Source organism: Paenibacillus sophorae (genome assembly GCF_018966525.1).
GTDB classification, from domain to species: Bacteria; Bacillota; Bacilli; order Paenibacillales; family Paenibacillaceae; genus Paenibacillus_AQ; species Paenibacillus_AQ sophorae.
This window is the reverse complement of the sequence record NZ_CP076607.1, coordinates 113612-574984: the sequence shown is the minus strand read 5'-3', so window position 1 is coordinate 574984 and position 461373 is coordinate 113612. Positions and strand designations below refer to the sequence as shown.

General features: G+C 51.3%; 433 protein-coding genes, 8 pseudogenes and 3 riboswitches (2 of these 444 only partly in view). Of the genes and pseudogenes, 323 read left to right on the top strand and 118 right to left on the bottom strand.

Going from position 1 to position 461373, the window contains the following annotated elements:
* Positions 1 to 129, bottom strand: the 5' end (the start) of a protein-coding gene (thyX, locus tag KP014_RS02735; protein ID WP_036601516.1) for an FAD-dependent thymidylate synthase. The gene continues 555 nt to the left of window position 1, outside the view; only the first 129 of its 684 coding nucleotides appear in the window; its start codon is at positions 127 to 129; its stop codon lies off the left edge, out of view.
* A 307-nt stretch (positions 130 to 436) separates the two neighbouring features.
* Between thyX and KP014_RS02730 the strand changes: the two genes are divergently transcribed.
* A complete protein-coding gene (locus tag KP014_RS02730; protein ID WP_175491926.1) occupies positions 437 to 586 on the top strand; it encodes a hypothetical protein in 150 nt (49 codons plus the stop codon).
* Positions 587 to 648: 62 nt separating this feature from the next.
* Entirely contained in the window at positions 649 to 1029 is a 381-nt protein-coding gene (locus KP014_RS02725) for a hypothetical protein (protein ID WP_090834524.1), read from the top strand.
* A gap of 84 nt (positions 1030 to 1113) precedes the next feature.
* On the opposite strand, the gene KP014_RS02720 is transcribed toward KP014_RS02725, so the two are convergent.
* The gene (locus KP014_RS02720; RefSeq protein ID WP_036601521.1) at positions 1114 to 2466 is read right to left on the bottom strand and encodes an MATE family efflux transporter; all 1353 of its coding nucleotides are present in this window, start codon (positions 2464 to 2466) and stop codon (positions 1114 to 1116) included.
* Positions 2467 to 2598: 132 nt separating this feature from the next.
* Between KP014_RS02720 and KP014_RS02715 the strand changes: the two genes are divergently transcribed.
* The gene (locus KP014_RS02715) at positions 2599 to 3279 is read left to right on the top strand and encodes a TetR/AcrR family transcriptional regulator (RefSeq protein WP_025333024.1); all 681 of its coding nucleotides are present in this window, start codon (positions 2599 to 2601) and stop codon (positions 3277 to 3279) included.
* A gap of 617 nt (positions 3280 to 3896) precedes the next feature.
* Here the strand turns inward: KP014_RS02715 and KP014_RS02710 are convergent.
* Both KP014_RS02710 and KP014_RS02705 read right to left on the bottom strand, forming a co-directional pair.
* A complete protein-coding gene (locus KP014_RS02710; protein WP_036601525.1) occupies positions 3897 to 5318 on the bottom strand; it encodes an MDR family MFS transporter in 1422 nt (473 codons plus the stop codon).
* 57 nt (positions 5319 to 5375) lie between these two features.
* Entirely contained in the window at positions 5376 to 5615 is a 240-nt protein-coding gene (locus tag KP014_RS02705) for a hypothetical protein (RefSeq protein ID WP_036601527.1), read from the bottom strand.
* Between the two features lie 437 nt (positions 5616 to 6052).
* On the opposite strand from KP014_RS02705, the gene KP014_RS02700 reads away from it, so the two are divergent.
* The 7 genes from KP014_RS02700 (at position 6053) to KP014_RS02670 (ending at position 12201) form a co-directional block, all read left to right on the top strand.
* Positions 6053 to 6517, top strand: a complete 465-nt coding sequence (locus tag KP014_RS02700; protein ID WP_036601529.1) for a hypothetical protein — start codon at positions 6053 to 6055, stop codon at positions 6515 to 6517.
* A gap of 432 nt (positions 6518 to 6949) precedes the next feature.
* Positions 6950 to 7522, top strand: coding sequence for a TetR/AcrR family transcriptional regulator (locus tag KP014_RS02695; protein ID WP_036601532.1), 573 nt, complete (start codon positions 6950 to 6952; stop codon positions 7520 to 7522).
* Positions 7523 to 7582: 60 nt separating this feature from the next.
* A complete protein-coding gene (locus KP014_RS02690; protein ID WP_036601534.1) occupies positions 7583 to 8458 on the top strand; it encodes an alpha/beta hydrolase in 876 nt (291 codons plus the stop codon).
* Positions 8459 to 8885: 427 nt separating this feature from the next.
* A riboswitch (glycine riboswitch) is annotated at positions 8886 to 8966 on the top strand.
* Positions 8967 to 9097: 131 nt separating this feature from the next.
* The gene (locus KP014_RS02685) at positions 9098 to 10471 is read left to right on the top strand and encodes an amino acid permease (protein WP_036601536.1); all 1374 of its coding nucleotides are present in this window, start codon (positions 9098 to 9100) and stop codon (positions 10469 to 10471) included.
* 533 nt (positions 10472 to 11004) lie between these two features.
* Positions 11005 to 11304, top strand: a complete 300-nt coding sequence (locus KP014_RS02680) for a hypothetical protein (protein WP_036601538.1) — start codon at positions 11005 to 11007, stop codon at positions 11302 to 11304.
* A gap of 16 nt (positions 11305 to 11320) precedes the next feature.
* Positions 11321 to 11875 carry a hypothetical protein gene (locus KP014_RS02675; RefSeq protein ID WP_139210641.1) on the top strand — a complete coding sequence of 185 codons (555 nt, stop codon included), beginning with the start codon at positions 11321 to 11323 and terminating at the stop codon, positions 11873 to 11875.
* Between the two features lie 41 nt (positions 11876 to 11916).
* Positions 11917 to 12201: a hypothetical protein gene (locus KP014_RS02670; RefSeq protein ID WP_036601541.1), complete on the top strand. Its 285-nt coding sequence runs from the start codon at positions 11917 to 11919 to the stop codon at positions 12199 to 12201.
* Between the two features lie 244 nt (positions 12202 to 12445).
* Here KP014_RS02670 and KP014_RS02665 read toward each other — a convergent pair.
* Positions 12446 to 12684: pseudogene (locus KP014_RS02665) on the bottom strand (hypothetical protein).
* A gap of 347 nt (positions 12685 to 13031) precedes the next feature.
* Here KP014_RS02665 and helD point away from each other — a divergent pair.
* Positions 13032 to 15449 carry an RNA polymerase recycling motor HelD gene (gene helD, locus KP014_RS02660; protein WP_036601544.1) on the top strand — a complete coding sequence of 806 codons (2418 nt, stop codon included), beginning with the start codon at positions 13032 to 13034 and terminating at the stop codon, positions 15447 to 15449.
* A gap of 97 nt (positions 15450 to 15546) precedes the next feature.
* Here the strand turns inward: helD and KP014_RS02655 are convergent, their stop codons facing one another.
* The 4 genes from KP014_RS02655 to KP014_RS02640 form a co-directional block, all read right to left on the bottom strand.
* Positions 15547 to 16155 (bottom strand): TetR/AcrR family transcriptional regulator, encoded by a 609-nt coding sequence (locus KP014_RS02655; protein ID WP_051500485.1) that lies wholly within the window; start codon positions 16153 to 16155, stop codon positions 15547 to 15549.
* Between the two features lie 115 nt (positions 16156 to 16270).
* Positions 16271 to 17095 (bottom strand): SDR family oxidoreductase, encoded by an 825-nt coding sequence (locus KP014_RS02650; protein ID WP_246590630.1) that lies wholly within the window; start codon positions 17093 to 17095, stop codon positions 16271 to 16273.
* A 323-nt stretch (positions 17096 to 17418) separates the two neighbouring features.
* The gene (locus KP014_RS02645; RefSeq protein ID WP_036601548.1) at positions 17419 to 17898 is read right to left on the bottom strand and encodes an Lrp/AsnC family transcriptional regulator; all 480 of its coding nucleotides are present in this window, start codon (positions 17896 to 17898) and stop codon (positions 17419 to 17421) included.
* A 176-nt stretch (positions 17899 to 18074) separates the two neighbouring features.
* Positions 18075 to 20354, bottom strand: coding sequence for an amidase family protein (locus KP014_RS02640; RefSeq protein ID WP_051500486.1), 2280 nt, complete (start codon positions 20352 to 20354; stop codon positions 18075 to 18077).
* A gap of 573 nt (positions 20355 to 20927) precedes the next feature.
* Between KP014_RS02640 and KP014_RS02635 the strand changes: the two genes are divergently transcribed.
* Positions 20928 to 22451 (top strand): malate:quinone oxidoreductase, encoded by a 1524-nt coding sequence (locus KP014_RS02635; protein ID WP_036601550.1) that lies wholly within the window; start codon positions 20928 to 20930, stop codon positions 22449 to 22451.
* A gap of 64 nt (positions 22452 to 22515) precedes the next feature.
* Here the strand turns inward: KP014_RS02635 and KP014_RS02630 are convergent, their stop codons facing one another.
* Together KP014_RS02630 and KP014_RS02625 are read right to left on the bottom strand one after the other, a co-directional pair.
* Positions 22516 to 23280 carry an SDR family oxidoreductase gene (locus tag KP014_RS02630; protein WP_036601554.1) on the bottom strand — a complete coding sequence of 255 codons (765 nt, stop codon included), beginning with the start codon at positions 23278 to 23280 and terminating at the stop codon, positions 22516 to 22518.
* Between the two features lie 152 nt (positions 23281 to 23432).
* On the bottom strand, positions 23433 to 24257 hold the full coding sequence (locus tag KP014_RS02625) for a MerR family transcriptional regulator (protein WP_036601557.1): 825 nt from the start codon (positions 24255 to 24257) through the stop codon (positions 23433 to 23435).
* A 263-nt stretch (positions 24258 to 24520) separates the two neighbouring features.
* Here KP014_RS02625 and KP014_RS02620 point away from each other — a divergent pair, with 263 nt between their 5' ends.
* Together KP014_RS02620 and KP014_RS02615 are read left to right on the top strand one after the other, a co-directional pair.
* On the top strand, positions 24521 to 25573 hold the full coding sequence (locus KP014_RS02620; protein WP_036601560.1) for an alpha/beta fold hydrolase: 1053 nt from the start codon (positions 24521 to 24523) through the stop codon (positions 25571 to 25573).
* Positions 25574 to 25634: 61 nt separating this feature from the next.
* The gene (locus tag KP014_RS02615) at positions 25635 to 26234 is read left to right on the top strand and encodes a TetR/AcrR family transcriptional regulator (RefSeq protein ID WP_036601563.1); all 600 of its coding nucleotides are present in this window, start codon (positions 25635 to 25637) and stop codon (positions 26232 to 26234) included.
* A 108-nt stretch (positions 26235 to 26342) separates the two neighbouring features.
* Here KP014_RS02615 and KP014_RS02610 read toward each other — a convergent pair whose 3' ends face one another.
* The gene (locus KP014_RS02610) at positions 26343 to 26660 is read right to left on the bottom strand and encodes a transporter (protein WP_246590629.1); all 318 of its coding nucleotides are present in this window, start codon (positions 26658 to 26660) and stop codon (positions 26343 to 26345) included.
* Positions 26661 to 26778: 118 nt separating this feature from the next.
* Between KP014_RS02610 and KP014_RS02605 the strand changes: the two genes are divergently transcribed.
* The 5 genes from KP014_RS02605 (at position 26779) to KP014_RS02590 (ending at position 29782) form a co-directional block, all read left to right on the top strand.
* Complete coding sequence (locus tag KP014_RS02605) at positions 26779 to 27552, top strand: sporulation protein (RefSeq protein ID WP_090834523.1); 774 nt, start codon at positions 26779 to 26781, stop codon at positions 27550 to 27552.
* Positions 27553 to 27687: 135 nt separating this feature from the next.
* Complete coding sequence (locus tag KP014_RS28575) at positions 27688 to 28170, top strand: hypothetical protein (protein ID WP_246590628.1); 483 nt, start codon at positions 27688 to 27690, stop codon at positions 28168 to 28170.
* Positions 28167 to 28865 (top strand): IS200/IS605 family accessory protein TnpB-related protein, encoded by a 699-nt coding sequence (locus KP014_RS28570; protein ID WP_246590627.1) that lies wholly within the window; start codon positions 28167 to 28169, stop codon positions 28863 to 28865. The genes KP014_RS28575 and KP014_RS28570 overlap by 4 nt, the downstream gene beginning before the upstream one ends.
* A gap of 155 nt (positions 28866 to 29020) precedes the next feature.
* On the top strand, positions 29021 to 29356 hold the full coding sequence (locus KP014_RS02595; RefSeq protein WP_036591857.1) for a GNAT family N-acetyltransferase: 336 nt from the start codon (positions 29021 to 29023) through the stop codon (positions 29354 to 29356).
* A 141-nt stretch (positions 29357 to 29497) separates the two neighbouring features.
* On the top strand, positions 29498 to 29782 hold the full coding sequence (locus tag KP014_RS02590; RefSeq protein ID WP_036591855.1) for an alpha/beta-type small acid-soluble spore protein: 285 nt from the start codon (positions 29498 to 29500) through the stop codon (positions 29780 to 29782).
* Between the two features lie 25 nt (positions 29783 to 29807).
* Here the strand turns inward: KP014_RS02590 and infC are convergent, their stop codons facing one another.
* Entirely contained in the window at positions 29808 to 30323 is a 516-nt protein-coding gene (infC, locus tag KP014_RS02585) for a translation initiation factor IF-3 (RefSeq protein WP_036591851.1), read from the bottom strand.
* Between the two features lie 95 nt (positions 30324 to 30418).
* On the opposite strand from infC, the gene KP014_RS02580 reads away from it, so the two are divergent.
* The gene (locus KP014_RS02580; RefSeq protein ID WP_036591849.1) at positions 30419 to 31657 is read left to right on the top strand and encodes an ATP-binding protein; all 1239 of its coding nucleotides are present in this window, start codon (positions 30419 to 30421) and stop codon (positions 31655 to 31657) included.
* Positions 31658 to 31703: 46 nt separating this feature from the next.
* Here the strand turns inward: KP014_RS02580 and KP014_RS02575 are convergent, their stop codons facing one another.
* Positions 31704 to 33368, bottom strand: a complete 1665-nt coding sequence (locus KP014_RS02575) for a histidine kinase N-terminal 7TM domain-containing diguanylate cyclase (RefSeq protein WP_051499655.1) — start codon at positions 33366 to 33368, stop codon at positions 31704 to 31706.
* A 259-nt stretch (positions 33369 to 33627) separates the two neighbouring features.
* Here KP014_RS02575 and KP014_RS02570 point away from each other — a divergent pair, with 259 nt between their 5' ends.
* The gene (locus KP014_RS02570) at positions 33628 to 33969 is read left to right on the top strand and encodes a zinc ribbon domain-containing protein YjdM (protein WP_036591848.1); all 342 of its coding nucleotides are present in this window, start codon (positions 33628 to 33630) and stop codon (positions 33967 to 33969) included.
* A 161-nt stretch (positions 33970 to 34130) separates the two neighbouring features.
* On the opposite strand, the gene KP014_RS02565 is transcribed toward KP014_RS02570, so the two are convergent.
* Positions 34131 to 34910: a helix-turn-helix transcriptional regulator gene (locus KP014_RS02565; RefSeq protein WP_051499653.1), complete on the bottom strand. Its 780-nt coding sequence runs from the start codon at positions 34908 to 34910 to the stop codon at positions 34131 to 34133.
* A 128-nt stretch (positions 34911 to 35038) separates the two neighbouring features.
* Between KP014_RS02565 and KP014_RS02560 the strand changes: the two genes are divergently transcribed.
* The 3 genes from KP014_RS02560 (at position 35039) to KP014_RS02550 (ending at position 36821) form a co-directional block, all read left to right on the top strand.
* Complete coding sequence (locus KP014_RS02560; protein ID WP_051499650.1) at positions 35039 to 35323, top strand: hypothetical protein; 285 nt, start codon at positions 35039 to 35041, stop codon at positions 35321 to 35323.
* A gap of 119 nt (positions 35324 to 35442) precedes the next feature.
* On the top strand, positions 35443 to 35883 hold the full coding sequence (locus KP014_RS02555; protein ID WP_036591847.1) for a DUF6526 family protein: 441 nt from the start codon (positions 35443 to 35445) through the stop codon (positions 35881 to 35883).
* A 173-nt stretch (positions 35884 to 36056) separates the two neighbouring features.
* Positions 36057 to 36821, top strand: a complete 765-nt coding sequence (locus tag KP014_RS02550) for an alpha/beta fold hydrolase (protein ID WP_090834539.1) — start codon at positions 36057 to 36059, stop codon at positions 36819 to 36821.
* Here the strand turns inward: KP014_RS02550 and KP014_RS02545 are convergent.
* Positions 36802 to 37524 carry a type 1 glutamine amidotransferase domain-containing protein gene (locus KP014_RS02545; protein WP_036591845.1) on the bottom strand — a complete coding sequence of 241 codons (723 nt, stop codon included), beginning with the start codon at positions 37522 to 37524 and terminating at the stop codon, positions 36802 to 36804. The two genes, KP014_RS02550 and KP014_RS02545, sit on opposite strands and share 20 nt — an antisense overlap.
* A 113-nt stretch (positions 37525 to 37637) precedes the next feature.
* On the opposite strand from KP014_RS02545, the gene KP014_RS02540 reads away from it, so the two are divergent.
* The 5 genes and pseudogenes from KP014_RS02540 to KP014_RS02520 all read left to right on the top strand — a co-directional run.
* Positions 37638 to 38378 (top strand): response regulator transcription factor, encoded by a 741-nt coding sequence (locus KP014_RS02540; protein WP_246590626.1) that lies wholly within the window; start codon positions 37638 to 37640, stop codon positions 38376 to 38378.
* 231 nt (positions 38379 to 38609) lie between these two features.
* Complete coding sequence (locus KP014_RS02535) at positions 38610 to 39392, top strand: ABC transporter ATP-binding protein (protein WP_343223043.1); 783 nt, start codon at positions 38610 to 38612, stop codon at positions 39390 to 39392.
* A complete protein-coding gene (locus tag KP014_RS02530) occupies positions 39385 to 40182 on the top strand; it encodes an ABC transporter permease (RefSeq protein ID WP_036591843.1) in 798 nt (265 codons plus the stop codon). The genes KP014_RS02535 and KP014_RS02530 overlap by 8 nt, the downstream gene beginning before the upstream one ends.
* Before the next feature lie 11 nt (positions 40183 to 40193).
* Positions 40194 to 41087, top strand: coding sequence for a sensor histidine kinase (locus KP014_RS02525; protein ID WP_246590725.1), 894 nt, complete (start codon positions 40194 to 40196; stop codon positions 41085 to 41087).
* A gap of 40 nt (positions 41088 to 41127) precedes the next feature.
* A pseudogene (locus KP014_RS02520) lies at positions 41128 to 41241 on the top strand (dipicolinate synthase subunit DpsA); the annotation flags it as partial.
* A 31-nt stretch (positions 41242 to 41272) separates the two neighbouring features.
* Here the strand turns inward: KP014_RS02520 and KP014_RS02515 are convergent.
* Together KP014_RS02515 and KP014_RS02510 are read right to left on the bottom strand one after the other, a co-directional pair.
* Positions 41273 to 42514, bottom strand: coding sequence for an ISL3 family transposase (locus tag KP014_RS02515; RefSeq protein WP_216700449.1), 1242 nt, complete (start codon positions 42512 to 42514; stop codon positions 41273 to 41275).
* A gap of 482 nt (positions 42515 to 42996) precedes the next feature.
* Complete coding sequence (locus KP014_RS02510) at positions 42997 to 43923, bottom strand: IS4 family transposase (protein WP_051500207.1); 927 nt, start codon at positions 43921 to 43923, stop codon at positions 42997 to 42999.
* A gap of 254 nt (positions 43924 to 44177) precedes the next feature.
* Here KP014_RS02510 and KP014_RS28990 point away from each other — a divergent pair, with 254 nt between their 5' ends.
* The 8 genes from KP014_RS28990 (at position 44178) to KP014_RS02475 (ending at position 51104) form a co-directional block, all read left to right on the top strand.
* Positions 44178 to 44309 carry a hypothetical protein gene (locus KP014_RS28990; protein WP_281426445.1) on the top strand — a complete coding sequence of 44 codons (132 nt, stop codon included), beginning with the start codon at positions 44178 to 44180 and terminating at the stop codon, positions 44307 to 44309.
* Positions 44310 to 44433: 124 nt separating this feature from the next.
* Positions 44434 to 45945 (top strand): B12-binding domain-containing radical SAM protein, encoded by a 1512-nt coding sequence (locus tag KP014_RS02505; RefSeq protein ID WP_036596963.1) that lies wholly within the window; start codon positions 44434 to 44436, stop codon positions 45943 to 45945.
* Positions 45932 to 46675 carry a hypothetical protein gene (locus tag KP014_RS02500; protein ID WP_036596964.1) on the top strand — a complete coding sequence of 248 codons (744 nt, stop codon included), beginning with the start codon at positions 45932 to 45934 and terminating at the stop codon, positions 46673 to 46675. The genes KP014_RS02505 and KP014_RS02500 overlap by 14 nt, the downstream gene beginning before the upstream one ends.
* A gap of 4 nt (positions 46676 to 46679) precedes the next feature.
* Positions 46680 to 47327, top strand: coding sequence for a hypothetical protein (locus KP014_RS02495; protein ID WP_036596966.1), 648 nt, complete (start codon positions 46680 to 46682; stop codon positions 47325 to 47327).
* 34 nt (positions 47328 to 47361) lie between these two features.
* The gene (locus KP014_RS02490) at positions 47362 to 48819 is read left to right on the top strand and encodes a hypothetical protein (protein WP_036596968.1); all 1458 of its coding nucleotides are present in this window, start codon (positions 47362 to 47364) and stop codon (positions 48817 to 48819) included.
* An 8-nt stretch (positions 48820 to 48827) separates the two neighbouring features.
* Positions 48828 to 50081 (top strand): MFS transporter, encoded by a 1254-nt coding sequence (locus KP014_RS02485; RefSeq protein WP_036596971.1) that lies wholly within the window; start codon positions 48828 to 48830, stop codon positions 50079 to 50081.
* Positions 50082 to 50383: 302 nt separating this feature from the next.
* Positions 50384 to 50686, top strand: coding sequence for a transposase (locus KP014_RS02480; RefSeq protein ID WP_139210562.1), 303 nt, complete (start codon positions 50384 to 50386; stop codon positions 50684 to 50686).
* A gap of 121 nt (positions 50687 to 50807) precedes the next feature.
* Entirely contained in the window at positions 50808 to 51104 is a 297-nt protein-coding gene (locus KP014_RS02475) for a hypothetical protein (RefSeq protein WP_139210561.1), read from the top strand.
* A gap of 238 nt (positions 51105 to 51342) precedes the next feature.
* Here the strand turns inward: KP014_RS02475 and ltrA are convergent, their stop codons facing one another.
* Entirely contained in the window at positions 51343 to 52314 is a 972-nt protein-coding gene (gene ltrA, locus KP014_RS02470) for a group II intron reverse transcriptase/maturase (protein WP_090833878.1), read from the bottom strand.
* A 372-nt stretch (positions 52315 to 52686) separates the two neighbouring features.
* On the opposite strand from ltrA, the gene KP014_RS02465 reads away from it, so the two are divergent.
* The 3 genes from KP014_RS02465 to KP014_RS02455 all read left to right on the top strand — a co-directional run bounded on the left by KP014_RS02465 (position 52687) and on the right by KP014_RS02455 (position 54820).
* Positions 52687 to 53106 carry a Rossmann-fold NAD(P)-binding domain-containing protein gene (locus tag KP014_RS02465; protein ID WP_216700448.1) on the top strand — a complete coding sequence of 140 codons (420 nt, stop codon included), beginning with the start codon at positions 52687 to 52689 and terminating at the stop codon, positions 53104 to 53106.
* 107 nt (positions 53107 to 53213) lie between these two features.
* Positions 53214 to 53957, top strand: coding sequence for an SDR family oxidoreductase (locus KP014_RS02460; protein WP_090833877.1), 744 nt, complete (start codon positions 53214 to 53216; stop codon positions 53955 to 53957).
* Between the two features lie 113 nt (positions 53958 to 54070).
* Positions 54071 to 54820, top strand: coding sequence for a transporter substrate-binding domain-containing protein (locus tag KP014_RS02455; RefSeq protein WP_090833876.1), 750 nt, complete (start codon positions 54071 to 54073; stop codon positions 54818 to 54820).
* Between the two features lie 28 nt (positions 54821 to 54848).
* On the opposite strand, the gene KP014_RS02450 is transcribed toward KP014_RS02455, so the two are convergent.
* Positions 54849 to 55373: an NAD(P)H-dependent oxidoreductase gene (locus tag KP014_RS02450; RefSeq protein ID WP_036596783.1), complete on the bottom strand. Its 525-nt coding sequence runs from the start codon at positions 55371 to 55373 to the stop codon at positions 54849 to 54851.
* Positions 55374 to 55428: 55 nt separating this feature from the next.
* Positions 55429 to 55863 (bottom strand): MarR family winged helix-turn-helix transcriptional regulator, encoded by a 435-nt coding sequence (locus tag KP014_RS02445; protein ID WP_036596785.1) that lies wholly within the window; start codon positions 55861 to 55863, stop codon positions 55429 to 55431.
* Positions 55864 to 56055: 192 nt separating this feature from the next.
* Between KP014_RS02445 and KP014_RS02440 the strand changes: the two genes are divergently transcribed.
* The 10 genes from KP014_RS02440 to KP014_RS02395 all read left to right on the top strand — a co-directional run bounded on the left by KP014_RS02440 (position 56056) and on the right by KP014_RS02395 (position 65626).
* Entirely contained in the window at positions 56056 to 56448 is a 393-nt protein-coding gene (locus KP014_RS02440) for a MerR family transcriptional regulator (RefSeq protein WP_051500192.1), read from the top strand.
* Positions 56445 to 57626 carry an MDR family MFS transporter gene (locus KP014_RS02435; RefSeq protein WP_036596787.1) on the top strand — a complete coding sequence of 394 codons (1182 nt, stop codon included), beginning with the start codon at positions 56445 to 56447 and terminating at the stop codon, positions 57624 to 57626. Before KP014_RS02440 ends, KP014_RS02435 begins: the two co-directional genes overlap by 4 nt.
* Before the next feature lie 97 nt (positions 57627 to 57723).
* Entirely contained in the window at positions 57724 to 58626 is a 903-nt protein-coding gene (locus tag KP014_RS02430) for an aldo/keto reductase (RefSeq protein ID WP_036596823.1), read from the top strand.
* A gap of 128 nt (positions 58627 to 58754) precedes the next feature.
* Positions 58755 to 59336, top strand: a complete 582-nt coding sequence (locus tag KP014_RS02425) for a glycerol-3-phosphate responsive antiterminator (protein ID WP_036596789.1) — start codon at positions 58755 to 58757, stop codon at positions 59334 to 59336.
* 145 nt (positions 59337 to 59481) lie between these two features.
* Positions 59482 to 60867 carry an alkaline phosphatase family protein gene (locus KP014_RS02420; RefSeq protein ID WP_036596791.1) on the top strand — a complete coding sequence of 462 codons (1386 nt, stop codon included), beginning with the start codon at positions 59482 to 59484 and terminating at the stop codon, positions 60865 to 60867.
* Positions 60824 to 61630, top strand: coding sequence for an HAD-IIA family hydrolase (locus KP014_RS02415; protein WP_036596793.1), 807 nt, complete (start codon positions 60824 to 60826; stop codon positions 61628 to 61630). Before KP014_RS02420 ends, KP014_RS02415 begins: the two co-directional genes overlap by 44 nt.
* 14 nt (positions 61631 to 61644) lie before the next feature.
* The gene (locus KP014_RS02410) at positions 61645 to 62808 is read left to right on the top strand and encodes an extracellular solute-binding protein (protein ID WP_036596795.1); all 1164 of its coding nucleotides are present in this window, start codon (positions 61645 to 61647) and stop codon (positions 62806 to 62808) included.
* Between the two features lie 59 nt (positions 62809 to 62867).
* The gene (locus KP014_RS02405) at positions 62868 to 63704 is read left to right on the top strand and encodes an ABC transporter permease (protein WP_036596797.1); all 837 of its coding nucleotides are present in this window, start codon (positions 62868 to 62870) and stop codon (positions 63702 to 63704) included.
* Positions 63705 to 64541: an ABC transporter permease gene (locus tag KP014_RS02400; RefSeq protein ID WP_036596799.1), complete on the top strand. Its 837-nt coding sequence runs from the start codon at positions 63705 to 63707 to the stop codon at positions 64539 to 64541.
* Positions 64538 to 65626, top strand: a complete 1089-nt coding sequence (locus tag KP014_RS02395; protein ID WP_036596801.1) for an ABC transporter ATP-binding protein — start codon at positions 64538 to 64540, stop codon at positions 65624 to 65626. The genes KP014_RS02400 and KP014_RS02395 overlap by 4 nt, the downstream gene beginning before the upstream one ends.
* Positions 65627 to 65690: 64 nt before the next feature.
* Here KP014_RS02395 and KP014_RS02390 read toward each other — a convergent pair whose 3' ends face one another.
* Genes KP014_RS02390 through KP014_RS02380 form a run of 3 tightly spaced genes read right to left on the bottom strand, consistent with a single transcriptional unit; the run spans position 65691 to position 67585 of the window.
* Entirely contained in the window at positions 65691 to 66068 is a 378-nt protein-coding gene (locus KP014_RS02390) for a hypothetical protein (RefSeq protein ID WP_051500194.1), read from the bottom strand.
* Complete coding sequence (locus KP014_RS02385) at positions 66049 to 66774, bottom strand: alpha-L-fucosidase (protein ID WP_051500195.1); 726 nt, start codon at positions 66772 to 66774, stop codon at positions 66049 to 66051. The genes KP014_RS02390 and KP014_RS02385 overlap by 20 nt, the downstream gene beginning before the upstream one ends.
* Positions 66767 to 67585, bottom strand: a complete 819-nt coding sequence (locus KP014_RS02380) for a MerR family transcriptional regulator (RefSeq protein ID WP_090833873.1) — start codon at positions 67583 to 67585, stop codon at positions 66767 to 66769. Before KP014_RS02380 ends, KP014_RS02385 begins: the two co-directional genes overlap by 8 nt.
* Before the next feature lie 126 nt (positions 67586 to 67711).
* Here KP014_RS02380 and KP014_RS02375 point away from each other — a divergent pair, with 126 nt between their 5' ends.
* Positions 67712 to 68419 (top strand): DUF421 domain-containing protein, encoded by a 708-nt coding sequence (locus tag KP014_RS02375; RefSeq protein WP_036596803.1) that lies wholly within the window; start codon positions 67712 to 67714, stop codon positions 68417 to 68419.
* Positions 68420 to 68905: 486 nt separating this feature from the next.
* Here KP014_RS02375 and KP014_RS02370 read toward each other — a convergent pair whose 3' ends face one another.
* Both KP014_RS02370 and KP014_RS02365 read right to left on the bottom strand, forming a co-directional pair.
* Positions 68906 to 69130, bottom strand: coding sequence for a hypothetical protein (locus KP014_RS02370; protein WP_036596805.1), 225 nt, complete (start codon positions 69128 to 69130; stop codon positions 68906 to 68908).
* A 74-nt stretch (positions 69131 to 69204) separates the two neighbouring features.
* Positions 69205 to 69996: a hypothetical protein gene (locus tag KP014_RS02365; protein ID WP_036596808.1), complete on the bottom strand. Its 792-nt coding sequence runs from the start codon at positions 69994 to 69996 to the stop codon at positions 69205 to 69207.
* A 695-nt stretch (positions 69997 to 70691) separates the two neighbouring features.
* Here KP014_RS02365 and KP014_RS29305 point away from each other — a divergent pair.
* The 6 genes and pseudogenes from KP014_RS29305 to KP014_RS02340 all read left to right on the top strand — a co-directional run.
* A pseudogene (locus KP014_RS29305) lies at positions 70692 to 70811 on the top strand (transposase); the annotation flags it as partial.
* 307 nt (positions 70812 to 71118) lie between these two features.
* Positions 71119 to 72333 carry a chromate transporter gene (locus KP014_RS02360; protein WP_036596812.1) on the top strand — a complete coding sequence of 405 codons (1215 nt, stop codon included), beginning with the start codon at positions 71119 to 71121 and terminating at the stop codon, positions 72331 to 72333.
* 151 nt (positions 72334 to 72484) lie between these two features.
* Positions 72485 to 73081: a histidine phosphatase family protein gene (locus KP014_RS02355; protein WP_246590625.1), complete on the top strand. Its 597-nt coding sequence runs from the start codon at positions 72485 to 72487 to the stop codon at positions 73079 to 73081.
* Between the two features lie 165 nt (positions 73082 to 73246).
* Positions 73247 to 73735 (top strand): FMN-binding protein, encoded by a 489-nt coding sequence (locus tag KP014_RS02350; RefSeq protein WP_036596814.1) that lies wholly within the window; start codon positions 73247 to 73249, stop codon positions 73733 to 73735.
* 9 nt (positions 73736 to 73744) lie between these two features.
* Positions 73745 to 74632 (top strand): FAD:protein FMN transferase, encoded by an 888-nt coding sequence (locus tag KP014_RS02345; protein ID WP_036596816.1) that lies wholly within the window; start codon positions 73745 to 73747, stop codon positions 74630 to 74632.
* On the top strand, positions 74633 to 75463 hold the full coding sequence (locus KP014_RS02340; protein WP_090833871.1) for an RnfABCDGE type electron transport complex subunit D: 831 nt from the start codon (positions 74633 to 74635) through the stop codon (positions 75461 to 75463).
* 47 nt (positions 75464 to 75510) lie between these two features.
* Here KP014_RS02340 and KP014_RS02335 read toward each other — a convergent pair whose 3' ends face one another.
* The gene (locus tag KP014_RS02335) at positions 75511 to 76851 is read right to left on the bottom strand and encodes a GerAB/ArcD/ProY family transporter (RefSeq protein WP_246590624.1); all 1341 of its coding nucleotides are present in this window, start codon (positions 76849 to 76851) and stop codon (positions 75511 to 75513) included.
* Between KP014_RS02335 and KP014_RS02330 the strand changes: the two genes are divergently transcribed.
* The 16 genes from KP014_RS02330 (at position 76742) to KP014_RS02255 (ending at position 93179) form a co-directional block, all read left to right on the top strand.
* A complete protein-coding gene (locus tag KP014_RS02330) occupies positions 76742 to 77848 on the top strand; it encodes a GerAB/ArcD/ProY family transporter (protein ID WP_036592925.1) in 1107 nt (368 codons plus the stop codon). The genes KP014_RS02335 and KP014_RS02330 overlap by 110 nt on opposite strands.
* Positions 77849 to 77924: 76 nt before the next feature.
* A complete protein-coding gene (locus tag KP014_RS02325; protein ID WP_051499757.1) occupies positions 77925 to 79460 on the top strand; it encodes a spore germination protein in 1536 nt (511 codons plus the stop codon).
* A gap of 20 nt (positions 79461 to 79480) precedes the next feature.
* Positions 79481 to 80692 carry a Ger(x)C family spore germination protein gene (locus KP014_RS02320; protein WP_090833870.1) on the top strand — a complete coding sequence of 404 codons (1212 nt, stop codon included), beginning with the start codon at positions 79481 to 79483 and terminating at the stop codon, positions 80690 to 80692.
* A gap of 2 nt (positions 80693 to 80694) precedes the next feature.
* Entirely contained in the window at positions 80695 to 80919 is a 225-nt protein-coding gene (locus tag KP014_RS02315) for a hypothetical protein (protein ID WP_036592927.1), read from the top strand.
* 238 nt (positions 80920 to 81157) lie between these two features.
* The gene (locus KP014_RS02310; protein ID WP_036592928.1) at positions 81158 to 81739 is read left to right on the top strand and encodes a dihydrofolate reductase family protein; all 582 of its coding nucleotides are present in this window, start codon (positions 81158 to 81160) and stop codon (positions 81737 to 81739) included.
* Positions 81740 to 81835: 96 nt separating this feature from the next.
* A complete protein-coding gene (locus tag KP014_RS02305) occupies positions 81836 to 83062 on the top strand; it encodes a phosphorylase family protein (protein WP_139210558.1) in 1227 nt (408 codons plus the stop codon).
* A 317-nt stretch (positions 83063 to 83379) separates the two neighbouring features.
* Positions 83380 to 84414 (top strand): ABC transporter substrate-binding protein, encoded by a 1035-nt coding sequence (locus KP014_RS02300; protein ID WP_175491796.1) that lies wholly within the window; start codon positions 83380 to 83382, stop codon positions 84412 to 84414.
* Positions 84415 to 84436: 22 nt separating this feature from the next.
* A complete protein-coding gene (locus KP014_RS02295) occupies positions 84437 to 85543 on the top strand; it encodes an ABC transporter ATP-binding protein (RefSeq protein ID WP_036592929.1) in 1107 nt (368 codons plus the stop codon).
* On the top strand, positions 85540 to 87195 hold the full coding sequence (locus tag KP014_RS02290) for an ABC transporter permease (RefSeq protein WP_036592930.1): 1656 nt from the start codon (positions 85540 to 85542) through the stop codon (positions 87193 to 87195). The genes KP014_RS02295 and KP014_RS02290 overlap by 4 nt, the downstream gene beginning before the upstream one ends.
* 114 nt (positions 87196 to 87309) lie before the next feature.
* Entirely contained in the window at positions 87310 to 89004 is a 1695-nt protein-coding gene (locus tag KP014_RS02285; RefSeq protein ID WP_036592932.1) for a sensor histidine kinase, read from the top strand.
* Complete coding sequence (locus tag KP014_RS02280) at positions 88997 to 89791, top strand: response regulator transcription factor (RefSeq protein ID WP_090833869.1); 795 nt, start codon at positions 88997 to 88999, stop codon at positions 89789 to 89791. Before KP014_RS02285 ends, KP014_RS02280 begins: the two co-directional genes overlap by 8 nt.
* 163 nt (positions 89792 to 89954) lie before the next feature.
* Complete coding sequence (locus tag KP014_RS02275; RefSeq protein ID WP_036603914.1) at positions 89955 to 90311, top strand: nucleotide excision repair endonuclease; 357 nt, start codon at positions 89955 to 89957, stop codon at positions 90309 to 90311.
* 89 nt (positions 90312 to 90400) lie between these two features.
* Positions 90401 to 90595: a hypothetical protein gene (locus KP014_RS02270; RefSeq protein ID WP_139210557.1), complete on the top strand. Its 195-nt coding sequence runs from the start codon at positions 90401 to 90403 to the stop codon at positions 90593 to 90595.
* 349 nt (positions 90596 to 90944) lie between these two features.
* Entirely contained in the window at positions 90945 to 92006 is a 1062-nt protein-coding gene (locus tag KP014_RS02265; protein ID WP_090833868.1) for an LLM class flavin-dependent oxidoreductase, read from the top strand.
* A 287-nt stretch (positions 92007 to 92293) separates the two neighbouring features.
* On the top strand, positions 92294 to 92650 hold the full coding sequence (locus KP014_RS02260) for an ArsR/SmtB family transcription factor (RefSeq protein ID WP_036595028.1): 357 nt from the start codon (positions 92294 to 92296) through the stop codon (positions 92648 to 92650).
* 19 nt (positions 92651 to 92669) lie between these two features.
* Positions 92670 to 93179, top strand: coding sequence for an SRPBCC domain-containing protein (locus KP014_RS02255; protein WP_036595026.1), 510 nt, complete (start codon positions 92670 to 92672; stop codon positions 93177 to 93179).
* 116 nt (positions 93180 to 93295) lie between these two features.
* Here the strand turns inward: KP014_RS02255 and KP014_RS02250 are convergent, their stop codons facing one another.
* From KP014_RS02250 to KP014_RS02240, 3 genes are all read right to left on the bottom strand, one after another.
* Positions 93296 to 93673, bottom strand: a complete 378-nt coding sequence (locus KP014_RS02250; protein ID WP_036595024.1) for a type II toxin-antitoxin system PemK/MazF family toxin — start codon at positions 93671 to 93673, stop codon at positions 93296 to 93298.
* On the bottom strand, positions 93673 to 93942 hold the full coding sequence (locus tag KP014_RS02245) for an AbrB/MazE/SpoVT family DNA-binding domain-containing protein (protein WP_175491795.1): 270 nt from the start codon (positions 93940 to 93942) through the stop codon (positions 93673 to 93675). The genes KP014_RS02250 and KP014_RS02245 overlap by 1 nt, the downstream gene beginning before the upstream one ends.
* Before the next feature lie 108 nt (positions 93943 to 94050).
* Positions 94051 to 95403 (bottom strand): RNA-guided endonuclease TnpB family protein, encoded by a 1353-nt coding sequence (locus KP014_RS02240; protein ID WP_090833867.1) that lies wholly within the window; start codon positions 95401 to 95403, stop codon positions 94051 to 94053.
* Positions 95404 to 95710: 307 nt separating this feature from the next.
* Here KP014_RS02240 and KP014_RS02235 point away from each other — a divergent pair, with 307 nt between their 5' ends.
* Positions 95711 to 96703, top strand: a complete 993-nt coding sequence (locus KP014_RS02235) for a DUF1835 domain-containing protein (RefSeq protein WP_036603615.1) — start codon at positions 95711 to 95713, stop codon at positions 96701 to 96703.
* A gap of 217 nt (positions 96704 to 96920) precedes the next feature.
* Positions 96921 to 97190 carry a histidine kinase N-terminal domain-containing protein gene (locus KP014_RS02230; RefSeq protein ID WP_051500613.1) on the top strand — a complete coding sequence of 90 codons (270 nt, stop codon included), beginning with the start codon at positions 96921 to 96923 and terminating at the stop codon, positions 97188 to 97190.
* Here KP014_RS02230 and KP014_RS28565 read toward each other — a convergent pair.
* The 9 genes and pseudogenes from KP014_RS28565 to dgoD form a co-directional block, all read right to left on the bottom strand.
* Positions 97176 to 97364 (bottom strand): annotated as a pseudogene (locus KP014_RS28565) (ATP-binding cassette domain-containing protein); the annotation flags it as partial. The gene KP014_RS02230 and the pseudogene KP014_RS28565 overlap by 15 nt on opposite strands.
* Before the next feature lie 43 nt (positions 97365 to 97407).
* Positions 97408 to 98085: a cupin domain-containing protein gene (locus KP014_RS02220; protein ID WP_063619552.1), complete on the bottom strand. Its 678-nt coding sequence runs from the start codon at positions 98083 to 98085 to the stop codon at positions 97408 to 97410.
* A 66-nt stretch (positions 98086 to 98151) separates the two neighbouring features.
* The gene (nudC, locus tag KP014_RS02215; protein ID WP_175491794.1) at positions 98152 to 98994 is read right to left on the bottom strand and encodes an NAD(+) diphosphatase; all 843 of its coding nucleotides are present in this window, start codon (positions 98992 to 98994) and stop codon (positions 98152 to 98154) included.
* Between the two features lie 161 nt (positions 98995 to 99155).
* Entirely contained in the window at positions 99156 to 99803 is a 648-nt protein-coding gene (locus KP014_RS02210) for a bifunctional 4-hydroxy-2-oxoglutarate aldolase/2-dehydro-3-deoxy-phosphogluconate aldolase (RefSeq protein ID WP_036603612.1), read from the bottom strand.
* Positions 99804 to 99831: 28 nt separating this feature from the next.
* Positions 99832 to 101133: an MFS transporter gene (locus KP014_RS02205; RefSeq protein WP_036603618.1), complete on the bottom strand. Its 1302-nt coding sequence runs from the start codon at positions 101131 to 101133 to the stop codon at positions 99832 to 99834.
* A gap of 33 nt (positions 101134 to 101166) precedes the next feature.
* Positions 101167 to 102177, bottom strand: a complete 1011-nt coding sequence (locus KP014_RS02200; RefSeq protein WP_036603610.1) for a 2-dehydro-3-deoxygalactonokinase — start codon at positions 102175 to 102177, stop codon at positions 101167 to 101169.
* A 145-nt stretch (positions 102178 to 102322) separates the two neighbouring features.
* Positions 102323 to 103327 carry a 2-hydroxyacid dehydrogenase gene (locus KP014_RS02195; RefSeq protein WP_036603608.1) on the bottom strand — a complete coding sequence of 335 codons (1005 nt, stop codon included), beginning with the start codon at positions 103325 to 103327 and terminating at the stop codon, positions 102323 to 102325.
* A gap of 45 nt (positions 103328 to 103372) precedes the next feature.
* Complete coding sequence (locus KP014_RS02190; protein WP_036603606.1) at positions 103373 to 103963, bottom strand: fumarylacetoacetate hydrolase family protein; 591 nt, start codon at positions 103961 to 103963, stop codon at positions 103373 to 103375.
* A 72-nt stretch (positions 103964 to 104035) separates the two neighbouring features.
* Positions 104036 to 105184 carry a galactonate dehydratase gene (dgoD, locus tag KP014_RS02185; protein ID WP_036603604.1) on the bottom strand — a complete coding sequence of 383 codons (1149 nt, stop codon included), beginning with the start codon at positions 105182 to 105184 and terminating at the stop codon, positions 104036 to 104038.
* Positions 105185 to 105507: 323 nt separating this feature from the next.
* Between dgoD and KP014_RS02180 the strand changes: the two genes are divergently transcribed.
* A complete protein-coding gene (locus KP014_RS02180) occupies positions 105508 to 106206 on the top strand; it encodes a FadR/GntR family transcriptional regulator (protein WP_036603601.1) in 699 nt (232 codons plus the stop codon).
* A gap of 25 nt (positions 106207 to 106231) precedes the next feature.
* A pseudogene (locus KP014_RS02175) lies at positions 106232 to 106613 on the top strand (winged helix-turn-helix transcriptional regulator).
* Between the two features lie 30 nt (positions 106614 to 106643).
* Here the strand turns inward: KP014_RS02175 and KP014_RS02170 are convergent.
* The gene (locus KP014_RS02170) at positions 106644 to 107714 is read right to left on the bottom strand and encodes an SDR family oxidoreductase (RefSeq protein ID WP_036603598.1); all 1071 of its coding nucleotides are present in this window, start codon (positions 107712 to 107714) and stop codon (positions 106644 to 106646) included.
* A gap of 176 nt (positions 107715 to 107890) precedes the next feature.
* Positions 107891 to 108322: a MarR family winged helix-turn-helix transcriptional regulator gene (locus KP014_RS02165; protein ID WP_036603595.1), complete on the bottom strand. Its 432-nt coding sequence runs from the start codon at positions 108320 to 108322 to the stop codon at positions 107891 to 107893.
* A gap of 145 nt (positions 108323 to 108467) precedes the next feature.
* Between KP014_RS02165 and KP014_RS02160 the strand changes: the two genes are divergently transcribed.
* The 4 genes from KP014_RS02160 (at position 108468) to KP014_RS02145 (ending at position 111736) form a co-directional block, all read left to right on the top strand.
* Positions 108468 to 109052 (top strand): NAD(P)H-dependent oxidoreductase, encoded by a 585-nt coding sequence (locus KP014_RS02160; protein ID WP_036603592.1) that lies wholly within the window; start codon positions 108468 to 108470, stop codon positions 109050 to 109052.
* A gap of 108 nt (positions 109053 to 109160) precedes the next feature.
* Entirely contained in the window at positions 109161 to 109403 is a 243-nt protein-coding gene (locus tag KP014_RS02155) for a hypothetical protein (RefSeq protein ID WP_246590622.1), read from the top strand.
* A gap of 19 nt (positions 109404 to 109422) precedes the next feature.
* Positions 109423 to 110226: a prolipoprotein diacylglyceryl transferase gene (locus tag KP014_RS02150; protein ID WP_090833863.1), complete on the top strand. Its 804-nt coding sequence runs from the start codon at positions 109423 to 109425 to the stop codon at positions 110224 to 110226.
* An 82-nt stretch (positions 110227 to 110308) separates the two neighbouring features.
* Positions 110309 to 111736, top strand: coding sequence for a radical SAM protein (locus tag KP014_RS02145; RefSeq protein ID WP_036595338.1), 1428 nt, complete (start codon positions 110309 to 110311; stop codon positions 111734 to 111736).
* Between the two features lie 83 nt (positions 111737 to 111819).
* On the opposite strand, the gene KP014_RS02140 is transcribed toward KP014_RS02145, so the two are convergent.
* Positions 111820 to 112746, bottom strand: coding sequence for a hypothetical protein (locus KP014_RS02140; protein WP_139210555.1), 927 nt, complete (start codon positions 112744 to 112746; stop codon positions 111820 to 111822).
* A gap of 105 nt (positions 112747 to 112851) precedes the next feature.
* Between KP014_RS02140 and KP014_RS02135 the strand changes: the two genes are divergently transcribed.
* From KP014_RS02135 to KP014_RS02120, 4 genes are all read left to right on the top strand, one after another.
* Positions 112852 to 113280, top strand: coding sequence for a winged helix-turn-helix transcriptional regulator (locus KP014_RS02135; RefSeq protein WP_051500058.1), 429 nt, complete (start codon positions 112852 to 112854; stop codon positions 113278 to 113280).
* Positions 113281 to 113433: 153 nt separating this feature from the next.
* Entirely contained in the window at positions 113434 to 113952 is a 519-nt protein-coding gene (locus tag KP014_RS02130; protein WP_036595342.1) for a DJ-1/PfpI family protein, read from the top strand.
* Positions 113953 to 114075: 123 nt separating this feature from the next.
* Positions 114076 to 114345 carry a hypothetical protein gene (locus KP014_RS02125; protein WP_036595344.1) on the top strand — a complete coding sequence of 90 codons (270 nt, stop codon included), beginning with the start codon at positions 114076 to 114078 and terminating at the stop codon, positions 114343 to 114345.
* A gap of 181 nt (positions 114346 to 114526) precedes the next feature.
* Positions 114527 to 115375 (top strand): EcsC family protein, encoded by an 849-nt coding sequence (locus tag KP014_RS02120; RefSeq protein WP_036595346.1) that lies wholly within the window; start codon positions 114527 to 114529, stop codon positions 115373 to 115375.
* A 70-nt stretch (positions 115376 to 115445) separates the two neighbouring features.
* Here KP014_RS02120 and KP014_RS02115 read toward each other — a convergent pair whose 3' ends face one another.
* On the bottom strand, positions 115446 to 115760 hold the full coding sequence (locus KP014_RS02115; RefSeq protein WP_036595347.1) for a hypothetical protein: 315 nt from the start codon (positions 115758 to 115760) through the stop codon (positions 115446 to 115448).
* 309 nt (positions 115761 to 116069) lie between these two features.
* Here KP014_RS02115 and KP014_RS02110 point away from each other — a divergent pair, with 309 nt between their 5' ends.
* From KP014_RS02110 to KP014_RS02090, 5 genes are all read left to right on the top strand, one after another.
* Positions 116070 to 117485: a hypothetical protein gene (locus KP014_RS02110; RefSeq protein WP_090833862.1), complete on the top strand. Its 1416-nt coding sequence runs from the start codon at positions 116070 to 116072 to the stop codon at positions 117483 to 117485.
* Between the two features lie 335 nt (positions 117486 to 117820).
* Positions 117821 to 118111, top strand: a complete 291-nt coding sequence (locus tag KP014_RS02105) for a DUF6509 family protein (protein ID WP_036587520.1) — start codon at positions 117821 to 117823, stop codon at positions 118109 to 118111.
* Between the two features lie 241 nt (positions 118112 to 118352).
* Positions 118353 to 119279, top strand: coding sequence for an AEC family transporter (locus KP014_RS02100; protein WP_036587522.1), 927 nt, complete (start codon positions 118353 to 118355; stop codon positions 119277 to 119279).
* A 102-nt stretch (positions 119280 to 119381) separates the two neighbouring features.
* A complete protein-coding gene (locus tag KP014_RS02095; RefSeq protein WP_036587525.1) occupies positions 119382 to 119816 on the top strand; it encodes an SRPBCC family protein in 435 nt (144 codons plus the stop codon).
* Positions 119817 to 120137 (top strand): ArsR/SmtB family transcription factor, encoded by a 321-nt coding sequence (locus tag KP014_RS02090; RefSeq protein WP_036587527.1) that lies wholly within the window; start codon positions 119817 to 119819, stop codon positions 120135 to 120137.
* A gap of 49 nt (positions 120138 to 120186) precedes the next feature.
* On the opposite strand, the gene KP014_RS02085 is transcribed toward KP014_RS02090, so the two are convergent.
* Positions 120187 to 121152 carry a Gfo/Idh/MocA family protein gene (locus KP014_RS02085; RefSeq protein WP_036587530.1) on the bottom strand — a complete coding sequence of 322 codons (966 nt, stop codon included), beginning with the start codon at positions 121150 to 121152 and terminating at the stop codon, positions 120187 to 120189.
* Positions 121153 to 121383: 231 nt separating this feature from the next.
* Between KP014_RS02085 and KP014_RS02080 the strand changes: the two genes are divergently transcribed.
* Positions 121384 to 122709 carry an MFS transporter gene (locus KP014_RS02080; protein WP_036587532.1) on the top strand — a complete coding sequence of 442 codons (1326 nt, stop codon included), beginning with the start codon at positions 121384 to 121386 and terminating at the stop codon, positions 122707 to 122709.
* 19 nt (positions 122710 to 122728) lie between these two features.
* Here KP014_RS02080 and KP014_RS02075 read toward each other — a convergent pair whose 3' ends face one another.
* From KP014_RS02075 to KP014_RS02065, 3 genes are read right to left on the bottom strand one after another with little or no spacing between them, the layout of a single operon-like run.
* The gene (locus KP014_RS02075) at positions 122729 to 123364 is read right to left on the bottom strand and encodes an NAD(P)-dependent oxidoreductase (protein WP_036587533.1); all 636 of its coding nucleotides are present in this window, start codon (positions 123362 to 123364) and stop codon (positions 122729 to 122731) included.
* 60 nt (positions 123365 to 123424) lie between these two features.
* Entirely contained in the window at positions 123425 to 123811 is a 387-nt protein-coding gene (locus KP014_RS02070) for a DMT family transporter (protein ID WP_036587535.1), read from the bottom strand.
* Between the two features lie 4 nt (positions 123812 to 123815).
* Positions 123816 to 124373: a TetR/AcrR family transcriptional regulator gene (locus KP014_RS02065; protein WP_175491791.1), complete on the bottom strand. Its 558-nt coding sequence runs from the start codon at positions 124371 to 124373 to the stop codon at positions 123816 to 123818.
* A 285-nt stretch (positions 124374 to 124658) separates the two neighbouring features.
* On the opposite strand from KP014_RS02065, the gene KP014_RS02060 reads away from it, so the two are divergent.
* From KP014_RS02060 to KP014_RS02025, 8 genes are all read left to right on the top strand, one after another.
* Positions 124659 to 124862 carry a hypothetical protein gene (locus KP014_RS02060; RefSeq protein ID WP_036587539.1) on the top strand — a complete coding sequence of 68 codons (204 nt, stop codon included), beginning with the start codon at positions 124659 to 124661 and terminating at the stop codon, positions 124860 to 124862.
* Between the two features lie 32 nt (positions 124863 to 124894).
* On the top strand, positions 124895 to 125617 hold the full coding sequence (locus KP014_RS02055) for a hypothetical protein (protein WP_246590621.1): 723 nt from the start codon (positions 124895 to 124897) through the stop codon (positions 125615 to 125617).
* Positions 125614 to 126810: a glutathionylspermidine synthase family protein gene (locus tag KP014_RS02050; RefSeq protein ID WP_036604607.1), complete on the top strand. Its 1197-nt coding sequence runs from the start codon at positions 125614 to 125616 to the stop codon at positions 126808 to 126810. Before KP014_RS02055 ends, KP014_RS02050 begins: the two co-directional genes overlap by 4 nt.
* Positions 126811 to 126904: 94 nt before the next feature.
* Positions 126905 to 127489, top strand: coding sequence for a hypothetical protein (locus KP014_RS02045; protein WP_175491799.1), 585 nt, complete (start codon positions 126905 to 126907; stop codon positions 127487 to 127489).
* Entirely contained in the window at positions 127486 to 127878 is a 393-nt protein-coding gene (locus KP014_RS02040; protein WP_036604611.1) for a DUF350 domain-containing protein, read from the top strand. The genes KP014_RS02045 and KP014_RS02040 overlap by 4 nt, the downstream gene beginning before the upstream one ends.
* A 52-nt stretch (positions 127879 to 127930) precedes the next feature.
* Complete coding sequence (locus KP014_RS02035) at positions 127931 to 128986, top strand: potassium channel family protein (protein ID WP_343223042.1); 1056 nt, start codon at positions 127931 to 127933, stop codon at positions 128984 to 128986.
* A complete protein-coding gene (locus tag KP014_RS02030; RefSeq protein ID WP_036604613.1) occupies positions 128986 to 129921 on the top strand; it encodes a GNAT family N-acetyltransferase in 936 nt (311 codons plus the stop codon). The genes KP014_RS02035 and KP014_RS02030 overlap by 1 nt, the downstream gene beginning before the upstream one ends.
* A gap of 117 nt (positions 129922 to 130038) precedes the next feature.
* A complete protein-coding gene (locus KP014_RS02025) occupies positions 130039 to 130287 on the top strand; it encodes a type B 50S ribosomal protein L31 (protein ID WP_025336995.1) in 249 nt (82 codons plus the stop codon).
* Positions 130288 to 130377: 90 nt separating this feature from the next.
* On the opposite strand, the gene KP014_RS02020 is transcribed toward KP014_RS02025, so the two are convergent.
* Entirely contained in the window at positions 130378 to 130629 is a 252-nt protein-coding gene (locus KP014_RS02020) for a hypothetical protein (protein ID WP_090833860.1), read from the bottom strand.
* On the opposite strand from KP014_RS02020, the gene KP014_RS02015 reads away from it, so the two are divergent.
* Both KP014_RS02015 and KP014_RS02010 read left to right on the top strand, forming a co-directional pair.
* Positions 130630 to 130863: a GGDEF domain-containing protein gene (locus KP014_RS02015; RefSeq protein WP_090833859.1), complete on the top strand. Its 234-nt coding sequence runs from the start codon at positions 130630 to 130632 to the stop codon at positions 130861 to 130863.
* A 410-nt stretch (positions 130864 to 131273) separates the two neighbouring features.
* A complete protein-coding gene (locus tag KP014_RS02010) occupies positions 131274 to 131552 on the top strand; it encodes a hypothetical protein (protein ID WP_036604618.1) in 279 nt (92 codons plus the stop codon).
* 162 nt (positions 131553 to 131714) lie between these two features.
* Here KP014_RS02010 and KP014_RS02005 read toward each other — a convergent pair whose 3' ends face one another.
* Positions 131715 to 133127, bottom strand: a complete 1413-nt coding sequence (locus KP014_RS02005; RefSeq protein ID WP_051500672.1) for an MATE family efflux transporter — start codon at positions 133125 to 133127, stop codon at positions 131715 to 131717.
* 346 nt (positions 133128 to 133473) lie between these two features.
* Here KP014_RS02005 and hxlA point away from each other — a divergent pair, with 346 nt between their 5' ends.
* From hxlA to KP014_RS01965, 8 genes are all read left to right on the top strand, one after another.
* Positions 133474 to 134106 carry a 3-hexulose-6-phosphate synthase gene (hxlA, locus tag KP014_RS02000; RefSeq protein ID WP_036604619.1) on the top strand — a complete coding sequence of 211 codons (633 nt, stop codon included), beginning with the start codon at positions 133474 to 133476 and terminating at the stop codon, positions 134104 to 134106.
* A 7-nt stretch (positions 134107 to 134113) separates the two neighbouring features.
* Positions 134114 to 134671, top strand: coding sequence for a 6-phospho-3-hexuloisomerase (gene hxlB, locus KP014_RS01995; RefSeq protein ID WP_036604621.1), 558 nt, complete (start codon positions 134114 to 134116; stop codon positions 134669 to 134671).
* Positions 134672 to 134856: 185 nt separating this feature from the next.
* Positions 134857 to 135489: an HAD hydrolase-like protein gene (locus KP014_RS01990; protein ID WP_036604623.1), complete on the top strand. Its 633-nt coding sequence runs from the start codon at positions 134857 to 134859 to the stop codon at positions 135487 to 135489.
* A 3-nt stretch (positions 135490 to 135492) separates the two neighbouring features.
* On the top strand, positions 135493 to 135780 hold the full coding sequence (locus tag KP014_RS01985) for a hypothetical protein (RefSeq protein ID WP_036604625.1): 288 nt from the start codon (positions 135493 to 135495) through the stop codon (positions 135778 to 135780).
* 11 nt (positions 135781 to 135791) lie between these two features.
* Positions 135792 to 136787 carry a sensor histidine kinase gene (locus KP014_RS01980; protein WP_036604627.1) on the top strand — a complete coding sequence of 332 codons (996 nt, stop codon included), beginning with the start codon at positions 135792 to 135794 and terminating at the stop codon, positions 136785 to 136787.
* A 24-nt stretch (positions 136788 to 136811) separates the two neighbouring features.
* On the top strand, positions 136812 to 137408 hold the full coding sequence (locus tag KP014_RS01975) for a response regulator transcription factor (RefSeq protein WP_036604629.1): 597 nt from the start codon (positions 136812 to 136814) through the stop codon (positions 137406 to 137408).
* A 186-nt stretch (positions 137409 to 137594) separates the two neighbouring features.
* Entirely contained in the window at positions 137595 to 137765 is a 171-nt protein-coding gene (locus tag KP014_RS01970) for an aspartyl-phosphate phosphatase Spo0E family protein (RefSeq protein WP_090833858.1), read from the top strand.
* 192 nt (positions 137766 to 137957) lie between these two features.
* Positions 137958 to 138338, top strand: a complete 381-nt coding sequence (locus tag KP014_RS01965) for a winged helix-turn-helix transcriptional regulator (RefSeq protein WP_036604631.1) — start codon at positions 137958 to 137960, stop codon at positions 138336 to 138338.
* 101 nt (positions 138339 to 138439) lie between these two features.
* Here the strand turns inward: KP014_RS01965 and pepT are convergent, their stop codons facing one another.
* Positions 138440 to 139672, bottom strand: coding sequence for a peptidase T (pepT, locus tag KP014_RS01960; RefSeq protein ID WP_036604642.1), 1233 nt, complete (start codon positions 139670 to 139672; stop codon positions 138440 to 138442).
* 62 nt (positions 139673 to 139734) lie between these two features.
* On the bottom strand, positions 139735 to 140757 hold the full coding sequence (locus KP014_RS01955) for an LLM class flavin-dependent oxidoreductase (RefSeq protein ID WP_090833857.1): 1023 nt from the start codon (positions 140755 to 140757) through the stop codon (positions 139735 to 139737).
* 226 nt (positions 140758 to 140983) lie between these two features.
* Here KP014_RS01955 and KP014_RS01950 point away from each other — a divergent pair, with 226 nt between their 5' ends.
* Positions 140984 to 141238 carry a YciI family protein gene (locus KP014_RS01950; RefSeq protein WP_036591400.1) on the top strand — a complete coding sequence of 85 codons (255 nt, stop codon included), beginning with the start codon at positions 140984 to 140986 and terminating at the stop codon, positions 141236 to 141238.
* A 42-nt stretch (positions 141239 to 141280) separates the two neighbouring features.
* On the opposite strand, the gene KP014_RS01945 is transcribed toward KP014_RS01950, so the two are convergent.
* Both KP014_RS01945 and gtfA read right to left on the bottom strand, forming a co-directional pair.
* Positions 141281 to 142258, bottom strand: coding sequence for a LacI family DNA-binding transcriptional regulator (locus KP014_RS01945; RefSeq protein ID WP_036591402.1), 978 nt, complete (start codon positions 142256 to 142258; stop codon positions 141281 to 141283).
* Positions 142259 to 142360: 102 nt separating this feature from the next.
* Positions 142361 to 143815 (bottom strand): sucrose phosphorylase, encoded by a 1455-nt coding sequence (gtfA, locus tag KP014_RS01940; protein ID WP_036591403.1) that lies wholly within the window; start codon positions 143813 to 143815, stop codon positions 142361 to 142363.
* A gap of 263 nt (positions 143816 to 144078) precedes the next feature.
* Between gtfA and KP014_RS01935 the strand changes: the two genes are divergently transcribed.
* The 3 genes from KP014_RS01935 (at position 144079) to KP014_RS01925 (ending at position 148756) form a co-directional block, all read left to right on the top strand.
* On the top strand, positions 144079 to 147084 hold the full coding sequence (locus KP014_RS01935; protein WP_175491789.1) for an ABC transporter substrate binding protein: 3006 nt from the start codon (positions 144079 to 144081) through the stop codon (positions 147082 to 147084).
* Between the two features lie 107 nt (positions 147085 to 147191).
* Positions 147192 to 147809 carry a hypothetical protein gene (locus tag KP014_RS01930; RefSeq protein ID WP_036591405.1) on the top strand — a complete coding sequence of 206 codons (618 nt, stop codon included), beginning with the start codon at positions 147192 to 147194 and terminating at the stop codon, positions 147807 to 147809.
* Between the two features lie 17 nt (positions 147810 to 147826).
* Entirely contained in the window at positions 147827 to 148756 is a 930-nt protein-coding gene (locus KP014_RS01925) for an HD domain-containing phosphohydrolase (RefSeq protein ID WP_036591406.1), read from the top strand.
* Between the two features lie 74 nt (positions 148757 to 148830).
* Here KP014_RS01925 and KP014_RS01920 read toward each other — a convergent pair whose 3' ends face one another.
* On the bottom strand, positions 148831 to 149508 hold the full coding sequence (locus tag KP014_RS01920; protein WP_036591407.1) for a Crp/Fnr family transcriptional regulator: 678 nt from the start codon (positions 149506 to 149508) through the stop codon (positions 148831 to 148833).
* Between the two features lie 145 nt (positions 149509 to 149653).
* On the opposite strand from KP014_RS01920, the gene hcp reads away from it, so the two are divergent.
* Positions 149654 to 151309 carry a hydroxylamine reductase gene (gene hcp / locus KP014_RS01915; RefSeq protein ID WP_036591408.1) on the top strand — a complete coding sequence of 552 codons (1656 nt, stop codon included), beginning with the start codon at positions 149654 to 149656 and terminating at the stop codon, positions 151307 to 151309.
* A gap of 170 nt (positions 151310 to 151479) precedes the next feature.
* Here hcp and KP014_RS01910 read toward each other — a convergent pair whose 3' ends face one another.
* A complete protein-coding gene (locus KP014_RS01910; RefSeq protein ID WP_036591409.1) occupies positions 151480 to 152937 on the bottom strand; it encodes a S8 family serine peptidase in 1458 nt (485 codons plus the stop codon).
* Between the two features lie 302 nt (positions 152938 to 153239).
* Positions 153240 to 154217 carry an aldo/keto reductase gene (locus KP014_RS01905; protein ID WP_036591410.1) on the bottom strand — a complete coding sequence of 326 codons (978 nt, stop codon included), beginning with the start codon at positions 154215 to 154217 and terminating at the stop codon, positions 153240 to 153242.
* Between the two features lie 171 nt (positions 154218 to 154388).
* On the opposite strand from KP014_RS01905, the gene KP014_RS01900 reads away from it, so the two are divergent.
* Positions 154389 to 155282, top strand: a complete 894-nt coding sequence (locus KP014_RS01900) for a DMT family transporter (RefSeq protein WP_090833856.1) — start codon at positions 154389 to 154391, stop codon at positions 155280 to 155282.
* Between the two features lie 23 nt (positions 155283 to 155305).
* Entirely contained in the window at positions 155306 to 155911 is a 606-nt protein-coding gene (locus KP014_RS01895; protein WP_036591414.1) for a flavin reductase family protein, read from the top strand.
* A 47-nt stretch (positions 155912 to 155958) separates the two neighbouring features.
* On the opposite strand, the gene KP014_RS01890 is transcribed toward KP014_RS01895, so the two are convergent.
* Positions 155959 to 157005, bottom strand: a complete 1047-nt coding sequence (locus tag KP014_RS01890; RefSeq protein ID WP_216700447.1) for an FUSC family protein — start codon at positions 157003 to 157005, stop codon at positions 155959 to 155961.
* 304 nt (positions 157006 to 157309) lie between these two features.
* On the opposite strand from KP014_RS01890, the gene KP014_RS01885 reads away from it, so the two are divergent.
* The 4 genes from KP014_RS01885 to KP014_RS01870 are packed head-to-tail and all read left to right on the top strand — an operon-like array spanning position 157310 to position 161099.
* Positions 157310 to 158419 (top strand): ABC transporter ATP-binding protein, encoded by a 1110-nt coding sequence (locus KP014_RS01885; protein ID WP_036594180.1) that lies wholly within the window; start codon positions 157310 to 157312, stop codon positions 158417 to 158419.
* Positions 158409 to 159218 carry an ABC transporter permease gene (locus tag KP014_RS01880; protein WP_036594181.1) on the top strand — a complete coding sequence of 270 codons (810 nt, stop codon included), beginning with the start codon at positions 158409 to 158411 and terminating at the stop codon, positions 159216 to 159218. The genes KP014_RS01885 and KP014_RS01880 overlap by 11 nt, the downstream gene beginning before the upstream one ends.
* Positions 159208 to 160029: an ABC transporter permease gene (locus tag KP014_RS01875; protein WP_036594182.1), complete on the top strand. Its 822-nt coding sequence runs from the start codon at positions 159208 to 159210 to the stop codon at positions 160027 to 160029. The genes KP014_RS01880 and KP014_RS01875 overlap by 11 nt, the downstream gene beginning before the upstream one ends.
* Positions 160026 to 161099, top strand: a complete 1074-nt coding sequence (locus tag KP014_RS01870; protein ID WP_036594183.1) for an ABC transporter substrate-binding protein — start codon at positions 160026 to 160028, stop codon at positions 161097 to 161099. The genes KP014_RS01875 and KP014_RS01870 overlap by 4 nt, the downstream gene beginning before the upstream one ends.
* A gap of 110 nt (positions 161100 to 161209) precedes the next feature.
* Here KP014_RS01870 and KP014_RS28560 read toward each other — a convergent pair whose 3' ends face one another.
* Both KP014_RS28560 and KP014_RS01860 read right to left on the bottom strand, forming a co-directional pair.
* Positions 161210 to 161566, bottom strand: a complete 357-nt coding sequence (locus tag KP014_RS28560) for a hypothetical protein (RefSeq protein ID WP_246590620.1) — start codon at positions 161564 to 161566, stop codon at positions 161210 to 161212.
* Positions 161567 to 161603: 37 nt separating this feature from the next.
* A complete protein-coding gene (locus KP014_RS01860; protein ID WP_090833854.1) occupies positions 161604 to 162425 on the bottom strand; it encodes a class I SAM-dependent methyltransferase in 822 nt (273 codons plus the stop codon).
* A 131-nt stretch (positions 162426 to 162556) separates the two neighbouring features.
* Here KP014_RS01860 and KP014_RS01855 point away from each other — a divergent pair, with 131 nt between their 5' ends.
* From KP014_RS01855 to KP014_RS01795, 13 genes are all read left to right on the top strand, one after another.
* A complete protein-coding gene (locus tag KP014_RS01855; protein ID WP_216700446.1) occupies positions 162557 to 162988 on the top strand; it encodes a GNAT family N-acetyltransferase in 432 nt (143 codons plus the stop codon).
* A 51-nt stretch (positions 162989 to 163039) separates the two neighbouring features.
* A complete protein-coding gene (locus tag KP014_RS01850) occupies positions 163040 to 163633 on the top strand; it encodes an HAD family hydrolase (RefSeq protein WP_036597904.1) in 594 nt (197 codons plus the stop codon).
* A 41-nt stretch (positions 163634 to 163674) separates the two neighbouring features.
* Positions 163675 to 163803 carry a dihydrofolate reductase gene (locus tag KP014_RS28555; RefSeq protein WP_246590619.1) on the top strand — a complete coding sequence of 43 codons (129 nt, stop codon included), beginning with the start codon at positions 163675 to 163677 and terminating at the stop codon, positions 163801 to 163803.
* A 337-nt stretch (positions 163804 to 164140) separates the two neighbouring features.
* Positions 164141 to 164677 carry an orotate phosphoribosyltransferase gene (pyrE, locus tag KP014_RS01840; protein WP_036597906.1) on the top strand — a complete coding sequence of 179 codons (537 nt, stop codon included), beginning with the start codon at positions 164141 to 164143 and terminating at the stop codon, positions 164675 to 164677.
* Positions 164678 to 164864: 187 nt separating this feature from the next.
* Complete coding sequence (locus tag KP014_RS01835; protein WP_036597908.1) at positions 164865 to 165173, top strand: hypothetical protein; 309 nt, start codon at positions 164865 to 164867, stop codon at positions 165171 to 165173.
* Entirely contained in the window at positions 165113 to 165364 is a 252-nt protein-coding gene (locus KP014_RS01830; protein ID WP_090833852.1) for a GNAT family N-acetyltransferase, read from the top strand. Before KP014_RS01835 ends, KP014_RS01830 begins: the two co-directional genes overlap by 61 nt.
* A gap of 65 nt (positions 165365 to 165429) precedes the next feature.
* Complete coding sequence (locus KP014_RS01825) at positions 165430 to 166275, top strand: class I SAM-dependent methyltransferase (protein ID WP_051500277.1); 846 nt, start codon at positions 165430 to 165432, stop codon at positions 166273 to 166275.
* Between the two features lie 56 nt (positions 166276 to 166331).
* Positions 166332 to 166853: a GNAT family N-acetyltransferase gene (locus KP014_RS01820; protein WP_090833851.1), complete on the top strand. Its 522-nt coding sequence runs from the start codon at positions 166332 to 166334 to the stop codon at positions 166851 to 166853.
* A gap of 30 nt (positions 166854 to 166883) precedes the next feature.
* The gene (locus tag KP014_RS01815) at positions 166884 to 167258 is read left to right on the top strand and encodes a hypothetical protein (RefSeq protein WP_036597912.1); all 375 of its coding nucleotides are present in this window, start codon (positions 166884 to 166886) and stop codon (positions 167256 to 167258) included.
* A 174-nt stretch (positions 167259 to 167432) separates the two neighbouring features.
* Entirely contained in the window at positions 167433 to 168008 is a 576-nt protein-coding gene (locus KP014_RS01810; RefSeq protein ID WP_036597914.1) for a hypothetical protein, read from the top strand.
* Positions 168009 to 168076: 68 nt separating this feature from the next.
* A complete protein-coding gene (locus KP014_RS01805; protein ID WP_036597916.1) occupies positions 168077 to 168622 on the top strand; it encodes a GrpB family protein in 546 nt (181 codons plus the stop codon).
* 32 nt (positions 168623 to 168654) lie between these two features.
* Positions 168655 to 169014 carry a putative immunity protein gene (locus KP014_RS01800; RefSeq protein WP_051500278.1) on the top strand — a complete coding sequence of 120 codons (360 nt, stop codon included), beginning with the start codon at positions 168655 to 168657 and terminating at the stop codon, positions 169012 to 169014.
* Between the two features lie 34 nt (positions 169015 to 169048).
* Positions 169049 to 169465, top strand: coding sequence for an NUDIX hydrolase (locus KP014_RS01795; protein ID WP_216700445.1), 417 nt, complete (start codon positions 169049 to 169051; stop codon positions 169463 to 169465).
* A gap of 209 nt (positions 169466 to 169674) precedes the next feature.
* Here KP014_RS01795 and KP014_RS01790 read toward each other — a convergent pair whose 3' ends face one another.
* Both KP014_RS01790 and KP014_RS01785 read right to left on the bottom strand, forming a co-directional pair.
* Positions 169675 to 170523 carry a 1,4-dihydroxy-6-naphtoate synthase gene (locus tag KP014_RS01790; RefSeq protein ID WP_090833849.1) on the bottom strand — a complete coding sequence of 283 codons (849 nt, stop codon included), beginning with the start codon at positions 170521 to 170523 and terminating at the stop codon, positions 169675 to 169677.
* Positions 170520 to 171257 (bottom strand): futalosine hydrolase, encoded by a 738-nt coding sequence (locus tag KP014_RS01785; RefSeq protein ID WP_090833848.1) that lies wholly within the window; start codon positions 171255 to 171257, stop codon positions 170520 to 170522. Before KP014_RS01785 ends, KP014_RS01790 begins: the two co-directional genes overlap by 4 nt.
* Positions 171258 to 171440: 183 nt before the next feature.
* Here KP014_RS01785 and KP014_RS01780 point away from each other — a divergent pair, with 183 nt between their 5' ends.
* The 7 genes from KP014_RS01780 to KP014_RS01750 all read left to right on the top strand — a co-directional run bounded on the left by KP014_RS01780 (position 171441) and on the right by KP014_RS01750 (position 176924).
* Entirely contained in the window at positions 171441 to 171917 is a 477-nt protein-coding gene (locus KP014_RS01780; protein ID WP_051500387.1) for a MarR family winged helix-turn-helix transcriptional regulator, read from the top strand.
* Positions 171918 to 172002: 85 nt separating this feature from the next.
* Positions 172003 to 172398, top strand: a complete 396-nt coding sequence (locus tag KP014_RS01775; RefSeq protein WP_036599689.1) for a DoxX family protein — start codon at positions 172003 to 172005, stop codon at positions 172396 to 172398.
* Between the two features lie 46 nt (positions 172399 to 172444).
* A complete protein-coding gene (locus KP014_RS01770; RefSeq protein WP_036599691.1) occupies positions 172445 to 173395 on the top strand; it encodes a ring-cleaving dioxygenase in 951 nt (316 codons plus the stop codon).
* Entirely contained in the window at positions 173392 to 174003 is a 612-nt protein-coding gene (locus KP014_RS01765; RefSeq protein ID WP_036599694.1) for an alpha/beta hydrolase, read from the top strand. Before KP014_RS01770 ends, KP014_RS01765 begins: the two co-directional genes overlap by 4 nt.
* A gap of 300 nt (positions 174004 to 174303) precedes the next feature.
* Positions 174304 to 174891 carry a TetR/AcrR family transcriptional regulator gene (locus KP014_RS01760; protein ID WP_036599697.1) on the top strand — a complete coding sequence of 196 codons (588 nt, stop codon included), beginning with the start codon at positions 174304 to 174306 and terminating at the stop codon, positions 174889 to 174891.
* Between the two features lie 329 nt (positions 174892 to 175220).
* Positions 175221 to 176126 carry an SDR family oxidoreductase gene (locus tag KP014_RS01755; RefSeq protein ID WP_036599700.1) on the top strand — a complete coding sequence of 302 codons (906 nt, stop codon included), beginning with the start codon at positions 175221 to 175223 and terminating at the stop codon, positions 176124 to 176126.
* Positions 176127 to 176180: 54 nt separating this feature from the next.
* The gene (locus KP014_RS01750) at positions 176181 to 176924 is read left to right on the top strand and encodes an SDR family oxidoreductase (RefSeq protein WP_090833847.1); all 744 of its coding nucleotides are present in this window, start codon (positions 176181 to 176183) and stop codon (positions 176922 to 176924) included.
* An 87-nt stretch (positions 176925 to 177011) separates the two neighbouring features.
* On the opposite strand, the gene KP014_RS01745 is transcribed toward KP014_RS01750, so the two are convergent.
* Positions 177012 to 178814, bottom strand: coding sequence for a glycosyltransferase 87 family protein (locus tag KP014_RS01745; RefSeq protein ID WP_090833846.1), 1803 nt, complete (start codon positions 178812 to 178814; stop codon positions 177012 to 177014).
* A 229-nt stretch (positions 178815 to 179043) separates the two neighbouring features.
* On the opposite strand from KP014_RS01745, the gene KP014_RS01740 reads away from it, so the two are divergent.
* A complete protein-coding gene (locus KP014_RS01740) occupies positions 179044 to 180276 on the top strand; it encodes a multidrug effflux MFS transporter (protein ID WP_036599188.1) in 1233 nt (410 codons plus the stop codon).
* Entirely contained in the window at positions 180273 to 181157 is an 885-nt protein-coding gene (locus KP014_RS01735) for a DMT family transporter (RefSeq protein ID WP_090833845.1), read from the top strand. Before KP014_RS01740 ends, KP014_RS01735 begins: the two co-directional genes overlap by 4 nt.
* Positions 181158 to 181292: 135 nt before the next feature.
* Here the strand turns inward: KP014_RS01735 and KP014_RS01730 are convergent, their stop codons facing one another.
* Entirely contained in the window at positions 181293 to 182402 is a 1110-nt protein-coding gene (locus tag KP014_RS01730) for a WG repeat-containing protein (protein WP_036595396.1), read from the bottom strand.
* A gap of 241 nt (positions 182403 to 182643) precedes the next feature.
* On the opposite strand from KP014_RS01730, the gene KP014_RS01725 reads away from it, so the two are divergent.
* From KP014_RS01725 to KP014_RS01715, 3 genes are all read left to right on the top strand, one after another.
* A complete protein-coding gene (locus tag KP014_RS01725; RefSeq protein WP_036595398.1) occupies positions 182644 to 183189 on the top strand; it encodes a DJ-1/PfpI family protein in 546 nt (181 codons plus the stop codon).
* 216 nt (positions 183190 to 183405) lie between these two features.
* Positions 183406 to 186051: a bifunctional lysylphosphatidylglycerol flippase/synthetase MprF gene (gene mprF / locus KP014_RS01720; protein WP_036595399.1), complete on the top strand. Its 2646-nt coding sequence runs from the start codon at positions 183406 to 183408 to the stop codon at positions 186049 to 186051.
* Between the two features lie 201 nt (positions 186052 to 186252).
* A complete protein-coding gene (locus tag KP014_RS01715) occupies positions 186253 to 187146 on the top strand; it encodes an FMN-binding protein (RefSeq protein ID WP_090833844.1) in 894 nt (297 codons plus the stop codon).
* A 171-nt stretch (positions 187147 to 187317) separates the two neighbouring features.
* Here KP014_RS01715 and KP014_RS01710 read toward each other — a convergent pair whose 3' ends face one another.
* The gene (locus tag KP014_RS01710) at positions 187318 to 189135 is read right to left on the bottom strand and encodes an ATP-binding cassette domain-containing protein (RefSeq protein ID WP_090833843.1); all 1818 of its coding nucleotides are present in this window, start codon (positions 189133 to 189135) and stop codon (positions 187318 to 187320) included.
* Complete coding sequence (locus KP014_RS01705) at positions 189120 to 189944, bottom strand: ATP-binding cassette domain-containing protein (RefSeq protein WP_090833842.1); 825 nt, start codon at positions 189942 to 189944, stop codon at positions 189120 to 189122. The genes KP014_RS01710 and KP014_RS01705 overlap by 16 nt, the downstream gene beginning before the upstream one ends.
* A 131-nt stretch (positions 189945 to 190075) precedes the next feature.
* Here KP014_RS01705 and KP014_RS01700 point away from each other — a divergent pair, with 131 nt between their 5' ends.
* Both KP014_RS01700 and KP014_RS01695 read left to right on the top strand, forming a co-directional pair.
* A complete protein-coding gene (locus tag KP014_RS01700; RefSeq protein WP_036600309.1) occupies positions 190076 to 190678 on the top strand; it encodes a biotin transporter BioY in 603 nt (200 codons plus the stop codon).
* Between the two features lie 354 nt (positions 190679 to 191032).
* A complete protein-coding gene (locus KP014_RS01695) occupies positions 191033 to 191890 on the top strand; it encodes a DUF6544 family protein (protein WP_036600316.1) in 858 nt (285 codons plus the stop codon).
* A 95-nt stretch (positions 191891 to 191985) separates the two neighbouring features.
* Here KP014_RS01695 and KP014_RS01690 read toward each other — a convergent pair whose 3' ends face one another.
* Together KP014_RS01690 and KP014_RS01685 are read right to left on the bottom strand one after the other, a co-directional pair.
* Positions 191986 to 193539 (bottom strand): alpha-amylase, encoded by a 1554-nt coding sequence (locus KP014_RS01690; RefSeq protein ID WP_051500425.1) that lies wholly within the window; start codon positions 193537 to 193539, stop codon positions 191986 to 191988.
* A gap of 54 nt (positions 193540 to 193593) precedes the next feature.
* Positions 193594 to 194451 (bottom strand): DUF72 domain-containing protein, encoded by an 858-nt coding sequence (locus tag KP014_RS01685; protein ID WP_036600311.1) that lies wholly within the window; start codon positions 194449 to 194451, stop codon positions 193594 to 193596.
* A gap of 353 nt (positions 194452 to 194804) precedes the next feature.
* On the opposite strand from KP014_RS01685, the gene KP014_RS01680 reads away from it, so the two are divergent.
* The 6 genes from KP014_RS01680 (at position 194805) to KP014_RS01655 (ending at position 201713) form a co-directional block, all read left to right on the top strand.
* Positions 194805 to 195587 (top strand): ABC transporter ATP-binding protein, encoded by a 783-nt coding sequence (locus tag KP014_RS01680; RefSeq protein WP_090833841.1) that lies wholly within the window; start codon positions 194805 to 194807, stop codon positions 195585 to 195587.
* A 3-nt stretch (positions 195588 to 195590) separates the two neighbouring features.
* Positions 195591 to 196403 carry an ABC transporter permease gene (locus KP014_RS01675; RefSeq protein ID WP_090833840.1) on the top strand — a complete coding sequence of 271 codons (813 nt, stop codon included), beginning with the start codon at positions 195591 to 195593 and terminating at the stop codon, positions 196401 to 196403.
* Positions 196403 to 197317, top strand: coding sequence for an ABC transporter permease (locus KP014_RS01670; protein ID WP_090833839.1), 915 nt, complete (start codon positions 196403 to 196405; stop codon positions 197315 to 197317). The genes KP014_RS01675 and KP014_RS01670 overlap by 1 nt, the downstream gene beginning before the upstream one ends.
* A 251-nt stretch (positions 197318 to 197568) precedes the next feature.
* Positions 197569 to 198663 carry an ABC transporter substrate-binding protein gene (locus tag KP014_RS01665; RefSeq protein WP_175491788.1) on the top strand — a complete coding sequence of 365 codons (1095 nt, stop codon included), beginning with the start codon at positions 197569 to 197571 and terminating at the stop codon, positions 198661 to 198663.
* Between the two features lie 185 nt (positions 198664 to 198848).
* Positions 198849 to 200312: a CoA-acylating methylmalonate-semialdehyde dehydrogenase gene (locus KP014_RS01660; RefSeq protein ID WP_090833838.1), complete on the top strand. Its 1464-nt coding sequence runs from the start codon at positions 198849 to 198851 to the stop codon at positions 200310 to 200312.
* A 33-nt stretch (positions 200313 to 200345) separates the two neighbouring features.
* Positions 200346 to 201713 (top strand): aspartate aminotransferase family protein, encoded by a 1368-nt coding sequence (locus tag KP014_RS01655; RefSeq protein ID WP_090833837.1) that lies wholly within the window; start codon positions 200346 to 200348, stop codon positions 201711 to 201713.
* Here KP014_RS01655 and KP014_RS01650 read toward each other — a convergent pair.
* Positions 201679 to 203370, bottom strand: coding sequence for a PucR family transcriptional regulator (locus KP014_RS01650; protein ID WP_036589749.1), 1692 nt, complete (start codon positions 203368 to 203370; stop codon positions 201679 to 201681). The genes KP014_RS01655 and KP014_RS01650 overlap by 35 nt on opposite strands.
* A 304-nt stretch (positions 203371 to 203674) precedes the next feature.
* Here KP014_RS01650 and KP014_RS01645 point away from each other — a divergent pair, with 304 nt between their 5' ends.
* The 7 genes from KP014_RS01645 to KP014_RS01615 all read left to right on the top strand — a co-directional run bounded on the left by KP014_RS01645 (position 203675) and on the right by KP014_RS01615 (position 210706).
* The gene (locus KP014_RS01645) at positions 203675 to 205066 is read left to right on the top strand and encodes an NAD(P)-dependent oxidoreductase (RefSeq protein WP_051499441.1); all 1392 of its coding nucleotides are present in this window, start codon (positions 203675 to 203677) and stop codon (positions 205064 to 205066) included.
* Positions 205067 to 205093: 27 nt separating this feature from the next.
* Entirely contained in the window at positions 205094 to 206389 is a 1296-nt protein-coding gene (gene preA / locus KP014_RS01640) for an NAD-dependent dihydropyrimidine dehydrogenase subunit PreA (protein ID WP_036589751.1), read from the top strand.
* Positions 206386 to 207813: a dihydropyrimidinase gene (gene hydA / locus KP014_RS01635; RefSeq protein WP_036589753.1), complete on the top strand. Its 1428-nt coding sequence runs from the start codon at positions 206386 to 206388 to the stop codon at positions 207811 to 207813. The genes preA and hydA overlap by 4 nt, the downstream gene beginning before the upstream one ends.
* On the top strand, positions 207813 to 208034 hold the full coding sequence (locus tag KP014_RS01630) for a hypothetical protein (RefSeq protein ID WP_036589754.1): 222 nt from the start codon (positions 207813 to 207815) through the stop codon (positions 208032 to 208034). Before hydA ends, KP014_RS01630 begins: the two co-directional genes overlap by 1 nt.
* A 222-nt stretch (positions 208035 to 208256) precedes the next feature.
* Entirely contained in the window at positions 208257 to 209066 is an 810-nt protein-coding gene (locus KP014_RS01625) for a methionine ABC transporter ATP-binding protein (RefSeq protein ID WP_090833836.1), read from the top strand.
* Positions 209063 to 209731: a methionine ABC transporter permease gene (locus KP014_RS01620; protein ID WP_036592993.1), complete on the top strand. Its 669-nt coding sequence runs from the start codon at positions 209063 to 209065 to the stop codon at positions 209729 to 209731. Before KP014_RS01625 ends, KP014_RS01620 begins: the two co-directional genes overlap by 4 nt.
* A gap of 120 nt (positions 209732 to 209851) precedes the next feature.
* The gene (locus KP014_RS01615) at positions 209852 to 210706 is read left to right on the top strand and encodes a MetQ/NlpA family ABC transporter substrate-binding protein (RefSeq protein ID WP_036592994.1); all 855 of its coding nucleotides are present in this window, start codon (positions 209852 to 209854) and stop codon (positions 210704 to 210706) included.
* Between the two features lie 478 nt (positions 210707 to 211184).
* Here KP014_RS01615 and KP014_RS29470 read toward each other — a convergent pair whose 3' ends face one another.
* The 3 genes and pseudogenes from KP014_RS29470 to KP014_RS29460 form a co-directional block, all read right to left on the bottom strand.
* Complete coding sequence (locus tag KP014_RS29470) at positions 211185 to 211568, bottom strand: transposase (RefSeq protein ID WP_063619461.1); 384 nt, start codon at positions 211566 to 211568, stop codon at positions 211185 to 211187.
* A gap of 125 nt (positions 211569 to 211693) precedes the next feature.
* Positions 211694 to 212074, bottom strand: coding sequence for a transposase (locus tag KP014_RS29465; RefSeq protein WP_042208662.1), 381 nt, complete (start codon positions 212072 to 212074; stop codon positions 211694 to 211696).
* A pseudogene (locus KP014_RS29460) lies at positions 212075 to 212238 on the bottom strand (IS1182 family transposase); the annotation flags it as partial.
* A gap of 334 nt (positions 212239 to 212572) precedes the next feature.
* On the opposite strand from KP014_RS29460, the gene KP014_RS01605 reads away from it, so the two are divergent.
* From KP014_RS01605 to KP014_RS01590, 4 genes are read left to right on the top strand one after another with little or no spacing between them, the layout of a single operon-like run.
* Positions 212573 to 212788: a helix-turn-helix transcriptional regulator gene (locus KP014_RS01605; RefSeq protein ID WP_036592995.1), complete on the top strand. Its 216-nt coding sequence runs from the start codon at positions 212573 to 212575 to the stop codon at positions 212786 to 212788.
* Between the two features lie 26 nt (positions 212789 to 212814).
* On the top strand, positions 212815 to 213090 hold the full coding sequence (locus tag KP014_RS01600) for a hypothetical protein (protein ID WP_246590618.1): 276 nt from the start codon (positions 212815 to 212817) through the stop codon (positions 213088 to 213090).
* A 27-nt stretch (positions 213091 to 213117) separates the two neighbouring features.
* Complete coding sequence (locus KP014_RS01595; protein ID WP_233277433.1) at positions 213118 to 214050, top strand: ABC transporter ATP-binding protein; 933 nt, start codon at positions 213118 to 213120, stop codon at positions 214048 to 214050.
* Positions 214050 to 214994 (top strand): ABC transporter permease, encoded by a 945-nt coding sequence (locus KP014_RS01590; protein ID WP_036592997.1) that lies wholly within the window; start codon positions 214050 to 214052, stop codon positions 214992 to 214994. Before KP014_RS01595 ends, KP014_RS01590 begins: the two co-directional genes overlap by 1 nt.
* An 88-nt stretch (positions 214995 to 215082) precedes the next feature.
* On the opposite strand, the gene KP014_RS01585 is transcribed toward KP014_RS01590, so the two are convergent.
* Positions 215083 to 218226, bottom strand: a complete 3144-nt coding sequence (locus KP014_RS01585) for a type 2 lanthipeptide synthetase LanM family protein (RefSeq protein WP_051499767.1) — start codon at positions 218224 to 218226, stop codon at positions 215083 to 215085.
* Positions 218227 to 218350: 124 nt separating this feature from the next.
* Positions 218351 to 218593 (bottom strand): plantaricin C family lantibiotic, encoded by a 243-nt coding sequence (locus KP014_RS01580; protein WP_036592998.1) that lies wholly within the window; start codon positions 218591 to 218593, stop codon positions 218351 to 218353.
* Positions 218594 to 218725: 132 nt separating this feature from the next.
* Here KP014_RS01580 and KP014_RS01575 point away from each other — a divergent pair, with 132 nt between their 5' ends.
* The 5 genes from KP014_RS01575 to KP014_RS01555 all read left to right on the top strand — a co-directional run bounded on the left by KP014_RS01575 (position 218726) and on the right by KP014_RS01555 (position 226025).
* Positions 218726 to 218947, top strand: a complete 222-nt coding sequence (locus KP014_RS01575) for a class II lanthipeptide, LchA2/BrtA2 family (protein WP_081949670.1) — start codon at positions 218726 to 218728, stop codon at positions 218945 to 218947.
* A gap of 265 nt (positions 218948 to 219212) precedes the next feature.
* Positions 219213 to 222323, top strand: a complete 3111-nt coding sequence (locus tag KP014_RS01570) for a type 2 lanthipeptide synthetase LanM family protein (RefSeq protein ID WP_081949668.1) — start codon at positions 219213 to 219215, stop codon at positions 222321 to 222323.
* Entirely contained in the window at positions 222314 to 224464 is a 2151-nt protein-coding gene (locus KP014_RS01565; RefSeq protein WP_036592999.1) for a peptidase domain-containing ABC transporter, read from the top strand. Before KP014_RS01570 ends, KP014_RS01565 begins: the two co-directional genes overlap by 10 nt.
* Positions 224465 to 224482: 18 nt before the next feature.
* Positions 224483 to 225820 carry a S8 family peptidase gene (locus KP014_RS01560; protein ID WP_051499770.1) on the top strand — a complete coding sequence of 446 codons (1338 nt, stop codon included), beginning with the start codon at positions 224483 to 224485 and terminating at the stop codon, positions 225818 to 225820.
* 16 nt (positions 225821 to 225836) lie between these two features.
* On the top strand, positions 225837 to 226025 hold the full coding sequence (locus KP014_RS01555; RefSeq protein WP_036593000.1) for a DUF4177 domain-containing protein: 189 nt from the start codon (positions 225837 to 225839) through the stop codon (positions 226023 to 226025).
* A gap of 65 nt (positions 226026 to 226090) precedes the next feature.
* Here the strand turns inward: KP014_RS01555 and KP014_RS29295 are convergent, their stop codons facing one another.
* From KP014_RS29295 to KP014_RS01540, 3 genes are all read right to left on the bottom strand, one after another.
* Positions 226091 to 226300 (bottom strand): IS3 family transposase, encoded by a 210-nt coding sequence (locus tag KP014_RS29295; protein ID WP_367888851.1) that lies wholly within the window; start codon positions 226298 to 226300, stop codon positions 226091 to 226093.
* Between the two features lie 253 nt (positions 226301 to 226553).
* Positions 226554 to 226763: an IS3 family transposase gene (locus KP014_RS29290; protein ID WP_367888850.1), complete on the bottom strand. Its 210-nt coding sequence runs from the start codon at positions 226761 to 226763 to the stop codon at positions 226554 to 226556.
* A 289-nt stretch (positions 226764 to 227052) separates the two neighbouring features.
* The gene (locus KP014_RS01540) at positions 227053 to 227646 is read right to left on the bottom strand and encodes a helix-turn-helix domain-containing protein (RefSeq protein ID WP_081949662.1); all 594 of its coding nucleotides are present in this window, start codon (positions 227644 to 227646) and stop codon (positions 227053 to 227055) included.
* A 426-nt stretch (positions 227647 to 228072) separates the two neighbouring features.
* On the opposite strand from KP014_RS01540, the gene KP014_RS01535 reads away from it, so the two are divergent.
* Both KP014_RS01535 and KP014_RS01530 read left to right on the top strand, forming a co-directional pair.
* Positions 228073 to 229614 (top strand): glycoside hydrolase family 32 protein, encoded by a 1542-nt coding sequence (locus tag KP014_RS01535; protein WP_036593002.1) that lies wholly within the window; start codon positions 228073 to 228075, stop codon positions 229612 to 229614.
* An 80-nt stretch (positions 229615 to 229694) separates the two neighbouring features.
* Positions 229695 to 230555, top strand: coding sequence for a transglutaminase family protein (locus KP014_RS01530; protein ID WP_036593003.1), 861 nt, complete (start codon positions 229695 to 229697; stop codon positions 230553 to 230555).
* Positions 230556 to 230721: 166 nt separating this feature from the next.
* Here the strand turns inward: KP014_RS01530 and KP014_RS01525 are convergent, their stop codons facing one another.
* Positions 230722 to 231222, bottom strand: a complete 501-nt coding sequence (locus KP014_RS01525; RefSeq protein ID WP_246590616.1) for a GNAT family N-acetyltransferase — start codon at positions 231220 to 231222, stop codon at positions 230722 to 230724.
* Between the two features lie 204 nt (positions 231223 to 231426).
* Between KP014_RS01525 and KP014_RS01520 the strand changes: the two genes are divergently transcribed.
* The 7 genes from KP014_RS01520 to KP014_RS01490 all read left to right on the top strand — a co-directional run bounded on the left by KP014_RS01520 (position 231427) and on the right by KP014_RS01490 (position 239382).
* A complete protein-coding gene (locus tag KP014_RS01520) occupies positions 231427 to 232485 on the top strand; it encodes a LacI family DNA-binding transcriptional regulator (protein ID WP_063619463.1) in 1059 nt (352 codons plus the stop codon).
* 234 nt (positions 232486 to 232719) lie between these two features.
* Positions 232720 to 233484 carry a hypothetical protein gene (locus tag KP014_RS01515; protein ID WP_036593004.1) on the top strand — a complete coding sequence of 255 codons (765 nt, stop codon included), beginning with the start codon at positions 232720 to 232722 and terminating at the stop codon, positions 233482 to 233484.
* A gap of 140 nt (positions 233485 to 233624) precedes the next feature.
* A complete protein-coding gene (locus KP014_RS01510) occupies positions 233625 to 234578 on the top strand; it encodes a sugar kinase (RefSeq protein ID WP_036593005.1) in 954 nt (317 codons plus the stop codon).
* 13 nt (positions 234579 to 234591) lie between these two features.
* Positions 234592 to 235869: an MFS transporter gene (locus KP014_RS01505; protein WP_036593006.1), complete on the top strand. Its 1278-nt coding sequence runs from the start codon at positions 234592 to 234594 to the stop codon at positions 235867 to 235869.
* Positions 235870 to 236017: 148 nt separating this feature from the next.
* Entirely contained in the window at positions 236018 to 237709 is a 1692-nt protein-coding gene (ilvD, locus tag KP014_RS01500; RefSeq protein WP_051499774.1) for a dihydroxy-acid dehydratase, read from the top strand.
* Positions 237697 to 238662 carry a phosphoglycerate dehydrogenase gene (locus KP014_RS01495; RefSeq protein ID WP_036593007.1) on the top strand — a complete coding sequence of 322 codons (966 nt, stop codon included), beginning with the start codon at positions 237697 to 237699 and terminating at the stop codon, positions 238660 to 238662. The genes ilvD and KP014_RS01495 overlap by 13 nt, the downstream gene beginning before the upstream one ends.
* Positions 238663 to 238716: 54 nt before the next feature.
* Entirely contained in the window at positions 238717 to 239382 is a 666-nt protein-coding gene (locus tag KP014_RS01490; protein ID WP_036593008.1) for a bifunctional 2-keto-4-hydroxyglutarate aldolase/2-keto-3-deoxy-6-phosphogluconate aldolase, read from the top strand.
* Between the two features lie 102 nt (positions 239383 to 239484).
* Here KP014_RS01490 and KP014_RS01485 read toward each other — a convergent pair whose 3' ends face one another.
* Positions 239485 to 240276, bottom strand: coding sequence for an ABC transporter permease (locus KP014_RS01485; protein WP_042208647.1), 792 nt, complete (start codon positions 240274 to 240276; stop codon positions 239485 to 239487).
* 46 nt (positions 240277 to 240322) lie between these two features.
* Complete coding sequence (locus KP014_RS01480) at positions 240323 to 241309, bottom strand: ABC transporter substrate-binding protein (protein WP_036593009.1); 987 nt, start codon at positions 241307 to 241309, stop codon at positions 240323 to 240325.
* A gap of 535 nt (positions 241310 to 241844) precedes the next feature.
* Between KP014_RS01480 and KP014_RS01475 the strand changes: the two genes are divergently transcribed.
* Together KP014_RS01475 and KP014_RS01470 are read left to right on the top strand one after the other, a co-directional pair.
* Positions 241845 to 242471 (top strand): TVP38/TMEM64 family protein, encoded by a 627-nt coding sequence (locus KP014_RS01475; RefSeq protein ID WP_036593011.1) that lies wholly within the window; start codon positions 241845 to 241847, stop codon positions 242469 to 242471.
* A 34-nt stretch (positions 242472 to 242505) separates the two neighbouring features.
* Positions 242506 to 243414 carry an aldo/keto reductase gene (locus tag KP014_RS01470; RefSeq protein WP_090833833.1) on the top strand — a complete coding sequence of 303 codons (909 nt, stop codon included), beginning with the start codon at positions 242506 to 242508 and terminating at the stop codon, positions 243412 to 243414.
* 132 nt (positions 243415 to 243546) lie between these two features.
* Here KP014_RS01470 and KP014_RS01465 read toward each other — a convergent pair whose 3' ends face one another.
* The 4 genes from KP014_RS01465 to KP014_RS01450 form a co-directional block, all read right to left on the bottom strand.
* Complete coding sequence (locus KP014_RS01465) at positions 243547 to 245049, bottom strand: aminotransferase class V-fold PLP-dependent enzyme (RefSeq protein WP_090833832.1); 1503 nt, start codon at positions 245047 to 245049, stop codon at positions 243547 to 243549.
* Positions 245050 to 245169: 120 nt separating this feature from the next.
* The gene (locus KP014_RS01460; RefSeq protein WP_036600814.1) at positions 245170 to 245646 is read right to left on the bottom strand and encodes a DsrE/DsrF/DrsH-like family protein; all 477 of its coding nucleotides are present in this window, start codon (positions 245644 to 245646) and stop codon (positions 245170 to 245172) included.
* 78 nt (positions 245647 to 245724) lie between these two features.
* On the bottom strand, positions 245725 to 247932 hold the full coding sequence (locus KP014_RS01455; RefSeq protein WP_051500450.1) for a bifunctional diguanylate cyclase/phosphodiesterase: 2208 nt from the start codon (positions 247930 to 247932) through the stop codon (positions 245725 to 245727).
* 291 nt (positions 247933 to 248223) lie between these two features.
* Complete coding sequence (locus KP014_RS01450) at positions 248224 to 248847, bottom strand: acetate uptake transporter (RefSeq protein WP_036600827.1); 624 nt, start codon at positions 248845 to 248847, stop codon at positions 248224 to 248226.
* A 204-nt stretch (positions 248848 to 249051) separates the two neighbouring features.
* On the opposite strand from KP014_RS01450, the gene KP014_RS01445 reads away from it, so the two are divergent.
* From KP014_RS01445 to KP014_RS01435, 3 genes are all read left to right on the top strand, one after another.
* Positions 249052 to 249999 carry a 1,4-dihydroxy-2-naphthoate polyprenyltransferase gene (locus KP014_RS01445; protein ID WP_036600806.1) on the top strand — a complete coding sequence of 316 codons (948 nt, stop codon included), beginning with the start codon at positions 249052 to 249054 and terminating at the stop codon, positions 249997 to 249999.
* A 347-nt stretch (positions 250000 to 250346) separates the two neighbouring features.
* Positions 250347 to 252209 (top strand): EAL domain-containing protein, encoded by a 1863-nt coding sequence (locus tag KP014_RS01440; protein WP_246590615.1) that lies wholly within the window; start codon positions 250347 to 250349, stop codon positions 252207 to 252209.
* A 684-nt stretch (positions 252210 to 252893) separates the two neighbouring features.
* Positions 252894 to 255563 (top strand): glycoside hydrolase family 31 protein, encoded by a 2670-nt coding sequence (locus tag KP014_RS01435; protein ID WP_051500449.1) that lies wholly within the window; start codon positions 252894 to 252896, stop codon positions 255561 to 255563.
* A 17-nt stretch (positions 255564 to 255580) separates the two neighbouring features.
* Here the strand turns inward: KP014_RS01435 and KP014_RS01430 are convergent, their stop codons facing one another.
* Positions 255581 to 255751, bottom strand: coding sequence for a hypothetical protein (locus KP014_RS01430; RefSeq protein WP_175491787.1), 171 nt, complete (start codon positions 255749 to 255751; stop codon positions 255581 to 255583).
* A 180-nt stretch (positions 255752 to 255931) separates the two neighbouring features.
* Here KP014_RS01430 and KP014_RS01425 point away from each other — a divergent pair, with 180 nt between their 5' ends.
* On the top strand, positions 255932 to 256585 hold the full coding sequence (locus tag KP014_RS01425; RefSeq protein WP_051500448.1) for a DMT family transporter: 654 nt from the start codon (positions 255932 to 255934) through the stop codon (positions 256583 to 256585).
* A gap of 13 nt (positions 256586 to 256598) precedes the next feature.
* On the opposite strand, the gene KP014_RS01420 is transcribed toward KP014_RS01425, so the two are convergent.
* Entirely contained in the window at positions 256599 to 258296 is a 1698-nt protein-coding gene (locus KP014_RS01420) for a methyl-accepting chemotaxis protein (protein WP_036600799.1), read from the bottom strand.
* Between the two features lie 253 nt (positions 258297 to 258549).
* Here KP014_RS01420 and KP014_RS01415 point away from each other — a divergent pair, with 253 nt between their 5' ends.
* On the top strand, positions 258550 to 259059 hold the full coding sequence (locus tag KP014_RS01415) for a MarR family winged helix-turn-helix transcriptional regulator (RefSeq protein ID WP_090833830.1): 510 nt from the start codon (positions 258550 to 258552) through the stop codon (positions 259057 to 259059).
* 182 nt (positions 259060 to 259241) lie between these two features.
* On the opposite strand, the gene KP014_RS01410 is transcribed toward KP014_RS01415, so the two are convergent.
* On the bottom strand, positions 259242 to 261044 hold the full coding sequence (locus KP014_RS01410; protein WP_051500451.1) for an LTA synthase family protein: 1803 nt from the start codon (positions 261042 to 261044) through the stop codon (positions 259242 to 259244).
* Positions 261045 to 261375: 331 nt separating this feature from the next.
* On the opposite strand from KP014_RS01410, the gene KP014_RS01405 reads away from it, so the two are divergent.
* Together KP014_RS01405 and KP014_RS01400 are read left to right on the top strand one after the other, a co-directional pair.
* Positions 261376 to 263676: an ATP-dependent DNA helicase gene (locus tag KP014_RS01405; RefSeq protein WP_036600793.1), complete on the top strand. Its 2301-nt coding sequence runs from the start codon at positions 261376 to 261378 to the stop codon at positions 263674 to 263676.
* Between the two features lie 153 nt (positions 263677 to 263829).
* Positions 263830 to 264798 carry a Gfo/Idh/MocA family protein gene (locus KP014_RS01400; protein WP_036600791.1) on the top strand — a complete coding sequence of 323 codons (969 nt, stop codon included), beginning with the start codon at positions 263830 to 263832 and terminating at the stop codon, positions 264796 to 264798.
* 87 nt (positions 264799 to 264885) lie between these two features.
* On the opposite strand, the gene KP014_RS01395 is transcribed toward KP014_RS01400, so the two are convergent.
* Positions 264886 to 265569 carry a CidB/LrgB family autolysis modulator gene (locus tag KP014_RS01395; RefSeq protein ID WP_081949645.1) on the bottom strand — a complete coding sequence of 228 codons (684 nt, stop codon included), beginning with the start codon at positions 265567 to 265569 and terminating at the stop codon, positions 264886 to 264888.
* A 10-nt stretch (positions 265570 to 265579) separates the two neighbouring features.
* Positions 265580 to 265936 (bottom strand): annotated as a pseudogene (locus KP014_RS01390) (CidA/LrgA family protein); the annotation flags it as partial.
* Between the two features lie 112 nt (positions 265937 to 266048).
* On the opposite strand from KP014_RS01390, the gene cidR reads away from it, so the two are divergent.
* From cidR to KP014_RS01360, 6 genes are all read left to right on the top strand, one after another.
* Entirely contained in the window at positions 266049 to 266936 is an 888-nt protein-coding gene (gene cidR / locus KP014_RS01385) for a cidABC operon transcriptional activator CidR (protein ID WP_036600789.1), read from the top strand.
* Positions 266937 to 267069: 133 nt separating this feature from the next.
* Positions 267070 to 267306, top strand: coding sequence for an aspartyl-phosphate phosphatase Spo0E family protein (locus tag KP014_RS01380; RefSeq protein WP_090833829.1), 237 nt, complete (start codon positions 267070 to 267072; stop codon positions 267304 to 267306).
* Between the two features lie 270 nt (positions 267307 to 267576).
* Entirely contained in the window at positions 267577 to 268050 is a 474-nt protein-coding gene (locus KP014_RS01375) for a MarR family winged helix-turn-helix transcriptional regulator (RefSeq protein ID WP_051500446.1), read from the top strand.
* Positions 268043 to 269788, top strand: a complete 1746-nt coding sequence (locus KP014_RS01370; RefSeq protein ID WP_090833828.1) for an ABC transporter ATP-binding protein — start codon at positions 268043 to 268045, stop codon at positions 269786 to 269788. The genes KP014_RS01375 and KP014_RS01370 overlap by 8 nt, the downstream gene beginning before the upstream one ends.
* Complete coding sequence (locus KP014_RS01365) at positions 269785 to 271683, top strand: ABC transporter ATP-binding protein (protein ID WP_036588853.1); 1899 nt, start codon at positions 269785 to 269787, stop codon at positions 271681 to 271683. The genes KP014_RS01370 and KP014_RS01365 overlap by 4 nt, the downstream gene beginning before the upstream one ends.
* A 183-nt stretch (positions 271684 to 271866) precedes the next feature.
* Complete coding sequence (locus tag KP014_RS01360) at positions 271867 to 274083, top strand: MMPL family transporter (RefSeq protein WP_036588850.1); 2217 nt, start codon at positions 271867 to 271869, stop codon at positions 274081 to 274083.
* Between the two features lie 151 nt (positions 274084 to 274234).
* Here the strand turns inward: KP014_RS01360 and KP014_RS01355 are convergent, their stop codons facing one another.
* From KP014_RS01355 to KP014_RS01340, 4 genes are all read right to left on the bottom strand, one after another.
* The gene (locus KP014_RS01355) at positions 274235 to 274546 is read right to left on the bottom strand and encodes an antibiotic biosynthesis monooxygenase (RefSeq protein WP_036588848.1); all 312 of its coding nucleotides are present in this window, start codon (positions 274544 to 274546) and stop codon (positions 274235 to 274237) included.
* A gap of 47 nt (positions 274547 to 274593) precedes the next feature.
* Positions 274594 to 275313: a 3-ketoacyl-ACP reductase gene (locus KP014_RS01350; RefSeq protein ID WP_036588845.1), complete on the bottom strand. Its 720-nt coding sequence runs from the start codon at positions 275311 to 275313 to the stop codon at positions 274594 to 274596.
* A gap of 69 nt (positions 275314 to 275382) precedes the next feature.
* Complete coding sequence (locus KP014_RS01345; protein WP_036588842.1) at positions 275383 to 276930, bottom strand: FAD-dependent oxidoreductase; 1548 nt, start codon at positions 276928 to 276930, stop codon at positions 275383 to 275385.
* A 174-nt stretch (positions 276931 to 277104) separates the two neighbouring features.
* Positions 277105 to 278223, bottom strand: coding sequence for a diguanylate cyclase (locus KP014_RS01340; RefSeq protein ID WP_175491785.1), 1119 nt, complete (start codon positions 278221 to 278223; stop codon positions 277105 to 277107).
* A 232-nt stretch (positions 278224 to 278455) separates the two neighbouring features.
* On the opposite strand from KP014_RS01340, the gene KP014_RS01335 reads away from it, so the two are divergent.
* From KP014_RS01335 to KP014_RS01240, 19 genes and pseudogenes are all read left to right on the top strand, one after another.
* Entirely contained in the window at positions 278456 to 278851 is a 396-nt protein-coding gene (locus KP014_RS01335; protein WP_036592656.1) for a Fur family transcriptional regulator, read from the top strand.
* A 214-nt stretch (positions 278852 to 279065) separates the two neighbouring features.
* Positions 279066 to 281141, top strand: coding sequence for a methyl-accepting chemotaxis protein (locus KP014_RS01330; RefSeq protein ID WP_051499727.1), 2076 nt, complete (start codon positions 279066 to 279068; stop codon positions 281139 to 281141).
* 74 nt (positions 281142 to 281215) lie between these two features.
* On the top strand, positions 281216 to 282028 hold the full coding sequence (locus tag KP014_RS01325; protein ID WP_036592654.1) for a uroporphyrinogen-III synthase: 813 nt from the start codon (positions 281216 to 281218) through the stop codon (positions 282026 to 282028).
* Positions 282029 to 282222: 194 nt separating this feature from the next.
* Complete coding sequence (locus tag KP014_RS01320; protein WP_036592653.1) at positions 282223 to 282861, top strand: ThuA domain-containing protein; 639 nt, start codon at positions 282223 to 282225, stop codon at positions 282859 to 282861.
* Positions 282862 to 282954: 93 nt separating this feature from the next.
* Positions 282955 to 283317, top strand: a complete 363-nt coding sequence (locus tag KP014_RS01315; protein ID WP_036592651.1) for a phasin family protein — start codon at positions 282955 to 282957, stop codon at positions 283315 to 283317.
* A 1-nt stretch (position 283318) separates the two neighbouring features.
* On the top strand, positions 283319 to 284989 hold the full coding sequence (locus tag KP014_RS01310) for an ABC1 kinase family protein (protein WP_036592650.1): 1671 nt from the start codon (positions 283319 to 283321) through the stop codon (positions 284987 to 284989).
* A 211-nt stretch (positions 284990 to 285200) separates the two neighbouring features.
* Positions 285201 to 286739: a DEAD/DEAH box helicase gene (locus KP014_RS01305; protein WP_090833826.1), complete on the top strand. Its 1539-nt coding sequence runs from the start codon at positions 285201 to 285203 to the stop codon at positions 286737 to 286739.
* Positions 286740 to 286891: 152 nt separating this feature from the next.
* Entirely contained in the window at positions 286892 to 287761 is an 870-nt protein-coding gene (locus KP014_RS01300) for a M15 family metallopeptidase (RefSeq protein ID WP_090833825.1), read from the top strand.
* 78 nt (positions 287762 to 287839) lie between these two features.
* The gene (locus KP014_RS01295) at positions 287840 to 288187 is read left to right on the top strand and encodes a DUF3243 domain-containing protein (protein ID WP_036595875.1); all 348 of its coding nucleotides are present in this window, start codon (positions 287840 to 287842) and stop codon (positions 288185 to 288187) included.
* A 167-nt stretch (positions 288188 to 288354) separates the two neighbouring features.
* Positions 288355 to 289377 (top strand): LLM class flavin-dependent oxidoreductase, encoded by a 1023-nt coding sequence (locus KP014_RS01290; protein ID WP_090833824.1) that lies wholly within the window; start codon positions 288355 to 288357, stop codon positions 289375 to 289377.
* A gap of 221 nt (positions 289378 to 289598) precedes the next feature.
* Positions 289599 to 290009, top strand: a complete 411-nt coding sequence (locus KP014_RS01285) for a YjdF family protein (RefSeq protein ID WP_036595039.1) — start codon at positions 289599 to 289601, stop codon at positions 290007 to 290009.
* Positions 290010 to 290113: 104 nt separating this feature from the next.
* Positions 290114 to 290287, top strand: coding sequence for a hypothetical protein (locus tag KP014_RS01280; RefSeq protein WP_216700444.1), 174 nt, complete (start codon positions 290114 to 290116; stop codon positions 290285 to 290287).
* A 129-nt stretch (positions 290288 to 290416) separates the two neighbouring features.
* Positions 290417 to 292051 (top strand): formate--tetrahydrofolate ligase, encoded by a 1635-nt coding sequence (locus KP014_RS01275; RefSeq protein ID WP_036595042.1) that lies wholly within the window; start codon positions 290417 to 290419, stop codon positions 292049 to 292051.
* A 361-nt stretch (positions 292052 to 292412) separates the two neighbouring features.
* Positions 292413 to 293777 carry an FAD-dependent oxidoreductase gene (locus KP014_RS01270; RefSeq protein ID WP_036595045.1) on the top strand — a complete coding sequence of 455 codons (1365 nt, stop codon included), beginning with the start codon at positions 292413 to 292415 and terminating at the stop codon, positions 293775 to 293777.
* Between the two features lie 281 nt (positions 293778 to 294058).
* Complete coding sequence (locus tag KP014_RS01265; RefSeq protein WP_036595043.1) at positions 294059 to 294886, top strand: formate/nitrite transporter family protein; 828 nt, start codon at positions 294059 to 294061, stop codon at positions 294884 to 294886.
* Positions 294887 to 295203: 317 nt separating this feature from the next.
* On the top strand, positions 295204 to 297270 hold the full coding sequence (locus tag KP014_RS01260) for a molybdopterin-containing oxidoreductase family protein (protein WP_090833823.1): 2067 nt from the start codon (positions 295204 to 295206) through the stop codon (positions 297268 to 297270).
* Between the two features lie 93 nt (positions 297271 to 297363).
* Positions 297364 to 298424: pseudogene (locus KP014_RS28525) on the top strand (MFS transporter).
* A 75-nt stretch (positions 298425 to 298499) separates the two neighbouring features.
* The gene (locus KP014_RS01245) at positions 298500 to 299000 is read left to right on the top strand and encodes a GNAT family N-acetyltransferase (RefSeq protein WP_036589904.1); all 501 of its coding nucleotides are present in this window, start codon (positions 298500 to 298502) and stop codon (positions 298998 to 299000) included.
* Positions 299001 to 299031: 31 nt separating this feature from the next.
* Complete coding sequence (locus KP014_RS01240; protein WP_090833822.1) at positions 299032 to 299673, top strand: MOSC domain-containing protein; 642 nt, start codon at positions 299032 to 299034, stop codon at positions 299671 to 299673.
* 96 nt (positions 299674 to 299769) lie between these two features.
* Here the strand turns inward: KP014_RS01240 and KP014_RS01235 are convergent, their stop codons facing one another.
* Entirely contained in the window at positions 299770 to 300318 is a 549-nt protein-coding gene (locus tag KP014_RS01235) for a GNAT family N-acetyltransferase (protein WP_090833821.1), read from the bottom strand.
* A 53-nt stretch (positions 300319 to 300371) separates the two neighbouring features.
* Complete coding sequence (locus KP014_RS01230; RefSeq protein ID WP_036596979.1) at positions 300372 to 300623, bottom strand: DUF2164 domain-containing protein; 252 nt, start codon at positions 300621 to 300623, stop codon at positions 300372 to 300374.
* A gap of 178 nt (positions 300624 to 300801) precedes the next feature.
* Between KP014_RS01230 and KP014_RS01225 the strand changes: the two genes are divergently transcribed.
* Together KP014_RS01225 and KP014_RS01220 are read left to right on the top strand one after the other, a co-directional pair.
* Positions 300802 to 302505 carry a glutamine--tRNA ligase/YqeY domain fusion protein gene (locus KP014_RS01225; RefSeq protein ID WP_036596981.1) on the top strand — a complete coding sequence of 568 codons (1704 nt, stop codon included), beginning with the start codon at positions 300802 to 300804 and terminating at the stop codon, positions 302503 to 302505.
* A 106-nt stretch (positions 302506 to 302611) separates the two neighbouring features.
* Positions 302612 to 303049, top strand: coding sequence for an SRPBCC family protein (locus tag KP014_RS01220; RefSeq protein WP_051499249.1), 438 nt, complete (start codon positions 302612 to 302614; stop codon positions 303047 to 303049).
* Positions 303050 to 303055: 6 nt separating this feature from the next.
* Here KP014_RS01220 and KP014_RS01215 read toward each other — a convergent pair whose 3' ends face one another.
* Complete coding sequence (locus tag KP014_RS01215) at positions 303056 to 304279, bottom strand: MFS transporter (RefSeq protein WP_036587649.1); 1224 nt, start codon at positions 304277 to 304279, stop codon at positions 303056 to 303058.
* A 187-nt stretch (positions 304280 to 304466) separates the two neighbouring features.
* Between KP014_RS01215 and mobA the strand changes: the two genes are divergently transcribed.
* Genes mobA through KP014_RS01195 form a run of 4 tightly spaced genes read left to right on the top strand, consistent with a single transcriptional unit; the run spans position 304467 to position 308908 of the window.
* Positions 304467 to 305216, top strand: coding sequence for a molybdenum cofactor guanylyltransferase (gene mobA, locus KP014_RS01210; protein ID WP_090833820.1), 750 nt, complete (start codon positions 304467 to 304469; stop codon positions 305214 to 305216).
* Between the two features lie 59 nt (positions 305217 to 305275).
* Positions 305276 to 307138, top strand: coding sequence for an ABC transporter ATP-binding protein (locus KP014_RS01205; protein ID WP_051500564.1), 1863 nt, complete (start codon positions 305276 to 305278; stop codon positions 307136 to 307138).
* Positions 307068 to 307742 (top strand): response regulator transcription factor, encoded by a 675-nt coding sequence (locus KP014_RS01200; RefSeq protein WP_090833819.1) that lies wholly within the window; start codon positions 307068 to 307070, stop codon positions 307740 to 307742. The genes KP014_RS01205 and KP014_RS01200 overlap by 71 nt, the downstream gene beginning before the upstream one ends.
* On the top strand, positions 307739 to 308908 hold the full coding sequence (locus tag KP014_RS01195; protein ID WP_343223041.1) for a sensor histidine kinase: 1170 nt from the start codon (positions 307739 to 307741) through the stop codon (positions 308906 to 308908). The genes KP014_RS01200 and KP014_RS01195 overlap by 4 nt, the downstream gene beginning before the upstream one ends.
* 80 nt (positions 308909 to 308988) lie before the next feature.
* On the opposite strand, the gene KP014_RS01190 is transcribed toward KP014_RS01195, so the two are convergent.
* Positions 308989 to 310494, bottom strand: coding sequence for an aminotransferase-like domain-containing protein (locus tag KP014_RS01190; RefSeq protein WP_090833818.1), 1506 nt, complete (start codon positions 310492 to 310494; stop codon positions 308989 to 308991).
* A 201-nt stretch (positions 310495 to 310695) separates the two neighbouring features.
* Between KP014_RS01190 and KP014_RS01185 the strand changes: the two genes are divergently transcribed.
* Positions 310696 to 311313 carry a LysE/ArgO family amino acid transporter gene (locus KP014_RS01185; protein WP_090833817.1) on the top strand — a complete coding sequence of 206 codons (618 nt, stop codon included), beginning with the start codon at positions 310696 to 310698 and terminating at the stop codon, positions 311311 to 311313.
* Here the strand turns inward: KP014_RS01185 and moaA are convergent.
* Positions 311310 to 312311, bottom strand: coding sequence for a GTP 3',8-cyclase MoaA (moaA, locus tag KP014_RS01180; protein ID WP_090833816.1), 1002 nt, complete (start codon positions 312309 to 312311; stop codon positions 311310 to 311312). The two genes, KP014_RS01185 and moaA, sit on opposite strands and share 4 nt — an antisense overlap.
* A 294-nt stretch (positions 312312 to 312605) precedes the next feature.
* Here moaA and KP014_RS01175 point away from each other — a divergent pair, with 294 nt between their 5' ends.
* The 10 genes from KP014_RS01175 (at position 312606) to KP014_RS01130 (ending at position 325681) form a co-directional block, all read left to right on the top strand.
* Positions 312606 to 313298, top strand: coding sequence for a TorD/DmsD family molecular chaperone (locus KP014_RS01175; protein ID WP_036592448.1), 693 nt, complete (start codon positions 312606 to 312608; stop codon positions 313296 to 313298).
* Between the two features lie 155 nt (positions 313299 to 313453).
* Positions 313454 to 315076, top strand: a complete 1623-nt coding sequence (locus tag KP014_RS01170; protein WP_090833815.1) for a gluconokinase — start codon at positions 313454 to 313456, stop codon at positions 315074 to 315076.
* Between the two features lie 283 nt (positions 315077 to 315359).
* Positions 315360 to 316868 (top strand): cardiolipin synthase, encoded by a 1509-nt coding sequence (gene cls / locus KP014_RS01165; RefSeq protein WP_036598518.1) that lies wholly within the window; start codon positions 315360 to 315362, stop codon positions 316866 to 316868.
* 98 nt (positions 316869 to 316966) lie between these two features.
* Complete coding sequence (gene fni, locus KP014_RS01160; RefSeq protein WP_051500330.1) at positions 316967 to 318037, top strand: type 2 isopentenyl-diphosphate Delta-isomerase; 1071 nt, start codon at positions 316967 to 316969, stop codon at positions 318035 to 318037.
* Positions 318038 to 318166: 129 nt separating this feature from the next.
* Positions 318167 to 318637 carry a GNAT family N-acetyltransferase gene (locus tag KP014_RS01155; protein ID WP_036598516.1) on the top strand — a complete coding sequence of 157 codons (471 nt, stop codon included), beginning with the start codon at positions 318167 to 318169 and terminating at the stop codon, positions 318635 to 318637.
* Between the two features lie 216 nt (positions 318638 to 318853).
* Complete coding sequence (locus tag KP014_RS01150) at positions 318854 to 320275, top strand: S41 family peptidase (protein WP_216700442.1); 1422 nt, start codon at positions 318854 to 318856, stop codon at positions 320273 to 320275.
* A gap of 724 nt (positions 320276 to 320999) precedes the next feature.
* Complete coding sequence (gene ychF, locus KP014_RS01145) at positions 321000 to 322100, top strand: redox-regulated ATPase YchF (protein WP_090833813.1); 1101 nt, start codon at positions 321000 to 321002, stop codon at positions 322098 to 322100.
* Positions 322101 to 322323: 223 nt separating this feature from the next.
* On the top strand, positions 322324 to 323391 hold the full coding sequence (prfA, locus tag KP014_RS01140) for a peptide chain release factor 1 (RefSeq protein WP_036604195.1): 1068 nt from the start codon (positions 322324 to 322326) through the stop codon (positions 323389 to 323391).
* Between the two features lie 4 nt (positions 323392 to 323395).
* Positions 323396 to 324388 carry a N5-glutamine methyltransferase family protein gene (locus tag KP014_RS01135; RefSeq protein ID WP_246590614.1) on the top strand — a complete coding sequence of 331 codons (993 nt, stop codon included), beginning with the start codon at positions 323396 to 323398 and terminating at the stop codon, positions 324386 to 324388.
* Positions 324389 to 324505: 117 nt separating this feature from the next.
* Positions 324506 to 325681, top strand: a complete 1176-nt coding sequence (locus KP014_RS01130; protein WP_036603920.1) for an FtsW/RodA/SpoVE family cell cycle protein — start codon at positions 324506 to 324508, stop codon at positions 325679 to 325681.
* A 106-nt stretch (positions 325682 to 325787) separates the two neighbouring features.
* Here the strand turns inward: KP014_RS01130 and KP014_RS01125 are convergent, their stop codons facing one another.
* A complete protein-coding gene (locus KP014_RS01125; protein ID WP_036603918.1) occupies positions 325788 to 326834 on the bottom strand; it encodes a S66 family peptidase in 1047 nt (348 codons plus the stop codon).
* Positions 326835 to 326971: 137 nt separating this feature from the next.
* On the opposite strand from KP014_RS01125, the gene spoIIR reads away from it, so the two are divergent.
* The 72 genes from spoIIR (at position 326972) to argH (ending at position 404956) form a co-directional block, all read left to right on the top strand.
* Complete coding sequence (spoIIR, locus tag KP014_RS01120; protein ID WP_051500625.1) at positions 326972 to 327739, top strand: stage II sporulation protein R; 768 nt, start codon at positions 326972 to 326974, stop codon at positions 327737 to 327739.
* 184 nt (positions 327740 to 327923) lie between these two features.
* A complete protein-coding gene (locus tag KP014_RS01115) occupies positions 327924 to 329090 on the top strand; it encodes an L-threonylcarbamoyladenylate synthase (protein WP_090833812.1) in 1167 nt (388 codons plus the stop codon).
* Between the two features lie 88 nt (positions 329091 to 329178).
* Entirely contained in the window at positions 329179 to 329754 is a 576-nt protein-coding gene (locus KP014_RS01110; RefSeq protein WP_090833811.1) for a manganese efflux pump MntP, read from the top strand.
* Positions 329755 to 329795: 41 nt separating this feature from the next.
* A complete protein-coding gene (locus KP014_RS01105) occupies positions 329796 to 330383 on the top strand; it encodes a low molecular weight protein arginine phosphatase (RefSeq protein ID WP_036589134.1) in 588 nt (195 codons plus the stop codon).
* A 47-nt stretch (positions 330384 to 330430) separates the two neighbouring features.
* Positions 330431 to 330512, top strand: a riboswitch (ZMP/ZTP riboswitch).
* A 153-nt stretch (positions 330513 to 330665) separates the two neighbouring features.
* Positions 330666 to 331283 (top strand): TIGR01440 family protein, encoded by a 618-nt coding sequence (locus tag KP014_RS01100; protein WP_090833886.1) that lies wholly within the window; start codon positions 330666 to 330668, stop codon positions 331281 to 331283.
* 50 nt (positions 331284 to 331333) lie between these two features.
* Positions 331334 to 332581 (top strand): serine hydroxymethyltransferase, encoded by a 1248-nt coding sequence (locus KP014_RS01095; protein WP_036600456.1) that lies wholly within the window; start codon positions 331334 to 331336, stop codon positions 332579 to 332581.
* Between the two features lie 433 nt (positions 332582 to 333014).
* Positions 333015 to 333644 carry a uracil phosphoribosyltransferase gene (gene upp / locus KP014_RS01090; protein WP_025688634.1) on the top strand — a complete coding sequence of 210 codons (630 nt, stop codon included), beginning with the start codon at positions 333015 to 333017 and terminating at the stop codon, positions 333642 to 333644.
* A gap of 33 nt (positions 333645 to 333677) precedes the next feature.
* Positions 333678 to 334853, top strand: coding sequence for a non-hydrolyzing UDP-N-acetylglucosamine 2-epimerase (gene wecB, locus KP014_RS01085; RefSeq protein WP_036600454.1), 1176 nt, complete (start codon positions 333678 to 333680; stop codon positions 334851 to 334853).
* Positions 334854 to 335028: 175 nt separating this feature from the next.
* Positions 335029 to 335283, top strand: a complete 255-nt coding sequence (locus KP014_RS01080; RefSeq protein WP_036600452.1) for an AtpZ/AtpI family protein — start codon at positions 335029 to 335031, stop codon at positions 335281 to 335283.
* The gene (locus tag KP014_RS01075; protein WP_036600450.1) at positions 335276 to 335677 is read left to right on the top strand and encodes an ATP synthase subunit I; all 402 of its coding nucleotides are present in this window, start codon (positions 335276 to 335278) and stop codon (positions 335675 to 335677) included. Before KP014_RS01080 ends, KP014_RS01075 begins: the two co-directional genes overlap by 8 nt.
* A gap of 5 nt (positions 335678 to 335682) precedes the next feature.
* Positions 335683 to 336501 carry a F0F1 ATP synthase subunit A gene (gene atpB, locus KP014_RS01070; protein WP_036600447.1) on the top strand — a complete coding sequence of 273 codons (819 nt, stop codon included), beginning with the start codon at positions 335683 to 335685 and terminating at the stop codon, positions 336499 to 336501.
* 85 nt (positions 336502 to 336586) lie between these two features.
* The gene (atpE, locus tag KP014_RS01065) at positions 336587 to 336811 is read left to right on the top strand and encodes a F0F1 ATP synthase subunit C (RefSeq protein WP_025698224.1); all 225 of its coding nucleotides are present in this window, start codon (positions 336587 to 336589) and stop codon (positions 336809 to 336811) included.
* 115 nt (positions 336812 to 336926) lie between these two features.
* A complete protein-coding gene (gene atpF / locus KP014_RS01060; protein WP_036600443.1) occupies positions 336927 to 337415 on the top strand; it encodes a F0F1 ATP synthase subunit B in 489 nt (162 codons plus the stop codon).
* Entirely contained in the window at positions 337412 to 337963 is a 552-nt protein-coding gene (locus tag KP014_RS01055; RefSeq protein ID WP_036600442.1) for a F0F1 ATP synthase subunit delta, read from the top strand. The genes atpF and KP014_RS01055 overlap by 4 nt, the downstream gene beginning before the upstream one ends.
* A 12-nt stretch (positions 337964 to 337975) precedes the next feature.
* Positions 337976 to 339487: a F0F1 ATP synthase subunit alpha gene (gene atpA, locus KP014_RS01050; protein ID WP_036600441.1), complete on the top strand. Its 1512-nt coding sequence runs from the start codon at positions 337976 to 337978 to the stop codon at positions 339485 to 339487.
* Between the two features lie 210 nt (positions 339488 to 339697).
* Complete coding sequence (gene atpG, locus KP014_RS01045) at positions 339698 to 340576, top strand: ATP synthase F1 subunit gamma (protein ID WP_036600439.1); 879 nt, start codon at positions 339698 to 339700, stop codon at positions 340574 to 340576.
* 123 nt (positions 340577 to 340699) lie between these two features.
* A complete protein-coding gene (gene atpD / locus KP014_RS01040; RefSeq protein WP_036600437.1) occupies positions 340700 to 342100 on the top strand; it encodes a F0F1 ATP synthase subunit beta in 1401 nt (466 codons plus the stop codon).
* 26 nt (positions 342101 to 342126) lie between these two features.
* Positions 342127 to 342540 (top strand): F0F1 ATP synthase subunit epsilon, encoded by a 414-nt coding sequence (locus KP014_RS01035; protein WP_036600434.1) that lies wholly within the window; start codon positions 342127 to 342129, stop codon positions 342538 to 342540.
* Positions 342541 to 342792: 252 nt separating this feature from the next.
* On the top strand, positions 342793 to 343041 hold the full coding sequence (locus KP014_RS01030) for a DUF1146 family protein (protein WP_036600459.1): 249 nt from the start codon (positions 342793 to 342795) through the stop codon (positions 343039 to 343041).
* Positions 343042 to 343237: 196 nt separating this feature from the next.
* The gene (gene murA / locus KP014_RS01025; RefSeq protein WP_036600431.1) at positions 343238 to 344614 is read left to right on the top strand and encodes a UDP-N-acetylglucosamine 1-carboxyvinyltransferase; all 1377 of its coding nucleotides are present in this window, start codon (positions 343238 to 343240) and stop codon (positions 344612 to 344614) included.
* A gap of 196 nt (positions 344615 to 344810) precedes the next feature.
* Positions 344811 to 346016, top strand: coding sequence for a stage II sporulation protein D (gene spoIID, locus KP014_RS01020; RefSeq protein WP_090833810.1), 1206 nt, complete (start codon positions 344811 to 344813; stop codon positions 346014 to 346016).
* Positions 346017 to 346076: 60 nt separating this feature from the next.
* The gene (locus KP014_RS01015) at positions 346077 to 346832 is read left to right on the top strand and encodes a M23 family metallopeptidase (RefSeq protein WP_036595255.1); all 756 of its coding nucleotides are present in this window, start codon (positions 346077 to 346079) and stop codon (positions 346830 to 346832) included.
* 215 nt (positions 346833 to 347047) lie between these two features.
* The gene (gene spoIIID, locus KP014_RS01010; protein WP_025692425.1) at positions 347048 to 347335 is read left to right on the top strand and encodes a sporulation transcriptional regulator SpoIIID; all 288 of its coding nucleotides are present in this window, start codon (positions 347048 to 347050) and stop codon (positions 347333 to 347335) included.
* Between the two features lie 97 nt (positions 347336 to 347432).
* Entirely contained in the window at positions 347433 to 348431 is a 999-nt protein-coding gene (gene mreB / locus KP014_RS01005) for a rod shape-determining protein MreB (RefSeq protein ID WP_175491782.1), read from the top strand.
* Positions 348432 to 348504: 73 nt separating this feature from the next.
* Positions 348505 to 349377, top strand: a complete 873-nt coding sequence (locus KP014_RS01000) for a flagellar hook-basal body protein (protein ID WP_036598736.1) — start codon at positions 348505 to 348507, stop codon at positions 349375 to 349377.
* Positions 349378 to 349389: 12 nt separating this feature from the next.
* Positions 349390 to 350211, top strand: a complete 822-nt coding sequence (locus KP014_RS00995) for a flagellar hook-basal body protein (RefSeq protein WP_036598734.1) — start codon at positions 349390 to 349392, stop codon at positions 350209 to 350211.
* 8 nt (positions 350212 to 350219) lie between these two features.
* Entirely contained in the window at positions 350220 to 350459 is a 240-nt protein-coding gene (locus KP014_RS00990) for a DNA-directed RNA polymerase subunit beta (protein WP_063619515.1), read from the top strand.
* Positions 350460 to 350742: 283 nt separating this feature from the next.
* Entirely contained in the window at positions 350743 to 351165 is a 423-nt protein-coding gene (gene fabZ / locus KP014_RS00985; RefSeq protein ID WP_036598731.1) for a 3-hydroxyacyl-ACP dehydratase FabZ, read from the top strand.
* A gap of 27 nt (positions 351166 to 351192) precedes the next feature.
* On the top strand, positions 351193 to 352917 hold the full coding sequence (locus tag KP014_RS00980; protein WP_036598730.1) for a phospho-sugar mutase: 1725 nt from the start codon (positions 351193 to 351195) through the stop codon (positions 352915 to 352917).
* Positions 352918 to 353095: 178 nt separating this feature from the next.
* The gene (locus tag KP014_RS00975) at positions 353096 to 355168 is read left to right on the top strand and encodes a DUF5693 family protein (RefSeq protein ID WP_090833808.1); all 2073 of its coding nucleotides are present in this window, start codon (positions 353096 to 353098) and stop codon (positions 355166 to 355168) included.
* A complete protein-coding gene (csaB, locus tag KP014_RS00970) occupies positions 355144 to 356334 on the top strand; it encodes a polysaccharide pyruvyl transferase CsaB (RefSeq protein ID WP_036600084.1) in 1191 nt (396 codons plus the stop codon). The genes KP014_RS00975 and csaB overlap by 25 nt, the downstream gene beginning before the upstream one ends.
* A gap of 63 nt (positions 356335 to 356397) precedes the next feature.
* Positions 356398 to 357099 carry a WecB/TagA/CpsF family glycosyltransferase gene (locus tag KP014_RS00965; RefSeq protein WP_090833885.1) on the top strand — a complete coding sequence of 234 codons (702 nt, stop codon included), beginning with the start codon at positions 356398 to 356400 and terminating at the stop codon, positions 357097 to 357099.
* 113 nt (positions 357100 to 357212) lie between these two features.
* On the top strand, positions 357213 to 358340 hold the full coding sequence (locus KP014_RS00960; protein WP_036600087.1) for a glycosyltransferase family 4 protein: 1128 nt from the start codon (positions 357213 to 357215) through the stop codon (positions 358338 to 358340).
* 195 nt (positions 358341 to 358535) lie between these two features.
* The gene (locus KP014_RS00955) at positions 358536 to 362138 is read left to right on the top strand and encodes an S-layer homology domain-containing protein (protein WP_063619520.1); all 3603 of its coding nucleotides are present in this window, start codon (positions 358536 to 358538) and stop codon (positions 362136 to 362138) included.
* A gap of 171 nt (positions 362139 to 362309) precedes the next feature.
* Positions 362310 to 362651, top strand: coding sequence for a hypothetical protein (locus KP014_RS00950; protein ID WP_036600092.1), 342 nt, complete (start codon positions 362310 to 362312; stop codon positions 362649 to 362651).
* 506 nt (positions 362652 to 363157) lie between these two features.
* Entirely contained in the window at positions 363158 to 365983 is a 2826-nt protein-coding gene (locus KP014_RS00945; RefSeq protein ID WP_051500411.1) for an Ig-like domain-containing domain, read from the top strand.
* A gap of 78 nt (positions 365984 to 366061) precedes the next feature.
* Positions 366062 to 366631: a hypothetical protein gene (locus KP014_RS00940; protein WP_090833807.1), complete on the top strand. Its 570-nt coding sequence runs from the start codon at positions 366062 to 366064 to the stop codon at positions 366629 to 366631.
* A gap of 228 nt (positions 366632 to 366859) precedes the next feature.
* Positions 366860 to 367132 carry an alpha/beta-type small acid-soluble spore protein gene (locus tag KP014_RS00935; RefSeq protein ID WP_036592917.1) on the top strand — a complete coding sequence of 91 codons (273 nt, stop codon included), beginning with the start codon at positions 366860 to 366862 and terminating at the stop codon, positions 367130 to 367132.
* Between the two features lie 214 nt (positions 367133 to 367346).
* Positions 367347 to 368549, top strand: coding sequence for a methionine adenosyltransferase (gene metK / locus KP014_RS00930; RefSeq protein WP_036592918.1), 1203 nt, complete (start codon positions 367347 to 367349; stop codon positions 368547 to 368549).
* A gap of 307 nt (positions 368550 to 368856) precedes the next feature.
* The gene (locus tag KP014_RS00925) at positions 368857 to 371553 is read left to right on the top strand and encodes a stalk domain-containing protein (protein ID WP_090833884.1); all 2697 of its coding nucleotides are present in this window, start codon (positions 368857 to 368859) and stop codon (positions 371551 to 371553) included.
* Between the two features lie 56 nt (positions 371554 to 371609).
* Positions 371610 to 372770, top strand: coding sequence for a sensor histidine kinase (locus tag KP014_RS00920; RefSeq protein ID WP_036587915.1), 1161 nt, complete (start codon positions 371610 to 371612; stop codon positions 372768 to 372770).
* A 4-nt stretch (positions 372771 to 372774) separates the two neighbouring features.
* Complete coding sequence (locus KP014_RS00915) at positions 372775 to 373497, top strand: response regulator (protein ID WP_036587910.1); 723 nt, start codon at positions 372775 to 372777, stop codon at positions 373495 to 373497.
* 97 nt (positions 373498 to 373594) lie between these two features.
* Positions 373595 to 374059 (top strand): glycosyltransferase family 2 protein, encoded by a 465-nt coding sequence (locus KP014_RS00910; RefSeq protein ID WP_051499276.1) that lies wholly within the window; start codon positions 373595 to 373597, stop codon positions 374057 to 374059.
* A 130-nt stretch (positions 374060 to 374189) separates the two neighbouring features.
* On the top strand, positions 374190 to 376232 hold the full coding sequence (locus KP014_RS00905; protein WP_090833806.1) for an ATP-dependent helicase ComFA: 2043 nt from the start codon (positions 374190 to 374192) through the stop codon (positions 376230 to 376232).
* Positions 376233 to 377072 carry a ComFC family protein gene (locus KP014_RS00900; protein WP_051500664.1) on the top strand — a complete coding sequence of 280 codons (840 nt, stop codon included), beginning with the start codon at positions 376233 to 376235 and terminating at the stop codon, positions 377070 to 377072.
* 113 nt (positions 377073 to 377185) lie between these two features.
* The gene (locus tag KP014_RS00895; RefSeq protein WP_036604462.1) at positions 377186 to 377596 is read left to right on the top strand and encodes a TIGR03826 family flagellar region protein; all 411 of its coding nucleotides are present in this window, start codon (positions 377186 to 377188) and stop codon (positions 377594 to 377596) included.
* A gap of 103 nt (positions 377597 to 377699) precedes the next feature.
* Entirely contained in the window at positions 377700 to 377987 is a 288-nt protein-coding gene (gene flgM / locus KP014_RS00890) for a flagellar biosynthesis anti-sigma factor FlgM (protein ID WP_036604464.1), read from the top strand.
* Between the two features lie 12 nt (positions 377988 to 377999).
* On the top strand, positions 378000 to 378500 hold the full coding sequence (locus KP014_RS00885) for a flagellar protein FlgN (RefSeq protein ID WP_036604466.1): 501 nt from the start codon (positions 378000 to 378002) through the stop codon (positions 378498 to 378500).
* A 56-nt stretch (positions 378501 to 378556) separates the two neighbouring features.
* Entirely contained in the window at positions 378557 to 380158 is a 1602-nt protein-coding gene (flgK, locus tag KP014_RS00880) for a flagellar hook-associated protein FlgK (RefSeq protein WP_036604468.1), read from the top strand.
* A 14-nt stretch (positions 380159 to 380172) separates the two neighbouring features.
* Positions 380173 to 381090 carry a flagellar hook-associated protein FlgL gene (flgL, locus tag KP014_RS00875; RefSeq protein ID WP_036604470.1) on the top strand — a complete coding sequence of 306 codons (918 nt, stop codon included), beginning with the start codon at positions 380173 to 380175 and terminating at the stop codon, positions 381088 to 381090.
* A 15-nt stretch (positions 381091 to 381105) separates the two neighbouring features.
* Positions 381106 to 381672, top strand: a complete 567-nt coding sequence (locus KP014_RS00870; RefSeq protein ID WP_036604472.1) for a DUF6470 family protein — start codon at positions 381106 to 381108, stop codon at positions 381670 to 381672.
* An 80-nt stretch (positions 381673 to 381752) separates the two neighbouring features.
* The gene (fliW, locus tag KP014_RS00865) at positions 381753 to 382199 is read left to right on the top strand and encodes a flagellar assembly protein FliW (RefSeq protein ID WP_036604474.1); all 447 of its coding nucleotides are present in this window, start codon (positions 381753 to 381755) and stop codon (positions 382197 to 382199) included.
* Between the two features lies 1 nt (position 382200).
* Positions 382201 to 382437 carry a carbon storage regulator CsrA gene (gene csrA / locus KP014_RS00860; protein WP_036604476.1) on the top strand — a complete coding sequence of 79 codons (237 nt, stop codon included), beginning with the start codon at positions 382201 to 382203 and terminating at the stop codon, positions 382435 to 382437.
* A 76-nt stretch (positions 382438 to 382513) separates the two neighbouring features.
* Complete coding sequence (locus tag KP014_RS00855) at positions 382514 to 383623, top strand: hypothetical protein (RefSeq protein WP_216700441.1); 1110 nt, start codon at positions 382514 to 382516, stop codon at positions 383621 to 383623.
* 235 nt (positions 383624 to 383858) lie between these two features.
* On the top strand, positions 383859 to 385535 hold the full coding sequence (locus KP014_RS00850) for a flagellin N-terminal helical domain-containing protein (RefSeq protein WP_036604479.1): 1677 nt from the start codon (positions 383859 to 383861) through the stop codon (positions 385533 to 385535).
* Positions 385536 to 385750: 215 nt separating this feature from the next.
* Positions 385751 to 386140, top strand: a complete 390-nt coding sequence (locus tag KP014_RS00845; protein ID WP_036604480.1) for a flagellar protein FlaG — start codon at positions 385751 to 385753, stop codon at positions 386138 to 386140.
* 17 nt (positions 386141 to 386157) lie between these two features.
* Complete coding sequence (gene fliD, locus KP014_RS00840; RefSeq protein WP_036604481.1) at positions 386158 to 387726, top strand: flagellar filament capping protein FliD; 1569 nt, start codon at positions 386158 to 386160, stop codon at positions 387724 to 387726.
* Positions 387727 to 387744: 18 nt separating this feature from the next.
* Entirely contained in the window at positions 387745 to 388143 is a 399-nt protein-coding gene (fliS, locus tag KP014_RS00835; RefSeq protein ID WP_036604482.1) for a flagellar export chaperone FliS, read from the top strand.
* On the top strand, positions 388136 to 388471 hold the full coding sequence (locus KP014_RS00830; RefSeq protein WP_036604483.1) for a flagellar protein FliT: 336 nt from the start codon (positions 388136 to 388138) through the stop codon (positions 388469 to 388471). Before fliS ends, KP014_RS00830 begins: the two co-directional genes overlap by 8 nt.
* A 222-nt stretch (positions 388472 to 388693) precedes the next feature.
* The gene (locus KP014_RS00825) at positions 388694 to 388891 is read left to right on the top strand and encodes a cold shock domain-containing protein (RefSeq protein ID WP_036604484.1); all 198 of its coding nucleotides are present in this window, start codon (positions 388694 to 388696) and stop codon (positions 388889 to 388891) included.
* Positions 388892 to 389136: 245 nt separating this feature from the next.
* Positions 389137 to 390552, top strand: a complete 1416-nt coding sequence (locus KP014_RS00820) for an S-layer homology domain-containing protein (RefSeq protein ID WP_051500665.1) — start codon at positions 389137 to 389139, stop codon at positions 390550 to 390552.
* Positions 390553 to 390724: 172 nt separating this feature from the next.
* On the top strand, positions 390725 to 391276 hold the full coding sequence (gene hpf, locus KP014_RS00815; protein ID WP_036604485.1) for a ribosome hibernation-promoting factor, HPF/YfiA family: 552 nt from the start codon (positions 390725 to 390727) through the stop codon (positions 391274 to 391276).
* A 281-nt stretch (positions 391277 to 391557) separates the two neighbouring features.
* Entirely contained in the window at positions 391558 to 394065 is a 2508-nt protein-coding gene (secA, locus tag KP014_RS00810; protein ID WP_036604486.1) for a preprotein translocase subunit SecA, read from the top strand.
* Between the two features lie 141 nt (positions 394066 to 394206).
* Positions 394207 to 395320 (top strand): peptide chain release factor 2 gene (gene prfB / locus KP014_RS00805; protein WP_139210550.1). Its coding sequence is split into 2 segments (ribosomal slippage): positions 394207 to 394278 and positions 394280 to 395320, totalling 1113 coding nucleotides; the frame shifts between segments, so codons are not numbered across the junction.
* 3 nt (positions 395321 to 395323) lie between these two features.
* Entirely contained in the window at positions 395324 to 396208 is an 885-nt protein-coding gene (locus KP014_RS00800; RefSeq protein ID WP_036604487.1) for a YitT family protein, read from the top strand.
* 186 nt (positions 396209 to 396394) lie between these two features.
* The gene (gene argC / locus KP014_RS00795; protein ID WP_036604488.1) at positions 396395 to 397450 is read left to right on the top strand and encodes an N-acetyl-gamma-glutamyl-phosphate reductase; all 1056 of its coding nucleotides are present in this window, start codon (positions 396395 to 396397) and stop codon (positions 397448 to 397450) included.
* Positions 397451 to 397471: 21 nt separating this feature from the next.
* Positions 397472 to 398698 (top strand): bifunctional glutamate N-acetyltransferase/amino-acid acetyltransferase ArgJ, encoded by a 1227-nt coding sequence (gene argJ, locus KP014_RS00790; protein WP_036604489.1) that lies wholly within the window; start codon positions 397472 to 397474, stop codon positions 398696 to 398698.
* Positions 398699 to 398780: 82 nt separating this feature from the next.
* Positions 398781 to 399611 (top strand): acetylglutamate kinase, encoded by an 831-nt coding sequence (gene argB, locus KP014_RS00785; protein WP_036604490.1) that lies wholly within the window; start codon positions 398781 to 398783, stop codon positions 399609 to 399611.
* A 131-nt stretch (positions 399612 to 399742) separates the two neighbouring features.
* Positions 399743 to 401029 carry an aspartate aminotransferase family protein gene (locus KP014_RS00780; protein ID WP_036604499.1) on the top strand — a complete coding sequence of 429 codons (1287 nt, stop codon included), beginning with the start codon at positions 399743 to 399745 and terminating at the stop codon, positions 401027 to 401029.
* A gap of 134 nt (positions 401030 to 401163) precedes the next feature.
* Complete coding sequence (argF, locus tag KP014_RS00775; RefSeq protein WP_036604491.1) at positions 401164 to 402126, top strand: ornithine carbamoyltransferase; 963 nt, start codon at positions 401164 to 401166, stop codon at positions 402124 to 402126.
* Positions 402127 to 402189: 63 nt separating this feature from the next.
* Entirely contained in the window at positions 402190 to 403425 is a 1236-nt protein-coding gene (locus KP014_RS00770; protein ID WP_036604492.1) for an argininosuccinate synthase, read from the top strand.
* 118 nt (positions 403426 to 403543) lie between these two features.
* Positions 403544 to 404956: an argininosuccinate lyase gene (gene argH, locus KP014_RS00765; protein WP_036604493.1), complete on the top strand. Its 1413-nt coding sequence runs from the start codon at positions 403544 to 403546 to the stop codon at positions 404954 to 404956.
* A gap of 450 nt (positions 404957 to 405406) precedes the next feature.
* Here argH and KP014_RS00760 read toward each other — a convergent pair whose 3' ends face one another.
* From KP014_RS00760 to KP014_RS00750, 3 genes are all read right to left on the bottom strand, one after another.
* Positions 405407 to 406189: an alpha/beta hydrolase gene (locus KP014_RS00760; RefSeq protein ID WP_090833804.1), complete on the bottom strand. Its 783-nt coding sequence runs from the start codon at positions 406187 to 406189 to the stop codon at positions 405407 to 405409.
* Between the two features lie 265 nt (positions 406190 to 406454).
* Positions 406455 to 406871: a CBS domain-containing protein gene (locus KP014_RS00755; RefSeq protein ID WP_036597269.1), complete on the bottom strand. Its 417-nt coding sequence runs from the start codon at positions 406869 to 406871 to the stop codon at positions 406455 to 406457.
* A gap of 172 nt (positions 406872 to 407043) precedes the next feature.
* Positions 407044 to 408471, bottom strand: coding sequence for a VanW family protein (locus tag KP014_RS00750; protein ID WP_090833803.1), 1428 nt, complete (start codon positions 408469 to 408471; stop codon positions 407044 to 407046).
* A gap of 286 nt (positions 408472 to 408757) precedes the next feature.
* On the opposite strand from KP014_RS00750, the gene ftsE reads away from it, so the two are divergent.
* The 6 genes from ftsE to KP014_RS00720 all read left to right on the top strand — a co-directional run bounded on the left by ftsE (position 408758) and on the right by KP014_RS00720 (position 415604).
* Positions 408758 to 409444 (top strand): cell division ATP-binding protein FtsE, encoded by a 687-nt coding sequence (gene ftsE, locus KP014_RS00745; protein ID WP_036590696.1) that lies wholly within the window; start codon positions 408758 to 408760, stop codon positions 409442 to 409444.
* Positions 409434 to 410348 carry a permease-like cell division protein FtsX gene (gene ftsX / locus KP014_RS00740; RefSeq protein WP_036590698.1) on the top strand — a complete coding sequence of 305 codons (915 nt, stop codon included), beginning with the start codon at positions 409434 to 409436 and terminating at the stop codon, positions 410346 to 410348. The genes ftsE and ftsX overlap by 11 nt, the downstream gene beginning before the upstream one ends.
* Positions 410349 to 410379: 31 nt before the next feature.
* Positions 410380 to 411693: a murein hydrolase activator EnvC family protein gene (locus KP014_RS00735; protein ID WP_036590701.1), complete on the top strand. Its 1314-nt coding sequence runs from the start codon at positions 410380 to 410382 to the stop codon at positions 411691 to 411693.
* Positions 411694 to 411812: 119 nt separating this feature from the next.
* Positions 411813 to 413276: a S41 family peptidase gene (locus KP014_RS00730; protein WP_090833802.1), complete on the top strand. Its 1464-nt coding sequence runs from the start codon at positions 411813 to 411815 to the stop codon at positions 413274 to 413276.
* Between the two features lie 165 nt (positions 413277 to 413441).
* Positions 413442 to 414866: a PDZ domain-containing protein gene (locus tag KP014_RS00725; protein ID WP_175491798.1), complete on the top strand. Its 1425-nt coding sequence runs from the start codon at positions 413442 to 413444 to the stop codon at positions 414864 to 414866.
* 510 nt (positions 414867 to 415376) lie between these two features.
* A complete protein-coding gene (locus KP014_RS00720) occupies positions 415377 to 415604 on the top strand; it encodes a hypothetical protein (protein ID WP_036590064.1) in 228 nt (75 codons plus the stop codon).
* A gap of 209 nt (positions 415605 to 415813) precedes the next feature.
* On the opposite strand, the gene KP014_RS00715 is transcribed toward KP014_RS00720, so the two are convergent.
* Positions 415814 to 416458: a response regulator transcription factor gene (locus KP014_RS00715; RefSeq protein ID WP_036590062.1), complete on the bottom strand. Its 645-nt coding sequence runs from the start codon at positions 416456 to 416458 to the stop codon at positions 415814 to 415816.
* Between the two features lie 41 nt (positions 416459 to 416499).
* A complete protein-coding gene (locus tag KP014_RS00710) occupies positions 416500 to 417747 on the bottom strand; it encodes a sensor histidine kinase (RefSeq protein ID WP_036590060.1) in 1248 nt (415 codons plus the stop codon).
* 271 nt (positions 417748 to 418018) lie between these two features.
* On the opposite strand from KP014_RS00710, the gene KP014_RS00705 reads away from it, so the two are divergent.
* The 6 genes from KP014_RS00705 to KP014_RS00680 all read left to right on the top strand — a co-directional run bounded on the left by KP014_RS00705 (position 418019) and on the right by KP014_RS00680 (position 426492).
* Positions 418019 to 418954 (top strand): ABC transporter ATP-binding protein, encoded by a 936-nt coding sequence (locus KP014_RS00705; protein WP_036590058.1) that lies wholly within the window; start codon positions 418019 to 418021, stop codon positions 418952 to 418954.
* A 12-nt stretch (positions 418955 to 418966) separates the two neighbouring features.
* On the top strand, positions 418967 to 420139 hold the full coding sequence (locus KP014_RS00700) for an ABC transporter permease (protein ID WP_036590056.1): 1173 nt from the start codon (positions 418967 to 418969) through the stop codon (positions 420137 to 420139).
* Entirely contained in the window at positions 420132 to 421382 is a 1251-nt protein-coding gene (locus tag KP014_RS00695) for an ABC transporter permease (RefSeq protein WP_090833801.1), read from the top strand. The genes KP014_RS00700 and KP014_RS00695 overlap by 8 nt, the downstream gene beginning before the upstream one ends.
* A gap of 29 nt (positions 421383 to 421411) precedes the next feature.
* Positions 421412 to 421609 (top strand): hypothetical protein, encoded by a 198-nt coding sequence (locus KP014_RS00690; protein WP_036596620.1) that lies wholly within the window; start codon positions 421412 to 421414, stop codon positions 421607 to 421609.
* 531 nt (positions 421610 to 422140) lie between these two features.
* On the top strand, positions 422141 to 423289 hold the full coding sequence (locus KP014_RS00685; protein ID WP_036596616.1) for a cation:proton antiporter: 1149 nt from the start codon (positions 422141 to 422143) through the stop codon (positions 423287 to 423289).
* Between the two features lie 203 nt (positions 423290 to 423492).
* Positions 423493 to 426492: an efflux RND transporter permease subunit gene (locus KP014_RS00680; RefSeq protein ID WP_090833800.1), complete on the top strand. Its 3000-nt coding sequence runs from the start codon at positions 423493 to 423495 to the stop codon at positions 426490 to 426492.
* Between the two features lie 311 nt (positions 426493 to 426803).
* On the opposite strand, the gene KP014_RS00675 is transcribed toward KP014_RS00680, so the two are convergent.
* From KP014_RS00675 to KP014_RS00665, 3 genes are all read right to left on the bottom strand, one after another.
* On the bottom strand, positions 426804 to 428594 hold the full coding sequence (locus KP014_RS00675; RefSeq protein WP_051500661.1) for a putative bifunctional diguanylate cyclase/phosphodiesterase: 1791 nt from the start codon (positions 428592 to 428594) through the stop codon (positions 426804 to 426806).
* 268 nt (positions 428595 to 428862) lie between these two features.
* On the bottom strand, positions 428863 to 429675 hold the full coding sequence (locus tag KP014_RS00670) for an alpha/beta fold hydrolase (RefSeq protein WP_216700440.1): 813 nt from the start codon (positions 429673 to 429675) through the stop codon (positions 428863 to 428865).
* Positions 429676 to 429703: 28 nt separating this feature from the next.
* Complete coding sequence (locus KP014_RS00665) at positions 429704 to 430189, bottom strand: DinB family protein (protein WP_036604429.1); 486 nt, start codon at positions 430187 to 430189, stop codon at positions 429704 to 429706.
* A gap of 218 nt (positions 430190 to 430407) precedes the next feature.
* On the opposite strand from KP014_RS00665, the gene KP014_RS00660 reads away from it, so the two are divergent.
* Entirely contained in the window at positions 430408 to 431364 is a 957-nt protein-coding gene (locus tag KP014_RS00660; protein WP_036604431.1) for a helix-turn-helix transcriptional regulator, read from the top strand.
* Positions 431365 to 431469: 105 nt separating this feature from the next.
* Here KP014_RS00660 and gcvPB read toward each other — a convergent pair whose 3' ends face one another.
* From gcvPB to gcvT, 3 genes are all read right to left on the bottom strand, one after another.
* A complete protein-coding gene (gene gcvPB, locus KP014_RS00655; protein ID WP_036604426.1) occupies positions 431470 to 432930 on the bottom strand; it encodes an aminomethyl-transferring glycine dehydrogenase subunit GcvPB in 1461 nt (486 codons plus the stop codon).
* Positions 432927 to 434279: an aminomethyl-transferring glycine dehydrogenase subunit GcvPA gene (gene gcvPA / locus KP014_RS00650; protein WP_090833796.1), complete on the bottom strand. Its 1353-nt coding sequence runs from the start codon at positions 434277 to 434279 to the stop codon at positions 432927 to 432929. Before gcvPA ends, gcvPB begins: the two co-directional genes overlap by 4 nt.
* Positions 434280 to 434489: 210 nt before the next feature.
* Positions 434490 to 435593, bottom strand: coding sequence for a glycine cleavage system aminomethyltransferase GcvT (gene gcvT, locus KP014_RS00645; protein WP_036594031.1), 1104 nt, complete (start codon positions 435591 to 435593; stop codon positions 434490 to 434492).
* A gap of 315 nt (positions 435594 to 435908) precedes the next feature.
* Positions 435909 to 436006, bottom strand: a riboswitch (glycine riboswitch).
* Positions 436007 to 436189: 183 nt separating this feature from the next.
* Here gcvT and gcvH point away from each other — a divergent pair.
* A complete protein-coding gene (gene gcvH / locus KP014_RS00640) occupies positions 436190 to 436582 on the top strand; it encodes a glycine cleavage system protein GcvH (RefSeq protein ID WP_036594028.1) in 393 nt (130 codons plus the stop codon).
* Between the two features lie 287 nt (positions 436583 to 436869).
* On the opposite strand, the gene KP014_RS00635 is transcribed toward gcvH, so the two are convergent.
* The 5 genes from KP014_RS00635 to KP014_RS00615 form a co-directional block, all read right to left on the bottom strand.
* Positions 436870 to 437514, bottom strand: a complete 645-nt coding sequence (locus KP014_RS00635; RefSeq protein WP_036594025.1) for a hypothetical protein — start codon at positions 437512 to 437514, stop codon at positions 436870 to 436872.
* 121 nt (positions 437515 to 437635) lie between these two features.
* Positions 437636 to 438010, bottom strand: coding sequence for a hypothetical protein (locus KP014_RS00630; RefSeq protein ID WP_036594023.1), 375 nt, complete (start codon positions 438008 to 438010; stop codon positions 437636 to 437638).
* Between the two features lie 197 nt (positions 438011 to 438207).
* Positions 438208 to 439431 carry an AGE family epimerase/isomerase gene (locus KP014_RS00625; RefSeq protein ID WP_036594018.1) on the bottom strand — a complete coding sequence of 408 codons (1224 nt, stop codon included), beginning with the start codon at positions 439429 to 439431 and terminating at the stop codon, positions 438208 to 438210.
* A 262-nt stretch (positions 439432 to 439693) separates the two neighbouring features.
* Positions 439694 to 440545 (bottom strand): flagellar motor protein MotB, encoded by an 852-nt coding sequence (locus KP014_RS00620; protein WP_036594015.1) that lies wholly within the window; start codon positions 440543 to 440545, stop codon positions 439694 to 439696.
* Positions 440542 to 441321 (bottom strand): flagellar motor protein, encoded by a 780-nt coding sequence (locus tag KP014_RS00615; RefSeq protein ID WP_051499890.1) that lies wholly within the window; start codon positions 441319 to 441321, stop codon positions 440542 to 440544. Before KP014_RS00615 ends, KP014_RS00620 begins: the two co-directional genes overlap by 4 nt.
* A gap of 181 nt (positions 441322 to 441502) precedes the next feature.
* Between KP014_RS00615 and uvrB the strand changes: the two genes are divergently transcribed.
* Together uvrB and uvrA are read left to right on the top strand one after the other, a co-directional pair.
* The gene (gene uvrB, locus KP014_RS00610) at positions 441503 to 443494 is read left to right on the top strand and encodes an excinuclease ABC subunit UvrB (protein WP_036594013.1); all 1992 of its coding nucleotides are present in this window, start codon (positions 441503 to 441505) and stop codon (positions 443492 to 443494) included.
* Positions 443495 to 444285: 791 nt separating this feature from the next.
* Entirely contained in the window at positions 444286 to 447159 is a 2874-nt protein-coding gene (uvrA, locus tag KP014_RS00605; protein ID WP_036601658.1) for an excinuclease ABC subunit UvrA, read from the top strand.
* Between the two features lie 117 nt (positions 447160 to 447276).
* Here the strand turns inward: uvrA and KP014_RS00600 are convergent, their stop codons facing one another.
* On the bottom strand, positions 447277 to 448911 hold the full coding sequence (locus tag KP014_RS00600) for a nitrite/sulfite reductase (RefSeq protein WP_036601656.1): 1635 nt from the start codon (positions 448909 to 448911) through the stop codon (positions 447277 to 447279).
* Between the two features lie 595 nt (positions 448912 to 449506).
* Between KP014_RS00600 and KP014_RS00595 the strand changes: the two genes are divergently transcribed.
* The 3 genes from KP014_RS00595 (at position 449507) to KP014_RS00585 (ending at position 452947) form a co-directional block, all read left to right on the top strand.
* On the top strand, positions 449507 to 449716 hold the full coding sequence (locus KP014_RS00595; protein ID WP_036601653.1) for a hypothetical protein: 210 nt from the start codon (positions 449507 to 449509) through the stop codon (positions 449714 to 449716).
* A 158-nt stretch (positions 449717 to 449874) separates the two neighbouring features.
* Positions 449875 to 451002, top strand: coding sequence for a S1C family serine protease (locus KP014_RS00590; protein ID WP_051500496.1), 1128 nt, complete (start codon positions 449875 to 449877; stop codon positions 451000 to 451002).
* Between the two features lie 28 nt (positions 451003 to 451030).
* Positions 451031 to 452947 (top strand): stalk domain-containing protein, encoded by a 1917-nt coding sequence (locus KP014_RS00585; protein WP_051500495.1) that lies wholly within the window; start codon positions 451031 to 451033, stop codon positions 452945 to 452947.
* A 227-nt stretch (positions 452948 to 453174) separates the two neighbouring features.
* Here the strand turns inward: KP014_RS00585 and rfbC are convergent, their stop codons facing one another.
* Positions 453175 to 453735 carry a dTDP-4-dehydrorhamnose 3,5-epimerase gene (gene rfbC / locus KP014_RS00580; protein WP_036601650.1) on the bottom strand — a complete coding sequence of 187 codons (561 nt, stop codon included), beginning with the start codon at positions 453733 to 453735 and terminating at the stop codon, positions 453175 to 453177.
* Between the two features lie 19 nt (positions 453736 to 453754).
* Entirely contained in the window at positions 453755 to 454633 is an 879-nt protein-coding gene (rfbA, locus tag KP014_RS00575) for a glucose-1-phosphate thymidylyltransferase RfbA (RefSeq protein ID WP_036601647.1), read from the bottom strand.
* 317 nt (positions 454634 to 454950) lie between these two features.
* Here rfbA and KP014_RS00570 point away from each other — a divergent pair, with 317 nt between their 5' ends.
* The 3 genes from KP014_RS00570 to KP014_RS00560 all read left to right on the top strand — a co-directional run bounded on the left by KP014_RS00570 (position 454951) and on the right by KP014_RS00560 (position 459862).
* Positions 454951 to 457497 (top strand): U32 family peptidase, encoded by a 2547-nt coding sequence (locus KP014_RS00570; RefSeq protein ID WP_090833795.1) that lies wholly within the window; start codon positions 454951 to 454953, stop codon positions 457495 to 457497.
* A gap of 235 nt (positions 457498 to 457732) precedes the next feature.
* Positions 457733 to 458626, top strand: a complete 894-nt coding sequence (gene galU / locus KP014_RS00565; protein WP_036598724.1) for a UTP--glucose-1-phosphate uridylyltransferase GalU — start codon at positions 457733 to 457735, stop codon at positions 458624 to 458626.
* 138 nt (positions 458627 to 458764) lie between these two features.
* Entirely contained in the window at positions 458765 to 459862 is a 1098-nt protein-coding gene (locus tag KP014_RS00560; protein ID WP_090833794.1) for a glycerol dehydrogenase, read from the top strand.
* Positions 459863 to 460013: 151 nt separating this feature from the next.
* Here KP014_RS00560 and KP014_RS00555 read toward each other — a convergent pair whose 3' ends face one another.
* A protein-coding gene (locus tag KP014_RS00555; RefSeq protein WP_036604520.1) for an O-antigen ligase family protein crosses the window boundary here: on the bottom strand, positions 460014 to 461373 show its 3' portion. Its footprint extends 1103 nt past the window's final position; the window shows 1360 of its 2463 coding nt (coding positions 1104–2463); the start codon falls outside the window, past its right edge; the stop codon is at positions 460014 to 460016.

Below are 461373 nucleotides of genomic sequence, written 5' to 3'. Positions count from 1 at the left end.
AACATCGTTAGGTGTAAGTTCCTTTGATTCTTTAGCGTAGGAAACCCTTGCACTATTTACAACGGATAAATCCCCACCCATATGGTCTACGAGTCTAACATACCCTTTATCAAGCACATTTATTTTCATGATAAGGCATCCCTCCTAAAATCATATCTTCTCAAAAAAATATCATAACAAATAATGGATAAGCGGACTAGACTCTTTATGTGATGATGTAAGATGGTTATACTCACCCTATATATTAATGTAAACTTTGTGGTCAAACCGTACTTTGTGCTTGGGTATACTACGGTGAACCGTATCACAAGTAACGGCAAGTTTTTTTGGAGTAAAGCTCGCAGAAGCCTATATTCACAGCATACCGGCCGTAGGAGCAGGGTAGGCCGCACTCCGGTTGGAGTAAAACGTAGATATTTTTCCTGAGAGATTGTTTATGCTACAGAATGATGATTTCCTTGAAGGGGCTTTTGCCGGTCTTCGGTGGGTCTTTTGGTATGGTCGAAAAAGCTTCTGGCTGAGACTATACGACGATTATTGCGGATATGCGGCCTGGAATGTTGTCATGGCGGGGATGGCCGGGTAATAGAGATGATTAGAACTTTCGAATTTGGCTGGAGTGAAGCCAATGAAACGGAGGGACAAATCATGGAGGCACAGACAGTATCAGGCATCAGCCCAGTACAAGCCATTGCAGCTTACGGTGGTACACAGAGCGATGTCAGTTCCCTGGAGAAACAGCGAAACCGGCTGATGATGGAGCTGGACAAGGCGAATGCGGCGCAGGGTAGCGAGATGCAGATTCCTTATCGCCGGGAGCAACTGCAGCGGCAAATCCGGCTGCTGGAGGCTCAATTGGTGCAGAAAAGCGGGAGCAGCACCCCGGTCAATTTTGTACCGGCTTCTCCGCTTCAAGACCATCTCCCGCTCTGGCGGACTGAAGGAAAGGGAGGCCTTAAAGTCATCGGTCTAACCGATCCCCGGACGGCGACGGTGAACCCGGAGGGCCATTTCGACGCGTTGATTTAGACCAGAAAGCGAAGGTACGGGAAACCCGGTAATGAACCGGCTTTTCCGTACCTTCTTGCTTTAAGAGGCGGCAGTGTATCGTTTCTACTGTACTAAACTATCCAATTCCGGCTTCAATTTGTTCCGCAGAACATACAGCATGACGGCACCGACAAGGAAGGCGACGGCATCCGCAATGACAAGCGACCAGACCACCCCGTGGAAGCCGTTCATGTGATTGGCGATATAAAGCACAGGAATCAGCGTAATTCCTTGAATAATTGACATAATAAACGCGGCCGTTCCTTGCGCTGTGGCTTGGAAGATCCCCGTAAACAATGTGGTCATCCCTGTAATGAACAAGGATAAGAACGTTACATGCAGAATGTAGCTACCCATTTCAATTAATTGCGGGTCATTTGTAAAAAGACCAATTAAATGGTCGGAAATCAAATAGACGACAATGCCGAATACGGCTGCTAACACCACGATTGCTTTACTCGTAAATCCAATGGTATGCTTCATGCGCAATTTATCCGCTGTAAAAGAGAAGGCAATAAGCGGCACAACTCCCTCGCATAAACCCATCAGAATAAACTCAGGAAACTGCAATAAACGTGATGAAATTCCGTAAGCCGCTACGGCCGAATCCCCATATTCGACAAGGAAATGGTTAAAGATGAGCGACATTGCCCCCAAAAAGATGCTCATAATAAAGACGGGAACTCCGATTTTGAATACATTGCCCAGAATGTCCTTGGTAGCCTTGAACCATTTGACGGAGACCGTTAAGAATTGGCTCTTATACCCCATATGGAAGGCGTAGTATACACTCGCAACCAAGTTAGAAATGACCGTAGCCGACGCAACGCCGATCACGTCCCATTGGAACACGAAGATGACGAGCGCATCGAGAATGATATTTACAACAACACTGAGAATCATACCGATCATAGACGTGATGGCTGCACCCTCTGAGCGCACGATATTCTCCAGCGTGAAGAATAATACAACGAACGGTGAACCGATAAGCATAACCGTGACATAGTCCTTCGTGAATCCGAAGGAGTCAGGCGTTGCCCCCAGGCCGTGTACGATTAGATCGATCAATGGGAGACCCACGGCTATCAGGATAAGTCCGAGAACTAAACTGCTGTAAAAAGCGAATGAAGACACATGCTTTACGTCATCATATCTCTTCTCTCCCAGCAAACGGGAGATGAATGTGCCGCTGCCCATGCCAATCAAGTTGCCCAGTGCCATAATGATTGCGAATAACGGCAAGGTTAGTGCGAGTGTGGTTAACATGGCCGTATTGTGGAGTGTGCCTAGGAAGTAGGCATTCAAAATGGAATATATGACATTCATTGATGTACCTAGCATCATCGGTACAGCGAAGTGAGCTACGGCTTTTGCTACCGGTGCTTTTTCAAAGTAATAGAGGTTTTCTGCATCCATGTTGGATCACTACTTTCTTTGTTTTTTCTAGACTAACAGTGTTAGATTGAACCTTACAGTGTTAGATGATATCATGAACCTAAGAACCTGTAAAGCATAAACTTACACTGTTAGATAAAAGGGCGGATAACGATGAAAAAGCAGCAGCCTCAAATTTCGGAGGATAGGATTCTGGAAGCCTCGTGGGAGCTTCTCGGAGAGGAGGACATTGAGAAATTCAGCATGAGACGATTGGCCGACAGGCTGGGGATTCAGGCTCCCTCCCTGTACTGGTACTTCAAGAGCAAACAAAATCTTTACCAGCGCCTGGCCAATCAGGTATCGAAGGTGATCCTGGAGGAGTTCCACTCCGAGGGGGATTGGAAGGAGCAACTGACAGGGCTTGCCGTAACAGTACGGAGCGTGCTCAGCCGATATCCCTGCTCCACTCAGCTCATGATGATGACGCTGCCCCACGAACCGGACATCATCCGGTTCACCAACCGTATGCTGCTCTGCGTGGAATCGACGCCGCTTGAGCAAGCGCAGAAAATGCAAGTGGTTACTACGCTTGTGAACTATGTTTTCTACTTCGTTCTGGACGATTATCAGCATGAGCGCAATGTCTCCGCGATCCTTAAGGACCAGGGAGCGCCTCCGGGTGAGGAGATGATTCGCCTTCTGGACTCCATGAGCGAGACGGATGCGGGACTGTTTCGGAGGATGTTCACGAACGGGCTGTTCGAGCTGATGGGGACCGACGGGGCATTTGAGTTCGGCTTGAAGCTGATTCTGCTCGGGATTGAGCAAGTGATCAAGGAGCAGGAGAAGTAGTATGTAAAAAACGCTCATCCGGTTATCGGATAGGCGTTTTCAATGAGGAATATATATGATATGAGGGGTTCAAGCCCAACAGCCTATACTTTTATTTCCAAGTCACCTATATTGAAAAGGATATCCAGACGCAGAATTAGTTAAATAAATTATGGACTTTAATACGCAGAGTGGCTTTCGGATTCTCAAAGAACATATATAGGAGAAACAGGGCCAATGGTAATGCCCAGCTTGTCGCTCATTTTGAAAAGGTGGTCTCTCAAAAACTTGCCGCTTCAGCCAGCGCGGTGAATCGTACCACAAATGATGGTAAACAGGGTTAGGCAAGAATTAATATTGGATAATCTCTTCATAAGCAGGTTAATGCAAAGGTGGATTTTTGTTAACGGTATAACTTCAAATACAGTGAGACTAAAGATGTTATTTGCCCAGGTATCACGATAAGAAACAGGAACGGTAACACGAAAATCCACAGCCATTTTATTCGATTCATGATCAGCTCTCCTTATAGTCAGCGGTTCTAAGGTACAACGAAATAAAAGGCCGACCCTTGTGAGACAGCCCCTTGCTTCTTGCACGGTTTTAAACTTATGATTCAATCTGTGCCTAGTAATGAATCAATTATGTTCAGGTGACTTTTTTATAAACCAACCCAGCACCAAAATAAGTATTGCAAGAATAAATTCAATCCAAAAAACCGTTTGTAGACCGAAAACCATGCTTTGTGTCTTCTCATGCATCGCAGTGGGATCGAGCGAATGGTGAAGATAACGATTGGCTCCAGACGACATGATGCCGACGAACAATGCGATGCCAATTCCCCCTGCAATCTGTTGGAGCGTATTGTATATGGCTGTGCCATGAGGGACCAGGTGACGTGGAAGTTGATTCAATCCTGCCGTCTGAGCCGGCATGACGACGAACGACATGCCTAAGAATAAGAGGACATGACCCAACAGAACGGAACCTTGTGTTGTATCACTGTCGATGCCGGCAAACAGCCACAACGATATGGCGATCAGGAACAGTCCGGGCACAATTACGAGCCTCGGCCCGAATTTATCGAATAATTTCCCCGATACCGGCATCAGTATCCCGTTCAAAATGTTACCTGGTATTAGAAGTAAGCCTGTCGCGAATGCTGTCAACTTCATCACATCCTGCATATAGAACGGCAGCAATGTTGTTGTGGCGAATAGAACCATCATCAGAATTACAATCAATACCGCAACCAGAGAAAAAGTGGGATGCCGGAATACGGAAAGATCAATCAACGGCTCTTTGATCATGAACTGGCGCCATACAAGCAAGAGCAAGAAAAGGCTGCCTATTGCAATCGATCCGTAACCTTCAGGCTCAAGAGAGACACTTGTCTGGCTGAAGCCGTAGGTGACGCAGCCGAAACCGACGGTTGACATTACAATGGATACAAGATCGACCCTTGGCTTGGTCAGTTCTGTCACATTTTTCAAGTATATGAATGCATAAATAATCGAAAACAGTGCGACGGGGATCACCATGTAGAACAGCCATCGCCAGTGAAAGGTATCAATGATCAACCCCGACAAAGCCGGTCCAATGACAGGGGCGACCATGATGACCAGCCCCATGAGACCCATGGCGGCACCCCGGCGTTCTGGAGGATAGAGGGCGAGAATCGTATTCATCATCAACGGGATCAATAATCCTGTCCCGCAAGCCTGAACAACCCTGCCCATCAGCAAGATTCCGAATCCCGGGGATACTGCACACAAGCAAGTACCGGCCAAAAATAACGCCATCGCAGACATAAACATCTGGCGAGTCGTGAACCATTGCTGTAGTAATGCGGTCACCGGCACCAGTACGCCGATAACGAGCATATAGCCTGTCGATAACCACTGTATGGTCGCGGCAGCAACGTTGAATTCCCGCATCAATCCAGGAAGCGCATTGGCAAGCAAATTTTCGTTAAGAAACGCAACAAATGCACCGATGAGTAGCGCGGTTAACATCGGCCCTCTCTTCATTCCACTTACCTCTTGAACCCGTTTGTTCATCTTTTACCTCCCGAATATTCATTGCCTTGACACCGAATCGCCAGCCTGTCGTGCAGATTATCCTACACCATCACTTTCTAACAAGGAATAAAAATTATCGCGGTCTTCGTTATCGAATTTGCCAAGCGTCCGTACCCTGACAAATTCATGTCCGCCATACATGTCTATTTCCTCGCCATACCTATTGTAGAGCGCGATCATATTGCCATCCCGATTCAACTCCATGTACCCGTAACATTTTGCCTCAGGCGCTTCACCGTAAAGGAGCATAAATCTGATTTTGTCCACTCTGTTCATGCAGCTCCTCCTTTTCTATTTTTCGTAATGAACCTGAATAAAATTTTACGTGAAACCGGATGAATTGGAAAAAGCGATATCGCTCTTCATACTCGGAAATTCATTCATATTTCGAAAGCATAAAGGGGGCTCCCCCACTATGTCGCTCATTCGCACATTATTTCTTGACAAGATGAGATTTGGGGATTATGATAACGTGCCGGTCAACTCTACAAGGTAAATCAATCTGGTACTCGGTCAGGGCGCGGAGAACCGTATCATAAATGTTTAAACTGAGGCCACTAAGTTGCAACAAAATGTCTTGATAATTATTTGGTATGGTTTCAATTCCTCGAAATGAAGGGATTTGACGCAATAACGTCGAATATTTGCCGAGTATTTAAAGAGGTGCTTGTTAATACCAGTTAGGGAATAATGAGAGAAAAGGAGGAATAGAAATGTCGTATATCGTTGATTTTAAAAATGTGTCTACGGCAGGTTTAGAGTCTTCACCTGTAGCAGAAGCGCTTGCTGGTTTACGTGCTAATGAAGCCCGTTACTTTATGAACAAATACAAACATGAATTTACGGTTGTACCAGCTGGCGAAAGCCAGGAGACCCTTGATTATGTGAACCGAATTTTGAAAGAAGAACGTGATATTGCGTTTGCGGCCAAACCTTTGGAAACGTCGCGTTTTCAAGTGGAAAATATCCAATTTTCCTACGTCTTTTATGAGGATGGTCTTGGGATCAATGTCATGTATACGGTTGATGACCCTAAGAAGCGGGCCGTTGGTTTTAAGCTTTCTGAGGGGATGGAGATACCAAGGGAGTTAGAAGGGAAGTTTAAGTTTGCTAGGCAGCAGTCTAAACTAGCTGGTACAATTCGGGGCTCGTTTTTTGTGATAAAAGGACAATATTAAAGTAAGCTATATGGGTGCGAGGATATTCGGGTACTGAATGGATTTGCAGGGCTTGTTGAGTCCTTTGTTACTCGCCCCTTTTGAGTGTGAAAAATATAAGCATCTGTTCCGAGTGGCGGAATAGAGGCTTTTCTACAAAAATTCGCGGTTACAGTGATACGGTGAACCGTATCACAAATAGTGGTAAAGCAGCGAGTTGAGTTAGAGGTCAATCTGAATGAATTCATTTAAGATGGCATAGGAAATTCGTGCATAAAGCGAAAGCATTTATTGCCTTATTGCTAGAAGAAATTCAGCGGCGGCAGCCTCCTAATCCAGACACAAACAAAAATGCGAGCCAGTAATAGTCGCATTTTTACCTAAGTTATCATGCTCTTGTAAGACCTGAACAAGTAATTTGACATTTAGTTAACGATCACTTACTATATTGTCATGAGCAAAAAACATATTGATAGTAAACGCGATGATATTATCAACGCCGCTGTAACTCTCTTCTCTCAAAAAGGCATCGACGGAACAAATGTTAAAGAAATAGGTAAACTAGTCGGTGTGACCGACGCGGCATTATATAAGCACTTCCCAAGTAAAACTGCTCTCGCTGAGCAAGTATACATTCATTACTTGGAACAGTATACGAAAGTTATTGATTATTTCGCTAACATGTCTATTCCCTTTAATGAAAAGTTAGCTTTTTTGATTCAGGAATTAATGAAAATGATAGCGGAGGATCGCTTCGGTTTTCTCCTGCTTGGACAAAATCATGACTGTCTCTCGGAGGTTCTTAGGAACCGCAGACAACCTGCCATGGCATTAGTTGATTTAATCCAAGCCGGTGTACATAATCATGAAATACCTAATCAAGATCCCTATTTAAGTGCTACTTTGTTCATCGGAGCTTTCTTGCGATTACCTATCCTTATGGATAACATGATTTTGCCTCAACAACTCGAACAAACCACGTTGCAAATTCAAGTTCGGATTGCTGGTTTACTTGGCTCAAAGTAGCCTTTTCTTTTTGATTATAAGGTTAGTGTTTATTAACCATATTTTATGGAGGTTATTTTCATGATTTGGAGCATTCTGGGGATCGTTGCTTTATTACTGATTGGTTCTGTATTGTTCTTCCTATTATATGCCTATTGGTATATATGCAATGTGAAGAAAAAAAAGTTAATCTATGAAATTGATGAATCAAAACAGAACGACGTTATTGAAAATATCATGTATAAGAAGGTGGATCGAAAGCAGTTACTTATGGATGTTTACCGACCTTCTAATCTTGAACCAAACGCGAAATTACCTGCTGTTCTTCTCGTACATGGCGAAGGTCTCGAAGTATTAATAAAAGACGCTAAAAATTGGGGATTGTACACTTCTTACGGAAAACTTTTAGCGAACATTGGGTTGATAGGTATTCCTTTTAATCATCGACGTGCAAATATGGATTTATCCAGAATCCATGAAGTTACAAGCGATATCTCCGATGCAATAAAATTTGTTAAGAGAAACGCAGTAAAATGGAGTATTGACGAGAACCGAATTTGTATCTGGACATTTTCTGTAGGCGGCGCATTCGTCGTCCCTCTTCTAAGTGAGAATAACCATAAGATCAAGTCATTTGTTACGTACTACAGTCTTCTGGATATCAGAAATTGGTCCGACAGCGTCAATGACGATAAGTATAAAGATTACTTTCCTGAACAATACCTATCCATATCACCTGAGAAGTTCCCGCCTTCTTTGGTCGTAAAATGTGAAAAAGATAGCGAACGTATTAATAAATCGATTGATCATTTTGTACATATAGCAAAGTTAAGGGATATAAAGTTCGACTATATCGTTCATTCTACGGGAAGGCATACTTTTGATGCTTTTGATGATAACAGCGAAACACGCCAAGTCATAAATCAAACGCTAGAATTCATAACAAGAAACACATGACCATAGCTATGAGTATAAGTCTAGGACTAGGCAAGCTTTAAAATAGCAATCGTTCCACACGTGATTGTTATCAATGTGCGAATACTATACTGTGAGAACGTAAATGTCGCAGCGAAGCAATCTTTTAACCCCCTTTACCTGGCGGTAAGAACATTAAAAACATCGTTTTCTGGTTTGCAAAAGAAGATGGATTGGCTCAAACTGCTTTACCAGTGAGTGAGGAGAGGAGAACCGTACCACAAATTAACGACATGTTTTTAGCAGGACATTAGCCTTAAACCCAGGAGGGTTAGGGCAACTGGTGTGACTTTCGTCACAGATAAAACACTCACATAGTATGTAATATGTTAAAATGTCAGAAGGGCATTACCGCTTCACTAACTTAATAGTTAGCAAGCTATGATTGCTATGGGGTCACACTATAGCAGGAGCAGCTTCTGGAGAGACTGCGGGAATTCTGCGGCGCCGAAGGGTTCACAATCTCAGGCAAAAGGACAGAAGAGTACTGAATGTATTTGTTATGCTGATCGTTGTCAGCAGGATAAGTATGATTCGATATTCTTATGAACCGGGAGATTGGAGGACATCCAGTCTCTTTTTTTGGCACCAAGGTATTGCATTCATAAGGGGGAACTAGGTATGGCACAACCAGAATTAAAGAGAGAGCTAGCAAATCGGCATGTTCAACTCATCGCAATCGGCGGCACCATTGGTACGGGATTATTCTTGGGATCGGGCAAAGCGATTCAACAGGCAGGCCCATCCATCATGCTTACGTATTTAATTGTGGGGATCGCCGTGTTTTTCGTAATGAGAGCGCTGGGAGAACTTCTGTTGTCTAAAGCGGGTTATCAATCGTTCACGGATATTGCTGAAGACTATCTTGGATCTCGGGCCGCGTTTATAACCGGTTGGACGTATTGGTTTTGCTGGATCATGACGGCTATGGCTGATGTAATCGCTGTTGGCGTATATGTGCAGTATTGGTTTGATATCCCGCAATGGGTGCCTGCCATCATCTGCCTGATCATTTTATTAGGACTTAATCTATTAACTGTAAAAAATTTCGGAGAACTCGAATTTTGGTTTGCTTTAATCAAAGTAATCACGATTCTCGCCTTAATTGGCATTGGGGTCATTTTGCTGGTCATGGGATTTAAGACGGATGCAGGATCGGTCACGATACGAAATCTTTGGGAACACGGGGGCGTTTTTCCGAACGGCATTTCAGGTTTTTTATTTTCCTTTCAAATGGTGGTATTCGCTTATGTCGGTGTGGAATTAGTGGGTGTATCGGCAGCGGAAACGGCGAATCCGGAAAAAAATATTCCATCGGCGATCAATAAAATTCCTCTACGGATTCTATTTTTCTACGTTGGCGCGCTTTTTGTCCTGCTGTGCATTAACCCATGGACGGAGCTCAGTCCGGCAGAAAGTCCTTTTGTTAAAACCTTTACTTTAGTAGGAATTCCGATTGCCGCAGGGATTATCAATTTCGTCGTACTAACTTCTGCCGCTTCCGCTTGCAACAGCGGGATGTTCTCCACAAGCCGGATTCTCTATAATTTGAGCAAGAAGGACCAGGCGTCCTCTCATTTTGCCAAACTGAATAAAAATCATGTACCCGGGAACTCGTTATTCATCTCCACGCTGGTCATATCCGTTGGCGCTCTTTTGAGTAAACTCATTCCGGAGCAGGCGTTTGGAATCGTGACAACGATAAGTGCCATTTGTTTCATTTGGGTGTGGGGCGTCGTCCTCGTCTGCCATATCAAGTATAAAAGGACCCGGCCGGAATTACAGGCAAAATCAAAATTCAAGGCACCCTTTACGCCATTTATTAACTATGTTGTCTTAGCATTGTTTGCCGGGATTCTCATCATTATGCTGTTCGCTAGAGAAACACGTCCGGCGTTATTGTTCACTCCGCTATGGTTTATTCTATTATTTTTATTGTATCCTGGTAGAAGCAAAAGGGAAAAAAGCAGCAGTATAGCAACGAGCACCAAATAGATTGGCTGTTATGAACGCATTGACTCCTCATGGAGTCGGTGCGTTTTTTTCTGCTCAGAGAAAGGCGGATTTTTTGCTATAATCGGGACTTTACAAAAGATAATTAGTTACAAAACAACGCAGCCCCGACAGACGAAATCCAAAATAGAAGTGATTCTTTCGTGTCTAGCCGTAGTCGATCCAAGACCCACCAAGAACAAAAGGAAAGCCTCTACAACCGTGTAGGGGTTTTTGTTTGATCATTGTCTATATTAAGTCTTAGTTTATATATACACAAAACAGGATTTTACGAACGTGTGTTAGTAAAACCGAACAGAATCTATGATGTCTTCTTATCTACTAGCAAATTAACTATCGTAAATCTTACTTTACTTAATGGAAAATTCTGTTATAATGAAATCAATCGAATTATTACATATTTTGTATTTTTGCATTTTTATTTAAAAAACTTGTAGCGATAAGGGAATCAAATTTCTATTTGTTGATACGCTGGGCCCAGCTGTCATATGAAATTTGAGGAGCGATGAAAATTCATGAAAAAAAGGTTGCTCAGTTTATTCTTTGTTGCCGCACTGACTCTTACTTTATCCGGGGTGGTAAATGCCGCTAATTCTGAATCTCAAGCTCAACCATCTAAATCAGTTGATATTGTAGAGTCTACCAACTACTACACTCCTTCTATCGCAAATGAACCTACAAAGGTAACCAAAATTGATGTAAAGGGAGTGGACAAAGAAACAGGTAGTATTATTAACGAAGATCAGTTTAAGAAATCCTTATTAAATTTCTTTAATTCGAATCCTGAGAAATATTCTACAAGCATTAAAGAATAACTATAAAGCTGCACAATTGGGCAAAAGCACGAACAATAATCAAAAAGAAGTAACTCCTTCTTTTGGTGAAGTCTCTCCTTCTTATATTGTTGGTCAGGGTTGGTCAACAGACCCGCATGTTACTTTTTCTCAAGATCGAGTTACTTATGCAACCTCATGGATTACAGAGGATAATTATCGGTCAAGCGTACCTATTACTGCTACCTATACTAAAACTCTGAAAACATCGGCCACATTGGGATTTACGGGATCAAATCTTATACAGAGTAAAATGGGTTTCTCAGCATCCTTTAATGTTGAACAAACTACAACTATTACACAAGGAGCTAACGTTCCGGCTTGGACAGTTTGGGGGATGAGGCCTTATATTAAATATAACCTTGAAGAATGGGAAGGGATCTATTATTATATTGACTCGACTGGTGGAATTGTACAAGTAATTGAAGGCTCCGTAACTGGAACAAACAAAAAACTTATTACAAAATCGAATGAGTATTGGTCCCGCACCAACACTACACACGACCTCAATGCAACAACCCCAACTCCTCCAACGGGTGTTCCTAATGTATAATATACAATAGAAGAACTAGTTTGGATGGAGGGAGGATTGCGATGGGTAACCAGAGGAATATCTTGCTTATCATATATGGTGTATTAGTTTTTATACTTGGTGTCTTATTTGTTCCGGTTAAAAAAGTATGGGGCCCGGAGAATAATCTTACTGTTCAAGAAGTAACATATGCTCCACTTTGGAGGCTGACTAATAAGAGCCAAGATATTAATGGCTTCAATCCCATTTATGAATTACAAACTGAACGGTTACTCTACACTATATTTATAGTTACATTAATATTTTTTGTCATTTACATTTTTCTTTTTCAAAAGAAAAATAAGTAATTTAATTGTTTAAGTGTGATTAACGTAAAACTTCCTGTGAGAATCCTTATTCTATAAGGATTCTTTTTTATTTACAAGGGTGTAAGAGGACAAGAGCCTTAATTGCGGCTAGGAACAATTGACATTGAGAACACAACCAACGGGAACTAAGGCAAGTCTGAAATTTCTTTTTTAACTATTTGAAATTGATAAATTTGACTTTTCGTAGTGCCTTGGCACCGGAATCGTCAGGCTATCGTGCAGATTATCCCACACCATTACTTTCTAACAAGGAAAAAAATTATCACGGTCTTCGTCATCGAATTTGCCAAGTGCCCGTACCCTGACATATTCATGTCCGCCATACATGTCTATTTCCTCACCGTACCTATTGTAGAGCGCGATCATATTGCCATCTTGATTCAACTCCATGTACCCGTAACATTTTGCTTCAGGCGCCTCACCGTAAAAGAGCGTAAATCTGATTTTGATCACTCTGTGCATGCAGATCCTCCTTTTCTGTCTTTCGTATTGGCTTTGAATTTATACAATATCCCCCATAAAATGTAAACAGTGATCCGGCCTTCGTCATCTAATTTGAAACGTGCTTTCGACGAGCGGCGTAAGAGTTAAATCAAAAAACCCCCGGCAATCCCGCCGGGGGTTCAACTATGCATAAATAAAGTTTGCACACAAAGAAGCACTATGCTATGATTGAAGAACTACTGGTGTCGTTTAAAAAAACTACGTGGAAAACCCATCTTATTTACACTTTTATCTTACCACACGACATTACGGTTTGTCAAACTTTCTTTTTCTTCAAATTTAAATGAAGGAGTGCATGCAGGAAGATGATAAGCGCGGAGGATTGGAAGCAAGAACAGGACCGGCTGGAGCTGGTTACGGAAAAGCTGCAAGCGAGAATCACCGAACTGGAGCCGGAGGTGGCCGGGCTGCATGATCAGGCGGTGGACATCCGCAAACAATTTTGGCAGGAAGTTACCGTAAACACAAGTACGGACGAAGATTTTGAAGAGACCTTCTACAGTATCAGGCAGCAAGAAGCATTATTGTCCGAACGGGAGCGAAGCCACAGGCAACGCGTGCAGCAATGGAAAAACATGAAACGGCTGCTGTCATCTCCCTACTTTGGGCGCATTGATTTCCACGAGGATGGCTTAAGCTCTACCGAGCAGGTCTATATCGGCGTGTCATCTTTCGTCGATTCAGACGGCATGAGTTTCCTGGTCTATGACTGGCGTACTCCAATCGCGAGTATGTATTACGATTATTCCCCGGGAGCGGCTGGATATGACACGCCGGACGGAACCATCCCGGGGACGATGAAGCTGAAACGGCAGTATCAGATCCGCGAGGGCAGACTTCAGAACGTGTTCGACACGAGCGTAACGATCGGAGACGAATTACTGCAGCAGGTGCTTGGCAAGGGCGCGGACAATCAGATGAAGAGCATTGTCGCGACGATCCAGAAGGAGCAAAACGCCATTATCCGCGAAGACAAAAGCCGGATGCTCGTCGTGCAGGGGTCGGCCGGCAGCGGGAAAACCTCGGCGGCGCTGCAGCGGGTGGCGTACCTGCTGTATAAGCACCGCGAGCGGCTCAAGGCGCACCAAATCGTTCTTTTCTCGCCTAATCCGATGTTTAACAGCTATGTATCTACCGTTCTTCCCGAGCTCGGTGAAGAAAACATGCAGCAGACGACCTTCCAGGAATATCTGGACCACTGGCTTGGCAAGACGTTCCATATAGAAGACCCCTTTGACCAGATCGAATACGTGCTGACAGAAGCATCAAGCCAAGGGTATGAGGCCCGGATAAAAGGGATTGAGTATAAGGCATCCGCAGACTTTCTGCAAGCTCTTCAGAATTATGCGCAGTGGCTGGAGCAGGAGGGCATGCGCTTCAAAAGCATCCGCTTTCGGGATCGTGATTTGATCACGGCCAAGCAAATGGAATCCACATTTTATAGCTATGATCCTTCCATTCGCATGACCAATCGCATTGCTATGCTGCAGGAGTGGCTGCTGCGTGAATTGACCTTGCTCGAAAGCAAGGAATGTGAGGCGCTCTGGGTGCAGGAGGAGCTGGATTATCTGGGCAAGGATCAGTACGCCGAAGCGTATCATGCACTGCACAAGGAGAGGGGCGTGTTTGACTTTGCCGAGCAGTATGAAAAGGTCCGCGAAAGGCTGGACAGCAAGCGCAGACCGGACGAGGGCGATTTCGACTATGCCGAGCGGGAGGAAGAGCTGCTGCGCCGGATGATCGTGAAGGAGCAGTTTAAACCGCTGAAGCGAAGCGTGAAGCGGATGTTGTTCATCGATATGGCCCAGCTGTACGTCCAGCTGTTTCAAGATGAAGATGCTTTTAAGAAGATGACCAATGGAGCGGCGATGCCCTCGCTTTGGCCGGAAATCTGTGATCAGACCAAGGAGAAGCTCGGCCGGCTCGAACTCTTCTATGAAGATGCGACACCGTACCTGTATTTAAAAGAGCTCATCGAGTGCGTTCGGACGAACACGGAGATACGGCATGTAATCGTCGATGAGGGTCAGGATTATTCGATGTTTCAATATGAGTTCCTCAACAAAGTGTTCCCCCGTGCCCGTATGACGGTGCTTGGCGATTTCGGTCAGGCCATTTTTGCTCAGGCAACGGAGCTGTATGGTGAAGATTCGCCGCTCATCCGGCTTTACGGAGGATCTGACACGAGCTTGTTCCGCCTGGTTCGCAGTTACCGGTCAACCCGCGAGATTGTGGAATTCACGAAGTCTCTGCTGCCGAATGCCAAGGAGATCGTATCCTTTGAACGAAGCGGCAGGAGACCGCTCCTTTCTAAGGCGGGCAGCGGCGAGAAGCGGGCAGCGCGAATAGCTGAGCATCTCGCGGCGCTTCAGGCGGAAGGCTTCGTCTCCATCGGCGTCATTACGAAGACAGCGGCCGAAAGCAAAGAGGCTTATGATCTCTTGACGTCTCAGGGATGCCAGGGGCTGAAGCTTGTGACGAAGAGCACGCCCACCTTTGAGAAGGGAACTTTGATAATCCCCGTGTATCTCGCTAAGGGCGTTGAATTCGATGCCGTTCTAATCTACGACGCATCTTCGCAGACGTATCATCGGGAGAGCGAGCGCAAGCTTTTTTATACCGCATGCACGCGTGCTATGCATCGGCTTCTGCTGTACGCAGCAGGAGAGTGGACCCCATTCATTCAGGCATTGGATAAGTCCTTGTATGAGGTAGAGCAATAAGAGGGTGCTTTTGGATATAGGTATCGAATAAGTCCGCGCTCATGGTGCTAAAATGAAGAGACCCATCGAATTTCTAATTTCGATGGGTCTTGATTGTCTATTCTAACATATGATCAAGCTTATCATCCGCGAGTTGCACAGCCTTCCAACAGGAACGGATTACTTCATGCACGCTGTCGCTGGTTAATTCGAAGATCCCTTGCAGATGGGCTTTCAAAATGTAAACTAATGTCCCGTAATGCATCTGCACCATCAGCTTCGGATTCAGGGGGATAAACAACTTCTGCTGAATGGCTTCTTCATACAACTTGTTCATAGGCCCGCACCAGCCATCTGTATAGACTGCCTGCTTCACCTCGTCATAAATGTAAGGCGAGAATGAATACTGCTCAATAAATTGAAAGCCCTGTGGATATTTTTTACCCAAGTCGACAACCCGATTCCAACCTAATTCGAACTTTTCACGAATCGTTTTGCCCTGCAATAAACCTTCGCGCACATACTCTCCGTTGAATGTGACAATTGCTTTGTACAATTCATTTACAATATCTTCTTTACTTTGAAAGTAATGATAAATGTTCCCGGTCGATACGCCAGATTCCTTGGCTATTAGCGCCATTGAGGTCGCCTGTAATTCCTTCCGAATGATAATGTTAAGTGTCGTGTCGAGGACGGCCCGCTGCACCTTGTTGTATTTCTCAAACATTTAGCTCTTCCTTTCCCACCATCAAATCGAACGTTCATTCTGATTTAGAATATACTTAATACGTTCTTCAGTCAATACAGCCTCATGGTAGTAGCGGGAGAAGGTTATAATATCGTTACATATAATTTTTAGCGATTGTCTCCAAATAATCCTCAATCGGCACAGAGTTTCTAAGAGCCATCAGGTCGTTGCCTGTTGCGCCGATAACGGTACGGAACTTCTTGCTTTCCCCCGTCGCCAGAGCGACAATGGCATCCACAATGATTTGAGGGTCATCCAGACGGCCGCTGGTATCAGCGGTATTCATTAAATGTTGCACTTTCGCCATCAAATCATCGTAGTCTTTAAGGTTCTCATCTCTGTTCCAAGTGATACTTTCCTTAAAATTATTTCCTGTAGACCCGCCCTGCTCGATCAATCTAAGCTCGATATTGAACGGCTTCAGTTCGTAATAAAGACCTTCCGTCAATCCTTCCAAAGCGAACTTGGACATGTTATAAAGCGATCCAAGCGGCACCGCTGTCGTGATCCCCATGAAGGAGCTGATATTGATAAACATGCCCCCTCGATTAGCTCTGTAATGCGGCAAAAATTTACGAATAACATTGATCGGTCCCCGCGTATTAACGGCGAACTGCCAATCGATCGCGTCCTCTTTGGCTAGCTCCAACGGGCCGTAAGTGCCCATACCGGCATTATTGACGACGACATCAATTTTCCCGAATGCGGCTATGGCTTGTTCCACGGCCATTTGAACCTGCTCCACTTTTGTGACATCCAGTTTAAAAATTTTAATATTGTCATAAGCCGTAAGTTCGGTTTCTTTCTCGGGCGTACGAATGGTGGCCGCTACGTTCCAGCCCAATTGAGCAAATCGAATCGCCGTTAGTTTACCCAATCCTGAACTGGTCCCCGTAATAAAGACTGTTTTACTCATCATAAAACCTCCAATATATAAATTGAACATTCATTCTATAGCTAACAATAGATTAGATCGAATGCTCATTCTAATCCTATTATACAGTAATCCGTTTGTCAACGAACGACTCATTTTTTGATCGACTAAGTAGGCACTATCACCGATGTTCAATACAAACAACAACGAAGGAACTGCCGAGGCACCTCCTTTCGCATTGTTAGCCGATGATTCCGTTAAGCTGAACCATGTCATAAAAGCAGCAAAGTTTTTTGGGAAAACCTGAAGAAGCCTGGCAGAAGTGTGTTGAGTAATGACGAATCCAATGCAGGGTGTCTGCCACAGGTTCAAAAACTCATGATTCCAGGGTCGGCCGAATACAGCGACTTCGACGTCTTCAAATAGACAAACGAGTCCGTGTTTTTTACGTCGGGAATGCTGCGAATCTTTTGAATGATTTCCAGTAAGGAGTTTGTGTTATGGTAGGCTACTTCAACGATAATCTCATAATTTCCCGCGCAGATCGTCAAAAATGTGATTTGTTCGTATTCGGCAAGAATGTCGGCAACCTTTTCGATATTACCCGACACCTGGATGCCTAGCATGGCTATTTGGGCTGCATTCAATTTGATTAAGTTGGGAATCGCTACGATGCGGATGTACCCTTCTCGGATCAGTCTTTGCATTCTAACGCGTATCCGAGTCTCGGACAACGATACATATTGCGCTAGCTCCCGGTATGATGCGCGTCCGTCGTTGGTCAAAATCCGAATGAGTTGATGATCTACCTCGTCAGGAACATACTCATGATTCGTAGCTTTTGTCATAGGGAGTCACCTTTTATGTATTTGTTTTTAAAGAAATACAACAACATTTTTCTAATTTTATCCCATTGTAATTGTAATAACAATTAGTATTTTAATTTTTAACTGAATTTCACGAAAAATGAAAAAGCGAAGCCCGAATAATCGGCAGCTCCGCTATATTTTCATAACTTTGAATGCTATTCAGACTTGAGTCCCTGCAACCTCCCCAGAATCACCGTCGCTTCAGCCCGTGTCAACGCGGCATTCGGTTCGAAACGGTTCACGCTTCGCCCGTTCATCAGCTGTGCCTGCGTCACGGCCAAGACGGAAGCCGAGGCCCATTCGGGAATTTCATCGCTGTCGGCAAAACGAACCCCTGATTGTCCGTCTTGTGCCAAACCGGCAGCTTTCCCGAGCAGTACGGCCATCTCCGCGCGAGTAATTGACCGATTCGGACGGAACGTCCCGTCCTCGTAGCCAGTAACGATACCGAGATGAACCGCTGCTGCGATATCCTCCCTCGCCCATTCCGGAATATCCGCCTGATCGGTAAAGTTCAGCCCGCTGTTACTCTTCTGCAGTTGCAGCGTTCGGACGAGTAGGCCGATAAATTCCGTTCGTGTAACGGGATCATCCGGGCGGAACTTCCGATCCGGATCGCCCTTTATAAGTCCCCTGCTGAAAGCTTCTCGGATCTGCACCTCCGCCCAATGTCCTTTGATATCCTGAAGCGCCGCAGCCGGCTTCGGATAGCCGCCGGATGAACCACCTGCAAGCAACGAAGGCGTCAGCTTAGGTGCCTTGCGGTCGCGTGTGGATTCTTGCAAGTCGTATGCAAAGCTGAGCAACTCGGCATCCGCGTACTTCGAACCGAGCAAGCTGATTCCGACGGGGAAGTCGTCGGCGAACCCGGCTGGTACGGTGACAACGGGGCGTCCGGTGTAGTTAGCCCAGCCGCAATGGGTGCCGAACTGTTCGGGGTCGATGAGTACGGCCGGGTCTTCGTGGACCGTCGCCGGCGGAGCCGCGACCGTCGGATATGCTAGTGCGTCGAGCTGGTATTCAGAGAAAATTCCGTCTACGCCTTCCGCGAACACCTTCCGTGCGTCGACTGCGGCAGCGAAGCCTTTTTCGTCACGCGGCTGTTTATCGTCCCACGACAACCATTCTTTAGCGGTTTTTTCCATGTCAGGGCTGCCGGCGATGATGTCGCCGAAGTTGATTTTGTCGAAAGGCTCGGTCAGTGCGGCCAAGCCCACCGGCCACTCCGCTTTGGTGCGTACGAAGTAATCTTCGTGTCCGGTCGTCGCCCAATAAGATGCGTCCGCAGGGGCGTAAGTGTTCCACCAACTCCGATTCAGCGGGATTTTCACAACCGTGGCGCCTTGAGCTTCCAGATCGGCGACCGCTTCGTCGACAACCGAGAGGGTGGCATCGGATTCTGAACCGGGGATATAGTCGTATCCGCCGAACGGAGCGACTACGTACCCGATCCGCGCGCCCTTGAGAGACGTATCGGACAGCGAATCGACATAGGATTTCGGTTTATTGGCATCCGCTTCAACGGTCCATGGGTCCTTGGGGTCGGTTCCGGCGATCACATCGAGCAGCATGGCCGCGTCCTGGACCGATAGCGCGAGCGGTCCGACCGCATCTCCGAGCGGGTTGTAATCGACCCCCGCCATGGAGCCGAGTCCGACCGTCGGACGGAAGCCAACCAGGTTTGTAAACGCGGAGACGTCGGTAATGGAGCCGCAAGACTCGGTTCCGAGGCCAATCGCCGCCAAGCTCGCGGCAACCGCGGCACCCGTGCCGCCGCTGGACCCGTTAATATTTTTCGAGAGGTCGTACGGGTTATATGTACGGCCGTGGACGGAGCTGACGGTGTCCCAGAACATAGCGAACTCGGCCATGTTCGTCTTCCCCAAGATAATTGCTCCGGCGTCTTTAAGCCGCTTGACGACGGTCGCGTCCTCAAGCGGTTGGTAGGTGGCGAGAGCTTGATTGCCATGGCTTGTAGGCATATCGGCCGTATTAATGTTGTCCTTTACGAGAACGGGGATGCCGTGCAGCGGGCCGCGAACCTTGCCGCTCTTACGTTCGGCATCAAGCTCGGCAGCTTGGGCGAGCGCATCTTCGTTGAGCGTCACGATAGTGCCCAAGCCTGGTTTGCCGTTAATCTCTTTGTCATATGCTTTGATCCGGTCCAGGTACTGCTGGACTGCCTCAACGCTGGTGATCTCCCCGGCTTCCAAAGCATCGGCCAGCCTGACGACACCGATATCGACGATATCGACATCGCTTGCTGCAAACGCCGTCATAGGCAGTGGGCCCGTAAAGAGGAGCGCGCTAATGATCGCAACAGGTACAAGGCGCCAGACGGCGGTTCGCGCAATCCGGGAAATGGACACGCCTTTGGATCGTTTTATGGCCCGATTCGATGATAGGTTCATGTAGACTTTTAATTTTTTGAGCAAATGCTGCACCTCCTGTACGTTTATTTCAAAACATGATATAACACTATGAAAATATTAAACAGTTTGCATTTTGGCGTTTTTCGCCCCGTAGGCAACAGAAGTTTTTCGATCCTTTATTCCTGGTGTGGCTGCATGAACACAAGATATTTTAAAAACAACATACAGTTAATTACATAAAAACACTAAATTTTAGGGAGAGGTATTATATTTTAGAGGAGGAATCCGTCGATTTTTACCCAATCAGCGGCGAATTCACAACTACAAGAAGTTAATTTAATTAACATAAAGGTCTCATTGCTTAAAACTTGCCGTTTCAGACAGTACGCCGAACCCTACCATAAATAACAGCAAAAACTCCCGAAATTAGTGACATGATCAAAGTATCCATTCGTATAATATTTCTATAAAAAATTAGATAATTATTAAAATCTAATAACAATAGTGATACACTAAGATTAGATCATCATTGATCCAGAAAGGTGTGCGACCCGGTCGCGCGCTGGCTTGCTGTGGCGCCTAAGCAGGAGCGCCTTACATCCTTCCTGCAAATCGTAGGGTATAAGGACGGTAAAAATGAGCAACGGACAAACGAAAACCGACGTTATTTTAATTGGTGCCGGAATCATGAGTGCGACTTTGGGGTCTTTGCTGAAAGAATTAGTGCCGGACTGGAACATCACCGTCTTTGAACGGCGCGGGAGCGCAGGAGAGGAAAGCTCCAACGAATGGAATAATGCGGGGACGGGGCATTCTTCGCTGTGCGAGCTGAACTACACCACCGAACAACCGGACGGATCGGTCAATATTAGCAAAGCGATAACAGTGAATGAAGAGTATCAGGTTTCCAAGCAGTTTTGGTCTTATCTGGTGGACAGCCATCGGATACGGAATCCGCGGGACTTTATCGTGCCTGTGCCTCATATGAGTTTTGTACAAGGGGAACAGGATGTAACGTTTTTAAAAAAACGATTTAAAGCGCTATCAGACCACCCTCTGTTTCAAGGGATGGAATTTTCCGATGACCCAAAGCAACTGATGAAATGGATTCCGCTTATGATGAAAGACCGGACACTCAATCAGCCTATAGCGGCAACAAGAATCGAATCGGGAACGGATGTCAACTTTGGCGCTTTAACACGCATATTGTTTGACCACTTAAAGAGTAACAACGTCGATATGAAGTTCAAACATCAGGTTGATGATATTAACCGTACCAGCGACGGCTCGTGGGAATTGAAAGTGCGGAATATGGATAGCGGAACTGCTAGACGCCATACGGCAAAATTCGTCTTTATCGGCGGCGGGGGAGGAAGCCTGCATTTGCTGCAGAAATCCGGTATCCCTGAAGGAAAAGGCATTGGAGGATTTCCGGTAAGCGGACTATTTATGGTGTGTCAGAAACCGGACATTGTAGCGCAGCACCATGCCAAAGTATACGGTAAAGCCGCGGTTGGCGCTCCTCCCATGTCTGTTCCGCATCTTGATACAAGAGTTATCGACAAGAAAGAATCGTTGTTCTTTGGCCCGTTTGCCGGCTTCTCGCCCAAGTTCTTAAAATTCGGTTCCATGTTTGATTTGTTAACCTCTGTAAAACCGGATAATCTCGTAACGATGCTGGCGGCTGGCGTCAAAAACGTTCAACTGACCAAATACCTGATCGAGCAAGTGATGTTATCGAAAGAACAGCGCATGGAAGCTTTACGGGAATTTGTCCCGAAGGCCAAAAGCGAGGATTGGGATTTAGTGGTAGCGGGCCAGCGTGTGCAAATTATCAAAAATACAGCTTCCGGCAAAGGAACGCTTCAATTTGGCACGGAAGTGATTAGTGCCGCTGATGGGTCGATCGCTGCATTGCTCGGCGCTTCTCCGGGTGCTTCTACCGCCGTTTCCGTCATGCTTGAGGTCATCATAAAATGCTTCCCGCAATATATAAAAGCGTGGGAACCGAAAATAAAAGAAATGATTCCTTCTTATGGTGTGTCCCTACCTGAACACCCTGAACTTATGCACGAAATTCACACTTCAACCGCGCGGTCGCTCGGTCTAACTAATGGAGGATGGGAGCATGAGAAAAAGACTCCTGTATTTACTTCATAAAGTTTGTCAGAAGTAGGCCAAGGCTAAGAGGAGCAGAACAATTGTTTTGCTCCTTATATTAAGCTTACAGATGTGAACCGCCTGTTGCATCAACCATTTGTCCCGTTACCCAACGGCTGTCCGAAGAAGAGAGGAAGGCTACGATGTCTGCAATATCTGAAGGCTGTCCGACCCGGTCGAGGGCCGACATTTCTGATGCATGCTGTTGACCTTCCGGTGTGTGCAACCAAGAGGCATTGACGTCCGTATCGACGATGCCGGGAAGAACAGCATTAACCGTAATCCCGCGCGGTCCCAGTAATTGGGCAAGATGCAGTGTGAATGTATTTATTGCCCCTTTTGTCAGATTGTAGGCCATAATGTGGGGATATGCGATTCGTGTAACACCTGAAGAGATATTGATGATACGCCCATCGTTACGCAGAAGCGGCAAAGCTTGCTGGACGAGGAAGAACGGTGCTTTTACGTTTACTGCAAATACCTCGTCGAATGCTTCTTCTGTTGTCTCCTCAAATGATTTTGAAGTTCCGATACCGGCATTGTTAACAAGAATATCAAACCGGGCTTCTCCGGTATGGTGAAGGAGTGCTTCCTCCAAGGATTGAATCAACTGCTTCGCCCCAGCCACGGTCTCGAGTCCTGCACCTATCGCAATCGCCTGCCCTCCCTGCTCCTCAATGATGCGAACGACATCGTCCGCTGCATCACGGCGGTTCCCATAATGAACTGCAACCAGAGCCCCATCCTCTGCCAAACGCAGGGCAATCCCTCTCCCAATCCCTCTGCTTCCTCCTGTGACCAAAGCAATTTTTCCTTCCAGTCGTTTCATTTGTTCCACTCCTCCTTTTTATTGTGCAGCACTACTTTACACCTTCCAGTTAAGGGGAGAGTCAAGGAAACTCCGGATTTTTTTGCATAAAAAAACCAAGTTTATCATGCTGCAAGTTGCAGAATGAAACATGGGATAGAAATGGATGTTAATCACGTATACTCAATGGGGACGAGCAATTCAGCAAGCCGTAATGTTCCGTACATATCTTTGTCTGAAGTTAAATAGATTTCGCGGACCGGTTCCTTTTCGGAATAGACAAAGTTTTGGGATGAGATCCATGACATGAGTTCAGTGACAGCCGGACAAGAATTGAGGTAAGGGTTACAGTGGTGTACAAGGGAAGCTGCAGCCTTCAATTCTGGGAGGATCCCGACTTTCACTCTTCCGTTGCTTGGAATATTCTTTGTTAGAGGCAGTGCGACCTCGATATCGACTGGATCTGAATTCATGCTGCCGAAATCATGCCATAAAATCGTCAGTAAACGCCCTTCATCCTCTCCGTAGGAACGGACATACTGCGAGATTTCGTCCAGCATCAGACACAGCTGTGTTCGCGGGATCGTGTCACGTATGGAAGCAGTGAGTTGAGGTTTTACATATCGAATTGTAGCCGGTGGGTTATGATAATGCTCTTCCGATTCTTCCATACGGGTTAGCCTTCTATCGATCTCGTTAAGCTGATTTTGCGCTGCATGGATGGCCTGCTCAAGTTCTTTCTTTTTATCCGTTAACTGGTTCTTCACTGCCTTCGGCACAACGTTTTTTTCCAGAAGAGGCTTGATTTGTTCTAATGTGAAGCCTTGTTCTTTCAAGGCAACGATACGCTTAACAGTTAGAAGTTGTTCTTCGGTATAATATCGATATCCATTATTTTCATCTACGACGGCAGGTTTTAACAGCCCCAGGTTATCGTAAAATCGTAAAGTTTTAACGGAGACTCGGGTCAACTTGGAGAAAGCGCTAATTTTTAACATATCGAAACGGACTCCTTTCGTGAAACGGCTGCTCCTTAGACTATAATATTTTGTACGAGGGAACACGTAAAGGAAAGCCTAAAATAAACATTTGCCGTTCCGCGCGGTGGACCGTACCCTAAGTAGGGGCAAGTTTTTTGGGAAAAAGCTCGCAGGAGCTAATTCACGCGATTGACAATAAGCGGGAAAAAATATACTTTTATGATGAGTGAGTTACTCACTCATTATAAATTCAATATTCGCTTCTAAAGGAGATACAAAAGATGAGTAAAAAGAACATCCTGCCGGATTTATTACTGCGAAAACGCAATCGGCGTAAAAACACAAGGCTGCTTCAGATTCATACGCCGAATCGTATCGTTGAAAGCCGTTACGTTAAAATCGGCGATATCGACCAATGGGTAACTATACGGGGAGAGAATTACCATAATCCCGTTCTATTGTTCATCCATGGCGGACCAGCTTCCCCGTACTCCATTTTCAGCCCGTTATTGCGTTCGTGGGAGAAACATTTCACAATCGTTCAATGGGATCAGCGAGGCGCTGGCAAAACGTTCACTAGGAACGGAAAAGACAGAAGCGGTACGATCACCTTCGACCGCATTGCTCAGGACGGCATCGAGTTGGCGGAATATCTGTGCAACAAACTCCGGCATCAGAAAGTGATTCTCATCGGCAGTTCAGTAGGCAGTCTGATTGGAATTATGATGGCTAAACAGCGTCCCGACCTGTTTTATGCGTATGTCGGTACAGATCAAAATGCTCCGGATCCTCAGCATCAAACGTACAAGGTGACGCTCGACGCTTTCCGCAAAGCAGGCAATGCGAAGGGAGTTCATTTGGTCGAGAAAATGGGGCCGGATCCCACGCGATGGAGCCGCAAAGATTTCGAACTGAGGAATCAGTATTTGGTTAAAGTGATCAACGATGTGCCAAATATGATTATGGACCTCATACTGCCGTCTATGCTCTCTTCCCCTGAACACAAGTTCAGTGATCTCATCAATATTTTCAAAGGGATGAATTACACCCTTGGCCATCTGTTTGACGAGTTAGTGGCTTTTGACTTCGACAAGGTTGGACTGTGCTTTGAATTGCCTTTCTTTATTATGCATGGCGATCAAGATATCATAACGCCAACTGCAACGGCAAAAGCATACTTCGACAAGATTGAAGCTCCTTTCAAAGAATATGTTCGGATTCGCAATGCCGGCCATCTTGCTTGCTTTTCCCGGCCGGAGCAATTCTTAGAGGAACTTATGAAGCGGGTACGTCCTCTAGCGGCCGGAACAGAGAACGAATTGCAGATGCGATAAATTTAGAGATTTCGTGGTACTATGAGGATAATTCCTTAATAAGATTGGAGATTGAGGCTCATTGTCCCCATTAAATAAACACCAGCTGAATCTGATCCGCGACGAGCGCAGAGAACAGATTAAGCAAGCGGCGCTTAAACTATTTGCCCGGCGCGGATACTCGGGAACGAAAACGAGTATGATCGCTGCGGAAGCGGGTATCAGCGAAGGTCTTATTTTCCGATATTTTAAATCCAAAGAAGAGCTATTCACCACGCTCGTTCAGGAGTTAATGGAAGAAGCGAAGAAGGAAACCGAGAATCTTCAATATTTGTCCGGCTCTCCCTTTGAACAAATCAAGACTTTAACCCAAGGCATGCTGGACGAGAGCAGTAAATATGCATTTATGCTCATTCTAAGGGCACGCAAGACGGGTGAAATTCCAGAGGAGGCGGCACGGATTCTAGAACAACATTCAGTGGATGTTGTACTCGACAGGCTGATTCCAATCTTTGTTCAAGGGCAGCATGCTGGAGAATTCTCCTCGGGAGATCCACGGAAGCTGTTGGCCTGGTACTTTTACATCATCAATTGTCTTATTTTGGAGGAAGTTGAGAAGGAAGAGTACGGGTTGCCGGATGTGGACTTCTTAATACGATTATTGACAAACGGGAAACGCTAGTTCAATCTTTCAAATGAAAGAGCCACCTTCAAAGGATGGCCCAAAAACTTGCCGTTACAGACAGCGCGGGGAACCGTATCACAAATAGCCCCATTTGCTTCTTAAATGTTAATACAGCGTAGGAATCGGAGGACAAGAAACCGCATTTATAAATCTTGGATCAATTCCGAAATAAAACCAATACGCTCCGCTCCAGCGATAACCTGAAACTTCTCCGTACTCCACCCGAGTGGGGTAATACCAGAAACTATCTCCATTCCAAAGCCAGACATAAGTATAATTATGCAAGCAGTCAATGATATAAGATCCAAATGCCGCAGGTTTCGGGGGAATGAAGGCAGGGGGAGGAGGCAGTGTTTGAGCGGGTGTTCCGGGCAGTGGCAAAAAAGCCATTTGGTTCACTCCTTCATAATAACTTCTTTTCATACTATGCATGTGCCTAGACTAAAGTTCGTTCTTGGCTGAAACGGATCAGCCGGATACAGCGTACTGCATAGCATGAACGTATTATAAGAATGCATTATTGCGGAGGTGGAACCGGTACATGTCTATGTTCAAAAAGGTATTGGCAAGCGTCGGCATAGGGTCGGCTAAAGTGGACACTCGGCTCGAGGAGGCTCAGGTAGTGGCTGGCGGTACGCTGCGCGGAGTGGTATCCATTCACGGGGGCCAGGTGGAGCAGCAAATTGACAAGATTTACATTTATGTAAAGACTCAGTATGAGAAAGAAGAAAATGATAGAAAGGTAACTCATGAAGTAGAAATCGCGCGCATCCTTATTACGGACGGATTTTTGCTTCAGGCAGGGGCGGATCGGGAAATTCCGTTTGAAATTACCGTTCCTGAGCGTACGCCTGTATCGTACCGCAATACGCCGGTATGGCTGATGACAGGGCTGGATATCAAGATGGCGCTGGACCCAAGCGACCATGATTATCTCGAGGTGCTGCCGAGCGATAACATGCAGGTGGTATTCGGCGCGCTGGAGGAGCTGGGCTTCAGGCTGCGTGAGGTGACCAATGAGTATGCTCCCCGTCTTGGCGCCGGCTTGCCTTTCGTACAGGAGTTCGAGTATGTGCCGACGCGTGAGTTTCGCGGCGCGCTGGAGGAGCTTGAAGTAATGTTCTTCCCGCGGGTCAACAATTTAGAGCTCTACATCCAGATTGACCGCAGAGCTCGCGGACTTGGCGGTTTCTTGTCAGAAGCCATGGGTACGGACGAGAGCTTTATCCGCGTGACCTTTACCGGTAATGAGCTTCGCCGCGGCGTACATGAGGTCTCCCGCCAATTGCATCAGCTAATCTCCAGGTACAGCTAATATAGAACAGATTTAGTGTCGCAGTCCCCCACCTCTAACCCAACAGTGAAGGTGGGGGTTAGACACGCCCGCTTCACCAAACATACGTTCTTGTGTTATACTAGATCCATCAAACTTGCGATGGAGGCGTATCTCATGAAGGTGGTCAAAACACTCAAGCATACGATTACGTCTCACCACCGCATGCTAGATGCGACTCTTCATGTGTATCAAGAGGCGCTGACGTTCTTGATTACGGTCATTCAAGAGCAGTTTATGGCCTTGGAATCGTTATCCACCCAAGCAGTGGTGACGGCGGTAGAACGGCTGACTCACCGTACCAAACATAATCCGAATCCGTTCTACGCTGAATTCGATCAACGCTTCTATAAGTTTCCTTCTTATTTCCGCAGAAGTGCTGTTGCGGAAGCGTTTGGCATTGTGAAAAGTCATCATTCCCGTTTTGAGCTTTGGCAAGCCGAGCGGCAACACGCTGGGCAAGAAGGGAAACGCTTTTCGAAGAAACCGCCGACACTCCAAGCTCAGCATCAGGCGTTCCCTTGCTTGTACAAAGGCAACATGTTCGTTCGAACCTCCGATACGACAGCAACCTATTCAAACGTAACGTGTGGAGCATGAAAGAATGCAGCCCCACATTAGTCCGAAAAGGAAAACGCTATGCCCTTCATATCGCCTATGAAGGGGATGTGAAGTTGACTCAGGCGGAACTTTCCAAGCAACGGGTGTGTGCCGTTGATTTAGGCTTAACGAATTCCGCAGTCTGTTCCGTGATGGACGCTAACGGCACTGTCTTGGCGAGGACATTTATCAACCAAGCCAAAGAAAAAGACCGGATGCGCCAAATGACAGGCAAACTGAAACAAGCCCAGCGTCAATCCGGTATAGGGGCAAAACCGAATTTCTGGCGGCGGATGAACGGCTTACAGACGCATATCGTTCACGATACCGCGCATCGAATCATCGCCTTTGCCCAAAAGCACAGCGCAGATGTTATTGTCATGGAGTTTTTAGGCAAGATGCGTTTGCCTAAAGGAACGTGGGGAGCCAAGCGACTTCGTGCCAAACTCCAGTTTTGGGCCAAACGGCGTATCCAAACAAAAGTGACCGAAATGGCTCATTTCATAGGAATGCGGGTTTCCATGGTCAACCCTGCGAATACAAGCGCGCTTGCTTTTGATGGCAGTGGATTTGTACAACGCAACACGAAGCCACATCTGAAAAGATGTGGTTGTCCTTGGAGGCCAAAGACCCTTCACTGGCAAAACGAACGTATTGGACGTTGGCTTCCCTCATTCGGGTGCAACAGGCGTTGAGCCTTCAATCATGAAGCTCGCAAGCGTGTGCAACCCTGTATCGATGCCAACAGAAGCCCCCACTTCATGCGTAAGCTAAGTGGGGGAGAGTTCACCGGGTAACGGAGAATAGTGCGGAAGAATTTATACGATGGATTGGGCAGTCAGCGGGTGATATGGAGATCAATGAGGAAATGATTGCGCGGTACAAGGAATATTTTTACAGATCCGACTTTATAAATTATATGCTAAGGATTGATGGAAACCCTGCGGCTATGGGTTCGCTTTTTCTGAGTGGGGAAGAGGGATACATTGCAAATGACTATACCTTCCAAACGTATCGGGGCAGAGGATGCCAATTGGCTCTGCTTAAGCTTCGGCTTGCTGATGCCGTTAAACTTGGCGTTAAGATGGTTTATACGGATGTGATGTTCGGTTCGGTCAGCCACGAAAATATGGAACGGGTAGGGTTTAAGACCGCCTATCTCAATACTTTTTGGATAAAAAAGTAAAACTTGCGGATTCAGCCAGCGCGGTGAACCGTATCTACCGTATCATACATAAGCAGCGCGAAATTTGGTTGCGGCGGAAACGGGATGAAGATTTGTGTCTCAGGGCATGTTAGGGAAAAGACATCAAGGGAGTGTATCAGGATGGCAAGAAGAAAGAGGAAATATGCGGTGCCAGGGGTGGAACAGGACATGCAGACTTTCAAAGCCAATGTAATGAAGCGCGAAGGGTATGCCGTAGATCCGAATCGGCCGGATGACGTCATATACGAAGTGGCTAAGGAGCTTGGTGTACCTCTGCAGCCAGGTGAAAATGGGGGCCTGACTACAGAAGCGGTGGGCCATGTCGGCGGCAAAATTGGCGGCTCCATGGTTCGGGAAATGATCCGTCTCGCCCAAGAGAAATTAGCGGGCAGGGAGCAACGATAAAAGAGTTCTAAACCATATCTTCCATTCAGCGCGGATTTAACTTCACCTGCGAGCCTTTGCCGCCCGTCTGTATGCCCGTGTCCTTGACTCCGGCCTCCTTCAGATCGGCCACCAGCCGCTCAATCACAGCCTTGGCGGCGAGCCCTTCTTTGGCGCCGGATGATTTCACGACCAACTGTACCGGTTTGCCGGAGCGTAGATGCTTATCCGCCTGACGGAGCTTCGTGTCGTAATCATGCTCCTCAATATGAGCGGTGAAGCGAAGCTCCTTGACCTTCTCCTTGCCGCTGCCCACTGTTCCCCGTCCTGTGCCTGCTTTATGCGCTGCCGCGTTCTTCTTGGCGGCCGTTTTTCCTGTTCCCTTCGCAACCAGACTGCAGGGTGGTGGACTGCTCATCAGTGATGTGCAGACCAAGTCCGCTTTTTCAGACCGGGCCATAGCCAGCGCCTCCTCTCTGGAGACGATGCCTAAATTCTCCCCTCTGAGTCCAGTCAGCACCACCTCGGATGCTTTAATTTGTTCATTGATGAATACTGCCACGTTAACGAAGCCTCCCAAGAAAACATGATAAGATTATCATATACGGAACCCGCTGGCGGTTCAATTATGCCCAGAGGCCGAAAGGAAGTTTTGTCTTGTTTGAGACCTTACTGTTGAATTTCTTGTTTTTACTTTTTCCGGTTGTAATCGTTTTAATTTTTTTTGAAAATAGAACGCATTCCTATAATAGGAAAATGCTGATTTTACTATCGGCAGTAACGATGATTCTTTGTATTGCCAAACCTATTAAGCTGGAAATGGGATTTATTTTTGATTTAAGATACATCCCGTTTATTATCGTGGCTCTTTTTGGAGGGTACAAGAATGTTCTCCCGTTATATTTAATATTAAATATCTGCCGGTTCTATGTGGGCGGCGGCGGAACTATTCCTTCGTTTCTCTATTCAACGGCTGTATTTATTTTGATACCCTTATTCAGTAAAAAGTTTTTGAAACTGGATTCTAAAAGCCGAATACTATGTGCAACCGTTATTTCTTTTCTTACCATGGGATTTTATCTAATCATTTTAAGTATGATTTTGGGGACATTAGATAGACAATTCTGGACTCTCACCTTTCATGCATTAACGACTCATGTAGTGGTGATGGGTATCATTATGCTCTTAATCGAGAAAATCATTACCAATATTAAAAACCGTGACCGGATTTTACAATCGGAAAGATTAAATGTAGTTAGTGAGCTGGCGGCCAGCGTTTCACACGAAATAAGAAATCCTCTTACGGTTACCAGTGGCTTTTTACAACTTTTAAATAAATCAAATACCATAACACCGGTTGAAAAAGGTTATATAGAATTATCTTTACAAGAACTAAATCGAGCTGAAAAAATAGTGAGTGATTATCTTTCATTTGCCAAGCCACAATCCGAAAATATGGTTTATTCCAACATGAAGGCCGAGTCAGAGTATACAAAAAATCTCATTTTACCTTATGCCACCATCCATCAAGTTGAGGTCCAATTTAGTTTTAATAACTCGTTAAATAAAAGTTATGATAGGAACCAAATCCAGCAATGTTTAATTAATCTATATAAAAATGGTATTGAAGCAATGAAAGACAAGGGCGGCGGTACTCTAATCATTGATATATCGGAGAGAAAGCAAAATATCATTATCAGTATCCAGGACACAGGAATTGGAATGACGAAGGAAGAAATATCACGTCTGGGCAAGCCCTATTATTCTACCAAAGAAGAAGGAACGGGTCTTGGTATGCTCATGGCCTACAGTACGATCAATAAAGTTAAAGGGATAATTGAAGTCGACAGTGAAAAAGGCAAAGGCACAACATTTGTTATAACCATCCCTACTTAAACACTGTTTGCATAAAGTTCAGATGAACGACCTCTGATGACCTTATCTATCTTACAACACTAATAATCCGGTTACGCCCTTCATTTTTTGCCTGATATAAGGCCTTATCCACAGACTCAAACAAATCATTTAGATAAGATTTGGGGTTCAGTATATTTTCAACCGAAAAATCATTAATGGATAGAAGTCCCATACTTATCGTAATCGATACAGAATGGGCTATATTTTCGATGATCACTTTGTTCGATTCCACTGTGGATTTGATCCGTTCGGCTAAGAGCTTGGCCTGCGATTCATCCGTATTGGGCAAATAGATTATGAATTCTTCTCCGCCATAACGCGCTAAAATGTCAGTCCGACGCAGCGTTTGCCTGATTACTTCCACCGTATTGCAGATCACTTCATCGCCGGCTAAATGGCCGTAATTGTCATTGACCAATTTGAAAAAGTCGATATCCAATAAAAGGATGGCAAAGGAAATTTGATATTTCCTGTTCTTCATCACTTCATTCTCTAACTGCTGTGTCAAATAATGACGATTATAGCAGCCTGTTAAGCTGTCGGTAATCGCCATCTGATTAAGTTTTCGGTTGGTTTGGAACAGCTCATCTTGTATTTTGATTAAGGCTTCGTTGCGTTCTTGCAGGATTTTATTCTGAAGGATGGTTTCATCAATGAGGCGCCGAAGCTCGGTTATGTCCTGAAACGTGATGATCCGCCCAACCATTAGACCGCTAACCATGATGGGTGCAGAATGAATACTGATATGCCGATTGATTCTAGGATGTAGTAATTCGATTTCTATTCTCTCCAGCGGACGTTCCCGGTAAGTATGAAGAAACCATTCGATATTGCCGGCAGTAGGTCCATGCGGAAAGATGTCTGCCATATTGAATTGATCACCTATACGCAGATTGATATGGGGAAGCAGCGACTGATTTATTTCTACCACTATTTCATTATCATCCAGCACCAGAATCCCATGCTCAATCGTATCAATAATATCTTGATGAGCGATATTCACAATATCAAACACTTTATCCCGGTGAATGGCAACAACAAAAATGATAGCAGATAGTAATACACCAAGAGATGCCATGCCCGGGATGACCGGTAGATATTGGGATAGAATAACATTTAGGAATATGTCCATCATGGTGAACACGGCTACCACCAAAATCCCTCTAAGCATGTGCATCACTTGTTTTTTGATACGAGGCGTATTATTTGATACAAGAGCTAAATAGATGATATATAACGAAACTATAAAATGGATCATCAGGATCGTAATATTAAACCAAAAAATTGGCCCATAGGCTCTTTGAATGTAACCGCCGTTCACAGGGAGGACAAACCAACCGTTTGGATTGACGATCACACCGAGTACCGCTAATAATGCAGGAACAAAAAGGAATAAAGATACTTTTCTTCGCAGAAATTTCGATTGGCCAGTGAGGAAAATCGTAAAAAGAAGCCATCCTGTGGTCAGTAAAGGCGAGCTCACAAACGCGAGCTTCACATAAAATAATTGAAAGGTGGGATTCTCCGTTGTTTTGATGGCAAACTGGCAGAACGGCCATAGCATCATGGCAAAGTGGAATAATAGATAGAGTTTGTGCAGATTCGTGATTGTAACAGTAGCAAATATGTATGCAAACAGAGCAAACAGAGCGAAGAACAATATTAAGTCAACCCACACCTCAAAACCCAATATATTACACCTTCTTGCTAATATTAGTCATAAGGAATCTTTTTTGGCAACTGGATTTTAAATCTTAACTTTAATATATAATTAGAGTTGAAAGAATACAACATTTATGCTTGGTGTTTTTCTAGATTTGGTTAATCCATCAATAGTTTGGGTATGAACAGTTTGTGTCTTTCCCGCATTGTTCTTTTGGTGCTTCTAAAAAGCCGCATCTTCCCAGTCGATATGTTAGTATGTATGTAACGAATGGAGGAATATAGTAATGTCTAATTTGCCCAATTGCCCAAAATGTAATTCCGAATATACGTATGAAGATCGAAGTCTTTATGTTTGCCCGGAATGTGCTCATGAGTGGACTTTAGAATCAGAACCCGAGACTGCTCAAGATCAGAGGATTATCAAAGATGCAAACGGGAATATCTTAAACGATGGTGACACGGTGACCGTAATCAAAGACCTTAAAGTAAAAGGCAGTTCATCCGTCTTAAAAGTAGGCACAAAAGTGAAAAATATACGCCTAGTTGACGGGGATCATGATATTGATTGCAAAATTGACGGGTTTGGAGCTATGAGTTTGAAATCTGAATTTGTAAAAAAGGTATAATGCAGTATTCATGGAACCGAATGAGTTTGAAAAGAAAGCCCTCCGACATAGAGGGCTTTTTTGGGTTTACGAACGCCTAGTGAAGATGGCACAACTGTTTCTGTGACATTAAAGCGTGGTGGGGTGATTCTATCGGCGAACTTTCTCGTTTAGGGATGACTTCAAACCGGTGTGCAAATAAAGAATTGAATATCGTCTGTACCATTATTATGCTGTAATGACGTGACTTCGAATGAGCTTCCATCCGCAAACTCGATGATGAGGCCTGCCTTTCCCCTGATTTCGTAATGATTCCACTGATCTTTAAAATAAGGGCTTACCCTCATTAAGTCATGAACAAATTGAGAAACCCACGGATCTCCGGCATTTCGATCGCAGAAAGCCCTGAACACGGCAACAGCATATATTGCACACGCTTCCCAGTTCGTAATTCTATTGCGTAGAGAGTTGCTGGTAAAAAATTGCCAAATCATGTTTCGTTCATTTAGGGGTGCTTTGGAGAAATCAGCAAAATACTCGCAAGAAGCTGCATTCCACGCCAGCACATCTGAACGACTGTTCACGATCATGGCAGGATTGGAGAGATCGTCTAAAATTTTTTGCAGTGGAGCGGGAAGCAGGTTGGTTGTAAACGAAGTGGGGCTTGGTACGGATAATTGGGCAAGATGCAGCATGTGTGCATATTCGTCATTGTTCAACTGCAAAGCACGTGCAATACTATCAAGCACTTGTTTGGAAACGTTGATATCACGTCCTTGTTCAAGCCATGTATACCATGTGGTGCTGACTCCAGCTAATAGGGCAACTTCTTCACGTTTTAAGCCTACTGTTCTGCGTTTATGCTGGCCGTCTGGCAATCCGGTGACGCTAGGGGTTAGATGGGAGCGGCGTGATTTTAAATAATTCCCCAAAGCCTTCAAACGATGCTCATGACTATCCACGGACGATGCACATCCTAACTGTTACTGATAGTGCTATTATAACTAAAATGTGGCACGCCTCACAATTACAATGGCACAATGAGGGTGTCATCCACAATATATTTTGCTTGCAAAAGAAAGGAGAACATATGATCCAATCCGTAATCTTATCTTTTTTTGCAGGAGTATTCGGTGCGAATGCCTTTCCGCATTTTGTTAAGGGTATAACGAAGGAGCCTTTCCCAACGCCCTTTGGACCTTCACCCGTCATTAATTTTTTAGCTGGGTGGGTTATGTTTATCATTGCGGGTATCCTTGGATACTGGGCGCATATAGGGGAGAATCCTACGGGGGCCATCATCTCAATCGCTATAGGGGTGTTGCTAATGGGGATTTTTCATTCCTGGATCGGTGCCTTTGGGAGGAAAGTTTGAAAAAAGAGCCGGCTCTGCAGGGAGCAGTTGGATTGATTTTCAATTTTAGCACAGCCAACTTTGAAAAAGAGGTGATAAACTAAGAGGGCTATCGATAATCCATAAAATGGGGGAGAGTAATGAGTCATCCATCTCAAAACTATAACAATCATCGAAGAATACATCCGCTTTTTCACGTCTTGCTTACCCTTTTGACAGCAGGTTTGTTTATCTCTGCAGTAGTAGAGCTGGTGAGATCATTGAAAGCGGGAAATCAAGTTTTCCCTGCAGTTCTTTTTCTAATTATTTCTATAATGTTTATCGTTATTTTTCTAGTAGTTCGCTCTTACCCTTTAAAAGCACAGGACCGGGCGATACGAGCCGAAGAGAATCTCCGGCACTATGTCTTGACTCAAAAGCTGCTGGACCCAAGGCTTAGCGTAAAGCAAGTTGTAGCATTGCGATTTGCCTCCGATGACGAATTTCCTTCACTTTGCAAGAAAGCAGCAGCAGATCAGTTGTCACCCGATGCTATTAAAAAATCTATCCAGAAGTGGAGAGGCGACGACTACAGAATCTAGGGAGCTAAGGAATGGGTACGCCACTACTCGGTTTTCCAAACTCCTTTCCCAAAAAGTAGGGCACCCGGCAAGGTGCCCTTTATATTTGCCTCAAAGATGATTTAGAATGCGAATCAAAACTCTATTAAGGAGAAAAGCTAGTGGAACACGTTTCAGAATCCAGCGGTGGCTATGTGGAAGCCCTCCATACCTGTCATGGACGCAAACTATTTAGCAAATACTCACTGAAAGGCACTCCAGCCGTAATATTTATAGCGGGTTTAGGTGATAGCTGCGAGTCGTGGAATGAGGTGCAGGATCAGATATCGCAAATAACATCAACCTATTCCTATGATAGGGCGGGAATCGGCAGAAGTGAAGCCGCACCCGTTCCGCGGACATGCCGTGATCTGGTGGAGGAGCTTTCCGAACTGTTATTGAGGACTCCTGTGGAACCGCCTTATATTCTGGTTGGACATTCTTTTGGAGGATTGGTTGCCAGGCTGTTTGCAAGTCGTTACCCGGAGTTGGCATTGGGTATCGTCTTGGTCGATGCTGTACCCGAATATAAAGAGCTCGCCTATGAAAAGATGCTGCCTAAGAAGCTGATCGCAGGGAATAGAGCCTACCTCGAGAATCCTATGTTGAATAGCGAGAAGATCGATAAGTTACAGAGCTATAAGGAAATCGTTGATCACTCATTGCAGAGCAATATCCCTCTATCGATCATTACAAGAGGGCTGCCGGATTGCGATGATGAGGAATGGCCTCATCAAGAAATACTGCAGATCGAGCAGCGGCTGCAAGCCGATTTCCAGCGACTGTCAACGGCAAGCAAGCTCAGGATTGCAGGGTGCAGCCGGCATTATGTCCACCACGATGAACCGGAAATTGTAATAGAAGAGATTATGCTGATGCTAAAGGGGAGGGACACGTCCTTCATAGCATCTTCCGTATAAATCTCTCCGCGAACAGCTCCGCATCCTTGGGCCATCTCGCGGTCAGCAGTTGACCATCTTCAACAACAAACGGCGTGTTGAATGAAGGTCCCTTTACATAATTGTCCTTGCTCCGCAAATGCCGCGTGACTTCATCCTGTACATATTCAGGATAGGTTCGATAGTAGCGGCCGCGTGCCCAAGCGGTTAACCAATACGCGGTGCGTTCGAGCGGCTTGGTCAGGCTTGTCATCCGATTCTCATATACAATTGACCGTCCGCTCTCCGGGTTCATAGTCCGGGCAAGTACGATGGTTCCATGACAGATCGCGCCGACCGGCCGCTCCAACTGCCAGAAACGCAGAACCTTCTCTTGCAAAACCTTACTCTCCAGATAGGGCACCATCCCCTTGGCATGACCTCCCGGCAGCAGCAGGCCGTCGAACTGTTCGGCTTCGATCTGCCCATAATCCAGGGGGTGCAAAAATGCGTCATCCTGCTCAAGCTCCTGATGATACCATTCGACTACTTCTTTGGCTGCGCCCAGTTGACCGAAGATTACGCCTGTCAGCAAATAAGGGTCGGTGTAGGCCCGTTTTCCATCCGGCGTGGCAAAGACGATTTGCATCCCCGCCTCCTTGCATCTATGCCAAGGCACCACCACTTCGGTGGTATCAAAATCATGTGACGGCAAAGGAATAAGAATTCTCTTCTGCTGGCTCATCGCTTTTCTCTCCTCTTATATGCTTTGTATAAGTTTTACAATTGCGAACTAACGATTTTCTCGCATAGCATCATATGATTAGTCACGTACTGTTTATACATTCTAGTTATACTATGAAAAAAGGTGATTTTGTAAAGGAAACCGAAAAACAGAAAGGAATCAGGTGGTTTTTAATGATTACTATTCTGATTATTGAAGATCAAGAAGATGTCAATCTAATGCTGGCAGAAGCATTGACCTATGCAGGTTATAAAGTGAAATCATCTTTTACCGGCGTTGATGGAATAAAGGAAATCCAAAACAACTCATATGATTTGATATTACTTGACATTATGCTTCCCTACAAAAGCGGGGATGAAATACTTAAAGAGATGCGAAATTTTTCCGAAACCCCTGTCATTGTCATTTCCGCAAAGGATATGGTTGGCACGAAGATTGACCTTTTGAAGCTGGGCGCGGATGACTATATCACAAAGCCCTTTGATCTGGGCGAAGTTGTGGCACGAGTAGAATCCAATCTGCGGCGTTCTCAAAAGCAAATACAAGGGAGCAAGATTTTTCAGTATAAGGATTTGGCGCTCGACGACAATACAAAGCGAGTTACTGTGGACGAGATCGAAATGGAGCTGACGGCAAAGGAATATATGATATTGGAGCTGCTGGTCAAGCATGCAGGTAAGGTTTTTACCAAATCGAATCTTTATGAATCGGTCTGGAAAGACGAATACCTCGGTGATGATAATGCAGTTAAGACTCATATCAGCAATCTGCGCAATAAGCTCAAGAAAGCAAATCGGAATGAGGATTATATCGAAACGGTATGGGGCCTCGGTTATCGTCTATACAGAGAATGAATTATCTGTTTCTTGACTATTCTTTTGCTGCACTTAACCTTTTCTAAACCAATGGGAATTAACCTAAAGTCAGAAAGGACAGGTGAGCAAAATGAAGCAATATGTTGTAAAAACAAACAGCCTTACGAAAAGCTACCGCGGTGCTCTTGCGCTTCGTGATGTGTCGGTTACAATGGAATCCGGTAAAATATACGGTTTAATCGGGCAGAACGGCGCAGGAAAAAAACACTGATGCGCCTTCTGGCCGGGCTTTCTTTTCCCACGGCGGGCAGCATTGAATTGTTTGGTCATAGTGGTGAGAGAGCTTTGCAGAATGAACGGAAGCGGCTGGGCTGCATGATCGAGAATCCTGGATTTGTCCCCAATTTGACTGCGAAAGAAAATCTCAAGCTTCACAGAATCATGCGTGGAGTCCCCAACAAGGAGATTGAGGATGAACTGTTAGAACTAGTCGGACTGGCTGACGCAGGAAATAAGAAAGCAAAAAACTTTTCGCTTGGCATGAAGCAGCGTTTAGGTATTGCGATCGCCATGCTTGGCAACCCTGAATTACTGATCTTGGACGAGCCGATCAATGGACTTGACCCATTAGGCGTCGTTGAAATTCGCAATCTGCTGAAGAAGTTGTGCGAAGAACGGCAAATAGCCATTTTAATTTCAAGTCATAATTTGCCGGAGCTATATCAGACCGTAACGAGTTATATCATTATCCATAAAGGCGAGATTAAGCAAACCCTCACCCTTGAACAGCTTGATGAAAACTGCAAGCATCACATCTATATTAACTGCGATCAGCCTGAAAGGTTGACGAGCGTACTAGAGATGCAACTGAACACCACCAATTTCAAGGTCTTACCGGATAAGACGGTTAAACTATACGATTATTTGGATGAAAAGGATTTAGTGGCAAAGGTTATCTATGAAAACGGGATTGTCGTTACGAAATTTTCTATCGAGGGAGATACGCTTGAAAACTACTTTATTTCTGTTATAGGTGGTGATCAAGATGCTTAATTTGATTCAGGCGGATTTATTTAAATTGCACAAATCAAAAGCAATTAAGATTCTATTGGGAATCACAACTTTAAGTGCGGTAGCCATGGCCGTGATGGCCTATCTGATACCACAGGGTAAGATTGAAGCCAGCATGACAGGAATCGGGTTCTTGTTCTCTGATATAAACATGATTAGTATTCTCGGCGGTGTTCTCGCAGGTCTGTATATCTGTAGTGATTTCGATAATAAAACCATCCATGATGCGATTGCAAATGGCTGCAGCAGGGGTGCTGTCATTCTTAGTAAGGCAACCGTATTGGGCTTGGCCCTGGCATTCATCCTGCTCCCCTACGCCATCATAACGGGTATTGCTCTTAGCACAGGCTCCGAGTTCAGTATGGGCTCCGTAGCCGTGGGCTTCCTGCATGTACTGACCTCAGGGGAGGGCACAGCTTTTTCCGCAGCAGGGATATGGAAACTATTAGCTGTTACGCTGACCTTGATAATCGTGTATGCGGCACAATTGAGTATCTGTGTCCCCCTTGCTTTCGTGCTAAAAAAGCCCATTTTCGTGGTTGCTATTAATTATGGGTTTTCCATTATTTCTGCGCAGTTAATAAAATTAAGCGAGAGTTCCCCGGTGTTTGATCGTATTTTTTCCTCTACGCCATATGGAGGGAACTACGCTTTTGTGACATTAGACACGGGAACGGGAGACATGGTCAGGGCAATCGCTGTTAGTTTGATATTTATAATTGTAATGCTTGCTGTCACATACAGCGCATTCAGAAAATCGGAAATTAAGTAGCTGAAAGGTTGGTGAACGCGTTGACAATTGTGGCGGGCATTTTGGTCATTGTTATAATTTTGCTCGCCCTATATATCGCCTTTCTTCAGCGGCAACTGCGCAGCATCAACCGGCAGTTGAGCAAAAGGCTGACTGAACATACACGTCAACCTATCCGTTTGGAACTCCTGAGCAGGGAACTTAATACTTTGGCTATCCATATTAACAAATGCCTAAAGGCGGAGGAAGCCCTCCGTCTTAAAAGCATTCGCGAGGAGAAGAACTTTAAGGAACTCATCGCAAATATTTCCCATGACTTACGGACACCGCTTACGGCCATAAAAGGTTACCAGCAGCTTCTGGAAAATAGCGATTTGTCTGCCGATCAGCAAAAGAAACTTCACATTGCCCAAAAACATGCCGATGAATTGGGGCGGTTGATCGAACATTTTTTTGAGTATTCCTATCTCCTAAACACAGAACCAGAACCTCATATCGAACGAATTAACCTTACAAATCTTGTGGCAGAGTGCCTAGCGGCATCAGTTCCCACATTGGAACAGAACAATCTGGCTGTGCAGTTCGAGGAAACAACACCTATATTCGTCCTTGCCGATAGAGAAATGGTCACGAGGATTATCCAAAATCTAATTCGTAATTGTGTTCAGCACTCAATTGGAGATATCGAAGTACGTGTGCTGGCTGCAGACAAAGCAGTTATATCGTTTAGAAATCTTGTGAACAATGCTTCCGTAATAGATGTGAAGCGGCTGTTTGATCGTTTCTATACTGGCGATAAAGCAAGAAGTAATAGTACAGGGTTGGGCTTGTCTATCGTTAGGCTATTGGCGGAACAGATGGGCGGCAGCACAGGTGTATCCCTACAAGACGGGTTCCTCGAAATAAGAGTTGAACTTCCTCTATGATTAAAACTGTCATGAAAGATTGGAAAGAAGGACAACTACTATGCTTACGGGTACTCAAATTCTCATTGTTGGCGGAGATAGCCGACAGCTTGAAGTGATTAAGAAATTATCTGAGTTAAATGCAACTGTAAAGATAATTGGTTTTGAAAATTTGGGCTCAATCTAAAAATTAGCGGTTGAACTTTTCAACCAGACGAACGGTGACGATTACATTCGATTAAAATGCCATCTTTGTAACACTTGTGATTGCGTGTAAAATAGTGCCGGCGTTGATAAGCCTTGATTCGATTGTGCCGTCCTTCGACGGTTGCATTGGTCCACTGGCATCGATGGTAGTTCACGATTTCGTCTTCCCAATTACGCACCGTTTTCAAGGTGCTTCGCACCGCATCATGGTCAATACATTCGCCTTGCTGACACCAACGGTTAAAGCCAAGGCTGGCGACATGGACATTTGGTGAATAATCATACCAGCGAGAGAACGCTTCTTTCCATTCCCAAACCTTGCGTAGTAGCGGAGAGAAGCTAAGTAGTAGGTCTAACTGGGCTTTGCTCTGTTCAGGTAGAAAATCGGCTGGCGGATTGAGCAGTCGATGATGACTTTTCAGGATGGCTTTAGCCCGAGGCACAAGGGTGGACTGAACCGACTTGCGTACCGCCTGGACACTTTGGGTGACATAACCGTGAACATGGAAACGATCTGCAATGCGGAGGGCACGCGGAAAGCATTCGCTAATCCATGTATGATACGCCTGAGCTAGATCCATAACCACCGCTTTGGGGTTCAACGCCAGAAAGTCAGGATGCTGGCGGGCATAGGTCCGCAGGGCTTCAAGTTTGCGACCAGGCAGTAAGTCCAGCATGGTTTCGCCCCTAAGATTGTGAATGCCGGTATTGTAAGAGTGTCCCTTTTTGATTGCAAAGTCGTCGATACCCAGCACCAGACCCTCGGTAGTTTTGGCTTTACGCCAAGCCTGCTGCGCGAGGCGTTCGCTCTGGGCAGGAAGAGCTTCCTGATGCATTCGCTGTACCGTACTGGCAGGCGCTTCTTGCATCCTTGCACTATGCGCCGCGGTAGAGCCAAGGGCCTGCTCTACCGTTTGCAAGCGGAACAAGCGACTGTAACGCTGCTTAGGACCCACAAATTCATAAGACCAAACGAAGCCGACACTGCACCGTGAGCAGGCTAACCGAAGGGAGGGCACATGCAAATAGCTTTTTCTGCCAAAGACCGCCAAATGCCGAATCTTCCGCAGTTTGTTGCGGCCATCCCGCTTGACGTATTGTTCCGAGTGGCAAACGGGACAGGGCTGTTTGTCGGTCACAGGCGATGCCTCCAGATGAACTTGATGAGCGTCCATATAGATGATTTTATGAAGTTGTAGCTCTGGTAATCCGAGCATCTCATTGATATACTGGAGTGGCATCTGTCATTTCCTTTTGTTGTTTGGTAGGACTTACAACAATACAGGATTTGCAGATGTTTTTCCATTTTCATCCTCGTTTCACGCTCGTATCGATTCGTCTACCGCTAATTTGGGTTTTGAACCAAAATTTGAAAGAATCATTCCCTGGCGTCCAAAATGTAAAGATGTCTATAGAATGGTTTAAACAATCACGGATTTTGATTCTGCCCGCAAGTGGAACGGATATGAATGGGGGTATAGAATCCACCTTTTCAACGGAAGATTGAAGTTGACGGCTGATGTTTTTGAATCTATCCCTAATAATGGAATGGTTATTTCGGGGGCGGCCAATGCATATTTAAAGAACTACTGCGAAATGTATAAGATCAAGTTGGTTGAATTGTTTGCTAGAGATGATGTAGCCATTTTCAATTCGATCCCTACAGCGGAAGGCGCCATAATGATGGCCATTCAAAATACGGATTTTACAATTCACGGCTCTACTAAAGCTCCAAACAACTGGCCATACACAGCATTTTCAGTAGTGCCAAACAAGGTGGGAATTTCAAATGTTGTTTTATCCAGCGAAAAAACACCTCAATTTTCCAGCGAGCTTTGTACATTTGTGCAATTTGTTCCGCAGTCACTTGCATCAAATCCGTAACCACGCGAATCTCCCGACCTTCAAAATCGTGAAACATCAGCCACGGTGTCGTTTTTCGGATTGATACTGGGCCGTCCCGAGCTGACACGTAATATCCCGAAGAACGGGAGAATTTTTGCTTGGTTTGGCGGCGCAACGCGCACGGTTTTCCAAAGTGGATGTTGTCTCGAAGCCGAATTACAAACGATTGTCCGTCTTGCTTGTGGCGGTCGAGACGTTCCAGCTTTCCATAGGCTCGATCCATGACCATAATGTAGTCGGTGTGGGTTAAATCTTCACTTACGGGCCCGTCATGCCTAGAGCCTACCGTTTCAATGACCTTCAGCGGGTGCCCATTTTCCGCCCCCAAGGCAACATGCAACTTAATTCCCGCTCGTTCCCCGTGGGGCCAAGGTAACCGTGTTTTTCCGACGGTCCTGGTGGTGGAATCAATGAGCAGCAACTCTTTAGGAAAAGTCAGGGTTCTCCGTGTTTCTCTGTTACATTTGCGGACGAGCAGATGAAAGAGATTAAAAGGTACATCTGCCGCTTTGCCCGAAAAAGAAGAAGAATAGAATTCGGTCAACCCGCTGCTCGTGGCGCGATCTGCTCCGGAATGATAGCCAGGCCATTCTTCGAAGGCGGCCATACACCAATAGTGCAACAGATGATTCACTGTAAACTTACGGGCTTTATCTTCATACCCAACACTTTTCATAACAGATTCTACTTCTTCCGGTGTCAGTATGGATTGAAGGATAAACTGGATCGTGGCAGACTTTTTCATGGAGTCGTCACTTTTCGGTTTGTTTGTAAGGGTACAAACATTTTACCAGGTTATCGGCTCTTTTTCTACCATTTAGTGGTTAATCAACAGACGTGAAAATATAACTTTAATTCAGTTGTGGAAAAAAACAAAATAGTAAAATGATTGAAATGTTTTATATATTATGGTTGACATATTGATTTATTCCATTACAATAAAAAAGGATTAGGTGGTTTTTGCTACCAAATAATAATCCAATAAAGGTGGTGAAAAAAATGGAGGAAAATAAAAATTTAAATGTTAATGAAAGTCACTTGGAAGAACTTATGAATCAATTAAGAGATGCTGAAGGAACATTTGAAGGACGAGCAGCACTTCAAGGGTTAAACTGGTCAACTTCTGAATAGTGGTTAACTGCCAGTGCGTACTGCCCCACCGCTCGCTGGAAGCTGCACGCGGTGCAGAAAGTATTTCAAAAATTGGAGCAACAGTTACTGTTGCTCCAATTTTTATACTAATGGGAGTGATGATTTGAGAATATGTTTGTTTACTATTAATGCAAAAGATTTTAATTTACCGCCATATGGTATTTGGACAATAAAGACCTATCTCGATTATTACAAAGAAAACTACTCCTTAAATATAGATGTTAAAATCTTTAGCTTTAATCATGAATCAGATCCGGAAACAATATTAAATACAATTGAAAACTACAATCCAGATTTAATAGGTGCTTCTCACTATATATGGAACGATGAGAGCATTTTAAATATTATAAGAGATTTAAAAATGAAAATGACTAATGCAAGAATTGTAATTGGGGGTCCACATAGTGATTATAAAAATCAACGATTAAATGATCTTTTATTAACTGGCATATTAGATGCGATTGTAGTGGGTGAAGGGGAAGAGCCATTCTTAAAAATAGTTCAGTCTATAATATCTTATGGTTCAATAAAACCTACGAATGGAGTTGTTTGTATTGAGGATGGAAAAGTTAGTTCATTCATTCCTCAAGTAGTCAAGAAAGGTGAAATTGATTATTTACCAAATCCATATATAGTATCTAAGGAAGTTTTAGAAGAATCATTAATAAACGGAAGTATTCAATATGAAACCTCACGGGGGTGCCCCTTTAACTGCTCTTTTTGTGATCAGGGCCATAAATCATATCGGAGTTTATCAATGTCAAGAATCAAGGATGATCTAGATTTTTTCGCAAAATATAGACCTAAACATATAGACTTTTTGGATGGTACATTCAATTTAAGTCCCTTAAGAACGATTGAAGTGCTAGAACATTTAATAAGTCTAGATTTAGACTGGACTATTCATGCAGAAATAAAACCTGAAAATTTATCATTTGAAGAAATTCTTCTAATGAAAAAGGCTAATTTCAAATCCGTGGAACTTGGTCTACAATCAATACATTTAGGCACATTAAAACTGATTAAGAGACGGAACGATTATAAAAAAATAGAGGAAACTGTCACTAACTTAAATTCATTTGGGATAAATGTAACTGTTAATACAATTATCGGACTACCTGATGAAACGTTAGAAAATTGGTTTGAAACGTTAGATTATTGTTTTAATATTGGAAAGGTACAAATTGTTTCGAATTTATTAAAACTATTACCAAACACTATCTTATTCGATCAAATAGAGAGATTTCAGTATGAGTATAGAATAGATAATTTCAATTCTATTATAAAAAGCAAACATTTTTCCGAACAGGATATTAAGTATGCTTTGATTATAAATAGAATAGTGGATTTGTTTTGGAATAAAAATAACATGCCAGATTATATAAAAAATATTGTTCAGAATCTTTATTCAAATAAGTTTCACTTATTATTAATCGATATATCAAATATTTTGCTGGACAAAAATCACAAAATAGAAATAAAAAAGAATTTTCAATTCCTTGTAATTATTAAATTGCTCCAAAATCATAAAGAAAATAATAAGTATGTTAGTGATCTTATTTTGGAAGTAGAACAAGAATATTTATCGGGTGGTAATAATATTGTTAATAGATGAAATGATAAAATTGGATGAAATGTATAGTTTACTAAACTCGATTAGTGATAGATATGGGTACTATTCTGTCGCAGCATTAATTATTAAATATAATGTTCTTTCGACTGCTCTTGAAATAAGAATTACTCTTAACAAAGATCAATCAGCAAAGTTTATTTTGGAATTGAATAAAGCTATTAATTTAGTCAAAGAGCACTATAGCAACACAACAAGGAAGAAACGAGTTAGTAGTGAGCTGCTTGTCAGATGTGAGTCAATCTATAATAATGGTCAAGAACATTATATTTTTGATAGAGAATACTATTATGAAAAATATAAAGAAGCTAGTGAGGTACAACATTTAGTTGCAAAAGCAACCCCTGCTGTAAGTAAATATATTAAGGCTCACAATTTTTATATGTATGCTGTAAATAGTAAAATGGAACCCTTTATTTTCAAAAACATAATACCTTTAAGAGAGTTTATTGAGGGTAGAAAATATTTAAAGTTTAATGATATACCCATTGTTCACCCAATGTTATTACACGATTATAACTTAACTGCTGTAGGTGCTGGGGAAGTGATTTTCATAAAAAACTCGGACAACGTAATAAAAGGAGCAATTATAAATAATAAATCAGGTCATTATCGTCCATCTACAAAGTCATTAATTCAAGTTAGTTCTTCTTTTAGTAAATCACTAGATTTAGAAGAGGATTGTGTCGTTGCTATTGAAGTAGAGGGAGTTTAGTTAAATGTATACACCAAAAAGTTTTGAAAGTGAATTATTGATTCAATTTAAAGACGAAGATATTTTTTTAAATGCACTTGAAGATGGAGGTCCAGAGGATCTAAAAATTGATTTATCTTATGAAGAACTGGTAGTGAATTTATATGTTGATAGTGAAGATTACATTTTAAAAAAAAACAATTTTTCATTAGCCCTTAGGCCTCTTCCGGACAAAAAAGTTGGGTCAATATTAAAATATAATATAAGTGAATTTAAAGAGCATGTTATTCGTGCAGAAATAGCAGAGTTAATGAATACGGGATGTAAATATTCAAAAGTGATTTCAGATACATTACAAAGTAAATTAAATTGTTGTACAGATAATCTAATCCCAACATTAATCTCTAAACAAAAGCGAACTCATAAAAAATCGAATAGATTATCTCCTACCCTATATTTTTCATTTGATAAGGTCACTTTTAATAATTTGCGAAATGGTAGTGAGATTACTCTTTTTCTTATGGAAGTAGAGACCACAGGAAATAATATTGGAAATATTTACAGCACAGAAATGTTTACTGCCCTTGAATATTACAAAAAAAAATATGATGCTATAAAAGTTTTTCCTTCGTCAAAGTATATTATCGGCCTAGAGCAAACTTTAAGGAAGTAACATAGAAGACGTAAACTGTAAGAGGAGGTGACCCATGAGTAATGATTCTATTACACTTAAGAAATTTCAACAAGAAATTGCAATTTACTTACATGGTAATAATGGCAGTAATATAAAAAAAAAACTATCTGATATTTACATGAATTATTCGGAATTGTTCAATTTAGAAAATATTATCAACTCTTTAGAAAATATTATTAACTCTAACCATTTGGATGGTATTACATATTTAAGTGAATTAATGAAGGAAAATTTAATTATAAATGGTATGTCATTCCAAAATCAATTATCTCTTAAAAAAGCACAGAATTCTATTATATGGAATGGTGAATTGTATAGTTTACAAACTACCATGAGTAGATTGTTGCTTGAACCTTCAAGAATAAATAGAAAAGAATTATTTTCTTCTGTGGAAGATATTTTTACCGATAAACTTAACCCTATTTATAAAAAATTATATAAAAGCTATAACAATTTCGCTGAAAAATTAAACCTTGGAGACTATACCAATCTGTGTATATCGTTATTAAAAATAAATAAAACGAATAGCCTCGCGGAACTCCACTCTTTTTTAGACCAAACTAATCATATATATTTTACTAGCCTTGAGTTTGTAACAAATCAGAAGTTGAATTTATCCCTATCTCAATTAGAGCGGCACGATGCTTTTCATTTGTGGAACCTAAATGATAATTTTCGGTATAGTGATTATAATCAAGCAATTGATAAAACACTTGATTATTTAAAAACTATGGGGTTTGGGGACATTTTAAGAAGAGTCAACTTTATCATCGATAAATCTTTTTCACGATCTTTTTGTATTCCGTTAATTATACCAGATAAAATTATTTTGGTTTATAGCATAAGAAACAGGGCGGATGATTTTAAAATTTTATTCCATGAATTAGGGCATGCTTTACACCTAGCTGGATCGACAAAGGATTTAACAAATGGTAGAGCATTATGGATAAATCCTATCATTAGTGAAGCCTTTGCATTTTTGTTTGAAGGATTAGTCACTAATAAGTCGTTTGTTACTTCCTTTTTTGGGAGTCAAAGTGAATCCTATTATTATTATTCTACTTTAAATACTTTATATCTTGTACGTTTTTATATTGCGAAGTTATTATTTGAATACTCTAATCAAAATGAAAGCGCTGAAGAAAATACTATTAGTTATTGGGGACAATTGTTTTCTGAAATAACAGGTTTCAAAGCGAGTGGGAAATCTGCATTTTATGATAGAGATTTTTTTATGGGAGCAAATAATTATATAAAGGGATGGTTTTTGTTTGCTCAAATCAACAATTATTTAGAAGATAAATATGGAGACGAATGGTTTTCTAATAATGAAGCATCTGCATTTTTAATGAATTTATGGCTAAAGTGTTCTTATATATCACCTGAGGATATCTCCACTAAATTAGGTTATAGAAGTTTAAATGGTGATGCATTAATAAAATATTTAAAAACTAAGTTATTAAGGGGGTGATTTTATATATGCGATATTTTAGTATACTCAAAAAAGGAAAGTTAAGAATTTTTTGGATAACTCAAACTATATCTATGATTGCTAATGCTTTTCATCTAATAGCGTTACCTCTGTGGATACTAGCTATAACAAAATCACCTATGCAAACCAGTTTAGTAGCGTTCACTGAATTACTAGCCATGATCATTTTCTCATTATTTTCTGGTGGAATTGTTGACATACTAAAGAAAAAGAAATTGTTAATTATCGGAGATGTTATAAGAGGAATATTGACAGTATTACTTTTATTTGTACATTCAGAAAATGAAATATGGATTGTTTACTTAACAGCCATCGGAACAGGAATGATGTCATCTTTATTTGGTCCAGCTCAAAATGCTATTATTAGACAAACATTTAATAACGAAGAGCTTACATACTCAAACTCTATTTTTCAACTAAGTTTCTCAGTGTCATTATTAGTTGGACCTATCATAGGTGGTACTGCACTTTCTTACTTTGGTTACGAATTAACGTTCATAATTAATGCTATATCATTCTTTATTGGTGCTTTTGGATCTTTATTTATTATTGATCAAAGCATTGGGAAACGAAGACAAAGGAACATCATTTATGAAGTATTAAGGGATTTAAAGGAAGGTGTTATTTTTGTAAAGACTAAACTTAATATACAAAAAGTAATGATAACTCAATCAGTTGTTTTTTTTCTTACAGGAGCTAATGGGTTTTTATTTATTACTTATTTTAATATTTCAAATGTTGATCTTAGTGTTATCGGTATTTTCATGACATCACAGGGGGCGGGGATGATACTAGGTTCAATTATTATTCCTAAAATTCTAAATTTAACAAAAAGGTTTTATTTATTGTTAGGTTTGTTAATAACACTTATGGGTATATCAATTTCTATTTATATATCACTTGTACCGCATAACAATGTTGTAGCTATTATATTTATACTGATATTTGGTATCACACTTTCTTCTTTTAATATTATAACCAGTACTTTATTACAAAGAGAATCATCTGGGGATCATATTGGTAAGGTAACTAGTTTTTCAAGGTTAGTTAATCGAAGTTCAATGGCTATTGCAACTGCACTTGCAGGAACTCTAGCATCCATATTTTCAATTCAAAATATTGTAATAATTGAAGGGATTATACTTAGTATAATGGGATTAGTGCTTGTAGTAATTCTAGGACAATTGTTTCAATTGAGGAAGTATTCCCAAAAGACAAGTCGACTTAATGAACGGCCATAAATAAAGTTGGGGTAACCATATCCATTTAGCCCCCTAGAAGACTTGGAAGTCCAACGATCAACCGGTTGAACACCTTTATCAAACCGTTCATTGACTAGATAGAATATGGGGATACAGCCCGAAAATGTACGGTGTACCGATTGTTATTGTTTTTTGCTCAGGCGGCATTTGGCCAGTGGATGAGTTATCGGGACGGTGCACCGCGAACCTCACGGTCCGGCCTTGAGGCCATAGACTATTCCTGTTTATCCAAAAAGGCTAAGGATGTCCCCTTCGACATTTACAAGCAGCTTTTCCATCTCATGATCCGTAAGTGCAATCGCCATACCAAGCGGAAGCTGAAGTTCCCGAAGGAACTGCTTGTTATTGATTCAACCAAGATTACCGTTGAAATCGGTCGGCTGCCGTGGGTACCTTTAAAGGGAAGCCGAGCCGGCGTCAAACTCAATGTGGCTTTGCGCCAGTCTACCGGTCAGCCGCACAAAGTCGTGGAGTCGACGGGAAATCACCATGATATATGCAGTAGCGACGAACTTTTCGACTCTGCCTTCATCAATGTCGCTGACCGGGCTTACGCGAAGTGCAAGCGGTTCGACGAGTATTGAAATAGAAACGAGATTTCGTGATCCGGCCGAAGGGCGAAGTGGTTCTCCATGAGCCGCGCCCTTCCCGGCGTCGCAGGTCGCCCGAATCCCCTATTTAGCAAGAGTATCGTGCCAGTTGGGGATGGGAGTAAACGGTTCACTCTTACGGCATCTCGTTATCATGTTTCGCGATCCCGCAGGCAGTCCGGTGATCCTGGCGACGAGTCTAAAACTGGCAGATCGAAGTCTTTTTTCGGTGGATCAACAGCACTTATATATCCCCGCTTTGTTTTGGACTACGCCCAATGCGGTGTTTAGCCAGCTTTATCTCGCCTTACTGGTGTACGTACTGCTCAAAAGCTCCTATGATGAAATTTACCCGGGCGTTCCGCCTTCAGCGACTTGTCATTTGCCACTTTTGCTCGCTTGCTTAGTTTGAAACTTCTTCCAACAGAATGGGTGATTCTATTGTGTGGTTGGTAGAAGACGGCCTCGGATTTTTTTTCCTTGTGCCGTCAGCCCCAATCAGAGTAAGACCAGTATAGACGATGTCTCTGGCTCCTCCTGCGCAGACACCTTATCCACTGTCGTTCAATCTGCCGCTTGAGACTGTGCAGTTTGTAATCGCAGTGGTACAGAGCGAAATATTGGTAGAAACCTTGCAGCATTCTTGTGAGCTACTTTTGTTGGTCTCGCCTTTTCCAATGCCGGTGTGCTTTCAGCCATGTCCCGACTCGCTCCGTAAATTTTCGGCAACTCTTCACGCTAGGTATTCGTATGAGCGCAAATTCACCTTTCTGTCCTACTCCACAGACATGTTTGAACCCCAGAAAATCGAAGGTGTCCGGCTTTTCTCCGAATTCCGCCTTTCGCTCCCTTGCAAATCGTCCAAAGATCATAAGGCGTGTCTTTTCCTCCACTAGCTCCAGGTTGAATTTCTTCATCCTTTCGTTTAACAGCGTTTGGAAATTCTCTGCATCTCGCTTGTATTTGAAACATGCGACGTAATCATCCGCAAAGCGGATGAGGTAGGCTTCTCCTTGAAAATATTTCTTGCACCGTTTCTTGAACCAGAGGTCCAGTACGTTGTGCAAATAGATGTTTGCAAGCAGCGGACTGATCGGACCACCCTGCGGCGTTCCCTCTTCGTTCCGTGTGACCACGCCATGTTGCATCACTCCTGCTCGCAGCCACTTTCCGATGAGATGCAGAACAACGGGGGCGGATATTCGCTGCTTTACCATCTTCATCAACCATTCATGGTTGATGTGGTTGAAGTACCCGCGAATATCCGCCTCGAACACATGCCTTACTTTCTTTGTTACGATACAGGTTCTGAGCGCTTTAAGCGTCATATGCGGATTTCTTCCCGGACGAAACCCGTAGGATAAGCCCAGAAAATCTTGTTCATAGATGGCTTCGACGGTTCTTGCTACTGCTCGTTGTACCAAGCGGTCTTCCACGGTAGGGATGCCGAGTGGGCGTGTCTTCCCATTTCCTTTTGGGATATCCACTCGCCTTAAGGGTGGAGCTTGGTAGCGATTTTGTCTAAGCCGTAACCATAGATCCTCTGTTCTCTCTTTCAGATTCGCTTCGAATTGTGTCGTTGTTTCTCCATCTACACCGCTCGTGCCTTTGCGATTCATCATCCCGTTTCTTCTAGGAATCCAGGTGTGATGAGATGCGCCAGTGACGTGAAGCGGATTTTCTTATCTTGCCGAGCTTTCTCTGCTATCTTAACCAGTTGTGTTGACATCCGATGTCCACCTCTGTGTGTGGGGTATGTTTCGCTGTTAAGAGCTTACTCTGTCCTGCCGCTTCCCCCTGTACGCGGCTTTCCCGCGCTCCGAGTACTACCAGCAAGTCCGATTTCCTCGCCCTTGTCGGAAATCTACTGTAGCCTTCCAAGTATTCGACCTTGTCGGCCCCCGGACATCTCACGAGGCTCTATCGCTTCACTTGCGTTACGGCCTGGTCGTCGCTCTGTCTACGCAGGCTTCCCGCCATTTCTTGGACCGTATGTGGCGGCCAAAGCAGCAATGGACTCGTTGGCGACGATGGCTTATGAGGTTGCAAAGTTTTGCATTGAAACGTCGTTCGTCGTACCGGGTGCATTTACAAGAGGAACGGCACATTTCCCAAGCGCAGGTCATCCAAATGACGAACAAACCACTTTGGCTTACGATCGGATCAACCATCTGCTCGATCAGGTTGGTGATTGCTTGAGTGCTCTCACCCCGCCGGAAGCTGACCCGCAAGCGGTCGCCGACGAGATCGCCCGAATTGTCACTTTGCCAGCAGGCAGCCGCCCGGCACGATCGGTCATTGATTTCGTCAATGATGGTGCTGCTGAAGTGACTGAGCTTTCCGAGAAATTGCGAATTGAATTTGCGCAGCGTCTGGGCTTAGGCGACCTGCTTGTACCAACGGTTTCTAAATAATTGCAAGGATGTAACGCTAACAAAACAAGGTATATGCTTTCGAAGCAAGTTTTGTACGAAGTAAATTAAGGATGTAACGCTAACAAAACTTTTAGGAGGAATAAATAATGGAAAACAATCTTGTAGGTAAAGTAGCTTTGGTGACAGGTGCATCGAGAGGGATGGGACGAGAAATTGCCGAGAATTTGGCTCGGCATGGGGCGAAAGTCGTTGTCAATTACGCAAGCAGTCCAGGAAAAGCAGAGGAAGTCGTAGCTGGAATTAAACAGCAAGGTGGAGAGGCCATAGCGATTCAAGCCGATATTAGCAAAGTGGCCGAAGTGGAGAGTCTGTTCAAGAAGACGCTGGAAGCCTACGGGCAAGTAGATATTCTGGTAAATAACGCGGGCATTATGATTACAAAACCAATCGCGAACATCACGGAAGAGGATTTCGACAAGCAGTTTGCGATTAATGTCAAAGGGACCTTCTTCGCCTGCCAGCAAGCTGCTTTACACATGAATGAGAACGGGCGGATCATCAATTTCTCCACTTCGGTAACGGGTCAGATGTTCCCGACATACAGCTCGTATGCGGGAACAAAAGGAGCCGTGGAACAGATCACCCGTCAGCTTGCGAAAGAGCTCGGACCGAAAGGAATCACCATTAATGCGGTGGCTCCGGGCCCAGTAAACACGGAGCTCTTCACCGTTGGGAAGTCCGAGGAGCAAATTAAGGCTGTCGGTAATATGAATTCGTTCGGACGGTTAGGGGAACCGGAAGACATTTCGAATGTAGTGCTATCCTTGGCTAGCCAGGAATCGCAGTGGGTTACGGGTCAGACCCTTCGCGTTAACGGTGGATTTATCTAAGTAGTAATGAAAATTGTAGTCGAAAGTGAACACTTGGTTTCGTCGTGAAGGCGGACCCAAGTGTCCTTTTTTGAGCGCTAAATCATGATACAGGGAGTTAAGATGATGAAGTCTTGGAAAATGTTAATAGCAAAGCTGAAAATAATACCGCACAGGCAGCAAACTTGCTGGAAACCATAAAAGCAAATGGTAAAATCCGCGTCGGAACGGAAGGAACCTATGCGCCGTTTACATTCCATGATGAAAGTGGCAAGCTCACCGGATTTGACGTGGAAATCGCGCAGGAAGTAGCCAATTGTCTCGGGGTACAAATTGAATTTATAGAGACTAATCGGGACAGTTTGATTGCAGGATTAGACACTGGACAGTTTGATATCGTGGTTAATGAAATAACGATTCGCAATGACCTTAAAGACAAATATGATTTTTCAGATCCTTATATCGTTTCGAAAGCAGAACTGATTGTTCATCAGGATAATCGGGATATTAAGAGGCTAGCCAATCTGAAAGGAAAAAAAGCCGGACAATCGCTGCAAAACGATCTTACCGATATTGCCAAAGAGAGCGGCGCTATCATAGTGCAAACAGAAGGGTTTAGCCAATCGATAGATTTACTGACATCCAAACAAATTGACGTCGTAATCAATAACGGACTTTTTTACTTGTATATGAAAAGGCAAAATCCTGATGCGCCAATCAAAGTCGTCGGTCGAACCGTCTCTTCTTGGAAGAGTGGGATTCTGGTGAGAAAAGGAAATGAAGAATTGGTGAATGCGATTAATCAAGCATTGACTGATATGAGATATGACGGAACTTACTTGAAGATTTCAAAAAAATATTTTGGGTTGAATGTATCCAGATAATCTTCACAGACCAACAAATGACCCGGTTCTAGAGTGATGCCTTGAGATGACGTACCAATGCCTCCGCGCTTTCACAAATTTGTTCATTTGTTAACAGTCGAACACCTTGCATTGTAAAGGTTGGCAAGAAGCGCATTCCCGTCAGGTTAGCGGTTGCTTGAAAGGGTTTGGTTAATTCACTCATGCTGTAGTGATTGAACCCTCCTGCTTGATATGCAGCTTCCGGCCCGCCTGTGGAAATGGCCAGAACAAACTCTTTTCCATGTAATTTGGTTCCTTCAGCGCCATAAGCCCATCCGTAGGTGAGGACCACATCCTGCCATTCTTTTAGCAATGAAGGACTGCTGTACCAGTAAAGTGGGAATTGAAAAACAATCCGGTCATGCTCCAATAATAACTGCTGTTCACGTTCCACGTTAATTCGTCTTTCTGGGTACTCGGCATATAAATCATGGACAGTAATCTCTTTTTCTTGGCTTAATCGCTCCACCCACGCTTTGTTTACAACGGAATTCGTTAAATTCGGATGTGCCACAATGACTAATGTCTTCATGCTCATTTCTCCTTTAGATTTTTATTTGTATATGCAAATGAAAGGGTAAAAAAATTTACAATTCTTCTTCTAGTTTATTGCTTGCTTCGTGCAACATTTTACTTAAATCCAAGCTAAATTCACTCCCCAAGATCTGAGAATACCCTGCAAATAGATCTTTTAAAGAATTTCTAAACTGATGATAAACCTTTTCTCCTTCTTCAGTTAAAGAGATATAGGTTTGTTTGCCGCTCATTTTTCTTGTCACCAGCTTTAAGCTTTCCAGTTTATCAATAAACCTCGTACTCGTAGAAGGAGCGATTGACAGCTTGTGACAAAGCTCTTTTTGAGTGATTTCCGGATGGAATTTAACGATCATGATCATGTAAAAATAAGAAGGAGCCAGGTTCCCGAAATCAAAAGTTCTTTCAGCTAATTTTGTGATGTTGCGAGCAAAACGGCTGGCTGTAAAATATAAACAATGAATTAATACTTGTTCTTCTTCATTCATTTTGTTCAGTCCCTTTTTTCATTTGCATATACAAATTAACACGGGTGAAAGTAACTGTCAACTAAAGCCAGATGTTTTGAAAAACTTGCCGTTACAGACAGCGCGGTCAACCGCATCTGGCCGTTGATGCGAATATTGTTCTTGACTTAAAGTTAACTCTAACTGCTACTCTGAAAAAGGGGGATAAATAAGATGTATAAAATAAGTGATGTCTCGCAGTTAACGGGGTTGTCTACGCACACGCTTCGCTACTATGAAGAAATAGGTCTGCTTCCTGCAGTGAATAAGAATTGTTCTGGTATCAGAGAGTATAGCGACGAAGATGTTGCCTTTATAGAATTTGTTAAGGATTTAAAAGAAATGGGACTATCGTTAGAAGAGATTATCCATTTTGGAAAAGAGGGGTGTGTGAATGAAAACAGCGCTTTAACTATGAATAACCAGCTATTTAGCGTATTAACGAAACGTTTAGCTGTACTGGAAAATCATTTACGGGAACTCGATGAAAAAAGAAAAATTATTGAGAATCATAGAGCAAAAATAATCGATCGAATGAGCTTGTATAAGGCTATGATAAACAAATGAAAAATTCAAAGTTAAAATGGTTAGTGATAGGATCAATTTTGAACAATGCGGGGATCAGTTTTATTTGGCCGCTAAATACGATTTACATGCACGATCACCTGGGGAAATCACTGGCTGTTGCTGGCTTAGTGTTACTTATAGATTCTATTACAACGTTAATCGGCAATTTTTTCGGTGGGCGGTTATTTGACAGGATAGGTGGCTATAAGACAGTTTTACTCGGACTGTTTATCTCGATTATTTCACTAACTGGTTTAGTTATTAATCATAATTGGCCATTTTACGCCGTATTTTTAGCGATCCTGGGTTTGGGTACAGGTATCCTTTTTACATCCGTTAATTCGCTTGCGACCAGTCTATCAGGCTATGATCATCGTTATGTATTTAATTCCATTTACTTAGGGCTTAATATCGGGGTAGCTGTCGGAACATCGATTGCCGGTTTCATTGCGGATTTCGATATTTCTCTTATATTTATAGCGAACTTGCTATTATACATCGCCTTTTTAATTATCGTTTTATTTTTTTACAAAGATATAGGAGCCATTCATCCACAAAATGAATCTAAAGAGTTAAGTGAAGCAAGAGATCGTAATAAGCGTAAACTGTTAATTCATGTATTTATCATTTGTTTTGTTTACTTCGTGGTGTGGATGGGTTATGTCCAATGGCAAAGTACTATTTCGGCTTATTTACCAAAAGTTAATATTTCAATTAAACAGTATAGCTTTTTGTGGACGATCAATGCATTGCTGATTATTTTAGGCCAGCCACTGATTTCGCTAATTATTAAGAAAGTGGCTCATACTTATAAAGTACAGATTTATGTGGGCGTTATGCTATTTGTTTTTTCCTTCATTGTCCTCATATTTAGTCAACAGTATATCGGGTTCATAGCAGCTATTGTCTTGCTTACCTTAGGAGAAATGTTTGTGTTTCCCGCTATACCCGCAATGATTAATGCGATTTCACCAGCTAATGCAAAAGGATCGTTTCAAAGTTTTGTGAATATATCATCTACCTCAGGTAGAGCACTCGGACCCATGCTTGGCGGAGTTATTGTTGAACAATTATCCTACGTTTATCTCTATTTAGCGGCGATTATTCTAATGGTTCTATCGGTGTTCATTTTTCACTATAAGCTAAACACAGTGACCCGTATGGATAAAAAGATTTAAAAATAAAACCTGAAAACATTGAAAGTAATCGCTTTCGCGGGGATGTATAATGAGAACGGAATTAGTTTGTATATTCCCTACAAGGTGGGTGACATTGTTGAACATTCAATTAAACGAACAGCTTTCCATTTCCAAACTGGTCATCGGATGCATGAGGATGAATGATTGGAAACTGAGCGCCCAGCAAGTGGTAGAGTTTATCGAATGGTGTATTGAGCGGGGCATTACAACCTTTGACCATGCCGATATTTATGGAGGCGATCATCGAAACGAAGCGCTTTTTGGAGAAGTTTTGCAATTGGAGCCAACCTTGCGGGAGAAAATTCAAATTGTCACGAAATGCGATATCTGTGTCCCGAATGCCAAAAACCCCAATATTAAGACCCGATTCTTCAACACGGATAAACAATACGTCCTGGCCCAGGTTAACGAATCCTTGGATAAGCTTCAATGCGGTTACATTGATATCCTGTTGATTCATATGTTCGACCTGCTGGTCGATCCGGCCGAGCTTAATGAAACTCTCCTTCAGCTTAAGGATGAGGGGAAAGTCAAATATTTTGGCTTATCCAACCATAGTCCGCTTGAGTTTGACACTTTGCAAAAATATACGGATATTCCGTTTGTCACTCACCAATTCATGCTGCATCCGCTAGGCATCCAAAATTATCATAACGGCACAATGACCCATTGCCTGAAAGAAGGCATCTCCCCGATGATTTGGTCCCCTTTGGCTGGAGGAAGGATCTTCAATCCCACTAATGCGGCTGAGGAAAATATGAACAACGTACTGGAAAACATCCGGCAGGAGCTTGGGCTGGAACATATCGATGAAGTCGTTTATAAATGGATCTTTAAGCACTCGTCCAATCCTGCTATCGTGCTGGGCACCGGAAACAAGGAGCGGATTGAGCGGGCCGTACAATCTGTAGACGGCGTGCAGATGACCCGAGAACAGTGGTATAAAATCCTGATTGAAGCAGGGTATACGCTGTGGTAGTAGCTATGTCTGAAAAAATGAAATTCCGATTAAAATAACTTTATGTCAATTTTACAAATCATTGATATTTTCATAATAGTCATTGGTTATTCTATTAACAGAATCAATGAAACAGAAAGGTAGTCATCATGAATCTGCTTCACACAGTTGGTCAGAAGCCGATCATTGCCGCTTTACGCAATGTGCGAGATGTTGAACAAGCAATCGTAAGCCAAGTTGACAATATCTTTTTCATGGGTGGAACAGTTAAGGAAATTATTAACGCCGTTCAGTTAGTTAAGACAGCCGGTAAAGGCGCTTTTGTCCATGTCGATTTGATTAAGGGTTTATCCAATACCGACAAGGAAACCGTAAGCTTTATAGCAGATTACATTGGAGCGGACGGAATTGTCACGCCGAAAAGTCATCTGATCGCTGAAGCGAAAAAAGCTAATTTATTCGGAATACTTCACTTGTTTATTATTGATTCTCTAGCGCTGCAAAATGGACTTAAGGCAGTAGAGAATGTTTGCCCTGATGGAGTGGAGCTTATGCCTGGGGTTGTTCGTAAGACGATCGCTGCTTTTACGGACGCATATAATCATATCCCCATTATCGCGAGCGGGCTCATTCATACGAAGGAAGAGGCAGCCGAATGTCTAGAGGCCGGCGCAACTTCGCTTTCCGTCAGCGAACAAAGCTTGTGGTCATTAACTTTTCAAGATATATAAATATTCCTGTATGTTTAGAGTCGTGCCGAGAGAAAGCTCTGAACAATAAACAGAACTTAGCATTGCTATGTCTGTTTATTGTAGAGCTTTCTCTTTTTCTGTTCACTTTATTTCTGAAGCAAAACTAACTCTAAGGGGGAAGAAAATGAGCTCTGAAGCAGCCAGTCAACGGCCTTCTTATATCATATTACTCAGCATTGACGGCATGGCGAACTTCTATCTTCAGGAACAGCAGGTTAGAATGCCGCATCTAAGATCTTTAATCAAGCAGGGTGTAATGGCGGGTGCGATGAAAAGCGTATTTCCAACGGCGACCTGGGCTATTCATTCCAGCATCGTTACCGGAACCTATCCCCGCAAGCACGGGATTCTTGGAAACTGGGTGATGAATCGCTCAACTAAAAGCGTCGGCGAATATTTTAGCGATAGTACTTGGGGCAAGGAAGATATTCTTCAAAGAGAGACCATTTATGACACGGCCAAACGACTGGGATGGACAACGGCTTCCGTATGCTGGCCCGTTACTAGGGAAGCCCAATCGATTGATTATAATATCCCTGAATTTTATGATCAGGATTTATTTGAAGCCTATGCTACACCGGGGTTGTGGAAAGAGCTTAAAGAAGCGGGGTTGCCGGTTGAACATTACGGTTCCTGGAGTAAAGATCATGCGCGGGGACACATGCAGGATTGGTTGACGACGGAAGTTGCCAAGCATTTGATACAGAGGCATAAGCCTAATCTCATGCTGCTTCATTATTTGCTTCCGGACAGCTATCAGCATGATTACGGAACCCGATCGCAAGAGGTGTATTGGTCCCTGGAATATATCGACGAGCGGATCGGGGAGCTCGTTTCGACGCTGAAAGAAGAAGGGATCTGGGAGGACACCGCTCTATGTATCGTATCCGATCATGGATTCGTCGATACGACGAAAACGGTTTTTCCCAATGTATGCTTCAAACAAAAAGGCTGGTTCGATCCGGATCAGCCGGAGCAAAGCAAGGTGGCAGCGGTATCCAATGGCGGTTCCGGATACGTGTATATTTTTGAGGAAGACCCTGACATGAAAGCTGCACTGATGCGGGAAGTGAAACAATGCCTGCAGGAAATGGAAGGGGTAGGCAGACTCTTTGAACCGCAGGATTATGAAAGTTTGGGTTTGCCTGTTGAAGGAGAAATGGAGGATCAACGTCCGGATTTTGTTTTTGAAGCGGAGATGGATTGTTTCATTCATTTTGAACACGAGGGAGATCTTGTGCACATGGAAGGAACGAAGTTTCAAGGCATGCACGGCTATTTGCCTGATCATGAGGAATTGAAATGCATCTTTGTTGCCGCAGGCAAATCGATTCCTTCAGGCATTCAAATACCGGAAATTCACATTGTCGATATAGCTCCGACCCTTTTAAGTATGATCGGAGGTGAGATTCCCGGAATAGACGGACAGGCCATTGATTTCAATACTAATCGCAAAGGAGCAAGAAATGGGCAATACAGCAATGAACAGCATGAAAGCATTTCTTTTTGATTTGGATGGATGTATCTATTATGGCGATACGCCGGCTGCCGGGGCCAAAGAGCTGTTGGAACTCCTCAAACATGAAGGGAAACGTTGTTTCTTCGTAACCAATAATTCAACTCAGACGGCCAAAGAGATTGCTTCCAAAATGAGCCGCATCGGCATACAAGCCGAACCTGAGGACATTGTTACGGTAACGGACAACGCAGGTCATTACTTGAAGGGGAAATTCGGTGGCTGTGTCAAGGTTAAGGTAGCGGGCAGCGAAGCATTGCAAAGCTCGGTTCTCGGCGCGGGACATGAACTTATTCCAATCGACAGTCCAATGCCGGCCGATGTCATTCTTGTTGGAAGAGATGTGACGTTTGATTATGACAAGCTGCAAATGATCGTCAATGATGTTCATCGCGGAGCGAAAGTCATCGGGGCGAATTGCGATTCGCATCATGTAGGAACCGGAGGGGTGATTGTACCGGAAACGGGTTCTTTAACCGCTGCGATTGAAACGGTGGCCGGCCTGAAGATCGAGCACATCGGGAAGCCCTCGCCTTACTTGTTCGAATGTGTGCTTAACCGGTATGGACTAGACCCCGATCATTGCATCATGGTTGGAGATAATTTTATGACGGATATGGCTGGAGGCGTGCAAGCGGGGCTGCGAACGGTCTGGATTAATGAACATAATCCCTATTTGCGGGAAAGCATGCCTGGAATTTTTCCTGACTATATCGTTAAAAATATGGAACAGCTGTTAAATATATATACCAAATAAAGGAGAAGATAAATATGAAATCCATGCTGAAGCTGTGCGCAATTATGACATTAAGTGTATCTTTGATTGCCGGTTGTTCAAGCAGTCCTGCCGAAAGCACTAAAGACAATGCAAGTAACCCGTCTCCTGAGCCCCAAAACCAATCCATTACATTTATCGATACCGCAGGCGGAGCAAACACGCAAAAGTTTTTTAGCGAGATGATTCCAAAAGCATCAAGCGAATTGGGCATCAAAATTAACTATGTCACTGGGTCCGGGGCTGAAATTCAGCAAAGATTATCCGCTCAGAAACAAGGTGAAGGCGATATCGACGTGCTGTTGTTAAAGCCGGATGGCATCGGCAATATGATTGAAGCGGGAATCCCTTTTGAAACGCTTGAAAACAACCCGGAAATCCCCAATATTTCGCTGGTTGAGCCTAGTGAATTAAAGGATGCCTTAGGAATTGCAACGAACGGTAAAGCGGTTCCTTTCTGGCACGATCAATTTGGAATCTTGTACAACTCCGATAAAATCAAGAATCCTCCTAAATCATGGGATGAATTTTATGAAAGACGGGGCGAATGGGCCGGCCACATCGGTATGATCCGTTCGGACGCAAAGTCCGGCGGAGGAAGAATCATGCAGCGCGATATTCTTCTCGGTTACGGAGTAGACTTCTCCAAGCCTTTTGAAACTTTACAAAAAACAACCGAATGGACGAACGGCATCAATAAATTCAGCGAATTCTCGAAGGCGTTCTTTAAGCCTTTAGCTTCTGAACCGCCGGTATTGTTCCAGCAATTTGCCTCTGAGGATGTTTGGATTACCGAATATGCAATTGACTATACACTCTGGTCGAGAGACCAAGGCTTGCTTCCTAAATCCGTAAAATCCACCTTTTTCCCAAGCGGCCATTATGGCGGTGCAGCTTATTTAGCGATACCGTCTAACGCGCCTGACAGTCAGAAAGAGCTGGCTGCTAAGTTTGTAAACTGGATGCTTTCGGAAGAAACGCAGGTGAAAATGATGGAAACGCTGTGGATCTATATGGGAATCAATAAATACGACAAAGTTCCTCAAACGGTATGGAATAACGTGCCGTCATGGGACGTGGTTAAGAAATCCAGAATTCCATTGAATAATAATGAAGCTTACACGTTCTTAAAAGAAAAAGGCATGGATTTGGTTAAGTAATTCCAGTTGGAGGTGAAAGAAATGAGGAATCCCTCATCAGGATTCCTCATTTTCATATCATGCAATTTAAAAAAGACAATTTGCTCACCTTATTGCTTCTATTTCCCGGGCTAGTCTTTTTCATCGGCCTCTTTATTTATCCGCTGTGCATAACCTTCATGAACAGCTTAACGATAAGCAATCATACCGGTTATTCCCTTCAGAACTATATCGATTTACTAAGTTCGGCAAAGTATTGGAACGTTATCGGCATTACCTTTATTTTGGCCATTTCCACAACGATCCTTTCCGTTCTTATCGCCTTACCGCTGGCTCTAATCTTAAGGAAACGGGTAAAAGGCCATACATTCATCCGTTTATTGATTTTACTGCCGTTAACGGTACTAGCGTTAATCAGTGCTCTCGGCCTGCTGATCGTCTGGGACAAGAACGGTTGGGTCAATTTGTTTCTTATGCAAGTGCTGCCGTTTATCGATGAACCGCTGAAAATCAATTACACGCTTTATGGTTTGATCCTATTTTATGCATGGCTTTATTCCCCTCATACGATTCTGATGACATTATCATCGATAGAAGGAATCGACCGGAACGTAGAGCAAGCGGCTACGATTACCGGGGCTAAACCTTTTGAAGTGTTCAGATATATTACTTTGCCTTTAAGCATAAGCGGTATCCGCTCCGGCTCGGTGATGACCTTTCTGCTTGCTTTCGGCGCCTTTAATGTTCCGCTGATTGCCGGTGGAAATTACAGACCCCTGACCGTTGCGATTTATACGGAAGCAGGTGTGTTTAATAACTGGTCCAAAGCCAGCGCTTTAGCCATTATTATGGGAATTCTCGAGATTATTTTTATCTTGATTTACTTTAAATTGACTAAGAAAAGGAGCGCGGCATAAATGAATCCGATTACTCATAGCATTCGGGCTGTCCGGACTGGAAAGAAAGTCGTGATTTACGCGTTCCTTTTGGGATTTGCCTTGTTTATTTTATCGCCGTTTGCCGTCATCATCGTGTCCGCTTTCGGAGAAGGCTGGTTCGGCGCCAGATGGCTGCCGGAGTCATGGGGCATACGATGGTTCGAGTGGGCTTTTCAGATGACGGATCTGATGCAGGTCACGATGAATAGTTTTATAATTGCCGCATTAACGATAGTCATCAGTTTGTTAATCGGAGTTCCTACTGCATGGGCTATAGGAAAAAGAAAGCTGCGGGCAAAGGAGCTGCTGATCGCCCTGAACCTGCTCCCTAGAATGATACCGGAATTAACTTACGCGCTCGGAACCGCCAAAATATTTTATACATTGGATCTGATTAACACTCATTTCGGTGTGGCTCTTGCGCATTCCACCATTACCATTCCTTATGTGGTATTGATTATGTCCGCTACATTTGAGGCTTTGGAGCAAAGGGTTATCGACGCGGGCGGCGTTTGCGGGGCCAATTGGTTTCAGAGATTTCTATATTTGGTTATCCCTATGTCCATGCCCGGAATCTTGGCGGCGGTAATTTTCGTATTTGTAACTTCCTTTAACGAATTTACTTTAAGCATGATGACTTACGGCCCACAGACGGTGACTTTGCCGATACAGACGTATCTTTCCATCGGAGACGGCTATAAAGAGGTAGCCAGCGCGATTTCCGTTATTCTGCTCATCCCTTCCATCCTCATCCTTGGTGTAATCGTGAAACAAATCAAGCCGGAAAATTTAAGCGGAGGAGTGAAAGGTTTATGATAGATAAGAAAGTCATGATTTCATTGAAAAATATTACAAAAAAATTCGGCCACGTAACGGTAGTGAATCAACTGAATTTGGACATTTATCAGGGAGAAATACTGACGCTTCTCGGCTCGAGCGGCTGCGGGAAATCAACCACGCTGAACATGATTACAGGCAGCTTGACACCGGAAAGCGGAGAAATCCATATCAGAGGCAATAATTTGACGCATGTTCCGTCACATAAACGAGAAATCGGTTTGGTGTTTCAAAATTTTGCTCTTTTTCCGCATATGACTGTTTTTGAGATCGTAGAATTCCCGCTGAAAATCCGCAAAGAAAATAAAAAGGAACGTAAAGTCAAAGTGATGGAAATGCTGCGTCTGGTCCAGTTGGATCATCTGGCCAAGCGATATCCGCGAGAATTATCCGGGGGACAGCAGCAGAGGGTTGGATTGGCAAGGGCATTGATCTATCAGCCTAAAGTCGTGTTATTTGACGAGCCGCTTTCGAATTTGGACGCTAAATTGAGAGAAGAATTAAGATTTGAAATTATGAATTTAAAAGATAAATTAAAATTTACTTCGATTTATGTCACTCACGACCAGGAAGAGGCCCTTACCTTGTCGGATCGAATTGCTGTGATGAAGAACGGAGTCATTCAGCAACTAGGGACGCCTCTTGAAATATATAATGAACCGCAAACACCTTTTGTAGCAGACTTTGTTGGTGTATCTAATAAAATTGTCGGACAATGTGTGGACAAAGATAACGGGTACGCGTCCATTCAAATGGATGGTTTTCAATTAAGAGGAGTAGTAAAACAGGATGAAATACAAAAAGGCGATAAAGTAATCATTTTTATTCGGCCTGAGGATATTCAAATCGGCAATGAAGGTTCCACCGAAGAAAATACACTTCAAGGGGAAGTACGGAATATCGTATTTTCAGGAGAAAAAAAAGAGTGCATGGTTGACGTTAAAGGGACAACCATCCGGTTTTATCTGAATAAACAGTCCGATATTGCCATTGGACAAAGGTTGTTTGTACATCTTCCGAGCGACAGCTGTAAAATTTTCAAGCATGAAGAAATGGGAGTTTAAACGGTAAATCACCCTAAATGCAGAATGCTCCAGCAGATGACTGCTGGAGCAGAACTGTGTTAACCTATCGCATACTCTGTATAAGGACAACAGGTACAAATAGATGATCAAGCTGCCGTGTAAAGGTAAGGACCATGTCGTCGCCGTCTCGTTCTATCATTACCGGACTGCCATCAGCAAGAAGGCGTGCCTCGCCATCTAAGAATACTTCTTTTACTTTTATTTTCGATCCGCTGAGCTTGCCAAGGACCATCAGGTAAAGATTATTGTCCTTTGTCGTAAATCGGATAGCCTCTCCTGTCTCGGTGACGGCTGCCTTGATCATGATGTCGAGCGCTGCCCGTACAGGTTTTAGGCTCATGAACTTGCTGCTCGAACTTGCATGTTTCCATCGGTCATTTACTACACCATCAGGAACAACGTCATAATAGTAGGCAAACAAACGGAATAGCATCCTGATTGGTCGGCCAGCAGATATCGTTCCATAAAATATCCGGATGATACCGCTCTATCAGCTCACGGACTTGGGCATCGGCGTATGCCGGATAATCACCGCCAGGTGTGGAGAACGAATAATCCATAAACGTCCTTGAAATTCTTCGCCGAAACGTCCAGTCAATTCCGCCCGAATAGTATATGCCAAAGCGCATGCCTTCCTTTCGGACAGCTTCAGCTAATTCACCTATAATGTCACGTTTGCTAAACCAGTCCTGCTCATGCGGATTTTTAACCTCAGTAGGCCATAGGCAATAACCGTCATGGTGTTTGGAAACGATCACTACGTATTTTGCGCCGGCGTCGCTGAAAATTTTTGCCCAAGCGGAAGGGTCCCATTTTTTCAGTCCATCTATGAACATCTGTTTAAATCCCTGGTAGGGCATGCTGCCATACTTCTCTTTATGGTATTGAGCGGATGGTGTATTAGGGTCCTTGATCGCATTCCAATAGCCTTCAGCATAGGGGTAGTTTAGCATTGCCCGATCATAATCGGTCTTCAAAGTCTCCGCTAAACTACCTAAGGGTGCAAAACCAGGAATAGAATATAGTCCCCAATGGATAAACACTCCGAACTTAGCATCTTCGAACCATTCTGGAACCGGATGAGTATTCAGGGACTCCTTGGTTGGTTGATAGGTTGTATTATTCATTTATTTTCGAACCCCCTCTGTGTTCATCGATGTCTGAGGATCTGGACGCTAAATAGTGCTTTACAGCCAGGTCGATAAAGGCTTGTGACGCATCCATGAGATCGCGGTCTCCTTCAGGCCATGATGCCCGATCTCCTTGAACCTGTGCAAAAACATGGATTTGATCGGCATCGCCTTCGGTTACCTCCATGACCATTTTCCACAAGTCAGCGGCCAATTCTTGCGCAGCCGGATCATCCGGTGACGCCCCGGACTTGGCAAGAGTCACGGCTTTCAAGGCCAGCACTCTCCATGTATGATACAAATCGAAGGCGTCTTGTTCGTTGGCAAATCGTTTGCCGAGGATTTCCTTCTGGGCGTCATTAAACGTGTATTGGCCCCAATCGATCAGACTGCTGTTCTGTAAGGTTCGGATAAACCCGGTCAACAGCTGCCATGACGGGTAGTTTCCCGCAGCGATGGCCGTCCGGCATGCCTCGATTGCAGCAATGCTTGCATGCGCGTCTTCCATTTTTTTATAGAGTACTAGCTCATGCTCATTCAGTATTTGCTTGATTTGAGATAACGAGGGGCGCTTAACCACCTTGTCACGTATTTCTTTTAAGGAAAGTCCTAAAGATTTGTAAAAGATGATCTGTTCTAAACAGAGCATGTCTTTCTCGGTATAATAACGCCGTCCGCCATCGGTACGGCCGGGTGTCGGCAAAAGCCCGATATTGTCGTAGTGCTGAAGGGTTCGTACAGTTACACCGGTTGCCGCGGCCAGTTCGCCGACCAAATAGGTTTTATTTGTGTTGTCTATGCGTCCCACCTCCTATTCCCCATTGTATTTCATTACGTAACGTAATGAGCAAGAGCTTTAACAATCCTTGTTCGGTGATCCATGTTTTCTTTCAACTCGGTATGGAAATAATGAGAGTTGGAGGGGGATCATGAGATGCACGCCTATTTAGATATTCTATTTCGCACCATTTTTGCTGTTTTGCTGCTATTATTAGCAGCCAAAATACTCGGTAAACAGACGATTTCGAACATGACGTTTCATGATTTTGTGACTGGTATTACAATTGGGTCCATTACGGCTAACTTGGCGTTCAATGATAAACTGCAATGGTCACATGTGGCATTGTCGCTCATTGTCATTACCATTACATCCATTCTTTTATCCGTCATTGCCTTGAAGAGCCGCAAAATGAGAAGCTGGATATCGGGCTCTCCAACCATACTTATTGAAGGCGGGAAAATTCTTGAAGATAACATGAGAAGTGTAAGATATACTATGGATTCATTGGATCAGGCATTGAGGGGAAAAGGAATTTTTAACATAGAGGAAGTAAGATATGCTGTTCTTGAGGATAACGGAACGGTGTCGGTATTAAAGAAAGACGAGCATCAATATGTAACCAAAAAGGATTTGAAGCTTCGCCCGAACGCCCAAAATTTTCCGGTTGAACTGGTAATGGATGGAGTGCTTATAGAAAAAAATCTGGAGAGTAACGGATTGACCAAGGAATGGTTGGAAAACGAACTCCGACGCAAGGGGAAACGGATATCCGACGTGTTCTATGCCGTAAGAGGAACACAACAACAACTAGTCTTTGATTTTTATGAAGATGGCATCGATAAACCCATTGATAAAGAATGAATGTTCTAATTCAGGCAGCACTAGGGTGTGTATACAAACTATGATCCTGTAAAAACGGGTACTCAAGGACTGTCTTTATCGACCGTTAATCTGGCCACGGGCCGTGTCCAGAACTGGGGTCAGATGCTACTCCAACTTTCCGTTTTCTTTCCGGAACGCGTCGTAACCACTTACGCTGAAACGCCAAATCCCCCCTCGGGGGGATGCTTATAGCATTTCCACTTTCATACTCAGCTTAAAATCTAATAACTTATTTATAATAATTTATGTATAAATGTTCTTGTCATCCGACATATGCCGTAGCCGGAAACAAATCAATCGAAGACTTGGATTATAGCCTTTATTATAATTGTGGTGTTGAGAGCAATGATCTTGACTTTCTGACTTTAAGTTACACTCGATGACAAATGAAAAAACGCTCCGACGATCTTTCGACACAGAGCGCTTTACAGTAGGAAGTTGATAATATCCTCAGACTTTTCTTTCTTATGATTTCCCATTAGTCAACACCGAGATAATAAGTAGTATTGAAAAAAAGGTGACAAAGCATAATCCAACAAAAGACAGAATATTAACCGTACTTTGAATAAATCTCCAGACTGAACCAGTAAAGACTTTATTAATAACTTCATCAGACCACGGATTCCGCACTAAAAATAGAACTGTTGCAGCAAGAATCCCGTATAGCTTTTCTTTTTTTGCTCCTATCACACAGCACCTCCATAAGATCAGGCATTTATTAAACAATTCCCCCTTATTATATAATAATAAGGGGGAATTTGTTATTAAGGATTAATTACAGCGTTGACATCTGATTTGGACCAGTTTGCGGGAATAGTTGAGCCTGTAAGTGTGTACGTAATACCTCCCGATGGACCTGTTGTGGAATATCCCACATTGGAACCAACTTGCCATGTAACACTCGTATCATTATAAGTATGCGTATATTTAGTTGCCATTTCCAGATCACCGGAAGTACCCGACTTTAACGTAACGTACGCTACGCCATAAGTAGAATCCCCCGCATACATTCTTTTATCTTCAACATTAAAAAGCAATGCTCCACTTCCTCTTTTGCTATAGTCTAGCAATGAAGTAAAGTTACCATCCGTGCTATAGCTGTAGAACGCTGCTCTATTCGGATCCCATTCAACACTAAGTAAATCAAGTGAACCGCAGTCCCATAGTGTATTAGTCATTATAAGTATTGATTGTACTCTCCAGAAGATATCTTGTGTTCTTTTGGATCCAATAACAGATAAATCTACATCCGAGGGATACCCCCCAGACGACATAATACTAATTCCAAGATCACTCTTTGGTGATTCGGTAAATTCTACTCCTAAATCTTTAAGCTCTTTCTTCTTGTCTTGTATGTCCTTATTTTTGTTTTTAACAACGTAGTCGGCCATCCATGAATCAAATTCGCTGTTGCTCATTTGTGTGATTTCTTTTTTCAATTCGCCTTTAGAGTCTGTTCCATTAGCAAATGCGGGGCTTGCCCAGAAAAGTGCCATACAAGCAAGCAAAGTAATTTTGATAACCGATGAGATTTTTCCATTAGAGAACAATTTCATGTACCTTTTCCTCCCATTATACGATATAATTTGCCGTACGTTTCAGATCGCTTGCTTACCTTCCTCCCATCCGATTTTGTAAAAAGAAAAGACCATGTTTTGTGAGTGAATTCACAAGTTGCAAGTTTATGATAAAGCTGGCCAGCCTATCAGCTAATTTACACTACTAAAATAATAATAAAATAATAAAAGACTGCTTACTTGGAAGTTATCAGCGCAGAACCATTACCAACCGACCGGACAAAGTTAACTGGTAATGGTTCTTTTAGTTTTCCGTGAACCACACTTATCGTTTTTTGTCAACAAGAATTGAAACTTTCAATCACTCTTGACAAAACCAGTATACCACTTGAATATTGGACCGTATATAGCAATATTTGTTATTTTTTGTCACCTAACATAAGGTTAAAGTCCCCAGTATTTCCATATTTTATTTTATTGCATGGTACAAATTCTGCTTTCGTACTCTATACCATCCCAATAATATGAAAAATATGATATATTTACTATATTCCTATTTTGTCATTTTGTTCCTTTATCATTTTATTTGTTCTTATTCTTTCTAAATTGAGTATATTGCATTAATCTAAGCCCTTGCTGGGCAAGGAGATTTTGAGCATAAAAAAGGACTTCACCCCAACTTGTAGAAGTTTTTCGGTGACCAAACCAAAAACCCAAGAATGGAGGAAGTCACTTTGTATATTCTCCAAGAAAGTCTATTTTCCTTTGAGGAACTGCAAAAAATGGAATCTAAAGAACGACTGCCTATCTTTTTTGGCACACTTGATTTACGGCCCTATGCAAAAGAATTAAAATTTAACATTTTGCGATCCAGCCAGCTAATTAAGCGGGCAATAAAATTTGTAGACAGCGTACAGATTACCAGCAAATAATGGTAGTAAAAATCCCTATAGAAGCAGGTTATACGCTGTGCTAATAACTGAGCACCAACCTTTGGGTTGGTGTTTTTTATGCCGCTAAGTGACTAAGTTAGAATATGAAACGGTTTGTAAATTTTCTGTAAAAGGGCTGGATTAGGATGCGCATATAGCATAGAATAGAGTCGATTTTCATACTATATCTCTTTCCCAACCAACTAAGGAAAAGGAGTAATCCGTGTACATGGATGCGAATCAGCAAGAGGCACCGGAATATGCTCAAAAAGGGAAGTTTTCGACTCTTCTGGAAGTGCTGAAGGTTTCCACCAAACTGGGACTCACCTCATTCGGGGGACCCATCGCACATCTTGGTTATTTTCATAACGAGTACATCCGCCGCCGAAAATGGATGGATGAACGAAGCTACGCCGACCTTGTGGCCCTATGCCAATTTCTCCCCGGTCCAGCCAGCAGCCAGGTTGGAATTGGCATCGGAGTGTTAAGAGCGGGACTAATTGGAGGTCTCGTAGCATGGCTGGGATTCACTCTGCCGTCTGTCATCGCTTTAGTTGCGTTTGCCTTCTTGCTTCAAGGTTATGATATTGCGAGTGCAGGGTGGATTCATGGACTGAAGATCGTAGCTGTAGCGATTGTTGCCCATGCTGTTCTAGGGATGGGGCAGAAGCTCACACCTGATCGGGGTAGAGCAACCATAGCGGTGGCTGCCGCAGCGGTTGCGTTGTCTTGGCATACCGCTTACAGTCAGGTACTTATCATCATTGCCGCCGGCGTTATCGGCTTATGGCTGTACCGAAAGAAAGCGGCGGAAGGGATACCCAACCTGCAAATTCCGGTTAGCCGGGCCTTTGCCGTCTTCTGCTTGATTTTATTTGTTGGTCTGCTCGCCGCACTCCCGCTTCTCAGACAATCGGGGGAAGCCGGATGGCTCGCGATGTTTGACAGCTTCTATCGTTCCGGTTCTCTGGTGTTCGGCGGGGGGCATGTCGTTCTCCCGCTTCTGGAGCGGGAAGTTGTTCCAACGGGGTGGGTGAGCCAAGAGGATTTCTTGGCGGGTTACGGAGCTGCGCAAGCGGTCCCGGGGCCGCTATTCACTTTTGCAGGCTACCTTGGGGCAATGGCCGGGGGGATCACAGGAGCGGTGGTTGCCACTATCGGCATTTTCCTGCCGGCATTTCTTCTTGTTGTCGGTGCGCTCCCGTTCTGGAATGGGATAAGGAGCAGTCCGAAAATCCAAGGGGCGTTGGTAGGGATTAATGCGGCTGTGGTTGGCATTTTGCTGGCCGCTCTGTACGATCCGCTGTGGACTACCGCCATCTTGGAGCCGATGGATTTCGCCCTAGCCGTCATTTTGTTTGTGATGCTGGTCTTTTGGAAGCTTCCGCCTTGGGTGGTTGTACTTACAGGCGCTGCGGGAGGAATGCTGCTGGGGCTAGTGTAATCGTAAGAACGGGTGAAAGAACGTCTATCGTTCATCACCCGTTTTTTATTTTTTTCCTTGCGCATACTACATCTTGGAAGATGTGTTCTCAGCGAGAGGAGAGATAGAGATGAAAAGGTTAGTTTGTCTATGTATGCTTTGTTTATTCTTTATGACTCCGGTACAAGTGGTTGGGGCGGCAGGAAATGCAGCAACAGCTGGGCCGGTGAACCCGCCGCTGCTGGATTCGCTCCGTCAGGGTGGATATATTCTATATATGAGACATGGAGAGGCAACTGTAGGAGAAGACCGGCCCAATCCCGTCTTCACGGATTGTTCGACTCAAAGAAATCTTTCCGGGGAAGGCAGAAGACAAGCTGCAGCTCTTGGGGAGGCATTCCGCAGATTACATATCCCTGTTCGATCTCCTGTGCTGGCCAGTCCTTTTTGCCGCACAAGGGAAACAGCCGAACTGGCTTTTGGCGAAGGAAATGTTCAGAACGATCCGTTCTGGATTAGAATTTATCGGTTGAGTAGTGACGTAACCCCTTCAGAGCGGGAGGATACATTGGCTGCCCTGACTTCTGTGTTAGAGAAAGCACCTTCTTCCGGTACCAACCAGGTAATCGTTGCACACAGCTTCCCTCAAGGGGTTGGTTTGGGCGAAATCCCTAACTTGGGTACCGTTGTGGTGAAACCGGGAGGGCAGGGCAACGGATACGAAGTTGTTGGCCGCATTTCCTTGGCCGAGCTATTGAGTTTACGATAGGAACAACTTGCCGTAAAAGACAGCGCCGAATGCAAATTGTATAATACGAAACACAACAGAGGATATCCCACTCGGATGTCCTCTGTTTTATTTAAGAAAACTTCAATACTGCACGCTTATACTGGGTTCATCCGTAGAGAGAACATTTGGAGTGGAGGGACTTAGATGGCGAAAATGAAGAGAAAGTGGGTAGTCTTATGCTCGTCAGCCGTTGCAGCGGTTTACGCTACCGGATATTTTATAACGGATACTCAGGCATCCGTGCAACCGCCGCCGCCGGTTAGTTATGAAGTGAATGGCCAACAGTCGGAATTAAATGGCGGGCAATCATCAGTAAATAGCGGACAGGCAAATGGAACATCGACCGATAGCGTTCAAACGGAACGTGTTTATACAGATGGCACGTATACGGGAATGGGAAGCAACCGGTTCGGATCGATTGAAGTGCAAATAACCATTAGCAACGACCAGATAACGGACGTGGAAATCAGCAATTTTACGATGTCTTATCCGGAAAGTGACGTAGCGGGGCTGCCGGACGAAGTATTAAGTATACAAAGTGCTGAAGTGGCGAATGTATCAGGCGCGACATACAGTACACGAGCTTTTAAAGATGCTGTACAAGAAGCGCTCTCCCAGGCGCAAAACGCATAATGGGAAAAAATGAGAAAAACCAAGCTATATATGGACACGGTTGTGGATATACAGGTAGTCACCGGGGACGGCCAATCGAAGGAAGCGGCGGAGGTGAAAATAAACCGGGCGTTTGAGGCATTTAAAAAAGTGGAGCAAGCCTGCAGCCGGTTTTCCCCTGACAGTGAATTGATGAAGGTCTGCCGATCACTCGAAACTCCGGTTCAGGTCAGCCCGTTGGTATTTGAACCGCTCAAATTTGCGCTAGAAATCGCCAAATGGACGGATGGTGTATTTGATCCTACCGTGGGAAGAGTTATGGAAGACAATGGGTTCGACACCAACTATTTAACGGGAGAGTCCATGAAAAGCCGCTCTGCCGATTCCGTTACGTACCGGGATATCGTATTAAATGAGCAAGATCGCACCTTATTTTTGCGAAAACCGTTGGTGATTGATTTAGGAGCCGTGGCTAAGGGCTTTGCCATTGATTTGGCTGCCAATGAGTTGAAGGAATTTGAAGGGTTTGTCGTCAATGCCGGCGGCGATCTGTTTGCCGGGGGCGTGGACGAAAGCGGGGGTCCCTGGAAAATAGGCATTCAGCATCCATGGCGAAGCGACTCCATCCTATATACTCTCGAAATGTCCAATGAGGCGATTTGCACTTCCGGAAGCTATGAGCGCAGGAGCGCGCAAATGATCGGCATGCATCATCTGATCCATCCTAAAACAAGACAATCCCCCAATGATTGGATCAGCTGCAGCGTAATGGCCCCTTATGCCATGCTGGCGGATGCTTTCTCAACCGCATCCTTTTTGCTGGGTGCAGAAAGCGGAAAAATGCTCATCGAACAAGCGGATCTAAAAGGAATCTTGATCACACCGGAGTTACATATTGTTAAAGCTGGAGGGATATAAATGACAGCGCGTCAGTGGATCAAATCACCAAAGGGATATGTCCTCATTGCCATGGTTGCTTATCTTCTTTTAGCCTCCATTGGAGCACGGGATATGAAAGGCATATTAAACGGCATCATTGCAGTCGTCGCTTCGTTGGCCGTGGACATCATTTATTGCCGTATTGAGAAAAGAAAGCGACTGATGCTGGACGGTGCGATTATTACAGGGTTAATCATTTCCTTGATCCTGAGCACAGCAACCTCCTGGCCTATCGTTGCGGCAACAGCAGTCATAGCCATTTTGTCCAAGCATCTTTTTGTCTATCGTAAGAAACCGGTCTTTAACCCGGCGGTCTTTGGACTGCTTCTGTCTGCCCTGATCTTTCATACCGGCCAAAGCTGGTGGGGAGCATTCGGGAATTTTCCTGCATGGACCCTTATCTTTGTTGCGCTGGGTGGATACCCGGTCACGAGCCGGGTGAATAAATATGCTCAGCTTTTTTCATTTTTAGGCGCATTTTTTGCATTATTGGTTATTATGGGTTACTACGATATAGGAAATATCTCCAGCGCATTCCGACCCCCATTTATCAACGCCGCACTTTTCTTTGGTTTCTTCATGCTTACCGATCCGCCTACTTCGCCCGCCAAAGTGAAGGATCAAATTATTTTTGGACTCCTCGTTGCAGCAGCGGCAGCCATTATTTATGGATTCTTCGGCGGGTTAACGTATTTGTTTATAGGGCTGCTTCTAGGGAACCTTTACCAATTAGTGAAAGCACGCGCATCATTAAACGTGTCTAAGAAGGTCCGCGCTAAACTGGATAAAGCCGATAAAATGCCCGTTTAATCGATCTTCAGCCGGAGGAACTTCCTCCGGCTGTTCATCGGCATTATTCATCCGCGCCCCATGTTACGAATAGCGGCAACGATCAATAATAGAATGGGGATCACAATATAGAGCGGGAAAAATATATAGGGTATGGATATTTTCCAGCCAATTTCTATATGCTGCGAGTAAGTAGACGCAATGATGAGGGACATTGCCAGAATAATCGTGCCCCATGGAATAATGAGGGAATGATAAGATTCCAATTTGAACAGCTGTGCAGTGCCGAGTACGGAACCGTACATGAATGCCCCTAGTTTAAAAAATCCCCCCAACACCATCATCAGGATCGCAAGCGCATCCAGGTTCATAATAAAATCCCCCAGACTAACCATTCCTATGGCGGTATATAGCGGAAATTCCGTCTCTTCAAGAACAGAAGGACCAAATACGGCAATAAGACCAAGCATATTTAATGACAGTATGATGCCTGACGCAAGAACCGCAATCATCCCCGCTTTTTTGATGCTGCTGTGGTCATTCGAATTAATAGTAAACATCATAAACAGCAGCGTTTGACCGAACGGAAACACGATAAGGAAGGGAAATACCGCATTCCATATCGGCTGAAACCCTTTCGCGAACACAGGTTCTATATACTCAGAATGATGAATTTGAGAACTGAAGATCAGAATCCACCCAAGGACAAGGGCAAGAAAGGCAACCGGAAACAATACTTCTCCCATGCGTCCGAATACTTCCAGCCCGCCGCGCAAACAATAAACGATGCTGAACATGAATCCTGCCATAACCACTATAATCGGCGTATCTATCAAGATCGTCTGCACGATAAGTTCCCCAAAGTCTCTTAATACCCGTGAAGACTCATAAGCAAAATCCAATATATAAATAAACGCTAACGGATATCCGATCCATTTGCCAGCGATCTCGGGGACCATTTGTACAAGCGTTCGGTTCGGATAATATTCACTTAACTTGCTGTAGACCCGCATTAACACAAGTCCGCCGAGCATCGCGGCCAAGATAGCCAGCCACTCATCTTGTTTGGCCTGCATACGTAATCCAAAGAGAACCGTAGTCCCGATTTCAAACAAGATGACGATGGAAATGAATTGACACCTGCTTATCTTTTCCTGTGCCATATTATGTCCCTTTCCGTGGAAAATGATAAACACCAGTATTTGCAGTTGAGGTAAAAATAAACATTGCCTCAAGCGGTTATTTAAACCGCTATTAGGAAAATATTCTAGGTATGCTTGGATACTTGGAGGGACAACAATGCTGGACCGTGGAAAGATTAGTGCGAGGCAGGCTGGTTTTTTGATGTTTACGTTCCTAATGGGAAATGCGGCTGTAATCGTTCCGGCTAGTGCAACTTCCTTTGCCAAACAGGACGGTTGGCTCACCATCATTTTCGCGGCCTTGATTGGAATAGTGGTTGTTCTTATATTTACTAACTTGGGGCTTTTATTTCCAAAGCGGAGCATCATTCAGTACAGCGAAATCATATTGGGAAAAAGGATCGGGAAAATAGTCGGCTTTCTGTACGTGTTGTACCCATTTTATCTGGGGGCGCTCGTCACCGGGGTTTTTCGCGATTATGTGACGACAACCGCGCTGCCGCGTACACCGGCTATTGTCGTAAGCGGACCACTGTTGGCCGTAATCGCTTATGCGGTTCAGGGAGGGATTGAAACGCTTGGGCGAGTCAATGAACTCATATTGCCTTTTCGTGAACTGATCGTCATGTTCATCATCATTTTGTTGATAACGGACTTCAACTGGGACAATTTGACCCCGTTTATGGGTGAGGGAATCGTTCCTGTTATGAAAGGTTCGATCTCGGTGGCTTCACTTCCATTTGGCGAAACCATTCTGTTTGCGATATTGCTGCCCAATATCAGCAATATTCAGAAGGTGAAGAAGTCCTATGTCTTAGCTGTTGTATTTGCCGGCATGCTCCTTACGATCAGCGTTCTGACATCTATTCTCGTGTTAGGTCCAGCGGTCGCTGCCAGATTGAATTTTCCGACTCACGAAATTATCAAGTACATCGAAAAGATGGGTTTCCTGACCGACATGGATGTTCTCGGCGTGCTGCTTTGGATAACGTCAGGCTTTACGAAGATAGCCGTCTGTTATTACTGCACTGCGGTTGGGTTAGCTCAGTGGTGCAGACTTTCCGACTACCGGTCCGTCGTCATTCCCGTGGGTATTCTGATCTTTATTTTCTCCATCGTTGCTTATGGAACTCTTGTCGAGGATGCTGTATTCGCAGCTACCATCTGGCCGTTCTTCTCCCTCCCTTTCGTAATTCTGTTCCCTCTGCTGATGTTGATTATTGCCAAAATCAGGCGGCTGGGTGGTAGTGAGCAGGAGGGATAAGGCGGGAAGGATGAGGCAAAATTAGGATTTTGGCGAGCATATAGAGAACGATTTTCGTAGAAGGGGTGAAACTAAAATGGAGCACGGGACACCGCCAATTAACGAACTCGTAAGTGGAAAACTAGCACAGGACATGGGGCTGCTGAAAACGATTCTTGACCGGTCAAGCGACATCGTGTTCCGGGAATTTCAGTTGGGCGATGCTCAAACTGCGGTGATTATTTTCCTGGACGGGATGGTTAACACTATCATTGTGGATTCCGATATCATGCAGCCCTTGCTCAAATACGGTGAAACCATGCTGCAGAAATCCCGTCTTTCGCTGACAGGACTTGAGACCCTGCTTCAGAATCAGGTCATTACCGCAGCGCAAGTAAACTCTGGCGAGCGAATTCAGGAGGTCGTAGACCATGTCCTGTGTGGAGATACGGTGCTGCTCATTGACGGTGTGAACAAGGCCCTGTTCATCAGCGCGAAGGGCTGGGGGAAGCGGGCGGTTGAGGAACCGGCTACAGAAGCCGTCATTCGCGGTCCAAGAGAAGGATTTACGGAAAATCTGCTTACCAACATAAGTCTCATTCGCCGCAGATTGAGAACTCCGCAGTTGAAGATAGAAGGATTGCAGTTGGGGCAATTATCAAAGACCGATGTCGCGATTGCGTACCTGGAAGGGATCGCGGACGATGCTATCATCGCGGAAGTCCGGGAAAGAGTGGGCAGGATCGATATCGATGCCATTCTGGAGAGCGGCTACGTGGAGGAACTGATTGAGGACAACTCGTATTCTATCTTTCCCCAGGTTAATTACACAGAGCGGCCCGACAAGATCGTTGCCAATCTGCTGGAAGGCAAGGTCGGGATACTGATTGACAATACTCCCTTTGCGCTAATCGTACCGGTCACTTTCTTTGAAATGATGCAGGCCAGCGAAGATTATTACCAAAGATATGTAATCTCGACGTTAATCCGGCTGCTCCGCTATCTATTTCTGATCATTGCTCTGCTGCTGCCATCGCTCTACATCGCTCTGCTGACGTTCCATCAGGAGATGCTGCCAACGTCCCTGCTGCTCAGCGCTGCCGCTTCCCGTGAAGCGGTTCCATTTCCGGCTATTGTCGAAGCGCTGCTGATGGAAATTTCGTTCGAGGCACTCCGGGAAGCAGGGGTGCGTCTGCCGCGTCCGGTTGGACAATCGGTAAGCATTGTCGGGGCGCTTGTCATTGGCGAGGCTTCCGTAAGCGCCGGGATCGTGTCCGCGCCAATGGTCATTATCGTATCAATCACGGGGATTGCTTCCTTCATCATTCCGAGCTACTCCCAGGCCATTACTATCCGGCTGCTTCGGTTTCCAATGATGATTCTGGCTGGGACACTCGGGCTGTATGGTGTGCTGCTCGGGGTTCTGTTCATTCTAATCCATATGGCGCGCTTGCGCTCGTTCGGCGTTCCTTATTTATCACCGCTGGCTCCTATGCATGCTAGTGATCTGAAAGATGCTCTTGTGCGCGTGCCTTGGTGGGGGATGGTCAGGCGTTCAACCGAGACCAGCAAGAACAATCCCCGGCGCATGAAAGGCTCATTGCGTCCACGTCCCCCGAAGCGCGGCGGGTAGCCTTGGTTCATGGAAGGAGGATGATGATGAGAAAGTTAGGGATTCTGGTGTTAATCATCGCGATGCTGCCGATGACCGGCTGCTGGAGCCGGGTTGAACTCAACGATCTGTCGATTGTAACCGCTACGGCCATTGACAAGATGGACGACGGGAACTACCTGTTGACGCTGCAGATTGCCGTTCCGTTGATGCTCGGACCGGCCGAAGGTTCCGGAAAAGGCGGCGGTAGCGGCGGCGGAAATAAACCAACCGTGATCGTATCCGAGAAGGGGGAAACGATAATGGACGCTTGCCGCAAACTGCAGGAAAAGCTTCCCCGCAGGTTGTTTTTCTCTCATAGCCGGATTATTGTGATCGGGGAAAATCTGGCCCGGGAGGGTGTTGCGCCCGTACTTGATTTTTTTACCCGTTACCGGGAATCCCGTCTACGCAGTTATATTTTATTTAGCAAAGGGAAAGCGGGGGATATTTTGAATCTCAACGCCAAATGGGAGAAGGTTTCCGCTGAGGAAATCAGGGAAGAGGAGAAGCGCCATATCGGGCTCCAGATCTACTTGAAAGACTTTATTCATATGCTGCTTACAGACGGGATCGAGCCGGTCGCGGCCCAAGTGACGCTAAAACCAGCGGAGGAAGGCAGTGAAGAAGGCTCTTCCGGACAGGATAAGAACGCCGCCATTTCAGGCACAGCCGTTTTACACAAGGATAAACTGGTCGGATGGCTGGATGACACGGAGACACGCGGCGTGCTGTGGCTACGTAATGAATTGAAGACTAGTTACGTGACCGTGGACATTCCGAAGGAGAAAGGCGGAGGGAGGTTCACTGTGCTGGTATTTGGAGCAACGACGAAAATCAAACCGGCTATCAGGAATGACAAGATCAAAATCAATGTGGAAATTCATACGGAAAATATTCTGTTTGAGAATAACTCCCAGTTGGATATTAGTAAACCGCAGGTCATTCAATATATCGAAAAAGAATTGGAACAAGAGATTAGGAAAAGAATAGAATTAACGCTCTTCAAGGCACAAAAAACGTTCAATTCGGACATATTCGGGTTAGGCACCGCTGTATATCGAGCCTACCCGAAAGCGTGGAATCGGCAGTATAAAGACAGATGGGATGATGAATTTTCCAGGGTGGAAGTGGACATTCATCCTCATACAAAAGTGGTCCGCACAGGTCTGACGAACAAGTCGATGATCATGGTGGAAGAGGAGAATAAATAAGGATGAAGATCATGGCGATTATACTCCTGTTTATCCTGCTGGCCGGCTGGGATGTTCCCCTCTTGATTAAAAAGAAACAGAGAAAAGATCTGATCGTTTATTCCCTGCTTCTCCTAACAGGCATAACGTTAAGCATTTTGGTTTCGTTTAATGTCCATCTGCCCAATCCAAGTAAAGGCTTGGAAACGATTCTGCAGCCGCTCGGTTCATTATTGAAAACGGATTGACTATATGGGCACCTAATTGAATCCCGGCTGATGCGGCAATGACAAGAAGAACCTTCAATCCCTTGTTTAAATGAGGGGCCTGAAGGTTCTTTAGGTTGCTGTGCGAGTGATAAGTACGATTGTTTTTCTTAATGCTTCTTGAACAAAGAGATGGATTCTGCTAAAGATTGATATATATCCTCTACGGGCTGGACGTTTCCGGCCAGCATTTTGATTTTTCTATGAAAGAGGTTTCCAGATGAGAAAAATAGTTGTGTTCAACAATGTCTCTATCGATGGTTATTATGCAGGTCCGGGCGGAGAAATCGACTGGTTTATCCATGATCCCGAGGTCGACAAAGCCGCACATGAAATGATGAGTCCAGATACGGTATTGTTTGGCAGGGCGACCTACCAGATGTTCGAAAGCTACTGGCCGCATGTAGCAGGCAATCCGAATGCTCCCGAAGGAGCACGGATGATGGCCAATGAATTAAACCAGATGACCAAAGTGGTATTTTCCATAACCTTACAGGAAGTGAACTGGGAGAATTCCAGGCTGCTCAGCGGCAATCTTGCAGAGGAAGCAAGAAGGTTAAAAGAAGGCGAAGGTGCTGATATTACTGTATTTGGCAGCGGAACGATTGTTCAGCAGCTTGCAAATGAAGGATTGATCGATGAGTACCTGCTAGTGCTCACCCCGGTTGTCATTGGAGCGGGCAGACCGCTGTTTAAAGATGTCAATACAATGAAGCTGGAGCTGCTGGAGACCAGGAGTTTCAAGTCAGGAGTCGTTCTGCTTCACTATGGAGTAAGCGGGAGCCGGCAAATGAAGAATTGATAGGCAGTGAAAATTCCTCCTTTACATCTTTAGCCGCTATTGATTATATTAATATTTAAAATATTAATATCAAAGTATTATTGGAGGAATGCAAAGGTGAGAAGAGCCACAGCAATGTTAATCGTATTTTGTATGGTAGCAATCAGCAGCTTCACCTATCAGCCGTCGGCGGTAAGCGCGAAAAATGTAGAAAAGGCCCCAATCGCGGTACAGGGAGCGCTTGACGTCGAAATCGAATCGCTGCTCAAAGCAATGGGCCAATACAAAACGCAAAAAGTCGGCATGTACAGCTACTACATAGGCAAAATTGACGGAATCCCGGTCATTGTAAGCCGGACGGAGATGGGGATGGTCAATGCGGCCACATCGACAACGCTGCTTATTAATACCTTCCATCCGCGCGCGATCATTAATCAGGGCACAGCCGGAGGCCATGATGAGAAAACGCATCTGTACGACATTGTCGTCGGTAAGGAACTGATCAATTATATCAACACAATCTCCCCGACAAGAAAAGCGGGAGAAGGCAGCAAACCGGAAACGTGGAATATGATGACGACCGATGTGCGGGATGACGACGACAACCTGATGAAATACAAAACGTTCAAAAGCACGCCGGAACTGGTCGAAGCCGCAATGTCGGTACAGAACAAGTACATGCATGGGCACGTTTATGCCGGGACGATCGGCAGCGCCGACCAATTCAATAACGAAGTGGATCGGATTCTGTGGACCAATGAAGTACTTGGCATGATGGCAGAGGATATGGAGACGGCTTCCGTAGCTCAAGTAGCGAATGGCTTCCACGTTCCTTTCGTAGGCATCAGAGGGATGTCCGACGCAGGCAGACATGATGAGCATTGGAATCCTACAAGCGGCAGAAACGCCGGCATCTGGACAGGCGAATTTGTGGTTGAGGTCATTAAAGCGATCGACAAGCAGGTTAATTTCTCCACGATTACCAAGGTGAATGGCTTCAATCTCTATGTGAACGGCGTTAAACAAGATATTTACATGCTGGATTACAAAGGAAAAGCCCTGATTCCGATCCGCAATCTAGCGGGCGTGCTCTCCGGAACCAAGCAGTCCAGTGTAACCTTCAATTCGAAGACAAAGTCCATTTCATTCAAATATGATATGAAAACAGCGACTTTCAAGTCGGGTGATAGCTTCTTCCTCGATATGCAAGGAATGAAGCAGCAGGTCGAGTCCCCATCTGTGGTTGTTAACGGAAAGACCTACGTGAGCCTGGATCTCGTCTCGAAAGCATTCGGATTAGAGACGAAAACCGAAGGTGTGGATCTGTCTATCACAGCACAATAAAATCATGAAGAGGGGCGCTTTATAGCGGAGACCTCTGCAAAAGTTGCCTTAGCTCGCTTAGCAGGTAGGCAACTCAGAACACAAAGCATGAGAAATGACAAAAAGCAGGCCATCCTTACACTGGGATGACCTGCTTTTTCTCGTTTAGAGGAAAATAGTTGCAATATAACGCTATCATGACGATGTTCATGTGAGTTAATACTACATAATGCGACAAGTTGGTTGCGTATTTTGGATGATATTATCGAATTTTAGGATTTTAAACAAATTTCGGGCTGGTAGAATGAACGTATATTCCAATTGAGGGGGCAAGAAAAATGATGAAGTGGTTGAGGTTGTCAGTAATTCTGACGTTATTGGCCGGAGTATTGGCGGCTTGCGGAAATTCTGGTTCGGAAGGAAATGAAGCAAGCGGTTCAAATAAGCTTGTAGTCTATACGCCGAACAGCGAAAGCATGATTAACGCGCTGGTTCCGCTGTTCGAGAAGCAGACGGGCATTACGGTGGAGCTTGTGTCCGCGGGCAGCGGTGAGCTGATTAAGCGAATCCAGTCGGAGAAAGATAATCCTTATGCCGATGTCATGTTCGGCGGAGCATTTGATCTGTTCAATGCGAATGCCGACCTGTTCGAGAAGTACGTGTCACCCAATGACCAGTACCTGCTCGAAGGTCACCGGAACACGACAGGCATTATGACCTCTTATGTCTCCGATGGCAGTGTAATGCTTGTAAATACCAACCTGGCCGGAGATATTCAAATCAACAGCTATGAAGACCTGCTCAACCCGGAACTGAAAGGCAAAATCGCGATGGCGGACGCGGCCAACTCCAGTTCGGCCTTCCACCAGCTGACCAATATGCTGAAGGCAAAAGGCAATGACTATACCTCGGACGCCGGATGGAATTATGTCGGTGAACTGATCAAGAACCTGGACGGCAAAATCGCCGGCAGCTCCAGTAAAGCGCATAAGAGCGTAGCTGACGGCGAGTATATCGTGGCGCTGACGTATGAAGATCCGGCCGCAAGCTATGTCAGAGACGGGGCTCCGGTTCGCGTCGTGTACCCTTCGGAAGGTACGGTGTTCCTGGACGGGGTAGCGGGAATTGTCAAAGGCGCGAAGCATGAAGAGAACGCCAAGAAATTCATCGACTTCCTGATTTCCAAGGAAGCGCAGGACGCCCTCGGCACAGAAACAACGAATCGGCCGCTTAGAGCGGATGCACAGCTTGGAAGCTATATGACGCCAATGGACCAGATTAAAGTGATTGAAGAAGACATTACTTATGTAAGTGATCATAAGAAAGAGATTATTGAGAAATACACGGAGCTGTTCACCAGCCTGTCCAAGTAATAACAGCAAAGCGGGTGTTGATATGAGCGTTACGATTTCATTTCGTGATATAGTCAAGAAATACGGGAATACAACGGTGATTCCGGAGCTGTCTCTTGAGATCCAAAAGGGTGAGTTCTTCACCCTTTTAGGCCCTTCGGGGTGCGGGAAGACGACTTTGCTGCGGATGATCGCGGGGTTCAACAGCATTGAAGGGGGCAAGCTTTCATTTAATGATCGGGTAATAAACCAGGTTGCTCCGGGTAAGCGGAACATCGGGATGGTATTTCAGAATTATGCGATTTTCCCCCACCTGAATGTCTCGCAAAATGTAGAGTTTGGACTAACGAACCGAAAGATCGACAAGGCGGAAAGAATCCGGAGAGTCCAGGAGATGCTGAAGGTCGTGCAAATTGAGCCCTATCAGGACCGGATGCCGAAGAACCTGTCCGGAGGACAGCAGCAGCGTGTCGCGCTGGCCAGAGCGATCGTCATCCGCCCGGATGTTCTGCTGATGGACGAGCCGCTGTCCAACCTGGATGCCCAGCTTCGGGTCGACATGCGGAATGCGATTAAGGAGATCCAGCGGGAGGTTGGCATTACAACCGTATATGTGACGCATGATCAGGAAGAGGCGATGGCGGTCTCGGACCGGATTGCGGTCATGAAATCCGGCGTTATTCAGCATGTGGGAACGCCCCGCGAAATCTATCAGTGTCCAGCCAATCTGTTCGTAGCGACCTTTATCGGGCGTACCAATATTATGGACGCGGTGATGTCCGCAGGTGATGACGGAGAGACTGTACTCCGTATCGGGGACAGCTACTCGGAGCGGATACCCGGGCTGAAAGCGGACAAGTCTCACGGTTCCGCTCAAGATGTTAAGCTGTCGGTGCGGCCGGAGGAGTTCACTCTGTCGGGTGACGGCTCTGGCCTCAGAGGAAAGATTGTGAGCAGCATTTTTCTCGGCCTGAACACTCACCTGAAGGTGGGGCTCGAGAATGGACAAGAAGTCGAAATTATCCAGCCGTCCGCCGGGAGCGGCGGGATGGAGCCGGGGGAGAATGTATGGCTTAAGGTCAATCCACGGACGATTAATGTCTATGACGCATCGGGAGAAGTCAACCTGACCAGGGGAACACGCGTATGAACAAGGCAATGAAGCGAAGAGATATCTGGTCGTTGATTACCGCTATTATTTTTCTCGGTTATATCATCTTTCTGGCTTTGCCTTTGTTCATGATTCTGATTAAAAGCTTCTTTGACGGGACTACGGGCGAATTCTCGCTCGCTTATTTCCACAAATTTTTCAGCAAAGCCTATTATATGAATGCCGTGTGGAACAGCCTCAAGGTGACGATATGCGTTACGGTATTGTCCGTAATTGTTGCCGGTCCGCTCGCGTATATCATGTCCACCATAAAGATTAAAGGCAGCGCCGCAATCCAAATCCTGATCCTGATTTCCTCCATGTCGGCGCCTTTTATCGGAGCGTACGCGTGGATTCTGCTGCTGGGCAGAAGCGGGGTCATTACGAAATTCGCCGATCGGGTACTTGGGCTGCAGATGCCCGATATTTACGGGTTTACCGGAATTCTGCTCGTCTTGACCCTGCAGCTGTCGCCGCTGATCTTCATGTATGTCTCGGGTGCGCTCAAGAATGTCGATCATTCGCTGATGGAAGCGGCAGAGAGCATGAACTGTACGGGTCTCCGGAAAATGTGGAAGGTGCTCGTGCCGCTCATCACGCCAACGCTGCTTGCGGGCGGCCTGCTCGTGTTCATGCGGGCTTTTGCCGACTTCGGTACGCCCATGCTGATCGGGGAGGGCTTCCGGACGGTCCCTGTCCTGATCTTTAATGAATTCATCAGTGAGGTTGGCGGCGACGACGGATTCGCGGCAGCCATCAGCGTTGTCGTCGTGCTGTTCACAACCGCGGTCTTTCTGCTGCAAAAGTATATCGCGAACCGCAAGTCCTACAGCATGAGCGCGCTGAATCCGATCGAACCGAAACCGAAGAAAGGGCTGGCGAATATTGCCGCCCACGCTTACGTCTATCTGTTCACCATCCTGGCCATGATGCCGCAAGTCTATGTGGCGTATACTTCGTTTCTCAAGACATCGGGCAAAATCTTTGTGGACGGCTATTCTCTTGACAGCTACCGAGCAGCCTTTACCAAAGTCGGCGATTCGATCACCAATACCTTCTTCTTGGCGATTATTACGATTATAATCATTACACTTACGGCTGTTCTGATCGCCTATGCCACGGTGAAAAGAAAGGGCGCTGTCGCCAATCTGCTGGATACCTTCACGATGATGCCGTACATTGTACCCGGTTCAATTCTGGGCATTGCGCTGCTGGTAACCTTCAACAAGCCGCCGATTCTCTTAAGCGGCACGGCTGCCATCCTGATCGCGGCATTCGTCATCCGGCGCTTGCCTTACACGATCCGTTCCAGCGCAGCCGTGCTGCATCAGGTGAACGACAGCATTGAAGAAGCCGCAATCAGTCTGGGTGCTTCCACCATGAAGACGTTCTTCCGAATTACGGTGCCGATGATGATTTCGGGTGTAATCGCCGGCGCTATATTAAGCTGGATCAGCATTATTACGGAGCTGAGCACCTCTATTATTTTGTATACAGGAAAGACCAGGACGATGACCGTAGCCGTATATACGGAGGTTGTCCGCGGCAATTACGGTGTGGCCGCGGCGCTGTCCACGCTGCTTACTGTCATCACCGTCCTGTCGCTATTGCTCTTCTTCAAGCTGACAGGCAAGAAAGATGTGACCATGTAGGTTTGCTTAAGTCCGGTTTCCGCATAGCGGGAGCCGGCTTTTTGCAGCTTGCCCGGAGGGACCCAATCGGCTACGATAGTGGAAATCAATCGGTATATGAAGGAGAGGAAGGCGATGGCCCAAAAGCGAAACTTCAAGGACTCGATCCGCCGCATGTTTTTGCTGCATGCTTTTGTGCCTATATTTCTGCTGTTTATCCTTTTCCTGATCTTCACCGTCGTCAACGCCCGTTTTATGCTGATCCACCAGACGAAGGAAGCCGGCAGGACCATCCGTTCTTCGCTTGGAGAGGTATACCGGTCTTACAATGAAGAAGTGAACCGGATGGCAGGGCTACCCCAGGTGATTGAGTATGCCGATACCCGGCGCGGCAGTCCCCGTGTATACGAAGAGTTCTACAATTTCAACAACCGTCAGCAGGTCAAGAGCATCATGCATATTCTGAACAAGAATGGCGAGATCCTTGCTTCTTCCGCTAATCTCAGTCCCGAGTCCTCCGAAAATGCGCTGAAAGCCATCGTGCTCCGGATGTCCAGAACCGGGCAGCCTCTGCTGGCCGAAAGCAATCATATCCGCTTTTCCCATGACCGTTACACGGTGTATACCTTTGCGAAGGAGATCCGGAAAGACGGCAAGATCATAGGGTATCTGACTTACCAGTTGTATGAAGAGGATTTTCAGAAGCTTATTTTTGTGCAAAATAATGAAATAGCCATCGTGACGGATCAGCACCAGACCATTATTGCCACCACCAACAACATTGTAAGAGGGCTCCTGAATAAGTTAACGCTTGAGAAGGAAAACGGATATATTGTGATCAATAATGGAAAATATTACGGCAGCGAAACGTCCATTCCGCAGGCGCAGTGGCGAATCTATACGCTGAATGCCATCCAGCTCATGAACTATACTTATCTGTCGCTCGTTGTGTTCTTTACCGTTGCCAGTGTACTGCTGCTGTTTCTGATCCAGATCCTTGCAAGGACGGTTTCTTCACGCCATACCCGGGCGATCGACAAGCTGATCTATGCCGTCAGAGAGCTTCAGGCCGGGAACATGCAATCTTATGTTCATATTGACTCCGGCGATGAATTCGAGACGCTTGCTAATCAGTATAATACGATGCTCGCCCGTCTGAATGAACTCCTTACCCGAAATGAAGAGCTGTCCGACTTAAGGAGAGTTGCCGAGGTGAAGCATCTTCAGTCGCAGTTCCATCCTCATTTTATTTTTAATGTGCTGGAAACGCTGCGTTATACGATTGTGGTCGATAATAAGCTTGCGCAGGATATTGTACTTATTCTTTCGAGGCTTCTGCGCTACAGCATCAGTACGGAAGGAAGCACAGTGATCCTTAAGGATGATTTGAACTATGTCGCGGATTACTTAAAGCTTCAGCAAATGCGGTTCAAGGAGAGGCTGGGCTATACGATGAACGTCAGTGAAGAAGCGATGGGTGCGCTCGTTCCGAGGCTGATGCTGCAGGTAGTTATTGAGAATTCGATCAAATACGGCTATCGGCAGAAAGAACGGCTGCATATTTCCGTTAACGGGTACGTGGCCGGTTCGGATCTAACCATCGAGGTAAAAGATGACGGCGGAGGGATGAGCGAAGAGCGGCTGCGGCAGGTTCGCGGGATTATGCTGGACCCTGATAATGAGTCGCCGCATATCGGACTCAACAACCTGCATCGCCGCCTCGTTCTGATGTATGGGGAACGCTATGGCATCCGCATTGACAGCGTACCCGGAGAGGGGACCGCTGCTTCGATCACCATTCCTTTCAGGAAGGAGGACGCTGATGTTTAAAGTGCTGCTGGTGGAAGATGAAGAGATAATCCGTAAAGGCCTGCGCTATACCTTTGACTGGCTGGCGGCCGGGTGCATCGTCATCGGCGAAGCCGAGAACGGCGAGGCTGGGCTGGAGCAAATCCGGGCGCTTAAGCCCGATATTGTCATCGTTGATGTGAACATGCCCCTCATAAACGGGATTGCGATGATCGAGCAAAGCGTGCAGGAAGCAGTGTGCAGCTATATTATTTTATCGGGTTATGACGAGTTCGGGCTTGCCAGGCAGGCGATCCGCCTTGGAGTTACGGAATATTTGGTGAAGCCGCTTGAGCAGGAGCAGCTGCTCGGCGCACTGGAGCGGGCCAAGCAGCAGGTCGAGATGAAGAAGAAATATGATGCGCTGATCCAGGCGGCTTCGGAGAGCGAGGAGGAGATTTACGCTTCATTAATGAAGCTCCCGGCCGGGTCCTCCCATTATGTATCGAAGATGGTCGAATACGTCCAGGAGCACTATGCGGATAAAATCAGCATCAATGATCTCGTGGACCGGCTTGGAATCAGCGCAGCTTACCTGAACCGGAAATTCAAGAGCGAGACCACCTACACGTTCAATGATTTTCTGAACCGGTACCGGATTCAGCGGGCGATGGACAAGCTGAAGAGCGGCGAGGGAAAAATCTACACAATCGCTTCGGATGTGGGCTTCCGGGATTACAAATATTTTATCGCCATTTTCAAGAAGTACGCCAACTGCACGCCCGGCCAGTATCAGGAGCAGTTCGGGGTTCGTGAGACGGAGATATAGAGGCCCGGCAGCGGCTCGTGGGGGCTATATCTCCCGGCTGAAATTCGGGTGCTCTCACTGGCTAAAGATCCACAATCTCGTCAGGCGGTGCCAAAAGCAAATGGTGCGGCCTCAAAATTTGTGTTAAGATGTAGGCCTAATTAGACAGAGGAAGTGAATGATCGTGATCAGCATAACTATCCCGGCTCCGGATGTAACGATTAAAAAGCAGATTGCTCCCGAGCTGAGCAACATTTACGGGTTTACGGATTTCCACTTGATTACGCGGGAAGAAGGCGGCATTTACATGTTTTACAACGACAAGGAAGAGCTGCTGTTTGTCGGTAAAGCAAGAAAGCTGAGACCGCGGATAAAAAAGCATTTCGAGGATAAAGTCTCCCCGATCAAAAATAACCGCGACGAAGTAACCAAAATTGAGGTGTGTGTGGTAGAAGACCCTGTCGATCGGGAAATTTACGAAACTTACATCATCAATAAATTCAAGGCGAAATATAATGTGGAAAAGGTGTACTACAAGTAAATAAGCGTTGAATCAAAAGAGGCAATAAGTGCGTGTCCGAAGGGACCGGCTTATTGCCTCTTGGAATTATAAAAAAATTACGGATTCAGATGGAGAAGCCGTGGCCCTCATTCAGCGAGCAGACGGGCGTCCGCATCACGAACGAAACCGACCGGACTATTGCGGGCTTTGCCTGGGTGACCGTTAACAAGTTGATTTTTGCCAAGGACGATGGCGGAAATGAGAACTACCATATTTACGTTGTTGGCGTGAAATCGCAAGGGACAGCATCTGACGCCTTATGACAATACGACAGCCATGTTGATCGACCCGCTGGAGATATTCCGGATAAACTGCTCGTCGGTCTGAATAAGCGCGATCCCCGTATTTTTGACGTCTACCGCATCTTCGGGTCGTTGAGCGGCGTTATTGTATCCGCTGCAACTTCTTTGGCGAGTACTGTGAAAATCCGTACGCAGATGCCGATGGCGTGCTTCTATTTCAGCTTGATGCTGCTGTCCATGGTGTTATTCTTTGTTTGACGCAGGCTGGAGAAGCGTAGTGCTCTCCTTGCTGAACATGCGCTTGCTATCCCTTTCGCAAACGTTCAAAATAAAGATACTCAGTTTTAATATATGAAGGGGGGTGCTGCCAATGGAGATAGGCATCAGCACATTTGTCGAGACATCGCCGGACGTGCATACCGGAGAAGTAATGAGTCACGCGCAGCGGCTGCGCGAGGTGGTAGAGGAGATTGTGCTGGCCGATCAGGTGGGGCTGGATGTGTATGGTGTGGGCGAGCATCACCGCAAGGACTATGCGGCGTCCTCCCCTGCGGTTGTGCTGGCCGCGGCGGCGGCGCAGACGAAGCGGATCCGGCTGACCAGCGCCGTTACGGTGCTGTCGTCCGATGATCCGGTGCGGGTGTTTCAGGATTTTGCCACGCTGGACGGCATCTCAGGCGGACGCGCAGAGATCATGGCGGGCCGGGGTTCTTTTATCGAATCCTTTCCGCTGTTTGGATATGATCTGGATGACTATGATGAGCTGTTCGATGAGAAGCTGGAACTGCTGCTCAAGATCCGGGAGACGGAACAAGTCACTTGGGAAGGCGGACACCGCCCGGCTATTCAGGATTTGGGCGTGTATCCGCGTCCGGTGCAGAACCCATTGCCGGTGTGGATTGGCAGCGGAGGAAATCAGGAATCCGTGATCCGCGCCGGGCTGCTCGGACTGCCGCTGGTGTTGGCGATCATTGGAGGCCGCCCGGTTCAGTTCGCGCCGCTTGTGGAGCTATATAAGAGAGCGGCGGCCAAGGCGGGTCATGACGTCTCGCGTCTGCCCGTTGCCTCGCACTCGCATGGATTTATTGCGGAGGATACCGAGGCTGCGGCGGACCTATTTTTCCCATCCACTCAGGCGGCGATGAATGTGATTGGGCGGGAGCGGGGCTGGGGGCATTATGACCGTTCCAGCTTCGATGCCGCGCGCAGCCCCGAAGGGGCGCTGTATGTCGGCGATCCGGAGACGGTGGCGAACAAGATCATCCATTTGCGAAAAAATGTAGGCATCACCCGCTTTTTCCTTCATACCCCGCTTGGTACGATGCCCCATGAGGATGTTATGCGGGCCATTGAGCTGCTGGGAACGGAGGTCGCGCCGCGGGTCCGGGAGGAAATCTCCCGGTGGGAAGCGGCGGGCGAGCCGAGGGAGTAGATAGAGCAGTGCCGGCGACTAGCGGTTGATGAGCGCATATTGGCGCCTTTTGTATAGGGGAATGAGTCTCATCGATGAGCAGTCTCCTTATGCAGAAGGCGCTCTTTTGCGAATGATTCCGAAAAAATTAAATATTCCTTGATTAGAATATTCCCTGTTGGGTATATTATATGTATAAGCAGCCGATATACAATAATTGAAATGAGGTGGCCTGATATGACCCGTACCGGAAGCATAGGCCGCGCCGTATCCCAGTTTAGAATCGTTTCGCCAGAGGAACAATAGAAATGAATATTATGACATTCAGCGCACTGGCCGAACCTAACCGATTAGGCATGGTCGAGCTGCTGCGCAGCGGTCCCTTGACTGTAGGCGAAATCGCCGAGCATCTGGGGCTGCGCCAGCCCCAAGCCTCAAAGCATCTGCGGGTTCTGCTTGAGGCCGGACTGGTTGAAGTCGAGGCAGTGGCCAATCGCCGGAACTACAGGCTCCGCAGCGAGCCGTTTCGGGCGCTGGCTTCCTGGCTGGAAGCTTATCGCAACATCTGGAATGAGCGATTCGACAATCTGGACATTTACCTGCAGAAGATGCAAGCCGAAGGGAACAAGCCGCAAGCCGGGGAAAGTGAACCAAAGGAAACCTAATCTTAAGGAGGAGTTTTCAATGCCGAATGGAATGATCACCAGGGTAGAAGGTCAGGAACTGGTTCTGGAGCGTGTATTTGATGCGCCGCGTGAGCTCGTCTTTAAGGCGTTTTCGGAAGCTGAGCATTTGAAGCATTGGTGGGGACCCCGCGGCTGGACCCTGCCGGTCTGTACCGTCGATTTTCGTCCGGGCGGCGTTTGGCATTACTGCATGAAGTGCGTGGATGAGAAGCAGGGCGATTTCTACGGCATGGAATCCTGGGGCAAAGCGGTATATCAAGACATCGTGGAGCCGGAAAAAATTGTCTATACCGATTATTTCTCCGATGCGGAAGGCAATATTACGGAAGGAATGCCGGCTTCGGACATTACGATGGAATTTATCGAGCAGGACGGGAAGACGAAGGTCATTAGCCGGGGACGGTTTGAATCCGAGGAAGCGCTAAAGACGGTTATGGATATGGGCATGGAGCAGGGCATCACCGAAACATGGGACCGCCTTGCCGAGTACCTGCAGTCTATGAAATAGCCTCTTCATCAGCGGGGTTACCCGGTGCAGGAGAACTAATTGGGTTCAGCGTCCGCGGTATTTTATTCCAAAGAGAAGGCCATTCTGTGCAGGGATGGTCTTGTTCAATTATGGACTTAAGCGAGGATGGAACGTACATTAGTGATTACAAATCGGTAAAAATGGGAGGCGGGATCCACTTTGCCAATAACCACGGCATTTCTTGCGTTCAGGTCAAGCGATTTGGCTTGATCTGTCAGCACCACACCGCTAAGTTCCGTAAACGGGACTCGGGGATTGGTCGTAGCGATCCCTGAAGGGACCGGTACCTCAAAGGGATAATTCTTAATTTGAGTCGTGATTGGAACAATCATGGCAAATGTTGAGTTTTCGGGGTCGATGAGTCCATCTGATAGTACGATTGCGGCGCGCCAGCCATTTTGTTCGTACCACCGCGTCGGGTGCATATTTAACCATATGACGCTTCCGCGTTCCACATCTCCTGTAATCGACATTAAATGATCTCATCTCCCATTGGTTCTGCAAAAGTCTCATCGTGGGCAGTCATCCCTGCTTTGCATTTCGCACGTATCGACAGAAAATGTCTACGAAGAGCGTCTTGATCATCGGCAGTCGGAAACGAAGGGCGAAGAACGACCTCATTGTTCTCGGTAACATACATTTCAACCTCTACTCCATCCGCAAATTTTACGAGCTCAGAAACTTCCTGAGGAATACGGACGGCTAGACTATTACCCCATTTGCGTATAGTTGTATTTGCCATATGGACCAAACCTTTCTTTTTCCTTTGAGTGAACTCTCCCCCACTTAGCTTACGCATGAAGTAGGGGATTCTGTTGGCATCGATACAGGGTTGCACACGCTGCGAGCTTCATGTTTGAAGTCTCAACGCCTGTTGCACCCGAATGAGGGAAGCCAACGTCCAATACGTTCGTTTTGCCAATGAAGGGTCTTTGGCCTTCAAGGACAACCACATCTTTTCAGATATGGCTTTGTGTATACTGCGCAGCACGTATCGTGCGCCGATGTTATACGAGGCATTAAGGTCAGCGTGATACGTTTTGCCTGTTGCGAATACAGCAATATCACGCTTCGTGTTGCGTTGTACCCATCCACTGCCATCAAAAGCAAGCGCGCTTGTATTCGCCGGGTTGACCATGGAAACCCGCATCCCCAGAAAATGCGCCATTTCGGTCACTTTCGTTTGGATGCGCCGTTTGGCCCAAAACTGGAGTTTGGTACGAAGCCGCTTGGCTCCCCATGTTCCTTTAGGTAGACGCATCTTGCCTAAATACTCCATGACAATAACATCTGCGCTATGCTTTTGGGCAAAGGCGAGGATTTGATGCGCGGTATCGTGGACGATATGCGTCTGTAAGCCGTTCATCCGCCGCCAGAAATTCGGTTTTGCACCTAGACCGGATTTTCGCTGGGCTTGTTTCAGTTTGCCTGTGATTTGGCGCATCCGGTCTTTTTCTTTGGCTTGGTTGATAAATCTCCTCGCCAAGACAGTGCCGTTAGCGTCCATCACGGAACAGACTGCGGAATTCGTTAACCCCAAATCAACGGCACATACCCGCTGCTTGGAAAATTCCGCCTGAGTCAACTTCACATCCCCTTCATAGGCGATATGAAGGGCATAGCGTTTTCCTTTTCGGACCAATGTGGGGCTGCATTCTTTCATGCTCCACACGTCACGTTTGAATAGGTCTTGCCCCTTAAAGGTAATGGGGAGCCAGACCCAATCGCCTTGATGAAATACCTTGATGTTGGCTGTCGTATCGGAGATTCGTTTGAACATATTGCCTTTATACAAGCAAGGGAAGGCCTGATGCTGAGCTTGGAGTGTCGGCGGTTTCTTCGAAAAGCGTTTCCCTTCTTGCTGGGCGTGTTGCCGCTCGGCTTGCCAAAGCTCAAAACGGGAATGATGACTTTTCACAATGCCAAACGCTTCGGCAATGGCACTTCTGCGGAAGTACGAAGGAAACTTATAAAAGTGGTGATCGAATTCGGCGTAGAGCGGATTCGGATTGTTCTTGGTACGGTGAATCAGCCGTTCTACCGCTGTCACCACCGCTTGGGTGGATAACGATTCTAAAGCTTTAAATTGCTCTTGAATGACCGTAATCAAGAACGTGAGCGCCTCTTGATACACATGGAGAGTCGCATCCAACATGCGGTGGTGAGACGTAATCGGATGTTTGAGTGTTTTGACCACCTTCATGAGATGCGCCTCCATCGCAAGTTTGATGGATCTAGCATAACACAAGAACATATGTTTGTTAAGCAGACGTGTCTAACCCCCACCTTCACTGTTGGCTTAGAGGCGGGGGACTGCGACACTAAATCTGTTCAATATTACCACAACCTTCCGGACTGGTATATACTTAGTATATACATAAATACGGGATTTGATGAGCCAGATAACATGAGGCTGGAATTTTGAATAAATCCAGATTGCGGCCGGTGGTGTCTGCGGAGGAAAAACGGCTGTCGCCCGGTACTCGTGACGCTCCCGAAGGAGGAAAAACATGCTGCATATTACAAACGGAGATTCTGTTGCGGACAAGCTCAGGCAGGGCGCGGTTCAAGGCGAGGTTGTGGCATGGAGAGAAATCTATTCCGTTGGGCCTGTATTCCGCGATATGGCGGAGAGACAGAACAGGGAGATGCGGGCAGGGTATCTGGAACGGAATCTCGGGATTCCACGCGAGGAGTATTTGAAGAATGAGGAGCAGGAGCGAATTCTGCGTGATTTGCAAAAATATAACGAAATTGTCTTATGGTTCGAATACGACCTGTTCGACCAGACGATGCTGTGTTATCTGCTTCATTCCCTTGCTGTGCAGGCGCTTGGGGACACGAAATTGAGCTTGCTGTGCATTGGGGATTACCCGGGCGTTGAACGTTTTCGCGGGTTGGGGCAGCTTACGGTTAAGCAGCTACAGGCATTATCCGGTACCTGGCGGTCTATCTCAGAGCGGGAATTGGCGCTGGGAAGCAAAATGTGGGAGGCCTATACTTCACCCCTGCCAGATCAGCATATCCGGTTCCTTGAGGAAGATACCTCTGCGCTGCCGTTTGTGAAAAAGGCGTTTGAAGCCCATTTATCCCGTATCCCATCTGTTCATAACAGACTTGGGGTGGTGGAGCAAGCCACTTTGGAGACCGTTTCTGGCTCGGAATATACACCGCATGCTTTATTCGGACAGGTGGGAGAACAATTGCATATTTTGGGCATGGGCGATCTCGAATATTGGCACTATCTGAGGAACATGTCAGAGGAACCTTACCCGCTCCTGCATATACAAGGCTTGGAAGCCTTCCCCGACTTTAGTCATGCGGTACCCTCTTTTGCCGATTGCAGGATCACTCTAACCGCGCTGGGCCGGAAGGTCCTGGCTGGAGAAGAGGACTACCTCTCACTAAAAGGCAAAGACGAGTGGTATGGCGGGCTGCATTTGGAAGGGCAATCCGACCCGTGGCGGTGGGATACGTCCTGCAATCGCCTGATTAAGAGATGATGGGCTCTCTCGGCATCATTATTTTTGAAAGTTTTCAGAAAAAATCCATCGCTGTATAACCGTTTACGAAAACAGGACGATAATGGAATAAGGCGGTTATTCTATTATACAGGCGGTTGATTGAAATGGAAAAAATGGAGCATTTGCAGAATTTACTTGGTTTGATTCAACCACGTACGCGGAGGATGCGGCTCTGGTACTGGCCGATAGAGATAAAGTGCTGGCCTATCTTCCCGGAAAAACCGTTGATCTAAAGATTCCGGTCGGAGCGCCTGTTGAAAATTTCAAAGGTACAGTATCCTATACTGCGATGGAGACTAAAAAAGTGCAGCGCGAAGAGCGGGGAGCGCAAAATTTCGGCGTGCCTTATATCTCAACGGCCGTGCCCATCCTGGAAGACGACCGGGTGATCGGAGTTATAGCATCCCTGACTTCCAACAACCGCCACATCAAGCTCCAGGAGGGGGCGCAGGAGACTGTCCAGTAAATTATAATCTTGTAAGACAAATCCCATTTGCCGGCGGCGAAAAAGTGCCAGTTCATTCATTGACATTTTGCTGATATCGGCTTCCGCAATTTCTATGTTTCCGATATATTCCGTATCCGTACCGCTAAGAATATTTAGCAGTGTAGTTTTTCCGCTGCCGGATGGACCCATTAGTACCGACAGCAAAGAGGCCGTTTCGGGAAACGGCCTCTTTTGCTTAGTACGAATAAGGATAACGGTTGCCAAGCTGCCCGGCATAACCGTGCAGATATACTTGACCGGGGGAGGGACACGGGGGAGAAGACGCAGCTTGGTGGCCGCCGTAATGCGGATGCTTCTGGATTGCTTGAACCGACGGCGGGACGTTCCCGCAGACGCAGCCCGGAGGCGGCCCTAAAATGACGGATTCTTGCAGCGGAGCGACCGCTTTCTTGTAATCCTCCTCGCCTACGCAGTAGGCCCGGTTCAGCACTTCCGGAGGGATGGCTTTCAGGAAATCGGAGCCATAGACGACATCAGGGGTAGGGACGTCAAAAATGGTTAAAAAGTGCGTCTGCTCCGATAAGACGACAATCCAGTGGAACCATCCTTTGGGAAGTACGGAAACCTGACCGGGAGTCAGCCTGTAGGTCATGAGCTGCTGCGTACAAGGATTAAATACGGAAGTCATGATTTCCCCGCTGATGACAAAGACAAGCTCCGTCGCGTTCGTATGCCAATGCGGCTGAACAATAAACCCTCTGGTCATATGCACATTGAAGAGCCCTGTCGGATTAGCCGGGAGCTGAGCTCCGAACACTTGGGTGAGGTAATTGTGCGCATCTGCCTGGTAGTTAATATACATGTTAGAATCCGCCGTAAGCGTCAGCGTCGGAGAACTGAGCGGAGAGTTCATTATGGGTTCCTCCATCCTGGGCATTTGTCTATCCAGCATATGCATGGCGGAGGGTGGGTGTTACCGTCAGGAATAGTTCTCCACATACCAGTCGATGATTTTACGGGCGATGCTGACATTTGACGGAATGACGGGCAGATTGCCGGGTTCGAACCAATCGGCATGGACAATTTCCTCCCCGTCCACCGTTATTTCGCCGCTCTCATACTCGGCCAGAAAACCAACCATCAAGGAATGGGGGAACGGCCACTGCTGGCTGCCGAAATAGCGGATATTGTTAACCTTAATCCCGACCTCCTCCATAATCTCCCGCTGCACGCAGTCCTCCAGCGTCTCGCCCGGCTCGACAAAGCCGGCAATCAGCCCGTACATATTATTCTGAAAATGCCGGGCATGGGCGAGCAGGATCTGCTTGTCCTTCAGAATGGCGGTAATCACCGCCGGCGCCAGGCGCGGATAGCTGACCAGTCCGCAGTTCGGGCACTTCCGGGATCTCTCGGCCTGCGATAAGACCGTCTGTGTCCCGCACCGGCCGCAGTACTGATGCGTATCATCCCAGGCGAGCATTTGGATAGCCTTGCCAGCCAGGTGGAACAGATCTTCATCCACTTCATCATACAGTGAGCGAAGCGGGCGAAAGGCCATACCTTCCGGATCGGCTGCATCCGCCTGGACCTCTACGGCGAAGCACGGGGTATCTTCAAATGTCCCGAGGTACAAAGTGCGCATCGGAGCGATACGCAGCTGCTCTGCTGATTGCGCAAACGGAATGCCGATTCTGCCGGAAGACTCTGTAACAAGCAGTCTGCCCGAGCTGAAAATGAACCAGTACGAAGACCCGTCAAAATGAGGTTCGGCGACAACGGCTGGAATATATCGTTTGTAGATGCTTTCTCTTGGTTTCATCATGGCAAGAACCTTTCCGGGCCGGAACCTGGGTGCTTTAATCCTGCGCTGAAGGCAGGTCGCCCGGCCAAATTTTTCTATTAAGAATAGCAAAAAAAGGAGAGAGTGACAAACGAAAAACCTGCCGACTCTAATCGAATCGGCAGGTTATAGATTGCTAGTGATTATGAATGCTTATGCCGGCGCACCGTTTCAATGAAACTCTCGGCCCGGTTGGTCAATTCGCTGTAATTGCCGGAATCGATCAAGGACTTATTCACCAATTCGCCGCCGATGCCGAATGCAACCGCACCTGCTTCCGCGAACTCCCCAATGTTCCCGAGATTGATGCCTCCTACCGGAATAAAGCGGATATCGGCCAGCGGTCCGCGCACCTCCTTGAGGAAGCGGGCGCCCAGCGCGCCTGCAGGGAACAGCTTCATCAGCTCGACACCAAGCCGCTGCGCCTGAACCATCTCCGTAGGAGTGGCTACGCCGGGAATAATCAGTCGGTTCTTCTCATGCAGCGCTTTAATGACTTCGGGATTGAGATCGGGCGCAAGAGCGAACGTCGCTCCCGCATCGATGACCGACTGCGCCGTCGCCGCATTCAGCACCGTTCCAGCCCCAATGATCATTTTCTCTCCCATTTCGCCGGCCAATTGCTCGATCATGCCGAGATAGCCCGGCGTATTGCATGTGACCTCAATGACCTTTACTCCGCCATTATAGAGAGCGGAGGCGATTCGCATCATTTCCTGCGGCTTGGTGCCTCTTACGATGGCGATAATCCCCGTCTCTTCGATTGTGCGTATAACCTTCCACTTTTCCATGTATGATTCCTCCCGAATCCTTATTTGTCTATTCTGCAATCGGCTTTCTAACAAGAAGCCAGTAACACAAGGCCGCACAGGCGGCGATAATGCCGCCACTCGTAAAGGCCATCGTATACGAACCGGTCTTGTCGGCGATCATGCCGACCACGACCGGAGACAACGCCCCGCCGAAGTAACCGCCGAAATTCTGAATGCTTCCAACAGAAGCGACCATTGAGGCCGGGGCCACATCTCCCGGCAGTGCCCATGCGGAACTGGACAAGGCGGACAACAGGACAAGCGCGACCGTCATGAAGGCCAGCGTCGCCGGCAGGCTGCCCGCATACGGGATTATAATGACGGTAATCCCTGCCAGAACCGCGCATACACTGATGACGGCCCGTTTGGCGACAAGCGGCTTGGCGCCCCTTTTATCGACCAGAAGCTTGCTGACATAACCGCCGAGAATCGCGCCGATAACGCCGCCGAACCAAGGAATGCTCGCATAAATACCCAGCGACTTCAGCGAAACATTCTGGGTCTTCATCAAGTAGAGCGGCAGGAAGGTCACAAAAATATTGAATATCCAGATATAGCAGAAGAAGCCGAGAATCATGCCCCACACGCTCTTATGCTTGAACAGCGCGCCCCAGGATACCTTGGAAGCGCCGATCTCCTGCGCAGTACCTCCGCCGCCGGCCTTGATATAATCAAGCTCCTCTTGGCTGATTCTCGGATGCTTCTCCGGCTGGCGGTAAAAAAGTGCAAAGATTACGACAAAGATCAGGCCAATGGCTCCCGTAATGAAGAACAGCGCTCTCCAGCCGAACGGCACGATTAACGCCACAAGAATGGGTGGAGCAATCGTCGGCCCCCATTTGGAAGCCGCGTCCCAGAAGCCCGTTGCCAAGGCCCGTTCCTGCTTCGGGAACCAGGAAGCCGTAATTTTGGCTCCGCCGGGCCAGCAAGGTGATTCAGTCACCCCCAGAAGTGCCCGTCCGAAGAGTAGACTGGTCAGGCCGGTGCAGACTCCGGTAAAAGCCGTTGCTCCGCTCCAAAGGGCTACGGCCCAGGCATATACTTTCTTGGCCCCCAGGCGGTCAAGAAGCCATCCCGCGGGCAGCTGCATGAACGCGTAACTCCACGCGAAGACTGAGCCCATGAGGCCAATATCCGTATTCGACAAATTCAGATCTTTCATCATATCCGGCGCCGCAATCGACAGATTGGTCCGGTCCAAAAAATTGATGATGCCGCCCACCAAAAGCCAAATGACAACCGTCCAGCGCACTCTTGTCGCCGTCTTGGTCTTCACGGCGGGAACAGCGCTGCTCACCTTCGTCTCCAAAACCATTACCTCCAACCATTCTGATTTTTAGATTTAAGCCATTTGAGCGTTGTGCAAAATTCCCCGTTCGCGGGCAATAGCCAGCGCTCCGAAGCCGGCCAGCGCCTTATGCTCGTTGCCGACCGAATGAACCGGACCGGTGAAGAAAGGGTCGTGCTTGATTAATGCGATGAGGGCCTCCCGAAGCAGCTCCTTGCCGAATACGACTACCGGCAGCAGGGGAGTTACATTCAGGGCTCCGCTGTTTTTCACGGCCAGAATATCCGCCTGAAGCACAGCGCCGAGCAGGAAGTTCGCTTTCTCATTTATGGATAAATCGCTGAACATATCCAGAATCCGCACGGTAAAGCAGGTTCTTCCAAGTCCGACTTTCTCGGCATAGGCTGCCCCCTTAAGCAGTACGGCTTCCTCCAATTCGCCGGCAAAAGAGCTTTGCAGCGCGTTTGCCAGAATGGTCTGCTTCGTAATCACATCCAGCAGCTCGCCTGCTATCGTGGTCATGCATCCGGTAATCCGGTTGTCGCCGTCGATCCGGACGACTTTGGAATGAGAGCCCGGAAGGATCAGCACGGCAGGGCCTTCAAGCTGCAGCTTTTGCGTAATTCCTACAACCTCGACCTCTTCTCCGCGCATGATATCCATCGTTTCGCAGGTGTCTAGATTAAGATCTGGCACGTTGTTCTTAACGCCCGGAACGAACCAGATGGGCTGGTCGATGATCTCCGGCAGCTCGGCCTTAACCATCGCCGCCGCGAGTTCCTGTATTCCGGCGGGCGCCGGCACATGTGGAATTTCATATAGGCCGACATTCGAAGTTATCATTCCGGAAGCCAGAATGACGACGGAGTCCCCGGTCTTCACATTCGCTGTCCGCATAGCCTCCTCAATCGCCGTCTTTACTCCCTGGGTGAGCTTTTGTCTGCTGCCGGTGATCGCCGTGTCTCTGACGCCGACAGGTTGGAAAGCTTCCGCAACGACCTCGTTGTCGCGCCATACGTTCACCCGCGTATTCGTTGTGCCCGTATCGATTGTAATCGCATACATATTGCCGCTCCTCCTTTATTCTTAGGCCGCTTGCAAAGCGGCCGCCGTGCCTTTCGCATGATAAGCCGACGGGCCGGTGGTATCCCGCCAACCCGTCTTCAGGTGCATGCCGCGCTCTATAATAGAGCGCTTGTTGCTTAACGTTCTATTGAACGGTGCCGTCTTTTACGGTCCAGACATCCGGGTTGACCAGGTTGACCGGGCGCCGGCCCTGCAGGATGGCCGCCATATTCTCGGCCGCTTTCATGGCCATCTTGGCTCTCGTCTGCCAGGTAGCGCTTCCGATATGAGGAAGCGTAACCACATTCGGCATCGACAGGAACGGATGGGTCTTGTCGATGGGCTCATGCTCGAATACATCAAGACCCGCTCCGGCAATCTGCTTCTCCTGCAGCGCCCGGATCAGCGCCGCCTCATCGACAACACCGCCGCGGGAGGCGTTGATGAAATAGGCATCCTTTTTCATCAGCCCGAACTGCTTCTCGCTGATCATCTTTTCCGTTTGCGGTGTGAGGGGCACCTGTACGAGAACGTAGTCGGAGTTCTGAAGCAGTTCCTCAACCGGAACAAACCGAATCCCAAGCTCCTGTTCATCCTTCTCCTCGCGGACCAGATTGTTGTACAGAATGTCCATATTGAAGCCTCTGGCGCGCCGGGCAATGGCGCTGCCGATCCGTCCGTAGCCAATAATGCCAAGCGTAGCGCCGTGTACGTCTTTGCCCAGCATCAGGCTGGGGAGCCAGCCGTCCCAGCCGCCGCTTTTAACGAAAGCATCGGCTTCGGCGATCCGTCTTCCGGAAGCCAGCACCAGACTAAAGGCCAGATCGGCCGTCGTCTCGGTCAGAACATCCGGCGTATTGGTGGCAAGAATTCCGCGCCGGGTCAGTTCGTTCAGGTCAAGGTTGTCATAACCGACCGCAATGTTAGAGACTGCCTTTAGAAGAGGAGCGCGATCCAGCACATGGCCGCGGATTTTATTGCGGGAATAGATCATCAGCCCAGACGCGCGGCTCAATCCATCATAGAAGACATCTTCATCCAGCATTTCTTCTTCATCTCTGTAATCCACCTCGGCGAACGCCTCCAAGAAGCGCAGCACCTTCTCTTCCTCCGGGATTTTGCTGGGTATAAACACAACGGGTTTTGCCATCCGTTCATTCTTCCTTTCTATAAATAGTAGAAATTTAATTGATGTTTACGCTTGCACCGAATTGCATACCTTGCCGAGCTGTTCACTGCGGATTTCCACGCGGTCTCCCGGACGAACCTCGAACGGACCTGCGGGAGTTCCCGTCAGCACGATGTCTCCCTCTTCCAGCGTAAGAATCGTAGAGAAATAAGCGAGGATGCGGGAAAAGGAGTAGCCCATATCCTCTGTCCCAGCCGATTGCTTTCGTTCACCGTTCAGATAGCTTTCGATCCGGATGGACTGAGGATTTTCCACCTTGCGGAATGGACCGAGCGGGGTAAAGGCATCGTATATTTTGCCTTCGCCCATGACACGCGGACCGAACGCCGTCAAATCGTTGGCGATTGCATAGCCGCCGATCGCGCTTAAATCGGCCAGTTCCTCTTCCCCTACGTTCCGCAGTGTTCGGTTGACGAGCACCGCGATTTCCACTTCGGCCATAACCTTCTCGGCATGTTCAGGAATGAGAATAGCCTGATCATCTCCGATCACGCCTGAAAGCGGTTTGAGGAACAGGTGCGGAACAAAATCGGCGGGGAGTCCCTTACTCTGCAAAAAAGCGGGATAATGCGGTCCGATTCCTATAATTTTTGGCATGCTGGATTCCCTCCTTACCATTGATTTTCTTGCGATGATCTTCGTTTCCCAAAGCTTCGTCGGTGCTGCCGACTACCACTCGGCCACCGTTCCGTCTTTATGCCGCCATACGGGATTTCTCCAACGATGCCCCGCCTGCGCCATGCTGCGGACATACTCCTCATTGATCGTAATGCCGAGTCCCGGCCCCTGTGGAATGCGGACATGGCCGTCCTCGTAGGCAAATACCGACGAATCGGTAATGTAATCAAGCAGGTCATTGCCCTGATTGTAATGAATGCCAAGGCTCTGTTCCTGTATCACCGCATTGTAAGCCGTTGCATCCAATTGCAGGCAAGCGGCCAGCGCGATTGGTCCAAGCGGACAGTGCGGCGCAACGGCAACATCATACGCCTCGGCCATGGCGGCGATCTTCTTGCATTCTGTAATGCCGCCCGCATGGGAAAGGTCAGGCTGGATGATATCCGCATAGCCCGATTCCAGCAGCGATTTGAAGTCCCACCGCGAGAACATCCGCTCTCCGGTTGCGATCGGAGTTGAGGTGCTGCCCGCGATATCGCGGAGCGCCTCATTGTTCTCGGCCAGCACAGGCTCCTCGATGAACATCAGCCGGTAAGGCTCAAGCTCCTTGACCAGAATTTTGGCCATCGGTTTATGTACCCGGCCGTGAAAATCCACACCAATGCCAAAGTACGGTCCCGCTGCTTCCCTGATGGCGGCTACGCGCGCGACCACTTCATCGACCTTGGCGTAGGTATCGATAAATTGCAGCTCTTCCGTAGCGTTCATCTTGATGGCGGTAAAACCGGCGTTCTTTTTCTCCAGTGCTGCTTGCCCCACATCGCTCGGCCGGTCGCCTCCAACCCAGGAATACACCCGAATGGAATCCCGGCAAGCGCCTCCAAGAAGCTGATAGACCGGAGCGTTGTAAAATTTACCCTTGATGTCCCACAATGCCTGATCGATGCCCGCAATCGCGCTCATCAGGACCGGGCCGCCACGGTAAAAGCCGGCGCGGTACATCACCTGCCAGTGGTCTTCAATCCGCAGCGGGTCCTGACCGATCAAATGATCCATTAATTCGTCTACGGCTGTCTGAACCGTAAGCGCCTTCCCTTCAATAACGGGCTCCCCCCAGCCGACGATGCCCTCATCGGTTTCAATCTTCAGAAACAGCCAGCGCGGCGGCACGACAAACGTCTCGAACTTGGTAATCTTCATGGCGTACATCCCTTCCTTTGTCTTGAACAGATCATATCTTTTAGCCAAGCCTTATCTGCAAAATAGGATCAATTTTTAAATTAATCGCTTTCAATTATAGAAAATGACCGAATTATCGTGAAAACCTCTCCTGATTTATGCAATATGGCTAAAAATTCAATAAATACATCTGTTCTTTTTGTTAGTATCATATGATCTATTTTTATTTTGGTCAACAGTTTTTTTCTCGGAGGATCTCCTTATGAGGGCATGATTGGTCTTTCTAATTGTGGTAGAATAAAGCTGGAAATCGACTATTTATGTGTTAAGAAAGGCCCGACCGAATGAAAAAGACTGCTTTCCAGAGTACGATAGACAAATTTAAACAAATGATCATTGATGGAACTTGGGCCGCGGGGGAGAGAATTCCGACGCTTCAGCAGCTCTCCAAAGAGCTGTCCGTAAGCATTACGACGGTTCGTGAAGCACTGCGGATACTGGAGAATGAGGGGATTATCAGCATTGAGCACGGCCGGGGAATGTATGTGCGGAACGATCCCTTGCTGCTAAAGGACCCGACTGCGGAATTGAAAGAGCTTGGGGATATTTCATTAATCTCGCTGCTCGAAGCCAGGCTGCTGCTGGAGCCGAGACTTGCGGCTTTGTGTGCGGAAAGGGCGGCTGACCACGAGATTAAAAAGCTGCGGCAGTTGGCCGATCGGATGATCGTGCAGATGGAAAAGGGAGGTTCTTTTCTGGAAACTGATCTGGAGTTTCATCAGATGATCGTGGCTGGCGCCCGGGAGCCTGTGCTGTCGCGTATGAACGAGGCTATTCTTCCGCTTCTTCAAGAAGGTCGGAGACAGACCAATACGCTGCCTAATATGCGAACCAAGTCGTCTAATTATCATATTCTGATTGCTATAGCCATAGAGGAGCGCAACAGCGAGCAGGCCTATCTGCTGATGAAGAGCCATATTGAGCAAATGCTCGAACCACTAAAGAAAGCTAAAGAGGCCCAAGGAGAGATAGACAGGAATTAAGGTTAAGGGCGGAGGTGTTCGAACTATGTTGGAGCCGATCAAAACTTACAATACCGCAGTGGAAGCGACGCTCGAAGTAATCGGAGGCAAGTGGAAACCGCTGATCTTGTTCCATCTAACGTTTGGCAAGAAACGCAACGGCGAGTTCAGAAGCCTCATGCCTGCTATCACACAAAAAGTGCTGACGCAGCAATTGAGGGAACTGGAGAGGGATGAAGTCGTTGAGCGGACAACTTACAATGTGGTTCCGCCTAAAGTCGAATATGAGCTGACCGAATACGGTTGGAGCCTCAAGGAAATTCTTCATCTCATGTGCCGTTGGGGGGGATACCCATGTTGAGCGAAAATACGGGGATCAAGCCATTATTTTATCCGAAACGCGAATAGAGAAAGAAACCGGTCTATGAAGTGCGTAAGACCGGTTTCTATGTGTAATCTTACGGAATTACCTTGCGCCTGCGGAAGTCTTCAAAAATGTTCAGGAACATGGACTCCGTATCCATAAACTCATGAAAGCCTGCCCGGCGCGCCTTGGTGCCGTCAGCGAAAAAGTCGTAATCCCAAGAAAACACAAAGTCGCCGAACCGCCAGGAGGAAACACTGTTATAGCTGTTGTTCTCTAAGCCGTATTTCTTTACCATAGCGTTCCACAACGCTTCTTTATCCTGCATAACCACATCCAGCGACATCGGTAGCGGAGGCGCCGCCTCAAGTTCAAAATACGCGGCGATCTTGGGCCAAAGCTCGTTCCATCGGAACAAGTCCCCGTTCGTAATGTTGAAAGCCTGATTGGCGCAGCGCTCGTCGGTTGCAGCCCACACCGTTGCTTTCGCGAGCAGCCCGGCATCGGTCATTTCCAATAAGCTGTGGTAGGCACCCGGTTTGCCGGGAAAGCGAAGGGGGATTCCCAGTTCTTTCGACATGGAGGCATAGACGGCGATAACCATAGCCAGATTCATTGGATTGCCGAGAGCGAAACCGCACACGACGGAAGGGCGGAGCGCTGACCAAGTCCAGCTTTTTCCCTGCTGCCGATTCTCTAGAAACTTCTGCTGGTCGATATTGAATTCCGGAGGCATATGATCGGCGTCGCTCTCACGAGCCGGCGTCTTGAACGGTCCGAGATGCGCTCCGTATACTTTATAGCCCTGCATGAGACTGATATGCCGGAGGCCTCCGGCAATCGGCTCGATGGCCTCAACTACGTTAACGAGCATAGCGAGGTTGGGGGGAACGAGTTCCGCCCATGTCGGGCGGTCCTGGTAGGCGGCGTAGAAAATATGGGTCACTTCCGTCAGGCTGCTTAATTTCTCACGGCTTTCCAAGGGATTCAGCAAATCCGCTGCGATATATCGGACACGGCTGGATGATTCTCTGCCGCGGCGCGATATGCCGATAATATCCCAATCAGAAAGCGTAATAAGATAATCAATCAAATTGCGTCCGATCACCCCATTGGCTCCGACGACAAGAGCCGTTTTGCGCGGCCCCGCTGCTTTAGCTTGTATTATTTAAATCCTCTCCTCCCCTATAATGGCTACACCATCATTGTGCGCCGGCTGGGACATGAGTGAAAAGTACGCACTTTGAAGTCATATAGTTACTTGAGAGTTACATAAGGCAGAGCAGAATAGGAAAGGCCGGGATCTCTCGAAAGAAATCCCACTTGTACCTGTTGTCCATCTTATTCCCCCAGCAGCTTCTCCGACAGCAGGTCTAGTGCCTGCATCACTTCGCTCACGTCCTCCGGATTCAAATGGGCATATTGCCCTGAGATCAGCCTCTCCAGCTTTGATGATGACGCCGTCATCAATTCTTTTCCCGATGGGGACAGCTCGACAAAATAAACTCTTTTATCCTTGATATCGGCCCGTTTGGTTACCAGCTTCTTCTGTATCAGCTTCTTCACTTCACGGCTCGTGTTGGGCAGAGACATGCCGGTGCAAGCGCCGATCTGGCCAAAGGTGGCCGAGCCTTCGGTGTACAGGAAATGCAAAATTTCGAACTGAAGCAGCGTTATCTCTTCCGGCTTGATCTCGGTAAGCAGATGACGCGTCACTTTAGAGAATTCGGTTCCGAACGTCCTGAGTTTAAAGGCGAATTCGGGTAATGGCATGTTATCACCTCGCTATGTGGAATTATTATGACAAATATTTTTTTTGCGCGCAATCTATTTATCAATTGACAACTAATTAAGGATCGCATAATATAGTTGTGAAATGAAAATTATCATTTGATAACTAATTACGAGGTGATGAATCGTGAACACATTGATCGTCTATGCCCATCCGAACCGTGAAAGTTTAAATGGCGCCTTTTTGGAAGCTGTGAAGCAGGGGATTAGGCAGAATGCCTCTTCCGGGGGATTGCAGGTGCTGGATTTGTATGAGGAAAGCTTCGATCCGTCGCTGGTGTACAATAAAGAACGCAGAAGAAGGGATATGCACAAGGATCCGGAACTGGAAAAATACAGAGAGCAAATCCGCTGGGCCGACCAGCTCGTGTATATATACCCGATCTATTGGGGCAGACCGCCGGCTATCCTGCTGGGTTATATCGACCGAATGTTCGCCTCAAACTTTGCTTATAGAGACCGGCCGAACCGGATTTATCCCGAAGGGCTGCTGAAAGGAAAGAGCGCGGTATGCATCTCCACGATGAAAGGACCGGCCCATTATCCTCTCCTAACCCTGAACAATGCTCATAAAGTGTTGATGAAGAGAGGCCTTTTCCATTTTGTCGGGATACGCAAGGTCAAATTCTTCGAGTTCGGGTCTATGGAAAGCAAGAAGGGGAATCAGGGGAAGAAGCTGGCCAAGGTGGAGCGGTATTTTTCAGGGAAGTGATTGGCTAGGCATATTTTGGGTCAAGGTTTCTCTGGCGAAAAGCCTAGGTTAGCGTTTACAATAGGGGTAAACTCTAAATGAGGTGAAGATATGGCAGGTTTCCGTTGCATGAATCACCCAGACCGCCAAGCGGTTCATCAATGCGCCAGGTGCGGCAAGCCGCTGTGCGAGGAATGCTATGATTCCGATCTCGGAAGATGCCGCGAGAACTGCGCGGAGCCGCTGGTTAAGCCGCAGCCAAAGGGGCGAAGCGCTGCCTTCCGGGCCATCGTAGCCATCCTGGCCATTATCGGGGCGCTGACGGTGCTGCTGGCTGCGATCTGCGGAGCCTATATCTTCAGCCTGTCATAATAATCAAAGGAGCGCGCCGATGGAATTCCCCGTATACCTGGTTCTTGGTTCCTGGCGGATTCATCCGCATGTGCTGTTCGAGTCGCTCTCTTACTTTATCGGCTTTCGGGTGTATTTGTGGACCCGGCGTCCGAGCGAAATGTCCCGGCTGATGAGCCTGCAGATTCTGGCCGGAACGATTCTTGGCGCCGCGCTCGGCGCCAAGCTGCTGTTCTGGCTGGAGGACCCGGCGGCGACGTGGGAGCAGCTTCGGCAGCTTCACCTTCTCTGGGGCGGGAAGACAATTGTCGGCGGTCTGCTCGGAGGATTGATCGGCGTCGAACTGACCAAGAAGTGGGTTGGCTGGACCCGGTCAACCGGGGATGATTTTGTATATCCGCTCATACTGGGCCTCTTCATCGGGCGGATCGGCTGTTTCCTGACCGGTCTTGACGACGATACGTACGGCACCGCAACGTCCTGGTTCACCGGCATCGACTTTGGCGACGGGGTCCGGCGGCATCCGACCCAGCTGTATGAAATGGCCTTTCTGCTGGCGCTCGCGCTGCTGCTCATCCCGCTGTACCGGCGAAGCCGCGCGCCTCTAGGCAGAGTGGCCGGTTCATTTTATTTTTCGGGGCGGATGTTCCAGTGGTTCATGTTCGGCTATTTGGCTTTCCGGTTCACCGTTGATTTTATTAAGCCGACGCCTCATCCTTACTTCGGACTTAACAATATACAGCTGGCCTGTCTGGCCGGTCTTGCCTATTACGCCTGGCTGCTGTGGTTCAGAGGGCGTGTCCGCCGCTCTTCCGCGACTGCGGAGGCTCGAAGCTATAAATAAAAGCGTGGCAGGCCCCCGGCGGTTCCGGCAATTCCGGCCGCTGCTCAAGATTTCACCATTCCACCCGTAAAGGAGTCTTGTCATGCCGAATCGACCGTATCTCTATCATGAGCTGACCACAAGCATCTGCTCCGTCTGCTACCGCAAAGTCGAGGCTAAGATCATCCAGGAGAACGGGTGCATGTACATGGTCAAAAGATGCCTGGTGCACGGCCCTGAAAAGGTGCTGATCTCCACTGACGTGTCTTATTACAAAAGAACCCGGGAGTTTATTAAGCCTTCGGAAATGCCGCTTCAGTGGAACACGCCGATTAAGTACGGCTGTCCTTACGACTGCGGCCTCTGCCCGGATCATGAGCAGCACAGCTGCCTGACGCTGCTGGAGATTACGGATCACTGCAATCTGAACTGCCCGATCTGCTTCGCCGAGTCGTCGCCGCACCGCACGTCCTACCGATCGCTGAAACAGATCGAGTTCATGCTGGACCGGATCGTGGAGAATGAGGGTGAGCCGGACATTGTGCAGATCAGCGGCGGTGAGCCGACGACGCATCCGCAGTTCTTCGAGATACTCGACATGGCTAAGAGCCGTCCGATTAAGCATATCATGGTGAATACGAACGGCGTCCGCATCGCCAGGGACCGGGAGTTCGCCGCACGCCTTGCTTCGTACATGCCGGGCTTCGAGATTTACCTTCAATTCGACAGCCTGGAGGCTTCCGTGCTGAAGGAGCTTCGGGGCGCGGATTTACGGCCCATCAGGGAAGAGGCGATTCGCCACCTGAATGAATTCAATATCTCGACAACACTCGTCGTCACGCTGAAGAAGGGCCTGAATGATGGAGAAATCGGCTCGATTATTCAGTATGGTCTGAAGCAGAAGGCGGTTCGCGGCGTGACGATTCAGCCGATCCAGGCGGCGGGAAGGCTGGAGGGCTATGACCCAGCGGCGGACCGGCTGACGGTAAGCGAGGTGCGCCGCAGCATTATCGAACAGTCGGGCGTGTTCGGGGAGGACGATATTTTGCCGGTGCCCTGTCATCCGGACTGCCTTGCTATGGGCTACGCGCTCAAGCTTGGCAGCGAGGTGCTGCCGCTGACCGGACTGATCGACCCGGATATTTTACTTGAAGGAGGCAGCAATACGATTGTCTTCGAGCAGGACCCGGAAATCCGGGGCAAAATGTTCGAGCTGCTCTCCACCGGCCATTCGCCGGTGTCTTCCGCTCTGTCGCTTAAGAGCCTGCTCTGCTGTCTGCCGCTTGCCGCCGTGCCGGAGCAGATCAGCTATGACAATGTGTTCCGGGTGATCGTGATGCAGTTTCTGGACGCGCATAATTTCGACGTGCGGTCGGTGAAGAAGTCCTGCGTGCATATCGCCCATCCCGACGGGCGGATCATCCCTTTTGATACTTACAATCTGTTCTACCGGGACGACAAGGAGCAATTGCTGGAAGGCATAAGGGGCGAGATTGCGACTGCGTGGGATGAAAAATTTCCGCAAGAGTAACCAGATAGCTTCCATCCCTCGGGCTTCATTGGGTGGTTATCACTTTTATATGGATTGGGAAATATTGACGGGAGAGTTTCTTTTTATTCGGCGATAAACTGTCTATTTGCCAGGTCTAATTTGTAGTGTATTTCTTTGGTATCTTCTTCTGGAGTGCCTGCACCCACTGCCGGATGTACAACTAACCGCTCGTTTTGGTTAAACGGTATCTGTTTTTCGGAGTAGACTAATTTTTCGAAAACATATCCTTTCCTTATAAATTTTAGAGAAAAAGCATCCCCACTCATCTTGTTGATCGCAACCGCATAACATTCCAGTCCGTGCCCCGTCTGATATTGGGGAGTAAGCAGATAAACATCCGCCTCTTTGAAGCTGATCTTATCAAAAGACAAGAGTTTATCCGAAGGCTGAATATACAATAAAGCCGGCAAGTTTAATAGGACTTTGTCCTGATTATCCTGTCTATAGACAATCGAATAATTACTATGAAAGGTTCGGTCTCCTTCTACCCCCATAACACTTGAGACTATCAAATGTCCCAGTTCTTCCCTGCCATTGGAAACCATAAGTAAAGTACCTTGTTCCGTATACGTCTTTGCGCGAACGAATGGAGTATAATTAACGGAGTCAATAGAAATTGATTCTGAAATATCCGACTCTGGGAACTGGCTGAGAATCCCGCCTGTACCCGTTGGATCTGAAGCAGGTAGTTCTGGAAAAACATTAGTTGTCGCTAACTCATTTTCCATAGAAATCTCTGAATTTTGTTGATTGTTGCAGGCAAGCAACAGACTCAATGACAATATAGATGATAAAAATAGTACGGTTCTTTTAATTGTAACCCTCTCACTTTCTCTGCTTAATTTCACTTTTACATAATACACATTCATTTCATCCAAAAAGTTTAAAAAATGTATTTTATTTTTAAAAATAAAGTAATGATTGTGAAATACTTTATTGAAACTCGGGCTGTCCTTTTTTGAATTGTTAGGTAACGATAACCTGTTCACCAAAAGCGCTGGCGTTTTTGATATATAATAACGGAAGACGCCTTAAAGGCATTAGACCGGCGCAAGAGGCATGGCGTACCAACGGAATAAGGAGGGAGCGGCCGAATGTCCGATCCGTTAAGAGAGGAAATCAGACAAAAAATCGTGAACGGCGATTTTCACTGCGAGAAGGAGCTTACCCTGTCCATCATCAGCGGAAAATGGAAGGTCGTGATTTTGTGGCATCTCGGCGTGGAGGGTCCGCACCGGTTCAGCGATTTGCAGAAGCTTTTTCCGAAAATTTCGCATAAAATATTGACCCAGCAGCTTCGCGAATTGATGGAGGACGGGATTGTTCACCGGGAGGTGTATCCCGACATTCCTCCGAAGGTTGAATATTCGATGACCGAGCTTGGGATGACGCTTCTGCCGATTGTCGAGATGATGTACGAGTGGGGAAAAATGCGGATTGAACGGATTAGAGGGGAACTGGGAGCCGGAAGCGAGGCTGAAATACCCCGGACTACGTACGAGACAGCATGCAAGGAAACTTGAACAGGCAGCGGGGCCGGCTTGAATAGAGACTTTTGACTTGGTGGGCAGGTAACCTTTTGGTAACCTCTGCACTAAAAAGTGCATTCTTCACAGGACGCAGCGGCGGCGATACAATGTGACTCGTGAAGATAAACTTGGGGAGGGAACTTTACCATGAGTAAAAAAGCACTGCTTATTATACCGCCGGACCGATTCAATGAAGACGAACTGTTTCATCCGAAGGCTGAACTGGAGAACGCAGGGATCGCCGTAACGGTGGCCAGCACGAAGACAGGGGAGATCACAGGCGACAACCAGGGAAAAGTAAATGCCGAAGTGGTATTTTCCGACGTTTCCGCCTCGGACTACGATGTGGTGGCTGTCATCGGCGGTTCGGGCACAATCGATTACCTGTGGGGCGACGATCACCTGATCCAATATTTGAAGCAGGCCTATGAGCAAAAGATTCTCGTTGCCGGCATCTGCGCAGGTTCTGTTGCGGTTGCGAAGACGGGTCTGCTTGCCGGACGCCAGGCGACCTGCTATCCGGTTGATGTCATGATCGATGAACTGAAAGCAAACAGCGCGGACTATGTAGTGCAGCATGTGGTGGCGCATGACGATATCATCACCAGCAACGGACCGGACGGCGCACGGGACTTCGGCAAAAGCCTAGTTGCGGCGCTGGCCTGATAACGAGCGAAGGAAACAATCCATATTCTTCCTCCTGACCGAATACATAAAAATAATCCTCTTCCGGCCATCCTATACCAGAAAGGATAGCAGCTATGCGAGAAGAAGGAGAGGTTATTATTTATGAGACATTACGAGTCCAGTATGCGGACGAACAGCACCGTGGATCAGGCCCAGGATTCAGCGCAAAAACTGCATAACGCCGTCACCCAAGCGATGAGCCATCCGACGGAGAAGGTAATTGAGCAGGCAGAGAATAGTCTGGAGCATGCCGAGCGGGCGATCAAGCACGCGCCGGAAGGATCGGTTCAGGGGCATGGCGTGGATTTGGCCGAGGAAATGCTGGAGGAAGAAAAGAAGAGGCTATCCTCTTTGAATAAGCAGGAGCACTAGTTCGTACAGCAGACGATCGGCACAACCGAAGAACCGTTTCTATTTAAAGGCTTCCGTCATTGGCGGAGGTCTTTTTTATGCTTGAGAGCATAAGCTTCGTGCTTAAACTTTAGCTTTGGGGTATATATTAGGAAACCGGAAAATCGTTAAGGCTGAGATGACGGCAAAAGGAGGCGTGACAATGACGGAAATAACGCTTGGTTCCGGAGGACTGGAAACGCAGGAGGAGCTGCGTGCGGCGCTTGAAGAGGTGAGGAGCTGGGAGAAGGAACAGAGACAGCTCATGATCTGGGAGCGGCTGACCCGGCTGCCCTTTAAGCTGCTGGACAAGATTACCCCCAGGATTGTCCATGAAAAAATAGGCCTGCTGCTGGATGAGCTCGGCGGCTATATCCAGAACGGCGGCAACTACCTCGTTGCGGGACGCAAGGTTGGCGAGCTTATGAACGAGGTGAGCCGCGAGGCGGGAGGGAAGGCGGAAGGTCCATATCCGCTGGCGGTGATGGACGAAGCGGCGCGGCGGCTGTCCAAAAGCCGGAGTAATTACGCCACGGCGCAGGGGGCGACCACGGGCTTTGGTGGCGTGTTTACCTTGGCGGCGGATATCCCCGCCATCCTTGGCCTGTCTCTGAAGGTGATACAGGAGATCGGCCTGTGCTATGGGTATAACCCGCTTGAGAAGGAGGAGCGCATCTTCGCCGTAAAGGTGATGCAGCTCGCTTCCTCCGAAACGATTGGCAAACGGGCGATTTTGGAGGAGCTGAACCTGGAGCTCGGCAGAGACGGCGGGAATTTCGGCGGCGAAGGCGCAGCCGTGTCGAAAATCCAGGGCTGGCGTGAAGTCATCGCCGCTTACCGGGATAACTGGAGCTCGAAGAAGCTGCTGCAGATGATTCCCGTCGCCGGAATGCTATTTGGTGCGTATACTAACCGCGAGATGCTGAAGGGGGTGTCGGAAGCGGCCCGGATGCTGTACCGCAAACGGCGAATTCTCGACAGACTGATGGAGACCGGTGAAACACCGCTCTAATACCAAAAGCCAGGTTCCTTACTGCTATCAAAGGAACCTGGCTTATATAGGATATGTTTATGTATGTTAGTTAAGCGGCCCGCGAAAGGATTTGCCGGCTTTCCAGAATAGCTCTGGAACGTCCGTCTGCTGGAGTATATCCTTTTTCAATCAGTTCCTTTATGTAAATCTTGTTGTAAACAAAGGAAAATACGATCCCGGTTACCACAGCGCCGACTCCAAGAGTAAACGAACCGATAACCGCTTCTATGATTAACATGATGATCGCCCATTTCAAATCACCCCGGAACAAAGCCGGAAGAAAACCAAAGAAGAAGGTTGTCCAGCTGAAACCGACCTTTACCTCTTTAGTCAGCCCGCCTGGATTCTTTAATACAACTTTCATTAGTTCACGCCCTCCAAAATATTTTTTAAAAGAAAGGAAAGTGGATTGTGTACTACTAGGATATAAGTATTAGAATTATTAGGGATATTCCTTTCAATTAAGAAAATAATACCATGCAATATATGGGACTGCATTATCATTTGTGTCGGTTAAAGTAAAAAAAGTCTGAATAAAATATGACTTTTGGTCTAATTTCGTCGAATGGATTAGTTGTTCGGCATTTTATGTAGGTGTTGAGGCGTATGAACCGCATAATGGGCTCCAGCATACCTTGTAGCATCAGTTGGCTATGAGGGGGCGCTTCCCGCTATGGGAATCCAGTTAACGGCAATCCATTACGTATATCTGGCGTTCATTGTGTTCATCATGGCGCTGCTTATCAAGCGGCGAGATACGACAATGATTTGTGTAACCGGCATTTTTGTCCTTGGACTCCTTGCGACAGAGACGCTCGGCGGTTCGGTATCGGGAGTGTTTAACTCTTTTGTCTACGCGACAAAGGAGCTAATGGGAACGATTATGATCATTTCGATCATCGTGGCGATGAGCCGGGTGCTGAGATTTACTGGCATCAACGAAACGATGGTCTCCCCGCTGACCCGGTTTCTCCGCACGCCGGCAATGGCGTATTGGGGAATCGGCATCATTATGCTCCTTTCCTCCCTCTTTTTCTGGCCTTCGCCCGCGGTGGCCCTGGTGGGCGCCGTCCTGCTGCCCGTGGCTCTCCGGGTCGGACTGCCCGCGCTCGGAGCCGCGATGGCCATGAATCTGTTCGGCCATGGCATTGCCCTCTCCGGCGACTACATTATCCAGGGAGCGCCCAAGCTGACGGCGGACGCCGCGGGCCTCCCGGTCGCCAGCGTCATGGAAGCGAGCATTCCGCTGGTGGTCGTCATGGGAATCGTGACGACTGCCGCCGCATTCTGGATGATGCGCAGGGATCAGAAGAACGGGACCTGGAGAGACGGTCTGGTAACTACAGAGCGAACGGCAGGTGTATTTGAGGAATTTCCAGATCATCCCCTTCAGCTGACCGCTCTTGCTCCGAAGGTGAAAAAGGGCCTTGCCATTGTCATCCCGCTGCTGTTTCTTGCCGATGTGGCGGCGATGTTCCTGCTGAACCTTCAAGGCGGCGACGCCACCGCCCTGATTGGCGGAACGGCGGTGCTCATCCTGATTGCCGTCACCTTGCTCGCCCACCGCAATCAGGGGCTTGAGCAAATCACCTCCTACCTCATCGACGGCTTCGTCTTCGGCTTTAAGGTGTTCGGTCCCGTCATCCCGATTGCGGCCTTTTTCTACCTCGGTGACTCAGCCTTCACCGAGCTGTTCGGTAAAGTCCTCCCCGAAGCCTCGCATGGCATCGTGAACGACCTGGGCGTTGCGCTGGCGAATGCCGTGCCGCTTAACGGCATCGTTGGCGCGATCACGCTGACCCTTACAGGCGCCATTACCGGACTTGACGGTTCCGGCTTCTCCGGCATTTCGCTGGCCGGCTCCATTGCGCATCTGTTTGCCGCAGCCATCGGCTCCGGGGCAGCCACGCTGACGGCGCTTGGTCAGGTAGCCGCCATTTGGGTCGGCGGCGGAACGCTCATTCCCTGGGCGCTTATTCCGGCTGCGGCCATCTGCGGCGTTAGTCCGTTCGAGCTGGCGCGCCGCAATTTGAAGCCCGTGCTGATTGGCCTTGCAGTCACCACTGTTGTCGCCATGTTTCTCGTGTGACTCTCCCATTTTTCGTCGCCAGACGACAGCGGCGTTCTCCCCGATGCGACGCATCGTGACGTTATTCTACAATTGATAGTTCTGTATAGAACTACTACTAACCCGGCGGCTTATTTCTCTTAAAGCTGTCGACAAAGCGGGTTGACCGGGCGAAACGCATTGGGCGCTTCGCCCGGTCATTTTTTCATTCCCGAGTTTAGCAAACGGGTGCACTTGCAAAAGCTAAGATTGACAGCGCCGATCCGCCTTCTCATCTGGCGCTGGCTGCCAAGCCTGTGCTATGATGATCTCCTGAAGTCGCAGCGGCGGAAAAAGATGAAAAGGAGTGGAAATCAATGCTTGCGATATCGAGCTATACCGTGGAGCAGATCCGGGACCCGTTCGGCATTATTGCAGGGAACCGCTATGAGTTTATGATTAATCTTGAGATTCCGGAGGAGGACGAGCTTTATTCGGAGAATGGAGTCAGCGTCCGGGCCGTCGTTAAAGAGGCCGACGGAGAGGTAAGCATCGTTACTTATGATGTAATGGAAACGACGACGCAGCGGATTCTTGAATTCGACCTTGAGGATGACGAGGAAGAAGAACTGGCCGCTTTTTGTAAGGAGCATTTGCCGGAAGGGTAAAACCGGATTCACTGGCTCCATTCAACATGAAGCTCTGGGTAGGTGCCCGGGGCTTTTTCGCATACAATAACCGCCAGGTCAGCGGACAGTTTCTTGCAGTGGCTGCATAGTGCCGGAGGTTATAAGAGCGGCCTGTGGTATAGGTGATGTCTATCAATGATATTGCTTACAAGTCTTGGACGGAGTAATGAACAGAGGGGTATAGTAGAAAATAATAATCCATATGATGAGGTGCCCGTCCGTGATTCAAACCGTGCTGTCCACCCTGCTTAGAGTCATTGTCCCGCTGTCCGTTCCGATTGTTGCCGGTGCGTTGATAGAACGCTTTCAGCGTTTGGATACGAAACCGCTGCTTACCCTGTACCTGTTTTTTTTAAGCCCTGCCATAATTCTGGATACGCTAGCCCATGCGGAAATTTCATTTGACGACATTTATTTGACGGCGGCGTTCTCCTTGCTGAACCTGCTGCTTCTGTGGGGGGCGGCAAGCGGAATCAGTAAATTGATGAAATTCTCTTCACCCGATCGCGCAGGATTGACGCTTATTTCCACTTTGACCAACAGTGCAAACTACGGGCTTCCGCTTGTTCTGCTCGCTTTTGGACAGGCGGGGCTGGATAAAGCATCCGTCTATGTCATTGGGCAGATGATTATCGTCAACACGATTGGCGTTTATTTTGCGGCGCGTTCCCATTTTTCCGTAAAAAACGCAATCAAATCGGTGCTCTCCCTTCCCGCGATTTATGCTGCCATTCTGGCAATACTGCTCAAGGTGTTCGATCTTCATCTGCCTGACGATGTGGATAAGGGGATAACCATGGCGGCGGGAGCTTACTCTCCGGTTGTGCTGGCGATTCTGGGCGCCCAGATGATGAAGGTGGGCAATATGCCAAGCAAGAAGGGCGAAATGCCGGTGTTCTGGACCGGGATGGTGATGCGGATGTTGATCGGTCCGCTGCTGGCGCTGATGGTACTTAAGCTGCTGGGGATTACCGGGACGCTCCATTCCGTGCTCTTTATTCTTGCTTCTATGCCGGTGGCGGTTAACGCGGTTGTTCTGGCGGAACGCTTTGGCGCTTCTCCGCCGTTTGTGTCCCGCTGCATACTATGGACGACGCTGGCTTCCTTCCTGGTACTTCCATTGCTCATCGCATCGGTGAGCGGATAAGGCAAATCCATCCGGGATTTGACATGAAACCAAAAGGTTTTGTATAATCTGAAACGAAACCAAAAGGTGTTATTTCAAAAAGCCGCGAAAGAGGGATAACTTATGGAAGATAAACATCAGGGCGCCTTGCCGGATATTGTGCAAACGGTCATTATTGATGCGCCGATTGAGCAGGTTTGGAATAAAGTAGCGACATCCGAAGGAATCGCCGCGTGGTTTATGCCAAATGACTTTCAGCCGGAAATCGGTCATGAATTTCATCTGCAATCTCCTTTCGGACCATCGCCGTGCAAAGTAACAGAGCTTGATCCGCCTCATAGACTGGCTTTCACCTGGGATACTGAAGGGTGGACGGTTTCTTTTCAATTACAAGAGCTGGATGGGAAGACGGAATTTACGCTTATTCATGGCGGATGGAAGCAGTCTGATGAGCTCATTGGTAAAGCGGGCGAGAAAAGTTCAGTCATTCATGGCCGGATGGCGGGCGGCTGGGTATCGATTGTGCAAGAGCGGCTGAAAAAGGCGGTTGAAGCCTAAATGGCTGCAGCGGAGAAGCATGACGTATTCCAGGCGATTGCCGATCCGACCCGCAGACAAGTGCTTCGGCTGCTATCCGAGAAAGAAAGGCCCATCTCTGAAATTACCGCTCATTTCACGGTAAGCCGCACAGCTATTGCCAAGCACCTGCATATTCTGTCAGAAGCAAAGCTGGTCAGCGGCCGGAAGGTCGGGAGAGAGAAGCTGTACCGGTTGCATCCCGAGCCGCTGGAGGAACTTCAGGAATGGCTGTCCTACTATGAGCGGTTCTGGAGCAACAAGCTGTCCATCCTGAAGCATATCGCCGAAAAGGAGAACTAAACAAAACCGGTCATCCACGATAATTTCGTGTATTGACCGGTTTTTTGATTCATTCAAAAGGATAGGTAATGCCCCACTGCCCTCTGACATTGCTCATGATTTCCATAACGTCCAGGGACAACTGAAGCGTGCCGCTGCTGCCTGCCGCAATAGCCTGCTCCATATGCTTGATTTCATACTGGATAGCTTCATCTGTATCCCCGGCTTCAATCGTTTCCGAAGTTCCGTCAAGATACTGAATAACGGCTTTGGAGGCACGGGGGAAGTTGTCCACGGTGATGAATCCATTCTCTCCTGCGACAACGCCTCTTTTCGGCATTTTGGCCCGCATCGTCAGGGAGATAACCGTCATCTCGTCGGCATCATTCTTCAGGAGAATGCCCGATTGCTCGTCTACGCCGGTCTCGAACGGTTTGAAGGTCGTAAGAATCTCTTTCGGCTGAGCTGACAGGAAGAACCGGGCAAACGACAAGGCGTAGGTGCCGATATCGAGCAGCGCTCCCCCGGCCAGATCCTTGTTGAAGAACCGGTTATTCACGTCGTATTCCTTATAGCTGCCGAAGGAGACCTGGATCATTTTGAGCGGGCCAATTTTGCCGGAGTCTACGATTTGCCGCAGCTTGTCATACAATGGCATATGATAGATGGTCATTGCTTCCGCCACGACCAGACCTTTTTCCTCGGCCAGAGCCGCGATTTCACGAAGCTGGGTGATGTTAACGGTAATCGCTTTTTCCGCGAGCACATGCTTGCCGTGCTTCAGACTTTCGATAATATATTCATAGTGATTGCTGTGGGGTGTGGATACGTAGACCGCATCGATTTCGGGGTCCTGCAGCATTTCATTATAATCGCCGTATGCTTTGTCCGCCCCGTATTGTTCGGCAAAGTGCTGTGCTTTATCCAGACTGCGCGATCCCACCGCGTACAGCGTGCCGCCGCATTTCTTAAGAGCCTCGGAGAATTCCTGGGCAATGCCGCCCGGTCCGATAATGGCCCACTTGACTTTACTCATGAAAATCCCTCCGTTTCGCGTGGTTGGGCAGGTTCGAGGCACATATGTGCATTTTACTAAAAAAAGTGCTAAACATCCGCCTAGAGTATATAACCCAGCGGTTTATCTGTCAAATCATGCGGGTCAATTATTCAGAGCGCCACCTTGTAAGGATACGGTATAGCGTGTAGTATATAGGGCGCGCCATTTTTTAATAAGATCGATATAAATCAAGGGAATGACTAATAGCTTATGAATGACAAAGTTGTAATGCCGCTGTGGACCTTTTGCCTCTTTATTGTAGTAATGAATACGACGATGTTCAACGTATCGCTCCCCAGCATTATCGGGGATCTTCATATTTCAGCCGACCTTGGGTCGTGGGTTATTTCCAGCTATTCCATCGGATACGCGTTATCGACGGTAATTTACAGCAGGCTCTCCGACCTCGTGCCGCTCCGCAGACTGCTCATCATAGGGCTCACGACGCTGGGCCTGTCTTCTGTGCTAGGCATTTTCGCGCATGATTTCCACCTGCTGCTGCTTACCCGGATTCTGCAATCGGCAGGAGCGGGCGTTATGGCCGGACTTGGCCTTGTGCTCGCAAGCAGGTACATTCCGATAGAGCGCCGCGGCGCGGCGATTGCGATGATCTCGGCGGGCAGCGCCATGGCCTTCGGCCTTGGGCCGATCGTCGGCGGTCTCATTAGTGAGTATTTTGGCTGGAACGGCCTGTTCGCCATTACATGTCTGGTGCTTCTGGTAATGCCGGTTCTCATCTTTCTGCTCCCCAAAGAGCAGCCGCGCCCGGCGGCCTTCGACCTGATCGGAGCGGTTCTACTCGTCGTTAACGCGGCCACGCTGCTTGCCGCCATCACCGGAAGGTCGGCGGTTTGGCTGGCGGTCAGCCTGGCTTCTTTTGGCGCGCACGCCTGGCATCTGAAGAGAACGAAGCAGCCCTTCATCAGCCCCAAGCTGTTTGCGAATCCGGGTTACGGCAAGCTGGTCATTATCGGCTTCTGTGCTCTCGTGCTGAATTTGGGGAATCTGTTCCTGATGCCGCTGGCGCTGGCAAATGTATTTGATCAATCGCCGCTGACCATTGGCCTCATGATTGCGCCCGGAGCCATACTGTCCGCGTTCCTGACCCGCTTCGTCGGGCATTGGATCGACAAATACGGCAACCTTCGCTTTTTGCTGCTGGGTCATGTCCTGCTCGTAGCCGTAATGACTCTGTTCAGCTCAGCGCTTTCTTCGTCGCCGCTTGTCATCCTGTTCGGTTATGTAATCTTCTCACCTTCATTTTCCGCGACGCTGGCGTCTCTGAACAATGAAGCAAGCCAGCTGCTCCCCCGTGAAATGATCGGGTCGGGCATGGGGCTTCTGCAGCTGATTCAATTCTTCGGCGGTTCCGTTTCGGTTGCGGTATGCGGGCTGCTGCTGCATGTCCAGCGGAATGCCGGACCGGCGAGCGCATACCGGCATGTGTATTGGCTGCTGCTTACAGTCAGCTTGGTTTCGCTCGGACTTGTACAGTGGTACCGGAGTGGGAGAGTGCGCGAAACCAGCCTTGGATGAGGAACGATGGAATGTTACGTCAGTTTGAAATACACGGAGTCTTTCTTACATACTTCTTATCATCGATCTGGCTAATGAGAAATTTTGCTATATCTTCATTCGTCATCGTTCTGCCGGGTACATCCGTTAAATTCTCCTTCATTATCCCCGTTCCCGAACCTTCAACTACAATGGGTAAACGCACAAGCGTCCATTCGATATCACTTTTCATCAGAAGGGCTAGTTCCTTCTTCTTATCTATGATCATCTTACGGAGCAGGATTTCAAACCATTTTGACGCCACCCGATTGATCAATGACTTGCGGTCGCCATCTACGTTAAGAGACCCGCCGGTAACGCCAATATACCTGCGAATGCCGTACTCACTCATTACAGCAAGGACATTACTGGTTATTTCACTGTACAGCGGCAGAGCCTTTACAGGTTGTCCGAACGTATTAATAACAACATTGCAGCCTTCCAGCAGAGAGCGAATAGAGCTTACGTCTCGGGCATCTCCGACGGTAATCTGTATTCTGTTATCGTGATAGGTCAATTTTTCCGGATTCCTGACGAGCATGCGAACGCGGTGGCCGCTTTCCAGCGCTTTTTGCGCGAGGTAACGGCCTGCTGTGCCCGTGCCCCCGATAATTGCAATTTGATGAGATGTCTTCAAAGCAGTCTCCCCCTAAACGTCTAGTTATAAAAATGGTCTCCTGGAGCGCATCGCCCATCTTCATTTCTTCTTTAGCGCCGTTATGTTTGTCGAAACCTCCTGGCGGCTTGAAATTTCCGTCTTCCCATGGCTTCCCTCTCTCAGATTCAAGCCGACTACCCCCGCAATAATCAGCACAATGCATACGACCTTGAACGCCGTGATCTGTTCGCCGAACAGCGCCCAGCCGATTCCCGCCACAAAAGCGGTCCCCACACCCGACCAAATGGCATAGGCAACACTCACGGAGATGCCCTTAAGCGCAAGATTCAGCATGGACAGGCTAACCAGATAACAGACAACGAGCAGGATGGAGGGAACTAACTTCGTAAATCCCGCAGAAAGCTTCATAAAAGTAGTGCCCGCGACTTCCGCGGCTATTGCCATGAAGAGCAAGTACCAGTGCATGATATTACCTCCTTTTGATTCCGTTTAACAAAATGTCCACCAGTTCGTCCAGCGCTTCCCGAAGGGTCAGCCCGCCCGGATTTGTGGAGGCTTGCTCCATCAACCGGTGCAGTCCGCCGATGTACATCTGTATAAACAAAGCCGTATTGAATTTCTCCAGCAGCCCTTCAGCCTGGCCTTCCCCGATCATTTGCACCACCCCGTCCCACTGCTCCTCCATAAAGGAGTTCAACGTATTCCACACCTCAGGGTAATACCGCTGCAGCTCGTACAAGCGAGTGATATCAAAAAATTGAAAATCCTGCGGTAGCAGCACAAGCAAGTCTTGCAATTTTTCCATCGTGCCCAGCTTCGGGTCATTCAGAATAGCCTGTTCACGCTCTTTGACTTCATCGATGGCCTGTTCCACCAGTTCACGGATTAATTCTTCCTTCGAGGCATAACATTCGTAAATCGTTTTTGTACTGATCCCGCACTGCTTGGCCATTTCTGCCATCGTAAACCGAAAGCCTCTTTTAGAAATTTGCTGTTTAGCTAGATCAAGCATTCTATGCTTCATCATAACCAGGCAATAAGCTCCCTTCTCACAGATAAAGAAAATGAGGAAAATATTTTTGTTTCTGTATTTTACTTCTGGGCAGATTCTCTTGTCAAAAGTACGGTTCATAAGGGTATCTCCTCAATCGGCCAAAGAAAAGGATTGCCTATGAAGGACAAGACGCTTATTCTGTTATGGGAAGGTTTTACATTGCCCCCAACTGTTCCAAAATGAAACATTAGGCCGACGTTTCGCGTATTAAAGGTACAAATGAATCATGAGGGGAATGATATTCTCTTGGAAAATGGAATGAGCGTTATTTTATATGAAAAAATGCCGGATGGCGCGCTTAATGCGATCGAGGAGCGTGTATGGAGCGCTAATATGGTCGCTGCGCTGGAGCATGTCAACTATTTGGTAGTCGGAGGCCGCGAATTTGAAACGGTGGAAGGCAGGCTGAATGTGGACGAAGGCAAGCTTGAGCTGCTGCTCGTTCCGATGCGTACCGAATGAGGCTAAGATTATAATCAAGGGAGGCACCCGCTTTGGGTAGAGAAGAAGAAACTGAAAATAAATCGCTGGAGGGAAAAGGGGTTGACCTGAGCGGCAAACCGGCCCGCGTGCTGTCGACTTCGCTAGGTATCGCCCTGCTGGCTAATGCGCTGTTTGTTCCTGGCTCCACGGCGGCAAGCGGCAGCTCATCGGCTGACGAGCCGACGCTCGTGTCCTGGTCTACGGAAGAGGTTAAAGCCTATTTTGACAAAAATGTCGACTGGAACATCCCATATCCCGAAGAGACGGGTGAAGCGGCTCAGCCAACCGCTGCGCCGGGCGTCGCCACATCGAACGGGACAACGGTCATTAACAACTACGGCGGCTATAACTCCGGCTTCGGCTGGGACGATCTGCTGCTGTATCACATGCTGTTCAATATGGGCTCCAGCTATTCGCCGAGCAGATGGTATGATCACCGTCCGACCTATTATGGGGGCACACGGACGGTCTATAAACCGCGCACTTATGACAGCACCAAGTTCCAGAACAAACCGGTGACTGGATCCGTTGTGAAGCCGAAGACCTCGACCTCCACGACGGGGACCATTACGAGACGGTCGACGTCTTCCAAGGCAGGCGGCATCGGCGGAACATCTAGCGGCCTGAGCTCATCCAGTTCATCGTCGAGCTCAAGATCAAGCTCGAAATCGAGCCTCGGCGGGGGCTCCCGGTCCAGCTCGGGCAAGAGCAGCGGCAGCGGGTTCGGCGGATGACGGGGGCCGTATTCCAGTGGCTGGAGCATTCCGGCGAAGACCGGGCCTCCAAGGTGGAGGAGCTGAGCCGCCTGGGCTTTACCTGGGCCGATCTGGAGGACGAGGAATATTGGCTGGATGGAGTCGCCGTTATGCAGGAGAGCACATACCGGGAACTTGAGGAGGCTTCCGCCCGGCTGTGGGCGATTCTCGATAAAGCGGCGCGCTATATCCACGGGAGACATGATCTATACGCCCTGCTGGGCATCCCGGAGGTGCTGTGGGAGATGCTGGATACCTCGCCGCTTCCGACGCCCGGGCTTATTAGCCGGTACGCGAGGTTCGACTTCGCCGTGGGCGGGGACGGCAGCATCAAGCTGCTGGAGCTGAACGCCGATACACCGACCGGTTATGTGGAGGCGTCGATCGCGACGCCGTGGGCATGCCAGAAGGCGGACGTTCCGACGGTGAATAGCAGGATGCCGGAGCTTATAGCCGCAGCCTGGGGCGAGGAGCGGCCGGATACCGCGGCCTGCGTGGCCTACGGAAGCCATCTGGAGGATTCCGGCACAATCGAAGCGCTGATAAGGCACAGCGGCCTAAATATACAATGCGTCGACTGTCTGGAGCTAACAATTGACGAAGGAACGGTCAAAGACGGGCAGGGGCGCGTTATTAATCGGATGTTCGCCCTTTACCCGAAAGAATGGATGGCGGTAGATGAGGGCGGCGAGGCCTTGGCTTATGCGGTGGAGACCGGCAGCCTGACGCTGTTCAACCCGCCCCATAGCATTTTGCTTCAATCCAAAGGATTGATCGCCGCGGTCTGGGGAATGTATGAGCTGGGCTTTTTGTTCAGCGGGGAAGAGCGGGATGCGATCGCCAAATACGTCCTGCCTACATACAACAAGCCTGTATTCTCGGGGGACTTCGTGTCCAAGTCGATGTTCGGGCGCGAGGGCGGTTCGGTGCGCATGTATGACGAGACCGGAAGCCTTGAGCTCGAGGATAAGGACGGATTCGACAGCAGCGTGCTGTTTCCTTCCGTATACCAGAAGAGAGCGGAGCTGTCCCGGATTCAGACTTCAGCGGGCGAGCTTCACCTGCTGACCGGTATGTTCATGATCAACGGACAGCCTTGCGGACTGCTGGGCCGGGGCGGAGGCCCCATTACCGGAAATACGAGCCATTTTATTGCAATGGGAGTGAGATAATTTGCGCGAGAATTTAGATAACAAGCCGGGAACGCGCCACAGAGGATTTCGCGGAGGGCTGCCGCTGCGCTTTGTTTCCCTGCTGCTGATCGCGATGGTGCTGGCTCTGGCTGGCTGCTCCAGCAATCCGGACAGCGTATTCTCTACGGATTCCGGAGCGGCATCGACCAGCGACGTAGCGCGGGTGCCGTGGGATTACCGGGTGGTAGAGGGTACGGTGGGTGACCTGATCGGCAGCGATATGACCATCCTGCCCAATAACGAAATGCTTCCCAATGACGGCAATTACGCGACAGGGGACAAAGTCTATACGCTCCAGTATATGGACGCCGAAATCACGACGGATGCCGATCAGAAGAACCAGGTCCGCCTGTCTTCCTGGTCCACGATCAAGTCCTACAAAGATTTGAAATCGGCCACAGCGGATCTGAAGAACCTGAAGGTGTCGGTTACGACGGACGTTGACCTGATCGGCGTCTATAAGACAAAATACAAAGACAAGACAAGAAACTTTGCCGTAGTGGAGCTGCCTTCGGGCAACCGGATCAAGCAGCCGATCGACGACAAGCGCTACACCGCGATGGCGAAGAAGAAGACGGTGTCGGTTGTGCTGGAAGAGGTTCATGATTTTGCGGATTATGATTTGGCGTATGCAAAATTTCGGGGGTGGGCGAATTGACGGTCGTTGTCAATATTCTGGTTAGTGTAATTTTCATTATCGTGCTTCAACTGCTGGGCATGCTGATCTTTAGCTGGATGACTCCGTTCAAGGATATGGAAGAGCTGAAGAACGGCAATGTGGCCGTAGGATTGGCGCTTGGCGGTAAATTTCTGGCGACGGCTATTATTCTGGGAGTGGCGGCCTATACGAACTCGTCGATCTGGTTTATGGCAATCTGGTTCGCGGTCGGCTATGTCTGTCTGGTGGCGTCTTACTGGATTTTCGAGATGGTCACGATCGGCTTTAAAATCTCCGACCATCTGAAGCAAGGCAATGTCGCGGTGGGAACGCTGCTATGCTTGGTCTTTGTCGGAACCGCGTTCGCGGTCAGCAGTCTGATTATTTAACCATTTGTAGGCCCGCAGGGCTGTCCTTAAAGCCGTCAAGCGGTGGGCAGCTATGCGGGCTTTTGCAAAGCGCGAGGGGGCGACTGCCATTCACTTTTTGTTAAAGCTGTCCACGATCATGACCCAAATTAAGAAAAGAACGATTGGCCTCAGTATTCTCTTGTTTGTCGTGTTCAGCGCGACGGTCGCCTATGTGCTTGAACCGGATACGTTCGGCAGTTGGTTCAATTCGTTCTATTGGGTCATGACGACGATGGCAACGGTCGGATACGGCGACTTTTTCGCGAAGACCGCCATCGGCAAAATATTTACGATTTTTCTATACATTTTCGGTATCGGGCTGCTCAGCTTGGTCATCGGAAAGGTTATCGATTCTATCGCGGAAATCGGAAGGCAGAGGAGGGCGGGCAAGTTGTCATTTTTGGGAGCGAATCATGTCATTCTCATCAACTGGAGTAAAAAAGCGCAGGCGGCGGTAGGCGAAATTCTCAGCTATACGCCGGACGGCCAGATTGTCATTATCGACGAATCGGCCCAGCATCCGCTGGAGCAGATGAATCAGGTTCATTTCATCAGCGGCGATCCTTCCTCCGACGAAATTCTGGTGAAGGCGGGCCTCCCCAAGGCGAGGGCGGCCATTATATTCGGAGATGTACGGATCGACGAGACCGCGCTGGTGGACGGCAAATCGCTGCTGATCGCCTCAAGCATCGAGCGCATTGCGCCGAATGTACATACAACGGTGGAAATCATGCAGGAGAAGAATGTGCAGAATTTCCGGCATGTTCAGGTCAACGAGTTCGTGCTGTCGCATGATGCCGTTTCCCGGCTGGCGGTAAGAGCCGCGCTGCAGGAGGGGAATCCCGAGGTAATCGCGCAGCTCATCAGCCGCTCGCATGGCGACGATATTTATGAGGTGCCGGTCGACCGGTCATGGAAGACCTACGGGGATGCGTTTCAGGGCCTGCTGCAACAAGGCGCAACTCTAATCGCCGACCGGCACGATCTGGGCATCAACCGCAAGCTGGATGATCCTATCCCGGCGGAGGCAAGGCTGTATATCGTCTCCGATGAGGCAACCTACCGGAAGATCGCAGGCAAAAGGTGATGGACAGCAAGGATATCGCTGCTGTGGAGGAGAGTACTATGGCGATGATCAAACCACTGAGCGAAGTATCGCTGAAGACGGTTCTGGAAGCATGGAATACGGGATTTGAGGGCTATTACGTAGATTTGTCCATGAAAGAATCGGCATTTATCTCCCGGATGCACAATGAGGATATTCTGCCTGAACAGTCGATTGTGCTCTTTGACGGGGAGCGGCCGCTCGGCTTGACCCTAAACGGCATACGGATGGTGAACGGGTGCAAAGTTGCCTGGAACGGCGGCACCGCCGTCGCCGCCTCTTACCGGGGCCAGGGAGGCGGACGGCTGCTGCTGGAGGAGAGCATCCGGCGCTACCGGGAGGAGGGCGTCGATCTGGCGACACTGGAGGTGTTCGTGCAGAACACGCCGGCCATTGCGCTTTATAAGCGCTGCGGCTACGTGGATAAGGGAATGACGCGGTTTTATGAGCGTCTCCCAGGAACAAAGCCGCCAGGGGACGGCCCTTTTGAGGCTTCCGCGATTGAGGTTCGGGAGATCGATGTGGCCGAGGCGGCAGCCCTTCCCTTCTATCGCCACCGCGGGCCGTGGCAGACCCACTGGCTGAGCCTGAAGGGCGGACGCTGCCTGATTGCCGAGCGGGAAGGGCAGACGGCCGGGTATATTTCATTCCGGCGGATCTATTCCGGGAACGGCCAATTGTCCGTGCTGCTGATTTATCCTTGCGGTGTTGTTGGCGGCTGCTTGGACGCGGAGACGATTGCGGAGACGCTGCTATCCCGGCTGCTCGCCGGCATCCCGGAGGACGCTGGGGTAAGAGCCGTTCATATTCCGGCAGCCGATACCTTCTTTACCGCTCCTCTGGAGCGGGCCGGTCTTGTTCCTGCCCATGAGCTGCTATATATGGAGCTGGCATTGACGGACGCCGCTCCATCGTAAGGCAATAAGCGGTTTACGCAAGTTTTAAAATAAAATGTTCATTCTGGTGAAATCTTTACCCGAAAGAAGGGTAAATTATAACAAGATGTTCAATAAATGCAGAAAGAGGGATTAATGATGAGAGAAGGCATTCATCCGAAATACCAGCCGGTCATCTTCTATGACGCGAGCGCGGACTTTAAGTTCCTGAGCGCTTCTACCAAGTCTTCGAACGAGACAATGGAATGGGAGGACGGCAATACGTATCCGGTGATCCGGGTCGACTCCAGCTCCGCTTCCCATCCCTTTTATACAGGGAGACAGAAGAACATCGACACCGGCGGCCGTATCGACCGGTTTAACCAACGTCTGAATTATAAGAAATAATATTCCGCCCAAAGGGACCATTCGTACCAAGGCTTCTGCCTTCTGCGAACGGTCCCCTTTTTGAAGTATAAGGAAGTATAAGCTGCGCGTTTATATTTTGCGGAACAGCGATCTCCAGCCGAACACCTGCACCTTGACTAGCAGCTTGCTCAGCCAGTACGCCAGTACGTACAGGAGCAGGAACAGCAGCACGAATGGGCGGAATACGAGCCAAAGCACGACCCATATCAGAAAAAACTGCCACCTGCCAAGCCGCTCCCTTACTACAAACGGGATAAGCAGAACGCGGTAGAACTTCCGAATTTTCCGGGAAAACGATACCAGCGCTTGATCGCCGGCCAAATGCCCGTATGCATCATTAAGGCGGAGGCCATCCGCAGAGCCGTGGTTGGGCACACCCTCATGCTGGAAGGCGGGCGCAGCATCCATCTTACAGTCCGCATCGGGATGATTTATACGGAAGACCCGGACACGCCTTTTGAACAGCTCTACCGTCAAGCGGACGAAGCCTTATACATATCGAAGACAAACGGCAAGAATAAAGTGACTGTGGGCGGCCATTCCTCGGTCTCCTGATACGCATGATGGACTTTATATAACGAATGAATAGATTGAAGCTTCTCGTTGCTGTGAGGCGGTCTTAGTCTTTTTTTACTTTATTTTGAAAAAAAGCTTTATCACTACCTGATTTTTGAGGTATAATTTGCCACAAGGAAGAAAATTATGTCATTTGTGAAGGTGAGAAAATGTGGGTCCTATTAAAGGATATGTCTGATGAATCGTTGATACTATTTTTACTTGCAGATCTCGCTTACCTTACATTAATGATCCTATGCCTGAGGCAGAAATAGCAGCTTGATATACCCAAATATCGCCAGTACATTCGGTGATGGAAGTTCGTGGAATACTCCGCTCTTTTGGATGCGTGCAACCGGCGGACTTATGCTACAATGGGTTTGCAGGTCCAAGCGGGAGGATGAACATTTATGAACGAGAATATAAACGAGCAGGAATTGATTCGATTTATCGCAGGTAAAACGAAGGCCGATCCGAAGGCAATCGCCCTTATCCTGAAGCATGAGCAGACCTTTATTAACAGCGCCAAGGCTAACGTCAAGGGTGAAGTTGATATCGACAGCGATGATCTGGTCGACTACGTGCTCAGCCGCCGCGATGTGAAGCTGGACGAGCTGACGGTGGAGGGTATTTTGGATGCGGAGATGGACTATTTGATGGATAAGGGACTGGCTGGTTATTTGGATTAATTTCCTGCAGCCGATCAGGGTTTCTTGCCAACGCCAAGGAAGCCGGTGCCATAGGCACCGGCTTTTGCGCATTCACTATTAGGCTAAGAGGGCTGCTTGCCCTCCCAATTAAGCGGCTTCCCAGCCGCTAAACCTGCTCGATACGAGAACCGCGCAAGATTATCATCCCATTGCCGGTTTCGTTTCTCCTTCGGCAGGCTCATGCTCAACAAGGGCATGCTTCTCCCAGGCCCGGCTGCGCCAGCGGAAATACATAATGACCGCCCGCAGCCACTCGTCGGCCGCATTTGCCAGCCAGACTCCGGCTAGGCCAAGATGAAGCTGGAAGACGAGCACATAGGCTAAGGGCAGACTCATGATTACCATGGAGATCAGCCCCATGTATACCGGAAAATGGGCGTCCCCCGATGCCCGCAGGGAATTGATGATGATCAGGTTGGTGGTCCGCCCCGTCTCCAGCAGGAAGCTGAGCAGCATCACCTGAGCCCCCATCAGAATGATGTTCTCGTTGTCCGTGAACAGCCCGAAGAGCGGGATGCGGAAGGCGATGGCAACCGCGTCAATGAGTACGGTGGCGAGCAGCGCCCATTTGACGCTTTGGAACACTCTCTTGTAAGCCTCCTGCGGCCTACGCGCCCCTACAAGGTGCCCGACGATAATGGAGGTGCCCATAGCTACCGCCATGCTGAACAGGTATACATAGCTCGAAATATTAAGCGCATATTGGCGGGTCGCCAAAGCTTCCGCGCCCAAATAGGTGATATACAGCGTGAACACGAGTTGGCATGCCTGGTAAATAATCGACTCGAAAGCGGAAGGGATGCCGATTTTCAGTATTTTCATGACGTAGCTTTTGCTTAGGAGAATATAAGAAGACCACTTGATGCGCACTTCCATGATCCGGTACATCAGCAGGAAGAACAGGAACAGGCAAATCAGGCGGCTGAGCACGGTTGAAATGGCTGCGCCCTGCACGCCGAGCGCCGGGAAGCCGAAGTGGCCGAAGATCAAAATGTAGTTGCCGACCACATGAAGAATGTTCATAAGCAGCGACAGCAGCATCGTCTGTTTGGTGAAGCCGTGGGTGCGGATCGTGGCCGCAAGGGCGTTAATCAGTGCCTGGAAAAAAATAAAACCGCCGACAATAACAATGTACGTCCGGCCGTAGACCCAAATATCGCCCTGAATGTTAAGGACGGACAGCAGAGTTCCCCCGAACACGAGGAAGATAATGCTGAGCAGCACCCCTAAGCCCAGACTGAGCGTAATGGAGCTTGCGGTAACGTCTGCCGCCTCAAGCGGCTTTCTGGAACCGAGATACTGGGAGATGACGATGGCCGCGCCGTTTCCGACTACGCTGAGCACGAGGATCGCGATTTGGATGATCTGGTTCGCCGCCCCTACGCCGGATACGGCATCGTCCGAAACGGAGCTGATCATAAACGTGTCTACCGTGCCCATCAGCATGAACAGGAACAGTTCGAGGAAGATCGGCCAGGTCAGCTTGACGAGACTGATTTTTTCATGGGCGGGGCTTTCATTTTCCGTCTTGTTCACAGCGGTGTCAGCAGCCATGAGGGTCACCTTCTTTTTGTAAAAGTCAGGATTCTCTGTTGATTCCAAAGGACAATATTAGCACAGCTTTTCGTTAAAATCATCCCTTTCTCCCACGTGACCAAAAGATTATGGTTTTCTGAAATTTTTTGCCGATTAGCCGCCGATTAGCGTAAAAATTGACTTGCTTTACGGATACTACATTGGAGGGCTGCGGTCAAACTCATAAGCGGAAAAAGCTCGGTTTTGTACAATAGTATCCTCCAGGTGACTACACCACGGCAAAGTGCCTACTTCCTAAAAGGAAATGTACTGTCTACAATAGGCGTAGCAATAAATTATAAAACCACGAAGGAGCTGTGACCCTATGAAATTGCAATTGGCGCTTGATTTGGTAGACATCCCCGGAGCGAAAGAAGTGGTGGCGGAAGTTGCCGACTATATAGATATTGTTGAAATTGGAACTCCGATCGTGATTAATGAAGGACTGCACGCTGTAAAAGCGATCAAGGACGCTTTTCCGCAGCTTACGGTATTAGCCGACCTGAAGATTATGGACGCGGGCGGTTACGAAGTGATGAAAGCCTCTGAAGCGGGCGCGGATATTATTACCGTACTCGGCGTTTCCGACGACTCCACGATCAGAGGCGCGGTTGAAGAGGCCAAGAAAAGCGGGAAGGAAGTTCTCGTCGACCTGATTAACGTCAAGGACATCAAAGGCAGAGCGGCGGAAGTGGACGCTCTCGGCGTTGACTATATCTGCGTTCATTCCGGCTATGATCATCAAGCCGAAGGCAAGAACTCCTTTGAGGACCTTCAGGCGATCAAGAGTGTGGTCAAGCAGGCCAAAACGGCCATCGCGGGAGGCATCAAGCTGGACACGCTGCCTGAAGTGATCGAGGCGAAACCGGACCTTGTCATCGTAGGCGGAGGCATTACCGGACAAGTTGACAGAAAGGCTGCTGCTGCTGAAATGAAGCGTCTTGTCAGTCAGTCTTAAGCGCCCGATGAACACCGTTCAATACGCAGAGGAAATTATCAATGAGCTGCAGCGGTCCGTTTCCCGGATTCCCGTGCAGGAAGCGGAGGAACTCGCCGAACAGGTTCTTTGCGCAAAACGGATATTCCTTGCGGGAGCAGGAAGATCCGGTCTAATGGGACGGGCATTTGCCATGCGGCTGATGCATGCGGGCAAGGATGCTTATGTGGTCGGAGAAACGGTGACTCCCGGTATCGCCGAGGGAGATTTGCTTATCCTCGGCTCCGGCTCGGGAGAGACGCAGAGCTTGATTGCGATGGCGCAAAAAGCCAAGGCATTGGGTGCGGGCGTAGCCGCGCTTACGATCAACCCGGAGTCGACGATTGGACGTCTGGCCGACGATACGGTGAAGCTTCCCGGAACGGCGAAAGATCAAACGGCAGGAAGCGGCTCAACGATTCAGCCGATGGCCTCGCTGTTTGAGCAGACGCTCCTCCTGTTCTTTGATGCCGTTATATTGCGGCTAATGGATAAAACGGGGCAAACGACAACCCAAATGTTCGGCAAGCATGCCAATCTGGAGTAGTTGTGCGGCATGCGTTCAGATAATCAGGAAACCCACGTCTTTCAGACGCAGGGTTTCTTTTCGTATAAATTAGGGACTTAGTACCGTTGACTCACTATTTTATATAGAATAGGTTTGAATTAATAGGTATTTCTGGATTAGATAAATATTTTATGTAAAATATTTGAGAATAAGGGGATTGTAATATGGAACAAGTATGCATTGTATTCAACTTTAATGGAGTTTTGGTGAATACAAGATCACTAGCCGTTCAACTATTTAACCAGATCGCTGTGACTAAAGGATTCCGAAGTATTCAACCTGACCAGGTGGAAGAACTTAGCCGCTTATCCATTCGAAATCGTTGTAAGTTATTAGGGGTACCTTGGCACCAGATGCCAATCGTTGGAATGTTAATTAAAGCAGGTTACCAGGATGCTTTCCCTACGATGAAAGCCGTGAAGGGAATTTCAAAGCTGCTTCATGATTTAAAGGCTCGGAATATTAAAATCGGTTTTATTACATCCAATTCCCAAAAGGCTACCCGCGAGTTTCTTCCAAACAATCAAATGGATTTCTTTGATTACGAGTATTTTTCATCGAATCCATTTACGAAATTTAGAGACCTGAATCAGTTTTGCAAAAAATTCAACTTAAAAAAAGAGAATCTCATTTATGTTGGCGATGAACTACGAGACATCAAAGCTGCTAATCGGTCAAGGATAAAAAGCATTGGTGTGACTTGGGGCTATGATTCATCTACACTTCTTCAACAAGGGAAGCCGGCTTTTATTGCTGCCAAGCCTGGTGATATCTTGAGTTTCCTCGAAGGAGAATAAAGGATGTCTTTCATTTTCTTTTTCAGTTTCATCATAGGTACAATACTTCTTGTCACTCGCTCTAAAGAAAACGAATCTATTCGATGGCTGGCGCTTTGTAATTACTGTGCTTCAATAGGGGCATTATCGGGTGTTCTTAAAGACGAAACTATACCTGCATTTAAAAACAATGGAATCCAAGAAACCGTGATTTTTTTCTTGCACGAACTCTCTATATATTTTCAGTTTTTGGGGCAATCTATAGCACCGTATGCAGTTTTAATGTATGCTATAACTTTTATCCTGAGCTAGATCTTGATTTTATGTTCTTGCTTATTTGGTGTACTCCTTACTATTTTGTAGCCACTTATCTAATTTTTAGATCATGGTTTTCAGAAAAACATCAAACAATTAAAAAAAGCAAGTTCAATGCACTTGTTATTGTTGTCCCGATCTATTTAGGTGTCTATATTTTCAATAATATACCTGCTGCTTTTAAAATAAAAAATGAAACATTCCTCATGACTCTTCCCGTGATTTTTGGAGTAGGTTATTTGCTGTTTGTGATCTATATTTTTTTATCCGGAGTCTTTGGATTAAAAGTGAAAGTGGAGCAGCAGGTTCTTGATCGATCTCTTCAAATCATGAGTTCCGGTACGGCTGTACTTAACCACACCATAAAAAACGAAATTCACAAAATCAAGTTTTTTTTCCTCATCGCTCAGGAGGCCGTTGAGAAGAAAGATCTTATAGAAGCAAAGGAAGCAATTAAATCGGCATTGCCAGCCATTGATCATATTGACCACATGGTTGAGCGAATAAAATCCAAAACCGAAGAAATTGTTCTTAGAGAAGACCGTCACAATTTGAATGACATCATATTATCCTCTGTTCAGGGATTTGAAGGTGTTCTTAAAGCACAAAAAATACAAATTGAAGTCAGTCTTTTAGAAGATGTCGAAATGGAGTGTGACGATGTACTTTTAGGCGAGGTTATTAAAAACATTCTTAGTAATGCCATTGAAGCTATTAATCAAGGTGATCAGGGGCTTATTAAGGTTAAATTATACCGTATTAAAGCAGAGATCGCACTTGAGATTGAGGATAGTGGGATAGGTATTCCAAACGGAGAACTAACCAGGATCATGGAGCCCTTTTTTTCCACCAAAAAAAATTCAAAAAATCATGGTTTAGGGCTGAGCTTCTGTTACAACGTTATGAAAACCCATCAAGGGACAATTACAATTACCAGTGATGAAGGTATAGGAACTTCCGTTGTCCTTCGCTTCCCCAAAAAGAGAATTGTGACTTCTGCATAAAACTCTCGAAAGGGATGTTGTATTATGGAGAATAAGATCAGAGTAATTTTAGTTGAGGATGAACCTTTCTGGCAAAATAATATTTCAAAATATATTAATAAAGAAAATGATATTGAGGTCGTACGGATTATTGATAATGGGCCCGATGCTGTTGAAGCAACAAGGTCTCTTGAATTCGATGTTATATTGATGGATTTGAATTTATCCAGGGCGAATCTAGACGGTCTAATGGCAATTAGAGCTCTAAGTCAAGCGGGCCATAAGGTCATTGCGTTAACTGCGATAAAAGAGCAAGAAGTCATAGCCCAGTCTTTTGAAAGTGGAGCCGTAAATTTTATAAATAAAAGTAGTCTCGTTGACATATTACGTGCCATTCGGGATGCACATATGAACCAAATATATATTCATCCTGACGGCTCTGAGGTTTTAAGGAAGGAATATTTGAAAGAAATTAGGCTGAGTAAAGTTCTTACTCCATCGGAACGGCTAGTGTATGATCTAAGATCAAGAGGTCTTAATAAGACCCAGATTGCTGAGCAGCTCCATAAGTCCATTAGCACAATAAAAAAACAAATTCGATTCGTAAAAGATAAGCTTAAGGAGCAAGGTATTAGTTTTTAGGGGGTCCATAAATTTGGACCTCCCTTTTTATGGGCAATTGGATAATAATAGAAAAATGAAAGATCTTCAGCAGTATCACAATCAGCCATTTGTAAAGCAGTACGGGGATTTTGCTTGGAAATATATCAAATGCCATTCTAAATTATTCGGGTTTTCAACCGTCTAATCGACTTGGAGGCGGTCAACTTGAAAGAGCTGGAACAAATGATCGAACAAAAGAGGGTGGTGCTCCATCTATTTGCAAAAATGTATGGGACTAAAGATCAACGGACGATTAATAAATCTGCAGAATTAGATAAGCTATTGAATACTTATTTGCGCCGGAAAGTAAAACAACAAAATGGGCCGACTGCATGAACGTGGAAAACGACAATAAGCGGTTTCTCATGCAGGACAAACGGTTAAACCTGAAGAATTGTTCGCAGCAGCTTGCCCGCTTGAAAGTCCAAACCGCCATGTCTTACGCCAGGTCCTCACGGAACTTGCCCTCTCCGGGGCGGCATGCGTTTCTTTTTTGTAGTATGATATCAACAAAAGGAGGCTGCGAGCATGGCAACGGAGATCAAGGACCGGATCAATCTTATGGAAATTAACTGTGAAAAAGAGTTGACTCTGGCCGTCATCGGCGGAAAGTGGAAGCTGATTATTCTATGGCATCTCGGCCTGGACGGCACGAAACGGTTCAGCGAGCTGAAAAAGCTCATTCCCCATATCACGCAAAAGATGCTGACGAACCAGCTCCGGGAGCTGGAGGAGGATCAGCTTGTGCTGCGCAAAGTGTATGCGGAGGTCCCTCCGAGAGTGGAATACTCTTTGACGGAATATGGCCAAAGTCTGATGCCCGTCCTGCGCATGATGTACGACTGGGGCAAGAACTACGGGGAAAATGTCATTTGGAAAGATGGACGACCGGATGAGGAAGAGGCTTAAAGAAATCGTCTGAGCAACCGTCTTTTACGTATAAAGAAGCCTCCTTGCTTGGCATTTCAGCCAAGGTTTGGAGGCTTCTTGCATGAGGAGCGAGAGGTGGATCAGGCCTGCTGTTCGAACAGCTTGGCAATCTCGATAATCACTTCGGCAGCTTTGACCATATTATCGGCTGAAATATATTCGAACTTCCCGTGGAAGTTCTCCCCGCCGGCAAAAATATTCGGCGTCGGCAGCCCCATATAAGACAGCTGGGAGCCGTCGGTGCCGCCGCGAATTGGACGGACAATCGGCGTAATGCCGAGGTTCGTCATAGCCGTATGGGCGATATCGACGATGTGGCGAACGGGCTCGATTTTGTCGCGCATATTGTAATATTGGTCTTTCAACTCCAGCACGATGCTGCCTTCTCCGTAAGTCTGTCTGAATTCATCGGCCAATGTCTGAATAAACGCTTTCCGTTCCTCGAACCGCTCGCGGTCAAAGTCGCGGATAATATAACTGAGCCGGCTGATTTCCACGGTGCCTTGGAACGAATTCAGATGGTAGAAGCCTTCCATGCCTTCCGTGAACTCCGGCGATTCCCCGGCGGGCAGCCGCTCGTGGAAAGCCATGGCGATTTTGGCGGAGTTGATCATCTTTCCCTTGGCCGTTCCGGGATGGACGTTGACGCCGTGGAAGGTTATCCGTGCCGCAGCCGCATTGAAGCTTTCATACTCCAGCTCTCCGAGCGGTCCTCCGTCCATCGTGTAAGCGAACTTTGCGCCGAAGGCGGCGACATCGAATTTATGCGCGCCACGCCCGATCTCCTCGTCAGGAGTGAAGGCGACCCGAATTTTGCCGTGCTTGATTTCCGGGTGCTGCTTCAAATAATGCATAGCTGTCATTATTTCGGCGATGCCGGCTTTGTCATCCGCGCCAAGCAGAGTGGTGCCGTCGGTCGTAATCAGTGTCTGCCCCGCATATTCAGCGAGCTCCGGAAAGCTCTTTGGCGAAAGGACGACATTCAGCGCTTGGTTCAGCACGATATCGCCTCCGTCATAGGATTCCACAATCTGCGGCTGAACGCCTGCGCCCGTTATCTCGGTCGCGGTGTCCAGATGAGCGAGAAAACCGATGACGGGAACGTCTTTGCCGCTGTTGGGCGGAAGCGAAGCGAACACATAGCTGTGCTCATCGACCGTAATTTCCTCCAAGCCGATTTCGGCCAGCTCTTCCGCAAGCTTCTGCGCCAGCACCGATTGTCCCGGTGTTGAAGGACAGGTCTCGCTGGTCTCATCCGACTGCGTATCCATGCGGGCATACGAAATAAAGCGTTCCATAACCTCTTGTTTCAAACTCTTCATCTCCCCTGTATCTTCGTAGCTACTTTTATATTATCATGTCCGGCAGGGAAACCCTATTCGGGCGATTTCGCGGAGAGGGCTTCGGTAAGAATTTCATAGGAGCGCAAACGGGCCGCATGATCGTAAATCTGCGAGGTTACGATCCACTCGTCAGCTTGCGTTTCCTCCAGGATCTGCTGCATCCGCTCCCGAACGGCGGCTTTATCGCCGACAACGGCATACTGCTGTCTGCCGAGGACAATGGCCTGCTCCTGCGGACTCCATAGCTCCTCCATGCTGCCCACCGGAGGCTTCAGCTTGCCGGGGCGGCCGCGGATAAGGCTGAGCGCCTGCTGCTGTGAGGAGGTCGCGAGCCGCTGGGCTTCACTGGCCGTGTCCGCCGCGACGGCGCTAAGACCGACCATGGCATACGGCTTGTCCAGCACCCCGGAGGGCCGGAAGCTGGTACGGTACAGATGAAGCGCGGGCAGCAGATAGTCGGGCGCGAAGTGGCTGGCGAAGGCGAAGGGGAGGCCGAGCTGGCCGGCCAGCCTTGCGCTGAAGCCGCTGGAGCCGAGCAGCCAGATCGGGATGTTCAGGCCCTCGCCGGGAATAGCCCTTACGCTCGGAGGGCGCGAGTCCGCCGCGCCGGGATCGAAATAAGCCCGGAGCTCGGCCAGCTGCTCCGGGAAATCGCTGCCGTCGCTGCCCAGGCCGCGGCGGATCGCACGGGAAGCCGGCTGGTCCGAGCCGGGCGCACGGCCAAGGCCAAGATCGATCCGGCCCGGGAACAGGGATTCCAGCGTGCCAAACTGCTCAGCAATCATCAGCGGGGCATGATTGGGCAGCATAATGCCCCCGGAGCCGACGCGGATGTGCTTCGTTCCGGCCGCCACATGCCCGATGACGATCGATGTGGCCGAGCTGGCGATGCCAGGCATGTTATGATGCTCAGCCAGCCAGTAGCGGCGGAAGCCCCACCTCTCGGCATGCTGCGCCAGATCGAGCGCGTTCCGAAGAGCGTCCGCCGCTGTGCCTTCTTCCGTAATTGGAGCCAGGTCCAGTACGGATACAGGTATATCTTGAAGCTGCTTCATGTACAAGCCTCCCATACAACGCGGTATATATATCATCAAGCGGTATTAACCTCTGCAAACCAGTGCAGTACAGCGATTATAGCATAACTAATCATCATTTACATACTTTAAGTAAGCTCTGGGGCTACACTGAATTGCCGTTGTCCGGCAGAGAGTAAGGTCGCACGCCCACTTAATTCTGTTACGATGGAGAGGAAGATTTTATAAATTTGGGGGAGGAACAACATTGAACAAATATTTGCTGATTACTGAAAGAACGGAATGTTTCAATCCAGAGGATATTGCGGGGCATTATGAGTATCTCGATCGGTTAAAGAAGGAGGGCCGTCTTGAAATGTACGGCCCTTTTGGAGACACTACGGGCGGCGCTTATCTAATATTGGCTTCATCGCTTGCCGAAGCGGAAGAAATCGGCAATGCGGACCCGCTCATTCGGAGAGGCTCTTCAACAGTAACGGTAAAAGAATGGCGCCTGCGTTAGGAGATACCACAATCGCCCAATAGAAATTGAGGGATTGTTCGTCTACGTTGTCCCGCCTTGTATAAGCTGCACCGGAAAGATATTTTCCACCGGCACGGTATCGCCCTGCACCTGGGCCATGATGAGATCGACCGCTTTTTGGCCCATTTCCGCAATCGGCTGGGATACGGTTGTGAGATCGGGAGAGAACACGCCGCGGAGTGAAATGCCGTCATAGCCGACAATCTTAATATCCTGGGGCACCCGGCGGCCTCTGACTTGGCATACTTTAAGCGCATAGGCGGCAATGATATCACTGCTGGCAAAAATGCCGTCCACATCGGGATGCTCCGCGAGCAGCCGTTCTGTCAGACGCTCATACTCTGTAAAATGGAAACCGTGCAAATCAGTATGCATCTCTATATGCTGCAGCCCGCGCTGCGCGGCGATCTCCTTGAAGGCGTCAAGCCGCTTAAGCGCGAGCAGGTCCGGATGGGGATGGCCGCTGATATGGGCGATTTTGCGGCAGCCCTTGTCGGCCAGCAGGTTCGTTGCCAGTTCCCCGCCCTTGTAGTTATCGGAGCAAATATAAGGAACCTCGGCGCTGATCCGCCGGTCGAACGTAACCACGGGCAGGTGAATCTGGCGATAGTCCTCCACCTCCAGCGTGTGGCTGCCCAGAATGATGCCGTCGACACGGCTGGAGCGAAGCATATCGATGTATTCCGCTTCCTTCTGTCTGTTCAGATGGGAGTTGCACAGCAGCAGCCTGTACCCGTGCAGATAGGCGTGCTCCTCGATATGGCTGATTAATTCTCCGAAGAAGGGATGAGCCGCATGCGGAACAATCAGTCCGATAATATTCGACTTGGAGCGGCTGAGCGAGCGGGCCAGCTCATTGGGCCGGTAGTTGAGCTGCTCCATGGCACTGTATACTTTTTTCTTTAACTCTTCGCTCAAGTATCCCCTGTTATTCAGCACACGGGATACGGTGGTAACCGAGACCCCGGCCTTTAAAGCGACGTCTTTAATGGTGGGCATGCAATCGCTCCTGTCCCGGGCTCCTGAAGAGGGAGCGCGATTTACCGCCGCAGGCAGTGAAGCGCGTCCCGCAGGGGCATGTTTATAAATATTGGGATTATATCACACTCCAGCCAGCAGCGTCTCTTCGCCGGAGTGTTCATCCGTGTAATGCACCGTGAACACCCGTGTTGCAAGATCGGCGGACAGTGTGGCACGGAGCGGTCCATTCGTCCATATTAATTCTAATTTGGAGGCGCCGCCGTTGTCTACCACAGTCAAATTACCGTCAAAAGCGCCGTAGCTGTTACGGAATTTCATCAGCTCGAACAGCCGCTTCAGTACGGGACGATCCAGATTCTCTACGACTTCTTCCTTTGTATAATAATGCCGGTTGATGTTGCGACCGACTTTTGTTTGCTCCAGCAGCTCGATATCGTTCTTACCGGCCAGCAGTCCGACATAATAGACCTGCGGTATGCCGGGAGCAAAGAACTGGATGGCGCGGGCCAGCACATAGGCGTCGTCATCGTCGCCCAGGGCCGAATAGTAGGTGCAGTTGAGCTGGTAGATATCCAGGTTGTTGTAAGCCATCGTATTGTAGACCCGCTTCACATTGGCGCCCTGGGAGAACAGGTTGTTCTTCGTTTCCTCGATTTCCTCGGGGGTCATCAAGTCGGCGGCGTCGACAACGCCAATGCCGTCATGCGTATCCAGCGTGGTGAACTGCTTGCGCGGGCAGATGTTCAGCCAGTGATTCAGCCGTTCCGACTTCCCGCTGTACAGCGCATGCAGCACAAGCATCGGCAGCGCGAAGTCGTATACCCAATACCCCTTGTCCGCAAGCTTCAGCTGGATGCTGTAATGCTCATGTATTTCCGGAAGCAGCTCCGTTCCGTACGGCTCCAGAATGGCCTTGACCTCATCAAGCATTTCCCAGGTGTCCGGTTCGATAAAGAAGCAGCTTGTGCCCGGCTTTTTGGTAGCGTATGCAAAGGCGTCCAGGCGGATGATCGAGGCGCCCCGTTCGGCCAGTCCCTGAAGCTGTTCCTTCACGAACTTTTTCGTTGTTTCCGTATACAGATTAAGGTCGATTTGCTCCTCGTCGAAGGTGCACCAAATTTTCTCACTTGTTCCATCGGCAAAGGTTACATCAATGTACGGCGCCCGCGGCTTACGTTTGTAAATGGCGTCAACGTCTTCTTGTGTCGGCTCGCCGCCCGGCCAGAAGTCCTTGTACCGGATGAACAGATCGCGATAAGGGGAAGTATCCTTGTTCTGCTGAAAATCCTTGAAATAAGCCGAGCTGCGGGAAATATGGTTAATCATGAAATCGTACATCAAATAGAAATCGTTTGCAATCTTGGCGACGTCATTCCAGGTTCCAAACTCAGGATCGACTTCCTCGTAGGTAAGCGGAGCGAATCCGCGGTCGGCGGAGGAAGGATAAAAGGGCAGAATGTGAACGCCTCCAACAATATCTTTGAAATGAGCGGAAAGCAATTCGGCGGTCTCCTTCAGATTTTTGCCAAGGCTGTCGGCGTACGTAATCAGCATAATCTCATTTTTAATGGTCAATTTTATCGGCTCCTGTTCTGCTTGAAATGGTTAATTAACAAGTAAGGGACTAGAAGATATATTCAGTATAAGAGCGGTTACATTTTGTGTCAACCGGTTAGCATATGAAACTTCACAAAAAATAAAGACGGCCATTTAAAATTTCCAACTTTCTTCCGACATATAGAAGGAGGTGTCAATTCGGCCGCGAATTAATATAATGTCGAAATTTCCCGTTTGCTGCTGCGAGCATGATGATGGGCATTGAGGAGTGAGTTATGCATATGGGAACAAGGATGGCTTATTCCAAAAAAAGGCGAATGTGGAGCGTACTATGGCTGCTTCTGCTCTTCGCGTCAATCTGCCGGCCTGCAGATGTCAAGGCCGATGAAGCTAATACTCCCCAGCAGAATGTACTGATCCTGCATTCCTATCATAAAGGATTCTCTTGGACGGACGACCAGAACAACGGCATTGAAGAGCGATTGAAGAACTCGAAGGTGCCTCCCGTCATTTATACGGAATATCTGGACTGGAAGAGGTATCCCAATCAGGAAAATCTGCTGCGCTTTTACGAATTGATCAAAGGCAAATACGCAAAATTACATATCGACGCTATTATAACGACGGACGACCGCGCGTTCGATTTTGCAGCCAAGAACCGAAAAGAACTGTTGAGCGACGCGCCCATTATTTTCAGCGGTATAAATGAGATCGGCTACGATCAAATCAAGGACCAGAAGAACATCACTGGCGTCATCGAGAATATCGACCCTTCCGAAACGATAAAAATGGCGCTTTACATTAATCCCTCCATCCGAAATGTCTATCTGGTGTACGATAACTCGGAGAGCGGCTTGTCTACGGCCCAATTAGTTATAAAGAAACTGAATTCGATGAACCTCGGCCTGAAGCTCCACAGCATGAACCAAATGTCAGAAGAAGAAATCGAGCGGACGGTATCGTCGCTTTCTTCCAACAGCATCCTGCTGGCGACAACCTTTTATAGCGATGTTACCGGCAAAGTTACCGAGCTTGACCGGTTTTCGAGCGAAATTGCGGCCGTCAGCACGGTCCCTCTTTACTATATGTATGAATACGGACTCAATCACGGCGCATTCGGCGGTAACCTGCTCAGCGGGAAGCTCCTGGGGGAAAAAGCCGCGAATGTGGCGCTGCGCGTCCTTCACGGAGAAAGTCCGGACAGCATTCCCGTCTCTTACGCCGGCACGAGCCGCAATGCGTTTGACTACAACCAATTGGAGCACTTCCATATTAAAGTAAAGGACCTCCCTCCGGGCAGCGAGGTGATCAACAAGCCGTTTTCTTTTTACGAGACGTATAGAAGCCTGGTGCTTATCCTTATCGCGGTGTTCTCCGTGCTGATTGTATTTATCGCCGTGCTGCTGTTCCACGTCTCGGTGGTTAGAAGAATCCGGAAACAGCTGGTGGAGAGCAACGAGAGATTCAGTCTGGCAGCGTATGGCGCCGATGCGGTAATTTGGGATCTCGACATGACGACGAGGATCTATTACTTCTCGGACAGATGGTACGAGCTTCTGGGCTATGAAATCGGGGAGCTTGACGAGTTCTATGTCGGCTGGAAAGGGATTATTCATCCCGATGATCTCGAACAGGAGGACCGGCAGCGGAGAGAGCACCTGTCCGGACAGTCTGCATACTATTACAGCGAATACCGCATACGCACCAAATCGGGGGAATATAAGTGGTTTCAGGCCAGAGGCAAGGTGCTGCGGAACGAGCAGGGCGGATACGTCCGGTTTGCCGGCTCGATGACGGATGTTACGGACCTCAAAGGATACGAGAGCAAGCTTCAGATGAGCTATCAGGAGCTGGAGTCGACCTATGAGGAATTGACCGCCCTGCAGGATGAACTGTTGGAGCAGTACAACAAAGTGGTCGAGAACCAGACGCTGCTTCAGGCCAGCGAGGAGAAGCACCGGCTTCTCGCTTATAACGACGAGCTCAGCGGGCTGCCGAACCGCTTGTCCCTAACAGAGGAACTGAAGGAGTATATCGAAGAGAATGAGGGCGGCCAGGCCGCGCTGTATTTTTTGGACATCGACAATTTCAAATATATTAACGATACGATGGGTCATACCCTTGGTGACCGATTGCTTATGCTTGCCGGAGAGAGGCTGCTGGGGATGGCCGAGGGCCAGAGCAGGCATTACCGGTTCGGCGGAGACGAATTCGTTATCCTGCTTAAAAGTACGGAGCGGCCGGAGCAGACTGTTTTCTACGCTGAGGCGCTGATTCAGAGCTTCAAAGAGCCGTTCCAGCTCGGCGACAGCACCGTGCATGTCTCCATCAGCGTCGGCATCGCCCAGTATCCGCGGGACGGCAGGAACGCCGAGGAACTGCTCAAGAACGCTGATATTGCCATGTACAGGGCCAAACAGGCGGGCAGAGGAACGTACGTCTTGTATGGACAGAATATGCAGCAGCATTTTGACGAACGGATGATCATTGAGAAGCATTTGAGGGGAGCAATCGATAACAACGAGCTTTCCCTGCATTACCAGCCCAAGGTGAATCTGCAGACGGGAGATCTCTGGGGGTTCGAGGGGTTAATACGGTGGAACAGCCCGGTTCTGGGATTTGTCTCACCCCTGTCCTTTATTCGGATTGCCGAGGACTGCCGCCTGATTGTGCCGATCGGGGAATGGGTTCTGCGGAGAGCCTGCCTTTTTCTTGCAGGACTCCACCGTCAGGGCCGGGGCCCTTATCATATATCAGTCAATATTTCAGTGATCCAATTGCTGCTCGAGGATTTCACAGATACCGTGCTGAAAATATTGCGTGAAACTGGGCTTGACCCCCGGTATTTGGAACTGGAGATCACAGAGTCCATTTTTATGGAATCTTTTGAGGAAATAAGCGCGAAGCTGGAGTTTTTGAAGAAATGGGGCATCGGGATTGCCCTTGACGATTTCGGGACAGGCTATTCTTCCCTCAGTTATTTGAAGCAGTTGCCAATTACAACGCTCAAAATCGACAAGTCATTTATCGACAGCATTTTTGAGGAGAACAGCAGTATGCCGCTGGCAGGCTCCATAGTCGCTATCGGCCATGATATGGGTCTAAGCGTTACTGCGGAGGGAGTCGAAACGGAGGAACAGCTGGATTTCTTAAAGCAAATGAGTTGTGACAAGGTCCAGGGCTACTATATCAGCCGGCCGATTCCCGAGAGTCAGGTGCAGTCCTGGATTCGGGAATATAACCAAGGGGAATTGGATGCCGAAGAGCCCAAGAGAAAATCCAAATAATTGAAGGAAATTTCGTACATTTTGCACATCGGATTAAACTGGTAAACGGCTATAATCGATACTATAATGAAAATGAAATCGAATCCAATTCAGAGAGGAAAGTAAACATGCTCAAAAAGCTACTGACCACCGGATCGCTCCTCATGCTGGCGCTGTTTCTGTTCAGCGGTGCGGTTTTTGCCTCGCCGGTGGCGGACAACCTCACCAAGGATCAGCAAAAAGCACTAAAAATTATCGACAAAGCCAATAAAGAAATCGACAACAAGATTGAACAAGCAGTCGCAGAGGCAGATCAGCTTCAAGAAGATTATTTACAGGATATTAAACGGATCGAGCAGGGCAAGGCCGCAGCGAAACTGAACGCCAAGCTGGATCAGGAGGACGCCGAAGCAGCCGCCGAGGTTGCGGAAATACAGGCCGCTTCCGATGAGCTTATCAATCAATTATTTACCCCGGGAAGTAGAGACTCAGCAGCAGTTGAGGCGAAGTTGAATGAGCTGAACGCCAAGGTTTCTTATAATGACGAGTTGATTGCCGCACGTACTAAAATCTATACCAATGAGCTCGACAAGCTGATTACGGATTTGTATAACGACACCTTGGAAATTGCAGACGCAGCCATCGCTGAGGCCGCCCAATTGGGAGTTGTTGCCGAGCGTTCCTGGAAGCTGGTGAAGATCGCCGACCGCGAGGTTTGGATTGATCCTATCGTCGTATCGTTATAAGGGAGGACTGAAAAATTATGAAGGGCCTGAACTTGGGAAGTGAAGGACACAGCATCGCACAAGAACATGAAGGATCCTCTAACTATTTCCTATTGGCTAAGGGTGATGGCTCGGAAGTAATTTTGCAGACTATTCAGCAAGACAAACTATTCTATGTTTATCCCGGTGAAGAAGCGGATACCATGGAGTTCTTTTACATACTGGAAGGCCAGTGCAGCTACAAGGGCGACAATGAGAATATCGTCCTCGGTCAAGGCGATTATTTTTACACCCATTATCTGCAGGAGGCCGTGTATTTCAGTACCCTTACCGAGTTGAAGCTGTTGTGGCACACAACCAAGCCGGCGTTTCATCTCATCAGCCATCGGATCAGGAAACTGGAGAATATAATTAAACGAGTAGAAGAAAAGGATAATTATACGTTCAAGCACAGCGGCAGAGTGCAGAAATACTGTTTGATGATTGCCAGGATGATTAAAATACCAAAGGACAACCTGGAAGATTTATATTTTGCGGCTGCATTTCACGATATCGGCAAGATCCATACTCCGGAAGAAATTCTGAATAAGACGGGGCGCTTGACGGAAGAGGAATTCGAGATTGTGAAACGGCATTGTTATGACGGCTACGTCATGGTTAAGGATTTATATTACAACAATATCTGCCTAATCATCCTGCAGCATCACGAGCGGTTGGACGGTTCCGGCTATCCCTACGGGATTAAGGAAGAAGAAATCCTGCTAGAGGCCAAGATTATCGGTATTGCCGATACCTTTGATGCCATGACCTCCGACCGGCCTTACCGCAAAGGGCTTCCCCCGGAGATTGCTATGGACGAGCTTAAGCGGTTGTCGGGAATCCACTATGATGGCGGATTGGTTCAGCTGTTTGAACAGGCGTTAATCGCAGACGGGATACTGAAGCCGGAAGAAAAGGGCTTATCTTAGAAATTTCGCAGAATAAGCCCAACGCATACAAAGGAACCTCATTTCCACAAGTAAAATGGAGAAGGAGGTTCTTTTTACGTCATGAACTCCTCCAGTTTCTTCCGGTCCAGCAGTGTGACCGTATTTCCTTTGAACGAAATCCAGCCGTTGTCACGCAGCAGCCCCATCTCCCGGGACAGGGAAGGACGCGCGGCATTCAGATGCTCGGCCCATTCCTTACGGCTGAAGGGCAGCCGGATGTGGTTCGTACCCTGCCGGTCCGCTTGCCGAAGCAAATCATGTACAACCCGGCGGCGCAGCGAACCGGCCGAGAGGATTTCAATTTTGCGGTTGACCATGACGAGGCGCTCAGACAGATTCTCCATATAGCGGGACAGCATGTCGGTGTCGGCCGCGAACAGACGCAGCAGCTCCTGCTTGCCGATGAACATCACGGTGCTGCGCCCCGCAGAAATAATGGTGGCCGGGTATACATTCTCCCGCCGGAACAGCACCGCTTCCCCGAAGGTCTGCCCCTTTCCCAGCCTGGCGATGGTTATGCCGCCTCCGCCGGGATGAATTTTGTGAACTTCCACCACTCCGGAGAGCACAATCCCCAGCCGGTCAGCGGTTTCGCCTTCGCTGATAATCATCTCCGACTTGCTGCAGTCCCGGACAGTATAGCGCATCGTCTCCAGCATGGCGTCAAGCTCCTCTATACTCTTCCCTCGGAAAAAAAGACAGGCCTGCAGCACGATAGGCTCCGGTTTCATGGAATTCCTCCAATTTTTAAAATAATTTTAGATAAACGGTAACATCCGTTACCGATTGTTCGACGTCAGTCTACTACAATCGGTAGTAACAAGTAAAGTCACAGATGGCAGACGGATGAAAATGAATAAAAGGAGCGATTATTCAATGAGCAGTATGTTTTGTTTTCAGTGCCAGGAGGCGGCCAAAGGAACGGGTTGTACGATTCAAGGGGTCTGCGGCAAGACTAGTGATGTCGCCAATCTGCAGGATCTTCTGCTGTATACGGTGAAGGGCATTTCCATTTATGCGGTAAAGGGCCGTGAGCTCGGACTGACCGACAGTGCATCGGAGCAGTTCATTATTAAGAGCCTGTTCGCCACCATCACCAACGCCAATTTTGACCGTGATGGATTTATTGCCAGAGTCAGAGAAGGGATTGTAATTCGTGATGGCTGGAAAAAACGGCTGGATGGCTCGCTTGCGGCCGTTCCGCTCGGGGGCCATGATGCTGCGCTCTGGACGCCGGGTACGGACGAAGAGCTGGAAGCCAAGGCAGCTGCTGTCGGCGTGCTTGCAACCGAGCACGAGGACGTTCGCTCCCTGCGCGAGCTGCTCACCTATGGCATTAAAGGCATGGCTGCTTATATGGAGCATGCCGCAGTTCTTGGCTATGATGAAGCAAGCGCGCAAGCTTTCCTTGAACGGGGACTTGCCGCCACGTTAAATGATGAGCTGACGGCGGACGAGCTGGTTGGTCTCGTTATGGAATGCGGCAAGCACGGTGTTGACGTCATGGCGCTGCTGGACCGTGCCAATACGGAGACATACGGCAACCCGGAAATTACGAAGGTAAACATCGGCGTCGGCGACCGCCCGGGCATTCTCATCAGCGGCCACGACCTGAAGGACATGGAAGAACTGCTGAAGCAGACAGAGGGAACGGGTGTCGACGTATACACGCATAGCGAAATGCTGCCCGCCCACTACTACCCTGCTTTCAAAAAATACAGCCATTTTGTCGGCAACTACGGCAATGCCTGGTGGAAGCAAAATGAAGAGTTCGCCAGCTTTAACGGCCCGATCCTGATGACGACTAACTGCGTCGTGCCGCCGAAGGACAGCTACAAGGAACGGCTGTACACGACAGGCAACACGGGCTATCCCGGCATCAAGCATATCGAGGACGGCAAAGACGGCGCTCCGAAGGACTTCTCCGCCATCATCGAGCAGGCCAAGACCTGCGCGCCTCCGACCGGAATCGAGAGCGGCGAAATTGTCGGCGGCTTTGCCCATGCGGCCGTGATGGGAGTAGCCGACAAAGTGGTCGATGCGGTGAAGACCGGTGCGATCAAGCGCTTCTTCGTAATGGCCGGCTGCGACGGACGGATGAAGAGCCGGAACTACTATACTGATTTTGCCGAGGCGCTGCCGAACGATACGGTGATCCTGACGGCCGGCTGTGCCAAATACAAGTACAACAAGCTCGACCTTGGTGACATCGGCGGCATTCCGCGCGTACTGGACGCGGGTCAGTGCAATGATTCCTACTCCCTGGCCGTGATCGCGCTGAAGCTGAAGGAAGTGTTCGGCCTGGAGGACATCAACGACCTGCCGATTTCCTACAATATTGCCTGGTATGAGCAAAAAGCGGTAATCGTGCTGCTGGCGCTGCTCTACCTGGGCGTCAAAAACATCCACCTCGGCCCGACACTGCCGGCCTTCTTGTCTCCGAATGTAGCGAAGGTTCTGGTCGATACGTTCGGCATCGGCGGCATTACGACGGTGGACGAAGATATGGAGCGTTTCCTGGCGGTAGTGTAAACGTCAAAGCTATAAGAGAGAGTACACCAGATCCAACAATAAACAGGCCAGCCGAAATTCCGGCTGGCCTGTTCTGTTCATTAAATTCCGTCTCCAGAAGAGACGAGATGGATTGCACTTGAAAATTTGGCCGTTTGGGGCTTGCCCATTCAGGCCGGCGGCGCCTGTGATTATCGGCTTAATGCATTGAATATATTGGCTTCGCCCGAGCCGAACAGAGGATCTTGCCCCGGCTTCCCTAGATCGTTGGCCGTCTGCTTGATGAGCGACTGCACCTGGGCCGGCGTATATTCCGGGTGAGCGGCCTTGATGACGCCCGCAATGCCCGCCACCTTTGGAGCTGCCATCGAAGTGCCGTGCAGCAGCGCATAGCCCGTCAGGTTCGAGGTGAAGTAAGGAGCCAGATAGGTCGGCCATGTGCTGAGCGTGCGGAAATGGAAATCCCGCTCATCGAGATTTCGGCTGGCGTCATAGACCGGACCGTTGTCCCCGCCGGGAGCCGCGACGTCGATCGTGCTGCCGTAGTTGGAATAGAACGCGATCTTGTCCGAAGACCATTGATTCGACGAAGAGACGTTAATGACGCCCGGCAGTGTGCCCGGCACTTCTTTCACGGCGCTTTTGAAGTTCAGGCCGAGGTAGCCGTACGTTTGGTTCATATAGTCGACTACAGCATGCGAGTCGTTCAGATTCAGCGAATCGTTCCCGGAGGCCGCCACGACCGTAACGTTTCGGCCAACGGCATACTGAAGTGCGCGCTTCCAGAGGAGGAAATCCGCCACATCGTTGTACTTGAGGCCGTTATAGGTGTATCTGGCAATGCCGTCGTACCCCCCGAGCGACAGATTGATGACGTCGACCTTGTCATTGGCCGCCTGTACGACTGCTGCGGCGATCCATGAAGTTGGCGCGCCGCCCTCTGCTGCGAATACGCGGTACGAACGGATGCCGAGGCCGGGACCTACGCCTTTGACCTTGCCGTCTGCGGCTATAGAGCCCGCCACATGCGTGCCGTGGCCTTCGCGGTCCCTGATATCGTTCGGATCTCCTGTTTCACTGGCGTCTACACCTGCCGGGACAAAGTTCACGCCCCCGAGGAAATTCGCCTTCAGGTCAGGGTGTTCAGCGTCGATTCCCGTATCGATGACGCCTACAACCGCTTTGTGCGTCACCGTTCCGTCGGGGTTCGTCGTCCCGCCTGTTTCCAGCTTGTAGGAGGCCCCGTTATTCGTAATCCGCTGGATGTCCCATTGATAAGGCCAATACGTCTCGGCGTCCTGCGGAATATCGGTCACCGGCTGGCCGTCGGCAGTCGCAATATCTTCATCCAGCTTGTACTCCAATTCGGGGTTGGCCGCTTGTATGCCGGAAATCCCGTTCAGATTCGAAAGAAAATCCTGTCTTTCGGATTCAGCTTCCAGTCCGCCCAATTCCGGGATAGCCCGAAGTACTGTACCGCCCGCCTTCGTTACAATCGTTTCATAGTCTGAGGGAAGTGAAGATTTAAATGCGATGACATACTTTTGTTTCTGAGGCGCCTGGTTGGCCGGCTTGGCATACCCGGACCCCGCTAACAGGCTGGTGGCGACCAGCATTGAACCTACGACAGCAGCGACCTTTGTTTTCAAATTTCGTTCCTCCCTGTAATGGTATAAATCGGATCATAGCCGATTTTTCCTGTAGTATACCAGCTTTGGGATAAATAGCTTGTCCGAATTTGTCGATGGCAAAGGAATTATTTACCTCAATTTACCAATGGGGAAGGCCCTTTGAACAAGGGCGCTTGAACTGTACAGTAGGTGTGGAAAATACCGGTCATCCAAGCGCCGATACGCTAACTTTGGCCGAGCCTATACTCAATCAAGGAATTTCTTCGACCGAGGCCGGAACTGCCGGAGAATACATCCGTATGCGGCCCTGGCGGCGCTCTTTACTCCGGCAGGCGGTACACCGCAAACGGCTCGCTGTGGATGAAAGGACGGCTTACAGCTTCGAGCTTCTCCTGCATCTCGGTGTTCAGAGCGAGGGACATGCTCTTCAGGCTCTCTTGAAGCTGCTCCGCCCGGGTAGCACCGACAATAACGGTGGACACCGCCGGGCGGCTCATAAGCCAAGCCAGGGACAGAGCGGCAGGCGATGTTCCAAGCTCCGCCGCGAGCGCGGCTGTCTCCCGCCCCAGCGCGATCCGTTCGCCGGTAAGGAACCGGGCGAAGTTCGGATCGGTATCGGCTCTGGAGCCTGCGGGAGCCTCATCTCCCGCGCTGTATTTGCCGGTCAGAATGCCTCCGGCAAGCGGAAAATACGGGATGATGCCGACGCCCTGATCCAAACTGAACGGAACGAGTTCCCGCTCAGGCGTACGGTCGGCCAAAGAGTAGCTGCACTGGAGCGAGACGTAGCGCTCATAGCCCATCCGTTCGCTGATGCCGAGCGCCTTCATCAGCTCCCACGCAGCATAATTGGAGGCGCCGATATAGCGCACTTTGCCGGAGGACACCATGTCATCCAGCGTCCGCAGCGTCTCTTCGAGCGGAGTATGCGGATCAAAGGTATGAATCTGGTACAGATCTACATAGTCCGTCTTGAGGCGACGAAGACTGTCCTCCAGTTCCCGCATCAGATGGAATCTGGACGAACCGCTGCCGCCCGGGCCTGGACTTCTCACCAGTCCGGCCTTTGTCGCCAGTACGGCTTCATGCCTCCTGCCCGCCAGCGCCTCTCCGATAATCCGCTCCGATTCCGTTCCGGCATAAATATTAGCGGTATCGATGAAGTTGATCCCGTTGTCCAGCGCGGTGTGCAGCACCGCCGTGGAAGCGGCCTGATCTGCTCGCTTGCCAAAGGCGTTCGTGCCGAGCCCCAGCTGCGATACCTGGAGTCCGCTTCCCCCGAGACGTTCATATTTCATGCTTCCACTCTCCTCAAAAATTATTATTACCGCGCTATGCAGCGCTGCGTAAGTGATGATTCGCCCTTTGTTCATAACAAATTTGGTATCCTACTTATAATAAATATTCATTTTATTTATGCTTGAAAATATTGTATCATCAGAAAAGACTGAATAACAAGGAGGGGCCCTATGCCTCGGCAAAAATCCGCAGTTCTTTTATTAACTTTTCTCGTGCTGGTCTGGGGCATTAACTGGCCGTTATCCAAAATAGCGCTGGAATACGCGCCGCCGCTGCTGTTCTCGGGCATTCGTACCGTAATCGGAGGTGTCTTGCTGATCCTGATCGCGCTGCCCAAAGCGCGGCTGCTTCGGTTTAAGATACTGTGGCCGGTATATTTGAGCTCCGCCCTGTTAAGCATAGCGCTGTATTACGGCGTCCAAACGATTGGACTGCAGTACGTACCGGCGGGGCTGTTCTCGGCGATCGTATTTCTTCAGCCGGTGCTGCTCGGGATTTTCTCCTGGATGTGGCTAGGGGAAGAGATGCATGGGCAAAAAATGGCGGGGCTCGCGCTAGGTTTTCTGGGCGTAGCCTGCTTGAGCGTAGGCGGCCTGACCGGCAGCATCTCGCTGCTCGGTATCTTTCTTGCGCTTGCCACCGCCCTGTGCTGGGCACTTGGGACGGTGTATATGAAGCGAAACGCAGTGCGGGTCGATATGCTGTGGATGACTGCCATGCAGATCACACTCGGGGGGCTCATTCTGCTGGCCGCCGGCAGCGCAGCCGAGCCGTGGAAAGCCATCAGATGGAATACCGCTTTTGTTGCCAACACGCTGTTCATTTCCGTATTTGTCATCGCTCTCGGCTGGTTGGTGTATTTCAAGCTGATTAACGAGGGAGAAGCCGGAAAAGTTGCCTCCTATACTTTTTTGGTCCCGCTTGTCTCCATCGGCGCAAGCGTCCTCTTCCTAAATGAGAAGATAACGGTTAATCTGGTGGTAGGCCTGATTCTGGTCGTAATCAGCATTATACTGGTCAATGTCCGGATATGGCGCCGGCCGGCGCCTATAGCGGCTGAATGACAAGCTCTTGAAGGAGGAAAATTATGATCAGTAAAATGAAAGACCAGACGGTCCACGACAATTACAAGCTGCTGATCGGCAGCGTGGTGCCAAGACCTATCGCTTTCGTTACCTCCATCAATGCGGAAGGGATCGTCAATGCGGCTCCATTCAGCTTTTTTAACATCGTGAACGAAGATCCGCCGATGGTCATGTTCTCCTGCGGACGGCGTGCGGACGGCACGCTGAAGGATACGGCGCGTAATATTCTGGCGAATCAGGAATTCGTCGTGCATGTCACGGACGAGGATAACATTGAGGCGATCAATCACACGTCCATCAGTGCACCCGCTCATATCAGCGAGCTGGAGCTGGCGGGACTGACGGCCGTTCCCGGCAGCACGGTGGCGGTGCCGCGGGTGCAGGAAAGTCCGGTTGCGATGGAATGCCGCCTTGCGCAGTATGTGGAGCTGGGGCATTTCGATGTGTTCATCGGCGAGGTGCTGAGCTTCTATGTACGGGATGATCTCATCCATAACGGCCGGATCGACATCGGCAAGCTGAAGCCGGTCAGCCGCCTGGCCGGATCGTCGTACAGCGCGATTGGACGGATATTCGATTTGGATCGGCCGGTTTACGAGGATCAATAACGGCGCAGCTTATACTCCTCATATAAAAGAAAGGGACGCTCCCAAGCTTAAAGCTTGTGGGAGAGTCCCTTTTTTGCAAAGCGCACGGCGCGTTCCAGACGGGCGCGGGCGCGCTGCGGAGCGGCGGAGATGACGGCGTGATCAGCGCGTTCCACCTCATCCAGCAGCCGGTTCAGATGCGAGAAGACGGCGCCGAGATCGCGGATGGCGGTCAGCGGGCAGTTCCCTTGAAGCTCGGAGAAGCTGGCGAGCTGAAGCTCGCGGGCACGGCGCAGAGCTTCCGGAAGCGAGCTGCGGCATTCCGTATCCGACAAAGTCTTAGCCCCGAAGATAGCAATGCAGTCGGCTGAAGCGCTCAGCGTCTTCTGCATCCAGTCGGCGGAGGCGTAATGCGGCGGCAGCAGCCGTATTTCAGCTGCGATTTCTTTCACATACCCATGCATGGTTTGTAAATGGGAGATCGACTTCTTCATGACGGACAAATCATTTATGCAGGGAACATGGGATAGAGTAAAGAGCATCTCGCTTTGTTTCTGCGCGCTGTCCTTAAGCAGCTGTCCGGACCGCTTCAAAGCTTCGGCCTGGCTGTTCTCATCCCGTCCCGGCGCGAGTCCGTTCAGTCCGTCGGCGAGCAGCAAGGTTCCTGCGAAGGCCTTACTCTTAACGTTGACGAAGCCCTTGGGCGGTACGATAATTACATTGAAGAGCAGAGCGAAGGCCACGCCAATCAGCGTTTCCGTGGCTCTAAACATTACATAATGATCCTGTAAGAAGGTCAGTGCCAGCACCGAAGTGACACCAACCTGCGTAATGGCCTGGAAGTTGATCCGGCAGGCGGTCGCCACGCCAAGGCCAATTAGCAGAATCAGCAGGATCGACAGCGGCCCGACATTGAAGAAATGGCCGATCATCAGGCTGACGGTTCCGCCGAGAACAATACCGAGCAGCCGGTAGATGCCCTTTTCCAGCGAAGCCTTGACGCTGCCCTGGGTGATCAGAATCGCAGCCAGCGGTGCGAAATAGGAGAACTCGCCGCCGTACATAGCGTGAACAGCCATCCAGGAAATCGAGGCTGCCAGCGTAACCCGTATCATATATAGCGAAAAACCAAATTTTTCAAGGCGCTCCTGCAGCCCCTCGTTCATGTGTTCGTCATCTCTTTTCGAAAAATTTTAAAAAAAATATAATGTTTTCAGTTACTTTCATTATATCACCCTTGAGGTAAAGGTTCAGCGGGCAGTTATTACAACATTACGAACAACGTGAACGCTGCTTAGAAAAAGAAAGAATGCCGGGGAGCGAAAAACCGGGTATGATAGGCTTATTGGACAATGGTCGAATTCTGCGGAAAAGCAGGGAATACTCCATTTATATGCGGGGAGGTCGTCAGTCATAGCTATTCAGGAACCAACCATTATTTCTTTTGAGAACGTCACCAAACGATACGACGATGAAGAGCCGGTGCTCAAAGGGGTCAGCTTTGATATCGAACGGGGCAAGTTCTACACACTGCTCGGGCCCTCCGGCTGCGGCAAGACAACCATTCTGCGCCTGATCGCAGGCTTTGCCGAACCGACAGAAGGTTCCATTTATATGGACGGCAAGGTCATCAACCGCATTCCCGCCAATGAGCGCCAGGTCAATACGGTGTTTCAGGATTACGCCCTGTTTCCGCACCTGAACGTGTTCGAGAATGTGGCGTTTGGACTGCGGATCAAGAAGCTGAAGAAGCAGGCAATCGAGCAAAAGGTGCAGGAAGCGCTGCGCTTCGTCAACCTGGCCGGATATGAGCGGCGCGCCGTGAGCGAGATGTCGGGCGGACAGCGTCAGCGCGTAGCGATTGCCCGCGCCATCGTCAACGAGCCGCAAGTGCTGCTGCTCGATGAGCCTCTGTCCGCGCTTGATTTGAAGCTGCGTACGGAGATGCAGTACATTTTGCGCGAAATGCAGCAGCGGCTGGGTATCACCTTCATCTTCGTCACCCATGACCAGGAGGAGGCGCTGGCGATGTCGGACTGGATTTTTGTCATGAACAAGGGAAAAATTGAGCAGAGCGGTACGCCTAACGATATTTACGACGAGCCGATCAACCGGTTTGTGGCCGATTTTATTGGAGAGTCGAATATCGTGCCGGGGGTGATGATCGAAGACTATCTCGTAGAGTTTAACGGTCGCAGATTTGAATGTGTGGATGCGGGCCTGCGCCGGAATGAGCCGATCGAGATCGTCATCCGTCCCGAAGACCTGGAGATCGTTCCTCTGGAGCAAGGGAAGCTGCGCGTGCGCGTGGACAGCCAATTGTTCAGGGGCGTACATTATGAAATCAGCTGCTACGACGAATCCGGGCAGGAATGGCTCGTTCACTCGACGCGCAAGGCGGAAGTCGGGAGCGAGATCGGCCTGCATTTTGACCCCGAGGCCATCCATGTCATGAGATTTGGCGAAACGGAGGAAGAATTCGACAGACGTCTGGAAGCTTACGGCGAGGTGGAGCAGCATGACAAGTAAAGCCAAACAAGTCTACCTTATCCCGTATTATTTATGGATTGCCCTGTTCGTCATTGCGCCGGTGCTGCTCATCCTTTATTACTCGCTCTTTGATCTGAACGGGAAGCTGACGCTGTCCAATTACGCCAATTTTTTCGCCCCGGTTTATTTAAAAATGACGCTCAGCTCGTTCTGGTACGCGTTCTTGATTACAGTGTTCTCGTTATTGGTAGCCTACCCGGCCGCCTGGCTGTTGACACGAACGAAGCACAAACAGCTTTGGCTGCTGCTCATTATTTTGCCGACCTGGATTAATCTGCTGCTGAAGACATACGCATTTATCGGCATTTTCGGCACCTTCGGTCCGGTTAACAGTATTTTGGATGTGCTCGGCATCGGGGAGAAGCAGATTTTGTTTACGGGCTTCAGCTTTGTGTTTGTGTCGGTCTATATTTTTATCCCGTTCATGATTCTGCCCATCTTCAGCGCGCTCGAAGATCTGAATCCGACGCTGCTGTCAGCGGCTCGCGATCTGGGCGCTTCCGGCTGGACGACATTCCGGCGGGTGGTGTTCCCGCTGACGGTCTCGGGCGTGCGTTCGGGCTGCATGGCGGTCTTCATTCCGGCGCTGTCCCTGTTTATGATCACCCGTCTGATCGCGGGCAACCGGGTTATTACGCTGGGCACGGCCATTGAGCAGCATTTTCTGGTCACGCAGGACTGGGGAATGGGCTCGACTGTCGCCGTGTTCCTGATCGTCGTCATGGCCCTTGTGATGGTCCTTGCGGGCGGACGGAAAGGAGCGCGGAATGGAAAATAGAAATCGGTGGTCCAATCTGTACCTGGCGCTTGTCTTTATCGTGCTGTACGCGCCGATTTTCTACCTGATGTACTACTCGTTCAACAGCGGCGGCACGATGCATGAATTTGAAGGCTTTACGCTCGATTACTACCGCGAAGTGGTGCAGGATACGCGGCTGATCATCATCGTGATCAATACGCTGGTGATCGCGCTGCTGTCCTCTGCCATCGCCACGATCATCGCGGTGATCGGCGCACTGGCGATTCAGCATGTCCGCAGCCGCCGAGCCAAGAATACCCTCTTGTCGCTTAACAATGTGCTGATCGTCAGTCCCGATGTCATTATTGGCGCTTCGTTTCTCATTTTGTTCACGATTGCGGGTGTGAAGCTCGGATTCTCTTCTGTGCTGCTCTCGCATATCGCCTTCAGTGTGCCCATTGCGGTGCTGATGATTCTGCCGCATCTGGAGGAGATGAGCCCGACGCTTACCGACGCCGCCCGCGATCTCGGCGCAACCCGCAGAGATGTGCTGACGAAGGTCATTCTGCCGGTCATCCGGCCGGGCATTTTCAGCGGATTTTTCATGGCGCTCACCTATTCGCTGGACGATTTCGCGGTAACGTTCTTCGTAACGGGCAACGGCTATTCGACCCTCTCCGTGGAAATCTATTCGCGGGCGCGGCAGGGCGTGTCGCTGTCGATTAACGCGCTGTCCACGCTGATCTTCCTGTTCACGGTGCTGTTGGTGGTAGGCTACTACTTCCTGACGGCCAAAAAAGCCAAGAAGCCCTCAGCGGAACGGACGGCCGAAGCGGGGGTGCCTAGATGAAGCAGCTCGTGAATGCTTTTTTAGCGGTAATGATTGCGGCGTTTGCCCTGATGTACCTTGGAGCCTGGATGAACAAAAGCGAAGGCTACTCCGGCGGCAACACGCTGACCATCTATAACTGGGGCGACTACATTGATCCAGAGCTGCTGACGCAGTTCCAGAAGGAGACGGGGATTACGGTCATTTACCAGACCTTCGATTCCAATGAGGCGATGCTGACGAAGATCGAGCAGGGGGGCACGAACTTTGACCTTGTGGTTCCTTCCGATTACGCCATCGCCAAAATGAAAGAGGAAAACCTGCTCCTGCAGCTCGACCACAGCAAGCTGCCGAATCTGTCCCATATTGACCCCAGGTTCATGAGCCTGTCGTTTGACGAAGGCAACCGCTACTCGGTTCCGTACTTTTGGGGAACGGTCGGCATTATCTATAATCCTGAGCTGACTCACGGACTAACCTTTAAGAGCTGGAATGACCTGTGGGACAGTCGGCTGAAAAATAATATCCTGCTGCTGGACGGAGCGCGGGAGGTGATGGGCATGGCGCTGAACAGCCTGCATTATTCCCTGAACGACACCAGCGAGGAGCATTTGCAGGGAGCGCTGAAGAAGCTGAACGCCCTGTCGCCTAATGTCAAAGCGATTGTCGGCGACGAAATCAAAATGCTGCTGGCGAATGAGGAGGCCGCTGTCGGCCTCGTCTGGTCAGGAGACGCCGCAGAGATTATGGACGAGAACGACAAGCTGGATTATGTCGTGCCGGAGGAAGGCTCGAACGTGTGGGCCGACAATCTCGTCATTCCGCGCTCGGCGGCGAATGTGGAGGGAGCGTACAAGTTCATTAACTTCATGCTTCGGCCGGAGGTGGCAGCGCAGAATGCCGAATATGTCGGCTACTCTACGCCGAACAAGGATGCGCTGGCGCTGCTGCCGGAGGATATTTCCGGGGATGAGCGCTTCTATCCGCCTAAAGCAATCACTGACAAGCTTGAGGTGTACGACAATCTCGGCAAGCGCATGCTTGCGCACTACAACGAGCTGTTCCTGAAGTTTAAGATGAATAACGATTAAGTCCGTTGTTAAAAAAGAACCAGCCTATAGGATATAGATGCTCCTAAAGGAGAAGGCTTGCCGCCCTGCCTGGACGGTCAAGCCTTCTTCCATTTCAGCGTACCTGCCGGTTATTCTCTGCTCACCCAAACCATATAAGTTATGCTATTTTTGGAAAACTCCACATCGGCATAAACCTCTCTTGAATCCGTTTCAAGCGTCTTTGCGCGGACGAGTTGAAAGAGCAGCTCATATGCCAATTTGGGATCGGTTGTTTTGTAGCCCTCATAGTCGTAACCGATTTTGTTGAAGGCATCGCTGGAAATCCACTCATACGCTTCATGGAAAGTATCGAATGTCATCGTTTCTTCATACCAGCGGATATTTTCGAGATTTCTGCTTGCAGTTAACTTTTGTTCCTTATGTTCGTTTATGATGACTTCGGCATACTGGTGTGGGATAGACGAATCTCCTTTGTTCGCTTCCATGGTGTACCCTCCATATCTTAAACTCGGCTCATTCCGATTACTTAATCCCAAGCCTCACATGGTAGCTGAACAGCGTCTCCAAAGTACGGCCGTTAAAATACCGCTCCACCGCCTCCCGGTAAACGGCAATCTCCTCATCCAGCTCGCCTCCGCCGAGCCGCAGCACGGTCTGAAGACTGCCCTGGCTGAGCGTAAGGCCGACATACCGCTCCGCGCTGCAGTGCTCTATGTTGTGGAAGGCGATCTCGCGGGCGAAGGAGAATTCCCCACTCTCTTTAATGCGGCTAAGATGGCCTTCCTTGCCCCATTTGACGGCCCTGTCCTCAGCCGGTACCCGGCGGCTGATGATGACATCGGCCTGTTCGATCAGTTCATTGTAGCGGGTTTCGATATTCGGTTCGAGCACCGGCGGCCAGTCGCAATCGTAAGCGGCGAAGATTCCGCCTGGTCTCAGCACCCGCGCGGCCTCCTTCAGCGTGCTCACAGGCTCCATCCAGTGGAAGGACTGGGAGCAGGTGACAATATCGGCAGAGGCGGAAGGCAGTTCCAGAGCATTGGAATAGCCCGAGACAAACGATATGCTTGCCGGGCTGCCCAGCGCGTTCCACTTCTCCAGAGCCTTGCCGCGCATATCATCGCCCGGCTCAACGCCGATGACGGTATCGGCGGCTGTCCGCCACAAGAAGGTGGACAGCCCGGTTCCGCAGCCGAGATCCACGACGAGGGCGGGTCTTCTTCCCAAATAGCCCGTAAGCAGTTCGGTCACAACCCTGGGCGCCTCCGGCCGGTAACGGTCGTACTCATTTTGAAAGCCGGTAAAGCGGATGATATTGGAATGGTGATTTCCTTCGGGTATCATGCATGTACACTCCGTTTCCACAGTATTTTGATGGATATTATACCAGTTTATGCGGAGGCGGCGGTAAATGATGCGGTGGTTGTAAGATGGAGGTGAAAAATTTAGCGGGGAGTTGAAAGGAGCGATTGGAAGTGAAAATTAATTATAGAGAAGCAGTACTTCAAGATGAAGAGGAATTGTTTGCTTTAGCAAAAAGCCTTGCGACAAGCTTTAAACTGAATAAGCAAGATTTCTCGGGAATCTTTCTAGAGCTTTTGAATGACACAAATACAGACTTAATCATTGCTGAGAAAGAATCAAGAATATTGGGATATGTACTAGCATTTCACCACTCAACTTTTTATGCTAATGGTGTAATAAGTTGGGTTGAGGAAATATTTGTTTCAGAGGAATTTAGGGGAAAGAAGATCGGAAAGAAATTGATGGAAATAATTGAAGTGAAAGCTCATGAGCGTGGTTCAAAACTGGTAGCCCTTTCCACTAGAAGAGCCAGCAAGTTTTACAAAGCCATAGGGTATGATGAATCAGCTGCATATTTTAAGAAGACATTTTCAAAAAACTAGCATTTGAAGCTGCAAAAATAATAGCGCAAATATAGTATTGGGGGTGATCCGGTGGAGGCTATTGGTTTCGATCTAGGTGAAACCTTGATCTATTATAATAACGTTCCTCAAAGCTGGAAAGGACTGTATAGAAGAGCATTATCTAAAATTGTTCATGAATTAGGCATCGTTAGTAATGGTGAACTTCTTAATAAGGCAGAGGATGTATTATCACGATACAATACTCGAATACACCCAAGGGAGCATGAAGTAACAGACATCGAAATTTTTAATGACATACTAAATGTATGGGAGTTGGACAATCAATATGTAACCCGAGCAATAAGCGTTTTCTTTGACTTTTTCCAGCAAGAATCTAAAGTGTATGAGGAAACTAAAGAAATTTTGAAAGCACTGAAAGTGAGAAATATACGAATCGGAATATTGACTGATGTTCCGTATGGGATGAATAAGACACTAGTCTTACGTGATATTGAACCAATCAAAGACTACGTTGATGTAGTAATAACTTCAGTTGATGTAGGATATCGTAAGCCTCGGCCAGAAGGATTTATCAAATTAGCGAAAGAGCTAAAAACTGAAACGACTAAAATGATATATGTAGGCAATGAGTTGAAAGACATTGAATTAATGAGACTTTTGTAAGCATAATCAATTATGAATCCCTTTTTTATGGAGGAGAGGTAATGATCGTATCTTTAATAGCAGCAATATCAAAGAATAACGTAATAGGAATGGATGAGGTTATTCCTTGGAGAATTAAGGGGGAAAAGATACGATTTAAGGAATTAACATATGGCAAATCCATTATTTAACTATTATTGATCAAGATTTTGTTGGTAACGTATTTTTTCCAGACTTTAATAAGGATGAATTTCATATTACGTACGAAGAAAGAAGGGAAGCATAATCTGAAGGAAAGAATATGTTCTTCACCTAACAACGAATTACATTGCGAGCCGGCAATAAATTCCATGGTCTGCCCGGGGATCGTTCGAGGAAACAGATACAGGCTGACAACGTTACGAAAACTGAGTGGAGAAGCCACCCGGTTCTGGCGAGACCTTAAGTCCCTCGGATTCGTGAATACTAGGACGTTAAATGCAATCACTGCAATATTGTTAATGAAAGTTAATCAAGGAGGAGAATGTAATGAAAATCAATTTAGCAAGGGAAATCTACGAACTTGCGCATTTAACGGGGACCTTCACTTTGAGATCTGGACAAATTTCTAATGAATATTTTGATAAGTATTTATTTGAATCCAATCCTGAAGTATTGGCTAAAGTAGCTGATCAATTAGTTAATTTGATACCTGATGGGATAAAAGTTTTAGCAGGATTAGAAATGGGGGGGATTCCAATTGCTACTGCCCTTTCGCTTAAATCGAATATTCCAGCCGCGTTTGTGAGGAAAAAAGCTAAGGAATACGGCACATGTAAATTAGCTGAAGGAACAAGTATTGAAGGGAAAAGAATTTGTATTATTGAGGATGTAGTTACAACAGGTGGACAAGTAATATTGAGTACGAACGACTTAAGAACAGCAGGAGCTATTGTAGAAGACGTAATATGTGTGATAGAGAGAAACCCAGAAGGAAGAAGAAAATTAGAAGAGATTGGACTTAGAGTTCATTCCCTTTTTAACATGGAGGAACTAATTTTAGCAGGTAGTACAGGAAAGCAGTGACTACGCCTACACTGCATATCGGCAAGCCGTCCCTCTGCCTGAGGATAGTTTGAGGATACGGATACAGGCATACAACCCTGCGAGGCTAAGTGGCAGAGCCACTCGGTTTTGGCGAGACCTTAAGCCTCTCGGGTTCGTGAATGAAAGACGTTAGCTGAAAATCAACTATAAAGGTGAGGTGAAAAGCATGGAAAAAATAGAGATCATAAATGCAAAAATCGAAGATGGTAAAACTATATCAAAAATCATTAGGGAATCCTTCAAACGTCAATCCGAAATACTTAATATTTCTGAATCAGAATATCCTCATTATGTAGCTTTTGAGACGGAAGATAGGGCTAAGTTAAGAATTATTAATACTGAAGTAAAGATTTTAATAGTTGATTCCGTCCCCATAGGAACTATTGGCTCCTCAGAGAAGGTGAAGTTGGTAATATTGAAAGACTGGCCATCTTACCAAACTACCGAGGTAATGAATACGGGAAATTATTATTGAAATATATAGAAGCTGAGCTTTTTAGTATCGGATGCAAGGTTATCAACATCTCAATTGTTGCAAGTTTTCAAAGACTAAAGGAATATTATGAAGAACTTGGATACAGATATAAGGATAAAGTAAAATATCCAACATTGTCTTTTGAAGTTCTTTACATGAGTAAGTTCGAAGAGGAGTTTAACTTCAGCTAACATCGTATTAACGCTGCGATATTCTATCACAACGATCATATTCTTTTGAAAGAAGGAAATCTTTGATGAAGATAAATAAAATAATCGAACAAACCAAAAAACCTTTATTATTTGAGAAGAGCAGTTCTCAGATGTGGGTTGACGAATATATATCACAACAAATGCTGGAAGCTCATTTAGATCCCAATACAGATGCAGCAAGCAGGAGGCCTCATACAATTGATGCTTCTGTGAAATGGATCAAAGAATATATTTGTGGTAACGACGCCGGGCAGAAAGTACTCGATTTAGGGTGCGGGCCAGGGCTTTATACCAATCGTTTGGCTAAGCTGGAATTTAATCATGTAACGGGAGTGGATTTTTCAAGCCGTTCTATTGAGTATGCGAGGAACCAGGCAGCGGAGTTGAATTTGCATGTTAACTATGTTTGTGAGGATTATCTGACGCTCAATTTTACTGATTGCTTTGATGTTGTCCTGCTTATATATTGTGATTTTGGGGTTTTTAATGAATATGAACGGAATACATTGCTGCATAAAATCTACAGTAATTTAAAGCCCGGGGGAAAGCTTGTCTTTGATGTTTTTACACCTAATAGATATAGAAGTCATGTTGATTCAAGAACATGGAATTCATATCAAAGCGGCTTTTGGAGACCGACTCCTCATTTATGTCTGAGCTCTAATTATTGGTATTCGGAAGAAAGAGTTCATTTACATCAAACGATAGTGCTAGATGATAATGAGGATATGCAAATATATAATATTTGGGATAAGACATATACATTGGATGAGCTTTCTTCCATTCTTAGCTTTATAGGCTTTGAAGAGCTTGAATTTTATTCGGATGTAACTGGACGAGAATACGAAGAAGAAACAGAAATAATAACAGTAATCGCTAAAAGAAAGTGATGAAAATTCTCTTAATGCAAAGACTACAAATTGAAAACATATGATAGGAGCATCTAATGTCTATTATCATTCGAACAGAAACCCCAAATGATTACGTTCAAGTCCATAACGTCAATTATGTGGCATTTGGAAATCGTGAGGACGAAGCGAGATTAGTTGAACGGATAAGAGAATCTCGATATTTTGTTCCGCAGCTCTCTATTGTTGCAGAAAAAAGCGAAGAGATAGTAGGGCATTTATTAATGAGCAAGGCAGTGATAGTTGAAGGAAATAATCAGCATGAGGTGATCGTATTAGCGCCTATTGCAGTTAAACCTGATCATCAAAAACAAGGGATCGGAAAGCAATTAATATTTGAAGGACTTAAGAGATGTAAAGAGTATAAATATTATGTCGTATTGTTAATAGGCCATCCTTCATACTATCCTAAGTTTGGCTTTAAACCAGCGAGACAATATGGATTAGATTTAAAAAAGTTTCAAGTTCCAGATGAAGTGTTTATGGTATGTGAATTGAAAGAAGATGAGTTAAGTAATATTAAAGGTGAGTTGAAATACCCGGAAGCATTTTTTGCGTAATTCAGGGTATAGAGAGACAGGAGAGGGAGCATGAAAGAAATACTCGGACTTTTATTTATTGTAATTATACATGTGCTTTTTGGCGTAATATATCAAAGTTCTTTTTTTGAAGAAATTAATTATTTCATAATAATCGAATATAGTTTTTTACTAATAATCTCATTGATAAATTGTTGGATGATACATCGTCAAGGACTCAAAATATTTAAAATTTGGATAGCGACCTCTACCATTCCAGGATTGCTTTTTATGACATACGCTAGGTTTTCTGACAGTTCAGGAGGTTGGATAAGCTTCCCGTGGGATTGGGGGCTTTGGGAGCTTTTCATCCCAATTATTTATGGACTCATACAATTAATATTTGTTGCTATATTAACGGCAATGATGCCTAGAATAAAAACATAAATCAATACTCTAAACAAATTTATATTAGGCAGACACATCAGCTAACACCGTATTCACACTACGGAACTGCTCCTAAGCCTTCCATGAAATTCGAAGGGGAACATTAAAAAAGGCCCGTCGGTCACGCCGCAGTAACCGCCCACATTACAAGAGACTTCAGAAAGGATTAAAGTTGTGAAAAACAAAGTAATTTTAACAGTTATTCTTTTTATAATATTGTTGTTCTGTGCATTTCGGGGGTGGGATTTTTTTCAAAAACACAATAAAAATAAGGAAGTTTTGAATAATATTTTATATCATCAGGATTATAAGGTTTCAGCAATAAATAATCCTGTTGTTATAGAACTATTTGTCAGCCCCAATTGGATACCTTTTAATGAAAAAAAGCCATTGAATATAAATAAGAAACTTATGAATATGCATGATACAAATATCATTCTTAAAGAGGTATGGAATAGAGGGAATGACATTTATTTTAGTTTCCATACAACCTATAATTTAGATGATCAAAGTGGATATTTTCTTTATAACATGAAGATTAATGGGGATGGGACATTTGAAAGTACTGGCTCGTATTCAGACTTTCATATATTTGACGTAAATAAGCATGAAATTCAATTAGGGGAAACGGGATGGGGTCCAGAATCTGATTTTTCCTTTAGTATCGAACCCGAAGAGTACGAGAAAATTAAAAGTGGCTTTTATATAAATTATTCTGGAATGATGTTATATAAATATTCGAGGAAGTAAAATCCTTCGTATAACACCGTATTCACTCTTATATTTATATATTGAGGATGACTCAAAGGAGGCTGATTATGGAAGATCAGTGGCGGATAGCCCCATTTGATGCTGAATGGAGAGATCTTTTTCTTGAAATTGGATTAAAGCTAAGACACTCATTAGGGGAACGGGCCATTCGAATTGATCATGTCGGTTCAACTTCCATTATAGGTATGGATGCCAAACCTATTATTGACATTCAGATTTCAGTCGAAAATATTGAGGATGAGGCCAGTTACAAATGGTTGATTGAGAAAAATGGATTTGAACTAAGACCAGAGAATCCGGATAGAACTAAAAAGTATTTTCGCGAGGTACCAGGTAATAGAAGGATTCATATTCATGTTAGACAGGCAGGGAGTTATTCAGAGCAATTGACATTGCTTTTTCGAGATTACCTTCGCCATTCTTCTGAAGATCGTCAACGATATATTCAAGAAAAACATCGACTGATGAACCTTTTTAAGAACGACCGGCCGAAGTATGTTGAAGGAAAAGGTCCGATCGTATGGGATATTTTGCAGAAAGCCCACATTTGGTCGCAAGAAACAGGCTGGAAACCTGGAAAAACAGATGTGTAGTGGATATGACTTTAGCTGTAAGGAGAATTGGAATGGAAGCAGCCAAATTTGTCGATACAAAAATAAGTAAGTCGATAGCAGAGCTTCCGAGTAGGTGGGATCAGAGGACTTTGGTGCCCTGGGTTGCTGACTGCGCCGAGCATGTACTCCCATATTTTGAGGAGAAGTACCCTAAGGATTGCCGACCTCGAAAAGCTATCGAAGCAGGGCGTGCCTGTGCGCGTGGTGAAATCGCGATGAGCGAAGCTCGTACTGCCGCATTTTCCGCCCACGCCGCTGCTCGTGATACCAATCAAGCTGCAGCTCGCGCCGCCGCCCCCTCTGATGCTGGAGCTAACACCGCCAAGGAACGTAATTGGCAATTCCAGTACTTGCTCGACTTGGGAAACTAGAAAGGGGATCTTTATGCAAGTAACCTTTTATGACTTGAATACGATTGATGATGCGAGATTGAAATATGCTGTGATTTTTGCGGAATATGAGAGCGAATGGATCTATGTGAAACATAGGGAACGAGATACTTGGGAGATCCCAAGGGGAAAAAGGGAACCGTGTGAAGCCATTGATGAAACAGCCAGGCGTGAGCTTGTTGAAGAAACTGGAGTTCAATCTTATAGTCTGATCCCCCTATGTGTCTATTCAGTTAAAGATGCAAATGGCGAGGAAACTTATGGCGGTTTGTATTATTCGGAAGTCAAAGAAATTGGCCACCTGCCACGAGAAAGTGAGATAGGACAAGTGTGTTTTATGAAGGGATTACCGCGAGATTTGACCTATCCAGCAATCCAACCAGAATTATATAACCAAGCCTTAGTAAAATTATCTTTGAGTGACAGTATCTGAAAGGAACTAAGGTGATGCGGATCGTTATATAAGGCGGATTCGTAAAAAATCCCTGAGCCATAATGCCGGGGGCTGAAAGCGCATGGAGGAAGAATGGGGAGCAATGGTAATGGTATAAACGGCAGGAAGCTTGTTTACGCAAAAATCCCCGGAGCGCTTCAGACAGAAAGCATCCCGGGGGGACTTGCGGTTTGGCGGCTGCTGTGCAGTTAACGCAGCAGCGCAGGATCGATTGGGGGGACGAGCCCTTCACCCGCCGCGCGGTCCAGCAGGGCCGATATGGCGGCGTAGCCGCTCTCGCCCAGATCCATCGTAAAGTCATTCACATACAGATCGATATGCGACTTGGCCACCTGCGGAGACAGCTCTTGGGCATGGCTGAGCACATATTCCCGCGAAGATTCCGGGTTGCCCCAGGCGTGCCGGAGAGAGGTGCGAATCCAGCCGCTGATGGCGTCCGTATCGAGGTCGCGGCGGGCAATAATTGCGCCGAGTGGGATAGGAAGTCCCGTGTCGCTCTCCCACCAGCTTCCAAGGTCAACCAGCATGTGAAGCCCGTAAGAGGTATAGGTGAAGCGGGCTTCGTGGATGACGAGTCCGGCGTCGATTTTGCCGTCCCGTACGGCAGGCATAATCTCATGAAAAGGCATGACGACGATTTCGCCAACGCCTCCCGGCACCTGCTGCGCAGCCCACAGCCGAAACAGCAGGTAGGCGGTTGAGCGCTCGCTGGGCACGGCGACGCAGCGGCCGGACAGCGCCGACGTGCTGGCGTCCTGCGGTCCGCCCTTGGTCAGCAGCAGCGGACCGCAGCCCCGGCCAAGCGCGCCGCCGCAGGGCAGCAGCTTATACCGGTCCAGCGTCCAAGGAAGGGCGGCATAAGAGATTTTCAACAGTTCAGGGCCTGTGCCGTCTGCGGCGAGACTGTTCGTAATGTCGATGTCGGCGTAGGTAACATTCAGCTTCGGCGCACTCGGCACCAGCCCATGCGCCCAGGCGTGAAAGACAAACGTATCGTTGGGGCAGGGCGAGTAAGCAATATTTAGTTCTGCGGTCATTTCAGCACCTCCGATAGGATGGGCCCGGCGGCGGCGAGCGCTTCCAGCGCCTCGCCGATCTGCCAGGCGTCCCGGTCGCGGGGACCGACCGGGTTCGAGATCGCGCGAATCTCCAGCACCGGGAGATTCAGCGCCAGGGCGGCTGCGGCGACCCCGCAGCCTTCCATAGCCTCGGCGGCTGCGCCAGGCACGCGCGCCGCGAGGGCGGCGGCCGTCTCCGCGGAGCCGGTCGCCGCCGAGACGGTGAGCACCGGTCCCGTGCTCACGTCAAGCCCCGCCGCCGCAAGTCCGGCGGCGAGCCTCGCTGCCCGGCCCGGGTCGGCCGGGTACAGCGTGCGGCCGAAGCCGAGCTCGGCCGCGCTGCGGAAGCCCTCGGGCGTCTCGGCCCCGAGGTCGGCATGGACGAGCTCGCTGGCAACGACCAGCGAGCCGAGCGCCGCCCTGCCGGGGAAGCCGCCGCCGATCCCGGCGCTGACGACGCAGCCGTAGGAGCCGGCTGCAAGGGCAGCGGCGGTTCCGGCCGCCGCGGCGGCAGGGCCCGCGCCCGCGGCGATGACGGTGAACCCGTCCGCGCCGCCGAGACCGCGCCGGACGGCCTCCGCCTCGGCTTCCACGGCGGTCACAATCAGGACGCCCGGGAGGGCTTGTCCTGGCTTGGATAAATCTTGTTCTCCGGCATGGCCGGGGTCAAAGCGGGAAGTCACCGCGCAGGCCTCCTTATATATAGAAAACATCTTTTTTTCGCAAAGAAAAGGATACGCCCTTTTGGGGGTCAGGTCAATTTCCCAGCCTATGTATAAAGCGCCTCAGGTTTATTTTGCAGAGAGTGTTGACAAAATAAAAATAAGGATGTATATTTATCTTAACTTAAAGATAATTATCTTAAAGACAACTTGGTGAACATGGAGGTGATTGAAATGAGCGGACCGAAAGAGGAACTGATCATAGCCGGAGATGTACACGGCAAGGATGAAGCGGCATCGTTGAAGTTATTCGTGGTGCTGTCCAAGGCTTACCGGAGTCTGATGGACCGGGCGGTCAAGGATATGAAGACCTACGGGCTGTCCTCCGCCGAGTTTATGGTGCTTGAGGTGCTCTATCACAGAACCCGCATTCCGCTGCAGCAGATCGGAGAGAAGATTCTGGTCACCAGCGGGAGCATCACCTACAACATCGACAAGCTGGAGAAGAAGGGGCTGCTGAAGCGCGTCCCCTGCAGTGAGGACCGCCGCGTGACTTACGCGGAGATTACTGAGGAGGGCCGGAAGCTGTTCGACGAAATTTTTCCGAAGCATGTAGCGATGCTTCACAGAATGATGGGCGGACTGAACACGGAGGAGAAGGAGCAGGCGACCGAATGGTTGAAACTGCTTGGTAAAGGGGCCGGTTCCTAGCTTAATTGCCGGGAAGCCCCATAAATTTTTGCCAAATATCTTAAGATTAAGATTATTAAACACAAGAGAATGGAGAGAATAAAAAATGGTTAGTGTAGGATTATTGTTGATTCGTTTGTTTATCGGTGTTGCTTTTATCGGTCATGGAGCGCAGAAGCTGTTCGGTTGGTTCGGAGGCTACGGCCCGAAGGGAACAGGCGGATGGATGGAATCGGTCGGCATCAAGCCGGGTGTGGCGATGGCGGTGCTGGCTGGAATTCTTGAGCTTGGAGGCGGATTGTTATTCGCGGCAGGGCTGTTCACACCGGTTGGGGCCCTGATGCTGATATTGGCCATGGCCGGAGCGATGAAGGTACATTTATCCAATGGTTTCTGGGCCACTGCAAACGGTTATGAATATCCATTGACGTTGCTTGTTGTGGCGGCGGGTGTCGCGCTGGCGGGCCCCGGCTCTATTTCACTGGATCATCTGTTGTTCTAATCCGATTGACCTTCTAATTTCTAATACCGAGAGGAGAATGATTATTATGACACTTCAAACAGCAGGTATTCATCATATTACAGCGTTTGTTCAAGACGCTCAGCGGAACGCGGACTTTTATGCAGGCATTCTTGGTTTACGTTTGGTGAAAAAAACAGTCAATTTCGACGCGCCGGAGGTTTATCACCTGTACTTTGGCAACGAAAGCGGTACGCCGGGTACGATCATCACGTTCTTTCCTTCGCCTATAGGGCGGAAAGGTAGAATCGGCAGCGGCATGGTCGGCGTGACGACGTATGCCGTGCCTGCCGGTTCGCTTGGATTCTGGGAAGAACGGTTGAACACCTACGGCATCTCCTATACCACCGTTCAGCGCATTGGGGAGACCTATCTTTCCCTGGCTGATTACGACGGCCTGCGGGTCGAACTGGTGGAGCGTGAAGAAGGGCCATTAAGCGCTTGGTCGTTTGGCGGAATTCCGGTAGAACATGCCATTAAGGGATTTGGCGGAGCGGTGCTGTACAGCATAAATCCGGCGAGCACGGAAGATACGCTGGTCCATACGCTCGGCTTTGAAAGAGTAGCCGAAGGAGACGGTTATGTGCGCTTCAGAGCGGAGGGGCCGTACGGCAACATTATCGATATCAAGACCGACCCGCTGCCTTTTGGCGCGGGGGGAAGCGGTACAGTGCACCATATCGCCTGGCGCGCCAAGGACGATGCGGAGCAGCTGGAGTGGAGAGACTTCGTACAGAGCCGGGGCTTTCATGTGACTCCGGTTCAGGACCGGAATTACTTCAACGCCATCTACTTCCGTGAAGAGGGCGGCATCCTGTTCGAGATTGCGACTGATCCTCCCGGCTTTGCGAACGACGAGGATCCGGATCACCTGGGCGAAAAGCTGATGCTCCCGGCATGGTATGAGCCGCACCGGGCGGAGATTGAGCGCAATCTGGCTCCATTTCAAGTGCGGGAAATTGAGGTGAAGGCGGAATGATTCATATCTTCCGGCAAGGATCCGATTCCTCCAAGCCGACGCTAGTGCTGTTTCACGGGACGGGCGGCAATGAGCATGATATGCTGCCGCTTGCCGAGATGCTGTCGCCGGGCTCGTCCCTGCTGGGTATCCGGGGCAATGTGCTGGAGAACGGGATGCCCCGTTTCTTCCGGCGCTTGTCGGAAGGCGTATTCGACGAAGCCGATCTGATCGCTCGTACACATGAGGTGAAAGCCTTTCTGGATGAGGCGGCGGCAAAATACGGTTTCGATCCGGCCCGGCTTACGGCCGTCGGCTATTCCAATGGAGCCAATATCGCGGGCAGTCTGCTGCTGCATTACGGAAACCTTTTTTCTTCCGCGGTGCTGCTGCATCCGATGGTTCCGCTGCGCGGGCTCACTCCTCAGCCTTTAGGCGGCGTTTCCGTCTTCATCGGAGCTGGAGTTAACGACCCTCTCGTTAAGGCCGCGGAGACTAAGGAGCTTCATGAGCTGCTGGCAAGTGCGGGAGCGGACGTGACCCTGCACTGGAGCAACCAGGGACACCGGCTGAGCGCCGCCGAAGCGGAAGCGGCGAAGGATTGGCTGGACGGCCAAAGCTTTAAATAATGCGCCGGGCGCTTGCCCGGGCAATTCCGGGAGGGTCCTGCGCCTTATAGGTGCAGGGCGACCCGTTAACATAAAGGAAGACGCAGGATCAGGGGCGAGGGCGCCGGTCCTGCGTTCTTTTTTTCGTAATAGTGATCTAGTGACCCTGATGAGCCATCATCTGTCATAATAAATGACAAAATAAAGATATTGATATTTGTTTTAACCGTTTCTTGTGCTATGATAATAAACAGAGGGGGCGCGCGAGCAATCAAATAATGAGCCAGCCGCTAATACAAAGAACGATTGCTCTTCAGTAATATGACCAATGAATTGCCATTGACGAAAGAAGCGATTTTGGATGCCGCGGAACAGGTGCTGCGGCGTTATGGACCAGATAAAACCTCCGTTATAGATATAGCCAAATTTCTTCAAGTCAGTCACGGAACGCTATATCGGCATTTCGCGAGCAAAGCTGCTTTGCGGGAGGCCGTTACGGAGAGATGGCTGGACAAAAGCATTGCCGAGCCTTTGGAGGGAATTGCAGATACGGCTAAGGGGAGCGCTGCGGAGCAACTGCGCTTATGGCTGGAGACGCTCATAAAGAAGAAGCGGATGTATGCGGTGGATGATGCTGAGATGTTTGTCATGTATGCAGACGTTACGCTGGAAACAGGCGATATGATTACGATGCATATCAATCGCCTGATGAAGCAGATTGCGTCGATTATCGAACGCGGCATGCAGGCGGGCGAATTCAAACCGGATTCGGCTGATGCCATTTCAAGGGCTGTGTTCCTGGCAACATCAAGCTTTCATCATCCTGCCCATGCTCATGAGTGGTCGTCGGAGACGATCGAGGAAGACTTCGATACGGTATGGCGATTGCTTCTTTCCGGACTTAAGTAAATTACGCCTTTTAGAAACAGGTCAGGTTATCCTGATGTTTGTTTCTAAGAGGCGTATTTTTTTGTCCTGGGGAGGCGGCAAGGCATTTGGCAGCGGATGCCGAGACTTGGGGAGCTTCAAGACATCTACTCAAGGGTTACACCAACACTGGAATCAATGTGCGAAAGGCTGAGGACAGCGTACAAATAAATAAATGACAAAAAAACGATTTTGTTAGTTGACATTTGTTTTGTGTCATTCTATAATCAAATCATCAAGAACAACAAGAACACACAAACGAGATGCTGAACGATAGGGCACAGCCCAATCCCCAAAAGGAGATGTTAAACATGACTCAGAGCAAACAGAACGTTGTACTCGTAACAGGCGCAGGCACCGGAATCGGAAATTTATCCGCCCGCGCGCTCGCGGCCGCTGGTCATACGGTATATGCCAGCATGCGTGACGTAGAGGGGCGCAATGCTTCGAAAGCGAAAGCCCTTCATGATTACGCCGCAGTGAACGGCTATAAGCTAAAGGCTGTGGAGCTGGATGTGCTTTCGCAGGAATCCGCAGATCGTGCGGTGCAGACGATCGTAGAGGAGCAAGGAAGATTGGACGTTGTTATGCACAATGCCGGCCACTTGGTTGTCGGGGTTGTCGAAGCGTTCTCGCCGGAGGAAATGGTCAAGGTGTTCGATACGAATGTTCTTGGTACGCAGAGGGTAAACCGGGCAGCGCTGCCGTACATGCGGGCGCAGCAATCCGGCCTGCTGCTCTGGATCAGCAGCACGACCGTACGCGGCGGCTTCCCGCCGTTCCTTGGACCTTATGTAGCCGCCAAAGCAGCAATGGATTCCCTGGCCCAGACGATGGCTTACGAAGTTGCGAAGTTCGGCATCGAAACATCGTTCGTCGTACCCGGCGCGTTTACGCAAGGGACATCCCATTTTCCAAGCGCGGGCCATCCGCAGGATGAGCAGACCTCCGCGGCCTATGACCGCATTAACTACCTGCTTGACGAGGTAGGGAATCGCTTGAGTGCCCTGACTCCGCCTGACGCAGATCCGCAAGCGGTCGCAGACGAAGTCGCCCGAATCGTCAACCTGCCGGCTGGAAGCCGTCCGGCACGGTCGGTCATCGATTTCGTGAACGACGGCGCTGCCGAAGTGACCGAGCTGTCGGAGAAGCTGCGCATTGAATTCGTTCATCGCCTTGGTTTGGAGGAGCTGTTGAAACCGGCTGTTTTGCAGTAATCGATTGATTTATTAAGAAATGAATAAACAATACAAAAAAGGATGGGATATATAATGGAAAAGAATCTTGCAGGCAAAGTAGCTTTGGTAACGGGCGCATCGCGCGGAATAGGACAAAAAATCGCGGAGGAACTGGCAGCTCACGGGGCAAAGGTTGTCGTCAATTACGCGAGCAGCCCTGCAAAAGCGGAGGATGTAGTAGCTGGAATCAAGCGTGATGGCGGAGAAGCGGTGGCGATTCAAGCGGATATCAGCAAGGTGGCGGAGGTCGAGAGCTTGTTCCGGAAGACGCTGGACGCCTATGGCCAGGTGGACATCCTCGTTAACAACGCAGGAATCATGATCACGAAACCGCTCGCGAGCATTACGGAAGATGATTTCGACAAGCAGTTTGCGATTAATGTCAAAGGGACTTTCTTTGCCATCCAACAGGCGGCGCTGCACATGAAGGAGAACGGACGCATCATTAACTTTTCCACATCGGTGACGGGCCAGATGTTCCCGACCTACAGCTCCTATGCCGGAACGAAGGGAGCCGTGGAGCAGTTCACCCGTCAGCTGGCGAAAGAGCTTGGACCGAAAGGGATTACCATTAATGCGGTTGCGCCGGGTCCGGTAAACACGGAGCTCTTTACCGTAGGGAAAACGGAGGAGCAGATCAAGGCGGTGGGCAACTCCAATTCGTTCGGACGTTTGGGCGAGCCGGAAGACATCTCGAATGTAGTGCTGTTTCTGGCCAGCCCGGAATCGCAGTGGGTGACTGGGCAGACCGTTCGTGTTAATGGCGGATTTATTTAAAGAAAAATAGCAGCAGCACTCCGGGACATGAGAATAAAGTCTCGGAGTGCCGCTGCGTTCTGTTCGTGTAATCGAGCGCAAATATGGTCATAACCGCTCCGGAAGGAGAGCAGCTTCGAGACTTATAGCATTCGGCTGCCGCGACCAATCGAGCATCACTTTAACTAGCAGGATGCACAGGGCGATGTTGATCAGCGCCGAGAAGAACAGCAGGAAGCCGACATGGCCGTCGCGGCTCGTGTAACCGTAGTAGACGGCATAGGTGTTGAGTAAGATCGTGGCGCTGAAGCCAAAGGCCATCCACAGAAGGCGCTTGTCTTTGAAAAAAGCGTAGGCGAGCAGCGCCAGAGCCGCCGCCGGAAATAAATAGCGCTCATGCATGCTTGACGAGAAGGTGAACACACCGGATATCAGCAGCAGGGCGGACAGCGAGGCGAACGCCGCGCTGCGGCTGCGCAAGTAGCACCAGCCCGACAGCAGCGTGGCGGCAACGATAAAGATTAAGCCCCAAACATGGTAGCTGAAGAGCAGAAACGTGGATGAAGAGTCCTCGTAATTGGCTCCCATCAGCCCGAACAGGTTAAAGGCGTTTACTGAAGCGTAAGGGTACTCGTTCACCGTGCCGCTGTACAGCTGATAGAGCCACAGCGGACTCTTGCCTGAAGAGAAGGGCAGCGCGGCAATAACGGTCGTCACGGCGGCAATCGCCGCCGCCTTCAGCCAAGGCCCCGGCTTGCCCGTCCTGATAAGCGCGAACAGCAGGACCGGCGAATAGATGATGCCTTGGGGCTTCATCAGAATGGCAAGGGTCAGGAACAAAGCCGCCCACCCGAGCTTCCGGCGGGTCATCGCAAGAACGGACAAGACTACGATCATGGTGAAAAAGGAGTCGACCTGTCCCCAGAACGTGGCGTTGATCAACACCGCCGGGTTGAACATGTAGAAACCGGCGATCAAGAAGGTCGTCTCGAACCTTAGATAGCGGCTTGCGGCCTTATACAGCAGCCCGGCGGTAACCGCATCCGCGATGATGGAGGGCAGCTTGATCAGCGTCAGGAAAAAGGGCTCGATTTGTGGCAGCGTGACGATTTTGCCGGTAGCGTACAGGATGTATATGTAAAGCGGCGGGTAATCGCTGGAGCTGTTCTCGTAAAAGGAGCCGAGGCCGTTTGCCGCCGTCTGCGCCCAGGTTGTAAAAAAGCGGATGTCGCCCCGGTATCCGGAAATCCAGGGGGCGGCGGCAAGCTTTAGGCACAGCCCTGCGGCAAGCAGCAGGCCAATGAGAAGCCCTCTGCGGCTCTCGTTAACGCGCAGCCTGCCCGCCTTCGCATAATAGAAGGCCGCTCCCAGCAGCCCGGCGAACAGCGCCGCGTAAACGGCCAGCGCCGTTCCGTACTGGCCGTCGCTTCCGAATCCGCCGCGCGTTGCACCGCCGCCGAATCCGCCGCCGTTAATCCCGGAAGGGCGTGTGAATCCAGAGCCGGAACTGCCGCCGTCCTGTCCTTGCCCGGAGCTGTCCTTGCCGCCGCTTGCCGCGTTCTGTGAACCGCCTGCCGCTCCGCTCTGCTGGCCGCTACCTGCGCCGCCGTCTTGTTCTTGCTCGGAGCCGTCTGTCGCACCGGAATCGCCGGCGCTCGCCGCGCTCTGCAGGCCGCCCGCCCATCCGTTCTGCTGCCCAGCGGCCTGCGATCCGTTCCGGTTCCCCGGGAACACGCTTCTCTCTCCGCTGCGGAAGGAGGCTCCTTCGCCGCCGCGCTGCCCCATGCCGGCACCGGTATCGGGGGCACCGCCGCCGCTTACTTTTGCCAAGGAATATATGCAAATGCCCAGCGACATCAGCAGCGCCAAGGTCAGGGCGGCGATCCATTTATGATTTTTAATCAGGTTCACACGCTTGTCTCCTCTCATTCTTGTCTTGAAATACAGCCATTATAAAAGCCGGACCTGAAGATATCCTGAATAGCCTTCAACTCTTGGAAAACCGCGAAGCAAACCGACGGCAGGCTCCGGAGGTATACATTCACAAAGTTTGGATTGAACTTTTCGTCTAATCTCGGGTAGTATGAAGAAATACATAAACGGCCTCATTTGGTTGTAACAGAAAGGTAGAAAAACGGATATGAACTCTAAAGCAAGTGGACTTGATCCAGCCGCCGTCCGGTCTTCCCGAAAGCTGAGGCTTCAGCTGGCTGTCATTCTGGGCGCGGTCGCGACCATCGGGCCGCTGTCAATCGATATGTATTTGCCCGCGCTTCCCGAACTGGGAAGATCATTTGAAACTTCGCCCGCGCTTGTTCAGCTTAGTCTAAGCTGTTTTTTGATCGGATTGGCGCTCGGGCAGCTGTTCTCCGGACCGCTGAGTGATGTGTACGGACGCCGCCGCCCGCTGATGATCGGAATGGCCGTATATGCCCTTTCCTCGCTGCTCTGTGCATTCAGTCCTTCCATCGGCTTTTTGGTGGTTATGCGTCTGATCCAGGGACTGTCCGGCTCGGTCGGAGTCGTCATATCCCGGGCCGCCGTCCGCGATCTCTACTCAGGTTCCGAACTGACCCGGTTCTTCGCGCTGCTGATGGTCGTTAACGGCCTGGGGCCGATCGCGGCGCCAGTGATCGGCGGGCAGCTGCTGCGGTTTACGACATGGCAGGGCGTATTTTTCGTGCTGTTCGCAGCGGGCGTGATTTTTTGCCTGACCATCTGGCTTCGCCTGCCGGAGACCCTGCCACAGGACCGCCGTTCCAAAGGAGGGCTTAAGGAAACGCTGACGACCTTTGGGAAGCTGCTGCGCAATCCTAAGTTTATGGGTTATGTCCTGTCGCAAAGCTTTGTCTTCGGGGCGATGTTCGCCTATATTTCGGGATCATCCTTCGTTCTGCAAAATATTTTCGGCGTATCTCCGCAAATATACAGTGTAATCTTTGCCGTGAACGGCCTCGGCATCATTATCACAGGAGAAATCGCCGGCAGGCTGTCGGGACGGCTCGGAGAGAGCAGGCTGCTAGTATGGGGTCTTCTTCAGTGCTTATTGGGCGGGCTGCTCCTTATGTACTCGATTGTGACCGCCAGCGGGCTTCCGCTGCTGCTGATCGCGCTGTTCGCTATCGTCTCCAGCGTGGGGCTCGTGGGGACGACCACCTTTTCGCTGGCGATGCAGGATCAGGGAGAGAATGCGGGCAGCGCCTCCGCAATGCTTGGACTGCTTCCGCTGCTGACAGGCGGGCTTTTGTCACCGCTTGTGGGCATGGGAGGCGGGGAAACTGCACTGCCTATGGGAATGGTCATTGCTGCTGCAGGCATTTGCTCCGTGTTGTCATACGGCCTGCTGGCGAGAAGAAAGGGGCGTACCAAATGAACAGAAAGGATTTGTCCGCCCTGCTGCTTCTGGCCCTTATCTGGGGAGCCTCTTTTCTGTTCATGCGCATAGCCTCGCCGATCTTCGGGCCGGTCGTTACGACCGAGCTCAGAGTCGCCGTCGCGGCCGGCGCCCTGCTGCTGTACGCAGGGCTTACACGCCGCCGAATAGAGATCCGCAGGCACTGGAAGCCGTTCCTCCTGCTGGGGGGACTGAACGCCGCGCTGCCGTTCTCGCTCATCTGCGCGGCAGAGCTGCATTTGAGCGCATCCCTGGCCGCCATTCTGAATGCCACCACGCCGATCTTTGCCGCCCTGGCGGCTTGGGGCACCGGCGGGGAGAGACCCGGGCTGACCCGGGCGGCGGGACTTATTCTGGGGCTGGGAGGCGTCGGGGTTCTGGTCGGTTGGAGCCCGGAACCGCTGGACAAGACCATGCTGTATTCCGTAGTGTTCTCATTGGGGGCCGCGCTGGCCTACGGATTCGGGGGACTGTATGCCGCGCGGGTCGGCAAGGGAGTGCAGCCGCTGACGCTCGCCATCGGCCAGCAGCTCGGCGCGGCAGTCTGGCTGCTGCCGCTCGCCGCGGTATTTCCGCCGCCGGAGCAGCCCACGTTGGCGGCGGCGTGGTCGGTGCTCGGCCTTTCGCTCGTATGCACCGCTTTTGCCTACCTGCTTTATTTTCGGCTGATCGCAAGTGTCGGCGCGGTCAAAACGGTGAGCGTCACCTTTCTCGTCCCGGTGTTCGGGATGCTGTGGGGAGTGATTTTTCTGCATGAATCGGTCTATCTGAATACGGTAGCCGGGCTCGGGATCATCCTGCTAAGCATTATGCTGATCGGGGGCCGGACAAGGAAGGCTGTTGGACAAAAGGGGGCTTAAGCCGGCATTGTCGAAATGCTCAAGTAAACCTGCGGATTTGCCTGAGAGCTGAAGCTCCATGAAATACGTTTAGCCGCGGCATGCTGCCGCGGCTATTTTTACAGATCAGCTATTCTGTTTAACCCGGTAAAGATTCTACTTTGAACTTGAACTCTTGGTTAGGATAAAACCTTTGCCCAAAGTCTTAAAGGCGGCTGCGGCTCCGTTATGGAAAGAAGAAGATTCCACCCGATACTCAAGAGCGGTAAGCAATTTACCTTGACGATCCATATAACCGAATTTGCCTTCCGAACCGGAGCTCGATTCAATTCCGACTAAAGCGACTCCTTCTTTGAAATTAAATGCTCTATTGTATTGTTGATAAGCAATAATCAATTTGCCGTTTTTATCGATAAAACCGACCTTTCCACTTGAATTATGTGTAATAGCTAATCCTTCACTGAAATTACCGGCACTTTTAAATTTAAAAGGAATAACAATCTTCCCGCTCGTATTGATATACCCCCATTTCCCCTCGGAGTTTTTCACAGCCGCCAGCCCTTCGGAGAAGTCGCCCCCGTCCCGGTATTGAAAAGGAATGACCGTTTTACCCGCTGCATCAATATATCCATACTTGCCTTTACTGTTTTGAACAACGGCTAATCCTTCGGAAAACCCGCGCTCATGAGTGTATAGATAAGGAATGGCCAATTCACCGGATGTATTGACAAAACCCAGTTTGCCGCCTTCCGGCGCGTAGGCTACGGCCAAGCCGTCGGTGAAATAAAAGTCGGAGGCGTATTTCTTTAGGAACACATGCACTACTTTCCCTGACCGGTCGATTATAAGCTGTTTATCCGAGCCGGGAATAGACACATGAGCCAAGCCCTCCGAAAAATATCCTCCTTCCGCATACTTGCAAGGAATCGCCAGTGCGCCTTTGGTGTTAATGTATCCAATCCGCTTGGTTGTCTTATTTATCACCAGTGCCCGCTGCTCGAAGAAATCGCTCAATGGTTTAATGCCGTCAGGTAAAGTAAAAGCTTCCTGCCCTTTTGTGTTGTAGTAGGCGAGAGTGCCATCCGATTGTTCGGCGAACAGCAAACCATCATGGAATTGCCCGTCACTTGCGGGCCGCACGGGCCTATAATCAATTGGCGTTTTGGATAACTCGACCCTCTTTACAGATGAAGCCGCAAGCCCTGGACTCGAAATGAGAATTGCAGCACATAGAACCATTAAAGTCAAAGCCCGCTTTTTTACCATAATCAACGCTCCTTTCTTATCGGCACTTCCTCTCACCTATCTCCATCTTTATTACAGTAACAGGAAAAAATATGAAAATAAAGGAACGGAACGGATTCCTATGCTTAAAAATCTGCTGACCTATCAGATCGCCGAGTAGGTGAGGGTGCTGTTTCTCAACGGAGGCGGCTATGATACACTTGGAAAGCCTGAATTAACCATATAATGCCTGCGATTATATTGCGGCGAGCGGGGGAAATCTGTGAAAAAAACGGCGGTATTATTGTATCCGCAATTTAGCGAGTATGAACTGACTGTTGCATTGTCCATTCTTATGCAAGGGAAGAAACCTGTTGTAACGGTAGGGTTGAATGATCGGGCAGTCAGAGGAGAGGCGGGACTGCAATGTATTCCCGATACAACGATTGCCGAGGTCGACCAAGCGGAAATAGACAGCCTTTTGCTGACGGGATGTATGGATATACTGGCATTGCAGAATGAGGCGGATTTAATTAAGTTTATACGGAGAACAGGGAGCAAAGCTTCCGTCATTGCGAGTATTTCCAGTTCACCGTTTCTGCTGGCGAAGGCGGGACTTCTGCAAGGAAAGAAATATACGGTCGGAATGACGGAGGAAAATCGGAAGAAGACGGGCGTTTTTGAACCGGAGAATTATTCCGAGGAACCTGTGGTCCGGGACGGGAATCTGATCACCGCAAGGGGGAGAGGATTCATACAATTCGGCACTTTATTGGGACAGGCGCTGAACCTTTCATTTGACGGGGACTGGTACAAGGGGCGCGCTTAAGGTTGAATGATATAAAAAGACCGGGACAATATTTCGACATGATTTCTTTGCCATTAGTTGCATAAGGGGCTGGTTCGGGGTAGGATTTTTAAAGTGATTTCAGGGATGTGGGAGCGGCTGTCGTCTAACGGTATAGCACTCACTCATTACAAACCGCGTATTCCGGCCCGGACAGGGCGAAAGACGCGACTTATGCAACTAAAGGCAGGTAGAGATATGCATGCACATAAACCAAGACTTGAACAATTAAAATTGGTAAGGCTGCTGGTGTCCATTTACCGCATCAAGGCGGTACGGGCGCTGTTTCCGGTGATGATTATCGCGCTTGTGTATTGGGAAGGGCAGCATGAATTGAAAGGTGTCCGGCTTGCCAAGACGCTTCATGAACTAAGGCTAATTCCAGCGCAGGGTATTATGCAGATGATGGCGACGGCGCTGGCGGCGGTTGCGGCGATGAGCGCCTACGATTTTCTGATCCGTGCCCACTTTCGGATGAAAATCGGGGTTTGGAGCACCTTCCGCTATTCGTGGATCGCCAATACTTTCAATAATTTGATTGGATTTGCCGGTCTGGCGGGAGTCGGCCTGCGTACGATGCTCTATAAAAAAAGCGGAGTACCCGCAGCGGTCCTGACACCGGCGATCGTTTTTTTGTCACCGATTATGATTACGGGCCTGTCGCTGCTGTCCTGGGCCAGCCTGTTCGGCATTCTGCCGGCGGAGGGGCTGCTGCGCGAGCACCGCTGGCTTGTGTTCGCCGTCTGGGGCATGGCGCTGTATCTGCCTTGCTTTATCATGCTGCAGCGCTCCTCGTTGTTCGCCAAATGGATCAACCGGGGAGAAGGGAGAACGCCGTGGATGACGGTATACGCCTCGGTGGGCTCCTCGCTGCTGGAATGGCTCAGCGCTGGAATTACCTTTTCGGTGATCGCGGGGCATATTTTGGGCGGCGTTCATTTTCAGCCGATGATGAGCCTGTATGTGATTGCGGCGATTGCGGGCATCCTCAGCATGGCTCCCGGAGGCATCGGCGCATTCGATTTGATCGCGCTGCTGGGAATGCAGCAGATGGGATATTCCAGCGAACGGGCGATGGCCGTACTCGTCATTTTCCGGCTGTTTTATTTTGTCATTCCATGGCTGGTTGGGCTTGTGCTGGCGGCGCTCGAAATCGGACAGCAGGGCATACGGCTGCTGCGCAGCTCGGCATTGGAGACGCCCCTTAATACTTGGCAGAGAATTTGGACTTGGCCTGGACAGTATACCTTCCTCAGCGATCTTGGCGTGTGGGCGCTTGGCAAGCTTGTGCTTGTCGCCGGCCTCCTACTGCTGTTGTCGGCGGCCACACCCGAACTGCTGTACCGGCTGCGCTTCATGGAGGATCTTCTGTCGCTTCCGATCATGCGGGTATCCCATCATCTGGCCGTGGTCATCGGTTTTATGCTGGTGCTGCTGTCCCGGGGCATCTCGCTGCGCATCCGCAGAGCCTATATCTGGTCAAGCATTACGCTGGGTCTTGGCGCCGTGTTCGCCTTCGCCAAGGGGTTTGATTACGAAGAGGCGCTCTTTTTGCTGTTCGTTGCCTTTCTTCTATGGATTTCAAGGGCGCGTTTCTACCGGGTCAGCGCGCCGATTTCGCGGCAAAGCCTGCTGTGGTGGCTGCTGCTGACTTCCGGTATCGCCCTGAGCTATTATCTGCTGGCAAGCTACTCGCATCGCGGCTTCTTTAAAGCTCTGCGGCCCGGCGCGCGGACTGAGTGGCTGCAGCAGCACAGCAACTTCGCCTATTCGGCTGTGGGCGGACTGGTGATCGCGTGGCTGCTGCTCTCGATGATTGTGGCGCTTCGGCCCAACCGCCGTGCGGAGACGTTGACCGCGCCGCCGGATATGGACCGGCTGCGGCGTTATCTTAAGTCAGAATCCGGGAACGCGCTGACCCATATGCTCTTCACGGGCGACAAGAGCTTCTACTGGGCGCAGGACGGCAAGGTCATGCTTCCGTTCGCCAGAGTGCGGGACAAGGTTGTCGTGCTTGGCGACCCGCTTGGACCCAAGAAACTTGTGAACGACGCAATCAGCGAATTCCGGACGGAGGCCGACAGGTACGGACTTTCCGTCGTCTTCTACCAGGCGACACCTGACTACTTGCCGATTTACCATGAGCAGGGCTACCATTTCTTTAAGCTCGGCGAGGAGGCGCTAGTGCCGCTGGACAGGTTCACCCTTAGCGGCAAGGGAAACAGCGATTTGCGAAGCGTGAGCAACCGGTTTGTCCGCGAAGGCTGCAAGTTCGAATTGGCGGAGCCTCCGTATGAGGCAGAGCTGCTGAAAGAGTTTCGGTCGATTTCGGAGGAATGGCTGAGAGGCCGTGCGGAAAAAGGGTATTCGCTCGGATGGTTCGATGAATCCTATCTGCAGCTTGCGCCGATTGCCCTCCTTCGGGATGCCGGGGGCGCCGTCATCGCCTTCGCCTCGCTTGCGCCGGGCTATGACGACGGAGTTACCATTTCAATCGATCTGATGCGCCATCGCCTGAAAAGTCCGAACGGAACGATGGATTTCCTGTTTATTTCCATGCTGGAATGGGCCAAGGCTCAGGGATACGAGAGGTTTAACCTCGGCAATGCGCCTTTGTCCAGTGTGGGCCGGAACGCGGGCGCGCTTCGCGAAGAGAAAATGGCTCATGTCGTGTTCAAGCACGGAGGGCATTGGTACGGATTCCTGGGCCTCCGCCGCTATAAAGAAAAATTTTCGCCGGAATGGGAACCCCGCTACTTGGCTTATCCCGTCTCCTTGTCTCTGCCCGTTCTGACGCTGGATCTGGTTAGGCTTGTATCCCGTCAGCCGAAAGGGCGGAAGTAGCATATGGCTGTCCCGGAAGCCGCTGAGAGCGGCGCGGAGACAGCCTTTTGTTTCATGAAATAATCATGATTATGCAATTATGGCTTCATTTCGAACGGAACCCCCTGCATTTTTGGCTGAAATATGCAAAAAAATACACGATAAGGGCCCTCGATGTTAAAATAAGGATGTGAAAAAAATAACATAACTGGGGGTTATGAAATGAAAAACACAAAGAACTTATCCTTGCTTCTTCTGATGCTGACGCTTGTCCTGACAGCCTGCGGAAATTCGAGTAACAACTCGGCGGCGACAGCAAGCAGCGAGCCGACAGCAGCGGCGACCGGTACGGCAGAAACTTCAGCAGCGCCGGCTGCGGGTGCTTTTAAAGACGGAACCTACAAGGCGGAGTATGACCGCAACGATGTGAGAAACTGGAAGGCTTATGTAGAAGTGACCGTGAACGGAGGGAAAATCGAGAAGGCCTATTATGATTACATCAATGAAAAAGGTGAACTCAGAAGCCAGAACGAAGCCTATATCAAAGGATTCTCTGAAGCTAATAAATTCACGCCACGCGAAGCCTTCGACAAGCTGGGCCAAGAACTGGTAACCTCACAGGACGCTGCCAAGGTCGATGCGGTTTCAGGTGCGTCGCATTCGTCCAGAAACTTCAATGAGCTTGCCGCTGCCGTTCTGGGAAAAGCGGAAGCCGGAGACACGGCGACGGCCATCGTTCCACTGTATGAGGACGGTACATACAAAGTAGCCGCCGACGCCTTTGACGACCACGGCTGGAAGCCGCAGATCGATCTGGAGATTAAGGACCACAAGATCGCAAGCGTACAGTTCGATTATGTGAACGAAGCCGGCAAGCTGAAGACGGAAGACGCCGACTACAAGACTGCGATGGAAGCCAAGAACAAGACCTATCCGGCAAAATATACGGAAGAGCTGGAGAAGCAGCTTGTAGAGAAGCAGTCGATCGGTTCCGTGGACGCGGTCAGCGGCGCGACGACCTCTTCGAATAACTTCACGGCGCTTGTGGAATACGCGCTGGATGATCTGGCGGAAGTCGGCGATACGAAGCCGGCTGCAATCAAGATTGAAGAATAAGACGTTATTATAGCAAAATGCCAATAAGCCTGCCGCGGCCCTCATGGGCTCTGGCAGGCTTATTTATGCGGAATACCGGCGCTGGGCGCTAAGGTAAAGCGGAGAGCTGCCGAAGGTGCCAGCCGCCTCCTTATGAATTGCCGGCAGCGGCAGAGCTTGAGGAGCCTCGGACTAGCTCGAAGCCCACCACAGCAGCGCCGCCGCGAGCACGGCGAGCAGCAGCGCCGCCGTATCCCGCCGCTGCCAACACAGAACAAGCCAGGGCGTTCGCGGCTTCGATGGGTCATAACCCCGGGCTTCGATGGCGGTTGCCAGCTCATCGCCCATGCCGATCACTTGGAGGAGCAGAGGGACGGCCATCAATGATAACTGCTTTGGCGTCCAGCGCTCCCATCCCCGCTTTCGGTTTCCCCGGGAGGCGAGCGCCAACTGAAGCAATGAGATTCTCCCTAGAACCCAGGGTATGAACTGCAGAGTGACGGAGACGGCGAGTGACCAATTCCGCGTTCTGACGCCCAGTCTGCCAAGCGGCGCGATGGCCCACTCCAGCCCTTCGCGCAGCGGCGCTCCCGATGTCGTCTCTGTGAAGAGGAAGCCGAGCGAAATGAGCAGCCCCAGACGGAGAACCGCAAGACCGCCGGTTAAGGCGCCTTCGGCGGAGAATTGGAAGGGACCCCCCGCATCCGTGCCGTCCCAAGAAAAGGCGGACAGAAGCCATAGGAACAGAAACATCGGCAGGAACGGCCGATAGAACCAGACTATCCGTTTCCGGGGAATTCCCGCAGCTGCCAAAAGTCCGCCGATCATCAGCGCGGCAAGCGCCAGCGGAAAGGCTCCCTCTGTTTTCAGAAACACCAGCGACCACAATATCATCGCCAGCCACTTTACACGGGGGTCGAGCATCTGCAAGACCGATCCGGCCCGGAAATTCAAGGCTGCTGCATCTGCAGCAGGGCGGGCGCCTGCATCGGCGGCGGCTTCGTCCGCCGGAGACTGCGCCGCGCTGCCTTCGCCTGGAACGAGGCGCCCTTCGCTCCTTGCCGAGCGGCCGTCTTCCGCCGGCGGCGGCATGCCCTCCGCCAGCGGTCCACCGCCCGCCGGCAAGGGCCCGCCTTCTGCGGACAAGGCAAGGCTGTCCTTGTCCGCAGAAAGCCTTTCCTTAGCGCAGGAAGCGGCGCCGCTTCCTCGGTGCGCCAGGCTGCGCTTGTCCAGCCTGGCCAGCAGTTCCCCAGCGCTGGCGGGCAGGGCGTCCAGCCTGCCTTGGCGCATAAGCATCCGGCTGATCCGGATGTAGGCCGGAGGTTCCAAGCCAGCGTCTTCGAGTACGCGGGCCTCGGTCCATAAGCCGCGGGCCGGACCGCTGTACCGCAAGGCCCCCTGTGACAAGACCACGACCTGATCCGCCAAGGGGAAGAAGCTGTCCAGGTCATGGGTAGCGATTACTATGGTATAACCTCCGCGTTTCAATTCCGTGACGGTATCCAGCAGCGCGCGGGCGGCGGGCGGATCAAGCCCGGCCGTCGGCTCGTCCAGCAGCAGCAGGCGCGGCAGGGGGGCGATGGCGCCCGCGATGCAGACCCGCCGCTTCTCGCCACCGCTCAGCAGGAACGGCGACCGCTGGCCGTATTGCTCAGGGTCAAGTCCGGCCTGTTCCATCGCCCGGGTTGCCGCTTCGCTCCGCCGGGGCTCGGGAACGTCCCGCTGCTCCAGACCATACTCGACATCCTTTCTGACGCTTGCTGCGAAGAGCTGGCTCTCCGGCTGCTGGAAGACGATGGAGGCGGAGACGGCAGAGCTTTCCGGCGGGTAGTCAATACTACCCGAGGAAGGCTTCGCAAGTCCGGACAGCAGCCGCAGCAGCGTGGATTTGCCGCTGCCCGTTACTCCGCACAGGACCGTAAGGCAGCCCTCCGGAATCAGCAGATCGATATTGCTCAGGGCGGGCGATTGACCGTAAAGATAGGACACCCCGGTTAACTGTACCGGCATAGCGCTTCCTCCAATTCCTGCTCCGTAAGCGGCAGAAGCTCGCCCGGCCAGCCGTTCTCCTCCATCATCCGGCCGATGCCGATGACGGGGGGATCTTCCCAGCGAAGCGCGGCAGGCAGCCCGGAGCGGTAAAAGAGCGTGCGTGGATCGCCGTCGTACACCAGCCGCCCCTGGTCCATAACCACCACGCGTTCCCCGGCCGCCAGTTCCTCCATCCGCTGCGTGACCCACAGCACGGTTACTCCCCGCCGCCACAGCTCCCGGCTGAAGGCGAAAATCTCTTTGCGCGAGACCGGGTCCAGCATGGAGGTCGCCTCGTCAAAAATAATCATATCCGCCTCCAGCGCCAGGCAGCAGGCGATGGCCAGCCGCTGCCGCTCTCCGCCCGACAGGTCCGATACGGGAACAGCGGCTTTATGCCCGAGGCCCGTCCGCCGCAGCGCGCGAAGCGTCCGCGCCTTCATCTCATCCCGGGAAATCCCCCGGTTCTCCAGGCCGAAGGCCACGTCTTCCTCCGGCGTCGAACCGATGGTCTGGGCTTCCGGGCTCTGGAAGACGAGCTGGATGCTTTGCTTGACGGCGCTGCGGTTTGCGGCAGACCGCAAATCCAGCCCGGCCGCCGTCAGACTGCCGCCGGATGGGACGAGCAGCCCGTTGAAGGTCCGGACAAGGCTGGATTTGCCGCTGCCGTTGGCGCCCGTTAGCGCGACCCATTCCCCTTTTTCGATATGAATATTAATATCCTGAAGCACCGTCAGGCTCTGCTGGCCGTCCCGCAGCGACAGGGTCAAATGGTTGGCATGAATCATATTTGCGCTCGCTTTCGAAGAGAGTGTCTCACACTTGCGTTATCGATTATAACAAATTAACGGATTAACGGATTGATGTATTTGACGTGAGATGTTATATTAATTTAAAAAATGGAGAGGAACACCAACTCATGAACAGATGGTCCTTGCGCGGACTTATTTTCAGCGCGCTCTTTGCGGGTGTGATGATCGCGTTAAGCTCGATGAAAGTATCGCTTCCGTTCTCAACGGTGCCGATTACCCTGCAGACGCTGGCCGTCATGCTGGCCGCTTCCGTACTGGGCGCCAGATATGGAACGCTTGCTGTCCTGATCGTTATTGGCCTTTGCGCCGCCGGGTTTCCGGTAATGGGAGGAAGAGGAGGAATGTCCGTCCTGGTTGGCCCGACCGCCGGCTACATCTTCGCCTGGCCGTTTGCGGCTTTCCTGATCGGATGGTCTGCTGAGCGGATGTCGCAGGGCAAGTTCACCTTCGGCAAGCTGCTCGGGGCGAACTTCCTGTTTGGCTCCCTGCTTGTCTATCCGACCGGTGTAGCCTGGCTGGCTCACTCGATTCCGAGCTTGGACACGTTGTCCAAAGCGCTGACTGCGGGCATGCTGCCGTTCTTGCCGGGAGACTTCCTCAAGGCCGCTTTATGCGCTTCGGTTGTCACCGCCGTATGGAGAGTCTATCCGATCGAACGGATTGTAGGCAAAAGAAGCTCGGATTGGGTTGGCGAGAGCGCCCACGAATAGAAGGTTTGGCCTAAGCGTCAAACGAAGTATATAACGCACTTATAACAATAGCCCCGCTGTCCGCATGCATCTTGTGCGGTAGCGGGGCTTGCCGTTTTTCACACTCATTTTTTATTGATAAACGGGTACCAATCCGAGCAGAATTCGATATTTCTACATTGACAATCGAACTCGTAACGTAGTATTTTAACATTGAACGTTGTTCAATTATTGAACGTTGTTCAACGTAATGACGAGAAAAAACGGGGATGAAAGAACGAGAAGAAGAGAGCGGGAGAAGCCGCGCGGTCTGATTGTTCAGGCCGCCGGTAAGATTTTTGCATAACTGAAAGCAATTGAGGAAGGAACATGGATATGCCTGGATGGTTACTGATGACGTTAGTGGTTCTCGCAATTCTTGTTATCGTGATTGCCATCGTTACAACGACTGCCACTTTGATGTTCAACCAAAAAGCAATGAAGCAAGTGAATCAACTGTTCAGCGACTGCCCGAAATCAAACAGTGAGATTATTCGAAAAAAAGATCTAGCGGGTCTGCCGCTTCCCGTTCAGAAATGGCTGGAACGCTCCCATATTATCGGGAAAGAAAAAATCACATCCGTCCGCCTGAAACAAAAAGGGCTAATGCGAACGAAAGAAGGCGGACCATGGATGCGGGCTCAGGCGGTGCAATATTTTAGAGCGGATGAACCGGGGTTTGTGTGGCAAGCCGATGTCAAAATGGCCCCACTGCTCCATTTATCCGGATTGGATAACTACCAGGAAGGCCAAGGCAATATGAGCATTAAGGTGCTGTCCTTACTTCCGGTCGTAAATGCGAAGGGTCCTGAAATGGATTTCAGTACGCTGCTGCGATATCTCGCTGAGATGCCCTGGTTTCCGACGGCGGCATTAAACTCTTACATCAAATGGGAGCCAATCAACGACACTTCCGCACGAGCGACTATGAGCTACAGAGGGGTAAGCGCCTCCGGGGTGTTCGCTTTCAGTGAACAGGGCGATCCTATTAGCTTTACCGCCAAAAGGTACAAGGAAATAAACGGGAAATATGTACTAAGCGACTGGGGAGGCGTGAATAAAGAGTTCAAAGAGTTTAACGGTATTCGGATTCCTTCAAAGTCAGATATCATTTGGATAGAGAAGACCGGAAATTTTAACTGGTATCAGTGCGAGATTTCAGATATCGAGTACAATAAACCGGAATTATATTAAAAGAGGAATAAGCTGCTTATGATCTGGATTATCCTTGTCATTATGGTGCTTCATGGGGTAAAAAAGAGCTCCCTCGCCGCCGGAGCTCTTTACGTTTATTTTGCTTTTTTCGCTAATTTCTCCCCGCTGTCCGCTTTATCTCTGGTATCCGTCTCAAGGGTATTTTCTAGGGCGCTTTCGTCCCCGTCCGGCTGCTCCACCGGCAGCGCCCATACGGACACACCGCCTCCGTTTACCGGAAAGACGGCCCATCCGTCCTTGCCGATCTCTACCGTATCTTCCCGGTTCAGCGTCAGATCGGTCCATGACTCTCCGGCGCGCTCCGCTCCGACGAACATGCGCTTCTCGCCGTCGTCTCCGCCCGATACGACGACCGCGCAGCCCGAGCCCGGAATTTCATCCACGCCCCGGCGCACCCAGCCGATCGTATTCGGATGGTCGAAGTAATCGTTCTGCTCCCCGTAGGCTTTGTGGTAGCGGGCGTACAGCAGCTGGTCGATCGCATCGCGTTTGCCGTCAATCGGCGACGGTCCGCCGATGCCGTAATAATCGCCGTAGAATACTACCGGATAGCCGTCCAGCCTGAGCAGGATCAGCGCATATGCGCTGGGCTTGAACCAGTCGCCGACCCAGGACTCCAGCGATTCATGGGGCTGGGAATCATGGTTGTCGACAAAAGTGACGGCATTGGTGGGATGCGTCTGCACCAGCGTGTCATGGAAAATAGTCGTCAGGTCGAAGTTCCTGCCGCCCAGCGAAGCGGCCTGGAATTTGTAGTGGAGCGCCACATCGAACAGGTCGATCTGGTAATCGACCGTATCCAAGAACTGGCGGGAGGCCTCCACATCCGGGTTCCAGAATTCGCCGACAATATAGAAGTCCTCCCCGCGCTTGCGGGTCATTTCCGCCGCGAATTCCCGGATGAAATCATAGTTGATATGCTTGATCGCATCCAGGCGGTAGCCGCCGCACTGAAGCGTATCCACCAGCCATTTTCCCCATTCCAGCATTTCGGAGCGGACAACAGGGTGGCAATAATCAATATTGGCGAACATCAGGTAATCGTAGTTTCCGAACTCGTCGTCTACATTACGGTTCCAGTCCTTGTTCTCGCCGATAATCTTAAAGATGCCGGTCCGTCCTTTCCTGGCATCATAGTCCGTACCATTGAAATGCTCGAAATTCCATTTGAACGAAGAATATTCGTTGCCGCGTCCCGGGAAATTAAATTTCGTCCAGCCTTCGATTTCGAACGGTTCGGATATGACCTTCAGGCGGTTGCCCGGATCAACCTCGACGACCCGGAACACCTCCGTTTCATCCGCGCCTGCCTTATGGTTCATGACCAGATCAACATAGACCGTAATGCCGTGCCGCAGACATTCCGCAATTGCATCGATCAGCTCCTGCTTCGTTCCGTACTTCGTCCGGATGGTGCCTTTTTGATCGAATTCCCCAAGATCGTACAGATCGTATGCCCCGTATCCGGTGTCCTCGGCGGATTGGCCCTTCGTCACCGGGGGAATCCAGACGGAGTCGATCCCGGCCGCTTTCAGCTCCGGCGCCAGCTTTGCCAGACGCTTCCAGTGCTCGCCGTCGGCAGCTACATGCCATTCAAAAAACTGCATCATCGTATGATTGCGTTTCATCATGATCGGCCTCCTGAATGTTTTATCGGCAAAGACGTAATTAATATATGCAAATCATGATGGATGGTCGAACAGATCTAGCTGCAGCGGCGGGGGTCCGCTGTCGTCTCCGCCAAGCAGAGCCTGAAGCTCTTTGGCATTAGGGGTGGCATCGCCGGCAGAATTATTGTTGAAGACCACATACACGTTCTTCGAATCCTTCTCCAATTCTTTCAGCCGTTCCTGCCATTCAGTCAGTTCTTCCGTGCTGTAGCGGTACAGATAGCGCAGCTTGCGCCACTCGGGATTGCTGCTTTGATGCCAGCCCTTGGCGTTTCGCCCATGCATTCGCACATAGGTTGCTTCCGGCGAAGTTGCCACAGACACGATCGGAATGGAGCCGATACCGGCCTGCGGTTCGTCGACCACCGTATGGATCCAGCCTTCTTTTTTCATAAAAGCCAGCGTCCGTTCCCGGTATTCCGGGCTGTACCAGGTAGAGTTGCGGAATTCGAGCGCGCAGGGCACATCCAGCATCCTTTCTTTCGTCTCCCGCAGCACATCCACGTTTTCTTTCGTACAACCAAACCAAGGCGGGAACTGGAAGAGCGTCATCGTAAGCTTGCCCGCCTCTATGACGGGTTCAATGGAAGTATGAAACGCCTGAAACATTTCTTCGGCGGTATCAAAATAATTCTTTTTGCCCCGCAGATGCCCGGTCATGCCCTGATAGGCTTTAACAATAAAACCGAAATCATCGGGGGTCTGGCTTACCCATTTGACGTAGTTTCTAACCGGCTGTACGGCGTAAAAGGAGCTGTCGATCTCCACGATCGAAAAATGCGCGCTGTATGCGGACAAACGGTCTGCGGGCTTCATTTTTCCATACAGTTCATCATGGTCGCCAAATCCCGTCAAACCGACCTTGATCACAGGCGGTCTCCTCCTATTCTTGACATAAATGAATGCGGGTAGTACCGGTTACCTTCTATATAAACTGAAAACGGCTGGTGAAAAACAAAAAAAGGATTAAAGCTCGGATGCTGGGGACAGAGAGGGCTTGGTCCGCCTCGATAAAGCCGATTCGTGTCATTCAAACTGACGTGCTGGACAAAATGACGGAAATTCCCCAAAGCTATTTTACTTTTTGTCTAGTGTGAGGGGCAAGAGCACAGTGTAACATGTTAGTTAAAGCTACATGGACGATGTGATTTTACGTAAATGTCAAATATGGCGTTAACTTACATGCCATTTATAAAAATAATTCAGGGATAGGGGGAATATCGATGTCACTTATTGCAACAAAGGTTCCTGAAATTCAATTGGAAAATGTGGAGATGCGCTATCAGACGGATACGGCGGATGTTCTGGCGCTGCATCAGGTGAGTCTGGATATTGCCAAGGGAGAATTCGTCTCGCTTCTTGGCCCTTCCGGCTGCGGCAAGACGACGCTGCTTCGGCTTATGGCCGATTTGATCGAGCCGACGGGAGGCAAGGTGACGGTAGCCGGTAAGAGCGCCAAGGAGGCGCGGCTCGCCCAGAAATACGGCATCGTCTTTCAAAGCCCCGTGCTGTACGACTGGCGCAAGGTAAAGGATAACATTACGCTGCCGCTCGAGCTGATGGGCGTCAAGAAAGCCCGCCGCGACGAGAAGGCGCTGGAGCTGCTGGAGCTTGTCGGCCTGAAGGGCTTTGCAGACAAATACCCTTGGCAGCTCAGCGGAGGGATGCAGCAGCGGGTGGCCATTGCCCGGGCGCTGTCGATGGAACCGGAAATCCTGCTTATGGATGAGCCGTTCTCTGCCCTCGATGAATTCACGCGCGAGCGTCTGAATGAAGAGCTGTTATCTGTATGGAGCAAGGTGGGCAATACGGTCGTATTCGTTACTCACAGCATTCCCGAATCGATCTTCCTGTCTGACCGGGTCTTCGTGCTGTCTCCGCATCCGGGCCGCCTGTCGGCGGTGGTTGATATTCCTCTGCCGCGTCCGCGGACGGCCGAGATGAGAAACAGTCCGGAATTCTTTGATCTGATCGCAGGTATTCGCGACAGCTTCGAGGGAGTGTAATTTATGAAAGGAAACAGCATGCTGGCCAAAGGGCGGTTCCTGCCTCTGCTTGTCTGGGTCGCAGGGCTGCTGATTGTCTGGGAGGCCCTTTCGTGGGTGCTGCTGAATGTAGTGCATACGCCGCTGGCCCAATCGAAGCTGCCTTATGTCCATGAACTGGTTGCGACGCTCTTTCAGTACGCAGGCACACTGCTGAAAGAAGGGGCTGCGACCTTCGGGAACGCCGGCATCGGCTTCCTGCTCGGCGCCGCCGCAGGGGTGCTGCTCGCGGTGCTGATGAGCGTATCGAAGACGATCGAGCAGCTTACCTTCCCCTACGCAATCGCGTCGCAGATGATTCCGATTCTGGGCCTCGCCCCGATCATCTACGGCATCGTCCGCGACGAGCAGATCTCGCGGATCATTATCTCGGGTTATATTACGTTCTTCCCTGTGTCGCTCAATATGCTGCGGGGACTGCGAAGTGTCAATCTCTCTGCTCTGGAGCTGATGCATTCTTACGCGGCCAAACCTTGGGCCGTCTACTGGAAGCTCCGGCTTCCCGCCGCTCTTCCCGGCTTGTTCAGCGGGCTGAAGATCGCCGCTCCGCTTGCGGTTACCGGCGCGATTCTGGTCGAGCTGATGGGCGCGCAGCATGGGATCGGCGTGATTATGCTGCGCAATCTGTACTACGGTCCTTCTCATACTTACATGTTCTGGTCGACCATTCTGGTTGGTGCGTTTCTCGGCATGGCCAGCTATGGGCTCATGAGCCTGATCGAGCGGCTCGTCGCTCCTTGGCAGCCTGAATTCCGTCCGAAAGGGGGCAGCCGCTGATGAAAGGCAACACAGTTGGTGAAGCAACGCTCATTTCTTCACACAGTCAGGAGGATGGAAGCCGCCCGCAGGCTGCTATGGCGTCTCAACCGGCGCCGCCTTCGGCGGCCCCCGCTCAAAACGGCAGGCCGCGCCGTCGTGTGCGGAAAGCCGCAATCTTTCGCGTCATCCTTCCTGTGCTTGCAGGCGTTCTGTTTCTGGCGCTGTGGGAGCTGCAAGTAATACATGCTATTTTCGATTTGAAGAAATACCAGCTACCGCTGCCGTCGGCGATTGTGGAGGCAATGGGCGAAAATATGAGCCTGCTGCTGTCCTATACCGGATATACGCTCACTGAAGCGGTGCTGGGCATGCTTATCGGTTCAGCGCTTGGCTTCATCATTGCCCTGGTCGCCACGGCCTGGCCGCGCTGGGGCGGCGGCAGCCTGACGCTGGTCGCCGCGCTGAACGCCGTTCCAATCGTGGCGCTCGCGCCGATCATGAACCTGTGGTTCGGCGATGGGTTGGGCTCCCGCATCGCGATTGTGGCGGCGACGACGATGGCCGCGATGGCGATCAACGCCTATAAAGGAATGGCGGCGATCGATCCGCTGGCGCTGGATTTGATGCATTCCTACGCCGCGCCCAAATCGGCGGTGTTCCGCCACCTGCGGATTAAGAACAGCCTGCCTTATGTGTTCACCGCACTGAAAATCAACGCGACGGCAAGCATGATCGGGGCGATTGTCGGCGAATTCTTTTTCTCTTCGAGAGGACTCGGCTATCTGCTGTCCAACTCCATTAAGGTTGCCAAAATGCCGCTTGGCTGGTCATGCATCGTGCTTGCGGCGATTGCCGGCGTCATTTTCTACCTGGTGGTGGAAAGGCTGGAGAAAGTATTCATCCGCTGGCATCCTTCGCGGCGGGCTTCATAGGAATTAAGGTTTCGGTACAACCGGCCGTTAGGCTACCCCTGAGGAATCAGGCCCGGCCGTTTGCATACAGCGCATCATGATGGCAGCCATACTGTTCCAGGAGTCGCTTTCTTAAAAATATAAGATTTTATAAGTTTCACGCTTATAAATGGCCTTATATTTCTACGAGAAACGTACTTGCGTCCTGCAAGGACGCAGTAAGGAGTTTCTTCTTGTGTAATTAAAAATTTTCAGCGGGGGGAATTAGATTGATGAGCGTAAAAAACAGAAAATTTCGCGGTGTACTGTTAATGGCGGTAATGGCGTTGGTGCTGTCGATTCTTGCGGGTTGCGGAGGTAACAACAGTTCTTCGGGAAGTGAGCCGTCTGCTTCCGCAGGAAGCTCGGCCGCTCCGGAAGCAAGCACGGCGCCTGCGGCGGACCCGGTCCCAGTCAAGCTGCAGCTGAAATGGGTGCCGCAGGCTCAATTTGCAGGGTACTACGTCGCGCTCAGCAAAGGCTACTACAAGGACGAAGGTCTGGACGTTCAAATCCTGCCCGGCGGACCGGATATCGTGCCTGAGCAGCAGGTTGCGGGCGGATCGGCCGACATCGGCGTCGATTGGGTAGCGAGCTTGCTGACAAGCCAGGAGCAGGAAATGCCGCTGGTGCAAATCGCCCAGATTTACCAAAAGAGCGGTCTCGTGCTGGTCTCCAAGAAATCGGCGAATATCAACAGCCCGGCTGATCTGAAAGGTAAACGGGTCGGCAACTGGATGGGCGGCAACGAGTTCGAGCTGCTGGCGTTGTTCGACAAATACAAGCTCGATTCGAACAAAGATATCAAATTTACGAAACAAGGCTTCACCATGGACCAATTCCTCGGCGGCGAGCTGGATGCGGCTTCCGCGATGACGTACAACGAATATCAAGTTGTGCTTGAGTCGGGCGTCAAAGCCGAAGATCTGAATGTCATCGACATGAACGACGAGGGCGTTGCCATGCTGGAAGACAATCTGTTCGCCAACAAGGAGTGGCTGGAAGCCAATAAAGAGACGGCGGCGAAATTCGTCCGCGCTTCGCTTAAAGGCTGGAAGGATGCTATCGCCGATCCGGCGGCGGCAGTGGATATTGTGATGGAACAGGCGGAAGCCGGCAGCACGACGAAAGAGCATCAGCTGAAAATGATGGAAGAAGTCGCCAAATTGATTCAGCCGGAAGGCTTCGACATCTCCAAGCTAGGCTACACGGACGAAGCCGCATTCAAGCAAACCGCAGATATTGCCTTTAAGTTTGGTGTAATCAAGAAAGAGGCCAATCTGTCCGAGGCGTACACGAACGAAATTATGGACATGGCTTCCAAATAATGCAATCTGCAGGATGAGCCCTATTAGGCTTGATCCTGGAGCCTCCGCGAAATTCCTGACAACCCGCTTAACCAATGCGGATCTGATTTTGCGGAGGCGGTTTTTTTCAGGGCCCACTTATTGATAGCGCTGAAGCCAAAGCTCCGATTGTCGGGCGTAATTTTACGGGAAAAGAGGTGCCTTGCATGTCTCTGCTGGTCAGACAGACCGAGAAAGTGAGAAATTTTATCAACGGGCAATGGGTGGAGTCGTCCTCTGGGCGGGAGGAAGAAGTATTCAATCCCGCAACGGAAGAAGTGATCGCTTATGTGCCGCTGTCCAGTCGTGAGGAGCTGGATGCCGCGGTTGCGGCGGCAAAGGCAGCGTTTTACAGTTGGAAAAAGGTTGCTGTGCCCCGCCGGGCCCGCTATTTCTTCGAATATCAGCGGCTGCTGCTGAAGCATGCGGAAGAGCTGGCTGAACTGATCACGCTGGAGAATGGAAAGAGCCTCGAGGAAGCGCGCGGAGAAGTTCAGCGCGGCGTGGAATGCGTGGAATTTGCCGCGGGCGCTCCCACCCTGATGATGGGCAGCCAGCTTCCGGACATTGCCACGGGCATCGAGTCGGGAATGTACCGCTATCCTCTCGGTGTTGTCGGCGGGATCGCGCCGTTCAACTTCCCGATGATGGTGCCGTGCTGGATGTTCCCGCTGGCGATTGCCTGCGGCAATACGTTCGTGCTGAAGCCGTCAGAGCGGACGCCGCTTCTTGTGGGCCGTCTAGCTGAGCTGTTCGCGGAGGCGGGCTTTCCACCGGGCGTGCTGAATGTGGTGCACGGCGCGCATGAGGTCGTTAACGGAATGCTGGAGCATGAGGATATCAAGGCGATATCCTTTGTCGGCTCCCAGCCAGTCGCGGAATACGTCTACAAGAACGGAAGCGCGCATGGCAAACGGGTCCAGGCGCTGGCGGGCGCCAAGAACCATTCCATCGTTCTGCCCGATGCCGACATGGATAACGCGGTCAAGAACATTACAGCTGCCGCCTTCGGCTCGGCCGGGGAACGCTGCATGGCCTGCTCGGTCGTGGTTGCTCATGAGCAGATCGCCGACGAGCTGGTTGCGCGGCTGACGGCAGCCGCCGATAATCTCAAAATCGGCAGCGGCCTGGACGCCGGGGTGTTCCTGGGACCGGTTATCCGTCAGTCCAACAAGGAAAGAACCGTGTCGTATATTGAAACCGGGGAGCGGGAGCAGGCCACGCTTGTCCGTGACGGCAGGAAAGACGCTGCTGCCGAAGGAGCGGGTTACTTCGTCGGCCCAACGATATTCGATCATGTGAAGCCGGGGATGACGATTTGGCGGGACGAGATTTTTGCTCCGGTGCTGGCCGTCATTCGCGTAAAGGATCTGGCAGAGGCGATTTCCGTCACCAATCAGTCGCCGTTCGCCAACGGCGCCTGCATTTACACCGACAGCGCCAAGGCAATCCGCGAGTTCCGTGAAGAAATCGACGCGGGCATGCTGGGAGTCAATCTGGGCGTACCCGCGCCAATGGCTTTCTTCCCGTTCTCGGGATACAAGAAATCGTTCTACGGGGACCTGCATGCGAACGGACGCGACGGCGTAGAGTTCTATACACGCAAGAAAATGATCACAGCCCGCTACTAAAGCTGCGCGGGCCATGGAGAGGGGATAAGCGCAATGCTTAAAACGGGGATGGAGAGCGAACTTGCAATCAGCAAAGACCGGAAGTATCTGTGGCATCACATTTCGCCTTACAGTGAAGCCAATCCGCCGATGATCGCCGCGTCCGCCAGCGGGGCCTGGGTTACCGATATCGATGGAAAGAAATATCTGGACGGCATGTCGGGCCTGTGGTGCGTCAATGTGGGCTACGGCCGCAAGGAACTGGCTGAAGCCGCATATAATCAACTGCTGAGCCTGCCTTATTTTCCGCTGACGCAGAGCCATATGCCGGCTATTCTGCTGGCGGAGAAGCTGAACGAATGGCTGGGAGATGAATATGTGATCTTCTTCTCCAACAGCGGATCGGAAGCGAATGAGGCTGCCTTTAAAATGGTGCGCCAGTATCAGCAGCAGATCGGCCAGCATTACCGGCACAAGTTCATTGCCCGTTACCGGGGCTATCACGGCAACTCCTTCGGCGCCCTGTCCGCGACAGGTCAGGCTCAGCGCAAATACAAATACGAACCGCTCAGCGGGGGCTTCCTGCATGTGGCCCCGCCCGACAGCTACCGCCGTCCCGCCGGGCAGTCGGTAGAGGAATTCAACCTCTTGATGGCTCAGCAGATCGAGGACACCATTGTCTGGGAGGGTGCGGAGACGGTAGCGGCGGTCATCATGGAGCCGGTGATTACCGGCGGCGGCGTCATTGTGCCCCATCAGCTCTATATGGACCGCGTGCAGGAAATCTGCAAGAAGCACGGCGTGCTGCTCATTATCGACGAAGTCATCTGCGGCTTCGGCCGGTCGGGGCGTAAATTCGGCCACCATAACTTTGGCGTGAAGCCGGATATCGTGACGATGGCCAAAGGGCTGACCAGCGCCTATCTTCCGTTGTCAGCGACCGCCGTCCGCAAAGAAATTTACGAAGTCTTTAAGGATAACAGCGACGACTACGGCTACTTCCGCCATATCAATACGTTCGGCGGCAATCCGGCTGCCTGCGCCCTGGGACTGCGAAATCTGGAAATCATGGAGCAGGAGAACCTCGTTGAACGCGGCGATCTTCTCGGCAAGCGGCTGAGCGCCGGACTGTCCGGGCTGCTGGAGCACAAGCTGGTCGGCGACGTCCGCAGCTTCGGCCTGATCACCGGCGTCGAGCTTGTGGCGGATAAGACGACCAAGGAGCCGGCTCCGCTGGATACCGTAAAAGGCATCATCGCCGATTGCAAGGCCAAGGGTCTAATTATCGGCAAGAACGGCGACACCGTAGCGGGTTTCAACAATGTACTCACCTTTGCCCCTCCGCTTGCCTCTACCGACGAGGACATCCAGTTCATCCTGGACACGTTCACAGAGGTACTGAACGGGAACTGGGCAAAGTAAGCTTTTCTGGATACAGGAACTGATAGGCCCGCAGAGCGACTTGGATCGATATGCGGTTCTCCGGCGACATGAAGTCCTCGCCGAGCAGCTCCGTAATTTTATCCAGACGGTAATACAGCGATTGTCTGACGATGAACAGCTTCCGCGCCGCGATTTGTTTGGAGCCGTCATGATCCAGATAGACCCGCAGCGTCAGCAGCAGCTCGCTGCCCTTCTGCTGGTCATGGTCGATCAGCGGACCAAGATAGGTGCGGATAAAGTTCTGCAGCGTCTTGCCGTCGTTCAGGCTCAGCAGCAGCTGGAAGACGCCAAGCTCTTCGTAGAACAGGGTCGGCTTCTGGTGGCAGGGGTAGAGCGACAGCGCCTGCACCGCTTCCCGGTAGCCGGATGGAGCATTTTTAAGCTGGGTATGCGATTTGCCCACGCCGATGACGAGCTGAAGATCCTTCAGCTTCTCGTCGGAGCGGATATTCTGCAGGGCTTCCAGCGCCTGCTGCAGCCGGGTCCGCCCGGGCACCTTGGACTGAATGTCCAGCGCAATGACGGTTAGCCGGTTATTCTTTAGCGTGATTAACGGCCGGAGCGAATATTTCTCAAAAATGGAACGCAGGACGAGTGAAAGGTGAAACGTAATCGACTCCCATTCATTTTCCGAGCTGTTCCATTTTACGTTTCGGGGATTTTCGATCTCGATCAGGCACACGCGGTAAGCAAGCTCGTTGACAACGCCGAAATCCGGTCCGATCAGGCTCTTGAGCCGGTTCTCATCGTCAATGCGCCCGTTGATTAATTCGTCGACCCACAAGTTTTCGGAAAAAAGCTTGCGCTCCTCCATATAGCGTGTGCGCAGCAGCTCCTGAGCGATGGACAGCGAGGCAGAATCAAGCAGCAGACAGTCGAACTCCTGCGGTTTATGGGGGCATACCATCAGAATATAGGCCCAGGTCTGGTCAAGAGCGCCAACCGGCTTGAGCGCGACTGTTTTACCGCCGAATTCACGGAAGCTGGGGGCGGCGTCCGGTTGATGAATCCCGTCCATTTCCTCATAAAAGGCCGAGAAGAAGCGCAGCAGAGGCTCCTGCTCCTCCGGCGGCAGCGCGGGAAAGAACTGCGGCTTGCCTTGAAGCTGCATGTATAGAACTTGCGTGCGCGTGCTTCTGGACAGCAGCTGCAGCACCTTTACCGTTCCCTGAGAGGTCAGCGTCAGCCTGTGGAATTCGCGGGAGATGCTCTCCAGCTCCCCGAGCATGCGGTGATGGCGGTTGATAATAAGCGAATGCAGATCGAGTGTGATATCGACGAACCGAACCGTGCGGTTAAACACAATAAGCGAAAAATCATGTTGATCCGCCAGGGAGACCAGTTCTTCAGGCACGGCGCTGAAATAAGTCCCCAGCTCGATGCACAGGCAAGCGGCGTTTTTTTGGATCAGGTATTCCAGAAATTCAAGAGAGGTGGGGAGATCGGCGCTCATCCCGATGCCTGTTGTGAGTATCATTTCCTGTCCGTGAATGAGGCTCTCGAAGCTTGCGCTTTCCAGCACATGAACCCAGCGGATCGCCCGGTCCAGGCCCGAACTTCCTCCGACGACTTTGGCGTCGGCAAACAGCGGTCTTTTCAGCGCTTCACGAATCGTAAACACAAGTTCCCAGTCCATACTCATCCTCCTCGTCCTGGCAGATGCCGTATATTTTTTTGTACCGCAGTCTATTCTCAATCTATTCTCTCACGTAAAAAATACACTTTTGAAATTAGACATTATGTCTAATGTAACGAAAAAATGAATTGACTATAGTGTGAATATAAATGTTAGAATAACTAACCTAAATAGGCAGAGATAAGCTTGTTTTAAAAGGGATACAGCTTATTGTACTATATAAATCTGTCAAAGTAAGTAGAATTATAAGGCAAAAATCGTAATTGTGTTATATTATGTAACATACACCTGGGAGGGATAACTGATGGAACACGCTTCTCCGTTGACCGCATTTTCACCTGACATGTTCATGAGAAATTTTGCCGAGGCCGAACCGGGGCTCACCCGCAAGGGCGCGGCCGAAGAATCCAACCGCTGTCTTTACTGCTATGACGCTCCTTGTATTAAGGCTTGCCCGACGGGCATTAACATTCCCTCCTTTATTAAGCGTATTGCAACGGACAACCTGCGGGGCGCCGCGCATACAATAATGGAGTCCAACCCGGTAGGCGCAAGCTGCTCTCGCGTCTGCCCGACCGAAGAGCTGTGCGAAGGAGCCTGCGTGCTGAACGACGCTTCCGAGCCGATCCAGATCGGTCTGCTCCAGCGCTATGCGACGGATTGGGCGATGAATAACGGCGCGGAGCTGTTCAAGGCGGGGACTCCCAAGGGGAAAAAGGCTGCCGTGATCGGCGGCGGGCCGGCCGGATTGTCGGCTGCCAGAGAGCTGGCCCGCGAAGGCTTCTCCGTCGTGATCTACGAAGCAAGGGAGCAAGCGGGCGGACTTGATACACACGGCATCGTGTCCTTCCGTCTGCCGCAGTCCATCTCCCTGTGGGAAGTGGAGCAGGTCGAAAAGCTTGGCGTGGACATCCGCACAGGGGTAAAGGTTGGGACGGATGTAACGGTGGATGAGCTGAAGGAGGAATATGACGCCATCGTGCTTGCCGCCGGTATGGGCTATGTGCCCGACCTCGGCATCCCGGGCGAGGAACTGGACGGCGTGTATGACGCGATCAAGCTGGTGGAATCGACGAAGACGGGTGTCTCGAATGTACAGCTGATGGGACAGCGCGTTGCCATTATCGGCGCGGGCAACACGGCGATCGACGCCGCAACCTGCTCTGTGCGGCTCGGAGCGTCCAATGTGAAGATGGTCTACCGCCGCACCCGCGAGGAGATGACGGCCTACGACTTCGAGTATGAATTTGCCAAGCAGGAAGGCGTCGAGTTTAGCTGGCTGACGCTGCCTAAGCGAATTGTCGGCGACGAGCTCGGCAAGGTGACCGGCCTGGAATGTGTAACCATGAAGCTGAGCGGCGAGGCCGGCAGCGACGGCAGACTTAAGCCGGTGCCGGTGGAAGGCTCCGAATTTATTATGCCGGTTGAAGCTGTCGTGCTGGCCATCGGGCAGAAGCGCCATACCGGCCTGATCGAGCATCTCGGCCTTGAGCATGAATGGGGCGTCGTGAAGATCGACGAGGAGACCCACCAGACTTCCGATCCGCAAATTTATGCGGTGGGTGACATCGTCTTTGGCTTCGGCAAAGGAGAAGCGATGGTCGTATCGGCGGCCCAGCAGGGCAAAATCGCCGCTCACGCGATTGTTAAGCAATTTACGCCGCAGCAGGACAGCGTTGTCGGCTCTGCGGTATAAAAATATTTTTCAGGGAGGGAATTATCAATGGCAGATTTGAGCATTAATCTCGCAGGGATCAAGTCGCCCAATCCGTTCTGGCTGGCCTCCGCGCCGCCTACCAATACAGGCTATCAAGTGCAGCGCGCTTTTGAAGCGGGATGGGGCGGCGCCGTATGGAAGACGCTTGGCGATCCGATTATCAACACCTCGGCGCGCTTTGCCGCCGTCAATTTCAACGGTCAGCGCGTAGCCGGCTTCAACAATATCGAGCTGATTACAGACCGTCCGCTGGAGGTCAACCTGAAGGAAATCTACGAGACAAAGAAGCGCTTCCCGAATCATGCCGTGGTCGCCTCCCTGATGGTTGAACCCAAACAGGAGAAGTGGCATGAAATCGTCAAAAGAGTCGAGGATGTCGGCGTAGACGGTCTGGAGCTGAACTTCGGCTGTCCGCATGGGATGGCGGAGCGCGGCATGGGCGCCGCATCCGGGCAGCAGCCCGATCTGGTAGAAGCTCAGACGTACTGGGTCAAGGAAGTGGCGACAACACCCGTCATCGTCAAGCTGACTCCCAATATTACCGACATTACGGTAACGGCCCGCCACGCCGTCAAGGGAGGCGCCGACGCGATCAGTCTGATCAACACGATCAACAGTCTCGCGGGAGTGGACATTCATACCTGGAACACGATTCCCCATATTGGCGGCAAGGGCGCCCACGGCGGCTACTGCGGCCCGGCTGTCAAGCCGATTGCGCTCAACATGGTTGCCGAATGCGCCCGCCACCCGGAGGTCACCGTTCCGATCTCCGGCATCGGCGGCATCTCCACCTGGCAGGATGTCGTTGAATTTATGCTGATGGGCTCAACCGCCATTCAGGTGTGTACGGCGGCTATGCATCACGGCTTCCGGATCGTGGAGGAGATGATCGACGGCCTGAACAATTACTTGGATGAGAAGGGCCTCGCATCCGTGACTGAACTGACCGGTAAATCGGTGTCCAAATACTCGAACTGGGGCGACCTCAACCTCAACTACAAAGTGGTGGCCCGGATCAACGAGGAGAACTGCATCAACTGCAACAAATGCCATATTGCCTGCGAGGACACTTCGCATCAATGCATCGATATGCTGACGAATGCGGAGGGCAAAGCGATTCTGAAGGTGCGCGAAGAAGACTGCGTTGGCTGCAATCTGTGCTCGATCGTCTGCCCTGCGGAGGGCGCTATCGACATGGTGGAAATCGACAGCGGCCTTCCGCCGATGACCTGGAACGAGCGCCAGCGCGTCGTCGGCAGCCTAAGCGGTTCTTATTCCAAAGCGGAGGTGGTTTTAGAATGAAGAAGATCATCAAGAACGGCACGATTGTAACGGCGGCGGATACGTTTACCGGAGATGTCGCCATCGAGAACGGAATTATCACGGAAATCGGCCTTAACCTGAATGCGGACGGGGCCGAGATCGTCGACGCTTCCGGCCGCTACGTCTTCCCGGGAGGCGTTGACCCGCATACGCATCTGGATATGCCGTTTGGCGGAACCGTGACAGCCGACGACTTCGAGACGGGCACCATCGCCGCCGCCTATGGCGGAACGACGACAGTGATCGACTTCTGCCTGACGAGCAAGGGGCTGCCTCTTCAGCAGGCGGTGAACACCTGGCATGAGAAATCGCAGGACAAAGCCGTCATCGACTACAGTTTCCACCTTATGGTGTCCGAGCTGAACGACAAGGTGCTTGCGGAGCTGCCGCAAATTATCGAGAACGAAGGCATCACCTCCCTTAAAGTGTTCATGGCTTACAAAAATGTGCTCCAGGCCGACGACGGCACACTCTTTAAGACGCTTCAGGCCGCCAAAAAAGAAGGCGCGCTCGTGATGGTCCACGCCGAGAACGGCGATGTGATCGACTATCTCGTGACCAAAGCGCTGGCCGAGGGCAACACCGATCCGATCTATCATGCGCTGACCCGGCCTCCGGAGCTTGAAGGTGAAGCCACGGGCCGCGCCGCCTATCTAACCGAGCTGACCGATTCGCAGCTGTATGTGGTGCATGTGACCTGCGCCGAGGCGGCGTGGAAGATCGAGGAGGCCCGTAAGAAGGGGCTGCGCGTCTACGGCGAAACCTGCCCGCAGTATCTGGTGCTTGACCAGACGGCGCTTGAGAAGCCGAACTTTGAAGGCGCCAAATACGTATGGTCCCCGCCGCTGCGCGAGCAGTGGAACCAGGACGTGCTGTGGAAATCCTTGTGGAACGGCAGTCTGCAGACGATCGGCTCCGACCAGTGCTCCTTTAACTTCAAGGGCCAGAAGGAACTGGGCCTTGGCGATTTCTCGAAAATTCCGAACGGCGGGCCGACGATTGAAGACCGGTTCACCATTTTGTACTCCGAAGGGGTGGAAAAAGGCCGCATCTCGCTGAATAAATTCGTCGATATAATCTCCACCTCCAGCGCCAAGCTGTTCGGCCTGTTTCCGCAAAAAGGGACGATCGCTGTCGGAAGCGACGCCGACATCGTCATCTTCGACCCTGCCGTGCAGCGGACCCTTTCCGCCGAAACCCATCATATGAACGTCGATTACAACGCGTTTGAGGGCTTCGAGGTCAAGGGAGAACCGGTCTCCGTGCTCAGCCGCGGCGAGTTCGTCATCCGCGACAAGAAGTTTGTCGGCAAGGCGGGTGCCGGCAAGTATTTGCACCGCAAACGGTTCGGGACCGCTCCGGCGCTTCCGGCCAAAGCCGAGGTTAGCGGAGGTGTAGTTTAATGTCCGCATATGATGATTTTGCCAAGGAGAAGCAGGAGATTGACGATTTGCTGCTTCAGGGCTATGCCGTTACCGGCATGCTGGAAACCTTGGACGGAGCCAAAGTGAAATTTGATCAAGGGGAGCCGGGCAAAGGGAGTGTAGAGCTGCTTCTTCTGACGGCGGACGCCCGCAAATATGTGACGACGCTTGTTTTTGCAGGCATGCAAAAGGTACAGTAGACGTTTTGCTAAATTAAGAAAGCGTACGCCGGGAACTTGGGCGTACGCTTTTTTAGATTGACATCATGTAACGATTATTCTATATTATTAATTAACAATTAATCGCATTGAATTAATAGGAATTATTGATTGACCAGATAGCTGGAAATCAAGCCAAAGTGACGCCGCCCAGGCGAAGTGGCTTGATTTTTTTTATTTCCTGGAAAGAAGGTTGGTTCAAGCATGATAACCGTCACGAATCTGAACAAGAGCTACCGGACGCGCAGCGGGACGGTTTCGGCGCTTTCGGATATTAATCTGCATATTGAAAAAGGCGAAATATTCGGCATTATCGGCTTCAGCGGCGCTGGTAAATCCACGCTAATCCGCTGTCTGAACCGGCTCGAGGAGCCGGATTCGGGCAGCATTCAAATTGGCGAGACGATCATTACCGATCTGAAGGAGCGCGAGCTGCGGCTGGCCCGCCGTAAAATCGGGATGATTTTTCAACAGTTCAATCTGTTTGATTCCAAAACGGTCTTTGGAAACGTCGCTTTTCCACTGAAGGCCGCAGGTTACAAGAAGCCCGAGATTGAGCGGCGGGTGGGCGAAATTCTCGACCTGGTCGAGCTTGGCGGCAAGGCCGGAAGCTACCCTTCCGAGCTGAGCGGCGGACAGAAGCAGAGGGTAGGCATAGCAAGGGCGCTCGCCGGCGAACCGGATGTGCTGCTGTCGGATGAGGCGACATCGGCGCTTGATCCGCAGACGACCCATTCCATCCTGGAGCTGCTGGCGGATATTAACCGCAGGCTGGGCCTTACCGTTGTGTTGATCACGCATGAGATGGATGTTCTGCGCCATATTTGCGGCAATGCCGCCGTAATTGAGGCGGGCCGTATCGTTGAGAACGCTCCGGTCCGGCAATTATTCCATAACCCGCAAAGCGATACGGCCAAGCGGTTCGCCGGAATCTACGACTTCTACAACAATACCGGGAATAGCGGACAGCTCGAAGTTCCGAAGCCGGAGCAAAGAGAGGCTGTGCTGCGATGAGAGAAGATGTAGTCGATTTGCTGTGGGAAGGGCTGCGGCAGACGCTGTACATGGTAGCATGGTCGTCGGTCTTTGCGCTGCTCCTGGGCACGCTGCTCGGGATTACACTGGTAGTTACGGATAAGGGCGGGATTCTTGCCGCTCCCGGAGTGAACAAGGTGATCAGCACCGCAATTAACGGCGTACGTTCCATTCCGTTCATTATCCTGATTGTGCTGCTGCTGCCATTATCCCGGCTGATTGTGGGTACTACGCTCGGTCCGACGGCGGCGATCGTCTCTTTATCTATCGGTGCGGCTCCGTTTCTCGGGCGAATCATCGAGAATGCCCTTCGCGAAGTGGGAGACGGCAAGATCGAAGCAGCCAAATCAGTAGGCGCTGGACCGTTCACGATAATCCTGCAGGTGCTTATACCTGAGGCCTTGCCCGCTCTGGTCCGGGGAATGACGATTGCCGTTATCTCCATCACCGAATTCACGGCGGTAGCAGGCGCCATCGGCGCGGGAGGACTGGGGAGCTTGGCCATCCGCTTTGGCTATCAGCGGTTCCGCACCGATATTTTGCTTGGGACGGTCCTTCTCATCATTCTGATCGTCCAGATTCTGCAGTGGTCCGGCGACTATATCGCCCGTTCCATTGACCGGCGGCGCTTTAAGAACGGGTAGAGCGGCTATACGCCGCCGGGACTACGGTTCCGCGTGTTTAGACGAGGCGCTTAGAGCCTTTGATGATTCACAGGTTGTACATTCTTTTACATACATTTTTCAGAGAAAGCAGGGATTGGGATGGCGAGAAAAAGAAGCTTATGGTTTGCGGCGGTTATTGTGGCGACAGGAATCTTGGCCGGCTGCGGATCGCAGAACGGAAACGGGGAGGAGGCTGCTCCGCAGACCAGCGCGGCTGCTAGCGAAGCGCCTAAGGAAGTTACAATTAAGGTCGGGGCGTCGGCTGTGCCGCATGCCGAGATTTTGGAATTCATCAAGCCGAAGCTGAAGGAAGAAGGAGTTAATCTGGAGGTTGTTACGCTGGATGATGACGGACAGCTTAATCCTGCGCTGCAGGAGAAGCAGATCGACGCTAACTACTTCCAGCACGTCCCTTATCTGGATTCCGTCAAAGGAGAGAAGGGCTATGATTTCGTAGTTACCGCCAAGGTGCATGTCGAACCGATTGGCTTCTACTCTGAGAAGCTGAAGAGCAAGGACGAAATCTCGCATGGTGCGAAAATCGGCATCCCGAACAATCCCTCTAACGAATACCGGGCGCTTGTGCTGCTTCAGCAGCAGGGGCTGATCAAGCTGAAGGACGGTCTGACGACTTACGAAGCGACCCCTAAAGATATCGTGGATAACCCGCATAACCTGGAGTTCGTCGAAGCGGATGCTGCCACGCTGCCGCGTTCGCTGCCCGATCTGGATGGAGCAATTATTAATACTAACCTCGTCCTCGATGCGAAGATCGATCCCAAGACGGCGCTGTTCCGCGAAGACGCGAATTCGCCTTACGCCAACGTAGTGGTGGTCCGCAAAGGCGATGAGAACCGCGAGGAAATCAAGAAGCTGGATGAAGCCCTGACAAGTCCGGAGGTCAAAAAATTCATCGAGGATAAATACGGCGTAGCCGTCGTGCCTGCATTTTAGAGTTCGTCAATGAAACTTAAGTACAATCCATTTTTGAGGCTGTCCCAAAAGTAGGTTTCTACAATCTTATGGGGCTCCTCACATATGCAAAAACAAACAAACCGGCCGGTCAAGGGGGTTCATCCTTGGCCGGCCGGTTTCATTTTGGTCTACCGCATGTTTCCTCAGCAAATTATGGGCTTGCGAAAGCCGCCTGACCTCCAGGCTTACTTTCGCAAGCCCTCGAAGAAGGAACCGCCGGAATCCCCGGTTGTTCTTCATTTACCCAAATACTCTTTCCACTTCCGCCATTCGCCGGGCGGAAAGAGCCCGGCCTTCCTCACTCCGCAGCTTCTCCCGCGCCTGCTCCTTGTACCGCAGGTACGCCATGCTCACTCGAATTTCCTGGTTGCCTTTCGCCTAGGTACAGCCACTCTTTAGGGACAACCTTCACAGTTTTCACTCCGGTATACTCGCAGCTTCACTTCATAACCGCTGTCTAACTTGCTCCGGCTTTCCCGCACAAAATCCAGCTTTCGCCCATTTCGGCAAATCCACTGGTCGTTCTATTCTTCATATGTCCAGTTCTCCAACTTCCCGGGATCGGTTTTCCAGGACTTGTTCGTTTCCCGGTGGAACGTATTGTATTTACCAGCGCTTCGCAATTTTCCTCTTCGAGATAGGCGTAATTCTCCTCTCCGCCGTAGCCCGCATCAGCAACGACGGTTTTCGGCAGTTGGCCCAGCCTCTTCTGCAGTTGCTTCAAGTGTGGAATCAGGCAGCGGGTATCGGTCGGTCGCTGGTGCACGCTGTAGCCCACAATGAACTGGTTTTCCGTTCCCGCCTGTACATTGTATCCTGGCTTCAACTGACCGTTCTTCATGTGGTCTTCCTTCATCCGCATAAACGTGGCGTCCGGGTCGGTTTTGCTGTAGCTGTTTCGCTCTTGCCGCTCGTAGCGCTACATGCGCGGCAGGTAATCCCGCTTCAGCAAGCGGACTGCTTTCTTTAGCGGCTTATCCTAGGGCCTGTTCCGACGCTTCGTTGCTTAGTGAAGCGGATTCCCCCAAGCTCCGCCAAATCTGCACCTTCATGGGCTAGATTTTCTTGCTGTTCCTGCTCTTCAATCGTCTGGAACAGTACCCGCACCTTTTCCTGCAGCTTCATTTTGTACCGAACCACCACTTTGCGCCAGACAAACGTATACCGATTCGCATTCGCCTCGATCTTGGTGCCGTCCACAAAATAGTAATCCACTTTGACGTAGCCGCCTTGGATTATGAGTTCCAGCAGGGCGGTAAACAGGGACTCCAGCACGTCTTTCATCCGCTTGCTGCGGAACCGGTTAATGGTGCGGAAGTCCGGGTGCTGGCATCCGGCCAGCCACATGAACGGGATGGTTTCCCGCACAGCCTTGGTGATTTGACGGGAAGAGTAGATCCGCTGATGTAGGCGTAGAGGATGATTTTGGTGAGCATTTTGGGGTGGTAGCTGTGCCTTCCGGCGCCCGGATGAGCAGCCGCAAAGATCTTATCGCAGGTGCGGTTCACCATGTCGTTTACGACACGAACGAAGTGGTTTGGAGGAAAGTCCTCCTCCAGGTCCATTGGCAGATGAAGTTGATCCATGCTATCGTGAATGTACAAAAGAAGCCCTCCTTTGGAATGGTTACTCGACACTTCCATTTTACTAAGGAACGGCTTCTTTTTGTTTTACAAAATGGAAACAAGGGCGATCCCAAAAGTCATTTAGGATGACTTTTGGGACAGCCTCTTCTTTTTTGTTTTCAGCAATTACACTAATGGAAGAAATGTAAAGTCATCTTTACATTTGATAAAATTGGTAGTATGATACAAAAAACATTATTTTTTTTAAGGAATGGTAAATATGGGAGACGGTGATTCGTGTCTTAAACACCACATTCTTGAACTGCGAACGGAGAGGGGCTGGACTCAACAGCAACTGGCGGATGCCTTGCAAGTCAGCCGTCAGACGGTGATCTCCATCGAAAGGAACAAGTATATGCCGTCTTTGAAACTGGCTTTTCGCATCGCGGAGGTTTTCCAAAAGAGTATATATGAGGTGTTCGATTATGAAAGGTAGGAAAGTATATGAACTCTCTCACATTGATGAATTCGATCTTTGCGGTATTGGGATTCCTGGCATTCGTTAGTATTATGATTCTCAGCATTGCCGGAGTCAGGGATGAGCGCGGTCTTTATATTTTCAACAAGTTTTTTAAGTATATGTTTTTTCTCCTGAGTGCAAGCTTCTCGCTTGTCATTCTGATTAGTTCTTGGGTGGACATGGGTTACGAATTGTACAGAAATATGGTCACACTGTTATTTTCGTTGTCTTTTGTGATTGGCTTCTTCATTTGGATCGGTCTGTGGAAACGCAATTAATTGACAGGAGCGGACGGTTGTTCGCGGTTGGGAGGAATCAAATTGGACTTTTTATCAATAAACCAAGTCTCTAAAAGAATCGGTGGCAAGAATATTATCAAGAATGTTAGTTTATCGGTTCCCAAAGGGAAAATATTCGGACTACTTGGGCCGAACGGGGCTGGGAAAACAACCTTGATCAAGATGATGGTGGGCATAATGAAGATGTCTTCAGGCGATATTCGTATCGGTGGCAGCTCCATTCAATCCGAATTCAAGGATGCAATCCGGAAGGTAGGCGCAGTGATTGAGAACCCCTCTTTTTATGGGGAGATGACAGGGTTTCAGAATTTGCGTTATATCTCGGCCTTTCATATGAAACCAAACAAGGTGAATATTGAACGCCAGCTTGAAGCTTTTGGACTAAGCGATAGCGCGAACAAGAGAGTCAAGAAATATTCGCTTGGAATGAAGCAGCGTCTCGGTCTCGCCGTTTCGCTGCTGCATAATCCCGACCTGGTTATTTTGGATGAACCAACCAATGGCATGGACCCTCAGGGAATCATTGATTTAAGACGAATCCTACGGGGACTTGCCGAAAAGCACGAGAAGACGGTTTTCCTCTCAAGTCATTTGCTTTCCGAGGTAGAGTTATTATGCGATTATTACGGCGTGATGAACGATGGAGAACTGTTGGAAATTAAAGAGAATGGAAGAGCGGCAAATGAATTTCGGTATACTCTTTCGTTTGATTCCACGTGCATAAAGCGAGCAATGCAGCTGCTCACAGAGGCTGGATATCAGGTGAAGCGTAATGAAGCGGCGTATGAATTAAGTTTTGTACTGCCTGAAGAGAAAATAATGATCGTGATCAACATGCTGAATCATCATCAGATCGAAGTATTGAATATGAAGCAGGCCAGATGGACACTGGAAGAAGATTTCATAGCATTACTGAACGCAAATAAGGGGGCAAGCTAATGCGACTATTGGGTAATGAACTGTACCGGTTCTATAAAAATCGCAACACATGGCTTATTACATTGCTACTGTTTTTCATCACCGTGGCTTATACTCTCTTGGTTAGCTTTAGCAGGCCGAACACTCTCGCGGACAGCGGGAACTGGAGATCCGGCGTTGAGAATCAGATTCAAGAGGATAAGAAACAGATGGCAGCCTTGTCGCCGTCCATGCCCATGCACCGATTTCTGTCCGAACAGCTTGTCGTGAACCAGTACCGGCTTGACCATGATCTTCCGCCTACTTCTAAATATGACGCATTGACACTGATTAATGAATTAAGACCGGTGACTACGTTGATTACGCTGGTAGCGATTGTTCTTGCCGCCAATGCGATAGCGGCCGAGCACGCTAAGGGAACCATCAAATTTGTCATTACTTCGCCGATACGTAGAGGGACTTATCTGCTACTGAAATATGCCTCAGTTGTAATAAATATTCTGCTACTGTTCATGGCATTTATGATGCTGGCTTCATTGTTGGGCTATGTGTGGTTGGGTACAGGCGGAAGCAATTATTATTTGGCCTATCAAAATGGGGCGATCGTGAAGATGTCGATGATGACCTACCTATGCCTGAAATATTTAGCGACCCTTGCCAATATTGTCATGGTGGCTACTCTGGCCTTTGCCGTATCGGTATTATTTAGAAACGCGATACTTGCGGTAGGTGTCTCCTTGCTGTTGTATTTCACCGGAACAACGATGACGCAATTTTTTGCCATGAAATTTGGCTGGATCAAGTACCTGATTTTTGCGAATTACGACCTATCCGCTTATTTGGACGGCAGGCCGGTAGTTGAGAGTATGACCCTTTCCTTTTCGCTAACGATGATGGCTGTCTACTTTGTAGCCTTTCTGAGCATTTCCTATGTGACCTTTACCAGAAGGGATATTACGACTTAAGACCGGTAGATTTACGGTGAAAAACGCGAAGCGGGCATCATAAGGCTGATGGGCGCTTCGCGTTAAGCTTCACTTATACACAAGGACATTAAGATCTGACTGGCGGGGACAGATGAAGAATTTGCGGCAGGTTACCGGGCAGGGCTTGCTGAAGCAACCCAAAGCCCACGCCGCTCCATCCGAGCATCAAGCCGACCGCCTCCACTCCGCGGGATACGCCTCCGGTCATGCCATGCTTGTTGTAGTATTCGAATAGCCGTCCGGACAGGTCGGATGTAACGGCCTGTATATCGGAGGATTGGCTGGAAAAATTGCTTAGAATTTCGAGCTGCCCGAAGTCTCCGTGGCAGAAGGAACGGTTATTGTCCAGACCCAGCTTGATTGTGGTCTCAAGTCCGGCATCAATCTCAGATTCTAGATCATTGTCGTGATAGCCGCTTTCCTGCAAGATATGACGGGAGAGCAGTATACCGGGAGCGCCGTGGCACCAGGCAACGGAAAGCTGATCCCTTCCAATGGATTTCCAGTTCTTCTCCTTGGAAACGTACATACTTCTCTCAAATAACAGGCCCTCATGAATCGTGCGTTTGATAGAACCGGCATCCATCACTTTATTGAACTTAGCGAGTGCCGCTAGAATACCTGATGAGCCATGTGCAAAGCCGGTATAGAACTTCTGGTGATACGGATCGCGCCAGGCGATACCGGTGGACATGGCCGTGGCGTTGCGCTGCAAATGCTGCACACATCTCTCGGCCAGCACAAGTAGTTCCTTCTCTTGCTGCTGCTCATATAGGGATAAGAACACCATTAATGCTCCCGCCGATCCGCTGGTGACATCGAATTGTTCGTCCTTTTCGATCAGCTCTTCAAGCAGCGGTAGAAATTGCAGCACGGCTTGGAACCATTCGGGACGATGCAGATTGACCGAGGCATGCTGAAGGAAATAGAGGTAGCTTGAAATTCCCGTAAATCCGCCTACTTCCATATAAGGAGTCCAGTCCATATCCTGCTTTTGCAGCTCGTTTAACGAATCTATAACTGTATTGACACACCGTATGGTTACTTCCTGGAAAACGTTATGTTCAGGGAAAATTTTCCCTAAATAACTAAGATAAAAACCGATTCCGGCCACTCCGTTGTAAAAGTCTAGGTTAACAGGCGATATAGTCCAGGATACTTCATCGATGCCTTTAATCATCGTGCTAATCCAGCTTATATCTTCACTACCTTCGGCGGTAATGCGCTGATCCAATACGTATTCGCCCACCCGTTTGGAGCAGTTCAGAATATCGGTGACGGTTACCGCTTCAAGCGAAATATTCCCAGTCTCTTTACTTAAGATCAGCGTGTCCTTGTGATGCTTAGCGTTAAAGGAGGCCAATATAGACATCCGAATGACATGTAGCTGTTCGCCCAGATCAGTGTCCGATAAGGAATCAATTTTTTCCCTAACCCGGGTCAGGGCTGCCTTCTCAAAATATTCGGCGACAAACGTTTGGTTCGCTGCTTCCAAATGTGTGGTGGCGGGCGATGAGAGGAAATAGGGAATATCTCCATTCAAAAGATCGAGCAACTCGCTTCTCGCGACATCATAGTTCGTGTCTTCATTAATGAATTTCTCCAGCCTGCACAAGAATACTTCCCGGTCAACGGCATCCCGAAGGAAATCTGGATGGTAGCTTCGTTGCAGTAGCTGGGCATAGACGGCTGTTGGCCGAATAATCGTCCGTACAGGACATGTCTCAAAAATCGTCAAGAGAGCAAGGTAAGATGTTTTGTTCGTTTGAATGAGTTGGTATACCTGCCTGAATCCATCCACAATGAAATTCAAATATTCCAAAATTTCGACAGGCTCGCCGTTAAGCTTCGGTACATTCTGCGCCTCTTGAATCTGGAAGGAGTCTTTGGCCAGGTGCATGTCATCACGAAAAGATTGTTTGATCTGATAAGCCTTAAACGGCGCTTCCTGAGCCTCCTTGCCGCTAAGACCGCTTAGGTCCAATACTCGGTTGCTGTCTTTTTTTTCATAATAGGAATTGAACGGAAGAATGCCAGTCGAGTTAACCGAACGCGTTAGTATGTAGCGGGCTTTAGAAATTGCGGTGTCCATGGAAACTTCATTTTGTTTAGACTGATGGAATATAGACTCCAGGTCAATCAGAATCGGATGATCCTTGCAGGCAATGATGTTCTCATGATGGAAATCTACGGCATCAATACTGTACAAAATGGCCAGTATTTGACCCAGCCGTATGTAATAATCGTTCAATTGCTCCAGTTGATCACATTCCCGGTATACGACAAAATTGGACCAGCCGTAGGTTCCGCAATTCAGAATCGTATATGTGGCCAATTTTCTCGGCGGCTGTCTGAGGTTGACCCAGCTCAAGATCTGTTGGAACTTGATATCCACCTCATGGCTTCGAGGTTTATAGACAACTCTTCCGTTCGCAAAGGTGATAATAGCGACCATTTTTCCTTTATCATGGGAGTCGCCAAGGCCGAGATCCAGATCGATTATATCCCCGCTGACGCCGAACTGCTGGCTAATTTGTTCAGCATCATTTGATAGGCGGTGCAGTAATTCGGCAACATTTTGTACCCAATAGGCGGTTTTCGTACACATGAGCCGGAGCAGAACCGGGTATTCATCAAAAAAGGAATGGATATAGGAGATATCATTCAGGAAAAGACGGTTGAAGCTGTGGTATCTTTCTTCTGGACTACCACCGGTCAACTGCTCTTGAACCCGTAACACGTTCAATTCAAGAATAAGGGTCTGATAGCCGATTTCCAGAAGTGTTTTTTTCAGGTGATACAAGGTTTTGTCCTTAATTGAAGCAGGTAAAGCTAGCTTGTGGGAAGCAAGCTCCAAATCGGCCACATACGCAAAGCGCATCAGAAGGGTATCAAAGAAAAGGGGATTTTGTATTGTGTTATCCGTCGTAAAGCCGGATTCGCTGTAAGTGGCAAAGAAAAGGTACTTTATATTCAGCCAATGATCATGATCGTATGAACTACTGGTATTTAATTCGATAGAAGCAGATAAAGAGGATTTAGCAATTGATTCCACATCGTCATTTGTAAAGATGGAAATCGATTTGTTAAGCCAATCTTGGTCATCGTTAAACAAAGTACGCCAATAAGAGGTTTTTTCCTGTACCTCCGCATTGCTGGCCGCATCCGTAACGAGTTCTCTTTCACTGTAGACATAATATTTATTGTTCATGGTCGGCACACACCTACTAAGGTATTTGTAGTGAATTAGTTATAGCAATATACATTCCTAAGGCGAATAGGTAAAGCGGGCGAGGGAAATAAGGTCCCCGCCCGCGGTTTGTAGCCTTGCTTTTTTAGTTGCAGCTAGGCATACATTCTTTGGTGGCTGTACAAACCCAACCATTGTTGCCCAGTGTCATGCTGATCAAGATGCTTGTGCTTGTAGTCAAAGTGTTGGTGTCAAAACCACCAGTAAAATCCTGCAAGTCTTCTTCTTTCAGTTCCGCTAATACATCACCGGAAGGATGATGGATAGCACCAAGGCCTTTTCTCGCCATCGGGTTTTTCCATGCTGTTACCAATGCTTTGTCGTACATAGTAATCGCTCCTTTTCCTTTAATTGAAAAAATTAGTAGACTTGGAATTCCAGACATAGTATATTTTATTCCATAAAGGGTAGTCAACCCCTAATTCTTACATATATTTTAAATTACAATTTTGAAAGGATGATGATTTCTATGAAAAATTCGAAGATCCGTAATGAGTTTCTGAAAACTAGTAAAACTGTAGGTGTAGTTACAGAGGAAGAATTGAAAATGCTCACTGGGGGAGCAGGCGATGTAAATCCGGAAACTACTATACTGACTACATCTTCATGGACTTGTATTACAGCGGGAGTAACGGTGTCGGCAAGCCTTTGCCCAACTACCAAATGCACTAGCCAATGCTAATTTAACTTCTGTTATAGTGTAAACCTGACCTAAGTGGCTATCCTTTTTTTGTAAGAATAAGGGAGAAGGAAAAATGAAGAGACCTGCGGGCAGAGGGTTAACACTAACCCCATCTGCTCGCGTATTATGTTGCATCAAACTTGTGCCGCAGCCGATTTCTCTGGAGTCCAAAGGACGAGCCGCAGCTGAACCGTTGCTAAGCGGCTGTCATGAAGTTTGTTTTCATGGTAGCCCTTTTTTATTAATTTATGATAAGGGATGATAAATGATGAATAAGCTTCAATCCGCGTTTAAGCAGAGCGCTTACCTGCGTGAACTGGCTCCCTTTTCAACCGAGATGGAGAATGTCGACGAGGGTACGGTTAATTACAATATTTCCGAGAAAGCGCTATACAATAAGCTGAGTTCGCTTCGTCTGACTAAGCAAAACTATGAACATATAATCCGGAATTACCCGCAACTGATAGAGAATCATTTGCCGGAATGGGTTCAAGTCTTACGAAAAATTACAGCTTATGATCCAAAAGCTGTCTCGCATATAAAATACGAGCTCCCCCATAAATCCTTTGTTACTTATTTCACCCCATTTATTCTTTATGTCCAGAATGAAATGGAAGATTTCTTCAAATCACTGTCCCGAGAAAATAGTCTGGTGAAAACTAAGATTGATATCCATCAATACATGGAATGCGTTATTTCCATTATCCATAGCGACATTGATAAGCTATCGACCAAGATGCTGATTGCCGAGCTGAATATAGCAAGAATGGAAGGAAGTCTGAAGGGCAGCGACGGTGAAGAACGCTATATTTATTTTGTTGAGCAGTACTTGGGGGATTCCGAGAATTTCGCGGGAATTTTTGAGGTGTACCCTGTACTGGGAAGAGTTCTCTGTGAACGGCTTGTTCAATTGATTGAAATACATAAAACGCTGGTAAAGCATTTCCTGATGGATTACGAAACAATTGAAGAAACATTCGGCTTCCGCTCACCCCGCTTGACCGGGGTCAAAGGAGATTTGGGCGATTCCCATAAGAAGGGGCGCAGTGTGGAAATTATTGAGACGACTGCGGGCAAGCTAGTTTACAAACCGCGCTCGCTCGCGGTTGACTCCCATTTTACTGAGATCGTGGCTTGGGTGAATGCGAGCGGCGTGAAGCATTCTTTGCGTGCTGCCAAAGTACTAGACCGTGAGCAATACGGCTGGCAGGAATTTATTCAATATGACGATTGTATCGACGAAGCGCAGATCCAGCGTTTCTTTTACAGACAGGGAATGAATGTGGCTCTTCTTTATGCTTTCCGTTCCGTCGATTTTCATAATGAGAATTTGATTGCAGCGGGTGAGTATCCGATCCTGATCGATTTAGAGACTTTGTTCGATAATCAAATTGATTTGTTCCAAAACCAGAACCAGCTTCATATCACTGCGCTGGAGCTGAAGAATTCCGTGCTGTCTTCGATGATGCTGCCGGTCAAATTCAATCACGATCAGGCCTTGGACTACGATTTGAGTGGTATTGCGGGCAGAGGAGGACAAAAGTCCAAAAGGAACAAAGGTTATACCATCAGCAACTTTGGCACGGATGCGATGGCCTTTGTCGAGACGGAGCTGGTGACAAAAAATAAGCTGAATGTTCCTGCTATCAACGGACAGGATATTCAGATTTTTGACTATAAAGAGTATTTGCTGGAAGGCTTCCGCGACACGTACCGCTCAATCGAATCCCATAAATTTGAATTCGAGTCCCTGTTGAACATGTTCAGCAAGGATGAAGTCCGGCATGTCTTCCGACCTACACATGTGTATGGAAAATTCCTAGAGGCGAGCACCCATCCAAAGTATTTGCAAAGGGGGATTGACCGGGAAGGCTTGTTTGATTATATGTGGTCCATTACGGAATGGTCCGAACTCGCCAATGTGTTTGTCCGTTCCGAAATCAATGATTTGGTCGTCCATGACATTCCTTATTTCACTTTCCTTGTGGGTGGCAAACATCTGTATAACTCAGCGGGCAAAGAATACAGGGACTTCTATAAAGAAAGTAGCCTGGCATTGACCAAATCGCGTATCCGCTCCTTCTCGGAAGCAGATCGTCTGAAGCAAGAGCGGTATATCTCGCTGTCGCTGGCTACGCTGATCGACAACGTCTGGAACGGCATTTCAGAACAACCGGCAGAACTGCCCACGCCGGTTCATCTAAGGGATGAAATTGTAACAATTGCTGACGGGATGTTAGCCAAGGCCTTATATGATAAGAAGGGTAGAAGCCCCTTTTGGATCAGTACCAGTGTCGGAAATGAAGACGACATATTCCTGTCACCGCTCCCACCGGGCGTGTATGACGGCATCGGAGGAATAGCGATCTTTTATGCTCAACTGGGTGTTTTCTTAAAGTCGGCGGAATATGAGAGAACCGCAAAATCGATCTTGAACGTGCTTATGGGTGAAGAAAAGTTTTGGTTGGCTAATATGGACTCGACCTCGGCATTTTTTGGGATTGGGGCGTTTGTTTACGTGTATTCTTACTTGGGCTGCTTGTGGAATGATTCGTCCTTGCTTCATAGGGCCGTTGGTCTGCTCCCCGCAATTGAAAAGCTTCTCCCGCTCGAAGAAGAGATAGATATTATCAGGGGCCATGCCGGTTTATTAAAGGTATTGGCTAACCTTTACCGTGCATATCCGGCCGATGAAGTCATTCGGGTGCTTCAGATCCTATCGGAACGATATTTGCAGCAAATTAGAAATACTGTAATTCATTCGGACAGCGGGCGGTCCGCCGGATTTGCCCATGGCATCAGTGGGATTGCCTTTTCCTTGGCCCATGTCTATTGTGTGCTTCCGTCAAGCGATATTCAGCGTACGATCATGAAACTGGTGGAGATAGAAAATCGCTTTTATGTGGGATCGGAGCGGAAATGGTTAGACTTGCGGGAGAACAAACATGCGCTAGCCGCTAATTATTGGTGTCACGGTTCATACGGTATTCTGTTGGCTCGAGCCCATATCCATGCTCTGCTGCCCAGCTTCCCAGCCGAGCTTCTGATGATTGACCGTTTGCTGAACGACCTTTCCGAAACGGAGGGAGCCACTGGGCATTCGATGTGTCATGGAGAACTGGGGAACCGCAATGTTCTCCTGGATGTACACCGTTTGTTGCAAGGAGCGAAGCTGGCCGGTGAAGCTGAGTGGATGCAGCTTAACAAAACACCGGACAGACCATGGAGAACCGGGATGCATCCTGATATCGAGTCGCTTGGTCTGTTTACTGGAATTAGCGGAATTGCTTTTGGTATGCTGCGGCTCCTTGACCCTGAGATTCCATCTATTCTGGCGCTGGATATCCCGCTGAATGAGGTAGATGTATGTTCATAAATAGAACGCCGTTTGTGGAACAAATGCAGCAGACGGAGTGTGGCATATGCTGTATTTCGATGGTTGCCGGGAAATACAATGCCCACAAGACCCTAAGGGAACTGCGGAACATGGCGGGCATAGGCCGTGACGGTGTCACACTGTACACGATGCGAAATACGGCCGTCCGGTTAGGCTTCAAGGCCAAGGTATTCCGGGCGGAATTGCATCAGTTGTCGCAGCTTCGGCTGCCGGTGATTGCCCATTGGAACGAGAATCATTATGTAGTCATCGATAAAATAAACAAAAACAGCATAAAAATTATCGATCCGGCTGTGGGCAGACAAACGATTTCCTATGAGGAATTTCAGAAAAGCTATAATTTCATTGTTTTGGAAATGACCCCGACGGAACAAGTCGTTCCGCAAAAAAGAGTATCGGTTTGGGGCAAGTTTCTGAAGTATCTTATGGAAATCCCTAAAAAAGTGACTATTGTCATTATAATAGCAATTATCTACCAGTTAGGAACACTTGGGATGCCCATCTTGGTCCAATATCTCATTGATAACATTATTACGGCCAATAAATTTCAATTACTGTCCATCTTTATGGTGAGCGTTATCTTTTTGACGATCGTTCAAGGTTTTGTTCAATTTTTCCGAGGCAAATTCATCATTGTACTGAACAATACGTTGGATAAAAGGATGATGCAGCATTTCTTTTCTCATATCTTGAAACTCCCTTACCAGTTCTTTCAATTAAGGTCGTTTGGGGATCTGTTATTCAGGGCGAGTAGCCTCCGGATTATCAGAGAGATGCTCTCTTCTAAGCTTGTACTTGGATTGCTTGATTTCAGTGCGATTACATTTATTACAATTTACATGCTTAATAAATCCTTAGTCTTAACTAGTCTGGTGGTCGGGCTGTCGCTGTTGAATGTTCTGATGCTGATCCTTACCAAACGCAGGTTAAAAGAGGTAAATCAAGACGAAATTCTGAAAACCTCCCAACTTCAGAGCTATCAAACCGAGTTTTTGTACGGTATCTTCGGAATTAAAACGGCAGGCATAGAGAAGGAAACTTACCACCGCTGGGCCTCCTTTCTCGATCAACTGATTCAGGCTTACAAAAACAAGGAAGGGTTCATGAATATGATCGCTTCCCTTTCCGGAACACTCCAAATGATGTCGCCGCTTCTGGTACTGTGGATCGGGGCCATGCTGGTATTTAACAACCAGCTTTCGCTGGGGGAACTGATCGCGTTCTACTCGCTTTCGAATAACTTCTTCAGTATGAGCGGTTCCATCGTCCAAACGATCAACTCGTTTATGTTGACAGGCGCTTATCTTGAGCGGGTCCAGGATGTACTGGACGAGCCGTTGGAGCATACGGACGATGACAAGGAGAGCATTACTGAGTTCAAAGGCAACATCCGCCTAGACAATGTGTCATTCCGATACAGCGAGCACAGCGATTGGGTGGTCAAGGACATTAGCCTTGATATTGTATCCGGCCAGAAAATAGCAATTGTCGGGCAGTCCGGTGCAGGCAAAAGCACCTTGGCCAAGCTAATTCTAGGCCTGTATATGCCGTCGAATGGTAAGGTTTATTTTGACGGCAAGGATATCCGCGAATTGAATCTGAGCGCCTTGCGTAAGCAAATTGGCGTTGTTCCACAGGATGTCTCTCTGTTCAACCGAAGCATTAAAGATAATATCTCTTTGTATAAGGAAGATGTCAGTCTGGAGGAAATTCAAAGCGTCACAAAGATGGCTGAAATCTATGAGGATATTGTCAGAATGCCGATGGGATTTAACACCATGGTATCGGAACTAGGAATGAACATCTCCGGTGGACAAAGACAGCGAATCGCTCTCGCCAGGGCGCTGCTAAACAAGCCGTCTGTCATTCTGCTGGATGAAGCAACCAGTTCCCTGGATCATCAGAATGAAAAGCGCATTGATCATTTTTTAAGACGGCTAAAATGTACCCGGGTGGTGATTGCCCATAAGCTCACGACCATTATGGACTCGGATCTCATCATCGTAATGGAGAATGGAGAAATTACGGCCCTGGGAACGCATCATGACCTACTGAAGAAAAGTGAGTTCTATGCGGAATTTTACGCTAAATTTCAAGAGCATGCGTATTCACCCGTTTGAAGAAAGGGGAAGTGTAATTTGAAAAAGAAAAAACCGCTGGCGTCCCTGTTGCTGCTCATGGTGTGCGCGCTCCTTGCAGCCACGCCTTTCAGAACGGTCAGCGCTGTGGATGTGGGAAACAGTCAGTCGGAGACGATATTTGTTCTGCTGGACAGACCGCACCAAATGAAAACGATCGATTCTCTTCTAAGTAAAAGTCAGCTTACGGCAGATAAAATTCAGGAAATTGGCTTCCTAAAGTTGCAAGGAACTTCTGAGGAATTGGATAGGTGGCTGAAGAAATCCGCAAGCGAGGTGGATTTTTCCTGGTATAAGGACCCCGGAGAATCCGCAGAAGCCAAAATGCTTCAAAACAGAAACTACTGGGATTTGCATGGAATGGAAGAACTGAATGCGTATTTATGGTATGCGGAAGCACAAACTAATCATTATACGACATATGATATTCAGGAAGGCAATCCTAAGGTCAAGATAGCTTTGCTGGACAGTGGTGTGGATTTAGCGAATGAGCATTTTGGACAGACAATTCTTACAGTGGACAGCTGGAATTATGTTGACGGCAACAATAGTGTTCAGGATGAGAATGGCCATGGTACTCAGGTAGCAGGCGTTTTGAGTCTGCTGGCTCCGAAGATCAGCATTGTCCCTTACAAAATCATGAATAATGGTGGCGGGAACAGCTTCGCACTTCTAAGCGCCATCGTTCGGGCAGCCAATGACGGGAACCAGGTGATCAATATCAGTGCTGGCAGTTATATCCGATTGGATGATGCAGGGCGTATTCTGCGGGAAGCTTACCAACGGGCGGTCGATTATGCAGATAAAATGAATGCCATTATTGTGGCGTCTGCTGGAAACCGTGGGACCGGTGATAAATCCAATGCTGCGTCAAATGAAATTCATGCCCCCAGTATGCTGGAGCATGTCATCAGTGTCGGTGCGGTAATGAAGAGCAATCGGCTGGCTCCTTATTCCAACTATGGCCCATATATTGATTTTGTCGCTTACGGCGGGTATTTTGGCGACGACTTCGATACGACCGGAAATGTGAACGTGACGGATCTGATGTTGACGGCATTTCCCAAGTCGTTACCGAACACTGCATTGGATATTATGCTGAATATTCCGCAAGGCTACTCCCTTTCCTTCGGAACGAGTCTGGCTGCGCCGCAAGTATCAGCAACGGCAGCTCTGCTGATTTCGAACTATTACGACAGGCATCATCATTATCCGCAAGCCGATAATATTTTCCGCCTTCTGAAGCAAAGTGCTGTCGATCTTGGCGATCCAGGTAGGGATGACAAATTTGGCTACGGTGAGGTTATTGTGGACCAGGCTCTTAAACTGAAGAACTGACAAGGAGGAATGAATCATGTATAAATATGAATTTGTATCCATTTCCGTAGGAACGCTGAGTGGCAAGTTGAAGGAAGATTACCGGCAGGTGATCGAGCAGCATTCAGCAAGGGGATGGAAGTTGCACAGCATTGTCCCGATGCCAGTGCTGGCGGGGGGCCAGGTGTCAACGTTGGAGCTAATCTTCGAACGTTTTGAACAATAATAGTGAAGGAAAAGACTGGCCTGAACTGCTCCCCGTCAAGTAGACAGCATAAAAAATAAAAGCGTTTAGGCGGCCTTGGTCCTGAATTCCATGGGAATAAGGCCGTTTAATTTGGCTTGCAACCGTTCGTTATTGTAAAAATGGATATAGTCCTCCATATCGTGCTGAAGTTCCTCAAAGGTCGAGTAAGAATGCAAGTAATACCGCTCACACTTGAGGGTTCCCCAAAAGGACTTCATGGGACCGTTATCGATACATCGACCCACTCGGGACATGCTCTGCGTCAGTTTTGCACCAAATCGCTTCTTAAACTTCAAAGAGGTGTACTGAAAACCCCGGTCGCTATGAAGCATAGGCTTACTTCCCTGTGCCGTCCGCAAGGCGGTTCGTACCGTTTCAAAGACAAGCGCGTTGTTGTTGGAACGCCCCCAGTACATAAGAGATAATCGTGTTGTCATAAAGATCCAGGATGGCACTTAAATAGGCCTTCTCGCCATTTCCATATTTGAGTTCCGTGACATCGGTTACCTATTTTTTATTGGGAGCCGACGCATGGAACTTACGGTTCAGCAGATTCTCTGCCACCTGCTGCGGGGTGGATCGGGCATAGGCTTTTCGCGCTCTGCGGATCACCGACTGAATGCCTCGAATCTTCATCAGCCGGCGGATTCGCTTGGGATTCAACGCTTGTTCCGTCTGCCGGCGCAGATGCAGGGTTAGTCGGCGGTATCCGTAGATTCCCCCAACCTGCTCGTACAGCGAAATCAGGGCATCGGTAAGCTTCCGGTTTTCCCGTTCACGGGCACTGGGGCGATGCGCCCGCCATTTGTAGTAGCTGGATCGTGAAATCCCTGCAAGATCACATAACAGCTGGACCGGGAAGGCTTCTTGCTCATGAACCGCCTGAATGGCCAGATAAATCCGTTCCTGACGATGTGCGCTTAGCGTCGCCTGCTTTCGAGTTCCTGCAACTTTTTGAAGAACGCATTCTCGGCCCGAAGCCGCTCATTCTCATATTCCAGCTTCTTCATTGCGAGCTTGTGGTGTTCCGTTTCGGTGGTCTCTTCGGGTTCCTTTTTTCGCCCCCCCGGCCATCCCGGAGCGCATCCTCGCCACCCCTCTCGTACTTCTTGACCCATTGGTACACCTGCTGGTACGAAACCTGAAAATGGTCCGCTGTCTTCTGATAGTCGTGTTGCTGTGCAAGGCAATAGAGCACGATGTCTATCCGCTCCTGCCACGTTGTCGTCCGCCCCTTGGTCATAGCCTTTGTTCCACCTGAATAGATTTTTATGCTGCTATGATCATTATACGTCTTCACCCAATTGCGAAGTTGGGTTCGGCTGACGATTTGGTATTTATCGATAATTTGGGATTGGGACAAACTCCCCGAAAGATAATCCAGTACCGCTTGAAGCTTGAACTCTGCGGAATACCTTCGATTACGGGTCCGAGTCTCCAGCCCGGCATAGCCATACACCTCATATCGCGGCTGCCACTCTGCCAAGGTTGTTCTCCCGATGCCATAGATCTTCGCGGCTGCCCTGATACTTATCTGCCCACTTTCCATTGCTTGTAGGATCATGAGTTTCTGCGCAACTTGATATGGTGGTTTTTGCATGAAAAATGCTCCCCTCACAGTAACAAGTTTTTATTATTTCACCTGTCTACTGTATGGGGAGCATATCAAATTCATCCTTGGCCGGCCGGTTTCATTTTGGCCTACCGCATGTTTCCTCAGCAAATTATGGGCGAGCGAAAGCCGCTCTGGCCCCCTGGCTCACCCCGATCCCTCGGTTTCCTTTCGCTCCGGTATATCCATAGCTTCACTTCATATCCACTATCCGTTTTACTCCGTTTTTCCCGCACAAAAACCCAGTTTTCGACCAATCCCGCGCACCCATGGATATCCCAATTAGAAGAATTATACAAGAATTTGGTGAAATTTGTCGATCCAGATATTGTATTTGAGCTGGTGTATTCCGATAAATCAAATATATGAGGGAAGAGCTGGAGTTAAAAAACACAGTAAGAGGATGGGGATTTAATGAGAGTGAGAGTAAAATGTATAAGTAATCAAGCAAGAGGTGTACTATTCGCAGTCCTTGTTGGATTATTATTTTCTTTTGGATTCGTCGGATCGAAAGCAGCCTTTGCAAATTCTGAATTAAATCGTCCGGAGTATCACATTACTCCTCAAGCAGAGTGGATGAACGACGTCCAAAGACCTTTATACATCAACGGTCAACACCATTTATACTATCTTTATAACGACGACTATTCATGGGGTGGAAATGGTACAGAGTGGGCTCATGCGGTGTCTACGGATTTAGTTCACTGGGAGAGGAAACCGGTAGCTATAGAAAAATATAAAACTCCGTATGGAGACCCTTGGACGGGCAGTACGGTTATCGATGAAAATAACACAGCAGGGTTTGGCAAAAATGCTGTAATTGCGTTAGTAACGATGCCATATGAAGGACAATCTACTCACCTTTGGTATAGTACAGATGGCGGAAATTCCTTTAAACATTATAATATCGTCCAGCATAACCCAACAGGAAGTGCCGATTTTAGAGATCCCAAAATCATTTGGCATGAACAAACACAGAAGTGGGTCATGCTATTAGCAGAAAGAGATAAAGTGGGGTTTTATACATCTTCTAACTTAAAAGACTGGGAGTATACTTCTTCTTTTGTAAGACAGGATATTGGAATTATTGAATGTCCTGATATTTTTCAATTGAACGTAGATGGAAATAGCGACAATAAAAAATGGGTCTTAATGATCGGGGGTAATGGGTTTAATTATGGTGTAACAACTGGTTCCAGTTATTTTGTAGGTGATTTTGATGGAAGGGAGTTTCATGCTGAAACTCCTGTCAAATGGCTGGAACAGGGCGCAGACTCCTATACAGGGGTTACTTGGGATGCTCCGTATACAAATGGGAACTTCAGGTACTTTATTTCGTGGATGAATAATTGGAATTACGCAGGTAAGCTTCCGTGGGATACGTTCAATGGAAATACGAGTATTGTAAGAGAAATACGGTTAAAAACAACACCTGACGGATTAAAGCTGGTGCAAGAACCAGTATGGAATCTTCTAGACAATTTTCCTATAATTATGGATATAAGAGGGGAAGATATATACACGGGTCAAGAGAATATTTTTAAAGATTTTCATGGACTTTCTTATTCTATTGAGGCCCAAATAGATGTCGCGGACTTAACGGAAGGGAAGTTTGGGTTTTCTGTTAGAGATGGGGACGGGCAGCATGCAGATCTGACATATGATAAATCAATAAATGAATTTGTGTTTAATAGGGAAAGTTCAAGGATAAAGATTGATGTTGAGGAGTTCAAGAGACCGCAAAGAGTGATCGTAGCCCCGAAAGAGGGGAAAATTAAGCTGGAAATATTAGTGGACAGGAATGCCGTCGAAGTATTTATCAATGACGGGGAATACGTGCTGAGTAACTTAATATTAAATGATTTGTCTTCAGATGGATTGAGATTATGGACAGATGGACATTTACATTTAGATTACCTAAAACTAAGGGATTCTAATGAATTTACGATCAGCTAAAAAGGTGTCCAAGGCTATTTCCTCCAAGCTTCGGGGAAAATATTGGCGTACAGAATGCCCCAAAGGAGACGTCAGGTCCGATGAACTACGAAATTGTGCATACGAATACGTTCACATATGAAACGCAAGTCGATCAAAGCCTGAATACGATCCGGCTTAAACCGTTGACGGATGAAGTACAGCGGCTGCTGATGTACCGGGCGGAGATTACGCCGGCTTCCCTAACCCAAGAATATACCGATTTATGGGGCAATCTGGTGGAGACCTTTTTTATACCCGAGAAGCATAATCTGCTGGAAGTGAAGACCACGTCGGTCGTGAGCATTCAGCGGGGTTCCTTTATCCATGAAATTCAGTATTCGAAGCGGATGCAGGATATTTTTCATTCCCGGCAATTCCGGCAGCATTATCTGTCCTATCTGAACGAGACCGACTATACCTTCCTGTACCCGGAGCAGTTGTCGGAAGTGAAGCGCGGGCTGGGCGAGATGGATAATCCCGTTCAGTACGCTTTACGGGTCATGAGGTATGTATACGAAACGTTCACCTATTGCGGGGAGGTGACAAGTGTGGACACACGGGCCCGGCAGGCTTTTGAGCTGAAAAAAGGGGTGTGCCAGGATCTGGCCCATGTCATGATCGGCATTCTGCGCGCGTGCCGCATCCCGTCCCGGTATGTAAGCGGGTATTTATACGTCGGCGAAGATTCCGCCCTTAAAGGCGATGCCGCCACTCACGCCTGGGTCGAGGTGATAGTGCCGGGGATCGGCTGGGTCGGCCTTGACCCGACCAACAATGTGGAGGCGCTGGACAATCACATTCGTGTCGGAACAGGGCGCGATTATGCCGACGTCAGCCCGCTGCAGGGCGTGTACCGCGGGGGCAGCAGCACGCTTGAAGTCGGCGTGTCCGTGACACTTCTGGAGCAGCCAGGGGACTAAAGGAGGGAGCAGTTGGAATGGCGGAGTGCAGATTTCGGCGCGACATACTCTAGCGGATAAAGTCGTGCCGGGTGGGAGTGTTAGCCCCTGCACCAGCTCGCCCGCCCGCTATACTTGTACGGTAGGCGCATGGCGGATCTACCGAAAGCGCGCCGGGCTGATTGCGTTAACGTCCCGCCTCGTATTCCGTCCGCAGAATCGATAGGATGTGAAGCGAATCGAACCTGTCCCCGACCTTTACGCATTCGCGCAAGGTGCCTTCCGGTGTGAAGCCGGCCCCCTCGTAAATATGGCGCGCTCTGGCGTTATGCGTCTTGACGTCCAGCCACAGGCGGTGTACGGATGTGCTGCGGAACAGCCATTCCTTGAGCAGCCGGAGCGTCTCTTTGCCGTATCCGCTTCCTTTTTTCACCACAACTATACGTTTGATGCATACCGACAGATTGGGGTCGGTGAGACCCGTTACGATTACGTATCCCGCAGGTTCCTCGGCCGCATTTTCGATAATGATGTGCAAAATATCGGGGTCCTGCAGTGCGTCTCGGTGTTCTTGCTGATTCCATTGGCCTACATAGAGGCTGTTTTGCTGATCGCGCTCGGCCTCAATCACGAATGCCAAGTCATCCTCTTCCGTCCTCCGCAGACGTATTATTCCTGAGTCAATCAAATTTTGTCTTCTCCTTCCAATAATTTTCATAATTATATAATAAAGAAGAAGGTTTGTCCGCCTAACATCTGTTAGAATACGGGAGTACACTGTTTTCTGTAAATATTCATATGTTTGCAAAAAGGATACTCGCGGCTTTGGCCCGGAGTAGCTTGACGTGATATAATTAAGAATCTCAAAACTTATTAAGAATGAGGAAAATACATGGATTCTATAAATCAACCTTCCAAGCCTCCGCAAAAAGCGACGATCGCCGATGTGGCCAAGGCAGCGGGGGTTTCCAAAACGACGATATCCCGCTATTTGAGCGGAGATTATAAATCCATCTCCGAAGCCACCCTGCAAAGAATTAAGCAGAGTGTGAAAGAGCTTCGCTACCGGCCAAGCCGTCTGGCAAGAGGCCTGCGGCAGGACCGCAGCTACTCCATCGGAATGATTTTTGCCGACATTTCCAATCCCTTCTCCACCTCCGTTCTTAAGGGTGCCGAGGACATGTGCACGAAACAGGGGTACAGCATGATTGTGTGCAATACGGATAACGATCCCGAGAAGGAAAAAAATTATATCGCGATGTTGCATGCCCAGCGCGTTGACGGGCTGATCATCCACCCGACCGGACAGAACCTGGAGAATCTGCGGGAACTCTCGGAGGACCAAATTCCGATTGTATTGATCGACCGCAGCATCCCGGGACTTAAAGTCGATACGGTCGGAACCGATAATGACAAGGCCATGACCGAAGCGACGGGGTATTTTCTTGACCAGGGATTCGAGCGGATCGGATTCTTCTCGCAACCTATTCAGCATGTCAGCTCCCGGATTGAGCGGGCTCGAACCTTTGTCCAGATTCTGGCTGCGGCCGGACATCCCAGCGTCGACGATATTTACGAATATGAGCCCCGGATCCAGGGGCAGTTCGACGAACAACTGGACCGGTTTATTGCCGAGACGCAGGGTCAATACCGCATGATTTTTGCGGTCAACGTAGTGACCCAGCTGAAATTGATCAACGCTCTGCAGAAGCGGGGGCTTCGTATCCCCGAAGATGTCGGCTTTGCCGGTGTTGACGATTCCGAGTGGGCTCCCGTTGTGGGCTCCGGACTTACAACCATTGCGCAGCCAACTTATGAGATCGGCAATAAGGCGATGGAGCTCATTCTGGAGCGTATTGCCGGCGATAATGGGCAGCCGGGGCATTATGCCCTGTCTGCGAATTTGATCACAAGAGGCTCAACTCCTTCACGAAATGCTAAGATCCTGTGAACTGTATTGACTGGGGAGCCTCCCCTCATGTATCTTAATGCCAGTGGAACCGATACCGATAACCGATTCCATTCCTAATCGATTAGCGTAGGTTGTGAAAAGTGTCACTTAGGGTCGCTTTTAAATAAAGCGGCTCATCTTTAGAAGTTTAATGGAACCGATACCGTTTATCGATACCATTAATTAAATTCTAGGGATTTGAATGGCTATTTTTTGACTAAAGGAGAATTTGGGATGACTCAGGTATTTACAACAACGGCTTCCCTGGGGCCTCTGGCCGCAGACGGTGGACAGGAATTATGTGTCCCGGTAGCCATAGCCGCAGGCTGTGCCGGTATTGAAATCCGCAGAGAGCTGTTTCGGGAGGAAACCCCTCGCCTGGACGATCTGAAAGACTTGATCAGGAAGGGTCAGCTTGTAAGCGTTTATTCGGCACCCATTGAGCTGTGGCAGGCGGATGGTTCGCTGAATGTGGAGAAGTTGGATGTTGTTATACCGGAGGCGCTGTCAATCGGAGCAGTATGGCTCAAGACTTCGCTTGGGCATTACAAATCCGGAGTATCGGATCTTGAAGGGCTTAAGAAATACTGGAAGAGCCTTGTATCCGATTCGGACGCTTTGGAATTGACGGTTGAGAATGACCAAACACTTCATGGCGGTAATGTAATGAAGCTCCGGAAATTTTTTGAAGATTGCAAAGAAGCGGGGCTTTTTATCCAGATGACCTTTGATATCGGCAACTGGGAATTTACCGAAGAAGAAGCCATGAAAGCGGCGGCGGAACTAAACAAATATGTCGGCTATATTCATTTAAAACATGTAGAGAAAATCGATGGGAAGCTGGTAACTCTGGGACTTCCGGAAGAAAAAGATAGCCTCTGGCGTAACATTCTGGATCTGCTCCCGCGCGATGTGCCGCGTACGATTGAGTTTCCGGTTGAAGGTGAAGATGTTGAAGGGGTTCTGCGGCAGTATGTATCCATGATATCGGAAGCATGAGTTTATGCTTTCGAAGCCAGTTTTGCGAAGTGCACACTGGAAGCCTATGCAGTCAAAACTTATAGTTTGCGCTTTCGAAGTGAGTTTTGCGAAGTGGGCACTGTAAGCTGATGCTGTCAAAACTTATAGGAGGAATGGTTATGAAAGCATGCGATGTTGTAACATTCGGAGAAGCCATGGCTATGTTCATCGCCGATCGTCCGGGCGAGCTGCATCAAATCGAACGATTCACGAAGGCTCTTGCCGGAGCGGAAACAAACGTCTCCACAGGTCTGGCACGGCTCGGCTTTGGCATGCGGTGGATCAGTAAGGTCGGAAACGACGCGTTTGGAAAATTCATTATTGATGCTCTTCGCAAAGAGAATGTCGATGTGGATGCCGTATTTACCGATGAACGTTATCCGACGGGATTTCAAATGAAATCCAAGGTCGTGGATGGCGATCCGCAAGTTCAGTATTTCCGTAAAGGCTCTGCCGCCAGCACAATCTGCCCGGCAGATGTCGATATGAATTACTTTACCACTGCAAAGCATCTCCATCTGACAGGGATTCCTGCAGCAATCTCGGAATCGGCCCGCGAGCTGTCTTTTGAAGCGATTAAAGCGATGAGAGTGGCGGGACGGAGTATTTCATTCGATGTTAATCTGCGGCCGAAGCTGTGGAGCAGCCAGGCTGAAATGATCGAGAACGTCAATGCACTGGCGGTACAGGCGGATTGGGTGCTTCCGGGCGTGGGAGAAGGCAAGCTGCTCACCGGCTATTCCGATCACAGAGATATTGCGGCCTACTATCTTGACCGCGGTGTGAAGCTTGTAGCGGTTAAGCTTGGACCAGAAGGTGCATACTACCGCACTGCGTCCGAAGAAGGCGTTGTCGAAGGCTTCAAAGTGCAGGCGGTCGATACGGTTGGAGCCGGTGACGGCTTTGCGGTTGGCGTAATCAGCGGCTTGCTGGACGGCCTATCGGTAAAAGAAGCGGTACGTCGCGGAAACGCGATCGGAGCCCTTGCCGTAACGGCAGAGGGTGATGCGGAAGGACTGCCTACCCGTGAGCAGCTGGAAGCCTTTATGAATGCATCCGTTATAACTCAATAAGGAGAGAAAGATTATGGATAACAAAAAGCTGGCGCCCAGCCGGTGGCTGAAACTGATTCCTGTTATATTTTTTACTTATAGCTTGGCCTACCTGGACCGCGCAAACTACAGTTTCGGTTCGGCATCCGGTATGGCGGATGATCTTCATATTACACCGTCGGCTTCTTCGCTGCTGGGTGCGCTGTTCTTCCTGGGATACTTCTTCTTTCAGATTCCCGGCGCGACTTACGCCGCCAAGAGAAGTGCCAAGAAACTCGTATTCGTTTGTCTAATCTTGTGGGGATCCTGTGCTGCAGCGACCGGTCTCGTAAATGATATCCGAGTTCTCTATGCCATCCGGTTCACACTTGGGGTGGTAGAAAGCGCTGTAATGCCGGCAATGCTGATCTTCCTGAGCAACTGGTTCACCAAAAGCGAACGTTCCCGTGCGAATACGTTCCTGATCCTCGGAAATCCTGTTACGGTTCTTTGGATGTCCATTGTCTCCGGATATCTGGTACATGGCCTTGGATGGCGGCATATGTTTGTCGTTGAGGGTTTGCCTTCCGTAATTTGGGCATTCTTCTGGTGGAGACTGGTTAAGGACAAACCTAGCGAAGCCAAGTGGTTGTCCGACAACGAAAAGAAAGATCTTGAACAAGCGCTTCTTGAAGAACAAAAGGGTATGAAAGAAGTCAAGAACTACCGTGAAGCGTTCAAGAACCCTAAGGTTATTATGCTGTCCATCCAATATTTCTTCTGGAGTATCGGTGTTTACGGTTTTGTTATGTGGCTTCCGTCCATTCTTAAAGAGTCTTCAGGCATGGGAATTGTCAATGCAGGCTGGTTGTCCGCAGGCCCGTACCTGGCAGCCATCATCGGTATGCTTGGCGTCTCTTACTACGCTGACCGCACCATGAACCGCAAAGGTGCCGTTTGGGTTTGTCTGCTGATTGGCGCGATCGCTTTCTATGGTTCCTATTTGATCGGGGCCTCGAACTTCTGGCTTTCCTACTCGCTGCTGGTTATCGCCGGCGGAGCGATGTACGCACCTTATGGACCTTTCTTCGCTATCATTCCTGAGCTTCTGCCAAAGAACGTTTCGGGCGGTGCGATGGCGCTGATCAACAGCTTTGGAGCACTTGGTTCTTTCGTTGGCTCTTACATTGTAGGTTACCTGAATGGCTCGACCGGTTCGCCTGACGCTTCCTTTATGTTCATGGCGCTGGCGCTTGTCGTATCCGTTGTAATGACCATTGTTGTTAAAACACCTAAGGGAAACGCCCCTGACGGTGAAAAATTGGCCGCTTAAATTCCGTTTGGAAGACACGGCGCAGGGTGTCAAATTTGGCACAGCGTCGTCTCTTCCCTTTATGTATTATAATAATGTGAGATTGACATATTCGTTCAGAAAAAATCAAGTGGACTAAATCAAGCAGTAAAATTTGGAGGGAATTATTATGAGTAACCGAATTTCTACGATTTCGCCGTTTACCAGAGCGATCTTGAAGGCCCATCTGTGTTCCTGCGGAGTAGACTACTCCAAAATGGATAAGCCCGTTATCGCCGTAGCCAACTCCTGGAACGAAATCGTGCCGGGACATGTGCATTTGCGCCAACTGGCTGACCGTGTGAAGGCAGGCATCGAGGCTGCTGGCGGTCTGGCGCTCGAATTCAACACCATCGCCGTTTGCGACGGAATCGCCCAAGGGCATGAAGGCATGAAATATTCGCTGCCGAGCCGCGAAATCGTAGCTGACAGCGTGGAAACGATGGTTAAGGCGCATGGTATTTTTGACGGCATGGTCGTTCTGAGTTCTTGCGATAAAATCGTTCCGGGTATGCTGATGGCGTCCGCGCGCCTGAACCTGCCAGGTCTGGTTGTACTGGGCGGAGTTATGCCGAACCACATCAAGCCGAAGGAATCCAAAGCGGCAAGACGCGCATTCCTCGACGGAAAGCTGGATGAAAAAGGCCTGGTTGAAGTGACTAACCAATACTACCCGGGTCCTGGAGCGTGCCCGTTCCTCGGAACGGCCAACACGATGCAGGGATTGTCCGAGGCGCTCGGCATGGCAATGCCGAATACGTCCTGGATGCAGGCATTGTCGGACGAGCAATTGGACGCCGCAGAAGCTGCTGGACGTCAAGCTGTTGAACTGGTTAAGAAAGGCATTACGCCGAGCCAAATCATGACCCCGGAAGCGTTCGAGAATGCCATTTCCGTGCTGCTGGCCATGGGCGGATCGCTGAATGCGTGCCTGCATCTGCCGGCGATTGCGCATGAACTCGGCATCGACCTGCCGATGACCCTGTTCGACGATATCAGCCGCCGCGTGCCGTTCCTGGCGGGAGTAACGCCGAATAACCAAGAATATACCACGAACGATCTGCAGCGTGCCGGCGGTATGAAGGCTTTAATGAAGGAACTCGGCGGATTGCTGCACACCGGAGCTCTGACCGTAACAGGCGATACCGTGGAGAACAACATTGCGGACGCTGCTGTACTTGACCGCGATGTCATCCGCACGCTGGAAGAGCCGCTCGACAAAGAAGGCGGCGTGGCTGTTCTGGTAGGCAACCTGGCTGTTGATGGCGCGCTGATCAAGCAGTCGGCGGTAGCTCCTGAGCTGAGAAGCTTCACGGGACCGGCGAAGGTGTTCAACTCCGAAGAAGCTTTCTCGGAAGCTTATGAAGAGGGCCTGATTCAGGAAGGTGACGCAGTCGTGATCCGCTATGAAGGACCGAAAGGCGGACCGGGCATGCGCGAGCTGCACCGCTGTACGGAGATCCTTGGCAAGTTCAAGCGCGCCGCGCTGGTAACGGACGGCCGTTTCTCGGGCGCAACATCGGGCTTGTCGATCGGATATGCGAGTCCTGAAGCCGCCGAAGGCGGAACGATTGCGCTGGTGCAGGACGGTGATATGATTGAGATCGACATCGCAACCCGCAAGCTGCAGCTGCATGTCTCGGAAGAAGAGCTGGCGAAGCGCGCGGAGCGTCTGGAAGAGTTCAAGATTGAAGCGAGCAAGCTGCTTCGTCTGTACGCGCAGCATGCTTCCTCGGCATCCAAGGGCGGCGTGCGCGTAGTATCCGAAGGCAATACTGCAGCGCCAGCCGTGAAAGAGGAGGTAACCGTATGCCAAAAGTAGTTGCACTGCCGCGTTCTTTCTCCCGTTCGGAGGAAGCGAAGGAATTGCTGCTTAAGGCCGGATTCGAGGTTATCTGGAATACGGAAGGCCGTCCGCTGAAAGAAGCGGAACTCATCGAAGTAATCAAGGGTGCGGACGCGCTGATTACCGGGATCGACGAGGTGACGGCGAAGGTGCTGGAAGCGGGCGCTCCGACCTTGAAGGTTGTTGCGAAATACGGCGTCGGCTACGATAATATTGATGTGGAAGCCGCGAACCGTCTGGGCATTCCGGTGACGATTACGCCAGGCGCTCCTACCCGTTCGGTAGCGGAGCTTGCGCTCACCCTGATGCTGAGCGTCGCCCGCCATATCCCGCAAATGAATGCTGGAGTAAGGGAAGGAGGCTGGGGCCGCACTACCGGCTCGGAGCTGGGAGACAAAGTGCTGGGCGTTGTCGGTCTTGGCGCCATCGGAGCCGAGGTTGTGAAGCGTGCGGTTGCATTTGATATGAAGGTCATTGCGTATGACGCCTTTGTCCGTCAAGATATGATCGACAAGTATGGCGTGGAGTACGTTACCCTTCCGGAGCTGTACGCACAGTCCGATTTCATCACTCTTCATGCTCCCGCGATTCCTGAAACGGTTGGCATGATCAACAAGGAATCTCTGGCTCAAATGAAGAAGACAGCGATTCTGATCAATACGGCTCGGGGCGATCTGGTCGTTGAGCAGGATTTGTACGAGGCTTTGTCCTCGGGACAAATCGCGGGCGCGGGTCTGGATACCTTCGTTCAGGAGCCGCCGGCAACGCTGGACATCGTTGGACTGCCTAATGTGGTGACTTCCCCGCATGTTGGCTCCAACACAGTAGAGGCGGGTTACCGCATGGCCAAGATGGCTGCGGAAGAAGCGATCCGTGCGGTGAACGGAGAAGCGCCTAAATTCCCGGTTAAGGTCCCGGTTAACAAGTAATCATAGCTAGTAATTCGGATAAATCACGTTATATTAAGCAAAGGGGAACTGGAAATGAAGAAGCTGCGTATTGTTAATCAGATACATGAGGGAGGCGTTGTCGCGGTTCTCCGCGGGAACTCCCCTGAAGAAGTAGTGGAAATGGCGAAGCAATCGATCGCCGGTGGCATCAAGATTATCGAAGTTACGCTAACCGTGCCGTTTGCTCTGAGAGCCATCGAGAAGCTGGCAGCCGAATACTCTTCGAGCGCGCCTGCCGACTCCGATAAATATGCCGTTATCGGCGCAGGAACCGTGCTCGACCCTGAGACTGCACGCGCCGCCATCCTAAGCGGCTCGGAATTTGTAGTTGGGCCTTCTCTGAATCCGGAGACGGTCAAGCTGTGCAATCGGTACCGCGTGCCGATCATGCCAGGTGTTATGACGGCGATGGAAATTCAGGAAGCTCTCGACCTGGGCGTTGATGTTGTGAAGCTGTTCCCTGGAAATCTGTATTCCCCGGCCATGATCAAGGCCTTTAAAGGTCCTCTGCCGCAGGCGAATGTGATGCCGACCGGCGGCGTCAATCTGGAAAACCTTAAAGATTGGATCAAAGCCGGAGCATTTGCTGTCGGCATCGGCTCCGACTTGACCACAGATGCCCTGCGCGAGAAGGATTACAGTCTCGTTGCCAAGAAATCGGCTCAGTACATTGAGGCGTTCAAAGCAGCGATTAGATAAGGCTACAGTTAATTAATAAGGTTGGCCCATCGTCATGGTGTGCACTGTGCACTGACGGTGGGCCAACCTTTTTTTGAAATATAAGAAGAATAAGCTTAGCTCTCAGAACGTTTTGCCGGTATTAGGCAGCTCCTCCCGGTATTTGAACGTTCTTTTTTCCAGCGCCGCCAATGAATAATTAATAGCAAGTCCGAGCAGAGCCAACACAATAACGATGGCGAACGTTTCCGGAGGTTTGACATTGGCCTGGAAGAAATAGAGCGCATAGCCAAGTCCTGTATTAGCTCCCAGCATTTCGGCGGCTATTAGCACTAAAACCGAGGTGGTGGCACTTAACCTGATCCCTGTAAAAATGGAGGGTAGCGCTCCCGGCAAAATTACCTTGGTGAACAATGACAATTTGGAGATCCCCATCGATCGTGCCGCTTTAATCAGACTAAGGTCAGCCGATTTCACTCCCGCTATAGTGTTAAGCAGGACGGCCCATAAAACCGCCCAGAAGATGACGGCTACTCTGGAAGTCTCGCCAATGCCGAAAAAGAGAATAAATATCGGCAGCAGCGCTAACACGGAAAGGTTGCGGAAAGTTTGGAACAGAGGGTCGATGAATCGTTCGAATCCTCTGTACCAGCCGATGAGAAGTCCAAGCGGAATCGAGAATGCAAGCCCCAGAATAAACCCGGTCAGCGATCTGCGCAGACTGATAAGCAAGTTCTCCACAAGCTCTCCGGATACGGTAAGCTGCCATAGCGCAACGACGACTTTGGAGAATGGAGGGAAAAATACGGTGTTGACCAAGTGCAGCCGTGCGATAATTTCCCAAAGCGCCAAAAACAGAATGATCGACAGCAGCTTATATATCGAATTCCAGATTGATCTTAATACTTTGACCACTGCAAAATCACCACCATTGTAATATTAGATCTTGTACGGTTACGAGCTACTGGGGCGCATACTCATTAGTAAAAATGTCGGCAGGCTGAATATCGCCCTTCTTCCACAAGCCGATTTGTTCGGAAATATCGAACCACTGTTTGATATAGTCCTGGTTAATATCCTTGTCTTCATCGTACCAGAACACGCTCAGGTCTTCCGGCTTCAGCTTCAACTGCTTGGCGACGATCTGCTTCGCTTCTTCCTGATGCGAGTTTACCCATGGCCGCACTTTGGCGAGCGCTCTTGTAAAGCCTTTTACCACATCGGGATTCTTCTTAATAAAATCTTCGCTGAACCCGCGAACGGAAAGTCCGGCCCCGGGAGAATGCAAAATGTCCCAGCTTGTCGCGATCTGGCGGATTCCTTTCTGCTTGAGTGCTAGACCGGCAAAGGGAGGATGCGAGGTCGTTACATCAACCAGCCCTTGTTCCAGGGATTGCTCCTGCTGCCCGGGCGACGGCAGAGTTGTCCAGTTTACATCCTCAGACAAATGCTGCTGGCTCAAATAGTACTTCAAGTAACCGTCCGTGCAGGGCGCTACGTTCGAAATGGCAACTTTCTTGCCAACGATGTCGTTCAGCGAGTGGATCGGGCTGCTGTCTTGAACCAGGTATCTGACGTGGGGGAAATCCTTGTTGTCCACCATTCCCGGAGCCACAGCCAACATCTTTAGTCCGGCCAGACGGGCCTGGGCTACATTGGGCGGATGTCCGCCGATAAATGCGTCATTTATACCCTGGGCGATAAGCTGATATTCCGTTATTCCTTTACCAAGGACTCCTGTATATTCGATCTTGATGCCTTCTTCCTTGAAATAACCGAGTTCATCGGCGATGGTGATTTCATTGAAAACAGTCGGGGTCGCTACCCGAATCGGAAAAAGGCCGTCGCTATCTGGTTTGCCGCTTGCGCCAGAGTTGTCGTTCCCGCAGCCTGCGGAGATAATAAGCAGTACAGAAATGAGCAATACAAAAGCAAAACGTTTTTTCACTTGATATAACCTCCAACTCATATTGAAATAACGGTTCAAGACTAATCGCTGCTGACATCTATCTGATCTGATTTGCTTCAATTCTTCTTTGTCATTCATCAACCCCTATTAATTCTTTTTATTCAATTATTTAACAGTTATAAACTGCAAAATATTGAGTGCTGTAACCATGTGGAAAAACAAAGGCTCTTATGGTGCCCCAATAACACAAAAGGCCAAACTCAAGTCACCTTTATAAAAAAGGGACCAAGCTCAGCCTCCAGAGAACCAGTCGGTTGCAATCTATGAAATTATTAAACCTAGTTATCTGATGTAGATTAACGGGATACCTTTTTATAATATAATTTAAGTTTGCTTGTCAACCATATTTTGTACAATCTCGAAAAAAAAGAGAGCCGTAAGGGATTTCTTTCGATTGCTGGAGATCGAATTTGCATATTTGAGCAGGGAGATTTCCGTAAGGACATTCTCAGCGCTAATCATGTATAATAGGGCTGTTGAAATCATGGAAAGATGAGGAGCACTTAAGGCCGTTATGTATACATTAGATGTCATTTCCTGGCTCACCGAGGAGAATCTGCGGAACATGCTGGAGCGTTACCGGTCGCTCGGTCCTTTCCCGGGGATTGCGCTGACCTTTATGAAATCATTTGTTCCGCCGCTGCCAACCATGCTGATCGTCGGCCTGAATGCGGCGGTGTACGGGCTGTGGCTCGGTTTTTTGTACTCCTGGGCCGGTCTTGTGGCCGGCTGCTTAGCGACTTTCCTCATTATCCGCAAAATCGCCTCCCAGCGCTTCTTGCGCAAATGGGCGCAGCGGCCGAAGGTGGCTAGAGCAATGGAGTGGGTGCGGCGCAGCGGTTTCAGCTATGTGTTCCTGCTGAGCTTGTTCCCGGTCGGGCCGTTCGTTATTATCAATCTGGCCGCCGGGCTTGCCGGCATGCGGCTGCGCTCCTATCTGCTGGCTCTGGCCGTAGGTAAGGCGGTCATGGTATTTGCGGTATCGTATATCGGCAATGATGCCGGACGGTTTATCCGAAATCCCGTTGAAATGATCTATGTGGTGCTGTTCGTTCTGCTGTCGCTGTGGGGAGTCAGGTCAATTGAGGCTTATTTCTCAAAGCTCGCACGCAGCGGCGGAAGTGGCGGTGGAAGCTCTTAGTTCAAACACACTTAAGAAAAGAGGAATGCGACGCATGAAATACCGCAAGCTTGGAAGCACGGGTCTTACCGTATCGGTTATCGGAGTGGGAACTTGGCAGTTCGGAGGCGAATGGGGGAAGGATTTCGCTCAGGATGAAGTCGATGAAATGCTGGACAAGGCCTGCGAGCTCGGCATCAATCTGATTGATACGGCTGAATGCTACGGAGACCATCTCTCTGAAAAGTTTATCGGCAGCTACCTGAGCCGCCGCAAACGCGAGGACTGGATCGTCGCAACCAAGTTCGGCCATCATTTCAGCGGCCATCTCAAACGGGAACAGCTGTGGAGCGCGGACGATGTTCTGAATCAACTGGACGACTCGCTGCGCGCGCTCCAGACGGAGTATATCGACCTGTACCAGTTCCATTCCGGCACCGACGCCGAATATGATAACGACAAGCTGTGGAATATGCTGGACGCTCAGAAGCGTGCGGGGAAAATCCGCCATTTGGGGGTTTCCATCAGCACCGCGAATGACGGGGTTCATCAGACGTCCTCCGCTCCGCAGATCGGCGCCGAGGCGATTCAGGTCGTGTACAACCGGCTGGAACGGCAGCCGGAAGAGAAGCTGTTCCCGCTGTGCAAGGAGCATAACCTTGGGGTGCTGGCCCGGGTCCCACTGGCGAGCGGATACCTTAGCGGCAAATACAAAGCGGATGCGGTGTTCCAGCCCGGCGATGTGCGGGCGAACCATGATGCGAAGAAGCGGGAAGAGCAGCTGCGCATCGTTGGCGAAATCGCGGCTAACGAAGTGCCGGCCGGCTTGAACATGGCGCAGTGGGCGCTGGGCTGGTGCCTGCAGCATCCGGCCGTGACGAGCGTGATCCCAGGCTGCAAAAATGTGCAGCAGGTCATTTCAAACGCTCAGGCCGCCGATCTGGATATGGTGGCGGAGGGGTAGCATAGAGCGGTAACGCCTTCAGGGCCGCAGCCGGATAGCATAGTCTATCCGCTGCGGCCCCCTGTGCATTCCGGGGCGTCTTTTGAGAAGAAGCCCCGCCGCCCGAAGACGGCTGACCGGCTCACCGCACGCTTACAGCGCGAACAACCGCTCCATATCCGGTCCGTCTCCGCCCTCTGAGCGGTGCCGCCAGCAGTTGGTCGCGGGGTTATAGCGGTAATCGGCCTGCCAGGCTTCCCTGTGTCTTACAATCGTCTCCAGGGCCGACACGATAAAGGCGACGTCGCCGGAAGTCATGACGGGATGCAGCGACAGGCGGACCCATCCCGGCCGCAGGGATTGATCGCCGCTGTGGATGGTCTTGCCTATCAGGGCGGAGGCCTCCCTGCCGATGGAGAGCAGGTAATGCCCGTAAGGTCCCGCGCAGGAGCAGCCGCCGCGGGCCTGAATGCCGAAGCGGTCGTTCAGCAGCCTGACGACGAGGTTGTAATGCAGATCCCGGACCGTAAAGGAGACGATTCCAAGACGGTGGCGGGCGCCGCCTTCCAGCACCGTTACATCCGGTATCGCCTTAAGTCCGTCCAGCAGCTGAAGGCACAGCGTACGCTCATGCTGCAATATGTTCTGCGTCGTCATCCGCTCCTTCAGCCGAAGGCATAGGGCGGTGCGGATCGCCTGCAGAAATCCGGGTGTTCCGCCGTCCTCCCTGGCCTCAATTCCCTGAGAGTAGCTGGGGCCGTCCCATGGGCTTACCCAGGAAACCGTGCCGCCGCCCGGCTCGTCGGGCCGCCGGCTGCCGTAGAGCGCCGCGTTGAACACCAGGACACCGCTTGATCCCGGCCCGCCGAGAAATTTATGCGGCGAGAAGAAGATGGCGTCCAGCTTCTCCAGTGGTGACGGCGGATGCATGTCGATGTCGGTATAGGGAGCGCTTGCGGCGAAATCGACAAAGCACAGACCGCCATAGCGGTGCATGACCGCTGCCATCTCTCTGTACGGCGTCTCAATTCCGGTTACATTCGAGCACGCGGTGAACGAGCCGATCTTCAGCCGGCGGCCCCGGTACGGCCGCAGCGCGGCTTCAAGCTGCCGCGGATCGGCATTTCCGTCCGGTCCCGGGGGAAGGACGACGACCTCGCCGATGCTTTCCTGCCAGGAGAGAAGGTTGGAGTGATGCTCCATATGGGTGATGAAAATAACCGGCCGATCCTCCGGCGGCACCGTCACCCGTTCCTCCATCCATTCCGGCAGCCGGAGCCCCAGCAGCCGCTGCAGCTTGTTCACCGCTGCGGTCGTACCAAAGCCGCAGGATAGCAGGATGTCGCGCGGGCCTGCGTTCACATGGCGCTTGATGATGCGCCCAGCTTCCTCATAAGCCCGGGTCATCGTTATCCCTGTGGCGTTTGCCTCGGTATGCGGATTGCCGATAAACGGGCCGAACTGCTCCTGTATTTTGCGTTCGATCGGTTCGTACAGACGGCCGCTGGCCGTCCAATCGGCGTACAGCAAAGGCTTTTTCCCGTAAGGGGTCGAAATGGGATGTCCCAGGCCGATAGTATGTTCGCGAAAAGGGCTAAAATACGCCTCCAGAGAATCAGCCTCTTCCACAGAAGAGGCGAGGATGGATTTAAGCACGGGCAATCCCCCCAGCCAAAAGTCTTTGGCTCAGTATATGCCCGGGGCAAAAATAGGTGAACGCCCAGCAAGGACCGGCTGAGCGGCCAGCCCAGCCGGAATAGAGGGCGGCTGCTCTGCCTAAATAAACAGCTGAAGGTCGCTCTCCAGCGCGTCTTTCAAATAGGTAGCCGCATCGATAATCTCCACTTCCGGCAGCAGCTCCTCAGGCTTAAAGCCCATAATTTCCACAGACAGCTTGCAGGCGTAGAATTTGATGTTCTTTTTGCGGGCGCCCTTCAAGAAATGAATAAGTTTCGGCGCGCCCTGATCCTCAATCATTTCTTCGAGCATCCATTTTCCGAGCCCGCTGAAATTCATCCGCGACAGCGGAAGCTGCTCCGGTCCTTTGGGTGTAATGACGTCCATCAGCTTTTCATAGATACTCTTGTCCTCCAGCGTCATTTTTTCGGGGTCCCGCACCAGGAACAGTCCCCAGAACGCGAAGAAGATCGTAACCTCAACCTCGATCTCTCTAGCGCTATTTGCCAGAATCAGACCGGCCATCGCCTTGTCGTATTCACCGCTGAACATCAGCAGATTCATTTTTTTGTTCACTGCCTTGGCCACCTCCGTGGGGGAATGACCTTAGTATGGGCGGATAAGGCGAGAGTATCCATTTTTCACAATTCAGATTTATGATTCTATTGCGTTACTGCATCCTTTGCTTTCAGCCATCTCTGTCTTACTCGCAGCCGTTGATGTTTGCAGCAGTGATCGGATTTCCCCTGCGGGAAGGGGGCGGTAAAATAAAAAGCCCTGCATATACTTACAGCCGTGCGCCATCAGGAAGTCAACCTGCTCCTCGCACTCCACGCCTTCGGCAATCAGGTCGTAGCCGAGCTGTGAAGCGACAAATGTGATCGATTTGATAATGGTCTCATCGATGGAGCTTTGGCCGATGCCGACAATGAAAGTGCGGTCGATTTTGATTTTACCCACGGGAAAATGCTTCAGATAATTGAGAGAAGAATACTTGGTCCCGAAATCGTCGACAGACACGAGAATCCCTTCATCCCGGATTTGCTGCAGCAGCGGGTAATGCTCCTCCAGCAAGGCGGTACTCTCCGTAATCTCGAATTCGAGACAGTCCGGTGTAAGCCCGTACTCATCCAGGATGGAGCGGAGCATCGGGATCAGATTGCGATTATAAAACCAGCTGTTGGAAATATTGACGGAGGTGCGCAGAATCTGCAGCCCCTCCCGCTTCCATTCAGCCAGCTGCCGGCATACTTCGTGGATAACCCAATCGGTCAACTGGGTCATGAGCCCAGCTTCCTCAACGGCCGAGATGAAGTAGCCCGGCAGGAGCAGTCCCTTCTCGGGATGGTTCCAGCGGACCAACGCTTCCAGACCGGCGACAGCGCCGGTGGCGGCATTGACCTGGGGCTGATAATGCAGCACAAATTCATGGTTCTCCAGAGCGGAATGCAGATATTTGGCGATCATTGTCTTTTGCTGCAGCTTCTCTCTGAGCTGATCGTCAAACAGGAAATAACCTTGCCCATCCGTCGATTTGGCCTGATACATGGACATATCCGCGTATTTAAGCAAGTCTTCTTTATTCATGGAATGCTCCGGGTACAGTGAAATACCGATGCTGGCGGACAGGCTGAGATGCGTTCCGGCTATCACAAGCGGCTGTGAAGCGACCTCACTGAGCTGTTCGGCCATTTCCGAAATTCTCTCCCGCGGCAAGTCCTGGAACAGCATGACAAATTCGTCTCCTCCTGTTCGCGCGAATAGCCTGCAGGGGAGCTTGGCTTTATGTATTCGTCCAGCGAGTGTCCGTATCACCTGATCGCCTGCCGAGTGTCCCAGCGTATCGTTGATTTCCTTGAACCGGTTAAGATCGAAAAAGAATAGAGAAAAGGTCTGCTTGGGCTCCGCCGTCTTGAGCAAACGGTCGAACTCGTCCATAAAAAACCGGCGGTTCGGGATTTCGGTCAGACTGTCATAATAAGCGAGCTTCTCATACAGCCTTTCCGATATGCGAAGGTCGCGTGTACGGATATTGACGACCTGTTCCAGCTCGCGGTTGAACCGTCTTTGCCGGCTCAGGAAATATAACACAGAGGCAATGATCGACAAAAAGGCGAGATCCACCAAAAGCACGCTAATGAGCGCATCCCATTTTGCTTTGGGATCAAGATAAGTGTTAATCCGCCAGCTTTGGTTGTAGAAATGAACCGGAATACTGATCAGGGTGCCTTTATTCTCCGGATGGGATCCGAACAGGAACGTATGATCTTCCCGCGTCACGTATACCCGGGAGTTGTTCCCCAGAAAATGGCTGATAATGTCGTTGATGCTCAGCGTGACGGAGACGATGCCTTCAAAGTTATTATTTTTAAAAATCGCCTGTCTGATCACCATCCCGTACTCGCCCTGGGCGAGTAATCGGGGACCATCCACCGTTATCATCCGTGACCGGATCGTCTCCTCAACCAAGCCTGGCGTGGAAAGCCGGGATTCGAAAAACAGGCTTTTATTAAGAATGGCCGTATTTCCGGTAATCGGATAAAGATAGCGGATAATGCCTTCTGGCGCGATCGCCAAATTCATCATATGGTTGGTGCTGTGGTAGGCGGTGGACAGGTAGCGGTTAATTTCGCCAGGGTCGGCATCAAAGCCGACGGTTTGGACGAAAGAGCTGACGCCCTTGACAATCGAGGCTCTCTCTTCGATATTCGATGTTAGCATGTAGGCTTGAGATGACAAATCGGCTTTTGCGGCCCGGTACTCCCGGTCAACCGATAGGGAATAATAGTAGAATAGTGCGATTTGAAGAACAACGATGAAGATGAGGATGATCGTAAAAGGCTTTTTCTTAAAGAAAGCCATAACCTGCCTCCGATACGAGTAAGTTCAGGCATGAATGCATACTCGGGTAAAAGTTATTATCTAGCATGTCATTAGTACTGCGACAGGTCAATAGGATTTTGGCAGACAAGAAGAAACGGCATCGCCGTCCTTGTAGGGACGGTACCGTTTCTCGTAGAAATATAAGACAAATTGAAAAGCGCTCAGCTTATCAATTTGTCTTATATTTTAAAAAAGAAACGGATTTCCGCGTATGCCTTTTAAAGGGGCAGCGCGAACATCCGTTGAACAGATTGGCCACGGGCCTAGTAGTTATTTCTTGAATATGCGCAGCGGAGCGCCGAGCGGCAGAAACGTACGTCCGAAATGGACATTCAAGACGGAAGCGCCGCATCCGTACAGGGAGACGATGCCGATGCCAAGCTCCGCGAAGGCCGCGAGCCGGTGAAAGGCTTCCGCAGCGATTCCGAAAGAATCGAAGGTCAAACCGAGAAACAGCAGATCGATCAGCGCAAAGATAATAAGCAGCACTTTATGGGTTTCGGTAGCGCCAATGGTCATAAACAGTGTAAAAATCAGATAGCCAAGGAAGACGAAGCCGAGCTGCTTCGGATCGACGTCTTTAGCAAGTGCTGTGCCGAATACGCCAAGCTTGATCAGCCAGCTTCCGGCCATACCGAACCAGAAAAAGGCATAAGCTCCGAAAGCAGTCATGCCGAAGGTATTGTTGTGCTTGGCATCCTGGATGCAGGCGAACAGCTGGGCGAATGCACCGAGAAAAATTGCCCATGGAATCACATAGCTCAGGCCGCTGGTGATCTCCAGTTTTTGTGAGGATGCCACAAGGGTGACGATGGCCAGTCCGAACAGACCGATCGCGCTTGGATCGGCGGTGACCCATTTGACAGACTGGGTTGACGAGGTTTGCGCTGACATAAACAATAAAGCCCCCAATACGGTTATAAGTGTTGACTTATACGGAATGGTATCGATTCCGGCACAAGCCAGCCTATCATACCACATCGCTTAGGGCTTGCCTATAATGAAGAAGGATGGATTTTATCGAAAAATAGTGGAACTTGTGACATTCGTTTGTATAATTACAATGACAACTATGACGAATAAGGCTGGGGTGAGGCAGTGAACGGGAGAAGCTTTTTGGAATTGGTTGAAATCCGGACTAAAGCGGCGAGTGTGATTCCTTTCATCATGGGAACGCTGTATGCTCTTTACCGGTTCGACAGTTTTTACGCGGGGCGCTTTGCGCTAATGCTGGTATCTCTGCTCTGCTTTGATATGGCAACAACGGCAATCAATAACTATTACGATTTTAAAAAAGCGTCAAGAACGTACGGCTATGGCTATGAGACGCATAATCCCATCGTTCGGCGCAAATTGAAGGAAAGTGTCGTGGTCGGCACGATCGTCCTGCTGCTGCTGCTGGCGGCAGGCTGCGGGCTGCTGCTTGTGGCCCAGACGAACCTGCTCCTCTTTTTGCTGGGAGGGCTGTCTTTTCTGATTGGCATTTTATATTCGTTCGGGCCGATCCCTATCTCCCGGATGCCGCTCGGGGAACTGTTCTCAGGGCTGTTTATGGGCTTTGTCATCATCTTTATCTCCGCATATATCCATACGGACGGGACACTAGCGCTGCTGACCCTAGAGCGGGGATGGGTTCATGTTCATTTGAACCTTGTGGAAACGATCTACCTGTTCTGGTTCTCGGTGCCGGCCATTCTCGGGATTGCGAATATCATGCTGGCGAACAATATCTGCGACATTGAGGAGGATGTCGAGAACCGCCGCTATACGCTGCCGGTCTACATCGGCAAAGAGCATGCGCTCACTCTGTTCAGACTGCTCTATTATGTGTCTTATGCGGACTTGGCCGTTCTGCTGCTTATGGGCATACACCCTCTTCTGGTTCTGCTTCCTCTGCTGACATGGATTCCCCTGCGCCGCAACCTCGCGAAGTTTACGGCAAGACAGGAGAAGGCTGCGACATTTATTCTATCCGTGCGGAATTTCGTTCTGCTGAATGCCGCACGCATCGCCGTTCTAGGTGCCGCGCTGCTTCTTCCGAGATAACGGGGCAAGTTCCAGTATTTACTTAGACAGTCCACTGAATACAGAGTAGAATACAACTAGAGTAGCTTCTTCGCGAACTTTTCATTGTATTAATTGGCGGTCTTTTCCATATACCTACTATCCGAAATTAATCGCTGCTCGTTTCGCGGCATAGCAAAATCAGAATATTATTAAACCGGTGAAGAGGTTAACTTATGGATCATATGGGAATCCACTATAATATATGGATTATGTTGCTTTCATTCGCACTTTCGGTATTGGCGTCCTATTCCGCTTTAAATCTCATCTGTCAAGTTCCATCTTCATCGCCCAGGACACGCCGTTTATGGCTTCTGTCGGGAGCCTGCGTGCTTGGAATCGGTATTTGGGCTATGCATTATGTCGGGATTTTGGCCAGCGGATTACCGATTGGCGGACATTACAATGCAGGTATGGCGATCCTGTCGATGTTTATCGGCACCGCCTTCTGCTACTTCGGGCTGTCCATTTCGATGGGGAAGCGGACGACGTTCCTGCGCTGCGCGGCAGGCGGACTGCTGCTGGGAGCGGGAATTTCCGCCTTACACTACGCGGGAAGGTCTTGGATGAAGCCGGACGCGCAAATTGGTTATAATCTGCCGGGCCAGAGCATCTCTGTTATGATTGCGATCATCGCCTCGTGCATGGGCATTATGCTGATCGGCAGATTCAAGGATTCGCCGGGATTTAACTGGTGGAAGCTGTATTCTGCGCTGCTGCTTGGTGCTGCAATAAGCAGCGTTCATTATACCAGTATGGGAGCGAGCGGTGGTACTCACGGCAGTTGGCTTGTTCCGGGTCCCTCCCTTATGCAGAGTGATGTTATTCTGCTGATGAGTGTGTCTCTCCTCACCCTGTTCATGTTCGGAATAACCGGAGGAGCCGTCTTCCTGGACCGGCATGTACTTGAGCGAATGGCCTACCACGATCCATTAACGGGATTACCGAACCGCCACGGACTGGAACGCTACTTCAAAGACCGGTTTCTTCACGGGCGCTCCGGCGCTGTGTTCTTCATCGACCTGGATCGGTTCAAATCGATTAACGACACACTCGGCCACGATATTGGCGACATGCTGCTGCAGGAAGTGGCTTCGAGGCTTCTTCAAAGCGTGAGCTCAAGAGGGAAGGTATTCCGTTTGGGCGGGGATGAATTTTTGATCGCTGAGCCCGGCTTTTCCCCGAATGAGGCTGCGGAGGAAGCGCAGCGTATTCTGCAAGAGATCAAGAAGTCTTTCCGAATCCAGGACAATGATCTGTATGTCACCGCCAGTGTCGGCATCAGCATGGCGCCGGTCCATGGGACCGACCGGTCTTCCTTGATGAAGGCAGCGGATACAGCGCTGTACTCTTCCAAAGATTCCGGCAAGAATAAATTCAGCATTTTCGATTCCGAGATGAACCGGCACCAACTGCGCCGGATGTCGCTGGAGAAGGACCTGCGCAAGGCGCTTGCGCAATCCGAATTCATGGTTGTGTACCAGCCGAAATGGGATTCGCTGATGAATGTCACGGTTGGGCTGGAGGCGCTGCTCCGCTGGCGGCATCCCGAACATGGCATTATTTCTCCGGCCGAGTTCATACCGATCGCCGAGGAGACGGGACTGATTGTACCCATTACCTACTGGATGCTGCATGAGGTATGCAGCCAGAATTTGCTCTGGCATAAGGAAGGAGTCGCTTCGGTCGCCGTATCCATCAATATGTCCGCGCGGATGTTCGAGACGGAGGATCTGTATGAGGTTGTGGTAGATGCCCTGTCGCGTTCCGGGCTGGACCCGCAATATCTGGAGCTTGAAATTACGGAGTCGATTGCGATGAACAATATGGAAGAGACGGTGGCTCAATTATCCAAGCTGCGAAGGCTTGGTGTCAGAGTATCGCTCGATGACTTCGGTACAGGGTTCTCTTCGCTGGGCAATCTGGATGAGATCCCGGTCAATACACTCAAGATTGACCAGGTGTTCATAAGGAAGAGCAAAATGCATTCCAAGAAAGCGATCATCAGCAACATTATCGCCATCGCCAGCAACCTTAATATGGAGGTCGTTGCGGAGGGCGTGGAAACGCCGGAGCAGATCGAACTGCTGCAGTCGCTCGGCTGCCGGGTCATGCAGGGCTACTATTACGGACGCCCGATGCCCGTTCACGAGCTGGGGCAGTGGTTTACGGATAACGCGGCAGTGGTATAGGAACATATGTTATAGGTACAAAGCATAGATCATACATAATGAGGGCGGCCGAAGGACAGACTCGGTTGCCCTTTGTGCGTTCAGCAGCACATTGCGATAACGGATGGGCGTTTCTGGATGAAGCACTTTACAGTCATACGAATCATACCGCAGGCAAGCATCGGTCCATGCCTAAAGGGAGGGTGTTTTATATTGAGTAAAGAGCGTAATATTTCACCCCACACTGAAATGCTTATTACAGACGTACCTAATTTACATTTTATATATGTATTTGTTAATAAAGGTAATTATCGGCGATACAGTGTAATTTATTAATATATTTAAAATAAATAAAAGGTTGACGAATTGGTATGAAACCGAATAAAAGTTTAGTCCTTTAGTGCTCCTCGACTACCAATTACCATTTTAAACCAAATATATAGGAAATATAAGTATGCTTATCCAATTCGTAAAAGAAGAGTTTAAACAGGCCTAAAGTTAAGCCCCGCCCGGTTTTCCCCCTTTGAAAAATTCGCTTGACGGTGACTCTCTGGTCTTCTTTGCAATCGGTTTCATGTGGTTTACAGGCGTAAGTCCCATTGTTGGTATCGAATTCTGTTGCTAACTTGGTAGTAGGCGCCAAAAACCCGGGAGTTTGACTTGATGAAAGCTTTTTAAACTATTCAGAATAAGGAGTGAGATCTAATGTCGCGTAAACAGCGTATGAAGAAATGGTCACGATTAATACTGGCAACTACATTTTTAATATCAGGCAATGCCCTAACGCCTCTAGTTTCCGAGGCTGCAGAGCTTGTGGCTCCGCCCGGGGCACAAGTATGGGAAGGCAAGATGGTCGATGAGAACGGCAACGTGCAGCAAGTGCATGATGAAAGACCTTTGGATAAAAACAATCTGCAAAAGCTGACCGTTCAAGGCGTCGAAAAGCTGGACAACGGCGTGAAGTTGAATTTGGGAGAAATGGAAGCTTATATCCGTTTGCTGTCTTCCGATATTTCCAAAGTATCGATCGTTAAGAAAGGCGAGAAAGAATTCAATTCCGTCGGTATCGCGAAAACAGATTGGAAAGCTCCTAAATTCACAGTAACCGAAGATAACAAGAAAATTGTATTGAAGTCCGACAGCTTAACGGTAGACATCAACAAAAGCCCGTTCGGCATTAAATATTTAGATAAAGACGGCAATGTGATCAACGAAGACGCGGACCAAGGCGTAGGTTACGATAACGGCAAGCCTTACGTGTTCAAGAAAACCGACAAAGAGGAAGATTTTTACGGATTCGGACAGAAAACAACCGGATTGAACCATCGCGGTAAAGAAATCGGAGTATGGAACCGCGAGAATCTGCCGGAACCGGTTTCGAAATACACGTTCTCTTCGATTCCATTCTTTATCGGGTTGAAAGGCGACAAAGCATACGGTATTTTATTCGATAATACTTACCGTTCTTACTACGACATGGCTGCTGAAAGCGACGACTACTACTACTTCTGGGCCGATGGCGGAAAATTGACTTACTACTTCATCAATGGACCGGAAATGAAAGACATCGTAAACCGCTACACGGATTTGACCGGAAAAATGCAAATGCCGCCGGAATGGGCGATGGGCTTCCATCAATCCGCTTGGGGCTACCATCAAAAGGATATTGAGCAAGTGGCTCAAACCTACCGTGAAAAGAACATTCCGATTGACGGTGTGATGCTTGACATCGAATGGATGGATGACTATAAGAACTTCTATTTTGGCGATAAATTCCCGGACCCGGACGGAATGAACAAAAAATTGAAAGATGCGGGTTTCCATTATACTTCCATCATCGATCCAGCCATTCGCGTGCCTGACCCTGGGCAACCGGAATATATTCCTTATACCGAGGGAACTCAAAAGGATCTTTGGGTTAAAAATCCGGATGGTACCAACTATTTGGGTAAAGTTTGGCCTTGGGGCGTCCCGTCCAAATCCGTGTTCCCTAACTTCATGAAACAAGAAACCCGCGACTGGTGGGCGAAATGGCATAAACCGGTCTTTGATAAAGGCGCAGACGGCATTTGGAACGACATGAACGAACCGGCAAACTTTAGTACGGTAGACTATTGGACGTTACCGCTGGATAGAATTTTTGAAACGGACAATGGTGAAAAATTAACGCATGAAGAAGCGCATAACGTTTACGCCCACACTGAGGCCCAAGCCACAGATCAGGCTTTCAAAACGAATAAACCGAACGTTCGTCCGTTTATCTTGACGCGTGCTTCGTTTACAGGTACGCAGCGTTACGCTACCGCAACCTGGACAGGCGATAACTGGAGCAGATGGGAAATGCTTAGAATTTCGATTTTCCAAGACGCTAATGTCGGTTTGACAGGTATGGCGATGGTCGGAAACGATATCGGCGGCTTTGCGAAAAAACCTTACGAGGGCGTTGTAGCTACACCTGAATTGTTTGCTCGTTGGGTTCAAGTCGGCGCATTCTATCCGTTCTCCCGCGACCACTACAACAATGACGGTAAGAGCCCAATGGAAACAGACGCGGCTCAAAGCTTGAAATGGGGCAGACAAGAACCATGGCAGTTCGGTAAAGAAGTTGAGGATATCAGCCGCAAGTACATTTCCATGCGCTATGAATTGATGCCTTACCTTTACAATGCGTTCAAAGATGCGCATGAAAAAGGTAATCTCATTTTCCAACCGCTCGTGTACCAGTTCCAGGAGGACCAGAACACTCATGATATCCAAGACCAATTCATGTTTGGCCAATCTCTGATGATGGCTCCAATCGTATACCAAGGCGCAACGTCCCGTGACGTATACCTGCCGGAAGGCGTGAAATGGGTAGACTACTGGACTGGCGAAGTATTTGAAGGCGGACAAACGATCCACAAAGACGCCGATCTTGGAACGCTTCCGATCTACGTGAAGCAGGATTCGATTATCCCGCGCCGCGAAGTTCAGCAGCATTCCGGTGAGAAGGAATTGACGAACCTGATTCTCGACACTTATCTGGATAACAAAGCATCTTACAGCTTCTATGAAGACGATGCTAAAACCGAGGACTACACCAGAGGCGAATTTAACATTACCGAATTCAACGTGGATCAAAAGGGCAACCACATTGAGTTCAGCCAGAACAAACAAACTCAAAACTACGCTTCCGACATTCAGTCCTACACATTGAAGCTGCATAATGCTACGGCGCCGAAGAAAGTGGAGGCAGCCAATGACAAATATGCTGAAGCAGCCAGCATGGAAGAACTGGGCAAAGAGGCAAGCGGCTACTTCTTTGACAGCGCAGAGAAAGTGCTGTATGTAAAAATCCCGGTAAACGAGAGCCACAAAGTTAAGATTTTTAACTAAACCGCTTGTTGTACAAGCTAAGCAAATGGACCAGGCATAATCGCCTGGTCCATTTGTGTTGTTCGCCCAGCATGGGCGTCATCCTCGTTCCATTGCACTCTTGATCCGCCGCACACCTTCCCGGATTTTACGTTCATCCAAGTGGCCGTAGCCCAGTAAGAGCCGTCCGCCTTCAAGGACTTCCGCATATAAGGACTCCTGTTCAAAAAGCTCCGGCAAATTCTCCGGCAGCGGAAAGGAGAATTCCGCTGCGCTAGGTTCCTTTCCTGAAATGGTACTATAAAAGCTTGGCGAAAATGGCACTACGAAAAACCGCTTTTGACGATTACAGTATATAACAACCAAGACGAAAGCGGTGAAATTTGAAAATGACCAGAAAAATACTCCTTCTAATTCCGCTTACGCTGCGGAGCCATGAAGGTAGCTGGAAAGTAGGCATCCGGGACATGCTGCTGCTATTGGCGCAAGCTTTCTTTGGAATGTTCCTGTTTCGGGTGTTTATGCTGTATGGACTCCGGTTCGCTTCCGCCACCGAGGGCGGGATTATGACAAGCCTTACTCCGTTTGCGGTGGCGCTCCTCTCTTACATTTTATTGGGAGAAAAAATGACCGGGCGGAGAGGGGGCGGAATCCTATGCTCACTGGCGGGCATAGCGGTCATCCAGGTCCCTCCCCTGCTAATGTCCGGCGCCGTGGACAGGCCGGCTTCGGTTACCGGTATGCTGCTGCTGTCAGCAGCCGTTGTCGGAGAAGCGGCGCTTACCGTACTGCGGAAAATGCTCTCTCCCCGGATTTCCTCCTTGCTTGCGGCGGCCTATGTAACGGCCTTTGCCTTCTTGATGTTTCTGGCTTGCTCCGTTATAGAGCTGCTTCAATACGGATTTCCGGAAATGGAAGCGGCGGACGCGGGAATTATTTTGTACTACGGCATCTTCGTCACAGCTCTCGCCTATGTATTGTGGTTCCGGGGAGTGTCCAAGGTGCCGGCAGGTACGGCTGCTGTATTTATGTATCCAGTATAAATAGGTTCTTTCTTTATGCCACCTTGAACTGCTCCACAAGCCGCTGCAGCTTATCTGCCAAGGAGGAGAGGAAAGCGGAGGATGCTTCAACTTCTTGCATTGCGGCGAGCTGCTGCTGCGAAGCGGCCGACAAGCTTTCCGAGTTGGCTGCGGTCTGGTTGGATACGCTGACGGTGCTCTGGATCGCTTCAACCAGTCCGTCCGCGATTTCTGCCAGCTGCCGCATCGTTTCGGAGACCTCCTGACTTTGCACTGCCATGCCGGAAACGGAAGCTTCAATCTCCGAGAAGGACTGTCCGGCATTAGTCACCATCAATGTACCCTGCTGCATTTCCTCAGTCGAACGGTCCATCGTCTCTCCGGCCAGATCCATCTGAGCGACAATCAGGCCCAGCAGCTCGCCGATTTGTCTGGTGGAATCGCCCGACCGCTCGGCCAGCTTGCGGACAGATTGGGCGACGACGGCGAAGCCGCGTCCTTCTTCGCCGGCTCGGGCGGCTTCGATAGCCGCGTTCAGCGCCAGCAGATTCGTCTCCGCCGCGATGCTCGCGATAGTACCGACGATGCTCTCGATTTCCTTGGAGTGGCCGGACAGTGTATGAATGATGCCGGACAGATCTTCGATGCTTCCGCTCATGATCTTCATCTGCCGGGTCGTGGAATCCATGGAATCCCTTCCGGTCCGGGCCTTATCGGCTCCCTTGACGGCGTCGTTCATGGCCTGGTCGGCGTTTTGCGCGATTTCGGCAATGAACCTGGACATTTCCTGTACCGCCTGGTAGCTGCTTTCCAAGTGCCGCAGCTGCACTTGCGCTCCTTCGGCAAGCTCTATGGTTACGCCCACGGTATGCTCACCCGTCCGGTTCGTTTCCTGTGCGCTTGCCGAGAGTTCCTGGGAAGAAGAAGCAACCTGCAAGGAGGTTTCGTTCACTTCAGTAATGAGTCTGCTCAGGTTGCCGGTCATTTCATTAAAATCTCGGGTCAATGTACCGATTTCATCTTTGCTGTTAAGTACTAGTAGTTCTTGGGTAAGATTACCATGGGCAACTTGATTGACGGCGCGGGACAGCTTGGACAGCGGGCTGACCATACGGCGGATAAGAACATAGGCAATCAGAATAGCGGCAACAAGAATGGATGCGCCGATGATAAAAGGCTTAATAATAATATCAAGCGTTCTCTCCTTGACGAGAGGACCGTCAAAGTTGATGGCCATCAGGGCGACAATCGGTTTGGTTGGATCATGATCTTGGTAGATGGGACCGTAGCCGGTTTTTAGAGAGGTTCCCTGATAGGTGTACACCTTGGAGTAAGTGGAGTGCTTCATGCTAGTAATCATGGTCTTATCTTCGTCGCTGAAATAGAATGAATCCCCCGCTTTGTATCCTCGGGCTTTCATATTCATGTCGGTGGCAAGAATTTTTCCGTCCAGAGATAGAATAAAGGCTTCCTTAAAAATCGGCTTATGGGCTACAATCCAGCTAATCTTGTCCTCGATTGCACTAAGATTGCTTGTGTCGCCTGCGGCCAGAGCGCTAATCTGTTCTGGATCGACTAGTCCGGTAGTAATATTGGCGCAGCCTACAAGTTCGATGCCTGCAGCCTCATCCAACTGGTCATAGGCGGCGCGATAGCCGAAGAATCCAATGGAGGACCCCACAAGCAGAAGCACAACCAGCATCATCCAGGTTAATTTTGTTGCCAATTTCATAATATTCCCCCATTTATATAGACAAAATTAAGTAGACAGTATTTATGGATTATACCAGATAGAGGTTTGATTGGCTGTACCTTATTCATTATGTTTTCCTCTTATCATAGTTTAACGGCTGCTCCTTCATGAAAATTTAGTGGAAATAACATACTTTTTCATAATGTTTATCAAGAACACTCGTTACTTTAGTCACGTAAGTAATTTGTACTAGAATCAGGCGTGCCATTGGCGCGTTAATTAAGTGGAAATAATGAGATGGAATCTTGTGTGGGAACTGGGCAAAATGATACGCTGGAACTATAACAATGAAACGGGAGCTGAAATGCAAATGTCGCGACAGATTGATCCGCTTGTTGAACAAATCGGACTATCCATGTGGAGGGTGCAGCGAAAAATAATCTCGGGGATCGGTCTGCAAGCGGAGCTTGGACTGACGTTTCCCCAGTTTATTTTGTTGAATATGATCGCTAACGAGGGAAGGGCCCGGGTGGTACGGCTTGCCGAACGGATGGAAGTGAAATCCAGTGCGGTTACGGTCATGCTTGACCGCATGGAAGGGGTAGGCCTGATCAGCCGGGAGCCGGACGAGAATGACCGTAGAGCCGTAGTGGTAACGCTCACTGACAAGGGGGAGGAGATTCGGACTGAAGGGCAGCGCCGCTCCCTGATCTCGCTGGATCAATATCTGTCGATTCTGACGCCTGAGGAGCTTCGGCATTTCGCCGAGTATTACGATATGCTGGAAAGGCAGGAGCGTTAAGCGCGTTGGCCTTTCTAGAAGCCGGAAAGGAACCGTAGTTTCCGTAGACGGCCAAAAACCATGCCCTGTAAGAGGAGCATGGTTTTTGGCGTCGATGCGGGACTAACGCTTATCTCTGAACGGCGGCTTCTTACGCAGTACGGCTGTGCAAAAAGCGCAGCCGGCTGATTAAGGAGTGCAGCCTATTCGGTTTTCTTCACGGGCAGCTGCGATACGTAGCTGTCAGAGAGCTGCAGCAGCCGAAGCGCCCGGTTGTATTCATCCTCCGTGGCGGCGGGTGGCTTACTGCTAAGCGCGATAGGATACTGGGTGTTGTCCTCGAAGCTGTTGCCGGGAATAAGCAGTCCGGAGCTGGCGATAAACGAGCCGGTAGGCAAATAATAACGCTCGGGCAGAAGGTTGTAGTTCTGATTAATGATATCCTGGCCGAAATGCAGATGATCCTTCAGTGATACGCCAAGCAGATTGGCGGCGGTCGGCATAATATCGATCTCTCCCCCGACCTGCTCCAGAGTCTGCGGCTGCGCGCTGCCAGCGCCGTGAATAATCAGCGGAATATTGGTCATATTCGCATACCCGTACTCATGGCCGTAAATCTCGGTCATCAGCTCTTTGTCGTCATGGTCCAGCGAGTAAATCGGCAGGCCCATATGATCACCATAGATCATAATCAAGCTGCTGTCCCAAAGGCCGGTCTCTTTTAGCTCCTGAACCAACTGGCCAAAAGCGTAATCAGCGTAGTTCTGCGCCCGAATATAGTCGCCGACAAAGGTGCCTTCATAACGCTCCGGCAGCTTCATCTTGTATTTCTCCGAGGGAATTGTAAACGGATGATGGGACGACATGGAAATGATCTGGGCGTAGAACGGCTGGCCGCTTGCGCTCATTTCCTTCAGCTTGGCAGTTGTTTTGCGGTACAGCATCTCATCGGAAGGCCCGAAGAAGAAGGTGTCCTCGTCGCCAAAGAATTGATGATCGTAATATTTGCCCCATCCGAGCGAGCTGTACAGCTCCCCGCGGTTCCAGAACTCTACATCATTCGTGTGGAAGGTGGCCGTCTGGTAGCCATTTTTCTCCATCAGCCGGGGCAGGCTCGGCAGAACTTTGTCGACGTACATTTGGGTGGCCGCGCCCCGGGGAGGGATGTAAAAGGACGTATTGACGACAAACTCCGCATCCGAGGTGTTGCCCTGGCCCACCATTTGATAGAAGTTGGGGAAATACAAGCTTTCCTTCATCACGGCATTTAGGTTCGGCGTGATCTCCTTGCCGTCGATTTTAAGTCCGATCAGGAAGTTCTGCAGCGATTCCATCTGCAGGATAATCAGGTTCTTGCCCTTGGCCGCGCCCTGAAGCTTCGGGTTTGCGGGAGCGCTGATTCCCTTGGCCGAATCGATGGATTCCTGTGTAATATCGCTGGCCCTCACAAGATCGATTTTTTCTTGAGCGAAGATGGTATAGGCCTCATAATTGAGGATGCCCATCTCCTGCGCTTTCTTGATTTCGTTCATGCTGGCTTTATTCGGCAGCACATTGAACAGACACAGCGCCAGCGATGCGGCGAACAGAGCCGAGAATTTCCGGCTGCCGCGTCCCCGGTTAATCTGCTCCTTTTTGTAAATCCGGCCGTTCCGATTAAAAAGAAAATAATATCCCAGTACGATGACATCGGCGAAAATAAGCAGATAATAAGGGTCCATCAGAGAAAATACGCTGTTGCGGACGGCGGTCACCTGATTGACCTGCTCGGCTGCATGATAGGTTACGATGACGCCGTAATATTTGAAATACATAATAGCCGCGAAAAAAATCGCCGTTACCAGCAGGTTAACCGTCATATAATAGCCAAGCTTACGCTTTGACGCGAAACGCTCGATAATGCAGAATAACGCCCAGGCAAAGGGAATCTCGGTAAGCAGCGACTTCCATGGCAGCAGATTATTGAAAATAACCGCCCAGGCCAAATAGCTCTTAAGAATAAACATGATGGTGAAAAAAATAAAAGGTTTATTCAACCACCGTTTAACGTTAATAAATGACACGGCACCGCCTTCTTTCTAGATGTTAAACGCCGTTTCCGCCTAAAGCGATACGGCATAAAAGACAATAAATCGCCATCGTAACAAAATCCATTATGCCGTTATGTAAACGGAATGTCAAAACTAGAAATAGTGCGCCAAAAGGTGCAAAGCGGCATGCTTTCAGGCGCTGTTCACTTTTTCAGCGAGGAATAGAGCTATAGAAGAAGAGAAGCGCGATAATCAAAGAAAATCGTAGCGGAAACAGCCGGAAAGTTGTGGAAAGGAGGGACTTGCCTTGACTTCCGTCGTAACGATTTCAGTAAGAACGCTTGTAGAGTATGTGTACCGCAGCGGTAGCCTTGAATCGGGCTTTCGCAGCGCCGCTTCCTTGGCGGAGGGGACGCGCATACACCAGCAGATTCAGCAGCAGTATAAAGAAGTCGACCGCAAGGAAGTGTACCTCAGCGCGGAAATTCCCTGCGATGACCTGATTATCGCCGTCTTCGGACGCTGCGACGGACTGCTGCTGTCTGAGGACGGGAGCCTTACCGTCGAGGAAATCAAGTCGACCGGAGCGCCGGAGTTGCCGGAGGAGGGCCGTGAGGTGCACTGGGCTCAGGCTTTAATGTATGCACATATGATTATATTGGAACAGGATATTCCTTGTATCACGGTTAGGCTTACATACGTGCACAGCAGGGCGGGGGAGCAGCGGAGCTTCGAGCGGCTCGTGTCCGCCGGCGAGGCAGCGGCTTTTGCGGGCGCTACGGCGGCGGCGTATGCACCCTATGCGGCTCTGCTGCTCCACCATGGGGAGCGCAGGACCGAAAGCATCCGCAGGCTAGAGTTTCCGTTCCCGGCCTACCGGGAAGGACAGCGGCGTTTGGCCGGCGCTGTCTATAAGTCCATCGCGGACGGTGTGAATCTGTTCGCTCAGGCTCCGACGGGCATCGGAAAGACGATGTCCACCCTTTTTCCGGCGGTCAAGGCGATGGGAGAGGGACTGCTGCGCGGTCTGTTTTATTTGACAGCCAAGACCGTTACGCGGGTGGCCGCGCAAGATGCCTTTGCCCTGATGTCCTCCTGCGGCCTTCATCTGCATGTGGTCACGATCACGGCCAAAGAAAAGGCCTGTTTCCGGGAGGAGGGGCTCTGCGGGGCTGACTATTGCCCTTTTGCCGATGGGTACTATGACCGGATCAACGGCGCGCTGATGGATATGCTGCGGAGCGAAACGCTGATGGACCGCCATGTTCTGGAAAAATACGCCCGCAAGCATACGGTATGCCCGTTCGAGCTGTCGCTGGACGCGGCGTATGCAAGCGACGCTGTAATCTGCGATTACAATTATATTTTCGATCCCCGCATCGGCCTGAAGCGGCTAGCGGAGGAGCGGAAGAAGGATACGGCGCTGCTTGTCGACGAAGCGCATAATCTGGTCGACCGCGGCCGGGAGATGTTCTCGGCGGGTTTGCGTAAAGCGCCGTTCCTGGCGCTGAAGCGTCGTTATAAGGGACAGAACCGCGCGCTCAGCGCTGCAGCGGGGGGCGTAAACGCCTTGTTCATCGCTCTGCGCAAAGAGTGCGAACAGAGTGGTTCGGGCAAATGGAGCGTTTATCCCGGGGAACTGCCGGGCCTGCTGGAAGCGTTCGTGCAGGAGGCGGAGCGTGAACTGCTCGGCCCTGCCCCGGCGCTGCTCCCGGAAGGGGATCAGGAGGACGGGCTGCTTGACGCCTACTATGACGCCCAGGCGATGCTGCGCGCCTGCAAGATGTATGACGAGCGCTACATCACTTATGCGGAAACGGAAAAAGGAGATGTCTTCCTGAAGCTGTTCAATCTGGACCCGTCGCATTTGCTGACGCAGTCCTCCAAGGTCTTCCGCAGCCGGATTTTCTTCTCGGCGACGCTGTCGCCCCTCCATTATTACCGGGAAATGCTCGGCGCGGGCGAGGACGATTACAGCCTCACGATTCCTTCTCCCTTCCGTAAAGAGCAGTGGGAGGTCGGCGTACTGCCGGTGTCGACGCGGTTTCGCGACCGGGACGATTCGCTTAGGCCGCTCTCGGAGGCGCTGGCGGCGATGGTTGCCCGGAAAGGGAACTATCTGGTCTTTTTTCCGTCTTACCAGTATTTGCAGAAAGTATACGATGCCTTTGCCGCCATATTGCCCGGGATCAGGACGCTGGTGCAGGGAAGCGGAATGAGCGAAGAGGAACGGGAGAGGTTTCTTGGAGCTTTTCGCCTTGGCAACGAGGAGACGCTGCTGGGATTTGCCGTGCTGGGCGGGATTTTCTCGGAAGGGGTCGATTTGCCGGGAGACCGGCTCGGCGGTGTGATGGTTGTCGGCGTCGGACTGCCCCAGCTTGGACTGGAGCGCAACCTGCTAAGGGAATATTTCGGCGCTCAGGGCAAGAACGGATTTGATTACGCCTACGTGTATCCGGGTATGTGTAAGGTGCTGCAGGCAGGAGGGCGCCTCATTCGCAGTGAAGGCGATACCGGTGTGATCCTGCTGGCCGACGACCGCTTTTTGCAGCCACCGTATGTATGGCTATTGCCGGAGGAATGGAGAGACTACCGGGTACTTGGATAACGCAGTATAATCTTCACAAGAAGAAACGCCTGACGGCGCCCCAGAGGACACAAGTGCGTTTCTCGTAGAAATATAAGGCCAGTGATAAGCGTGAAACCTATAAATTCTTATATTTTGAAAAATGATGATTACGGGAAACGGAGGGATGTGGAAATGACGCTTAACATCGGTATGGTGGGGACGGGGTGGTTCGCCAAGGTGCATGCCGACTTGCTGGTTGGTATGAAGGAAGTCAAGCTTCTGGCGGTCTGCGGTACCGGCAAAGACAAGGCTGAGGAGATGGCGCGGCACTACGCCGCCAAGGGATACGGGGATGTTGCGGAAATGCTGGACGCCCATAAGCTGGACGCCGTCTACATCTGTGTGCCGCCCGGGGTGCATGGCGCGATTGAGCGGACGCTGATTCGAAGAGGCATTCCTTTTTTCGTCGAGAAGCCCCTTGGGGTCAGCACGGAAATTCCGGCCAGTCTTCTGCAGGATATCGAGGAGAGCGGACTCCTGACCTCCGTAGGCTATCATTTCCGTTATCAGGAGAACGTCAAGCGGCTACAAGAACTGCTGAAGGGCGATAAAATCGGGATGGTCGTAGGGCAGTGGATGGGCAGTATGCCGGAAGCGGCGTGGTGGCGCGACCAGGAGCGGTCCGGCGGACAATTCATCGAGCAGACGACGCATATTGTGGATCTGCTGCGCTACCTGGCGGGTGATGTAACCGAGGTGTATGCGATGTTCGGCAGCCGGGTTATGCACGAGAAACGGAGCGGCGTCAGCGTAGCAGATGTGGGCACGGTATCGCTGAAGCTCGCGAGCGGCATTGTGGCGAGTATCTCCAATACATGCGTCCTTCCCGGTGAGGTGGGCAAGGTCGGTCTCAGCTTCTACAATGACCGCGGGCTGCTTGACTGGAATCCGCAGCGTCTGCTGGAGGTACGGGACGGGAACAGCACCGAATACGCCAGCAGCGGCAATCCCTACGTGTCGGAGAGCGAGGCGTTCCTCCATGCCGTCCGCACCGGCGACCGCAGCGGGATACTCAGCGACTACGCGGATGCCTACAAGACGCTTAAGGTCACCTGCGCGGCTTTGGAGTCGGCCCGCAAGGAAGTGCCGGTGAAGCTGTAAGTCTCCTCAAAGAGCGGTGGCAAAAAAAAGACACTCCGCTTTAAGCTATTGCTTGAAGCGTGTGTCTGCGGCCCAAGCCGGGGCGGCCTAGCGGAGGAAGACCGCGAGTAGAGCCGGCGTTACGCTGAGCGTAAACAGCGCGGTCAGGATCATCGCGATACTGGAAATGGTTCCGGTCAGCGAACTCAGCTCGAAGGCTTTGGAAGTGCCCATACCGTGCGCGGCGGTTCCCAGCGATACTCCGCGCGCAACTTCATTGTCAATGCGGAAGAGGCGAAGGACCGTCGGTCCCATCAGCGTGCCAAGTACGCCGGTCATAATGACGAATACGGCCGTAATGCTTGGTATGCCCCCAATGCTCTGCGAGATGTTCATGGCGATCGGCGTAGTTACCGACCGGGGCACCAGGCTTGTTGCCAGATTGCTGCTGAGGTGCAGCCAATTGGCCAGGAGAACGGAGGATATAACCGCCATTACCGTACCTGACAGCACGCCTGCTGCAATCTCGGCGGCGTGCTTTTTGAGCACCTTGAAGTTCTTATGCAAAGGGATGGCAAAGGCGACGGTTGCCGGCTGAAGCAGGTCGGTGAGCCATTTGCCTCCCGCATTGTAGGAATCAAAGGATACGCCCGTCATCAGCAGGAAGCTGATAATTAGCAGCGGCGTAATGATCAGCGGTGACAAGTACATTTTCGTCTTGGCCGCGTAAATCCGTTTGGATATCAGATAAACTCCTAGAGTCAGAACCAGAAACAGAAGTCCGGTCAGCATGATGTCTTCCCTCCTTGGCTTTGAAGATAAGGGCTGTGAGTAGTCCCGAACTGGTCATAACGATAAAAGTGCCGGCCAGTATAATCGCCAGTAAGCTGAGACCGTCTGTCTCAAGCAATGATGTGTATTTCATAACACCGATAGCGGAGGGAACGAAGAACAGCAGCAGCTCGGCCAGCAGCCAGGATGCCCCGGCTTCCACCCAGCTTAGCCGGATGACACCGGTTTCCAGCAGGATGAACAACATCACCATGCCGATAATGCTTCCGGGAATCGGAAGATGTAACCAAGAGCTAAGTTCGCTCATTAATAGGGAGAATACGGTCAGCGCACCTACTTGCAGCATTCCAATCATTAGTTTTCTCATAAGGCCCGCCCCTTTCAAGCTATATTGAAATTTTACAACAATTATTTACATAGGTAAAATGAATATATCGAATGGATGATATTCATTTTGTCTATATAGGAGGATTGACTCTTTGGACATTAGGCAGTTGCAGTATTTTGTGGAGGCGGCTCGTCTGAACAGCTTCTCCAAGGCGGCCAAATCATTATATATAACCCAGCCCACTGTCAGCAAGATGATCCGGCAGATTGAGGAGGAACTCGGAGCGGATTTGTTCTACCGGGAGGGCAAGAGCATTAAGCTGACCGACGCGGGCGAGATTCTGCTCGCCAAAGCGCAGAATATCGTTGAATCCTTCCACAGTCTCTCCTCCGAGCTGGACAGCCTGCGCAGCCTGAAGCAGGGCCATATCCGCATCGGCCTGCCGCCCATGGTGGGGGCCAACTTCTTTCCGGCGGTGATCGGCCGATTTCACCATAAATATCCGGACGTCACGATCCGGCTGTACGAGGACGGGGCGAAAAAAGTGGAAAATGATGTGGAGACCGGCGTGCTCGATATCGGAGTCGTTGTTCTTCCTGTCAGCGAAGACAAATTTCATATTTTCTCTTTTGCCGAAGAAAGATTGGAGCTGCTGGTCCCTTTCGGACACCGGCTGGCAGGGCGAAGCTCGGTTCCCCTGGTAGAGCTGAAGGATGAGGAGTTCGTGCTGTTCCGCGAGGACTTCGCCCTGCATGACCGCGTGATCGCCGAATGCGTCAAATCGGGGTTCCAGCCCATGGTTGTATACGAGAGTGCCCAGTGGGATCTGATCGCCCAGATGGTGGCCGCCGGGCTGGGCATCGCGCTGCTGCCGCAGACGATCTGCCGCGACATGGACCGTTCGCGTATCTCCGTAATCACAATGACCGAGCCGGCCATCCCGTGGCAGCTTGGTATGATCTGGCGAAGAGACCGTTACCTGTCTTTTGCCGCCCGCGAGTGGATCGCCTTTGCTCGTGGCCTGCTTAAGGAGAGGTAACGGCGCTGGACGGATAAGCGGTTATCATGAAAAAGTTGGATCATCGACATATTTTTCTTTTTTTGCAAAATATATTTTTTTGGCATCATGAATTATAATAGAGTTTAGTAGGTAATAGAGAGAAGGTGACGCAGTGCTGAGAGAATACAGGGAAGAAGAATTGTCTATAACTATAGAGAGTCTCAGATGCGAGCTGCTGGAGGTTGCCCAGGAGCGAAGTCTCAGCGATCGTACCGTTGTTGAGCTAAGCGAACGCCTCGACAGTTATATCTTGCTTGCGCAGAACAAAATGATGGAGAATCTTCGCACCCGCAAGAGCAGCAGCCGCCATAGGAGTGATGGCTCCAATTCGAGGAGAACGATGAATTAGCCCCTTCAATACCAATAATCCAAAGACCTTTTCGCCAGAATGGCGGGAGGGTCTTTTTTACGAGCGCTTCCTTAAATAAACACTTAGCTCTTGATATGTCAAGTCGTAATGATGATAGCGATTTCAAAGTTTGACAACGGAAAGAGGCGAAAATATAATTAGTATGCCTAAATAATAAACTATATAATTATTAGATGTACTAATTAAATTGAGCGGCAAGACACCGGATATGGAGGGACAACAATTGGGATAGAAGACGATAACAACGAAGTGCCTCACAAGCTGCTGTTCGCTTTACAGCAGTTGCATAAGGCGCATTGGAGGCATGCAGCGGAAGGCAATAAACCCAGTGAGACTACATTAATGATGTGTATCGCGAGAAATACCCATTTTGGAAAGCAGGGGCTGAAGGTATCGGAAATTAGCCGTTTGCTTGGGCTGACACCACCTACAGTCACCCAACTCATCAACAGCCTCGAAGTCAAGGAAATGGTACTCAGGCAGGCAGACCCGGAGGACCGGAGAGTGGTGCGCGTCAATTTGACCGAACGGGGCTGCGAGGTTGCGAAAAAGGCGAAAAAGCATAGGGACGCGACCTTAAGCAAGCTCGTGGATTATCTGGGCGAAGAAGACAGCAACCGGCTGGCGGATCTTCTTATAAAAGTTCACACCTTCCTCCAGGAGCAGGATCATACGCTTGACCTTGAACGGTTATCAACGAACGGAGATGAGAACAATGATTAAGCTATTCAAACAATTAAAGCCTTTTTCGCTGCCGATTGCCGTAATTCTTCTGCTTGTATTTTTGCAGTCGATGGGCGATCTGTACCTCCCTACCTTGATGTCCGACATCGTAGATAAAGGGATTGTGCAGCAGGACCGGGCTCTAATCTGGAAAATCGGCGGATTTATGCTGCTGGTGGCAGGCAGCGGTGCGCTCTGTTCCGTCATTGCCAGCTTTCTGTCGGCCAAAGTAGCCATGGGCTTTGGGCGCAACACGCGTTCGCGGGTGTTCAGTCATGTGGAGAACTTTACGCTGACCGAATTTGACAAGCTGGGCACTGCCTCCCTCATTACGCGGACAACGAACGACATTACCCAGGTACAGACGGTGCTGATGATGATGCTGCGGATGATGGTCGGCGCTCCGATGATGATGATCGGCGGCATTATTATGGCGGTGTCTGAAAATGCCAAGCTTTCGCTCGTTTTTGCCGTCGTCATACCGGTGCTCGTTCTGGCGATTTCTTACGTGGGCATTAAGGGGTTGCCGCTCTTCAAGGCGAACCAGCTCAAGCTGGATAAGCTGAATCTGGTGCTGCGCGAGCATCTGGTCGGCATTCGCGTCATCCGCTCCTTCAACCGGATTCAGCATGAGCAGAAGCGTTTCAGCGCGGCCAATAGAGACTTAACGGATACGGCTATCAAGGTCAACAAGATCATGGCTCTGCTTATGCCGATGATGATGTTCGTCATGAACTTTTCTATGATCGGCATTCTCTACTTCGGCGGCATCCGGATTAATAACGGCGAACTTCAGGTCGGCTCGCTTATGGCGTTCATTCAATATGCTATGCAGATCATGTTCTCCCTTATTATGGTTTCCATGATGTTCGTGCTCATTCCGCGCGCTTCGGCTTCCGCCATTCGCATCAATGAAGTGCTTGATATGGTGCCGGAAATCACCGATCCCGAAGTCAAGACCTCCCTTGCGGATCAGCCGCCCCAACCGGCTCTTCGCGGCTTCGTGGAATTCAAGAACGTTTCGTTCTCCTACCCGGGAGCGGAGCAGTCGGCCTTATCGGATATCAGCTTCAGCGCACGACCGGGAGAGGTGACGGCGATCATTGGCGGGACGGGCTCCGGCAAATCGACTTTGCTCAGCCTTATTCCCCGCTTCTATGATGTGGTTGAAGGCGAAGTGCTTGTGGACGGGGACGATGTCCGGCAGCTGACCCAGGAAGAGCTTCGCGCCAAGATCGGCTATGTGCCGCAGAAGGCAGTGCTGTTCACCGGCACCGTGAACGACAATATCAGGTACGGCATGAAAGACGCTACGGATGAAGAGATCCGGCATGCGGCAGAAGTCGCACAGGCTATGGATTTTGTATCCGAAATGAAAGACGGCTTTGACTCGGAAATCGCCCAGGGGGGCGGCAACGTCTCCGGCGGACAGAAGCAGCGGCTCTCCATCGCTCGGGCGCTCGTGCGAAAGCCGGAAATCTATTTGTTCGACGACAGCTTCTCCGCGCTCGACTTCAAGACCGACGCCAAGCTGCGGGCCGCCCTCAAAGGGGAGACGCTTGAATCGACCGTGCTGATCGTCGCCCAGCGGGTCAGTACCGTTATGGATGCGGACCGGATTATCGTGCTGGAAGAAGGCAGAATTGCCGGTATCGGCAGCCACAGCGAACTGCTTGCAAGCAGCGATGTCTATCGTGAAATCGTGTCTTCGCAGCTGTCAGAGGAGGAAATCGCATGAGTGACAACAATCAGGAGTACAAGCGTCCCGCGCAGCCGCCGGCACGGAGAGGACCAGGCGGGTTCGGAGGAGGCGGCATGATGCTGCCCCCGGAAAAAGCCAAGGATTTCAAAAAAACGCTGCGGCGTCTGGTCGGGTATTTGCGTCCGATGCAAATCCAATTGCTGACCGTATTGATTACGGCTATCCTGAGTACGGTATTCAGCATCTTAAGCCCGAAGCTTATGGGCAAGGCGACAACGAAGCTGTTCGAAGGTGTCTTTAGCAGAATGAAGGGCGTGCCGGGAGCGGCTATCGATTTTGGCTATATTAATGAAATTTTGCTTATCCTGGCCGGTTTGTATCTGCTGAGCGCTCTCTTCAGCTACGTGCAGCAGTATGTTATGGCCGGCGTGGCGCAGAGTGTCGTATTCAACATGCGCGAAGAGATCAACAGCAAGCTGGAACGGCTGCCGCTGAAATATTTCGATTCCCGGACGCATGGGGAAATCTTAAGCCGCGCAACCAACGACGTCGACAATATCAGCACGACGCTGCAGCAGAGCTTGACCCAGCTTATAACATCGATCATTACGATTATCGGGGTCATTATTATGATGCTGACGATCAGCCCATGGCTGACGCTCATCACGATCATTACGCTGCCGCTCAGCTTTGTCGTGATTATGGGCATCACCAAGCGTTCCCAAACGTATTTCGTCGGCCAGCAGAAATCGCTCGGCCAGCTGAATGGCCATGTCGAGGAGATGTATACGGGCCACCGGATCGTCAAGGCGTTCGGACGGGAGCGGGAGTCGCTCAAGGATTTCGACCGGATCAACGAGCAGCTCTACGATTCCGGTTGGCGGGCACAGTTTATGTCCGGCATCATTATGCCGCTGATGATGTTCATCGGCAACCTGGGCTATGTGCTGGTCTGCGTGGTCGGCGGGATTTTTGTCACCAAGAAAATGATCGAGGTCGGCGACATCCAGGCGTTCATCCAGTATTCGCGCCAGTTCATGATGCCGATTACCCAAACGGCCAATATCGCTAATATTATTCAGTCCACCATCGCTTCCGCCGAACGCGTATTCGAGCTGCTGGACGAGGAAGAGGAGGTGGCGGAAGCCTCAGCAGCCTTGGCCGGAAAGACCGGCCCTGAGGAGGGAGCGGTTGAGTTCCGCCATGTGAAGTTCGGATACAAGGAAGATGCCATACTGATCGAAGATATGAACATTAAGGTCAGACCGGGACAGACCATCGCGATTGTAGGGCCGACCGGAGCGGGCAAGACCACGCTGATAAACCTGCTGATGCGGTTCTACGAGCTGGGCGGCGGCCAGATTCTGATCGACGGTGTGGATATTACCGATATGAAGCGCAGCGAGCTCCGCGCCCGGTTCGGCATGGTGCTGCAGGATACCTGGCTCTTTAACGGCACGATCCGCGACAATATCGCATACGGGCGCGAAGGTGCAACCGAAGCGGATGTTGTGCGGGCGGCCAAAGCCGCGCATGCCGACCACTTCATCCGTACGCTGCCGATGGGCTATGACACCGTTCTAAATGAAGAGGCTTCCAATATTTCACAGGGTCAAAAACAGCTGCTGACCATCGCCCGCGCCATTCTGGCGGACCCGTCGATACTGATTCTGGACGAAGCCACAAGCAGCGTCGACACCCGGACGGAAGTACAGATTCAAACGGCGATGAACACGCTGATGCGGGGCAGAACCAGCTTTGTTATTGCCCACCGTCTATCAACCATCCGCGATGCGGATTTGATTCTCGTGATGAATCACGGCACCGTCATCGAGCAGGGCTCTCACGAACAGCTGCTGGCACAGGGCGGATTCTACGCCGATCTGTATAACAGCCAGTTCTCGGACGGGGAGCTTTCGGATGCCGGCTAAACGGGCTTCTTACAGCCTTGCTCAAACCTAATAAAAGAACGCCTCTCTGGCGCATGGCCAACCGGCTGCTGTGAACAGAGGGGCGTTATTCATGAGTCAATGCTCTGGCTAGCCGGATACGCGTAAATGATATAACCTGCGGTTCAAGCTGGGGCTAATTGGAAATTAAGAGGGAGGAAATATATGGAAGGTTATGGGAAATGGGTATCTGGCCGAATTGGAAGATGGGTGACGCTGGCCGTATGGATTCTTGCTGTCGGCGTACTCAGCGCGGCATGGCCCGGCGTCAATTCGCAGGTTGTGAACAACGCCGCCAATTTGCCGCTGGATGCCGGATCGGTGCAGGCTGAAAAGCTGGCGCAGCAAGAGTTTCCGTCCGGCGGCGGCATTCCGGCGCTGCTGGTGTGGCATCGCCAAGGCGGAATAAGCGCCGAAGATCTTGTACATATCGGCGCGGTGTACACCGCGCTGGAAAAGAAGCCGCTGCCGCATCTTCTCTCTGTTCCTCCGCTGGGCCAGCTGCCTCCCGCAGCGCTTCAGGCCCAGCTCTCCAAAGACGGCAGCACGCTCGTGACGCCGCTAATCTTCGACAAGGCGGCGGACAGCGACCAGCTTGGGGATAGTGTGGCGCAGCTGAAGGAAGCGGTGAAGGCAGAGACCGGCCGCGATCTTTCCGCCGCTGACCTTGCCAGCGGCGACCTAACGCTCCGTGTGTCCGGGCCGGTAGGCATCTCCATCGACGCCGTCGGTTTATTCAAGGACGCCGACGTCTCTCTGCTGATTGCCACGGTTATTCTTGTGCTCGTCTTCTTGCTGCTCATTTACCGTTCGCCGCTGCTGGCGCTGATTCCGCTTGTCGCGGTTGGATTCGCATACGGCGCGGCCAGTCCGCTGCTTGGCAAGCTGGCGCAGGAGGGCATCATCATCGTTGATTCGCAGGCGGTATCGATTATGACCGTGCTGCTGTTCGGAGCAGGCACGGATTACTGCCTGTTCCTGATTGCCCGGTTCCGGCAGCTGCTTAAAGAGGAGCGGAGTCCGGGCCGGGCGCTGCTTCAAGCCATCACAGGCACCTCCGGAGCGATTGCGATGAGCGGCTTTACCGTCGTTCTGGCGCTGCTGGCGCTGCTGCTAGCCAAGTTCGGAGCTTATCACCGCTTCGCGGTTCCCTTCAGCCTATCGATTCTCATCATGGCTCTGGCCAGCCTGACGCTGGTTCCGGCGCTGCTGGCGATCTTCGGCAGAGGCTCTTTCTATCCGTTCATTCCGCGCACAGCGGAGATGGAGAAAGAGCGGGCTGCCGCCAAAGGCAAGCCGGATCCCCGGCAAAAGATTTCGCGGAAAGGAAAGATCGGCAGACTTGTCGTTACACGGCCTTGGGCGGTGGTGGGCGCCGCCCTTATCGGCCTTGGGGTGTTGGCTTCCTCCTCGGGCGGAATCCGGTTCACGTATGACCTGCTGTCTTCGTTTCCGAAGGACATGGAATCGCGTCAGGGCTTCGATCTGATCGGCAGCCAGTTCACACCCGGCGGGCTTGCGCCGGTCACTCTCATGGCCGATACGGAGGGCAAGGCCGCTGCCGCCGATATGAAATCCGTGCTGTCTTCTCTTTCCTATGTGGATTCGGTGTCCGACCCGCAGTCGGGGGCGGTAAACGGGAATATCAAGTCCTATGAGATTCAATTCAAGGTCAATCCGTATTCACGGGCGGCGATGGACTATATTCCCGCGCTGCGGGCAACAGTGGAGCAGGCGCTTGATGACGCTGGGGTGACTGGCCCCGGGAACAAGGTCTGGATCGGCGGACAGACGGCGGAGCAGTACGATAACCGGAAAGTCGGGAACAGGGACATGGATTTGATTATCCCGGTCGTTATCGGTATGATCGCGCTGCTGCTGCTTCTGTATTTAAGATCCGTAACGGCTATGCTCTATCTGGTGGCGACGGTCATCCTGTCCTTCTTTTCCGCGCTTGGCCTTGGCTGGCTGATTCTGCATGATCTGCTTGGCGTGGATGCCATTCAGGGAGCGATTCCGCTGTATTCCTTTGTATTTCTGGTGGCGCTGGGCGAGGATTACAACATCTTCATGATTTCGAACATCTGGAAAAAAAGCAGAACCATGCCGCTAAAGCAGGCTGTTTCGGAGGGTGTAAGCGAGACGGGCGCGGTCATCACCTCGGCCGGTCTGATTCTGGCGGGCACCTTCGCCGTTCTGGCGACGCTGCCGATCCAGGTACTGGTGCAGTTCGGCGTCATTACGGCGCTCGGCGTGCTGCTCGATACGTTCGTGGTGCGTCCGTTCCTGGTTCCGGCAATTACTGTCCTCCTGGGCCAGCTGTCGTTCTGGCCGGGAAGCTGTCCTAAGATCCCGGAAACGCAATCCGGCGGTGACGATTAATCGCGGCGTTCATCCGGGAATGCATGCCTCTTGGTGTGCAAGCCTCTCGGTAAAGCGGCCATATAGTAAAAAGAGCGCAGAAACGCCCATCCCTGTTTAGGGAAAGCGTTTCTGCGCTTGTTTGTTTCTGCCGGGCCTTAGCCGCCCCGGTTTACTGGCCGGGAGTACGGCTGAAAAGCAGGTCGTATTTATCGAGCGAAGCACCGAGAATAGACTCGTTGCCGCCTGCTCCCCGGTGGGACTGTCGGAAGGCTTCGCTGGACGTCCAGCCTTTGAATGCCTCCTCGTTCTCCCACACCGTACAGATTTTCAGTTCTTCCACGCCCTCTTTGGCGCTGCCATGCCATACCTCCATACGTACAAAGCCCGGCATATCCTGCACGCCGCCTGCGCCGGCGAACCTCTGGGCCAACGCCGTTCCGGCGCCTTCCTTGACCTTAATCGTATTTGTGACTACGAGCATAGCTTCAAACCTCCCGCTAAGAATGGATGAAGGGCTAGGGCAAGAGCTTATTGCGGATTTGTCGTCCAGATGCCCGCCGTCTTGATGAATACGCGGTCCGGCAGCTTCAGCGCCGTCAGCGCGAGCTCGGCGACATCTTCAGGCTGCATCATCCGGTCTTCGTCGCCGATCGGCAGGCCCGCATTTACAGCTAGCGGGGTATTAACCGTGCTCGGCGTCAGAGCAGTAACTCGGATATTGAACTTGCGCACCTCCTGGAAGAGCGCCTCGGTCATGCCCATCAGCGCGAATTTGGACGCGCAGTAGGCGGAGCCGGTGGCAAAGCCGCGCTCTCCGGCCGTTGACGAGACATTAATGATGCTGCCAGCTTTATTCTCGATCATGGAAGGCAGCGCGGCGCGGGTAACGTAGTAGACGCCGAACAGGTTGATGTCGATGTGGCGTTTCCACTCTTCGGGGTCCATATCTACCAGAGTGCCGAAATTGGCAACGCCGGCGTTGTTGATCAGGACGTCAAACGTGCCAAGATCGTTCTGAATTGCGGCAACCGCGCGCTCTGCTTCTTCACGGACCGATACATCGGCTACGGCAATACTTACCTTCACATCATATACTTCGGTGATGGCGGCTTTTAGAGCCTCCAAATCGGCGGCGGTCCGGGAGATCAGTCCCAGATTGGCGCCTTCCTTGGCGAGCGCCAGGGCCAGGGCTTTGCCGATGCCTTTGCCGGCGCCGGTAATGACTGCGGTTTTTCCTCTAAGTTCCATTTGTCTGCTTCCGCTCCTTTAACTAATAAGTTTCCTGCCCTTGTTAACCCGGCAAGCGTCTGACTTGCTCTACAGGTCCGGTTTGGCCAGCGGCAGGGTCGCCGGTCCTTCAATTACTTCACCGTCATAGGAGTAACGGGAGCCGTGGCACGGGCAGTCCCAGGAGCGTTCGCTCTCGTTCCATTCACATTCGCAGCCCATATGCGTGCATGTTCTGTCCACGAGATGAACACCGCCTTCGGAGTCCCTGTATGCTCCGACCCGCTTTCCATCATGGCGGACGATTCCGCCTTCGTCCAGTCCCAGGTCGTCAATTTTCTTGAGCGTGAACTCCATCTTGCCCGTGATAAGCTCTTTGGCGACATTGGCGTTCTGCACCAGAAGATTCTTGATGCCCGGATTTGCCTTGAACCGGGACGGATCGTAAAGCTCCGTATAGGGACTCGGTTTGCGCTGAATCTGATCGGCAATCATCCGCGCCGCCAGCGTGCCGGCCGTCATACCCCATTTAGCGAAGCCGGTGGCGACATAGATTTCCTTGTCTTCGGATATTTTGCCGATGTAAGGGACCCGATCGACCGTAACCAGATCCTGTGTGGACCAACGGTAAGGAATCCGGCGGATTCCCAGAAGCTCTCCGGCGAAAACCTCCAGATTCTCATAATGTTTGATCGTACAGCCGCTCTGTCCCGCCTTATGGTTCTCGCCGGCGGCAATGACCAATCGTCTGCCTTCCCACTCTACTGCGCGAAGGGACCGCCGGGGCTCGCCGACGCTTAAGTACATGCCGCCTTCGTAGTCGGTTTCGGGCTCGAAAGCCAAACAGTACGCGCGGTCCGCATGCAGGCGGGCAAAATACATCTCTCCCCCGTCATAGAAGGGATAGTGGGAGGCCGATACGGCGTGGCGGCACTTAATGCGATGCTGTCCCCGTTCGGTAAAGAGCGTCAGACCCCTCTCATTCTCCACGTCTCTACTGATCGTGGTGTGCTCATAGACGATTCCGCCTTTGTCCAGAAAGGCCTGAAGCAGTCCCTTCAGGTAGGCTAAAGGATGGAAGCGGGCCTGTCCAGGAAGCTTGATCCCGCCTCCAATACGGATAGGCAGCGATACATAATCCACCCATTCCCCGGGCAGTCCCAGCTTGCGGTAAGCCTCGAATTCATCCTCCAGCTGTTTCAGCATCTTCGTGTCGCCCGGATTGCTGTACAAATAAGCATCCTCGCGCGCCAAGCCGCAGGATATGCCGAGCTTCTCAGCCGTTTGTACGATCCATTCCAGGCTCTCGCTGTTAGAGCGGAAGTAGGACTGGGCGCCGTGTTCGCCGAAATGCTTCAGCAGGTCGGCATATATCAGGCTGTGCTGCGCCGTAATCTTGGCAGTTGTAAAGCCCGTAGTGCCGGCGAACAGCTCGCTTCCTTCCAGCAGCGTTACCTTGCAGCCGGCTTCCGCCAGCAGATATGCCGTGGTAATTCCTGTTATGCCGCCGCCTACAACGGCTATGTCGGTGGCGTGGTCCTCCGCGAGCCGGGGAAAAGAAGGCAGTTCCGTCGTTCCTCTCCACAGCGATTCCGGCAGCTTGGGCAGACTTTCCGGCCATTTGTTTTCTGGGTCCATCCCGTATTCCTCCTTATATTATACAATCGTCATTTCAGTAATTACCACTAATTAGGTAAAAGAAACTTCGCTGCGAGGCTTATCATGCAAAACGGCCCGGCAGTTGCGATTGATAGGAGGTCTTTTCCCGTTCAGACGGCGGGTCAGATTAGGATGACATTCGTTAAATGGCACTCAGCCTACCCCGTATGGGTCGGCGGCACAAACTTTATTTCTCCCCGAGTTCTTGGCTGCATACAGCGCCTTGTCCGCATATTGGCTGAGCAGGTCTCCGTCCGCATCCTGTATATTTTCCGGATAGGATGCAGCCCCGATGGATACGGTGAGATGGATCTTATTGCCCGAAGGCAGCAAGAAGCGGTCATTCTCGACAGCGACCCGGATGCGTTCTCCGGCCTTTTGCGCCTGATGGAGCGGGCAGTCGGGAAGCAGGATCGTAAATTCTTCCCCGCCGTTGCGGGATACGATATCATAAGACCGGGAATGATTGCAGAGACGGCGAGCCAACTGCTTCAGAACGGCGTCTCCCGCCGGATGGCCGTAGGTGTCGTTAATAATCTTGAAATGGTCGATATCGATGACGAGCAGCGACAGACTTTCCCCATGCCGCTCGGCCCGGGCCATCTCCGTGTCCAAATGGCGGTGGAACTGGTGCAAATTGTTGAGATTGGTCAGATAGTCCGTAGCCGCCCGCACTTCAAGCTGGGCATACAAATCGTTGGAACGTTGAATATATTCGGCTACATAATAAACGGCCAGTCCGGCGGCAAGAGTGACGCCAAGCTGCAGCGGAAAGAATTCCATAATGATTTTGAGGTCTCCCAGATTGGCGACAAGTGTTGCGAAGCAAATCCCCATACTGATCAGGTTTCCGATCATAACCTTGCGCATTCGTGACCAGCGGAGCGCGGAAATCCCGCTGCAGCAGAGACCGATCAGCAGCAGGGAGACGCTCGCCGTTACTGAAGAGTACATCAAGCCATAGATAAGAACCCGGCTTAAGGCTAAGACCGCCGCACAAATTATGGCAGGCAGCCAGCCGATATAGGCGGACACGATAACAATTGTCAAATGTCGGATGTTAGCAAAGGTACCCGGGCCAACCGGAAAGGAATACTCCATCAAGATCATGCCGAACAGTCCGAAGAGCAGTCCGATGCCGACGCTGGAAGCCCTGGTGGTGGAACGGCCGATAACGGCATACTTTTTGGACAACATGCCCGACAGGAAAAGAAAAGTAACAAGTATACAAAAGTTAGCAAAAAGGCTGTTGATCATTTTTATTATCATCATGGCAGTATCAGGAGCTCCTTGCATAAAGTGGCCGTTCCAATTGCGGCTCTTGCTTATTTTAGCTGAAAAATACTGAAGAATGTTGCAGAAAAATGTCGAAAACAATCGAATTTTTAGTAACAATTACGGTTCTCAGACAACCTGAAGTCTTGTTCGGGCTTGAGATCAGAATGTTGACCGGAATACGCCAACGATTTATACTTGATCTAAAAATAAAGTAAGGATGATCGAAGTGAGACATCTTAATCTGACTTCCCAACGCCAAGCCGTCTACGATATAGTCCGCGAATCGCATGACCATCCGACCGCGGCGGAGGTTATGAACCGCCTGGTGGAGAGGGGGCATAACCTTGCCTATGGCACAGTCTACAATTCGCTTCGCTACCTCGCGGATAAACAATTGATCAGAGAACTGAAGCTGGGAGAGGCTGCCAGCCGTTACGATGCGAGAATGGACGACCACCAGCATATTATTTGCGAGCGATGCGGAGCGGTGGATGAGGTGATGAGTCATGTGCCGGAGCATTGGATGGAGGCCGTCGCTAAGGAAACTGGTTATACCATCGGACATGCGCATGTGGTCTTTGGAGGCATCTGTTCTGCTTGCCAAAATAAAGTTGTTAACTGACTTCTGCCGTTCATGCTAAGGCAAAGAGTATATAGGGCTTTCCGGTCAGTCGGGCCGAAAAGCCCTATTTGTGTCCGTTTATGGATCCACTGGATATTTTTATGAGGGAATCCCAGAGAAACAGTAGAATTATAGATAATCATTGCCGATATAACATTATATTACTCAATTTTTTACTTCCTAATTTATCCATCTGAATGGGGGAACAGACAAAATGCCAAAGAAAGCCAAGGCCGGCTTGACTCTGCGCACAAGATTAATTGCTACCTATCTGATTGTACTGATGGTACCGGGCATCATCATCGGAATGCTCACCTATCGGACAGCCAGCAGCGCAGTAACGGATCAGCTTATCAATAATGCGCAGGAAAGTATTACGGCTGTCAATGAGATCATCAATTCGAATATCCAGTCTAAAATAAATGACGTAAATTATTTTGTCGATGCCGTCTCCTCAGCCACGGCTAACAGCAAGACGGACGGGGAAGGCTATGCCGAACTGAAAGACAGATTGCAGGAATATGCGGCGATGCATCCTGATGTGCTGGAGGCATACGTGGCGACAAACGAGGGGAAAGTTATAAAAGCTTCCGATACCCCTCTGCCCAGCGGGTACGACCCTCGCAGTGAAGATGCTTATGTGAGCGCCGTCAAAAAGGGAAAGGGCGTAGTGATCTCTCCGGTTTTTAATAACGCAAATAAAGAGACGGTTGTCTCCTTGTCCTCTGTGCTCAAAGACGGAAATGGCGTATTTGTTATCCAATTGAATTTGAAGCAGCTCGCGGGACTGGTCGATCTTAAGGTCGGCAAGAAAGGTTATATCCTGATTATGGACAGCGGCAAAAGGTTCGTGGTGCATCCTACGGAACCCCTTGGTCAGGTATCTTCCCGGGATTTTGTAAATAGAATGTTCGAGAAGGGCTCCGGCACGTTCGAATATACCTTTAATGGCGAGGAGAAAAGCCTCACATACATGGTTAATAAGCTGACCGGATGGAGAATCGCCGGCACAATCAACACCAGTGAAATTACCGGCGCGTCAGATGGTATCCGCACTACCGCCCTAATCGTCATTTTCGTCTCTGTACTGATTGGGATGGTTCCGATTTTCTTTATCATACGTTCCCTGCTCTTGCCTCTGAGCAGACTCAGCAAAGCGACGGAAGTTATCAGCAAGGGGGATTTGTCCCAGGATATCGGATCCTTCGGACGGGACGAAATCGGCCAACTGGCCTCCAACTTCAAAACTATGGTCGCAAGTCTTAGGGAGATGATATTTGGCGTGCAGGAAATGACCGACAATGTATCTTCCTCAGCGGCGGAGCTGACGGCCGGCGCCGAGCAGACGACCAAGGCGATCGAGCATGTGACCATTGCCATTCAGGAAGTGGCTTACGGCAACGAGCAGCAGGTTAAGAGTATAAATAAAGGGATGGAAGGCTCGGTCGCGACTACCGCAGAAGTAAAGAGCATTTCCGCCAATATGGATGAAGTATCAGTGATGATGGATAAGGCTACCCGCTCAGCGGCGGAGGGCAACGATTCAGTCATTCAGGTTGTCGACAAAATCAACTCGATTCACGAGACGGTCGAGGAACTGGGAGCCGTCATCGACAAGCTGAATGAACGCAGCGGTCGCATCGTAGGAATCGTTGGCATCATTAGTGGTATTGCCCGGCAGACGAATCTGCTGGCGCTTAACGCTTCCATCGAGGCCGCAAGAGCCGGGGAACATGGCCGGGGTTTTGCGGTAGTCGCTACGGAGGTCCGCAAGCTGGCCGAGGAATCGGAGAAATCGGCCAGTCAAATTTCGGGAGTCATTTCTTCCATTCACAGTGAAGTGAAGGCAGCTATAGAAACGATGAACAATGCTAAAGAGAAGGTCTCCGAAGGGATTATGGCAGTCGACACGACCGGTCGTTCCTTCTCGCGGATCCGCAGGGCGGTCAAGGGAGCGGCGGAAAAAATCGAAGCGATGTGCGAAGGGGGTCGCACCCTGTCGCAGGAAGCGGACGGCATGGAACAGGCGATGGAAGTTATCCGCATCATTTCTCAGGAAACCTCAGCAAATACGGAGACGATTTCGGCCGCAGCGCAGCAGCAGCTCGCCTCGGTTGAGGAAATCGCCTCATCATCGTCGGATCTCAGCCGCCTGGCCGACGAACTGCAAGATCTGGTCAGCCGCTTCAAGCTGTATGATACCGCCACAGCAGATAAGCTTTCCGATGAACTGGCTGAAGCCGGAAATACTGCGGAGGAAGAGGAAAGCCCAAATGGGATAGCGAGCTAGAGCTTCCTTTTTGAGTCTTCTTGCAAGTATACTGTTAGGCAGGAAGCAAGGAGAGAAAAAAGGGAGGCAGCATCATGGCAGATCAACTAACAGGCATCACCGTCGCCCTTGCCGGTCCGCGCAAATCGGAGGAACTGACGAAGCTGGTAAGCAACATGGGCGGTACCGCGCTGCTGCGGCCCGCTCAGGGTACCGTGTTTCTGGACGACGAAGAGCTTCGTCAAGGGCTGGAGTCTTGGACTCGCAACCCTCCGGATTGGACGATTCTGACAACGGGCATGGGGCTGGATGCGCTGTTCCAAATGGCGGGCGGTATGGGAATCGAGGGGCGCCTGCAGGAAGTTCTGGCAGGCTCGATGATCGCGGCCCGGGGCTACAAGACGGTAAACGCGCTGAAGAAAAGAGGGCTTGTTCCGGACGTCCGCGACGATGATGGAAGCACTACCGGTCTGATCCGTGGTCTTGCTCCGTTCGATCTCCGGGGCAAGGAGGTTATTCTTCAACTGCATGGCGATCCCGCGCCACGGCTGAACGCCTGGCTTGAAGAAGCCGGTGCGGCGGTTCGGCAGGTACTGCCTTATCGGCATATGCCTCCGAATCAGGAGGATCTTGAACGGTTATTGACTGAGATAACGGAGGCAAAGGTCGATGCCGTTGCGTTCACCAGCGCGCCGCAGATACGCTTTCTGGCCGAATATGCTCTCGGGTGCGGCAAGCTGCAGGCGATGATTCACGCTTTTGAGACCGGAGTACTTGCGGTTGCGGTGGGACGGATTACGGCCGATGCGCTGAAGGAGGCGGGGGTTAAGCGGATCATCATGCCGGAGCAGGAACGGATGGGCAGCATGATCGTGGAGCTTGGCCGCTATTTGGCCGCCCGCAGCTAGCGGACCGGCCCTCTATGCCAAAGAGAACAGAGCATTTCCGCGTCGTAACCCGGCGGGAATGCTCTTTTTATATCGTGCTGCCTGGCCCGGTGGAAGCGGTTCCCCTTTTCCTTGAATGGACATCCGGCATCATTTTCCTTAAAATATAGGCAGTATGAATTGATCGACTACGGATACCAAACGAGGAGGCCCTTATGGATAAAAGAAAATGTCTGCTACTCGGCGAATACACACATCCAAGGTTTCATCCGCTTCAGGGTGTGGATAAGCAAATTAGCCATATATTAAATGATCTGATGACCGTCCAGTGTACGGAAAATAAAAAAATGCTGCTGAGCGAAAATTTGAGCGGCTACGATCTATGCATCGGATATAATGAGCTGTGGAATGAATCGGTTTCTCCGCAGCAGACGGCCGGACTGCTCAGCTATGTCGCCGGCGGCGGCGGACTCATTGTTCTGCATACAGGTGTGTCCCTTGCGAACCGGAATGAACTGGCCCAATTGATCGGCGCCAGATTTGCCGGACATCCGCCATACGGACCGCTCGAATTCCGCACGCGCGAGCACGACATAACGGAAGGGGTCGAGAGCTTTGCGTTGGAAGAAGAGCCGTATCGCTACGAATTCGACCCGTTTACGGAGAAGACGGTGCTGCTCGAATTCGAGGCGGGCGGACAGTGGTGGCCGGCAGGCTGGTGCCATAGCTATGGCCTTGGACGGGTCGTCTACCTGATGCCGGGACATCATGAGCCAACGTTCCGCCATCCGGCGGTGCAGACCCTGCTGCTGCAAGCCGCCACATGGGCGGCCCGGATCCCGCTCCGGAAGTAGAAGATCTTCCTTTTGTGCGCCCCCGTCCTGTAGGGTATAATTTAATTGTTGCCCCAAGCCTTCAGCAAAACGGAATCCAAGGAGGAAGAGACTATGAGCGATTTGATAAAAAAAGCGATCTCTTTAGGAGTGGGACTCACCGTTGTCAGCAAGGAAAAGGTGGAAAAAGTCGTTGATGAGCTGGTCAAGCGGGGGGAAGTGGCTCCCTCGGAATCAAAGGCGCTCGTCGATCGGCTGATCGAGCGGGGCGAAGAAGAACGGAGCGTGTTTAAATCGGCGATTCAGGAGCAGGTGCAGCGTGTGCTTAAAGACTTGAACGTTCCGGCAAAAAGCGACATCTCCGCTTTGGAGGGACGGATAGCCGTTCTGGAGCAGCGTTTGGCTGAACTTGAGGGCATATCCCGAGAAGGAACGCAGCCGGTGGAAGGAATAGCACCGGATACGCATACAGATTAAAATGGTCCGGATCAGACATGCCGGACGTTACCGTTCCATCGCCATGGCGCTGATGCGCCATGGCTTCGGCTTTATGGTGGAAGAGCTGGGGCTGTACCGCGTACTGTCGCTTCCGCGCCGGCTGGTAACGCAGGAAGTTCAGCATCCCAGCCGGACGCTGGGAGAGCGGATCAGGCTGGTGCTGGAGGATTTGGGTCCGACCTTTGTCAAGCTCGGCCAGGTTGCCAGTACACGCTCGGACCTGCTTCCGGAATCGATTATTAATGAACTGGTAAAGCTTCAGGATCATGTGCCGCCTTTCCCGGTGGAAACGGCCCGCAATATTCTGGAACAGGAGCTGGACCAGCCGCTCAGCGAGATATTCGATTCTTTTGAAGAGACGCCGCTCGCCGCCGCTTCCATCGGGCAGGTTCACCGCGGCGTTCTGCTTAGCGGGGAGCCGGTGGCAATCAAAATTCAACGGCCCGGCGTTATGCGCATGATGAGCCGTGATCTGGAAATTCTCCGCGATCTGACGGCGCTTGCCGAAAGGCGGCTGGGTTGGGCGAGGCAGTACAGCCTCTCCCGGATGGCGGAGGAGTTCTCCAGATCGCTGATGAACGAGCTGGACTACAGCCAGGAGGGCAGGAGCGCGGAGAGAATCGCGCAGCAGCTTGAGGATAACAAATCGGTCTATATTCCGGCGATTTACTGGGACTATTCATCCTCTCGCGTACTGACGATGGAGTTTGTCGAGGGGATTACGCTGAATCGGCGGGAAGCGCTGCTGAGCAGGGGCGTGAACCTCAAGGATACCGCGGAGCGTCTGGTGGATATTATGCTGAGGCAGATTTTTATCGACGGCTTCTTTCATGCCGATCCCCATCCCGGCAACGTGATGATGACGGACAGCGGAAAGCTTGCGCTGATTGATTTCGGCATGGTGGGCAGGCTGAGCGAGGAAACAAGAGACCATCTGTCCAGCCTCATCATCGCCCTGATGCGCAAAAATACGGAAGCCATGGTACGGGCAATTTTACGCCTTGGCGTCATTCCGGAGGATGCGGATCAGTCCGCGCTCTATGAGGACATGGACCGGCTGAGAGAGGAATACTATGACGTTCCGTTCAGCCAGGTCAGCATTGGGAAGGCGTTGAATGATTTGTTCGCGGTTGCCCGGCGCCACCGTCTGGCGATTCCGCCCGATCTGGCGATGCTGGGGAAGACGATGCTGACTCTGGAAGGGGTCGTAGGCAACCTGGACCCTTCCTTCAGCATTATTCAAATGGCGGAGCCTTTTGGCAGGCAGCTCGTGAAGCAGCGCTTCAGCAGCAGCCGGCTGCAGCGCAAGCTGTGGGGCGGGGTTGCGGAGCTTGCCGAAAGCCTCGTAGAGCTGCCTGGACAAGCCCGGCAGCTGTCGGCGCTGATCAGCAGGGGCAAGCTGAAGGTCGAGGTCGGCGTGCCCGAGCTGCAAAGCCTGCTGCGCAAGCTGGACCGCATCGGCAACCGGCTCTCCTTCAGCATTGTGCTGCTGGCCTTCAGCATTATTATGGTCGGTCTGATTATCGGTTCGTCGCTGCGCCGAGAGCCTTCCGTGCTGTGGAATTTTCCCACCGTCGAAATCGGCTCGGTTGTTGCGCTGTTTATGTTTATCTGGCTGCTGTACTCGATTTTCAAATCGGGGCGGTTTTAGAGAAGGAGGATTAAGGCGGCGGGGATTGCGGTTACAATAGAAAGAACCAAGGACGGAAGAACTCCTGCCGGAGTTCTTCCGCTTTTAATGTACAGGGTTCCTCGGGGCGCCGGAAGGTGCTTCAGGAGTGAATTCATGCGCTTGTAGTAAAAGGCGCTTTAGTCTAAACACGGCGCGAATCATGCGCTGAATACTTGGAAATGACGAGGTGATGAAATTGCCGGGTTTTAAAGAATTGGGAGTTTCAGAGGCGCTGACTGCGCTTCTTAAGGGGAATGGCATTGCACAGCCTACCCCTGTACAGGCAGAAGCGATTCCGCCGCTCGTGCAGGGTCTGGATGTCATAGCAAGAGCAAAGACGGGCACGGGCAAGACGCTGGCTTTTCTGCTGCCGATATTGGATAAAATCAGGCCGGACCGTCCCTTTCCGCAGGCTCTGATTATGGCGCCGACACGGGAGCTGGCGCTCCAGATTACGGAGGAAGCGCGGAAGCTTACGCATCAGAGCGATATCAAGATCCTTGCGGTGTATGGCGGACAGGACGTGGAGAAGCAGCTGCGCAAGCTGGAAGGCGGCAGGCATCTCATTATCGGCACGCCGGGCAGGCTGCTGGACCATATGCGCCGCGAGACACTGGCTTTGGGCGGAGTAAATATGCTGGTGCTCGACGAAGCGGATCAGATGCTGCATATGGGCTTTCTGGACGAGGTGGAGAGCATTATTACGGCGATCCCTTCGCGGAGGCAGACGATGCTGTTCTCGGCGACCATGCCGGACCCGATCAAGCAGCTTGCGGCCAGCTATATGAAACAGCCGATCGACATTGTGATCAAGAGCGGTTCGCCGATTCCGCTGGACAATATCCGCCAGCAGGTCGTCGAATGTACCGACCGTGCCAAGGAAGAGGCGCTTAAGGCGCTGATCGAATGGGACCGGCCGTATTTGGCCATTATCTTCTGCCGGACGAAGCGCCGGGTGTCGAAGCTGAGCGACGCTCTGCGGGAAGCGGGATATGACTGCGACGAGCTGCACGGCGACCTGTCGCAGAACAAGCGGGAGGCGGTCATGAAGACGTTCCGGGAGGCGAAGCTTCAGCTTCTCGTCGCTACGGACGTCGCTGCCCGCGGTCTGGACGTTGAAGGCGTAACCCATGTCTTCAACTACGATATGCCGCTGGACGTGGACAGCTACATCCACCGTATCGGCCGGACCGGAAGGGCGGGAGGCAAGGGGCTCGCGATCACCTTCGCCTCTCCGCGCGACCGCGCCGGGCTTGAGATGATCGAGCGCGGCATTTCGCAGCGGCTGGAACGCCGCCGCTATGAGAAGGGCGAATTCGGCGAGGCCAAATTCGTCACGGGCACGGGCGGCGGCGCCCGCGCGGGCGGAGCTCGCGAGGCCTCGCGGACCGGGCGCGGGCCGTTCGCTGGCGGCGCGCGGACGAGCGGCCGCGGCAAGGACGCGGGCGGCCGGAGCCGGGACGCCGAGCGGGGACGGCGGAGCCGCCAGGATGGCGCGGCGCCGGACAAACGCGCCGCGCATGGCGGACGCGGGCCGTCGCAGGGCAAGCCGTCCTCTGGCGGCGGGCCGTCGCAGGGCAGACCATCGCATGGCGGCGGACAGGCCCGCAGCGGCGGCAGGAACGGCGGAGCCGGCACAGCCGCCTCCGGTCATGGCGGCCGGGGGGGCAGCGGACGGAATGCGCGAAGCGGTGAGGCAGGCCGCAAAGGCGGCAGCCGCGGCAGATAAGGGCGGCCGCTTGGCTGTGCCGGCCCGTTAACGAGCGGCCCAAATAACGACGATTGGCAGGAATTGCACTGGGGGCGGCTGCAACATTTGCCGCCCCAGGCCTGTCTATAAGGATATACTTCAGCAATACCGGTCATAAGGAGGAAAGCACCATGCGCAAACAATTGTGGATTCCACTCCTGTTCCTGGCCGTCATCGCCGTCGGCTGGGGAATAGGCAAATATACGTCGCCGGCCCGATCCACGGGCAGCGGGGCAGCAGCTGTGGATCAGCCGGCACTTAATGGTGCGGCGGCTCAGCCCCCGGGTGAATCGCCCGCTCCGTCCGCTCCCCCGGAGGGGCAAAGCGGCGGAGGGACGCAGCCGGCTGGCGAGTCGCCGGCCCCGTCGGCCCCCCCGGCGGAGGGGCAGAGCTGGGGAGAGGCCCAGCTTGCGGCGACGGAGCCGGACAGCATCGGCGTCATGGTGAACAAGCAGTACGGGCTGCCCGATAACTACAAGCCGGCCGATCTGGTGTATCCCGACGTTCCTTTTATATTTAAGGAAAAGATCGAAAAGCGGATGATGCGCAAGGAAGCAGCTCATGCGCTTGAGGAGATGTTCGCGGGTGCGAAGCAGGACGGCGTGTATTTGGCGGGGGTTTCCGCCTATCGCTCCGAGAAGACGCAGCAGGGCCTGTTCAACGCCTATGCGGAGCGGGACGGAGAGGAGAAAGCGCAAACTTACAGCGCCGTTCCCGGACACAGCGAGCATCAGACGGGCCTGGCGATCGACCTTTCCGGCACTGACGGCAAATGCGCGGCGGAGAGCTGTTTTGCCGGAACGAAGGAAGCGGACTGGCTGGCGCAGCATGCACCGGAATATGGCTTTATCATCCGTTATCCGGAAGGCAAGGAAGCCTTTACGGGTTATATGTACGAGCCTTGGCATGTACGGTATGTAGGTAAGGAAGCCGCCCGTTCTATCGCGGAACAAGGCATTACGCTGGAGGAATATTATAGCGCTGTGCCGGTATCGAAATAAGGTTTGACCTTGATTCACCTTTACCCGGTCCGGTTAATTAGTGTAAAACCGCTATTAACGCTAAAGGAGGCGAACGACATGTCCGAGCATAACCATGTTGTGAGCAAAGACGGTGGCGTGGCAATCGGACTGGTGAAGGAAACACTCAATCGGATCGAACCCGGACAAAGGGAAGAAATCTTGAGCAATTTCGACGCATTCCGTACTTACTTAAGCAAGCGGATTCAATTGGCCAGAAAAATCGGCTTCGGCGAGGCGCAGTTATCTCAGGCGGCGGAGAAGGTGGCGGACTACCTGGCGGCCTATGAGGAACCGCGCAACAGTGAGGAGAAGCTGCTTCTGGAGCTGTGGAGGGTCGGAAGCAAAGAGGAGCGCAGCAAGCTTGCCTCCATGCTTGTTAAGCTGGCGTTGTCCGAACGGGTCTAAGAAAAAGGAGAATCAAGCGTTTAACCCTCTCCGGCTAGCCGAGGAGGGTTTTTTTGAGGTCATGGACCGGAAGCTATAGATACATAAACGAGCGAATTTGAAGAAAAGACGGCTGCAGCCTTTTGCATGGGAGTCAGTCGTCTGTTTCACGGAAAGGGTGTCTGCCTATGATTAAGCTCAGTGTGCTTGACCAGTCGCCGGTATCGGAGGGAAGCACGCCAGCCGAGGCGCTTGCGCAGACCGCCATTCTGGCTCAGGAGGCTGAAAAGCTCGGCTATTCCCGCTTCTGGGTGGCCGAGCATCATTTTGCACCCGGTCTTGCCGGATCAAGTCCGGAGGTGCTCATCGCGCATTTGGCAGCCGTTACCTCCTCTATCCGGATCGGCTCGGGCGGTATCCTGCTGCCTCACTACAGCGCATATAAGGTTGCGGAGAATTTTCGCGTGCTGGCGGCTCTATATCCCGGGAGAATTGATCTGGGGATTGGCCGGGCAGCCGGCGGAGGCGCTCTTGCCGTCCGGGCCTTGCAGGAATATGGAACGGCCGGCCCGGACAAATTTTCCGAGCAGATCAAGGATTTGATGGCCTATCTGAATGACGGGGCGGATCTGCATCACCGCTTTGCGGGGCTTCAGGCTATGCCAACCGGCAGTTCACCGCTGGAAATCTGGATGCTCGGTTCAAGCAGGGACAGCGCGTTATTGGCCGCCGGGCTTGGCGCTGGATTTGCCTTCGCCCGCTTTATTAACTTCAGCGGCGGGGAAGAGGCGATGGCGGCCTATCACAGCCGTTTCTGCCCATCCCCCCTGTCGCTGAAGCCCAAAGGAATGGCCGCTGTGTTCGCAGTCTGCGCGGAGACGACGGAAGAGGCGGACCGGCTCGCCTCAAGTATGGACCTCTCGGCGGTTCTGCTGGACAAGACGCATGTCTCTGCGCCTACCCCCTCTGTGGAGTACGCACTGTCTTATCCGTATACGCCTTACGAAAAGCATATTGTCCAGGAGAACCGCAGGTCCATGCTGGTCGGCTCTCCGGAAAAGATTGGAAATCAGCTGCATGACCTCTGCGCGCGGTTCGGCTGCGAGGAAGTGATTATCGGTAGTGTTATGCACCGCTTTTCGGATAAGCTGAAGTCGTATCGGCTGATCGCGGAAGCCTGCGGGTTGACCCCGCGTATGTCTCCGTGCTGACAGCCGTCCTGCCGCCTTTCCACTGTTGAAATTCGCCAAATATAAGGTAAGATGGGAAGGAAACGTAAAAACACGGCTCCGGTCGGTAGTCCGGACGCATGGAAGCGATGCGGCGAGAAATATGCATATCCGCTGTCGCCCGCCGCCAATACCTCCATGTCAGTAACCTTCCCCCTCGGGATGTCCCTCGTTTCGTATTTTTGAAAAGAGGGGGAACACCGATGAAATTGACGGTATTTTTCGAAGACCCTTTTTGGGTCGGAATTGTTGAAATCGATGAGAATGGAGTCGTCAAGGCCGGACGGTACGTCTTTGGCGCGGAGCCATCGGCGCAGGAAATTTGGGAATTCGTCCTTTTTCGGCTTCAAGAGGTAACGGACGGTCTATCCTGCGGAGTGGCCGTCCCCAAGCCGGCCCTGCGCGTCAGCAATCCGAAGCGGCGCGCGAGGGAAGCGGCCGGGGAATCGCGAGGCCGGGGCAGCGGCACGTTAAGCCAGGAAGCCCTCAGGCTGGAACTTACGAAGCGCAAGCTGGAATCATCGCGAATGAACAAAGCCCGCAAAGAGGAGCTTGCCGAACGCAAACGCGAGATCGCCCGCAAGAAAGCGAAGGACAAGCATCGCGGCCGGTAATTGTGCATCCGCATCGAAGCCTTATGCGGCTCACGATAAGGGCGGCGCTTTCGCTCATGAGAGCCGATAAGACGCTTCCTCTCCCAGTATTTCGCAGGGGTACCTTGCGACCGCCTCCCGGCCGTATTGCCGCAGTCGCGGCCTTGCATAGTGCAGCCGATGAAGCCTCGGAGCCGACCGGCGCGTTAAGCGGCGAAGCCTTCCGGAACATGGTTCTTCCCTTTCCGGAAGGCTTTTTTCATCGTATGGAGTTCATTAGAGAACGGGATAAAGCCTGAAAATAAGGCTTGACGCTTCTCAAAGACCTTGTATCCTGTAATAAGAAGCTTAATGTACGGCATGCTGATGAAATACGATGGCTGGCGGACAGGATTAGGATATTATGTTTCAGGGGGTTAGTAACTGGCATGAAGTTAATTACAGAAGTTGCGGCAGAGACGGGAATTCATGAAGATCATTTGGAGTTGTACGGCAAATATAAGGCCAAGCTGGCTCCATCCCTGTGGGATGAGATCAAGGGCCGTCCGGACGGCAAGCTGGTGCTGGTCACCGCAATCAACCCTACGCCCGCGGGGGAAGGCAAGACGCTGACGACGATCGGCCTGGCGCAAGCCATGAACAGAGCAGGCGTCAAGACAGTGGCTGCGCTGCGGGAACCGTCGCTTGGCCCTTGTCTTGGCATGAAGGGCGGAGCTACGGGCAGCGGAAAAGCGCAGATTGTTCCGGCGGACGAGATCAATCTGCATTTTACGGGCGATATTCATGCGGTGACGTCGGCCCATAATTTGCTGTCGGCCATGATTGACAATCATATATTCCAGGGCAATGAGCTCGGGCTGGACCCGCAGAAGATCGTATGGAAACGGGTTATGGACATGAACGACCGCAGTCTGCGCAGCATCGTGACAGGGCTTGGCGACGGCAACGGGACGGTTCGGGAGAGCGGGTTTCTGATCACCACCGCCTCCGAAATCATGGCTGTGCTGTGTCTGTGCGATAATCTGGCTGATTTGCGGGAGCGCCTTGGCCGGATGCTGATCGGCTATGACCGCGAAGGACAGCCGGTGACGGCGGGCAGTCTGAAAGCGGTGGACGCAATGACCGCCCTGCTGAAAGAGGCGATTAAACCGAATCTGGTGCAGACACTGGAGGGAACGCCGGTAATCGTGCATGGCGGACCGTTTGCCAATATCGCGCATGGCTGCAGCAGTGTGATCGGTACCCGTTACGCGCTGAAGCTGGGCGAAGTCGTCGTGACGGAAGCAGGCTTCGGCGCCGATCTTGGAGCGGAGAAATTCATGGACATCAAATGCCGCCAGTCGGGCCTTAAGCCTTCCGCGGCGGTATTGGTCGTTACGGTGAAATCGCTGAAGTATAACGGCGGTGTCCCTAAGAGTGAGCTGTATGCCGGGAACCGGGCCGCGCTGATCGCCGGACTTTCCAATATGCAGCGGCATATCAAGAATTTACGGAAATTCGGCGTTCCGGTGCTGGTGGCCCTCAATCATTTTGAAGGCGACAGCCAAGCGGAAATTCAGGAAGTGCTGGCGGCCTGCCAGCGCCTGAATGTGCCTGCCGCCATTTCCAAGGCATGGGCCGAGGGCGGCGCCGGGGGTCTGGAATTGGCGACCGCGCTCAAGAAGCTGCTGTCCGGATCGGATACTTCCGCTTATGCGCCGCTGTACAAAGACGAACTGGACATCCCGTCCAAGATCGGCAAAATCGTCAAGGAAATATACCACGGCGCCGATGTCGCCTTCAGTCCGGCGGCCAAACGCAGTCTGGCGCTGATCGAAAGGCTCGGCTTAAGCCATCTGCAGGTGTGCATGGCCAAGACGCCTTATTCCTTCTCCGACCAGCCGCGCCTGCTTGGAGCGCCCGAGGGCTTCACTGTTCAGGTTCGCGACATAACGCTCTCGCTGGGAGCCGGATTCGCCGTTGTTGTTACCGGCAGCATTGTCACGATGCCGGGACTGCCGGCTAAGCCTGCCGCCGAGGGCGTGCAGATTGACAGGGAAGGAACGCTGATCGGCCTTTTATAATTTAACATTTTTAACTTTTAAATAAATTTACAGCCTCCGGGTTCGCCAGCGAATCCGGGGGTTTTTTTACGGAAAGATTGAATTCCTTCCTTACCGCCGGCAAATCGCTTGAAGATACGGTGTACCGAAAGACCGGCTGCTTTAGCCTGTCACTGACATAATGTGCGGGCAAGCGGGCAAAACTAATACGGACTTTTTCCGAAATTGAATATTTTAAATTGTGAACACTTTGTTAAAAAACGGAAAAAAGATTGAAATGTGATTATTATCACAATATAATGATGGCATTAAGTGAAATAAGTCACACTCACTTAATATTCCATAAAAAAGAGAATTTTTCAAAATGGAGGAGGAAGAAATCATGAAAGTAGCTGTTATCGGGTGTACCCACGCAGGAACCGCCGCTATTGTCAATACCGCCCAGCTGTACCCGGAGGCCGAGGTTACCGTGTATGAGCGAAACGACAACATTTCGTTCCTGTCCTGCGGCATTGCGCTGTATGTCGGAGGCGTTGTGAAGGACCCGCAGGGGCTGTTCTATTCTTCCCCGGAGAAGCTGGCTGAGCTTGGAGTCAAGACCAATATGCGCCATGAGGTTGTCTCCGTTGATACGAAGAACAAAACGCTGCGCGCCCGCGACCTAAGCACAGGCAAGGAATTCGACGACACCTATGACAAGCTGATTGTAACGACAGGGTCTTGGCCGATTATGCCGAAGCTTGAGGGAATTGAGCTTGATAACATTGTGCTCTCAAAGAACTTCCAACATTCCAATACGATTATCGAAAAAGCTCAGCACGCCAAGCATATCGCAGTTGTTGGAGCCGGCTATATCGGCGTCGAACTGGTCGAGGCATTCCAGCTTAACGGTAAAGAGGTCACGCTGATCGACGCGGAGACGCGCATTCTAAGCAAATATCTCGACGCCGAATTTACAAATCCGATTGAACAGTCTCTAAAGGATCACGGCATCGAACTGGCGCTGGGCGAAAAGGTAAGCTCCTTCAAAGGCGAGAACGGCAAAGTCACGACAATTGTTACCGATAAAGGCGAATACAACGCCGATCTGGTCATCCTTTGCATCGGTTTCCGCCCGAACACGGAACTGCTGAAGGGGCAGGTCGATATGCTCGGCAACGGAGCGATTATCGTGAATGATTATATGCGCACCAGCGCTCCGGATGTCTTTGCTGCCGGGGATAGCTGCGCGATTCACTATAACCCGACCGGCAAACACGCCTATATCCCGCTGGCTACCAATGCTGTACGCATGGGCACACTAGTTGCCCGCAATCTGGTCAATAATACGATTCCTTATATGGGAACTCAGGGTACTTCGGGTATCAAAATTTACGAGGACAACATTGCGGCAACCGGCATGACCGAAGCAGCCGCGAAGCATGAAGGAATCGAAGCCGAAGCGGTGATGATTAAGGACAATTACCGTCCGGAATTCATGCCTTCCTTCGAAGAGGTTCAGCTCAAGGTAGTCTTTGAACGCTGCACGCGCCGTATTCTGGGAGCACAGATCATGTCGAAAATGGATTTGACCCAGTCGATCAATACGATTTCGGTCTGCATTCAGAACCGCATGACGGTCGACCAGCTTGCCTTCATCGATTTCTTCTTCCAGCCGCATTACAATAAGCCTTGGAATTTCCTCAACACCGTCGGCCTTCAGGCGCTGCCGAAGTCTGCGGACAGCAAACAGCCGGTCAGAGTTTAACGGGTAAATTCCCCGCATTTAAACTACATGTTATCGAAAATATCGCTTGAAAACCGGTGCCCAAGCGGCTCCGGTTTTTGTATTTTTCGCAGCAAATAAACGCGTATCCGTATACATAATTCTTCCAATTTACGGAAGCGGTTTAAATTTTGACACACCAGTGAAAATTTTCACTTGTTGTTTTCTTCAAGTGATAATTATCACGTAAATGTGAGGGGCGAAGCGCTACAATGAGACCTAAAGGAAAAATTTAAAGTAAATATTAGAAGGAGACAGGTAACATGGCTTATAACAAACCGCAGCAAATAGCCGAAGTGACGGTGGAGAACGGCATAAAGAAGGCTCATAACCCTCTGGCCACCGTGCTTATCCTCGGATTTCTGGGAGGAGCGTTCATCGCTCTAGGGTATTTGCTTGATATTCGCGTCATTGCCAGCGCGCCGAAGGAATGGGGGTCCATCGCCAGCTTTATCGGGGCCGCGGTGTTCCCGGTCGGGCTGATTCTCGTGCTTCTGGCAGGGGGCGAACTGCTGACCGGTAATATGATGGCTGTACCGCTCGCAATGTTTTCCAAGAAGATTTCGTTTGGAGAGACGATTAAGAATCTGATTCTGATTACGCTGAGCAATTTGGCGGGAGCACTGTTTGTGGCATATTTCTTCGGCCATGTCGTCGGTCTGACCGCCGACGGCGTTTACCTCGATAAACTGGTCGATCTGGCGGAGCATAAACTAGACGTCACTTTCCTGCAAGCTTTCATCTCGGGTATCGGTTGTAACTGGCTTGTCGCGCTGGCTGTCTGGCTGTCCTACGGCGCAGACAATTTCAGCGGCAAAATTATCGGCATCTGGTTCCCGACCATGGCTTTCGTCGCCATCGGATTCCAGCACGTTGTCGCTAATATGTTCCTTATTCCGGCGGCCATTTTCGAAGGCCATTTCTCTTGGGGACAGTACATTGGCAATTTCGTGCCGGTCTGGCTCGGCAACCTGACAGGCGGAGCCCTCTTTGTAGCGGGCGCCTACTGGAACGCCTACCTGCGCAAATCCCCTGCGGCGGTTCAATCGCTTGACAGTGTAGCGTCCGCAGGTGTGAAGAAACACGCATAATTCCCGCAGTTAACGGGAATAATCTTCTTTAAATAATAAGAATGTCCAACCAAACAAAGGTACCGTCTTCCAGTGGAGCGGTGCCTTTTTATTTCCGTATTCGACAGACAATTACGACAAAACAAAGTTCGCCGTAACAGCTATCGGTCCGGGGGAACGAAACCGAAGCTTACGGCGAAATCAATAGGGAGTATTTCATGTTTTCTATTACCCGGCAATTGCCGGAACGAATCAGCTATTCCGGGCACGATTCACCTTTACGCAAGGGGACGTTCGATTATACAATAACAGCAGTGAAAATAAGGAGGGCTGCGGGTATGGAAAAATTAGAGAACGGCGTATTTCCGGCGGTATGCCCGCTGGATTGTCCCGACACTTGCGGGCTTCTTGTGCATAAGAAAGACGGCAAAATTGTAAAAGTCGAGGGAAATCCCGAGCATCCGGTTACGAGGGGAGCCATCTGCAACAAGGTCAGGCATATAGCAGAGAGTATCCATCATCCGAAAAGGCTGACGACTCCGCTTCGCCGGGTAGGACGCAAGGGAGAGGCCGTATTCGAACCGATCGGCTGGGATGAGGCGATTGCTGAAATAACTGGAAAATTCCGCCAGTTATCGGAGGAATACGGCCCGGAGAGCATATTGCCGTACAGCTTCTACGGCAATATGGGCGTGCTCAGTGTGGAGGGCATGGACCGCCGGTTCTTTAACGCGCTTGGAGCGAGCCGTCTGGAGCAGACAATCTGCAATGCCGCCGGAAACGCGGGCTGGAAATATACAATGGGCTTCAGCGGCGGGACAAGCCCTGAGGATATCGCGAACGCCGATCTGATCATCGTCTGGGGCGGAAATATCGTCAGCACGAACATGCATCAGGTCGTCCTGGCGGAGCAGGCCCGGAAGAAGGGCGCCAAGATCGTTGTCATCGACGTGCACTGCAACCGCACGGCGCAGTGGGCCGACTGGTTCCTGCCGCTCTATCCGGGGACGGATGCGGCGTTGGCGCTCGGCATCATGCATATATTATTCCGCGACGAGATGACGGACGCGAGTTTCCTCAAGACTTACACGGTGGGGCATGAAGAACTGCGGAAGCAGGCGGAAGAGTATACGCCGGAGGCCGTAGCGGCCATTACGGGCATCCCAGCCGAAGACATTGAACAGTTGGGTAAACTGTACGGAGAGGCGACGGTGTCTTTTATCCGCATCGGCAACGGGCTTCAGCATCACGACAACGGAGGCATGGCGGTGCGCAGCATCGCCTGTCTGCCTGCACTGACCGGACAGTGGTTGAAGACGGGGGGAGGCGCGACCAAGGGCAACAGCGGATATGCCGCGATGAATTCCCGGGCGCTGGAGCGTCCTGATCTTCGCCCGAACCCGCGGGCGCGCAGCATAAATATGAACCGGATCGGCGAAGCGCTGGAAATGACGGAGCAGCCGATAAAGGCGCTGTTCGTCTATTGCAGCAATCCGCTCGTCGTCGCGCCGGACGCGGAGCGGGTGCGGCGCGGATTCGCGCGAGAGGACCTGTTCACGGTCGTGCATGATCTTTTTCTAACCGATACAGCCAGGTATGCCGATATTGTGCTGCCCTCGACGTCGGCTTTTGAGAATACCGATTTGTACAGTTCTTACTGGCATCATTATATCCAGCTTCAGGAGCCGGTGCTAGCAGCCCCGGGGGAATGTAAGAGCAACGTCGAGCTGTTCTCCCTGCTTGGAAAGGCCATGGGTTTTGACAAGGAGGCTTTTGGGCAAAGCGAGGAGGAAATGATCCGTGAGGCGCTGGACTACCCGCGCAATCCGTATCTGAACGGAGTGACGCTGGAGCGGCTGAAAGCCGAGCGCCATGTCAAACTGGATATGACGCCTAAAGAACGGTATCTGGATAACCTGCCCACGCCTTCCGGCAAAATTGAACTGTATTCACGGACGATGGAAAATGCGGGACTGCCGCCGCTGCCAACCTATACTCCGCTTGTCGAAGGCTTTGACGGCATCCGGCGTCCGGATGAAGGGGATAAATATCCGCTTATGTTCATATCGCCGCCGAACCATAATTTCCTCAACTCCACCTTTTCCAATGTCGGGAAGCATCAAACCTTAGAGAAAAGGCCGACTCTGCAAATTCATCCCGCGGATGCGGCGGAGCGGGGAATTGCCGACGGGGATGAGGTCAAAGTGTACAACGACCGCGGCATGATACAGATTTGGGCGGCGGTAACCGACCGGATGCTGCCCGGTACCGTCATCAGCCAGGGGCTGTGGTGGGAAGGAAAAGACCGCCCGCAGCGGAGCAATGTGCTTACCCCGGACCGGCTGAGCGATATGGGGAAGGGAGCGACCTTTTTCTCCGCAACAGTTGAGGTTGAACTGCGTTAAAGCGTCAATGCATAAGCTTGCCCCAAACGTCAGTTAGGCGTAATACTAGGGTGGTAATAACTGACACATAGATTACAGGGGATGTATAGGCAGATGAGGTTTTTGGACAACTATCCTAGAGAAGTCAAAGTATTTTTGATTGCAAGCTTGATTAACGCGACCGGCAGCGCGCTGATGTGGCCGCTCGTTACGATGTATGTGTTTGACGAACTCGGACGGAGCATGACGGACGCCGGACTCGTCATTCTGGTTCAATCGCTTGGCGGCATTGCCGGGCAGCTGCTCGGAGGCTCCCTGTATCATAAGGTCGGGGTGAACAAGCTGATTGTCGGCGCGCTGGCCTTAAATGCGCTGGCTCTGTTCGCTCTCCCTGCGGCAAGCGCCAATTGGACGGCGTTCATGATTGCAATGGGCCTCGTTGGTCTGTTCAATTCGCTGTCCATGCCTGCCATTCAGGCGTTTATCGGCTTCCGGTTCGCCGGGCGGCGCGCAAGGAACCGTTCCGCCTGAGTCCAAGAAAGGGCAGTCCCGGCCTGTATCCAATTGGCAGCTGCTGGGCAACACCAGGATTTATCTGTTCATGGCTCTCGGGTCGCTATTTCCTGCTGATCGGCAACTCCATCTGGAATACGGGAGTGTCGCCGTTCATTATTTCGGAAGATTTGCCGAAGAAATATTACGGCTTCCTGTGGACGCTTAACGGCATTCTGATCTTCGCGGCGCAGCCGCTGGTGAGCCTGATCAGGCGCTGGTTCGCGGCCGAAGCGGCGGCCCAAATGACAGCGAGCGCTTTTTTCTATCTGAGCGGCTATGCTGTGATTCTGGCACTGCCGAGCTATAGCGGCATGCTGCTGGCGATGCTGCTGACGACGCTTGGGGAAATGCTGATTTCTCCGGCCATGCCGGCGTATATCTCGGAGCACGCCGACCGGGGAGCTCCGTTCTATCTTGGGCTGACCGGCGGAATCGGCTCGGTTGGCAGAGTGCTGGGACCTTACTTCATGGGAAGCCTGTACGATGAAGGGGGATTGGCCAAGGCCGCCTGGCTGGCCTGCGGAGTGGCGGCGCTGTCGGTGGGATTCTTCCTGATTCATGCGTATGGCAGCCGCCGCGCGCCGCTTGCGGAATCGGCGGGATCGGCGAAGTCGGCCTAACCGGGGCGCGAGAAGGCAGCTTCAATAAATCGGCGCTTATTCTGTGCGCCGTTTATATGCAAGGGGGATACGAAAATGCTTCACATAGACAGAGAGACGATGTCGATCCGCTTCTCGGAATTTCGCGACGTTCGTGAGCTGATTATGCTGGATCATCTGATATGGACCGAGGATACGGCTCCCGCGGCCTTGTCGTGGCGGTCGAGCGAGGACTATTTGCTGCATGCGCCTCCCGGCTCCCAGCTAGTGGCGGTGAAAGGGGACACGCTGTGCGGTTATGTCGGCTTCGGCTGTCCTACCGGAATGAAGAGCAACCGGCATGTCTATGAGATTCATATAGCCGTCCATCCGGATTGGCAGCGTTTGGGAATCGGTCGAAGCCTGATCGAAGCGGTTAAGGAGCTGGCCTCGGAACGCGGCATCCGCAAGCTTCGGCTGCGCGCGCTGTCCTGCAACGCAACGGCCCTGGCATTTTATGGGCAATGCGGGTTCGATGAAGAAGGGCGATTGCGGGAGGAATTTTACCTTGCAGGCCGCTATGTGGACGAGGTATTTATGAGCTGCCGTCTCGTGTAATCACTTAAACGAAATGAAAGCGGGGATCGTCATGAAGATCATATCATTGAATGTGGGGATGCCGATTTCGACCCTTTATCGCGGAAAATCGCTGGAGACAGGCATCTACAAATCTCCTGTAGAGGGGCCTGTGCATGTGTCTGCAGGCGGGCTGACCGGGGATGGACAAGCCGATCTAGTCAATCACGGAGGACCCGATAAAGCCGTCTGCGTGTATCCGTCAGAGCATTACCCTTATTGGGAAGAGTGGCTGGGCAAGAAGCTGGGCTACGCCGCCTTTGGGGAAAATGCGACCACCGCCGGGCTGCTCGAAACGGAAGTGTGCATCGGGGACATCTACGAGGTCGGCAGCGCGCTTCTTCAGGTGAGTCAGCCCCGGTATCCCTGCTTCAAGCTCTCGCAAAAGCACGGTCCCGCGGATATGCCCGCGCAGGTGCTGAAGACAGGCTTCAGCGGCTTCTATTTCCGTGTGCTGCGCGAAGGGGAACTGGCCTCCGGCTCGGCGGTAGTGAAGATCTCCACCGGTGACGGCGGAGTGCCGGTATCGCGCGTGCTGCATATGATGGAAGCCGGGCGCGGGGACAAGCGCGGCCTTGAAGAACTGGTCCGGCTAAGCAGCCTTGCGTCCGGCATCCGGGCGAAATTCCAGGCGTGGCTGGACGCAGGAGAATAAGTGGCGGGACCCTTTTCGGACCGCCGTTCATCTTTTCGCAGCCAGGAAAAGTACGCAAAGATACTGCATAGTGACGCTGCATTCACCTCAGATCATTTACCTCAGCATCTTCCACTCGCTGCGCAGCATACCGTATACGGCATGATTGACATAGCCTGACGGCAGCAGCTCGGCTTCCCGGATTACTCCTTCCAGCACGAAGCCAAGGCGCTGGGGAATAGCGCGGCTTGGGGTATTGCCCGTTGCGCAGCGGATTTCTACCCGGTTCAGCTCCATCTCCATCAGGGCATGGTCGATAAACACCCGGCAGGCGCTCGTCATGTATCCCTTGCCGCAATAGCCCTGGCCGAGCCAATAGCCGATGCCGACAGACCGGTTATGCCAATCGATTTCATGAAATCCGATAACGCCGGCGAATTCGCCGTCCACCCACAGGCCTGCGGTGAAGCCGCCGTTCTCGCTTCCCTGCTTAACGGCGTTCTTAATGTAGCTTGTGATATGAGCGTGCTCCGTTACGCTGTCCACCCAAGGCAGCCACTGGCTCAGACGGGCCCTCGACAGGTCGACCAGCTCAAACATGGGCAGGGCATGCTCAGGCGCCAGCGGCTTAAGGACAAGCTCATCATCAATGACAAAATGGAACAAGCTGCCGCCTCCCTTTTTCTATCGTGCTCTTTGCAGGCTATGAATACCGGTTGTTAACGGCCTTCTTTTTTCCATTCCAGGGCGTAAATATCCTCTTCCAGCCCCTGCATCCGCTGCGCCGTCAGAATCCGGCAGTCGCTCAGCGCCTGGTTGTATACGGCAGGTCCAAGCTCCTTCAGGAAAAATTTCAGCAGGCTGTCCGCCGCGAGGCGTCCGATGCTTTCGCCGCGTTCAAGCTCGAAAAATTCCTGGATATGATCAAGCATCGCTTCCCGATGCTCTTTTGGCATTTTAATCGGTTTCATCCGCTCGCCTCCTCCTGAACCTCATGCTACTCCATGAACCGGCGGGAAGTCAAAGGGAACCGGAGTCCTGGGCGGATATGCCATTTTATTGAACAATCCTTGCGTAACGGGTATATTAAGAGGAAACATGTTTATACAAGAACAAGGACAAGAACTATAGAATGAAAGGTTGATTGCTGTGGAGAACCGAAGCACCCCCTCCAATTTCATTAAAAATGTCATTACCGAAGATCTCCGCTCCGGCAAAGTGAATGAAGTCGTCACCCGGTTCCCCCCGGAACCGAACGGCTATCTCCACATCGGACATGCCAAGGCGATTTGGATCAATTTCACGCTGGCCGACGAGTTCGGCGGCAAGACGAACCTGCGGTTTGACGACACGAATCCGCTGAAGGAAGATACGGAGTATGTCAAATCGATCGAGGAAGATGTGAAATGGCTCGGTTATGATTGGGAGAATCTGCGCTTCGCCTCCGACTATTTCGAAGAGATGTACGAGCGGGCGGAGCTATTAATTAACAAGGGCAAGGCTTACGTCGACGATCTCAGCGCGGACCAAATCCGCGAGCTTCGCGGCACGCTGACCGAACCGGGGAAGAACAGCCCGTATCGCGACCGCAGCGTGGAGGAGAGTCTGGATCTGTTCCGCCGCATGCGGGCGGGCGAATTCAAGGATGGAGAGAAGGTGCTGCGCGCCAAGATCGATATGGCTTCGCCCAACATCAATCTCCGAGACCCGGTCATTTACCGCATTTCCCATGCCCATCACCACAATACAGGCGACAAATGGTGCATTTACCCGATGTACGCGTACGCGCATCCGATTGAGGATGCCATTGAGAACGTGACGCATTCCCTCTGTTCCCTGGAGTTCGAGGATCAGCGCCCATTTTATGACTGGGTTATCGCTGAATGCGAAATGCCTGCCGCGCCGCATCAATATGAATTCGGCCGCCTGAATCTGGCGCAGACCGTAACGAGCAAGCGGAAGCTGAAGCTGCTGGTGGACGAAGGGCATGTCGACGGCTGGGACGACCCGCGGATGCCGACGATTTCCGGTCTCCGCCGCCGCGGGTACACGCCGGAAGCTATCCGCGCCTTTGTATACGAGACCGGCATCTCCAAAAGCCAAGGCCTGGTCGATCTGCAAATGCTGGAGCATTTTATCCGCGAGGATCTGAAGCTGAAGGCTCCACGCACGATGGCGGTGCTTCGTCCTCTTAAGGTCGTTATTACCAACTATCCCGAGGGTCAGGTCGAATGGCTGGAAGCGGAGAATAACAGTGAGAACGAGGAAATGGGCAGCCGGCAAATTCCGTTCTCCCGCGAGATTTACATTGAGCGTGATGATTTTATGGAAAATCCGCCGAATAAATATTTCCGGTTGTTCCCGGGCAATGAGGTGCGCCTGAAGCACGCCTATTTCATCAAGTGCAACGAAGTGATCAAGGATGAGAACGGCGAAGTGACCGAGCTGCGCTGCACCTACGATCCGGAAACGAAGAGCGGCAGCGGCTTTACCGGCCGCAAAGTGAAAGGAACGCTGCACTGGGTGGAGGCGGGCCACGCCGCTGCGGCGGAATTCCGCCTGTATGAACCGCTGATTTTGGCGGAGGAAACCGAAAATAAAGGGGAAGCCGAAGAACAGGAAGCCGCAGATAAGGGGACGGGGTCCTTCCTCGACCAATTGAACCCGAAATCGCTTGAAATCCTGCACGGCTTCGTAGAGCACGAACTGAAGGACAGCAAGGCGCAGGACAAGTACCAATTTTTCCGGCATGGTTACTTTAATGTGGACAGCCGGTACTCCGAGCCTGGCAAGCCTGTCTTCAACCTGATCGTTTCGCTCAAGAGCTCGTTTCAGCCACCGAAGCAGGGTTAATCTGAGAACATATGAAGAAACGGCTGCCGCCCGAAAGCGTGTCAGCCGTTTTTTTTGCAATCCAAGGAGTTAAACCGTTTTATAACTAGAAAGGAATGAGGATTCGATGGCTTTTTCTTTGAAAGTGGAGCGGCAGATGGATGCATTGCCTGAAGTTATTTATCAAGCGTGGACCAGGCGGTTTGACCGTTGGTTTGCGGCGCCTGGTTCCGTGATCATGCAGGGCCAAGTCAACACCGTCTTCTTTTTTGAGACCATTTCCCCCAGCGGTACGGACGGCGCGGTTCGGCGGCATCCTCATTACGGCCGGTTTATTAGGCTCGAACAAGACCGTCTTGTTGAAATGACATGGGTTACGGGAGAGGGGGGAACCCAAGGAGCCGAGACTGTTGTCACGGTCGAGCTGGTTCCCCGGCACAGCGGTACGCTGCTAAGTCTCACACATACGGGATTTTATAATGAGGATTCCAGGAACGCGCATGAGCAGGCATGGCATTTCGTATTGGAGCAGCTCGATAAACAAATGGCCGGAGAGACTTCATAAAGCGAGCTAAATCCCGTCTTCTTCAAGTTCATCATGGGTCGCCGCAGTGGGGCGGTAATCGTCCCTTTTGATAATAAACCACATTCCTCCGTATCCCAGCGCGCCGATGAGCGAAAGGAAGACACAGAATTCGTACATGCTCTGGGCTCCGAGATACTGAAACAGCCATCCGCCAAGAATACCGCCGATCATGCCCGAAATTCCGCCCCAGGACAGGGTGTAGAGAGCCTGTCCGCAGGAGCGGTACGGTCCAGGGATCAGCAGCATCGTCAACTCCGTCCCAACGTAGAAGAAGCCGCCGAACGTTACGGAATGTAAAATTTGAATCAAGGCCACCTCAAGCGGCAGCGTCGCCTGGGACATCAGCCACCACCGCAGCACGAACAGAACGCTGACCAGCGCCAGCCAGCCGACGAGAACGGATATTTTGCGGCGCAAATAGCGTTTGCACAGCATGAACACACCCGCTTCCAGGATGGAGGAGAGGAATACGGCGAGACCGATCATCGTTTTGGAGCCGCCCATATCATTGATATACAGCGACATGAACGTATTATTTATTGTGTTAGGAATGGATACCAGCATGCCGAAAAAGATAAAGAACAGGAAATAAGGATTCCTGAACAGCAGGCGAAACCCTCTAAGCGGCAAAGGCGCTGTTCCGATAGAGCTACGCAGCTTAGGCATGGCGGCGAGCGATACGATAGACAAACCAAGAAGGACCGCAAACAGGTAGGGCAGCACCGAGACGCCGCCGAACTGAATAACCGGGCCTGCAGCAATAGCCGTCAGCGCCCAGCCTAGCGATCCGAAGAGACGGAAGGAGCCGAAGCGGAGAGGCGTTCCGTCGATATAGCTTAAGACGAGCGTATTGCTCTGCGCGAACAGCGGGGTTTGGCAGAAATAGAACAGAATCATCGCAGTATAGATCGTTTCATATGTACTTGCCTGAAAAATAATCTGGGAGAACAAAAGCGTGCCTGCCAGCATCAGCAGTACGACGACCCTGTTATTTTGATATCGGCCGGTCCATATTCCCCAGAACGGGTTGGCGAAGACCGACACGAGCGGTCCGATCGACATTAACACACCGATTTCCAGCTTGTTCATCCCGACGTCCTGCAGATAAAGCTGAAAGAAACTGGTGAACAGAACCATTGTTCCGTATACGAAAAAGTTGAACCATTTTAAGAATGTGAAGGTTGATGGATTTCCAGTATTCTCCCGCAACTTGGGTGCTCTCCTCCCGCAAATGCCGTGTATGATAAATAAGAGCCGGTCTTAGCCGCTAATATCATCGTATCATTTGTTGAAAGGGTGTACAAACCAGCATTTTCTCATTTTGCTAAATCTATAGGATTTTAAGGATTATGCTTCCATTTAATAAGATATTTTTGTCAAAAAAGGCGGTGACGTTATGCATATTGCCGGCATTCTGATCGCCGGAGGCCGCTCCAGACGGATGGGCGCCGATAAGTCTCTTCTGAAATTCGGAGGCATTCCCGCTATTGCCCGGGTTGCCGCCGCGCTCGGTGAAGTCGCGGAGCCGGTCACGATCGCCTGCGGGACGGAGGAGCGGGAGGATTACCGATTCCTGCGGCTCCCGCAGGCTGCCGACCGCTTCCCGGGCTGCGGTCCGTTGGCGGGGCTTCATGCGGGAATGACCGCTTCGGACGCGGAATGGCATTTTGCCGCAGCCTGCGATTTGCCGTTCGCTTCCGCAGCGTTTATGCGGTACATTGTGGACGCTTTGAAGCGGGATGGTAGGCATTTGGCCGCAGATTCAGCGGGGCAAGGCGCCGGGCGGCTTGCGGAAGATGGCGGAGCGAAGAAAGGCGCCCTGGCGGATAAGGTACGCTGCGGGCAATCTGCAGCCGGAGCAGCACCCGGCCCCACGGCAGCAAGCTGCCGCCCGCTTGCGGTCGTGCCGGTATCACTTTCAGGCAAAGTACAGCCGCTGCTGGGGCTGTACCATAAGGATACCCTTCCCGGATTGGAAAATGCTCTGCGGAACGGAAGGTTAAAAGTCATAGAGTGGCTGGAAAGCATGGAGGTGCTGTATGTTCCGGAAGCGGGCTTTGCGGGCGCCTTGGATGGAGGACCATCCCCGCTGCTCAATATCAATACTCCGGAGGATTACCGTGCCGCCGCAGAGTGGCGAGTTTAACTTCTGTTTACAATGAGGGAGTATTTTTTGATTATTCGCCAAGAAGGGAAGGATTATCAATGACAACCTCAACGAAGTCAACGGGCGGAAATAATCTCCGTCCATTTCTCAAATTGCTTAAGGAAACGAAACCGCCGTATGGGCTGCTTGCCCTGGCTGTTACGCTCAGCGTGATTTCCACGCTGGTATCGCTGGTCATCCCGATGTTTACCAAAGGGCTGGTCGACGGATTCTCGCTGGCTTCGGTGAGCCGGCTGCAGATCGCCGGAATCGCCGGCGCTTTCATCGCCCAGACCGCCGCCGCGGGCATTTCCGTCTACCTGCTGAACTATGCGGGTCAGAAAATGGTAGCCGGCCTGAGGGAGCGTCTGTGGCGCAAGCTCCTCCTGCTGCCCATCTCCTATTATAACGACATCCGGACAGGCGAAAGCGTCAGCCGCATGACAAGCGATACGGGCATTATCAAGACGCTGGTATCGGAACATGCCGCCAGCCTGTTCACCGGCATCATTTCCATTGTCGGTTCGATCTCGGTGCTCTTCTATCTGAATTGGAAAATGACGCTGGTTCTGTTCACCGTGCTGCCCCTTTCGGCGCTTGTCCTTGTTCCGCTTGGCCGGATGATGTACAAGATTTCCAAAGGCATGCAGGATGAGACGGCCTCCTTTACGGCGGTGCTCAGCGGCGTGCTGTCGGAAATCCGGCTGGTCAAGGCGTCCGGAGCGGAGCGACGGGAATACGAATCCGGCAAAAATGTCATTACGAACCTGCTCTCCTACGGCATACGCGAAGGCAAGGTCAGCGCATGGATTACCCCGCTTGTCTCGCTCGTATTTATGATGCTGCTGGTGGTCATTATCGGCTACGGCGGGGTGCAGGTGTCCAGCGGCGCGCTGACGGCGGGGGAACTGGTCGCTTTTATCCTGTATCTGATCCAGATCATTATGCCGCTGACCCAGCTGACTACCTTCTTCACCCAAATCCAGAAGTCCATGGGCGCTTCGGAGCGGATTATGGAGACACTGAAGCATGAAGAAGAAAAGTACGAGGGAGAAGAGATGGCGGATGGGGCGCGGCTGCCGATTACACTGGAAAATGTGTCCTTCGGGTACAAGACGGGCGCGTCCGTGCTGAACAAGGTAAGCTGCTCCATAACGCCCGGAGAGGTGACGGCGATTGTCGGCCCAAGCGGCGGCGGCAAGACGACGCTGTTCTCCCTGCTTGAGCGCTTCTATGAGCCGCAGGAAGGCGTGATCCGACTGGGCGGCAAGCTGATTTCCGATTTCTCGCTGCGCTCCTGGCGAGGAGGAATCGGCTATGTCTCCCAGGAAAGCCCGCTGCTGGCCGGAACCATTGCGGACAATCCCCGCTACGGTCTGGAACGGGAGGTTGATCTGGCGGAAATACGGCAGGCGGCTGCGATGGCGTATGCCGATACCTTCATCGACGAGCTGCCGGATGGATACGACACCGAAGTCGGCGAGCGCGGCGTGAAGCTGTCCGGCGGACAGCGGCAGCGGATCGCGATTGCCCGGGCGCTGCTGAGAGATCCGAAAATCCTGATGCTGGACGAAGCGACTTCAAGCCTTGATAGCAAATCCGAAGCGGTCGTGCAGAAGGCGCTGTCCAATCTGATGAAAGGCCGGACGACCATCGTCATTGCGCATCGGCTGTCCACGGTTGTGAATGCCGACCAGATTCTTTTTATGGAAAAGGGCGAGATTACCGGCAGGGGAAGACACGAAGAATTGCTGCGGGAGCATAGCCTCTACCGCGAATTTGCGCAGCAGCAGCTTCAAACGGCTGATACGGAATCACGGGAACACGTCGAAGGGGAGGAGATTACCGGACATGGCCAAAATACTGGTGGTGGACGACGACCCGCACATCCGCGAGTTGGTGGCCGTATTTTTGAAAGCTGAAGGCATAGAAGTGTCCGAGGCTTCCGATGGGAAAGAAGCGCTGGATTTTCTCGGGGATCATACCGTCGACATGGTGATACTTGATGTCATGATGCCGAACATTGACGGCTGGCAGCTTTGCCGCGAACTGCGGAAGGATTACGATATTCCACTGCTCATGCTTACGGCCAAAGGCGAAACGTCGCAGATTGTGAAGGGCTTCGAGCTTGGGACCGACGATTATCTCGTCAAACCGTTTGAGCCGCCCGTGTTGATGGCCCGCGTAAAGGCGCTGCTGAAACGGTATCAGATTTCCGCCGCCCAGAGCGTAACCGTCGGCAGGCTGAAGATGAACCGCAGAACCTACGAGATTCAATCCGATGACGGCGTTCTGACGCTGCCCCTGAAAGAGTACGAACTGCTGTTCAGACTGGCGAGCTACCCCGGACAGACGCTGCCGCGCGATCGGCTGATCGAGGAGATCTGGGGCTATGACTACGAAGGCAATGAACGCACGCTGGATGTGCACATCAACCGGCTGCGCGAACGCTTCCCGAGCGAGCGGTACGGATTCGCCATCCGCACCGTGCGCGGTCTCGGCTACCGGCTGGAGAGTGCGGAATGAAGCGGCGGCAGCGAGCGTCAGAGCGGACGGTTCGAGAACGGGCGGTACGTAATCGCCGTCCGCGCCGTTCGCGGTCCCGGCAGCCGGCCGGAGGGCGCGGGATGAAGCGGGCGCGGAAAACAGTGCAGGCGATATTGGGGCTGCTGGCCGCCTTTATCTTTCTGGTCGGCTCCTGGACGGCCTCCTACTTCATCCTGAAGGCGCTGTTCCGGAGGTTTGGCGCTCCCTCCTCCGACTTTGTATCGCAGTTGCTTGGCGTCCTGCTTGGATTCTTTATTCTGTTCTGCCTCGGTGGTCTGGTCTCTCTGTTCAGCCGCGGACGGCAGAGAGCTTTCTATATTCCGATTATGAATGCCATTCGGCGGATTGCCAAAGGCGATTTCACCGCCAAGGTGGAGGATGTCGAGCGCTACGGCCAGTTCGGTGAGCTCGTGGAAGGAATCAATGAAATGGCTAGCGAGCTGAGCCGGATGGAGACGATGCGGCAGGACTTCATCTCGAATGTATCGCATGAGATCCAGTCGCCGCTCACTTCCATCCGCGGCTTCGCCCGCGCGCTGCGCAGCGAAGATCTCAGCCGGGAGACCCGTGAGCACTATTTGGATATTATCGAGACCGAGAGCGCCCGGCTGTCAGGCTTAAGCGACAGCCTGCTCAAGCTGTCGGTGCTGGAGTCGGGCAGCTTTCCGTTTGAAGCGAAGCCTTACCGTCTCGACAAGCAGCTTCGGAACATCCTGCTGGCCTGCGAGCCGCAGTGGATGGGCAAAGAGATTGAAGTGGAGGCGGAGCTTGCTGAAATGACGGTGACGGCGGTCGAAGACCTGCTCAGCCAGGTCTGGAACAACCTACTGCATAACAGCATCAAGTTTACACCGCCGGGAGGCAAGATCACGATAACGGCGCGCCTGATTGCAACCGGAGCGGAGATTATTGTCTCCGATACCGGCGCGGGCATCTCCAAGGAGGACCTGCCCCGCATCTTCGAGCGGTTCTACAAGGCGGATAAAGCGAGAGGCGCGGGTGCCGGAGGCAGCGGACTGGGGCTGTCGCTAGTGAAGAAGATTGTCGACCTTCACCGGGGTGAGGTCCGCGCGGAGAGCCGCCCTGGCGAGGGGACAGAGATTATCGTTACGCTGCCGCCGTCTGTGAAGGAAGAACGGGAGTAGCACCGTACAAATTGCCGCTGCGATGAATGAAGAAGCTGCAAAAGTTCGGATCGTAGAGGTTCCGGCTGTCCTTCTGGTATTCAGGACAGCCGGCCCATCCGCCGGACAAGCTCTGCCAGCTTGGCAATCCCTTGTTCCAGCCCGGACGGGGAGGCATAGGCGTAAGAAAGGCGAAGATGCCTAGCGTCCGAACGGTCGTACAGATCGCCGGTGTTCAGCAGCAGCCCTTCCGCAAGCGCCGTGCGAAACAGCTTCGGCAGCGGGAGGGGCTTGCTCAGACGCAGCCATACATAGAAGCCGCCTGAAGGCTTGCTCCACTCCGCCAGTCCGGCAAAATGGCGCTCCAGCAGCTCCAGCATCAGATCACGGCGCTGGCGCAGCGTGAGACGGAGGGCGTCTGTATGCCGTTCATGGCAGCCGTCCTCCAGCCACTTGGCCGCTGCGAGCTGCGAAAGGGAGCTTGCGCCATAGTCGGTTTGCATTTTGATATCGGCCAGACGCCGGATCACCTGCTCGGGACCGGCAACCCAGCCGATACGCAGTCCGGGACTGGCGGATTTCGACAAAGTGCCCAGGTGCAGCACCTGTCCATTCCGGTCCAGCGCTTTGAGCGGCAGCGGCGGAGGCGTGTCCAGCCACAGGTCCTGATAGGCTCCATCCTCCAGCACGGGCAATCCCAGCGCCGCCGTCTTCTCCATCAGTTCCCGCCGCCGCTCCGCGTCCATAAGAATACCGGTCGGGTTATGAAAGGACGGAATCGTATACAGCAGCGCCGCCTTGGTCCGGGCTGCCCGGGCCTCAAGCCCTTCCGTTACTAGACCCCGCTCATCCATGGGCAGGCCGTGCAGCTTGACTCCCGCCGACTGGAAAGAATGAATAGAATACAAATAAGAGGGCTTCTCCAATAGAACGGCCGCCCCTTTCGGCAGCAGCCCAAGGGAAATAAGCTGAATGCCCTGAAGCGCCCCGGAGAGAATCAGAATCGAGGATGGTCCTGCCTGAATGCCGGTTCTCCCGAGCTCTTTGCTGACCGCGCGCCGGAGCCGCAGACTGCCGAGCGGCTCCTCATACGCTAGCGGCAGCACTTCCCGGGTCAGATCCGCAAGAATGGAGCGCATCTGCTCGCCCGGCAGCAGCTCGGGGGCGGGCTCTCCGGTTCCGAGCCGAAGCAGCTCCGGCCTAAACTCCAGGCGGTTGATCGCCTGAACGGTCGGCAAATTGGGATAATGGATGCCTTCCTCCACATAATCGTTCCAGCTTCCCGCTGGTTCCTGCGTTCTCTCTTTCCCCGCTACCCTTGTGCCCCCTCCTTGTCTTCCTTCAATGAGCCCGAGCGCGGCCAACTGGCCGAGTGCGGCAACAACCGTGCTGCGGTTGACGCCAAGCTGATGGGCCAACTCGCGCTGCGGAGGCAGCTTCATGCCTTCGGGCCAGTCGCCGCTGGCAATTTTGGCGCGGAAATATCCTGCAATTTGCACGTAAATCGGCAGCGGCGAGTCCCTCTCCGGACGCCAATCCGCCAAAGAAGCGACGACGCTTCTTAGCCTGTCTCGGCTGCTGCCGGAGAGTGGTGGCCGGTTCTGCATGAAAAAAACCTCCCTGATTAAATAAATTATTGCTTATTCCGGTATGTCGACCACAGTATAGCATGATGGACTGGAGATGTTTCACTTGGCTGGGCTGTCTGCCCTGTATTTGGATGGTCACGAAAGGCCGGAAAGGCTGTAATATTCGTTAAGGACCCGAAGCGGACGCCGCGAATCGCCTTGCATAAAGGGAGGAAAATGTTGATGGAAGCCGTTATTCATGGAATGGTGTTGGCCATAGGCCTTATTCTGCCGCTTGGAGCGCAGAATATCTTTGTGTTTAACCAAGGGGCGCTGCAGCCGCGATACAAGGGGGCGCTTCCCGCTATAATAACGGCGGCGCTGTGCGATACGCTGCTGATCTTTGCAGCCGTAGGGGGAGTGTCCCTGGCTGTACTGTCGCTGAATTGGCTGACGCCCTTCATTTACGGGGCGGGGATCGTCTTTTTGGCTGTAATGGGCTGGAAAATCCTGCAGGGGGGCCAGGCGGGTAAACGCGACGTTATTCTTCCTTCAAAAGAGCAGATCGCCTTTGCGTTGTCGGTGTCGCTGCTGAATCCGCATGCTTTGATGGATACGGTGGGCGTGATCGGTACAAGCTCCCTGCAGTATGGCGGCACGGAGCGCTGGGCGTTCGCCGCAGCCGCCGCCGGGGTATCATGGCTGTGGTTCATCGCCTTGGCCGCCGCCGGAAGTGCGCTCGGCAAGGCCGATCCCTCCGGCAGGCTGGTTCGGGCGCTGAACATTGTCTCTTCGCTGCTGCTGTGGGCGATGGCCGGATATATGGCCCGGCAGCTGTGGAGCTTGCTTGAGGCTTAACCGCCGATTTGCGACATGCGGCGGCTCGTAGGCGTATGGCTCTGGGCTTTCTTCTCCAGCGCCAGCGCCATTTCGTGATTATGGGGCTTGCCTCCAAGCGCCTTGCGGAATAAACCGCGCACGGCCTCCGGATCACCGGTCAGCGGCCGCACGTTGAATTCGTCGGACCAGTACAGGCAAGCTTTGATATGACCGTCGGCTGTAAGCCGCAGCCGGTTGCAGTTGTCGCAAAAATGCTCGCTTACCGGATGAATCAGACCGAATGTGCCTTTGGCGCCGACGACACGGCTGTCCTGGGACGGGCCGTTTCCGGCTGGCGGATGCGCTTCCTCGGTCTCCCACCCGGCTTCGCGGCAGGCTTCGAGCACTCTTTCGAGCGGCAGGTACGACTGCCGCCAGGCGTCGCTCGCGCTGCCGATCGGCATATATTCGATAAACCGCACATTCAGCGGACTATTGATAGTAAGGGCGATAAAATCCTTGATCTCGTCGTCGTTGATGCCTTTCATGAGCACCACATTAAGCTTGATGGGCGACAGCCCTGCGGCGTGCGCCGCCTCGATCCCTTTCAGCACTTTGGCTACATTGCCGCCGCGCGTAATCATCGAGTAACGCTCCTGCCGCAGGGAGTCGAGACTGATATTTACCCTCGAAAGACCGGCTGCCTTGAGCGCCGCCGCTTTGGCGGGCAGCAGCAGGCCGTTGGTGGTAAGTGAAATATCCTCAATGCCCGGAATGGAGGACAGCATGGCGACCAGCCGCTCTAATTCTTTGCGTACCAGCGGCTCGCCGCCGGTAAGGCGCACTTTGCGCAGGCCGGCTGGAGCGAGCGCCTTCACGACAGCGGCGATTTCTTCATAGCTCATGATCTCGTCATGCGGCTGGAAATGCATTCCTTCCGCAGGCATACAATATATACAGCGCAGATTGCAGCGGTCAGTAACCGAAATGCGCATATAATCGTGTACGCGTCCAAAAGGGTCTGTCAGCAGTTCCATGGCGGGAGATTCCCCTTTCGTCGTTCGGTATAATATTTAAAATTTTAAAGATTATCGAGACTGGCGTCAATGAGGACTCTTTGGCAATTCTTTTCATATTATCATAAGGAATTGCGGGAAGAGGAGTAAATTTGACAGTAATGCGACAATTCAACCCAATGGACATAAAATGCTCACGAAAAGCGTTTTCAATCTGGGCTATAATAAAAACAAAAAGCCGTGATAACTTTTCATTATCAGAGCCGCAGAATGTGCGGCGACGGAGTACATAAGTTTAGAAGGAGGATTTTGTAAATGACCACTATGACCGTTCCTACCCTTGACGTTTCGGAGGCCTTCAACCGTTGGCTGGAAAGCAGGGGATTTATATACCAGCTGTTTTCGGATTTTTTCGGAAGAAGACCGACCCTGTCGCTAATCGCGCAGTGGAGCCGCAACCGGCAAATCGGCGCTGCCGCGGAGATGTCGGAGGGAGGGCGTGAGCTGAAGCGCTACTTGCACAGCCAGAACCCGCATGATCTTCTTAAGGTCTGCGAGAAAGAAGCTGCGGAATACGACCGGTTGATGCGTGACGAAACCGTGATCGGCCTTAAGCCGAGAGAAGCGGCCCTGCTGGGAGAAGCGGAGGAATTCTGCAATGTAATTTCCGATGTGTATGCGTCCGCAGGCATCGTATTCAAAAAATGCGGCGACGAAGCCGACGATCATATTGCCATCGAGATGGAGTTTATGGCCGTGCTTCATGATCGTATGCTGTATAACAGCTTTTCGGCCCGAAGCGCGCTGGAACAACTGAGCACCCAGGAGAACTTCCTCAAGGAGCATTTGCTGCTCTGGGCGCCTGAATTCTGCGAAAGATTGAATTCGGCGACCGACAGCCCGCTGTACCGGGGATTATCCCGTATGCTGGAGGAGTTCCTTCCTTATGATCTGCAGATGCTGCAATCCTGGAAAGCTTCTCTGGAGAGCACTGCGGCGGCGATGTAACGCTGCCCTCTGGCAGCGATGATTTATGAGATGAATGCCCGGAATTTCCGGGCATTTTTTATTATCCGCCGAGTTGCTGCAGAAGCCCCTGCAGATTTGTGGGGGACCGCTTCTTGCAAGTGTATAATAGATTCATACGGGAGAGGTGGAGTGACATGGGGCTGTTCATCGGACTGGATATCGGAACTACAAGTACGGAGGTATTTCTGTACGAAAGGCAAGGTAAAATCCGTGGACGCGGCAAGGCGGCCTGCCCCCTGCTTGTTCCGGAGCCGGGAAGGGCGGAGCAGCGGCCGGATGAAATGATAGCGGCCGTCCTGCAGGCGTTACGCCTCGCGATGATAAGCGGCGGAGCGAAGCCGGATGATATCGAGGCGGTAGGTGTCAGCGCATCGATGCACAATGTCATGGCGGTGGATAAGGATGGAAAGCCGATGACTCCCCTGCTCACCTGGGCGGATAACCGCAGCGCTCCGCAGATCGAGGAATTGAGGCGCAGTGGCGCGGCGAAAGAGCTATACGAACTGACCGGTACGCCCGTCCATCCCATGTCACCGCTGGGCAAGCTGCTGTGGTGGAAGGAGAACAAGCCCGGGCTGTTCGAACAAGCATACAAGTTCATTTCTATCAAGGAATACCTGCTGCATCAACTTTTCGGTATATACGCGCTTGATGTGTCATCGGCAGCGGCTACAGGCATGCTGGACGTCTCCGGACGGGGCTGGTGCGGCAAGGCGCTGGAACTGATCGGGATAGGGAAGGAGCGGCTCGGCGAAATCGTGCCGGTGGCTGAGGTGCTCCGGGGCATGAAGCCGGAGATAGCGGAAGCCTGCGGACTGCTGCCTCATACGCCATGGGTAGTCGGAGCTAGCGACGGCGCACTCGCCAATATCGGCTCCGGCGCGGCTGCTCTTGGAAGCACTGCCGTTACAATTGGCGCAACCGGCGCGGTCCGGCAGTTTGCGGACAAACCGCTGATCGACCCGGAGGGGCGCACCTTCTGTTATGCTTTCAGCGCAGACCGCTGGCTCATCGGAAGCTCGACCAGCAGCGGCGGCATCGCCCTGAACTGGTTCAAGGAGCAGTTCATGGGCGGCTCCCTGCCCGGTGCGGAGAGAAGAGATGCTATTCGGGCGCACCCGGAGAGAAGGCAGCGCCGGGGGCGGCAGCACGCCGTCATTGATTCCGCCAGGCCCGGGGGCCATATCGGGAGCGGACAAGGCTCGTTCGACGACATAATCGCCGCCGCCATGTCGGTTCCGGCAGGTGCGGACGGGCTGCTGTTCCTCCCTTATCTGAGCGGAGAGCGCGCTCCATGCTGGAACCCGGATGCCCGCGGCGTATTTGCGGGCGCGGGACTGCACCATGGACGACAGCATTTCGCGCGGGCTGTACTGGAAGGGGGGCTGTTCGCGGTGAAGAGCGTGACGGAAACGCTCGGCGAGCTGGCCGGACGGCCGGATCGGCTGCTCGCTTCTGGCGATTTCGCCTCTTCGGCGATCTGGACCGGTCTCTTGGCCGACATGACGGGTCTGCGGATTGATGTGCCGGACCGCTGCGAAGCCTCCGCTTACGGAGCCGCGATGCTGGCGATGCTCGCGACGGGCGAGCTGGGCTCGCTGGATCAGGCCGACGAGCGAATCAAGATCGTAAGAAGCCATGCCCCAAACGAGGGTAACCGCGCCGTGTACGAGAAGCTGTATCCGCTGTTCAAAGATATTTACCGGCGGCTGGAGCCCGTGTTTCCGGTGCTATCCTCAATGCAAGGCCGTGTGTAGATCAAATACAAGAAGCCATCCCTCAGCACGATCGGGGGGATGGCTTTTTTTGCCGTTTATGCGGCGGCTGCAGACCGGTCGGAAATACCTGAAGCGTAACTGCGTTAGGTACGGCAGTGTGTTCGCCCGCTCTTGATTTTCCTGATGAGACCGCGCATCAGGTTACAGTTTTGTCGTATTTACGGTTTTTAGGTCGATGATGATAGGAAGAAAGTCGTCTATCATGTAAAATGTATGATGGTATTCCATAGCTGTTGTGATTAATTGAAGAGGTAGGGTGCCAATGAGAAGAGGAATACAGTCAACGATCATCATAGGAGCTTTGCTTGCTTTTTATTATTTTGGCTTTGGCATTTTCGGCAGCACCGGCGGTACGATCATCAGTATTTTTTCCACGCTGACAGTCGTTTCGATCGGACTCGCCATTTTTATGGAGAACCGCAACCCGTCGGCGACGATGGCCTGGATTCTGCTGCTTGCGCTGATTCCGGTAGTGGGACTCGTGTTCTATTTCCTATTCGGGCAAAATGTGTTCAAGCGCCGTAAATACGACAAAAAGGCCCAACGCGACCTGATGGCCTATGAGCAGATTGAGAACGATGCCCTGCGCCTGCATCAGGATTGGTCGATGTTTAATTCCACGCAGCGCAAGCTGCTTGGCCTGTCGCAGCGTCTGGCGCGTTCGCCGATCTCCTTCTCTTCGGAGACGCGGGTGCTTACCAATGGCGAGGAGACGTTCGGAACGCTCCTGCTGGAGCTGCGCCAGGCGAAGCACCATATCCACATGGAGTATTATATTTTCCGCGCTGACGAGATCGGGACCAGAATTCAGCAGATTCTCATTGAAAAAGCCCGTTCCGGCGTCAAGGTCCGCTTCATGTATGATGCCGTTGGCAGCATACAGTTGTCCCAAAGCTTTCTGAAGGCTTTGAGCGATGCGGGGGTGAAAGTGGCGGCGTACGGCAGATCCAAGAGCTTTTTCTCCAGCAGGGTCAACTACCGGAATCACCGCAAAATAGTGGTTATCGACGGCGATGTCGGCTTTATGGGCGGGCTCAATGTGGGGGATGAGTATTTGAGCCGCAGCAAAACATACGGCTTCTGGCGTGACACGCATATGCTTGTTCGGGGCGAGGCGGTGCGGACGATGCAGATTATTTTTCTGCTGGACTGGATGCACACGACCGGCGAGCGGATTTTGGAGCAGGATTATTTATCGCCGCAGCTTCGGTATACCGGGGACGGCGGGGCGGTGCAGATTATCGCGAGCGGCCCGGACAATGAGAGGCAGACACTCAAAAATATCTTCTTCTCCATGATCACCTCGGCCAAGAAGTCGGTGTGGATTGCCACGCCGTATTTTATCCCTGACGAGGACATCTACACGGCGCTGCAAGTGGCCGCTCTTTCGGGGCTGGATGTGCGCCTGCTGTTCCCGGCCAAGCCGGACAAGTGGCTGCCGTTTCTTGCGTCCCATTCCTATTTCCCGGCCTTGCTGGAAGCGGGCGTCAAAATTTTCGAGTATGAAAAAGGGTTTATTCATTCCAAGCTGCTTATCATCGACGGCGAAATCGCCACCATCGGCACGGCCAACATGGATATGCGCAGCTTCCATTTGAACTTCGAAGTGAACGCGCTGCTGCTGCAGACGGACAGCGTCAAGCGCATCGTCTCCGATTTTGAGCGTGATCTGCTGTCCACATCGCAGATTGTCCACGAGAAGTTTATGGATAAGCGGCTGCCGGAGCGGCTGCTGGAATCGGCCGCAAGGCTGATGTCGCCGCTGCTGTAAGGGGCGTAAAGTTGGCCGATCCGTCGGTTGTGTTATAATATGACGGCGGCAACAAAAAATCGAGGAAAGGCCATGTGCCGATTAATATGAATGATGAAATGAAGACCACAGCCAAGGCCTCGGACTCCCGTCCGCATCTCCTAGAAGGAAAGACAGGGGAGCGGAAGATCGAGCATGTACGCCTGTGCTTGAATGAAGACGTAGGCGGCAGAGGAGTTGCTACAGGCTTTGAACGTTACCGGTTCCGGCACAATGCGCTGCCGGAACTGAACTTTGACGATATAACGCTGAACACAGTCTTTCTCGGCCGGAGTTTGCGCACCCCGCTGCTGATCAGCTCGATGACCGGCGGCAGCGCCGCCACCGGAGAGATTAACGCGCGGCTCGCCGAGGCGGCCCAGCGGCGGGGCTGGGCGCTGGGCGTAGGTTCGATCCGGGCCGCATTGGAGCGCCCGGAGCTTGAGTCTACGTTCCGGGTGCGGGAACGGGCCCCGGATATTCCTGTCATCGCGAACCTTGGTGCGGTTCAGCTGTCTTACGGTTTTGATGCAGGCGACTGCCGCCGGGCGGTGGAAATCGCCGAGGCCGACTGGCTGGTGCTTCATCTGAACGGCCTTCAGGAGGTGTTCCAGCCGGAAGGGAACACGGGCTTCGGCTCGCTGCTGCCGAAGATCGAGCAGGTGTGCCGCACTCTGGAGGTTCCGGTCGGCGTCAAGGAAGTCGGCTGGGGCATCGACGGCGAGACGGCGCTCAAGCTGTACGGCGCCGGAGTGTCATTCATTGACGTGAGCGGAGCGGGCGGAACGTCATGGAGCCAGGTTGAGAAGTTCCGCAGCGCCGATCCGGTAAGGCGCGCCGCCGCCGAGGCGTTCGCGGATTGGGGCATCCCGACCGCCGATTGCATTGCGGACGTGCGCGCCGCTGCTCCTGAAGGCGCATTGATCGGCAGCGGGGGCTTACAAAGCGGCGTTGACGCCGCCAAGGCGCTGGCGCTCGGCGCCGATCTTGCCGGCTTCGGCCGGAGCCTACTCGGCCCGGCGGTGGAATCGGAGGAGGCGCTGGAAGCGGCGCTTGAGCAGGCCGAACTGGAGCTGAGGACAGCGATGTTCGGCATCGGCGTCTCCTCCGTGGGTGCCCTTCGCGGCACGCCGAGGCTTATGCGCATTTAACGCGAAGCGGGAACGAGGTCGGCCCCTGCGAGCGAAAGTGCTGTTAATTCTGCCTCCCGAGCGGAGGGAATGTTATATTTCAGATGCCCGTAACCTGGGCATGAATACCGAAATAAGGAAGGTTAAATCATGATAAAACTGGTTCAAATGGACGAAGCGACGTTTCAATTCTTCCTCAGTCAATCAACCAGCGACTTTGCCGAGGAGAAGGTAAAATCGGGAGCGTGGGAACCGGATAACGCGCTGAAGCAGTCTAAAGAGGCGATGACGCGCTTTTTGCCCGCCGGGCTGAATACCGAAGGCGCTTATCTGTACTCGGTGGTTGAGGAAGAGAGTGATACCCATGTCGGTTACATCTGGTTCAACGTTACTGAAGGACGCCGCGGCCGCGAAGCATTTATTTACGACATTTATATTTTTGAACCGTTTCAGGGCAAGGGGTACGGCAAGCTGGCCATGCAGGCGCTCGACGAAGAGGCCCGCAGCATGAATGTCCGCAAAATCGGTCTGCATGTGTTCGGCCAGAACCAACGCGCATTCGAACTGTACAAAAAAATGGGCTACGGCGTGACCGACATTACGATGTCGAAAGAGCTTTAAATGTATGATTGCCGTGATCGGCACCTCCTATTAATCGGGGAGTCAGCCGAGGTGGCTGCCGCCAATATCGTAGGATGTATGCGAGGGATCTCCAAGAGGAGGTCCCTTTTTATTATGCCATTATGCAGTTTCCACCCAGTGAGGGCTTATCCCGATGAGACTGACGCGGGTTCAGGATATGATTTAGAGCGAAGGGATGACCTGATAATGAATAGGATGTATCGAAAAAAATCAATCCTCGCAGCGGCCCTGGCGTTTCTTTTGTCGGCCGGACTGTTAGCGGGCTGCAGCGGAGAAAGTTCTTCACCGGCGAATGCGAATGTCGCATCCGCTTCTCCCTCTCAGGTTCCGTTGGATGAGAAAGCGGTAACTGCAGCAGCGAATCCGGAGCCACCGGCAGGTAACGAGAAGTCCGCACCATTAACTGAGAAGCAGAAGCTGCAGGATTTCGATTATATGTATGACGTCCTTAAGGACAATTATCCTTTTTTCGGCGTAAACAAGCGGCTCCATGGGGTGGATTGGCTGGCGAACAGGGAGGAGTACCGCCACTGGATCAAGGACACGGCGACCGACGAGGAGTTCGCCGAAGAGTTGGAGTATATTCTGCTTAAGCTAAACAATGGACATACACAAATGGTGGGGCTGCAGGATTATTCCTATATGAAGGGCATTTATGAAACGGCTTCATACTTTCGTCCTTGGCTGGAACAGATGCAGAAGCCGGCTGTTCTTCAACGCTACGGGCAGGAGAATCCTAGGCAGCAGACCCATGAGGGGGGCACGGCTTCGGAAGCGGACAGCACAAATGTGCTCGGTAAGATCTCGCGAGTTAATATTCGGACACAAATTCTTGAAGAAGGCCGAACGGCCTACCTTGGGCTGCCCAGCTTTGGCATGGAATACCATGATGAACCCGCCATCGGCGAATTTTTACAGAAAGTAAAGGATTATAAAACGCTGATCATCGATATCAGAGGCAACGGGGGAGGCTCGGACGCTTATTGGATGGACTTTGTCCCGATGCTGATTTCCAAGCCTATTTCCAGTAATAACTATCTCCTGTATAGGGGAGGCGATTATGCCGAGCCATTCTTGAAGTCAAGAGGCATGACAGATTTTAACCCAATCTCCTTACTGAAGAGGCAGCATTTGCCTAATCTGCCCGCCGAAGCTTTGACCGATTTTAAAAATTATCAAGTAGAGACTCTTAAGCTATCTCCAACTAATTCTGGGGGATTCACAGGGAAGATCTATCTGCTGGTGGATCACGTCGTCTATTCATCTGCGGAAAAGTTTGCCGCGTTTGCAAAAAGCACAGGCTTTGCCACCTTGGTAGGGGAACGCACCGGCGGCGACGGACTGGGGATGGACCCTCTTGTCGTCGCGCTGCCCAATAGCGGCTATGTGTTCCGGTTCTCCCTTCAGATGGGCTTGAATGCGGATGGCTCCTGTAATGATGAGGTGAAGACCGTGCCGGATTACGCTGCCGATCCCGTGAAAACGAAATATTTAATGGACGATCCTACCGTAAAAAAAGTGCTGGAACTTGCCGGCTCATATTTGTTGAAGGCTGACCGCTGTATTGTCCGAGGTAAGCCGTCCAAATTTCATGTGCAGCATTTTTACCGCTCCTAACCCGCTTTCATAGCTCGGTGTGGTGCTTGCCCGTGGTAGCATCGGAAGCTTTTTTAGGAATGCTTAAACGCGGGTCCTCTCTGCGAGGACGTTTTTAGGGCAGTGTCTTTTAAAAGGTGGACATGGGCAATAGGGTGACACTTCTGCAGCGAGATTCAATATATTGATGATTAGAAGCTGACCCACTCAATATATAGGCAAAATTCTGAATCAAGGCCACTGCGCCGCGTATATGCCAATTTTGTGGGAGTGTCCACGCTTTGAAAGACATTTTACTGATAAGTCTGCGTGGTAAGGACATAAGCTGTGATGAATAAGAAACGTTCGGCGCTGCCAGAAGAAAAACATGCTTCAGTGTGAAGGATCTTCGGCGATTGGATGCGGCTAGTCCGTTATTTTGATGCCAGGGTTCGTTGCACCGGGTTTAAGGTTCGTGATCTCAGTGTGAAGGCTGTAGATAAGATATCGGCGGAGTATAGCGCATTCAGACAAAAGAGTTCGTTATCGCAGCATGAAGGCCTGTTGTGGGAGGTCTGTTGCTTTATTATGTGCTTACGAATAGTTCGTGGTTCGGGTGGAACGGCTCCTTGTACCGGGCGGCTGCTCCTTTTCCCGCCTCCCTCTCAAGTCTCTCCGGTATTGCTGGGGCGTTTGTTCTAATATATAATAGTTTAGATCACTGGGTTTATTGGTCAATTAACGAAAAATAGGAGTTGTCATATAAATGGCTTTGAAAGCGGGTATTGTTGGTCTTCCAAATGTCGGAAAATCGACGTTGTTTAACGCAATTACGCAGGCGGGCGCGGAGTCGGCAAACTATCCTTTTTGCACCATCGATCCGAATGTCGGGGTAGTGGAAGTGCCGGACGAGCGTCTGGATAAACTGACCGAGCTGGTTGTGCCGAACAAAACGGTGCCGACCGCATTTGAATTCGTTGATATTGCCGGACTGGTGCGCGGGGCGAGCAAAGGCGAGGGGCTGGGCAATAAGTTCCTGGCGCATATCCGCGAGGTGGACGCCATTGTCCATGTCGTGCGCTGCTTCGAGGACGAGAACGTGACTCATGTCGACGGAAAAGTAAATCCGATCAGCGACATCCAGACGATTAATCTGGAGCTGATTCTGGCCGACGTGGAGAGCGTTGAGAAGCGGATCGACCGCTCCCGCAAAAACATGAAGGGCGGCAACAAACAGTACGCCCAGGAAGTGGAAGTGCTCGAGCGCGTCAAAGAAGCACTGTATAACGATATGCCCGCCCGCAGCGTCGAGTTGTCGGACGAAGAGCTATTGATCGTGCGTGATCTTCATCTGCTGACGCTGAAGCCCGTGCTGTATGCGGCCAATGTGGGCGAGGACGAGGTTGCCACAGCGGAAGAGAATCCATACGTTAAGCAGGTGCGCGAGTTCGCCGCCGCCGAGAACGCGGAGGTCGTGCCGATCAGCGCGAAGGTAGAGGCGGAAATCGCCGAGCTGGAAGGCGAAGACAAGGCGATGTTCCTGGAAGAGCTCGGCCTCGAAGAGTCGGGCCTTAACCGTCTGATCAAAGCGGCTTACAAGCTGCTTGGGCTGTACACGTACTTTACGGCGGGAGTGCAGGAGGTTCGCGCCTGGACAATTCGCAAAGGGACCAAAGCGCCCGGCGCGGCCGGCGTGATTCACTCTGACTTCGAGCGGGGCTTTATCCGCGCGGAAGTAGTGGCATATGACGATCTGGTCGCAGCAGGATCCATGAATGGAGCCAAAGAACGCGGTCAGCTTCGCCTGGAAGGCAAGGAGTATGTCGTGCAGGACGGGGACGTCATGCATTTCCGGTTTAACGTGTAAGAGCTGCTGCAAAAGATTAAGGCGTGTTCCGGCGGAAAAATAGCTGCCATCCGGAGCACGCTTTTTTGATAGATTAGAAAGAAATTCAAACCAATAAGTAGCCAATTCGGTGAAAAGATGATATAATGTAAAGTCGTGTATACCTGTTATGATCGACAGGGGATAGACGGTTTTTTTATACGATTGGAATATTTAGACTTTAAATCAGGAGAGGTGAATTCCCTTGTTGGACCGATTGCAATCTCTGGCGGACCGCTATGAGAAACTCAGTGAACTGCTTTGCGATCCGGATGTTGCAAGCGATAGTAAGAAATTGAGGGACTATTCCAAAGAACAATCCGATTTGCAACCCGCCTATGAGGCTTATAGCGAATATAGAACTGTAATGGAAGAGCTCGACGCCGCCAAAGCGATGCTTGGCGAGAAGCTCGACGACGAAATGCGCGACATGGTGAAGATGGAAATCGAGGAATTGTCGCAGCGCCAGACCGAGCTGGAAGAGAAAACCCGTATCTTGCTGCTGCCGAAGGACCCGAACGACGACAAGAACGTGATTGTGGAAATTCGGGGAGCGGCCGGCGGTGACGAAGCGGCTCTGTTCGCATCCGACCTGTACCGTATGTACACCCGCTTTGCAGATACCCAAGGCTGGCGCGTGGAACTGATGGACGCCAATACGAACGACCTGGGCGGCTTTAAAGAGGTCATCTTTATGATCAACGGCCGGGGCGCTTACAGCAAAATGAAGTACGAGAGCGGCGCGCACCGCGTGCAGCGCATCCCGACAACCGAATCCGGCGGACGGATTCATACTTCCACATCCACTGTGGCGGTTATGCCTGAAGCTGAAGAACTCGATATCGAAATCCTCGACAAGGATATCCGCGTGGATACCTTCTGTTCCAGCGGTGCGGGCGGCCAGTCGGTCAATACGACCAAGTCCGCTGTACGCGTAACGCATATTCCTACGGGAATCGTGGCGACCTGTCAGGACGGCAAGTCGCAGAACTCCAACAAGGAGAAGGCTCTTCAAGTGCTGCGCGCCCGGATATCCGATATGATGCGCCAGGAAGAAGAGGCCAAGTATGCCGGCGAACGCAAGAGCAAGGTCGGCACCGGCGACCGCAGTGAACGCATCCGGACCTACAACTTCCCGCAGAGCCGGGTGACGGATCACCGGATCGGCCTGACACTGCATCGCCTGGATTCGGTCATGAACGGTGAAATCGAAGATATTATTTCGGCACTCTCCATTGCGGAACAGGCAGAGCTGCTGGAAAAAGGAGAATAATGCTTTGAAACAGAGCGCATATATCATGCCGCAGGTGCAAAGCATCCGGGAAGCCTTTGCGGAGGCTTCTTCTTTTTTAAGGGGTCTTGGCGTCAGCGAACCGCAGCGCAGCGCCCAGCTTCTGCTGGAGCATGTGCTGGAACTGTCCGGCGCGGCATACTATATGGCTATGGCCGACCCCTTTCCACCGGATAAGCGGGGGACGTGGGAGACCGCCGTAACCCGCAGGGGAAGCGGCGAGCCGGTGCAGTACATCACGGGAGAGCAGGAGTTCTACGGCCGTCCCTTTGAGGTGACGCCTGATGTGCTGATCCCCCGGCCGGAGACGGAGCTGCTCGTGGAAGCCGTGCTGCGGTATGCGGCTGAGCTGTGGCCGCAGGGAGCGGGCAATGCGGGTGAACCGATCGCAGGCGTGAATGGCGAGGGTGGATCGGGCGATACGGGCAAACCGGCTGTAGGCGGCGGATACACTGCCGAGGGCGGAGGACTCCGCCTGACCGCGATCGACATCGGCGCGGGCAGCGGCGCGATCTCCGTCACGCTGGCGGCCGAAGCGCCGGCGTGGCGGGTGCTCGCCGGCGACATCTCGCCGGCGGCCTTGGCCGTGGCCGGCCGCAACGCGGAGCGTCTCGGCGCGGCGGTGGAGCTGCGGCTCGGCGACCTGCTCGAGCCGTTCAAGGGCCTGGAGACGGACATCCTCGTCTCCAACCCGCCCTACATTCCCGGCGGAGACATCGCCGGGCTGCAGCGCGAAGTGCGCGACCATGAGCCGCGCACCGCGCTGGACGGCGGCGAGGACGGGCTTGACCCGTATCGCCGCATGATGGAGCAGCTGCCGCTGCTCCCGGCTCCGCCGCGCCTCGTCGGCTTCGAGCTCGGGCTCGGGCAGGCGGAGCAGGTGGCCGCCCTGCTGAAGGCGGCCGGGCATTGGAACGAGATCGTGACCGTCCCCGATCTCGCGGGTATTCCGCGCCATGTGATCGGCATTGTGCGGTAGCCGTAAGCTGGGGCGGCGAAAGTGGTATTTTTTACCCTGTTCCCTTACAATAAAGTAAGCGGCACGTTAGATGCACTATTGCAGACAAAGCCAGTAAAACCACGGGGAGGCAGAGCATTGCTTCAGAAGTTTAAAAAAATCGACGGCGTTATCGTCGTTGTTCTTGTGCTGTTGATGGTGATCAGTCTTCTGGCGATATACAGTGTGACTCATGGGAGGGACACTAACGGTTTTCATATTCAAATGCTGAAATACTATGTCCTTGGGTTTATCGCTTTCTTCGGCCTAACGATGTTGGATTATCGTTTGCTTATCAAATATGCGCTTTATATATACCTTTTCGGAGTTGGGGTGCTGATTCTAGTCAGCTTTATCGGTACGGTCCAAAACGGCGCACAAGGGTGGCTTGAAATAGGCAAGTTAAGCATTCAGCCTGCTGAATTGTTTAAGCTGATCCTCATTTTGTTTCTGGCTGCTTTTCTGTTTCGGAAGAACAAGAATCGGCTCCATTTTTGGAAGGATGTCGTACCGCTCGGTTTGCTGACGCTGCTTCCTTTCGGTATCGTTATTATGCAAAATGACCTGGGAAACGCGCTTTCCTATATTGTCATTCTTGGCGGACTGCTCTGGATCGGGAACATCAAATTCTCCCATGCGCTGATCGGACTGGTAATTGTAGGCGGGATGGTGGGAGGCGGCATTTTCTCATATATTCATTATCATGAACCCATTTCCAAATTTTTGGATGAATGGCGCCCCCATTTGGTGGAACGCTTTGATCCTTGGCTTGTGCCGGACGAGGCGTCCGCGAAGGCCAGTTATCATACGAAGAACGCCAAGCTTGCGATTGCTTCCGGAGGAATGAGCGGCGAAGGCTATATGAAAGGAAGTTCAGTACAGTCGGAACGGGTTCCTTACACCTATTCGGATTCGATTTTTGTGGAGATTGCGGAAGAGTTCGGCTTCGTCGGCTCCGCCGTCTTGCTGCTTCTGTACTTTATACTGATCCATCGGATGATTCTGATCGCGCTTGAATGCAAGGACAGAGGCGGACCGTTCCTCATCGTCGGCGTCGTGGCAATGATGCTATACCAGATTTTTGAGAATATCGGAGCTTTTACCGGACTTATGCCGCTGACCGGAATTACGCTGCCCTTTATCAGCTACGGCGGCACCTCACTGTTGATCAATATGGCGAGCATCGGGCTTGTGATGAGCGTGAAGCTGCATGGGCAAGAGGAAGAAGAAGATTTGCCGAAGGCTTCTTATACGGCTCCGGCCAGACAGGGGTGAGGCGTGACGAGCCAAACCTTCTAATATGACAAAAACAAACAACCGTCAGGATTCCCTTACAAGGGGCCTGGCGGTTGTTTTGCTGACGGCGGGTCGCAAGCGTTTGTTATCTAAAGCTCATGCTAACCGTACCGCTTCCGCCCCCGGCGGTTATTGCCACCAAGGCTCCGTTAACGAGCGTGAGCTGGGGCGGCACATGTCCAATGTCGGTGTTGTATACGACCGGGATGCCGAGTTCCACTGCGAACTGGGCCAGGGAATCGGCAAGCTCGAAATCCTGCGCCGGCGCGTATCCCGCCGGTCTGCCGTACAGCAGCCCCCGGCAGTTCTGAAACCAGCCGCACTCTCGCATCTGCCACAGCTGCCTATGAATGTCGCCCGCGTTCCGCTGCGAGCTTTCCAGGAACCAGACCGTGCCTTCCTCGCCGCAGTAATCGCGGATGAAGGGGGAGACCGGAGCGTAAGGCGTACCGATCAAAGTGGTCAGCGTCTCCAGGCAGCCTCCGATGAGCCTGCCGCCAAAAGAGATGGCGGGGTCATCACCACTGTCGCCGCTTGGGGCAATGGTTCGCCATCTTGTTGGCGTATCCAGGATGAAGCCAGGCTTGCTTAGATCCCAAGCTGACTGATGCATCGCCGACGAGGTCTGGGTAACCGTTCCCCCGGCTGCGGTTCCGACCACGTCCATCCAGCGTGCGGTAACATCATCCAGCGGGCGGGTCCGCAGATCGACGAAATTGGTGCCATGCGCTGTGGCGCAACCGGTAATCAGAGTGTAAGCGAACAGGAAGGTGCTTGTATCCGAATAGCCGATCATCCATTTAGGCGGCGCCTTACGAAGTCTTTCCCAATCCATAAGCGGCAGGATCTCCATGAGAAATTCGCCTCCCCACGGAGGCATTACGGCATCAACCGCATCGTCCAGCAAAAAAGCCTGAAGCTCAGCCGCCCGCTCGGCGGCTGGCGCGAGGGCCAATTTGACCTGAGAACGGAGAACGGCGCCTTCCTGGACGATAAATCCGAGCTCCTGCGCGTGTTCGGCGGCCTGCTCGAACAGGCAGATGTGTTCTGGACGGATTCCACTGGAAGGGGCGGTGACGGCAATAACGCCTCCGGGGAGCAGGGGCGCGGGGTAGCGGATGGTTGGGTTCAAAGCTTCTCCTCCTTTTAAGGTGCACTCTATGAACAGAGTACATGCACGCTGCAAAATAAATAGATTCATAGGTTTGCGGACTCCGCTTTCCGGGGATACTGACTGACATGAAGCCGAGTGGAGAGGGGTATCCCAAAATGAGCGCCAAACGAGGAATCGCTGGAGATTCGCTACGCAAGACCTTTACGTATACTGCCATTTTAATTTGTATCCTAATGTTTGTCATGATGGCCTGGGAAGGGCAAAAAACCGATGCCGCGGTTAGCGGCGGCCCCATTCCGAAGGAGTCGATCCGTTTGCGGATTCTCGCGAATTCGGACGGGGCGCAGGATCAACTGGTGAAGCGGCAGCTCCGCGATAAAATTGTGGAGCAGATGAACGGATGGGTCGCTGAACTTGAGGACCCGCAGAGTCTGGATCAGGCGCGTGCTGTTATACGCGAACATTTGCCGGAACTGAACAAACTGGTGGGCAATGAACTGGGCAAGCGAGGCATCGACTACGGCTATAAGGTGGAGCTGGGAGTTGTTCCGTTCCCGACCAAGCTATACGGAGGGACGGTATATCCCGCTGGAGAATACGAAGCGCTTCGCGTAACACTTGGAAAAGGAGAAGGGCAGAACTGGTGGTGCGTGCTGTTCCCGCCGCTTTGCTTCATCGATGCAGGATCGGGCGATGCGGCAGCCAAGCCTGCCGGTGAGGCCAAGGCCAAGGCCGTGAAGACATCCGCGGATGGAAAAGGTGCTGCGGCAAAAGTGAAAGCGGCACAGGAGGAGCTGTCGTCTGATCGGCAGGCGGATAGCGCGGCCCAAGCGGAAACTCCCGCAGAGCAGCCGAAAATACGGTTCTTTGTCTGGGATTTGCTGCTCAAAATCGGAAGTTGGATCAAAGGCTTGTGGGCATAGGTTCTATTGTTTTGCTGTCGGATATGTTACTATTTTCATATAGGATAAGCGGCCCCACGTGGTGGGGCCGTTATTTTTGGAGTATGAGTGAATCAACTATTTCACGGTCCCGCAGAGCATTTGAGCAAGCTTTAAATCGAAGGTTTCATTTTGCGGGGCTGTCTTGCAACGGGGGCTTGTGAACATGGAGACAAAATATTGGAAGCTGAACTGCGAGGAGAGGGAAGCCGGACAGGAGCGGAGCGATAGCCCGGCGGACCTTGAGGCGATTGCGGAGGCGGCGGAGATGCTGAGGGCGGGGGATACGGTCGCTTTTCCGACCGAGACGGTGTACGGCCTTGGAGCGGACGCGCGTAATACGGAGGCGGTCGAGGCGATTTTCCAGGCCAAGGGGCGTCCTTCGGACAATCCTCTGATCGTCCATATTGCCGACCGGGCGGCGCTTGAAGAGCTTGTGACCGATGTGCCCGCAGCAGCGGCGGCCTTAATGGATGCCTACTGGCCCGGTCCGCTGACCGTGGTGCTGCCGCTTCGGCCCGGCGTGCTGTCGCCGCGCGTAACCGCGGGCCTAGACACGGTAGGAGTTCGCATGCCGGACCATCCGGTGGCGCTGGCGCTGCTGGCTGCGGCAGGCTGTCCGGTAGCCGCTCCCAGCGCCAACCGCTCCGGGCGGCCGAGCCCGACGCTGGCCGTCCATGTGCTGGACGATCTTGCCGGCAAGATCGGCGGCGTGCTGGACGGCGGAGCCGCAGGCGTCGGCCTGGAGTCGACCGTCGTGCAGGTGCAGCCGGACGGCTCCGTCGCCGTGCTCCGTCCCGGCGGCATCACGGCGGCGCAGCTGGCCGCCGTCGCCGGAGACGCCGCCGTCACGGGCGCTTCGGCGGCGCCCGATTTCACGCCTCCGCAGGAAGCCGCGGAGGCTCTAAACCACCCCGCCCCGGACGCGGCGGGGAAGAGCAGCCCGGCGCCGCGCGCGCCGGGCATGAAGTACGCGCACTACGCGCCGCAGGGCTGGCTTAGCATAGTACGCGGCGCTTCGCCTGCTGGCGCGGCGAAGACGGCGGCGGACCTTCTGGCGTCGGCCCGCGGGCGCGGCGAGACGACGGGGATGCTCCTCTTCGAGGAGCATCTGCCCCTATATCCCGCCGGCGCCGCCGACTGCGTCGTCTCGCTTGGCCCGCTGGCCTCGCCGGAGACGGCTGCGCGCTCCCTGTATGCCGCGCTGCGGCGCTTCGATGAAGCGGGGGCGACTTATATCTTAGCCGAGGCCTGCCCGGAGACGGGGCTCGGCTCCGCGATCATGAATCGGCTGCTGAAAGCCGCGGCCGGCCGCGTGATCAACGCCGAATAGACCCGCTATTTCCTAAGTTCACAGCATGATTGCCCTCTTGTCCGCATATTGTAGTTCTACAAGATATTCGGGACTTGGGGGTATGGTGATGGGCCTGGGAGAAGTACCGGCCGGATGGGGCCAGATCGTAACCATTGCAATCATGGCGCTCGCTCTGGGAATGGATGCCTTTTCGCTTGGCGTAGGAATCGGGATGAAGGGCATCCGTCTTCTTCATGTGCTGCAAATGAGCCTGCTCATTGCTTTTTTTCATGTGCTGATGCCACTGCTCGGACTTGTTACCGGGAGCTATGTCGGGCACTTGCTGGGCCGGGTGGCGGGGATTGCCGCCGGGGTGCTGCTCGTTGCGCTGGGCGGGCACATGGTGCTGGGCTCGTTCCGAACCGGAGAGGGCGCCGGAATGAGAGGGGTGGACCACCGCACGCTTTGGGGAATGCTGCTCATTTCGCTCAGCGTCAGTATCGATTCGTTCTCGGTTGGCGTCTCGCTTGGCGTATTTGTGAGCAATGTGCTGCTGACCGTGCTGGCCTTCGGGGCCTGCGGCGGACTGATGTCAATCTCCGGGCTGCTGCTTGGACGGCATGTAAGCCGTGGACTCGGAGAATACGGGGAGGCGCTCGGCGGGGCGATTTTGCTCGGGTTTGGCTTGCTGTTCATCTTCTGATACAATAGCGGCAAAAGAATTATCCCATGGAGGTGATCTGCATGCTTCATATTTTGTTCATCTGCACCGGCAATACATGCCGCAGTCCGATGGCTGAAGGGCTTCTGCGCAAACTGGCGGCGGAGCGGGGATTTGATCTGGAGGTGCGGTCTGCCGGGGTTTCCGCGATCGCCGGAACGTCGATGTCAAGACATGCGACGGCCATATTGCGGGATGAGGGCATTAATGATCATATTACTTCCTCCCAGCTTTCGGGCGAACTGCTGACTTGGGCCGATCTGGTGCTGACCCTTACCCAAAGCCATAAAAGGCATGTGCTGCATTATTTTCCGAAAGCCGTATCCAAGACGCATACTCTCAAGGAATATGTGCAGGATGAGGAAGCGGTTCGCAGGGATCTGGAAGAGCTGGACAGTCTCTATGCCGGAACGGAGCTGGCTGCTTCGCTGGGGCAAGAACCGAAGGCTGCCGACCTGCAGCGGATTATTGAGATCCGCCAACGGATACCGAGCGCGGATATCATGGACCCATTCGGCGGAAGCCGCGAGGATTATGAATATGCTGCCGCTGAAATCCGTTCGTCGCTTCACAAGCTGCTGGATAAGCTCGAAGCCTTACGCCGTTTGTAAAGATGGTTGATTTTCCGAGCATCATGATTTAAGATATAGACAAATAACGGTTCCGGTGTAACTGGCGACAAGTGTGGACAAACCACGATGGAGCATCGGAGTAGACGGCCGGTCGCCTGGGCGAAAGAGCAATTCCGCAGCTGTCTGCGGACTGCTCTTTTTTGTTTAAAAGATTAGAATGTAAGAGAGTCGTTTATATCATCCTGATCCGTATAAGACAACATTGGTTCTCTTTTAGGAGGTAAAGCGGTGAAACATTACGAAAATCGGGCGGAGGAACTTATTCCTTCGGCCCGAGATTTATCCGGAAGCGGACACGCTGCCAAGGCAGAGCCGTCTATTGCCGAACAGACTTATCTCGTGCTGCGGGAACTGGCGGAAGCCGGCCGGATTGGGCCAGGCAAAGTGGTCATTATCGGGGCCAGTACGAGCGAGGTAGCCGGCGTACGCATCGGTACCGGCGGTGCGCTCGAGGTCGCGGAGCAGCTGCTGTCCGGCGTCCGCAGGGCTGCCGAGGAGTTTGAGTTCTATCCGGTATATCAGTGCTGCGAGCATTTGAACCGGGCGATTGTGATGGAGCGAAGTCTGCTGGAGCGGCTCGGTCTGACCGAGGTTTCGGCTGTGCCGATTCCTGGAGCGGGAGGGTCTCTCGGCGCGGCTGCATACCGCGCGATGAGCGATCCCGCGCTGGCCGAAACGGTGCAGGCTCATGCCGGCGTCGATATTGGCGAGACTCTTATTGGAATGCATCTCCGCCGCGTCGCGGTGCCTTTCCGGACATCGCTGCGCTATATCGGAGAAGCCCGCGTCAATTCGGCCTACACCAGACCGCCGCTGATCGGTGGCGAACGCGCGGTGTACCGGCGGCAGGAGGATAGCGGCTCGAAGCTGTGTGATTAGGGAAGAATAACCCCATCTCATAAACTATATTCAGGGAGGAAACAAGAAGAATGGAACAATTGCGCAAAAGTGACCCGGAAGTGCTGAAAGCGATGGGACTGGAACTTAAGCGTCAGAAGGCCAATATTGAGCTGATTGCTTCGGAGAATATCGTGAGCGAGGCCGTCATTGAGGCCATGGGCTCCGTGCTGACGAATAAATACGCTGAAGGTTACCCGGGAAAACGTTACTATGGCGGCTGTGAAGATGTGGACATCGTGGAGAATCTGGCCCGTGACCGCGCCAAGCAGCTCTTTGGCGCCGATCATGCCAATGTGCAGCCGCACTCCGGCGCGCAGGCGAACATGGCCGTATACCTCGCCGCGCTCAAGCCCGGAGATACTGTTCTCGGTATGAACCTGGCTCATGGCGGACACCTGACGCACGGCAGCCCTGTGAATGCTTCCGGCCTTCTTTATAATTTTGTCGCTTACGGCGTTCAGGAAGATTCCTTCCTTATCGACTACAACGAAGTACGCAAAGCAGCTTTCAAGCACCGTCCGAAGCTGATTGTCGCCGGCGCAAGCGCCTATCCGCGCACAATCGATTTCGAAGCTCTGGCTTCGATCGCAAACGACGTTGGATCGCTGTTCATGGTCGATATGGCGCATATTGCCGGCCTCGTAGCCGCGGGATTGCACCCTAGCCCTGTTCCGCATGCCCATTTCGTGACCACGACCACCCATAAGACGCTGCGCGGTCCGCGGGGCGGCATGATTCTCTGCAAACAGCCGTGGGCTGCAGCGATTGACAAGGCCGTATTCCCGGGCTCGCAAGGCGGTCCGCTGATGCATGTCATCGCCGCCAAAGCCGTATCCTTCGGCGAAGCCCTTCAGCCGTCCTTCAAGACCTATGCGGAGAACGTGGTGAAGAATGCCAAGGTGCTGGCGGAAACTCTGCTGGGCGAAGGCGTCAATATCGTCTCTGGCGGAACCGACAACCATCTCATGCTGGTCGATACGCGCAATTTGAACATTACCGGCAAGGATGCGGAAAAAGTACTCGATTCCATTGGCATCACCGTTAACAAAAATGCGATTCCGTTCGATCCGACCAGTCCGTTCGTTACAAGCGGCATCCGGATCGGTACGCCAGCAGTTACCTCGCGCGGCATGGATGAGCAGGCGATGACCGAGATCGGTCAACTTATCGCCGCTGTGCTTAAGAATCCGAAGGACGAAGCGACGCTGCAAGACGCTGCCCGCCGGGTCGCTGCGCTGACCGATCGCTTTCCGATTTACCCTTCTTTGCAATACTAATTACTGAAACGCGGTGCGGTCCACTGCCGCACAGCGTCTCGTTTACAGCCCCTGCATGTCCGATTTTCGGCTTGCCGGGGCTTTTTTTGACAGAAAGTTCACAGAAACACGTGGTAAATATATGAAAGTTGCAGAAAGCGAATGAGAATGTTCAACTAATTTTCATGAAATATCGTGAAAAAACTGTGAAAAGTATGCAAAACCTGAAAATAGGAAATGTAAATAATGGATGACCCCCTTTGATTGGTAACGGTCCCTTATTTTTATGCTGAAAGACTGAAAGCCGGAACTCCGAGTTTCCCGGACCGGCAATCCCTCCTTTGTAGATGAAATGCGCCATCAGTGATGATATAATATACAGGATTTAGCTGAGAAAGAGTTAGCCCGGGCTCGCGGCCTGGACAAAACTTACTGCTACCGGAGGGACAAACGAATGGGAAAACTGGTGATTTGCGATCATCCTTTGATTCAGCACAAACTGACTTTTATACGCGATGTGCGAACCAATACGAAGGAATTTAGGGAACATGTAGATGAAGTAGCAACTTTGATGGCCTATGAGATTACGCGGGATATTCCTTTGGAAACAATTACTGTGCAAACTCCGGTCGCTGAAACCGAAAGTAAGGTCATCTCCGGCAGAATGCTGGGGCTTATCCCGATCCTGCGCGCCGGCCTTGGGATGCTTGAGGGCGTTCTGAAGCTGCTTCCAGCGGCGAAGGTGGGCCATGTCGGCCTGTTCCGTGATCCGGAAACGCTTCAGCCCGTCGAATATTACATCAAGCTGCCTACGGATGTGCAGGAGCGTGAACTGATTGTCATCGATCCGATGCTGGCGACCGGCGGGTCCGCGATCGCAGCCATCACTTCGCTCAAGAACCGCGGATGCACTCAGATCAAGATGATGAATCTGATCGCTGCTCCCGAAGGTGTTGCCGCCGTTCAGGAAGCCCATCCCGATGTTGACATCTATGTCGCCGCGCTTGACGATCATCTGAACGATCATGGCTATATCGTGCCGGGTCTTGGCGATGCCGGAGACCGGCTGTACGGAACGAAATAACAAACAGAAGCAGCAGAAGAAAGGATATGGGTTATGTCCAAGATTAAAGTTATGACGATTTTCGGCGTCCGTCCCGAGGCGATCAAGATGGCGCCTCTGGTTCTTGAGCTTCAAAAGTATCCCGAACATATCGAATCGCTGGTTTGCGTGACGGCGCAGCACCGGCAGCTGCTCGATCAGGTGCTTGAAGTATTTAACATTGTGCCTGATTACGATTTGGACGTAATGAAGGACCGGCAGACGCTGAACGAAATTTCCATTCGCGTTCTTGCAGGGTTGGAACCCGTGCTAAGGGAAGCGAAGCCGGATCTGGTGCTTGTTCACGGAGACACGCTGACGACATTTCTTGCCAGCTACGCCTCCTTTTTGCAGCAGATACAGGTTGGACATGTGGAAGCGGGGCTGCGAACCTGGAACAAGCTCTCTCCGTATCCTGAAGAAATGAACCGTCAATTGACCGGTGTGATCGCCGACCTGCACTTCGCTCCGACCGACTGGTCGGCTGGCAATTTGAGACATGAAAACAAAAAAGAATCAAGTGTTTATATCACAGGCAATACGGTGACCGATGTGTTTCAATATACCGTACAGCCGGGCTACCGGCATCCGGTACTGGAATGGGCTGAAGGAAAAAGACTTATTTTAATGACGGCGCACCGCAGGGAATCTCAAGGCGAACCGCACCGTCATATTTTCCGTGCCGTCAAAAGGATTGCTGACGAATTCGAAGATGTCGCCATCTGTTATCCCGTGCATCCGAGCCCGGCCGTTAAGGAGCCGGCATACGAGATTTTGGGCGGACATCCCAGAATTAAACTGATCGATCCGCTGGATGTCGTGGACTTGCACAATTTTTATCCGCATACCCACTTGATTTTGACCGATTCAGGCGGCTTACAGGAAGAAGCCCCCTCCTTTGGGGTTCCTGTGCTCGTGCTGCGCGACACGACGGAGCGCCCGGAAGGCATCGAGGCCGGAACGTTGGAACTGGTAGGTACGGACGAGGAGAAGGTGTATCAACGGACACATGCTTTGCTGACGGATCAAGACCTCTATCAATCCATGAGCCGGGCCGCCAACCCGTACGGAGATGGCAAAGCATCGCAACGTATTGTCAATGCGATTTTGCATCACTTCGGAGTTATTGAAGAGCGCCCTGATCAATTTCACAGAATGTTCACAAATAACTTGCAATCTGAAGAGGCGTAATTGTGAAAAAAGGTTTTCATTAGTCTACAGTACAACTGTACGGTTTGTATGGTTTCGGAATGATTTACTGTGATTTTTTTCATACTTTCAGCTGATTTTCAAGCCTGTTTATGACACGTTGACAAACTCTTGTTACATTCAGTAAAATGAATTGGAATTCCAAGGGTGGGGTGCTATGAAACAGCCTGAGCAACCGAATAAAGAAGATCGGAATGCGGTTAAATCGTTTCGGACCATGGGCATTGTCAGTGCTATCGGTGTCGATCTTGCCGGCTGTACCATAGGCGGGTATTTTCTGGGTAAATGGCTTGGGGACATGTGGGGGAACTCTGGTTTGTGGGTTGGTCTAGGTGTTCTTTTCGGCATGCTGTCGGGAGCCGCAGCTATTGTGAGCCTTATTAAAAAAGCGACGAGGGATAGCGATGAATGACGCAGCCAGAATGAACAAACTGATGTTTATGACCATAGCGGGAATTATCGTGGTTTGTTTTATCATCGCTGAATTGATGCCCCATCGCCGCACCGTCCTTCATGGTATCGTGCTCGGCGCTACTGTAAGCTGCATCAATGTTTTTTATATGGCCCACAAAGTGAAAGGAATTGCAAAATCCGCCTCCGGTGAAAGCAAAGCCCGAGCCTCTCTAGGTTTCGGAGTGCGAATAGCCACGTCCATATTGGCGGTTGTACTCGCGCTTGAGTTTCCTCATTACTTCAATGAAATCGCAGTATGCGCCAGTCTTGCGACCGGTTATTTTGTACTTCCTATTATGGGATTTATTTTGCTGCAAATTGAGGAACGAAAACATACTGAAGGAAAGGGGTGAGAAACATGCATTTATCACCAATGATTAAACTGGCTGGACTTGAGATTGATTTGTCCATCGTGCTGATGCTGGTCGTTACCTGTACAATCGTCTTGATTATTGCCCGCTTGGGGACGCGAAATCTTTCCGTGGAGAACCCCGGCAAAATGCAAAACTTCATGGAATGGCTCGTTGAATTTGTACAAGGCATGATGACCAGCACTATGGATTTGAAGAAAGGCAAGCCTTTCCTCAGTCTTGGACTCACACTGATCCTGTTTATTTTTGTCGGAAATATGCTTGGATTGCCGTTCGGGATTGTTACCGATTACCATGATGCCAGCAAAGCGACGTTCTTTAATCAACCGCTTGTAAATGTTGTGGAAGAAATCCATAAGGTCCATGCTGCAAATCCGGGAGAGGAAGTAGAAGTCGGCGTAAGCTGGTGGAAGTCCCCTACAGCGGATCCTTCAGTATCCATGGGACTGGCCGGATTGATTTTCCTGATCGTTCATTTTCTTGGAATCACTCGCAACACAAAAGCGTATTTCAAGCATTATCTTCAACCGTTCCCTGTCTTTTTACCGATTAACCTGATTGAGCAGTTCTCCAAACTGCTGACCCACGGAATGCGTCTTTTCGGTAATATATTCGCCGGGGAAGTGCTGATTGCGCAGTTAGTCAAGCTGGGTTCTATCGGAGCTGCTGGATTTGTCGCCTCCATCCCGCTGCTTATGGTGTGGCAGGGCTTCAGTATCTTCGTCGGTTCAATCCAGGCATTTGTCTTTACCATGCTGACATTCCTGTACATATCACAGGCGATAACCACGCATGAGGATCATTAGTTCAATCAAGGCGCACGCAAGTACGTCTGATCTTTAAATATATTGAAATCACAAATTACACACAATTTTGAGGAGGATTCATCAAATGGGAGTTATGGCATACATCGCAGCAGCAATCGCGATAGGTTTGGGCGCGCTTGGCGCGGGTATTGGTAACGGTCTGATTGTCAGCAAAACGGTTGAAGGCATCGCCCGTCAGCCTGAAGCTAGAGGGACTCTTCAAACGACAATGTACATTGGTGTGGCTCTGGTAGAGGCATTGCCGATTATCGGTGTCGTTCTGGCCTTCATTTTCTACGCAGGGGCCTAAAACAAGCTTTATACTATTGGCGGGGAAGGCCACGGCCCTCCGCGCTTTCTTTTTGGCTCAGGGGCCATGTCCATGGAGTTGTTTAACGAACGTTACTGGAAAGGAGTGACCTTAAGTGAATTTTTCAATTACATCGCTCGTCCTGGCGCTGATTGCATTTCTGATTTTGTATTTTCTGCTTAATAAGTATGCCTTCGGTCCACTGTTCTCCGTTATGGAGAAACGGCGCGAGCTTGTGTTGCAGCAAATTGATGAAGCTTCGCAGACGCGGGAGCAGGCGGTCGCTTACGTTGAGGAACAGAAGCAGGCTCTCCAAGAAGCCCGCAAAGAAGCTTATGACATTATCGAGCAGTCCAGACAGACAAGCAGCAAGCAAACCGAACAATTGCTTGAGCAGGCCAAGTTAGAAGCGGCCCGGATCAAGGATGAGGCTGTCCGCGACATTCAGAACGAAAAGAACAAGGCCGTCGACGCGCTGCGCAGCGAACTCGGTTCGGCTTCCGTAAAAATCGCATCCAAGCTGCTTGAGAAGGAAGTTAGCTCGGACGCCGCGCAGGAGGAGCTCGTTGATCAGTACCTCAAAGAGGTTGGGGGCAGATCATGAGTCAGGATACGGTAGTCGCCAAAAGATACGCGAAGGCTTTGTTCGAGGTGGCCTTTGAGAAGAAGAAGATGTTGGAAGTGGAGCAAGAGCTGAAGGCCCTAGTCTCCGCACTGGCTTCGGATATCGATCTTCAAAGATTCATCAGCTCTCCGAAAATTTCGGGAGAAGACAAGCTGGCGGTGCTCAAAAAAGCGCTTGAAGGCAAGCTGTCGACGGTTGTAATCAACACGCTTGAACTTCTCGTTGAGCGCGGCAGAATGAGCATCCTTTCCGACCTTCTGGACAGCTACGTCAAGATCGAAGGCGAGAGTCTGAGTCTTGCCGACGCTACCGTGTACTCCACATATGAACTGGACGAGCGGGAAAAGAAAGCTGTCGCCGAAGAATTCGGCACTTTGTCCGGCCGGGAAATTCGCGTTACTAATGTAGTCGACAAAAGCCTGCTGGGTGGACTTAAAGTTGTCATCGGCGATACGCTGTACGACGGCAGCCTTGCCGGCAAGCTGGAACGTCTGGAAAAATCCTTTAACGATAAGCACAGAAGATAGGGGTGAGCGTACTTGAGCATCAGACCTGAAGAAATCAGCACTTTGATTAAAAGTCAAATCGAACAATATAAATCCGATATTGAAGTAACCGAAATCGGAACCGTTATTCAAGTCGGCGACGGGATCGCCCGCGTATACGGTCTGGAAAATGCGATGGCTGGCGAACTGCTTGAGTTCTCCAACGGCGTAGTAGGCATGGCGCTCAATCTGGAGGAAAGCAACGTCGGTGTCGTTATCCTCGGTGAGTATACGGAAATTCGCGAAGGCGACCAAGTTAAGCGTACGGGCCGCATTATGCAGGTTCCCGTTGGCGAAGCTCTGCTCGGCCGTGTCGTTAACCCGCTTGGTCAGCCGCTGGACGGCAAGGGACCTATCGAGACGACGGAATTCCGTCCTGTTGAGAACAACGCACCGGGTGTTATCGAGCGTAAATCGGTACATGAGCCTATGCAAACTGGCCTTAAGGCGATTGACTCCATGGTGCCGATCGGCCGCGGTCAGCGCGAGCTGATTATCGGTGACCGTCAGACCGGTAAAACGGCAATCGCCATCGACGCCATTATCAACCAAAAGGGCAACGGCATGAAATGTATTTACGTTGCCATCGGACAAAAGCAATCCACAGTAGCACAGGTCGTGGAAACCCTGCGCCGCCACGGCGCGCTGGACTATACGATCATCGTTACCGCGTCGGCTTCCGAGCCATCGCCGCTGCTGTACATCGCTCCATATGCGGGCTGCGCGATGGGCGAATACTTCATGTACAAAGGCGAACACGTACTGGTTATCTATGACGACCTGTCGAAACAGGCCGCCGCTTACCGCGAACTGTCCCTGCTGCTCCGCCGCCCTCCGGGCCGCGAGGCATTCCCTGGCGACGTATTCTATCTCCATTCCCGTCTGCTGGAACGCGCCGCGAAGCTGAGCGACGAGCTCGGCGGCGGTTCGCTGACCGCCCTGCCGTTCATTGAGACGCAGGCTTCCGACGTATCGGCATACATCCCGACGAACGTTATTTCTATTACTGACGGCCAGATCTTCCTGGAATCGGACTTGTTCTACTCCGGCCAGCGTCCGGCGATTAACGTCGGTATCTCCGTATCCCGTGTAGGTGGATCGGCGCAGATCAAAGCGATGAAGAAGGTTGCGGGCTCGCTCCGTCTGGACCTTGCACAGTACCGCGAGCTGCAGGCTTTTGCCCAATTCGGCTCCGATCTGGACAAATCGACTCAAGCCCGTCTGAACCGCGGCGCGCGGATGATGGAAATTCTGAAGCAGGGTGTCAATCAGCCTCTTTCCGTTGAACATCAGGTCATCAGCTTGTATACGGCGGTCAAAGGATATCTGGATGAGATTCCGGTCAAGGATGTAAGACGCTTTGAGAAAGAATTCCTTTCCTATATGGACAGCAATGTGCCGGAAGTAGCCGCATCCATAACGGAAACGAAGGACTTGACTGCTGATAACGAAGCGGCGCTGAAGGCTGCTATCGAGAAATTCAAAAAAGGCTTTGCGGCAAGCTAAGGATTAATCTTGGACGCAAACTATTAAAGAAGATTAGCAGTATGCCAGGCTTGCGGACTTCTCCCGAGCTTGGCATACACTCATGAAGCCAGCTTTGGCTTCGCCAAAGCACAGAGTATGCTTGCGAATTAACTTTTGCACAGCATAGGCACAAAGATTATGCTTACGAAGCCAGCTTTGGCTTCGCCAAAGCTTATAGGTGGTGAAATCATGGCAAGAAGCATGCGTGATATTAAACGTCAAATCAAGAGCGTTCAGAACACCAGACAAATCACCAAAGCGATGGAAATGGTCGCCGCCTCCAAGCTGAGAAAGGCGCAGGAGAAAGCGGAAGCGGCCCGCCCCTATTCGCAGAAGCTGAAAGAAGTCGTGTCGAATATCGCTTCCGGTACGAAAGGAATCCAGCATCCCATGCTGGTGAGTCGCCCCGTCAAGAAGACCGGATATATTGTGGTCACTTCAGACCGCGGCCTTACCGGAGGTTCCAATGCCAACGTCTTGCGTAAGGTGACGACGCTAATTCAGGAGCGCCACAACTCCAAGGACGAATACGGCCTGTTTGTCATCGGCCGCAAAGGGCGGGACTTCCTGCGCCGGCGCGATTATCCGATTGTCGAGGAAGTCACCGAGCTGTCCGACACCCCGTCTTTTGCCGACATCAAGGAGATCGCATATTCGGCGGTGGGACAATTCGAGGAAGGCGTGTTTGACGAGATCTATATCTGTTATAACGTGTTTGTGAATCCGATCAGCCAAGTTCCGACTGTAGTGCGGCTGCTGCCGATGGACGGGATCGGACAGTCGGAAGACTCTCAAAGTCATGAGCTTAAAGCGGGCTATGAATATGAACCGTCGCCGGAAGGCGTATTGGAGGTTCTGCTGCCGAAATATGCGGAGACTTTGATTTACAGCGCCATTCTTGACGGTAAAGCCAGCGAACTGGGCGCGAAGATGACGGCAATGGGCAGTGCGACCAAGAATGCCTCGAAAATGATCGGAAATCTGACGCTTACGTACAACCGTGCCCGTCAGGCGGCAATTACGCAGGAAATCACCGAGATCGTAGCGGGTGCAAACGCGCAGTCTTAAAATATAAGTAATCATAAGCTGAGCGCTTATTTAGCCTTATATTTTAAGAGAGACGGAACCGCCCTATATAGGACGGCGCAGCCGTTTCTTCTTGGGTAACAGTTTTCAAGGAGGGAAACATAGATGAACGTAGGACGCGTAGTAAGCATTATGGGTCCGGTTGTCGATATTGAATTTGAACGCGGCCAACTGCCCGAAATCTTCAATGCGATCAAGATCGGCGCCGACGCAGGACAAGGACGCCAGAACGAGCTGACACTTGAAGTATCCAATCATCTCGGCGACAATCTGGTGCGCTGTATTGCCATGTCCTCGACGGACGGACTTGTTCGCGGCTTGGATGCGGTAGACCAAGGAGCCCCAATTTCGGTTCCTGTCGGAGATGTAACACTTGGCCGGGTATTTAACGTGCTGGGCAATACGATTGACAACGGGGCAGAAATTGCCGCTTCGCAAAAGAACCCGATCCACCGGATCGCGCCAACGTTCGACGAGCTGTCGACGCAAGCGGAAATTCTGGAAACCGGAATCAAGGTTATCGACCTGCTCGCCCCTTATGCCAAGGGTGGTAAAATCGGCCTGTTTGGCGGCGCGGGTGTTGGTAAAACGGTAACGATTCAGGAACTGATCAACAACATCGCTCAGGAGCATGGCGGTATTTCCGTATTTGCTGGCGTTGGCGAGCGTACACGCGAAGGTAATGACCTGTACCATGAAATGACGGATTCCGGCGTTATCAAGAAGACGGCGATGGTGTTCGGACAGATGAACGAACCGCCGGGCGCGCGTCTGCGCGTTGCGCTGACAGGTCTGACGATGGCGGAATATTTCCGCGATGTGGAAGGCCGCGACACGCTGCTCTTTATCGATAACATTTTCCGCTTCACGCAAGCGGGCTCCGAAGTATCCGCCCTGCTGGGCCGCATGCCGTCGGCAGTAGGTTACCAGCCTACACTGGCAACGGAAATGGGCCAATTGCAGGAACGGATCACTTCCACCAAAAAAGGCTCCGTTACTTCCATTCAAGCAATCTACGTGCCGGCGGATGACTATACTGACCCCGCTCCGGCAACGGCGTTTGCCCATTTGGACGCGACGACGAACCTGGAGCGTAAAATCTCCGAAAAAGGTATTTTCCCGGCAGTGGACCCGCTGGCATCCAGCTCGCGGATGTTGTCTCCAGAAATCGTTGGCGAAGAGCATTACGTTGTGGCTCAGGGTGTTAAGCAACTGCTGCAGCGCTATACCGAGCTTCAGGATATTATCGCCATCCTCGGTATGGATGAGCTGAGCGAGGAAGATAAGCTGATCGTGGCCCGCGCCCGTAAGGTGGAACGCTTCTTGTCGCAGCCTTTCCATGTAGCGGAGCAGTTTACCGGCTTCAAAGGTGCATATGTACCGATTAAGGAAACGGTCCGCAGCTTCAAGGAAATTCTGGAAGGCAAGCATGACGATCTTCCGGAAGCGGCATTCCTTTACGTAGGCACGATCGAGGAAGCTGTTGAAAAGGCGAAAACGTTGTAACCTGAAGCTTTAAGGAGGAATTCGCAGTGAGCACCTTTTTGTTGGAGATTGTCACGCCGGATCACCTCGTATATGCCAAGCAGGTTCACAGCTTGACCGTACGGGGGGCAGAAGGCGATCTGGGCATTTTGCCGGGACATATTCCGCTTGTAACTCCGCTTCAGGTTGCGCCGATGATCATCAAATCGGACAACGGTGCGACAACAGTCGCCGTGCATGGCGGTTTTATTGAAGTGCATAAGAATAAAGTGACCGTGCTGGCTGAGAGCGCCGAGCTGCCCAGCGATATCGATCTTGAACGCGCCGAGGCGGCCAAAGAACGCGCACAGCGGCGTTTGCAGTCCCGAGGCAAGCAGGACGAGATTGACCATCGCCGCGCTGAGCTTGCATTGCAGCGTGCGGTTACACGGATTAAAGTGTCCACCAAAAAAGGACAATAATAACATGAGAAGCAGTCTGGCCTTGAGCCGGGCTGCTTTTTTGCTTTAAACCCCAGTAATATAAGATGACAATAATTTAACAAGTGATGTCATTTTGTAATTTCTGAGTGGACATTGAGAATAAGAGCGTTTTCTTGAAGACTTTTAGCTAAAAAAATCGTAAAAGGACTGGATTCTTTTTCATTACGCAAGTATGATGTAAGAGTCGATTTCCGAGCAAGAATAGGTTGGGGGTTTAGGATGGATGAAATCATGACAGCAGAACTTACCGGCTCTATAGGGATTAGCGGTTTGATGTCGATGGTTGTGTCGCTATTGTGTGTTGCATTATCCTGGTGGGCCTTGCAGAACCTTAAGCTGGATTTGATCATAAGATATCCCAAGAGCCCGCAAGGGCGGCTGCTTCATTTGCTCCTGGCTATCGTACTGGGACATTTTGTAGCGGGTTTTCTGCTGGATTATTTGGGATACAGCGCCCAAATCCGCCATATGCTTTATTAAACAGGCGGTCCGCATAATAACATTTTTTTATGTTAAAACTTAATCTAAAGAAGCGTCCCACGCTAATCCGGGGCCAAGAAGCGGAATCGAAGTATTCTACAAGTTGACTATTAAATCCAATTGTACTCAAACAAGCAAGGATATGGAGAATGATATCAATGTCAGAGAAAATAATGGACGCGGAGGGAAACGAAAAATGAGTAAATTTATCGTCCGCGGTGGCAAAAGATTGACCGGGAGCGTAAAAGTAAGCGGCGCGAAAAATTCCGTACTACCGATCATAGCCGCCTCTCTATTGGCAGAAGAAGGGGACAGCGTTATTGTTGACGCACCTCCGCTAGATGATGTATTAACGATCAGTAAAGTATTGGAATCTCTGGGGGCCGGAGTTACATATCAGAACGATATTATTCAAGTCGATGCCCGAAAGCTCTCGACTTGTGAAGCGCCCTACGAGTGGGTGCGCAAAATGCGGGCTTCTTTTTTGGTAATGGGACCTCTTTTATCCCGGTTAGGCCATACACGCATTTCTCTGCCCGGCGGCTGCGCAATCGGAACGCGTCCTATTGATCAGCATCTGAAGGGATTCGAAGCGCTTGGCGCCGAGATCAGCTTGGGACAGGGCTATATCGAAGCGAAGAGCAATGGCCGGCTGCGCGGAGCCAAGATCTATCTGGATGTTGCCAGCGTAGGCGCAACTGAGAATATCATGATGGCTGCAACTTTGGCCGAAGGCGTGACGACGATAGAGAATGCCGCCAAGGAACCGGAGATTGTCGATTTGGCCAATTACCTGAACAGTATGGGCGCTGTCGTTCGCGGTGCGGGCACTGGTGTTATCCGTATTGAAGGGGTAGAGCGTCTGCACGGTGTAAGACATCATGTGATTCCGGACCGGATCGAAGCGGGCACATACATGGTGGCTGCTGCAATTACCGGCGGTGATGTGTACGTGGAAGGCGCCATTGCCGATCACCTCGGACCGGTTATTGCCAAGATGGAAGAGATGGGCGTAACGATTATTCCGGATGAGAACGGCGTCCGTGTCATCGGCGACAAGCCGCTAAAGGCTGTTGATATGAAGACTTTGCCTTATCCGGGCTTTCCTACCGACATGCAGTCCCAGATGATGGCGCTGCTGCTTCGTTCGGAAGGAACGAGCGTGATTACGGAGACGGTCTTTGAGAATCGCTTCATGCATGTGGACGAATTCCAGCACATGAACGCGGAAATCAAGATCGAAGGGCGTTCCGCCATCGTTACTGGCAATGCCCGCTTGATGGGAGCGAAGGTCTGCGCAACGGACCTGCGCGCGGGAGCGGCGCTGATTCTGGCCGGTCTGGTCGCTGAAGGAACGACGGAAGTGGGAGGCACGCATCATATCGACCGCGGCTATGTGCATCTGGCAGAGAAGCTGTCTGGGCTGGGTGCGGACATTTGGCGCGTTACGCTGGATGAAAGCTCAGTGGAAGCGGCCAAAGAAGAATTGCTCAAGCCGGAAACAGCCAAGAACGCCAATCCTAAGAGCGAGGAGACGAAGCCCCGGTTTCAGATTCAACCGACTTGGGTATAACTCTCTGACAAAATAAATTGAAGATTGCAATGGGAAAAGACCTGTCCGTGCGGCCGGGTCTCTTTATTTTGATTAGACCATTGTTGAGTCTTTCGTTACGGATATAACTCTTCCTTCTCTCGAATGCTTCGTTCTAGCAATTGTCCGAGACTCATAATATTAAGTATGAGGACAAACGAGAAGGGAGACGGAAGAGATGAAAGATTTCCGCCTTTGGCGCCGCAAAGCGGCGCGGTGGAGACCCGCGCGCCGGAAACGAATGCTTTCGGCCCGCGTGTGGACCGGGCGGCTTGTGCCCGCCGCCTGGCTGGCCGCGCCGCTGCTGGCGGCGCTGCTGCTGCCCCTGGCGGTCGTGCACCAGCGGCAGCACGACCCGGCGGCAACGCCGGCAGTGCCGGTCGCGCCGGATGCGCCGCAGCGCACGGCCGCCCCGGCGGCGCGGGAACCGGCTGTGGCGGAAGCCCCGCAGCCGAAAGTGTCCGTGTATTTGTCGCATACTAGGCAAATCGAGACCCTGCCGCTGGAGGACTACGTCACCGGCGTGATCGCGGCCGAAATGCCGGCTGACTTTGAGCTCGAAGCGCTCAAAGCGCAGGCCGTCGCGGCCCGTACCTTTATCGTCCGCCGCCTGCGGGCCGGCGACAGAAGCGGTGTTCCCGCTGCAGCTGCGGATGTGACCGACACCGTAAGCCATCAGGCTTACGTCTCGTCGGCCGTGCTGCAGCGGGACTGGGCGAAAGCCGGCCGCAGCGCCGACCTGGCCAAGCTCCGCCGCGCGGCCTTGGAGACGAGCGGCATCGTGATGACGTACAGGGGAGAGCCGATTACGGCTTCTTTTTTCGCCTCGAGCGGAGGGTATACGGAGAACTCGGAGGATTATTGGAAGGCCGCTGTGCCTTACTTACGCAGCGTGGCGAGTCCTTGGGACCAGGAAGTAACGCCGGGTCTTAAGGTTACCGCTACCTTCAGCGTATCCGAGTTGAGAGAGAAGCTTGGAATCGAGGGTGACTCTGGATCGGGTGCGCAGAAAGTGTTCTCCCCTTCGGGCGTTACGGCGGAGAAGGTCATGCCGCTCTCCGCGGAGCATACCTCCATAGGCGAGCCGCGAATAGAGGTGCTTTCGGTTACCGCAGGCCACCGGGTTAAAGAGATTTCGATTGATGGAAAGGTGTTCACGGGACGTGAAGTGCGGGAGAAGCTCGGGCTGCGCTCCAGCCAGTTCACTTGGACGATGGGCAGCGGGCGGATCGCCATTACAACCTACGGCAGCGGTCACGGCGTCGGCATGAGCCAATGGGGAGCGAACGGAATGGCGAAGACGGGCAGCACGGCAACGCAGATTCTCAAACACTATTACAGCGGAATATCGTTTACGCAAGTCTCAACTCTTTTGAAAAAATAAAGTGAAAGAAACGTATAAAAGCGAATCGCCCGGCAACACTGGTTACTGAGGTGATAGCAAATGAATGAACAAAACCAAAACAAACCGTCCAATGAAGATTCTCTCAAAACCAAACAGGGAGAAACCGGCAGCCAGCCTTCTTCATTGAACAAACTGTTCTCTAAACGTTGGGTATTTCCGGCAGTCTACACAGCGGCAGCGGCAATTATACTAACCTTGGTGTGGGTCTATCAGGATGCCGGCCAAAAGCCGCTTTCGACAGACACCGCCGCCGTTGTTTCTGAGGATGTCGGAGCTTCCGGCGATACAGCCGGGGCTTTGGATGCAGGAAAAGAACCGAATGCGCTGCAGGTTACCGCTTCTGCGGAGAGCCTGGCTTGGCCGGTGGCCAACCCAAGCGACGTGCAAGTGGTTAAGCCGTACTATGACGAGAATGGGACCGAGCAGAACCACATCGAGGCTATGGTGCAGAACGGCGATACCTATACGCCCAATACCGGCATCGATCTTGCTCGCGAAGACAAGAAAACATTTGACGTCAAGGCCGCCATCAGCGGCGAAGTGACCCGGGTCGAAGACGTGGCTACGCTCGGCACAGTGGTCGAAGTGACCCAAGGCAGCCTGAAGACGGTCTACCAAAGTCTCGGTGAAGCCAAAGTGAAGCAGGGCGACCAGGTGAAGCAGGGCGACACGCTTGCCTCTGCCGGACGCAATGAAATCGAGAAGGATCTGGGCAACCACCTGCATTTTGAGGTGTACCAGGACGGTAAGGTCGTCAATCCTTCGGAACTGCTTCCACAACAATCGCAAAAATAATATAAGAAACGTAAGGCAGGGGGACGCTCGTCCTCCTGCTTTTTCGTGCTGCGTCTTCCGGCATAGGAGCATAGTCCCCCGCTTTCTAGGGCTATTTTACGGTTGTCCCGCAAATAAAATGAGCCTGCCCCGGCTTGTCATCCCGTTAAAGCGCGAATATATAGGCCCGCCACTCATATAATGTACCAAACTATCCACAGTTGGGAGGCGGGAGCGTGCACGATTATATCAAGGAACGTACGATTAAAATCGGACGCTGCATCGTGGAAACCAGGCATACGGTCCGGACCATAGCCAAAGAATTCGGCGTTTCCAAAAGCACGGTGCATAAAGATCTGACCGAGCGGTTGCCGGAAATCAATCCTGATCTGGCCGATCAGGTGAAGCACATTCTTGAATACCACAAATCCATCCGTCATCTCCGGGGGGGCGAGGCCACAAAAATCAAATATAAGAAAAACACGGGGAAGAAGCGGGAGGTGGCCGTAGCGATCAAACCATAAAATTTCATTGAACTCCTCCCCTAAAGTATGGTAATTTTAAATTTGGTACTAACTCATTCTCTCTCATCTAAAATAATACTTTGGGGGCTCTTTCATTATGCTTAGCAAGGACATCGGAATCGATCTCGGCACAGCCAATGTGCTTATTCATGTTAAAGGAAAAGGAGTCGTTCTGGATGAACCTTCAGTGGTCACGCTTGAAACCGACACGAAGAAGGTCCTTGCGGTGGGAGAACAGGCGCGCCGAATGGTCGGCCGCACCCCCGGAAACATCTCAACGATTCGTCCGCTCCGGGACGGCGTTATCGCCGATTTTGAAATTACGGAGACGATGCTTAAATATTTCATCGACCGCGTCGGAGGCCGCTCCTGGTATGCGCGTCCGCGCATTTTGATCTGCGCCCCTACGAATATTACCTCTGTCGAGCAGAAATCGATCCGTGAAGCGGCGGAGCGCAGCGGGGCGAAGGAAGTCTTCATGGAAGAGGAGCCGAAGGCCGCGGCAATCGGAGCGGGTATGGATATTTATCAACCTAGCGGAAATATGGTCGTCGACATCGGCGGCGGAACGACGGATGTAGCCGTATTGTCCATGGGCGACGTCGTTACCGCCTCCTCCATCAAAGTGGCGGGGGACAAGTTCGACGAATCCATTTTAAAATATATCAAGCAGAAATATAAACTGCTCATCGGTGAACGGACGGCTGAAGATATCAAGCTGACCATCGGGAATGTGCGTCCGGGCGGCATACAAGCCGAGATGGATATTCGCGGCCGTGATATGGTAAGCGGGCTTCCGCAGACCCTGACAATCACCTCGGTCGAAGCGCGGGAGGCGCTTTGGGACCCGGTGTCGTCCATTGTGGCCGCAGCGAAGACGGTTTTGGAACGGACGCCTCCGGAGCTGTCCGCCGATATCATTGACCGTGGCGTCGTGCTGACCGGAGGAGGAGCGCTGCTGAGCGGACTGAGCGAGCTGCTCTCCGAAGAACTGCATGTACCGGTATGGGTGGCGGAAGACCCGATGCACTGCGTTGTGAAGGGAACGGGCATCTTGCTGGATCATTTGGACAAGGTGGTTAAGAAAAAGTTCTGAGCAGCCGATATATAAGTAAAGGTTTGTAAGTTGGAGCTCAGACTTCTGCGGTTTAGGAAGGGGAAACGCCTTTATGATAAGAGGTTTATATACGGCCGCTGCCGGTATGGTCACAGAGCAGCGCAGACATGACACGGCAACGCAAAATATCGCCAATCTGAATACGACGGGGTACAAGCAGGTCGAAAGCATCAGCCATTCGTTTCCGAATGTGCTGATCTCCGCCATGCAGGGCGGGATTGTGAAGCCGATTGGCAGAATGAACACGGGGGTATTCGCCGAGCAGTCCATGTCCAAATTTCTGCAAGGCGATTTGGTCGAAAGCGGCAAGTCTACCGACTTTGCGCTGTCGGCGGACTTGCGTCTGGCGGATCCCGCCACGGGCGGTAACATACCCTTTGACGCATCGGGCAAGTATATAAGCGATACTGGCGAGATTATTTACCAGCCGCAGGCTTTTTTCACGGTTCAGGACAATGATGGCAATACGCTTTATACTCGAAACGGCGGCTTTAATGTAAGTCCTGCCGGTGAACTGCTGAGTTCCGGAGGATACAGGGTGCTTGGCGCCGATGGCAGACCGGTAGTGTTAAACGGTACGGTGGATAGTCTCAAGGTTGACGCGGAAGGCAATCTTCTTGATGCAACAGGCGCCACAACCGGCGTCCGTCTCGGAGTCAGCATTGTGACCAAGCCGCAGAACCTGGTGCGCGACGGCAACGGTGTATTTCACGTAGACGATGCGCAGGCGGCGGGAATCCGGTATGCGGCTGCCGCAGATAATATGCAGGTCCGCCAGGGATATATTGAAGGCTCCAATGTGGATGCGACGCAGGTTACCGTCGATTTGAACGCGGCTTACCGGGCGTACGAAGCCAACCAGAAGGTGATCCAGTTCTATGACAACAGCTTGCAAAAGGCTGTAAATGATGTCGGCAGAGTATAGGAGAGGTGACCGATGAACAATTCGACAATCGGCGCGGCCGTCTCGATGGCCAGTCTCCAGCAGCGCCTTGATCTTATCGCCGATAATATTGCCAATATCAATACGGCAGGCTACAAGAGTAAAGACGGGGCCTTTGAAGACGTGCTCACCCGGGTGCAGCAGCAGTCGCAGGAATACAAGCTTGAGGGGCGCAGCATGCCCTTGGGCTTTGATATCGGCTATGGCATGCGGATTCCCCAAGTTACTACCAGTTGGGAACAGGGAGCGCTTAAGGAGACCGGCAATGCCAGCGATTTGGCGCTGCAGGGCAGCGGATTATTCGCTGTACAGGTTAACGGCGTCACTTCCTTTACGCGTCAGGGCGATTTTCATTTCACCCCTGATGCCGCCAATCAAGGTAATATGATTTTGGTGGACAATGAGAACAATCCGGTGCTGAACGCGCAAGGCAACCCGCTGACGGTACCGGTTGGAGTGAGCGTAGCCTTTGACGAGACGGGAGCCGTTCTAATGAAGAGGAATGAGAACGACCAGGCGACGGTCGCGGGCCGGCTGATGCTTGTGGAACCGAGGAACAGCGAGGTGCTCCAGGCAGTTGACGGTGGAAGATTTGTCCTTGCAGACGGTGTGACGGCTGGACAAGCCTTCGTGCAGCGGGCGGCGGGCCAGAGCGGCGGAGCGGCCGTGCGATCCGGCTGGCTTGAGCAGTCCAATGTCGATCTGAACAAGGAAATGACGGAGATGATGCAGATTCAGCGGACGTATCAGCTTGTCGCCCGGGCTTTTTCCTCAAGCGATCAAATGCTTGGATTAGCAAATAACATGCGCGGGTAGGTGAAGCAATGAGCCGTCAGAAAGAAGATCGTTTGAAACAAGAACAACTGACCGAAGATAACGTGCCGATAAAGCGCAAACGATCGAAATGGACGGTCGTTCAATGGTTTCTGATTCCTTTGCTGCTGCTGCTTGCTCTTGGCGGCGGTCTGACGGTCGGCTACGTCGTCCTTGGCAAAAAGGAACTGAGCGATGTGCTTCATTGGAGCACATGGAAGCATATATACGATTTGGTCTTTGCACCATGATGGCGCAAGAACTGCTATGCGAAACTCCCTTGTATGAGGGAGTTTTCTTTTTTATACTGGAAAATGTATAATGATGGGGGGCTTTCGAGATCAAAAAGGGCCCTCTCCGCTTTGCAGCGGGAGAAGCCCCTTATCTCAACCTCCACTTCTGCAGCCGGTGAAGGATAAGTATAGTTTTTGCCAAAAGCATCTATATTTATGCACTCCGGCAAGAATAAAGTGCCTTTATAGCGGGAGGCTGTTTTTTTGAGGCCTTTCTCTCGAACTGGAAGGAGCAAGCTACATGCTGGATGTCAATCAAATTCAGGAAATTATCCCCCATCGTCCCCCTTTCCTGCTGGTGGACAAAATTATCGAAATCGAAATGGGGAAACGGGCGGTAGGCATTAAAAATGTCACGGTGAACGAGCCCTTTTTTATAGGGCACTTTCCAGGTTACCCCGTTATGCCCGGTGTACTGATTACCGAGGCTCTCGCGCAGGTTGGGGCAGTAGCGATTTTGGGAGTAGAAGCCAACCGCGGCAAGATCGGCTTTTTGGCGGGCTTGGACGGCTTCCGTTTCCGCGGGCAGGTTGTGCCGGGAGATACCCTTAAGCTGGAAGTGGAGATTACGCGGCTTAAAGGGAGCATTGGCAAAGGAAAAGCTGTTGCCAAAGTCGAAGACAAGGTTGTGGCCGAAGGCGAAATGATGTTTGCGCTTAATTAAATCATACCTGAGAAGGAGAGATTTTCTATGACCCAATTGAGTCCAAAAGCTGCAGAAACCTTGGAACGCTGGCTGCAAGACCCATCCGTAGACGAGACCACCAAGCAGGAACTTCGCGGACTGGACAATGATCCGCAGGAGCTTGAAGAACGCTTCTACCGCGATTTGGAATTTGGGACAGGCGGCTTGCGCGGCGTGATCGGCGCAGGCAGCAACCGGATGAACCGGTACACGATAGCAAGAGCGACTCAGGGTTTTGCCAATTTTATCTTGGAACAGCATAAGGGCGAAGGCCGTCCATCTGTCGTTATTGCTCATGATTCCCGCCGGTTCTCCCCGGAGTTTGCGCTGGAAACGGCGCTGGTTCTGGCCGGCAACGGTATTGAAGCCTATTTATATCCTTCCCTTCGCTCAACGCCGCAGCTGTCCTTCAGCGTGCGCCATTTGGGAGCGACAGGTGGTGTCGTCATTACGGCGAGTCATAATCCTCCGGAATATAACGGGTACAAAGTATACAATGCTCAAGGCGGTCAGCTTGTACCGGATGAAGCCGAGAAGGTGATTTCCTACATATTCAATGTAGATTCCTTCAGCGCAGTCAAGCGTGCCGTTAAAGAAGATGCTGAAGCCGCTGGGCTCCTTCATTGGCTGGGCGAGAAGGAAGACGAGGCTTACACCGATACGGTGGCGGCAGTCAGTGTCGGACGGTCGGAAATAGCCGGGGGCCTTGGAAGCAAATTCAAAATCGTATATACGCCGCTGCATGGAACAGGCAATCTGCCGGTTCGCAGCGTACTGAGTAAGATCGGTTTCACCGATGTGCTTGTTGTGCCGGAACAGGAACAGCCGGATTCCGAATTCTCCACGGTGAAATCGCCGAATCCGGAAGAGCGGGAAGCCTTTACACTGGCGATCAAGCTTGGTGAGGAACTGGGTGCCGATCTGCTCATCGGTACTGACCCCGACGCGGACCGGATGGGCGCCGTTGTGCGTGACCATGAGGGTAAATTCGTTGTGCTGTCGGGCAACCAGTCCGGCGCGTTAATGATCCACTACTATCTGAGCCGGCTGCAGGAACTGGGCAAGCTGCCAAGCAATGGCGCGGTAGTCAAGACGATCGTAACCAGTGAGATGGGCGCTGCAGTCGCCAGCCATTACGGAGCGACCGTGTTTAACACGCTGACGGGCTTCAAATATATAGGTGAAAAAATGACCCAGTTCGAAGCCTCGGGCGATTACACATATCTGTTTGGCTATGAGGAAAGCTATGGATATCTTGCTGGCAACTATGCCCGCGACAAGGATGCCGTTCTGGCTTCCATGCTGATTGCGGAAGCTGGAGCCTATTACAAAGCTCAAGGCAAGACTCTTTACGAGGTGCTGCAGGAGCTTTATGCGCAGTTCGGTTACTTCCTCGAAAGCCTGGAATCCCGTACACTCAAGGGCAAGGACGGGGTTGCCCAAATCCAGGGCATCATGAGCGATTGGCGGCAAAGTCCGCCGCAGGAAATCGCGAGCATTACCGTAAGCGAGGTGCTGGATTACTCTCTCGGTTTGGAGGGGCTTCCGAAGGAGAATGTGCTGAAATATCTGCTCGCCGACGGCTCCTGGTTCTGCCTGCGTCCTTCGGGCACCGAGCCCAAGATCAAGGTGTATTTTGCCGTACGCGGCGAGTCGCTTGAGGATGCCAAGTCCAAGATTGCCGCACTTACCCGGGAAGTTATGGGCAGAGTCGACGGCGGAAGCAATTAACAGGATGATTTGAATCTCTTTTACGGGAAACGGGTACCGCCCTTTCATATGAAGGGCGAAGCCGTTTCTTTTTTCGGGGACCCCGCAAAGTACCTGAGCAGGCTTCGAAGCCAAGTCCTCACTTTGTGGGGTTGTCTTTTGTAATGGAGATTCGTTATGGAAAGAGGAGGAGCTTTTGGTGCAGCACAAATGGCAGCGTTGGAACTTAAATTCCCGGAAGTGGCTATGGATCATCGTGGTGATTGGCCTGATTGCGGCTTTGCCGGTCGTCTACGACCGTCTGCAGACAGAGAAATCATCCAAGACAGTGGAGATCGTGTTCGACTACCGGGATCTCGTGGATGCCGCGAGTTACAGGGCTAATCCGCAGGACTACATATCCCAGCAGTTGGATCGGCTTAAAGAAGCCGGCGTACAGAGCATGGCTGTATATGAAAGTACGCTCGAGGATTACCGCAAAGCCCGCCGCGTTATGTTCTGGGGCGCGCAGGATATCGCCAACTTAACGGACAGCGTCATACCGGAGAACGAAAATTATACGTATGTGCTTTTTACAAGCAAAGCTAATGGTGACGCGCTCAAGCCCACAATTCAGAGTACGTTTGGCAGTCTTGGAATTGCGACGGAAGACTGGAACTTTCGCGGACAGCAGGGTTTGATCATAAAGACTCCGCTGGAGGATGCGCTGCTGAAGCCAATGGCTCCGGACGAGGCTGCACTTGCCAATTTGTATAACAAGGGATTTCAAATCGTCCCCCGTCTTGTGGATTCACTTCCTTATAATGAAGAAGCGATGAAGCAGCTGATCGAACGTTTTGAAAGTCTTCATGTTAAGCGTATCCTGTTTGAGGGCGATTCGGTCAAAGGATTCAACGATAATGAGGATAAAAAGAGTCTTGATTCCTTCGCTGAGCTGCTAAAACAGCATGGCATCGGCATAGCGACCATTGAGAATCTTAAACAGCAGCAAAAAGGGTTCAACAAGCTCGCCTATATGCTTGATTATAATGTGGTCCGGCTGTATTCGCTGAGCGAGAACGATTCTACGCTGAAGCCGGATGTGATTGCCGACCGCTTCGCACTTGCCACAAAGGACCGCAATATTCGCATGCTCTATCTGAATACCGCACCGACGAGAAATACTGACAAGGCTCAGATTGACGATTCTTTGGAGAACTTGATTACCAGCCTGAGCGAGCCGGGCGGAGCAGTGGAGAAGATTAAGAACAATGGCTTTACTTTAGGTCAGGCTACCGCTTTTGATGTGGCTGATTCGCCATTCCAACGGTATTTCAAGCTGGTCGCCGTTATTGGAGCCGTGGCATTGGTGGCGCTGACGATTTCCTACTTCATTCCCTGGCTGACGCTGCTTGCCTGGGCGCTCGGTCTGGTCGGAAGCGCGGGACTGCTGCTGGTGAAGCCCACGCTGTTTGAACAGGCGCTCGCGTTAGCGGTAGCCATCAGCGCACCTACAGTAGCTATGGTTCTCGCGGTCCGTAAAATCAATAAGTCGGGTCCACAGCTGACGACTAACGGGAAAGGCAAGGCTGCCGCTCCGGGAAACCTTTCAGGTTCTGCCTCCGCAACCATGAATCCGCAGCGCCGCCTGCTCCAAAGTCTTGTTCTGTACGTAAGGACGGCTGTCATCTCGCTTTGCGCGGTGCCATTCGTTATCGCGCTGCTGAATAATATTACTTACAGTCTGGTACTGAACCAGTTCCGTGGCGTCAGTCTGCTGCATATTGCACCGATCGGGCTGGTGGCCGTTTATGTGCTTCTATACCGCGGTGAGTTTGCCCTCAACAAGACGGGTAAACTTCTAAGAACACCGGTCACGCTGGCGATGGTTATTGCAGCTGCGGTGCTTGGTATAATCGGCCTGTACTATCTGAGCCGCACCGGCAACAGCGGCACCGCCAGCTCTTATGAATTGGCATTCCGAAACTTCATGGAAAGTGCCTTCGGCGTTCGTCCGCGCAGCAAAGAATTTTTGCTCGCTCATCCATTGTTTATACTTGGCGCCTTCCTGGCTCTTAAATACCGGAATGCCGCCTATCTCATGATTGTCGCCGTTATCGGCCAATTATCTATGGTGGATACGTTCGCCCATATTCACTCGCCTGTTCTGATTTCGCTTGTCCGCGGTCTGCTGGGGCTTGGGCTTGGGCTGATCCTGGGTGTGATTGCGGTAATTGTGTGGCAAATTGCGGAAGGATGTTGGAAACGATGGTCGCCCCTGCTCAAAAAATAGTGTTATCCGGTTACTACGGCTTCCGCAACAGTGGCGATGAAGCGGTGCTTCAATCGATTCTTAATGCTCTGAAGCGCCAGTCCGATTCGGCAGGCATTTCCATTGAACCGGTAGTGCTGTCCATCGATCCCGAATGGACCTCAGCCACCTACGGCGTCGAAGCCGTGCACCGTATGAAGCTGGCCGAGGTTCGCCGCGCCATAGGCGAGAGCGCTGGGCTAATCAGCGGAGGAGGAAGCCTGCTGCAGGATGTAACAAGCGGTAAGTCCATTCCGTATTATCTCGGCATTATCAAGCTGGCCCAATGGATGGGAAAGCCGACATTCGTATATGCGCAAGGAATTGGACCGGTGCAGCGGAGATGGTTCCATCCCGTGATCAAATCGGTATTCCGCAAATGCGCCTACGTATCCGTGCGTGACGAACAATCCAGGCAGCTGCTTATGACTATGGGGCTTCGCCCGTCTGATGTGCAGGTCGTGCCCGATCCTGTGATGGGTCTAATCCTGCCGGAAGAAATGGCTTCCCACAGCTCCTTGATGGGACAAGCTGCCAAAGTGCATGATGCTGAACCGGCCTCTGCCGCTAATTCAAGTTCTGTAAGTCCGGAGCTTCCGGTTGTCGGCATCTCTGTACGATATTGGGAGAAGGACCGCCGGGAGCTGGATGCCATCGTAGAGGGTTTGCGGCAGGTCTGCCGAACCTTTCCGGTGCATCTGAGGTTTCTGCCGTTCCATCTTCCCTCCGACACGGAAGCGTCGCAGTATTGTATGGACAGGCTCGGCGGCGACATCGCTGCTACCGGAAGCGCCGTGAGCCTTTGTGAAGAAGCCGACCATCCGCAGAAGATGCTGAGGGAAGTTGGAGCATGCGGCGTACTGCTCGGAATGCGGCTGCACAGTCTGATTTACGCCGCAGGACGCCGCGTGCCTCTGATCGGGATATCCTATGATCCGAAGATTGACCATTTTTTAGACCGTATCAACTGCCTTCCTGTCGGCACAACGGCTTCCTTGGACAGTGCAGCCCTCTGTGGGGAAATAGTCCGGCTCTTAAAGGATGGGGACGTCTGGCGGCGGGAAAAGGAAACGCTGATTGATTCATTAATCCTCGAAGCGGAAGCTCCCGCTCGGCAAATTATTGAATATTTACGCCATAAAGGGTGATCTATAGTGAAAGACGCAGGCGCTTTGCCTACGGTAACAATTTTCGGTATACCGGTGTCCAAAATGGATATGAAGGAAACCGTCTCCTATTTAATTGAAGCCGTTCGTTCCAGGACGCCGCATCAGGTGATTACGGCGAATCCGATCATGGTAATGACCGCTTTGGAAAATCCAAATTATATGAATATTATGACCGCCGCAGAGCTTGTTGTTCCCGACGGGACAGGAGTGGTTTGGGCGGCCGAACGCGGCGGGAATCCCGTCAAGGAGCGGGTGGCCGGGTTCGATCTGTTACATGAATTGATGAGAGTTGGAGAAAGCTATCACTGGAGAGTGTATCTGCTTGGCTCAACCCCTGAAGTGATTCAGGAAACGGCAAGCAAGCTGCAAAAGCAATATCCGGGATTGATCATCGCCGGATTTCGTGACGGATTTTTCGGTCCGGCGGAGGATGAAGAGGTCATCAACGGGATTTTGGAAACGGAGCCCGACCTTTTATTTGTCGCCCGCGGCGCGGATACCCAAGAACCTTGGATTGCGAAGCATAAATCACGTTTGGCAATTCCGGTCATGATGGGGGTCGGTGGAAGCTTTGATGTCATTTCCGGCAGAACGAAGCGTGCGCCACTAGCATTCCAAAAACTCCGTTTGGAATGGTTTTACCGTCTTCTCAAAGAACCAACGAGGTACAAAAGAATGCTTGCGCTCCCGAAATTCGCAGTAAAAGTGATACGGGAGAAAGATAGAGTAACAAATAATAGATAAAACGCGGTTTTTCCCCGAATATATATCAAAAATCGCCTGAAAACGGAATTGGAATTTGTTTTTGGAACAGAGTATAATTCAATGCGGTAGAGAAATGGGGGTTGACTGAACCAATGTTAATCATATACATCGCCGGATTTATCGTTTGCATGGGACTTGCACTATGCTTGACGCCTCTAGTCAAGAAGTTCGCTTTGGCCATAGGGGCGACGGATGTGCCGAATGCCCGCAAAGTGCACACGAGAATTATGCCGCGCCTTGGAGGTCTGGGCATTTTTCTGGCGTTTGTGTTAGGACTGCTTGTCATATCGCCGTTTGTTCCTTACGATTTCTCCGCACGGGATGTTAATTTCATTAAGGCGCTGCTTAGCGGCGGCGGACTTATTGTGCTTCTCGGCAGCCTTGACGACAAATTTGAGCTATCGGCCAAAATAAAGCTGCTCGGTCAAATTGCCGCCGCCTGTATCGTAGTATTCGGCTTTAATATTACCGTGGACTTTGTGAATATTCCTTTCAATAATACGTATTCTTCGCTGGAGAGCTGGATCGCCGTACCGCTTACGATTTTCTGGATTGTCGGCGTAACGAATGCTGTTAATTTAATCGACGGATTGGACGGGCTGGCTGCCGGCGTTTCAGGTATTGCTATAGCTACTATTGCAACGATGGCCTTTTTGATGGGAAATGTAATGGTTGCGATGCTTTGCTTGTTGCTTCTCGGCTGTATTGTGGGATTCCTCTTTTTCAACTTTCATCCAGCCAAGATCTTTATGGGTGACGCGGGTTCTCTGTTCCTCGGATTCTGTCTGGCGCTGCTGGCGCTGCTCGGGTTTAAGCAGATTGCTGTGGTTTCCTTTATTACTCCGCTGCTTATTATCGGTGTGCCGCTTTCGGACACGTTCTTCGCGATTGTCCGCCGCAAGCTGCAGAAGAAACCGATTTTTGCTCCGGACAAAGGTCATCTCCATCACTGTCTCCGCGAGCTTGGATTCAGCCATCGGCAGACGGTGCTTATCATATACGGAATTGCTGCCTTTTTCGGTATTTTGGCCGTCATTCAATCTTCATCCGCTCTGTATGAAGCGAATTGGGTTACTTTCGTAGTCATTTGCGTCATGCTCTTCGTCCTGCAGATCGGCGCCGAGGTTATCGGCTTGGTTGGGCAAACCAAAAAACCGCTGTTGAGTTTCCTTTCCCGGGTGTTCATGAAAGTGAGCGCGGAGAAGGGATCGAAATCCTGATTTTCGGAACTGCAGCGTGGTTTATGAATATATTATTTTACAGACCTCATTCATTTGAATGAGGTTTTTTTATTTTTGCTAATTATTTGCTAATTATTAGATTGAGAATCGCCGATAAAAAGTAAGAGGATGGACTATGCGCGGAAGTGTCACTTCCTGGATCGAAAATTAAAATAGCAGTGGGAGGTTTCTTACGTGAAAAACAGAATCAGGTCGATGGGCAGTTTCATTTTAGCGGTTGTAATCTTGCTGTCGACTCTTTCGGCAACAGGAGCGGCTTATGCCGCGGCGGGGCAATATTTTACCTTTACCAAGTTCAGTACGAGTCAAAGCTCTCCGACAATCGTAAACACAGGCGAGGTTGATGTCGAGGGTACATTCAATGGCGTATCCCCGGACAGTATCTATTATAAGGTAGACAGTATTGTGAATGGAACGGAAGTTCCCGGTGCGAGCGGCACAGATGTCAAGCCGAATATCACAAATGAAAAATATTTTACGTTCCCAAACGTCAAGCTGAGCCAAGGACTTAACCGCATTACGATATACGGTGTAACTTCGGACGGCAGTCTTGCCAGCGGCGAGGCCTTTGTCAATTTCTCCAACGTACCGGCAATTTATAATATTGCACTGCCGGACGGCACGCTGCTAAGTGAGGGTCAACCGACCATAGTTAACACTTCAGGGCTGACGCTGACACTTGAAGCGCCAAACGCTTCTGAGGTAATGATTAACTCCTCTAAAATGTACAACGGGGGCAGCACTACTTTTGTTATCGCTGATTATCCTCTTTCGGTGGGGCTTAACAAGCTGACCTTTGTGTCTACGACGGATGGAGGCACACGAACCTATTCTGTTACCCGAGATGTTATATATGCCCCGGTTGGGTCGGGTACGCCGCATAATACGAAGATTGGCAGCGCAGCGGTGGACACTGGCAATGTGGTAACGGCTGCAAGCGGAAAACTGAGCGGCTCCGTTACGTTTAAAGTGCCTGACAGCTCCAGTGTTCCGAATCTAACGACCTTAACCTATACCATTCGCAATACAACCACTGGTAATGATGTGGTGTCCGGGGCGACTGCGACTGTAACAAAGACATCGTCAACAGGAAGCTTTATTACCTTTGATTATATCTCGGCTGCCGATGTTCCGGCTCTTTCAGTCAACGGCGCATATACTATCATTTTTAATGGCACCTATGACGGCAAAAGCATTACACCGGTCAAATTCGATTTCCGTGACGCGGCGACCGCCTATATTAAGGATATACAGCAGATTTATAGTCCTAGTGTAAGTGGAACCACCGTTACCTATATGTCTTCCGGAGCGTTTAGTGATAATTCCAGTTTGTTTCAACTTCCGCTGTGGCTGCTGGTTAAGACCAGCAAGACCGATGGGACCACATTAAGTAACCTTTCAATTACAACTTATCAGAATGGAAGCCCGGTCACGAGCTCCGCGTTCAGCACCAATTCCTATGTAACCTCTGATGGCTACAGAGTATATCAAATCAACGGTCTGCCGACAGGAGAACAGACGCTTCATATTGATCTTAAGAGCGGAAGTACAATAGTTGATTCCAAGACTTTTACAATTAATTATATATCCGCTCCGTACATTGAGTTAACGAATCTTTATAATAATCAGGTGTTCAAGAACAGTGGTGATTTCACAGCTGTAACAGGACAACTGGTCAATTTTCCTACAGGGGATTTGGGATCAGCTAAGATTACGATTAACGGGTCGACCAGCACTCTGCCCATGAATGTTTCTGCTAACAAGTTTAGCTTCGGCACATCCGGCAACCAACTCGTTTCCGGACCTAACAAAATCACTGTTACTGGTACGGCTAACGGTGTGCCGGTATCCACAAGCGTAACCGTGTATCTGTTCCCGGATAATTTACCATCTCTGGCGGGACTTGTTCCGCTTCCGCTGAATCAGACAAGCGATCCGGATCAGTTGTTTGTAAAGACGGCCGATCTTCAATACACGACCAATCAGATAAGCGCTGATATCCAGTTTGTAACAAGCAATGCCGATCAGGTTATCATTATGGTGGATGGTGCGCAGAAAGCTGTAGCGAATTGGAATGGCTCAAGTTGGACATATGCTCCTTCAACAGTAAACCTGTTAGTACCTAATACGAATCAGGGCGGAACATTTACACTCCGGGGTCAGAGTCTTCCGACAACCGGTCTGAGAACCATCACAGTAACCGCACGTCTGCAAACTTCGACGGTATCTCAGACGCTGCAAATTACGCGTGAAGTACCGCCCTACAGCATTTTGTCGCCCAAGCTCCCGAATGAAAGTGTTATTAAGCAGAATTTCCTTGATGTCAGCATTCAAGCCGAAGGTGCAGACAGCATTGTAATAGGCAAGACGGCAATGGTCAAAGGCGAGCGTGATATTTTCCGTACTGAATTAAAGGGCTTGAAAAAAGGTCTAAATACGATTAAGTTTACGATTACTACCGGCACCCAAAAAACAAACGGCTCGTTCAGTGTTACTTATTCAGATGAAGTTCTCCAAGGAGCGCAGCTCAAAACTGCTCTGAATGGATCGGGCAAACTGAGCGCATTCCAGAACGCAGTAACGCTTAACTTCCCGAAAGGTACGCTGCTGCGGGATGCGACACCGGCGCCAGGGACAACCAATACACGTCAAATCAATCTCTTTAATGATCAATATATTTTGTTGGGTATTGCTGATAAGCAGGATGGACGAACTGTCAAGCAGTATAATCCTGTGGGGGAAACCGATAGCAGCGGTAATTTTCAAGATGGCAAGCTCAAAGAGGTTAGCGCCAATTCGTTGGCGACTACTTATCTGACTCCCAAGCTGCATTACGGTTACGCGTCTAACCTATATTGGATCGATCCGGGCTATTTTGTGACCAACACTTCTATTAATGATTACGATACCGTGATTTCCTCACACCCGTACAAGACTGGGAATGAATTTTACCTCGGTCACATGGGGAAATGGCTTGAGCCGACTCAGCAGGGAACCATTACGTTAAAGTATGATTCAAATTTGGCCAATGCTGCCACCTCAAACATTTCCGTCTGGAAAAACGTTGACGGCACCTGGTATAACATGGGCGGAAAGATTAATACAAGCAGCAAGACAATTACTGCAACCTTTGACGGTTTTGGCTATTATGCAGTCATGAATCTCCGCTACAGCTACGATGATATTGTTTCACATCCGTACGCGCGCAGTGAACTTGAGACCATGATGGCTAAAGGGATTATGAATGCAAAGGATTCCAGTGAGTTCGGTGTTTATGAAAATATCACCCGTGGAGAATTTGCGACGATGCTGGTCAAGATTATGGGCACTCAGTTGGACTATGAGCCCGATAAATTAACTTTCTCTGATGTAGTGAAATACAGCGACTACCACTGGGATTACCGCTATATTGAAACAGCTGTTCGCAAAGGAATTATCAAAGGTACGGCGCCGAGACTCTTCTCGCCTAATTCCACGCTATCCCGAGAGGATGCGACAGTAATGATTGCAAGAGCTATGAATCTCAAGTTGGGTACCGTAGACAAGGATAGCGCGGCCTTACTGAAGCTGTTCACGGACACGGGTTCCATTGAGTCTTCTTATTCTATTCCATCCATTTTGGCGGTGTACAAGGCGGGCATTGTTTCTGGTATTGCCAATAAACTGGTAGCCGGACAGAATAAGGTGACATACCGCTTTGACCCGCAGGCGAAATTCACCCGGGCCGACGGAGCGGTTATGGCTCAGCGCATGATGGTCAAAATGAAAAAATTATAAGCTGCGACTATCCGGCTGCGTTCGGAGTGAAGGAAGCCCCCGTTCCCCGATTTGGGGAGGGGGCTTCTGTTATGCAGTTTCCAATTACAATTCTTTGAAATGTGGCGTACTTTACGATACAATGACGTAAGAAGATGTAAGAACACACTCAAGCAAGAAGGAGAACGCTAGATGAAACCGATTTTATCAAAAGCTCAGCTCGATTACATGAAAGCTAAGAACAAGTTTGAGAATACAGCAAAAGTAATGGAAAAGGAGATTACAGCGAAGCGCGCCCTGCAGGAAATAACTCAGGAGGTCATGGAGGAACTGGTTCAAGCGACCGGATTCCATGATGCATACAATGAGCTTGTTATTGCGGAAAATGCGCTGATCGACTGGTCCCATTCTACGATTAAGCACGAGAAGACCTATCGGGAGAATCGCGACGCGATTGACGTCTTGTATAATAACGTGAATTCCAGCCCGGAGAAGCGACAGGAGCTTATCCAGCTTTCCATGAAGATCAGATAACTTTGGTGATGACTAGGGTGCCGGCTTCGGCGCTCTTTTTACTATAATAAACATCTAGAAGCTGGATCGGATTGAGCTTAAATAGTGTTTGAATATTTTAGAAGAAAATATTACTTAATGACCACGGAACGGAACCCGTGATATACTGATTGCCGTAGCCGTCCAAGTTTAACAATCGTTACAAATACATACAGATGGTTCATCTATTGGTAGGAGACGGGAAATAAACTTTCTAAATTATTTTTGGGCGAACCGCAACTTTTACGAAACTCTCGCGTTAAAGATGTAGAGCCATTGAACAGTGGAAATTTGGATGGCTGTAAAGCTAGTTAGACCGATTGGAAAAATTAGCTTTACGTGACTTTAGGCACATTGTATAATACTAAGGTAGAATTAGGAATCTAGTGTTGTCATGCCTTGAATTTATTTACCAGTTTCTGTGATACCCGTCACAGACATCATTTATACTTAATTTGCTCAACTCGGGAAAGGGGGTGCATCGGCTAATGAGTGACATGAGCTACCCAACTAAACAAGATTCTCAGTTCATGAATGTTCAAGGAGGAGAAAAAAAGGTTATGAAGAAAATTTTGTCCGTAGCACTGTCTACAGCAATGGCATTCTCGATGTTTGCCTCTGTAGCATTTGGTGAAACAGCAACAACTCCGCAACAAAAATTCGACGCTTTGGCAGCTAAAGGCATCCTGAACGGATACCCGGACGGCCAAGCTCATCTGGAAAGAGATCTGACTCGCGCTGAGTTCGCGAAGATCGTAACCAAACTGTTCAACCTGACTGAAGTAACTAACAAACTGTCTTACAAAGACAAAGGTTACAACGCGAAGAACTGGGCAGTTCCTTACATCGAAGCTGTTACTACAGCTAACCTGATGCAAGGTAAAGATACTGTAAAAGGTATCTTCGACTACAAAGGTAAAGTAACAGTTGAAGAAGTGGCAACAGTATTGTTCCGCGCTCTGAAACTGGAAGCTCCTACTACTACCGACAACAATGCATCCACATGGGCTAAAGGTTACGCACAAGCCTTAATCAACAAAGGCCTGATCACTGCAAGCACCAACTTCAAAGGCACCGCAACTCGTTCTTTGGTAGTTGAAACAGCTTATGCAGTAAGCACGCTGTCCGCTGTTCCTGTAGTGGCATCTGCAGAAGCGCTGACTCCAACCAGCGTCCTGGTAACTTTCTCTGACAAAACGACGACTACAGTTACTTTGACAACACCTCTGGTTGCAGGCGTTGAAACAACAATCAACTTCAAATACAACGAACATGACTACACAGCTAAAGTAACGCTGGCTGCTCCGCAAGTAGTTTCCGTAACTGCTCCGAACAGCAAGCAGGTCGTTGTAAAGTTCAATCGCGCAGTTGATTCCAACACTATTTCTGAAACAGTATACGGCAACACTACTCTGGTTGACGGCGTAATTAGCCTGACCAAACTGGGTGACGCACCTGCCGTTACTCCGAACATTGCTAATGTAGTTATTGGAGCCGATGGTACGGATGCTACTATTACTCTTGCTGGAACTGAATATCTTAAAGGTCAATACGCATTTACATTGACTGATGCCGTTAAGACTACCGCTGGCGAGAAAATCCCGGCTTATACAAGACTGCTGGATGTTAACGATACAGTGGCTCCAACTATTGTTTCGGTAACCGCAACAGCTAAAGCAACAACCAATAAAGTGTACGTTAAACTGAGCGAACCTGTAAAAGCCACTGGCACAATCGCTTATGTTAACGGTTCTGCCGTAACTGTAGCTGCCGGCGATTCACTGGATGAGCTGGTACTGACTACTGGTACACTGGAATCCGGTAAAACTTATGATGTATCCCTGCTGAACGTTGCTGATTTTGCAGGCAACTACATCTCGCCTAACCCAACTAAAACAACTGTAACAGTAGTATCTGACACAGTTGCTCCTTCGGTATCGAGCATCACAGTTACCGGCGAGAACAAAGTTAAAGTTGTATTCAGCAAAAACATGGATCAACTTTCCCTGAATGGCAGCATTCGTCTGCTGGACGCTAACGGCGAAAGCAAAGGCGCATTCGTAGTTTCCAAAACTGATGCTAAAACTTATACACTGACCGCTCCTGCGTTCACGTTCTCCAGCAATGGTACCTTCACTGGCACTATCGTATTTGGAACGAGTGTTCGTGACTACCTGGGTAATACGCTGGCAAGTGCTTATTCCCAAGCGATTAGCTTCAGTAAAGATTCGGTTGCTCCTACAGTAGTAAGTGCTACTTACGGAAGCACAGGTCTGGTAGTTAAGTTCTCCGAAGACGTAACAGTTGAAGGAACTGGAATTACCCTGATCAATGATGCTAACGGTTATCCTAATCCATTCACTGTCTCCGCTAGCACTTACTCTGTTGATGGCGCTACGGTTACATTTAAGAATGTAACAGGTCTGGCTAATGGCTCTTATACGCTTCGTCTGCCAGCTGGTCTGGTTAAGGATAAAGCAGCGGCTAAGAACGCTAACGCAGCAGTTGTTCTTCCTGTAACTATTTCGACTACAACTTCTGCTGATACTGAGAAACCTACCGTTATCAACATTAGCAACGCCGTAACAGTTGCTGCTGACCAACGTGTAACGTTCGATGTTTACGATGCAACGGGTATTAACCTTGTAACGGTTCGTGATGTTAACAACTATACTCTTGGTGGCAAAGCGCTGCCTGCTGGTTCTTACATCACAACTAGCTACAATGGATCAAGCAATCCGACAAGTGTATCAGCTTCGTTGTTCATTCCTTCTGCCGCTGTGACCTCTTCCGATGCTCAGGAATTGGTAATCAACGGAATTAAAGATGCTGCTGGCAACACCATTGTTCCGGTAGTGAAATCCGTTACTGGATTTGTAGATAAAGTGGCTCCTACGCTGTCCTCTGCCGCTGTATCTTCCGACATCTCTTCCAGATTGATCCTGACCTTCTCCGAGGCAGTTCAAGGAGTAGACGCTAACGATCTGAAGGTTGTTGTTAACGGAGTAACAGTATCCGCTGCTAATGTAGAGAAGCTGACAGGCGGCACTGTAGGCACAAGCACGAAGTGGGTACTCAATGTACCGGTTCTGGCTGGAACTTACAGCTCTAATTCCGTCCTCTATGTTGAGAATGGTAAAGAAGCAGGCATTCAAGCTGACGAAATCATCGCTTACACTGGCGATGCTGCCGGCAACTTGAACCTGGCTGCAAGCTACGTTTACACAATCACAGTAACTGTTAATGATGCTGCTGTAATTACAGATGCTGCTGGTAACGTAATTACTACTGGAACTTCCGTTTCCGGTAAATAATTAGCTTCCTCACCGAAGCAAGAATAGCCTCTTCGGAGGCTATTCTTTTTTTATACCTGCATTAGAAGGAGGAACTCCATGAAGCCGCTATGGAAAATCTCATTGGCCGCTGTACTGTTGGCAGGCGGTGTGTGGGCTGGCTCGATTGTCAGTAATACGGCACAGGGTGCTGACGTCGGGAATCAGCCTGGAACCGCAGATGATCCAGTGGTGACCAAGAGCTACGTCGATCAACAGATACAAAAAGCACTGCAAGGTGGTACAATAGCGTCTCCGGTCGCCACCAAATCGCCAACTGCCACTCCATCGGCAGCTACCGCTAAACCCATAGCTACAGCCACAGCTTCTCCGGCGGCGGGGACAGGAAATGGAAGCAACGAGAGTGTCATTGTCGATGTTAAACCGGGACAGACCTTAATCGCATCAGCCGGAGCTGAGTTTATTGTCAGAGCAGGCAAGGCCGTTATCTATTCTCTGGATTCGAACGGTGTAGCCGATCTAACGGACGGTCAAGATCTGGCGAACGGCCAGCCGGCGCCATCGAATCACTTATTGTCTTTTCCTAGAGAGGGACGAGGAATTACGGTGCAATCCGGACAGACCCTCGGTCTTGTTGTAATGGTTCGAGGAGGTTACACGTTGCAGTAATCCCTTGGACCTTATGTGACATGTATAATTTAAGAATTGGCTTTTTTGTTATCTTTTATTCACGTATATCTGCTCTTTATTAAACTGCAGCAGAACATTTGCTTTAGGGATACACTTGAAAGTAAGGTCTCCTTTCCCAGAACCAACAAACATTACAGCGGCTGCAAGCAAGACAGGCTGCGCACAATACTTCTGTAATCTTATACAAATATACAGGAGGTGCAGTTCATGGCACGCAGCAATCGCACAGTTGTTCCGGAAAGCCGGGAAATGCTGAAGCAGATGAAATTTGAAATTGCAGCTGAATTTGGCCTTTACGGTCCTGTGTATGGAGCAGGGGCGGACACGGAATTTGCTTCTGAGTTGGGGGCTTTGGGAGGAGTTCCTGCGGCATCCCGGACTCCATATCTCGGAAATATTACTTCACGGGATAACGGTTCTGTTGGCGGAGAAATTACGAAGCGGCTTGTTAAGCAGGCCGAGCAAGCCCTTTTCTCATAATTTAGAAGACGGTCAAGCGCCGTTTAGCTGGATTTGATTGACACTTTCACGCAAATAAGTTAATATGACTTTTGAGGAAAACCGACCTTTTCCATGTGGAAAAGGTTGATTTTTTGCCGGGTTAAACCTTGAGTTTATATGAATTATTATTCAAGAAGAATTAATATGAGGAATGACCAAGCAGTTTCTACCTATTATATAGGAGGTTGAATTCATGCCTGTTAAAGGACGTCATTTGTTTACATCAGAATCGGTTACGGAGGGGCATCCGGATAAGATTTGCGATCAAATCTCAGATGCGGTCCTCGATGCGTTCCTCGCCAACGATCCCTATGCGCGTGTAGCTTGTGAGGTGTCGGTTGCTACCGGTCTTGTACTCGTTATTGGAGAAATTAGCACCAAGTCCGAGTATGTGGATATTCCCTCCATCGTACGCAGCACGGTTAAAGATATCGGATATGTGCGAGCCAAATATGGTTTCGATTTTAATACCTGTGCCGTGCTGACCTCGCTGAACGAACAGTCCGCGGATATTGCTCAGGGCGTTAACGCGGCGCTTGAGGATCGGGATCCTGCTCAGGTAGCTGAAGAAACAGCAAATATTGGCGCGGGAGATCAGGGGTTAATGTTCGGCTTCGCAACGAATGAGACGCCTGAATTGATGCCGCTGCCCATTGCTTTGTCCCATCGAATTGCCCGCCGCTTGGCTGAAGTGCGCAAAAACGGCACTCTTGATTATTTGAGACCAGATGGTAAAACCCAGGTTACGATCGAATACCAGGATGACAAGCCTGTACGGGTGGATACGATCGTCGTATCCACACAGCATGCGGAGGAAATTACGCTGGAACAAATCCAGGCGGATATCAAGAAGCATGTGATTTTGCCGGTGGTGCCGGAAGAGCTGCTGGATAGCGAGACCAAGTATTTTATCAATCCTACCGGACGGTTTGTCATCGGCGGCCCGCAGGGGGATGCCGGGTTGACCGGACGGAAAATCATCGTGGATACGTATGGCGGATATGCCCGTCACGGCGGCGGCGCTTTTTCCGGTAAAGATCCGACGAAAGTCGACCGCTCCGCTGCCTATGCTGCACGTTATGTGGCCAAAAATCTTGTAGCTGCCGGTCTCGCCGACAAATGCGAAATTCAGCTGGCTTATGCGATTGGTGTAGCCAATCCGGTTTCCATTAATGTCGATACATACGGCACAGGCAAAATCGGTGAGGATCAGCTTGTGGAATTGGTACGCGGCAACTTTGATCTGCGTCCTGCTGGAATTATTTCCATGCTGAATCTGCGCAGACCGATTTATAAGCAGACGGCTGCATACGGACATTTTGGACGTACGGATTTGGATTTGCCTTGGGAACGCGTCGACAAAGCGGCGCTGCTTAGGGAGCAGGCGGGTTTATAACTCAATAATCAGGCGTCCAGCGCCACGAATAATGAACAAAAAGGCCTTTTGTACGGACAAGTCTTATTGAATTGTCTCTACATAAGGCCCTTTTTCTTGCCGGAAACAACGAAGTTCAGAGATTTTCTATCAATTTCGTAACTTTTTCAGCAGAATCTAGTCTATTAAGAGTGTAGACTAAAAATGGGGTGCCTCCCCTAAAAGGCGTCGCAGCCGTTTCCTCTCAGGCCGGGAGAATGTAATTGGAATACAAGAGATGGGAGAGTTACTTGGAATGAATGGTAGTTGCTCATCGGATCAGGCAAGTATGAACAAGGAAAGAAATAATAAGGGACACGCAGCCCCCAAATGGATAGCTGCTTCACTCGCGGGAGTGCTGTGGATTATGCCGGTGATCGGCGGCGAGCTGCCGCTGCTTGAACAGGGGCGTGCTTCGATCGCGGTGGCCGCTTCCACTTTTACGGCTGCTAAAGTGAGCGAAGAAATCATTACCTCGGGCGCCACAAAGCTGAAATATAAATATACTGTGACACGCTCCGGCAGCAAGGCAGTTGGTCTGGCAGATGTTATTCGCGTGGATCTAAACAATCCATATGTCTCCATTGATGTCATGACAGGCAAGAACGGGAAGCTGACTACACGCCAGAGTACCGGTGGTATGGCCAGAGAGACGGGCGCAGTGGCGGCAGTAAATGGGGATTATTTTAATACCGGCGGGGAAGGAGCGCCAATTGGAGGCGAAGTGTCCGGAGGAACGCTGGTATCAACACCATCGCAGTTGGACGGCCTCTATGGTTTTGCTCTAACGACAGATAATAAGCCGGTAATCGACGATTTTGCATTCACGGGAATGGTAACGGCGGCAGATGGGACGCAGTTCGCCTTATCCGGGGTTAACAAGGGAGCGTACAGCCCAGAGGGCGGAGCTTCCACTTACAGCCATGCCAACGCAGCATACATTTATACGGATGCTTGGACGGCGCAGGATCGTCCAAAGAACAGCTCGACTACACCGACGGAAGTGCTTGTCGAGAACGGAATCATTACGCAGATCTCCATGAATGCCGCTTTACAGATAGCTGTACCGGCGGGGGCATATATTTTACGGACGCACGGGACAGCGGCAAAGTTCGTGGCCGATCATTTGGCGGTTGGCCAGCCGTTGACGGCGGCGTATTCGCTGCAATCGAAAGCGACCGGAGAGACCATTGACCCGGCCAGCCTCAAAATGATGATCGGAGGACATACGATTCTGGTCGATAAAGGTAAAGCGACGGCATTTTCCCGTTCGGTCAGCAGTATTGGCGGATACCGCGCACGAACGGCGCTTGGATATTCCGAGGATGGACGTTACGTGTACATCATCGCGGCAGAGAAGAATGATGACAGCTCAGGCATGTCCCTGTCAGAGCTTCAATCTTTTATGACAAGCATCGGCGTATATAAGGGGCTGAATCTTGACGGCGGCGGCTCGACGACAATGGTTGATCGTCCGCTCGCTGAAACGCAGACTACACTTACATTCGATACGGAGTACGGCACGGAGCAGCGCAGCATTGTGAACGGTCTAGGCGTCTACACGAATGCGCCGCAGGGCGAATTAAAGGGGATTAAAATCAACGGCAGCAGCGTTCTGCTGATCGGACAGACGGCGTCATATACGTTGAAAGGCTATGATACGTATTATAATCCGTTCGACGTTACTTCAGGCAATCCTTCCTGGAAGTCAAGCAGCGGAAGCGTGAGCGTCAGCGGAGGCGAAGCGAAGGCGGTGAAGCCGGGAACAGCGACTCTGACAGCGGCGAGCGGATCGGTAAACGCATCTACGACGGTTACTGTGCTCGGAAGTGACGACCTGTCCAGTCTGAAGGCGGGAACAGCAAGTGCTCCGCTCAAGGAGGGAACCACAATTGCCGTACCGATAACCGCAGTCACGAACAGCGGCGCTTCAATCAGTGTGCCTGGTTCCGCGTTGAAATGGGAGTTTGTCGGCTTCCAGGGCAGCGTAGAGGATGGAAAGCTGACGGTCAATACGGTGAACCCGGGAGTCACGACCGGTTATGCCATTGCGCGTTACGATGGATTCAGCACAGTAATTGTATTGACGGAGGCAGCTGCTGTCCCATGGGAGGATTTTGAAAATGTCACCTATCCGCTTGCCTTTACGACTAATGCTTCGGGCGTTCAGGGATCGGCGATCATTACGGACGGCAGCGACAATCACGCGGGCTCAAAAGTGCTGTCGCTTGGTTACGACATGACAGCTGGTACGGGCAAGATGTATGCCTACGCCCAGTTCAACGGCACAACGGGCAAACCGGTTCCGGCAGCGGCAACCTCAATGATGCTCGATGTGATGGGGGACAAGAGCCTGAACTGGCTGCGGGCCGAATTTACGGATAATAGCGGAGCGACGGTCTATGTCGACTTGGCTAAAACCATCGACTGGACCGGATGGAAGACATTGAACATTGACCTTTCTGGCTCAAACATGAAATTCCCGGTAACACTAAAACGGCTGTATGTCGTTAATGTCGAGGAAGGGCAGGATGAGCGGGCCAAGACCGGAACCGTGGCATTCGACAACATTTCCTTCACGATGCCTTCGCTTTCCAGTGAGGCGGGATTGCCGTCAGGAACGGCAGTCATGGTGATCGGACAAAAGACATTAACGGTAAACGGAACGAAGAAGACCATTGACTCGGCGCCGTTGGTGAAGGATGGGACGACTTATGTGCCGATCCGCTATGTGCTGGATGCTTTTGGCGGCAGCGCGTCATGGGATCCGGCAACCCGTAAAATCATGGTGCTTCGAGGCTCCAAAGCGCTCGACCTTACAGTAAACAAAAAGGAGTTTATCCTAAACGGAAAACGGCAAAGCGCCGAAGTAGCACCTATACTCCTGCAAGGTAGGACTTTAGTCCCTCTTCGTTTAGTTTCCGAGCAGCTTGGATTAACTGTAAAATGGGAACAGAAAACGAAGACCGTAACGATCGAATCATGATATGTTAATATAAAGGCTCGCCTTTATATGATTCGACAGAAATGGGGCAATTGTCCGTGGAATTCCAAACCGATGCCATTGACCGAGTGATCAAGAATACGATCAATGTAATGGAAGACAGCAAGTACCAGATTTTTGAGATTTTGCAAACTGCCCGTGAAGAGCTGGCAAATCTCAACAGTGAACTGCAGCGGGTCAGGCTGGAGACGGATGAAACCTTGCAAAAGGTAGACAAGCTGGAGGTGGATTACCGCCGGTCCCGTATCCGTTTAACGGAAGTCAGCCGCGATTTTGTTCGTTATACAGAACAAGATATCCGAATCGCATATGAAAAGGCAACAGAGCTGCAGCTCGATCTCATGATGGCAAGGGAAAGAGAAGCCTACCTACGGAACAGACGCGACGAGCTTCAGAAGCGGGCCCGGAGCGTCGAGAACTCGGTGGAACGGGCGGAATCGATCGGCTCGCAAATGAGTGTGGTCCTAAAGTATTTGTCCGGCGAACTGGGACATGTAACGCGGATTGTCGAATCAGCAAAAAACCGTCAAATCATCGGGCTGAAAATTATTTTGGCTCAAGAAGAGGAACGCAAGCGGATTGCCCGTGAAATCCATGATGGACCCGCTCAAATGTTGGCAAATCTGGTACTTAGAACAGAAATTGTAGAAAGAATGCTCGTAAAGCAGGAATTTGGACTGGTACAGGACGAAATAGTAGATTTAAAAAGGCAAGTACGTTCAAGCCTGGAAGAAATGCGTAAAGTCATTTTTAATTTGCGACCGATGGCGTTGGACGATTTAGGACTAATCCCCACGCTGCGCAAGTATGTTCATGATTATGAGGAGAAGAACAAGATCCGGACCTCTTTTGAAACGAGGGGCAAGGAGCATCGTCTTTCGTCAGCGATGGAAGCAGCCGTTTACCGGCTGATTCAGGAGGCGCTGTCCAATGTCGCGAAGCATGCTTGTGCCAGTTACGTATTGGTGGAAATTACATATCAGGCACAGTTAATTAAAATTGTCGTCAAGGATAACGGAATAGGCTTTAACGTGCAAGAAATGAAAGCAGAGCAGGTCAACAGAGAGAGCTTCGGACTGGTCGGAATGCGCGAACGCGTGGAACTGCTGGAAGGAAGAATGGAAATTGAATCTGCCGAGAATCAAGGCACAACCATCATTATCCATATTCCGACGAACGTGGAGAAGGGAAAGGAGTAAATTAATGGAGAACCAGAATCCCGGCAAGACACCCATTAAAGTACTGTTGGCGGACGATCATCAGCTGTTCAGAGAAGGACTTAAGCGCATTTTAAACATGGAGGAAGACATTGAGGTCATTGGCGAGTGCGGCGACGGCATCCAGGTGCTGGAGTTCTGCAACCATACCAAGCCGGATATCGTGCTGATGGACATTAACATGCCGATCGAGAATGGTGTGGAAGCAACGGAAAAGCTGAGGGAAATGTTCCCCGACGTCAAAGTGATTATTTTGTCCATCCATGATGATGAAAGTTACGTATTCGAGACGCTGCGCAAAGGCGCCAACGGTTATCTTCTCAAGGATATGGAAGCCGAGTCGCTGATCAATGCCATTCGTTCGGTCTGCGAGGGGCATGCTTTTATCCATCCCAAAGTGACAGGTAAACTAATTAACCAACTGCGGCGCATGACCTATTTGAATGAAGCGGGCGCGATGGCGGAGACTTCGGTGAAGGAAGCAGGCGTCAAGTTTGTGGCGGGGGACAACAATCCGCTGACGCGCCGCGAAGCCGAAGTGCTGCGGTTGATGGCCGAAGGAAAGAGCAATAAGATGATTGGCGAATATTTGTTTATCAGCGAAAAGACGGTTAAGAACCATGTCAGCAGCATTCTGCAAAAAATGGAAGTCGACGACCGCACACAGGCTGTTATCAATTCGATCAAATATGGCTGGGTAACGCTGTAAAATAGCACCAGATACAGCGGAGTATTCGAAAATCAGCGCCAGTCACCTCTTCTTTTTTACCGGCATATAGTGTTGGTATAAGAGGAGGTGCATCCCCATGATAGCCCAGTTGATTTGGATCGGAGCTGTATATGCATCTGCGGTAGTATGTGTGCATGCGCTTAAGTCCCGAGGAAAGAGAGAAACTGCCTCTGAGACGGGAAAATGGCTCCACTATATTCTGATTGCCCGCAATCATGAATCTGTAGTGGAGGGGGTAATCCGCGCGATGGTTCTCCAGTCCTTTCTGACGGGAAAACGGCTGCGGGTAACCTTTATGGACGATGGCTCTAGTGACGGGACGCATTGGATCGTTTCCGGGCTGCGGGATGGCGGTTGTTCTCTGGATTTGCAGATGACGGAGTACAAGGACAGTTATTCTCAAGAAGATAGGAAAGCGCAGTCAGCCGAGCAGGATAAAGAAACTGTGATTGATTTGCGGTTCCCGGAGCAGCCAATTCCCCTGCCGTTCATGCGGGCTGTAGGAAGCAGGGGATGTCAATCAAGAGGCGGCGGTTTGTAGTACAATATCCGGTTTCGGATACAATTCAATATCAGGGTAATAGGTGAAGCACACTTTCCGAGTGAGGGAGAGTGTGCTTTTTTGTGCGAGTTAAAGGGGTGGAGCATCAAAAAAAGAAAGAGGTGTGTGCATGAAGGCGGCAGTGTATGCGTTAAAACAAAGGGAAGGCTGGAGCATCCGTATATCCATTGATTTAAGGGTGGATGCGTTATGGTGGGAGGGACGTCTATACGGCGTGGGAAACCGGAAAGCGAGTGAGGAGGAAAAACTGATTCCCCTCGGGGCTTCTCTGCCTCTGGGCCTGGCGGTCAAGCTGCGGTCAAGCTTCTTTTACGGAGAAGAGATGGAGCAGTGGAATGAAGCGGATTGGAAACGTTATGTTCGGACAATTCTTGAACCGGAGCTGGCTAATGAGAAGCAGCGTTTGAGGGCAAGCGGGGACATGTATACAAACGTATTGGAAAAAGAATCTACGAAGGTTCGAACGGACCTTCAGGATCTCCCTTCCCCACAGAAACTGCTGGAGGATGCAGATTGGATCGCCAAGTCGCTGCCGGGCCGCTCCCTGCTCGAATCTGAGATGGAGGCGCTGCTGGCCGAGCGCTACCCCGGGCTATTGGGCCACTGGAGAAGCGCGGCCCAGCTGGCGCATTTGCAGGGGTGGCTTTACCTGGAGGCGGCTGTCGGGTCGCTTCCGATTAAAAAAGCTGGGAGCGAGGCACACGGTGCAGATTGGCGGCGGATTGTGAGAGGGAATGGAGCCAGCGGTGAGGTACAAGGAGCGAGTATGCGGCAAATGGTGAGAGGGAAGATGGCGGGAGGCATGCTTGCCAGGGCCGCAGGCTGCGCGGCCCGGCTCGCCCGCTCGGCGCGGCGCACCGAAGCCGCCGCGCCCCCGCGCTGCCTGCGCTGCGGCAGCGCCGCCACGGGCCGCACGGCCTGCGCCTCGTGCGGCCTTGCCGGCTGCGCCTACTGCGAGGCCTGCCTCGCACTCGGGCGCACCCGGGCTTGCGCGCTGCTGCTGCGCGGCGCAGCGCTTTCGGCCGTGCGGGGCACGGCCGCCATGGCCCCCGCCGGGCTGATGCGCCGGTGGGGGCTAAGCGCAGCGCAGGCGGAGGCTGCCGGCGCTGCGCTGGGGTTCCTGGCGGAGCCGCGCGCGGGCTCCGCCGCCTGCCGCCCCGAGCGGTTCCTGCTCTGGGCGGTGACAGGAGCGGGGAAGACGGAAATGATCTTCCCGCTCCTTGAGGCTGTGCTCGCCGCAGGCGGGCGGGCGCTCGTGGCGACGCCGCGGCGCGACGTCGTGCTGGAGCTTGCGCCCCGGCTCGCCAAGGCATTCCCGGCGGAGAGCATCGCCGTGCTCTACGGCGGCAGCCAAGACCGCTGGGCGGAGGGGCGGCTGGCCCTCGCGACCACGCATCAACTGCTTCGGTTTCATCAAGCCTTCGATCTTGTCATTATCGACGAATTGGATGCTTATCCTTACCATAACGATCCCATGCTAGCCTTTGCCGCCGAGGGGGCATGCAAGCCCGGAGGAAGCTTTATTTACTTATCGGCTACGCCGCCGCCGCAAATGCAGCGGGAAGTCCGCCGGGGAAGGCTGGCGCATGCGAGAGTTCCCGTCCGGTTCCACGGCTATCCCCTACCGGTACCGGCTCATTTGAAGATGCCTTCAGTAAGCGACTGCCTAAAGCGAGGACGACTGCCGCTAAAGCTCTTAAAAACACTAAGACAGTCACTCGAACGGAAGGCACAGATTTTTCTTTTTGCAGCCCGAATCGCTCAGATTGACCCACTGCTGCAGCTCTTGCGGCGCGCTATGCCCGGCATTGTCATCGAAGGAACCTCATCGCAGGACCCTGAGAGGGCCGGGAAGGTGACGGCTTTCCGCCGCCGGGAAATATCCCTGCTCGTCACAACGACCATTCTGGAGCGGGGAGTCACCGTGCCACGTAGCGATGTCTTCGTTCTGGATGCGGACAACCGGCTCTTTGACGAGGCTTCACTTGTTCAGATGGCAGGCCGGGCAGGCCGCTCCAAGGACGATCCCAAAGGCCGGGTTGTGTTCGCTTCCGCGCAGTGGAACCGTTCGCAGCGGAGCGCATGCGCGCAGATTCGGAAAATGAACCGGATCGCCCGCGCTAAAGGCTATCTTCATAGGGAGGGTACTTGAATGGCGAGATCTCCAGTGAATATTGGCCGTTGGCTGCGCGCCGCCCATTCCCTGCTGGCTCCTAAACAAGAACAATGTCTCTCATGCGGACGCTTGGGATACCTTTCAACCGCGCTTCCTGGAATCTGCGAAGCGTGCGTTCGAACCATTCCCTGGATACGCAAGCCCCGCTGCCGGAAATGCGGACGCCATGTGGGCTGTCCGGATTGCGCCCGCGGGGCGGACGCTTCTTCCCTTATCTGCAACCGAAGCGCGGTCGCCTACAGCAGCGAGATGCGTCAATGGCTCAGCCAGTATAAATACCGGGGCGATGAGAGGTATGCCGAGCCGCTCGCACGGATGCTGGACAGCGCCTACAGCATGCTTAAGGAGGAAATAAAGGCTGAAGTGAAGCTGGAGTGGAATGCGGATCTGCTTGTACCCGTTCCGGTTAGCGATCTCCGGCTAACCGAACGCGGTTTCAACCAGGCGGAAAGACTTGCCCAGTACATATCGGCTCGCCGCAAAATCCCCGTTATGGAGCTGCTTGTCCGCGCGCACCATACCGGCAAGCAGAGCTTTAAGGGGAGAGCGGAGCGGCTTGCCGATATGAAGCGCGCTTTTGTTCCGAATCCGGAATGGACGGAACAATTTGCCGACAGGCTTCTATTTCCTGGCAGCGCTAATTCCCGGATCCGAACTCTCCTCCCGTCCTCTTCAACTCCGGTGAGAATTGTTGTGGTGGACGACATCTATACGACAGGCAGCACCATCCGTTCCTGTGCCGACGTGCTGCAAAGAATGGCCATGTCTTCCGGATGCCAAGCTGAAATTTACAGCCTGACCTGGGCTCGTTCGTAAAGGAAATCTTTGCTGCAAGCAGCAGGAAGTAGACGAAACCCCTGCAATCATGTAATCTAGGAGCATGAGCAGTCTAATTACGGATAGAATGGAAGGAAAGGGGGCTGCTGAACATGAATATCGATAATTGTCCCCGGTGCGGACGGATATACGTCAAGAATGTCATGGAGCTCTGCCAGTCATGCGTGAAGGAACTGGAGCATCAATATGAGATTTGCGTGAAATACTTGCGGGAGAACAGGGGGACCAATATTCAAGAGCTTTCCGACGCTACCGAGATTCCGATTAAAGAAATCACTCGCTTTATTCGGGAAGGCCGGATTTCCATCGCAAATGCGCCGAATATGATGTATCCCTGCGAGGTGTGCGGAACATTGATTCGGGAAGGGCATATGTGCGATAGCTGTCGCAGCAGGCTGACCAAAGATTTGATGAATGCATCAAAGGAAGCTGCCGCGTCGGAAGCGTCACGGAAGGATTCCAAAGGGGCCTACAGAGCAGTAGACAAGCTGCGCGGGCTATAATTTCCGCAAAAATACGCTTACAGGTATAAAGTATGTTTCAATCAAGGCCGATAAACTTAGTAAAGATTATCGGCCTTTTTATATTAGAAAGAAGGTGTAAGAAATGAAGGTTAATGATACCGGGCGAATTAACCCGATTAATCCGTATCAACGCAGTATGGAATCACAAAGGCAGGATCAGATGAAAAAGAACACACGCAAAGACGAGGTATCGATTTCTACGGAAGCTATGAAGCTTTTGGAAGCGCAAAACAGCGGGAAGATAGATCAAGAACGCGCTCAAAGAATCCAAAGCCTCAAGCAGCAGGTCTCCGCCGGTACTTATCAAGTCGACGCATCCAAACTCGCCGAGAAACTCGCCCCTTATTTTAAGCAATCCTCCGAGAATTAGGTGAAATCATCCATGGGACTGACAGCATTGATTGAATTTCTCGAGCGGCTGGACGAGACGCATTTGCAAATGCTTGATCTGGCCGCTGCGAAGAAACAAGCCATAATGGATAATAAGGTAGAAGGTCTCATTGAAATCCTTAATCGGGAATCTAAGCTTGTGAAGCTTGTCGGACAGTTGGAGGAGCAACGCGCGCAGGCGGCTTATGATTTCCTGCAGGGTGTTGGCATCCGTTCCAACCTCAATCTGAACCTAACGGAACTATCCCGGCTTGTATTTGACCCTGAAGACAAAGCGAGATTGCTGCATATTCAAGGCCAGCTTGCCGATACGCTGGATCGCTTGAAGAAAGCCAATGAACTGAATCAGAAGCTGATTGAGCAGTCGCTTGCATTTATAGATTATTCCCTGGATTTGCTTGTCGGCAGACCGAATCAGGATATTACCTACCAGCATCCGGCCAATCGGGATAATGTGGCAAGAAGGCCTGGTTTTTTTGACGCGCGGGGATAAATAGAGCCCGCAGCATACCGTTTTGCTGCAGCAAACACAAGGGAGGAGTAAGTAGCATGACATCCACATTTCATTCCATAGAGACGGCAAGACGAAGTCTCTTTACCCAAACGGCTGCCCTAAATACAACCGGCCACAATATTGCCAACGCCAACACGGAAGGCTATACGCGCCAGCGGGTAAATATGAAAGCAGCCAGTCCAATTGAAGCTTATGGACTTACCAATTCAACCGTTCCCGGGCAGCTGGGTACGGGCGTGGAATTTACCTCCATCGAACGGATTCGCGAGATGTTCCTGGATGAACAGTACCGCGGAGAGAATGCTGCCCATGGCAACTGGAGCATCCAATCCGACACCCTTGATAAGCTGGAAGCGATTGTTAACGAACCGTCGGATACAGGGATCCGCACAGTATTGGATAACTTTTGGAAGTCCTGGTCTGACCTAAGCAAGAATCCCGAGGATCCCACCGCACGTAAAATCGTAGTGCAAACTGCACAATCCCTTACGGATGCGATGAACTATATGAGCACCCAATTGAGTAATCTGGATAGCGATCTCAATGAGAATATTGCCACTAAAGCACAAGAAATCCAGACACACTTGAATGCCATAACCGATCTGAATCGATCAATTGCCAAGATTGAGGGTATGGGGGACCGCGCCAACGATTTGCGGGATCAGCGCGACCTCTTGACGGATAAGCTATCCAAGATTGTCAACATTACTGTGGTAGAAACCGATGCAGGCTATAACATTTCTTTGGGAACACGGGCGCTTGTTCAGGGGGCGGCAAATCCCGCTGCCGTAAACAGCGCATTTCTCAATGACGCCTATACCTCGGGAGATCTGAGGGCCGGTGAAGCTTACGGCATGATTTTGTCCAGCAGGAATTATGTCGCTGATTACAAGAAGCAGCTTGATGATATGGCGGGTACGATTGCCAATGGGAATGTAGAAATCACACTTCCTTCCGGCTCCAATCTTCCAGAGGGAACCGTGCTTACCAATGATGCCGAGATTAAACAGGCTGATGGAACAGTAGTTACTTTGGCGGCAGGCCAAGCAATGCCTAAGGGGGCTGCCCTGTACGAGGATGTTAAGACCTTAGTCAAAGGGTTGAACGGATTGCACCAACTGGGTTATGCCATGGATGGAAGTTCAGGCCGTTCTTTCTTCACCGCCTCGGACGGCAGCAGCACGATCACCGCCGGTAACATAAAGCTGAATGCAGATATAGTGGCTGATGTGTCCCTGTTTGCAACATCGCTGCGCACATCGCTGGACACTGCTGGGAATCCTCAGGTTATTAAGGGCAACAATACTCTGGCGCTGCTGATGAGCAATCTGAAAGACAACAGTACTTTTACTACATCGGATGGTTCCAAGTCAGGAACGGTCGGTTCTTACCTTAGCTCGATGGTCGGACAGCTTGGTATTCAATCTCAAGAAGCAGCCCGTCAGACGGATAATGCCGATTATCTTGTAGAACAGGTAAACTCCCGCCGTCAATCGGTCAGCGGCGTATCCCTGGATGAAGAAATGTCGAATATGCTGGTGTTCCAGCATGCATACAGTGCCGCGGCCCGTTTCATGACAACTTATGACGAGATGCTTGATAAATTAATTAATTCTACCGGCACAGTCGGAAGATAGAGGAGGAATAGCGTATGCTGAGGGTCACCTCCAACATGATGAATTCACAGCTGTTGCTTAATCTGAACCGGAATGCTCGTACCATGAATGATACACAGCTGCAGCTGTCCAGCGGTCGCAAAATCAATAAGCCCTCCGATGATCCTGTGGGCATTACTTATTCCTTGCGTTACCGGGCTGAGCTTTCCTCAAATGAGCAGTATACGAAGAATGTAGACAGCGCACTTTCCTGGCTGGACTATAATGATACGGTGCTGGGACAAGCTGGAGATGTCGTTCAGCGTCTGCGGGAGTTGACCGTACAAGCTTCCACAGGCAGCAACCCTCAGTCGGCACTGGATAGCATCAATCAAGAAGTGATGCAGCTTAAGGAGCAGCTTGTAGACATTTCCAACAGCAAGCTGAACGGTAAATATATATTCAATGGTGAGCAGTATAATACGAAGCCCTATGATTTTGCTAAGGGTTCAGATGGCACATATGATGTTTCTAAGAATATCACTACGGATACAGGACAGATTCAGTACATTGTAGGTGAAGGCGTGCAGATGCCGATTAATATGACCGGGAATGATGTGTTTGGCCATACCGGAGATGCGGACAATATATTTACGATTATTAACAATATTTCCAGTTCATTGACATCAGGCGATCTTGTCGGAGTTTCTAGTCAGTTGGATAAAATCGACACGCGTGTAGAAACCATCCTATCCTCCCGTGCTGAAATCGGGGCCAAAACCAATCGTGTGGAATTAATACGGGATCGGCTCAGCGACTTGAACATTAATCTTACAGATCTGCAAGCAAAGACCGAGGATGCCGATTATGAGGGCTTGATTATGCAATCCAAGATTCAAGAGAACATTTACAATGCGTCTTTGTCAGTGGGTGCCAAGATCATATCTACCTCTCTCGTTGATTTCATCAGATAATGGAGGTGGCTATTATTGCTGCAGCCCATTTTGCAAATACGCCAGACTCCTGCTGTAATCGGTATTGATTCTGATCCCGGAACTTACTCCATAAAGCAGCCTAAGGCTGAAGTGAAGATAACGACTACTCCGGGAGAGCTTAATGTGGAGTCTTTTAGGCCAGACCTTACCATTGATCAATCCAGAGCACGGGCGGCTTATAATGGAGGCAGCGTGCTGGATATGAATAAGCGTATATATTCCGGTATTCAGCAGCTGTATCTGCAGAATCTTGCCCGAAAGGTGGAGCAGGGGAACCGGATGGCGGAGTTTTTCAAGCCGGGCAATACGATAGCCGAAGTATACGGATCGGATACCGAACCTAATTCATTTCCGGAGCCGCGCGGACCGGCATCGTATGACAACGTGGACATCCACTTTGAGACTAGAGCACCGCGAATTGAATTTCGTCCGGCTCAAGTTGATATCCAGGTGGAAAGGAATCGACCGGAGATCGAATACACCCGTGGCAAATTAGATATATACATGCAGCAATATGCTTCCGTGCAGTTTATTCCGCCGGAAGTGAATGTTCAAATGTAGTTATCGAGCTATAGATGTGCCGAAGAGCGCTTCTATAGCTTTTCTGCTATCTAAATATCCTACTCTGAGGAGTGAACAACTTGATTATAGAAACGCTGACTTGGGGGGAACTTGAAGTGAAAGAAGAGCAGATTTATCATTTCCCCAAAGGAATTCCCGGATTTGATGAAGAGACGGATTTTGCCTTGATTGCTATGGCGGATACACCATTTTGGGTACTGCAATCGGTGAAGGAACAAAGCCACTCCTTTTTGTTGGGTGACCCTTTTGCCTTCTATCCATCTTATGAATTTGAACTGCCTGATGATGAGGCGGAGGAGCTGCAAATCGAAACGGAAGTGATGGTTTGTTGTATCATTACACTAAAGGAAGAGATTGAACAGTCCACGATTAATCTGTTAGCTCCAATTGTATTGAATCCTGTCGGCCGTACCGGAAAACAAATCGTGCTGCACCGAGCCCCTTATCATACGAAGCACAATCTGCTGCAAGAGCAGCCGGTTATCGACGGAAAGGATGGTGGATAAAATGCTTGTTCTTTCCCGCAAAAAAGGAGAGACCATCGTTATCCAAGACCAGATTGAGCTGACGATTTTGAGTGTTGATGGGGACACGGTAAAGGTAGGCATCTCTGCTCCCAAACATGTGGATATTTTCCGTAAAGAAGTCTATCTTTCCATCCAGGAGGCCAACCGCGAGTCAGCAGCTCCTCAACAGTCAGATTTGAATGCCCTAATCGATCGGCTTCGTGGGCCGGATAACTGATCTTCTAACAGATAGATAATATAATTACCAGGGAGAGAGCAAGATGAATCATCCGAAAAGAAACAAATGTTTACACATGGTAGTGGTATTGATCGCTGCATGTCTTTTGTTATGGCTTGTGCCCTTTCATTCTGAGGCCGCGGCCGAAGGGAAGAACCGGATTGCCGCCGATGAGCTGAAACGTATCAGCCGTCTATCGTTTCCCTTGCGGGACGCCTTTCAAACACCGTATACGGTCTATATTTTTGCAGGTGATGAGAAGGTGTCTGCCTTGACGGAACAAGACTATTGGACAAATAACAAGGCGGGTGATAAAAGCTATACCGGTACATATCATGCGGCTTTGCTAAAGGACGGGGAGAAATATGGGATTGTTCAGTCGGCCAATCTGGGGCTGCATGAAATCACTTTGCCACAGACTTGGCATTATACCGTTAAAGGCAGCGGAGCGTCCATGCCGGACATGTTACTCTTTTCAGAATGGGGCAGCTCCAATTTCAACCTTGCGCATCCGTTTATTATTCGTTCGGGTGTCCTTCAACCGCTGAAATTCATGAATAATAACGGTAAGAGAATGGACGATTATTATCCGGCGAGCCGAAGAGACGGCATTCGCAGCTTGCCGAAATCACGGGTTCAATTCAAAGCCTACGATAACAGCAAGTCCAAGTATGTAGTTAACACCTTTAAGCTGGATATCAGTAAACTTGAGCTGCGCTTGGATGATACCAGATATGTGGAGCAAGCGGCATGGCCGAACACGGGAAGCGGGGACCGCGCCTATTTAGACAGCCTCAAAACAGCTGCATTCAATGGATATTTGCCGGCTAACCCTCAATTCAAGCTCGGCATGACCTTTAAGTCGGTAAAAGATAAGCTGAAAACGGCAAAGTTCAAAGAAAATGGCGAATGGGGAGCCTTTTATCGTTATGACCATTATGCAGTAGGTTTTAACGACTATTTGCATGATCTGAATGCCAGTTCCCGCGTCATGATATTTAATATATTTACGGATGAACGTAATCTTACCCCTTTCAATGTAAAACGGTGGCTTGGTAAGCCTGGGGAGGAATATTTTAACGAAGAAGAGGGCGGTTACGAACTTGACTACAAAGTGGGGAATCACTCTCTGGGATTCCATTACGAGGAAGAGTACGGATTCATTCAACTAATTACCATCTATTAATCTGTTTAGAGGATATTTGTGTGTATACAATGACAGACTGCTTTCGTGACTGAGGAGAGCCGTCTGTTTTTGTTTTTTGTAAAAAAGATAAAAAATCTTCGAATAACTCTAAATAGTCCATGAGTCCCTGACGATATATAGTTTAGACGCTGATCCTGCAGGGCGGCCGACCTTAATGGTTTGGCGTTTACCACATGGACGTGGAACTAACTAAATTTCAGGGAGGAAATTCCAAATGATTATCAACCACAATATCGCGGCGCTGAACACTCACCGCCAGCTGTCCATCAACACAGCTAACACGAACAAAAATATCGAGAAACTGTCTTCCGGTCTTCGCATCAACCGTGCTGGCGATGACGCTGCCGGCCTGGCAATCTCCGAAAAAATGCGCGGCCAAATCCGCGGTCTCGACCAAGCTTCCCGTAACGCTCAAGACGGCATTTCCTTGATCCAAACGGCTGAAGGCGCACTGAGCGAAACTCATAGCATCCTGCAACGTATGCGCGAAATCTCCAACCAATCCGCGAACGGAACGAACACGGATACTGACCGTAACGCTCTGCAAGACGAAATGAACCAACTGACTTCCGAAATCAACCGTATCGGCAACACTACTGAGTTCAATACTCAAAAATTGCTTAACGGCGGTATCGGTTCGGGAGATAGCAGCAAGGTTACTCAAGCAACTAGCGCTAAGATTGAGTTGGGCGCTGTTACAGGTGCGGCAGTTGCTGCTACCACATTCATAAAAGTAGACGGTCAAACATTCAACCTTGGTGGAGTTACAACTACTGGTAATGATGCAGCATCCGCTGCTCTGCTTGGTGCTGTTACATCTGGTGGTACTAAGCTGTCAGACCTGGTTGATATCAAAGTTGGCGGTACTGGTCTTGAGTTCACTGCTAAATCTGAGGGTAAAAACAGTAAGATCGAGTTTAGCCAACTTGCTGATGCAGCTATTGGTTTGGGCGCTGCTCAAGCTGCAACGGTAGGTGATCCAACTACAGTTGAACGTGCTGGACTAGAAGGATCCGCTGCACTTGGTGCAGCTGCCGATACTTCAATTGCTGCAGGTAGCACATTTGATATTACTGTAGGATCGGAAAGTGCAGTAACGGTTACCTTGAATGAGGGTACAACTGCTAAAACATATGACACTTTCAACACTGATACCAATGTTGCTGATGCAGCAAGACAAGATCTTATCAAGGACGTAAATGCTGCATTGCAAAAAGCTGGTCTTGACGGCAAGGTAACTGCTTCTCTGTCCAAAAACAATGAAATTCAATTTATTTCTGAAACAGGTAAAGATATCAAATTAACTGATGGAGCAGCTGGTACACTTGCATCTGCAACCGGTTTGGCATTTACAACAGCAGCAGACATGACTACTGTTACAAACGTTGACCAAGTAGTAGGCGCTGGTGCACAAGGAGTAGGTTTCTCCACTAAATTCCAAATCGGTGCTAACACAGGTCAATCGATGTCTCTGACAATCAATGACGTGCGTTCCGCTGCTCTGGGTATCACTGGCAATGCTGGACAAGCTGGCTTCACTACTGAAAACACCGTTACTAACGGTACAAACGATGTTAAAGCTGAAGCGGCTCTGAACATCTCTACTAGAGAAGATGCTTCCAAAGCTATCGCAGTTCTGGACAAAGCGACTTCGGCAGTTTCCAGCGAACGTGCTAAACTTGGTGCAGTTCAAAACCGTCTGGAACACACCATTAACAACTTGGGAACAGCTTCCGAGAACCTGACTGCTGCTGAATCCCGTATCCGTGACGTGGACATGGCGAAAGAAATGATGGAACAAACGAAGAACAACATCCTTGCTCAAGCTGCTCAAGCTATGTTGGCTCAAGCGAACCAACAACCGCAAGGCGTTCTGCAACTGCTCCGTTAATTTAATCAGGCTTATCCGCTATAAACATCAGTATAGAAGTCCCGGGCATCCGCCCGGGACTTTTTTCTTATAGTATCAGTGAAGTACAAGCTTTTATAATTCAACTTTCTGATATTTCAAGATAAACTCTTATAATATCGCCCTAATCCTAAAAAATCCCTGCAAATAACCGATATATATATCATTAAATGAGGTTGTTTGGAGGTCTGGGTCTTATGAATGTACAGTTTTCTCTTTCCGCTAGTTCGCCATCCGGTGGGCAAAGTAGACCCGAAGTAAAGTCAAGCAAAGGGCCGGTGCAGCCGGTTGACCAAAGTGCTCCGATTAGGGACGCAAAGGATTTGACTCTTAAGGAAAGCCAAGGAGTTAATGTTTCTATCGCCGAAGAACAACTCATTCGGACGATTGAGCGGGCAGTTAAATCTTTGCAGGGACCTGAGACGATACTTGAAGTCAGTGTTCACGAGAAGACTCATGATATCATGGTCAAGGTTCTGAATAAGGATACGGGAGAGCTTATTCGCGAAGTCCCGCCCGAGAAGACGTTGGATTTGGTAGCTAAAATGATGGAGATCGCCGGCATTTTAATTGATGAGAAAATATAAGGGTAGGAGGTTCAGAAATGCCTCTACGTATTAACGGCTTTTCAGGAATGGATATAGACAGTATGGTTAAAAGTTTGATGACGGCCAAGCGTGTGCCGCTGGATAAGCTTAATCAGCAGAAAACGCTGCTGGACTGGACAAGAGACAGCTACCGCGAGATTAACAGCAAACTGGTTGATTTTCGTTCGAACAAGCTGATTAGCAAATATGGCGTTTCCGCAGCGATGAATGCGCAGCAAGCGGTAGTCAGCGGAAATACTGCTGCACTTAAGGCGGAAGCCTCCGCGAATGCAACGGGGATCGATATGAAGGTCAGTATTACCCAACTGGCTACGAAAGCAACGCTGGAGACTAAAGGGGCCGGAACGGGGCTTACTACAGGATCAACCTTGGCCGAAGCCAATGCGACAGCCAACGGGACACCGATCTCTGCGATCACGGATGCGGATAAAGCCCAAGAGTACAAGCTGAAGGTCAATGGTCAGAGTTTTACATTTAAGGGTTCGACAGGAATCTCCACCATCATTTCGACAATTAACTCAAACGCGGATGCCAAGGTTATGGCAAGTTTTGACGAGATAACCGGCAAGCTCATTCTGGCTTCCAAGACATCCGGATCGACCGGCCAAGTTCTACTCGGAGCGGGCGTGGGGGATAATACTCTTCTGGATGCGTTCAAAGGTATACAGCAGTACACGCCGCCTATCGGTCCCGCAACGGATGTTAAGCCGGGCGTGGACGCCATTGTGTTCATTAACGGAACCAAAATGGTCAAAGACAGCAATATCTTTACCGTGAACGGGGTTCAAATGACTTTGCAGGCAACGACGGTAACTGTAGCTGACCCAACGGTAGATCCCGGTGCCGCCGATACCAATAAGGCCAGCATTACACTAACAACCGACCCACAAAAAGCAATCGATACGATCAAGGGATTTATTGAAGACTACAACAGTTTGATTAGTGTGTTGAACACCAAGATTTCGGAAGAAAAATACCGTGATTTTGCGCCGCTGACCGACGAGCAGAAGGCGGAAATGAAAGATGACGATATCACGAACTGGACAGCCAAGGCCAAAAGCGGTCTTTTGAAAAATGACGATATTCTCAGAAGTGCACTTTCTTCCATGCGCGAGGTTATCACTACGCACATAGGCGATCTTAGCTCGGTAGGGATTACAACCGGAGCCTATTATGAAGGCGGAAAATTGCACCTGGACGAAAACAAGCTGAAGCAGGCGGTAACCGATAATCCGCAACGAGTGCTGGAATTATTCCAAGGCACCGTCAGTGCTCCGAATGATGGGGTATTCGATAAGCTGGCTTCCAAAATCAACAGCACCTTGGACAGCCTCGTATCCAGAGTAGGCACCAATAAATTCTCCAGTGATCTTACCAGCAGCTATAAAGAAGAAAGTATTATGGGCAAGCAGCTTAAAGAGTATAATACTCGGATCAGCACGATGCAGACCAACCTGAATAATGCCGAAACACGCTATTATAAACAATTCACAGCTATGGAAACCGCTATGAGCAAATTGAATTCACAATCTTCGAACCTGCTATCCAGCCTGGGACAATCCTAAAATTAAAGGGTGAGACAATTGATAACATCTCCTTATGAAAAATACCGGCAATCTTCAGTGCAGACTTCCAACCCGGCGCAGCTGGTCATTATGCTGTACGATGGAGCAATTCGTTTCGTCCGCACAGGTTTGGATGCTCTGAAAAAACAAGACTATGAGAAGACAAGTCTTAACTTCGGCAAAGCCCAGACGATTGTAAGCGAACTGATGTCCACACTGGACTTTACCTATGAAATTTCCAAAAATCTGTATTCGCTCTATGAATATACCAACCATCTTCTTATTGAAGCCAATATCCGAAAAAATGAAGAAAAAGCAAATGAAGCGATCGGTTATTTGACCGAGCTGCGGGAAACATGGCTGCAGGCATCCAAGTTGTCCGGCAACCAAACACAGGCAGAAAGCGCAAATGAATAATCTCATTGGGCAGTTGGATCAACTTACTAAGGGTATCATCTCCATTCTTCACGAGACCTCTTACGAGGAATTGGAGTCCTTTGTGGAGGAACGCCAGAGAATTGTTGATGCCATTGGTGATGAAGCCGTATCCTGCCAACCAACATCAGAGCAAAAGCAGGAAATCCGTCGAATTATGGAACATGATTCCGAGATTCTCGCCCGGATGAATACACTGCGTCTGGAGGCTCAGGATTGGCTCCAGAAGCGCAATCAGGCCAAGGCCCAACGCAGCGCTTACGAGGCCGGGTACACCCCGGACAGCATTCTAATGGATCGAAAAAAATAAATTCTTATGATGTTTCAATCTGGGGGACAGTGGGGTAATACTACTCATCTGTTCCTCTTTTGATTGATTATCGCAGCATTCTTAATTGTATAAACATTGACATGGGAATTAATTGAAAGTAATCACTTTCTATTCCAATTGACAATGGAGAAGCAGCGGTGGTATAGTCAGAATTGTGAGCAAGACTCACGTTCATTTGATGATGAAGGGAATGTTCAAGCAATGGAAGGTAAAGTAAAATGGTTTAACGCAGAAAAAGGTTACGGTTTCATCGAGACTGCAGAAGGCGGCGACGTATTCGTTCACTTCTCCGCGATCCAAACTGATGGATTCAAAACGCTGGAAGAAGGACAATCGGTTGAGTTTGACATCGTGGAAGGCGCACGCGGACCACAAGCAGCTAACGTAATCAAATTATAATCATCCGGCACAGCCGACCTACATATACGGTAGATGGTTAGCAAATTGAGACGACGCTAGCGTAAGACCCTGGAAGTTCCGGGGTCTTTTTTTGTTGCTTTTTTGAGAAGAATACATCATTTGTAAAAAAACAAGCAGGAATTTGTTAAGTATTTCTAGAATATGGGTGATTGGGTAATTGTTGAGCTTCTTTCTGTCTTGCTTGTGACTATTCCCACTACAAAGATAGGAGAGTGAACGACAGAATGAAAAAGTTTTGGCGCGGTCTTCTGACCGGCATGCTTGGAATCGGGATGGTGTTCGGCTCGCTTAGCGCCGCATCCGCCGCCCCCACGCCTAAGGACATTCAAGGGCACTGGGCGCAAAGCAAAGTGCAGGACTGGTTGGACAAAGGATATTTGACGGGCTACCCGGACGGCACCTTTAAACCGAACAAAGCGATTACACGAGCGGAATATGTGGCCCTGATCAATCGTCTGTTCAGCTTTAAAGATACTGCAACGGTTACTTTTACCGATGTCAAGACCTCGAGCTGGGCTTACAGCGAGGTAGCGAAAGCGGTTAAAGCCGGCTATATCCGTGGCTATGAGAATAACACCTTCCGTCCGGGCAATCCGATTACACGCCAGGAGGCGGCGGTTATTGCCGCAAATGTGCTGCGTCTGAGCAACGATACGACGTCGACGACGTTCAAGGATGCTGCGCAAATCTCGATCTGGGCCCGTGGAGCGGTTGCAGCGACGGCCAATCTGAAGATTATTAACGGCTATCCGAATGGCACGTTCGCCCCGAAGAAATCGCTTACTCGCGCGGAGGCGGTAAACATCGTCGGGAATTCGGCTGCCCACTATTCAGGCGGAGCAAGCGCGACACCAACTCCTACACCGACTCCGTCGGCAACGCCTGCTCCGACACCTTCTGCCGGTACTGGCGGCGGTGGCGGCGGAGACACAGTCGTGTATCCGACGGTTAGCGGAGCAACCTACAGCCATGTAGGCGCGGTAACTGCTGATGTCTACTTGACATCCAACGTCACCGGTTCGGTATACTATGTGGTCGCACCCGGTACGGCGGCACTGCCAACTGTTAACGACGTGTACCTTGGTTCGGCGGGAAGCGGCGTTGCAGTCGCCAATAAAGGATTCAAAGCCGCGACAGCCGGCAGCACGGTATCCTTCTCTGTCTATGGACTGACAGCCGATACGAATTATTCCGCATTTATAATTCTTGTTGATCAATACGGCAATAAGTCGTTGAGTGCAGCAAGATTGGACTTCAAAACGGCGGCCAGCACCGTAACTGGAATCACATACGCTGCCCCGGGAGCGTCGACTACCGTTACATCGGTGGTATACGTGACCTATGGAGCGGTTGGTAACCCCGCAGGCCAAATCCGTTATGTCGTGATTCCGTCCGACCCGTCGATTGCCACGGGAGCCGCAGCTCCTAACGCCGTACAGGTATGGAACGGGCAAAACGCTGCGGGTACGGCAGTGGGCAGCGGCTGGAGAGGAACGCTTCCGACTGTTGCGGCCGGGACCCGAACTCCAATTACAATTACCGGTCTTGCCAGCGGTAAGGAATACAAGGTTTATCTTGTAGCGGGCAACGGCAGCGGAGGTTATTCGTCGGTGGAAGTCGTCACCGTACAGACTAAGTAAAAAACAGCGGAATAGAACGCTCAACAACTGATAACAGAGGAATTACCCGCGGACCTGAAAGCCTTGTCGCTTCAGGTCCTTTTTTTGCACTTGAAAGCGTATTTACACAATTTTAAACTTTTTACATGGAGCTTACGTTTTGGTATAATGAAGGTGCAAAGGAGGAGTGCCCATGCAATTCAGCATTCGAGGTCAACAAATTGAAGTGACCGACGCTTTGAGAGAGTATGTTGATAAGAAGCTCAGCAGACTTGAGAAGTATTTCGATGCGCCCCCTACCCAGGAAGGATACGTGACGCTCAGCGTGTTACGGGGTCTTCATACGGTGGAAGTGACTATCCCGCTGGCCGGTGTCACGCTTCGGGCGGAAGTCCGCAGCGAAGATATGTATGCTTCTATCGACGGTGTAGTGGACAAGCTGGAGCGCCAAATCCGCAAGCATAAGACCAAGCTCAATCGGAAGTTCCGTCAGGAAGGAAGCCTGAAGACGCTTTTCGTGGAAAATGGATCGCCGGGTTCCGTCGCCTTGGAGGAACAGGATGAAGAATTGGAGGTCGTGCGCAACAAACGCTTCACATTGAAGCCGATGGACGTGGAGGAAGCAATCCTGCAAATGAATATGGTGGGTCATAATTTCTTTGTATTTTCCAACATTGACACTTCCGAGGTTAGCGTCGTGTATAAACGCAATGACGGCAAGTACGGATTGATTGAGCAGGGTTGATTTGTAAATTAAGATGTATAATTGATTAAGAACATTCTTGGAAACCGAAACAGACTTCAGATGAAAAAATTACCCGAGCCCTTATTCGCGTGAAGCGGATGGGGCTCTTGTGCGTATATATGTATGTCTGCATAACTAGCAACCTTTGCTTGTATTGCGGCATCTCTTACAAACTGATACAATTTATGAAGCAGCGGAATCGGATACGGTAAAGCGGCCCTTTCAATATTGTGAGGATGGGCTGAGGTTCCACCATCTGTGTTGCATGAAAGGGGTTAACCATGCTAGGACTTGTTAAAAAGATATTCGGCGACACGAATGAACGCGATGTCAAACGTCTGATGAAGACGGTCGAACTTATTAATGGACTGGAGCCGCAATTCCAGGCGCTGTCCGATGAAGCCTTAAGAGCCAAGACCGATGAGTTTCGCGCCCGTATTGAACAAGGGGAGACTCTAGAGGAAATCCTGCCTGAGGCGTTCGCAACCGTACGCGAAGCTTCGAGACGCACACTGGGCATGCGGCATTTTGACGTCCAGCTTGTCGGGGGAATGGCGCTGCATGAAGGCAGGATCTCCGAAATGAAGACCGGCGAGGGCAAGACGCTGGTGGGCACGCTGCCCGTGTACTTGAACGCCCTGCTTGGACAAGGCGTGCATGTTGTTACAGTCAATGATTATCTGGCCCAGCGCGACAGCGCCCAAATGGGACAAATCTATAATTTTCTGGGCATGACGGTCGGGGTTAACCTGAACGGCATGGACCATGCCGATAAACAGAATGCTTACGCCTGCGATATTACGTACGGCACGAACAACGAATTCGGTTTTGACTATTTGCGCGATAACATGGTGCTCTACAAAGAGCAGATGGTGCAGCGTCCGCTCTACTTCTGCATCATTGACGAAGTGGATTCCATCCTGATCGACGAAGCGCGGACGCCGCTCATCATTTCTGGACAAGCCGAGAAGTCGACGGAGTTGTACTATGCCGCAGACCGTTTTGTAAAGAGACTGCAGGCTGAAGAGCATTACACCGTGGATATCAAGGTGAAATCCGTTGCACTGACGGAGAAGGGCGTGGCGATTGCCGAGAAGGCTTTTGGCATTGAGAACCTGTATGACCACAGCCACGTGACGCTCAACCACCATATTGTTCAGGCCCTCAAAGCCAACGTCATTATGCGCCGCGACGTCGATTATGTGGTGACGGATGATGAGGTGGTTATCGTCGATGAATTTACGGGACGGCTGATGGCGGGACGCCGCTATAGCGACGGGCTGCATCAGGCGATTGAAGCGAAGGAAGAGATTCAGGTACAGAACGAGAGCATGACGCTCGCCACGATTACGTTCCAGAACTACTTCCGCATGTACCGCAAGCTGGCCGGCATGACCGGTACGGCGAAGACGGAAGAAGAGGAATTCAAGAAAATTTACGGCCTGGAAGTTCTCCAGGTGCCGACGAACAAGCCGAATCAGCGCGCAGATATGCCGGATGTGGTCTACAAGAGCGAGAACGGCAAGTTTAACGCCGTCGTCGAGGAGATTGTGGAACGCCATAAGAAGAACCAGCCGGTGCTGGTCGGTACGGTATCGATCGAGAATTCCGAGCGCGTCTCGGAAATGCTGAAGCGCAAGGGCGTCAAGCATCAGGTGCTGAACGCCAAGCATCATGCAGCGGAAGCGGAAATTATCTCGCATGCGGGACAACCCGGCACCGTGACGATTGCGACCAATATGGCGGGCCGAGGCACCGACATTATTCTGGGTGAAGGTGTGGCGGAAGTCGGCGGCCTGCATATTATTGGTACCGAGCGCCATGAATCCCGGCGGATCGACAACCAGCTTCGCGGCCGGGCGGGTCGTCAGGGCGACCCGGGTTCGACGCAGTTCTATCTGTCGCTGGGCGATGAACTGATGAAGCGTTTTGGCGCGGACAACGTACTGAATATGATGGAGCGTCTGGGCTTTGAAGAAGACCAGCCGATTGAGAGCCGGATGATTACCCGTGCGGTGGAGTCGGCTCAGAAACGGGTCGAAGGCAACAACTTCGATATCCGTAAAGTCGTTCTTCAATATGACGATGTTATGAACCAGCAGCGCGAAATCATCTACAAACAGCGCCGCGAAATTCTGGAATCGGACAATATCAAGGATGTTGTCATCGAAATGATTCGGCCGGTCATCGATCGGGTCGTAGAGGCGCATTGCAGCGACGATATTCCCGAGAACTGGGAGCTTCAGGAAGTGGCTGACTATGTGAACAGCAAGCTTCTGGATGAAGGCTCTCTCACCCGCGACGATTTGTGGGGCAAGGAAGCTGAGGAGATCGTGGAGTTCATCTTTGAGAAGGTGCTTGAGAAATACACAGCCCGCGAAGAACGCCTCGGCTCCGAACTGGTTCGTGAATTCGAGAAGGTTATCGTGCTTCGCGCCGTCGACAGCAAATGGATGGACCACATTGATGCGATGGATCAGCTTCGCCAAGGGATTCATCTGCGCGCTTACGGCGGTACCGATCCGCTGCGCGAATACCAGTTTGAAGGCTTTGAGATGTTCAATGCGATGACGGCGACCATTCAGGAAGAAGTGGCAACCTACATCATGAAGGCCCACATCGAGACGAACCAAGAGCGTCAATCGGTCGTGGAGGAGAATAAGATTTCCACAAACGGCGAGCCTGCCGAGAAGCGTCCGGTAGCGGTCGGGGCGACGGTGGGACGCAATGATCCTTGTCCTTGCGGCAGCGGCAAGAAATTCAAGAACTGCCACGGACAAAATGCCTAAGGGTTAATTCACCTGTAAAGACGGCAGCATGATGAAAACGTAGAACGGCTGGGCCCGGGGAGATTCCCGTAAGCGGCTCAGCCGTTTCTTCCTGAATACATCTATTCAAGTATATATTTCACGGAAAGGTGCAGTGAGTCCATGATTGATCCTAGTATAAAGCAAGACTTGCGCGAAATCGGCAAGAAATTAACTAACCTTAGGGGGTCTCTTTGACTTAGACCTCAAGCAGGAGATGATCGCCAACTTCGAGGAGAAGATGGCCGCTCCGGATTTCTGGGATGACAATGAGAAGGCGCAGGGCGTTATTGCTGAAATGAACGCTGTTAAATCCGGCGTGGACCAGTATCAGAAGCTGCAGCAGGAATATGACGACGCGCTGCTTATGGCCGAACTCGCCGAGGAAGAAGGCGACGAGGAACTGGCTGCTGAAATCGGAACGAATGTATCGGCGCTGACGGGCAAGCTGGAGGAATTTGAGCTTCAACTCCTGCTCAATCAGCCTTACGATAAACTGAATGCCATTCTGGAGCTTCATCCGGGCGCAGGCGGAACAGAATCCCAGGATTGGGGCCAGATGCTGCTCAGAATGTATACCCGGTGGGCGGAGAAGCGCGGCTTTAAGGTGGAGGTTTTGGACTATCTGCCAGGAGATGAAGCCGGAATCAAAAGCGTAACGCTGCTGATCAAAGGCTACAACGCATACGGTTACTTGAAAGCGGAAAAAGGCGTTCACCGTCTGGTCCGCATTTCCCCATTCGACGCTTCCGGCCGCCGGCATACATCCTTCGTATCCTGCGACGTGGTTCCGGAAATCAATGAAGACATCGATATCGAGATCCGCACCGAGGATCTGAAGATCGATACGTACCGGGCTACCGGCGCGGGCGGACAGCATATTAATACGACCGATTCAGCGGTCCGGATTACCCACCAGCCGACCGGGATAGTCGTTACCTGCCAGAATGAACGCTCCCAGATCAAGAACCGGGAGCGCGCGATGACGATGCTTCGTTCCAAGCTGTACGAGCGCAAGCTGGAAGAACAGCAGCGCGAGCTGGATGAAATCCGCGGTGAGCAGTCGGATATTGCTTGGGGCAGCCAAATTCGTTCCTATGTCTTCCATCCGTACAGCATGGTCAAGGACCACCGAACCTCTGTGGAGACGGGCAATGTCGGTTCCGTGATGGACGGTGATCTGGATGCCTTTATCGATGGATATCTACGCAGCCAGATCAAGACTGAGGCCGAATAACCAATGTCCAAAATAAAGACACGGGGTAAGCCGCCGCTAATCCCGCTGAACGGACCACTCCGTCATCTAGCGGATACAATAATGATTACCGTCGGCTCGCTCATTACCGCGCTCGCCTTCAACTTGTTCATGCTGCCTAATCGGATTGCTTCCGGCGGCGTATCGGGCTTGTCCGTCTTGGCGGAGTCGTGGTTCGGAGCGGAGCCGGCTTTTACCCAGTGGGCGCTCAACATCCCGCTATTCATACTTGGTGTGCTCATCCTGGGCCGGAACTATGGGCTCCGGTCGCTGCTAGGCAGTTTTGTACTCCCGTTATTTATTTATTTGACCAAAGACGGTCCAGTGCCGACTACCAATCCACTGCTGGCCTCTATCTACGGAGGAATTGGTGTCGGCCTCGGTCTGGGCCTTGTGTTCCGCGGACGCGGCTCGACAGGGGGCCTTACGATTCTGGCGCAGATTATCCAGAAGGTGACCGGTCTTAGCTTCTCCATGTCCGTCGTCCTGCTGGATGGCACGGTTATTACGCTGGCGGCATTCGTACTGGGGATGGAGCAGGCGATGTACGCGCTGATTGGTCTGTTCGTAACGGGCAGAGTGATCGACGCGCTGGAAGTGGGCTTCAGCTATACGAAGGTGGCCTACATCATTTCGGATCATACAGAGGCGATCTCCGAAGCGATTCTGAATGATTTGGACCGTGGCTTGACGAAGCTGGAGGCTCAAGGCGGATATACCGGCGACAACCGCACAGTGCTGATGGTGGCAGTTGGGCAGAATGAGACAACCCGTCTCAAAGCGATTGTCCGCTCGGTAGATGCTGACGCCTTCGTCATTATCAGCGACGCCCATGAGGTGCTGGGCAAAGGGTTCAAGAGAGAAGCGTAGTTTTTCCTATACTTTATTAGGAGAAGCGGCGCTTCTTTTTTCGAATCCACTATTCTTGCAGGATATAAATGTTACACAATCTGTTGTATTTATATTAATCCGGTTGTATAATAATACATATTTCTTAGGACGGCGGATAATGGATATATCCGGTATAATAGAGAGAAAAGGCAGGAGGAACCGGGAATGACGGTGGAAGGCAAGTTAAGGGCGGCAATCGTGGGATCAACAGGCTATGGAGGCGTGGAGCTGATCAGGCTTCTGCAGGGTCATCCGAAGGTTGAAATTACTTCAGTAATCTCCTCTTCTAGCGCGGGGGCGCCGATTGAAGAAGGATTTCCACATTTGACCGGCGTGCTCAGCAGGAATCTGGACGGAGTGGATGCGGCGGAGATGAAGGAGAGGGCGGATGTCGTATTCACGGCAACGCCGGCCGGCGTCAGCGCCAAGCTGGTTCCGCAGCTGCTGGAGGCGGGGCTTAAGGTCGTTGATCTGTCCGGCGATTTCCGGCTGAAAGACGGCGGCGAATACGAACGCTGGTATAAACATCCGGCACCGCAGGAGAGTTATTTGGAGCAGGCGGTTTACGGGCTGTGTGAGGTATTCGGAGAACGTGTGGCAGGCGCGGAGTTCATCTCCAATCCGGGCTGCTATCCGACAGCGACGCTGCTTGGTCTGATTCCGGCGGTTAAAGCAGGATGGATCAAATCGGACAGCATCATCGTCGACGCGAAATCGGGCGTATCGGGTGCTGGACGCGGAGTGAATGTGGGCGTTCATTATGCGGAAGTAAATGAGAATTTCAAAGCTTATAAGATCAACAAGCATCAGCATATTCCTGAAATCGAGCAGGCTCTTACGGAGATTGCCGGGGAAGCGGTGACGGTAACATTCACCACCCATCTCGTTCCGATGACGCGGGGGATTATGACCACGATCTATGCGGGGATGACCGGGGATTACAGCGAGCAGGACTTTATAGAATTGTATCGCAGCTATTATGAGGGCAGATCTTTTGTCCGGGTGCGTAATGCGGGAATCTGGCCGGCGACCAAGGAAGTCAGCGGATCGAATTATTGCGACATCGGATTTGCTGCGGATGCCCGTACTGGCCGAATCACAATTATTTCGGTTATCGACAATCTTGTGAAAGGCGCCGCTGGGCAGGCGATTCAGAATCTCAATTTAATGATGGGATGGGAGGAAACCCTTGGGCTCGGTTACACGCCTGTGTATCCGTAAAGCTAAGCGGGAAATAAGAACATGAGCGAGAAGCTGTACACCGTCGTGGAAGGCGGAAGCATAACGACACCGAGAGGATTTACATCCGGAGGCCTGCACTGCGGCTTGAAAAAAACCGACCGCAACGATCTCGCCGCCATACTGTGCGAGGTGCCGGCGACGGCTGCGGCGGTATATACGACGAACCTGTTCCAGGCTGCTCCTCTTAAGGTAACACGGGAAAGCCTCGGCAGCGGAGTTCTTCGGGCTGTTGTTGTCAACAGCGGCAATGCCAATGCCTGTACTGGAGAACAGGGCGAGGCCGATGCCTATGAGATGCGGGCGGTCGCCGCACGGCACTTGGGCGTAAGCGAGGACGATGTGGCGGTTGCATCGACGGGAGTTATTGGCGAGCTGTTGAAGATGGACCGCGTACGCAGCGGCTTGGCCGCTCTACCGGAGAAGCTCTCTGGTGATGCGGACGGAGCGGAGGAGTTCTGCCAGGCGATTTTGACCACCGATTTGGTGAAAAAGGAATGCTGCGTGAAGATATGGATCGGGGATACGGAAGTCCTAATCGCCGGCGCTGCGAAGGGTTCTGGCATGATTCATCCGAATATGGCCACCATGCTCGGCTTTATGACGACGGATGCCGCCATTGGGCAGGAGGAGCTTCAGACGCTGCTGCGCAAGGCAACGGATACGACCTTCAATATGATTACCGTGGACGGGGATACAAGTACGAACGATATGCTGGTTGCGATGGCCAGCGGTCTGGCCGGAAACGAGGAGCTGAATAAGCTGCATCCGGATTGGGAGGCTTTTGAAGCGGCGTTTACGCATGTGTGCCGCCATCTTGCTATGGCGATTGCCAGAGACGGCGAGGGCGCAACCCATTTGGTTGAGGTGCAGGTTAACGGCGCGGGCGACGAGGCGGCGGCGCGTGCGATTGCGAAGACTGTGGTAGGCTCCAGCCTGGTGAAATCCGCCATATTCGGTGCGGATGCGAACTGGGGGCGGATTATTGCCGCAGTCGGCAGAGCGGGCGTTCCGGTATCGGTCGACAAGGTGGATATATCGCTTGGCACGATCGAGGTGCTTCGCCAGTCGAAGCCGGTGGCATTTGATGAAGCGGAAGCCTTGGCCTATTTGCAGGGGGATACTACACTTATTACCGTGAATTTGGCTGACGGCGAGGGTAACGCCACGGCATGGGGCTGCGATCTGACGTATGATTATGTGCGGATTAACGCCGCATACCGGACTTAAGAGACGGCCTCGGCCAATTGCTGCAAGGTATATACAGGTAGCGGCATAATACAGCCTCTTACAAGGAAGGATAACGAAACTCATGACGCAAAGCGATGCATATGAAACGAATAGCGCGGGCAATGAGAGAATGTTCGTGATGAAGTGCGGCGGCAGTACGCTGACCGCGCTTCCGGATTCTTTTTTTGACGAACTCCGGCATCTGCAGGAGGATGGTGTGCAGCCGATAATCGTTCACGGCGGCGGACCGGCGATATCGGGCAATCTGGCTCGTCTCGGCATTGAGAGCAGCTTTGTGAACGGCCTGCGGGTGACGACCGAGGAAGTGCTCGACGTTGTAGAGATGACGCTGTCCGGCAGCATCAATAAGGCGATTGTACGGCGAATTCAGGGGAGCGGCGGCAGAGCGATCGGCTTGTCCGGCGTAGATGGCAATCTCATTACGGCCGCTCCCGTGGTGAACAGTGACGAGGTAGGGCTTGTAGGCCATGTGACCGGGGTGAAAGCGGAAATTATAGCGGGCATTCTGGCGCTCGGGTATATGCCTATTATTGCGCCGCTTGGCGTGGACAATGTGGGCCAGCGGTACAATATTAACGCCGATACGGCTGCGGGAGCGGTCGCTTCCTACATGAAGTCGCCGCAAATGATTGTGGTGACCGATGTCCCGGGCATTTTGACGACTGCGGAAGATGGAAGCAAGAAGGTTCTGCCGATGGTGACGGTTGCCGAGATTGACAAGATGATCGACAGCGGCGAGATTTACGGGGGGATGATCCCCAAGGTCCGAGCCGCGGTGGACTGTATCCAGGGCAGTGTGTCCGAGGTCGTCATTGTCGACGGCAAGGAGCCGGGAGTGCTGAGCCGGGTGCTGTCCGGTGAAACCATCGGTACGCGGATCGTGCGAGAGTAAGGGAATAGCGGAAGATCAGGCAAACGGCAAAGGACGGTATATGAGGAACGCCGGGGGCCTGCTGGACTTATAGCAAATAAATAATGCCGAAAGCCGCGTCAGGCGGTGTGGGCGGGGGAGAGTGAATGAAAATGAGCAAGCTTACGCAGGCGGAAAGTCATTCTTTGAAGGAAGTACAGGTCGCGGACACGGGAGCGGAAATCAGCACGGCGGGTCAATCGGCGGCTTCCGGCAAGCTGGAACATGTTTTTCCATCCTATGCGAGATACGACATCAGTCTGGTCAAGGGCAAAGGAAGCTGGGTATGGGACGACAAAGGCAATAAATATCTCGATTTCACCTGCGGTCTGGCGGTGACCAGCCTTGGACACGCTCCGGAGAAGGTTGGCGAGAGATTGAAAGCCCAGATCGACACGCTGTGGCATGTATCTAACCTGTTCCACATCCCTGGACAGGACAAGGTGGCCGAACTGCTGACAGCGAACAGCTGCGCGGATCAGGTGTTCTTCTGCAACAGCGGAGCGGAATCGAACGAAGCCGCGATCAAGCTGGCGCGCCGCTATCACCAGAAGGTGAAAGGTACGGGGCGCTACGAGGTCATTACATTCGAGCAGTCTTTCCACGGACGCACGCTGGCTACGCTGACGGCAACGGGACAGCAGAAGGTAAAAGACGGCTTTCTGCCGCTGCCGCAGGGCTTTGTCACGGTGCCTCTCCATGATCTTCCGGCGCTTGAAGCAGCCATCGGGGAAAATACGGCAGCCATCATGCTGGAGATGGTGCTGGCGGAGGGCGGCGTGCTTGAGGTGCAGCCGGAGTTCTTGAATAGCGTCGTAGCGCTGTGCAAGAAGCACGGGCTGCTGCTGATCGTGGATGAAGTGCAGACCGGAATGGGCCGCACGGGCAAGCTGTTCGCGCATCAGCATTACGGTATTGAGCCGGATATTTTTACGGTTGCCAAGGGCATAGCGAGCGGCTTCCCGGCAGGGGTGATGCTTGCGAAGGGCTATCTGCGCGAGGCGTTCACTCCGGGCACTCATGCCACGACGTTCGGCGGCACGCCGCTGGCGACGGCGGTCATGGCGGCTACCATCGAGACGATGCTGGAGGACAATCTTCCGCAGCGCGCGGCCGAGTCCGGCGAATATTTGACCGGGCTTCTGAAAGAGAAGCTGGCCGATTGTCCATTCGTAGTGGACGTCCGCGGCAAAGGTCTGCTGATCGGCATCGAGTGCCAATCTCCTGTTGGTGATATCGTGCTGGCCGGTCAATCCAAGGGTCTGCTGTTCGTCACGGCGGGAACCCATGTCATCCGTCTGCTGCCGAACCTGTACGTAACAAAGGAAGAGATTCGCCAGGCGGTGGACATCCTTTCGGATCTCATTCATACTTATGCTATCGAGCATCAGGCTAAGTGATAGCGCAAAGCGGACGATTCAAGCAATAAATTAGCGGGTACAGTTCCCGCAGTATAGATAGGCTTTAACTAACTCCCCTTTTTGCAGGGTTATTTGGCAGGGCCATATTATGAATAACAAGGAGGAACGGATTCATGAGTCAGAGCATCACGGACAATTCACAGGGCATCGTGCTCAAAGGCCGGGATTTTCTGGAGCTGGATGACTACAGTACGGAAGAAATCCAGTATCTGATTGATCTGGCGATCGAGCTGAAGCGCAAGCAGAAGAACGGCGAAGTATATCAGCCGCTGCTGGGCAAGACGATCGGTCTTATTTTTGAAAAATCATCCACACGCACACGCGTATCCTTTGAGGTAGGCATGTTTCAGCTTGGCGGACATGCTTTATTCCTGAGCAAAAACGACATCCAACTCGGACGCGGCGAGACGGTGGGCGATACGGCGCAGGTCATGTCGCGTTATCTGGACGGCATCATGATCCGCACATTCGGACATGACAAGGTTGAAGAGCTGGCCCGCTACGCTTCGGTGCCCGTCATTAACGGCCTGAGCGATCTGGCGCATCCGTGCCAGGTGCTGGCCGACTATCAAACCGTCTATGAGCAGAAGGGTCAGTTGAAGGGCCTGAAGCTTGCCTTTATCGGCGACGGCAACAATATGGCGCATTCCCTGCTGCTTGGCGGGGCTAAGCTTGGCGTCCATGTCTCCATTGCGGGACCGGAAGGTTACGAGCCGGATGCTGCGGTTGTGGCCAAAGCGCGGGAAATCGCCAAAGAGACCGGCTCCGAGATCGTCATCACGCGCAGTCCGGAGGAAGCGGTGAAGGATGCCGATGTCATCTATACGGACGTATGGGCAAGCATGGGCTTCGAGGAAGAGCAGCTCAAGCGGGAAGCCGCGTTCAAGGATTACCAGGTTAACGAGGAGCTCGTCAAAGGCGCGAAGAGCGACTATATGTTCCTGCACTGTCTGCCTGCCCACCGGGGCGAGGAAGTGACCGCTGGAATTATCGACGGACCGAACTCCTTCATTTTCGATGAGGCGGAGAACCGGCTGCATGCGCAAAAGGCGCTGATGGCCGCCCTGATGGGCTGACCTGTCCAGCTTAGCGATCAAGCGCAGCGAGAAATCCCTTAAGCAGAAAGGAAGAATTTTTTAATGGCAAAAGAAAAAATCGTGCTCGCCTATTCCGGCGGCCTGGATACCTCGGTCATTCTGAAATGGCTGAAAGAAACGTACGACGCGGAAATTATCGCTTTTACGGCCGATATCGGCCAGAAGGAAGAATTGGACGGTCTGGAGGAAAAAGCGCTCGCCACCGGCGCGTCGAAAGTATATATCGACGACCTGCGCGAGGAATTCGCCAAGGATTTCATCTACCCGATGTTCCAGGCCGGGGCGCTGTACGAAGGGCAGTATCTGCTCGGCACCAGTATCGCCCGCCCGCTGATCGCTAAACGCATGGTCGACATCGCCATCGCGGAAGGTGCCACGGCTATTGCGCACGGCGCCACCGGCAAAGGCAACGACCAGGTGCGATTCGAGCTTGGCGCGGCTGGCCTTGCTCCGAACATCAAGGTTATCGCGCCTTGGCGGCTCGAAGAGTTCCGCAATCAGTTCCCTGGACGCGCGGAAATGATTGCCTACGCGGAAGCGAACGGCATTCCGGTTCAGGCATCGGCGGCGAAGCCGTATTCCATGGACCGCAATCTGCTGCATATCAGCTATGAGAGCGGAGTCCTGGAAGATCCGTGGTTTGACGCCAGCGCTCCCGAGAACAAGGAGATGTTCCTGCTAACGAATGCGCCCGAGGACGCTCCGAACGAGTCGGAATATCTTGAGCTGGAATTCCTGAAGGGCGACTGCGTTGCCCTTAACGGCGAACCGCTTGCACCTCTGCAGGTTATGGAGAAGCTGAACGAGCTTGGCGGCAAGCACGGCATCGGCCGCGTGGATATGGTCGAGAACCGTTTTGTCGGCATGAAGAGCCGTGGGGTATACGAGACTCCTGGCGGCACGATCTTGTTCACCGCCCACCGCAAAATGGAATCCATCACGATGGACCGTGAAGTGATGAACGTCCGCGATAGCCTGATTACCCGTTACAGCACGCTGGTTTATAACGGCTTCTGGTTCGCTCCGGAACGCAAGGCGATTCAGGCGCTTGTGACCGAGAGTCAACAGAACGTAACCGGAACCGTACGCCTCAAACTGTATAAAGGCAACATTATCGCCGCCGGCGTTAAGAGTCCGGTCAGCCTGTATAATCCGAATATCGCGACGATGGAGGCAGATCCGACGCAGGCCTACGATCAGGGTGACGCTACCGGATTCATCCGCCTGAACGCACTGCGCCTGAAGGTTTCCACAGGAGTGGCCGAATCGGCGAAATAAGGCAACCTGAGCAATAAGGTATACCCGGGACTGGGGAGCGGCAGTATATCCTCACAAGCCCGGGTTTTTCCATGAAAGCGCACGGAAGAGATCTATTTTGAAAAGGGGGAATCGAGCAGTGAGCAAGCTGTGGGGTGGACGTTTCACTAAAGGAACGAACAAGCTTGTGGAGGAATACACAGCCTCCATCGGCTTCGATAAAGCGTTGGCAGAAGAAGATGTGCAGGGCAGCCTGGCGCATGTGACGATGCTGGGCAAATGCGGGATTTTGCCGCAGGAAGATGTGGAGACGATTAAGGAAGGGCTTCAAAAGGTGCTGGAAAAGGTTCGCGCCGGAGAGGTTGAATTTTCCGTCTCGGACGAAGATATTCATATGAACATCGAGAAGCAGCTGATCGGGGAGATTGGACCGGTCGGCGGCAAGCTGCACACGGGACGCAGCCGCAATGACCAGGTGGCGACGGACATGCATTTGTATTTGCGCAACCGGGTCGTGGAATTGACTGACCTGCTGCATGGGCTTCAGGAGGCGCTGATTGAGCAGGCCAGGGACAATGTGGAGACGATTGTGCCCGGATACACGCATCTGCAGCGGGCGCAGCCGATTCTGTTCGCGCATCATTTGCTTGCCTATGTGTCGATGTTCCGCCGGGACGCGGAGCGGCTGACGGACAGCTACAAGCGCATCAATGTACTGCCGCTGGGCGCCGGTGCGCTGGCGGGAACGACTTTTCCGATTGACCGGCATTTTGTAGCGGAACAGCTAGGTTTTGACGGCGTCTACGAGAACAGTCTGGATGCTGTCAGCGACCGCGATTTTATCGTCGAGTTCCTGGCGAACGCTTCGCTGATCATGGCGCATCTGTCGCGTCTGAGTGAAGAATTGGTGCTGTGGAGCAGCACGGAGTTCAGCTTCGTGGAGCTGGATGACGCCTTCTGCACAGGCAGCAGCATTATGCCTCAGAAGAAGAATCCCGACGTGCCGGAGCTTGTGCGCGGCAAGACAGGCCGTGTATACGGCAACCTGATCGGGCTGCTGACGGTGCTGAAATCCCTGCCTCTGGCGTACAACAAAGACATGCAGGAAGATAAGGAAGGCATGTTCGACACGGTTGCGACGCTGACAGGCGCCCTTCAATTGTTCGCACCGATGATTGCGACGATGAAGGTCAACAAGGGACGGATGCGGGAAGCGGTGAACACCGATTTCTCCAACGCGACGGATATTGCGGATTTCCTCGTCGGCAAAGGACTGCCGTTCCGCCAGGCGCATGAAGTCATCGGGAAGACGGTGCTGTACTGCATCAATGAAGGCAAATTCCTGCTCGATCTGACGCTGGACGAGTTCAAGCAGTTCTCGCCGTTGTTCGACGAGAATATTTATGCCGTACTTCAGCCGGAAGCGGTTGTCAATGCGCGCAATGTGTACGGCGGTACGGCAACGGTGCAGGTGCAGGCGGCGATTGGGCGGGCGGAAGAGAGTCTGCTCGAAGCGAAAAAATGGGTTGCGGAGCATGCAGCGAAACTTTAAGCGTACGGTGCCAGGCCCGAAGTCGGATCAAGAGGCCATCACGGTTAATGAACTAAAAATGACATTCAAACGGACATTCGTTTGAATGTCATTTTTTTTAGGGGGATTTTCGCGAACTGGTGTATCTGAAAAGGGGAATGTTTCCAAAATCTGCGACCGTACATCCTTTTTACAACACTTTTAATTAAAGATGGAATATTCCTGCGAGCATACATGTTTTCCGCGCTCGATCTCCTGCTATTGCAGAAATCGCTTGAAATTCCTGCACGCTCGCAGCTTTTTCCCAATCGACCAAAGGATCGACGAAAAAAGATGTGCTATAGCAGTTTTGACTGCACCGGAAAAGTACCCGTTTGTGGAGAAGAGGAGACCACTTTGAAGCGGAGAAGAGCAGCTTTTTTAATAAGTGGATTTATCCTCTCGAAGTGAATGTATCCTATCAAAGTGAAATTATCTTCTCAGCGGCAGCCAGGCCAGCACATCTTGAATTTTGGTATCCCAGTATCCCCATTCATGTGTTCCCGGGCTCTCCTCATAAGTCAAGGATAGGGAGGTAGCTCGGGCGGCATCACGAAAACGCAGATTGTCCTCATACAAAAAATCCTCCGTACCGCAGCATTGGTACAGCATCGGCTTTGGTCCGCTCGAGGCGTCTACCTTGCGAATCAAGGCCAGAAGGTCCTCGTCCGTTCCTGAGATATCCTCAGTGCCAAAAATCATTTCAAATTCTTGTTTGGACATAGCGTTACCATGGTTGATATGAAGATGCGCCACTTCCAGCGCTCCGGACAGGCTGGCAGCAGCCGCAAAAGACTCCGGCTTGCGAAGCCCCAGCTTGATTGCCCCATAGCCTCCCATCGACAAGCCTGCCACGAAGTTATCCTCACGCTCCGCAGACAGTGGAAAGAAAGACCTTGCCAGCACCGGAAGCTCTTCACTGATAAAGGTCCAGTATCGGCCTCCGTAAGCCATGTCCGTGTAAAAGCTGCGATGTACCTGTGGCATAACGACCGCAATCCCCAGGTTCGCGACATAGCGCTCAATCGACGTGCGGCGAATCCAAGTGGAGTGATCATCAGACAATCCATGCAGCAGGTACAAGGTAGGATGCAGACCGTTACGGGCAGTGCTTCTCATTCCGATTTGTGTCTTCGTCTTCTGCGGCAAAATCACTGTCATCGACGTGCTTAGTCCCAGTGTTTCCGAATAATGACGGCATTCGATTAAAGCCATATTATCGACTCCTCCTTTTGGGCAAATCATACCATAGTTATCAGCGACCTATATTATAAGAATGAATAAAGTTCTTCTGCAAGCGTGGTTGGCGGGATACGGTCGGCAGCATATGGTAAAGGAGAACAAGCCACGCTTAAGCTATGACGAATGTGTAATTAGGCTGGAATCGACATGTCTTCCGGATAACTTGTTTGAATTATAGAGGGGAGGCGGAGGTATGAACAAAAGCGGAAGGTTGAGGGGGCAAGCGAGGCGTGTCCAACTATGACTGCCCGGCGAGCAAATCGGAGACATAGACGGCTCCGGCCAGCTTGCCGCAGTCAGTAACAATAATGCAGTCATTCTGCTGCATCGGGTGGCGGTCCATAGCCATTGCCAGAACCGTATGCGGCGCAGCGGCGATGTCGACAATCAGCGGGTCTTTGTGAGCCAGCTTCATTGCAGGTTCTCTGTAGAATGTATCCATTCCGTACCGGCCGGTCGCCTTTAAAAAGAACTTCTCGCTCATCAGCAGTCCCACCGGCTCGTCTGCCGGATTGCAGAGGACAAGGCATTTGGACTCCGGGTGCTCGAACATCAGGCGAAGCGCCTGCCGACAGGTGTGGTGGTCATAAACGATCGGCGCAGGTCGCATAAGATCGGCCAGCTTAAGATCGGTCGATATTGCCGTAGTTGTCATATGAAGTCATCCCTTTCTGAATGTAGTGATTACTTGAGTATATCACTAGTATATCAGCAGATTGTAAAGAGGACGGCTTGCTTAGGTAAAGCACGAATTAAATATGCTGGGCGGCACTCAAAGCCTACTTGCTTAAGCGCCGCCCGGTACATGTAATCTCCTAGAAGCCCCCTCAATTATTCTTTCTTATTCCGTCCTCCACCAGCGGACGCTCGGAGGGCTCCGGCGCGGCTGGTCTTGCTCCGCCAGGACCGACGGCGACAAGGGTTTGCTGCGGCCGGTAGATGTCGCGCGACAGTTTTCTTCTGTCTACGGCCTTGCCGTCAACCTTGCGGGTGAGGTAGGTTTCCACAATATATCCAGTTTTGCCGTTCTGGAGCGTGCGTGAAGCCCCGGACGGCAGGGATGCATCGGAAACCGTCCGCCTGCCGGGCGGCAGGATTTCCACAGTCCGCGACTCAACCTCATATGATACGTTTTGCGGGAAGGTGCCGAAGAGCTTGACGGTCAGCGCGCGGCCCTGCACGGCGGATCGGATTAATAAATAGCGGCCGGTGTTGTTGCGGAAGCGGAAATTGATCGACCCCTGGGAGAATGTAGCATCCTGGCCCTTGGGCAGATAGCTTACCGGCAGCGAGTGGCTGCGCCGCTCCACGATTTCAAGTCCCGTCCGCAGCGCCGCGTTGTACAGGGTGCTGGATACCTGGCAGATTCCGCCGCCGACGCCCGGCTGAAGCCTGCCGTTCACGATGACCGGCGCCTCGCGGAATCCGGTGGTCTTCTCCGCTTTTTCGATAGCTTTGCTGTAATCGAATATTCCTCCTGGGGGCAGCAGCGTATCATTCACCGCCTTTGCAGCCGATTCCACGTTGTAGCTTCTCCCCGGTCCGCTTGAGCCCAGCGAGGTGCTGAATTCGGCAATCTTGCGCGCCACTCCCTGTTCCCGAAGCGACTCTACCGTCACATCCGGCTGCATGATTTTAAGCGGAAGCTTAGCGGTGATGCCCGTGCTCCGCACAGCCTCCAGCCGGTCGAAGCTTCCCGGAAGCACGGCCCGAAGCGAAGCATCCATGCCGTTCCAGTCAACCCTGCGGGAGGTTTCTCCCGGTGTATAGACGATTTGGTCGCTCTCCGTAATTCTCCGGGTGGCATTCACAGGTTCGCCGAAAGCGGTCCGCTCCCACTGAGGACTCAAAGTTCGTTTCAGCACAGCGCTGTCCCAGCCCGCCTCAAGCCCCCATGTCTTCGCGAAGCCGTGGCGGGCCTTGGCCCTCTCCAGAAGGCTCCCGTCCGTCAGCCGGTCCAGGCTCTTCAGAAACCCGTCCGCATTATATGAAATGCCCGCTTCCTTAAGCGCAATCCGGATCTCCGTCTCCCCGTCTCCCGTCAGTGTGATCGGGATTGCATGCACCGCTTGGAGCTTCCGGTCCAGTTCCGTACGCGCCTCCGCGATATCCATTCCGCCGACACTCCAACCCGCAAGCGTTGTCCCCTTCGGCACGCTGCGCTGTCCCGCATATAAGTACAGCCCCCCGTATACTAGCGAAGCCGCTAATATTAGTCCGATTAGCGCAATCAGGGCGCCATGTGTTTTTCTCATCGCAATGTCGTCTCCTCTGATACCGAAAATTTGCGCCAAGAGGCGCCGGTTCTGCCGTGAAGGCCTTTAGAAATGCGGTCCGCCATGCCGATATAGTTATAGGGACGCGGGCCTGGTCTTGATCGGTTAAATATATGCCGGGTCTCAGCAAAACTTTCGGGTACTCAAGCAGTTACGGATTTGTTACAATAGATACGTCTGTGGTAATATCGCAGTTTTTGATAGCTTACGCAGTGGATTGTCGAAGAGCGTGGAACGGATAAGTCAGAATCGGGAAGTGATAAAGATGATCGAAATGCAGGATATCTGGAAGACATATCCTAATGGCACCCATGCACTTCAAGGAGTGTCGGTCAAAATCGACCGGAACGAATTCGTATATATCGTCGGCCCGTCGGGCGCGGGTAAATCGACGTTCATGAAATTGATTTATAGAGAAGAAGCGCCGACTAAGGGCCAGATTTCCGTGGGAGGTTTCAATATCGGCAAGCTGAAGCCGCGCAAAATCCCTTACGTTCGCCGAAATATCGGTGTAGTGTTCCAGGATTTCAGGCTGCTTCCGAAGTTGACGGCTTTCGAAAATATCGCGTTTGCGATGGAGGTTATCGAAGCGCCGAGAAAGCAAATCAAGAAGCGGGTGAACGAGGTGCTCGACCTGGTGGGCCTGCGTTCCAAAGCGAATCGCGAGCCTTCCCAGCTCTCCGGCGGGGAACAGCAGAGGATCGCCATCGCCCGGGCCATCGTCAACAATCCTTCGGTCATTGTGGCAGACGAACCTACGGGCAATCTGGACCCGGAGACATCGTGGGGCATTATGCAGCTGCTGGATGAAATTAATTTTCGCGGTACAACCATAGTCATGGCCACCCATAACCGGGATATCGTGAACAAAATGCGCAAACGTGTTCTGGCCATCGAGCATGGAGAGATCGTCAGAGACCAACTGAGAGGAGAATACGGATATGAGTTTTAAAACCTTCTTGCGGCATGTGCGGGAAGGCTTCAAGAACGTATTCCGCAACGGCTGGATGTCGGTGGCCTCCATCACATCCATTGTCGTCTCCTTGCTAGTGCTGGGCGTCTTTATTTTATTGGTATTAAATGTAAATTCATTAGCAGACAAAGCGGACAGTCAAGTGCAGATCACCGTTCATTTGACGCTGGAGACGAATCAAGCGCTGCGTGAGACGCTCCAGAATGAGATCGGCAGCATGCCCGAGGTCAGCAAAATCGAGTTCGTCCCCAAAGAGCAGGGGCTGGAAGAGCTGCGCAAGGATTTGGGGCCGGATGGCGACAACATACTGGAAGGGTTTGACAAAGACAATAACCCGCTCAATGACGCTTTCCGGGTTGAAGTAGTGAAGGCGACGACCGTGCCGTTTGTGGCGGATAAGATCAAGGCCCTGAACGATACCCACCCCGAGAAACCGATCTACAAGGTGAAATATGGGGAGGGCGCTGTGGAGACTCTGTTCAAAATCACGCACACGATCCGCAACGTCGGTTTTGTTTTTGTCGCAGGGCTCGGTGTAATGTCGATGTTCTTGATTTCCAATACGATCCGGGTGACCATACTGGCCCGCCGCAAGGAGATCGGAATTATGAAGCTGGTGGGGGCAACGAATGCCTTTATCCGCTGGCCGTTTTTTATAGAGGGCGCGCTGATCGGACTGCTTGGCTCGCTTATTACCGTCGGGGTCTTATATGCCGGTTATACCGGTCTGAATACATCCATGAAGGGTGATCCGCTGCTGGGCTGGAGAATATTGCCCTTTACCGATATCTGGATGCAGCTGAGCGGTCTGCTGGTCGGACTTGGGGTGCTGATCGGCGTTTGGGGAAGCACCGTGTCCATCCGCAAGTTTTTGAAGATCTGAACAATTAAGAACAAAGGACGGGGAACGTGAGTTGAGAAAAATAGCCGCCGGTTTAGCCGTATTGCTGCTGTCTGCCGTAATGTTCCAGCCCTCTGAAGGATATGCCAAGAAACCAAGCGTCGCCGAAATCGACAAGCAGCTCAAGCAGTTGCAGCAGGATGTTAAGAACGCGAAATCGCAGCAGGAAAAAGCGGCTGCCCAAGGTCAGCAGGCCCAGCACTACAAGAATAAAACGAACCAGAATCTGCAATATGTGCTCGGCCAGATCGAACTGGTCAAGGGCGAAATGAAGCAGATTTCTACTAAAATCGATAACACCGAGGAATCGCTCAAGACAACGGCTTCCGAACTGGACGCCGCGCAGGAGCGGGTGGATTCGCGGCAGAAGCTGATTGAATCCCGCGTGCGTCTCATGTACACGGATGGAGCGGTGTCTTACCTTGATGTGCTGCTCTCTTCCAAAAGCTTCTCGGATTTTCTTGACCGCGCGGATTCGCTTAAGCTGATCGTAGACCAGGACCAAGATTTGCTGGACCAGCATAAGCGGGATGAAGCGACTGTTACCCAAAAGAAGAAAGAGCTTGAAGGGCAGTACGCCCTGGCCAAGCAGCTGTACACCGATCTGGAATCGCAGCGGAGCGTCTTGAAGGAGAAGGAAGCCGAGAAGCAGGAACTGATCGCTTATTACGACAAGGCCATCGATGATGCGGAGGATATCAGCCAGGAGCAGAACGCCAAGCTGGTGCAGCTCGCAAGTCAGCGCGCGGCGCTCGAAGACCAGAAGGATAAGCTGAAGGCTGAGGAAGCAGCGAGAAGGGCGGCGGCGGCTAAGGCGGCAGCGGCAAAAAGAGCAGCCGCGGAAGCGGCGAGAAGAGCAGCGGCGGCCAGCAGATCCGGCGATTCTGGTGCGGAGCATGGCGGCGGCGACTCGAGCAGCACCTACGCCAGCGGCGGCGGACCGCTGCTGCTGCCCGTGGGCAACGCGCGGGTATCCTCGCCGTACGGCTACCGGATTCATCCGGTGACGGGAGAACGCAAGCTGCATACCGGCGTTGACTTCGCCGTTCCGCAGGGTACGGACATTCATGCGGCCGAAGCGGGCACCGTCATTGTCGCGGAATGGTGGAGCGGCTACGGCTACTGCGTGGTTATCGACCACGGCGGCGGCATGTGGACGCTGTACGGCCACATCCGCGAGGGCGGAATCAAGGTTAGCGTAGGAGACAAGGTGGAGCGCGGACAGACCATTGCGGAATCGGGCTCTACCGGACGGTCAACCGGACCGCATCTTCACTTCGAGGTGCGGATTGACGGAAAGCCGGTTGAACCGATGGATTACTTATAGTTTAGCGGCATAATAAATAATATTTGGCGTTACGGCATATACTGGAAGTCAGACCGATCCTTACGGGACGGACCTCAGGCATACCGGCATGATGGACAAGAAGGGACGGTGAAGGCTTCATGTTAAAAAAGAGCACGGCGGCTTTTATGGTCATCGCAGCTCTGCTGTGCGGCAGCCTGCTGACGCTTGCTGTGACGGGCTCGCTCTTTTCCGGACAAGCTGCCGGAGAAAGCGTGGCATCCGCCCCGGCAAGCGGCGGGCTTGCGCAGAGCGAAGCGAAGAAGCTTGGGACGACGCTTAGTCTGATCGAAGGAAATTACTACCAGAGCGTGGACCGAAGCAAGCTGATCGACGGCGCGGTTAACGGGATGATGGAAGCGCTCGGCGATCCTTATTCGAACTATATGGCCAAGGAAACGGCGGAGAAATTTGAAGAGAGCATTGAGGGCTCTTTCACCGGCATTGGAGCCGAGGTCGCCTCGGATAACGGCAAAGTCGTCGTCGTGTCTCCGATTAAAGGTTCGCCGGCAGAGAAGGGCGGAATTCAGGCGAAAGATATTATCGTGTCCGTGAATGGAACAACGCTTACAGGAATGGATTTGAACGACGCGGTCGCCAAAATCCGCGGCCCCAAAGGCAGCACAGCGGTCCTCGTCATCCAGCGCAGCGGTTCCGCCCAGCCCCTGACGTTCAATATCAAACGGGATAACGTGACACTGGAGACGGTCTACTCCTCCATGGAGAAGAACGGCGTTGGCGTGATCGAGATTACGCAGTTCTCGCTGAACACTGCCGACCGCTTCAAGGAAGAGCTGGCCAAGCTGGAGAAGAAGGGACTCAAAGGTCTTGTCATTGACGTCCGCAACGATCCCGGCGGCGTCCTCCCGGTTGTCATCGATATTGCCGAGCAGTTCGTGCCAAGAGGCAAGACGATCGTTCAAGTAGAGAACAAGAACAAGGAACGTGAACTGACGACCTCCAAGGGCAGCGGCAAGGATTATCCGGTCACTGTGCTGATGAACAAAGGCAGCGCGAGCGCATCGGAGATCTTGGCGGGAGCGCTGCAGCAGTCTGCCGGAGCCAAGCTGATCGGCGAGAATTCCTTCGGCAAGGGAACAGTGCAGACCAGCTTCGACAAGCAGCTCGGCGATGGCAGCTTGCTCAAGATTACAATCGCCAAATGGCTGACGCCGAACGGAACTTGGATTCACGGCAAGGGAATCAAGCCGGATATCGCCGTGGCCCAGCCGGATTATTTTTCGGTGACGCCAATCGACAAGAGTGTGCCGCTCCAGTACAACTCAAACAGCTCGAATGTGAAGAGCGCGCAGACCATGCTTGACGGTCTGGGCTATAAGCCGGGGCGCAAGGACGGATATTTTGACACCGGCACGAGGGACGCGGTGAAGAAATTCCAGAGCGCAGTCAAGCTGAAAGTTACCGGTATTATTGACGCTAAGACGGCGGAGGCGCTGGAAGCCGCATTGATCAAGGCGATCCGAAATCCTGCGAGCGACAATCAACGCAACCGGGGAATTGAAGAGATACGGAAGGAAATCGGGGCGAAGGCGTCGAATTCATGAAGAAGGCTGATTACAGCCTTCTTTTTTCATGCTGTTAAAGAACGGGACCCAATATTTACTGTTTAAAAAGGCCTGTCTTTGATTATCCCATTCCATTAGAATAGAGGATGAAGCCGCGACTTAAGAGAGCGCAGCCAAAGGAGCGTGACGATCGGTTTGAATGACATGCTGGAACTGCTGGCAAGCTTGGGGAATGCAGCGCTGCATATGCTGGCGCAGCCCTTTTATTATATCGCTTTGCTGTTCATTGGCCTTTATTACCGCAGGCAGACGCTGCTGGAGCGAAGGCTCATTCATGTAAAGCTGCACAGCTGGGGCAGGGAAATATGGCGCGCCATATGGACGGGTCTGGCCGCAGGTGTTCTCGTCTCGCTTGCAGCCATGCTGCTCGGCGTTTCGGTAACGGGTCCGGCAGTTGTCTGCATCTGGGTGGTCAGCCTAGTTCTGCTGCTGTTCCGGGTGCGGTACTTCTGCTTCGCGTATTCCATCGGCCTGCTTGGAATTATTCAGTTTGCCCTGTCCTTCTTTCCTGGCTTCCTCCCCGGCGGTCTTGGCGGAGAGGCCGTGACAGCGGTTAGAGGAATGGATATTCCCGCGCTGCTTGCTTTGGCTGCCATCCTGCATGTGGTCGAGGCGCTGCTCGCCCGCTGGCAGGGGCCGGCGCTTGCGACGCCGCTGTTTCTGGAAGGCAAGCGCGGCCGGGTGGTGGGCGGATACCGGATGGAGGCATTCTGGCCGCTGCCGCTCTTTCTGCTCGTTCCCGCAGGCGCGGGAGCCGGCGAGCTGCCGTGGCCGACGCTGCTCGGCGGAGGCCTCGGCCTCGTCTCGCTGCCTGTCGTCATCGGCTTCAGCCAACTGACGACGGGCATGCTGCCAAAGAGCAAAGCGGCCCGCGCCTCGGGACGGCTGCTGCTCTGCGGCGCCGTCCTGCTGGGCCTCGCGCTGCTCGCGGCCCGGTACAGCCCGCTGACGCTGCTCGCGGCGCTCGCGGCTCTGCTGCTGCACGAAGGGCTGGTGTGGTACGGCGCTCTGGAGGAGCGCCGCAGCAGCCCCTTCTTCGTGCATCCGCCGCACGGCCTGAAGGTGCTGGCCGTGCTGCCCGGCAGCCCCGCGCAGGAGCTGGGCATCCTGCCGGGCGAGATCCTGCTGAAGGTCAACAGCGAAGCGTTGACCGGAAAGGCGCAGCAGCTGCATGAAGCGCTGCGCCGGAGTCCGGCGTTCTGCAAGCTGGAGGTGCAGAACGCCGCAGGCGAGAGCAAGTACCTGCAGCGCGCCATTTACGACGGCGACCATCATCTGCTGGGCGTCATTCTGGCGCCCCAGCCGGATGAAGACACGACGGCGCCAGAGAAGCCGGCCGGCATTGTGGGCATTGCCCTGATGAAGACGGGCGCCCGCCGCAGGGTATCCGGCGCCTCGGCACTGCCGGCCCGGAGGGAGACGGCAGCGGCGCAGGAGACGGCGGCTTCGCGAGAGGCGGCAGCGGCGCAAGAGACAGCAGCTTCGCGAGAGGCGGCCCCTGCGCTTCCCGCGCTCGGAACGCCGGGACCGCTGCCAGGCTCAGGCAGAGCGGAATCGGCGAAACGATAAGCCCGCAACGAACGAATGTGGCGACAAGTCGCATTGCGCCAAAAGAACGGACAAGCCCGGATTTCCGAGAGATCGGGATCCGGGCTTTTGTTGCCTCGTTCTTCTGCTGCAATATTAAATCGGTCGCCGCAGCGGGGCTGTAGCGGTCTCCAAGCTCGGGTACCCCCGCCATGCGTGCTGCAAATACGCGGCCTCTCCCTACAGCGTGTGCACTGCTAACACGGCCGCTCCCGGTGTTCATGTACTGCTGCATAACACGGCCGCACCCGGTGTGCATACGCTGTTGCATAACGCGGATTGCTCCCGATGTGCATGTGCTGTTGCATAACGCGGATTGCTCCCGATGTGCTGTGTGCTGTATAACGCGGACGCTCCTGATGTGCGTTTGCTGCTGCACAACGTGCAACCCATATCGACACATACGTGTTCGGCCGCTCCCCGCGCGCGTTGAGCCCTGCATAGCACATGCCGGGAGAGGCCACCTAGCCTTCCATCGCCGCGCAGAGGCGGATGAAGGAACAAAGGGGCCGTTTGGTCAGCCGGAATAGGCAACATTCTCCTGCAAACCTGCAGGTTTTTTCGGTGAATTTCGCCCGGAAAAAGGAAATGGATGCGAGGGTGCAGTTATTTAATGCTTACACGCCGAAATGGGGAGAAGGGGGGCAAAATGCCTGCGCATTTGCAGGAATGGATTCGGGGAGAGGGTTTTTACGAGAAATAGATGTACAAATGCATTAATTCTTCGCAACCTTCTGACACTGCCCTTCTGCTTTGCCTTGGGGGTGAACGGCTGTACCGCTTGTTGCCTACTGGAAGGCAAACCTCGGCTCACTGTAAAGTAAGCTCATAATTCCACTCAAGTCGTCCTCTCTTGCTGAATCACCTGGCAGGCATTGATTTTACAGGTGAAGCCATCCTTTTGGCTCCTCTACGAATACTGCTCGGATTCACCGCCCATTTTTCAAATAAAAAATAGCGATCTGCGTCCGGTCCCGCAGTCCCAGCTTGCTCAATATTTCGGTTATGTAGTTTTTGACCGTTCCTTCGCTTAAGAATAGTTCGGCGGCAATTTCCTTATTCGAATGCCCCTCAGCGATTGCCTTGACAACCGACTGCTCCGTCTTGGTCAGCCCGTAAGATTCCAGCGGACAGGGGGACGTGTTCCCGGCCGAGGGCTGAAGAAAGTTCGCGAGCTTGCGGGCAATGTCGGGATGAATGAGCATGTTGCCTTCATGGACCGTTTTGATGCCCTGGATAATGCGGTCCGGGGGGATGTTTTTGAGCAGATAGCCGCTGGCTCCGCCTTTGAGCGCCTCGATAATATATTCGTCATCGTCGAAGGTGGTCAGCATCAGCACGGCAGCCTGCGGATAACGCCGCTTGATCAGCCGCGCCCCTTCCACGCCGTCAATGCCGGGCATGCGGATATCCATCAGCACAACATCGGCTTCCGCCCCGCTCTCCAGCAGCTTCAGCGCCTCTCCGCCGTCTCCTGCGGCCCCCGTTACCTCAATCTCCGGGTCCATACCGATGAGCACCTTCAGACTTTCCCTTATAAAAGAATCGTCGTCCACGATTACGACTTTAATCATGCTTGCCGTTCCCCTTTCTGTAAGAAATCTGCTCTGCCGCCCTAAATGATTTCACTTTGCTTATAGACCGGCAGCTTCGTTATGACAGTGAAGGGATAAGCAGCCCGGACCTCGAACGTTCCGCCGACCAGCCGGGTTCGCTCCTCCATCCCTTTTAACCCCATGCCGCCGGCAGCGCCGGTAAGGTGCAATCTTGGGTTCCCTGGGCTCCCGCCGGACAACCGTTCCGAGCGGGTTCCATCGTCCCGGTTGTCGCTCTTGCTCTCCGGTGTCTCACTGCCGTACTCTTCCATCCCTGTTTTTCCGTTATTGCTGACCTCCATCGTAACTTCGGACGGGCTGTAGCAGAGCTTGATGCCGACCGATGTCGCGTGTCCGTGCCGGAGTCCATTGGTGATGGCCTCGCGGGCATTTTTGTACAGGACGACCTGAAGGCTCGGATAGAGCGGATAAGGTGCGCCCTCCACCGTATAAGAGGTCTTGATGCCGGTGTCCCGGCCGGTCTCCTCCAGCAGCCGGTCCAGGGCATAGGCGCCATCAAGCCGCGGGCCCCGGCCGATGCGCCTTACGGCGGCGCGCAGGTCATCCATGCTCTGCGCAAGCTGATCGCGCACTTGTCCCATCATGGTCATGCCTGCCTCCGGCGCGGAGGGAAGCGTGTGCAGCGCGGCCTCCATCATCATTTTGACGCGGATCAGCCGGTGGCCGATGTCGTCATGCAACTGGCGGGAAATTCGCACCCGTTCCTCAGCTTGTGCGGCATTTTCCACTTGGGACGCGAACTGCAGCAGCCGATTGCGGGCTTCGTCCAGCTCGAAGTGCTTTTTGCGCAGCTCGTCATATAGATGAAGCGTCTCCTCCCGGCCGCGTCCCGCCGAATGAAGCTGGGCGCAGAGCGCGGCAGAGAGCAGGAAACTGAGGTTAACCCAGGCGCGGATCAGCGGAGAGTCGTCCATGACGGCGGTGTTCAGCACGGCCAGATGAATCCCCGCAAGCAGCAGAGGCAGCGAGCGGGGACGAAGGCGGAAATAGACGAGCAGCACAGACAGGGAAGGAAACACCAGCAGGCTTCCGTATCTGGAGCACAGCCAGGAAGAGTACAGCATTTCCAGCGCGGCCATCCCTGCGGTGAACCGTGCCGGTAAGCGCGCTCCCAGCGTCGCCAGCAGCAGAAGGATCAGCAGATGCAGGGTGAACCGGTCATTATCGGCATATTCTTGGACGTACATCGAGATAAAAGCCGGTATGGCAATCAGTCCGTACCGCAGCAGCTTCAGCTCCTTGTTCACACGCCGTCATCCTTTTCGTGAGAGAGATAGAGGTTAAGTGTCCTTCCTTCGCAACCGGCCTTTTTCAGTGAATGGCTGATCCTGGCGAGGGAAGGTGTATTATCGCATTTCCATCTTAGCACATCCTATGTGCTGCGGTACCCGGGTTTGGCCGCTTGTTCACAAAGAGATGACTTAAGTCACCTTCACTTCATGACCTTCCGTACCTTCGGCGGCTTCGGGGCTGCGCTACAATGAAACCATGAAGAATAAGGGACAGGAGAGATGAACAATGGCGCTTGCGCAGCTAACCGATGTGGTAAAAAGATATGACAGCAAGTTGACGGTAGACCATGTGAATTTGAGCATCCGGGAGGGTGAGATTTTCGGTCTGCTTGGTCCGAACGGCGCGGGCAAAAGCACGACGATCAGCATGCTCTGCGGTCTGCTGAAGATGGACGGGGGAAGCATAGTCATTGATGGCGTTTCCGTAGCGCAGCAGCCGCTTGAGGCCAAAAAAAGAATCGGGCTCGTCCCCCAAGACCTTGCACTGTACGAAGATCTGACTGCCTGGGAAAATGCATCCTTTTTCGGAAAACTGTACGGCCTGCGCGGCGAACTGCTGAAGGAACGGGTGCAGGAGGCGCTGGAGTTTACCGGACTCGCCGACCGTGCGAAGGATAAGCCGTCCACTTTTTCAGGAGGGATGAAACGGCGGCTGAACATTGCCTGCGCCATTATGCACCGGCCCAAGCTGATTATTATGGATGAACCTACGGTGGGAATCGACCCGCAATCCCGTAACCATATCCTTGAATCGGTCAAAGCGCTCAATAAGCTGGGTTCCGCCGTCATCTATACAAGCCACTACATGGAAGAGGTTGAAGCCCTTTGCGACAGGGTGGCGATCATGGATAAGGGGCATATCATTGCTTGCGGGACGGAAAAAGAGCTGCGGGAACGGGTCGCCCACGAAGAGAAGATCGTCATCAAAGCTGGCAGTATCACGCCTGAACTGATTCTGGAACTTCAGCAGCATCCCCGGGTGACCCGGGTGGAAGCGGAAGGAGAGACGGTGGAGCTGTATCTGCCGTCGTCCCAAAGCGAGCTGCAGGACATTCTCTTTATTTTCGCCAAGCATGGGGGCGTCATTCAGACGCTGCAAATCGAGGAACCGGATCTGGAGACGTTATTCCTGAGCCTGACCGGACGGACCTTACGGGATTAGGAGGGGAGAATAATGGCTAATATATGGACGATTGCATCTTATGAGCTGCGGCGGCTCCTCCGCTCCCGCTCCATGCTGATCAACTTGTTTCTGCTGCCGATTTTGCTGATTTTCTTGCTTGGCTCGGCGCTTTCCGGCGTTATGGATGGAGGTAAGGACCAGACGATCGATTCTTTCCGGGTGGGCATTGTCGATGCGGCAGCGAACCCCTCCGAACGCTCGCAGCTGATTGGTAACTTCCTTAAGTCGCCGGAGGTCGCGGAGATCATTACACCGGAAACCGCAGACAGCCGGGAAGCGGCGGTAAGCGGCGTGCGTTCAGGTGAATACGGCTATGCCGTCATCGTTCCGGCGGGATTCGACAAGGATATCCTGAGCGGGAAGGAAGCGCGGCTTGAATATATCTTCGGCAAGGACCGGACTGATAATATGGTCGCAGGGACCGTGTTTGATAATTTCCTGAGCAGCATTAATTACAAACAGGCTGCTGCCATGACGCTTGGACCCCAGGCGATTAGCGCGATGACGGAGACCGGGCAAGGCAATCCGGCCGTGGTGCTCGGCAAGTTGAATGAAGGAGGCCCAGCCTATACCGCTTCCCAGTATTACGCGGCTGCGATGCTTCTGATGTTCCTGCTACTGTGCGGACAAATGGTAATCACCAGCCTGTACAGCGAAAAGGATAACCATACGTTGTTTCGGATCGGCTCCATGCCTGTGAAGGGCGGGGAACTCTTTATGGGAAAAATGCTCGGCATCGGCATTGTGTCGGTCCTGCAGTGCGCCTTCATTATTGTAGCCACGCGCTTTCTGTTCGGCGTGTACTGGGGCAACCGCCCGGAGATGCTGGCGCTGGTATGTCTGTTAATGATTCTTGCTTCGCTGACCTTGTCGGTCCTCATATCCATGTTCGTCCGTACCGCGGCGCTGGCACGCTCCATTTTAAGCGGGCTGACGGTGGTTATGACGTTTATCAGCGGAGGGATGGCTCCCCTGCCGGATTCCTGGGTGAATACGGGCGGCGCGTTTTCAATCAATCATTGGGGGATGCGGGGCATCCTGCGGATGATGCTGGAATCCCCATGGGCGCAAATTTCGGGCAGTATCACGATGCTGGCGCTGATTTGTCTCGTGCTCGGGGGCGTGGCATTCTTTTCATACCGAAAGGTGGGTTATCATGCATAATATCGTTACGATTGCCTGGAATCTGGTAAAGCGGATGATCGGCAGACGGAGAGGAGTAATCGCCTATATTCTCATGCCGGGCGTCATTGTTTCCGTCATCATATGGATGACCGGCGGCACCGGGGATCATAAGACGAACGTGCTGTACACGAACTTGGACAGCGGCCCCGCGGGAGCGCATATCATTGCCGAACTGGAGAAGACAGGGGATTATACCTTGATTGAAAAAGAAGACGCGGGTGGTTTGCGCACCGGAGTTCTTAACGAGGAAGGCGGTGCGGGACTGGAAATTCCGGCAGGCTATTCGGCCTCGCTGCTTACTGATCAGTCGCCGCAAATCCATATCTATGAGTTCAAGACATCTGCAGCGTCAATCGCGCTCAAAATGAAGGCCTCGGAAATTGGAGGAAGGCTGCGAGAAGTGGCCGCGGCGGTCGACGCGGCGGGTAACGGAGCAGCCGCCGGGACGGCTGAAGGTACGACTGGTGTTCAGGCGGCTAGTCCATCCATCGGTACAACCGGTATGGCCAGCGGAACAGCCTCCAGCACGGCTACGGCGCGTGAAGCGCAGTTGTCCTCCATCCTGCAGCAAGCGGAGCAGCATCTTGTGGGCAGCCAGAAGACCGATTATAACCTGTATCCCCGCGAAAGTCTGAGTATCGTTACCGGATTTATGCTGATGTTCCTGATGGCTATGGTTACAAGCTCCGTCTCGTTCATTATGGATGACCGCAGCAAGAGGACAATGATGCGGATGTTCAGCGCGCCGGTTCGTTCTTATGAAATTGCGCTCGGCAATTTTCTGGGCAGCTTTACGGTGGGCGTGATCCAGGTCGCCGCTGTGCTTCTGGTAGGCCGCTATGTGCTGAACTACAATTATGAGCTTCCGATGTATCTATACTTTCTCATTCTGGCGGCGTTCATGCTGGTGTGCATGGGTCTAGCCAGCACGGTGGCTGGATTCATCCGCAATCCGAACAATGCGGGCATGCTGAACGCGCTCATTCTGACCCCGACCTGTATGCTGGGAGGCTGCTTCTGGCCTATCTCGATCATGCCGGACTATATGCAGAAGGCCGCGAACTTCGTCCCGCAAAAATGGGCGATTCAGGCCGCAGACCTCGCTGCCACCGGCAGCGGCTGGAGCGAGCTATGGCTGCCCTTTGCGGTGCTGGGCCTGATGGCCGTAATCCTGCTGGCAATCGGCTCCGCTATCCTGCGGCCGAGCGAGTCGGCTGCATAGAACGGCCGGTTTACAGTTGTAATGGCGAGATGATCAATTTTACGTTAACCACATTGTATGAGACGAAGAACGTCCTGATCCATTCCACCGAATGGGCCGGGACGTTCTTCGTTATTTTAGGGGAGATAATAAGTGTGAATGTTGAGGAAGCGCATGCAGCATTTACCTTGGTACCATCTGCGGAGCAGAACAGGAGAACGAAAGGGCCGTCTGGAGCCGGGGCATAGGGACGCTGAGAAGTTGTTTTGCGTACGAGCTTCAACGAGGCGCGATGAACTAAATTATGCAGAAAACCTGAAATTGTACATCTTTTGTCGGACGTAGAACCCTCACTGAATAACATACCTGAAAAGATGCAGCTTTTTACCGGTTTAACCTCAAATGCAGTCGGCACAGCCTTAAATTCCTGCACAATCGGAGGACTTTCCTGCTAACAAACGCTTTGATCGAAAAACCTGCACTTTAGCAGGTTTGCAAGACGCTGAATTAAAAATCACCACCAACTTGACTTCGGTTCCCTTGATGGTTAAGTTTTTCGGTTTAAACGACTTGCTTTTAAAATGATTGGCGATAGAATTACCCTGGATTTTTACATTTGAATCTTTACAATAATTCTAAACAAGGGTATATTTATAGAGATAATTCAAAAAAATGAATAAACAATCGTTATATGGAGGAGCCTGTCACCAAGGGCTCCTTTTTGCTATTTTCCAGGGCTTTTTGGTGCAATCTTAAAGAAGACAAGGAGCGGGTAATCCATGGAATTTATTTTGACCTTATTGCTGATTCTGCTGTCCACCAAGCTCGCCGGGCATCTGTCTGTCGCTTTCGGCCAGCCGTCCGTTCTCGGTAAACTGATTGTGGGTATTGTGCTCGGTCCGGCGGTGCTGGGCTGGATTCAGAATGGAGAATTTATTCACTATATGTCCGAAATCGGCGTGCTGCTGCTCATGTTCATCGCGGGACTCGAAACGGATCTGGATCAGCTTCGGCGCAACTGGAAGTCGTCTTTTGCCGTGGCGGTAGGGGGAATTATTCTTCCTCTGTTTGGCGGAATGGGGATTGCGGAGCTGTTCGGCTTTTCTTACTCGCATGCCTTGTTTTTAGGGGCGATTCTAAGCGCGACCTCCGTCAGCATTTCGGCCCAGGTGCTTAAGGATATGAACAAGCTGAATTCCCGGGAGGGCTCGACCATTCTGGGAGCGGCCGTCGTCGACGACATTCTGGTCGTTATTCTGCTGGCGGTGCTGATGAGCTTCTTCGGCGCGGGAGAGTCGGTGTCGCTGGGCCTCTTGATCAGTAAAAAGCTGCTCTTCTTCGCGGTCGCGATCCTCGCCGGCTGGCTGATTGTCCCCCGGATGCTCAAATGGCTGTCTCCCCTTAAAGTGACGGAGGCGACCGCCAGCGTAGCGCTTGTTATTTGTTTTGCTTTCTCCTGGTTCGCCGAATGGACCGGAATGGCCGGCATTATCGGGGCGTTCGCCGCCGGGCTGGCCGTCTCGCAGACCGCCTTCAAGCACACGGTGGAACACAAGCTGGAACCTATCGCTTACGCTGTGTTTGTGCCCGTTTTTTTCGTCAGCATCGGACTGAACGTTTCCTTTGAGGGAGTTCTTGGCCAGATCGGTTTTGTTATCATCTTGTCGCTTGCGGCGGTGCTGACCAAGCTGATCGGCGGCGGACTCGGCGCGCGTCTGACGGGCTTTGATACCCATTCCTCGGTGGTGATCGGTTCAGGCATGATATCCCGGGGAGAAGTTGCTCTGATCATTGCCGCCACGGGACTTGAAAGCGGTCTGCTGCTGCCGGAGTATTTTACTTCGGTTATTATTGTCGTAATTGCCACGACGCTGCTGACACCGCCGATGCTGAAATACGTCTTCCGCGAGCCGGTGAAACTAAGATGAGGAGGAATAAAAATCCTGTATAGCGTTTTCCCGTCCTTTGGTTGGGGGCGGTCTCCGTCCCGGGGCTGAGGACCAAACCCGCCGCCCGACTGTTTTAAGCTCGCCGGAAAGCAACTAAACTAATGCTAGAGAGAACCAATCTACATAAAGAAGCATGCAACAAGAGCTTTATCAATACTGGGGAGTGGAAGGAGAAATTATCAATGACATGGTTGACAAAATGGGCGTTTGGCAACAAGGCGGCCGCAGGGCTGCTAATTGTGATGGCGCTCGTAGTGGGAGTGATGAGCTACAGCTCGCTGCCGATGGAGTTCTTGCCGGAGGCGGATAATCCGCAGGTAACGGTAACGGCGATTGGTCCCGGCCAGGACACGCATGCGATGGAGGAGCAGGTGACCAAACCCATCGAGACCGCTCTGGCAATGGTCAAAGGCAAGACGGAGATGACGTCCACCTCGGGAAATGGCTTCTCAAAAGTGGATATTAATTTTGACTCCAAGACGAATATGAAGGATGCCGCGCAGGAGGTGCAGAAGGCGGTCGACGCGCTGCAGTTTCCTCAAGGTGTAATGCGGCCGTTCGTTCTTCAGTTAAATACCTCCATGATTCCGGTAGCCTCGACTACCCTTTCGTTTGACGATGGAATAACCGAACAGAACCTGAAGCTGGCGGAGACGGTGATAATTCCCGAGCTGCAAAATATTGAGGGTGTTGCGAACGTCGCGCTGTACGGCAAAACCGCGCCTCAGGTGACGGTCAAGCTTGATCCGCAGCTGATGGCGCAAAAGAAGGTGTCCATTGCGCAAATTACCGGTCTGCTTCAAGGCCGGAACGTATCGGCTTCCGTCGGGGAGCAGACGATTGGCGGCCAGACGGGCAGCGTCAATGTTGTTTCTTCCATTGACAGTGTCGATACTTTGAAACGCCTGCCTGTCTCGGCCGGGGTGACGCTGCAGGATATCGCGTCGGTTCAGGTGAAAAGTGATCAGGAAAGCGTCAGCCGCTCCAACGGCAAGGATGTTCTGTTCGCGACAGTGACGAAAGAAGCCAATGCCAACGCGGTTGATGTCGGCAATAAGGTGAAGGATGCGGTGGAGCGCATCAATAAGGATGTGAAGGGGACCGAAGCCGCGGTCGTGTTCAGCACCTCGGATATGGTCGTCGATTCCGTGAACAGCATGATGCGTGAAGTGCTGCTCGGCGCGCTGTTTGCGACCATCGTCATTTTGATATTCCTGCGCAATGTGCGGGCAACGCTCGTAACAGCCGTTTCCATTCCGCTGTCGCTGGCTGTTACCTTGTATCTGCTCGATATTTCGGGAATTACGCTGAACATTATCACGCTCGGCGGGGTAGCCGTTGCGGTCGGCCGTCTGGTCGACGACAGTATCGTGGTTATCGAGAACATTTATCGCAGACTTCAGAAGGAGTCCTTCTCCGTTGACATGATGATCAGCGCAACGAAGGAGGTTGCCCGGGCGATAACGTCCTCAACGATTGCCACCGTCGCCGTCTTCCTGCCGATAGGTCTGCTGCGCGGCAGTATGCAGGCGTTCCTGCTGCCTTTTGCCTTAACCGTTACTTACTCGCTGCTGACGTCGCTGGTGGTCGCATTGACCGTCGTTCCGCTGCTGAGCTCCGTGCTGCTGCGGAATACATCGATGAAAGAGCATGAGCCGTCCAAGCGGTTCCAGCGGTTTCTTAAGTGGAACCTGAACCATAAATGGGTGTCGCTGTCGCTGGGACTGGTCACTCTGGTAGCTTCAATCGCCGCGTATATGAGCATGCCCAAAGGGGCGCTGGACGCTTCAGATGCAAGCAATGTCGCGATAGAGCTGAAATACCCGAATGATACGCCGGTCTCGGAGGTTCTTGAACAGGGGAAACGGCTGGAACAGGAAATTATGAAACAGCCTCAGGCGGAGACGGTAATCATGCAGTCCGGGAACAGCACCGATGCCGCTAAATGGGGCAGCGTATCCTCGCCTACCGTGGTCAACTATACAGTAGTAATGAAAGAAAACTCCGACGCCCAGGCATTTATCGATAAAATCCGGGGGCTGCAAAGCAGCTATGCCGGAGCAAGCCTGGCTGCCAACGAAGGCGGCATGATGGGTTCGAGTTCGACCAATGAGTACATTGATATTGTCGGCGACGACCTGTCCAAGATTACTGCCGCAGCCGATCAGGTTATGGATAAGGTGAAGACGGTTGACGGCATCCAGAAGATCTCCAGCAACATGGAGGATACGAAGCCGGTCTTTGCCTTCAACGTGAATCCAGCGCAGGCCAACGCGCAGGAAATATCGATGCAGCTGGCCGGCATGCTGAATCCCGTGCCGCTTGGTCAGATGGAGTTGAACGGTTCTTCGGCTGCGGTCGTATTATCTCCGCTCGCCCAACCTGAATCGCAAAAGGACCTGCAGGGCATTACGCTGATGACTTCCACGGGGCTTAAGCAGCTGTCGCAGCTTGCTAGCCTGGAAGTGCGAAACGAACCGGCCATGCTGTACCGTAAAGACGGCAAGCCTTATGCGCGTATTACTGCCGAAGTCGATCCGAAAAAGGTTTCCGAAGTTGGGGCCTCCATCAAAAAAGAAACTGACAGCGTCAAGCTGCCTGAAGGCGTAACCCTCGTATCGGGTGGCGCATCCGCCGACCAGGCGGGCGATTTCAAGGATCTCGGAATGACGGCGCTCATTTCCATCGGCCTTGTCTACCTGATCATGGTAATTACCTTTAAGACGCTTCGCGCACCGCTGGCGATTATGTTCTCTCTGCCGCTGGCAGCCATCGGAGCTGTTGTCGGCCTGCTGGTAGCCGGAGTGACCCCTGATTTCACCGCCATATTCGGCGCGCTGATGCTGATTGGCATTGTAGTTACGAACGCCATTGTGCTGATTGACCGCGTCAAGCATAACGAGGAGCATATGAGCATTCGTGAAGCGCTGCTCGAAGCGGCGGGAACGCGGATGCGGCCAATACTGATGACGGCCATTGCGACCATCTGCGCAATGCTGCCGCTGCTGTTCGGCCATTCCGAGCAGGGAAGCATTGTCTCGCAAAGCCTGGCGATTGTGGTTGTCGGCGGCTTGACCGCCGCTACGGTGCTAACGCTGGTTGTTGTGCCGGCGGTTTACGAGCTGTTCTACTTCCGCAAGTCGGCGAAGCAGCGCAAAAAAGCGTTGAGACAAGCGGCGTAATTCGCTGCTTAGCCTCAAATAAGCAAGGGCATGGGCGGGCGGTTGCCGCGCTGAATGCAGGATAGTTAAGAAAGAAATCACTTGTGGAGCGATGATTCCCCGGTACTTTACCCGGGAACCATCGCTTCATTTTTTGTGCGGAAAATACCCTTACCTGTATGAGGATGTGAGCGGGGGGAGCTTTCCCGAAACGGACAGCGTGCCGAAGCTCGGACTTATACTGTTTGGGGATGCGAGGCAGCAACGCACTGAATACCCGGCGGCATCAGCATGTTTCATCGATTCGGACAAGAAAATTCGGCCGCAAACTGTTAAGGTTCAATGCAGGTGATAGGAGTTCCGGAACTTTCCCAGCCGGTCAACAATTGTTCCATGTCCTTTGCAGCGAGCGGCCTGCTGTACAGATAACCCTGGATTTTGTCGCAGCCCTGCTCCTGCAAATAGGTCAGCTGGTCCGCTCTCTCCACTCCCTCCGCAATTACGCACATGTTCATCCTTTTGCCGATCATCAAAATTTGTTCGAGCAGTATCGCATGATTTGTTTCCGCCGGAATGGAGTCAATAAAGGACTTGTCAATTTTTAAAGTGGAGATCGGCAGATGGGTCAGGTAGCTTAAAGAAGAATAACCTGTCCCGAAATCGTCCAGCGCAATTTTGATGTTCTTTTCTCTCAGTTCGTTCAATTTGGTGCTGACATGCTCGTAGGATTCGATCAATATGGACTCGGTTATTTCCAGTTCCAGATAATCGGGCTTAAGACCGGAGGATTGCAGCGTACCGAGCACCAGCTCATTAAAATCGGTTTGCAATAGCTGCAGCATCGAAATATTGACGGACATTGTCAAATGTCCGAATCCCTGCTCGTGAAGATTCTTCAGGAACGCGCAGGCTCTGCGTAATACCCAGCTTCCCAAAGGAATGATCAAATGCGAATCCTCAGCCACTTTGATAAATTTGAATGGAGAGACATTTCCCAGTTCAGGGCTGTTCCAGCGTAGAAGAGCTTCCAGACCGGTCACTTTGTTCAGTGCCAGATCCACTTGAGGCTGATAGAAGAGATCAAACTCATTCTGTTCCATCGCGGTATATAACTGCTTCTCAATGTTCATTCTTTCGGCAAATGTATCATTCAGGGGATTATTGAACACGACGAAGTTGCCTTTGCCCGCTTCTTTCGCTTTATACATGGCAATGTCCGCCCGTTTGACCAGTTCCATAATATCGCTGCCATGATCGGGGTAAAGACTGATTCCAATACTGGTGCTGATGTGCAAGAGACTGTTGTCGATGACGACCGCTTCCTTAAGTCCGGCAAGAATGCGGGCCGCCATAATGTCTGCATCCGTCTTGTCCTTCAAGGAATGCAGCAAAATAATGAATTCATCGCCTCCGATTCGGTAAATGACCCCGTCTTTTCCCACGATGGAAAGCAGTCTTTCACTTGCGTTAACAATGAGACGGTCTCCGAAACCATGACCCATCGTATCGTTTATATATTTAAAGTTATCGATATCCACAAACATTAAAGCAGCAGCGCCGTTTGAGTCTGCAAGAATATTTGCCGCGTTCTCGTACAAGTCCAGTTTATTGGGCAGATCCGTCAGTAAATCGTGGTAGGCGAGATGCTGCATCTTTTCCACGCTCTCGCTGAGCTTGCGCTGATTCTCGATTAACTGATCGTACTGCTGCCTCAATTCTTCTTCTGTAGCTGTGATTTCCTCGTACGCGGATTCCAGATCTTCATGGGTAACCATCATTTTTTTATAGGATGTCTCTAAGTCTTTCTCTACCTTCCTGATTCGCTTAAGCGTTCCTAGAATAAGAACAAAAATAAGAAGTGCCGTCATGAAAACAAAGAACCATCCTTTGATCATATTTATCGTGGCGATCAATTCGGCGTTATTTGTGAGAGCTGAAACCGCTCTATCGGTTAGCAGAATCCATAAACATCCGACAATAAAGTAAATACCAGAAATTCTGGAGGCCCCCCGCAGAGGACTAAAGGTATAGGTGTTCATATGCTCCTGATTGATTTCTTCATGCGAACTTCTTGTGAACGTAATGGAGCTGTGGGTACTTCTACTATTGTTTTTCCGCGGCATTTTACCCTCCATAATTTAAAAACTATATCAACGCATTTGCTGCTAAAAATTCGCCATTTTCATTCAAAATCCTCTATTTTCCATTCTTTTTTTCATAAATTCGACGGTATAGCCTGAGCGCAAAAAAGAGACAGGCAAAAAAACGGATGTGCGCAGCATATGCCCGTCATCGTTTTTTGCTCTGTCCCCTACACCTGAAAGTTGCCTTGCCCCGGGCTGTGAAACTTCTGGTATTTCAGCATGGGCCCCAAAGTCCGGGTTTTGGCAGCTATTGTTCGGTTCTGATCGATTTAAGAAAAGCCTGAATGGCTTCAATAAAAGGGTCTAGCGCATCAAAATGGATGGAATGGCCGGCTTCAAAATGAACAAGCTTCGTATTCGGTCTTCTGGAGGCCATCTCCTCCGCCTGGTCGTAAGACAGGCATGTACTCCGCATACCGTGCAGAAGCAGAGCGGGACAATCGGTTGCGAGCCAATCGTCCCAGTGATCGCCGTTCAGATGGCGCTGGGAGACTGCCATATCTTCAGGGACAAAGGGCAGTCCCCAGCCGTCCCCGTACTCCCGCATCGAGTAAGCGAAGGCCGGGCCGACCCGCCCCAGAGCGGCAATCAGCGCTTCCTTCGTCGGCATTCGCCGCGGCCACCGGCCCGTAAAGCTTAGGTTGTCGTTCACGACCGCGCCAATATCCTCAATAATCAGCGCACGCACCCGCTCCGGACGCCGCGCCGCCAGGCGGTAAGCGACGACGCCTCCGAGAGAGTGACCAAGCAGTACGGTCTCATCAATGCCAAGATGATCGAGCAGGGCCAGCGCATCGTCGACGTAGCGTTCGTTATCGTAGCTTAAAGGACGGCCCGATTCTCCGTGCCCCCGCTGGTCCAGCGCGATAACGCGGTATTCACCTGCCAGCGTCCGGGCCAGATCCTGTGCGAACAAGCCTTCGTTCATATGGCCGTGCAGGGCAAGCACCGGAAATCCGCCGCCTCCAAAATCGATAAACGACAGGGTCGTATCCGGACCTTCAAAGAACTTCCGGGAATATCCCTCTGCAACAGGGTTCCATTTAAGATCGGCCATCATCTTATTCCTCCTTGTGCCTGCATCCGGTTCAGTACAGATCGAACATGTTAACGTCATAGCCGAGTTCCTTCATATAATTGAAGAGCTGCGCCCGGTGGTGCTGGGCATGGGTGACGATTTCAATCAGCCATTTGGCCTGCACGGAACCATACTCCAGATAGAACGGCTTGGTGGATTTGTGCAGGAAGTCTTCCTCGCTCAGTCCCTCCATATACGCTTTTAGATCCTTAAAGCCTTTGTCCATCCATGCAGATAATTGTTCCGATGCGCTGTCCTGATTTATTTCTTCTTCCATCCGCCGGATTTCCGGCTGCCCTTGCTCCTGCAGGATCAGTAGATCGACCGAGGGAATGGATACAAGATGCTGGGCCAGTTCCAGCAGGGAACGCATATTGTCCCGGGGACGGTAATCCCGGTGCTCCGGGGAGATTTTAGCAATCAGCTTGGACGAGGTCCGGATGATATGCTCCAGTTCTTCAAACAGCAGACCTTTCATTTCACTTAAGGCTTGCATAAGCTCACACCTTTCGATTGCATTGGTTTTGCCAGCAGCGCATCGTAGTTAGACGGTTCATCTGGGAAGTGTAATTTTCCAGCATACGTCGCTCTGGGCTTCGGTTTCCATTGTAGTCTATAATAGTGACAAGTATTGTCATGAAATAATAGAAAGATTCCAGCTCAAATGCAGAAAGGAGGCTGCCGCCCATGTCCAAACGCGAAAACCGGGACACCATTCCCAAATCGAAACGGCTGCTGGAGCTGATGCTGACCGTTAACCGCAAGAAGAAGTTTACCGTCAAGGAGCTTGCGCAGGAATTCGGCGTGTCGGCGAGGACGATATTAAGGGATCTGCAGGAGCTTGGAGAACTTGGCGTTCCTTTATATTCGGAAGTGGGGCCACATGGCGGGTACCAGGTGCTGAACGAACGGATACTGCCGCCTATCGCTTTTACCGAGGAGGAGACGGTCGCCCTTTTTTTCGCCTGCCACGCCCTGCGTCATTACTCTTTTATTCCTTTTGAGACGGAGGCTTCGTCGGCGCTGAGCAAATTCTATAATTATATGTCTGGGGACGTCAGGGACAGGATCGACCAGATGAAGAACCGGGTGGATTTCGTCATTCCGGCTAGACAGGCTGAGTCTCCCTATCTGTCTTGTCTGCTAGATGCGTCTGTGATGCAAAGGGTCGTGCGGATCGGATACAAATCGCAGGAGAACGTATCGGTCCGGGACATTCAGCCGATCGGCATTTATGCCAGCAGCGGCCTATGGTATTGTCCGGCGTATTGCTTTCTGCGCGGCGGTGTGCGGCTGTTCCGGTGCGACCGAATCGTAAGCGTGGAGGAAGGGGGCCCCGGAATAAAGCCGCTGAACCTGCGCAGCGTTCATTTGGGAAACTGGGAAGATGCTTTTTCGGACAAAAGCCAGTATACCCGCTGCCGCGTTCAACTAAGCGAGGAGGGGGTACGGGTGTGCGAAGCGGAGCTGGGACGGCGGGGACTGCTGCAGGTTCGGGAAGACGGCACCGGCTGGATAGACGGCGATATTCCGATTAGCGAAATTCCTTACTTCGCCAGATTGTTCATCGGCCTTGGGAGCGACGCCGAGGTCCGTGAACCGCCGGAGCTGATCGACTGCATGAGAGCGAAGCTGAAGGAGCTGCTGGCCAAGTATGATAGGCAAGTATAACAACCCTCCCCGCAAACTGAAAAATCCCCCTTGATGCACCTGGAAAAATGATTCTCCAGATGTTCAAGAAGGACTTTATCGTGCTAATGCCGCGTTGCCGCCCGCTTATCCGCAGGAGCAGTTCAGCACGGGCTTCCGCGCTGCCTGCGTCTCGTCAAGACGGCTGATTTCGGTGGTGTGCGGCGCGTTCAGAACAATTTCAGGCGTATCCTTCGCTTCCTGCACGATGCGGATCATCGTCTCGATGAAGCCGTCGAGCGTTTCCTTGCTTTCCGTCTCGGTCGGCTCGATCATGATGCACTCCTCCACGTTGAGCGGGAAGTAGACAGTCGGCGGATGATACCCGAAGTCGAGCAGGCGTTTGGCGACATCAAGCGTCCGAACGCCATAGGCTTTCAGGTTCTTGCCGGACAGGACGAATTCATGCTTGCAGATGCCAGGGTAAGGCACGTCAAAATGCGGCGCGAGGCGGCTCAGCATATAGTTGGCGTTCAGCACGGCGTTCTCCGACACCTCGCGCAGTCCGTCCGGACCGTAGGTGCGGATGTAGGTATAGGCGCGGACAAGAATGCCGAAGTTGCCGTAGTAAGCCTTCACCCGGCCGATCGACTGCGGGCTTCCTTCTTGAAGCGTGAAGCTGCCGTCTTCCGTCTTGGCCACGGTGGGGCCGGGCAGGAACGGAGTCAGCTTCGCCTTGACGCCGACCGGGCCGGCGCCCGGGCCGCCGCCGCCGTGCGGCGTGCTCATCGTCTTGTGCAGATTGAGATGCACAACGTCAAAGCCCATATCGCCGGGACGGGTGATGCCCATGATCGCGTTCGAGTTGGCTCCGTCATAGTAGAGCAGCCCGCCCGCTTCATGCACGATCTTGGCGATTTCGACAATCTGCGTCTCGAACAGGCCGAGCGTGCTCGGGTTGGTCAGCATGAGCGCCGCGGTGTCGCTGCCGACCGCATTTTTCAACGCCTCCAGGTCTACCATTCCCTGCTTATTGGAAGGAATGGTCACTGTCGTAAGGCCCGCAGCCGAAGCACTGGCCGGATTCGTGCCGTGCGAGGAGTCCGGGACGATGACCTTGGTCCGGACCTCGCCGCGGCTCTCATGATACGCGCGGATCATCATCAGTCCGGTCCATTCGCCATGCGCGCCGGCGGCGGGCTGAAGCGATACGGCGTCCATGCCGGTCAGCGCGGCAAGGTCGCTTTGCAGCGTGTGCATCAGCTCCAGCGCGCCCTGGATGCTCTCTTCCGGCTGGTACGGATGGATCTTCGCGAATCCCGGGAAGCGGGCGACATCCTCGTTGATCTTCGGATTATATTTCATCGTACAGGAGCCAAGCGGATAGAAGCCGTTGTCAACACCGAAGTTGCGGCGGGACAGGGCGGTGTAATGGCGGATAACATCCACCTCGGACACTTCCGGAAGCGCGGCCGGTTCGCTCCGCAGCAGCTCGGCGGGAATCAGCGCATCCAGGCCTTCCTCCGCCGGCACATCGCATTCCGGCAGGGAATAGGCGGCGCGTCCGGGACGGCTCAGTTCAAAGATAAGGCTTTGTTCCGGTTTCATAAACAGCCCTCCAGTACGCTTGCAAATTCGTCGATTTCACTCTTGCTCCGTTTCTCCGTTACGGCAATCAGCATATGGCCGGAAAGCTCCGGGTAGTCCTTGCCGAGATCATAGCCGCCGAGGAAGCCTTTACCGAGCAGCTTGGCGTTAACCGCGCCAGGATCGCTGCCCTCCGGCAGCTTCAGCACGAATTCATTGAAGAACGGGGAGGAGAAGGCGACCTTAGCGCCTGGAATAGCCCCGAGCCGGGATGCCGCGTAATGGCTCTTGCGGATATTCAGTCCGCCGACCTCGCGCAAGCCTTCCTTGCCCATTACGGACAGATAGACGGAAGCACAAAGCGCCAGCAGCGCCTGATTGGAGCAGATGTTCGACGTCGCCTTCTCGCGGCGGATATGCTGCTCACGGGCTTGAAGCGTCAGCACGAAGCCGCGCTTGCCGCTGCGGTCGACCGTCTGGCCGACGATGCGGCCGGGAATGCGGCGCATGAGATGCTCCGCGACCGCGAAGTAGCCGCAGGTCGGACCGCCGAGCGAGGCGCTGATGCCGAGCGGCTGGGCGTCGCCGACAACAATGTCGGCGCCAAGCTTGCCCGGCGTTTCGAGTACGCCGAGGGCGAGGGGATTGGCGCTGACGACGAGCAGCGCTTTGGCGTCGTGCGTGAGCTGCTCGATGGCGGCCAGATTCTCGATGCACCCGAAGAAGTTCGGGTACTGCACCAGCACCGCCGCCGTCTCGCCGTCAATCGCCTGCGCCAGCAGCGCAAGATCGGTGACGCCGTCCGAGGAGCCGACCTCGGCGATTTCAAGGCCGAGTCCGGCTGCGGTCGTCTTCACCACCTGCCGCGCTTCGGGATGGACAGCGCTGCTGACGACGATCTTCTTGCGCTTCGCAGCGCCCGAAGCCAGCACCGCCGCCTCGGACAAGGCCGTCGCGCCGTCGTACATGCTGGCGTTGGCGACCTTCATGCCGGTCAGCTCGCAAATGTACGATTGAAATTCGAAGATCGCCTGCAGCTCGCCCTGGCTGATCTCCGGCTGGTAAGGCGTGTAAGCCGTATAAAATTCCGAACGGGAAATGACATGGTTAATAACGACGGGCACATGGTGATCGTAGAGGCCCGCGCCCAGGAAGCTGGTGTGGCTGTCGAAATCGGCGTTTTTGTCCGCCAGCTGTTTCATATGCCGCAGCAGGGCGTATTCGTCCAGCGCTTCCGACATGGGCAACCGGCCCTTATAGCGCACGGCTTCGGGAATATCGGCGAACAGTTCCTCCACGGACTGAATCCCGATTTCCGCCAGCATTTCGCTGCGGTCCTGCTCGGTCATCGGCAGATAACGATGCTTCATTTACGGATTCACTCCTTGGCTGATTAATTATGAAGCTGATTAATTATAAAGCTGATTAAATGAATAGGTTATGTCCTGCACAGACAGGTGCTTAACGGCTTTTTTTTAGATTAAAGAATTTATAAGTTTTCAGCGGAGCTGAACAATTCTTTAATCGCAAGAAAAACAACCGCTAATGAGGGATTTGGCAACTTCTTCGAAAAGACTTCACTAGGAGTTTTTCTTATAAAAAGGGGCTTTCACGACAGTGGCCTTGAGCCGCTTGCCGCGGATCTCCACTTCCAGCTCCATGCCGATTTCGCTGTACCGGGCTTCCACCAAGGCAAGCCCGAGATTCCGCTTCAGCGTCGGTGACTGCGTGCCTGTCGTAATCTCGCCGATCCGCTGCCCGTCCGAGTAGACAGGATAATGCGAACGCGGAATGCCCCGGTCGATCATTTCGATTCCAACCAATCGGCGCGGGACGCCCTGCTCCTTCTGAGCCTTGAGCGCTTCGCGGCCGATAAAGTCACCCTTATCCAGCTTCACGAAGAAGCCAATGCCTGCTTCCAGCGGCGAGATATCCTTCGACAATTCCTGGCCGTACAGCGGCAGCTTCGCCTCGAAGCGAAGCGTGTCCCGCGCGCCGAGACCCGCTGGCGTCAGCCCGTGGGCGCTGCCCGCTTCGAGCAGCCCGTTCCACAGCTTCGCCGCGGCGTCTACCGGAGCATACAGCTCGAAGCCGTCTTCGCCGGTATAGCCTGTGCGGGACAGCAGCACTTCCACGCCGCACACTGCCGCGTGTTCTACGAAATGGAACGGCTTCAGACCGGCCAGCGGCACATTGGTGACTTCGCTCATGATCGTTTCCGCATGCGGCCCCTGAACCGCCAGCAGCAGCGTTTCTTCCGACCGGTCCGTAAGCTTCACGCCGCTCTCCGGCAGATGGTCCTGAAGCCACTGAAAATCCTTGCCGATGTTGGAGGCATTGACGACCAGCATGTAGCGGCCTTCGCCCAGACGGTATACGAGCAGGTCGTCGACCGTACCGCCGTCCGGGTAGCAGAGCAGCGAATACTGCGCCTGGCCGTCCGCGAGCTTGCCGACATCATTGGTTGTCATATGCTGCAGATACGCCTCGGCGCCGCTGCCCGTCACCATAAACTCGCCCATATGCGAGACATCGAACAATCCCGCCCGGCTGCGTACCGCTTCATGCTCCTTCTGGATGCCGGTGAACTGGACCGGCAGCTCCCAACCGCCGAAATCAATGCTTCTGGACTCCGGAAAAGCGGAGTAGAAAGCGAAAAAAGGCGTTCTTTTCAAAGCATCCATGTTGTCACTCCCTGTGTTTTTATCCTACAAAGTGAAGCTTGCCCCCAGAGACATCTTCCGAAACCTTACAGGGGATCGGCCTCTCTATTACTGCAAGCGCAAAAAGGGACAGGCGAAAGACGCATCTGCGCAACATATGCGCGACATCGTCCTTCGCTCTGTCCCTTGTACCTGAAAGTTACCCTGCGCCGGGCCGTGAACGTCCGGTATTTCAGCATGAGCCGCTGCTTGCCCTATGGCTTGGCGCCCTAGCTGAATGCAGGTTTCCCCGTTGGTGACCGTATGCTTATGAAGCTCCGGTGCTCTCCAGAGATGCGTCCGGCAGAGGTCCTTTTGCCTGAGAGATTCACCTTGGGTTAAGGCTTACTCCTTCGGCGCCGTCCTTGCAGGACAGTCTCTCCCTGTGCCATCATTCGCAGTCGTATGTGATTATTCTCACTCCATTAATACTGGAATCCCATCCCGATGTCAACACAATTCGATCAAAACCGGCCGAAATTTATTTTCCTGTTAGATATATTGACATCGGATAAGGGCATAACTTAGTCTATAACTAATTTATGACTCCCAATGACGAAAAGAGGCGGCTAACGAAAATGAGTGAAGTGCTAGACAATCTCCGGTACAGCGAAGAGCATGAATGGGCGCAGCAGGGAGAAGGAACAACCGTGCGTGTTGGCATTACCGATCATGCCCAGCATCTGCTTGGCGACATCGTGTTCGTGGAGTTTCCCGAAATCGGTACGGCGATCACCGCCGGCGACAGCGTGGGCAGCATTGAATCGGTCAAGACCGTATCCGAATTATATTCTCCGGTGTCGGGAACGGTGACGCGGGTCAACGAAGCGCTGGAAGACAGCCCCGAGCTGTTGAACTCTCAGCCGTACGGCGAAGGCTGGATTTACGAGGTGGAAGTCGAGGGAGATTACGATTCGGCTACTTCCGGACTGCTGGACGCGGCGGCTTATCGTGAGTTGGTCGGCGAGTAAATCATAAGCGGGAACAGCGGATTGTTGGGCAGGGGTATTCTGCCTAAAGCGCTCTTTTATTCGGCATTCTCGACGGTTGCTTGGAGATCTCATACGCGCAGATAGCAGTGAATCGGCTTAGGCAGGCTTGGGACGGCGGATTTATCCTTCGGCTGAGGCCTGCTTTTTGCTTTTTTGAGTCGGCATTATGCAAAATTCACTTCAAGTCCGCACCCTTCCGAGGCCCCCGCAGCCTCTAGAGCCGGAAGCCATGTTTTCCGCTTTACCAAAAATTCCTTCACCGGGTGCTAGCGTATGGGAAATCCAGCGATTCCCTTGTATATTGAAGGCGCGATATGCCAGAAGACGGATAGCAGATACAAGCTGACAGCTGCAAAAATAATCCACAGCCCTAGAAGTCTTCCTATTTTCCAGCCTGTCCGCACGGAAGGGGAAAGAACGAACAGGAATATCGATGCAGAGTAAAAAGGGAACAGCGCAGCAGCCGTCATGGCAGTGCTCATCTCAAAGGTGATTTGGGCGGCGGAGATCGGAATCATGGCGTCCGGATAGCTGACCGGATCGGCAAAGTACAGCGTACCGAGCAGCGGCAGCCAGGCGGCCAGCACATGAACCGGGAAAGCCGGGATTTTATTCCCGCTGTTCAGCGCGCACAGTATCTGCCAGTAGCCGCACCAGACGATTGCGTATAAGGCGCCAAAGGCCAGAAAATAGCTCCTTATCATCATCAGTTTCCAGCCCGTGGGCATGCCGGATGGGATACCCCAGAACAGGCGGGGATAGGACCAGAGCAATAACGTAAAACCTCCGAAACCCAGTAGAAAGATTAAGAAAAAGACTTGAAAAACCAGGCTGATGAGCGGCATGCCAATCCAATTCCATACGGCCAGCCACCGCTTCGGGTCGCGCAGAGCGCGGACAAGAGAAGGCATAGTCTGCAACATCTCCTTTGTTTACTCTCTTCCACGTTCTGTATATTTTTTCCTTCCAATAATCCCATTATTAATATAAAAAGTCTCGGCACTATTTCAAAATCAGTGCTTTGCATGTGACTCAGCAAGAGATGACGACATGAATCATGAGGTTGCCTTTCAGTGGACACAAACGCGACCGCCGCCCACCCCACAAGGCATGAGCCGGCATCAGCGGAAGGCGGAGAATTTCTGCATCTGTACATCTTTTTTTCTCGCAAAAACCCCTCCTAAACTCATTTCCTGCAAATGTGCGGGCATCTCTCATCCCTTCTTCCTGTTCCGGCGTGTAAGCCTCAAATGACTGCGCAATTGCATCCATTTCTTCTTCCCGGGCGAAATTCACCGATAAAACCTGCTGGTTTGCAGGAAAAGAATGCTGTTCCGCCTGAACAAACGGATGCGTTGTCCCTTCAACCTCTACACAACGAGGGACGGCATGATGTGCCGCCGGCATGGAGTCTGACCACTGCGCGTAAGCACGCCGAGAGGGCCCGTGTTTTGAAACCCCTACTGTCCTCTGCGGCGACCGATATCCTTTTTCATGCCCGGAAGGATTTCGTCAAGCTCTGATTTTAATTTCGAGTCCCAGTTTAGGTCGACTACACTCGGATTTCCCAGTCGGCGCTGCTCCTTCTGAACTTCCTGCTTGCGTCACTGCGGCTTACCAGCCGCATTTTCCCATACGGAGAGTGCCGTTAAGCAGTTCGTGACAGGATGATAGTCGGCCTTCGGCGGCGGGCTCTTGATATTGCTGTATTTCCGGTTGCATGCATCCAGAACCTGGTACCATCCCCCGAAGCGATGGTCTACAAAATAAGTCCAGCAGTAAGCGAACATATCCAGATAATATTTCCGGTATTCCGCCCGGCCTGTACTGGCGGCCAGCATAGCGGAAGCGCCGAGCGATTCAGCCATTACCCAGTACGATTTATCCGCGTCGATAATTCGTCCGTCCACAGGAGACATTGCGAAGAAAATACCCCCATGCCGCCGGTCCAGTCCTTTGTGCAGCGCCTCCCAAAACAAGCGCTCCGCCAGCCGTAGAAGCCATTCCTGCGGAAAGTGCCGGTGCAGCAGCAGGAGCAGCTTGGACCACTCGATAGAGTGGCCGAAAATATACCCGTAAGGCCGGTATTCGCTCTTGGTGTAGTCCTTGTTGTAGTTCCAGTCGATTTCCCAATCGGAATTGTAATGCTCCCATATCAGTCCGCCCGATTGCCGGAGCAGCTTGAACATGACGGAATACGCCAGGGTATTCGCGCGGTCCAGATAGCGTCTGTCGCCGGTAGCCTCGTAAGCTGCCATCATCGCTTCGCATAAATGCATATTAGCATTCTGTCCGCGATAGGGAGACAATTCCATTCGGTCGGTGGTGAGTTCATCGGCGTACAGTCCGTCTTTTTTACTCCAAAAATGTTTCTCCAGCACCTCGTACACTTCGCCGATCATCGGCCCGGCTGAGGAGATTCCCGCTTTGAATGCGTTGGAGGCCGCCAGCAAGACAAAAGCGTGCCCGTAGGCGAACTTTCTTTTATCGGTCGGAGTACGTCCTTTTACCGTCCAATGATATCCGCCATGCTCATGATCCCAATGATATTCACGCAGAAAGTGCAGCCCGTGCTCCACTGCTCCGTGGTACTTCTCAGGTCCCCCAACCTGTAAAGCTGCGCTGAAAATATAAACGAACCGCGTCATTCCAACCAATTGTTTCGTCTCGTAATCGCTTATGGTTCCATCGTCCAGGAAGGAGTTGATATAACCGCCGTTCTGAAGGTCGATACACCGGGGGGCATAGAAATGCACCGTGTCCAGAATATGCTGCTTTAAAAAGGATGGATCCGCGAAATCTGGATAAACGGCTCGGGTATCGTTCATGGATATATCCCTCTTTCTTTTGTTTTGTCGATAATGATCATCTATGCGTTAAGCTTGGACTTTATGTTAGCTGAAGGATTTAAGGGGAAAAGCATGCAAACGGCCGTCTGATTCTGGTCATCAAGTCCGGCAGGCTATTCCTCCTCTGGATGGGGCAGCGCGAAAAAGCGGATTTTCGGGAGACAAGGCAGTGCTGTCCGAAAATCCGCCGTAGGCGGCGCATTGGCGCATTATTGTGTATATGGATTTCGAAAGGCCGCTGTCACTCTTCCTGCAGCTGCCGCAGTACGATAATCTCCACCCGGCGGTTCTTCTGTCGTCCGCTCTCCGTGGCATTGTCCGCAGCTGGGCGAGTATCGGCGTAACCGGCATACTGGAACTGACTGGGTTTAAGCCCCTCTTTTTCCAGGAAAAAACGCAGGACGGACAGCGCGCGGGCTCCCGAAAGCTCCCAGTTGTCGACATACCGGGAAGAGGGGAGCACCGGCCTGTTGTCCGTATGGCCCTCGATGCTGACCATCGCGCCGATGCCGCGGAACAGGCCGGACAACTGATGCAGTGCGGGATACGCTGCGGGCTTGAGATCCGCTTTGCCGACATCGAACAGGAAGCGGTCGCTGAGGGTGATGGCGATGCCCTGAGGCTTGTCCGCGACAAAAATCTGGCCACCGAGATGATTGGTCTGCACGTACTCCGTAATTACATTCATCAGCTCTGCCAGCTTCGCTTCCTGCTGGCGGAAGGCAAGCTCGCGGGGAGAGGGAGACGCGGCAGCCTGTCCGCTTCCGCCATCAGGTGTCGCTGACGGAATAACGGCAGATTGGCTGTCTGCACCGCTCTGACCGTCTCTGTTCTCCAGGCTGCCTTCATTTTTCTCGCCCTTCCCGCCGTCAAGTAATCCGTTCCCGCCACCAAGCACACCGTTTCCGGTCTGGAACGAGCGCTGCAGCGAAGAGATTACGCCGCTATATTTCTCCTGATCCAGACTGCTCATGGCATAGAGAATGACAAAAAAAATAAGCAGCAGCGTAATCAGATCGGCATAGGTAATCATCCAGCGGTTGCTGCTGTCGCGTCCGTCAGGGAGGCGATCCCGGCGTCCCCGCTGCCTCATGTCCGGACTCCGGCTGAGGCGATCCCTTCCGCTTCGCTTTGAAGAAATGAGGCCAGCTTCTTGCGCACCATTTGGGGATGATCGCCATTCTGTACAGCCAGAATGCCTACGAGCAGCATTTCCATGCCGTGCAGCCTGAGCTGGCTGCGTGACTTAATCTTGGAGGCAATAGGCAAGAAGAGCAGATTGGCGCTGGCGACCCCATACAGCGTCGCTGTGAAAGCGACGGCAATTGAAGGCCCGAGCTGGGAAGGATCGGTAAGGTGGCCGAGCACGCGAATGAGTCCCATAACGGTTCCGATAATTCCCATGGTGGGCGCGTAGCCGCCGGCGGCCTCGAACACTTTGGCATAGCCTTCATTCTTAAGCTCCGCAGCGTCCATCTCCAGCTCTAGAATTTGACGAACCTGTCCAGGGTCCGTGCCGTCGACAATAAGCTGCAGGCCTTCGCGGGTGAAGGGATCGGGATGCGTCTCCAGCCGGGATTCCAATGCCAGAACGCCGTTTCGGCGGGAGAAGGCTGCCATCTCCACGAGTTCTTCCGCCTGCTCTTCCAGGTGAGCCTGGCTCCGGCCGAAGGCTATCCTAAGCCCTTTCCCGGCGGACCGCAGCGTGCGGGCGGGAAAGCTGATCAGAACCGCGGCAGCCGTGCCTCCGAATACGATCAGAGCGGCATTCCATTGCAGAAGACCGGATACGCCGCCGCCTTCCCAGAAGAATCCGCCGATCAGGGCGGCGAGTCCGGCAAGGATGCCGATTATCGAGGTGATATCCATTGGTTATACTCCTTAATTAATATATATTTAGATTTGCATGAATACGGCGGGACATGTATAATGGATGGGAACAAATATTCTTATATTCCATTTTTTCACTTTAGTATGAAGATCGGCATTTAAGCTAACAATTTTGATAATATATTAATATATTTTAGATGATTAAGGGGGAGGCGGGCAAATGAATGATATTGTCGTCAGTACGAAGACCTTCGAACTGGAGTCCGAGTACTCACCCCAGGGCGATCAGCCCCGCGCCATCGGAGAATTGGTGGAAGGTTTGCGGCAGGGCAAGAAGCATCAGACGCTGCTGGGAGCGACGGGCACGGGCAAGACATTTACCGTAGCCCAGATGATCGCCAAGGTGAACCGGCCGACGCTGGTCATCGCGCACAACAAGACGCTGGCCGCTCAGCTGGCGAGCGAATTTAAGGAGTTTTTTCCGCATAACTCGGTCGATTATTTCGTGAGTTATTACGACTACTACCAGCCGGAGGCCTACATCCCTTCTTCGGATACTTATATTGAGAAGGATTCCAGCATCAACGAAGAAATTGATAAGCTCCGCCACTCTGCGACGAGCTCGCTGTTCGAGCGCAGGGATGTCATTATCGTCGCGAGCGTATCCTGCATTTACGGCCTCGGTTCGCCGCAGGAATACGGCAGCCTGCTGCTATCGCTGCGGGTAGGGATGGAGAGACCCCGGAACCAAATCTTAAGCCGGCTGGTAGATATCCAGTATCAGCGCAACGACATCAATTTCGTGCGGGGAACGTTCCGCGTGCGCGGCGATGTGATCGAGATTTTCCCCGCTTCGCAAGGGGAGCATGCCATTCGCGTCGAGCTGTTCGGCGATGAAATCGAGCGGATTACCGAGATCGACGTGCTGACGGGGGAACTGATCGGGGAGCGGGAGCATGTCGCCATCTTCCCGGCTTCCCACTTTGTTACGCAGGAAGAGACGATGCGCGTTGCTCTTGTCAACATCGAGCGGGAACTGGAAGAGCGTCTGGCCGTACTGCGTGACGCCGGCAAGCTGCTGGAAGCCCAGCGGCTGGAGCAGCGGACGCGGTATGACATTGAGATGATGAAGGAGGTCGGTTTCTGCTCCGGCATCGAGAACTACTCCGGACCTCTGACCTTCCGCGAGCGCGGTGCCACTCCCTACACGCTGCTGGATTATTTCCCGGACGACATGCTGATTGTTATCGACGAGTCGCATGTGACGCTCCCGCAGATCCGGGCGATGTACAACGGTGACCAGGCGCGCAAAACCGTGCTGGTTGAGCACGGCTTCCGTCTGCCGTCCGCCCTAGACAACCGGCCGCTGAGATTCGAGGAGTTCGAGGATAAGGTCAAGCAGATCGTCTATGTCTCCGCAACACCCGGTCCCTATGAGCTGGAGCACTGCGATATGATGGTGGAACAGATTATCCGGCCGACCGGCCTGCTTGACCCCATAATCGAGGTGCGCCCGACGGAAGGGCAGATCGACGATCTGATTGGCGAAATCCGCGAGCGGATCGACCGCGACGAGCGTGTGCTGATTACGACGCTGACGAAGAAGATGTCGGAGGATCTCACCGATTATCTCAAGGAAATCGGCATCAAGGTGCGCTATTTGCATTCTGACATCAAGACGCTGGAGCGGATAGCGATACTGCGCGATCTGCGGCTCGGTACGTTTCACGTGCTCGTGGGTATTAACTTGTTAAGAGAAGGGCTTGATCTGCCGGAAGTATCGCTGGTCTCGATACTCGATGCCGATAAGGAAGGCTTCCTCCGTTCCGAGCGTTCACTGATCCAGACGATCGGCCGCGCCGCGCGCAACTCGGAAGGCAAGGTGATCATGTACGGAGACAATATTACCGAGTCCATGGACAAGGCGATTACCGAGACCCAACGGCGCCGGTCCATCCAGATCGCCTACAACGAGCAGCATGGCATTACACCGCAAACGATCCGCAAGAAAGTGCGCGATGTCATTGAGGCAACGAAGGTAGCCGAATCGAAAGCCGATTACTTAACCGGCGCTGCCGGCAAGATGAGCAAGAAAGAACGTCAGAGCCTGATGCAGCGGCTTGAGGCCGAAATGAAGGAAGCCGCAAAGAATCTCCAGTTCGAACGCGCCGCCGAGCTGCGCGACGCCTTGCTGGAGCTGCGGGCCGAGTAACCGAGTCTTACGCGAAAGAATCACGATAGAATTGAACGAGTGTGAACGGCGCTGTCCTTAGGCCGTTCTTCGTGCTTTTTGCCGGCAGCCTTGAAGCGAAATCCCGCAGGGAGAGCGCTCCTTGCAGGCAGTCGCAGTGAGTACACCGCGCAAACGTAAAGCGAATCCCGCAGGGAGAGCGCTCCATGCAGACAGTCGCAGTGAGTGCACCGCGCTAACGTAAAGCGAATCCCGTAAGGGAGAGCGCTCCCTGCAGGCAGTCGTAGTGAGCGCTCCCGCGCAAACGTAAAGCGAATCCCGTAAGGGAGAGCGCTCCATGCAGACAGTCACAGTGAGTGCTCTGCGCTAACGTAAAGCGAATTCCGTAAGGGAGAGCGCTCCTAGCAAGCAGTCGCAGTGAGCGCTCCCGCGCAAACGTAAAGCGAATCCCGCAAGGGAGAGCGCTCCTTGCAAGCAGTCGCAGTGAGTGCTCCGCGCTAACGTAAAGCGAATCCCGTAAGGGAGAGCGCTCCTAGCAAGCAGTCGCAGTGAGCGCTCCCGCGCAAATGTAAAGCGAATCCCGCAAGGGAGAGTGCTCCTTACAGGTAATCGCACTCAGGCGCCCACCCTCGCGAGCGCAAACGTTCGAGCGGTCCCGCAGGGATAAGCGGCTCACCGCACGCAGGCAACTAAACACGGCCCCCCGCCCTCCCTCCGCCAAAATTTGCGGGTGTCCAGAGGGCGCAGCCCTTGGGGCCCTCCCACTGGGAGGGTTTGGGAGGGTGAACCGAAAATTTGGAGGAGATGTACCGTTGGCGAACGAAAACATAGTAATCAAAGGCGCAAGGGCGCATAATCTCAAAAATATCGACGTGACGATACCGCGCGACCGGTTCGTCGTCCTGACGGGGCTAAGCGGCTCCGGCAAGTCGTCGTTGGCTTTTGACACCATTTATGCCGAAGGACAGCGGCGGTATGTGGAGTCGCTGTCGGCTTATGCACGCCAGTTCCTCGGCCAAATGGAGAAGCCGGATGTCGATTCCATCGACGGCTTGTCCCCGGCCATTTCCATCGACCAGAAGACGACAAGCCGCAACCCGCGTTCCACCGTAGGAACGGTAACGGAGATTTACGACTATCTGCGCCTGCTGTTCGCGCGTGTCGGACATCCCCACTGCCCGGACCACGGCATCGAGATCACGTCGCAGACGGTCGAGCAGATGGTCGACCGGATTATGCAGTACCCGGAGAAGACGAGACTGCAGATTCTCGCACCGGTCATATCAGGCCGCAAAGGCGAGCATAAGAGCTTGTTTGCGGAAATTTCGAAGCAGGGCTTCGTGCGTGTGCGAGTCGACGGTGAGCTGCGCGATTTATCCGAGGACATTGAGCTTGAGAAGAACAAGAAGCACACAATTGAAGTCGTGGTTGACCGGATCGTCATCAAGGAAGATGTGGAGTCGCGGCTGACGGATTCCATCGAGACGGCTCTGAAGCTGTCCGGCGGTAAAATTCTCGTCGATATCATCGGCCAGGAAGAACTGCTGTTCAGCTCCAGCTTTGCTTGTCCCGTGTGCGGCTTCAGTATGGAAGAGCTGGCGCCGCGCATGTTCTCCTTTAACAGCCCGTTTGGTGCGTGCCCGGAATGCGACGGCCTTGGGGCGCAAATGGTGGTCGATCCCGATCTGCTCATCCCGGATGCCGGCAAATCCATCGAAGACGGCGCTTTTTTAGCCTGGACAGGCAGCACATCCAACTATTACCCGCAGTTTCTGAAGTCGGTATGCCAGCACTTTCACATTCCTGAGAATGTGCCTGTAAGCGAACTGACGCCGGAGCATATGAACAAGCTGCTCCACGGTACGGGGAGCGAGAAAATCCATTTCCGCTATGAGAATGATTTTGGGCAGCGGAAGGAAGCGATGGTTCCTTTCGAAGGCATTATTCCGAACCTCGAACGCCGTTACCGTGAGACGGCGTCCGATGGCATCCGCGAATTCATCGAAGGGTTTATGAGCGCCAAGCCATGCCCCGTATGCAAAGGCAAACGGCTGAAACGTGAGATTCTAGCCGTGACGGTAGGCGACAAGAACATTGCCGAAGTAACCGATCTGTCGATCGGGGACAGCCAACGCTTTTTCAGCGACCTTACTTTAAGCGAGAAAGAAACAGCTATTGCCAATCTGATTCTAAAGGAGATTGGCAGCCGTCTCGGCTTTCTCGTCAATGTCGGTCTCGATTATTTGACGCTCAGCCGTACGGCAGGCTCGCTGTCAGGCGGGGAGGCCCAGCGCATCCGGCTGGCGACACAGATCGGTTCCAGCTTGATGGGCGTGCTGTACATCCTGGACGAGCCCAGCATCGGCCTGCACCAGCGGGACAATGACCGGCTCATTGCGACGCTTGCGCATATGCGCGATCTCGGCAACACCCTGATCGTTGTCGAGCATGACGAAGATACGATGCTGGCGTCGGATTATATTATCGACATCGGCCCTGGAGCGGGCATTCATGGCGGGAAAGTGATGGCCCAGGGAACGCCGCAGGAAATCATGAACGACCCCAACTCATTGACCGGCGAATACCTAAGCGGACGCAAATTCATTCCGGTCACCTCCGATCGGCGCGAAACCGACGGTCGCTGGCTGGAAATCCGGGGGGCCAAGGAAAATAATCTCAAGAACGTGAACGTCAAAATTCCGCTCGGCGTCTTTACGGTGGTAACCGGCGTATCCGGCTCCGGCAAGTCATCGCTTGTCAACGAAATTCTCTACAAGAGTCTGGCCAAAGAGCTGAACAAAGCGTCTAAGGTACGCCCGGGCCAGCATAAAGAAATACGCGGCCTTGCCCATTTGGACAAAGTTATCGATATCGACCAGTCGCCGATCGGACGCACGCCGCGGTCCAATCCGGCAACCTATACGGGCGTGTTCGACGACATCCGCGACTTGTTCTCCAAGACGAATGAAGCGAAGGTAAGAGGCTTTCAAAAAGGCCGTTTCAGCTTCAACGTCAAGGGCGGACGCTGCGAAGCATGCCGGGGCGACGGCATTATCAAGATTGAAATGCACTTTCTGCCGGACGTCTACGTTCCGTGCGAGGTCTGCAAGGGCAAACGTTACAACCGTGAGACGCTGGAAGTGAAGTACAAAGGGAAGAACATCGCCGATGTGTTGGAGATGACGGTCGAGGATGGAACGGAATTCTTCCAAAACATACCGAAAATTCACCGCAAGCTGCAAACTCTGCTCGATGTGGGTCTTGGCTATATCAAGCTGGGCCAGCCGGGAACGACCCTTTCCGGTGGGGAAGCGCAGCGTGTGAAGCTGGCGTCGGAGCTGTACCGCCGGAGTACGGGCAAGACGCTGTATATTCTGGACGAGCCGACTACAGGTCTGCATGTGGACGATATCGGCCGCCTGCTGGAAGTACTGCACCGTCTGGTTGAATCGGGCGAATCCGTGCTCGTTATCGAGCATAATCTGGACGTAATCAAGACGGCTGATTATATCGTCGACATGGGACCGGAAGGCGGCAGCGGCGGCGGAACGGTTATCGCATCCGGCACCCCGGAACAGATCATCCAGGTACCGGAATCATATACGGGCAAATACCTGAAACCGATTCTGCTTCGGGATACGGCGAGGACAGAGGCGCTGATGCTCCAGACCTCGGAAGCACAATAGGGTGAGCGTCAGACTTTCATAAAAAGGAAACACGAAAGGGCCGCGGCATCTGCCGCGGCCCTTTAACGTACGCAATAACGTTCTTTCAACACGCAATACCGCTATTTCAGCGGTCAATCACGAGGCGACCGTAGACAGAATGGAGCTCAGCTTGTCCTGAATGGCAGGCACGCCGACGCGTTCGGTAAAGGCATGGAAGCTCTCGCCTGTGGCGCGTTCGCTCTTATAGAACAGCAGGAGCTGTTCAAGCACGCCTGCGACTTCATCCGCTTTGACGCGTCCCTTGAGCGGCTGCGCGAACTTCGCGGCCGGACCCTGCGCTCCGCCGCCAAGCGTGCCGCCGACAGCAATGTCGAAAGCTTCGACCATGCCTTCGGGGGTCTTCACTAAAGCTCCCTGCAGGCCGATGTCCGCGATTTGCTTCTGTCCGCAGGCATTCGGGCAGCCGATGAGATGGAGGCGGACCTTCTCGCCAAGGTCCAGGCGTTCGTCCAGGAAGCTGGCAATGGCTGCGGCGCGCTTTTTCGTCTCTACAAGAGCAAGGCTGCAGAATTCGTTACCGGTGCAGGCGACGGTGCGGCTGATGAAAGGCTTCGGCGCAGCCGACAGGCGCTGAAGCACGGGCGCTGCCAGGAGCTCTTCGACTTTATCATTGGGCACGCCGCTAAGGATGGCGTTCTGCGACATCGTCGTGCGGATGGTCCCGTCGCCGTAAGTGTCTGTGAGATCGGCCAACTGTGTTAGCTCGTCGGCGTCAAGCCGTCCGACAGGCACATTAAGGCCGACATAGTTCAGCCCCTGCTGCGGCTGCGGATGCACGCCGTCGAAATAGGCGGCCTGCCAGCCGGCCGTTTTGTCCTCACCGCGCGCAGGCAGCTCCCCGATCAGCTCGAACAGCTTGTCCTTGAATTTCTCCGCGCCCCAATCGGCCACCAGGAATTTCAGCCGGGCATGGTGTCTTTTCTCGCGGTATCCATTGTCGCGGAAGATTGTCGCCACGCCAATGGCAACCTTCAGCACCTCATCCGGACGGACAAAGATATCCAGCTTCTGCGCCAGATGCGGCTTAGCGGACAGACCGCCGCCGACCATGACATGGAAGCCGATAGTCTCCTCACCGTCTATTTCCTTGACCGCAGGCGTGAATGCCAAATCATTGATCTCGGCATGCGCGTTATTGTAAGGATTCGCGGAGATCGACATTTTCAGCTTGCGCGGAAGATTGGAGAAATCGCGGTTCAGCACAAAAAAGTTATTCACTTCGTCGACAAGGGCCTTGGTATCCATCAGCTCGTCCTTGTCGATTCCGGCAAGCGGATTGCCGACAATCGTGCGCGGGCAGTCGCCGCAGGCTTCGAAGGAGTATAAGCCGACCTCCTCCAGGCGCTTGAAAATATCCGGGAAATTCTCCACGGTCAGCCAGTGAAATTGAATCGCCTGCCGGGTAGTAATATCAAGAAGATTTCTGCCGTAAAGCCGGGAAATATCGGCCAGAGTCCGCGCCTGCGCAGATGTCATAACCCCGGTATTAATGCGGACGCGCATCATGAAATGACCGTTCTTCGGTTTCTGCTGGTACACGCCCGCCCATTTGAAGAGGTCCAGGTCGTCGGCGGGAATGGAATCGTAGCCCTCCAGCGCGTATTTTTCGATAATGTTACGGATGATATCCAGTCCGTCTTTTTCCAGTTTGACTAATTCGAATTTGGACAGCTTGTCCGGTTCTTTGGTCCAAATCGGTTCATATGCCATTGATGAAGCCTCCTTAATTATGTCACTCACGTTCTGAGCCGCGTTCTCGCTCTATTTCATTAAATCCGACGAGGTCGCTAAGAGATTGGTTTGATGGTAACAGATTTCCTGCTTCCCGTATGTGAAGTAAGGTATAACTCGTATAACAATTGTTTATGGAACCTCCAGATTCCGTTGATAAATCGCAAGGCGGATGTTCGGCAGGCAGGGCGAAAGATTCAAACAGGGACAATCCCGTTAATATAATTATAAGAGCTGCAAAGTAAGGATTTTTTTGAAAAAAATTACTAGCCGACCGCTTTTAATATGCTGGTCTTTTACGAGATGCTCATGCCATATATTTGTACAAGTAGTGGATGTCCTTTATTTGATCATCGCAGTCGCCGCCGGTTCATTTTATCTCCAGGAACTTTGATAACTGAATAACAAACATGGGTGTCAATGAACGCTGTCACAATTACATAAGATTTTGGAAAAAATCTATTGCGTGCCGTCTTTGGTAACGGTAACATAGAAGTGATAAGGCATAAGGAAGAGAGCGGGCTGTGCGGCTAAAGGCAAGTCTGCTCGACAACCATTATGAGGAGGTAGGGCTATGCTGCTTGCGGAAGCCGCCACGGCAACTGCGTCCAGATTTCATACCTTTGATGTGTTTATGATCTTGTTTACGGTTCTGATTACGGTTGGGGTTGTCCGATTGCTCAGAGCCCCTCAGAAGAACAAGTTCGCGATTGCCTTCGGAGTCGTCAGCCTGCTGGTCTTTCTCGTGTCGGACTATGCCATGATCAAATATTGGCTGGGCTAGAAGGCCGGCGTTTCCACAGCTTGAACACATATTAAGAACCGATTCTTTTGTCAGCGAAGACACCTTTGCCGCCGTTCGCGGGAGTAGAGGCGTCTTTTTTCTTTTTTCAAGCGAGGGCGGCTGAACGATATTAATGGGGTAAAAGAGGAGATCAACGTATGGGAAGAAGTGGTATTGTGCGTATAAGTAACAAAAGTCTGCGCTTGTTGCTGTGCAGCGCTGTCTTGGGGCTCGTCCTGGGCTGGACCGTACCCGTATCCGAAGCGGCTCGGAAAAGTGAAGCGGCCGCCGCGCATCCATCCTCCACAGGAGAGGGTGTATCCGCCGTAGACCCGGTTCCGCAAATCTATAAACGTCTGTCTCCGTCGGTAGTCGGCATTATCGGCAAGGCTCAGGGCGAGAAAAATACGGGCCTCGACAACCGCTACAATCTGATGCATGGATCGGGCGTAATCATCACAAGCAGAGGGTGGATTGTTACGAATGCTCATGTCATTGGTGGCATGCGAAATGCTACGGTAGTGACAGCGGATGGAAAATCTTACAGCGTCAAGGAAATGTATGCGGATGAAGTCAGCGATGTGGCGCTGCTCAAGATCAACGCGGCTTCCCTGCAGCCGGCTTCCTTCGCTGAAGATTCGAATGTGAGAGTCGGCGAAAAGGTCATCGCTATCGGCGCGCCCTTATCCTTCGCGCTGCGCAATTCTGCAACAGTCGGCGTTGTCAGCGGTTCGGGACGGGTAGTCGATGCGTCATACCGTCTTTTGCAGAGCGATGCGGCCATTAATCCGGGCAACAGCGGCGGCCCCCTTGTTGACATGAATGGAAAAGTCATCGGCATCGTCAGCATGAAATACTCGGCGGTCGGTGTGGAAAATACGGGGTTTGCTATTCCTGCGGAAACGGCTCGCTATATCATCAAGCAGTTGTTCACCTACGGTGAAGTAAGGCGCCCAAGCCTGGGACTTGAGCTTCAGGAGAGCTGGTCCGCTATTATCGGCCTGCCGGCGGAAGACCCGTTGACTGTAACGAAAGTAACCTCCGAGGAAGCGCGCAAAGCCGGTATTTCTGAAGGGGATGAATTGTACAGCATCGACGGTCATAGGGTGACCTCGGCGGTCGATATCAACGAGCTGTTCAAGAGCTATCGTCCGGGGCAGACCGCCCACCTGCTCATGCAGAGCAGCGGAGATATCGTCCAGCGCAAGCTGGTACTGGGGCAAGGAGATCCAGTGGTCAATACGGAGGAGGAAGACGGCGGAGAAGACAGCGGACCGGCAGAGTAACAGCAAGCGAAAGCGGGGGAGAACAAAAATGAGAAAGATATGTGTAAAAGTCCTGCATGCCGCGCTGGCCGCGCTGATCGTACTGGCGGGCATGCTGCCGGAAGGCGCTGCGAGGGCCGCGGCGGGCAGCACTCTTATGCTGACCCTGAAGGTGGGAAGCAAGGAAGCGAAAGCGAATGGACAGGCTCTTGCCATCGCCGCGCCCTTTTTGGAGAATGGGAGTGTCATGGTTCCGCTCGGAGTGTTCAAAAAAGCGTTCAACAGCGGGGTCATGCTCGGAAGCGGCGAGGTTGTTAAAGTAACCTATGGCCCTCATACAGGCGCAATGACAATCGGCAGCAATTCCGCCTGGAAGGATGGTCAGAAAGTGAAACTGGCTGCTCCCCCGCGAATGGTAAACGGGGTGCTTATGGCACCGCTGCGCTTTGTAGCCGGAGTCATCGGGGCGAAAGTTTCAGCCGGCAGCGGCGGGAGCATCGTGGTAACGGTGCCTGCCGCGGAACCGGGGGATGGAAGCCTGCCTGAGAACGGCATCGACAGCGAGGCAGGCAAGACAAAGGTCGGCAACAGCTACTACGAGTGGAGCCTGAACTATCCGGCCGGTCTCATTATCGGCAACAGTGGCGGAGAAGAGAGCGTGTCCACCTTCATGAGCGCGGATAACGCCTACTATCTGGAGGTGCATGTGTCTCCTCAGGAAGCCGCCACGGACGCAGACGAACTGCTGGAGCAGCTGGTGCGCGGCGCTGAAGAGAGCGGCGAAATCGTGCTGGACCGGGAAGCTGTTCCGCAGGCGCCCACCCCATATGCGCGCATTATCAGCAAAGATTCTTCCGGGGCCATGTGGGAGGGGCGGCAGTATTATGCGAATGGGCGATTGTATGAGCTGTATTTAACGGATGACCATGCGGTGAATTATAAAGATTTTGCCAAGTACGCCGGGCTGCTTGGATCATTTCGTCCTTCCTTTGATAACAAGAACCGCTCAATTCGGGATCTGTCGACCGTTCGGAACGGTCTGCGGACAGCAGGAAGCGATGATTACGGCATTTCTCTGCAGATACCCGCTGGATGGACCGCAGACAACCGGCATCTCGCCTATGAGAGCAAATACGGGAGCTATTTGAAGCTGAACATCACCTCGGCAAAGGCGGCTTCGTCCCTGGATAGCTGGGTAGAGGAGCTGAGATTGAAAGATGCGGATTCTTTTGTGCAGGGGGCTTACAGTGAGCAGGGCAGTACGGCAGTGGAGGTTTCCGGTGTCCCGGCGCGGGTCCGGGAAGTCCGGTACAATTACGGCAGCGGATGGATCACGGAGTATCAGGTGCTGCTGCTGAGGAGCGGTTACCGCTGCTATGCGGAATATGCCGTTCCTGATGGGCAAGACGAGGATAAGACGAAATTTAAGGATGTGTTGGCTTCGCTGAAGATTGATTTTGACACGATAAAAGAGAACTTCGGCAGGCTGGAGCAGAATGACTATCCGACGTTGAAAAATAAAACCGCCACCAAAATATCCAAAACCTACGGCTACACCATCCATATGCCGCGGCTGTGGACGCCTTCCGAAGGGGCATTCGAAATGCAGAACGTCGAGTACCGTTCCACCGGCGGACGGTTCCAGATCGCTTTGCTTCCGGGAGGTTCTTTTGACTATACGGTAAACCAGCTTAAAGAGTATTACCGGAATGCGGCCGGCGATCCAAAGGGACCATTCGTCGAAAGCACGCGGGATACGATATTCGCCGGAGTGCCGGCTGTGGAAATGACCGTGCGGCAAAATAAAAACGGCATCCCCTCCCACATCCGGGCCATCGTCTTCAGCCATGCTGATGTTGTCTTTACCCTTACCGCTACGTTGGGTGACGCGAACGCAACAGAAGCGCAGCAGGAGGTCCTGGAACGGACGCTCCAGTCGTTCCGGTTTACGGATAAGGGGAATTAGGAACAGGGAGCAGGCGCGATTTCAGGCATTAGCTATGAGAGTATCCTGCCTGTTGATACATTACAGAGAGCACAGGGGGGCAGCCGGCCCAGTGTGAATTTAGGACGATAATGTCATTTTGCGGATGATAGCCATAACATTAAGCTCTCCTTCAGGTATGCAAAATAGCAAAAACCTCCAAACCGAGATGAGGCGGAATGGAGGTTCTTTTTTTACCGGACAAGCACTTATGCGTTGTAAACGAAATTGAGATTCGCGTCTTTTAGCAGCGGCGCCTTCTCGTCTTTGGCCGACAGCACCGGCACCACATCGATAGGCCACTCCACACCGATATCCGGGTCATTCCACAGGATGCCTCCGTCGCATTCCGGCGCGTATAATTCGTCGCATTTATACTGGACCTCGACGTCCTCGGTAAGCGTCATGAAGCCGTGGGCGAAGCCTTTAGGGATAAGCAGCTGCTTCTTGTTGTCCGCGCTCAGCTCGATTCCGAACCATTTGCCGTAGCTGGGGCTTCCCTTGCGGATATCGACGGCTACATCAAAGATGCTGCCGCGCGTACAGCGGACGAGTTTCGTCTGAGCTTTAGGGTTCAACTGATAGTGGAGCCCGCGCAGCGTCCCTTTAACCGCCGAGTAAGACTGATTATCCTGTACAAAGTTCAGGTCGATCCCCTGCTCCAGAAATTTTGCCTGGCTGTAGGTTTCCATGAACCATCCGCGATGGTCGCCGAATACGGCGGGTTCGACAATCTGAACGCCTTCCAGATTCGTTTGTGTAAATTTCATCGATTCCACTCTTTCCGCATTAATATTTGATTTTACCGTTAGCCACTTTGATCAAATACTGCCCGTAGCCGGTTTTGCTCAGCTTCTCGCCGCAGGCCAGCAGTTGTTCTTCTGTAATCCATCCGTTAATATATGCGATTTCCTCCGGCGCGGCGATTTTGATGCCTTGATGATCCTCGATCGTTCTGACAAAATTGGTTGCGTCTACCAGACTCTGATGAGTGCCGGTATCCAGCCACGTAAAGCCGCGTCCCAGCAGCTCCACGTCCAGCTCGCCGAGTCTCAGATATTCCTCGTTGACCGAAGTGATTTCCAATTCGCCCCGTGGCGAAGGCTTTACGTTTTTCGCAATGTCTATGACCCGATTGTCGTAAAAATACAGCCCCGTAACCGCATAGTTCGACTTGGGCTGTGCAGGCTTTTCTTCGATGGAGAGGACTTTGCCGTCCCCATTAAACTCTACAACGCCAAAACGTTCCGGGTCGGGAACATGATAGCCGAATACCGTAGCGCCCTGCGGTTTGTCCGAAGCGCGTTTAAGCATTTGGCGCATACCGGCCCCATAGTAAATATTGTCTCCGAGAACCATAGCGACAGAATCGCTGCCGATAAAGTCTTCGCCAAGAATAAAGGCCTGCGCCAATCCGTCGGGACTCGGCTGGATTTTGTACTGCAGCGAAATGCCGAACTGGGAGCCGTCTCCCAGCAGACTCTCAAATCTCGGGGTGTCCTCGGGAGTGGAAATAATCAAAATGTCCTTGATTCCCGCTAGCATTAAGGTAGATAAAGGATAATAAATCATCGGTTTGTCGTAGACCGGCAGCAGCTGCTTGCTTGTAACCATCGTCAAAGGATATAGGCGCGTGCCGCTGCCGCCTGCTAGGATAATGCCTTTCATTTTCTGGGTCAGCTCTCCCTGCTATATGTAATTAGATCATTTTTGACTATGTATATTTTACGCTTAACGTTTAACGTGTGTCTATTTCTCTTTAACTTTTTTCGCCAGAAATCGATTCCAATTCTATCTAATTCGTTTCAAGACTTATGGAAATGTAGAGATTGTCAGGGATAGGCTTGTAGCAGGAGAGTGTGATATTTGATACAATAGATAAGTTAATCGGACATAAATCCATTTCAATTCTTTGGGAAGTCCAGATCACATACACTTAGCACATTAATAGACCCGTCCCTAGCGGACGGTTTGGGAGGATATAGATGAAAGAGCAGGATATACGCAGGGAAGACGTGGAGCTGCTCGCACCGGCGGGCGACTGGGACTGCATGCGCGCGGCGGTGGCGAATGGGGCTAACGCTGTCTATTTCGGCGTGGAGAAATTTAATGCCCGGGCAAGAGCGAATAACTTTCAGATGGACGAACTGCCGGAAATTATGGCCTTTTTGCACAGCTATGGCGTAAAAGGGTTTCTGACGTTCAATATTCTGGTGTTCGAGAACGAACTTTCGGATGCAAAAGAATTGATCGACGCTTGCATAGATGCCGGTGTGGATGCAGTCATTGTGCAGGATCTCGGGCTGGTGAAGCTGATCCGCGAGATTTCGCCGGATTTTCCGATTCACGGCTCGACGCAGATGACGATTACTTCGCCGGAGGCGGTGGAGTTCACCAAGCCGTTCGAACTGGAGCGCGTGGTGCTCGGGCGGGAAAATAATCTGAAGCAAATCCGTGCGATTGGCGATCAGGCGCGTCTGCCGATGGAGGTGTTCGTGCATGGCGCGCTGTGCGTCTCCTATTCGGGGCAATGCCTGACCTCGGAGATGTGGGGCGGGCGCTCCGCCAACCGGGGCGAATGCGCGCAGGCCTGCCGCTTGCCGTACGACCTCGTCGTGGACGGTGAGGTGAAGCCGATGGGTGATGTCGCCTATTTGCTGTCGCCGAAGGATTTAGCGGCCATCGAACTTATACCGGAGCTGATTCAGGCGGGCGTAACGTCCTTCAAAATCGAAGGGCGCATGAAAAGCCCCGAATATGTGGCGAATGTAGTAGGCAAATACAGCAAGGCGATCGACCGTTATTTTGGCGGAAGATGGGCTGCTCCGTCCAAGGAAGAAATGCGGGAGCTGCAGCAAAGCTTCTCACGCGGGTTTACGCACGGCTTCCTGGAAGGAACGAATAACAAAAAGCTGGTGGACGGCACCTTCCCAAAAAGCCGGGGCGTTTATGTTGGCACCGTGGAGCAAATTTTGCGTGACGGCGTCGTCTGCCGAATTGAAGCGCCAATTAAACGCGGCGACGGGATTGTGTTCGATGCGGGTGATCCGACGAAAAAAGAAGAAGGCGGCCGCATCTACGATCTGCGCCGCAAAGGCGTAAAGCTGGAAGGCGAAGCGCAGGAAGGCTGGATTGTTGACATTATCCCCGGACGCAGCGATATTAATCTGGGGCGTCTGCATGTCGGCGACCGTATCTGGAAGACGAATGATCCAGCGCTGGACAAGACTTTGCGTCAGACGTTTGAGACGGAGAAGCCTTACCGGGTATTTCCGGTGCATGTTAAAGCGGCAGGCCGGGCTGGCGAGCCGCTTGCCACATGGTGGACCGACGTGCAGAAGGGCGTTACCGTCCGCGTCGACTCAGAGCTTCCGCTGGAAACGGCGAATAAGCGCCCGATGGATGCCGCTCTGCTGGAAGAGCAGTTCGGACGCCTTGGCGGGACCGTCTTCCAGCTTGAGCGTCTGGACGCCGAACTGGAAGGCGGCGTCATCGTGCCGATGCGCGAGCTGAACAGCATCCGCCGCCGTGCGGCGCTGCTGCTCGCCAGCGAGCGCCCGAAGCCGCCCGTATACGTGAAACGGGCGGTAGAGGTATACGGCGACGCCGCTTCGCGCGGCGCGGAACCGGTCGCCCCGCTCGGAGCGGGCGGGGCTATCACCGGCGGCGGTGCTGCGCAGCTCACCGCGCTGTGCCGCAGCCTGCCGCAGGTGCAGGCTGCCTTAAAAGCCGGCGTAACGTTCATCTACGCCGACTTCGAATTCATCAAGCAGTTCCCGGCAGCGGTAGAGGCCGTTCGGGCGGCGGGCGCCAGGATCGCGCTGGCGACGCCGCGCATCCATATGCCGGGCGAGAACGGCTACCATGCCAACATCCTGCGCCTTCAGCCGGATGCGGTGCTGGTGCGCAATACCGGCGCGCTGTATTACTATCTGCGCCGACGCCGGGAAGAGCCGAATGCCGCGCATCCGCTGCTTATCGGCGACTTCTCGCTGAACATCGCCAACCACAAGGCGGTTGATCTGTTCCTTGAAGCGGGCTGCGACCTGGTCACGCCGTCGTATGATCTTAATATCCAGCAGATGGTCGACCTGCTGCAGCGCAGCCGCACCTCACAGCTGGAGGTGGTCATCCATCAGCATCTGCCGATGTACCACACGGAGCACTGCGTATACTGTACGTTCCTAAGCGAAGGAACCGACTTTACGAATTGCGGCCGTCCTTGCGAGAGCCAGCGGGCTTCCCTGCAGGACCGGATCGGCATGATCCATCCCGTCCGGGTGGATGAAGGCTGCCGCAATACGGTCTACAACGCGATTGAGCAGTCCGGCGCGGAATATCTAAACAACTTCCGCGAGCTCGGGGTAACGTCTTTCCGCGTGGAGTTTCTAGAGGAGACCCCTGAACAGGTATTCGAGGTCATTGATCTGTACGGCAAGGCGCTGCGCGGCGAAATCTCCGGGACCCAGGTCTGGAAGACGCTCAAAGCGACCAACCAGCTCGGCGTTACCCGGGGTCAGCTGGTCAAATAACAGACGGTCATATGAACCTGTGTTCTTGCAGAAACTTAAGCTCTCGCCATCCGGCGGGAGTTTTTTTGCTGTACCTTAAATGCTAACTTTTCAGATAGTTTTGCAGCACTAGACTTTTGTACCTCCGACTGCCAATATCCCTATAAAACTGATATAATAAGGATAGGAGCTGCATTTTTTATCCAGGGCGAATATGCGACTATATATTATACACTTTTAACAAAGGAGCCGTGTCATGACGAAAATCCGCAAAGCTATTATTCCCGCCGCCGGCCTCGGAACCCGCTTTCTGCCAGCTACCAAGGCGATGCCGAAGGAAATGCTGCCGATTGTGGACAAGCCGACCATCCAATATATCGTGGAAGAGGCGGTCGCCTCAGGCATTGAAGATATTATTATCGTAACAGGCAAGGGTAAACGGGCGATCGAGGACCATTTCGATAATTCATTCGAGCTGGAATTCAATCTGGCCGAGAAACAGAAATGGGAACTGCTGGATTCTGTCCGTAAATCGTCTGAGATGGCAGACATTCACTATATCCGGCAAAAAGAGCCCAAGGGTCTCGGACATGCGATCTGGTGCGCGCGCAAATTTATCGGCAACGAACCGTTCGCCGTTCTGCTCGGCGACGATATCGTCGAGTCGGATAAACCTTGCCTTAGACAGATGATCGAGGTCTATGACCAATATAAATCCTCCATCGTTGGCGTGCAGCCGGTGCCGTGGGATGAGGTTTCCCGTTACGGCGTCGTCGACGGTACGGAGCTGGCGGAGCGTGTGTATAAAGCCAACCGGCTTGTTGAGAAGCCCAAAAAAGACGAAGCGCCTTCCAATCTGGCCATCCTTGGACGGTACATTTTGACTCCGCGCATCTTTGATATGCTGGGTGAGCAGCAGGCGGGAGTGGGCGGCGAAATTCAGCTGACGGACGCGATTGCCCGTCTCAGCGAGGTGGAACGCATTCTGGCCTTCCATTTCGAGGGAGATCGACATGACGTTGGTGAGAAGATGGGCTTTATCCAAACCACTATTCATTACGCCATGCAGCGTGAAGAGCTGAAGGATGACTTGCTTATTTATCTCAAAAACCTGATCGAAAACGAAGCGCAAAAGACGGTATCGAAATAATATAATACGAATAATGGAGGCGTGCGTCTAAGCGCCAGCGCTACAGCACAGACATGGCAGTCCGGGAATTGGCCCGGAACTGCCATTTTAGCTTTATATCCAGGTTTCTACATACTTTAATGAGTAGGAGTGAGAGCGTTGACAAGAAGTATTATGTCTCCGGCCAAGTACATTCAGGGCAGAGGAGAAATCCGTCGTCTTCATCGTTATTGTACCGAGCTGGAGGGTAAGAACGCTTATATCGTCGCAGATGCTTTTGTCCTTGCGAATTATGAGAAGGAGATTTCAGAGGGCTTTCAGGGGTGCGATGTTTCTTATGTTCTGCAGTCGTTCGCGGGAGAATGCAGCCGGAAGGAAGTGCAGCGGATCGTCGAAGCGGCCAAGGAATCGGAAGCGGATGTTATTATAGGGATTGGCGGGGGCAAGACACTGGACGCAGCCAAAGCGGTCGGCTTCTACAGCCGCCTCCGGCTGATTGTCGCGCCGACCGTTGCCTCGACAGACGCGCCATGCAGCGCCTTGTCCGTGCTCTATACCGAAGATGGCCGATTGGACAAGTACTTGCCGCTGCGTAGCAATCCTGAAAGAGTCGTTGTCGACACAGAGCTCGTGGCCAAAGCGCCTGTCCGCCTGCTGGTCGCCGGCATGGGCGACGCGCTGTCGACCTTCTATGAGGCTCGGGCCTGCCGGCGGGCCGCCAAATCTGGAGGCCGGGATACAAGCGCCATCGCCGCCTACACGCTTGCGCGGGCTTGCAGGGACACGCTGCTGGCCGACGGAGCACAGGCCAAGCAGGACGCCGAGAACGGCATACTCTCCGAAGCGGTAGAGAATATCATAGAAGCCAACATCTACCTTAGCGGCATCGGCTTTGAGAGCGGCGGACTTGCCGCCGCCCATGCGATTCATAATGCCATGACGCAGCTTGAAGAGACCCGCCCGATTCTACACGGTGAGAAAGTGGCCTTTGGGACGCTAGTGCATCTTGTGCTGGAGAAGGCCGATCCGACTGAAATCGAAGAAGCCCTCGCCTTCTGCCGAAGTGTCGGTCTGCCAACCACCTTGCGGCAGCTGAATCTGGATGCAGAGGAGCAATCAAAGCTGCGGCTTGTGGCCGAGGCAAGCTGTGCTCCCCATGAGCCGATGAGCAACATGCCATTTAAAGTGAAGCCGGAAGATGTCCTTGCAGCCATTCTGGAAGCAGACCGTCTGGGAGCGAACAGTCTGACCTCATAAATGCCCTTCAATATCCATTCCTGTCAAGCAACTCCTCGTTGAATTCCTATTTCGTTCAAACTCAAAAAAATGGAGCGCCCGCGTTACCGCAAACGCTCCATTTTCTTATTCTCATTTCCTACTGCAAAACTGACAATCGCTCGGCCCTAAATTAGTACTGAGCCGCAACAATTTCTTCAATCTTTGCTTTCTCTGCAGCATCGGCCTGAATGAGTTTGTCATAGACTCCCTGATCCTGCTGCCCGTCCTTTTGCAGTGCCGCCAGGTAATAGCGGGTGACTTCACGATTTGCCGTGTCATTGTAATCGTCGCTCAATCCCTGCTTTAACGTGGCGGCAGCATCCGCAGTTTTGCCTGTCATGAGCTGCATTTTACCTGCGCTAAGAGCGATCGCAGGCGTTACGGCGAATGGACGGCCCTGCATCTGTCCCGCCGGAAGTGTCTTTAAGTAAGCCACTCCCGCGACCACGTGCTCGTAAGCAGCCAAACCGGTCTCAAAATACTGCTGCTCTTTGGTTGAATCTTTTTGAGTAAAGGCCTGGTTGCCGAGATCGAATGAACGGGTAATGAGCGGCTCATACCATTCGATATCCCACTTATATTTATCCGCATTGTCACGGTATACCGCATAAGCTTCATCGGGTTTTCCCTGCAAATCATATAAAGCAATCAGCTGCTTCAGCATCTGTTTATTGTTCGGTTCATCCTTCAGTCCCCGGGTCAGCACGGCGAGGGACTCGGCCGCGAACTGTTCGTTCTTGTTTTGGCTGTAGACCTGGTTGTCCATCGAGGAGAGAATAATAACAGACTCCGGATGGCTGGGACGGTTTTTAAGCGTCTTGATCAGCGGTGCCTTGATTTCTTCATAAGATTGGCTTATTTGCGCGATCGCCTTGGCATCCGCAGCGGCATTGGCGGAACCAATGTAGCGGAGCGACACAATTAGAACGGCCGCCGCCCCTATACAAGCCAAGGCCATGTAGCCCAATCGCAGCCCGGATGAGTTCCATTTTACCGCGAGCGGTTTGGCATCCATAACGGCCGCCATCCCTGCAAGCCCGATGAACACAAGCAGGCCCATGAAGACATAACTCATATTAAAGTCGAGAACGCTGTGAAGCAGAATCGAGAGGGTAAGGATCAGGTAGAAAAAGCCGTTTTCATAATCGTCCTTATCCTTCTGCTTAATAAACCCTCTGATATATTTGTAGAACACATACAGGATAAAGCCCATAAATACGATGAAGCCCAGAATGCCGACTTCAATCAAATACTGCAGGAAGAAGTTATGCGCCTGACGGCTCGTGTACGGGTTATTCTGATATTTCTCGTAAAGAGCGGCCCAGCCCCCTCCGCCGGCGCCGAGAATCGGATAATCCTTGACAACCTTGAGGGCATCTTTGTAAAAGGTGAAGCGTTCGAGTACACTGTGCTGCTGGAAGTTGATATTCTCTAGACGAGCTTCGATATTATCCGGCAAAATGCTGCGCACGCTCGTGCCGATCAGCAGA

What these genes read in the sequence shown, in the direction of transcription:
- flgL (WP_036604470.1), top strand. Translation starts at nt 380,173, where the DNA reads ATGCTGAGGGTCACCTCCAACATGATGAATTCACAGCTGTTGCTTAAT.
- KP014_RS01710 (WP_090833843.1), bottom strand. Translation starts at nt 189,135, where the DNA reads ATGCCGGTACAGTTAACCGGGGTGTCCTATCTTTACGGTCAATCGCCC.
- KP014_RS02385 (WP_051500195.1), bottom strand. Translation starts at nt 66,774, where the DNA reads ATGAATAATACAACCTATCAACCAACCAAGGAGTCCCTGAATACTCAT.
- KP014_RS02030 (WP_036604613.1), top strand. Translation starts at nt 128,986, where the DNA reads ATGGACAGCAAGGATATCGCTGCTGTGGAGGAGAGTACTATGGCGATG.
- KP014_RS02265 (WP_090833868.1), top strand. Translation starts at nt 90,945, where the DNA reads ATGGAGATAGGCATCAGCACATTTGTCGAGACATCGCCGGACGTGCAT.
- KP014_RS02545 (WP_036591845.1), bottom strand. Translation starts at nt 37,524, where the DNA reads ATGAGCCAGCAGAAGAGAATTCTTATTCCTTTGCCGTCACATGATTTT.
- KP014_RS01105 (WP_036589134.1), top strand. Translation starts at nt 329,796, where the DNA reads ATGCTTCATATTTTGTTCATCTGCACCGGCAATACATGCCGCAGTCCG.
- KP014_RS01300 (WP_090833825.1), top strand. Translation starts at nt 286,892, where the DNA reads ATGCGCAAACAATTGTGGATTCCACTCCTGTTCCTGGCCGTCATCGCC.
- KP014_RS01690 (WP_051500425.1), bottom strand. Translation starts at nt 193,539, where the DNA reads ATGAAACGCAATCATACGATGATGCAGTTTTTTGAATGGCATGTAGCT.
- KP014_RS01490 (WP_036593008.1), top strand. Translation starts at nt 238,717, where the DNA reads ATGAAGAAGCTGCGTATTGTTAATCAGATACATGAGGGAGGCGTTGTC.
- KP014_RS01555 (WP_036593000.1), top strand. Translation starts at nt 225,837, where the DNA reads ATGTATAAATATGAATTTGTATCCATTTCCGTAGGAACGCTGAGTGGC.
- gcvPA (WP_090833796.1), bottom strand. Translation starts at nt 434,279, where the DNA reads ATGAAGCATCGTTATCTGCCGATGACCGAGCAGGACCGCAGCGAAATG.
- metK (WP_036592918.1), top strand. Translation starts at nt 367,347, where the DNA reads ATGCCTGTTAAAGGACGTCATTTGTTTACATCAGAATCGGTTACGGAG.
- KP014_RS02200 (WP_036603610.1), bottom strand. Translation starts at nt 102,177, where the DNA reads ATGTATGCGATTACAATCGATACGGGCACAACGAATACGCGGGTGAAC.
- hxlA (WP_036604619.1), top strand. Translation starts at nt 133,474, where the DNA reads ATGAAATTGCAATTGGCGCTTGATTTGGTAGACATCCCCGGAGCGAAA.
- mreB (WP_175491782.1), top strand. Translation starts at nt 347,433, where the DNA reads ATGCTTAGCAAGGACATCGGAATCGATCTCGGCACAGCCAATGTGCTT.
- KP014_RS01775 (WP_036599689.1), top strand. Translation starts at nt 172,003, where the DNA reads ATGGTTAGTGTAGGATTATTGTTGATTCGTTTGTTTATCGGTGTTGCT.
- KP014_RS00620 (WP_036594015.1), bottom strand. Translation starts at nt 440,545, where the DNA reads ATGAGGCAGCGGGGACGCCGGGATCGCCTCCCTGACGGACGCGACAGC.
- KP014_RS00895 (WP_036604462.1), top strand. Translation starts at nt 377,186, where the DNA reads ATGAATATCGATAATTGTCCCCGGTGCGGACGGATATACGTCAAGAAT.
- KP014_RS01330 (WP_051499727.1), top strand. Translation starts at nt 279,066, where the DNA reads ATGCCAAAGAAAGCCAAGGCCGGCTTGACTCTGCGCACAAGATTAATT.
- KP014_RS02195 (WP_036603608.1), bottom strand. Translation starts at nt 103,327, where the DNA reads ATGGCAAAACCCGTTGTGTTTATACCCAGCAAAATCCCGGAGGAAGAG.
- KP014_RS00690 (WP_036596620.1), top strand. Translation starts at nt 421,412, where the DNA reads ATGATCAATTTTACGTTAACCACATTGTATGAGACGAAGAACGTCCTG.
- KP014_RS02450 (WP_036596783.1), bottom strand. Translation starts at nt 55,373, where the DNA reads ATGAAGACATTAGTCATTGTGGCACATCCGAATTTAACGAATTCCGTT.
- KP014_RS01860 (WP_090833854.1), bottom strand. Translation starts at nt 162,425, where the DNA reads ATGATACCCGAAGGAAATCACCATTCCAATATCATCCGCTTTACCGGC.
- KP014_RS02210 (WP_036603612.1), bottom strand. Translation starts at nt 99,803, where the DNA reads ATGGAAAAGTGGAAGGTTATACGCACAATCGAAGAGACGGGGATTATC.
- KP014_RS01080 (WP_036600452.1), top strand. Translation starts at nt 335,029, where the DNA reads ATGAAACAGCCTGAGCAACCGAATAAAGAAGATCGGAATGCGGTTAAA.
- KP014_RS01015 (WP_036595255.1), top strand. Translation starts at nt 346,077, where the DNA reads ATGAATGAACAAAACCAAAACAAACCGTCCAATGAAGATTCTCTCAAA.
- KP014_RS01615 (WP_036592994.1), top strand. Translation starts at nt 209,852, where the DNA reads ATGGCGAGAAAAAGAAGCTTATGGTTTGCGGCGGTTATTGTGGCGACA.
- KP014_RS01475 (WP_036593011.1), top strand. Translation starts at nt 241,845, where the DNA reads ATGTATACATTAGATGTCATTTCCTGGCTCACCGAGGAGAATCTGCGG.
- KP014_RS01450 (WP_036600827.1), bottom strand. Translation starts at nt 248,847, where the DNA reads ATGTCAGCGCAAACCTCGTCAACCCAGTCTGTCAAATGGGTCACCGCC.
- KP014_RS02535 (WP_343223043.1), top strand. Translation starts at nt 38,610, where the DNA reads ATGCGCCTTCTGGCCGGGCTTTCTTTTCCCACGGCGGGCAGCATTGAA.
- KP014_RS01355 (WP_036588848.1), bottom strand. Translation starts at nt 274,546, where the DNA reads ATGCTCGTAGTCACAAATACGATTAAGGTCAAGGAAGGCGCCGGAACG.
- KP014_RS00935 (WP_036592917.1), top strand. Translation starts at nt 366,860, where the DNA reads ATGGCACGCAGCAATCGCACAGTTGTTCCGGAAAGCCGGGAAATGCTG.
- KP014_RS01395 (WP_081949645.1), bottom strand. Translation starts at nt 265,569, where the DNA reads ATGCTGACCGGACTTCTGTTTCTGGTTCTGACTCTAGGAGTTTATCTG.
- KP014_RS02250 (WP_036595024.1), bottom strand. Translation starts at nt 93,673, where the DNA reads ATGTCGATTACAGGAGATGTGGAACGCGGAAGCGTCATATGGTTAAAT.
- KP014_RS00570 (WP_090833795.1), top strand. Translation starts at nt 454,951, where the DNA reads ATGAAAGAGCAGGATATACGCAGGGAAGACGTGGAGCTGCTCGCACCG.
- KP014_RS02260 (WP_036595028.1), top strand. Translation starts at nt 92,294, where the DNA reads ATGAATATTATGACATTCAGCGCACTGGCCGAACCTAACCGATTAGGC.
- KP014_RS01415 (WP_090833830.1), top strand. Translation starts at nt 258,550, where the DNA reads ATGAGATGGAATCTTGTGTGGGAACTGGGCAAAATGATACGCTGGAAC.
- KP014_RS02610 (WP_246590629.1), bottom strand. Translation starts at nt 26,660, where the DNA reads ATGAAAAGAAGTTATTATGAAGGAGTGAACCAAATGGCTTTTTTGCCA.
- cls (WP_036598518.1), top strand. Translation starts at nt 315,360, where the DNA reads ATGAGAAGAGGAATACAGTCAACGATCATCATAGGAGCTTTGCTTGCT.
- KP014_RS01765 (WP_036599694.1), top strand. Translation starts at nt 173,392, where the DNA reads ATGATTCATATCTTCCGGCAAGGATCCGATTCCTCCAAGCCGACGCTA.
- KP014_RS00685 (WP_036596616.1), top strand. Translation starts at nt 422,141, where the DNA reads ATGGAATTTATTTTGACCTTATTGCTGATTCTGCTGTCCACCAAGCTC.
- gcvH (WP_036594028.1), top strand. Translation starts at nt 436,190, where the DNA reads ATGAGTGAAGTGCTAGACAATCTCCGGTACAGCGAAGAGCATGAATGG.
- KP014_RS02515 (WP_216700449.1), bottom strand. Translation starts at nt 42,514, where the DNA reads ATGCCACTCCAGTATATCAATGAGATGCTCGGATTACCAGAGCTACAA.
- KP014_RS01935 (WP_175491789.1), top strand. Translation starts at nt 144,079, where the DNA reads ATGGGAACAAGGATGGCTTATTCCAAAAAAAGGCGAATGTGGAGCGTA.
- KP014_RS02680 (WP_036601538.1), top strand. Translation starts at nt 11,005, where the DNA reads ATGAAAAAAAGGTTGCTCAGTTTATTCTTTGTTGCCGCACTGACTCTT.
- KP014_RS29470 (WP_063619461.1), bottom strand. Translation starts at nt 211,568, where the DNA reads ATGAAGAACGGTCAGTTGAAGCCAGGATACAATGTACAGGCGGGAACG.
- KP014_RS02300 (WP_175491796.1), top strand. Translation starts at nt 83,380, where the DNA reads ATGATGAAGTGGTTGAGGTTGTCAGTAATTCTGACGTTATTGGCCGGA.
- fliD (WP_036604481.1), top strand. Translation starts at nt 386,158, where the DNA reads ATGCCTCTACGTATTAACGGCTTTTCAGGAATGGATATAGACAGTATG.
- KP014_RS02310 (WP_036592928.1), top strand. Translation starts at nt 81,158, where the DNA reads ATGAGAAAAATAGTTGTGTTCAACAATGTCTCTATCGATGGTTATTAT.
- KP014_RS01295 (WP_036595875.1), top strand. Translation starts at nt 287,840, where the DNA reads ATGTCCGAGCATAACCATGTTGTGAGCAAAGACGGTGGCGTGGCAATC.
- KP014_RS00905 (WP_090833806.1), top strand. Translation starts at nt 374,190, where the DNA reads ATGAAGGCGGCAGTGTATGCGTTAAAACAAAGGGAAGGCTGGAGCATC.
- KP014_RS01520 (WP_063619463.1), top strand. Translation starts at nt 231,427, where the DNA reads ATGGATTCTATAAATCAACCTTCCAAGCCTCCGCAAAAAGCGACGATC.
- KP014_RS01115 (WP_090833812.1), top strand. Translation starts at nt 327,924, where the DNA reads ATGGAGACAAAATATTGGAAGCTGAACTGCGAGGAGAGGGAAGCCGGA.
- KP014_RS02350 (WP_036596814.1), top strand. Translation starts at nt 73,247, where the DNA reads ATGGCGAAAATGAAGAGAAAGTGGGTAGTCTTATGCTCGTCAGCCGTT.
- mobA (WP_090833820.1), top strand. Translation starts at nt 304,467, where the DNA reads ATGCATATTGCCGGCATTCTGATCGCCGGAGGCCGCTCCAGACGGATG.
- KP014_RS01955 (WP_090833857.1), bottom strand. Translation starts at nt 140,757, where the DNA reads ATGAAGCAGCTTCAAGATATACCTGTATCCGTACTGGACCTGGCTCCA.
- KP014_RS01075 (WP_036600450.1), top strand. Translation starts at nt 335,276, where the DNA reads ATGAATGACGCAGCCAGAATGAACAAACTGATGTTTATGACCATAGCG.
- KP014_RS00720 (WP_036590064.1), top strand. Translation starts at nt 415,377, where the DNA reads ATGAAGGAACAAAGGGGCCGTTTGGTCAGCCGGAATAGGCAACATTCT.
- KP014_RS00630 (WP_036594023.1), bottom strand. Translation starts at nt 438,010, where the DNA reads ATGCCGGCGGCACATCATGCCGTCCCTCGTTGTGTAGAGGTTGAAGGG.
- KP014_RS02130 (WP_036595342.1), top strand. Translation starts at nt 113,434, where the DNA reads ATGAGTAAAAAAGCACTGCTTATTATACCGCCGGACCGATTCAATGAA.
- KP014_RS00830 (WP_036604483.1), top strand. Translation starts at nt 388,136, where the DNA reads ATGAATAATCTCATTGGGCAGTTGGATCAACTTACTAAGGGTATCATC.
- KP014_RS02255 (WP_036595026.1), top strand. Translation starts at nt 92,670, where the DNA reads ATGCCGAATGGAATGATCACCAGGGTAGAAGGTCAGGAACTGGTTCTG.
- flgK (WP_036604468.1), top strand. Translation starts at nt 378,557, where the DNA reads ATGACATCCACATTTCATTCCATAGAGACGGCAAGACGAAGTCTCTTT.
- KP014_RS02475 (WP_139210561.1), top strand. Translation starts at nt 50,808, where the DNA reads ATGGGAGTAAACGGTTCACTCTTACGGCATCTCGTTATCATGTTTCGC.
- KP014_RS01755 (WP_036599700.1), top strand. Translation starts at nt 175,221, where the DNA reads ATGACTCAGAGCAAACAGAACGTTGTACTCGTAACAGGCGCAGGCACC.
- KP014_RS01270 (WP_036595045.1), top strand. Translation starts at nt 292,413, where the DNA reads ATGAAAGTAGCTGTTATCGGGTGTACCCACGCAGGAACCGCCGCTATT.
- KP014_RS02235 (WP_036603615.1), top strand. Translation starts at nt 95,711, where the DNA reads ATGCTGCATATTACAAACGGAGATTCTGTTGCGGACAAGCTCAGGCAG.
- KP014_RS02485 (WP_036596971.1), top strand. Translation starts at nt 48,828, where the DNA reads ATGCGATATTTTAGTATACTCAAAAAAGGAAAGTTAAGAATTTTTTGG.
- KP014_RS01605 (WP_036592995.1), top strand. Translation starts at nt 212,573, where the DNA reads ATGGGAGACGGTGATTCGTGTCTTAAACACCACATTCTTGAACTGCGA.
- KP014_RS00590 (WP_051500496.1), top strand. Translation starts at nt 449,875, where the DNA reads ATGGGAAGAAGTGGTATTGTGCGTATAAGTAACAAAAGTCTGCGCTTG.
- KP014_RS02715 (WP_025333024.1), top strand. Translation starts at nt 2,599, where the DNA reads ATGAAAAAGCAGCAGCCTCAAATTTCGGAGGATAGGATTCTGGAAGCC.
- KP014_RS01495 (WP_036593007.1), top strand. Translation starts at nt 237,697, where the DNA reads ATGCCAAAAGTAGTTGCACTGCCGCGTTCTTTCTCCCGTTCGGAGGAA.
- hpf (WP_036604485.1), top strand. Translation starts at nt 390,725, where the DNA reads ATGCAATTCAGCATTCGAGGTCAACAAATTGAAGTGACCGACGCTTTG.
- KP014_RS02145 (WP_036595338.1), top strand. Translation starts at nt 110,309, where the DNA reads ATGCCGAATCGACCGTATCTCTATCATGAGCTGACCACAAGCATCTGC.
- KP014_RS01175 (WP_036592448.1), top strand. Translation starts at nt 312,606, where the DNA reads ATGACCACTATGACCGTTCCTACCCTTGACGTTTCGGAGGCCTTCAAC.
- KP014_RS00820 (WP_051500665.1), top strand. Translation starts at nt 389,137, where the DNA reads ATGAAAAAGTTTTGGCGCGGTCTTCTGACCGGCATGCTTGGAATCGGG.
- KP014_RS02345 (WP_036596816.1), top strand. Translation starts at nt 73,745, where the DNA reads ATGAGAAAAACCAAGCTATATATGGACACGGTTGTGGATATACAGGTA.
- KP014_RS02110 (WP_090833862.1), top strand. Translation starts at nt 116,070, where the DNA reads ATGGGAATCCAGTTAACGGCAATCCATTACGTATATCTGGCGTTCATT.
- KP014_RS00730 (WP_090833802.1), top strand. Translation starts at nt 411,813, where the DNA reads ATGTTAAAAAAGAGCACGGCGGCTTTTATGGTCATCGCAGCTCTGCTG.
- csrA (WP_036604476.1), top strand. Translation starts at nt 382,201, where the DNA reads ATGCTTGTTCTTTCCCGCAAAAAAGGAGAGACCATCGTTATCCAAGAC.
- KP014_RS01790 (WP_090833849.1), bottom strand. Translation starts at nt 170,523, where the DNA reads ATGACCGCAGAACTAAATATTGCTTACTCGCCCTGCCCCAACGATACG.
- KP014_RS02060 (WP_036587539.1), top strand. Translation starts at nt 124,659, where the DNA reads ATGAGCGTTATTTTATATGAAAAAATGCCGGATGGCGCGCTTAATGCG.
- KP014_RS01285 (WP_036595039.1), top strand. Translation starts at nt 289,599, where the DNA reads ATGAAATTGACGGTATTTTTCGAAGACCCTTTTTGGGTCGGAATTGTT.
- KP014_RS02405 (WP_036596797.1), top strand. Translation starts at nt 62,868, where the DNA reads ATGCAATTTAAAAAAGACAATTTGCTCACCTTATTGCTTCTATTTCCC.
- KP014_RS00625 (WP_036594018.1), bottom strand. Translation starts at nt 439,431, where the DNA reads ATGAACGATACCCGAGCCGTTTATCCAGATTTCGCGGATCCATCCTTT.
- KP014_RS02490 (WP_036596968.1), top strand. Translation starts at nt 47,362, where the DNA reads ATGAGTAATGATTCTATTACACTTAAGAAATTTCAACAAGAAATTGCA.
- KP014_RS02070 (WP_036587535.1), bottom strand. Translation starts at nt 123,811, where the DNA reads ATGCACTGGTACTTGCTCTTCATGGCAATAGCCGCGGAAGTCGCGGGC.
- KP014_RS02360 (WP_036596812.1), top strand. Translation starts at nt 71,119, where the DNA reads ATGGATGCGAATCAGCAAGAGGCACCGGAATATGCTCAAAAAGGGAAG.
- KP014_RS02045 (WP_175491799.1), top strand. Translation starts at nt 126,905, where the DNA reads ATGGTGCTGGCTCTGGCTGGCTGCTCCAGCAATCCGGACAGCGTATTC.
- KP014_RS02560 (WP_051499650.1), top strand. Translation starts at nt 35,039, where the DNA reads ATGATCCAATCCGTAATCTTATCTTTTTTTGCAGGAGTATTCGGTGCG.
- mprF (WP_036595399.1), top strand. Translation starts at nt 183,406, where the DNA reads ATGCATGCACATAAACCAAGACTTGAACAATTAAAATTGGTAAGGCTG.
- KP014_RS02595 (WP_036591857.1), top strand. Translation starts at nt 29,021, where the DNA reads ATGGAGATCAATGAGGAAATGATTGCGCGGTACAAGGAATATTTTTAC.
- KP014_RS00945 (WP_051500411.1), top strand. Translation starts at nt 363,158, where the DNA reads ATGAGTGACATGAGCTACCCAACTAAACAAGATTCTCAGTTCATGAAT.
- KP014_RS28990 (WP_281426445.1), top strand. Translation starts at nt 44,178, where the DNA reads ATGGAGGAAAATAAAAATTTAAATGTTAATGAAAGTCACTTGGAAGAA.
- KP014_RS01645 (WP_051499441.1), top strand. Translation starts at nt 203,675, where the DNA reads ATGGAACACGCTTCTCCGTTGACCGCATTTTCACCTGACATGTTCATG.
- KP014_RS01275 (WP_036595042.1), top strand. Translation starts at nt 290,417, where the DNA reads ATGAAGTTAATTACAGAAGTTGCGGCAGAGACGGGAATTCATGAAGAT.
- gcvPB (WP_036604426.1), bottom strand. Translation starts at nt 432,930, where the DNA reads ATGAAACCGGAACAAAGCCTTATCTTTGAACTGAGCCGTCCCGGACGC.
- KP014_RS00855 (WP_216700441.1), top strand. Translation starts at nt 382,514, where the DNA reads ATGGTAGTGGTATTGATCGCTGCATGTCTTTTGTTATGGCTTGTGCCC.
- KP014_RS02400 (WP_036596799.1), top strand. Translation starts at nt 63,705, where the DNA reads ATGAATCCGATTACTCATAGCATTCGGGCTGTCCGGACTGGAAAGAAA.
- KP014_RS01875 (WP_036594182.1), top strand. Translation starts at nt 159,208, where the DNA reads ATGGAAAATAGAAATCGGTGGTCCAATCTGTACCTGGCGCTTGTCTTT.
- KP014_RS01985 (WP_036604625.1), top strand. Translation starts at nt 135,493, where the DNA reads ATGTCTTTCATTTTCTTTTTCAGTTTCATCATAGGTACAATACTTCTT.
- KP014_RS00910 (WP_051499276.1), top strand. Translation starts at nt 373,595, where the DNA reads ATGATAGCCCAGTTGATTTGGATCGGAGCTGTATATGCATCTGCGGTA.
- KP014_RS02415 (WP_036596793.1), top strand. Translation starts at nt 60,824, where the DNA reads ATGGGCAATACAGCAATGAACAGCATGAAAGCATTTCTTTTTGATTTG.
- KP014_RS02440 (WP_051500192.1), top strand. Translation starts at nt 56,056, where the DNA reads ATGTATAAAATAAGTGATGTCTCGCAGTTAACGGGGTTGTCTACGCAC.
- flgM (WP_036604464.1), top strand. Translation starts at nt 377,700, where the DNA reads ATGAAGGTTAATGATACCGGGCGAATTAACCCGATTAATCCGTATCAA.
- KP014_RS00850 (WP_036604479.1), top strand. Translation starts at nt 383,859, where the DNA reads ATGATTATCAACCACAATATCGCGGCGCTGAACACTCACCGCCAGCTG.
- KP014_RS02705 (WP_036601527.1), bottom strand. Translation starts at nt 5,615, where the DNA reads ATGAACAGAGTGGACAAAATCAGATTTATGCTCCTTTACGGTGAAGCG.
- KP014_RS02135 (WP_051500058.1), top strand. Translation starts at nt 112,852, where the DNA reads ATGTCCGATCCGTTAAGAGAGGAAATCAGACAAAAAATCGTGAACGGC.
- spoIIR (WP_051500625.1), top strand. Translation starts at nt 326,972, where the DNA reads ATGAGCGCCAAACGAGGAATCGCTGGAGATTCGCTACGCAAGACCTTT.
- KP014_RS02625 (WP_036601557.1), bottom strand. Translation starts at nt 24,257, where the DNA reads ATGTTAAAAATTAGCGCTTTCTCCAAGTTGACCCGAGTCTCCGTTAAA.
- KP014_RS00990 (WP_063619515.1), top strand. Translation starts at nt 350,220, where the DNA reads ATGAGCCGTCAGAAAGAAGATCGTTTGAAACAAGAACAACTGACCGAA.
- KP014_RS01000 (WP_036598736.1), top strand. Translation starts at nt 348,505, where the DNA reads ATGATAAGAGGTTTATATACGGCCGCTGCCGGTATGGTCACAGAGCAG.
- KP014_RS02165 (WP_036603595.1), bottom strand. Translation starts at nt 108,322, where the DNA reads ATGCCATTACCCGAATTCGCCTTTAAACTCAGGACGTTCGGAACCGAA.
- KP014_RS02290 (WP_036592930.1), top strand. Translation starts at nt 85,540, where the DNA reads ATGAACAAGGCAATGAAGCGAAGAGATATCTGGTCGTTGATTACCGCT.
- KP014_RS01310 (WP_036592650.1), top strand. Translation starts at nt 283,319, where the DNA reads ATGGTCCGGATCAGACATGCCGGACGTTACCGTTCCATCGCCATGGCG.
- KP014_RS02010 (WP_036604618.1), top strand. Translation starts at nt 131,274, where the DNA reads ATGAACGAGAATATAAACGAGCAGGAATTGATTCGATTTATCGCAGGT.
- KP014_RS02435 (WP_036596787.1), top strand. Translation starts at nt 56,445, where the DNA reads ATGAAAAATTCAAAGTTAAAATGGTTAGTGATAGGATCAATTTTGAAC.
- KP014_RS00615 (WP_051499890.1), bottom strand. Translation starts at nt 441,321, where the DNA reads ATGGATATCACCTCGATAATCGGCATCCTTGCCGGACTCGCCGCCCTG.
- KP014_RS02695 (WP_036601532.1), top strand. Translation starts at nt 6,950, where the DNA reads ATGAGCAAAAAACATATTGATAGTAAACGCGATGATATTATCAACGCC.
- KP014_RS02495 (WP_036596966.1), top strand. Translation starts at nt 46,680, where the DNA reads ATGTATACACCAAAAAGTTTTGAAAGTGAATTATTGATTCAATTTAAA.
- KP014_RS01535 (WP_036593002.1), top strand. Translation starts at nt 228,073, where the DNA reads ATGAGAGTGAGAGTAAAATGTATAAGTAATCAAGCAAGAGGTGTACTA.
- KP014_RS02365 (WP_036596808.1), bottom strand. Translation starts at nt 69,996, where the DNA reads ATGAAATTGTTCTCTAATGGAAAAATCTCATCGGTTATCAAAATTACT.
- KP014_RS00695 (WP_090833801.1), top strand. Translation starts at nt 420,132, where the DNA reads ATGCATAATATCGTTACGATTGCCTGGAATCTGGTAAAGCGGATGATC.
- KP014_RS02325 (WP_051499757.1), top strand. Translation starts at nt 77,925, where the DNA reads ATGGAGCACGGGACACCGCCAATTAACGAACTCGTAAGTGGAAAACTA.
- KP014_RS01170 (WP_090833815.1), top strand. Translation starts at nt 313,454, where the DNA reads ATGGGGCTGTTCATCGGACTGGATATCGGAACTACAAGTACGGAGGTA.
- KP014_RS01340 (WP_175491785.1), bottom strand. Translation starts at nt 278,223, where the DNA reads ATGATGATAATAAAAATGATCAACAGCCTTTTTGCTAACTTTTGTATA.
- KP014_RS01260 (WP_090833823.1), top strand. Translation starts at nt 295,204, where the DNA reads ATGGAAAAATTAGAGAACGGCGTATTTCCGGCGGTATGCCCGCTGGAT.
- KP014_RS01925 (WP_036591406.1), top strand. Translation starts at nt 147,827, where the DNA reads ATGAAGGGCCTGAACTTGGGAAGTGAAGGACACAGCATCGCACAAGAA.
- KP014_RS01980 (WP_036604627.1), top strand. Translation starts at nt 135,792, where the DNA reads ATGTTCTTGCTTATTTGGTGTACTCCTTACTATTTTGTAGCCACTTAT.
- KP014_RS00915 (WP_036587910.1), top strand. Translation starts at nt 372,775, where the DNA reads ATGGAGAACCAGAATCCCGGCAAGACACCCATTAAAGTACTGTTGGCG.
- KP014_RS02220 (WP_063619552.1), bottom strand. Translation starts at nt 98,085, where the DNA reads ATGAACTCTCCGCTCAGTTCTCCGACGCTGACGCTTACGGCGGATTCT.
- KP014_RS02180 (WP_036603601.1), top strand. Translation starts at nt 105,508, where the DNA reads ATGAAAAAGACTGCTTTCCAGAGTACGATAGACAAATTTAAACAAATG.
- dgoD (WP_036603604.1), bottom strand. Translation starts at nt 105,184, where the DNA reads ATGAAGATTACCAAGTTCGAGACGTTTGTCGTGCCGCCGCGCTGGCTG.
- KP014_RS02620 (WP_036601560.1), top strand. Translation starts at nt 24,521, where the DNA reads ATGAGTAAAAAGAACATCCTGCCGGATTTATTACTGCGAAAACGCAAT.
- KP014_RS01965 (WP_036604631.1), top strand. Translation starts at nt 137,958, where the DNA reads ATGGCAACGGAGATCAAGGACCGGATCAATCTTATGGAAATTAACTGT.
- KP014_RS01780 (WP_051500387.1), top strand. Translation starts at nt 171,441, where the DNA reads ATGAGCGGACCGAAAGAGGAACTGATCATAGCCGGAGATGTACACGGC.
- KP014_RS01665 (WP_175491788.1), top strand. Translation starts at nt 197,569, where the DNA reads ATGAGCGTAAAAAACAGAAAATTTCGCGGTGTACTGTTAATGGCGGTA.
- KP014_RS01805 (WP_036597916.1), top strand. Translation starts at nt 168,077, where the DNA reads ATGGAAGATCAGTGGCGGATAGCCCCATTTGATGCTGAATGGAGAGAT.
- argC (WP_036604488.1), top strand. Translation starts at nt 396,395, where the DNA reads ATGACGGTGGAAGGCAAGTTAAGGGCGGCAATCGTGGGATCAACAGGC.
- atpD (WP_036600437.1), top strand. Translation starts at nt 340,700, where the DNA reads ATGAACGTAGGACGCGTAGTAAGCATTATGGGTCCGGTTGTCGATATT.
- KP014_RS02245 (WP_175491795.1), bottom strand. Translation starts at nt 93,942, where the DNA reads ATGGCAAATACAACTATACGCAAATGGGGTAATAGTCTAGCCGTCCGT.
- KP014_RS02295 (WP_036592929.1), top strand. Translation starts at nt 84,437, where the DNA reads ATGAGCGTTACGATTTCATTTCGTGATATAGTCAAGAAATACGGGAAT.
- KP014_RS02540 (WP_246590626.1), top strand. Translation starts at nt 37,638, where the DNA reads ATGAAAAAAGGTGATTTTGTAAAGGAAACCGAAAAACAGAAAGGAATC.
- KP014_RS01945 (WP_036591402.1), bottom strand. Translation starts at nt 142,258, where the DNA reads ATGCCCACCATTAAAGACGTCGCTTTAAAGGCCGGGGTCTCGGTTACC.
- KP014_RS01110 (WP_090833811.1), top strand. Translation starts at nt 329,179, where the DNA reads ATGGGCCTGGGAGAAGTACCGGCCGGATGGGGCCAGATCGTAACCATT.
- KP014_RS02570 (WP_036591848.1), top strand. Translation starts at nt 33,628, where the DNA reads ATGTCTAATTTGCCCAATTGCCCAAAATGTAATTCCGAATATACGTAT.
- KP014_RS01190 (WP_090833818.1), bottom strand. Translation starts at nt 310,494, where the DNA reads ATGCAGAACCGGCCACCACTCTCCGGCAGCAGCCGAGACAGGCTAAGA.
- hxlB (WP_036604621.1), top strand. Translation starts at nt 134,114, where the DNA reads ATGAACACCGTTCAATACGCAGAGGAAATTATCAATGAGCTGCAGCGG.
- gcvT (WP_036594031.1), bottom strand. Translation starts at nt 435,593, where the DNA reads ATGGATGCTTTGAAAAGAACGCCTTTTTTCGCTTTCTACTCCGCTTTT.
- KP014_RS01880 (WP_036594181.1), top strand. Translation starts at nt 158,409, where the DNA reads ATGACAAGTAAAGCCAAACAAGTCTACCTTATCCCGTATTATTTATGG.
- KP014_RS01900 (WP_090833856.1), top strand. Translation starts at nt 154,389, where the DNA reads ATGCCTCGGCAAAAATCCGCAGTTCTTTTATTAACTTTTCTCGTGCTG.
- KP014_RS02085 (WP_036587530.1), bottom strand. Translation starts at nt 121,152, where the DNA reads ATGAGTAAAGTCAAGTGGGCCATTATCGGACCGGGCGGCATTGCCCAG.
- KP014_RS01670 (WP_090833839.1), top strand. Translation starts at nt 196,403, where the DNA reads ATGAAAGGCAACACAGTTGGTGAAGCAACGCTCATTTCTTCACACAGT.
- KP014_RS01410 (WP_051500451.1), bottom strand. Translation starts at nt 261,044, where the DNA reads ATGTTTATTCTTAAGAGCTATTTGGCCTGGGCGGTTATTTTCAATAAT.
- KP014_RS01200 (WP_090833819.1), top strand. Translation starts at nt 307,068, where the DNA reads ATGGCCAAAATACTGGTGGTGGACGACGACCCGCACATCCGCGAGTTG.
- KP014_RS00675 (WP_051500661.1), bottom strand. Translation starts at nt 428,594, where the DNA reads ATGCCGCGGAAAAACAATAGTAGAAGTACCCACAGCTCCATTACGTTC.
- KP014_RS01540 (WP_081949662.1), bottom strand. Translation starts at nt 227,646, where the DNA reads ATGCAAAAACCACCATATCAAGTTGCGCAGAAACTCATGATCCTACAA.
- KP014_RS02655 (WP_051500485.1), bottom strand. Translation starts at nt 16,155, where the DNA reads ATGTTTGAGAAATACAACAAGGTGCAGCGGGCCGTCCTCGACACGACA.
- KP014_RS01905 (WP_036591410.1), bottom strand. Translation starts at nt 154,217, where the DNA reads ATGAAATATGAACGTCTCGGGGGAAGCGGACTCCAGGTATCGCAGCTG.
- ftsE (WP_036590696.1), top strand. Translation starts at nt 408,758, where the DNA reads ATGATCGAAATGCAGGATATCTGGAAGACATATCCTAATGGCACCCAT.
- secA (WP_036604486.1), top strand. Translation starts at nt 391,558, where the DNA reads ATGCTAGGACTTGTTAAAAAGATATTCGGCGACACGAATGAACGCGAT.
- KP014_RS01835 (WP_036597908.1), top strand. Translation starts at nt 164,865, where the DNA reads ATGGAAAAAATAGAGATCATAAATGCAAAAATCGAAGATGGTAAAACT.
- KP014_RS00665 (WP_036604429.1), bottom strand. Translation starts at nt 430,189, where the DNA reads ATGCAAGCCTTAAGTGAAATGAAAGGTCTGCTGTTTGAAGAACTGGAG.
- KP014_RS01625 (WP_090833836.1), top strand. Translation starts at nt 208,257, where the DNA reads ATGATAACCGTCACGAATCTGAACAAGAGCTACCGGACGCGCAGCGGG.
- KP014_RS01265 (WP_036595043.1), top strand. Translation starts at nt 294,059, where the DNA reads ATGGCTTATAACAAACCGCAGCAAATAGCCGAAGTGACGGTGGAGAAC.
- KP014_RS00705 (WP_036590058.1), top strand. Translation starts at nt 418,019, where the DNA reads ATGGCGCTTGCGCAGCTAACCGATGTGGTAAAAAGATATGACAGCAAG.
- KP014_RS01700 (WP_036600309.1), top strand. Translation starts at nt 190,076, where the DNA reads ATGAACAGATGGTCCTTGCGCGGACTTATTTTCAGCGCGCTCTTTGCG.
- KP014_RS00635 (WP_036594025.1), bottom strand. Translation starts at nt 437,514, where the DNA reads ATGCCTTCTCTTGTCCGCGCTCTGCGCGACCCGAAGCGGTGGCTGGCC.
- hydA (WP_036589753.1), top strand. Translation starts at nt 206,386, where the DNA reads ATGAAGAAGATCATCAAGAACGGCACGATTGTAACGGCGGCGGATACG.
- pyrE (WP_036597906.1), top strand. Translation starts at nt 164,141, where the DNA reads ATGAAAATCAATTTAGCAAGGGAAATCTACGAACTTGCGCATTTAACG.
- KP014_RS02330 (WP_036592925.1), top strand. Translation starts at nt 76,742, where the DNA reads ATGCTGGACCGTGGAAAGATTAGTGCGAGGCAGGCTGGTTTTTTGATG.
- KP014_RS28570 (WP_246590627.1), top strand. Translation starts at nt 28,167, where the DNA reads ATGAAAGAATGCAGCCCCACATTAGTCCGAAAAGGAAAACGCTATGCC.
- KP014_RS01735 (WP_090833845.1), top strand. Translation starts at nt 180,273, where the DNA reads ATGAACAGAAAGGATTTGTCCGCCCTGCTGCTTCTGGCCCTTATCTGG.
- KP014_RS00900 (WP_051500664.1), top strand. Translation starts at nt 376,233, where the DNA reads ATGGCGAGATCTCCAGTGAATATTGGCCGTTGGCTGCGCGCCGCCCAT.
- KP014_RS02635 (WP_036601550.1), top strand. Translation starts at nt 20,928, where the DNA reads ATGAGCAACGGACAAACGAAAACCGACGTTATTTTAATTGGTGCCGGA.
- KP014_RS01095 (WP_036600456.1), top strand. Translation starts at nt 331,334, where the DNA reads ATGGAACAATTGCGCAAAAGTGACCCGGAAGTGCTGAAAGCGATGGGA.
- KP014_RS28555 (WP_246590619.1), top strand. Translation starts at nt 163,675, where the DNA reads ATGATCGTATCTTTAATAGCAGCAATATCAAAGAATAACGTAATAGGA.
- KP014_RS01565 (WP_036592999.1), top strand. Translation starts at nt 222,314, where the DNA reads ATGTTCATAAATAGAACGCCGTTTGTGGAACAAATGCAGCAGACGGAG.
- KP014_RS02050 (WP_036604607.1), top strand. Translation starts at nt 125,614, where the DNA reads ATGACGGGGGCCGTATTCCAGTGGCTGGAGCATTCCGGCGAAGACCGG.
- KP014_RS01055 (WP_036600442.1), top strand. Translation starts at nt 337,412, where the DNA reads ATGAGTCAGGATACGGTAGTCGCCAAAAGATACGCGAAGGCTTTGTTC.
- KP014_RS01630 (WP_036589754.1), top strand. Translation starts at nt 207,813, where the DNA reads ATGTCCGCATATGATGATTTTGCCAAGGAGAAGCAGGAGATTGACGAT.
- upp (WP_025688634.1), top strand. Translation starts at nt 333,015, where the DNA reads ATGGGAAAACTGGTGATTTGCGATCATCCTTTGATTCAGCACAAACTG.
- KP014_RS01030 (WP_036600459.1), top strand. Translation starts at nt 342,793, where the DNA reads ATGACAGCAGAACTTACCGGCTCTATAGGGATTAGCGGTTTGATGTCG.
- KP014_RS01470 (WP_090833833.1), top strand. Translation starts at nt 242,506, where the DNA reads ATGAAATACCGCAAGCTTGGAAGCACGGGTCTTACCGTATCGGTTATC.
- KP014_RS01675 (WP_090833840.1), top strand. Translation starts at nt 195,591, where the DNA reads ATGAAAGGAAACAGCATGCTGGCCAAAGGGCGGTTCCTGCCTCTGCTT.
- hcp (WP_036591408.1), top strand. Translation starts at nt 149,654, where the DNA reads ATGAGCAGTATGTTTTGTTTTCAGTGCCAGGAGGCGGCCAAAGGAACG.
- KP014_RS01505 (WP_036593006.1), top strand. Translation starts at nt 234,592, where the DNA reads ATGGATAACAAAAAGCTGGCGCCCAGCCGGTGGCTGAAACTGATTCCT.
- KP014_RS02285 (WP_036592932.1), top strand. Translation starts at nt 87,310, where the DNA reads ATGGCCCAAAAGCGAAACTTCAAGGACTCGATCCGCCGCATGTTTTTG.
- helD (WP_036601544.1), top strand. Translation starts at nt 13,032, where the DNA reads ATGATAAGCGCGGAGGATTGGAAGCAAGAACAGGACCGGCTGGAGCTG.
- KP014_RS01425 (WP_051500448.1), top strand. Translation starts at nt 255,932, where the DNA reads ATGACCAGAAAAATACTCCTTCTAATTCCGCTTACGCTGCGGAGCCAT.
- KP014_RS02395 (WP_036596801.1), top strand. Translation starts at nt 64,538, where the DNA reads ATGATAGATAAGAAAGTCATGATTTCATTGAAAAATATTACAAAAAAA.
- KP014_RS02700 (WP_036601529.1), top strand. Translation starts at nt 6,053, where the DNA reads ATGTCGTATATCGTTGATTTTAAAAATGTGTCTACGGCAGGTTTAGAG.
- KP014_RS01600 (WP_246590618.1), top strand. Translation starts at nt 212,815, where the DNA reads ATGAATTCGATCTTTGCGGTATTGGGATTCCTGGCATTCGTTAGTATT.
- KP014_RS01740 (WP_036599188.1), top strand. Translation starts at nt 179,044, where the DNA reads ATGAACTCTAAAGCAAGTGGACTTGATCCAGCCGCCGTCCGGTCTTCC.
- KP014_RS02355 (WP_246590625.1), top strand. Translation starts at nt 72,485, where the DNA reads ATGACTCCGGTACAAGTGGTTGGGGCGGCAGGAAATGCAGCAACAGCT.
- KP014_RS01455 (WP_051500450.1), bottom strand. Translation starts at nt 247,932, where the DNA reads ATGGCTTTCTTTAAGAAAAAGCCTTTTACGATCATCCTCATCTTCATC.
- galU (WP_036598724.1), top strand. Translation starts at nt 457,733, where the DNA reads ATGACGAAAATCCGCAAAGCTATTATTCCCGCCGCCGGCCTCGGAACC.
- KP014_RS02155 (WP_246590622.1), top strand. Translation starts at nt 109,161, where the DNA reads ATGAATCACCCAGACCGCCAAGCGGTTCATCAATGCGCCAGGTGCGGC.
- KP014_RS01290 (WP_090833824.1), top strand. Translation starts at nt 288,355, where the DNA reads ATGATTAAGCTCAGTGTGCTTGACCAGTCGCCGGTATCGGAGGGAAGC.
- KP014_RS00825 (WP_036604484.1), top strand. Translation starts at nt 388,694, where the DNA reads ATGGAAGGTAAAGTAAAATGGTTTAACGCAGAAAAAGGTTACGGTTTC.
- KP014_RS00980 (WP_036598730.1), top strand. Translation starts at nt 351,193, where the DNA reads ATGACCCAATTGAGTCCAAAAGCTGCAGAAACCTTGGAACGCTGGCTG.
- ilvD (WP_051499774.1), top strand. Translation starts at nt 236,018, where the DNA reads ATGAGTAACCGAATTTCTACGATTTCGCCGTTTACCAGAGCGATCTTG.
- KP014_RS01205 (WP_051500564.1), top strand. Translation starts at nt 305,276, where the DNA reads ATGACAACCTCAACGAAGTCAACGGGCGGAAATAATCTCCGTCCATTT.
- KP014_RS01825 (WP_051500277.1), top strand. Translation starts at nt 165,430, where the DNA reads ATGAAGATAAATAAAATAATCGAACAAACCAAAAAACCTTTATTATTT.
- KP014_RS00750 (WP_090833803.1), bottom strand. Translation starts at nt 408,471, where the DNA reads ATGAGAAAAACACATGGCGCCCTGATTGCGCTAATCGGACTAATATTA.
- KP014_RS02080 (WP_036587532.1), top strand. Translation starts at nt 121,384, where the DNA reads ATGAATGACAAAGTTGTAATGCCGCTGTGGACCTTTTGCCTCTTTATT.
- KP014_RS01715 (WP_090833844.1), top strand. Translation starts at nt 186,253, where the DNA reads ATGAAAAACACAAAGAACTTATCCTTGCTTCTTCTGATGCTGACGCTT.
- KP014_RS02670 (WP_036601541.1), top strand. Translation starts at nt 11,917, where the DNA reads ATGGGTAACCAGAGGAATATCTTGCTTATCATATATGGTGTATTAGTT.
- ftsX (WP_036590698.1), top strand. Translation starts at nt 409,434, where the DNA reads ATGAGTTTTAAAACCTTCTTGCGGCATGTGCGGGAAGGCTTCAAGAAC.
- KP014_RS00680 (WP_090833800.1), top strand. Translation starts at nt 423,493, where the DNA reads ATGACATGGTTGACAAAATGGGCGTTTGGCAACAAGGCGGCCGCAGGG.
- KP014_RS01655 (WP_090833837.1), top strand. Translation starts at nt 200,346, where the DNA reads ATGCTTAAAACGGGGATGGAGAGCGAACTTGCAATCAGCAAAGACCGG.
- KP014_RS00940 (WP_090833807.1), top strand. Translation starts at nt 366,062, where the DNA reads ATGAAGCCGCTATGGAAAATCTCATTGGCCGCTGTACTGTTGGCAGGC.
- KP014_RS01530 (WP_036593003.1), top strand. Translation starts at nt 229,695, where the DNA reads ATGAACTACGAAATTGTGCATACGAATACGTTCACATATGAAACGCAA.
- KP014_RS02095 (WP_036587525.1), top strand. Translation starts at nt 119,382, where the DNA reads ATGGAAGATAAACATCAGGGCGCCTTGCCGGATATTGTGCAAACGGTC.
- KP014_RS02650 (WP_246590630.1), bottom strand. Translation starts at nt 17,095, where the DNA reads ATGATGAGTAAAACAGTCTTTATTACGGGGACCAGTTCAGGATTGGGT.
- KP014_RS00725 (WP_175491798.1), top strand. Translation starts at nt 413,442, where the DNA reads ATGCTGGAACTGCTGGCAAGCTTGGGGAATGCAGCGCTGCATATGCTG.
- rfbA (WP_036601647.1), bottom strand. Translation starts at nt 454,633, where the DNA reads ATGAAAGGCATTATCCTAGCAGGCGGCAGCGGCACGCGCCTATATCCT.
- atpE (WP_025698224.1), top strand. Translation starts at nt 336,587, where the DNA reads ATGGGAGTTATGGCATACATCGCAGCAGCAATCGCGATAGGTTTGGGC.
- KP014_RS02005 (WP_051500672.1), bottom strand. Translation starts at nt 133,127, where the DNA reads ATGGCTGCTGACACCGCTGTGAACAAGACGGAAAATGAAAGCCCCGCC.
- wecB (WP_036600454.1), top strand. Translation starts at nt 333,678, where the DNA reads ATGTCCAAGATTAAAGTTATGACGATTTTCGGCGTCCGTCCCGAGGCG.
- KP014_RS01575 (WP_081949670.1), top strand. Translation starts at nt 218,726, where the DNA reads ATGATTTCTATGAAAAATTCGAAGATCCGTAATGAGTTTCTGAAAACT.
- KP014_RS02445 (WP_036596785.1), bottom strand. Translation starts at nt 55,863, where the DNA reads ATGAATGAAGAAGAACAAGTATTAATTCATTGTTTATATTTTACAGCC.
- KP014_RS02280 (WP_090833869.1), top strand. Translation starts at nt 88,997, where the DNA reads ATGTTTAAAGTGCTGCTGGTGGAAGATGAAGAGATAATCCGTAAAGGC.
- KP014_RS01240 (WP_090833822.1), top strand. Translation starts at nt 299,032, where the DNA reads ATGAAGATCATATCATTGAATGTGGGGATGCCGATTTCGACCCTTTAT.
- KP014_RS01315 (WP_036592651.1), top strand. Translation starts at nt 282,955, where the DNA reads ATGAGCGATTTGATAAAAAAAGCGATCTCTTTAGGAGTGGGACTCACC.
- KP014_RS02590 (WP_036591855.1), top strand. Translation starts at nt 29,498, where the DNA reads ATGGCAAGAAGAAAGAGGAAATATGCGGTGCCAGGGGTGGAACAGGAC.
- KP014_RS00700 (WP_036590056.1), top strand. Translation starts at nt 418,967, where the DNA reads ATGGCTAATATATGGACGATTGCATCTTATGAGCTGCGGCGGCTCCTC.
- KP014_RS01570 (WP_081949668.1), top strand. Translation starts at nt 219,213, where the DNA reads ATGATGAATAAGCTTCAATCCGCGTTTAAGCAGAGCGCTTACCTGCGT.
- KP014_RS01580 (WP_036592998.1), bottom strand. Translation starts at nt 218,593, where the DNA reads ATGTACGACAAAGCATTGGTAACAGCATGGAAAAACCCGATGGCGAGA.
- KP014_RS01920 (WP_036591407.1), bottom strand. Translation starts at nt 149,508, where the DNA reads ATGAAACCGGAGCCTATCGTGCTGCAGGCCTGTCTTTTTTTCCGAGGG.
- csaB (WP_036600084.1), top strand. Translation starts at nt 355,144, where the DNA reads ATGGTCGCCCCTGCTCAAAAAATAGTGTTATCCGGTTACTACGGCTTC.
- KP014_RS01195 (WP_343223041.1), top strand. Translation starts at nt 307,739, where the DNA reads ATGAAGCGGCGGCAGCGAGCGTCAGAGCGGACGGTTCGAGAACGGGCG.
- KP014_RS00960 (WP_036600087.1), top strand. Translation starts at nt 357,213, where the DNA reads ATGTTAATCATATACATCGCCGGATTTATCGTTTGCATGGGACTTGCA.
- KP014_RS02190 (WP_036603606.1), bottom strand. Translation starts at nt 103,963, where the DNA reads ATGCCAAAAATTATAGGAATCGGACCGCATTATCCCGCTTTTTTGCAG.
- atpG (WP_036600439.1), top strand. Translation starts at nt 339,698, where the DNA reads ATGGCAAGAAGCATGCGTGATATTAAACGTCAAATCAAGAGCGTTCAG.
- KP014_RS02480 (WP_139210562.1), top strand. Translation starts at nt 50,384, where the DNA reads ATGATCCGTAAGTGCAATCGCCATACCAAGCGGAAGCTGAAGTTCCCG.
- KP014_RS01680 (WP_090833841.1), top strand. Translation starts at nt 194,805, where the DNA reads ATGTCACTTATTGCAACAAAGGTTCCTGAAATTCAATTGGAAAATGTG.
- KP014_RS00995 (WP_036598734.1), top strand. Translation starts at nt 349,390, where the DNA reads ATGAACAATTCGACAATCGGCGCGGCCGTCTCGATGGCCAGTCTCCAG.
- KP014_RS02270 (WP_139210557.1), top strand. Translation starts at nt 90,401, where the DNA reads ATGGAGAAGCCGTGGCCCTCATTCAGCGAGCAGACGGGCGTCCGCATC.
- KP014_RS01515 (WP_036593004.1), top strand. Translation starts at nt 232,720, where the DNA reads ATGACTCAGGTATTTACAACAACGGCTTCCCTGGGGCCTCTGGCCGCA.
- moaA (WP_090833816.1), bottom strand. Translation starts at nt 312,311, where the DNA reads ATGGAACTGCTGACAGACCCTTTTGGACGCGTACACGATTATATGCGC.
- KP014_RS00600 (WP_036601656.1), bottom strand. Translation starts at nt 448,911, where the DNA reads ATGGCATATGAACCGATTTGGACCAAAGAACCGGACAAGCTGTCCAAA.
- KP014_RS02730 (WP_175491926.1), top strand. Translation starts at nt 437, where the DNA reads ATGCTACAGAATGATGATTTCCTTGAAGGGGCTTTTGCCGGTCTTCGG.
- KP014_RS02460 (WP_090833877.1), top strand. Translation starts at nt 53,214, where the DNA reads ATGGAAAACAATCTTGTAGGTAAAGTAGCTTTGGTGACAGGTGCATCG.
- KP014_RS01430 (WP_175491787.1), bottom strand. Translation starts at nt 255,751, where the DNA reads ATGCGGAAGTCCTTGAAGGCGGACGGCTCTTACTGGGCTACGGCCACT.
- KP014_RS01345 (WP_036588842.1), bottom strand. Translation starts at nt 276,930, where the DNA reads ATGGACCCAGAAAACAAATGGCCGGAAAGTCTGCCCAAGCTGCCGGAA.
- KP014_RS01305 (WP_090833826.1), top strand. Translation starts at nt 285,201, where the DNA reads ATGAAATTGCCGGGTTTTAAAGAATTGGGAGTTTCAGAGGCGCTGACT.
- KP014_RS01220 (WP_051499249.1), top strand. Translation starts at nt 302,612, where the DNA reads ATGGCTTTTTCTTTGAAAGTGGAGCGGCAGATGGATGCATTGCCTGAA.
- KP014_RS02510 (WP_051500207.1), bottom strand. Translation starts at nt 43,923, where the DNA reads ATGAAAAAGTCTGCCACGATCCAGTTTATCCTTCAATCCATACTGACA.
- KP014_RS01730 (WP_036595396.1), bottom strand. Translation starts at nt 182,402, where the DNA reads ATGGTAAAAAAGCGGGCTTTGACTTTAATGGTTCTATGTGCTGCAATT.
- KP014_RS01230 (WP_036596979.1), bottom strand. Translation starts at nt 300,623, where the DNA reads ATGAAACCGATTAAAATGCCAAAAGAGCATCGGGAAGCGATGCTTGAT.
- KP014_RS01320 (WP_036592653.1), top strand. Translation starts at nt 282,223, where the DNA reads ATGGATAAAAGAAAATGTCTGCTACTCGGCGAATACACACATCCAAGG.
- uvrB (WP_036594013.1), top strand. Translation starts at nt 441,503, where the DNA reads ATGAATGATATTGTCGTCAGTACGAAGACCTTCGAACTGGAGTCCGAG.
- KP014_RS02065 (WP_175491791.1), bottom strand. Translation starts at nt 124,373, where the DNA reads ATGATGAAGCATAGAATGCTTGATCTAGCTAAACAGCAAATTTCTAAA.
- KP014_RS00950 (WP_036600092.1), top strand. Translation starts at nt 362,310, where the DNA reads ATGAAACCGATTTTATCAAAAGCTCAGCTCGATTACATGAAAGCTAAG.
- KP014_RS01155 (WP_036598516.1), top strand. Translation starts at nt 318,167, where the DNA reads ATGATAAAACTGGTTCAAATGGACGAAGCGACGTTTCAATTCTTCCTC.
- KP014_RS02725 (WP_090834524.1), top strand. Translation starts at nt 649, where the DNA reads ATGGAGGCACAGACAGTATCAGGCATCAGCCCAGTACAAGCCATTGCA.
- KP014_RS01400 (WP_036600791.1), top strand. Translation starts at nt 263,830, where the DNA reads ATGACGCTTAACATCGGTATGGTGGGGACGGGGTGGTTCGCCAAGGTG.
- KP014_RS02320 (WP_090833870.1), top strand. Translation starts at nt 79,481, where the DNA reads ATGATGATGAGAAAGTTAGGGATTCTGGTGTTAATCATCGCGATGCTG.
- argB (WP_036604490.1), top strand. Translation starts at nt 398,781, where the DNA reads ATGACGCAAAGCGATGCATATGAAACGAATAGCGCGGGCAATGAGAGA.
- KP014_RS01785 (WP_090833848.1), bottom strand. Translation starts at nt 171,257, where the DNA reads ATGTTTTCTATATATAAGGAGGCCTGCGCGGTGACTTCCCGCTTTGAC.
- KP014_RS00585 (WP_051500495.1), top strand. Translation starts at nt 451,031, where the DNA reads ATGAGAAAGATATGTGTAAAAGTCCTGCATGCCGCGCTGGCCGCGCTG.
- KP014_RS01420 (WP_036600799.1), bottom strand. Translation starts at nt 258,296, where the DNA reads ATGAAATTGGCAACAAAATTAACCTGGATGATGCTGGTTGTGCTTCTG.
- KP014_RS02240 (WP_090833867.1), bottom strand. Translation starts at nt 95,403, where the DNA reads ATGAAGGTGGTCAAAACACTCAAACATCCGATTACGTCTCACCACCGC.
- fni (WP_051500330.1), top strand. Translation starts at nt 316,967, where the DNA reads ATGAAGACCACAGCCAAGGCCTCGGACTCCCGTCCGCATCTCCTAGAA.
- KP014_RS02125 (WP_036595344.1), top strand. Translation starts at nt 114,076, where the DNA reads ATGAGACATTACGAGTCCAGTATGCGGACGAACAGCACCGTGGATCAG.
- KP014_RS01325 (WP_036592654.1), top strand. Translation starts at nt 281,216, where the DNA reads ATGGCAGATCAACTAACAGGCATCACCGTCGCCCTTGCCGGTCCGCGC.
- KP014_RS01750 (WP_090833847.1), top strand. Translation starts at nt 176,181, where the DNA reads ATGGAAAAGAATCTTGCAGGCAAAGTAGCTTTGGTAACGGGCGCATCG.
- KP014_RS01510 (WP_036593005.1), top strand. Translation starts at nt 233,625, where the DNA reads ATGAAAGCATGCGATGTTGTAACATTCGGAGAAGCCATGGCTATGTTC.
- KP014_RS01815 (WP_036597912.1), top strand. Translation starts at nt 166,884, where the DNA reads ATGAAAGAAATACTCGGACTTTTATTTATTGTAATTATACATGTGCTT.
- KP014_RS01990 (WP_036604623.1), top strand. Translation starts at nt 134,857, where the DNA reads ATGGAACAAGTATGCATTGTATTCAACTTTAATGGAGTTTTGGTGAAT.
- KP014_RS01895 (WP_036591414.1), top strand. Translation starts at nt 155,306, where the DNA reads ATGATCAGTAAAATGAAAGACCAGACGGTCCACGACAATTACAAGCTG.
- KP014_RS01800 (WP_051500278.1), top strand. Translation starts at nt 168,655, where the DNA reads ATGGAAGCAGCCAAATTTGTCGATACAAAAATAAGTAAGTCGATAGCA.
- KP014_RS01360 (WP_036588850.1), top strand. Translation starts at nt 271,867, where the DNA reads ATGGAAGGTTATGGGAAATGGGTATCTGGCCGAATTGGAAGATGGGTG.
- KP014_RS00885 (WP_036604466.1), top strand. Translation starts at nt 378,000, where the DNA reads ATGGGACTGACAGCATTGATTGAATTTCTCGAGCGGCTGGACGAGACG.
- KP014_RS02605 (WP_090834523.1), top strand. Translation starts at nt 26,779, where the DNA reads ATGTCTATGTTCAAAAAGGTATTGGCAAGCGTCGGCATAGGGTCGGCT.
- KP014_RS01820 (WP_090833851.1), top strand. Translation starts at nt 166,332, where the DNA reads ATGTCTATTATCATTCGAACAGAAACCCCAAATGATTACGTTCAAGTC.
- ltrA (WP_090833878.1), bottom strand. Translation starts at nt 52,314, where the DNA reads ATGATGAATCGCAAAGGCACGAGCGGTGTAGATGGAGAAACAACGACA.
- KP014_RS01370 (WP_090833828.1), top strand. Translation starts at nt 268,043, where the DNA reads ATGATTAAGCTATTCAAACAATTAAAGCCTTTTTCGCTGCCGATTGCC.
- murA (WP_036600431.1), top strand. Translation starts at nt 343,238, where the DNA reads ATGAGTAAATTTATCGTCCGCGGTGGCAAAAGATTGACCGGGAGCGTA.
- KP014_RS01650 (WP_036589749.1), bottom strand. Translation starts at nt 203,370, where the DNA reads ATGGACTGGGAACTTGTGTTTACGATTCGTGAAGCGCTGAAAAGACCG.
- KP014_RS01350 (WP_036588845.1), bottom strand. Translation starts at nt 275,313, where the DNA reads ATGGAACTTAGAGGAAAAACCGCAGTCATTACCGGCGCCGGCAAAGGC.
- KP014_RS01770 (WP_036599691.1), top strand. Translation starts at nt 172,445, where the DNA reads ATGACACTTCAAACAGCAGGTATTCATCATATTACAGCGTTTGTTCAA.
- KP014_RS02105 (WP_036587520.1), top strand. Translation starts at nt 117,821, where the DNA reads ATGCTTGCGATATCGAGCTATACCGTGGAGCAGATCCGGGACCCGTTC.
- KP014_RS00770 (WP_036604492.1), top strand. Translation starts at nt 402,190, where the DNA reads ATGGCAAAAGAAAAAATCGTGCTCGCCTATTCCGGCGGCCTGGATACC.
- KP014_RS02120 (WP_036595346.1), top strand. Translation starts at nt 114,527, where the DNA reads ATGACGGAAATAACGCTTGGTTCCGGAGGACTGGAAACGCAGGAGGAG.
- preA (WP_036589751.1), top strand. Translation starts at nt 205,094, where the DNA reads ATGGCAGATTTGAGCATTAATCTCGCAGGGATCAAGTCGCCCAATCCG.
- KP014_RS02720 (WP_036601521.1), bottom strand. Translation starts at nt 2,466, where the DNA reads ATGGATGCAGAAAACCTCTATTACTTTGAAAAAGCACCGGTAGCAAAA.
- KP014_RS29295 (WP_367888851.1), bottom strand. Translation starts at nt 226,300, where the DNA reads ATGTCCCGAGTGGGTCGATGTATCGATAACGGTCCCATGAAGTCCTTT.
- KP014_RS01695 (WP_036600316.1), top strand. Translation starts at nt 191,033, where the DNA reads ATGCCTGGATGGTTACTGATGACGTTAGTGGTTCTCGCAATTCTTGTT.
- KP014_RS02340 (WP_090833871.1), top strand. Translation starts at nt 74,633, where the DNA reads ATGACAGCGCGTCAGTGGATCAAATCACCAAAGGGATATGTCCTCATT.
- KP014_RS01870 (WP_036594183.1), top strand. Translation starts at nt 160,026, where the DNA reads ATGAAGCAGCTCGTGAATGCTTTTTTAGCGGTAATGATTGCGGCGTTT.
- atpB (WP_036600447.1), top strand. Translation starts at nt 335,683, where the DNA reads ATGCATTTATCACCAATGATTAAACTGGCTGGACTTGAGATTGATTTG.
- KP014_RS01760 (WP_036599697.1), top strand. Translation starts at nt 174,304, where the DNA reads ATGACCAATGAATTGCCATTGACGAAAGAAGCGATTTTGGATGCCGCG.
- KP014_RS02690 (WP_036601534.1), top strand. Translation starts at nt 7,583, where the DNA reads ATGATTTGGAGCATTCTGGGGATCGTTGCTTTATTACTGATTGGTTCT.
- KP014_RS00715 (WP_036590062.1), bottom strand. Translation starts at nt 416,458, where the DNA reads ATGATTAAAGTCGTAATCGTGGACGACGATTCTTTTATAAGGGAAAGT.
- KP014_RS02420 (WP_036596791.1), top strand. Translation starts at nt 59,482, where the DNA reads ATGAGCTCTGAAGCAGCCAGTCAACGGCCTTCTTATATCATATTACTC.
- KP014_RS01975 (WP_036604629.1), top strand. Translation starts at nt 136,812, where the DNA reads ATGGAGAATAAGATCAGAGTAATTTTAGTTGAGGATGAACCTTTCTGG.
- argF (WP_036604491.1), top strand. Translation starts at nt 401,164, where the DNA reads ATGAGTCAGAGCATCACGGACAATTCACAGGGCATCGTGCTCAAAGGC.
- spoIID (WP_090833810.1), top strand. Translation starts at nt 344,811, where the DNA reads ATGAAAGATTTCCGCCTTTGGCGCCGCAAAGCGGCGCGGTGGAGACCC.
- KP014_RS02710 (WP_036601525.1), bottom strand. Translation starts at nt 5,318, where the DNA reads ATGAACAAACGGGTTCAAGAGGTAAGTGGAATGAAGAGAGGGCCGATG.
- KP014_RS01590 (WP_036592997.1), top strand. Translation starts at nt 214,050, where the DNA reads ATGCGACTATTGGGTAATGAACTGTACCGGTTCTATAAAAATCGCAAC.
- KP014_RS00800 (WP_036604487.1), top strand. Translation starts at nt 395,324, where the DNA reads ATGTCCAAAATAAAGACACGGGGTAAGCCGCCGCTAATCCCGCTGAAC.
- ychF (WP_090833813.1), top strand. Translation starts at nt 321,000, where the DNA reads ATGGCTTTGAAAGCGGGTATTGTTGGTCTTCCAAATGTCGGAAAATCG.
- KP014_RS00670 (WP_216700440.1), bottom strand. Translation starts at nt 429,675, where the DNA reads ATGATGGCCGATCTTAAATGGAACCCTGTTGCAGAGGGATATTCCCGG.
- KP014_RS28575 (WP_246590628.1), top strand. Translation starts at nt 27,688, where the DNA reads ATGAAGGTGGTCAAAACACTCAAGCATACGATTACGTCTCACCACCGC.
- KP014_RS01435 (WP_051500449.1), top strand. Translation starts at nt 252,894, where the DNA reads ATGTCGCGTAAACAGCGTATGAAGAAATGGTCACGATTAATACTGGCA.
- KP014_RS02025 (WP_025336995.1), top strand. Translation starts at nt 130,039, where the DNA reads ATGAGAGAAGGCATTCATCCGAAATACCAGCCGGTCATCTTCTATGAC.
- KP014_RS02035 (WP_343223042.1), top strand. Translation starts at nt 127,931, where the DNA reads ATGCGGGCTTTTGCAAAGCGCGAGGGGGCGACTGCCATTCACTTTTTG.
- KP014_RS29465 (WP_042208662.1), bottom strand. Translation starts at nt 212,074, where the DNA reads ATGTGGCTGGCCGGATGCCAGCACCCGGACTTCCGCACCATTAACCGG.
- KP014_RS00780 (WP_036604499.1), top strand. Translation starts at nt 399,743, where the DNA reads ATGAGCAAGCTTACGCAGGCGGAAAGTCATTCTTTGAAGGAAGTACAG.
- KP014_RS01620 (WP_036592993.1), top strand. Translation starts at nt 209,063, where the DNA reads ATGAGAGAAGATGTAGTCGATTTGCTGTGGGAAGGGCTGCGGCAGACG.
- argJ (WP_036604489.1), top strand. Translation starts at nt 397,472, where the DNA reads ATGAGCGAGAAGCTGTACACCGTCGTGGAAGGCGGAAGCATAACGACA.
- KP014_RS00595 (WP_036601653.1), top strand. Translation starts at nt 449,507, where the DNA reads ATGCTGCTTGCGGAAGCCGCCACGGCAACTGCGTCCAGATTTCATACC.
- KP014_RS02685 (WP_036601536.1), top strand. Translation starts at nt 9,098, where the DNA reads ATGGCACAACCAGAATTAAAGAGAGAGCTAGCAAATCGGCATGTTCAA.
- KP014_RS01930 (WP_036591405.1), top strand. Translation starts at nt 147,192, where the DNA reads ATGCTCAAAAAGCTACTGACCACCGGATCGCTCCTCATGCTGGCGCTG.
- KP014_RS02090 (WP_036587527.1), top strand. Translation starts at nt 119,817, where the DNA reads ATGGCTGCAGCGGAGAAGCATGACGTATTCCAGGCGATTGCCGATCCG.
- KP014_RS01585 (WP_051499767.1), bottom strand. Translation starts at nt 218,226, where the DNA reads ATGAACAATAAATATTATGTCTACAGTGAAAGAGAACTCGTTACGGAT.
- KP014_RS02375 (WP_036596803.1), top strand. Translation starts at nt 67,712, where the DNA reads ATGCACGCCTATTTAGATATTCTATTTCGCACCATTTTTGCTGTTTTG.
- KP014_RS02410 (WP_036596795.1), top strand. Translation starts at nt 61,645, where the DNA reads ATGAAATCCATGCTGAAGCTGTGCGCAATTATGACATTAAGTGTATCT.
- KP014_RS02150 (WP_090833863.1), top strand. Translation starts at nt 109,423, where the DNA reads ATGGAATTCCCCGTATACCTGGTTCTTGGTTCCTGGCGGATTCATCCG.
- KP014_RS02645 (WP_036601548.1), bottom strand. Translation starts at nt 17,898, where the DNA reads ATGACAAAAGCTACGAATCATGAGTATGTTCCTGACGAGGTAGATCAT.
- KP014_RS01245 (WP_036589904.1), top strand. Translation starts at nt 298,500, where the DNA reads ATGCTTCACATAGACAGAGAGACGATGTCGATCCGCTTCTCGGAATTT.
- fabZ (WP_036598731.1), top strand. Translation starts at nt 350,743, where the DNA reads ATGCTGGATGTCAATCAAATTCAGGAAATTATCCCCCATCGTCCCCCT.
- KP014_RS00845 (WP_036604480.1), top strand. Translation starts at nt 385,751, where the DNA reads ATGAATGTACAGTTTTCTCTTTCCGCTAGTTCGCCATCCGGTGGGCAA.
- KP014_RS02530 (WP_036591843.1), top strand. Translation starts at nt 39,385, where the DNA reads ATGCTTAATTTGATTCAGGCGGATTTATTTAAATTGCACAAATCAAAA.
- KP014_RS02630 (WP_036601554.1), bottom strand. Translation starts at nt 23,280, where the DNA reads ATGAAACGACTGGAAGGAAAAATTGCTTTGGTCACAGGAGGAAGCAGA.
- KP014_RS01660 (WP_090833838.1), top strand. Translation starts at nt 198,849, where the DNA reads ATGTCTCTGCTGGTCAGACAGACCGAGAAAGTGAGAAATTTTATCAAC.
- KP014_RS00925 (WP_090833884.1), top strand. Translation starts at nt 368,857, where the DNA reads ATGAACAAGGAAAGAAATAATAAGGGACACGCAGCCCCCAAATGGATA.
- KP014_RS02315 (WP_036592927.1), top strand. Translation starts at nt 80,695, where the DNA reads ATGAAGATCATGGCGATTATACTCCTGTTTATCCTGCTGGCCGGCTGG.
- KP014_RS01890 (WP_216700447.1), bottom strand. Translation starts at nt 157,005, where the DNA reads ATGATACGGGTTACGCTGGCAGCCTCGATTTCCTGGATGGCTGTTCAC.
- KP014_RS01705 (WP_090833842.1), bottom strand. Translation starts at nt 189,944, where the DNA reads ATGATTCATGCCAACCATTTGACCCTGTCGCTGCGGGACGGCCAGCAG.
- KP014_RS28560 (WP_246590620.1), bottom strand. Translation starts at nt 161,566, where the DNA reads ATGGAAGCGAACAAAGGAGATTCGTCTATCCCACACCAGTATGCCGAA.
- KP014_RS02425 (WP_036596789.1), top strand. Translation starts at nt 58,755, where the DNA reads ATGAATCTGCTTCACACAGTTGGTCAGAAGCCGATCATTGCCGCTTTA.
- KP014_RS01150 (WP_216700442.1), top strand. Translation starts at nt 318,854, where the DNA reads ATGTATCGAAAAAAATCAATCCTCGCAGCGGCCCTGGCGTTTCTTTTG.
- KP014_RS00760 (WP_090833804.1), bottom strand. Translation starts at nt 406,189, where the DNA reads ATGGCTTTAATCGAATGCCGTCATTATTCGGAAACACTGGGACTAAGC.
- KP014_RS00965 (WP_090833885.1), top strand. Translation starts at nt 356,398, where the DNA reads ATGGATATGAAGGAAACCGTCTCCTATTTAATTGAAGCCGTTCGTTCC.
- rfbC (WP_036601650.1), bottom strand. Translation starts at nt 453,735, where the DNA reads ATGAAATTTACACAAACGAATCTGGAAGGCGTTCAGATTGTCGAACCC.
- KP014_RS01365 (WP_036588853.1), top strand. Translation starts at nt 269,785, where the DNA reads ATGAGTGACAACAATCAGGAGTACAAGCGTCCCGCGCAGCCGCCGGCA.
- KP014_RS02015 (WP_090833859.1), top strand. Translation starts at nt 130,630, where the DNA reads ATGCCCGTATGCATCATTAAGGCGGAGGCCATCCGCAGAGCCGTGGTT.
- nudC (WP_175491794.1), bottom strand. Translation starts at nt 98,994, where the DNA reads ATGATGAAACCAAGAGAAAGCATCTACAAACGATATATTCCAGCCGTT.
- KP014_RS02115 (WP_036595347.1), bottom strand. Translation starts at nt 115,760, where the DNA reads ATGAAAGTTGTATTAAAGAATCCAGGCGGGCTGACTAAAGAGGTAAAG.
- KP014_RS00755 (WP_036597269.1), bottom strand. Translation starts at nt 406,871, where the DNA reads ATGACAACTACGGCAATATCGACCGATCTTAAGCTGGCCGATCTTATG.
- KP014_RS02555 (WP_036591847.1), top strand. Translation starts at nt 35,443, where the DNA reads ATGAGTCATCCATCTCAAAACTATAACAATCATCGAAGAATACATCCG.